The organism is Bradyrhizobium sp. SZCCHNRI20481 (assembly GCF_032485055.1).
Classification (GTDB): domain Bacteria; phylum Pseudomonadota; class Alphaproteobacteria; order Rhizobiales; family Xanthobacteraceae; genus Bradyrhizobium.
This window is the reverse complement of the sequence record NZ_JAUEUE010000005.1, coordinates 1-433,040: the sequence shown is the minus strand read 5'-3', so window position 1 is coordinate 433,040 and position 433,040 is coordinate 1. Positions and strand designations below refer to the sequence as shown.

Here is a 433,040-nt window from a genome sequence, read left to right as displayed (position 1 = left end):
ATCCGAGTTCGCCGCCACCTGCAATCCGCGTCGGGATCTGGCGCTGCGCTATGCCGAGAGCTCCGCGCCAGCTCCCGCCGCTACCACCGCCCAGATGGGCACATCCAACCGCCCGAACGAACTCAGATCTGGATAAAACTTGGGGGCAAGGTCAGCTCACGAGGAGGTGGGATGAAACCAAGCTGGTTCGTATCCTAATTTATGCCTTTCCCACGCCCAAGGGCCGCACCTTCGGATATCCGATCAAGTGGCTCGAGGACCTGGAAGACATCCGATTTGAAAATCATATGGTTCCGGCATCAAGGACCATGATGGCCTTTTGCAATTCAATTACGGGGACTACATGCGTTTGCCGCCGCCGGAAAAACGCACGTGTTGTCATCCCGCGGCAAAATTTCGATTGCCGCCGGATGCCAGCCGTCGATGACAAGAGCTCACGATAAAACGAGCCGAATTCGAGGCGACGACAGCACGACGCCGCGATCATCCGGCTGATCGTGAGCCGAAGTTCCGGTCGGGTCACCGCTGCTTCTTCAGGATGCAGAAGGTCGCTGAATGCAGCACCTCAAACGATTCCGGCTGTTCATTCAGAAAACGCCGATGCTCCCGCTCAAACGATTCGAGTTTTTCCGGCGTTAGCGATGATGCGGCGAGCCCGCGCGTCGCCCTCATCCGCCCGTGCCACGTCTCGCGCGTAAACGGGAGGAATACGTCGAATGCAAATGACGTATCCACCTCAAATCCCAGCGACATGTCCACGCCATAGGTCGTCGGAACTCCGTCACTGTCGAACTTGGCGCGAGTGTAGCCCACGCCGTTCCATGCAGGATTATATTTCAGGACGAGCTCCTCGCTTCTCTTGGCGATGGCGCTTTCTTCCGGCAGCCATACGAGCGACATGATCGCAAAGCGCCCATCGTCCTTGAGCATTCGAAAGAGACGAGAGAGCAGCGCGGACTTGTCAAAATAGGTGAAGCACATGCAGGCCATGACGGTGTCAAAGGTCTTGTCGGGGAAGTCGACCTTTTCGGCCGGCGAGACGATGTATTCGATATTCATTCCCGCAGACAGTCTCCGTGCCTGCGCGATTTGATTTTCTGAAATATCGACGCCGATCAGTTTGGCGCCATATCTGGCGAGGTGGCGTGGCAGGACGCCGGTGCCCGTTCCCAAATCCAGCACGGTCTGCTCCTTTTTGCATAGGCCGAGGTCATGGATCTTCTGGAAAAAGACCTCCGGATACACGTCGCGGAACTTTGCATAATCCTCGGAAATGTTTCCGAAGTCGAACGCGTTTCCGCTATCTATGTGACCCAGATTGATCATCGCTCTTCCCTCGTTTTTCGACGACCGAGATGTGTCTCGGCAGTCACGGACGTTGCTGCGCTTGCAAATTCGTAGACAATGCTTCTCGGGCCTAAGCCACGCGCTGCCCCCCTCGCCAGGTCTCGACCACCCTTGCCGTACCGCCCCTTTGCTGCACACGAATGAAATCGGCCGGCTGCCCTGCCTGCAGCCCGTCATCGATGGGCAAGCCGAGGAAGCGACCGGCTTCCCCGCTCAGGAAACGGCCGATGGATTGAGCGTCTCCCAAATCAAACAGCTTGGCGGCCGCCTCGATCAGTGAAAACGGCGCGTAGTCGTAGGAGAGTATCGACAGCGCGCTCGCGGCATGAAGATCGCGAACCGAGACGTTTCCGACATAAGACTCGCCCCGCACGAAATTCGGCGCGCCGGCGAGGACCGGCAGGCCGAGCCCGGCGGCTGCGCTGGCCGCCTCCAATGTGGTCGGAAACTCGCAAAGCTGGCTGCCCAGCGCATGCGATCGTTTGACATCCTGCGCGGTCGCATCGTCATGAGTCATGAAGCGCACACCGTAATAGCGGGCGCTCGCCGCCAGCTCCGCGGCCCGCTGCCAATACAGCGTCACAGCCGCTTCCGCCCGCATGGTGAAAGCCGCCGCAATTCGCCCCTGGTCGTGGCGCAGGCGGGCGGCAACCGCCTCTCGCCACTTCTCGCGGGATCGGAATTGGCGACGGCCGCAGCTGTGATCCATTGCGGATACGACCGCGATCTGGTCTCTATACGTCTCGATGATCGGAAGGGCCGCTTCCAGCACGCCGTCATCCGTCAATTCGCATCGAAGATGTATCATGTGACGGCTGCGCAGCCCTTCGGACGAGATCGCTTCCTTCAGCAGGTCGATCGCTTCGATAGCCCGCTCGATTGCAGTGCCGTCGTTTTCGAGATTGTCGAGGGCGACCGTCGTCAGTCCGGTGGTGATGCCGGCGGCCGCCATCAGCGCGTCATGATGAAGCAGATTGCGATGCAGGGACCGGTCGACGCCTGCCCGCTCACCCTGAATGACGTCGAACCCTCCAGCGTGAAGATCAACGAAGCCCGGCAGAAACATGTCATCCCTGGCATCCGGCGTTCGCGGCTCCGCAGTCATGGAGATAAAAGTTCCACCCTGGTGGCACAGCTCGCCGAAACGAACTCCCTTGGATGTGAGAAAGAAGCCACTGATTCGGTGTACGGGACGGGTCATCGGGGACATCACACTGTAGATGAGGCATCAAGGGCGTCACCTCGGCGAACCGGCGGCTCACGGGTCAAGGCCGCAGCTGCCGTCAATGAGCGAGACAAGGCGTGGCGCACGACCTCGGTAAAGGCCGCCGTCCCCAGCGTACCGCCGAGATCCCGCGTCACGTTGCGCCCCTCCGCCTCCAGGCACGCAAAGACCGCGTTTCGCAACAGCACGCCAGATAAGGCCAGGTCCGGAGCGCGCTTCGTACTGCCGAGATGTTCGAGCAGCATCGCGGCGGACAAGAACATCGACGTCGGATTTGCGCGATCCTGATCGGCGATGTCCGGCGCCGAGCCATGCGCAGCCTGCGCCATCACGCGCGTGGCGCCAAAATTCAACGATCCGGCGATGCCAAGCCCGCCGCCCATGGCCGCCAGCAGGTTTGACAGGATATCGCCGAACATGTTGGTGGTGACCACCACATCGAAATCCTGCGGACGCGAGACCAGGGCCGCCGCGGCGGCATCGACGATGAGCTCGCCGTAGACTGTAGAGCCAGACGCCGCGGCTCGCGCCCGGCACTCTCGCAGAAACAGACCGTCGGTGATTTTCAGCACATTGGCCTTGTGAACCGCCGTCACGCGCCGCCCCCGTCCGGCCGCGATGCCAATCGCAATATCGGCGATTCTGGCGGAGTTCGCCGCGGTGATCTTCCGCAAGGCAAATGCCGTATCGGCATCCGGTGCGAATTCCCCCGACCCCGCATGCATGGTCCTGACGGCGTAAAAGCCTTCGGTATTCTCCCGCACCAGAACGACGTCGAAATCCTCGATGCTGCGACGCTGGCTTCTGATCGAGCGTACCGGTCGCACGTTGGCAAACAGATCGAGATTCTGGCGAAGCCATGCCGATGCATTGATGCCGCCGGACTCGGGACTTGGGTATTCCGAAGTCGAAAGAGGACCAAGGACAATGCCGTCCGCTTGACTTGCCACCTCACGAGCGGCGGGAGGAAACGTTGTCTTCATGGAGGACAGCGTGCTCAAACCGATGTCGTGACGCTCGATTTGCAGGCCGAGATCGAAATGAGCGTCGAGATCGCCGATCAAGACGAGCGTCGCCGAAACAATCTCAGGGCCGACCCCGTCACCCGGATAAACGACGATCTTCATGTCTCGACCTCGACCTGCTCCGCCAGATATTCAGTGATGATCGAGACCACCCTTTCCGCGATCGCCCGGAGGGTCTCCGTGGTTTGCGCGCCGACATGAGGCAGCGATACGACATTCTCCAGCGAGATCAGGTCGATGTCGCCGCTGCCGCCCTCGTCATATTGAACATCCAGCCCCGCGCCGGCGATCCGTCCGGCCCGCAAGGCAGCAAACAGCGCCGCGCGGTCGACATGCGCGGCTCGGGACGTGTTGATCAGGACCCCATGCGCGGGCATCGCTTCCAGGACCTCCTTGCTGACGATCGGCGGCGCCCCTGGAACCAGCGGAAGATGGAGGCTGACGATATCGCAATGGGTTGTCATCAGCGCCAGGTCGGACCAGAGCATCGCTCCGAGCTGTTCGGCTGCTTGCTGCTTTTCCGGCCGATCGGGCGACCGATCGAACGCCATGACGGTCATGCCCAGCCGATGCGCCAAAGCGGCGGTCTCTCGCCCGATCCGCCCGAAGCCGATGATACCGAGACGCTGCCCCTGCAGAAGCCTGCCGACGAAGGCGGATTTCGAGCCCCACGAGCCTGCCCGCAACGCCCTGTCATGGAGTGGAATGTGTCTGAGACATGCAAGACACAATCCGATCGCCAACTCGGCAACCGATCGCTCCGAACCGCCGGTGGCAATCACTCGCACATTACGGGCGGCAAGACGATCGACGTCGATATTGTCGGTACCCGAGCCGGCCTTCACCACCAGCCGGAGCGCGGGCAGCCTGTCGATCAAATCGGCGTTCAGCGTCAGATTGCTTCGCGTGACCAGAATTTCGATCTGCGCAAGCCGTCGCTCCGACTTGACCTCCGCGAATGTCCCGATCTCGAGGCCGCGCGGATGCTGTGAAAGCCGTTCCCGCAGCAGCGGATCGTAGATGCCCTGCATTGCGATCAACATGGTTGGCCTCTCTCTTCGTCATCGTGCGATGTCGCACGGCCTCTTGGAACGGCAAGCGTCCGATCCGTGATCGCCATCGAGTCCGGCGCGGCGATGCCGGGATTCAGAAGCACGCGGCAGGCATCGATCGTGTCCGGTATGACGATGGATTCCATGTGGATTCCAAGGGTCATCGCCACATCATGCCCAGAGACGACCAATCCAGCTTCCCAGACTACGACGCTCGGGCAATCGCACCGGCCAAGACCGGCCGAATATTCGCGAAGACGACGGGTCGAGATCGCGCCATCCGCGACCAGAATACGCGGTGTCGCCGCGAGCGCGGCGAGCAGAGCGCCGCGATCCGGCGGCGTTTGGAAGCGTAGGAACGCGCTGATGAGGTGCCCGCGATTAGTCGGCGCCTTGATCGCCAGACTCGTGATCGGCAGCGTCGGCCAGAATGCGCGCAGATCCTCGGCATGATGCGAGAGCCCGTGCTCGGCGCTGAGTCCCACCGCATCGCCCTTGTGTGCCTTGTCGCCATCCGTTGCTGATCGTACCAGGACCAGTCTTGCTTCGAACGCTCCGGCGATGCCGAGCAGGACCGCAAACACCCGCGCGACACCCGTGGTGTTGCAGCTTACGACCCGGACGCTGCGCAGTCCGCGCGCCTGGGCGAAATTGACGCTCGCACAAAAGCTGATGTCGGCGAGCTCTTGCCCTTCGCCGCCTTGGAACACCGCCGGAATGCCGGCTTTTACATAATGATCCTTGCGCGCCTCGGCCGAGCCGCGAGGCGCACAATCCACGACGAGATCGACGCCGTCGAGAAATGCCTCGAGGCCGCCATCCGCGGCGCCTTCGAATGGAGCGCCGACGGAGTAGGTGGGCACGTGCGCGAACGCCCTCAAATAGGGCGACATCCGCGGCGCAGCAAACCCGGACACCGTCATGTCCGGCTGCCACATCGCCGCCGTTGCGACCCGACGCCCGATCGTGCCCAGACCGACAATCCCGATCCGCTTTTTTCCAATGTGCCGATCCGTCTGCCCGGTCATCGATGGGCGCTCCGGACCCGCTCAAGGGCCTGGTGGAGCGCTCGCGCCACCTCTGTCTTTTGCTGGCCGGGATGAGCCAGGGCACCAATGGCATCGCACAGGTAAAGCGCAATGCAGGCCGGCGTAGCGGCGGCCCAGACCACGGCATTGCTGCTGCGGCCGGTGCCGCAGATGTGCGCGGAAAACACCACAACCTGCGGAAACCAGAGGTCCGGCCAGCCGACATCGGCCATGAATTCGCAAAGCAGCGCCGTGTCCGCGATATCCTGGTCTGCGACATGCAGGTAACGATGCTGGCGAAGGCGAGATGCGATGTCGTCAAGCGAGATCTCCGTGAGCGGACAGACAATTCGCAGTACCCAGCAACGGCTCTGGGCCACGTGCACGCATTGCGTCGTCCACGATCGTCCGGACGATCGATAGAATCGCGGCGGAGAGGTCAAGGCGATCGCATCGATCGGTCCATCATGCCGCGCCGGCACGAAGACCATCACGTCGGCCTCCGAACCACAAAGGGCTTCCAGGACGGCCTGCGATCCGACCTCGGCGGGTGACGGGACCTCAAAGCAGGCGGCATCGGTGCCGACGTCGCGAGCCCAGACGTAGGACGGGGATGACGCAACATCCAGGGATCGCGGTGCGAGCTCGATCGCGTGGCCGGCGTTGGTCGACAGCCTCAGCGAGCCGTCCTGGCCTAACAGGATTTGCCCCTGCCAATCCGTCGACGCGACCAGCCTCTCGGCGCAGCCGACAATGTCCTGAAGGCCTCGATATGTCGCGGCCTCGCGCCGACTATTCTCCCGTCGTGGCGGTAGTGCAGCGACATATGGTTCATCACGCATTTCAAGCTCTCTGCTATTTCAGGAATTCAGACTCGGCGCCAACCCGTCGGCGCCTCGTGCGAGCTTTTCCACGCGCGATATCTCCAGCGTGTACCCGACCAGATCGAAGATCTGCTTGGTCGGCATGATCGTGTTCTCGAGCTCGAATACGCCGTCGTTCTCGAGAATTGCCCCACACGTTTCAGTCATGGCCGCTGCAGCGGCCCGGAGCTGCTGATTGGCGTAGATCACGCCGGAAAGGCCGCCTTCGAACAGCTGCGACGCGGTCGTCGCGTAGAACGTCGTTGGCACGCAAATAATCGGCACCTTATATCCGAGCGCCCGAAAGGTCCTCGCGAAATCGAGAACCTGGTCGCTTTGCTTGCTCTTGGAATGGATGAAGATTCCGGACGCGCCGGCCTCGACATACAGAGCGGCGCGCTCGACGATTTCCCTGGTTGCCAGACTGGCGTTGTAGCCTTCCAGCCGGGCGAAGACCATCAGCTCATCGGCGCTGACCATGTCCACCGCCGCCCGGATTCGCGCGGCGAACTCCTCCGGCGGTGCGAGCTTCTGATCGGGCGCATCAAGACTGTTGCGCTTCTCACCCGTCTTTTCCTCGAAGACGACGCCGCCGACCCCGGCGCGCCGCAATGTCGTGCAAAGATAGCGCAAGCTGGACAGCGAGCCGCCCGTGTCGCCATCCACGAGGATCGGCAGATCCGCCATTGCCGCGATCTGCTGAATCGTATCAAGTCGCCTGTCGATTCCGATCATCTCGAGATCCGGAACCCCGACAGACGCCGAGCAGGTCAGGCTGGAGACCCACAAACCGTCAAATCCGCGGCCGGTCCGCAACGAGCGAGCCCGACACGCAATCAAGGTCGACAATCCGCTGTGAACCTCGATGAATCGCATGCCGCGGGAGCGGAGAAGGTCAACCAGCTTCTGCCCAGGCTTCATATGCTCGGTTGTCATGCCTTTTCCTTTCAACGAACGGCGTTGGCGTAATTCGCTTTCAAATGGGCTATCAGGCCTCCCGCTCTCGTGATCGCCACCAAATGCGGCGACGGCGGAAAAAATCGCCCCGTCCTTGCAGCAGTCATGAAGCTTCCACGCTCCCAATCGATGTCGATGTACGAGCCCTCCTCGGTCTCGTCGTGCGGAACAAACGCCTCGATGAGCGGGAGGCCGACGTTCCAGGCGTTTCGATAGAATATCCTGCCGAAGCGCGGAGCAATCACCACCGCCACCCCGGCGGCCAGCAGACTGGCCGGCGCCTGTTCGCGCGAGCTGCCGATGCCGAAAATCGAGTCGCCAATGAGGACGTCGTCATTGCTCAGACGGGCGCCGAGATCCGGACAGTTGTTTTCGAACACGTGCTTTGCAAGTTCGCCCGGATCGACAAACATATGCTTGTACTTTCCGGGTATGATGTCGTCCGTCGATATCACGCCGCGAATCAACCGGATGCGCCCACGGGATGGAAGGCTCACAGTCATCTCCTTGAGATCGAGATCTGAGAAGCAGTTATGCGCCGAGGTCCGACGGACGCGGAAGGCATCCGAGGATCGCCGTATATGCCGCGACCAATGGTGAGGTCAGAAAGATATCCGCTTCCCGATTTCCCATGCGCCCGATGAAATTGCGATTCATGGTCGAGACCACTCGGTCGCCCGCTGCGGGGATGCTGCCCTGTGTTCCCAGGCAGGCGCCGCATCCTGGAGGCGTGACGATGCCGCCGGCGGTCATGATATCATCGACGTAGCCCGCCTTCGCCGCATCGAGGTAGATCTGCCGGGATCCCGGCGTCACCAGACAGTGGACTCGACTGTGAATGGTACGTCCGCGAACGACTGACGCGAACTCCGCGATATCTTCAAGCCGGCCATTGGTGCACGATCCCAGGAAGACGTAATTTACGTCGAGGCCTTCACAACTCGGCAAGGGAATCGCGTTCGACGGCGAATGGGGTCTGGCGACAAAGGGAGGCAGATCGTGGAGTTCGAGCTCAATCTCCTCCGCGGGAGCAATGCCTGTCTCCATCAGATCAGATAGCAGCTTTCGTGGTTGGCTACCATCGAGAAATACGCATTTGGCTCCCATCTCAACGGCCATGCTGGCAATCGTCGCGCGCGCGTCGGATGACAGCGTCTCGACCCACGGGCCACACCACTCGATCGAGCGATACAGGAAGCGATCCTGACCGAGCTTCGCCAGCGCATAAAGAGCGACATCCTTCGCGCGGGCATGAGACGACGGATATCCCGATGTCACCAACCGCACGGTTTCCGGAACCTTCAGCCATGTTGTGCCCGTGACCATGGCGGCGGCGACGTCCGAAGCACCCATGCCGAGAGCCAGGCAATCATTGGCACCGCCCGTGCAGGTATGGGAGTCGGTCCCTAGCACGATGGAACCAGGTGCAAACCACCCGGCCTCCATTGCCACCACATGACTGATGCCCTCGCCACCGCGAAACACCTTCAGCTCATAACGCCTTGAGAATTCCATGGCCTCCCTGATCCGATCCGCAATGCTTGCGTTCGGCCAGATCACCGAATGGTCGAAAAACACGCCGATCCGGGCCGGATCGAACACCCGGTTCAGGCCGTTGTCTGCGAACAACTTCGCGATCGTTGGGGAGTTGCCATCCTGGAGATAGACGCGGTCGACCGGGACGGTCATAATCTCTCCTGGCGCGATCGATCGACACGAAACGCGACTGGCAATAATGCGATCCACCATCATTAGATGTTCGCCTCGTGGTTCGAGTCGGGACGACCGGACGCCGTCTCCAACAGCTCCTGATAGATTGCGACGACTTCCGTCGCGTCGAGCGCGCTCTGCTTTCGAATGGCCTCCGCGCGAACGGCCTCCAGGCATCTGAAAAGCACGTCGTCATTCAGCACCAGATCGGCATCGATCACGCATGATCGGACGGCAGCGCGCCCGGAATGCTTCCCGATGACGATGCGTTGCGTTCCCCCGACCTCGTCGGCCGAGAACGGCTCGAACGTATTGCTGTCGTTGAGCACGCCCTTGGCGTGAATTCCCGACTCGTGGGCGCAGACATTGTCACCAACCACCGGCGCCCACGGGGGCAATTTGACCCTCGTCTCCTGCGAAACGACCTCGGAGAGATTGCGCAGACCGCGCGTATCGATCTTCAAATCGACATCGTAGAGCTTCTTGAGCGCCATCACCATCTGGGCAAGATCCGGCATGCCGGCTCGCTCACCGAGCCCGTTGACGCAGACGTGAAAATATTTCGCTCCAGCCTTCAGCCCGGCGAGGGTGTTGGCGACCGCGAGCCCGAAATCGTTGTGGCAATGACATTGCACGTCGACCTCAGCGGAGCTCTTCACCAGCTCGATTTTCCTTGCGTATTTTTCTGGGGTCATGATCCCTATGGTATCGGACAGTCGCATGCGGTCCGCGCCCAATTCGCTCAGGCGCCCGGCATAGTCGACGAGGAAGGCTTCGTCCGTGCGTCCGACATCTTCGGCGCTGATCGAAACGAACGCACCCCGATCTTTCGCGTAGTTGACCAAATCGCTGGCAGTCTCGAGCACCCATGCCCGATTCTTGCCGACGCTCTGCTTGAGATGAACGTCGGATGTCGGCAGTCCGATATGGACGGCTTCAAATCCCAGATCGAGAGATTGCTTGACGTCATCCCGCACGCCTCGATTCCACGCGACCAGCATCAGTTCGGATTTATATTCGACGACTTCGCTGAGAAAGCGGAGCTCATCTCCGCCCATTTTCGGAATCCCGACTTCGATCCACTTCACGCCGACACGGACCAATGCTTCAAATATTTCCCGTTTTTGCTCTTTGGACCAGGCGACGCCAGGCGCCTGCTCGCCGTCGCGAAGGGTGGTGTCCTCGAGCACGATATCCTGGTTTATCAGCACGTCTCCGCTCCATGCATTTTGTCGTGATGTTTTGAGTGGCTTCAGATTTTTCGAGAGAGCCGTCATGCGACGATTTCAATTTAACACCCTCATGCTGGCGGCCAGCCTACGTCGACGACGTCATCGTGACACCTATAAAGATTGATAGGGCACGATCGACGTTCCGGTGATGAGACGTCACGCATGGACGAATCGGGCATGAACGACCGTGCGCATTCTGACCTGAAAGGATTGCCGGCCTGAGATTGATGTCTCTGAACCACACCGCCGTCTCGATCTCAACGCATGAGAATTTGAAGGTGCGCGAGAGCTGGCGATTCCGTTCGATGTAGTCCCAGAGGCGCACCGCTGGTGCCCGAGCGCTGGCCGCGCCTGAAAGCGTCTCGGATCCGTTGGGCTGAAATTGCAGCGGCATGCCGGATCACCGGCGGATGGAACTCACCCTGTCCGCCCTGATGACGGCGATCGCTCGATCTGCCGTTGGGAGGAACTGCTCAGGAGCATCAACCCGGTTGGTGATGGTCCGTCATCTTACGCGACCTCGGCCGGCCCTGCTTGGCTGCATGAACTCCCATTTGATGCTCGGCATTCGGACAAGACCGAACTGGATGGCCTTGACGACGGCTGTGGTCCTGTTGACCGCTCCGAGCTTCTGCATCGCGTTCTTGAGATGGAAGTTGACCGTGCTTTCACTGATCGCCATGATCACGCTCATATCCCAGGACGACTTGCCCTCAGCCGTCCAGAGCAGGCAGTCTTTTTCACGTTCGGACAAGCTGATCGGCTCACCGCATACATCATGATCCCCTTTGATGAACGACGCATGGAATTGCGTCGCGAGGACCGCCAGATAGCCAAGACGGCCCTGGGGATCCGCGTCCGCGAACGACGAAGCAAAGGAGACCACCGCGACCTTTCCCCAGGGTCCATGAAGTGGGACGCATACTCCGTTCTTCAATCCGGCAGCCTCCGCTTCGTCCATCGTTCGCTGCTGCAGCTCATCCAGAGAGAACCACTTTGACAAATATCGCCATAGATACGGCCGGCCAATATAAGGAGAGTGAATGACAATCGGGTCAGTCTCCGAATATTTCTGCTCTTCGTAGCGCTGCTGCCAGCCGATCGGATAGTTGAGTGCGATGAAGGGCGGCAGCGGCTTCATGAACTGTTTTGGCTCCCGGTAGGTCAGCACACCATATGCGACGAAACCAAACCCTTCCATTTCCGCCGCACCAACCAGAAGGGAAAACAGCTCCGCTGGAGATCTTGCGCTCTCCGATCTTTCAATGAACTCACCGACGGACATCACGATAACCCAGCGAGCCGTTTGTTACTAAGCGTCAAACAAACGCGCCGAACTCTGTCCGACAGCCGATGATGTGCGTGAAACCAGCACTCAGACCGTCAATCTGGTTCGGCGCCGTCTTCATCTTCTGGACGATAGATTGTCGCAGCAGATGGCAGACCGCCTTATGATGTCGTTAACCGTTCAGGTGCATCGCTCGCGCTTCCCGACACTGCGTGCCGCCTTTATTGTGGATGATCCCTTTACCGACGAGGATTCTCGCCTTCTCGAGGGGGGCAACGCCGATAACGGCCGCACTAGTCGGGATAGTCCAAGTAGTAGCCGCGCGTCTGGACCGTCCACATGTAGCCAGGAAATCCTGCCGCATTGCGCGCTTTGCGCAGACGTGCGACATGGACGTCGTGCGGGTCACGATGTGGAGATTTCGCCCCCATACCGATTTGAGCAGCTCTTTTCTTGAAAACACGCATCGGGCATGACGGAGAAAATGTTCAAGAGGGTGAAACTCCAGAGGACCGAGCTTGATCCGCCGAGCGTTCCGATAAACGAGCTGAGCCCGCAAATCCATGAGCAGATCTAAGCAAGTGAGGAATCGCCGGGCTTCAGTAGTCGATTGTTCCGGAGCCGACGACATCGCGCCACGGGCCAGATCGCCGGACGGTTCCGCCATGTCGTCCGCGCTTCCCCCACCCTCGATAGGACCACCCCCTATTCGGTCTAACGATGGTTCGGGCGGTACGAGGGGCACACAATAGACGAGCTGGGCATTCAACATTCGCAAACATTCAGCCAATACTGAAGACCCGTCAAACAGCGCGATCTGGCGTATCTTATTGGCGTCGAGACCTGCCACGAACGGCCCATTGGACGATGGTTCGTTCAGCCCGCCCTTCTCAGCGTGGCTCATTTCTAGCGACGATTTTGTGTCTTCGCCAGGGACAGGAGCCGAAGACCTTAGCGACGACATCTGACGCTCCCGTTTCCCAAAGCCACGGCATCTCGCCTCACCGCCGAAATAGTACGAGCCAGGCCAGCAAGCCGATACTACCAACCCTGGTAGCATCAATGATATTCAACGCAGCTTGTTCAGGCGAGCGGTCCAGCAATCAGCTCTTGCGATCCGAATCGACTATTGCTGATCACGAAATTGACGTCGTGGATCTGATACGGTCCCTCAGCTATTTGAGCGATCCGATTCGCATTGAGTTATCAGCAAATGTCGTCATGGACGGGCATCACCGGCGTGCGGCGACCGCAATGCTTTCATTCATTTGCGTTCCATGCGCCGAATACAGCTACAGCGAAGTCGTCGTCGTAAACCGGCGCGCGGACTATGTCGTGGCCCCCTCCTCCATCCGGAGGCGGGCCTTCACTCAAAATCCCTGTCCTTGCAAAACGACCAAGCACCTATTTCCGGATAATCCTCTGACAAGGGTTTCTGTCGAATTCCTTGAGACGGCATCTCGATCAAATCGAGCGATCGTCCATCCGACTTCGTAAGCTCTTCCACGATGGCAGTTGGCTCGACTGCTGGAATACCGCGCGGAGAGATAACTAGGGCGTGGACTCATACACTCTTTTCCAGAGGCGCGCTGAGGCGAGAGCGACCGCGGCGAGGAAGTTGCGCGCGAGCTTATCGAAGCGGGTAGCGATGCGCCTGAAATGCTTAAGATGAAAGCGCGCTTGACGCGGAAGCTGTTGTCCAGATTCGATCTACGAATCTGGCGTTTTAGAATTGAATATTTCATCCAGCTTTTGCTCTGGGGATAGACGAGACGGAGGTGCGACTGCCAACTGTTCAAGCAAATATGACATAAGGAGACAGAACGAATGGCCATCGCCGACCGCGGACGACATGCTCAATCCAATCACAGCTCCGCCGTTCACGGGGGTCCGAGTAGCGGTGAAAACCGGATCTCCTGGCGCCAGATCTAAGCCAGTCACGAGAAGTAGAATGTGGTTCGCAGTATCTGATTTGGTTTCCAGATCACCGGCGATCGTATTATCAGACGTTGCGGACTCTGTAGCGGTAGCAGCTCGGACGATCCACGCTGCGATCGAGCGAGTGCGGTCGCAAGAGCATACGAATGGCCGACAGCGCCAGGCCAAACGACTGGTCATAAGCAGATCGCGGGATCGGAACCGATTTTCTGATCATCACTGCTTTCCTCAATATGCAGTCGCTTCGATTGCGCGGCGACATCGTGCCGAGTGAGTAGCCGATTGCCCGCGGGAAGCAGTCTCCCGATTTGACGACAAGCAGCCCTGCTCCATGAATTCATTTCGATCACAGGATGATTTGCGCATGCAACTATCAACCTAGGTAGGTGCAGCGAAGATCATCCGAATTGACCTGCTCCTCACGAGATTGGTAGATTAGCTGCTGAGCAGTTGCTCAAATTGTTCCTCATGCTCCGCCAAGGGTCATCGGCGAAGCATGTGAAACCTCACAGCGCTTGAGGCTGTAGTCGATTGCCTTGGCGGTCTCGCTCTTGCCGAACGTCTTGGCGCGGCGTTCGCGGAGGAAAGCTTTAAGCTTCTCGATTAGCGAGCAGCTGCGCTTGTTGCGCAAGGCCCTGCGCTGGTGGGCCGATAGGGTGTTGATCTCGCGCTCGACCGCGAACAGCGCATCGAACTTCGCGATCACTTCGGGCTGCGATCGGCGCGTGCTTTCAGCCGCACGATCTCGAATAACTTGCCCTTGCATGCACCCGGCAGCCGACCTCGATGATCGAACCGGCTTGCGCGAGGCCTTGGATAGGCGGTTCAAGCCGGCATAGGCATCCGCCTTCATTAGTCTAGCATAGCCGGCAAGATGCCGTCGGTCCATACCCGGCCGCTGCACGTCTTGCTCGTGGCTGGAACCGGCACCGTGTCGTCGGCATGGATGCGCACGTTCGTAAGCACCTGGATCGCCTCCACCAGCGGCATCAATGAAGCAGCCGCCGCTCCGATCCAGTCGGCGAGCGTGGACACGTCCAGCGCCACGCCCGCCGTTTCATCTCGCGTGGGCGCGCGGGACCGCGCCTGCTGGCGCTCGAGGTCATCGACACGGAATTGATGGGAGCCAGATCGACTATATCGGCGAGGGCATGGGGCACAATGGCGACGGGCGTGACTAGCGCCTTCTCCGTAGCAAGAGGATGCCAGACGGCATTCTGGATATACTGTTTCATATCAAGAAGAGGCGGAGTAGACTTTGGCGAGTTGAGCTTCGCAGGTCCGCTAGCCCCCGCCAGCGTCGCAGCGCCAACCTGGCCAGCGTCTTCCTTCAGTGTTTCAGCCTGGCGAACCCACCTGACATGGCTGCAAGGATGGATATCGGCATCGTGCGCCTGATCGGCCATCCGACACAGATGAACCCGGATTGGATGGAAACATGCCTAGCCCCTTCGGGCATCCGGGCTGCCGATGGCGGATACACTATCGGTAACAATTATCCCTGGCAGCTGACCGACGCCATAGCGCCTTTGGAGCAGGAATTTGGCCGGCTCGTTCAAAGTAGCGATATTCGAAACCTGCCGTCACACACGGAAACATTGTGTTGCAGAGGCGCGCTGTTTTTGCGAAGTCTCCGTCCATGAGCCCGAATTACGAGTTTGTGTTTCGACGAGCACTTTCGCTATCAGGCGTTGAACGTCCCCGCGTCTTGGACTACGGCTGCGGGCGCGGCGAGGTGGTGGTCTGTGGACGAAAGGCGGGCTACGAGTTCTTCGGAGCGGACCTCGATGCGGCGGCTTGGGAACGTCCTGAGCACTTCCGTGCGCTCCGCAATGGACGCCTCGACTTCGATGATGGGTTCTTCGACGTTGTCATATCCAACCAGGTCTTCGAGCATGTGCGAGACCCGGAGCTTGCGGTCTCCGAGATCGCGCGCGTACTTAAGCCCGGAGGGGCTTTCCTGGCTTTGTTTCCTGACCGCACGTCGTGGTTCGAGGGACACGTGGGACTATACTTCGTGCATCACATGCCTGAGCGATTGGCACATCTCTACATGCGAGTAGCGCATCAGCTCGGCTTCGGCTACTATCGGGAAGGCAAGAGCAGCAAAGAGTGGGCTGACTTTATGCTGCGGCAGCTCAAAACTGACGTTTTCTACTACTCGCCGCGTGAGTTGCGAAGATGGTGGCGATCGGCCTTTGGGGCTGCTCCAGCCTCCGCTGAGGCGGACTTTATGGGATTCCGGATTCAGTCCGCAGGATGGACCGGGCTGTCGTTGCTCGCGCACCTGCCAGCGGCCGCGGAGGTCCTCTCGTTCGTCTGCCGTAAGCGCGCCGGTATTGTCTGGGTGACCCGCAAGACGGACGTCCCAGCCTGATGTCGACTACCGCCTGAACTCGGCCAGCTCGCGACTTCCGATCGAATGGCCTGATGAAGTCGGGACTGTGATCATTTTGTTGAGCTGACCGCTCTCGTCTCATCGCCGTTGGCCGGCGAAGCGCGCCGGACAGCAACGGCGTGGCAGCTTCCGTACCGGTGCGGCTAGCCGGCGGCGGCGCTCTCGGCCGAATCCCCCGAGGCCGGATTGCGAAGCTGGAGACCGATCGTAAGATCCGTCAGGCTCCGAGCAATGCGAAGCTGCCGGCGCTCGCAGGAGCGACCCGCCAGTCTCCTCTAAAGCAGGCGAAGCTCGCCGCACCAGAGAAGCCGAACGACTTGGATCCTCGGCGAAAGGTCGAGACCACTCTCTCCACAGCAGCGATCGTCGCGATCTTCATCAAGTCGGCCAGCTGGCCTCGGAACTGTCGGCAAGACGGCCAAACTTTTGCGCATGGTCCTGCATTGCGGGACAAAGCTCCTTAAATCTCCCGGCGGAGAGATCAATAAACGGCAATTTCGACCGCAGGAAGGCTTCCAGGCTCCCCTCCTTTTGCGGCCCGCGGACTTGACTGGTGATCACGATCTTGCAGTTCAATCGAGGGCTAACCGGGCGATTTTGAGCACGTGGAATAGTTCGGTCTCATTGCACAGCCGGCTGTGCCTGCCACGATCGACGTCCATCAACTACTTCGACAAGTTTTGGTGGCAGTTTTTGATGACTATCGCGCCGCGCGCATCCGACTTGCGCAACCTCGGCGAGCTTTTGCCTTGCTCGTGCGGATGATCGCTCGTATGATTCGAATGTGATCGGATCGTGAGAAAAAGTTCACTACCGGCACGCATCCCTTCCCAACGCTCGCGAGACCCGACCAGTGTTACAGCGACGTAGTTTTCTCGGGCTTCCGCTATTGGCGTTGTGTGGCTCGGCGAATTCGGCCTGGGCGGGCAACTCTGTCGAGACGTCCAGAGTCAGAGTGACGATCGGCGGGAAGGCGTTCCTACAATACGCACCGGTCACACTTGCCGAGCGCCTTGGGTTTTTCAGGGACGCGGGCCTCGACCCGGAGCTTCTTGACGTGAGCGGCGGATCCAAGGCGCTCCAGGCTCTGGTGGCAGGAAGTGCTGAGCTCACCGCTGGCGCTTTCGACCACACGATTCAGATGCATGCCAAGGGACAAAAGATCGTCGGGGTTGTGCTGTTTGGCAGACATCCGACATTCGCATTGGCTCTGCGAAAGGAGAAGGCTGCGGAATATCGCGACCCAGGCAGCCTGAGAGGCATGAAGATCGGGGTCACGGCATTGGGGTCCCAAACGCAGTTCATGGTGGAGTACATGGCTTTGCGAGCTGGTGTCTCCCCAGCCGATATTTCCTTCGTCAGTGTCGGAGGTGGCACAGGTGCCGTCGCAGCGATCCGCAACGGCGCTGTTGATGCGGTCGTCACGGGAGAGCCGGCGCTTACGACGCTGACAGCCGCAGGTGACGTCAAACTAGTCGCGGACGCTCGCACCAACGAGGGCACAATCGGCATTTATGGCGGCCTTTATCCGTCAGGGACGATCTACGCGCGGTCGGACTTCATCGAACGCAATCCCGATACACTCCAGGCCTTTGTTCTCGCGATGGTGCGCGCCCTGCAGTGGATCGATCGCGCATCCGTCGATGAGATCGCCGATGCGCTTCCGGAGGAGTGGACCAAACCCGATCGAAACATCTTTCTCGCCTCCATCCGGGGCACACGAGACATGTTTTCCCCCGATGGACGGTTCAGCACCGAGGGCGCGGGCATCGCATTTCAGGTGTTGTCGACCGTCGACCCACAATTGCGTGGCGTGAAGGTCGATCTCGCCGAGACATTTACCAACAGATTCGTCGAAAAGGCTCTCCAGACGCTAGCATCGAAATAGCATCGCGGAGAGCTCGGGCCGATGAACACGCCTGCGGCACTGTGGGATCGAGGCTAAGTTGTGGCGCCCCGAGTTCCGCGGCATTTGGACGCCTCTGCTTCGGTCGTCAAGAAAACGGCGCGAAAGACGCCTTCGGCGGATGAGGCCCAGCCCCCAAAAGGACGGCCCGCGATCCTCGCAAGACGCCGGCGCGATATACCGCTTCATCATCAGGTGTTCCTGGTTCTGCAGGATGAAATCGCAGAGCGCCGCTATGCACCTGGAGAAGTGTTGCCGGCGGAAGCGGATCTGGCTGTGCTCTTCGGCGTCTCGCGCGTGACGATTCGGGCAGCTTTGGACACCCTCGATGAGCTCGGACTGATTGAACGCCGCCAGGGTATCGGCACATTCGTGCGGGAGCTCTCGAAGCCAGAGCCTCTCACCCTGCCGATGATGGACCTCGCTGCTCGAAACAGGGAGATTGTGCGCACAACGCGAGCTCACGTGGTCGAATTCGAATTCAAGGTGGCTCCTCGTCACGTTCGCGAGCACTTCCAAGCCCAGTCAGGCGACCTTTTCCAACGAACAGTTCGCATCCGTTACATGAATGACTGGCCAATCATGCAGGTTACGACCTACATTCCGGAATCGATCGGACGGCAATTTGCTCCTGAAGACATGGAAGGGGGATCGCTCTATGCGATTCTGCAGCGCTTCGGCATCACATTCGCATCCGGCGAGCAGATTGTGACGGCAGCTGCAGCCGATCCCATCGTCGCAGCACGCCTCAATGTCGCGATAGGCGCACCGCTCTTGAAGGTGGTGCGCATTCATTTCGACAGCGCCGGACGTCCGATTCAGCACTTCGAGCTGCTAGCACCACCTGCAACCTACGAGCTTCGTATGCCATTGAAAGACTTCTAGCCTGTCTGCAGGCGCCCCAAGTCCCAAGCACGGCCCGTCCAAACTGGCAGTTCGGTGGGCGTGCAAAGGAGAAGCGCTCTCGATCTCATGGGGCCCCGCCGTGAGCGGACCGGCCCACACCGGAAGGCGTCACAAGACATGCGCCTCTGCACGGCGGCCGAACGACACAGATGACGTCCGAACCAGTTTCTCCTTCATTCCCTCGCTTTCAATCGACGGTCCCTCACTACGTGGCCGGGCGACCGAATTACGCACCCGCGCTCATCCAAGTCGTGGCGGATCACCTTCGTCTGACCAAGGACCACCGATTGATGGATCTCGGCTGTGGACCAGGGTGGCTCGGCATCGCATTTGCGCCTCTGGTCGGCGAGGTCATTGGAGTAGATCCGGAGCCTGCCATGCTTGAGGCTGCTCGGGCGATCGCCACCGCGGCGGCCGTCGAGATCGAGCTGATCGAAGGCAGCTCGTTCGACCTCAGCCCGCAACTCGGCCGCTTTCGCGCCGTGGCGATTGGGCGCGCCTTTCATTGGATGGATCGCGCCGATACGCTGCGAAAGCTCGACCCATTGATCGAGGAGGGCGGCGCAGTCATGCTGTTCAATGACGTACGTCCCGATGTCCCGCAGAACGCCTGGTACAAGCGCTACTCGGACGTCGTCGATCGCTTCACCAACAGGAGTGTCGGCTTCGCACCCGAGCGCTTGCATCACGAGACGATCCTTCTGGAATCGCGCTTCAGTCAACTCACCAGAATCGGCGTCGTTGAGCAGCGTCTCGTGCCGGTCGCTCGCCTGATCGATCGCGCACTATCGATGTCGACGTCTTCGCCCGAACAGCTGGGCGCTCTCTCAGGTCAGCTCGCGCAGGAATTGACGATGGAGATGTCGCCATTCGCAACGGCTGGCGGCGTCGTGGAAGTCATTGAATCGCAAGTCCTCATCGCGCAACGCCGCTGAGTCCGACGAGCTTCCCTGCCGAATCGACCTACTTGGCCGCCCCGACAGAGGCGAGAGCGCCGGCACACGCCAGCCGCTAAGGGGTCATCGCACCGCTCCATAACGGAGACGGCCCGTAGAAAAGACCTTAGCTTAGCTTAGCTTAGCTCAGCTCTACACCGGCGACTGAACAAGCGGATTCGATGAGATGCCGCACTGTCCGGGCATCCCAGTCGAGCCTCTCGGGGACGTCCGTCCAGTAGTTCGAGAGCACATGTGCAGCATGTCGTGCCTTTACCCCCAGACCGACGACCGTTCTGGCTGGAATCGCCATGATGGCGCGCTCAATCGGGTCAAGCGAGCTCAAGATCGCTTCGATGCGCTCTACGCAGGGCGCGACCACGGCCGTCACCTGCGATTTGGCATCGCAGGTGACGGCAGCTGATTGCGCATCTTGCTGCTGGAGAGTTGCGAGTTCCGCGGTGAGCGCTTCAAAGCTGCGGCCGAGGGCAACCAGCACGGCGTCGGGATTGCTTTCGATGGCTTGCTCATCGAGCGTCAGACCAGCTGGCTCGACAGTTGCCAAAATCCGCAGTGTTTCATCAAGAGACATCACCGAACTCCGGGCCGAAAACAGTCGGTGGAAGGTCGCCGACAGCCGGCCGGTGGCAAGGGATCGACGTGCACCCAGCGGATCCGTCGCCTCTCCTTCTCGACGTGGGACGATATCGCCCAGTCGTATTAACATCAATACAATATCTGTTGCAGGACGAAATCAATAGGTCCCATACTGAGAGATGTCGTCACGACTCAACGCGGAGAGCTCGCATGACGGCGCGGGAAACGACGTCGTCCTTGACGCCGACTCATTTCACGCGATGTGCCGAGATGAAAGACGTTGCGCTCGGCCAGCTTGACCATGCCACGCAAGCTTGTGCTTGGCGAGCTACCGAAATTGGTGGTTCTTCACCGGCGGCGGAGTCACTGGCTAGAAAGCTCGTCCGGCGTCGCTGTGCGGTCTATTCCTGCGTGGCATTATCATCACTACGCGTCTTACGCGAGTAGCAGTGCCTGTTCACCTCGCTCGGCACAGCGTTGGACGCATCCGTCTTGGCCGGAACGCACACTTGGAGGCCGACACAGGGATTCAATCGGTCCGCCGTCCAGAGTGAGCCTCGATCCGACCAATCTCCCAGATCATGGGTCGAGATGTCTCGCGAGCCGCCTCACGGTCAGTCTCAACGCCCGCGCGTCAGAATGCACGCTGCGGCGCGAACGGGCCAATCTCCCATTCGTGCCGGTGCCAGGTTGGTCATTCGCGGCCGCTGTGCGCCGTCCGTCCCATCTCATCAGCGTCATATCAAGGCACGGCGCAATCAAAGGCTCCCGGTTGAGCCGGCGGCTGCAACATGTCGCGCCTGAATTGCGCAATGGCAGTAGCAAGGATGCCGTGCCGCGTTGCCGCGGACCAAGGCACGAATTGCCAGTTACGAGGCAATTGACGCATTGCAAGCCGGCTTACCCCCCGCTCGCGCGACGACGAGTGATGCGCTCAAGGACATCAGCCAGGCCGAATGACTGAGTTTTGGCATCCGGCATGCGCAACCGGTCCCTGCACCGATGGTCCACTTCCGCGGCGGCCGCGAGACGGATCGGAGCGCAGATCATGCTGATCGGCGCTGGCTACGCATCAGATTTCGATAACCGCCTCGGATCAGCGTCTGACCTGTTTGAACCAGCCGGATGGTCCGGCTGCGCAGGTCGTGCGTTTTCCATCCCCGGCCTTCAACTTGCTCGGACCCGAATAGAACCGCGGCGATCGCCCGATAATTCTGGCCCTCGACACGGCCATCCAAGGCACGCAGCGCAAGAACGAGGCGCCGCCGCTGCTGAATGGGCCCGGTGTGAGCCGGCAGCCGGATCGGACCTCGTCTCAGCGCCGTCCAAAGCCGATAGGCCGCGCGCGTCTGCAAATCGAAATCACGGTCGAGCGGCAGTTCGACAGCCACGGCCGTCCCCTTCGCCGGAAGCCGGGAGAGCATCAGCCGGTGCGTGGCGCCGCCCAACTGCAGCACCGCGTACCAGCCATCGGACGCCCGTCTCAGCTCGGCGCCGGGCGATCCGCGAAGGTCGAGATGAGAGAATGGCGCGAGCGAACCTTGCGAGGTCGGAGCAACCCGAAGCACAGTCGGCAGCACTTCCGGCGCCCAGAATATGGCCTGAGCATCAAACCGGCGCATTGGGTCAGCCGCGAAAAGAAAGCCCCCATCGCCGCCTAAATTCAGGATCGGTCGGGCCGTCTTTGTCTTGTGCAAGCAGATCGCTGTAATCTCGCCGATAGTCTGGATTACGACGTAGACATTCCCAGGCAAAGTCGGCCGCATCGGCTGTTTCGAGCTTCTTGTAAGACTCGAACGACCTCCAGTTGAACTCACTCATTACACACTTGTCCCTGCCATTGCCGCTCTCTCATCAACGTTTGCAGAGGCTAGCAACGGGGGATCCGCACGGGGCTATCAATCTGCGGAGTTGGCACCGATCGAGCGCAACACAGTGGATTATGAGTATTCCATGGACGTTCGGTTTCACTCAAATCGCGCGATTCCGGGCAGCGATGATGAGGCCCCGCTGCTGTCTGCGGCATACCAGCCTCGCCTCAGGTCCACTTTGCTAAGGATTTCAGCAGATCGACGGCGGTCGCGCGACCCTATCAAGTTTGCTTACGCTCGAAGCTCACGCGCGCTCTCAAATGGCGCTCACACCCGTTTGAGAAACGCTTCGTCCGCCCTTGACAATTTCGGTCAAGCGATCTGGCCCACAGCTCAATCTGCGGGGGCGAGCTGATGTTCCAGCCATCGTGCCGCACGATCGGAGATCAGCTCCGGACGAAGTCCGGCTACGCCGGTGCTCTTGTGAGGCGCCCCTATCGTAAGCCATTCCCCGAGCGCGCGCGCCCACCCTGCGGCAGGATCAATGGCCAAAAGAGGTGCAGCCAAGCTGCCCTGGCACAATGGGAGACGCCATACCGTTCCCTCAAGCACACATATGTCGTCGCGAACGATGACAGTCCAGTGCTCAACAAATCCGGACCATTCGAGCGCAGATGGTGGCGGCGACGTTCCTGTACGCAAGCAGCCGAGCAGCTTTGCTGCAAACACAAGGTTCGCCTTTGATCCCCGCCAGTTCGTCCCGCAATCTGCCCGATGGGGACAGAGCAAACGGGCAGTATCCGCTCGTGCAAGGGAGGGAGCATCCGTTGCGACGCTAGGTCCGATGAAAACTGGTGTCTTGACCATGCCGGCCTTCTCGCTGCTCAAAACAGGATTTCAAACAGAGACTAAAGGTCGATCCGATTGACGTATGGCGCTTTCACGTCGACGGCGACCGTAGCGTCGTCTTCACCGCACTGAAGGATTTCCCGATATGCAGAAACTGAGTGGCCGGGCCCTCCTCGCCGGCTTCGCGCGCACGCTCCTATCCAGGGGATGGGACAAATCGATCTGATAGACCTGTTGCCAGGATGCCTCTTTGCCGCCGTCTCATCGCTCGCTGGGCCTACTGGGCGACCTCAAGCCGCTCGACGGGCGACGCGTCATTCGAGCTGGCGAACAGCCTTGCTTCCAGCATCGATTGCAACGGCGCAACATCTCCCCTTCGCAACGCGCCAATCGCATTTGGAATCCCAGCCGCGACACGAGCATCGGCGCGACCAGCTGCAATGGCCTGGAACTTGAACCCGATGTCGTCCCAGCTCATGGGGTTCGTAGGTTCTCCCTTCGGCGCCAACACGGTCCGCTCAAAGGTGCCCGAAGCCGTGGTGATGCGAACCCGCCCGGGAACCGCAGCCGGGAACATCAGCTCAAATTCGGGATTGACGGTCATGTGGACGCGTCCGGCGATCTCGATGGCTCTTTGGTCTGTCAGCGACTCGTTGCTCAAGGGGAGCAACGCCGGTGCGCCGCTGGTCGCGGCGACACCGAGGCAGAACGGAAGGCTGTATTGCGCTCCTTCCAGCGTACGCGGCTCCACCTCGTTGCTCAGGGTCAACGACCTCCCAAAGGTCTCCACATCGATGCTGATGATGGCTTCCGGATGAATGTCATGATCGCTCAGCAATGTGATCAGCGCGTCAATCGGCGCGTGAATCCAACGGCAGCAACTATAGGGCTTGAAATAGGTGCTGTTGATGAGCCAACTCGTTCCGAGCCCGTCGAGAAGCCGCGCGCGATCGTAACGTTCTGAACTGTCCAGAATGTCGATCGGTCCGGTGAAGCCCTGCTTGGCCAGATCGGCCGCCAGGATGCCATTGGCAGCTCCCCATGGGATGCCCTCTTTGACACTGTTGCCTCTGAACCGGGTGTATGGAGTAGCCGACTGGCTCGGTGCCGTTGTCCCAGCGATTGAGATCGCGTGTGCGATCTGGCTCTGCGACAGCCCTCTCAGCCAACCCACCGCTGCCGCAACCGCTTGACCGCTCCAGAGGCCGCTGTTCACCGTCGGCACGCTTCGCAGATCCCGGGCAGCAGAAATACGAACGCCTATCTCATATCCGATGGCAATGGCGGCAAGCGCCCGTTGCCCATCCAAGGACGGACTGCCGAGCAGTGACAATACCCCCGGAATGATCGCTGCGCCGGGGTGCCCCGAAGCGGCGCGGTGGCCATCATCCAGGTCGAGCGAGCACGCGCAGGCCGCATTGACGAAGGTTGCCCCCGCGGCGGTCGACCGCTCTCCTGAAAACCACATCGCCGCCGGTCCATGGCCCCAGGTCGCGCTCGCTATTCGGCGCACGGCCACCGCATTTGGCGTCTCATGGCCGGCTATCGCGGCGGTCATCAAATCGAGCACGCATTTCGCCGCGCTGATCCGGGCTTCTTCTGGAACTTTGCTCGCGCTGACCCATTCGGCCAACAGCTCGGCAGCGGTGTATGTCATGCGGGCCTCCAGGGATCTTCAGCATGTGTGCTGATCGGACGAGGTGAGGTAGCGCAGCCGTCCGACTCATGATTGGCAAACCGAACTCTATCGAAGTGGCACGAAGCTGCCTTTGAGCATCTTCCGCGCGAATGGCAGCAGGAAGTCAAAGTCGAATTTTGCGAGCACCTATTCGTCGGAGTTATGGGGTTGAGCCGGATCCGCGCCGATCATTTCAGTCGGTTTTGGCGCGGACCGTCGCGGTGTGGTGCCACTTGCCGGGCAGGCGAAGCTTTGGCGACATTCCGGCCAGCTGCTCGTACATCGCAATGAAGAGATTTGAGGCGATCACGACGGCAATCCCGGCCAGCTCGATCGGGACCGGCATCTCACGCCAGACGAGGAGACCGAGCAGAAAGGCAAAGACGAAGGTGGCGTATTCGAAGGGTGCAACGACGCTCGCCGGCGCCATCTGGTAGGCCTTGGTGAGCAGAATCTGGGCAGCGCCGCCCAGAACACCAATTGCGACGAGGATCGGCAGGTCAGTCACGCTCGGCCAGACTGCAGAGAACGGCAGTGTCGCTGCACTCACCAATGTGCCCGACAGCGAAAAGTAGAAAACAATGGCCATGCTCGTCTCGGTGTCCCGCATCTTGCGGATGGAGATCAATGCAAGGGCCGTAGCCACCGCACCGGCCAGCGCGAACAGGACTCCCGAGGAGAGCCCCCCGGCCATCGGGATGGGCCATCAGCAGCACGCCGCCAAATCCGAAAACGACGGCAACAAGACGATGGAGGCGAATGCTCTCCCCGAGCAAGGGAATGGCAAACAGCGTGATGAACAACGGTGCTGCGTAGCCCAGCGCCGTCGCGGTCGCGAGCGGCAGCATCCCGACCGCCGTGAAGCTGAGGAAGAGGGAGCAAAGACCGGCAACGGAGCGGCGCAGATGAGCGCCCGGCCGTTCGGTGCGAAGCAGGCGATAACCTCCGAGACGCCGGACAAGCCAGAGAATCGGCAGCAGAGCGAAGAAACTCCGAACGAAGACGATCTGTCCCACGGGGTACTCGCCGCCCAACTTCTTGATCAAGGCGAACATGACGGCGAGCACCGCTGCCGAGAGCACCTTATAGCCGATTGCCGGCAGGTGAGATGACACCGAGCTGTTCGGCACGTCCTGCCGGCTGCTGATGATCGTCATACAAGCCTCATGGTCGAGAAACGGCCAAGATCTACGCGATACGGCGAAGCTCATCGTCCCAGGGCGCAAGCGGTGCGCTGAATGTCTCGATCACCTGGCCCTTGGAAGCCGCATCCAGTCCAAGCCTGCGCAGATTTCGGCCGGTCTCCAGATAGTCCGTCTCGTTGACGATGGAGGCCAGATCGATGATCGATTTGATCGCGGTGGAATGGAGGCCGACCTTGACGCCGAGCTCGAACCAGGGAACCAGAACGTATGGAACGTCCTGCACAATAAATCTGTCGCGCATGTGCGTCGGCGCCATCTTGGTCGTGTTGTGTTCGACCGTCTCTCTGGCGAACTCGCCGAAACTGGCGAAGGCCCTGTCGTAGTAGCTGTTCATGATCGCCACGACAGACTGCGGCTTGAAGCCAAATTCCCTGGCGATCGCCATTCTCTCCTTGTCGACTTCGTCGATGACGCGGGCGACCGAAGTCGACATGCCTTCACGATAGAAATAGAAGTCGCCCCTTCGCGTCTCGATCCATCCGGCGTTCATCAGCGCCGGCGTCGGATGAATCACTCCGGTAATGCAGGACATGCCGATCTCGAGAACATTGCTGCGCCACTCCAGCGGCATCGGGAAGATCGCGCCAATCTCATCGCGCAACGCTTCACTGACATCGACCGGCATCGCTGCGATCGGCATGATGCTCTTGATGCCCATCACCGTCACCTTGCCATCCTGCATTCTCGAGGCGTAGGGCGCCGTGGCGGTTTCGAGGATGTAACGCGCATTGATTTGTCTGCGCGCCATGAGAGCGAAGAAGTTGCCCGTGATCGAAATGACGACATGCTTGCTGAGGTCGAACTTTGCGAGTTCGCTCAGGACGGCCTCATGGCCATATGACGGGACCGTGATGATGATGAACTTGGAGAACCGGACGACGTCGGCCATGTCCGAGCTGACATCAGGATGGAAGCGGCCTTCGATCTTGAGGCCTGCTTCCAGATAGCCGTTGCGGTCGATTGTCTCCGCGTGCCGGCGATGCTCGGGATGCGCGTACAACAGTACGTTCGCTCCTCGACTGGCAAGATCGGCCGCGAACGCACATCCGCAATTCCCGGCACCAATGATCGAAACCGACGTCTGCATGTCGCTGCTCCATGACGCAACCTAACGTAGATTCAAGTATTCTTGGAGCAGCACGATCCGGTCAACATAATAATCCTGTAAACATACGGAAGCATCTCGCTAACGTACGCGCCTCGGACACTAATAGTGGGCTGGCGATGAAACGCATAAATGCGCGCATTGACTTGCCTTTGCAGTCAATAGATCGCCTTTATCTTTGCACGACTTGTTCACGCGCGCGGAGGCGTCATCCTCGCTCGGTCAAAGGCAACCGCCAGGATCATGCTTCGTCCAAAGCGAGCTCTGGGACGCACCAATTCATGCAGAGAGGTGCGAAGTCACAGCCTGCAGGGAATTCGTCTCGGCGTGGCGTCGAGCTCCAAGCTCACCGCGTATGCGACAGCTGTTGCAGGTTCTCGTTCGCCTCGACCATCCCTGGAGCAAGACTGAGATGATCTGGCCCACCGAAGCTCCACCAGGTCGCAGCCATGGCACCGTACTGGGCGAGCAATGCTGCTCGACAGTTACCAGGGGTCGATTGAAGAATAAGATCGCCCCGATAACCTGCGAGTCTCAGCTGATTGAGCGCGCCGGCGAGGTTGGTTCGCTGACGAGACGGCGAAGCGCGGTTGACGTGCAAATTCCAGTCCTTCAGGTGGACGTTCACGATCCGGTTGCCGCAGGCGGCAAGGGCCCCATGCGCATCAGCGCTCGTCGAAGCTCGACATCCAACCGTGTATGTGATGCCGAACCGGTCTGCCGGGTATGGTTCGATCAGCGATGCCAAGAGCGGCGGATCGAGATCAGACTCAAGGGAGAGGACGACGCCGCAAGCCTCGAGGAGCGGCGCAAGCCGATCCAGTCCGGATCGAAGTGCCGCCGCCTCGCGGGGGGAAAGCTGTTGCCCGCCGTTCGCGAGTGGCACCACGAGGAGCTTGATGCCGATCTCAGCACACGCCTCGATCACGGCACCGAGCAGATCGAGCCTCGCCCAATGCTCACGGCCGGTGACCTTGTAGAAGGGGGATTGCATCATGAAGTCGGCGGACAGCGATGGAATGCAGATGTCGCACTCGCGACTAAGCCGCCGCATCTGATCTCGTCCGGTGGTCGACATCACAGGATTCATCAGGATCGGCTCGTCACCGATTCTCCACTCGATCAGTTCGAAGCCGACTTTTTGGGCAACCGAGAATTCCTCGCGCCAGCAATCCGTGAGAAAGCCTCGTCCTCTCTTGTCAGCCGGCTCCATCAGATCACCCTGCATGAATCCGATGCGGCTGACCATCTGCGCCTCTCCGAAAATCATATCATGGATCCTTCGACTGGACGCGCCAAAGCTTGATGACTTGCGACCGGCTGCGGCACGGAGAGCCTGCACCGCAAAGATAGGGCGGCCGACCACACACTGCCACTACCAACCCTGGTAGAGGTCCGCGGTCCGGAGCGCAGTCTTCTTGTTCCGCAGCGACGACCGCCATATGCGGAATTGCATCACCATTCACGGATCCGTACCCGTCCCAAGGTTGCCGACGGCAGCCGTACACGTCCGGCCCCCTATCCGGCTTGGTAGCTTCCGCGCGCGCCGGAAGCTGCTCTACTGCATCTGATGATGCAGACACATGATGGAGATGGGAATGGTGCACAAGGCAGTCCTAGCTGGCAGTGACGAGCCTGCCGAGGAGTTCTGCAGTGTCGCAAACTCAGCTAAAAATCAGGACAAGGGCCTTGCATTCGCGACCGGCTGGAGACCGGATTCGGGGGTCGACCAATCCGCGGCGGGATGCGACCAGATGTCTGCTCCTGCTTCTACAGCCCGCGACGAAGGCCGCTCCATCTCCGTGCCTTCGAGACCACGCGTCCTGCTGGTCGGCGACAAGGGATTCACGAGCCTGCTCAAATACATTCTCGAGAGCAACGGCTTCGACTGCATGCTGACTGACACCCTGACAGATGCGATCGCCTCCGCCACCGCCGCGCGCCCCGGCTTGATCGCCCTGGACGATGTATCGTGCGGGGATCGCGTAGCCTTCGCGCTCGAACAGTTGCACCGGGACCCTGCAACGCAGAATGTCCCGACGCTGATCATGGCAAGCGTATCGCCTCACCTCGAGGAGGCGTGCGTCCATGCGGATCGGACAAGCTATATATTGAAGCCGTTTCTTCCGGACATCTTCATCGACCGGCTGCGTGGTCTTCTGCGCGAATCGACTTGTTCCAGTCCCAAAGTGCTTCGATTTGCCGACATTGTCATGGAGTCCGACGCGCATCGCGTCTCCCGAGGAGCGCGCTGCATTCGCCTCTGCCCCGTCGAATATCGGATCTTGCAACAGCTCCTCGAATGCCCCCGAAAGGTCTTTTCTCGGGAGCAGATCCTATCCAGCATTCGAGCACATACTCAGGAGAACGCCGTTCGCTCAATCGATGTTCATATCAGCCGGATTCGCAAGGCTCTTTGTGAACGTGGCGAGCCGAACTATATCCGTACGGTGCGAGGATTGGGCTATTCGCTCGACTTCGCCCCGGACGGACCTGCCACCTACCTTCCCCGACCTGAGCCGGTCAGCAACGCGCGAATGCTGCACCGATCGGATCGGATAAGCCCCGCTCGCCGCTGATCAGGGAGCGGCTCTCGCGCTAGCCTCCAGCGAAGCTTCCGCTCGGTCGACTTCAATCCAGGGAATTGGGCGACTGGACTACGATCACGGCACACTCGCCAATGAACTCCTTTGGCGGGGCTTTAATTCATCGCGCTCCGATGCGCAGGCTCCCCCACGCGATCTCGCTTGTTTCCGGGAAGTAGCATGCCCGGAATCGGCCGTCCCCCGACGTCTCCAACTGCGGCCTTTCGACGGAACATAGACCTTCCGCTCGCGCGCAACGCGGATGAAAGCCACAGCCCGGAGGCGGATTGGCTGCAGAAGGAACCTCTCCCACGATCTGGATCAGAGGCCGGCGGGCCCTCGGATCCGGCACTGGATAACTGTCGCGCAGAAGCCTGGTGTAAGGATGCAACGGACGGTCAAGAACATCTGCCGTCGGCCCTTCTTCGATGATGCGCCCAAGATACATGACGGAGACCCGGTCGCAGAAATGGCGGACCACCCCGAGATCATGCGAAACGAACAAGAACGACAGGCCGCGGCGTTCGCGCAGCCCCTCCAGCAGTCGAAGAATTTGCGCCTGGACCGACACATCGAGAGCAGAAACGGCCTCGTCTGCGACGACCAGTTCGGGATCCAAGACCAGCGCCCGTGCAATGCCAATCCGTTGCCGTTGCCCGCCGGAGAACTCGTGCGGGTAGCGTTCCAGTGCTTCTCGCGGCAACCCGACCTCGAGCATGGCGGCTTCCGCCTTCTCGCGGATGTCCTTGGACGAGAGTCGCAGATGAACACGAAGGGGTTCTTCCAGAGTCTGCCGGATTGTTCGGCGCGGGTTGAGCGAAGAATACGGATCCTGAAACACGATCTGCATCCGGCGCCGCAACGCGCGCAAGGTGGCCCCCTTGGCGGCGCGGACATCGATGCCGTCGAATAAGATTGATCCGCTATCGGGCTCAATGAGCCGAAGGATGGTACGCGCGACCGTTGACTTGCCACAACCGGACTCGCCCACGAGGCCAAGGGAAGCCCCCTTTGGAATGCGGAAAGACACATCATCGATCGCCCGGACGCATCTGGCGCCTGAACCTCCGTGTCTCACGAAGGTCTTCGAAAGATGACGTACAACAAAGTCGCCGCTTCCCACGGATGTCGTCATCAATGCACTCCTCCGACCGGTCTGACGGGACAGCGCACCAAATGTCCGGGATCACCTGATGATACGAGTTCTGGGTGCAGTTCGGTACAGCTGCGGTCCTTGAACGGGCAGCGGGGCGCATAGGCGCAGCCTGCTGGAACAGCAGACAGGGCGGGAACGCTGCCGGGGATCGGCTCCAGACTCTCGCTGGCCCGGTCAGCTCGCGGCATGGCGCGCAGCAACGCCGCCGTATAAGGGTGCATGGGCTTTGCGAACAGTGCGTCGACAGTCGCAAGCTCGACAATCTCGCCCGCATACATCACGGCAACGCGGTCGGCGATCTGCGCAACCACGCCAAGATTATGCGTGATGAACAGCATCGACATTCCGTAGGCCTGTTTGAGCTCTTCGAGTTGAGTCAGCACCTGCGCCTGGATCGTCACATCGAGTGCCGTCGTCGGCTCGTCGGCCAGAAGAACCCTCGGATGGCAGGCTAGTGCCATGGCAATCATGACGCGTTGGCGCATCCCTCCCGAAAATTGATGCGGATACTCATCTAGTCGGCTCTTCGGCGATGGAATCTTGACCTCCGCCAAGAGCCGAAGCGCCTCAGCCTTGGCCTCCATGCGCGACCCTCCGCGATGAATGAGGATCGCCTCCGCGATCTGGTCTCCCACGGTCATGGTCGGATTGAGACTGGTCATCGGCTCCTGGAAGATCATCGCAATCGAATTGCCCCGGATCGTGCTCATGTCCCGCTCGGACAAGGTCACCAGATCTTGGCCCTCGAACAACACCTCTCCGCCTTGGATGCGAGCACCGGCATGCGGAAGCAGCCGTAGGATGGACAGGGCCGTGACGCTCTTGCCACTGCCCGACTCGCCCACGACCGCGAGCGTCTCGTTTGGCATCAGTGATACCGAGACGTTTCGTACTGCCGGGTACCAATGGCCGCCGATTCGGAATTCGGTCCGCAGATTGCGCAGGTCGAGAGCTGGCCTAGGAAACGATGTCATGCCTGCTATTCCCCCCGCAGCTTTGGATCGATGGCGTCTCGCAGAGCGTCTCCCAGGAGATTGAGGGCGAGCACGGTCAACAAGATCGCAAGGCTCGGGAAGACCGCGAGCCACCAGGCGTCGAGGATGTTGTCGAACCCTTCGCGGATCATGCTGCCCCAGGTCGGTGTCGGTGGCGGAACGCCCAGCCCGATGAAGCTCAGCGATGCTTCCGTGCGAATCGCGGAAGCCATCCATAGTGAACTCATCACCACGACATCCGAGATGAGATTGGGGAGAATATGAACCCCCATGATCCGGACGGGTCCGAACCCAAGCGCTCGGCCCGCGATCACGAAGTCCTGCTGTTTCAAGGCAATCGTTGGCGCCCGGGCAACTCGCGCAAACGGCGCGATCTCCGTGATTGCGATTGCAATGATCAGGTTCTGAAGGCTGGCGCCGAGCATCGCCGCAATCATGAGGCCGAGCAGAAGAGCTGGAAACGAGAGCATCACATCGAGCACCCCCATCACGAGCTGATCCAGCGCTCCTCCGACATAGCCCGCAACGATTCCTATCGTGCAGCCGATCGTCATCGCAATCAGGATAGCGACGAAACCGACCATCAGGGAGATGCGGGCTCCATAGATCAGACGGGACAGGACATCTCGGCCGTAATTGTCCGTTCCGAACAGAAACTCCGCTGACGGCGGCTCGAGCCTGGCCACGATATTCTGCTCCAGCGGGTCATGAGGCGCGATCACCGGCGCGAGCACCGCCACGACGATGATGAGCGCGAGGAGCAGCGCACCCAGCCAGAAGAGAGGATTTCTGGAGAAGGCCAACCACAATCGACTAGGCTGCGACACTGCAACCGATGCAACCCCGACCGTCATTTGTATTTCACCCGCGGATCGATAAGCCCATAGGTAATGTCCGTCAGCGTATTCACGACGATGACGCAGATGGCAAAGATGATCATCAGCCCCTCGAGCAGCGTATAGTCGCGAGCGTTGAGTGCCCCGAAGATGAGCTTGCCGAGGCCGGGCCGGTTGAAGATGATCTCCGTGAGCACCGAATTTCCGATCAACGTACCGAAGTAGAGGCCAACAACGGTAACCACCGGAATGAGGCCATTGCGCAGAGCGTGTCGCATGACGAGGCGCGTGGGAGTCACTCCCTTCGCGCGCGCTGTGCGGATGTAATCCTCGCCAAGGACTCCCAGCATGGATGACCGCGTGACACGCACCACATAGGCCATCAGGATCAAGCCGAGATTCAGCGCAGGCAAGGCAAGGCTTCGTAACCGTTCGATCGGATCCGTGCTATCGGACGCGAGAACGGGGAACCATCCCAGCTGGATCGCGAATACGATGAGCAACAGAATGCCTGACACAAACGCTGGGAACGATAGCCCGACCAACGAGACCAGCCGCGAGACGTAGTCGATCCAGCTGTTGCGGCCGAGCGCGGCGAGGATTCCGAGCGGCAGACCCAGGACGATTCCGATCACGATGGCCGCCAAGGTGAGTTGGATCGTCGAGGGCAACACCAGCAGGACCTCCTGCACGACAGTCCGGCCGCTGCTCAGCGATTGCCCGAGATTTCCGGTGAGCACCTCACCGAGAAAGTGAAGATATTGGACCTGGATCGGCTGATCGAGCCCGAGCCGGGCTCGCATCGCGCGAAGCGAGGCTTCGGTTGCCTGGTCGCCGAGGATGACGGATGCCGCATCACCCGGAACGAGACGCACCAGCACGAAGATTGCTGTCAACATCACCAGCAAGGTGGGGATGGCCAGCAGCAGCCGCTTGAAGGCAAAGCTGATCATTGGATCACCCAGCACATTCGCGAATAGAAACCAGAATGTTCGGACTGAACTCTTCTCTCCAGACAAGGAAAGTGCCTCACAACACCTCCTCCTTTTGATCGAGTGTGGCCAGCTCTCCAAGAGTCACGGGCTTGAGCGGGGGCCTGACTCGATAGAAGCCGATCTCCCCTGCAGGACAATCCTGGATTTCCGCGAGGATGCGGGTGACGGTATAACCGCATTGCCGCCCCTGGCAGGGGCCCATCCCTGCACGCGTGAAGGCCTTGATCTGGTTCGGGCCGGAGCCGCCGATCTGCGCCATCGCCCGGATCTCTCCTGCCGTGACCTCCTCGCAGCGGCATATGACAGTCTCATCGGACGGACTAAAAATCCTGCCGTGGGGTCTGAACATGGTGTCAAGAAAGGGCCGCAAGGCAAGTTCGCGAGCCAAACTCTTTTGAACGCGCAACGCTTCCTTGAGCACGATCTGCTCGCCCGCATAGCCGAGCTTGACTGCCAGCCTGTGTGCTGCGAGCGCCCCACGAAATTGCGCGGCCTTCGCACCAGCAATGCCCGCGCCGTCCCCGGCAATGAAGATACCGGCTTTGGTCGTTTCACCCCATTGATCGAGAACCGGAACGTAGCAATCCTGCTCGTCACGCCATTCAACCGCGCAGCCCAGCCCCAGCGGTGCATGGACGTTCGGCACGACACCTTCATGCACAAACAGATTATCCGCGGAAACGGTCTTCTCTTGTGCATCGGCCGTTCGATAGCTGATGGATTCGATCCGGTCCGATCCGTGCGCCACGAGGTCGATGACATGACGGACGACGGGCACACGCCGGTGTCGAAGGACGGCCGTCCACGCGAGCCCTTTGAGGAGCGCCCCACTGGCACGCAGGGCCTTCGGCAGATGTTGGAGCGCCGCCCAATGACTCCCGGCCGGTGTCGTGTCCAGATAACCGGCGATCTGACCTCCGGCGTTGAGCAACTGAACGAGGTAGAGAAGCGGCAACGGGCCACAACCAGCGACCCAGACCGGCTTGGAGGGGATCTGCCCGGCGGTCTTCAACAGGACCTGAGCGGCACCCACCGTGAGGACTCCCGGCAGTGTCCAGCCTGGGAAGGGAGCAGGCCGCTCCTGGGCGCCGGTTGCGAGGATGATGGCGCGCGCCTCGATCGTCCGGGCCTTGCCATCATGGGTCACGAAGGCACGAAAACCAGGTTCGACCTGCCAAAGCTGTGTACGAGGCTCGTACCGCGCGCCGCTGGCGCGGAATGCATCGGTCGCAGCCTTTCCGTCCTGATAAGTCCTTCCAAGGATGGCTCCCCTCGGGGTCGCCGCTTGGGTTTCGACCGAGCGCCAGATCTGCCCGCCAGGCGAACTTTGATCGTCCACAACCAGGACGTCAATTCCATAGCGGCGGGCTGTGATGGCCGCTGTCATGCCAGCAGGGCCAGCCCCTACGATGAGAAGATCGGTGGTGCTCATGACGGCAAGCACCGCTTACGCTGCTGGCGCTCAACCTTCATGCCCTCCTGAACCGGGGTCATGCAGGTCTGAACCGAGGCGATTCCATCCACCTGAGCGAGACAGTCGAAGCAGACGCCGATCATACAATAGGGAGCTCGCCCGCTCCCTTTAACCGGCGTGGGGCGTGACCAGACGGCAGCCTGCCGGAGCAGCACAGCTGCCAGGCTTTCGCCCGGCTCCGCCGTGACAGGTTTGCCTTCGACATAGACAGTCACGGTCTCAACGGGCTCATGCAGCTTTCGAAACATCAAAGCGACTCTGATGAAAGATATCGAGCGAATCCGGCAACTGGCCGGCCGAGATGGCATCGGCCAAGACGGTGGAATGCAGAGCTGCAAGCGTGACGCCTGAATGGCACAACGCCACGAAGGCTCCCCGGTGCTTCTGGGACTGGGCGTAGACGGGACACCCATCAGGCGTCATGATGCGCAACCCAGCCCACTGCCGAACCAATTTTGCCTCAGCAAGCCCCGGCACGATGCGAAGCGTCCGCCGACTGAGATCTGCTGCCGCGATCGCGGTCGCGGAGCTATCGAAACCGGTCTCCTCATGGGTAGCACCGATCATCACGGTGCCTTCCCGGGTTTGACGCAAGCCACTCGTCGGCAGAGGCAGAAATGGTTCAAGGCGCTCGGTCACCAGGATCTGCCCGCGTTGAGGCCGCAGCGGGATTTCAAGACCCACTTGCCGCGCCAGCGCCTGAGACCCGAGACCCGCAGCGATCAGCACGCGCGGCGCACTGACGGTCTCGTTTCCGAACGTCACCGTAAAGCCCGCCTCGCTGGGCACGATCTGCCGCACCGCAGCGTTTCGGCGCAGATCTCCACCCAGACGCAGGATTCCGGCATGAAGAGCCGCAAGGAGCTGAAGCGGATTGGCATGCCCGTCCCGCTGGCCGAAGCTGGCGCCGGCCACATCAGGCCCCAATCGAACCTTCGGAAGCAGTTTGGCCAGTTCAGCGCGATCGAGCATCCGCCAATCCGCCTCCGCTCCGCCGAGCTGGTTCTGCAGCCGCTGAAGGTCCAAGCGGCGCTTCTCGAACGCGTCATCTCCGAGGCAGAACGCCAAACCGCCATTCTGCTCATAGTGAAGATCCAACGCGGCCAGATCAGTGAGTTCCGACGCAAAGTCGGACCACATGTCGACGCTACGGCGTGACAGCTGCTGATAGGCGGGCATGTTCTGGCCTTTGCCCTGTAGCCAAACAAGGCCGAAATTGGCCCGCGCCGCACGATGGTCGCGATCGTCACCGTCGAGCACGAGCACTCGGCGTTGTCTTCGCGCAAGCCCATAAGCGATCGCAGCACCAACCGTGCCCGCACCGATAACTATTATCTCAGGATGCATCAGATTTCCTCTTGCCCAATATGACGACAAAAAGAGATATTTGGTCAAAGTCGAAAATCTCTGGCTGTATTCTTCAGGGTTATGGGATGGCTCGTCAGATCAATCTCAGACAGGTCGAGGCGTTCAAAGCGGTGATCGAGAGCGGCTCGATCAGCCGAGCCGCTTTGATCCTCAACATCTCCCAGCCCGCGATGAGCAAACTGATCGCTCATCTCGAAGAGGATACCGGGCTCAGCCTGTTCGATCGCGTCAAGGGCCGCCTTGCTCCGACAGAGCGCGGCATGCGGCTTTACAAGGAGATTGATCGTATTTTTTCAGGTGTCCGCCAGGTGGAGAATGCCGTCGAGGCCATCCGCCGCGAGGAGCAGGGGCAGCTTCTTGTCGGAGTCATGCCGGCTTTGTCGCGTTCGTTCATCCAGCAGGCGACGATGGGCTTCCTGCAGCAGCATCCCAACGTGTTCTGCTCGGTCAAGTCACGCAGCTCGGAATGGATCGTGGACTGGCTGGTCACACGCAAGCTCGATGTCGGCCTTGTCAGCTCGCGGATCGACAATCCCTATGTGATCGCCGAACCGCTGACCCAGCACCCGCTCGTCTGCATCATGCCGACCGATCATCCTCTCGCCATGAAGAACGTTGTGGAGCCGGATGATCTCGACAACATTCCCTTCGTGTCTTTCGATCCGGAGAGCCAGGCCGGTCAGTGCATTGCGACGATGTTCGACGCCTACAACGTCAGACCCAACACCGTGCTCGTTGCCAATGTCTCGCCGACCCTGTGCGAATTCGTGGCAGCCGGCCTCGGCGTCGCGCTGGTGCACCCTTTGATGTTCAGCGGGCTTCAGGACCGTCTGGCCATCAGACGCTTCGAGCCTGCTTTGTCTTACGACTTCCAGCTCTGTCGAATACGCGACAGTCGCAATGCAAGTCTGGTCGACGCCTTCCTCCAGCAGGCGCGCACGACGGCCGCACGGCTCTCCCAGGAGTCGCTCAGCGCGGCATAAGCGTCGTCGCCTCGGTGATCGGCGGAGCGAGGTTCATGGCTCCTTTGAGCTCATAGCCGTAGTTGACACGCTTGCTGTGCCCCCAGACCTGCTGAAGCTCGAACAGCGGAACAGAACAGACGGCGTCGTGGATCTTGCGCTGAGCCTCCTTCCACAGCTCCTGCTGCCGCTCCACACTGCCTTCCACCCGCGCCGCCTGTATGTCGGCGTCCGCAACGTCGCAATGGGAGAAATTGGCAACCGCCGTCGGCTTTCCAATGCTCGAGCTCGAGTGATAGAACTCGGTCAGGTACGTGTCGGCGACCGGAAATCTGGCGGCGCCATAAAACACCAGAGCGCTGGCATTGCCGCGAATTTGGCTCTGATACGTGGCGTGATCGACAACGCTCATATCCAGCTTGATACCGGCCTTTGCGAGCTGGCGCTGAATGATTTCCATTGTCGGCAGGATAGCCGAGATATTGGACACCACGACCTTGAGCGTCAGGCCATTTGGGTAGCCCGCTTCGGCCAGAAGCGCCTTGGCCTTCACCGGATCGTAAGCATAAGCCCCTGATGAACAGTCCTCTCCGATATAGCCCGGGGGCACGACCGAGCAGCCTTTCAGACTGACGGTCTTACCGACAAACTGCACGAGATCGTCGAGATTGACCGCAGCGGCGATTGCCTGTCGGACCTTCAGGTCATCGAGCGGCGGAATACTGCTGTTGATGTGAAGCGTTCGAAACTCTCCTGGACGGAAGACATCAACGACCATGTTGCCGCGCTGGCGGGTCATATCGACCCAGCGTTGCTCGCGCCGGCCTTGGATGACGTCGAGCTCTCCGGACGCAAAGGCGAGCTCGCGGGCGCTGTCGGAGGGGATCGTACGGTACATGATATTGCTGATCTGCGGCCGGCCGCGGAAATAACCCTCGTTTGCGACCAGCTTCACATGCCGCTGCGTTTCATGCTCTGAAAACGCAAACGGACCCGTACCGACGGGGTTGGAGGCAAACTTGTCTCCGAGCTCCTCCACTGCTCTTTTGCAGACAATGTTTCCGCCGTGATAGTTGGACAAGCGGCCGATGAAATTCGGATCTGGATACTTCAGGGTCATGCGAACGGTGGACCCGTCTACCTTGGCGATGCTCTCCACCGCGGAGAAGTCTGCAGCGAAGCTCGATCGGCTGGGGTCTGCGGCACGTGTCAGCGAGTAGACGACATCATCTGCGGTGAGGCTGCCCCAGTCGCCGTGAAACTTGACGCCCTTTCGGAGGAAGAAGGTCCAGATTCGTCCGTCTGGGGACGTTTCCCAGCGCTCGGCGAGATCGGGCTCGAGATCCTTAGGGTCCGCGCTCCCTGGCTTGAATCGAACCAGGCCGTTGAACATCAGGCCGATCAGCGGCTTGTCGGTGCTGGTTGTCGCACGATGGGGGTCAAGCGTGGTAATGTCTGATCCACCGGCACCGATCTGCAGGGTGGTCCCCGGCACGGCTTCCGCCGCAGACACATCACCGGTCGCATTCACCGTGACGGCGATGCAGAATGCCAACATATAGATGTACTTCATAGAGACGCACTTCATCCGGAGCCTCGCCCGTTGCCCACGCATCAGGCTGGAAGAGTCCTGCATCTCTGTCAAAGTCCGAAATCAAGGAGACCTATTCTTGGGCGTTATGGTCCTTGATGGTTCTTGATGGTTATGGGCTAACTGCGGAGCTCGACCGGGGCGATCGCGAGCTGCTCGGTAATGCGGCGCACCAAGGCAGTCGCATCGGACGGCGATGCGCCCGAAACAGTTCCCGCAATGCGACGGCTCAACCAGCAGAGCGGAATCCCAGGCCTGGACATCGGGCGACCGGTGGATGACTCGCTGTAATTGGGCTTAAGGAGGCGGTTTATCTCAGGCGCTTGCGATTGCATGCGACCATCGCCGCCTTGCCCGAGCCGCGTAGAATAGCGGAGCCTGCTCGCAAATATCAGAACGGCGACGGTTGATCGGGGTCGGCTTCAGTCGGTGCTGTATCCATCCAGGCCGGCGGAGATGAGCCGGATAGTCCGGAGACCTCGATCAGACCAAGCCGTATCGCCCTGACGACGGCGACCGTCCGGCTGTTCGTGCCAAGCTTTCTCGCCGCCTTCTTGATGTGAAAGTTGATCGTGTTTTCGCTGATCTTGAGTATGATTCCGATGTCCCAGGAGGACTTGCCCTCCGCCGTCCACGTCAGGCATTCACGTTCGCGTGGCGAAAGCTTGATCGCCTTCTTGCCTATCGCTGGCGGGGCAAGCTCGCCAAAGGCGACATGGAACTGACACGCCAAGGCGTGAAGATGCTTCATATGCCGGATCGGGTCGGCATCGTCGAAGCTGGATGCAAAGGATAGAACGGAGATGCGCCCCGACGGCCCAAACAGCGGTACGCTCATCCCATGCTTGAGACCGGCTTCGCGGCTCTCACGGAGGACCAACCGCTCGCCGTCCTGCAACTGCTTCTGCTCGAGCAGGTGATCCCACAGGAATGGCCTGCTGTGAATTGCCGTTCGCCTGACGACCGGATCAATCTCGTGATACTTTCGCTCGAAATAGTGCTTCCGCCAATCGAGCGGAAAGTTGAGAGCGACGGCCGGCATAGGATGCTCTGGCAGCCGTACCGACTCTTCGTAGTTCAGGGCGCCATAAGCCACTTGGCCGAAACCCTCATCGGCTGCAGAACCGACGAGAAGATCGAAGAGGTCGGACAGCGACTGCGTGCGGTTTGCACAATCGATGAAGCTGAAGAGGTCCATTGCTACCTCACGGCAGACAAAGCTGCGCAAACTTCCGCCCAGCAAACTTCCGCCCAGATGTGATCGTGAAAACGAATCCGTCTGAATGTCCCGATCGTCGACGGTCCGTCCTTGTCCCCTCGTCTGCCTCTATCAAGGCGAGAAGCAGGCGCTTGCTTGTTCAAACTACCAACCCAACCTGAGGTAGACCGTACCATGATACGCTTCGTCGTGCAATTGACGATCATATTCGATTGATCTTTTCAGAAGTCGCGATGTCATCAACATTGCCCTTCTCCGTAAGCGGCGGCCCTGACGATCTTGCCGACTCAGGCGACCAGATCGCGCAGCAAAGTGCCTGTTTGATGAGCGCTCTTCGGCACTTGTGCCAGCAAGCATGAGATTGCTGGCTTAAGTTTCGATCGGATCGGGCGCACTAGGGACATTCTTCCCGGCACGCAGCGCGTGCAAGTCAGGCCTCGCGGCCATCCCACACTGACCCGTTCAAACGGGCCTGGACGAGCCTTGCAAAAGCCAAGAACTCCACCACAACACAACTCAGAATTGCGTCATATTGTAGGTGATATTGGGGCGATGTCTGACAGTTGTCTTCCTCTGAGCAGCCGGTAGGACAGCAGCCGCTCCACAGACGCGCGAGCTACTCGACTGGGTAGCTGCCTCGCTGCCGCTGTGCCGATTAGTCTGCACCTTCCTGTCACGTGGCACATTGGAAGATGCTCATGCGTACCCTTTTAATCAGGTGGGAAACCATCCATCGATATGGTGAAGCCTGGATTTCGCATCATCGGCTGCGGTACCGGATGTTCGTCGAGCGCCAGGGGTGGTCCGTGCCTCATTATCAGGGCATGGAATATGATGAGTTCGACACACCGGCAGCCACCTACATCCTGGTGGTGGACGAGCAAGATCAGGCGCTTGGAACTGCACGGCTGATTCCGACCACACGCCCCTACATGGTCAAGTCCTTGTGGCCGAACCTGGTCGAAGGCTCGCTGCCGCATTCGGACGCTGTCTGGGAAGCATCGCGCTTCGGCTGCGATCGCGCGCTCAGCGCCGGCGGACGGCGCCGAGTGATCGGGCAGCTCATACAGGCCTGTCAGGAATTCGGCCTCGCCAACGGCATCTCGTCTTATCTTGGGGTCATGCCCAGCTGGATCTTCAAGAATGTCATCGCTGCCCATGGCTGCCCGGTGAGGCCACTGGGAGCGAAGCTGCCGTTGCAAGGGCATGACATTGGGGCAGCCTATATCGGGGTATCATCAGCCATCCTGGAATTGGTTCGCCAGCATACGGGCATCCCAAAGGTCCTGCATGAGAGCCCCTCCCCTGTTGAGCCGATCCCATCCGCACTGTCCCCGCGCTTGGCAGAGGATGCTCCATCGAAGCCTGCCGATGGACTGCCCCGCAGCCCGGAGCCGGAAGGGCTCGTCGAGGCTGAATGAGCGCGATCCGCAGGCTTCGGCCGTCCTGCTGCCACAGGATCCGCAAGCGAGCCGAGCGCTCGCATCAGGCTTCAGGCCTGAGCGCGATTGAGCGTCTCTGCAGAAGATGCAGCATCACCGTGGGCGGTGACCATCACCGTTGCAGGCGCGATAGTTGTGACCCGTATCAAAAACGGTTGCTTCAGAGATCGGAGGCTTCATGCACGACTTTGATCGCATCATGCTCATCGAACCGCCTGTTTCCCCGAACCCAGAGCAGCTCAACCCGATCTCGGAAACCGCTACGCCTCGAATTTCCCAATATTTCACAACACGGCAACAGCAATCTATGGAAGCATTTCAACCCAAACAACCATGCCAGGGTCACGTGCACGAGCTTCAGCCGTCATCAGGCCCTTTTCTTGGAACCCTCACCGCTGCTCGATGCCGCTCGGGATTGAACTTCTCTGCTCCTCGACGACGGACGCCAACTGCGAGCCCGAGCGCCGGGGCGGTCCCGGCTTGTACGCTTTGCGGAGCAGGCCAATGCGATCCGCGGCTCTGCTTCTACTTGGCCTTGAAGGCCGATGTCCGCTTGGACTTGGAAAACGCCCGATCAGTCGCCATGAAGCGTGCCACCATGGCCGAGGCCAGGCGACCAAGATCATTGGCCGGCTGGTCCGAATGGCGGCCAAGAGCTTCGGCATAGGCCTGCAGATCGCGAAACACGCTCGCTGACAGTTCGACCGTGATTTTGACCGGCTTCTCATCGGGAAGTTCCGAGATCTTCAGCTTCGCCATGACTGCTACCCCTGATACGGCTCGAGCACGAGGTCACGATTGACGATCACGCGGACCGGAAAGCCCGGCCTCACTGTCAGAGTCGGCTGGACGTTCATCTGTTGACCAACCAGCTGCTGACCTGTGCGGCTCATGGAGTTGCCGAAGCCCTGGCGGAGCGCCTGGATGATCGCGGCATTGTTCGTATTTTGATTGGTGCCCGCGTTGACCTCGCTGCCCATCGAGAGCAGCGTCGAGAGCAGCGCTGCGCCAACCAGCTGCCTGAAGTGGTTATCGACCTCGTCCGAGAGACCCGAATAACCGGCAGCGTCGGCGCCCTGCTGCCGTTCCAGAACGATCGACCGGCCATTGGGCATGATCAGCCTGGTCCAGACCAGGAGCACGCGCGATTGCCCGGCCGTCACCTGGCTATCGTATATCCCGATCAGCCGCGCGCCCTGCGGGACAAGCAGGAAGCGGCCTGACGGCGAATCGAACACGTTCTCGGTGACCTGAGCGGTGATCTGCCCCGGCAAGTCGGAGCGAATGCCCGTGATCAGGGCGCCCGCAATCACGGTCCCGGCCTGAACCACATAGGGGGAGGCCGGCCGGCTGACACGGTCGGCACTCGTGGTCCGGCGATCGACCGCGGCATTGACGAAGGCGAGCTTGCGGTCCTGGCCATTCTGGGCGAATGCGTCGTCGGGACTGGACATCGCGCCCGCGCGTTCGCTGGTCTGAGGCCCGCTCGCCGCGGCCTCGGTGCCACGAACATTGACCGTCGCAAACAGGCGGCTCAAGCGAGCGGCATCCCGCTCCTGCTCATGGCGGAGCTGCTCCTGATCGGGGGTGACCGCAAGTGCCTGGCCCTGCGCAGCGACAATCGCCTTGCCGAGATCCCCGGGCAGCGGCGGTCCGATCACTGGGACGTTTGTCGGGAGATTCTTGGGAAGACCGGCGTAGTCACGCGGCAGGGCCGAAACCCCGTCCGCGATGTCGTGATGATCAGTGCTGTAGAGCTCGGATGGACCCGATTTGCTCGGCCTGTTGGTCTGCAATGTCCAGACGACGGCGCCTCCCATCAACAGGAGCGCAACTGCACTGCCGCCGGCCAGGACATTGCGCGACAGCCGCGTAACCGGCGGAAGATCTCCGTTCAGGCGCATTCTTTTCGTGCGCCGCTCAGCCTTCTCGGCTGCAGACGGAGCCTGAGACGCAGAAGCCTCATCCTCCTCGTTTTTCACCCTGAGGCTCCGTCGGTTCTGACGATCCTGACCTTGCGCTGCTCCTCGCCGCCGAGGCGCAACTCGGCCGCGGCAAACAGCCGATCGACGATCATGATGTTGCGGAAGGCACGGTAGTTGACGATCTCGGGCGCACCATCGCTCCCGATGACGAACAAGGGCGGCAATTCACCCTGCACAATGCCAGGGGCAAACTCGATATAGACCTTGCGACCGTCGTCATAGGCGTTGACCGGCCTCCATGGCGGATCATCCCCCTCGATGCGATAGCGGAAGCGTCGCAGCGCCGGATTGGGCAGCTCCGGCCTCAAGACGAGCTGGCGCGCTCTCGTCTCGGCATTCTGGGGATAGTACCAGGCCACAGCGGGCATATACGGCTTGTCACGAGCGCGCAGCTCGAGCAGATAGGTCCGCCGGTCGGTGTTGACGATGAGATTGGTTTCGATCGCGGCACGCGTCGGCTTGACCAGGATGTGGACGCGGCGGCGTTCGCCCGCACCGCTCTCGGTATCGCCGACGACCCAGCGCACGGTGTCGCCGGCGGACACGGGCCCCGACCCTGTGAGCTGTTCACCTTCCTCGAGCATGATGTCGGTGATCTGCCCGGGCGCCGCATAGACCTGATAGAGCGCGCCGGGACTGTAGGCATAGATCTGCGTCGCGTTGAAGTAGCCCTTCTTGCGCGGTTCGACCCGCGCCGCGCTATTGGCCATCTCGACGCGGTCGAGCGGCTCCGCTTCTTCCTGAGCTCCTGCCTTGCCACCAAGGGACACTTTCCAGGGCGGCGGAAGATGAAGCGGCTGAACCTTTGCATCCAGCGCAGCTGGCGGCGCCGGCAATGGTGGTGCTTCGCTGTCATAGCTGATCTTGGGCAGATTGGTCGTTGTGCAGCTGCAGAGCAGAACCAGAACGGCGGCCCCTGCCATCATTGGCCCTCCAGCCCTCCGGACCATTGGCTTGCTCATTGCGACAGCTCCTTCGACCAGTTGATGGCTTGGACGTAGACGCCGAGCGGGTTCTTGCGCAGGCGGTCAGCATCGTCCGGCATGGCGAACACGAGGGTGAGGATCGCGCTCCAGCGTTCGGTCGCAACCGAGGCGCCGTTCTCGTAGCGACGCTCGACCCAGGCGATCCGGAAGCTGTCCGGCGAGGCGCGGATCACACTGGAGACCTCGACCGAGACCTGGATCTTCCCGAGCTTGCTAAAAGGATCATTGGAGCGGGCATAGTCATTCAGGGCAGCCGCGCCGCGATCGGTCGTGAAGTCGTAGGCGCGCAGCCAATTCTGGCGCAGCACGATGCCATCGGCCGGCAGACCTCTCACGTCCTCAATGAACCGGGCAAGATGGAAGGCGACCTGCGGATCGGTCGGCACGTAGTCAGCCACCGCAGGCGCTACCCGCTGGACCTCGCCGAGATGGCCAACCTCGACCACCCAGGGCGTCACCGTACCGCGGGCCGACTGCCAGATCAGGGCGGACGCGAAGCCTGCGGCGAGGGTGAGGCAGCCGAATGCCATCAGCCGCCAGTTCTTGGCCTGCACGCGCGCAGAGCCGATGCGCTCATCCCAGACCTGTGCTGCCTTCTGATAGGGCGTCACCGGCTCGGGCGTACGGCCGTAATGAACAGATGACCGCTTGAACATGTCAGGATTTCCCCTCGGAGAGATCGACCGCGCTTCCCTGCCCGCCGCGCTCGGCATGGCGAACGGCTTGTGCCGTTGTAGATGCGCCCTGATGGACGGCGCGCGCTGCCTTCATGCGCCGCGCCCACATCGGAGAGCCCGAGCCATCGGCCTGACCCGGCTGATCCGAGCCGCCAGCCTGGACATTCGCCCTTTGGCGAAGGGGACTCGCGTTCGCTCCTGCTGCCTCGGCGGCAGCGCCGCTGACGCGCCCGCCGCCGGACGCCGCCGCGCCAAGCGGCGCGACGGCACGGCTTGCACCAGAGATCGCGCCGCCTGCGAGCCCCGCTGCGCCAGCGGCCATGCCGGCGCCGGCCACGACGAGACCACCCGCTGCAAGCGACGTCCCGACCGCGCTCCCTGCTCCAAGCTGCGGTCCACCACTGACAAGACCATTGGCGATCCCGGGCCCGAACAATCCAAGGCCGAGCAGCGCCAGGGACGCCAGGACCAGGGCCATGGCACTCTCGACGGTCGGAGGATCGCCGCCCGTCACCTGGGTCAACTGACCGAACAGGGTCGAGCCGGTTCCTGAGATCACGGCGAGCAGCAGAACCTTCACACCGGAGGAGATGACATTGCCGAGCACACGTTCGGCTGCGAAGGCGGTCTTGCCGAACAGACCAAACGGGATGAGCACGAATCCAGCAAGCGTCGTGAGCTTGAACTCGATCAGGGTGACGAAGAGCTGGATGGCCAGAATGAAGAAGGCGAGCAGCACGACCACCCACGCAAACAACAGGACCGCAATCTGCAGGAAGTTCTCGAAGAAGCTCACATATCCAAGGAGGCCCGAGATCGCCTGGAGGAGCGGCCGCCCGGTATCGAGACCCACTTGCGCGATTCTGCCCGGGCGCAGGAAGTCCGCCGCCGACAGCGCCGAGCCCGAGGCCTTCAGGCCGAGTGCTGCGAAGCTCTCGAAGACGACCCGGGCGAGGCTGTTCCAATTGCCGATCAGGTAGGCGAACACGCCGACAAACAAGGTCTTCTTCAGCAGCCGGGCGACGACATCGTCCTCGCCGCCAAACGCCCAGAAGAGCGCAGCAAGCGTCACATCAATGGTGACGAGCGTGGTTGCGAGATATCCGACCTCACCGCCCACCAGACCAAAGCCGCTGTCGATTGTCCGGGTAAAGGTCTCCAGGAATTGATCGATGATTCCCGTTCCTGTCATCGGGCAATCTCAATCATGAGCTGCCGGTGAGCCGCAGCGGGGGATCCGCCAATTTGGTCCGGAACGCTCGTCATCATCAGTGAAACATTCGTACGTTGGAGGGCTGGTCGCCCTGACCCTGCGTCAGGAAGCGGCGGAGCTGTTCGCGTGCCTGATCCTGGGCCGCCGCGCGCTCCGCCATGGTGAGGCTCTGCGCCCGTCCCTGGGCGGCCACAACCGCCGTCAGATCCGCGAGCTGTTGCGCCTGCATCGCCAGGATCTGGTTGCCGGCTTGCCTGACAGCCAAGGCGCCGGCGGCTCCTTGGCTCGCGGCAACCAGCACGGCGGACTGGCTCTTGATGGTGTCGAGATTGCCGACCACGCCTGCCTGAAGCTTGAGCGCATCCTGCAGCGCGGCCACGGACGTCTGCCAGCGTGAGCGCGCATTGTCTGCGAGGTCAGCGGCGCTGGCGCCGGCGGCTGCCGGCGCATAGATCGTCCTGAACGCCCGCTCGATCTGCTGCACGTCGTAGGCCAGGCGCTGAGCCTGCTTCAGCAGATCCTGGGTCCGCTCGATTGATTGTTGCAGCTGCGTCAATGACGAATACGGCAGGTTGACGAGGTTGCGCGACTGATTGATCAACATCTCGGCCTGGTTCTGCAGGGCCAGAATCTGATTGTTGATCTGCTGCAGCTCACGTGCGGCGGTCAGCACGTTCTGAGCATAATTGTTGGGGTCGAAGACGACGAGCTGGGCCCGCACCGGCCCCGCCGAGGTCAGAACCAGCAGCGCCAACGACGTGGCCCATCGCTTGCCAGAGATCATTGCCGCGTCTCCAGATTGTCGAGGCGCGGGATGAGGTCTGCTGCCCAGCCAAGCTTGAGGTGCCGCAACCACGCTGCCGCAAAGCCGTCCCTGCCGGCGGACTTCAGAACGTCCGAGATCGCGGCCTGATCGGCTTTGGACGACGCCGCGGCAAAGGCGAGCGCGACCTCGCCGAGGCCAAGCTCGAACATGCGGTTGCCCCGGCGCGACTGGCAGTAATAGTCGCGCTTGGGGGCCGCACGGCTGACGAGCTCGATCTGACGATCATTGAGACCGAAGCGACGATAGATGCCCATGATCTGTGGCTCGAGCGCCCGCTCGTTCGGCAGCAGGATGCGGCTCGGGCAACTCTCAATGATGGCGGGTGCGATCGGCGAGCCGTCGATGTCGGATAGCGACTGGGTCGCGAAAACGACGGAGGCGTTCTTCTTGCGCAGGGTCTTCAGCCACTCCCTGAGCTGGCCCGCGAAGTCGGCGTCGTCCAGCGCCAGCCACCCTTCATCGATGATCAGGAGTGTCGGGCGACCGTCGAGCTGCCGGGCGATCTTATGGAACAGATAAGCGAGGACAGCAGGAGCTGCAGCGGTCCCGATCAGCCCCTCGGTCTCGAACACCTGGACCGACCGATCGCCCACGAGCTCATGATCGGCATCCAGCAGTCGTCCGTGAGCGCCATCGAGGCAATAGGGCTTGAGGGCCCGTTTCAAGATGTTCGACTGCAGCAACACCGACAGGCCGGTCAGGGTCCGCTCAGAAGCTGGCGCGGAAGCCAGCGAGGTCAGCGCCGACCAGAGATGCTCCTTGGCGTCCGGGGTCACCACGATCTTCTCGCGGACCAGCAGGCCAGCGATCCAATCCGCCGCCCAGGCGCGCTCCATCACATCACCGATGCCTGCCAGCGGCTGCAGCGCGATCGAGGTCTCGCTATCGGCCGACAGCGCTCCACCGAGATCATGCCAGTCACCTTCCATGGCAAGCGCGGCGGCCCGCAGGGAGCCGCCGAAATCAAACGCAAGGATCTGCGCATTCGGATAGCGGCGGAACTGCAGCGCCATCAGCGCCAGCAGCACCGATTTGCCGGCTCCGGTGGGCCCGATCACTAGCGTGTGGCCGACATCGCCGACATGGAGCGAGAACCGGAATGGCGTCGCGCCCTCGGTGCGGCCGAACAGCAACGCAGGCGCCCTCAGATGATGGTCACGCACCTCACCTGCCCAGACGGCCGAGAGCGGGACGAGATGGGCAAGGTTCAGCGTCGACAGCGGCGGCTGGCGCACATTGGCATAGACGTGCCCCGGAAGGCTGCCGAGCCAGGCCTCAACCGCATTCACAGTCTCCGTCATGCAGGTGAAATCGCGCCCCTGGATCACCTTCTCCACCAGGCGCAGCTTCTCGTCAGCCCTCGCCGGATCAGGATCCCACACCGTCACGGTCGCGGTGACATAGGCCTGGCTGATCTCATCGGAGCCGAGATCCTGCAGCGCCGCATCGGCGTCAGCGGTCTTGTTGTGGGCGTCGCTGTCAACGAGGCTTGCCGCCTCGTTGGTCACGACCTCCTTGAGGATCGCCGCCAGAGATTTGCGCTTGGCAAACCACTGCCGGCGGATCCGTGTCACGAGCTTCACGGCATCCTGCTTGTCGAGCATGATGGCGCGGGTCGACCAGCGGTAGGCGAATGCAAGCCCGTTCAATTCGTCCAGTAGTCCTGGCGTCGTTGCCGAGGGAAAGCCGATGATGGTGAGCACGCGGAGACTGACCGCCCCCAGCATCGGCGCGAGGCCGCAGGTCAGCGGCTGGTCGGCGAGCAGCCCATCCAGATGCATGGGGATTTCAGGGACGCGGACCCGCTGGCGCTTGGTCGAGACGGTCGAGTGCAGATAGCTCAGCACGGCGTCGTCGCCGAGCCAGCCGCATTCCGGCATGAAGCCGCCCACGAGCTGCAGGATGCGGTCGGTGCGATCGACAAAGCTTCGCAGGATGTCGCGGCCGCGCGAGCCCTCCGGCTGCGGCGCGCCTTCATAGAGCACGCGTTCGGAACGGGCTACGTCTTCTCGCGGCGGCAGGTACAGAAACGTCAAATAATAGCTCGACTCGTAGTGCGCCGCCTGCTCCTCGAACTGTGCCTTTCTCTCGGCATCGACCAGGGCGGACGCGGCATCCGGAAACACGCAAATTGGGTAGGCTCCGGCCGAATGCCGCTGCGCCTCGACGAAGATCGCCCAGCCCGACCCCAGGCGCCGCAGAGCGTTGTTGAGACGGAAGGCGACTGCTGTGAGCTCGGATGCGACCGAGCTCTCCAGGTCAGGCCCGCGAAAACGCGCCGTCCGCTGCAGCGAGCCGTCCTTGTTGAGGACGACGCCCTCGTCCACCAGCGCCGCCCAGGGCAGGAAGTCCGCAAGCCGGATATTGGTGCGGCGGTATTCGGCCAAATTGAACATGCGAGCCTCACTGGCTGAGATGATTGGGAATCCGCAGGTGGCGGCGCACGACCTCGACAAAGGATGGATCGCGCCGTGTCGCCCAGACCGCGACCATGTGGCAGACGAACCAGAGCAGCAGGCCGAAGAACCAGAGCCGCAAACCGAGGCCGAGCGCCGCCGACACGGTGCCGTTGACAATCGCGACCGATCGCGGCGCGCCCCCGAGCAGAATGGGCTCGGTCAGCGAGCGATGCACAGGCGCGCTGAAGCCCTTGATCTCACTATCCATCAGAACACCACGCCGCCGCCGAAGGAGAAGAACGACAGGAAGAAGCTCGAGGCGGCAAAGGCGATGGAGAGACCGAAGACGATCTGGATGAGCCGCCGAAAGCCACCGGAGGTTTCGCCAAAACCCAGTGACAGACCCGTCGTGATGATGATGATCACGGCGATGATCTTGGCGACCGGTCCCTCGACCGAAAGCAGGATCTTGTTGAGCGGCTGCTCCCAAGGCATGTTCGAGCCCGCCGCATGCGCCGGCGCCACCGCCACAAGCACTGCGGCTGCAGCAATCGCCATCGTGGCGATGGACCAGCAAGACAGTCGCGCCTTCATCGCTGATCTCCCAAAGGAGCGAGGATGTAGTCTCCGCAAGGTGAGAGCCCCTCGACACGCACGAGCTCGCCGAGCCGCCGCTGCGAGCCGCGCCCGGCGAGAACGGCGATCACGTTGATCGTCTCGGCAATCAGAGCGCGTGGGACGCTCACGACGGCCTCCTGAATCAGCTGCTCCAGCCGCCGGAGGGTGCCGAGTGCGGACCCGGCATGAATGGTGCCGATGCCGCCGGGATGGCCGGTGCCCCAAGCCTTGACGAGATCGAGCGCCTCCGGCCCGCGGACCTCGCCGATCGGAATGCGATCCGGGCGCAACCGCAGCGCGGCGCGCACCAGATCCGAAAGCGACGCCACACCATGCTTGGTTCGAAGCGTCACGAGGTTGGGCGCCGAGCATTGCAGCTCGAGCGTATCCTCGATCAGCACGATGCGATCGCCGGTCATCGCCACTTCAGCCAGCAAGGCATTGACCAGCGTGGTCTTGCCGGTCGAGGTGCCGCCGGCCACCAGAATGTTGCAGCGGTTGGCAACAGCCCGCCGCAACGCGCCGGCCTGATCTGCGGTCGCAATCCCGCAAGCCACGTAGTCGTCGAGCGTGAAGACGGCGATCGCGGGCTTGCGGATGGCGAATGTCGGGGCCGCAACGAGCGGCGGCAGCAGGCCTTCGAAACGTTCGCCCGTCGTCGGCAGCTCCGCCGACACGCGCGGAGAGCCCGCATGGACCTCGAGCCCGACGTGGTGCGCGACCAGCCGGACGACGCGCTCGCCATCACCGGCAGCGAGGCTCTCACCGGTATCGGCCAAGCCAGACGCGAGCCGATCGACCCAGAGCCGGCCATCCGGATTGAGCATGATCTCCACGACGGATTGATCGTCGAGATGACGCGCGATGGCAGGCCCCAATGCCGTCCGCAGCATGCGGGTGCCACGCGTGATGCGCTGTGTCTGGACGAAGCCGGTCACTCTCATCTCCGATCATTGAAGCGCGGTCAGCATCGCTTGTGATGATCAAAGATGCAGACCTCCTGCAGCAGCAAGACCAACAGCGCTTCGGGTGTAGCCTGGCGCAGGAAAGCGTAGAGACAGGAGGGCTCTTTCGGGCGGGACAAGCAGATCACCAAGGCGGGGCAGCAGCTTTCAGAGCGCGGGTCATGGGCCCGCAGCACCGCCCCCTCGCGGCCGAGAGCGACGGCGAACACTGCTATAGCGAAGGCGAAGGTCGCCACCGGCGCCGCGGCGTCGACTCACCATCTGGCATGGCTTGGCGGCTCGCGGGCGGGAGCCGGGCGATCGCTTGAGGTCGCGGCGATGTCGGCCATGACAAATTCGGTCCCGCTGCTCGCCTCCGATGATCGCGGCCTCTGCTCTCGTGGAGCGGCAAACCAAATCAGTGCTGCTGCCTGCAGCGCGAGGTTCACTCCGAAGGCAACCTGATAGGCGATGACAGGATAGTGCCCATTGGATTGCGGCCATTGGGCCAGCAAAACACCGATCCCGTACTGGGCCAGAAACCCCCACCCGAAATGCACCACGTTCAAGGCCCCGTTGGCGCGGCCAGCCAATTCCTTCGGGTAATAGTCCGAGATGATCGCAAAGCTGAGCACGGTAGCGGCTCCGACGATCGCGATGATCAGCCATGGCGCGATTGCCGGCAATGGCAGCCGCCACACCAGCGCCAGCTGCGCCGCCATGAAGAGCACGGCGATCAAAGCCAGCAAATGCTCTGGACCTAATCCCCTGCGTCGCGTCCAGTTGGCCAACGCACCGAGCATCCACGCACCGAGGCTGAGCATCAGGGCGGTCAGACACAGCGCTGTCACGACCTGGGCGCGGGTCATGCCCTCCACGTCGGCCAGCCACGCGGATGCCCACAAGCCCTGGAGCGACCACGCCGATCCGATGCAGGCTCCGGATAGCGGCGCGACCCTCCAGAACCGGACGTCGCGAAGAATGCTCCGCAAGCCACCTGCTTCCGACGCGGACGACGCCTGCGTTTCGCGCTCCGGCACCAGGCAATAGATCAGGATCGCCGCTGCAGCGGTCGCGATGGCCAGGATGTCAAACAGGCGGCGCCATCCGGTCTTCACCAGGATCGCCTCGGCGGGCAGCGTCGCGCTGACGGCGCCAAGCGCCCCGAGCATGACCATGTACCCATTGACCAACGCCACCCGCTCGCGCGGAAACCACAGAACAATGGCCTTCAGGCCCGCGGTCAGAGCCGCAGCGACCCCGAGCCCGATCAGGGCGCGTGAGAGGAGCAGCGAGAGCGGCCCCGACGACCTTGCGAAGGCCTCCGCGCCAAAGGCCGCGACGACAAGAAGCGCGCTCTGAACCCGGCGCGGGCCATAGCGGTCGAGCATCATGCCGACCGGGATCTGGGCAGCCGCAAGGACCAGGAAGTAAGCCGCCGTGATCAGACCAAGGTCGGCCGCGTTCAACCCGAGCTCTGAGGCAAGACTGGCAGAGACGAGTCCATTGATGGTGCGAAACAGATAGGACAGGAAATAGCCCATTGCGAAGGGCAGAAACACCAGGGCGGCGAGCCGCCAGCCTGTGATCTCGCGGTGGCCTTGCTCTCCGGCTTCGGTGCCCTTGCGGCCGAAGGTGTAGGCCGACAACGAGCTGCCGTGATCCGCGTGCTCGCGGGCGCGCTCAACGGCTCGATTGAGGCGGGAGGCGAAAGGGATCCTCGCCGCCCTCCCCGGCGGCAGGCACGCCCCAGGACACCTCGGCGATTGGAGGCTCGGCACGGCGAAGTTGAGCCGGAAATGGCTGGCTCACTTGACCGGCTCGCGCAGCGCCATCGGGTCGCGTCTCTCGCTGCCTTTCCGACAAGTCACGCTGCAGCTTTTGGATCGCGCCAATCCGCATCGCCTGGTCGAAATCACGATCACCGCCCCTTGCTGCGCTCGTGCTCTCCTGATCCGCCAGTGACGTCACCGCCAGATGGTAGCGTGCATGAAGGGCGACCGTCTCATTGAGGGCCGCGATGTCGCGCTGAATCGTTTGCAGCTGCTGTTCCAGGCCCTGCAGGCGATCTTGCGCCGGCATCGGTCCGTCCAGCGGCTGGGCTAGAAACCGTTCGAGCGCCTTTTCCACGACGATCGTGCGGTTCACACATCTTTCCTCGGCTGCGCCGGCAAGGCGGGCGAGAATCTCGCTGGATAGCTGCAAAGTGAGTTTTTTCTTCATCGTTCGGACCTCATCTGGTCCGTCGATTAGGTCAGCTTGCCTGGCCTGGCACGCGCAAGATTCGAACGTTCGAAGCCTGGCGGGTGGAAAGAAACTCTGGCGTAGATGCCAAGCTCAACCCGCGCGCTGGAACGGTCCCGATCGACGCTTCCTCCGCCTCAGGAGCCGGGCTCGCTCGACGGCGGTCTGACGAAATCCTCGGGGATTTCGCGCAGGAAGCTCTGCCCCTTCTGCAGCCGGCGGCCGAGCGCCTCCACAAAGCCTTCGAACCGCTCGCGTCCCTTGACCTGCGCTGTGGCCTGCGCTTCGGACGGCAGCGGGGGCGTCACGGTGAGCCAGAAGCGAACGAACAATGCGTGCGTCTCGGCAAGGATGCCGACATCACGCTCGAGCCGCTGCATCTGCCGCGACAGCCTGTCGAGCCGGCGTGTGAGCGCCGCCTCGCGCCGATCAGCCGCATCCGGCGACAGGAACGACTGAACCGCCGCCTCGACGATGGCCGAGCGCGAAAGCTTCCTGCGATCGGCGAGCTCTACGATCTGCCGCAGCAGCTCCGGCGGGAAGTAGACATTCATTCGATCCCGCATTGGTTTGTCCTCACAAGCCCATGTCATCGCGCGGGTCGAGCGCAGCCTGACGCGCAATCCCCGTCGCGCTCGCATCGCGTGAGCCGACCAGCTGCGGCATCCCATCATCGTCATCGAACACGACCGAAAACTCGTCCGCCGGATCTACGCTCGTCGTTTCGCTCGCAATCGCTTCGTGCTGCGGCAGCTCCGGCTCGCGTCGCAAGCCGCCATTGGCCTGCTCGTCCCTTGTCTCGGTGGGCACCGTCAGCCGGGATCCGGCGAGCACGGGCGTGAGGGGCGCAAGCGATGACCAGTCATCCGCACCCACAGACGCTCTGGTCCTGGCGATGTCCGGCGGCGGCAGGATGCGCGAGACCAGTCTCTCATCCTCGAAATATCGCACCTTCCTGGCGCGGATCGGTGGTGCGCCGGCGACCATCACGATCTCATCAGCCGCCGGCAATTGCATCACCTCGCCCGGCGTCAGGAGCGGACGCGGCGTCTCCTGGCGCGACACCATGAGGTGACCCAACCATGGCGCCAGGCGATGCCCGGCATAATTCTTCACGGCCCGCATTTCGGTTGCGGTGCCGAGCGCGTCCGAGACACGCTTGGCGGTTCGCTCGTCGTTGGTCGCGAAGCTGACGCGGACATGGCAGTTGTCCAGAATGGCGTTGTTCTGCCCATAGGCCTTCTCGATCTGATTGAGCGATTGCGCAATCAGGAAGCTCTTGATGCCGTACCCAGCCATGAAGGCGAGAGCGGATTCGAAGAAGTCGAGCCGGCCTAACGCCGGAAACTCGTCCAGCATCATCAGGACGCGATGGCGGCTCTGCTTTGCCTTGAGATCCTCGGTCAGACGCCGGCCGATCTGGTTCAGAACCAGACGAATGAGCGGCTTCGTACGTGAGATGTCGGATGGCGGCACGACGAGATACAGCGTCGCAGGCTCCTCCCCTGCAACCAGATCAGCAATGTGCCAATCACATCTCCCCGTGACAGCAGCCACCACCGGATCCCGGTAAAGACCGAGGAATGACATCGCCGTTGAAAGGACGCCCGAGCGCTCATTCTCCGATTTGTTCAGAAGCTCGCGCGCTGTCGATGCCACCACCGGGTGCGGCCCGACCGCGCCCAGATGATGCGTCGCCATCATCGCCATCAACGTCGCCTCGATTGAACGCCGGGGATCCGAGAGGAACGCGGCAACGCCAGCCAAGGTCTTGTCGGGCTCGGCATAGAGAACGTGCAGGATGGCACCGACCAGAAGCGAATGGCTGGTCTTTTCCCAATGATTGCGCTTGTCGAGGGATCCCTCGGGATCCACCAGCACGTCGGCGACATTCTGGACGTCACGCACCTCGCAGGCCCCTCGCCTGACTTCGAGCAGCGGATTGTAGGCTGAGGCCTTCGGGTTGGTCGGGTCGAACAGAAATATGCGGCCGTGCCGCGCGCGGAATCCTGCCGTGAGCTGCCAGTTCTCGCCCTTGATGTCGTGAACGATCGCCGATCCCGGCCACGTCAGAAGAGACGGCACCACGAGACCGACGCCCTTGCCAGACCGCGTCGGTGCAAAACAGAGCACATGCTCCGGTCCGTCATGGCGCAGGTAGCGCGCTCCCAACCGTCCCAGGACCACGCCATCCTCGCCGAGCAGTCCCGCCTTGCGCACCTCGCCCAGCTCGGCCCAGCGCGCCGACCCATAAGTTGCTGTGGCTTTCGCCTCGCGCGACCGCCACAGCGACATGCCGACCGCAACCGCAATAGACGCGAGACTGCCACTGACCGCGATAGCCCCACCTTCGGCAAAGACGGAGGGGGCATAGGCATCGTAGATGAACCACCACCAGAAGAAGGTCGGTGGGAAGTAGACTGGCCAGCCGGCCAGCATGAACCATGGCGTCCCCAATCGCGACTGGAAGGCGAGCCGCCAGGCCGTCCATTCGGTCGCGGCCCATATCGCGAGCAGGTTGATCAGCACGACGGCGAGTAATTGTGCCCATTGGATTCTCGTCGCAGGCATGTGGTGTCTCCCGAGTTCTAAAGACCGAGGTCGCGCTTGCGACCAAGCTGCCAGTCGATGCCAGTGGCCTTCGCAAGGCCCGTGACCTTCTGACCGAGCCGGTGATCGATGTCGCGCGACCACGGGACGAGGTAGAAACCGAGACCATTGTCGATCATGGCGAAGCGGCCGGAGGCCAGGACAAGCCGCTGGCGGTAGGTGCCCGCAATCTGTTGGCCGGGGTCGACCTTCAGCTGCGGCGCGCCGTTGGTCGCCGACAGCCGCGCGCCCACGGATTCAAGCTCCTGCCTGCGCAGCGTCTTCAGAAGATCCCGTTGCGGGACGATCTGCTGGCCATGTCTCTGCGCCAGTCCCCGGTCCGCGAGATACTCTGCCCGGCTGCGCAGCGCGCTCCTCACCTCCGCGCCAAATCCGCCGAGGGCCAGGGAGACAGGTTCACGCTCGACCAGCCGATGATCGAGCCAGGTCGCTCCCTCGGCCTTGATCTGATCGGCCAGGGCTAGGTCCGAGCGCGTCGCCAGGACCTGGGTCGGCCGCGCCTCTTCCGCAGCACCAAAGCGCCTGATCTCGACAATGCCGCCAAGCTGAGGCGCCTGCGCAAAAGCCTCGATCCCGCGGAAGCGAACGTGGTGGGCGCGGCCGTCGATGCCATCGATCACGGCATAGGCTTCGCCGGTCAGCTCGTCGTGGAGTCCACGGTCGACCAACCGCCCCATGATCGATGATGAACTGTTGATCCCGTCGATGACGTAGTCCGCAGCGCTCCGCTCCTCACCACGGCGAGCGAACGCCTGATGCATGGTCCTGATGATATCACCACGCGTGCCGAGCTCGCGGAGCTGTCGCTCTGCGCCAAGCTCGACCATCCACTCGTTGGGTCCGGCCGCCGCTGCCAGTCCCAGGCGCTCGAGATATTGCAGGCGCCCTCGCATCAGGCGGTGGACCTCGGGATCAGGACCCGCTGCCGCCCGCTGACGGAGATCGATGGCCCCCACCTCATCGCAGGCCATGCGGATCTCGCGATCGAGCCGTGTCCAGCGATCCGCGGTGATCTCTCTTTCCAGTGCGTTGCGGATGTCGTGCTCAGGCTTCGGACCGAGCTCGAGCGCCACCAGCTCCTCGGCCCGGGAGCGCAGGCCCCGGCCGATATAGTCGCGGGCCATTACGAGATCTGCGCCCGTCTGATCGACACCGCGTACGAGCACATGAACGTGCGGATGGTCCGTATTCCAATGATCAACCGCGATCCACTCGAGACGCGTCGACAGATCAGCTTCCATCTGCCGCATCAGATCGCGCGTGAACGCTCTGAGGTCCACCATGTCGGCTGCGTCCTCTGGCGAGACGATGAAGCGGAAATGATGCCGGTCGTCGCTGCTCCGCGCCTCGAAGGCGGCCTCGTCGGCGTGATCAGCTCGCGCATCGAACATCCTTGCCGGCTCGCCGTCGCGGGTGACCCCCTCCCGCTTGAGATAGGTCAGATGCATCGCCAGCGGCGCTGACCGAAACGCGTGGCCCTTGTGCCTTGCGATGCGGGCCTTCACCGTGACGCGGCGGCCCGAGGCAAAGAGGCGCTCGCGACTGAAGCCGAGACGGCCGCGGCCGAAGGTCGAATGGGTGCGAGCCGGCCGGCGTCCGTCGATCACCGAGGGCAGCGTGACGTGCCCCGCGGCGTTCGCCGCGCGCAGGACGCGATTGATGAAGCTCCTGGCCTTCCTCTCACGCGCCTGGCGTATGCGCCCCGGACGGATGCGGAATTCGCGCTCCCCGGTGCTCATGCGCGGCATCCCGCGGCAAGGATTGAGGCTATAGTGCCGAAAGCAGCATTGATGTTGTTGAGAAAGAGCATCAGCGCGACACGCGCTCCGACCGGACGGCACGGTTGAACGCGAGCCATGTCAATGGCTTGCCGATCAACAGGCGAGCCGCTTTTATCTTGCGATCGACCGTCGGCAGCTTGCGGCTGGCTTTGGACCCTCGCCTCGGCTCTCGGTCTGACGCTCCGCGTCGGCCTGCCGGAAACAGTGGCGAAGCATCGGCGGCCGTGACGACTGCGACGGACAATCATCATCGAGGCCGACGCATCGCACCGCATGACAACGTCACGAGGAATTCCGCTGCGGTCGGCTTTGTCATTCAAAGCCTCTCGTGCCGACCTCAATGACGACCGTTTCCGATCGCAGCGGCTGCTCATCAAAGTCGACACGACGTTCGCAGGTCGTGCGCAGAACGCGTGCATCATCACGGCTGCCTCGTCCACACGGGAATGGCACGCCCGATGACGTCCGATGTCGCCGTCGGACCGAAATAGCGTCCATCCAGCGAACTATCCGATTGCCTGTTCATCAGAAAGAGCTCGTCACCGCCGATGATGCGGCAGCCACGCCAATCCGGTAGCGGCCGGCCCTGTCTGTCGCTCTCTTGCGCGATGCCGACTTCGACGTCATCAATCAGGATGACATGCTCGTGACGACAAACGGCTTGGCCTGGAAGAGCGAGAATGCGCTTCAGCATCGGTACGCCCCTGGGCAGGTAGCCTTCGTCCGCAAGCCATCCGGCCAACACGCCGTGGGGCAGGACAACGACGATCTCGTTGGTGACCCATTGCCGGACCGGCCGAACCAGATAGAGGCCGATCGGAACGCTGCCGGAGACATTCCAGATGAGCAGCGGACGCAACCTTGGTCGCCCGACCTCCGTCACGAGCCACACCCCGGCGAGTATCGCGACGCCAATGGCAAGCCCTTTCGTCATGGCATGATCGTCCTTCGGTGCAGCCAGGCCCGATGGCGCAGATCCGTGTAGGGACGCGGCGGTTGTCCGACGGCCATGCGGTTCTGAACGTGCCACCAATGATCCGGTGCGACATCCGCCGGATCGATGCCGAGCGCCTCGATCGCGTCGATCTGCTGCAGCACCCGCTCGACCTTCGGCCAGCCAAACACCTGCAACAGGATCGCTGCTCCCGGAGCGACGAAGGGCACGGTCACACAGGCTTCTCCGGGGCCAACGGCCTGCAGAACGTTGATCCGCGACAGCACCGTGCCGTAATCGTTCGACGACCAGCGCACGAACGCAAAGACGCTTCCCGGCGCGAACGCGACCTCCCGGCGATAATGGTCGAGGCGGAGCTCCCGCACGGTTCGACCGAAGCGTATGCGGTTTTCGATCTTTCCCTGCAGCCATAGCAATTGGACACGCGTCAGCTCGCTCATTGGCAAACTCTGAGGTTGACGAAATCTGGATGGCGCTGCGGGCCGGGAATGAGGAAACCGGGGGCGTCTCGCGCGGTCTCCGCTGTCGACAGCAGGAGAAGCCAGCGTGCACCCGCCCCCAAAGCGCGGGCCCGTTAGACAAAATCCGAAGGATTTTGCGGTTAGGTATGTTAGAAGGCGGAAAGGACACGCCAAACCAAAGGCTTAGGGTCGACTTCGGTCCTCGATGGCACGACGATCCGGTCCTCGATGGCACGCGTCCTCCGGTCCCCGATAGCACGAGACAATTCACAGCTTGTCCCCTGCGGAGCTCGAGGGGTGATGCTTGGCGAAACGCCTTGCGACCGGGTCAGTAACGGCGGCTGCGAAGTTCAGCCGTTCGGTGCCGTTTGGATCGCGGGTGAGGACCAGCTCGTAGCCCGGCAGGCGCTGACGGCGGACGATTTCGCGAAGATCGTAGGCGAAATGCTTCAGCGGCGAGAGGCTGCCGGACTTGGCATGCAGATAGCGGAGATCGAAGCTCCAGCCGCCATCCTGATGGCCGCCATGCTTGCGCACGAGGCGGTACAGCCAGCGCTCCAGCCCGCCCGTCAGCGCGAAATAGGCCCGATCAATCGTCAGCACGAGCGCGTCATCGATGACGCCCGAATAGAACCAGTCCGGCAGGATCAGCTGCAATCCGGACGGCCTGCCATGGGCATCCGCCGTCTCCTTCCACTCGTTGATCCAGGAGAAGCGGTGCCGCCGCCGCTCGGCCGGCTGACGAATCGAGGTGAGCACGGTCGTCGACTGCAGCCGATCAAGTCCTGCCTTCAGACGGTCGTAGTCACGCACGCCGGTGCCGCGACCGACAAACGTCAGGATCTCATACGGCGTGGCGGCCATCAGGCGCGACGTCTTCAGTCCGGCGTCGCGAGCCTCGACGATCTGTGACGCCGCCCAGATCAGAACATCCGCATCCCAGATCGTCGCCATGCCATGTTCGGGGACGGCCTCGACCCGAATGGCGACAGGCCCCGCGCGGAAGTCGATCGGCACGACGCGCTTGCTCTTGGCCAGCGAGAAGAACGGATAGGCCATCAGATCCTGCGCATCGCGCGGCGCCAGATCGCCAGGCAGCGCGCGAAACAGATCGAGCTGATCGCGCTCGGATTTGCGCAAACCTCGCACGTTCAAGCCCGCCCAGCCCGCGACGCGCGACGCTCCTGCCCTGCATAGGGAATGAGACCTGGATGTCGCTTCGCCGGCAGAACGGTGCCCTGGCCGGGATCAGCCGTCGACGTCTTGGTGCCGCGATCGGCCCAGGCTTTCAGATCGTCGAGCGCATACACGACGCGGCCGCCGATCTTGCGATATAAGGGGCCGGTGCCGTAGGTGCGGTGCTTTTCCAGGGTGCGGCCGGACAGACCAAGATAACGCGCAGCTTCGGGTGTACGAAGAAAGCGCGGCGGGGGACCGGCTATCTGATCGGGCATCGAGCATCCTCCGGGACAGGTTCGCGCCCTCGCGGGTCGTTCGGCGCGTCGACGGACATGATCGACGCGCAGGGCAGCGAAGGGGGATGCCGGAGATCGAGGGGCGCGGTTTCGGCACCCCCTCGCCTCAAGGAAGCGACTCGTCTTTGCCGCGGCGGGCGCAGCCTTAGTGACAGCCCCTATCGGCCACGAGCCGTCTTTTCACCAGTGACCGGTGCGGCTGAGCATAGGAGGCCGATCAGTGGCATGCTGTCCTGGGATAGCGATCGCCCGCCCGCTGCCATTGGGCGAGCTCGCAGACCCACCTGCAGGATCAAGCGCGAGCGGCAGCCAGATGATGCCTCAGGCGCGACCCAGGGACGCTCCGCGTGCGGCTTCCGCGCTGATCTCTTGTCCACACCCTCAGTCGCCTGGAGAAGGATCTGAGTGACGGCCAAGACCGTGGATCGCGGCGCATGCCGCAAGGCGGCTTCGAAGCTGGCTGAAGCTGCGCCGCATGCGTTCGATCGCTTCTACCGCAACTTGAGTTCGGTTGCCTGCGTATGATCTCGCAAGCCCGTTCAGTCCATGCTCGCGACGGACCGCGGCTTGTTTCCAATCAAAGCGGGCCTGCCGCAGCCTCAGGAGCTCAGAGCTACGTCTGATCCGATCCGCGTAGCAACTGATGATAACCCTTCTCAGACATCCACCTCGCCCGCGCCAGATGGCTATCGAAGGCGCGGCGGGCACGCTGGGGTTCGTTGACCGGATCGATGTGCAAGACGAGCCGGGCAACCTCCTCCCAGTCCGCGCCCTCGGATGCTGCATCCAGAAGGCGGAGATAGGTCACAGCATGTTCTTCATCATAGGCTGTCAGAACGGAATCAGTCGGCGCGAGGTCGGCGACAGCGGGATCGAGCGGCGGAATGGGCATTGGTCAGAACCTGTTCGGAGCGAACACAACCTGTCGACCTGAAAAAGCAGCACGGACCCCGTCGAGATCCAGGCACGAGACCGCTTTCCAAACGTCTTCAGCTGTCGCTCCCGCGTGAGAGAAAGATGTCCGTGTTGAAATGCCGGCAAAGCCGGAGCTGTTTGAGAAGACAATTCGACGCGTCTTTGCCGCCACCATGAAGCGCTTGCGTCTAATCCAAGGCGTTTTGCTGCAAGCGCTCGCTCACGCTTGGCTCTTAGCCTGCGTTCGTGTAGCCGACGCACGTCCACATTTCATCTTGAGAATAATACTCACGGCCGATGTTGCCAAAGCGCGGGCGACGCTCGCGAATTCCCGCGCGGGAGGGAGGGCTGACGATCGGTATCTGAGAACCGTCTTTCCAAATGGAGTTTCGTGAGCGGCAGAGTGGCCACGACCTCTCGCCACCAAACAGGAGCGCACAGCGCTGTGCAATCCAGCTCTCGATCGAGCTCAAGATCAAGCGCTCCCGTTCAGGTTCCCGAACCGCCCGGCCCAGAGATTGAGGACGGCGATGTAGTTGCACCCAAGGCGTAGCGGCTTCACTTTCAGCCGCCGGACTGGAATCAATGCGGCATGCCTACACTCACCCGTCGCCGCGATCCGCACTCGCCAAACGAGACCTGGCGCATTTACTTCGGAGACGTCGAGGCAGGAACGATTGCAGAGCGCCCCGAAGGCCCCTCCGGTTCGCCCGTCTGGCAGTGGTTCTGCGGCTTCTATCCAGGCAGTCATCCAGGCGAGCAACAGCTCGGCCGCGCCAGCACCTATGAGCAGGCGCGCGACGCGTTCCAGGCAGCATGGAACGTCTTCCTATCGAATCGGTCACAGCAAGATTTCGACGAATGGCGCCAGCACCAGGCCTTCGTCGCCTGGAAGGATCAGATGCGGGAGGCCGGATGTCCTCAGCCGACCCAAACCAAGTCAGGTCGCTCGCGCTGCTTCTGCGGCGCGGTGATCGACCTGAAGACAAGTACCGAGCACATCTACTCTCACCACATGCCGACCGCGAGACGCTTGGTTCCGGGATCATCTTGACGATGTGCAACCTCTACTCGATCACCACCAACCAGGCCGCGATCGCCGCGCTTTTTCGGATCGCTCGCCAGTTCGCGGGCAATCTCCCCTCGATTCCGGGCGTCTTCCCCGACTATCCGGCTCCGATCATTCGCGGCACCGGAGACGACCGCGAGATGATGATGATGCGGTGGGGAATGCCGCCACCTCCGCGGACTGGCGGGCCACCCGTGACCAACATCCGCAACACGTCGTCTCCGCATTGGCGCGGCTGGCTCAAGCCCGAGAACCGGTGCCTCGTGCCTTTCAACAGCTTCGCCGAATATGCGCCCGAGCCGAACCCGGAGACGAAGAAGAAGGACGTGGTCTGGTTTGCCTTGTCTGATGATCGCCCCTTGACCAGCTTCGCGGGCATCTGGACCGAGTTCAAAGGCGAGCGCGGCACGAAATCCAAGCCGCTGCCAGGCCCTCATTTGGTCTACGGCTTCCTGACCACGGAGCCCAACGCCGTGGTCGCACCTGTCCACCCCAAGGCGATGCCGGTCATCCTGACGACCGAAGAAGAGAGGGAGGTCTGGCTGCGTGCGCCATGGAACGAGGCCAAGGAGCTGCAACGTCCATTGCCCGATGGCGCGCTCGAGATCGTCGCACGCGGGCCGGCCAAGGAAGATATACCTGCGGCCTGAACGAGCCGGCGGATTGCACAAAGACGGGCTCGCCTTGCGCCCCAACCCTACAGCTCCCGGCGACAACCTTTTCCGCGTCCGAGACTCGAAGCGCTCGCTCGTGTGGAGTCATCGGGTGGCGTTGTGGCGTCGCTGCCGCGAAGCTGATGGAACCAAAGGAAAACGATTCTAGACCACGCGGCACGGCTTCGGACAGCCGGACTGCAAGACGATCGGTCGCGCACAAAGTGGTCGGGCCCGGCCAAGCATCGCGGAGGTGAGCCTGCCAGATTTCGGCATCCACACGACGAGCTCACGATCCGCAACCTCGTGCGTCCGGCCGGAGGTGGGAATGAATGATCGCCGCGGGGCGAACGCCTACCACGATAGAGATCAAGGGAATCGAAGCCGCCTTACGCGAGGCGCCGCTTCCTCCTGGGAACCTCTTTGCCCTGGGCTCTTCTTTGAAGAGAAGGCGCGGCGATCAGCCGCCGGGGCGCGAAGCGCGAAAGAGCAGCCGCAGGAGCGCCGCTTTGCGGCGCGGGACCGACTGCGATCGCGAGACCGGTCAAGAGGGCAGTCGCAGGAGCGTCAGCATGCGACGGCGAAGCCGGGACGCGGGACCGACTGCCCCCGGCGAGCGATCCATCATGATGCGCCAGGGATGAAAGCCGAATGGCGGAGACGCGTCCATACTTGCTAGCGACTCCGTTCACGACAGCCCGGCCGGCGCGACCCTTTTACCATCTGCACCCTCGATCTGCCCTTTAGAACACGCGCGATTATGTCCCGCTGCCGAACCCGCTCTCAGGGATCTGGCAGAACAGCAAGCCATAGACTTCGGCAGACATACCCATCCTGCCCTCGAAGGGCAAAGCTATGAGTCGATCAGGGCGCCGGGATGTGTGGAATGCGAACCCGGTTCGCCTTGCCAGACGTGCTTCGGTCCTCCATCCACAGTACGCTAGCATGGCCGAGCAATCGACGGAGCCAATCCATTTCTGGTTTAATGGCCACTATTCGGTGCCCTCGTAGCCGAGACGAGGCAATGTCGCTCCTGAGAAGGACGGTGGCCCCACAATGATGAGTGACGGCCGCCTATCGATTGGGAGGACGGTACTGAAGCGACTCCCTTAGCATCGTTGCGCTTGGGTCGACGACGAATAGACGCCTCGGCACCTTTCTGAGTCGAGTGCGTGCGCGTCAACGGCACGCCGCGCGACTATTTCAGGAGCGCTGAGATGGCACGGCCGAGAGCCTGATTCGAGACGTCGCCTCGCGGACCTTCTCGGTTGGCGCTCGCGACGTCCGCTCCCGGAGCCGACTGGAAGCAGGCCGTCAAAGGACCATAGGAACGCTTTTGACCCGAAGCTGACCGCAAGCAGGCTATATTTCGTCGACGATCGCTTTCTTCAAAATTGCGATCCGACTTTCATCGCGCTTGTAAAAGGTCCACTGTTTCACACGTTTGGCGCGGAGAAAGCCGGCCTGAGACAGAACCTTCAGATGCTCGCTGACGGTTGGCTGACTGACGCCAAGTTTCTCTGCGATCAGAACACCGCAAACGCCGTCCTCAACGAGATCGCCATCCTGTTGGGCCCTGAAATGACGTTTCGGAGACTTCAACCACGCCAAAATTAGGCGACGCCGATCGTTGGATAGTGCTCGCAAGGCCGCATCCAAATCATCCAATAACTTAGGCATATTGCTAATTAACGAAATATCTGGATAGATGTCAACCGATGCTTCTTTCAACGGTGAAGGCATTTGGAGGCGCGATGACTGTTCAGTTCGACGGGCTCAGCAGGGAAAACATCTCCTATTGTGAGCAGCTCATCCGTCCTTACATACGGCGCACGCCGATCTTCGAAATCGACCCGTCCGATGTCGGCGTCTCGGCTGGCAAGCTCTTGCTCAAGCTTGAGCTCATGCAGCGTTCGGGCTCTTTCAAAGCCCGCGGTGCATTCGCAAACCTGCTGACTCGCGATATCCCTAAAGCCGGCGTAGCTGCAGCATCGGGAGGGAACCATGGTGCGGCCGTCGCTTATGCAGCCATGCAGCTTAAGATCCCAGCAAAAATCTTTGTCCCTACTGTTTCGTCGCCGTCCAAAATCGAACGCATCCGCTCGTACGGTGCCGACCTTGTGGTCGAAGGTGATCGGTATGCCGACGCGCTCGTTGCAAGTGAGAATTGGGTACGAAAATCCGACGCGCTGCCAGTGCATGCGTTCGATCAGGACCAGACGATTCTCGGTCAGGGTTCCATTGGAGTTGAGCTTCAAGAGCAGGCTGCCGATATAGAAACGTTGCTCGTTTCTGTTGGTGGAGGGGGCCTGATCGCTGGAGTCGCAGCTTGGTACGCTGGACGTATCAAAGTTATCGGGGTTGAACCCGCCGCTTCGCCTACGCTGACTAAGGCCTTGGAAGCTGGACGTCCTACAGATGCAGAGGCGGGGGGTATCGCAGCCGATTCGCTTGCGCCGCGTCGAGTAGGTGATCGCCTTTATCCAATTGTTCAGAAATATGTCGACGGTGTCGTGCTCGTGACGGATGATGCAATCGTTGCATCACAAAAGGCACTTTGGGAAAGATTGCGGATCGTGGCAGAACCAGGTGGGGCTGCCGCCTTCGCGGCACTGCTGTCCGGCACCTATAAGCCATCGAAAGGAGAAAGGGTCGGCGTCATTATAAGTGGCGGCAATACAACGGCCGTGAACTTCACCTGAGTTTCAGGCGATCTCCGCTTTTGGCCCGAAGCGCAAGTGCCCGAACGCACGGGAATTTCCGGAGCTGAGAGCTGACCGGCTGTGCCCTCGGCCTGCGGCCACGCCCGTGATTGACCCAGAGCCGACCTCGCGAATTTATGTTAGTTCTTTATAGCCGGCGGGAGTTTTTATGAGTGCCCGATAGCGCAACCTCGAGCCGTTTGCGACCTGAGGTGCGCGATCAACGTTAAGCTCCTGATACAGCGCCCGTATGGTTACCGGGTCCGGATGTTCGAGCGTAAAAGACTCCAATCGCGCGTCCAGATCAGCTATTGCGGCCATCGCCCTAGGTTTGCCGCGCCTATTAATAATTGAGGGAACCGCACCATCCAGTGGAAGCGAGCCGTCATTTGGGACTACGAAATCAAAGGAAGGATTGACTGGCGGCAGAGGCACCTTCTCTCCGACCTCGTTGCCGTAAGCTGCCGTGAGCAGATTAATGTCGTCGGTTCGCGCGACCCAGCCGCGCAAGCGCCTGCCATCCTCCCAATCGGATCTGACCTTGTGATGATCGTCGAGACCGAACAACCGCGCGCGGCTCGGTGGATCGGCGTTAGCTTGGCCGCCGTGCGCTCCCGTCCAGCGCGCCGCCGGGTCGGAGGGCGACACGAACTTGGGCGTGACCTCCGTCGCGGCACCGAACGCGGCATCATCAAGAACGGCAAGATACTCGTCGATCGCTCGACCCGCGGCCTCCGGCGGAAGCCCCTTATCGCCTTCGATTCCCTTCTGTCGGTTGGCATCCGCCTTGATCAGGCTCGCGTCGACTGCGAACCCTTCGCCGCCGACCAGCCGCTCCCGGATGCAGCGGCGCAAGACGGTCTCGAACACGCGACGGAAGAGATCGCTCTCACGAAAGCGGCCGTGCCTGTTCTTCGAGAACGTCGAGTGATCGGGGACAGCTCCATCCAGACCCAGCCGGCAAAACCAGCGGTATGCCAGATTGAGATGGACTTCATCGCAGAGGCGCCGTTCCGATCGGATGCCGAAGCAATAGCCGATCAAGAGCATCCTGATCATCAGCTCCGGATCGATCGAGGGCCGCCCGATGTTGCTGTAGAACGGCGCCAGCTCCCGCCGTAAGTCCTCAAGGTCGACGAACCTATCGATCGACCGCACGAGGTGGTCGGCTGGGATGTGCCTTTCCAGCGAGAACTCATAGAACAACGCAGCCTGTTCGACTTGCCGATGCCCCATCATGACCTTCAGTCCTGCCCACTAGACAGACTGAATCACCGATATCTCTGCGTCGCAACTGCTGACTTTTTCAACGAAATCGGTCAAAAGCGGCCCTCGGCAGCCAGCATGCCCTTGGTCGAGTCATCTCTCGGAAGCGGACATCGCCGCGCTCTGGGCCGAGGTCGGCCACGGGCCAACAGCAGACCTTCCGGCGTGCCATGTAACTGGGTCGCGCCCTGCTTCCACTGGATGGTCAGTTGGTCAACCCTGCTTCACCACTTCCAGCATTTCGCTGAAACCGGGCGCCGCTAACCCCGTGATGAAGGCCGTGAGCGACATCTTCGCAAATGCGTAAGCCACATCAGGTGAGCCAGACGCCAAACGTCCCTCCGCTACGGCGGCGCGAAATTCTATGGGTGTCATTCCTGCAAGATCTTCGTTGGATGCCGACCGGTGCAGTGTCCCCAAAAGGCTATCGAGAACGATGCAACCGTAGAAGAGTCGCGTAAGCAGTCGAATAACGCTCAGTCGAGCGCGCAAGCGGCGATCGGGGGCTGCACCAAACGCCGTCTCCAGTAAAATTGCCTCAAGCTCCGCCGATTCCGCCACTTCGATGGTCAGAATCGCCAGGTCAACCAGCGGATCATTTCGCCAAGCGAGTTCCCAATCGACAAGCCAAACGTGCTTGCCGTCGAAGAGGATATTTCGCACGTTTGGGTCATTGTGGCTTGAAACCAATGAGGACGAGTCCCACGGAAGCGCTGCGCGAATCAGAGCAAGCCCCTCAGCGTGACGGTCCAACTGACCGGACGCGAAGCGTCCTGACTTTACGAGTTTAATCATGATGTTCTGAATCAGCTCTGGATAATCGAGCATGATCGGAAACGGTGGACTCGACTGTAGCTGCGCCGTGAGCTTGCCGAGAGCGCGTACCGCTCCTGCGAGTCCGTCAGGATGCTGCGCGAGTGGTCTGTTTGGTACAAAATCCATAACCGACAGGCCGGTCGCCGCATCTGAGTAGTGTACGGCAGGCGCAGCGCCGACCGCGGCGGCTGTGGTCATGCATGAAAGGCCTCTCTGGCGATCTTGGAGTGCGACGCGTTCAGGTTCGATCCGCAGCACATAATCTCGCTCTCTTACTTCAAAGCGAAGGATCAGCGCTCCCGAAACTCCGCCCTTCAGGGGCTGAAGAGCAGCTACATTCCAAGTACCGAACACGGTCTTAAGAGCAGCGCGCACGTCATCGAGGCGAGCTTCGGGTACGATTTTCGAGACGTGCATGTTCGTCCAGACGCTTGAACGGCGGCCGACACTATCGCGCGGGCTACCCAGGGCGGGCCTTCAGGCGAAAGCCCAAAGTCTCTGTTTAGGACGAAGTATCCACTGGCCCGCGGCCTCCATGCGTATCCTGAGGCTATCAAATTCAAACTCTAGCGGTCAAGCTACTATGCACTTTACCGACCAGCTTGTGTCTCAGAGACGTCTCAGTTGGGTCAAAACCGGCCTTATCGACCTGGGATGTGGCTTCTGCTCTGGCCCGGCGAGCCGATGTCCTTGACGCCGACCAGAGGTCTCAAACGGGCCAGTAGGCGACGTGAGTGCTCTCGTCTACAATGACGCAGACGCCAGATCTGCGTGGACCTTGGAGCTGGGCAATGAAGTCGTTGAGATGCCGATCACTACTGATTGCTGTCACCACGTTTGTGTTGATTTCGGGATGCGTGGCGGATGAACTCGTGGTTGTGCTCAGCAGTGCAAAAGCAGGTCACGATGAGCGAACAGGACGGCCCATCCTGAACTTGATCTTCGCGGAGACGTCCGAGGAAACGCTGCGTATTCTTGGCAACAGCAATCTTGGTCAGCCGCTTGAGCTTCGTCTTGCGGGACGGACGCTTCTGACCCCGGTCATTCGAGAGCCCATGGAAGGCGGGACCTGGCAGATCAGTGATCGCGATTGGACGGATCAAGAAGTGATCGATCTGGCTAAACAACTCAACAATGCCCCGAAAGGGGAACTTGAAGTCCGGACGATGCAGCCACGGAAGTAGTCCGCTTCGGGTCCCAAGCCGCCTCTCGGTCCCGCCGTGGGTTACTTCCGGTTGTGCCCCGGGAGCTGACATCGCCCGCGTCGACTGGAAGTCCGGGATGGGCCGATTCCGTTGAAAAAGTCGGCAGTAGTTTCGTCGTGAACGCCATCTGTTTCGAGGACGAATTGGCGCGTTGTGGTTCACGCGGGCGTCAGCGCGGGCATCGGGATCAGCTTGGCCATCTTATGAAGGTTCTGAGCGGCTGCAGCGAGGGTGAACTCGTCACGTGCGCCGTTCGGCCCTCTTAGTCGCAGCCGATCTAGCTTGAGGATGCGCTTGAGATGCGCGAACAGCATCTCAATCTTCTTGCGGAGCCGGCGTGAAGTGCGGCCTTCCCATGAGCTTGCGATCTCGCGTGCCATGTCGCGAGCGCCCTCGTAGATCGAGCGCGGCACTTTTCGGGCCGGGGTGTTGGGGCAACACCTGCTTCTTAGAGAGCATGCTTGACAATCGCGCTTGCTCGCACGGTAGAGGACCGTCGTGTCGTTGTTCACCAGCGTCCCTGTAGTGGTGAGGGGTTTGCCAGCGGGGCAGCGATAGACGTCCCTGGTATGGTCGTAGGTGAAGGCCTCACGCGAGAAGGTCCCGTCGGTGCGGGCCGACTTGTCGAAGACGGTCACGTGCGGCTCGATCCCGTGCTCGTAGACCAGCCACCCGAGCATCTCAGCGGAGCCATAGGCGCTGTCGCCGAGAAGCCGGCTTGGATAAAGATCGAACCTTTCGATTGAACGCTCAATCATGCGCTTGGCGGCCAATACTTCTGCCTGGCGGATCGCCGTGGTCGCCTCGACATCGACGATGATCGCATTCTCGACGTCGACCAGATAATTCGTCGAGTAAGCGAAGAAGGCCTGGCCGCCGTGCGCTCCCGTCCAGCGCGCCGCCGGGTCGGAGGGCGACACGAACTTGGGCGTGACCTCCGTCGCGGCACCGAACGCGGCATCATCAAGAACGGCAAGATACTCGTCGATCGCTCGACCCGCGGCCTCCGGCGGAAGCCCCTTATCGCCTTCGATTCCCTTCTGTCGGTTGGCATCCGCCTTGATCAGGCTCGCGTCGACTGCGAACCCTTCGCCGCCGACCAGCCGCTCCCGGATGCAGCGGCGCAAGACGGTCTCGAACACGCGACGGAAGAGATCGCTCTCACGAAAGCGGCCGTGCCTGTTCTTCGAGAACGTCGAGTGATCGGGGACAGCTCCATCCAGACCCAGCCGGCAGAACCAGCGGTAGGCCAGATTGAGGTGGACTTCATCACAGAGGCGCCGTTCCGAACGTATGCCGAAGCAATAGCCGATCAGGAGCATCCTGATCATCAGCTCCGGATCGATCGAGGGCCGGCCGATGTTGCTGTAGAACGGTGCCAACTCCCGTCGCAGGTCCTCGAAGTCGACGAACCTATCGATCGACCGCAACAGGTGGTCGGCTGGGATGTGCCTTTCCAGCGAGAACTCTTAGAACAACGCAGCCTGTTCGACTTGCCGATGCCCCATCATGACCTTCAGTCCCGCCAATTAGACAGACTGAATCACCGATATCTCTGCGCCGCAACTGGCGACTTTTTCAACGAAATCGACCCTGAACGGATATTGGAGGAAAAGCGGTCATCCGCCGCTTTTGACCAACGGAACGGGATCGCGGTTCCAGCGGAACGGCCGGCCGACTGCGATGCGCCCCGCCCGGCAATTCCGGACGGAGCGCGATCGGCTCACTCGGCGGTCTTGCGCGGCCGCGACCACAGGAGCGTGTAGCCCTCGCCGCCCTCGTCCTCGAACAGGTTGGCGTAGATCGGGGCGTTGAAGGAAGGGTCGTCGAGCTTGAGCGAGAGATAGTCGCGTCCCTCCTCGGAGCGACGTGCCCAGGCGGCGCCGATCTCGACCCGCCCGGCATAGACGCGGTGGCTGGGCGCGTTCTCGCTGGAGCGGTTGGCTTCGGGGACGATGCGTACACCCTTGGCCTTGAGGCTCAGGGTGATGATCTCGCCCTGGAAATCGTCGCCGACCTTCTTGAAGGAACCGATGGAAGCCATGTTGTCTCTCCTTGGCTGGTTCGGGCCGCGACCACCGCGGCCTCGATGGCGCATATCGGACGAACGGCGAGCGACGGCGCACCCGAAGGGCTGAAGCGGCAGCGGAGGACGGCGTCGGCCAACTTTCTTGTCCCGCGAGGAATGGACGTTCCGTCCAGGGGAAGAAAGTTGGCCGGCGGCGTTGCGCTCAGGCGATCGAGGCCCAGCCGGCCTTCGGCCAGATCAAGCCATCACGAGGCAAGGTGCGTCACTGCCTGATCAGTTCACGGGAGAGACATGGTGCACTGAGGCTGCACAAGAGATCGGGATGATCAGGCGAAAGATCAGAAGCCACCGAGAAGAAAAGCGTGTGCCGATGTGTGCCCTGGCTGCCAAACGTCCGTCACGCCCGGCGAAAGGCCTGGGACAGTCGAGATCCGAAAGGGGGTCCAGCCGGTTCGAGCAGGGACGCGACTATCTCTCCGATAGAGCTCGACGATCCTTCCTTCAACGCTCCGATCTACGCCAGCCTGTTCGAAGACGAGGGCAGCGAGAGCTCTACGCTCCTGTGATCCCGACCACGCTGAACGCGGGGGCCGATCGTGGTCACGTCTTGCAGCGAGACTGGCGGGGACAGTTCGTAGACGAAAAGCCGGTGCAAGGCGGCAGCACGAACCAGGGATGTTCCGACCGCGCCGCGCTCGCACCCACGCCGTAAATGCCGACAGGCAAGACCAGCCCAAGAGGCCGTGACGAGAAGCAATTGCTGCCGATTGCAGGTATCGTCGCACGGTCAGCGCGTCAGACGACCACGACCGCTCCCGCGCCGCCACGTGCACCGCGATTCAAGCAGACATGCATCTCGATGACGAGTGCAGAGAGTCGCTTGGGATAGCGGCGCGGGCCGCTTTAGCAAGGCAAAGGACCTGCAGGATTGACGGCGCTCACGCGCCGCTTTGGCCAGGAGTCCACACCGGAATGCCAAGCCCGAGCGCCTTGTCGGCGAGGTTGCCCTGGATCCCCGAGCCGGGAGAGAACCGTGACACCGATCGGGAGTGTCTCCGGTATGGCGTCGGTGCGCTTGAAGGGATCTGATCGATTGGAGGCCGCGCGCAGTTCAGTGGATGGCGGCATACATGATCTTCTCTTCGGTCGCTTCGATCGCCGAGAATTCTTCGACGACCTTGCCTTGCCTTGATACCAGGATCCGATCCGATAGCGCTATAATTTCTGGCAGATAGGAGGATATCACGACCACAGCTCTGCCTTCATCGGCGAGCCTGTTGATCAACTCGTGAATTTCGACGATGGCCCCGACATCGACCCCGCGCGTCGGCTCATCGAAGATGATCAGCTCCGGATCCTGAATCAACGATTTGGCGATGACAACCTTCTGCTGATTGCCGCCGGAAAGCTCGACAACCTTGACCTCGTCGCCGATGGCGCGAACCTTGAGACGTTCGATCCAGGTCTTGCCGACCTCATTTCTTTCACGACGCGACAACCAGGCTCGCCCTTCCGGAAACTTGGCAAGCAGACCCAAATAGATGTTGCGCGCGATCGAGGCCGTCTCGAAAAAGCCCTCCACCTTGCGGTCTTCGGTGACGTAGGCGATTCCGGCTTTCACGGCCGGCGCGGGCACGCGATATCGCACAGACTTGTCGTTGAGCAGAATTTCTCCACCGTGAAAGAAATCACGCTTCAGAATACCCGAGACGATCTTGAACGTCTCGGTTCGGCCCGAGCCGACCAGTCCGAACACGCCCGTGATCTGGCCCGCGAACACCGACAATGAGTTGTTCCTGACCATCGGCGCCATTTTGAGATTCTGTATTGTCAACACGCGCCTGCCGGCCGGGCGCACTTTGTCCTTCCGCACACCGTAGAGCGTATTTGAGAGGTTTCGTCCGACCATGGCCTGAACGATGCGCGCTCGATCGAATCCCGAGGCGTCGTCGGTGACGACGTGCTTGCCGTCCCGCAGGACAGTAATGCGATCGGCCAACAGCAACGCTTCTTCGAGCGCGTGCGAGATGAAGACGATAGAAACACCGCGCCTCTTCAAATCCCGCACCAAATCGAAGAAATACTTCTTCTCCTCTGGCGTAAGCGTCGCCGTGGGTTCGTCAAAGATGATGACTTTCGCCTTGTGCAGCACGGCGCGAGCGATTTCGACCATCTGCTTCTTGGCCGCGCCCAAGCCGCCGACGGTCGCCGTCGGCGCGACGTCGAAATTGAGAGATTGGAGGAACTGCTGAGCCGCGATGTAGATGCCGCGCAGCCGATTGTAGAATCGCTCCTGACCGAGAAACAGGTTTTGCGCCACGGTCATCGTCGGCACCAGGCTGTTTTCCTGAAACACCATTGCGATGCCAAGATGCCGCGCCTCCAGCGGCGTTCTGGGAGACACCGCGACGCCATCGACCGTCATTGCACCTGACGTCAAGGCCACGACACCGGCCATGACCTTGGTCAAGGTCGACTTGCCTGCGCCGTTTTCGCCGACCAACGCGTGGATCTCGCCCCGCCGCAGCTCGAAATCGACGCCCTCTATCGCTGGCACGCCGGCATACAGCTTGGTTGCCTTCGACAGGGACAGGATGACCTCGCTCATGGAAGGACCTCCCGGCCAAGGGTTGCAAGGGGCAGCCTGAGCACCCTGCCCGGCCCCTTTGCGATCATGACGAGGTCGCCGCCGAATTCGACGGCAGCGACGATGCCGTGATTGACGCCATCAGCGCGGCTATGAAGCGAATAAACCGGCAGTCCGTCGGCACCGAGCCGGATGACGAGTCCGTAAGACCGTGGGGGAGCCCACGGCTTCATGACACCCATGGTCTTGATGTGCGCTCCCTGCAGCGGCTCCTTGAAGGACTGGCCGGACCTGATCCGTGGTGCCACCCAATAGTCAGGCTCGATCTCAGCAATCATGCGACGCCGGTAGGCCGGTTCGCGCAGCACGAACTCGACCAATTGCGTGCGGGCGATAAAGGCCGTCAGCCAGAACCCGCCGCCATGCGCCGGTGCAAGCCGGGAGGGATAGACCGGCAGGTGACCGAGCACGACCGTGCGCGTGCCGCCGGGTGCGATCGAGACCAGACGGTGCCGCCAGCTTTCACTGACCAGCACGTCGTTGCCGTTTGCGACGGCACCGAAGGCGTAGCGAAGCCCGCCCGCAAGCTGCTGCATCGTCTGCGTCCGCGGATCGAGCCTGAAGACACGGCCGGTATCACCGAGCTCCATCAGGTCGCGCGCCCAATCGCCGACCTCATACGATGACGAACCATCGGTTGCGATCAGGGTGCCGTCGCCTGCAGGCGCAAGCGCGTTGACGGCGCGCAACTCACCGGTAAATGTCGAGACCGGGGTCTTGGCGGTGATGTCGTCATAGAAATGAACCTCAGTACCGCCAATCGCAACGGCCAGACCGCCGGACGGAAGCATCGCCAACGCGGAGATCGGCCGCGCGAATCTGCGGATCTCCGTAGGCGACGATCCGGCCCAACGCAGGAGTCGCGCGCCGTCGGCGATGAGAAGGGAGCGGCCGTCGGACGCAATATCCTCCGGTGCTTCACATTCGAGGAGCGTTTCGGCTGCCTCCAGCACTTGATTGGCCTTCAGCGCCCCGTCGAACGACGGAACGGTGATGGTCGCATCGCCGCGGCCGAGCAAGCGGTTTGCGAATTCACGGATGGCGGCGATCACGAATGCCTCCTCCAGCGTGTATCGTAGTGTACGAAGTCGGGATCGGCGTTCTCCAGCTTGAAGCGCCCGATCCTGTTGTTGGCGATGCCGCCGAGATAGAGATAACCGCGGTGTTCCCGCATCGAGGTAATCATCGGGTGATTGACGCCCTTGAGGTCCCAGAGGGATTCCAGGATCTGGCCCTGCTCGTTGAACTTGACGACGCACCCGGTGTTGATGTTCGGAAATAGCCATTCGTCGATCGGCACCCGCTTGGCCATGCGCCGCCGGAAGCCCGGCATCTGCCACGCCAAGTCGAGCGAAGGGCTGCGCATGCCGACCAGCGCCAGCCAATAGTTGCCATCCGACGCCAGATTGATGTTGTCGGGATAGCCCGGCAGGTTGTCCATGACGGTCTCGACCGCGCCTTTCTTCGGACCTGCGAACCAGTATCGCTTGATCGAGCAGCCGAAGGTCTCCGCGAACAAGATCGACTGACCGTCGCTGGCAACAGCGACGCCGTTCGGAAACTTAAGTCCGCGCAGCACGGTGTGGGTCGTTCCACTCTTCGTGTCGTAGCAGATGATGCGACCGTTGCCGCGCGCCTCCAGCCCGTCGACCGGCCACTCGTCCATCTCGTAGCGAACGGTCGCCTCGGAGAAGAAGATCAGTCCGTCATCGGTGATGTCGAGGTCGTCGGCGAGCCGTAGACGGCTGTCGTCATTCACCGAATACAGGCTTCGGTTGGTCTCGTCGGTGGCCTTCTCCACGGTTCCGTCGGGCGTGATGCGGTAGAGACCCATACCGCCGATGCAGACATACAGATTGTCCTGGCGGTCGAACGCCATTCCGAGCGGCTGGCCGCCGATATGGGCGAACACCTCCATCCGCTCGTAGTCCGGCGGAAAGAACCGGATGATGTCACCGTGACGGGAGCCGGCATAGAGCACGTCGTTGCGGTCGAGAATGACATCCTCCGGCGCCTCGATCCGTCCGAGCCCGATGAGAGACACATCGCGAAGCTTGTCGTTCTGCTCGAACGGTCCGCCCTTGCCGATCTCGGTCGGGGGGGGCGGCGGCAGCGCATGATAGGTCGGGGCAACGTAGACCTTGCTGATGATCCGGTTACGGTTCTTCTGCCAGCGTATATCGACCATTGCGGCCGCCAGGAGGATTGTCGCGAGCGCCATGCGGTTGACGCCGCCGCGCGCGTTCATCGCGGTCAAGCCGTTGGTCATCAGGAGGACGATGAGCACACCGACCAGCGACTTGACGACCGAACCCTTGCCACCGCCGAGCGTGATGCCGCCGAGGACGGTTGCAGTCAGGACGATCACCTCGAGGCCGACGCCGATGTCGCCGCCCACGGTTCCGAGGCGGGCGGCAAAGAACAACGCACCGATGCTGGTCAGAACGCCGCTCGCGACGTAGCAGAGCGCGATGGTCCGCCGCACCGGAATGCCGGAATTGTAGGCCGAGCGGCGCGATCCGCCGATCGCCGTGATGTGCCAGCCGGGCCGCAGCCGCGTCAGAAAGACATGGCCGACGATGGCGACGATGACATAGAGCAGCGCGACGCTCGGGATTCCCAGAACATCCCCGCCGCCAATGAAATCCCACGAGGGGATATCTGGAAGCGATGACGCGATGGCATTCGAATAGCGTTGAATCAGCAGATCGAACGCCGAGCGATAGATGATCAGCGTGATCAGCGTGGCGATGAAGGCGCGAAGTCTCAGATATCCGATCAAGACCCCGTTCACGGCGCCAAGCAGCCCGCCGACGACCATGGTCGCGACGACCACTGCCGGAACGGGCCAATTGAGAACGTCCAGGAGATAGAGCGCGCAGAAATCCGTCAGGGCAAACATCGACCCGACCGACAGGTCGATGCCGCCGACGATGACCACAAGCCCCATTCCGAGACCGATGAAACCGATCTCTCCGGCCTGGCGCGCGGTGTCGGCGAGACTCGCGGGGGACAGAAAGTGCTCCAGGACCCGGCTCAATGCGAAGCCGACGATCAGGAGCAGAAGCACAGGAACGGCGGTTTCGGTCCACCTCTTGGACAAGATCTCGCCGAGGAGATGGTCGGGCCAGTAGCGATATCGCAGCCGAGTCAATGTCTCGCGCATCTGCCTTCCATGGGTACTGCCTATGCAATCGTCTTGATGCGCGTCCCGGCCGAGCCGGAACGCGCGCCGCGGAGCGTCGTCACTTCTTGAGATCGGAGAGGTTCCAGCACGACGTCTGGGAGTCAGCGTTCTCCTTGGTGATCGGAATGAGCGTGCTGTATTCGAAGCCCTTGACCGAGCCCGCCTTCACCCCCGAGGACAGCAGCCACTTGATCGTTCCGGCCATCTGCGCCGCCTGCGTCGGCACGTCGTAGCTCATGTTCAGATCGAACGAGCCGTTCTTCACGAGCTCGCAGGCGCCCTTGCGCTCTCCACCGCCCGATGTTGCCAGGAAGACCTTGCCGGTGAGCCCGGCCTCCTTGATCGCAGCGGCAGTGCCGATATCCATGCCATCCCAGAAGCCCACGATGCCGCACAGGTCGGGATTCTGCTTCAGGACGGTCTGCGTGATGGCCTTGGCTTTCGCCGCATCCCAATCGGCCGCCTGGCTCGACACCACCTTGATTTCAGGATGCTTGGCGAGAACGTTCTCGACGCCCTTGAGTGTGTAGGCACTGGCGGCCGCGGACAGCGCCCCCTGAATGATCGCGATCTTGTTCGACTTGCCCTGGCAGGCCTTGACCACCCCTTCGGTCTGTCGTTCGCCGATCTCGATCCAGTTCGCGCCGACGAACGCGGAGCTGCGATAGGCTGATCCCATGTTGATCTGGATGACGTAGATCCCTTCGTTTTCGGCGCGCTGCAACAGCTTGGCATAGGTCTGGACGTCGGGATTGTGGATCACCATGACCGCCGGCTTCTCAGAGATCAGCGAGGTGACGGCCTGCGCCCCCGCGTTGGTGTTCCAGTTGGGATCGCGAATCTCGAACTTGACGCCGTAGGGTTCGAGCTCCTTCTTCAGGCCCGCGTACCAGCCCTCCGTCAGATCGAAATTCATGGCGACCGGCACGTAGGCGACCGTCTTGCCGGCAAGCGCCTCGCGAAAGGTCTTCTGGAAGGGCTCGTCAAGCCCCTGCTGCGCGAGCGCCGGCGCCGCAGCCGCCGCGAGCGTCACCGCCACCAGACTTCCAAGTGCTAAGCTATGCGTGCGCATCGTCGTTTTCTCCCGTTTGATGTTTTCATTTTTCGGACTGAGCTAGATGTCGCCTTGCTGGGCCGTTTCTTCATTTCGCGGATTCAAGATCGTATCCGTGATCACCGCGATCAGCAGGACGACACCCTTGATCAGGTTCTGTCCGGCATAGGGAATATCCAGAATCGTCATGCCGTTCAGCATGGTCCCGATCAGCAGGGTGCCGATGATGACGTTCACGACGCCGCCGCGGCCACCGGACAATCCGATGCCCCCGAGCACGACGACGAGGATCACGTCATAGATCATGGTCGAGTTGAAGATCCGGGTGGGCATCGAGTTGACGGATGCCGCCATCACGAGACCGGCAAAGCAGCCGATCACCGCCGCAAGCACATATTGCAGCACGACAATCGGGCGCGAGGGAATGCCGGTCACCCGTGCGGCGAACGGATTGTCACCAACCGCATAGATAAAGGCCCCCCAACGGGTCTGACGCAGCAGAACGAACACCGCGATTGCGGCGATCGCAAACATCACGATCGACGTCGGGATGCCAAGGATGCTGCCCTGCCCGAGCCGCTCGAATCCCGCCATGCCGTCGCTCCATTGGACGACGTCGAGCTGGAACAACGCCGCTTGCCCAAGCCCTGCCACAAACAGCCCGGTCGCGAGCGTTGCAAACAGCGGCGGCACCTCCGCATAGGCGATCAGCCAGCCATTGACGAGACCGATGGCGACGGCCAGGAGGCCGGCGGCGAGCAAGGAGGCCGGCAACGAGTGACCGTTCTGCACCATCTGCAGGACGAGCCCGCCGGGGACCGCGAGGGCAGCGATCAGCGAAAGATCGATGCCGCGCCCGATGACGACAACGGCCATCGCCAGGCCGAGAATGCCGAGAACGGCGACGTTCTGCAGCAGGGTCAGCATGTTGTCGGCGGTCAGGAAGCCTTTGAGGAAGATCGAGAAGGCCAGGAACAGCGTCGCGAAGACGGCGAACACGATCTCCTGTTGACCAAGCCGAAGGTGCTTCATCGTTGCTCTCACCAATTCCCAACTACGCCCGCCCGCGTGGCGGTGTCGCTTCAATGCGATAGGTCTGCGGCAACGCCGACAGGCTCTCTGCAAGCCGGCCCAGCGCGACCTCGTCGATCGTTTCGACCGCAATGCAGACGACCGTGTTGAGCTTGTCGTCCTTGTTGACCTGGATGTCTGCCGCGGTTTCAGGACCGAATATCCGATCGACTTCCGTCCTGACCTTCTCCCGCACGGCGAGATCGCGAAGCGTCGGCTTGAAGATCTTGCCCACGGCGGTGACTGGAAGCGCGTCAAGCACCACCACGCGCTTCGGGCGCGCGGGGGGCTCGTGGACATTCTGCTCGAGGTAGTCGCAGAGCCGCGCGAGCTCGATCGTCTGCTGAGGCGACGGCACAACGAAGAGAATCGGCACCTCGCCAGCGTAGGCGTCGGGCATGCCAACGGCAGAGCTCATTTGCACGCCAGGATATGCATTGGCGACATCTTCGATGGCGGCGGGATCGATGTTGTGGCCGCTCCGAACAATAAGGTCCTTCTCCCGACCTGTGAGAACCAGCCGCTCGTCTGCGGTGAGGTAGCCGATATCGCCGGTCACGATCCAATCATCGTCGGTCAGGACGCCGACATTGTGCGTGGGATCGACGTATCCGGGGAATACCTGCGGGCCCTTGGCCAGCACCAGCCCGCTCGTGAGCGGAGGACACTCCTTCCTCAGCTCCGGGTCGCCCAGTGCCACGATCTTCGTTCGCGAGAACGGCGCCCTGAATCCGACGCTGCCCTGAAGCGGCTCGCCGCGACCCGGGTTGAACGCGATCGCCGCCGCGGTCTCCGTCATCCCGTAAGTCTCGAACAACCTCACTCCCGTCCTGGCCTTGAAACGGTCACCAACCGCCTTCGGGAGCACCGCACCTCCAGTCAGCGCCATCCGGACCGAGCTGATATCGCAGGACCCAATCGGCACCTCCGCCAAAGCCGCAATGGAGGTCGGCACGCCGCTCACGATCGTCACGCGATGTCGTGCGACGGTGTACCAATAGTCGCGGATGACCTCCGGGACTCGCAGACCGTAGGGTGACGGAATGATCACGTGGCCGCCAGCGGCGAGAATCGACAGACCTGCAGTCATGGTGCCGCCGACATGAAACAGCGGAAACCCGTTCAGCGCGATGTCCAACTCGTCGAGCCCGTGAACCTGGGCGAAGCCCCATGCGGCGTGGATCTGGTTGCCATGTGTCAGGCGGACGAGCTTTGGACGTCCGGTCGTCCCTCCCGTGTGGAAGAGCGCGCACACCGACCGCCGATCAGTTGACGGTTCGAAATCGAGCGCATCTCGGTGCTTCGAAGCGGCTTCGTCAAAGACGGCCATTCGGCCGTTCGCATCGCGACTCTCGCCTAGAACGAGAATCTTCTGCAAAGATCCGACCCGTGCGGCGACCTTGTTCGCCCTGTGCCAGAGCGCCGGATCGTCGGCTTCCGAAGGGATCACAAGCAACGCTGCATTCTGCGCTTCGAGGAGATCGACGATCGCGTCCTCGTTCAGCAGATAGTTGATCGAGCTCGCGATGCCGGCGACCTGGGCGCCGAGCAAGGCCGGAAAGACCTGCGGCAGGCTCGGGCAGAGGAATGCAACGGTCGGTCCATCCGGTCTGATGCCGGACGCCCGGAACAAGTTCGCCGCGCGGGATATGTCGGCAAGCAATTGACGGTGAGTGAGGCTGATTTCGCGGGATTCACGAGGTGTCAGAACGGTCAGTGCCTGCCGATCCGGATGCAATCGGGCGGTCGCCTCGAACAGGTGATACAGATTTCGCGCAGGTACGAGGGCGTCATATGGCAGCCGCTCCAGCGCCACGATATCAGCGATGGAGCCGACAGGGCGCGTGAACCTCGTCGTCATCGGTGAAGGCAGGCCTCCCCCCATTGCTGCAGTCCCTGGCACGGCAAATCACGCACGCCCGCATCGGCATCCGCGACTGCTTCCTCCCGTTTTTGTTCTCTTAGCTTGCCGCCCCGAGTGACGCTTGCCTCGGAGCGCAAAGCTTTTGCATGGCCGCGCAAAGTTGGCTTGCGTAGAGCCGCTGGGCAACTAGAATTGCGGAACGGTCCTTGTGCGATGCAAAATGCAGCTTGGGCTGCTCGCGATGGATGACCGATGGAGCTCGTGTTCACAACGGAAAGCCTTGAGCCTTCCAAGCGCTACGCTGCCTGGCAAGGCGCCATTTGCGACGTCTATGTCCATGTCGACGTCGAGGCCGAGCAACGGTCCGACTATCAGGGCTTCATCCGAGAAGCACGATTTGGCGTGCTGACGATGACCGACGTATTGCTGTCGGAGCAGCGGATATCACGACGGGAGCGGCATATCGCCAGGCTCGACAAGGATTGCTACTACGTCGAATTCGTTCAACAGGGCAAGATCAACGTCCTGCAGGCAGGCCATACGCTGCATTCGAATCCGCACGTCGGCGCAATTTTCTCCGCGGCCGAAGCCTACGATCTGGAGTGCGTCGGGAAGGTTAGATCCCTCTACCTCGAGATTCCGCGCAAGGAATTCTCGTCGCGGTTCAGCGAGAACCGGATCCCGGTTGCGATGACTATTGCGACCGGACGCGGTCTTGGCCGGATCGCCGCCGAATTCTGTTCGACGTTGGCATCGGAAGCATCGTCGGTCGATGAAGCGGCGAGGTCGCGGCTGGGCGACGAGTTGATGGATGTTCTGGCTCTCGCCCTGGACATGGGCGACAAGGACCAATTTTCCGAGGACGCCACGGCTCAGAAAGCCCGCCTGCGCTCTGTCAAAGCTTGGATCGAGGAGCATCTCACCGACCACGACCTTTCGCTCGAAAAGATCGCACGGAACAACGGGGTCTCGCTCAGACACCTGCACTATCTTTTTCGACTCACGGACATGTCGGTGTCGGAGTGGATTCTCGACCGGCGCCTGCAACGGTCCTACGATATGCTGACACGACTTGAGCAGCGCGCGTTGTCGGTGACTGAGGTCGCCTACCAGCTGGGATTCAGCAGCTCGTCACACTTCAGCACCGTGTTCCGGCGGAAGTTCGGGCATAGCCCGTCCGAGCTACGCCGACGATAGGCCGATGCTCAGTGGCCGAGCGGCTCATGAGGCACTGCGCCGAGCTCCAGCACGTCCGCGCCGCCCACGCGACCATCAAACCTCGATTCACTCGACAGCTCGACCTTCGAGCAATTGTGCCGCCAATCGCAAGGCACATCAAGGCCGGCACAGCGTCGCGGCGGTCAGCGACCACCATGCACTCTGCGCCACCAGGTCCGACGCATTCAAGCAGACATACATGTCGATGCCGAGCGCAGGAGTCGCTTGGGATGTCGCCGCAGCCGCTTGGACGAACGCAAAGGACCTGCACAGTTGACGGCGCTCACGCGCCGCCTTGCCCGAAGGTCCAGACGGGAATGCCGAGGCGGCGAGCCTTGTCAGCGAGATTGCCTTGGATCCCGGAGCCCGGGAAGACCATGGCGCCGATCGGCAGCGTCGCCAGCATGGCGTCATTGCGCTTGAAGGGGGCGGCCTTATTGTGTCTTGTCCAATCGGGCTTGAACGCGATCTGCGGCACCTTGCGGTTCGATGCCCATTTGCTGGCGATCAGCTCGGCCCCCTTCGGCGAGCCGCCATGCAGGAGGACCATGTCGGGATGCTTGGCGTGGACCTTGTCGAGACGATCCCAGATGAGTGCGACGTCATTGAAGTCCGGTCCGCCGGTCAGCGCGATCTTGGGGCCTGGCGGCAGCATGACCTCCGTCTCAGCCCGATGCTTGGCAGCGAGGAAATCGCGGGAGTCGATCATGGCCGCCGTCAGCGTGCGATGGCTGACCTGCGATCCCGAGCGCGGCCGCCACGGCGATCGCGTATGGAGCTCGAAGGCCTCGGCGGCCAGATCGCGGAACAGCTCCATGGCGTTGCGACGCTCGACCAGTGACAGTCCTTCCGACGTCAGGCGCTCGAGCTCGACCGAGCGCACCTCCGAGCCGTTCTGCTCGCGCTGACTCGAGCGCTGCGCCTGCTCGTTGTCGTCGAGCTCGCGCTCGATGCGCATCGTGGCACGGTGGAACAGGTTGACCGTTGACCACAAGAGCTCCTTCAGCTCAGGCTCGAGGCGCGTCTCCGAGAGCGTCGCGACCAGGGCGTCGAAGATATCGGCGACCGCGCCGGCGATGACCCTGCCTTCAGGGAGCGGCCGAGGATCAGGCTCATCGTCGAAGGGGCGGTAGCCGTACAGCTGGAGTTCGGTCAGGGCGTTGTCGGTGCTCGACTGCGTATCGTGCGGCTCACGCATCTCGTCTTGCTGGTCGGACATGGGGACCTCGTCGATGTTCGGTGACCGCGTCGATCGCGGCCTTCCATGGCGATCTCCAAGACGGCGGGAGGACCGGACCAGAACCCGCTGATCCCTTCGAGCAGCGGGCCGGAGCGACAGCGGAGGATGGCGGTGTGCGCGGCTATTTTGCCTCGCGATGCAAAGGCCCGCCTGCGGGCCGGCGGAAAATAGCCACGCACCGCCATTGCCGGACCGGACCGCCTGCCGTCCGATCGCCTCTCAGAAGGCCCCGGCGCGGCTCTCTGACGCCCTGACGAGATCCTCTTGTCCCGACAATGTGCGGCGAGCGCCGAACGACTCTCCAGCGTCGAGCCGACGTTTAGGTCGCAGCCGCGCTCACGAAGCGCTCGGCATCTTCGGGCAGCAGCTGATGACGCAAGACGTCCAGGAGCTTGGCTGTCCCTAAAACGCGTAGGTCTTCGTTGAAGTCGTCCAGGTGAGGGCATAATGCGATCGCCTCGATACCGGCGTCCAGCGCGCGTGTCGTCAACGTCTCTGCCGCGGCGATACCAGCAGCATCAGCATCGACAGCGACGTAGATCCGGCGCAGCGTGGCCGGCCACAGCAGATTCGCCAGATGGTTGGCCGAGAGCGCAGCAGCAACCGGCAAGGTCGGCAGCACCGTCCGCAACGACAGCATGGTCTCGATGCCCTCGCCGGCCGCAAGCACGTCCTTGGCGGTCCCGAAGCGCACGGCATGCCCAAGCAGATCGCCCATCGCCCGCCGCGGCGTGTCGATTGGCGCCTTGCCAAGCCTGCGATCGTCGAAGCCATCGGGATCCAGCCAGGTGCGATGAACCCCGGTGATGCGCCCCTCGAGGTCCGTCACAGCGGCAATCAGCGCGGGCCATGTCTCGACATCGGAGGCATCGTCCGGCCGATAGTAGCAACGTGGATGAAAACGTAGACCATCAGTGCCTGCACGCGGGTCGATACCGCGATGAGCAAGATAGGCCTCGCCGCGCGTTCCAGACAGCGGCTGCCCCATCGCAAACAGCCGGCGAGCCGCTCTGGCGGAGTCGCGGGGGCGCACGGCATTCACAGCACCGACTGGAGGCTTGCGTTCCCAGTCCGGCAGCTTCAGAAAACGGCGCGCCTCCCCGGCAACCTCGTGAAAGCTGCTCAGGCCACAAACCGAGCCGATGACGTCGAGCAGATCGCCATGCTCCCCGGTCGCAGCATCCGTCCATTTGCCGGCCGGCCCCTTCGATGAGGCGTGCAATCGCACGAACAATGATCGGCCCGGCGTGTTGTTGACGTCACCGACCAACCAGTAACGTCCCTGACGTCTGCCGTTGGACAGATAGTGACGGCACACCGCCTCGGCCTCACGCGCAAGGCGGCGCGCCAGTTCAGACGCGTCGTCTGACATCACGACAGCTCCCGCCCGCGGACCTCAGCAATTGGAAACCGCTCCAGAACGCTGGCTAGGATCGCCGGGCCGCCTGCATCGGTCGGCACGAACATCCGCAGCCTCCACGAGATGATCTCGCTGAACAGCCCGTAGGCCCTGAGACAATCCCGTAAGCCCGCAGGGAAGCCCAAGAGCTCGATCCGGTTGGCGCCCATGACGCGCACCCTCCGCAGCTGCAAGCCCTCATGAAGATCGAGTACGTAGCCGTCACGCAGCACGGATGTGAACACGTCATCGGGAGCGAGCGAAGGTCGCTCGGTCGACGCTGCGGTGACCCAACTGAGTGGCACCTTGCGGCCGATGATACGCTCGCCCGCGTCGGTCTGGAGCCGGTAGACCCGCGCGGACTCCTGGGGGAGGCGCTTCCAGATCGGCAGTAGCAGCCCTGTGACGAGGTAGATCGTGGTGGTCGTGAACTCCGGAATGGATGCGAGCTCCGCACTCCAGCCGGCCTTGAACTGCTCGCGGTCTGCCTCGGCCCAATCATGCTCGGCCAGCCTGGCGAGCGGCAGAGTCTGGCGTCGCATCGGTCCGATCAGATGGACGCGCTGCTCGATCTCGCCATCGTCGAGCAACCAGCTCGGCGCCGGCACCTGGATCGCCGCTCGGCCCGAGCGGACATGGGTCACGGGAACAGCGCGGCGTTGTAGCAGCCGCTCCAAGGCCTCGTTCAGCGGCATCGGCCGGTTGCGGTCACGCTGGGCGATGGTGACGAGATGCGTCTCGGCACCTGTTGCCAGATGGGTGTTGATGGTGTGCCGCTCCATGACGACGAAGCTTTCTGCACGCAGCGTCTCCAGACCGGCATCGAAAGTCCCGGATGCGATCGCGCTCTCGATCCGCGCCGCGAGCAACTGCTCGAACACCGTGAACAGGATGTTCTGCAGCTCGATAGTCAGCGCCAGCAGCCGGTTCAGGAATGTCGTGATCGGCGGCAGCTGGTCGCGAAGGCCGTTCTCGTCCGTGAGCTTCAATCCCGTGGCCTGCTCGAACCGCTGCAGCGAGCAGCTCCCCAATTGCCCACGGGCGAGCAGCCCATAGAACTGACGCAGGGCATCGAGGGCGTGCGGGCCTTCGAGATTGTCCTCCGGCCGGAACAGTCCCTGTCCGCCGGTCTGGCGCTGGCCACGGGTGATCGCGCCCAACGTGTCGAGCCGGCGCGCGATCGTCGACAGGAAGCGCTTCTCGGCTTTCACGTCGGTGGCGATAGGGCGAAAGAGCGGTGGCTGCGCCTGGTTGGTGCGATTGGTCCGGCCAAGCCCCTGGATCGCGGCATCCGCCTTCCAGCCTGGCTCCAGTAGATAATGCACCCGCAGCCGCTTGTTCGTCGCCGAGAGCTCGGCGTGGTAGCTGCGGCCTGTGCCGCCGGCATCCGAGAACACCAGGATGCGCTTCCTATCATCCATGAACGCTGCGGCCTCAGCGAGGTTGGCAGAGGTCGCCCTCGTCTCGACCACCATCCGATCGCGGACGCGGACGATCCGTCTCGACCTGCCCGTGACCTCAGCGACCATGTCCGTGCTGAAGCGCTGAACGATCTGGTCGAGCGCACCCGGCACCGGGGCGAGCGAAGCGAGATGTTCGATCATCTGATCGCGGCGAGCGACCGCTTCGCGGCTCTCGACCGGCCGGCCATCGCGAGTGACCGGACGCGACAACAGATTGCCTTCGCCATCGGTGAACGGCTCGTAGAGCTGGACCGGGAAGGAATGGGCGAGATAATCGAGGACATATTCGCGCGGCGTGATGTCGACCTGGACGTCGCCCCACTCCTCGGTCGGGATATCGGCCAGCCGGCGCTCCATCAGGGCTTCACCTGTGGAGACGATCTGGACGACCGCGGCGTGGCCAGCATCGAGATCGCGCTTGATCGCCTGAATCAGCGTCGGCGTCTTCATCGAAGTCAGGAGGTGCCCGAAGAAGCGCTGCTTGGCCGACTCAAAGGCCGAGCGCGCGGCCGATTTGGCCTGGGCGTTCAGCGTGCCGGTTGCGCCGGTGATGTTGGCCGCCTGCATCGCGGCCTCGAGGTTGTTGTGAATGACCGCGAACGCCTCGGCATAGGCGTCATAGATCCTGACCTGCTCGTCCGTGAGCCGGTGCTCGAGCGGCTCGTATTCGACGCCCTCGAAGGACAGCGAGCGCGCCGCATAAAGCCCGAGGGCCTTGAGATCGCGCGCCATCACCTCCATGGCCGCGACGCCGCCCTGCTCGATCGCCGCCACGAAGTCCGCCCGCGTCGCAAACGGGAAATCCGCGCCGCCCCACAGTCCCAGCCTCTGGGCATAGGCCAGATTGTGAACGGTGGTCGCGCCTGTCGCCGAGACGTAGACGATGCGGGCATTGGGCAGCGCATGCTGCAACCGCAATCCGGCGCGGCCCTGCTGTGAAGCCGCCTGATCGCCCCGATCGCCCTTGTGGCCTGCAGCGTTCTGCATCGCATGGCTCTCGTCGAAGATGATCACGCCATCGAAATTCCGTCCCACCCAGTCGACGATCTGGCGCACGCGGGAAAGCTTCTCGGCCTTCTCGTCGGTCCGCAGCGTGGCGTAGGTCGTGAAAAGGATGGCCTCATCGAGCCGGATCGGCGCCCCCTGGCGGAAGCGCGACAGCGGCGTGACCTGAAGCCGCTCCATACCGAGCGCTGCCCAGTCGCGCTGCGCGTCCTCGATCAGCTTGTCGGACCTGCTGATCCAGACCGCCCGGCGCCGGCCCTTCAGCCAATTGTCGAGCAGGATGCCGGCGACCTGGCGACCTTTTCCGGCGCCCGTGCCATCACCGAGGAACCAGCCGCGCCGGAAGCGGACCGCCGTCTCCGTGTCCTCGCCGACCGCACGGACCTGGTCGAAGGTCTCGTCGACCGTCCAAAAGCCGGCGAGGAATCCACCATGCGCTTCGCCAGCAAAGATGAGACTCTCGAGCTGCGCGCCGGACAGCACGCCTTCGGTGACGATCCTGGCCGGAAGATGCGGCCGATAGGACGGCTTTGGCGGTGCGACGGAGGCCATCGCCGCCGACTGCACGAGCTTCGTAGGATGAGGCTGCACGCCCGGAATCCGGATCGACTGCAACTGATACGTCTCATAGAGCGCGTCAGTCAGACGAGTTCCTTCGTCGGAGACCTCATCCACGATGTCGTAGGCAAGCTCGCAGCCCTCAGGCTCACTGGAAGTCGGCAATGGAGAGGAGCATGCGGGATCCAGATCCCGTCTCGAACGAATTTTTGCACGCTGACCCACCTGAGCGACAAACCGGCTGGCCATCGGCGGCCGCGGTGGCACGAGCGCCGTGATCCAGCCGAGCAAGGTCCTGACATCAGGTGCCACCCCGGCAGATTGCGGAAACACACGAGCGTCCGGCGCTGGGCGCTTGTCGATCACGAGCATCCGTGTGGCGGTCGTCGTGCCCTGCCGCGCATAGACAGTGCCATCGATCGCCGCGGAGAACACCAGACGACCGCGCTCCTGCAGATGCACGAAGGCATCCGTCCAGGTCGGATTGTCGGGCGCAAGGCCGGCGGCCGTGATTGCGACCAGTCGCCCACCGTCTCCAAGACGTGCGAGGGCCGAAGACACATGGCGCAACGCCGTATCGGCCAGCGGACGGTCCACACTCGCGGTCGCCGAGAACGGGGGATTCATCAGAACCACGCTTGGAACGAAGGCCGCATCGAGATGATCATCAATCTGCGCGGCGTCGAAGCGGGTCACGGTCAGACCCGCGAACACCAGATCGAGCAAGGCTGCGCGACTTGCAGCGAGCTCATTGAGCAGAAGCGAGCCGCCAGCAAGCTCCGCAAAGACGGCCAGGATTCCTGTCCCCGCCGATGGCTCGAGCACCCGATCGGCCGAGGTCACTTGCGCCGCCGCGGCCGCAGCGAACGCCAATGGCAGCGGGGTCGAGAACTGCTGAAGACTCTGGCTCTCGAGTGAGCGCCTGGTGTGGCTCGGAAGTAGGGCCGCGACCTTTGCGACCATCGGCAGCATGGCCGGGGGAGTGCCTTTGCTGGCCTTGATCATCGCTGGACCGTGCTTGACGAGGAATAGGACAGAGGCGATCTCACAGGCGTCGTAGGCCGTCTTCCAATCCCAGCTTCCATCGGCGTCACTGGCGCCAAATGCGGTCTGCATGGCCAGGCGCAGGCACCTGGCATCGATCCGCTCGCCACGGGTAAGGCTTGGCAGCAGCAGCTCGGCTGCACGAAGGACGGCCTTGGCGCGCGCAAGCAGCGCGAAGGGCGCAGCCGGACAGTTCGTCTCGGTGATCATGTCGAGGAACCTTCAAGGAGAGCGGAACACGGAAGAGCTCCGCCGAACGCTCTCTCCGGTCCGGCGGACTCAATCGCGCTGCTCCGCCTCTCTCACTCTCGAGCTGCTCGACGAGACAGTGACCTCCATGAAAAAAGCCCGGCCGATCTGACCGGGCTTGCACTTCGGTTTCTTCAGGTTGGGATCGGCCGCGAAGGCAAGCTGATCATTCCGCGGCAACTATCTCCTCCACGTCGTCAGCGCCTTCCGTCGCCTCCTCATCCTCACTGAGGAACGCCGGCAGGCTAGCGGAATCGACGCCATCGGCCGCCTGCGTTACCTCGGCATCCGCGCCACGCAGCGGCTCGGGCAACCAGCGACTGCCTTCAAGCAACCGCTCGGCTTCACGCGCCATGTCCGGCTTCCTCAGATGCTCGATGAGCTGCGCCGACGCTTCGCCCTTCGCTTCTCGCACGGCCTGCAGGATGCGGTGCTTGGTGACGCGACCGAGATAGTTGGCGGCAGTTGGCTTCCAGCCGGCGCTGATCATGTCGAGCCCGACGGCGCGCGACAGATGGTCGGCCTGTTCGAGGCGCCCGCGGACGCCGTGGGCGGACAGGCGGCCTTGATGCACGCGGTTGGCCGGCTCAAAGATCGCGTTCACCGCTTGCGCGGCGCAATGGGCGAACAGCTCTGCCTGGGCCGCTCCGTCCATCGTCGTCAACGCTGCCCAGAGGTCCTTGTCGTTGGCCGGCAGCTTCGCCTTCCAGGCCGCATGACGCGCGGCGATCGCCTTTGCCGGAGCGCTGTCCTGCAGGCCCGGCGGCTGCGCCGGGAAGCTCGGGGTGCGCAGCGAGATCTCCAGGCAGTAGAAGACTGACCCGTAGGGATAGAAGGCCGCGAGCACGAAGGTGTGCAGCACCGCCTTGAAGGCGATGGATGGCTCTCGGCCGAGTGCCTCACGAAGGGCGAGCGTGCGATACGCCGAGAGCTCGCTGATCAACCGGTCGGGGAGCGGCCGCTCGACATCCTCCGCGTCGGCGGGCGCTTCCTGCTCGCCGTGACCGATGACGATTGTCGCCGCCGGCACCCCGCCCTCCATATCCGGAATGGCGGTCGCAGTGCCCCTGTCGTGACCAGCTTCGGTCTCCGGCTCATCTTCCGACACCACGGCCTCATCCTCGGGTCGGACGAAACCGCGGGCGACGCGCAGTCGGCCTTCCGAGTCGATGCTGACGAACGCGCCAGCGCGCGCCATCTCGGCTGCATCGAAGATCATCGGCCGCTCGTCAAACGACTGCAGCGCCGCCTCGATCTCACCGAGACGCTGATCGATATCCTCAGGCAGTTCATCGGCCTGACCGTGTTCGGCCTCGAGCCTGGCCTGCTCGGTCCGCAGCGATTCCATGGTCGCCCGCTCGTCGGCGGTGAGCTCTGCCGGCTGCCCGTGAAGCTCGCGCAAGCCATGAGTATGCCCGAAAGGGAAGTCGACGGCGGCCGCGATCCACTTCCAGCCCTCAAGGCCAATCCGCTCCGCTTCCGCCTTCAGCTTCTCCGCCACGAGCCGGTCCAACAGCGCGACATCGTGGAGCCAGCCGCCATCGTCGGCCTCGAACAGATCCCGCAGCACAGCGCCACCGGCCATCTCGTAGGCAGCCAGCCCTATGAACTGGACCCTGCGGTCGAACGCCCGAACCGTCTGCTCGGTGAGCTGCCGCCGGATCTGGTAGGGCGTATCGCCGCCGGAACGGCTGACCTTGTCCCAGACCTCCTGTTGGCGTGCATGATCCGACGTCACCGAAAACGCCATCAGCTGCTCCAGGGTCATGCCGTCGGCCGCGTAGACGTCCAGAAGCGCCGGCGAGACCGCGGCCAGCCGCAGCCGCTGCTTGACGACCGCAACGGTCACGAAGTGCCGCGCCGCGATCTCCTCCTCTCCCATGCCGCCGTCACGCAGGGCCTGGAACGCCTGAAATTGATCCAGGGGATGCAGGCCGACACGCTGGTCATTCTCGGCGAGCGAGTCGTCCAGGGCCGAACCGGAATCGCGCACCACGCAAGGCACAGCCTGCGTTTTCGCCATTCGCTTCTGCTTCACCAGGAGCTCCAGCGCCCGGTAGCGCCTGCCGCCCGCGGGCACTTCGAACATCCCGGTCTCCCTGCCCTCGGCATCGAGGACAGCCCGAACGTTCAGGCTTTGCAGCAGCGTCCGCTCGGCGATGCTCTCGGCCAGTTGCTCGATCGAAACGCCGCCCTTGATCCGGCGCACGTTGGACTGGCTGAGCACGAGCTTGTTGAAAGGAATGTCGCGCGATGGCGACAGCGTGATCTTGTGAGCGGCCTTGGTCATGTCTTCGTTCTCCACGACGGGCGGCCCGGAGCCTCTCTCTCAGGCCTTCAACCCGTCGCAGAGCACCTCTCGCCCTCTCCCTCTCCTCTGTTCGCCCAAGCGTGCAGGCTTCACGCGGGTACGCGATCCGGAGCGCTTGGCTGGGCGAGGCCAGCAGCACTCGGTGCAAAGCCGAGGAGATAGTCAGCCACGCGGCTCGCCTGGCTTGCCGCCCGGACAATGGCGCGACTATCCTCGCGCAGGACGTCGAGCCAGAAGCCGAGATAGTCGGCATGGCGCACGGTCGGCACGATGCCGAGCGCGGCGCAGCTGAAGGCGGCTGCGATCTCGGCGATCAGCTCCTCGAAGGCGTATTTGCGGCTGCCGAACCGACCCGAGAGATCCCGATTCAGCCGCGAGGCATGACCGCTCGCATGGGCGAGCTCATGCAAAGCGGTGCGGTACCAGTTGATCGGCTCGAAGAACGCCGCTGGCAGTGGCACCTGCACGAAATCTTCGACTGGCGCATAGAACGCACGATCACCCCCGATCCGGAAGTCGACGCCGCTGTTGACAATCAGGGTCTCGACCACAGGCTCCATGACACCCGGCGGCGGAAGCGGTGCCACGGTTGCGATATCATCTGGCAGACCATCGCATTGGTCGGTGTTGAATACAGTAAACCGCTTCAGGAACGGAATGGCTTGCGCCTCCTCGCCGACCTCGCGGGCACGTTGCCGTTCATCCGATGGCACAAAGCGGTCGGCGTAGACGACAGAGACGCCGCGCTCGCCCTTGCGGACATGACCGCCGAGCGAGAGAGCTTGCCGGAAGGTCAACCAGCTCTGGCCCGTCAACCCGCGCTCGATGACTGCCCCCCAGAGGATGAGAACGTTGATCCCCGAGTACGGCCGACCCGTAGCCCCATTCCGTGGCAAGGCCAGCTGAGCCTTCGCCGCTTGCGTCCCCCATGGCCGAACCCAGGGCACCCGGCCAGCCTCCAGCTCACCGATGATCTTGCTCGTGATCTCCTCATAGAGGCTCGCCCGGCTCTCGCCGGCGCGCGCACCAAGTCTCCGTCCCTGCATCGCGGATCTCCGCGACGGGCGCGGCGGAACCCTCTCGCCACTTCCAACCCGTCACGGCCAACCCGGCCTGCACTCTTGCTCTCAACGAGCTTCACGCCCATCCAGGGCGGACGGCCCATGAATTCCCTCCGGAGCTTCCGGGAGGACATCGCCGTTTGACGTCCACCGGGATGGTGAGCTGTACACGCGTATTGCCTCCCTGGGGACAGCATCGCATCCTTAAGCGGCCTGTTCCTCCGCCAGCGGGCCCTCACTTTCGCGCTTCCTGTTGATCAGATTGAGCAGCTGGCCGGCAGCCTTCGCATCGCAGAGTGCGCGATGATGGCTCTCGAGTTCGATGTCATAGATCTGGCACAGATTTCCGAGCCCGTAGGACTTATGGCCGGGATATCGCCGTCGCATTCCGGCGCAGGTGCAAAGCTTTGGAAAGCGGAACTTTCGATCGAGACGGCTGAACTCGTAAGCGATAAAGCCATAGTCGAAATTGACGTTGTGCGCGACGAAGACGCCGTCACCCATGAATTCGAGAAAGCTGTCCGCAACAGATGCGAAAACCGGAGCATCGCGAACCATCTCGTTTGTGATGCCCGTGAGCCGGGTGATATTTGCCGGAATGGGACGCTGAGGATTGAGCAGGGAGTGCCACTCATCGACAACCTGATGATTGCGGATCTTGACCGCGCCAATCTCGGTTATGCGGTCGCCAGAGGCCCAGCTCCCGGTCGTCTCGATATCGACAACAATGTAATCCTGCCCGGGGTCGAAGCAAAACTCGACCCTGCAGATCTCTGCCTGGAGCCCGGCTGATTGCAGTTGCCGCAGGCGTGTGAGCTGGTTGCGGCGGATGACGTCACCCTCTGCCTTGATCTCCACGAATGAGACCGCGCCATCGCGAAGCAGCATCAGATCAGGGAATCCGTCGCGCATCGCACGAAAATCCTCGCACATCGCGTGCAAGATCGCGGCAACGCCGTGAGGGCTGGCGTGATCGAGAAGCGTACGGACGGCCTCGATCTGAAAGCGATCCCAATTGAAGATGCCGTTGGGCCGCCCCCAGTGCGCAGCGAGCGCACGCAGGATCAGCGGAAGGGCATCACCCGATCGGACGGCGGCAAGCTTCACGTCCACCTGGGCCTTGAACAATCGGATGAACATGCGGTCTTTGAGACATTGCGGGACCCAGTCGAAGCCGCTGTGCAATTGACCGGATTCGAACAGCTCATCCCAGAACAGAAGGCCGAACAGGGTGTGCCACAATGCGTTCTCGGCAAAGTACACCTGACTGCCCTGACGGCGCATGACCCCAGCGACACCGGCCTCCGGGTTGCCCCGATGTGTGTCGTCGACCGCGACGACGCGCCCCGAGCGCAGGAGCTGCGTGCAAAGCCCCGTTCGCTGACCGCCAAACTTGCGCGCATAGAAGTCAACCGCAAAAACGTGCTCTTCGTCGCTCGCCGGATCATCAATGATCTGGCGCAGAAGCGTTTCAGATTCGCCTTTCGCGCCCAGACTGTAGTGAAGGCGCACGAGGCGCTCGCGGCATTCGGGGGACGAACCGGCACGATAAAGTTGAAGCGCGAGCGCAGTATCGGCGCCCTTCTCGAAGAACTGGCCAAGCTTGAAGGCCGCGCGGCTTCTCAGATCCTGAGCGTAATCTGTCGGACCTGGCGGTCCGCCGAGCAGGTCGACCACTCCCTGGCGATAGATCGCCTCGGCTTCGGTCTCGAGTTGGTCGAGCAGGCTACTATAGTGAAAGCAGGCGTGGGCTTCATCGCCATCCGCAAAGCGTGCACTGAACGAGGTCGCACTGTTGGTGCGCATGATGCCGAGATCGCGTAGCGCGAAGGTCTTGAGATCCCGCTCCGTCTTGCCAAAATAGAGATAGAGCAGAAATTCGATCGGCCTCGTGTTGTGAAGCGCGATGAAGTTTTTCCCGCCACAATGCTGAGCAGCGACCTCAAAAGGAACATTGGCGAGAAAGTATTCGATGAGCTTGGACTTCGACCAGGATTTACGAATATCGGATCTTCCGGATGCATGCGCCGCCGTCACAAGGGTGTCTTTGGGCAAGCATGTTACGAAAGCGGCGTAATCGTCGACCTGCAGAACACGAGCATGGGCGCTGGCAAGCAGATGCCGAGCCGCGGCTTCAACATCTGCAATCTCTGGATATTTGAAGAGCGTGCGATTGAACATCGCTCCCCGCCGATTGACCATGCGGACAAGAAGGCATTGTGCATCCCTGGGAAGACCGTCAAATTGCTCGATGAAGACATGGTGCTCCGGGGTCAGGACAGCACCGTAAGTCTTCTTCACGAAGCCGAGCATCTCCGTGAAATGATCGAGATAGTAATAGACAGGAAGAACTTGCGGCTTCATCCGGGGCGCTCTTTTCATGCCTTCTGTTGCGCAGCGTAGCGCGGTTCAGCCCTTCAGGCCTTCTGAGGTGAGGGTGGGCATTGGGCTCTCTTGACGGTGCGGCCACCCCGTTCTATTTTTGTTCTTTCCTGCCCCGATTTGTCAAGTGAGTGCCGCTTGAGCCCTCGCCATCATCAGGCGAATGCGCGCCCCTCCTGATCGACGGACTCATCGAGGAATCTGCATTGGAATGACTAAAAGGCGCGCTCGATTTTCATCTCGAGGCGAGCCAAGCACGACCCCTATTCGAAGGATCGTGAGCTTCCGCAGAGATATGACTCTTTCCCACTCGTTCCCGATGATCCCGCCGCTCGTGATGATTCTCATCGATTCTTGCGAAATCGCGATCACCAGACATAGCGCATGGAGGCTCTACCGGAATAGGAACGTGTGGTGCTCGAGAACTCTCCATCGAGGGTGGCAGCCGCGGACCAGCCATTGCTCCAATGTCGTTCGAGACCCAGAGTGGTCAACGCAGCGTCCGGCGCCGGCTGCGCGCCGCTGACGGTAAAGCTTGCCCCCGGCAGCGATTGGAAAGTTGCAGCGACGCTGCGATCCGAATTGAAGTCATGAGCCCACGCGATACGGCCTCGCCAGTTGAGCACGCCATCCTTGTCCCCCAAGGACAAGCCGGTCCGAAGTCCTATTTCGGTCCGATAATCTGTCACCCGCTTGGCGGAATAGCTCAGGGCGAATACCGGGGCGCCGGCGACGGACTGCTCGGCGTATTGGGGCAGATCAAGCTGGGCGGCCTGCCCTGCCGCATAGGGCGTCAGACCGAAATTGCGGATCAAGGGCACCGACAGGCGATAGCCGGCTTCAACGCGTCCGGAATAGGCGTTCGCTTTGAACGACGCCTTCAACCGATCGACACCGGCTATGGTGCGATCTGTCGTTACATCCTGCCAACCGTAAGCCAAGGCTGCGCTCAGATAGGCCGGCCCTTGGACGTGTCGAACATAGGCGCCAGCCTGAAACAGATCAGATCTCCCTGTTCCGAGGGCGTTGACACTAAAACCTGTGCCGCCACCCGCGAGAGCAAATCCCGCGACCGTGGCCGGCGTCAACAAATAGTCTGCCCCGACCGCAGTGCCGTAGATGCGGCTGGTGGAGCGAGCTGATCCGGCTCCGGCGCTTCCATCCGTCGACTGCGACCCGCCAAATCCGTCAACCCAAACACTCCAGCGCGGCTCGAGCGATTCTGGCTGCCTGCTCATCGACGCAAACGCGTTCCCCGCCGGCCGGCTCGGTGTCCTGTCAGCCTCGGCATAGGCCAGCGGGGCAACTTCGCCAACGCCGTCGCGCCCGGCCTGACCGTGATCCCCGAGCAGGCTGACAAACTGCCCCATCGCATTGAACGTGGCCTGCTGCGGAGCTGACGCGAGCTCTCCCGATACTTGGGTCAGTCCCGAGGGCGAAAGTGTGCCAAACACGAGCGGAATACTGCCCGTCGTATCGAAGAACCGCGTCAGTGCGTTGGCAACATTCCGCTGGTTCGCGGACAGGCCGCCACCGTAGTTCGGCGCGCTTGCCGGAACGAAATCAAGCGATAGGTCGAGATAAGCAGCATTTGCGTCATAGCTGAGGGCGGATTTGAAACCAGCCGGGAGATTGGTATTCGCCAAGGAGGCAAACGTCCCGCTGACGCCGCCACCGGCGGTCAAGATCGTATAGCGCTTGGCGACGTAGCTGCCCGCAGCAAAGATTGCCTCGACCGTTGCCCCGCCCGCCGTCATCGTGCCGCTGATACTGGCGAAACTCGAGGCTGTCGGATTGAGCTGAATGAGATAGATCGCGCCAGATTGAAATGCGAGATTCCCCACGATCGCCATCGAACTCCCGGCTGTACCATTTCCGGGCGCGAGGACGGTGCCACTATTGATGCTGACCGTCAGGGGATCAATTGTCCCGGTGCCGGTTATCATCCCGGAATTCAGGTTGACTGCCGACGTCCCGGTGAGCGCGCCGTCCACCTGGAAAACGCCGCCGTTGATATTCGTTGCTCCGGTGTAGCTGGCCGTCCCCGCGAGGACGAACGTACCCGAGCCCGTTTTCGTGAGACCGCCGGCACCGCTGAGATCGAGGTTTGCAGTGCCGGATTGAACGACAAAGTCTGTATTGGATGCGATCACACCATTTCTGACCAACCCACCCGTCAGAAAGACACCTCCATTTTGCGTCTGAGTGGTCCCGCCAAGGTCGAGGATTCCGCCTGCGACCGTCGTTGATCCGCTAGCCGCACCGAGCGTACCGCTGCCCGAAAGCCGCAAGGTCCCCGCGTTGACAACCGTTCCCCCGGTGTAGGCGTTGGCAGCAGCCAGCACCATCGTTCCGACGCCGTCGAACACCACCGTTCCAGCAGAACCTCCATCCGAGATCGTCCCCTGGATGGTCTGCGTCGTGCCTGCCGGCGCCGCAAAATGTCCACTCCCCGTGAGCTGAATCGCATTGCCGATTGCAAAGTCGGCCGTGTTCGCGAAAGAGAGGCTCGTTCCGTTCGCCATATTGAGCGTGCCGCTGCCCAAGGCGTTGTTGTTGGCAATGACCAAGGAGCCGGCGTTCAGCTGGGTTCCTCCTGAATAGGTGTTGTTGCCGGACAAGATCAGCGCGCCACCTCCAACCTTCGTCAGACTGCCACCGGCCCCCGATATGACACCCGAAACCTCGGTGTCCGTATTCGACAGTCCGGTCGCCAAGGTTTTCGAGCCGAGAATAAAGTTGCCGGCGCCAGCAATTGATCCAACGCTTATCCCGCTGGATGTCAGCCCAGAAATGTCGACAGAGCCGCCGAGATTGGTCACGAGCTGAGCGGTGCCGCCGCTACTGGTGTCGGTAAAGCGCGTGACTCCGAAGGCGCCCGTGGTGATGACCGCGTCACCCGCCGTCGCCGAATTGGCAAACTGGAGCGTACCTAGATTGCCAGAGATTCCTGACACCATGAAGCTCGGGCGATTGCCGGACTGATCGTCAATCCCTGCCCCGCTGATCACCAGCGACGCGGCGCCGCCGGAATTGCCCGTCACGTTGAATGTATAGGCCGGTGCGCCGCTCAGAAAGCTCAAACCAGCCACCTGCGTTGCCTGCCTGACGTCGATTGCGGTGACAGTCGAGGCGCCGAACCGGGCGGTGTCTGTCGCAAGGGGGACCGATCCGACAGTCCAATTCGCTGCCGTGTTCCAATCGGAATTGATGGGTGTGGCAAGCCATCCGGGCGCGACGGAAACCACCGTCCGCGTCGCCGTAGCCACATCGTTCCAGTTGAACGTTGCCGTGGGATTGGTGCTCAGCCACATCTGAATCTGTTGCTGACTGGGCGTAGACCAATTCACCCAGATCCGCTCGAAATTCAGCTGCAGCAAGACATCGTAGGTGCCAAACCCGGGAACAACGTCCGGGACGGAGAAAATCACGCGACACTCCGCCGGCGTACAGTTCGTCCCAGACAAGCTCCCCAACGTGTAGTGAGCGGTCCCCAGCACGCCTCCTGCATCGATCGTGATATTCGCCCCGACCACATTGAACGTGGACGGCGAGCCAGCTGATACCGGAATGACGAAATTGGCCGGGTTGATCAGAAACTGCCCGCCGCCGCGCGAGGACGTAAAATCGAACTGCCAAAGATCGGTCGCCAAAGCTGGAAACGCTGGACAACAACCCAACGCGACCGCGATCGTTACGCGAGACAACACCTGACGCATGAACCACCCCCAGATACCAAATTATCTGAGGTTACAATTCGTGTCATCATGTTACCGGAGGTTTCCAACAATCCACCTGCTCTGCCGACCCGGCCAGCCGACGAGCCGTAACCGGCATGAGTCCCCCACCTGGGCATCGCGCGACTGAGCTGCGATAGATCCTGGCATGAACTGCTTTTTGGAGGTGGACTATGTCAGAAGCCATGCATGAAGCCATGCTTGATGCCAGGCAGGAAGGCGGCTGCTATCGTCGCATCGAGGTGATCACGGGGCATCGTCGGCGACGGCAGTGGACGGCTGAGGAGAAGGCTCGGATCGTGGCGGAGAGCTTCGAGGAAGGGGCCAATATCTCCGAGGTCGCTCGGCGCCATGGCGTTGTCCGTGGGCTGCTCACGGTTTGGCGGCACAAGTTTGCGACGGCAGCGGTCCCTCAGGCACCAGGCTTCGTGCCGGTCCGGATCACTTCCGAGAGCGGTCAGGCGACGGCAGACGAGCCGGACCGGCTGGCTTCTACGCATAAGGAGGTGCCGCTGCAGATGGCACTGCCCCCAGGCAAGCCTGGCGGGGTGATCGAGATCGAGGTGAGAGGGGCACGCATCCGGGTTGAGCCGGGAGTGGAGCTGGCGACGCTTTCCACGGTGCTATTGGCGCTTCGGGGCATCCGTTGATTGCCTTACGGCCCGACCTCAAGGTGGTGCTGGCGGCACAGCCAGTCGACTTTCGTAAGTCGGTGCACACGCTGTCGGCGTTGGTGAGCGAAGCACTGCGCGCGAACCCATATTGCGGCGACGTCTTCGTGTTCCGCAGCAAGCGCGCGGACAGAGTGAAGCTTCTGGCATGGGATGGCAGCGGTATGGTTCTGGTGACGAAGTGGTTGCACCAGGGACACTTCACTTGGCCGCCAATCCGCGACGGAGTGGTGCATCTGAGCGCCACACAACTCGCGATGCTACTCGACGGGCTCGAGTGGACGCGTGTTTCACCCAAGCCTGTGAAGCAGCCGGCCGTTGTCGGCTGAGAGGCAACGATTTTGCTGTAGCCTGTGATGCGTGGATATATCGTTCGATCATGGCGATTCGCCCCGAAGCTCTCCCGACCGACGCAGCGGCTCTGACCGAGATGGCGCTCGCGCTCGACGCCCAGAACGAGAAGCTGCGTGTGGCGATGCAGACGCTCAAGGAGATGATCTTCGGCAAGCGCTCGGAGCGGCTGGCGGCGATCGTGGCCGAGCAGCTCGCGCTCGAACTGGACGATCTCGCGACCGGCGTCACACCACCTGCGCCAGCCAACGACGATGTGCCTGCGACGAAGCCGGCTGGGAAGCCGTGCAAGAAGGCAAGGCGCAACATCGGCGCGCTGCCCAAGCATCTGCCGCGCTGCGAGCAGGTGCTCGAGCCGGACACGACAGCGTGTCCGTGCTGCCAGGACGTTCTGCACCGGATCGGCGAGGACGTGAGCGAGGTGCTGGACGTAATTCCGGCGATCCTGCGCGTGCTACGCACGATCCGTCCCAAATATGGCTGCCGCGGCTGCACTGACTGAGTGGTCCAGGCGAAGGTGCTGCCGCGTCTGATCGAGGGCGGCATGGCCTCGACGGCGCTGGTGACCCACGTGGTGGTGTCGAAGTTTGCCTGGTATCTGCCGCTGTACCGGCAGGTGCAGATCCTGGCCGGTCAGGGCATTCATCTCGACCGCGCAACGCTTGCCGGCTGGGTGAAGCGTGCGGCATGGTGGCTCAAGAGCCTTTACGAGCTTCAGCTGCGGACGATCCAGGCTTCGCCGCGGCTGTTCTGCGACGAGACGCCGATGCCGGTGCTCGATCCCGGACGACATCGCACCCGTATCTACCAGTTCTGGGCGCATGCGATGGATGATCGCCCATGGGGCGGCCCATCGCCGCCGGCGGTCGCCTATGTGTTTGCCGATGGCCGCGGCACCAAGGAGATCGCCGGGCAGCTGACCAGCTTCTCGGGCATTCTGCAGGTGGATGGCTATGCCGCCTACAAAGCGCTCGCCCGCGGTCATGGCGGTGCGATCCAACTGGCTTTTTGTCTCGCCCATGCCCGACGCAAATTCGTCGAGGTGTACAAGACGATGCAGTCGCCGTTCGCTCGCGAAGTGATCGAGCGCCTGCAGGCAGTCTACGCCATCGAGGCCGAGATCCGCGGCAGCGGCGCCGAACAGCGGCTTGCGGCCCGCCGCACCAGGACCGCACCATTGATGGAGGCGCTCAGGACACGGCTGACGGCAATGGTCGGCCAGCAGTTCTCCCAGTCGAAGCTGGTGGAGGCCATCAACTATGCGCTCAATCACTGGGACGGGCTGACGCTGTTTCTCCGCGACGGCCGCGTCGAGGTCGATACCAATACGGTCGAGCGTTCCATGCGCCCGATTGCAATGGGCCGCCGCAACTCATTGTTCAGCGGCAGCGAAGGCGGCGCCGAGAGCTGGGCGATCCTGGCCTCGCTCGTCAACACGGCAAAGCTCCACGAACTCGATCCGCAGGCCTATCTGGCCGACGTGCTGGAGCGCATCGTTTCCGGGCGGACTAAAAGCCACCAGTTGCACGAACTGCTGGCCTGGAACTGGAAGGCTGCCCACGCACGCACCGCGCAGGTGGCCGCATGAGCCGGCGTCGCCATTCGGCTTCGTCCTCGACCACGGCCGCCACCATGTCGCTCGCGGAACTCGATCGATGGCTGCAGGACCGCGCCGAGCGGCGTCCTGTCGTCATCAGCCTGCCGATGCTGGACGGCTACGTTGCCGCGATCGTGGCCGGGCCGGTGTCGATCAGTCCGCTCGATTGGATCTGTCCACTACTTGCCATCGACGCCGACGCCTTCAACCACGGCGGCACGGCGGAGTTCGCGGCGATCTCCGCCGTCGTGCAGCGCCACAACGCCATCAGCAATACCCTCTCGACCAACCCGAAGCAGTTCGAGCCGATCCATCCGCGCAAGCCGAACGGCGACGTCGATGCGCGTCCCTGGTGCCGGGGATTCCACGCCGTCATGCAGCCGCGACTACCGGCTTGGGCACCACTGCTCGACGCCCGCAACATTAACCACGGCCTGCTGCTACCCATCCTGCTGCACTGTGTTGACGATCAGGGCCGTCCGCTGCTCGGACCGGCAAGGAAAGGCCGGGAGACCAAGGAATTTCTGCGCAACGCCCATACCGATATCCCGGCGGTTGTCGAAGCCATGCGCCAGTACTGGATGCCGACCCGCTACGCCCGTACTGGCTGATTGCTGCCTACGTGGACGCTCATGCCGGTTACTTACATTCCGCATGTCTCGAGGTGAATATCCGGGCAATTTCCGGGCCGCGGGACGGTCAGGATTCGCGGGCAGACCCGGCGTCGATCAATCGCTCAGTTTCATCCTCCCATGACTGCGATGGGATGGATCAAGGCCGCTGTGTTGCGCTCCCTGGCAAGTACCTCGAGCCGCAGTATGAGGGAGACCAATGCACTGGTCGACGGGCCATTGAACATGGCATGTGCGGATTTGCGATACGTTCCGCCTTACTTATTCTGTCGAACGGCCAGCAACTTGGTGTGCATTGGCGCGCCAGTCGCTTCCGGGGTGGGCAGAGGCGCGCCTTGGAGGGGCGCAGAGGCCTTGCAACTTGTGATGGCTTCAGGCAAATTATTCTACCTGGGGCGACACCGCCGCCAGCGCCACAACGAGGGACTATAGCCATGAATACGAGGATGATGGTATTGGCCGTAGGGGTGCTTGCCACTCTCGCGACCGGCGGAAAAGCGTTGGCAGTAAATTGCAAGCTTAATGCACCGGAGAAGGAGTGTTGCGCTGATATTTTTTGCGACGGCCAACGCTTGCGTGTAAATATATCAGAACGGGATTGTAAACGTAAGGAAAAGGATGCCAAAAGCTGGCATGATAAACATAGTGGGGTATGTGTAAAGTTTTAGCCGGGTCAAAGCGGCTTGAACGGATTTTTGATCGCTGGGAGAAAAAAACGCGGTCTGTCCCCTATTCTGCTCGATCCACCTGACTGGATCTGCCCGTTGCTCGCCATCGGCGCCGACGCGTTCAATCACGGCGGCACGCCGGAGTTCGCAGCCATCTCCGCCGGCGCCATGCGGCACAACCACATAAGCGACACGCTCTCGGCCGCGCCCGACAAGTTCAGGCCCGTGCATCGGCGCAAGGCCAACGGCGACGTCGACGCGCGCCCCTGGTGCCGAGGATTCTACGCGGCGATGCAGCTCAGGATGCCCGCCTGGGCGCGGCTCCTCAATCTCGCCGACATCAACCACGGCCTGCTGCTACCGATCCTCCTGCACTCAGTCGATGACCACGGCCGACCGCTCTTTGGACCGACCAAGAAAGGCCGCGAAGGCAAGGATTCCTGCGTAATGCCCACGCGGATATTCCGGCCGCCGTCGAGGCCATGCGCCAATACTGGACGCGAGCAGGTATTGCCGCAGATCCCGCCGCCGTGGTCTGCTCGCCCCGCTTACGACGAACCTCCATACCAAATCCGGCCCTCCTGCCTGAAACGGTGACCCCGGCCCTCGTGCGCACGCCGGATCAAATTCGAAAAAACAGAATTTCTGTCTTGCGCCGACGGGCAAATCAGTGGTTCATAGGGTGCTGACTCAACTAAGGGAGACAGCAATGGCTGACCACTCAGGTCCGAAGTCTGACCTCGTTCATATTTCGAAACTGAACGGCGACTTCCGACGAAACTACGGGCCGCTGCTCGGAGCGTATCTTTATCTTCGTTCTATCGACGCCGCCGGCCGGCGCCCTGTTCGTTGGTTGGGGTTTCTTTCAGTGCTTGGATCAGCGCTTGCGGCCGTGTTCGCCCGGTATGGTTCCGTGTGGTGACGAGACGAGCAACTGCACGAGCCAGGGCGCCCTCTGTCTTGAAGTACAAGACGCCATGATCCACGCGTCCCTGCTCCTGAAATCTGATCGTCAGACTGGCATTGGCGACGGTCGGGAGAACAACATAGTCCAGAACCGATCCGTTGCGCTCTCCAAGCCGGATAGCAATGATCAGTCCCTCCGGCAGGTGCCGGCAAGACACTGTCCAAAATGGAGAAACACTTCGCCGACATGCTGCGGTCCAATAGGCTATTCGGAAAAAGAGATGGCACTTGGAACCGACGACCAGATGGTGTTCCGGAGCAGAATAGACGTATCCTTTGACATTGCCGAAGCGGACACTGATCGTCGACTGCCTTTTTATCTCCTCGCGGATGCGCGACGATAGCTTCAAGAGGTCACTTGACCAGGCGCGTCGTACGTCGAAATAGTCGCAGCGCCGGCTTGGCGTATATCCGACCAGTTCATATGCCCTTCTAAGGGTCCCGAAGTGATCCATGTACGTTTTGCAACACGGCAGACCAATCGTCGAATTGATGATCGACGGACTGAGACACCCCTTCTTCTTCATTGTCTGCCGCAGCCGCAGTAGCATTTCCTCCTCGGAAAGGTCGACCCGACGTTCCGCTATGATCCTTTGCACCTGCCGGAAGAGATCTCGATCGACTGTTGGTTCGAGGGCGGCTTCGCCGCGAACCCAATCCTCTGGCGGGTTGTAGACCGAGACACCGCCGAGCTTGCGGGAGCGACGGTTGTAGACGATGTTTCCCAGATAGTTCTCGTTGCGCAGAATTCTGCCCACCATCGCTCGATTCCAGACTCGACCGTTGGCTGTCGGCACTGCCCGATCGTTGAGTTCGCGGGCAATCGCTGTTTCGGATCGCAACTCGATAAAGCGTCTGAAGATCCACGCGATCGCAGCACGATCATTCATTTCGCCCGGCCGCAGCCTGACGTGATCGGTCATCAGGTACTTTCGGTCTCCCCTGACCAACACCTTTTTCTGCTGCAGCTTCTCGTCGACGAGTACGCGCTGAAGGCCGAACATCGTTTGACCACCCAGCTTGAATCCCATCCGCGCAAACCGGCATGAACCAGCGTGAACTTTCTGCGAGAGCTCGCGACTATATTCCGCAGCCATAACCCTCTTCAGGTTCTTCACGATGTTGGACAGCATGCTGCCGTCATTGTCGAACTGCTCAGCGCAATAGCTGACCCTGATCCCCACCTGCTTGCAGATGAACTCGTAGTGTGCGGCTTCGTCGATGTCCTGAAAGCGGCCCCACCGGCTGATGTCATAGACCAGGATATGGTCAAAGTCGGCCCGCCTGTTGCTGACGTCTTCAATCAGCTTGGCAAGCCCCGGCCTGTTCTTGATCTTGAGACCGCTCTCGCCATGATCCGCATAGGTCTTGACGATCGAAAGCCCGTGGGCGTGAGCATAGGCCGCAATCACCGCAGCTTGATTCTGGATCGAGTAGCGCTGATAGTCCGTCGACATGCGAACGTATTGCGCTGCACGTCCGTTTGGTGATTGCGGAAGGTGGGTCTCGCGAACGATGAGCGCATTGACCATCATCATGCCCCCAGCAGCTGCGTCGGCAGGATCAAACGCCTCCTTTGGTGAGCTGACAAGAACAATTGCGTCATGATAGGGAGCTCTGCTGGAAGGCCCATCATCGCTATTCCGCTGTGAGCTCGGGCAATTGCTGGGAGTTGGCCGGAGGCCTAGATCTCCTCCCCATCTATTTCAATTTGGCCATCTAGCCGATTTGCCCGCCGGTACCGGGGAGATCGTCCTTCAAAGAGACGGATCGATACCTTGCAAAGGAAGATTTCCATCCAGCTTCGTTACGGGCGCGTCGAGCGCGGTTTGTCTCAATACCGAGCATCAGAGATGCCGTAGTGGCAACCGCTATTCATCCAGCAGATCCAAAAACTGTTCGATTCTTTTGCAAGACAGGCGCGCTGCTCCGCCCGGCATGATGACCCAAATGCCATCGCGCTGCAGCAACCGTGAGCACGACCTCCGGATCCGTCCCCGGCAGCAGCATTGCCGCAATCGCTTCCGGCCTCACGTCAAGAGACGCATGATCCCGCACTCTCTGCAACTCATCCTGAGCTTGGCAATTGCGAAAAAGTTGCTTGCCGCCGGCGGCAGCGGTCCGAAGCGGCGCTGCGTTTCGTCCTGCAGCTCCTCCAGCTCATCATCGGTCTGGCATCGAGCGGCTCGCGCGTAGATATCGAGCCTGACTGCTTGAGACTGCACATAATCTGAGGGAAGAAGCTCCGCGATCGGCAGGTTCAGCTCCGGAATCCAGAGAGCGGACATTCCGTCTCGATCGCCCTTGAGAGCGGATGACGAGCCCCAGATCGGCACAATTGATCTCCTTCGATGCGAGCGAAAGCGTCCCAACCACGACCTTGAGCTCACCGCTTCTCTGTCCCTCTCGCACCTTGCGCTCCTCGGCCGTCGAGGCGACCCGCGGCAGATTTCCGACCTCAATGCCGAGCGTCGCAAAGCGCTTGCGGAACGTCTCCACATGCTGCCGAGCCAACACCGTCGTCGGGACCACGATAGCGACCTGCTTTCCCGCCAGGACGGTAGCTGCGGCACGCTCTAAGTATCAGCCGGGGCGGAGCGAAGGCAGAGAAGGCACCCGTAGGAGGGTCAGCATGGCGGTCACTGCGCCAGCGGTGGGACCCGGGGCCGAGTGCAGTCGCGAGACCGGTTAACAAGGCACCCGCGTTCGGGGCAGTGACAGCGATGCCGCGAAGCGGGAGCCCCTAACGCGAGAGCCTCCGGCGAGCGACACCATATGTAGTCGGCCGTGTCCGGACGAATTCTGCGGGGTCAACTCGCCGGCCCCGCTTGTGTTCGAGGTCGTTGCAAAGTGCCAAAATGACTTAATTCTACGCCACCGTATCCGAAGCACACATCGAAGCATTGTCGCTCTTCCAAATTCGTACGGAGGCAAATTGACTGCATTCCGCAAGGCAGAAGGCGCTGCGAACTTCAAGCAGTCACGAGCGTCCCTGCCTGCGACGCGCGTGCACGATTACTCACATCGATATCGCGCAAAGCCCTCCAGGAGTGGAGCATCTGCAACGTGGTCAGAATCAATTTTCCTGTTCAAGCGTCGAATCCACTCGATCAAGGCACCTCAATTGGCAAAACCGATAACGACAACATCAAGCAGCGCCGTCTCGTCGAGTTCAAGGAAGGCTGCCGTTATGGCAAATTCGGCAAAACAAAGGCCTATGAACTGATCGCGCAGGGGCGGATCAGGGCGTACAAAATGGGAGGCAAGACACTCATCGACCTCGACAGCATTGATGAATATCACGCCGTGCTGCCGCGCGTTGAATCGCGGGCAGTGGTCGTGTCCGCGGAGGTGGTGTAGCTCGGTATAGCAAACCCGTCCGCACGCTCGCCCTCAAATAGCGCCGTAGCGGGCGGACGGGTTTGCAGTGGTCACCGGCGATTGCCCGGTAGGGTCGGAGTGCTGACCCCAACTTTTTTCGGGGGACCACCGATGATCGAAAAGATGATGCACCGTCGTGCGCTCGTGGAGAAGGCCCCGATGCCGATGTCCTGCGCGAGATGATCGGATTTGTCGCCCAGCGGCTGATGGAGATGGAGGTCGGCGATCTGACGGGCGCGGCCTATGGCAAGAAGAGCGCCGAGTGGCTGGCGCAGCGCAACAGCTACGCGAGCGGAGCTCGGAAACCCGGGTCGGCAAGGTCGAGCTGCGCATCCCCAAGCTGTGCAAGGGAAGCTAGTTCCCGAGCCTCCCGGAGCCGTCCATCCCACAAATAGGGTCAATCGCCGTCGACCGGACGGCTGAGAAAGGCTTTCACCCCCGCCTTCGCGGGGGCAGGCTCTTGTCGTAGATCTCCCCGCCGACGAGGGCGCGACGTGCTCGGCATAGACATCGGCCCGTCCGAGACCGAGACGTTCTGGACTGCGTTCCTGCGCAAGCTCGCCCGCCGGGGGCTTCGCGGCGTCAAGTTGGTGATCTCGGACGCTCACGAGGTCATCAAGGCCGCAGTCAGCAGGGTGCTCAATGTCACTTGGCAGCGCTGCCGTGTGCACTCATGGGCAACGTGCTGGCGCATGCCTGCAAGAGCGGGCGCCGCGTCGTCTCCGCCTTCATCACCACCGCCTTTGCCCATACCCGGGCCGCCAGGGCGCAGCGGCGCAGGGTCGCTGACCAACTCCGTCCCAAACTCCCTAAGCCCGCCGCTGGCGCGCGAGTGCGCGTCGGGGCCCGCAGTTTTTCATGCCCGCTATACCGGGTGTCATCTTGTTGGTATTTCTGTTGGTATCGAGAATAATTGGCACCGGAAAATACTTTATATTCAAATGCTTGCTTGTCTAGTGGACTATCGGCCAGGGGCACCATTTGGGCGTTCGCCCGCATCCGCCGACGTTCGTTTCCCCCTCAAAATCTAAAGATAAGCCGCCGTTTGCCCTTCGCCGGCGTCCGCCCCGTTTTGTTGGTATCCGCCCCCTCTGCTGGTATCCTTGATGGGAGTGCGCGGGGGTCATGGTATCGCGAGCTTTGGGTGGAATCGAACCTATGCCGGCCAAATCCGCCCCCTATTTCCGGCACCTGAAGCCAGCAGCGAAAGACGACAAACGCTCAAATGAAGGCGGGCTCTTCATGCTCGTCACCGCGACCGGATTGAGACTTTGGCGCTTCGCCTATCGCTACGACGGCAAGCAGAAACTGCTCGCTACCTGACCTCCATAGGCTTCCTTCGCTGACAAGCGTAGGTCAGTCGAACGCCGGTGGAAGCCCCAACTCGGGGATCCTGTCGCGCTGCGGATCCTGGAAGTCGAACAGCATGCGCCCGGGAATCTTGCCAATCTCAAGATTTTCGATCAGGAACGCGCGAACACCGAAGTGGCCCTTGAAGTCCTGCCGCACCTTGTCCCAGTCCGAGAAGGCGCAGAACTTCTCCTTGGGAATCGTGCAGGGTTGGGTCGGTGGATTCTTCTGCGAGAAGCCGAGCGGATGCCAATCGCGGTAGAGGCCGCCGACGAGCTCCTTGGCGGCGTAGTGCCCGCAGAAGAAGGTCTGCGCCAGCTCGCAATAATGCGGGTAGAACGGCTTGAAGTTGTCGATACGGTAGGTCTGAATGCCGGTGTCGCCGAACTCCTTGAGCTCCGCGTCGTGAAGCTTGCCCGGCTTGAGAAAGCGATCCTCCGGCGCAACCCCGGCCTCGACATTGCTGACGACCTGCAACAGACCCCGCGCATTGGCCGGATAGAGATCGATCTGCAGGGGAAAGATCACGACTGATACACGGTATCCGGCGACATAGCCGATGCCGAACAGGTCGAGCGCTTCCTTGACCGTATGACCCTTCAACTCCTCGTAGTCGGCGACGAAGGAATATCTCTGCCGGGGCGGACCGAGCTGGGTCAGCGCGTCGATGCCGAGGGCGGCATCGGAGGGGCTGCGCGAGATCATGCGGATGACATAGCGCACACGTCTGTTGCTGGCGAGATCGTCGATCGCTTCATTGACCGACTTCCTGCGAATCGGATCCTGCGACACGTAGAACAGCGCCAGCGACGGACCGGCCGCGGAGAACAGGATGCCACCAACCAGGCAAAGGAAGAACGCCGCCTTGAAGAACGAGGTGACCTCTTCCGGTTTTGACCTGAGCGCGATGCAGGCGAACACCGTGGTGATGAGCAGCAGGATCAGTCCGACCGCCAGCAGCGCTGCGGTCGAGGATGAGGCGAGCACGAAGCTCGGCACCTGAACGAAACCATCGATGGCCTTGTCCATATCATCTCCCTCCGTCGTGAAGCCGTAGAGCTTCCAGAACCCGGTCATGACTACCAGCTCAGTCCTTGTCGGCGGTGCAGCGTCCGCCCGAGAAGCCAGCGAAGGCGGCACAGGTCTTGAAATTGAGCGAGAGCTTGTACAGGTCCGTTCGCTTGGCCGTCTCCTCGTTGCGCCCCTTCTGGTAGGAGAAGGCGAGCGCGACGTTCGGGTTGATGTCATACTTGATCGTGCTGTCGAGCCAGCTGCCGCTCTGCCCGGAATAGACCTCGCGCCACCAGTGATAGGTGACGGCGCCGCTCAGACCGGCGAGCGGCTCGGCCCAGGCCGGCAGCGTTGTGCCGAAATCCGCAACGCGGAACAGAAACGTCGCTTCGGGGCCGATGCGCAGCGAGCGGCCGAAACCGGAGAAGCCGATCGGTACGACACCGCCCTGGCGCTCGTCATATTGCACCTTGAGGTCGGGACGGAAATTGGTGGTCACGAAGGTGCCCGGAATCTGCCGGTTCACGCGCAGATACATCGGCATCCATTCGAGCTTGGCCTGCCCAGTGGTCCGGTTCAGGATACCGTCGCGGGTTTCGAGCCAGCTGCCGCGGACATAGTCGGCGCCACCGATCGGGTTGATGAATCCGACCTCGGCGCTGCCGCCGACGGTGATCGCATCCCGGCTGTCGTCGCTTGCCGCGGCGGAATGCGCTTCCTTATCGACCTTCACATAGGACGCCAGGCTGGCACCGATGAAGCGCGAGTAGTCTTCGTTGAGATAGCTGTAGGCGAGACCGACCAGTCCATTGACCTGCCAGATCGTGTCGGCGGCCGTGTTGTTGCGCGCCCAGGACAATTCCGCACCCGTCGCCTTCTCATTGGACTGCGGCTTGCCGAACATGTCGACATCGGCGAAGTCCTTGCGCACGAACCAGATGAAGTCGCTGACCGGCGCGGGCCTGGGCGTCGTCTTCACCGCCAGCGCTGCGGCTGCGGCCGACGCCCGCTGCGGGTGCGGCGTGGCGGCGACGGGCCACTGCTGCCCGCAGCCTTGTTTCAGGCGTTTGTGCCCATAGTCGCGCGCGATCGCCGTCCAGTCCGGCTCGGCCGCGGGGGCGGTCTTGTAGCACGCGAAGATGTCGTCAGCAGCGGCCGTCTCGGCTGCGGCCTGCGCCGCAAGAATGCCGCCGGCGACGGCGAGACTGGCGAGGCTCATGCGCTTCATCGGTACCTCTCTTCATGTGGTGGACTGGATCCCGCCGGTGCCCGCCTCAGTTTCCGGCGGCGCGGACCTTCTGGTAGATCAGCGTCACGATGTCCTTCACCAGTTCGCAGCCGGCGAACTCACTCGGCGTGTAGCTGGCGCGGCGCCACCCCCGCAGATGCCGGCCGATGTCGTAGATGTCATAGGCATCCAGGCCGAGATCGCCGGCGAGCGAGGTGGCCTCGGTCGCCGAGGGCCACTGGCGATGGAAATAGTCGAGAACGTATTGCTCCACTCTGTCGCGCGTCGTCGTCATGGCTTGCTCCGGGATTGAGGAATTGAGGCCGCGCGCAGGCCGACGAAACCTGCAGGACGCGGCCTGCAGGTTTCATCCGCCGCTCGCCGCATCACTTGCCAAACAGAGGACCGACGGACGGAAGAATGACCGCCGTGACCGTGCCCTTTGCGCCGTCCGCAGACGGATTGCCGAAGCCGAGGTTTGCAGGCGACGGGAAATTGCCTGGCGATCCTCCGCCCGTGCCCTTGCACCAGCCATTGGCCGGCGCGCCCTGGCCGCCGGGGCCCGGATTGCCCGGGCTGCCGCCCCGACCGGGGAGCCCGGCCCGCCCGCCGACATTGTTGATCCGCGAATAGCTCAGGACTTCGTAGGCAGGTCTGGTCGTGACGAAGACGAGATCGGCGCCTTGTCCCCCAGCGCCGGCGTCACCGCCGCGTCCTCCGGGACCGGCAGCGCCTCCCGTCCCGCCGGGGCCGCCACCCTCCTTGCAGTCGAACAGACTCGTGGCCCCTTCCTTGCCGTTTCCGGCCCGACCGCCGTTGCCACCTTTTCCCCCGGTCCCACCATCGCCGCCTTCAATGCCGCGGAAGAGAAGGACGAGGTTGAGAAGACCAGCCGGGATCGGCCCTTTCGGATCGGAGAGCTCTCCGGCGACCAGATAGACGTCGGGCAGTTGCCGGGTCTGTCCGGCCACGGCAGGCCCGCCAGGGCCGCCGGGATAGCCTGGATTGCCGGTCCGGTTGGTCTCGCCGGGATTGTCGGCGCCATTGGGACCTGCAGGGCCGTCACTGCCGACGGCGGCCACGGCCTGCGGATCGCGCTGGATGATGCTGTAGCTGTCGGGGTTGGCGAACTTGATGCGTTGCGCGGCCACCACGATGTAGGGATAGTTCAATCCGGTCAGCGTCAGCTTTGCCCCCGCCGCGAAGGAAATCTCGTCTGCCTTGATGATCTGCTGCGCGAATTTCTCCTCACCGCTGATCGGAATCAGCGTCTGCGTCAGCGGAGCCGCCTTGATCGCGGCCGCGATGTCGGGCGGCAGTGAGCCTGTCGGAATCTGCTGTTGCGCCAGAGCGACGCTGGGCAACAGCATGGCGGAGCAGGCCATCAGTCGAAGACTCTTCATCTGCAATCTCCTCAGGTCATCATGATTGTTTGAATCAGCGGCCCGCTTTCGAGACGCCGCGCCTGGACGGCGAGCTGCCATCCAGGTCGCCGAACAGCGCCTAGCGAGATCCCGGAATCGGGAAGCGGACGTTTCCCTCGGCGCTGTTGCGGGTCACGTTGCCGCCGAGCGAGACATCGCGGTTGACGTTGAGCCGCGGCTCGTTGGTGGAAGGATCACGGCTGATGTTCGGATAGTTGGTCGGAGGCGGGGCTGGAGCGTGGAAGTTCTGCAACCGCTCGCTGTCGGTTTGTTGATGCGGCTGATAGGTCGGCGCCAGGTCCTTGAGGTTCTGACCGGAGGCCTGGGACATCAGCAAGGGCGAGATGATCAAGCCCATCACGATACGGATATTGGATCTGCGCATTGAATCCTCCTGTTGTCTCGTTTGCACGGGAGGAACTATGCCGAGGTGGTGTGAGACGATCGTCAGGACATCGCAAGAGCATCGTCAAAAATGCATTGGAACGACGTCATCTGCACTCACGCACTTGCGCTATCGCGCGCGTCGGCAAGGGCGCAGCACAAGAGGCATCGGATGCAGGCTGGGAGTCGAGGCGCGCGCCTGTGCTGGCTCACTGTCTGCCAGCATGCTGCAACTGCGCGGCGGCGAACCGGGGAGTCGGGCTCAGCGCAAGTTTGGGCTGCGCGGATAGGTCCGCGGCGGCACGCCGGGGTGGCCGCTCGCACACAGGATGAAACTGCCGACACGGGCATGGTCACACGGCGAAGCAGCGACCGCGTCCTGCTTGATCGGCTCGAGCACGGCGGCGCCCGGCGGCGGGACGTCGGGGCTGGCCACGGGACCGTCGGTCACCGCAAGCGACGCAAGCACCGGGCCTGGTTGTAGCGATGCGAGATAATCTGCGAGCCTACGTACGAGTTGCGGCGCCGCCACGCTGGTGCCGCGCATCGCCACCACCGAACCGCTCCGCGTACCGGCCGCGAGCACGCCCCAATGCGCGGGCCCCTGGTCGGCGATGGCAGCACAATCGGGCTCGGCGCGCCCCGGCGTCGGACCGCTCGCCGTATAATCCGTCGGCTGGCCCGCGGCATCGACGGCGCCGACCACGAGCGCGCCCGCGCCGGTCGCGAGCGCCGACAGTGTGTCCTCGCGAGTCATGGGGCAGCCGCTGCTGTCCGGATCGCTGTAGCTGCCATCCAACGCCGCACGCTGATAGCCCCCTGCATGATCGAAATAGGACTGACGTCCATGCTGCACGTTGCCCAGCGGGGTATCGTCGCGCTGGATGTAGAGAAGTGCGGTCAGCGGCGCCTCCGATCCGTTGGTGACGGAAAGCCGCCAGCGCCCGGCCGGCGCTGGATGCCTCACGCTCCAGCGCGCGGTGGTCGGATTGACCGACAGATGAAAGCGAACGCGATCGGGCTGGCCGGCCACCTTGGCCAGGTGGCCATTGATGGCGGCGATCGGCTTGCCGTCATCCTCCAGCACCTGCACATCGCCATCACCGAATCCGTCGATCATGCGCGGCACATCGCCGGGCGGCGTCAGGCTGACGCCGACGCGCGGCCATTGCTGCGCGATCGCTTCGCCGTCGAGCCAGATCTCGAGATGATTGGACGTACCGTCATCCGGCAGCATGATCCAATCGATCTGATCGGAGGCGCCGGGCTGCACAGCCATCCGGCCCGTAGTCCGCTCGCGATAGCTGTTGCCGGCCGGCAGCACCAGATAGGTCGGGCCGCCGCGTTGGTTGCGGCGCTCGATCATCCGCGACAGAGCCTGCTCGATCTCGTGGCTGCCGTTCTTGGGGCCGGCCGCGATGCCATAGCTGAAATTGATGACGAGCGGCAGCTTCGGGCTGATCCGGTCGGCCCACAGCATGATCTGACGCGCTCCCTGCAGCACGTAGCTCGCCATGGTGACGCCGGTCGTATCGCCGGACACCGGCGACGGCAGTTGCACCGCCAACAGAGGCCGCTTGCTGGCGATATCTTCCGCGGCCGGATCGTAGCCGCCGGAGAGATCGAGGATGTGTGTGCCGTGCGAGACGCGTTGCGCCAGCGGCTTGTGCTGATCATTGCCGAAATCGGTCATGCCGAACGCGCGATAGATGTCGGCCTCGCTCGCATTCGCCGCAAACAGCACGTCGAGCTCATCGCCGGTGAGCCGCTGCCCGGCGGCGACGCCGAAATCCTTGGTCCGGCGCTCGACATCCTGCAGCCAGATCGCTCGGATGCGCGATCTGCCGCTCCTGCTGCGAAAACGGCGGTTGGCAAAAGCGATGCCGTCATCGATGACGCCGATAGCGACCTGCCGCGTCAAATCCGTCAACGGCTTGCCGAGATCGGTCGGCGCGGCGATGACAGAGTCGAAGCGGAGCCCTGGAATCGGTGGGCCGACATGGATCGTCGTGAAGAGACCGTTGGCGGCAGTGCGATTGGCGATGTCTTCGGGTCGGTAGATAAAGAACTGAACATCGCGCGGATCGTCCGGCGGCGGGACGCGACCGATGCGGATGTCGTCGATCAGCTTCGTCAGCAGATCGAATTCGTCGGCCGACATGCGGATGGTCAGCGCGCCTACAGGCTCATCCGGCTCGTGGCCGGCGGCCACGATGGCGGCCAACTGTCCGAGATGGGCCACATAGCTGCCGTTGGCCTCCGGCAGCAGTTGGATCTGCGCGCTACACCAGTCCAGCCTCTTGCCAAGTGGCCTGTTGCGCAACTCCCAGTCCTGATAGGGATTGGCTCGTTCGGCCCGATCTCCTCGCCAGTCTCTCATGCGCCTGTCCTTTCGTGTCAGCCGACGATCAGGCGGCACTCGGCGAGCGCCTGCGTCCAGAGATGCTGCAAGATCGGCGAGGCTGGAACGGTCGATGGCGTGCCGGCCTCGATGATCGCGCCGCCGCCACCCTGCTCGCTGGCGACGTTCGCAGCGGCCGATCGCCTGTAGGACATCGCCAGCACATCATCGTAGCGGAAATCGTCGTTGAACCCCCGCCCGTCGAACTTGCGCATCGTGACCTGGCCGCAGCCGGAGCAGCGCGCAATGAACAGCTCCGCCAAGGTCCAGCCCAGCACCATACCGGCCACGCTGTCGACCGGAAAATGCACGCCGGCGACCGTCCGGTTGATGGCAATGCGCTCGGCGTGGCGCATCAGCTGCACGAACACTGGATCGGTCGCATCGACATCATCCCGCCCGGTCCTCGCCTTGCGCATGAGGGCATTGATCACGAAGGCCGCGGCAAAGGATTCCGTGGCATGGCCGCTCGGCAGCGAGCCATGCCCCGGCGTCTGGATCATCGGCTGTATCTGGGGTGAATATTCGATTGGGCGCCGGCAGGTGAGCGCATGCTTGACCCGCATTTCGATCGTGGTCGTCACCTGCAGGATCAGCGCCAGCAGCTCGGCGGTGTGCGGGCTGCGGCTCGGATTCCAGTATCCGACCAGACCCAAGAAGCTGGTGAAATCGTGCAGCTCGGCCAGGATCTCGCTGCTGCGTTCCATCCGCAGCGCGGCATAGTTGAACACCCAAGCCGCTTGTCTGGCGAAGTCCGCGGCATTGGGACGGATCATGTGCACGATCGGCGTGAACGTCTCATCGCTGCGGCCACGGTACTGAAGCGAGATCGAGGTCTCGCCTTCGTCATAGACAAGGCCCGACAACAGCTCGCCCGCGAAGATGCGCAGTCGCACGTCGCGCGACCAGCGATCGAGCGCCTCTGGCCCGGCAGTATAGTGATCAGGCGTGTGTGACGGCTGGTTCCAGTAGCCGACGACGCCCTCCCGGCTGGTAATCAGCGCGCGTGCGCGCGACGAGGCGCGGGCACGGCGGCCCTCGCCGCTCTCACCGCTTTCGCCGCTCTCACCACTTTCGCCGCTTTCTCCGCTCTCCCCGCTTAGCCATGCCATCTGCCGCCTCCCTGCCTGGCTCGGCGGACTTGCTCCGCCCGTTACCACTGAATGGTCGTTTTGACGGCACGCGCGGTCAAGCCGCCCGCCTTCGAAATGACGGCGTTTCACGGATTTTTCACGTTGACAGCAAGGGTGTTGGAGACTTCACTACTCAATCATTGGTTTCCGTATTTTCACGACTGATTACATCATGGTTGTGGGCGACGAATGTGAGCTCCGATCCAAAATTGCTGATCAAGCTTCTTGGTCCGTTTCGCGTGGTCAAGGCTTCTGGCGAGGATTGCACGCCCAGAGGACGCAAGGCTTGCGCTCTCATTGCGATGTTGGCGCTGGCGCGTGAGCACAAGCGATCGCGGGTCTGGATCCAGGACAGGCTCTGGGGTAGCCGCGGCAAGGAGCAAGGCGCGGCCAGCCTTCGCCAAAGCCTGACCGAAATCCGCAAGGCGCTGGGCGACTACCGCTCTCTGCTTTGCGCTGACAGCTTCGTCATTTCGCTCGATCCAAAGCTATTTGAGACCGACATCGCCCGTTACGCTACCGCGTCACCGCAGCAGACGATGGCGCCTCCCCAAGGTGAGTTTCTTGAAGGCTTTGACATTGCAGAGGAGGAGTTCGAGGATTGGCTGCGCGAGGAGCGTGCGCGATTCCAGACGCACGTCGCGCCGGCGCCTGAACTCCACCACGCCGCCAATCTCGCGACCGACCTTGCAGAGCACCTGCAGCCCCCCAAGGAGCGGCCCTCACGAAACCGGATCGTCCTGATCCCCGGCTGCCGGACAGGCCCGTCGGATGCCGCGGTCGTGACGGATAGCCTCGTCGATTCCATCGCCAAGACGATCAAGGAACTGGGCGTAGCCACGATCCAAGATCGTCGCGACATGAGCGCGTCGGCCGCCTGGCCGGCGGACACTTTGCCCGGAGATGGCTTGACTGGTGACGATGGCGCCTCGGTCAGCACGCTGTCCCTGCGCTCTGATGTGTTCGGATCTGACACGAGCAAGATCGTTCGGCTCGCGCTGCTGCAGCGCCCTGCGAACACGCTGGCATGGTCGTCGACATTGCAGATCAACGGCGACGGTACGCTCGACCTGAACGACACCAATGTGATGAGAACCATCAACCTGGTGGTCAACTTCGCCGTCGATCAGCTCGCTCATATCGATGATGGCGCTCCGAGGTCTGCCTCCCATCTATGCTATGCTGGTATCCTGCGCCTGTTTCGACTTGGCAGAGCCAACTTCGAGTCCGCCGACAAGCTGTTCGCGGCTGCTTTCGCGGCCGAGCCACGCGGCATCTACCTCGCGTGGCGCGCCTATTTGCGCACCTTCATGCTCGCCGAGCGCCAATTCAACTGCCGCCAGACGATCGAGGCGGAGGCTTTCGATCTGATGTACCGGGCGCTGGAGCTCGAACCTTACAACTCCTATGTTGCTGGCCTGAGCGCGCATGTCCATTCCATGATGCGACGCTCGTACGTTGCCGCCTATGAGCTGGCCGAGCGAGCCATTCAACTGAACCACGCCAACCCGATCGCCTGGGCCTGCCTGGGAATCGCAAAGAGCTATCTCGGCAAACCAGAGGACGGCTTCCAGCACACATTGCTTGCCCGTACGATCGCTGGTGCGGCACCATTCCGTTTTCAGCTCGATGCCCTGAGCTGCATTGCAGGGACGATGGCGGGAGAACTAGACAAGGCCGTCCATCTTGCAGAAGCCAGCCATGCTCTTGCTCCGACCTTTGCGCCCCCCTTGCGATATTTGTCGGCTCTCTATGCGCATAATGGGCACCGTGAGCTTTCTTTCGAGATGGTTCGCAAGCTGCAGACAACGGAACCAGACTTCTCATATGACAAGCTGAGGGATAAAGCCTATCCCGCGGCTGGCCTCCATCGGACATCAATCATCAACTCGCTGCCAGCCCGACAGTTCTAGCGGCGTCACACTTCATCCGAGAGGTTGTGGAGCGGCAGACGCGATCGCTTACGGTCGCAACGCAGTCCACGCGCATCGATTGACGCGAGCGAAGGCCACGAAAGAAAAACCCAAGGACGCCTCATCCGACGAGCCGCTTCAGAACAGCTCGAACGATCGTCTCTGCGTCAGCGCAACAAGGGTTCTCTCAATCGTCCTTGCCAAGGGTCAAGCTCCATCGCTTTCATTTCGGGGCCCGACGAGAGCACACAGGACCGCTTCAAGCCGGGTGACGCGTCACTCTTCATTCGTCCAATAGATCCAAGAACTGTTCGACCCTTCGTAGGGCAGGCTCATCGCTGCGCCCGGGATAGACGACGCGATCGCCCTCGCGCTGCAGTGAGCGCGAGCGTAATTTGCCGATCCTCCCTGCGAGCATCGTTGCAGCAATCGCATCCGGGCCGACATCGAGACGCATGATCCCTCGTTGCCGGCAATCTACCCTGAGCTTGGCGACAGCAAAGAAATTGCTGGCCTCAGATGGCAGCTTGCCGAATCGGCGGTGCGTTTCATCCTCGAGCTCCTCCAGCTCGTCATCACTCCGGCACCGAGCGGCTCGAGCATAGATCTCGAGCCGGACCGCCTCCGATTGCACATAGCTCGCGGGAAGCAGCTCAGGGATGGGAAGATTCAGCTCAGGGATCCAGAGCGCGGACATTCCATCGCGGTCTCCCTCCAGGGCAAGCGTAAGAAGGTGGCCGTAAAGCGTCGGTCCGAACACCTGCGTGTGGCCGGATTGTCGATCGGAGCGCAGGTCGCCGCCGCCGCGGAGGTCGAGGTCGCGAGCGCTGATCGCGAAGCCGGCGCCCGGACGGCTCAATTCCTCGAGAACGGAAAGCCGTTTTTCCGAGCGTTCGGAGCCGCCTTCCGTTAGGAAATGTGCAAACGCCCGGATGCCGCCGCGTCCTACGCGTCCCCTGAGCTGATGCAATTGTGCCAGGCCAAATTTTTCCGGCCAGCACACAACGATAGTGTTCGCACGTGGAATGTCGAGGCCGCTTTCCACGATGTTGGTTGCAAGTAGTACATCGGCACGACCTTCGACGAACCCCATCAATCGCTCGTCAATCTCGTCCGTTGGCAACTTGCCGTGAATGGTAATGATACGTAGTTCCGGCGCCAGCGCGTGGATCCTGGCCAGCAGGGGATCGAGATCCTGGATCCGCGGACAAATGACAAAACTCTGACCGTTACGTCTGTGCTCACGAACCAGGGCAGCGGCGATAGCTATGTCCGAGAGCGGTGCCACCTTGGTGGCAACCGGAACACGATGGACCGGCGGGGTCGCGATCACGCTGAGATCCCTCAAGCCCGTCAAGCCGGCCGCAAGTGTGCGGGGGATCGGAGTCGCACTCATCCAGAGCCTGTGGCCGTTCTTATTGAGGCCCGACAGCATGGCCTTCTCAGCAGCGCCGAAATGCTGCTCCTCGTCAATGATGATCAGGCCAAGCTCGGCAAATCTCACCTCCTTGGATGCGAGCGAGAGGGTCCCGACGACGACCCTGAGTTCTCCGCTCTTGAGGCGCTCCCTTACCTTTCGCGCTTCGGCGGTCGAGGCAACCCGCGACAGGTTTCCAACATCGATGCCAAGAGGCGCGAAGCGCTTGCGGAACGTTTCGACATGCTGTCGTGCCAGCACTGTCGTCGGCACGACGATAGCGACCTGCTTTCCGGCCAGCACGGCGGCTGCCGCTGCTCGCAGCGCCACCTCGGTTTTGCCAAAGCCGACGTCCCCACAGACGATCCGGTCCATCGGGTGCCCCGATGCAAGATCATCCAGAACGTCGCGGATGGCCTTCGCCTGATCGGGGGTAGTGAAATAGGGAAAACGCGCGACGAACTTCTCATAGACAGCAGGGCGCGGCACGAGCTTCGGAGCCGGGCGCCGACGGCGCTGACTCATCTGCTTGGCCAGCTCCTTTGCGACCACATGAATCTCCGTCTCGGCAGCAGCTCGCCGCGGCCGCCATGAGCTGCCGTCGGCCTTGTCCAGCGAGGTGTCTCCGAGCTCAGCGGCGTAGGGCCAGATCAGGGCCAATTCTGCGAGAGGGACGAGAACGGCATCGTTTCCGGCGAATACCAACCTGACCATCTCGCGCGCCGAAAGATCTCCCGTGCCCATGGATCTCAAGCCGCCAAGGCGTGCCAGTCCACGTTGCAGATGAACGACCACGGATCCGAGTTCAGGGAGGTCTCCCGAATCGAAGCCGGGCGTCCATGCCCAGTTCATCGGTTGCGGTTGGTGTGCCCTGCTGCCGAGCACGTCGGCAGCAGTGATGACCACGAGCGGCTTCTTTCCAGGAACGACAAAGCCCGCATCGAAGCCTGCCAGCAATGCGGCCTGCTGCCTGCCCGTTGCGGTCGCGTGCGTCCAATCCGGCACGCATTCAGCCTTGATAGCGCTCATCCGGGCCATCACACGCAAATCCGCTTCGACCGCAGCGACGAAAAGCACACGTGCCCTACCGCGCTGGGCTTCCTCGATAAATGCACGGAGGGCCTTCCGCGGAGAGGCCGCCTTGTAGAACTCTGGCGTCGCACGATACGGAGTGGTTGGCGGCAACACAGTGATCTTCTTCGCCGCCAGCTCCCATTCGCGTCGGCTGAGATAGGCACGGTCGCGCTCACTGCGGGCGGCCGCATCCTCGATCGTGCTCAACCAGGTGTCGGCGTGCCTGGGCACGGTGCTGTCGGCGATCCATTTGGCGCGCGCACAATAGTCCAATAGGCTGGACCTTCTTCGAGCCCGGCCCGTGAACGCCAGCCGCTCGGACATCGGATCAATCAGGAGCTCCTTCGTTTCGGAAATCACCTCCTGGTCTATCGGATTGATCGCTGCAATGCGCCGGATTCTCCCTCCGGAATGCTCTATCCTAAAAGGTCCGAACGCGCCGGCTGGGAATATCTCGAAGGTGTTGCCGTGAAACAAAACTCCACCGGGATAATCCGGACTATCGTCCAGGTCGTACCCGAGAGCTTGCAGACGGGCCTCAAGGTCTTCCTCGGAATAGACGGTCCCGGTCCGAAGTGGAAATCCGATACGAGACCAGTTCGCAGGCAACGGCAGGAGCTCCATTATGGCCTCCGCCGTCGTGATCAGCAGGATCGGCTTCTTTGCCCTGGCAAGGCGTCTCAAGACGGAGCTCCGCCGGCCCGCGATATCACGTGAAGGCTCAAGCTGATCGAACGGAAGCGTGTTCAAACGGGGATAGACGAGCACATCACAGCCCGGCTCGATAACTGGGATGATCGAACCCAACAGCTCGGCTCGGCTCTCATTTTCGGCGAGGAACACAAGTCCGCCTCGACCCGAAGCACGCCATCGCGCCGTAAGATACAGCGCCAACATGCCCAGTGGAGACGAGGAGGAAATGCCAGTCCGAATCGGAGCCTTCGTTGTTGTCGCAACCGATGTCTTCTTCCGCGGGGCGGCCTTTGGTGACGCGGAGCGCTTTGCTGATGTGTTCTTGCGCGGCGTTGAGCCACGGAGCGTACGAAGAGCAGTGGTCACTGAATTCTCGTGCTGAATTGACGAATGCTAGGCAAGCCTGCGAATCTTTGTCGAGCTTTAGCGGATTCGACGGCTTCAAGGGATCCAAACTTCGGAGTGTCGATCACCGTTCTCCCCTTAAGTGCGACGGTGTCACCAACCAGCACCATCGTCGCGCTCCACGTGGCAGACTGGGGTGCCATGACAACTATGACTTAGAGATTCGTTCTTGAATGACCATGGTACGAACGCGTTGATAAGCGTGATTGCGGCCTTGGTGACTGAGCTGCACAGAATTCACGAGCCCGGCTGAGACGGCCTGCGGTGGGACGACCCGTCACCAGGTTTGAGCAGAACCGGCGGTTGCCCATGCTGGAAGCGATGCCGCGTGATCTCTGCCCTTATGGCTATGGGCCTCTGCCGGAGAGGCTCAGGCCGCAACGTACAATAACGCAGTGACTCTCGATTCGGCACAATCAAGGCGAACTTCTCCGCGCTCAACCTTGAGCGGTGTTCCTCGTGCTGGCTCTCCGTTGCTTCTCCTATGTCATGAAGGAAGCGCTGAGGTCGGGAATGGGTCTTCGGATATTCACACTTGCCGGCCGCTGCGTAATCTTGGGGCGCCGAGCGTCTGCCGCCGCGCGAGAAATTGCCGACTTGGGAATGGCGCGCGCCCGTTCAACCCTCCATCTCCGGCGGCCGCGCCACCGCTATATTTCGACGGTGACGTTTCATGCGTTCATGCCTTCCGCTTCGGAAGGATCGCGTCGAAAGCGAGCCTGCTCGACCGCTCGCCGCGATCGGTCTCCTTGCGGATGCCGAGCCAGACAAAAGTGCGGCCGTTGTACCAGCGCGTGCGCTGGAAGCTCTGGGTGACACGAATGCCCGCGCGCGGCACCTCCTCCTCATGGAGATTGTAGCCCTGCTGCTGCGGGAGGTCGAGACCGTGGCGCAGCAGATCGGTGCGAGGTTCGACGCGCACCGGCGGATCCGGGTCGCGGTCGATGACCCGCAGCATTGCTGCGCGACGCAGCTGGATCTCGCGGCTGTCGTTGTCGATGTGCACCGGGATGAATGGAATCCAGTTCTCCGGCATCTCGCTCATCAGCCGATAGCGGATCGCGGCGTCGTTCTCAATCGGCGGCGCAGGTGGTGGGCCCGGCGGCAGGCTCTCCTCCACCAGGCGACGGAAATAGCGGCGGGTGTCGAGCGCGGCGCTGCGCCCGCTCTTGCGGTCGCCCGAAGCCAACATCACCCGCGACTCGACGCCCCACACCATGTTGGCCATCTCGTCGCGGAACAGTTCCACCGACTCCAGCGGCTCGCTCTCCTGGATCTTCGGCACGCTGGGCACGATGAACAGGCTGAGATCGGCGGGAATGTCGTCGCTCCCCTTCGTCGCCAGCGTAAACATCGACCAGCGTTGCCAATCCGCGTCCCCGCCCTTGCCCGCGGCTTCGACCCAGATCCGCTCTCCGAAGACGTTGGTCACGCTCATGCCGGCGACCCGGGTGATCGTCCCGGCCGGCACCGTGAACGGCATCAGGAACCAATCGTTGGCGTAGACGAGGCCGAATTCGATCAGCAGCAGCTTGTTGACGTCCGTCGTCTCCGGATCAATGTCGCCGAAATTCGTTCGTCCCTCCTCAAAGGTCCACCAGCGCGTGTTCGGCATGCCGTCGAACTGGATCGGCGCCGGGATGAACGACGCCGTAAAGGTCGTCTCGACGGCGGCCGGCGGCGGCGCGTCCGCCAGGTCACCGAGTCCTGCGCCGGAGGCGTCGACGTCGAAATTGTACCAGTCGAGATGCCCCTGGAAGTATTCGTCGGCGACCACGAGCTTCTCGCCGCCCGCCTTGGGCGCCGACGCTGCGAAGGCGTATTCGAGGCGATCGGGCAGCCAGGCATCGGCGGCCCCCGCGGCGGGCTGGTAGAACGCCTCCCGGTACCAGCCAAGGAATTCCGCCTCGGCCGTCTCGATCGCAGCGGCGCTGGCCGGATTGCCGAGCACGACGAGGTCGTGCGCGTGATTGCCGGGCGCGGCCGTCAGATGCTCGACGAGGTCGTAGCCGTCCATCGACCGGCCGGCCAGCGCCGCCATCGTCTGCCAGGCTTCGCGATGGGCGGCGACCGGCGCATCGGCCTTGAGCGCGGGATCTGGCATGGCGACCGGCAGCGCCGCGATGAATTGCTGGGCAAGCCCCGGCTCGATGCCGGCGACGAGCTTCAGCCAGCGCCGGCCCAGGGCGATGCGGAGATCGAACGCGATCTTCTGGCCGGCGAGACGGAACGGGATCGGCCGCCGCTCGACCTTGGCTTCGAGCGGCACGTCGTCGGCGAACGCTTCCGGCGGATTGCCGGCCGTGCGGTATTTCGTCAGTTCGGTGGTCTCGATGTGCACCTTGGCGACGACGGGCGAGCCGGCGTCGTCGCCCTGAAACTCGCCCATCTGCCACTGCTTCGTCAGCAGCCACAGCGGATCACGGACCTCGGCCTTGAGCGCGCGGTCGAAATCGTGCGTGCGTGGGCGGCCCTCGAGCCTGTTCCACAACGTGATGGTGGGCAGCTTCACCTTGCCGGAGAACACGGCGGAGAGGTTCTGAACCGCGACATAGTCAGCCATTGCCGGTCTCCGTCTCGGCCAGCACCGCGGCGAGGTTGTTGTTATAGGCGAAGTTGAGCGAGGCCGTGATCGGATGGAAGGCCACGGCGGACACCAGCGCCGGCAGGAAGCGGGCATAGGCGGTCGTGTCGACGTGGTCGGGCTCGATCGCGCGCTTCTTGGCGAGGTCCATCGTCTCGCGCACCGTGTCGACGAGATCCTGCCACTGCCACGAGCCGACAAATTTCGGCGGCAGCGCCAGCAGCAGAGTCTGCGGCGGCTCGGCGTTTGGCCGGTCGAAGTGGAACGCCAGACCGGTATCCTCGGTCGGGCGCGGGATCACTTCGGTCCACTCGTCGAGCAACAGCCCGAGTTGCCGCCGCGCCGGATCGAAGCTTTCGGCGAAATGCGCGGTATAGAGCAGCTTGTCCTCGTCGATCACGAACGGCTTTCCGTCGGAATCGGTCTCCGGGAATTCGAGTCCGAGCCACGGCAACTCGGGGCGATGCGGAAATTGCAGCGCCTGCAGCGCGACGCCCGCCCCCGTGAACGCGTCGGCAAGATGCTGCGAGGCTTCCAGATCGTGCAGCTTCGACCGCACCCGCGCGACACCCGTGAACCAGTCGTCGAGCGGAAAGCGGCGTCCGATCGTCGTCTTGACGAACCCGAGAATGGTCTCGTCCGCCTGCGCGCCCGCGCCCCAGGCGTTGCTCCATTCACCGGCCTGCGCCGCTGGCAGGCCGAAATCCGGAACGATCTTGAAATCTTCGCCGAACAACAGCTTCGCCGCCGCGGTCAACGCCTCGATCTTGTTCTTCGCCTCCGCCGCGGCATCGTATTGATCGAGCCGGGCCTGGATCGCCGGCAGCCGCGTCGTCAGCTCGAGCGCGAGCGCGGCGGTGCGCTTCGCCATGTCCTCTGCGAGCGCGACGATCGCCGTGCGCTGTGCCGCGATGTCGATCGCCGCCGCGTCGAACGCGGCGTTCGCAGCCTTCGACGCCTCGATGCCGTCATGCAGGGCGGCGAGATCGGTCGCATTGTCGTAGAGCATGATCAGAACGGCGCGCTGTCCAACAAAGGCGGCGCGCTTGCCGCTCATGAGATCGTCGCGGAAATCGTCCGGCTGCGCCGGTAGAGGGTCGGTCGCCGTGGTCGCGATCAGCTTTTCGGCCACCCGCAGCGCCAGGAACTTCGCCGCGTCCGGCGTGCCGGAATCAGCGTCGTAGGCGACTATGCGTGCGTCGAACTCGGCGAGCTGCCTGGTCCATCGAGCGATGTAGCCGGCGAGTGCGGCGCGCAACTGGGCGAAGATCCGCCGCCGGTCGGCGTAGACGGCACCGGTACCGGTCTGCAGCGCCGCGAACGGACCGAGACCCTGCATCACCGACACGAAGCCGGTGATCGTCTGCTCGATCTCGGTGGCGATCTGGGCCTCCTGCTTGGCGTCGAGGCGGGCCTGCAGCGCCGTACGGAAGGCGTCGAGATCCGCAAGCCGCGCGGCGAGCAGATCGCGCGGCAGCGTCGCCCGCTCGCGCGCGAGCGCCGCGTCAAGATCGGCGGCCTCGTTCGCCTCGCCGGCCATCGCCATGTCGCTCGCCTTGAGCGGACGCGAGCGCAGCAGCAGGCTTCTGAGATGCCGCACCAACGCCGACAGCTCGAACAGCGGCACATGCCCGGCGATCGCCGCAATCCTCTCGCGGTAGGCGATCGTCAGCATTGCGTCCGGGCGCGGTGCATGGACGGCGATCACATGCGCTTCGATCAGATCGTCGAGCGCCTTGGCGGCTGGATCGTTGTCCGGATCGAGCAGATACAGCAGGTCGATCGGCAGCAGGCCGAGATCGGCCTGCGTCACGTTGTAGGCGACGGAGGAGAGATCGAGCGGGTCGGTGACCGTCACCGAGCAGGCGACCGCTGCCGGCGGCGGCAGAATGCCCGCGAGCCAGGCGTTGAGCGCAGGCTCCGCCTTCGCCCGCGGCGATGTCAGCGCGCCGTCGTTCGGGTCGAGCCCGGCCTTGAGATGCAGCGCCACCCGATGGGTCAGCGTCACCCCCGACCGCGGCGTACGCACCACGTCGGGGGTCGCCGGGAATTTTCCCTTGGAGTAGGTGTCGAGCACGGCGCCGGCGCGGTCGTAATTGCCCTGCACCACCTGATGCACGCTCTCTGCCATCGCGAGGTCGGCGACCGCGTCGGCGATGTCGGCAATCCGCGCGGCCTCGACGGTGATCGCCGCGGCCTGCTGCGGGCTCGCCGTCGGCAGGTCGGCATCGTGGCCGAACGGGTAGCTGCTCACGCCGCTGGTCTTGATGTGCTCGACCAAAGCAAGGCCGTCGATGACGTTGCGCGCCTCCACCCGGTTGATCCGCAGTCGCCGACCGAACGCGTCGAGCCGACCGGTACGCGTCGGAGCCAGCCGGTCGCCGACCAGCGGGAACACCTTGCGGAGGTCGTAGATGAACCCGTCCACTTCGACGTCGTGACGGTCGTGCAGGCCGCGCTCGAACTGATAGCCGAGCAGCGCGCCGAGGCTCTGCTCGCCCTTCATTCCCTCGATGATCGACAGCGCGATGCGGACTCGTTCCGAGCTGAGATTGACAGCGAGGCTGCTGGGATTGTCGGGCGTGGCGTTGGACAGATAGCCGTTGCGCAGCACCGCGGCGGTCACCGCTTGGTTCAGCGACGGCGCGTGGATGTAGCCCTGGTTGCTGCGGTCGCGCATCAGCGGCGGCGCATCCGGATCGGCGAAGATCGCCGCGAGGTTTGCCGGCAGCTCGACCGCCGTCAGCTTCTTGAACTCCGGCTTGACGTTCTCGAGCCAGCCATAGGCGCCGAGATAGATTCCGGTCTTCGCCTCGCCGGTCGGTGCGCCCGGCTGGGCGGTCCCCTGGCCGGCACCGTTCGGATAGCGCATCCGCTCCAGTTGGCGGCTCATGATGCCGCCGTACCAGGCGTCGAACCGGTAGGTGCAGAGGTCGAGATGCTCGGCGAACACCCGTTCCAGAACCGCCGTCGGGGACCTCTTCAGCCGTTCGAGCGCATCGAGCTGGCGCTTGAGATACGCGGTGGCGACCATCGAGGTCAGCACCGTCGGGATGAACTCGCCGACCGTCCTCAGTCCCGTTCCGGTGACCGCGGCGTCGCTGCGGTGGAGGTAGCGCCAGCGGCTGCCGCCGGCCGCAGCCGGCACGGCGAGGCTCGCCTCCTCGACCTGGAAGAACTTCGGCTCGCGCCGCGCCGCCTTCAGCTCGGTCTCGCCGATCAGCCCGGCATTGAAGAACAGGCGGATGCTGGTCTCGACGAAGCTCAGGTCGAGCGCGTGATGCAGCATGAGATACAGCAGCGCGTTCGGGCGCTGGGTGAAGCCCTGCTGCAGCCGCAGCGCGTCGTGGGAGGTCGCCGCAGCCTTGATCAGCCAGCCGATGTAGTTGTCGCCGCCGGCGGTGTAGGCGCGGATCTGCTCGGTCTCCGACAACGGACGGTCGTCGATCAGCGGGCCCTTGAGCTGGTTGGGCGCCTTGAGAAAGAGTTTCTCAAGGATGTCCGGCACCTCGATCCCCTCGGGCGGCGTGTAGCCGAGCTGCTTCAGCAGATCGAGCCCGCTTCCGACATAGCCCGCGGCGAGCAGGAGCGCGACCAAGGCGCCGCCCGCCCCCTGCATCGCGAGGCGGTTGTACAGTTCCTTGAAGCTTTCGGCGAAGCGCTGCTGGAATTCCACCGATCCGGCGTGCAGGCCGAGGACATCGAGCAGTATCTGATGACGGTCGCCGTCCGGCTTGCCGATGTAGGACACCCGCGACATCAGCGGCTCGAGATCGGCCTCGACCTTGCGCAGCAACTGATACAACCGCGTCAGGAACCGAAGTTCCGGATCGTCCGGCGCGTGCGCGGCCCCGACTACGACGTTCGACCCCGCGAAGATCCACTGGATGCGCGAGCGCGGCGTCGCCGGCAGGATGCCGTAGGGCTGACGACCGACGCGGATCGTGGGCATCGGCCCGCGTGCCGACACGTGCCGGACGAAGAAGTCGCGGGTCCGCTCCACCGTCGAATCGTCGAAGACCGGATGAAGCATGCTCTCCATGAAGTAACCGAGCGTGGCCGGCCACAGCGCCGTGTTCATGGCGCGGGCGTCGTTGACGTCGTGGCGATGGTAGAACGGGATCGCTGCCAGCGCGGCCGGATCGAGACCGAGCGTGGCGGCGAGGCAGCGTCCGTCTGTCCGCTCGAACCATCCGTCGGGGTCCAGGGGCGGAGTGCCGAAGTAGTGATCGAAGCTGACGTCGGAATCCTCGCGCCAGCTATAGGCGGCGCCCTCGCCCTCGACGTTGTTGGTCGGCTGGCCCTGCGGCAGGATCGAGAACCCCGCCTTCGACTGATGATGATGGGTGAACAACTGCTCCAGCGCGACCCGGCCGGCGTCTGCATCGGCCCCGAGCCGCACACCGAGCACCATCAACTGATCGAAGCCACGACGGAAGGCGGGCGGCGTTAGCAGCACCCGGAATCCCATGCCGATCTCGACGGCGCGGTCGAAGTTGCGCACCCATTCGAGCTCCGGACCGAACTTGATGTCGTCGCCGTCGTGCGCGACCGATGCGTCGTCCGTTCCGGTCGGCGACGGCGTGACCGGCAGCGGCGATGGAATCGGCTTTCCGAGCTGCTCGAGTTCGAGCGTTCCGCCGTTGTAGCCGAGCAGGACGAGGCGATCAGGCAAGGTCCGGGCGGTCGCCGGCTGCGACCAGCCGGTCTCGCGCATCGGCGTGGCGTCCGCGGCGGGAAACTCCAGATACGCGGCGATGACCGTGGTGGTCGTGCGATCCGCGCCCTCGGGCGGCGCGTCGGCGAGATTCCGCGGCCGGTACGCCTCACGGACCGCCGCGGCGCGCTCGGCCCCGAGCGCGTTGTCGAGCGCGGCGATCGCGTCCGTCTGCGCGGCCACATCCGTGCCGGCGCGCCACAGCGCGGTCCAGAATGCGCTGACCGCGCCTCGCTCGGGATCGGCCAGCGGCGCGCTGGTCACCACGGTCAGGATCACGGTCGGCACGCCTTCCACCCTGGCCGGTCGCGCTGCCTCGTTGAGCGGACGATGAGTCTGGGTCACGTAGTAGGACCGGCCCGAGCCCTGTCCGCTCAGCAGCGTTCGCCAGGCGGCCCGCTCCCCGGCGGTGTCGTGGTTCGCCCGCCAGACGTCGGCCCAATAAGCCTGGGCGCGCTTCACCTCGTCTTCCGACAGCGCCTCCTCGAAGCTGTCGACGGCGATGTCGTCCGGATAAACCCGGACCCACAGCTCGTCGCGGTCGCCGCCGAATTCCGTCGCTTGCTTGAAGCGCGTTTCGATCCGCAGCGGCATCAGCAGGATCGGCGTCTGATCGGACAGCAGGCCGATGTTGCGGCGCGGGTCGGTGAAGTTCGCGAACAGCCCGATATTGCGGACCACTTCGTCCTTCGCCGCCTTCAGCGCACCGCCCAGCCGCTCGATCTCGGAGGCCGCCGCCTTGATCTCCTTGTCGATCGCCGCCAGCGCCGGATCGTCGGCGCCCTTGCTGACGCGCTCGGCCCGTGCGCGGTCGCGGATCAGCCGCGCGCGGGTGTGGCGAAGCCGACCGATCTCGCGCGACGTCGCATCGGCCGCGGCGCGCGACGCTTCTAGCTCCTTGCGGATATCATCGAACTCGGCCATTTCGCCTCCGCCGCCCCCTGTCGTGTCCGCTGCGCGATCAGTTCGGCAGCATCTCGCTGCCGTGCACCGCGACCAGCACGGGAACCTGGTAGAGGATGTAGGCGAGCTCCGCGGAGTTGCTGTCCGGATGCCAGCGTAGCGCCTTGTCCTCGTCGTACTGTTGTTTCTTCTCCTGCAGCTCCGGCGCCACCGGATCGTCCAGGGTGAGCGTCGGCCCGCCCGGCCTGATCTGCAGAAAGCCCTTGTCGGCGTCGGACAGCACGTCAGGCCAAGCGAGGTCGTTCCAGACGTTGAGCGGCCCGTCGCGAGAAATATCAAGGCCGAAGCGCGGCTCGCCGGGCCGCTCCTTGATGACGAAGAACCAGCCCGGCGCCGTCGAATTGCCGCGGCCGGTGCCTCCCTTTGCCTCCTTCGAGGTCAGGTCGAAGCCAATGAAGGTGATGTCGGGATCGACCTTGGCTTCGTAGAGCGGTGTACGCAGGCGGTCTTCCACCGGACCGTCGGTCTCCAGCACCCGCTCGACGCGGGGATTGATCGCGCCGCCGTCGTCGCGCTGCCAGCGCGCCTTCTGGGCGTAGATCACCGCGGTGGGATATTTCTTCAGCAGCTCGCCGCGGATGACGAGGACGACTTCCTCCTCGTTCTCGCCCGGCTTCTCGCGATGGTCGTGATCACCGAGCTTGGAGAACAGCGACCAGGTGTGGAGCGGCGGAATATCGCGGAGCTTTTCGCGCAGTTCGTCCTTCGACAGGCCCTCCCGGTCGATCACGCCGCTCGGGTCCCAGAACTGGCGGAAGCAGCTGCCGCGCTGGTCGGTGGGATATTCGCGCCACAACAGCTCGCGGGCGAATTCATGGTTGAGGCCAACCATGTAGGCCTCGATGAAACGCTGATTGGTCTCGAGCAGCGTGATCGTGTTCTGCGGAATCTTGTCGATGTTCGGCAGGAAGTGCTCGTCGGACAGTCCGAGAAGCGGCTTGTACATCGGCAGGTCGATTTCCGGATATGCCATCACAGGCTTGAACACTTCCGGCTGCAGCAGCGTCGCGATCCCGTTGATGGCCAGCACTCGCGGCGGAATGGCGATCGAGGAGAAGATGAAGGCGGGCACCGTCTTGTCGGGATCAATCGCAGCGAAGGTCGACGCTCCGAGCGCGGCGATGTCGATCGGCTTGCGCAACGGCGGCTTGCCGAGATCGGCGCTGACCGTGAGCAGCCGGTTGAGGTCCTTGAGGGCTAGTTTGAAGCGCGCCGCCTCCGGACTGTCGGCGGACGAAGCGCCGCCGACCGGCTCAGGCGCGGCGGGATCGGGATCGCGGATGGTGAAAGACGGAAAGCCAGGCAGCGCGTCGATGACGTCGGGCGAAGCCCCTTGCGGCAACACGCCGGTCGCGATGCCGGCCTGCTTCTCCAGCCGCACCAGCCATCGGAACAGCGCCAGCGCCGCTACCGCGACCATGATCGCGAGCGGAATGGCGACGGCCAGCAGCAGCACGGCGACCAGCAGCAGAACGACCAGTAATACCCACTTCGCCCAGCGGTGCTTGGCGAGCCAGTCGGTCAGCTCCGCGGGCAGCGACTTCGGCTGAAGCTGCGCGGCGACATCCTCCACCGCCGGCAAGGCTTCCGGGGTGACCCGCGGCGGCGCCGCGCTGACCTCGCCGCGATTGATCTTCTCCAGCAGCTCTTCGGCGCCTTTCGGCGAGTCGAAGCCGAGCGTCGCCGCGAGTTGGTCGCGCGGCCGGACCGCGCGCCGGAACGGCGCAGACAGCGCCGCGCGGGGCACCGTGCTTTCCTTGAGCCGATGGCGCAGCGTGAAGCCGTCGGCGATCACCCGGCGTTGCACCGGCGCCATCATCGTGAGCCCGCGTTCCGCGCTGAGATCCTTCAGCGGCCCGAGATGGCGCGCATGCCAGATCGCGGCCGCCGCCTTGGCGAATTGCGCCAGCCTGATCCGCCGGTTCGCCGCGAGGATGTCACCGACCTGGTCCCAGGCGGCGTCCATATAGGCCTCCTGGTTCTTCTGCACGACTGCGGTGCCGAACGCGGCGGGAACGCGAAACCGCGGGTCCAGATTGAGCTCGTGCACCCAGTTGCGCGGCTGCGGCGCGTCGCTGCCGTCTGCCTCCTCAAGCAGCCGTTCGGTGAGCGCGTGCCAGCGGCCGTACAGCGGCGGCGTGATCACCGGGTCGGGCGCGCCTTCGCGGGCATAGTCGTCGGTCAGGTTGACGAAGCCCGCCAGCGCCTTCTCGAATTCGTGCGCGTAGGGTTCGTCCCAGCCCTCGTAGGCCGCAGCTTCCGCCTCCTGCGCGCCGGTCAGCGCCTCGTCCGGCACCTTGAGCGCGCCGCCGAGCCGCAGCACCCCGTGGAGCCCGGCGACCGCGATGGGCGGCATCCCGGAGCCCGGCGTCTGCGTGTCCATGTCGCGGCGGCCGAGCCGCGAGTCCGGCGGACGCGGCTTCAGCAGACGGACGAGGTACTCGAAATCGCCCACCGTCCCAGTCTTGAAGTACCACCGCTTGTACACCGGATGCAGCGTCGGGGACGGCCGGTCGGTATAGTCCGCCCAGGCCGACAGGGTGGCGAAGAATGCGGGATTCGCCGCCGGCGCGATTCCGAGGCCGGCGAGACGGCCGCTCTCGAAGGTCGGCACCACGAATGCATGGTAGGACGTATTCGGCTCCAACTGACGCGGCGACAGGACGCGCGAATAGGCGTAGTCCGGATTGCTGGCCAGCAGGCTCTCCAGTCGTGCCCTCGCCTGGTCGGCATTGGTCGATTCCACCACGCCGTCCTGCTGGATCAGGTCGCGGTTGACGTGGACGTGCGCCCAGGCCCAAAGCTGGTCGGCGGGCGGAAATACCGAGGCCGGATCGCCCGTCACGTCGATCGCCGGCAGCGGCCGCGCCGACGACACCGCGACTTCCTTGAACTCCTCCACCTTGAGTACCAGCAGTGCGAGCCACGGGCGCAGCCGGTGGCGCGACTCGTCCGGCGCCGCTGGCGTGTAGCGCCACGGAAAATCCTCGTCGTAGAACTCAACGAAGGGCAGGTAGTTCGGCTCGAAATTGGTGATCCAGTCGCGCGGCTCCACCTTCACCACCGCCTTCGGATCGATGCCGACGATGTCGCCGGGACCATAGAGCGCGACGTCGCGCGAAATCGTCGCCGTCAGATCCGTGTCGCCCTGGACCGGCCGCCCGGCCAGCGACAAGTCGACCTTGATCGTCGCGCGCAGCGACACCGAGTTGTCGTTGTCGGCCGCCGTGATGTTGTTCGCCACGCCGAGCCGCAGCCAGGGCAGGAAGGAATAGGTGCCGATCGTATCACTCATCCCGTCCCTCCCCGCCGCCTCGCCGGACCGCCCGCCATCATCGTGCCTCGCTACGCCGCGCGCTTCATCTCGTGCGGGCGCACGATATGGGCCTCGCTGGCGAAGTTCGGATTGCTCCGCGTCTCCGCCGCCATGAATTCACCGGCGCTGGCGCGCGATTGGAACGACGCAGGCGCGCCGGCGATCGGCGAATTGTCGGCCAGGCTCACCACCACATAGGACGCCTGATCGACCGCGATCTTGTCGTCGAATGCGTGCTTCAGATCGCGCGACTTCGCCGAGATCTCGGACCGCGCCACGGCGTTGTTGGCCAGGAAGTGCGTGAACAGCCCGGAGATGAGCGTGACGAAGCGCCGGCGGGCCCGCTTGAAATTGTTGTCGACGATGATCTCTTCGTAGCGGGCGATGCGCTTGGTGACATAGCTGGTCTTTGCCTGGTTGCCAGTGACCGACAGCTCCAGCCCCGCCTCCTCGGCCTCGTAGTCGGACGCGCTGAGCTTCTCGCCGTCCTTGAGGTCCTTGAACTGGGCGATCGCGAACGACTCCCGGATGGTGGCGCGCTTCTCGATGCCCGACGTCGCGGTCGCGACCGAGAAGTAATTGGCGTCGTCCGGGCGCTGCGCGCCGATCTTGTCGAGGGTGATGCCGAGCGGGATCGCACGCTGGGTGATCTTGAGCGAACCGACCGGATGCAGGACAAGGTCGGAGCCCGCGTCCACGGACTTGAGCGTCACCAACAGCCTGCTGCTGTTCTGCAGCGCGGCAGTCCAATTCTCCGCCTTCGAGTATTCCGCCACCAGCAGGGGCAGCACGGAGACCGGCGGAAGGCTGGTGTCCTCCTTGTCGCCCCAGGTGTGGGAGAAGTCGACGTCGACGTCCCAGAACAGCAGCGAGATGCTCCCGGTGCCCTCGACGTGCCAGGGCGATGTGCCTTCGAGCGAGCCGCGGAAGCGGATACTGAACAGCCCCGCGCCGAACAGCTTCACCGACAGCGAGGCAGAGATCGTGATGATGAAATAGAACGGCGAGAACTGGAACAGCGCGTCGAAGGCGAGATGGCCCTCGATGTTGGCGATCGAGACGCCGAAATACAGCTCCGCATGTGCGCCGAACTGCACGGTGTTCGACGTCACCGCGAAATAGGCATCGACCCGGATGCGGGCCACCGGCGTGTTGAGGATGTTGATCGCGATCCGGGGGATCGGCGGGAACGGCAGCGCCGGTGGATTGTAGGCCGGGTGGAAGCCGCCGACGGAGACGATGAAAGTGGCGTCGCCGCCGAACGACGCGAGTACGCCCATGCCGCCGTCGAGCGGCATGAAGATTACGCGGGATTCGTACAGGATGGCGAAGAACCAGCCGCGCTTCTTGTCGAATTCGATCGCGCCCATGAAGGCGACCTGGATGATGATGAGCGGCAGCCGCTCGTCTGGGATCGCCACCGTCAGCTTGCCGATGATGGCGATGTTGCCGGGAATCTCGATGATGATCCCGAGCGACAGGCTGATCAGCGTCGGCGTGCCCCAGCCGAACTTCGCCATCGGGCCGATGAGGAAGGTCCCCTGCTCTGGCGGGAAGAAGGTGCGGAGGTCGGAGATGATCCGGTGCGCATTGGCGACGACGTCGTGCGGGAATAGCACAGAGTCCAGCGAGCCGGCGCGCACGCCGTTGACTAGCGCGTCGAGGTCCATCGAGCGGTTGAGCCCGACCAGTCCGCCGACTCCCAGCAGGGTGAAGCCGAAGCCGAGCTGCAGTCCGGGATTGAACTCGACCGTGATGATGGCGATGAAGGAAAAGCCCTTTGACCCGTCCGGCATCTTGGTGGTGATGACGCCGATTGCCGTCACCGAGAGGAAGTCGAGGATCTTCAGTTCCAGCGCGCCGGCATATTCGCCGCGGTCCGGATCGATGAAGAGATAGCCGCCGCCCTTCACCGCCCCGGCATCGATCGACAGCCCGACGCCGTTCGGTGGCTTGAATCCGAAGGATAGATCGATCGGGCCGAGATTGCCGCCGCTCCCCGGAAAAGCGAGATCGGTCCGCAGCCCGATGTTTTCCACCACCGCGACGAGCGGACCGAGCGCCGCCTTCAGCGTCGCGCCGACATCGATCGGGAGGCCGTCACCCGACGGTGTCACCGCGAGCGTCAGTCCCTGCACCTCGATCGGACCGAGGTCGATATGCGCTGGGATCTGGATCTCGAGATGCGAGGTGCCGCGGAAATACACGCCGCGCGGATAGGCGACACCGAGGCCGAGATCGAACTCGAACCGCGTCGAGATACCCGACAGGATGGTCGAGATGAAGCCGTCCGAGCCGGACGCGTCGAGGACGAAAGCGAGGCCCTTGAGGTCCGCCTCGGCGAACACCTCGACGTCCTTGCCCGCCACCAGCGTGAAACCACCGGCACCGCTCACCGATTGGTATTCGAGCCGCGTGCCCTCGCCGGTGCCGAGAACGATGGTCGGGCTGCCGGAGGCGGCGGAGTATTCCACTTCGACGCGCGCGGTGCCCTTGGCCGACGTCGGCGCGCCGCTGCCTGCGAAGCCGATCACCATGTCGATGCCGCTGCCCGGCCGCACCATCAGGCCGACACCGCCGGTGAGATCGAGGTCGCTCGAGATCGTCACCGCGATCGTCGGACCGAGCTGCATCCGCACCGACAGCAGCCCGCTGAACGACGGCAGCAGCGCGAAGCCCGGCTTCTTGCTCCCGGACTTCGGCAGCGGGAACAGTCCGAGCTCGGCCGATAGCCGTCCCGCGTCGCGCGCCCGCTCGAAGAACACCAAGCGCAGCCGTTTGCGCACGGCGGCGCGCCCGGTCGGGGGGCCGCCTTCGAGCGCGAGCGCGACCCGATCCGGCACCTCCACCATCCGGACATCGAGCCCGAGCCCGGCCGCGAGGCTGTCGATCTGCCGCGCGAAGCTGGAGAAGTCGAAGCTGTCGGTGCCCCAGCCGAAGGCGTTCTCGAACAGTGTCACCGGGTCGGAGACGATCTTCGGCAGGTCCGGGAAACTGAACTTGTAGTCGATGTAGTCCGGGCGGTTGCCGGCGGGCGCGGTATAGCGGGTGCGGATGACACCGAGCGCCTGCAGCGCGAAACCGATGCCCGGATGATGGTTGCGCAGATAGGTGATGAAGAGATAGCCGACGAGCTGTCCCGGAAACTCGCCCTTGAAATTATCGGCGTTCAGCGTCGCCGGAAATGCGCCGCCGGGCGCCGAGACGAGGTCGTCGATCGCCTGCACGACGCCGGCGATCGCCTCGATGGTCTTGAAGGCGTCTTCGAGCGATCCGGACACGACCGTCGTCTCGCCGTCGGACGCCACTTCGCCGTCGAGCGACAGCCCGCCGCCGACCAGCGCCTGGAGCCGATCGAACAGCAGCTGCAAGTCGACCGCGAGATCGGCGATCGGCTTCGGAATCACGTCGGAATCCCAGCCCAGCTTGAGCAGCAGGCCCTGGAACGCGGCCGGCGACTCCACCGCCGCCCGCAGCGGCAGCAGCAGCTTGCCGATCTCGGCGACGATCGTTTCGAGGGCGCCCGGTTCAGCCATTTTTCTTGGCCTCCGGATAGAATTCGCGGTCGACGACGTCGTGCAGCGCGGGATCGACGCGGTTGGTGATCAGCCATTTGCAGACATGGCAAAAAGTGCCGCTGTTGTTCCGCATCTTGCAGTCGCCGGCCGGACGATAGACCAACCCGGTGAAGTTGTATGCGCCTTCGTACAGGCCGACCAGCCGCTGCGCCTTGCATGGCGGCTTGAAGTTCGGGATGTCCTTCGGGTCGTCGCCCTCGTCGTTCACATGAGCGAAGTCGGGATCCTTGTTGAGCGGCAGATGGTTGCCTGCGATGAAGTCGCGCACCTTCTTTTCCACCACATAGACCAGCGCGTCCGCATCGTCGCGGCGCGGCACGAACAGCAGCGAGCCTTTCGGAAACACGGGAAACGGCGCCGGCGGCAATTCCAGCCCGCCGAGCCGGATCGAGCCGAGGTTCTGGTCGATGTCGCCGATGTCGAGTCTGACGAGGTAATCGGAATCGGTGAACGTGAGCGGCAGTTGCCGGCCGATCGCCGTGATCTGGATGCGGCGGAGAAACGCCTGGCGGCCGGCCGCCTTCGCCTGCACCCAGCGCGGGATCTGGCGCGGGTCGATCCTGACCTCGATCGAGCCACCCTGCTGGGTCGAAGCCTGGGTCAGCTTGGCCGAAAGCTGGACCCTGAGAAGTTCGAACCATTTCACCTTGGACGGATCGACCAGACGGGAGTGATTGGCGGCGTAGTTCGGATCCTGAAAGATGCCGGCGAGCGCGACGATGTTGTCGTGCTCGCTCGAAGCGGTCGCATTGTCTTCGGCGCTCGTTTCGTATTCGTCGCCGAGATTGAAGGAATGGCCGAATTCGTGCGCAACCGTGTCGATGATATCGGTGAGGTCGGCGTCGATGTCGCTGGCGGGCTTGCGCCGCATCACTTTCTTCGTCGCCGTGTTGGTCGCCGGATATTCGAAGTCGAGCGTCTTCAGGCTCTGCAGCGAATTGGCGGTCACGGTCGACTGGTTGAAATTGGTGCCGCCGATCATGTCCTCGTTGGTGATCATGGCGATCAGGCCGCGGCTGCGCTTGAAGGTGCCGTCCGGTATCCACTCGGCGCCCAGCGCGGTGTGCGGCGACGACCCGAGCCGCAGTCCGGACAGGTAGGCCATGATCGGCGCCGCAACGTTCGCGCGGCCGTTCCTAGCGAGTTCCGGCGGGTGCCGGCGCGGATCCGGGGCAAGGTGCCGGGTGGCGCTGGCCGGCTTGAAGAACTGATAGGCGCGGGCGATCAGGGGCGCGAGGTTGGCATCGCCCGCCGCATCCGCCGCCGGCATCGTCAAAGCGGCGCCGGACTTCGCCGATTGGTCGCCCCAGCGGGAGCCGAGCATCAGGCCGTAGAAGGTGTCACGTGCCTCCAGGATGCCGAGCGATTTCTGCTTCCTCCACGCTTCGATCAGGGTGTCGTTGACCTTCGCCGCGTCGTAGTTGGACAGCGACTGGCCCGCCCAACGCGCCTTCAATTGCGCCGGCGTCGCAGTCTCGTTGCGGAGCGGCAGGCCGACGCGGGCCACGAGCTCGTCGACCTCGTAGATGCTCTTGTCGTCCGAAACGCTGTAGTTCCACGGAATCGGTCCGCCCCTGCCGAGCTCCGAGGTCTCCTCGTCGTTGACGCGCCAGCCGCAGGTCACCGCCTGCTCTTCCGATGCCTGGAAGGCCTTGAATACGTTGAAGCTGCCCGCGAGCGTGCCGTAGGGCTCGTGGCGCTTCTGCGAGAACAGACCGTCCGCCGCTTCCTGCACGATCTTGTCGAACTTGTCCTTCTCGGACGCGCGAAAGCCTTCGGCGAGGAACAGGATGTTGTGCATCTCGGCGGCATTGGCGAGGTCACCGGCGCGCACCGTCGAGATGTTGTCGCGAGTCTTGGCGTAGTCGACCACTTTCACCGGCAGGCTCTGGTTGACGCCGAGGAAGCTGCCGTTGAGCTGGGCCGCCCCCTCGCTCACGCCCCTCAACCGTCCCTCATTGTTCGTATTTGCCACCACGAAGGTGCCGGGGCTGGCCGAGCTGAGCGTGACGAAGCCGTGTCCGGTGATGTCGCCGACGAGATCGGTCCCGGTCGGATCGTCGCTGAACAGCGCGCACAGCGTCGGCTGGCTGTGGGCGACCGTCGGATGCAGCGCCGTGGTGATCGAGGAGTTGCCGAACCACCAGCCGAGCACATCGTCGTGCACCTGGATACGCGCGACGACGTAACCGGGTCCATATTCGATCACCACGAGATTGATGCCGACGTCGTCGCCGGTGATGGTGCGCGCCGCAGGATCGATCGTCACGAAGCTGGTCAGCCGGGAGCCGACCGGGTTGTACGGCGCCAGGATCCGAAAATTGCAATCCGCGGTGACGTCGGTCAGCGTGTAGGTCGTCGACCCGTTCGGCAGATCCTGGTCGAACACGCGGAACGGCAGCGCTTTGGTCGCGGGCTTCTTCAGCGCGACGTGCATGTCGCAATGCGGGTAGACAATGAGAGGCATGCCGGCACAACCCTCTCTCAGCCAGTAGAACTATTGGGAAGCCCGTCGCTCCCATCGGAAATCTGGCATCGTAAAGATTTTACACCCAAGCCTTCTCAATACAACCTCAACGTGATACTGTTTCGACATCCTTCTTCAATTGTCGTTTGCCGAGTGGAGCTCTCTATCGCTGAGGCCAATCGTGATGCAAAAGCCGTGATGCAAAAGCCGGCGGCGTGGAGCATCTCGTTGTCCTCGTTCATCGGATAGACACGAACGCTCAGTGGTTTCCGATCGCCAAGAAGCCATTGGAGGGCGCTGGGCTTGTAGCTGTCCCCGCGAGGTACGGGATCTATGGCGTGATCCGTTTTCTTACCCCGTCAAGCGTCTTGAGTCGCACTGCGATTGACCGCGTCTCCCATCCGTGAACGCGAACAGCGCCGGGGCCTCATTCTCGCGCTAACTTTGGCGGAGATCCTGCTCCTGCTCACGCTTACATCCGAACTCAAGATTTGGCAGGACAGAGCTAATGCGGCTGAAGAGCAGCTGAAGCCGCTTCAGCAAGTACTGTATGTAGGTGGCGCGGTCGATATCACCGGCGTGCGGCAGCTCGTTGAGCGTTTCGAACGGCTCCCAGACTTGGAAGCGGAAAAGACAGCCCTCAAAGGGGGAGGCAGCCAAGCGGGCTGAGCAATCTGAGCTGTTTAAGTCACTCGGCCTCGACAGCGCGCAGACACTCCACTCGTTTTCCACCGCGCAGGCGTCGGAAATCGGTCCTAATGATCCGCCGGCCGTTCTGAAGCGTGCGGTCGATGTTCTCAGCCCTTAGGCAAAGATCCGCAGCGGAGCCAGATCAAGCCGCTATCTGAAGTTGCCCAAAAACTTGCAGCGGCGGAAGCTGAACGGGAGAGGTATCACCTCGACGTGCTCAATCTAATGCGCCGAAATGGAAACGGCCTCGCCTATCCATCATGCTGGAGGACGCCGACGGGACAAGCGGAATACATCTTCGATATCACGTTCGGCGATCGCGGGATACGGGTCAGCGATGCGCCCAAACCCGATCGAAAGATCCGGCTTGGAAAGATGATGGGATCATTTTATGCGTGGCATCGAGATCAATGAACGAGATTTCGCCGCGGCTACCCGGAACCTTGCCGACTGGGCGACATCCCAAAACTGCAAATTCTACTCACGCAACAGGGATGAAACCGGCCTTTCAAACAAGACGCGCTACAAGTACCTGCAGCGGACCATCGAGCAGAATTTCTATCCTTACTATTCGCCAGCTCCGAGCACGTCACCTAGAAGACCAGCATCCGCTGCCATGACCACGACTGCCGCGCCTAGCCCACCTGTAGGGTAGCTGAGCGAACCGCGGACGGAATAGTTAACACCGCCACCGCCTGACAGAGGATGATAGATGCAGAGCGAAGGCATCCAAGAATACTGTTCACTCTCGCTTCTTCGCGCTGCAGCGTTGCCAATCGGGCGAATTGAGCGCAGGCTCCTCCCCAAGCGCGCAAGTCGCATCATGGGGAGAGACGCATGAAGGAACCGGGACTCGACGGCCGTCATCGGGACAAGGATGGCGAGATCAGCAGGAAGCACGGCAATACGTTGGTCGCCACGTTGCGCAAGATCTATGGGAAGTCGTTTGCGGCCGGCTACCCGGATTCGACGAAGCTCAGTGACGTGCTGCTGCAGCTCAACGAGACGTCGCTGAGCCAGTTGCGCCGGGATCACGGCACCGGGCATTTGGATCACAAGATCAAGGAAGCCTCGAAGTGATCGGGTTTTGCTGATCGGGATCCCTCGCCCGATTGGCGAGGCCGATTGGTGGTCGCAACGTTTGTTCGCTCCCGTGGTTTCGTGCTGTCCCGCTGCGCGGAGCGCCATCGCGCGTCGGAAAGCCCGGGCACCGGGCACTCCGACGCTGAATCCGACGGACGAATCCGTCCTACTTCCCCATGCTTCCCGCCTGGTTCGTGCCCGGGCCGACATTGCCCTGGCTCGACGAGGTGGAATCGCGGCCGGACTTCATGTTGCTGCCGGTGGTCTGCGACGAGGTGGTCGACGTCGCGGCGTTGTGCTTCTTGTGGTGCTTCGCTTGCGCGGCGAGCGGGACGGCGGCGAGGGTAGCGGCGACGAGGGTGGCAATGGCGAGTTGGGTCTTCTTCATGGATCCGATCTCTATCCGGTTGAACTCCACGCTCGCCCAACCCGGCTGCGACATCACAGTTCCTGCCGGGGGATCAAGCGTTGTTGTTCGATTCCGACGGCGCGCGTGAAGGTGCGATGCAGCAGCGTCAGGCCGGCGCTTGCATGGGCACGGCGCCAGGCTGCGACGTCGGCTTGGGAAACGGCCGGAAGGTCATCATCATCATGACAGCGCCGAGGCCCATCACCCACGAGCCGACATAGAGCCAAGTGTAGCTCGCAAAGCTGTCGTAGATCAGGCCGCCGGCCAGCGGGCCGGTCGCCATGCCGAGGCTGCCGGCCATCGCCGTGCCGCCGATCACCGTGCCCATGATGCCTTGCGGAAAATTGTCACGCGCGATCGCGGCGTAGAGCGGCATGGTGCCGGCATAGAGGAAGCCGAAGGTCGCCGCGACCGCATAGAACGCGGCGAGGTCGCGCACGACCACGTAGGCGAGCGCGCCGAACGCCTGCGCGAGCAGGCCGAGAACGAGTACCCGCTTGGCGCCGAAGCGGTCGCCGAGCAGGCCGAAGGCGATGCGGCCGCCGAGCCCGGCGAGCCCCTCGATGCTGTAGATCGTCACCGCCGCCATCAGCGGGATGCCGCAGGTGACGGCGTAGCTCACGGTGTGGATGATGGGGCCGGAATGCGTGGCGCAGCAGAAGAAGTTGGTGGCGAGCAGGATCAGGAACTGCGGCGAGCGCAGCGCCGCCGATCGCGTCATCTCGGCCGGCCCGGCGGCGGGACCCGACGCGACGGCGTCGCCGGGCGCGGACGATGGCGGACGGCCCACGAGCAGCGACGTGGGAATCATGATGGCGGCCACGATCGCGGCGATGCACTGCATCGCGGTCCGCCAGTCGTAGCTGGAGACGAGCCAGGCCGCGAGCGGCGACATCGTCATCGGCGCCACGCCCATGCCGGCCGAGACCAGCGACACCGCGAGGCTGCGATGAGTGTCGAACCAGCCGGTGACGGTCGCCATGACCGGCGGAAAGATCGCCGCCGTCGCGATGCCTGCGATCAGGCCGAACAGCAGTTGGAACGCCAGCAGCGAGGATGTCAGGCTTGCCAGCAGCAGGCTGACGGCGAGCAGGATCGATCCGATCAGCAGCACGGGACGCGGGCCGATGCGGTCGGACAGCGTGCCCCAGCCCATGCTGGTGACGGCCATCGCCAGGAAGCCGATCGTCATCGCGGTGGAGATCCCCGCGACCGACCACCCGGTCTCGGCGGCCATCGGCTTGAGGAACACCGGCAGCGAGAACAGGCCGCCGACGGCGACGCAGCCGAGCACGCCCCCGGCCGCCACGATCACCCAGCGATAGTACGATGTGCTCATCCGCCGTCTCCTTCCCGATTGTTCGGTTGGAAGACGATCGGGACAGGGCCGAGACGACACGCGGCGATCGGATTTTTTCGCGGGCTGTGGAGCCGGCGCCTCACACCGGCGTCATGCCGTGCTGGCGCTTGGTCTCGGCGGTCTCCTCGGAGACCAGATATTCGATGAAGGCCCGCGCCGCGTCGGTGTGCGCGCCGGCCTTGCACAGCGCGGCGGCGAACACCGTGCCCGGCTGCAGCGCATCCGGCAGCAGGCCGACGATGTCGATGCCGGGGGCGCCGAGCATTTCGCTGAGCTGCTGGAAGCCGACATCGACCTCGCCATCGGCGAGCAGTTTTGCAACCGGAATGCCCGGCTTGGCCTGCACCAGGCGCGACGCGCCCTCGCCTTCCAGGCCCCAGTCGCGAGCGAGCTTCTGCACGTGCGTTCCGCTCGGGCCCGTGGAGATGCCGATCGCCCTGGCATTCTCCATCGCCTTGCGCACGGCGGCCTCGTCCAACGGATCAGGCTTCACGGCGCCCGCGCGCACCGCCATCGCCATCGGCGATTCCGCGATCTCGATGATGCTGCCGGGCACGAGATGGCCGTCGGCCTCGAGCTTCTGCAGCGCATCCGAGGCGAGCACCGCGAAATCGAACGCTTCGCCGGCGCGGATGCGCTTGGCGGCATCGACGCCGCCGACGGATTCGATCGTGATCACCTCGCCGGTCGCCTCCTCATAGGCGGCCGCGAGCTCGGCGAGGATCTGCCTCGTCGCCATCGAGGAAATGCCGGCGGCGGTCACGCTCATGATCTGCTCCGTTCAACGATGTCGATGACGACGCCGCAAAGGCGGACGCGCACGTCTCGGATATGGCAAGCGCGGCGGCCGAGCAAGATGGTCGTCACTTCGGCACGTTGCGCTCCAGATCCTCCAGCCACGCGGTGGCGTTGCCGTCCGACGGCGCGCGCCAGTCGCCGCGCGGCGACAGGGCGCCGCCGGCGACCACTTTCGGGCCGTTCGGCATTGCCGAGCGCTTGAACTGGCTGAAGGCGAAGAAGCGCTTGAGGAACACCTCCAGCCACTTCCTGATCTCGCCGAGCGTGTAGGCGTGGCGCTTGTCGGCAGGGAAATGCGGCGGCCAGGCGCCGTCGCCGACATTCTTCCAGGCGTGATGCGCCATGAAGGCGATCTTCGACGGGCGCATGCCGTAGCGCAGCGTGTAGAACAAATTGAAGTCCTGCAGCTCATAGGGGCCGATCGCGGCCTGCGTGCTCTGCGGCGTCTCGCCCTCCTTCACCGGCACCAGCTCCGGCGAGATCTCCGCTGAAAGCACCGCCTCGAGCGTGCGGTCCACTTCGGCGGAGAACTGATGCGAGGCGATCACCCAGCGGATGAGATGCTGGATCAAGGTCTTCGGCACGCCGGCATTGACATTGTAGTGCGCCATCTGATCGCCGACGCCATAGGTGCACCAGCCCAGCGCGAGCTCGGAGAGATCGCCGGTGCCGAGCACGAGGCCGCCCCGATCATTGGCGAGGCGGAACAGGTAGTCGGTGCGCAGGCCCGCCTGCACGTTCTCGAAGGTGACGTCGTAGACCTGTTCGCCGCGGCCGAAGGGATGGCCGATGTCCTTCAGCATCTGCGTCGCGGCGGGGCGGATGTCGAGTTCGGCGGCGCTGACTTGAAGCGACGACATCAGCGCATGCGCGTAGGACTTGCTCTGCGCGCCCGTGGCGAAGCCGGGCATCGTATAGGCCAGGATGTTGGTGCGGGGAAGGCCGAGCAGGTCGATCGCCTTCGCCGCGACGATCAGCGCATGCGTGGAATCGAGCCCGCCGGAGACGCCGATCACGATGCGCTTGGTGCCGGTGGCGCGCAGCCGCTGCGTCAGGCCGGCGACCTGGATGTTGTAGGCCTCGTAGCAGTCCTGATCGAGCCTCGCGGGATCACTCGGCACGAACGGAAAGCGCTCGATGCTGCGCATGAAGCCGATGTCATCGAGGGTCGGCTGCAGCTCGAAGCCGATACGGCGGTAGTGCACGCCGGCGCGTTGCGCGCGCGCATTGTCGTCGAACGTGCCCATCAGCGCCCGCTCCTGGCGCAGCAGATCGAGATCGACGTCGGCGAAGATGGTCTGGCCGATCTGGCGGAAGCGCTCGCTCTCGGCCAGCAGCATGCCGTTCTCGAAGATCGAGGTCTGGCCGTCCCAGGCGAGATCCGTGGTGGATTCGCCCACACCGGCCGCCGCGTAGATGTAGGCGGCGAGGCAGCGCGCCGACGTGGAACGACAGAGCAGCGAGCGCGACTCGGCGCGGCCGACCGTGATCGGGCTGCCCGAGAGATTGGCGAGCACGGTGGCGCCGGCGAGCGCCAACTCGGACGCCGGCGTCACCGGGATCCACATGTCCTCGCAGATCTCGACGCCGATGACGAGCCCGGCGACGTCAGCGGCGGCGAACAGCAGATCCGTGCCGAATGGCGCCATGGTCTCGGCGACCTCGATCATCTCGCCGCGGATGCCGGCGCCGGAGGCGAAGTGACGGCCCTCGTAGAACTCGCGATAGGTTGGCAGGTAGCTCTTCGGGATGACGCCGAGTACCTCGCCGCGATGGATCACGACGGCGCAATTGTAGACGCGATGCGCAAAGCGCAGCGGCGCGCCGACGATCATGACCGGCATCAGGTCGTGCGAGGCTTCGACCAAGGTGAGCAGGCCGCGCTGGACGGCGTCGAGCAGCGGATCCTGCTTGACCAGGTCCTCGATCGCGTAGCCGGACAGGCAGAGCTCCGGAAACACCGCGACCGCCGCCCCCTGGTCATGGCAGGCGCGCGCCGCCGCCAGGATCGCCGCCGCGTTGGCGGTGGGGTTGGCGACGCTGGAGGCGGTGACGCAGGCGGCGACGCGGGCAAAACCGTGCCGGTAGATCGAATGGAAATTCATCGTGGCAGTCCATCTCCTGTCACCTGATCATACGACATGGACCATGACGGGAGCCATAACAAGGGCGGCAGGCCAGCACCGCCAGGGGCGCAGGCTGTGACCTCCGCACGCGTCATTTGAATTGCGCGGGCCACCCGGTGCCGGGTAACTCGAGGCTCGCTTCTTCGCGCCATCCGGGTGAACGGCATCCATGAACCTCTTCGTCATCGGCTTCGGCTACACCGCGCAGCGCTTCGTCGAACTGCACCGCGGCGCGTTCGCGCGCGTCGGCGGCACGGTGCGCGGCGCCGACAAGCGCGCGCAGCTGGCGCCTGATGACATCGACCTGTTCGACGGCACGGCGCCGGCCGCGACGCTGGCGAAAGCCGCGGGCGCCGACGTCGTGCTGATCTCGGTGCCTCCGGGAGCCGGCGACGACCCGGTGCTGGCCACGTTCGGCGACGCTATCACGGCAGGGCGCGCGCGCCGCGTAGTCTATCTCTCGACTGTCGGCGTCTATGGCGACCATCAGGGCGGCTGGATCGACGAGGACACGCCGCTGGCGCCTGAGCACGACCGGGTGCAGGCCCGGGTCCGCGTCGAGGCGGACTGGCGCGCGCGGATCGGCGACCGGCTCGCGGTGCTCCGGCTCGGCGGCATCTACGGGCCGGGCCGCAATGCGCTGGTCGAGCTGCGGGCCGGGCGGGCGCGGCGCATCGTCAAGCCGGGACAGGTGTTCAACCGCATCCATGTCGATGATGCGGGCCGCGCGATCATGGGCGCGATCGAGCGCCGGCAAGGCGGCGCCTGGAACATTGTCGACGACGAGCCGGCGCCGCCGCAGGATGTCATCGCCTACGCCGCCGCGCTGATGGGCATCGCGCCGCCGCCCGAGCTGCCGTTCGACCGCGCCGAGCTGTCGCCGATGGCGCGGAGCTTCTATGCCAGCAACCGCCGCATCCGGAACGTCCGCGCCAAGCAGGAGCTCGGCGTCGTCTTTGCCTACCCGACATATCGTGCCGGGCTCGACGCGCTGTGGGCCGCGGGCGAAGGGCGCTGACGCGAGATTTTCTGGGACACCGGCGAAACCTTCCGCCGCGCTCGCGATTGCCACGAACAGAGATTGTCATGCGGGTTTGACGCGACTGCACGTCGTGTGCCCCTCACACGACGGATGTTCGACGTGCAAGGCGATCAACCCATCAGCTGGCTGATGTTCTTCACGCTCGCGGCCGCGATCATCATTGCCGCCGGCGCGTTCCTGGCCTTCCTGCGCTCGCGACACAACCGCGAGATCGCGGCGGTGGCGCTCGAGGGCGACGGCCGCGCCCGCGTCGTCGCTGACCGGAGCCGGTGCCGAGAGCGGCGGGCATCCGGAGGCAAATCCGCCGGCGAGGTAAAAAATACCGCCAGGAAGCAAGAAGGCCGCGCAATGGGCGGCCATCTTGATGTTCAACCCGGGTGGATCGCCCCGATCAGATCGCGGCTGCGACCTTGTCGAGGCCGATGGTGCGCGCAAGCCGCCGCACTTCGTCCTTCTGGTCCTCGCGCAGCTGCCACAGCAGCGGCATCGCGGCCGACTTCAGCTGTTGCACCTCATCCGAATCCGGATCGATCGCCACCGCGCCCGGCTTCGCCGCGCCCTGGCGGCCGGCGTGGATCTTGCGGGCGACGGCGCGCAGCGCCGTCTCGACCGCCGGCCAATAATATTCCTGGCTCGACGACAGCCGCAGCCGCTCCTTGATGCCCGCGATCTGGCCGTCCGACAGCAACGAATAGGCCTTCTGCACCTCCGGCTTCAGCGGCGCCGGGGCCGGCTCGCTCCTGGCGAGAATCTTGGACTTCGGCACCACCGGCTCGGCAGCGACGACGGCCGACGCTTTCGCCATTTCCGGCTCGGACGGCGCATAGGCAAAGGCCTGGCGCAGCGTCGCCTTCGACGGGGCACTCGGCTGCTGCACCTCGGGAGCCGCAAGTGTGACCATCGCCAGGCGGTCGCCCTTGGCTTCACGGTTGGAGATTGGGCTCTTCGCCACCACAGGCGGCATCATCGCACCGGCCGAAGGCACGCTGTCCCGCATCAGGACGCTTGTCACGGCCGCGCCTGCGATCAGCACGCCCAGCACAGCGACAAAAGCGATCGACTTCGTCACGCAATTCTCCGTATCCCGGCGGAAAGCCGCAGCTTGCCGAAAAGTGGGAGTTAATTAAGGCTTTACGATGCCACAGAAACACAGAGGCCACCATTCTGCCCTGTGAACATGACGGATATTTTTTTACGCCGCCGAAGACAGCTCGGCCGGCATCAGCAGGTCGTACGCGGCCTGGATGTCGGCGACGATGTCGGAGGCCTCCCAAAGCGCCGCCGGTTCCACCGAATGCAGGCTGATGGTCCAGTTCCCGCCGCGAGCGGTGCGGGGAACGCTCATGATGTCGAACTGGACGTTGCGGCACAGCGGATGCCGCTGCAAAGCATGCCCGACGCGGATCCGGATCTCCTCGAGAGTCGCCCGCTCCTTGTCCTGCCGTAGCCCGATGCCCATCGCACGATTCCGCCAAGTTCAAGCTCCGCCGATTGTGGGACCCGATGGTTAATGGTGCCTTAAGGACACACATCACGTTTTCTCTCATGATCGGAAGCCACCCGCGCCGCCGTACTCATCAGCCGTGCGCGCGACCAGCACGGCGACCGACGGAATGTCGGTGACCCCCGAGGTCGCGTGCCCCGCGCTCCAGATGTCGCGCCAGCGTTTCGGCCGCGCCTCGCGCGCGGCGATGTCGATGTCGCTGCCGATCTCGATCGCGCCGCGCGCCGGCAACGCTTCGGGATCGAGCCCGGCCGCGACGATCGACGGCCGCAGCATGCTGGTCGGCAGGCCCGTGAACGCCGAGGTGAGCAGCACGTCGTCGGCCGAGCTTGCCACCAGCATCGCCTTGTAGCGATCATCGGCCATGCTTTCGCGCGTGGCGATGAACTTCGTGCCCATATAAGCGAGATCGCAGCCGAGCACTTCGGCCGCCCGCAAGGCCACGCCGTCGCTGATGCCGCCCGCGAGCACGATCGGCCCGGCGAAGAACGCCCTGACCGCGCGCACGAAGGCGAACGGGTTGAGCCAGCCGGTCTGGCCACCCGCGCCGGCCGTGAGCAGCACCAGCCCATCGGCGCCGGCTTCCACCGCGCGCTCGGCATGACGGATCGAGGCGACGTCGGCCAACACCAGCGCGCCCGCATCATGCAAGGGCGCAACGACCTTCGCCGGCGAGCCGACCGATGTGATCACGATCTCCGGCCGGTGCCGCAATAGCACCGCGAGATCGTCCTTCAGCCGCGCGTTGGAGTGATGCACGATCAGATTCGGGCAGACCGGCGCAGTCGCCGCCCCGCTGGTATCGCTGCTGCGCGCAAGCCGATCCGCAATCCGGAACAGCCAGGCGTCGAGCTCGTCGGGGGTGCGACAATTGACCGTCGGGAACGCGCCGATCACGCCGTTGGCGCAGGCCGCGCTCACGAGCTCGATTCCCGACACCAGAAACATCGGCGCTGCGATCAGCGGCAGGCGCAGCCGCGTCCGCAGCCCGGCCCATCGAGTCTCCTGCACGGCGCGTCCTCCCTGATCTCTGTTCGGCTCAGGGATAACGACGCAGCCGCATGCGATCAATCGTTGCCGAAGAAGCTGAAGCGCGGCCCCTCCATGCCGACCGGCTGCGCCGCATAGGTGCGCGGCGTCGTATCCTCGCGCACCGCCTGCTCGACGGCGCGCAGATCCTGCTCGCGGCGCTGGCGCCGGCGCTCGACATATTGCCGGTGCCGGTCGGCGCGGCGCTGCTCGGCGACGCGCTTGCGCTCGGCCCCGCGCGCCTTCAGGTCCGCGTCCTGAACTTTTTCTGCGGCCTTCTCCTGGAGCTTGGCCTGGGCTTCGTCGGACGTGGTGGCCGGGGTGGTGGCCGCCACCGCAGAAGCCGCGGGCGCAGCGTTCGCGTCCGGCGCAGCCGCCTGCTGCGACGGCGCGGGACTGGCCGAGGCCGACATCGCAGGCGCCGTCTCGGCTGCTGCAGGCGACACCTTGATCGGCGTCGTCGCAGCCGCCTGCGTCGCCGCAAGATACGCGGTGGCGGTCGGACTTGGCGACGGCGCGTCCGGTCCGGAGCGCTCGAGCTTGGTCGATTCCATCACCGGCGATCTCGGATGCATGCCCTCGGCCAGAATGAGCCCACCGCCGAGACCGGCCGCGACGGCGATGGCGACCGTTCCGGCTCCTGCAAAAAAGGCTGTCGAGGTGCGCATGGCCTTGCTCCTTAATTCTTCGGCCGGGCAACGCGGGGCGCGCTGCGATGTTCCGGGAACGGCAAAGCGCGCCTTGAGCGCGAGGCACTTTCTGATAGCGTCGGCAACAAGCCATGCGACGCCACAACGATCGCGGCCTCCCGGGAGGACGTTCCATGAGCCATCAGCTTCACACGTTTCCAGTCGTCTGCGAGCAGACCCTGCTCACCCTGTCGCGTCACCCCTCGCGCACCGCTTTCAGCTGGCCCGGCGGATCGCTGTCGTATCAGGGCGCGATCGACCTGATCGGGCGCATGCAAGGCGTGTTCATGCGCCTCGGCCTTTCGCCGGGAACACGTGTCGCGTTGCTCACCGCGAACCGCGCCGATACCTGGTGCGCCGGCACGGCGGCACAGCTGTCGCGGCTCGCCATCACCTGGCTGCATCCGCTCGGATCGCTGGAGGACCAGCTGTTCCAACTGTCGGATTCGGAATCGCAGGTGCTGGTGATCGATGCGGCAGCGTTCCGCGACCGCGGCGGCGAGCTCGCCGCGCGCGCCGACGGCCTCCGTCACGTGTTCACGCTGGGGCAGGCCGGCTATGGCGTTGACCTGCTCGCCGCAATCGAGCAGGCCGGCCACGCCACCGCACGCAATTTTGCCACGCCCGACGACATCGCGACCCTGAACTACACCGGCGGCACCACCGGAAAGTCGAAGGGCGCGCTGCGCCATCACCGCGAGTATGGCGGCTTCGCCACCGCGATCCTCGCCGATTTCGAGATTCCGGAGCGTGCGCGCTACCTGACGGTGGCGCCGATCAGCCATGTCGCCGGCACCAAGGTGCTGCCGACCCTGATGCGCGGCGGCACCGTGCACATGCTGAAGGGATTCGATCCCGAGGCCGTACTGGCGACCATCGCCCGCGAGCGCATCGACTTCACGCTGTTCGTGCCGACGATGATCTACGTGCTGCTCGATCATCCCGCGTTGGCTAGGACCGATCTCTCCTCGCTCGAGCTCGTGCTGTACGGCGCCTCGGCGATGTCGCCGACGCGGCTCGTCGAGGGCATCGAGCGCATCGGCCCGGTGTTCTCGCAGCTCTACGGCCAGACCGAATGCTATCCCGTCTCGGTGCTGCGCAAGGCCGATCATGATCCGAAGCAGCCGGAGCTGTTCCTGTCCTGCGGCTTCCCGATCGCGGCCTGCGAGGTCAAAATCCTCGACGACGACGATCGGGAGGTCGCGCAGGGCGAAGCGGGCGAGATCTGCGTGCGCGCGCCGCATGTGATGGCGGAGTATTGGAAGCGGCCGGACACCACGGCGGAAACGTTGAAGAACGGCTGGCTGCACACCGGCGACATCGCTCGCCGCGACGAGCGCAGCTACATGTACATTCTCGACCGCAAGAAGGACATGATCGTCTCCGGCGGCTTCAACATCTTCCCGCGCGAGATCGAGGACGTGCTGACGCAGCACGCCGACGTCGCGATGTGCGCGGTGGTGGGCGTGCCCGACGACAAATGGGGCGAGGCTGTCACCGCGATCGTGGTGCCCCGCGCCGGCGCGCAGATCGACGCTGCCGAGCTGATCGAGCTCGTGAAGGCGCGCAAGGGCTCGGCCCATGCGCCCAAGAGCATCTCGTTCGTCAAGGAGCTGCCGATGACCGGCGTCGGCAAGGTCGACAAGAAGGTGCTGCGCGCACGGTTCTGGGAAGGACGCGGGCGGATGGTGGGGTAGCGGCATCATCAGCTCCCTCGATCGCCACCGTCATTGCGAGGCGCTCTTGCGCCGAAGCAATCCAGGGCCGCGGATGAGGCCCTGGATTGCTTCGCTCCGCTCGCAACGACGGCAATCCAGACTCGCGGCTTTGCAATGCCGATGGAAGCTTTCGCCCGTAGCCGCCGCGCTCCGCTGTCGTCCCGGGCAAGCGAAGCGCGACCCGGGATCCATAACCACAGGGCAGCGTCGTAAGCGCTGACGTCGCGACCCGCGTGCCTCGACCATCGTCCTGTGATTATGGGTCCCGGCGTTCGCCGGGACGACAGCCTCTGTGTGGCGCGATACTCGCCACGCGATCCGCTGTATCCAAACAACACTGAATGCGTTGCCCCCATTGCAGACATGACATTGCTGCCTCGCGGCGCACCTGCGTCCGAGTCTTGCTGGTGTCGTTCCCCTCCAACTCACGGAGGGTGCAGGGAAGGCCAGGCCTCGACCGAGGCCTGCGGTCCGCGTGCAGCAAAAAAGCACGCGGCAGAACCACAGGTTCGGCCGGATAGACCCGGCCTTCCCTGCGCGGTGGCTTTACGATTTATACGCAGTCTCCTCGGTGACCGGCTTGTTTGCCACCGTGGCGACAACGCGTTTCACGCGTTGCGCGGACCTCAGCGTCGGGAGGCCAGGACCCTGCGACTTCACCGTCCGCGACGTGGCGTACGTCGGCATGCCCAAAGCATGCTGCGCCCCATCGCGGCCACCGCATCCCACCCCAACGCATCGTGACGTTCGCGAAGCGCCCCTCGTCAGTGAAGCGGGATGGGGAGAAAAGACCATGGATTTCTGAAAATGCAAAGTCGAATATTTTTCGCTCCGCATCTGGACAGCCCGAATCAGCTTGATCGCGCGAGCGAATTTCGTCTTTGCGCGCGCCGCTGCGGACGCCCGACCTGCGCCGGAAGGTATCGATGGGGAAGCAAGCCTGCTCGTCGGCCAAATCAACCTCGCTGCGGCACAACGAATCCCACGCGACGCGCAACAGAAGGGCCCAACGTGAAGCCGGTCTGCGCTCCGACCCGCTGTCGTGCCGAAACAAGCGAAGCCGGACGATGTGCAGGCATCGGCGCGTTCGCGCGACCCAGGACCGATACCGCAGGACGTGGCGAGCCCAGATGCATCAACGCGCGTGCCTCGAATATGGCCCTGGGGTTATGGGTCCCGGCGTTCGCCGGGACGACACTGATTTTGTCGAACGAGCGTCCGGACACGACAACCATCTCACAACGCCGCGAACGCAGCGCGCGACGGTGCGAGCGGCAACCAGTCCGGGATGCGGCGCTTGGCAAGCCAATACGGTCGCCACAGCCTGCGCCAGGTGGCGAGATCGAGCGGGGCCTGGCGCCATTTGATCCTGCCCGTCTCGATCTGCGGCAGGTCGTGCAGGTGCAGCCACCGCCGTGCGATCCACCACAGCTCGCGCGGCGCGGCGGCATTCCCGGGGCCTTCGAGCTGGACGATGTTGAGCAACGGATCATGACAATGGAGCCCGGTCTCCAACGTCGCGACCCGCTCGCCATTGCGCCGTACGCTCCACAGCCGCGAGCGGTTATGGGCGATGTCGTCGTCATAGGTGCGGACGCAGTTGCGCATGGCGACCGCTTCCTCGACGATGGCCGGGATGTCATCGAGCGGCCTGAATTCATAATCACCCACGCGGCCCGGGTTGAGCCACATGTTGCGGATCGGCCGCTGACCGATGTTGAGGTGCAGCGTCGTGTTCGCTCGCCAGGCGAAGGCGGCTGTCCGTGCGGCGTCGAGCTTCATGGCCGGAGTCCACGGCCGTTCGATGAGCTCGCGGCCGAAGCAGCTGGGCTGTCCCGAGAACCAGATCCACAGACCGAGCAGATGCATGTGATCGCGCTTCGGCGCCCGCAGGTACTCGCGAGCGATCCAGACGGCTGCGGCCTCATGCGCCAGCGCCGCCATCTCCGCCACGAGCTGCAGCCAGGTCGGCATCAGCTTCGGCGAGCGCGGCAAATGGTTGCCGATCTGCCGCCGGAACAGCTCGCCGTTTGGCAAGGGCGGGATCGGACGGACGAACGCCTCCGGTGGCAGCTTGCGCAGCCAGAGCGGCAGACCGGCCACGGCCGCCGCCTCGGCCAGCGGACGCCCCGCGATCACGCACGCGATCGCCCGCTCCGGATCGACGTCCGGGCGCGGCACCGCCAGCGCGAACAGCAGCGCCGGAAAGCTGAGCGCGAGGTCGGCGAGATGAGGATGTCGCATCGCGCATGCGCGCACGCGGGATTGCAGACGAGACGAATAGCGCCGCAGCCGGCGTTCGCGCAGGTCGGAACGCTCCGGCTCCCGGCGGGGAGTCAGCAAGAGATTTGATGTCATGACACGACGGTTCAAGCGCAGGCCACGAGGGCCGCGGGCTTTCGATGAGATGCGAAAGGGTCAAATCATGGCCGGGACAATCATCCCGGTCGGCCGCGTCAATGATCGCGCAGCGAGCCCGGGAAGCGCGTGAGTCTGGACATCGTCGCCTCCTGCGTTGAAGTTGGGATGCGCTGAACTAGCGCGTTTCTCGGCAGAGCGCAACCATGGCTGCCGCCTCCTCCCAGCACGATGCACACCGGTCATCGTTGCGAAAGGTTGTCGGCGACCGGCACCGCCGTCGCGAGCCCTCCCGAAACGACGAAGCGATCCAGGCCTTCCAGACAGATGATTCGACTTGGCCCTGGATTGCTTCGCTGCGCTCGCGACGACGTGGTGAGTGAGCAGCGACCTGGATCGTTGATACTGACTGCGCGGAGCGATGCACCAGCCCTAGCGCTTCCCCTTCGTCATGTTCAGCGCCACCGCGGCGCGGATCAGCGCCATGAACGCAGTCTCATCGATCACGTCGCCTTCATGAAGGTCGATGGCGCGGCGGGTGTTGCCGTCGAGGCTCGCGTTGAAGAGGCCGGAAGGGTCCGGCAGCGATGCACCCTTGGCGAACGTCAGCTTCACCGCGGCCTTGTAGGTCTCGCCGGTGCAGACGATGCCGGCATGCGACCATACGGGAACGCCGCGCCACTTCCACTCCTCGACGATATCGGGATCGGCCTGTTTGATGAGATCGCGGACGTAGCTGAGCGTGACGCCGCGCCAATCCCCGAGCTCCTTGATCCGGGCGTCGATCAGCTCCGACGGAGACTGGTTCCCCTCGCCGACGCTCGTAGCCTTCGTTGGTTTCGCCATGACGCTTGTTCCCATCCACCTGCTTGTCGTTCCACCTGCGTGTAGTCCGCGTCGTAGTTATACGACCATCTTGGCCTGCTCAAGTTTAGAGCAATATTGATAACTCCACGGCCAAGCGGCACAGTGCACCAACGAGGTGTCGTCCAACATCACCGAGGTGCAGCACGACGCCAGCGAAACCGGCTCGGCCTCGTCCCAGGTGCTGTCGGCGGCGCAGTCGCTGTCACAGGACAGCAACCGGCTGAAGCTGGAGGTGGGACGATTCTTGAACACGGTGCGGGCGGCGCAAGAGCGAAATCATTCGTCGTTGAACTCGTTCACTCGCGACAACGGCAGTGTGTTCCCTCTCCCGCTTGCGGGGGAGGGCTAGGGAGGGGGCCGCTCCAGCGGCGGTGTGCGTGGCGCCCCCTCTCCAACTCTCCCCCGCAAGCGGGGGGAGAGGGCGCAGCGGAGCTTGGCGCGGGGTTGATCGGTTCATCGGAAACGAAGCAGGCAACTGCCGATCACCGGCCCAACTCAATAACACCTCGCCGCGGCGCGCCGTTGGAAACGAAGCAGCGCCGGTGCGGTGATCAGTTCGCCAACTCGCTGTGAACGCAATCCGGACGGCTGACCGCCCCCTCACCGCTTCTCGATCACGAGGCTCTGCACCACGCGGCCGAAATAGCCCCTGACATCACCCAGCCGCGCCATCGCCAGACCGGCACCGTCCGGGCCGATCCAGCTTTCGGCGTCGAGCAGGATCCAGTCGCCGACCGGCTCGCGGGCCATGTTCACGGTGAGGTCGGCGTTGAGGAAGGTGTAGCTGTGGAAGTCGAGAGCAGCGGAGGTGCCGTTGCAGAAGTCGCTCGCGACCACGGCGCGCATCGCCTGCGACACGGCGTGGCCTTCGACCAGCGGCCAGTCGACGCGGTACCAGATCGCGCCGGGTCCCTTGACACCGAACCGGCCGCGCGCGGCGCGCAGGGTCATGCCGCGCACGAACGGGCTGGTCGAGAAATCCGCAGGCTCCGGCAACGCATCGTCAGGACCGACCAGATCGACCGGCAGCTCGCGGACATCGTCCGGAAGCGGCACGGCATCCTGCCTGATCTTGAGCACCGTCGCCGTGACCACCACCGTATCGCCGGCGCGCAGCCGCACCGCGCAGAGCTGGATTTTGCGGCCCTCGCGCAGCACCTCGGTCTCGATGAGGAGCTCTGCGAGCGGCACCGGGCGCATCAGGTCGATGGTGACGCGGGCGATGCGCATCGGCGACGTCGTCGGAATGCGCTCGGCCGCCCACACGGCCAGCGCCGACGGCGCGGACCCGTGTTGCATGGTCGGATCCCACGGTCCTGCAGCATCGGAGCTGACGGCGACCCGATTGTCCGCGATGCGGAAGATCGGCCGCATCAGCGCGCGCCTCGCCACGTCTCAGCCGGCGCTGGCAAAGGCGCGGTCGGCGCCATTGGGCAGTTCGATGTCGACCTCGAGCGTCGAGACATGCTTTCCCCGATCCATGCGAACGATGACCTTGTCCGGATCGAGTACCACATGGCGCGAAACCACGGCGAGGATTTCCTCGCGCAGCTGCATCAGGAGATCGGGCTGTCCGCGCAGGCTGCGCTCATGCGCGAGCAGGATCTGCAGCCGCTCCCGCGCGACAGGCGCGGAGGCCGCACGCCCCGTAAAGAGCCGCAGCACGCTCATGCAGCCCTCCGTCCCAAGAGCAGGTTCATCAGGCCCTTGCGCTCGGTCGGGATCTGCATCTCGACTTCCTCGCCGAGGAGGCGGCGCATCGCATCGTGATAGGCGCGCGCGGGGGCGCTCGCGGGGCTGTTGAGCGTCACGGGACAGCCGACGTTGGAAGCGCGCAGCACGTCCTGGCTCTCCGGCACGATGCCGAGCAGCGGCGTCGCGAGAATCTCCAGCACATCCTCGATCGACAGCATCTCGCCGCGCGCGGCGCGGCCGGCATCATAGCGCGTGATGAGAATGTGCTTCTCGACGCGCTCGCCGTTCTCGGCCCGCACCGTCTTGGAATCGAGCATGCCGATGATGCGGTCGGAATCGCGCACCGACGACACCTCCGGATTGGTGACGATGACCGCCTCGTCGGCATAGCGCATCGCCAGCATGGCGCCGCGCTCGATGCCGGCCGGGCTGTCGCAGATCACCCAGTCGAACGTCTTGCGCAATTCGGCGATGACGCGGCCGACGCCGTCCTCGGTGAGCGCGTCCTTGTCCTTGGTCTGCGAGGCCGGCAGCAGCCACAGATTTTCCAGCCGCTTGTCGCGGATCAAGGCTTGCGGCAGCTTGGCGACGCCGTGCACGACGTTGATGAGATCGAACACGACGCGGCGCTCGGCGCCCATGACCAGATCGAGATTGCGCAGGCCGACGTCGAAATCGACGACGACGACCTTCTCGCCGGCCTGCGCCAGCGCCGCGCCCATCGCCGCCGTCGTGGTGGTCTTGCCGACGCCACCCTTGCCCGACGTCACTACGAGTACTTTCGACATGTCACGAATCCTCCTGCTACTCAGTTCAATGCAACGATCTTCATGGAATGACCTTCGAGCCGCGCCTGCGCGGCCCGGCCGCGCAACGCGGCGTCGATCTGCTCGGCCGTCTGGTAGTAGCCGTCGATCGCGACCAGCTCGGCCTCGATCTTCTGGCAGTAGATGCGCGCCGCCGCGTTGCCGTTGATGCCGGCCATCGCGCGGCCACGCAGCGCGCCATAGACATGGATCGAGCCGCCGGCGACGATCTCGGCGCCCGACGACACCGCGCCGAGCACGGTGACGTCGCCGTCGGGAAACACGATCGACTGGCCGGAGCGCACGGGCTGGTCGAGCAAGAGCGATGTCGGCTGCTGCAGCGACGGCTTCTCCGGCTCGATCTCCTGCACGGCGCAATGACGGCCGCCGGACAACAAGGGGGGCATGCCGAGCGACAGCCGGCCCTGCTCGACGCCTTCGAGCCCGAGCACGCGGATGTTGCGCGACTCGATGCTCTTGATGAGGTGCGTGATGGCGAGCGGGCTCAGATCCACCGCGGAGAGATCGAGCACGATCGGCTTGCCGACGAAGAAGCCGGGCGAGCCCGCGAGCGTTGCATCGAGCTCGCTGAGCCAGTCGGCAATCGGCACCACCGGCGAAAACACGAAGGCTACGTAGGAGCGCCCGCGCAGACGAATAACAGGACGCACCGTTTCAGCGCTGGCACTCATGACCATCCGACCCAACCTTCTTAGTGATTGGTTAACTGTCGGCGCCAGATGGTTAACGGATGGTTAAATCGACGCTAAGCCGCTCAAAAATCGACAGCGGCCCGCCCGACATAGTTCGATGATGATCGAATCAAGGCGCAATCTTGGCATCAATGAGACGCAATTCATGAGCATCTGCGTCAAGACCTATCATGCCTCATTTTAATCACATCATGATGATAACTTTAACGTACATATAATTCGGAACCGACGACTTTAGGAGGTTCCGATCGATTGACACTCGTCAGGGGGCGGGGCATGGGATCGATAGAGGCGCCCAAGGCACGGCAAACGTGCCACGGCGCCTTGCAGGAAGGGACCGCTGGCGTGCGATCGTTGATCGACGCGAAACGTCTGATTCTGCGAGTGATTCCGTGTGGACTGAAGTGGCAGACCAGCTCCCGTTCTTCGTTTGAAACTAGCTCTCATACGAACCGTGGCAGAAGCGTATCAGTTTCCGGAATCGAGCGTCAGAGGAGTAGCGTATGAGTTCGTTGAGTGAACAGAATCCGATGAACCCGCAGGACCCGCTGCACTACGCACCGCGGTGGCTGCGCGAACGTCCGGAAGCCGCGCGTCTATCTCTCGTCGGTGACAATGCCAAGGCAGCGGAGGCGGCCGAGCGTCCCGCTTCGGGACAGCAAGGACCGCTCGATGCTCGCCTGGAGACCGCCGTGTTCGAATCCCTTCGTCAGTCGCTGAATCCGCAGGTCATGCGCGAGCCGCCGGATCTGGAGCGCGAGCGCGACCGCCGCTCGGTCGTGTTCAAGGTGGCTGGCCGCTTCGCCGCTGCAACCGGCGTCGCCGCCGTCGTCGCGCTGTTCTTCGTCAACATCGTGCCGGTGTGGCGCCAGCCCGACGCGAGCTCGTCCTTCGTCGCCGCCGTGCAGTCGATGAAGACGCTGCCGCCGGTCGCCGCCGACGTGCAGGACGCCAAGGCGGACCAGACCAGTGCGCTGCCGGAGCGGGTCGAGCCGCAGGCTCCCGCGCTGTCGCAGTTCAAGTCGCTGCTCGCGGACGCTCCGGCGCCGACGGCAGAGGCCGACACTCCCGAAAAGCCCATGCTGCAGCAGTTCATGCAGTGGAACCAGAAGACGGGTCAGATGGAGCGGGTTCGCTAAACCCTCTACACGACTGATCCGACTTCCAACACATCACAGGCGACGATGATCGACGTCCTACCGCAGAAAGCGGCAGCACGCCGTCCGCTGGCTCATGCCCGTGTGGCAGCCATCCTGCTCGCGTCCCTCGTGGCCGGCGAGGCCGTTGCTGCGCCCGGCGAGAATGTGAGCGTGGCGCGCCAGCTCGGCGGCCGCGTCGGCCCGATCATTGGCGCCGCGCTCGCGTGCCGCGACATCGCCCGGCCGCGCATCCAGGCCATCATCGAGAAATTCCAGCTCGTCATCCGCGAGGCCGCCTCCAGCGAGGCCGACCGTGACGAGCTGACGCGCCTGCTCGACCGCTACGTGGCCGAAGGTCGCAGCCTCGTCACCTCAGGCCGGATGGATTGCGGCGGCGCCGATCGGCAGCTTGCCGATCTCGAACGGTCCATCGCCGCGCCGCCTCCGTCTCGCGCGAACCTGCCCGCCGTGAGCATCGGACCTGCGACCGCGCAGGCCGCGACCGTACCGGCGCAACTGCTGCCGCCGGCCGGCAACGTGCGCGGAGTGACGCAGAGCGAGATCAAGCTCGGCATGGTCATTCCCTACAGCGGACCGGTGAAGGAGAGCGGGCGGCTGCTCAAGATCGGCGTCGAGGCGGCGTTCAATCGCGCCAACGAGGCCGGCGGCGTCAACGGCCGCATGCTGAAGCTCGTCACCGCCGATGACGGTTACGATCCCGCGCGCACGCTGGATGCGATGAAGCTGCTCTACGAGAAGGAGCAGGTGTTCGGCTATATCAGCAATTTCGGCTCGGCCACCGCCGCGGTCGCCATCCCCTACGCGCTCGAGCGCCGCACGCTATTCTTCGCGCCCTATACCGGCGCCAACGTCGTGCGCCACGATCCGCCCGACCGCTACGTCTTCAACTACCGGCCGAGCTATGCCGAGGAGACCGACGCGCTGGTCCACTATCTCGTGAAGATGCGAAGGCTGCATCCGCGCCAGATCGTCGTGTTCGCGCAGAACGACGCGTTCGGCGACGCGGGCTTCGCCGGCGTGGCCAAGGCGTTCCGCACGCTCGGCGCCAGCGACAATTCGATCGTGCGGGTCAACTACCCGCGCAACACGGTCGAGGTCGACGACGCCATCAATCAGTTGAAGCTGCTGAAGACCCCGGTCAAGGCGGTGGTGATGCTGGCGACGACGCGCGCCGCGGCCAAATTCATTGAGAAGGCCCAGGGCGTATTTCCGGGCGTCATCTTCGCCAACATCTCCGCGGTCGCGGGCTCGGCGCTCGCCAGCGAGCTGATGCTGCTCGGACCGCGCTACGCCGAGGGCGTGATCGTCAGCCAGACCGTGCCCGGCGTCTCCGGCTATTCGAGCCTGGTCCTCGAATACAAGAACGCACTTGCGAAATACGCCCCGGGCGAGCCGGCCGACTACACCTCGCTCGAGGGCTACATCGCCGCGAGCATCCTGATCGAGGGACTGAAGCGCGCCGGTCCGAACTTCGATACCGAGCAACTGGTCGAAACGCTCGAGAACATGCGCAACATCGATCTCGGCCTCGGCACGCAGCTCGGCTTCGGCCGCGCCGAACACCAGGCTTCGCACAAGATCTGGGGCACGGCGCTGGACGACAGCGGCATCTATCAACCCGTCGAACTTGAATAGGATACCGCTAGAGGCAAGACAGCCTCAACTAACACGACAAAAGAGCGACAGTGAAACCCGACATTAATTCGAAATGCCACGAATAGTAGAACGAAGAGGGTTGGAAACAAGCTGAGCAGGTGGAAGGTTCGATGGCCGTGCGTTGGTCCGCGTTGATCATCGGGAGTGTTTTCGCAGCTCCCTTGAGCCCCGCTTTGGCGGCGGCTCCCGACGTCGTCCGGGAGCTTGGCGGCCGGGTTGGGCCGATCGTGGGACAGGCGTCCGCCTGCCCGGACATCGCGCAGGGCCGGGTCCAGAGCATCGTCGACAAATTCCGCGAAGCCATCCGCCAGGCGACGAGCAATGACGGCGAGCGCGATCAGCTGACCCGCAGCTTCAATGGCTATATCGCCGAGGGCCGTAGTCGTACGGGCGCCTCGCAGGCGACCTGCGCCGCCGCGGAGCGGCAACTGACAGAGCTCGAACGCTCGCTCGGCCAGCCGGCTGCGGCGACGGCCCCGATCACACCCGTCAAGGCCGAAGCGACGACTGGCGCCGTCACCACGGGCCCCGTGCGCGGCATCACCGACCGTGAGATCCGCTTCGGCATGGTCCTGCCGTTCTCCGGCATCCGCAAGGAGACCGGGCGTCAGATGCGCCAGGGCATCGAGGCCGCGTTCGCACGCACCAACGATGCCGGCGGCGTCAACGGGCGCATGCTCCGTCTCCTGGCGGCCGACGACGGCTACGATCCGAACCGCACGCTGGCGGCGATGACGCAACTCTACGACAAGGAGCAGGTGTTCGGCTTCATCGGCAACGTCGGCACCGCCAACTCGCAGGCGGCGATCCCCTATGCGCTGGAGCGCCGCACGCTGTTCTTTGCGCCGAACACCGGCGCAGCAGTGGTGCGACGCGATCCGCCGGATCGCTACGTCTTCAACTATCGGGCGAGCTACGCCGAGGAGACGGCCGCGCTGGTGCGCTACCTGATCAAGATGAAGCGCGTCTCGCCCAAGCAGATCGCCGTGTTCACCCAGCAGGACCCATTCGGCGACGACGGTTTCGCCGGTGTCGCGAAGGCCTACCGACAGTTGAACCTCGGCGAGGCCGTGACGCGCATCAACTATCCGCGCGCGACGATGGACGTGGAAGAGGCGGTCAATCAGGTCAAGGCGCACAAGCCGGGACTCAAGGCGGTCATCATGGTGGCGACCGATCGCGCCGCCGCGAAATTCATCGAGAAGACGCGCGACGCGGTGCCGGGCCTGATCTACGCCAACGTGTCCGCCGTCGGCTCGACCTCGCTCGCGACCGAGCTGAAGCTGCTCGGTCCGCGCTTCACCAACGGCGTCATCGTCACGCAGGGCGTGCCGGCGGTTTCGGGCTATTCGAGCCTCGTGCTCGACTACAAGAACGCCCTGGCCAAATACGCGCCCGGCGAGGCGCCGGACTACACGTCTCTCGAAGGCTATATCGCGGCGACGATTTTGATCCAGGCGCTGAAGCAGACCAGCCCGCTCGACACCGAGCGCCTGGTCGACACGCTCGAATCGATGCGCAGCCTCGATCTCGGCCTCGGCACGACGCTCGCATTTGGACGCGCAGAGCACCAAGCATCGCACAAGATCTGGGGCACTGCACTCGACGAAACCGGCACGTATCAGGCAATCGAACTTGAGTAGAATTAGCTTCGAAGGGGAAGAACTGGTGAAGACGTTTCGTTAGCAGGTCCTAAAGTATGATCGGAAAAAGGCGTGTCGGGTTACCGAAATGGTCATGCTCTTAGGAAAGGCTGGTCTGTGCATGGTGACGGTCTTATGTCTTCTCCGTCGCAGACACGGCGTCAATTCACCAGGCGGAAGACCTGGATGGGGTCCAAAGTGGGATAGTGGCAATGAACTTTCGTTGTAGCGTGTTCTTGGTTGCGGCATTGCTCGCAACGCCCGCCAGCGCGGCGGGCACCAATGCGGATGTGGTGCGTAATCTTGCGAGCCGGGTCGGGCCGATCGTGGGAGCAGCATCCGCCTGTCAGGCGATCGACCAGGGCCGCGTTCAGGCCATTGTCGACAAGTTTCGCGAGGTGATCCGGGAGGCCTCCACCGGCGGCTCGGATCGTGACGAGCTCACCCGCGTCTTCAACGGCTACGTCGCCGATGGACGCAACCGCGTGGGGGCGGCGCAGACCGACTGTAACGCCGCGGGCCGCCAGCTCGCCGAGCTCGAGCGCTCGCTCGGGCAGAGCGCGCCGAGCCAGACCGCCACCAGCCTCGCCGGGGTGATCGCCCCGTCCGCGGCCGTGGCTGCGACGGCACCGACCGCGACGCTGCCGCCAGCGTCCACCACCAACGTGCAGGGCGTCACCGCCAACGAGATCCGCTTTGGCATCGCCGCTCCGTTCTCGGGCGCTGCCAAGGAGCTCGGCCGGCAGATGAAGATGGGCATCGAGGCCGCCTTCAACCGCGCCAACGACACCGGCGGCATCGCCGGGCGCTCGCTGCGGCTCTATTCGGCCGACGACGGCTACGAGCCGTCGCGGACGCTGGACGCGATGAAGCAGCTCTACGAGAAGGACAAGGTGTTCGGCTTCGTCGGCAATGTCGGCACCCCGACCTCTGCCGTGGCGATGCCCTACGCCCTGCAGCGCCGCGTGCTGTTCTACGGCGCGTTCACCGGCGCCAACCTCCTGCGCAACGATCCGCCGGATCGCTACGTGTTCAACTATCGCGCCAGCTACGCCGAAGAGACCGACACCGTCGTTCGCTATCTGGTCAAGCTGCGCCGCCTGCCGGCCAAGGATATCGCCGTGTTCGCGCAGCAGGACGCCTATGGTGATGCCGGCTTCTCCGGTGTGGCCAAGGCCTTCCGCTCGCTCGGTCTTGCCGACACGGCCATCTTGCGCCTCAACTACAAGCGCAACACGGTCGACGTCGACGACGCGGTCAACCAGCTGCGGGCATTGAAGAACCCGCCCAAGGCGATCGTCATGGTCGCAACCTATCGCGCAGCCGCGAAGTTCATCGAGAAGACGCGCGATCTGTTCCCGCACATGATCTACACCAACGTCTCCTTCGTCGGCTCGACCGAACTCTCGGACGAGCTGATGCTGCTCGGTCCGCGCTATGCCAGCGGCGTCATCGTCACCCAGGTGGTGCCGGCCGTCGGCGGCTATTCGAGCGCCGTGCTCGAGTACAAGAGCGCGCTCGAGAAGTACTTCCCGGGCGAGGCACCGTCCTACGTGTCGTTCGAAGGCTACGTCTCGGCCAACGTGCTGGTCCAGGCGCTGCGCCGGGTCGGCCCGCAGCTCGACACCGAGGCGCTGATCGACACGCTGGAAAACATGCGTGACATCGATCTCGGTCTTGGCGCCAAGCTCGGCTTCGGCCGCGCCGAGCACCAGGCCTCGCACAAGATCTGGGGCACGGCGCTCGACGAGCGCGGCAAGTTCCAGGCGATCGAGCTGGAATAGCCCGTCCGCTTGTTGCGGCCGCAACAAAAAAGCGCGACAGCCCTGGCTGCCGCGCTTTTCTTTTGTCCGTCGCGGAGCCGCTTAGAGCGGCGGATCGATCGCCTCGTCATATTCCTTCTTGAAGCGCGCGATCAGCTCGGCGGCGGGCAGCACGTCCTTGATGGCGCCGATGCCCTGCCCTGATCCCCAGATCTCCTTCCACGCCTTCGGCTTGGCGCGCTCGCCCGAAGCATCGGTGCCGAAGCTCATCTTCGACGGATCAGAGGTCGGGAGATTGTCCGGATCGAGGCCGGCGGCGACGATCGACGGCTTCAGGTAGTTGCCGTGCACGCCGGTGAACAGGTTCGAATAGACGATGTCGTCGGCGCCCGAGCTGGTGATCATCTGCTTGTAGCCTTCGACCGCATTCGCCTCCTTGGTGGCGATGAAGGCCGAGCCGATATAGGCGAAGTCGGCGCCGAGCACGCGCGCGGCACGGATGGCGCGGCCGTTCCCGATCGCGCCCGACAGAGCGATCGGGCCATCGAACCAGCTCCGCGTCTCCGCCACGAAGGCAAACGGCGAGATCGTGCCGGCATGTCCACCGGCGCCCGCCGCGACCAGGATCAAGCCGTCGGCGCCCTTCTCGATCGCCTTGTGCGCGAAGGTCTGGTTGATGACGTCGTGGAAGACGATGCCGCCCCAGCCGTGCGCCGCCTGGTTCAGCTCCTCGCGCGCGCCGAGCGAGGTGATCATCATCGGCACCTTGTACTTCTCGCACAGCGCGAGATCCTGCTCGAGCCGGTTGTTGGAGCGATGCACGATCTGGTTGACGGCGAACGGCGCCGACGGGCGTTCCGGATGCGCGCGATCATAGGCGGCGAGCTCCTCGGTGATGCGCGCCAGCCATTCGTCGAGCAGCGCGGCCGGCCGCGCGTTGAGCGCCGGAAACGAACCGACCACGCCGGCCTTGCACTGCGCGATCACCAGGTCGGGCACGGAGATGATGAACAGCGGCGAGCCGATCACCGGGATCGACAGGCGGCCCTTGAACAAGGCGGGCATGGACATGGATGGGAATTCCTCTTGCGTTGAAATGCGGAAACGCTCGTGATCGCGAGCATGCCCGACATCATGCCGTGATGGCAATTCGCTCGCAGAGGGACCGGAAAAGCCCGATCAGGGTCTTGCGTTGAGGCGCTGGCGTGCCGGCGTCATTGGCAGAGCGCCGAGGTCACGTAGGTGTCGGTGCGGCAATCGCCCGGCTTGCGCTGGCGACCGGGGATCAGCACCCTCGCCGAGCAGGTCTCCGCGGAATCGGTGTTGAGGCTCTTGCCTTCCTTGTAACCCTTGCCCTGGCACAGCCGGTCGGCGCCGAGCTTGCAGTCCGGCGTGGCGTTGGCGGCGATCGGGCAGACCGAGCGGCCGGAGATCATGGTCGAGGGCTTGGTGAGCCGCGAGAGCGTGTCACTGGTCTCCTTCAGCACACTCGGTGCGGCGTCGCCGCCGTTCGGGGCAGCCGGCCGGTCGGCTTGCCGCGGCGGGCCTGCGGGAGCGCCTGCCGTCTCGCCTTCGTTCGCGGGCGGCTCCGGCGTGGCCTCCGGACGCTTCAGCGGAATGACCGCCATCTTCTCGAACAGCTTGCCGAGCTCCTCCACCAGACCCGGACTGGAGGACGGCGGCGCAGACTGGACGGCAGGCGCCTGCTGCGGCGGCTGTTGCGGCGCTTCTCGCAGCCCCAAGGAAGGCGTCGTTTGCGCCCATGCCGCGGCGGCGGAGAGAACCGAGACGACGACGAGCAGCGCCGCCCCTGCCCCCGGCCCCGGCCGCAGCGGCCGCATCAGATCAGCTTCACGGCGACGACGAAGCCGGCCACCAGCACGGCCGCGCCGATCGCCACCCACAGGCCGAGATGCTTCTCGATGCGCACCCTGATCCATTCGCCATAGCGGTTGAGCAATATCGCGGCGATGAAGAAGCGGCCGCCGCGCGCGATGATCGAGCAGACGATGAACAGAAACAGATTATAGCCGGCGAAGCCCGACGTGATCGTGACCAGCTTGTAGGGGATTGGCGTCAATCCCTTCACCAGGATGATGACGGCGCCCCACTCGGCATAGGAGGCACGGAACGCCTCGACCTTGCCGCCGAGGCCGTAGAGCTGGATCAGCCAATGGCCGAGCGAGTCGTAGAGCAGCGCGCCGATGGCGTAGCCGACCAAGCCGCCCGCCACCGACGCCGCGGTGCAGACGCCGGCGAACAGCCAGGCCCGCTGCGGCTTCGCCAGCGACATCGGGATCAGCATCACATCCGGCGGCACCGGAAAGAACGAGCTTTCAGCGAAGGCAACCGCGGCCATGATCCACATGGCATGCGGCTTGTGGGCGGCGTCGATACACCAGTCGTAGATCCGTCTGAGCATGGTGGCGATGAAGCAAACCGGGCAGGATTTGTCCATGGCCCATATGCCGGTCCGAATCGGAGCGCCACACTAGTGCCGCTTGCGGATGGTCCGGCTTTCGGCCGCGACGATCGGTCGCCCCGCCACCCGTCCGGGCGCGGCCTTGGCGACCTTCACCGGCGATTTCGGCAGCTTCTCGGCGATGCCGAGCATCAGCTCGCGCCGTTCCATCTCGCGCCAGACGTCCTCGGGCTGGACATCGAGCTCGGCCCATAGCACGGCCAGATTGTAGATCAGGTCGGCGCTTTCGCGCACCACGGCCTGGGCGTCGCCGCCGACGGCATCGATCGCAACCTCGATGGCCTCTTCGGCGAGCTTTTTGGCCATCTTGGCCGTGCCCTGCTGCATCAGCTTGGCCGTGCGCGATCGCGCGGGATCGAGATCCCTGGCCGCCAGGACAGCGCGATAGAGCCGCTCGATCGAATCAGTCATCCCGCCACAATAGTTAAATTCGATGGTCCGCATATTAACGTTCGCGGCGGGCAAGAAAAAATCCGCCGGCGCGGGGCCGGCGGATCGTCTATTCGATCTCACATCACCAATGCGGGTGATGATAATAGCCGCCACCGTAATAGGGGCCGCCGCCGTAATACTGATAGCGCGGTCCGTAGCCGTAATAGGCCGGCCGGCCATAGTAATAGTTGTCCTCGTAGTAGGAACGGCGGTTCTGTGTCGCCGCGATGGCAAGTCCGGTGCCGACGATGCCGGCGAACGCCGCCGCAGCCGCCGCGCCGCCGTTGCCGCGATAGTGGCGCCGGCGCGCGCTGACATCGGTCACGCCGCCATCATTGGCCGCCTTGGCGACGACGCCCTTCTCGGCCGGCGCGGAGCCGGCAAAGGCGAGTGTCGGCTGCACGGCCGTCAAAGTCACCGCGGCCACCGTCGCCAGGACGGTAGCACGGCCAAAGCGTGAAAAACTTCCGCACTGTGCGATCATGTGGATCCTCCGTACAATCTCATCTCGCGTACCAACTCGCGAACTGCGTCCACAGTTCCCCTCGCGAAACCCGAAGTCGAAGCCGCAAATCGCCGCAGGCCTTACTCATGGACCGTTCACATTCGATCCGACATGATCAGGCACCGCCGGCCCCGAGCGGCAGCGACACAGCGACATTGTCACGAAATTGACATATCGATCCCGCGACGGCCGGCGAACTGATTAGAATACCGGCGTGACAAGACCGGTACGGCCTGCGAATACCGGCGTGACATGATGTGCATGCGACGACCCGTCACCCTGCTTGCTTTGGCGCGCTTGGCGCTCCTGGCGGCCGTCGTGGTGCCCGCGTGGCTGTCAGATCACGAGGCCCTCGCAGAGGAGCCGAAACGTCCGGTCGCCGTCATGTTCGCGCTGGATCGGCCGCTCGATGGCAGCATGGCGCCACTGGTCCTCGCCGCCAGCCGCGGGCTGTTCGCCACCGAGGGCGTGACCGTCACCATCACCACGGCCAAGGGCTCTCCCGATGCGATCGCGCGGGTGGCCTCCGGCGAGACCGACATGGCGCTCGCCGACATCAACGAGCTGATCCGCTATCGCGACGCGTCCAACAGCCAGCCGGTCAAGGCCGTGTTCGTGCTGTTCAACAGGGCGCCTTATGCGATCATCGCGCGCAGGAGCCGCGGCATCAACGGGCTCGGCGACATCGAAGGCAAGACGCTCGGCGTCGCCGAGGGCGATCTCTCGATCCGGCTGTGGCCGGCGGTCGCGCGGCACAACCATCTCAGGCCCGAGACCATCAAGCTGTCGCGCGTCGGCGCGGCCGTGCGCGAGCCGATCCTGTCGGCCGGCCAGGTCGATGCCGTCAGCGGCTTCTCCTATTTGTCGGCCCTCAATCTGCGCGACCGCGGCGTGCCTGCCGCCGATCTCGCGGTGCTGCGCTTCGCCGATTACGGCTGCGAGGCCTATGGCCATGCGGTGATCGTCAATCCCGGCTTTGCGGCCAAGCAGCCGGCTGCGGTGAAGGGATTCCTGAGCGCGCTGACGTCTGGCCTGCAGCTTGCCATCAAGGACCCTGCCGGCGCGATCGCCGACGTGGTGAGCCGGATGGATGACGGCTCGCGCGAGCTCGAGCTGCAGCGGCTGCAGAGCGTGCTCGTCGACAACGTGCTGACGCCGGACGTCCGCCGCGACGGCATCGGCGGCATCGATCCCGCCCGGTTCGAGCGGGCCCTCGACCAGCTCGCCGAGGACGGCAAATTCCACCACAAGCGTCCGCAACCCGCCGACATCTTCGACGACAGCTTCCTGCCGCCCGCCGACAGCCGGCTCGTCAACTGAGCGCTCGCCGCGGCGGCCGTTCCCTTGCTAACATGGCGCCGCGCGCACCCAGCGCTGGTTCCAACTGTCGACACGAAGCGCCCCGCCCATGTCCCTGCTCCGTATCTATGCCCGCGTGCTCCATCTGCTCGGAAAGGAGGCGCGGCTGGGCTGGTTTCTGGCGATCGCCAACCTGGCCCTCGCGGTGGCACAGTTCGCCGAGCCGGTGCTGTTCGGACGCATTGTCGACTCGCTCTCCGGCAACGCCTCGACCAGCACCGCCTGGCCGCTGCTCGCGGCCTGGGCCGGATTCGGCCTGTTCACGATTTTGGCCAGCGCCTGGGTCGCGCTGCAGGCCGACCGGCTGGCGCACCGGCAGCGCCATGCGGTGCTGACGAGCTATTTCGAGCACATTTTGCAGCTGCCGCTGACGTTCCATTCCGGCACCCATTCCGGCCGACTGATGAAGGTGATGATCAACGGCACCGACGCGCTGTGGAAGCTGTGGCTGTCGTTCTTCCGCGAGCACTTCGCCGCCATCATGTCGGTGCTGGTGCTGCTGCCGCTGTCGCTCTATCTGAACTGGCGGCTCGCGATCCTCTTGTTCGTGCTGTGCGTGGTGTTCACGGTGCTGACGACGCTGGTGGTGCGCAAGACCTACGGCATGCAGAGCGAGGTCGAAGAGCACTACAGCGACCTGTCGGCGCGCGCCTCCGATGCGCTCGGCAACGTCGCGCTGGTGCAGAGCTTCGTGCGCATCGAAGCCGAGGTGCAGGGCCTGCGCAACGTCGCCGGCCAGTTGCTCTCGGTGCAGATGCCGGTGCTCGGCTGGTGGGCGCTGGTGACGGTGATCACGCGCGCCTCCACCACCATCACGGTGCTGGCGATCTTCACCCTCGGCATCGCGCTGCATCAGCAGGGACTGAGCTCGGTCGGCGAGATCGTGATGTTCGTGTCGTTCGCGACCATGCTGATCCAGAAGCTCGAGCAGGTCGTGTCCTTCATCAACAACGTGTTCATGGAAGCGCCGCGGCTGGCCGAGTTCTTCACCGTGCTCGACGCCGTGCCGGCGGTGCGCGACCGCCCCGATGCGATCGACGTCGGCCGGCTCTCGGGCCTGGTCGAATTCAACGATGTGTCGTTCTCCTATGACGGCAAGCGGCCGGCGGTGGAGGATCTCACCTTCACCGCGCTGCCCGGCCAGACCATCGCGCTGGTCGGGCCGACCGGCGCCGGAAAGTCGACCGCGATTGCGCTCCTGCATCGCGCCTTCGATCCGCAATCCGGCTTCATCAAGATCGACGGCATGGATGTCCGCGGATTGAAGCTTGCGGCCCTGCGCCGGAACATCGGCGTCGTGTTCCAGGAGGCGCTGCTGTTCAATCGCTCGATCCGCGAGAACCTCTTGGTCGGCAAGCCCGATGCGACCGAGGAGGAGATTCGCACCGCCGCCGCGCGCGCCCAGGCGCTCGACTTCATCGACCGCGCCGAGCAGGGCTTCGATACCAATGCCGGCGAGCGCGGCCGCATGCTGTCCGGCGGCGAGCGCCAGCGGCTCTCGATCGCGCGTGCGCTCTTGAAGGATCCGCCGATCCTGATTCTCGACGAGGCGACATCAGCGCTCGATGCCGTCACCGAGGCCAAGCTCAACGCGGCGCTCGACGAGGTGATGAAGGGACGCACGACCTTCGTGATCGCGCACCGGCTCTCGACCATCCGCAACGCGACGCGAATCCTCGTGTTCGAGAACGGACGCGTGATCGAAAGCGGAACGTTCGATGAACTCGTCGCCAAGGGCGGCCACTTCGCGGAACTGGCGAAGGCCCAGTTCATGGTGCAGGAGAGCGCGCGCGCGACTCTCGCAGCGTCCGAGCGCGAGGGTACCATCGTCAAGACCTGATCGCGGGACGCTTTCATCGTGGAATTGAATGGCTGGCCTCTGTTCGCCAGCGTCGAGCCGGTATAGGTTCGCGGCCTGCCGCAACCGAAGCGGCGCCGGACACGCTTGAAACCCGAAAGCCCGCTTGCCCACCTCGCCGCGCGAGGCGGGTCTCAAAGGACCGGACCAGACCAGTGCAGACGCTTCGCCTGTTGTTCCGCTACGCCCCGATCAAGATCATCGCTCTCGCTGCCGCTCTCGTGCTCACGCCCCGCTGGGCCAGCGCCGAGGCGCTGCTGCTCGTCGAAGCCGATACCGGCAAGGTGCTGGAAGCGCAGAACGCGACCTATCCATGGTATCCCGCGTCGGTCACCAAGCTGATGACGGCCTATGTCGCCTTGAAGGCGGTCAAGGACGGCAGGATCACGCTTGACACGCTGTTCACGGTCTCACCGGCCGCGGCATCACAGTCGCCGTCGAAGATGGGCTATCGGCCCGGCACGCAGGTCACCGTCGACAACGCGCTGAAGATGATGCTGGTGAAGTCCGCCAACGACATGGCGGTGGTGCTGGCCGAGGGCGTCGGCGGCTCCATCGACGGCTTCTCGGCGATGATGAACGACACCGCTCGCAAGCTCGGCATGACGCAGACCAGCTACGTCAATCCGAACGGACTGCCGGCCGACGGCCAGATCACCTCTGCGCGTGATCTCGCGATCCTGGCGCGCGCCATCATCCGCGATCTTCCCGAGTACGAATACTTCGTGCACATCCCGTCGATCCGCTACGGCCGCCGCGTCGTGCAGAACTTCAACAAGCTGATCGGGCGCTATCCCGGCGCCGACGGCTTCAAGACCGGCTTCATCTGCGCTTCGGGCTACAATCTGGTGGCGTCGGCGACCCGCAACGGCAAGCGCCTGATCGCGGTGGTGCTCGGCGCCTCCTCAGGACAGATGCGCGCCGTGCGCGCGATCCAGATGCTGGACCGCGGCTTCAATGGCAACCAGTTGAGCTGGCTGAAATCGCCGCTCGGCACAGTCGATCAGTTGGCCCCCGTCGACGCGACACCGCCCAACCTGCGCGACGACATGTGCAACGGCCGCCGCCGCCGACCAGCCAGCGACGACGACGAGGACACCGTTGCCGGCGCGGACGGCGAAGCGACCGGCGGCACCCTGCTCGCCGGCCTGCAGGCGCCGACCATGAAGCCGTCCGAGCTGCTGGCGGCGGCGCCCGTCCCGTCCGAGCCGGTGCTGGTCTACACCGGCCCGACGCGCACCGGCGCGGCGCTGATCGCCGCCGTCGCCGCCGATGCCGACGCTCAGACCCCGGCCAGACACCGCGGCAAGAAGGCGCATGCCGCCGCGCGGAAGGATGCCAAGCCGGCGACCCGGACCGCCGCCAAGACCGATGCGGATGCGAAGGCCGCGGCGAAGCCGGATGCCAAGCCGGCGGAGGCCAAGCCGGGCGCGGCACGCCACGTCGCCGCCAAGCACGATGCCGGCGCAAAACCGGCGGAAAAGACCGGCTCCGACGCGCCCAAGCCCGCCAAGCCCAAGGCCGCCGCGAAGCCGAAGACGGCCGGCAAGCCCGCGCCGAAGGACGGCTGATCCGGCGCGGCCCATAGGGCCGCAGCCGACTGGGCCCAGCCTCCGCCCGGCCTCCTTACCCTGCCGCTTTCGTCGACACGCCGGCCGCTTGCCTTGAAGGGCCGGAAATTCGATATTGGCCGCCGCCAGCTTCCCGAGCGAGGCTGGCGGACGCCAATACACGAACAAGAGACGATCAGAGAGGAAGGGTCATGGAGCGCATCTGGCTCAAGCACTATCCGGCCGGCGTTCCCGCCGATATCGATCCGGGCAAATACCCGTCGCTCGTCGACCTGCTGGAAGAGAGCTTCAGGAAATTCGCCGATCGCCGCGCCTTCATCTGCATGGACAAGGCGATCAGCTATCGCGAGCTCGACGACATGTCGGTCGCGCTGGGCGCCTATCTGCAGGGCCTTGGGCTGGCCAAGGGCGCGCGCGTCGCGCTGATGATGCCGAACGTGCTGCAATATCCGATCGCGATCTTCGCGGTGCTGCGCGCGGGCTACGCCGTCGTCAACGTCAACCCGCTCTACACGCCGCGCGAGCTCGAGCACCAGCTCAAGGATTCCGGCGCCGAAGCGATCATCGTGCTGGAGAACTTTGCTCACACGGTGCAGCAGGTGGTCGGCCACACCCAGGTCAAGCACATCGTCGTCGCCAGCATGGGCGACCTGCTCGGCTTCAAGGGCGTGATCGTCAACCTCGTCGTCCGCCGCCTGAAGAAGATGGTGCCGGCGTTCTCGCTGCCGGGTGCCGTGCCCTTCAACGATGCGCTCGCGGCCGGCCGCGGCAAGCGCTTCCAGAAGCCCACCATCGGTCCGGACGACGTCGCCTTCCTGCAATATACCGGCGGCACCACCGGCGTCTCCAAGGGCGCCACGCTGCTCCATCGCAACGTCGTCGCCAACGTGCTGCAGAACGACGCCTGGCTGCAGCCAGTGATGGACAAGCCGCCGCATGTCGATCAGCTGCTGATCGTCTGCGCGCTGCCGCTCTACCACATCTTCGCGCTGACCTGCTGCTTCCTGCTCGCGGTGCGCGCCGGCGGCGCCAATCTGCTGATCCCCAATCCGCGCGACATCCCCGGCTTCATCAAGGAGCTGATGAAGTACCAGGTCACCACCTTCCCGGCCGTCAACACGCTCTACAACGGCCTGCTGCATCATCCTGACTTCCGCAAGATCGACTTCTCCAAGCTGAAGGTCTCCAACGGCGGCGGCATGGCCGTGCAGCGCCCGGTGGCCGAGCAGTGGAAGCAGGTGACGGGCTGCAGCATCGCCGAAGGCTACGGCCTGTCGGAGACCGCGCCGGTCTTGACCTGCAACCTGCCGACCTCGACCGAGTTCACCGGCACGATCGGCCTGCCGCTGCCGTCGACCTGGCTGTCGATCCGCGACGACGACGGCAACGAGGTGCCGCTCGGCCAGCCCGGCGAGATCTGCGCCAAGGGCCCGCAGGTGATGGCGGGCTATTGGAACAGGCCCGACGAGACCGCCAAGGTGATGACCGCGGACGGCTTCTTCCGCACCGGCGACATCGGCGTCATGGCCGCGGACGGCGCGATCAAGATCGTGGACCGCAAGAAGGACATGATCCTGGTCTCCGGCTTCAACGTCTATCCGAACGAGGTCGAGGAAGTGATCGCGACCCATCCGGGCGTGCTGGAGACCGCCGTGATCGGGCTGCCGGACGAGAAGACCGGCGAGGTCGTCAAGGCCTTCGTGGTGAAGAAGGATCCCGACCTCACGTCCGAGGACATCATCAAGCACTGCCACGAGCAGCTCACGAACTACAAGGTGCCGAAGCAGATCGAGTTCAGGACCGAGCTGCCGAAGACCAATGTCGGCAAGATCCTGCGCCGGGAGCTGCGCGACGAGAAGAAGAAGCCGGCAGCCGCGGCCTGAGTCCATTGGCGCCGCAAGCGCCGGCATGCGATGAGGGACGTGCGATGACGGATACGTGATCACGGCGGGCCGTTGCCGTTTCCGGCGCGCCGAATAGTGTAGCGCGCACCGCGCAAGACACATCTAAAAGACACATCCAGGGGAAGGAGTAACTCGAATGACCATCCAGGTTGGCGATAAGCTGCCGCAGGCCCAATTCCGCGTCATGACCGGCGAAGGCCCGCAGGTCAAAACCACCGACGACATCTTCAAGGGCAAGAAGGTCGCGCTGTTCGCGGTGCCCGGCGCCTACACCGGCACCTGCCACAAGATGCATCTGCCGAGCATCTTCCTCAACGCCTATGCGCTGAAGGACAAGGGCGTCGACACCATCGCGATCGTCTCGGTCAACGACGCCTTCGTGATGAATGCCTGGAAGCGCGACACCGACCAGCGCGACGAGGCCGTGTTCCTGGCTGACGGCAATGCCGAGTTCACCAAGGCGATCGGCATGGAGCTCGACGCGTCCGGTGCCGGCCTCGGCATCCGCTCCAAGCGCTATTCGATGCTGGTCGAGGACGGCAAGGTCACCAAGCTGAACCTCGAAGCCGCTCCGGGCAAGGTCGAGGTCTCCGGCGGCGACACCCTGCTCGGGCAGCTTTAGGCCAGCATGGCTTGATCTGAATTGAAGGCCCGCGCTCACGTGCGGGCCTTTTGCTCATTTGGTCCTGCGTGTTTTACCGAACCGAGAAGAGTATCTGAAACGTTCTATCGCTAGGGAGAAATAGGAGCGGGCTCGGAGGTCGTATGACAGCAATCCTGATCACCTGCGCCTTGGCCGTATTTTGCCTATGGCGCATGCGCCGGGCACACGAGGATGCGGCAGAGCATTGGGCGAGCGGCTTGGCCCGCGACCCGCTCTACTGGATCGGCAGCGTCATGGCGCTGATCGTACTCGGATTGGCGATGTACATAGCCCGTGAGCATATGGGCTTCACGGGCGCAGGACGCTGGTTCTGGGGCGCAGAACTCATACTGATCGTTGCGACTCTCTTGGTCCGCCGGACGCTCAAATGGCGGTATGGCTAACTCCGCACGTTCTTCTGCATCCTGGCCATCGCCACGCCATCGCGCGCCAATTGATCGGCGCGCTCGTTCTCGGCGTGGCCGGCGTGGCCCTTGACCCAGTGCCAATTGACCTTGTGCGGCTTCAGCGCGGCATCGAGCCGCTGCCAGAGCTCGGCGTTCTTGACCGGCTTCTTGTCCGCGGTTTTCCAGCCGTTGCGCTTCCAGCCGTGGATCCATCCGGTGATGCCCTGCCGGACATATTGGCTGTCGGTGTAGAGCTCGACCTGGCACGACTTCTTCAGCGCTTCCAGCGCGGAGATCGCGGCCATCAGCTCCATGCGGTTGTTGGTGGTGTGCGGCTCGCCGCCCTTGAGCTCTTTTTCCTTGTCGCCGAAGCGCAGGATCGCGCCCCAGCCGCCCGGCCCCGGATTCCCCGAGCAGGCGCCATCGGTGTAGATGCTGACGACCGGATGCTCGCTCACGCCACGGCTCCACCGATGCCGTAGTCGCGCACGCTGGTCACCGCCTGGTGGAAGCGCAGCTTGCGGACATATTCGAGTGGGTCCTTGGGCTTCACCAGCGCGCCGGGAGGCACGTTGAGCCAGTCCACCAGCCGCGTCAGCAGGAAGCGGATCGCGGCGCCGCGCGCCAGCAGCGGCAGCGCCTCCTGCTCGGCCTCCGACAGCGGCCGGACGCGGCCATAGGCATTGAAGAAGGCGCGCGCCTTGGTGACGTTCAGCGAATGATCGGCCTCGAAGCACCAGGCGTTGAGGCAGATCGCGACGTCATACGCCAGAATGTCGTTGCAGGAGAACGGGAAGTCGATCAGCCCCGAGAGCTTGTCGCCGAGGAAGAACACGTTGTCCGGAAACAGATCGGCGTGGATGACGCCTTCCGGCAGATGCGTCGGCCAGGAGCGATCGAGATGATCGAGCTCGGCGGAGAGCAGCGCGGAGAGGCCGGCCTGCACCGTGTCGGCGCGGTCGGCGGCCTGCGCGAACAATGACCGCCAGCCGGCGACCGAGAGCGGATTCTTGCGCACCAGCGGGAAGTCGCGTCCGGCCAGATGCATCTGCGCCAGCGCCGCGCCGACGCCGGCGCAGTGGGTGACGTTCGGCTTGCGCGGCCACATGCCTTCCAGAAAGTTGATGATCGCCGCGGGCCGGCCGGACAGGCTCGAATACACCGCCCCGTCACGGTTACGGGCGGGCTGCGGACAGCTCACGCCGCGCTCGGCGAGGTGGGCCATCAGCCCCAGAAAATACGGCAGATCGTCCACCGCCACGCGCTTCTCGTACAGCGTGAGGATGAAGGAGCCCTTGGTGGTGTGCAGCAGGAAGTTGGAGTTCTCGACCCCTTCGGCGATGCCCTTGTAGGAGAGCAGCTCGCCGATGTCGTAGGTCTTGAGGAAGTCCGCAAGCTCGTCGGCGGCGACGTCGGTATAGACCGCCATACCCTGTCCTGGTTCTCGAAGTTCGCCGGCCCCGCCTCCCCCGACGCGAACTTCATCACCGGGGAGGCTCGTTTGCGCCCTTCATCGCGCATGCGGGCGCCGCGTTCAAGACGGATGCGCCGGCGGTGGACCAAAAAGAGCGGCCGCCAGGGCCGCCTTTACTCGGCCGCGGCTTCCGGCCGCAGCGAGCGCGGCAGCGGGAAGAACTCGTTCTCTTCCGCCGCCGAGACCGTCTCGACATGAAGCACGTAGCGCTCGGCGAAGGCGCCCATGATCTCCTCGACGATCACCTCCGGCGCCGAGGCGCCGGCGGTGATGCCGAGGCTCTTGATGCCCTCGAAGCGCGCCCAGTCGATGTCCGAGGCACGCTGCGCCAGCACGGCAATCGGGCAGCCCTCGCGCTCGGCGACCTCGCGCAGGCGCTGCGAGTTCGACGAGTTCGGTGCGCCGACCACGATCAGCGCGTCGACCACCGGCGCCACCTTCTTGACCGCCAGCTGGCGGTTGGTGGTGGCGTAGCAGATGTCTTCCTTGTGCGGGCCCGAGATGTTCGGGAAACGGCCCTTGAGGATCGCGACGATATCCTTGGTGTCGTCGATCGACAGCGTGGTCTGGGTGACGAAAGCGAGGTTGTTGGGATCCTTCGGGGTGAAGGTCGCCGCGTCCTCGGCGGTCTCGATCAGCGTCACGGCGCCCGCCGGAAGCTGGCCGACGGTGCCGACCACCTCCGGATGGTGCGAATGGCCGATCAGCAGGATCTCGCGGCCGCGCTTGAAGTGGATCGCCGCCTCGCGGTGGACCTTGGTGACCAGCGGGCAGGTCGCGTCCAGGGAGAAGAAATTGCGCGCCTGGGCCTCGGCCGGAACCGATTTCGGCACGCCATGGGCCGAAAAGACCACCGGTGCGTTGGTACTGTCGGGAATCTCCGCCAGTTCCTCGACGAAGATGGCGCCCTTGGTCTTCAGGCTGTCGACGACGTATTTGTTGTGCACGATCTCGTGGCGAACATAGACCGGGGCGCCATAGATGGCGAGCGCCCGCTCCACGGTGTCGATGGCGCGCACCACGCCGGCGCAGAAGCCGCGCGGCGAGCAAAGCACGATTTTGAGGTCTGGTTTGGCTGCCATGGGGCTGGTCTAAGCTGATCTTTGCGGGCTGGTTTCGGCGACCACGGACCCCCGGGCCGGCAAGCGGGGGCGGTCGATACGCGAGGAGCTTGGGTCTGACACTGGTTTGGGTAGGACTTGGGACTGCTTTCGAGCGCTGTCAAGGCCGTTTTCTCCAGGCCATTGCGCCATGCCCCCGGGACGGCTTATATAGGGCCAATTCCCGTCATCGCCGATGACCGCAGGTTTCGCCTCCAGGGCCGGGGCGGAGCACAAAGGAGATTTGCCATGAGCAACGCCCCGCTGATGCCGAAGGCAACTGCCGTGTGGCTGGTCGACAATACTGCCTTGACCTTCGACCAGGTCGCCGATTTTACCAAGATGCACCCGCTCGAGGTGCGCGCCATTGCCGACGGGGACGCCGCCCAGGGCATCAAGGGCATGGATCCGATCTCGACCGGGCAGCTCACCCGTGAGGAGATCGAGAAGGCCGAGCGCGACCCGAATTACCGCCTGCGGCTGCAGGAGAGCAAGGTCGTGCTGCCGCCGCAGCCCAAGCGCAAGGGCCCCCGCTACACCCCGGTGTCGCGCCGCCACGAGCGCCCGAGCGCCATCCTCTGGCTGGTGCGGAACCATCCCGAGCTCAAGGACGCCCAGATCATGCGCCTGGTCGGCACCACCAAGACCACCATCGCCAGCGTGCGCGACCGCACCCATTGGAATGCGCAGACGCTGACGCCGATGGACCCGGTGACGCTCGGCCTGTGCTCGCAGATCGAGCTCGACTTCGAGGTCCAGCGTGCCGCCAAGGAAAAGCCGCTCGACGCCAATTACAGCGGCGCCACCCTGCTCCCGGCCTCCGAGACCACGCGCAAGGACGAGTACGAGCCGGCGGGCCGCGACGAGGACGATCTCAACGTCGACGCCGTGTTCGCCAAGCTCAAGACCATCGGCGGCAAGAAGCAGGACGACGAGGAGTAGGACGCGAGCGCGTTCGTCTTCCTCGCTTCACTCGCGGGCGCCAGCCCCGCACTCAGTGTCGTCCCGGCGAACGCCGGGACCCATAACCGCCGGCTTGCGTAACCGCCCGAGATGGTTGTGACTCAGCGCCTCGTTTCTCACTCCCGCTGCGGCGTATGGGTCCCGGCTCAAGGCCGGGACGACAGCGGTGGGGAGGCGCGGGACTCGCGACAAACCAAGCTTCGCCAAAACAGACCTCCCAAAAAAATGGCGCCGGGGATGCCGGCGCCATGGAAGTCTGGGAGGAACTGAAAAAATCAGAACTTGTAGGTGACGCCGACGCCGACCAGCCACGGATCGATGTTGGCGCGGCCGGTGACCGGAATTGCGCCGTTGACGGTCGCCGAGTAGTTCGGCTGCAGCCACAGCTTCTTGACGTCGACGTTCAAGCCCCAGTGCCTGTCGAGCATGTAGTCGAAGCCGAACTGGACCGCGGCGCCCCACTGGTTGGAGATGTGCAGGTTGGTGACGGCAAGACCGTTCCACACCTGGTTCGCGGCGCTCTGGTTGAAGAAGACCGTGTAGTTCACGCCGGCACCGACATAGGGCTTGAAGGCGCCGAAATCGGTGAAGTGATACTGCAGGGTCAGCGTCGGCGGCAGCAGCCACGCCTTGCCGATGTTGAGACCGTCGAGCGAGCCGGTGCCGCCGATGGAATGCCGGGTGACGCCGAGGATCAACTCGGCCGCGATGTTCCTGGTGAAGAAGTAGCTGATGTCGAGCTCGGGCACGACCGAGTTTGAGATCGACAGGCCGGAGTTCGGCGACGACAGCGCCGGCACGCCGGTCACGTTCACGCTGGAGCCGCCGGCATCCGGCAGCACGCCCAGCGCGCGCACACGAAGCATCCACGGATTCCACGCCTCGACCACCGGCGCCTTGGTGTAGACCGGCGCCGCCTGCAGGTCGGCCGCTTGCGCCGAGCCCGTGGCTCCGCAGATCGCCGCCAGCACCAGCAGCGACGACGAGAGTTTCAAGATTCTGTTCATCGAGGTCCCCATAACCACCCTTGAGCAACATCTGCGCGGGCACAGCCGCGCCTTGCGGTCACAGATGTGGCAGGGACGCCATGGACTTGGATTTGATCTCAATCAATCGGCATTGTTGCAGTGCCGATGTCACGCAACTGTTGCATCGAAGTCACGCGCCATGAGAAGCGCTTGCACTGGCGCTCAGGGCCGGTCGGGATGGTTCATCATGTATTCGCCGAGATCGCGCTGCCGGCGGTCGGCACGTGCCTCGGCGCGCTGCCGCTGCACGTCGCGGTCCTTGCGGCAGGCGACATATTCGGCGGAGCCCGGCGCGACCTTGCCGCCGGCCTGACAGACCGCATCGTCATCGTCATTGCCGAGCGCCACTGCAGGACCCTGGTTGCGGGAGGCGCAGGCCGTGAGCGAAAATACGGCCATCAGCACCAAGGCCAGGCGGGCGGAGGTCTGTCGCATCGAACGTTCCATTCTCGTCAATCGGGCTGGTCTCGGCCGTTGCTTGACGACAATGGGCGCCCGGGTCAAGCCCGGGGCACGTTCAGCGGCGCCGCGTCAGACGCGGCTCTTCAGCGCCTCGCCGATTTCCTCGAGCACCTTGGGATCCTCGATCGTGGCCGGCATGCTCCATTGTTCGCCGTCGGCGATCTTCTTGATCGTGCCGCGCAGGATCTTGCCCGAACGCGTCTTCGGCAGCCGGCCGACGGTGATGGCGAGCTTGAACGCAGCGACGGGGCCGAGCTTGTCGCGCACCAGCGCCACGATTTCCTTCTCGATTACAGATGGGCTGCGCGAGACGCCGGCCTTGAGCACGAGGAAGCCGCAGGGCACCTCGCCCTTGATCGCATCCTTGATGCCGAGCACGGCGCATTCGGCGACGTCCGGATGCGAGGCCAGGATCTCCTCCATGCCGCCGGTCGAGAGCCGGTGGCCGGCGACATTGATGATGTCGTCGGTGCGGCCCATCACGAAGACGTAGCCGTCCTCGTCCTTGTAGCCGGCGTCCGAGGTCTTGTAGTAGCCGGGGAATTCGCTGAGATAGGACTCCTTGAAGCGATCCTCCTGCTGCCACAGGGTCGGCAGGCAGCCCGGCGGCATCGGCAGCTTGATCACGATCGAGCCCATCGTGTTGGCGGGCACTGGCCTCGCCGCCTCGTCGACGATGTCGACCTGGTAGCCCGGCATCGGCACCGTCGGCGAGCCGTGCTTGACCGGCAAAAGGCCGAGGCCGGCCGGATTTCCGGCGATGCACCAGCCGGTCTCGGTCTGCCACCAGTGGTCGATGACCGGCACCTTCAATTGCTGCTCGGCCCATTCCACGGTCGGCGGGTCGGCGCGCTCGCCGGCGAGGAACAGCGTGCGGAACTGTGACAAATCGTATTTGCGCAGCAGCGTGCCTTCGGGATCCTCCTTGCGGATGGCGCGGAACGCGGTCGGCGCCGTGAACAGCGCCACCGCCTTGTGGTCGCTGATGACGCGCCAGAACGCGCCGGCATCGGGCGTGCCGACCGGCTTGCCTTCATACATCACCGACGTCGCGCCATGGATCAGCGGGCCGTAGATGATGTAGCTGTGGCCGACCACCCAGCCGATGTCGGAGGCGCACCACCACACCTCGCCCGGCTTGATGCCATAGAGATTCTCCATTGACCATTTGAGCGCGACGAGGTGCCCGCCATTGTCGCGCACCACGCCCTTCGGCTTGCCGGTCGTGCCCGACGTGTAGAGGATGTAGAGCGGATCGGTCGCCAGCACGGGCACGCACGGCGCCGCCTTGCCATTGGCGAGCGCGGACTTGCGCAGCGCGGCCCAGTCGTAATCGCGGCCGGGCTTGAGCTCGCAGACATGCTCGGGACGCTGCAGGATGATGCAGGCCTTGGGCCTGTTGTCGGCGAGCTCAATCGCCTGGTCGAGCAGCGGCTTGTATTGCACGATGCGGCCGGGCTCGATGCCGCAGCTCGCCGATAGCACGAGCTTTGGCGTCGCATCGTCGATGCGGGTGGCGAGCTCCTTGGCCGCGAAGCCGCCGAACACGACCGAATGCACCGCGCCGATGCGCGCGCAGGCGAGCATCGCGACCATCGCTTCCGGCACCATCGGCATGTAGAGGATGACGCGGTCACCCTTGCCGACGCCGAAATCCTGCATGATCGCGGCGAGCGTCTGCACCTCCTTCAGCATCTCGGCATAGGTGAGCTTGGTGACCGAGCTGGTAAGCGGCGAATCGTGAATCAGCGCCAACTGCTCGCCACGGCCGGCGGCGACGTGGCGATCGAGCGCGTTGTAGCAGGTGTTGACGACGGCCCCAGTGAACCAGCGGCCATAGGCGCCCATCGACGGATCGAAGATCTTTTTGGCCGGCTCGATCCAATCGATCGCGCGGGCGGCCTCGGCCCAGAACCCTTCGGGGTCCTGCAGCGACCGTGCATGGACCTCGTGATAGCGGCTCGCAGCGCTCATGACGTTTCCCCAAGATCTGTGTTTATTCCCGACTATTGTCACGGGACAAGGCGACAGTTCAAGCCGTCATGAATTGATCCAGATCAGGCGGGCCGGACGTCCGGGCCATTTTCCGGGCCGGATCAATGCACTGCGTCGCGGAGGGTATCCAGGCGACGCTGCAGGGCTAGACGAAGGTCGTAGCCCGGCTTGCCGAAGCGGGCGTTGCGCTCGGCGATGAAGTCACGCTGCCTGCTGCGCAGCTCGGCAGCGGCGCGGCCGCGCGAGGACTTCAGCAGCCGGGCGTAGCTTTCGGAAATGCCGAGATCGAGCACCGAGAGCTGCGGGTCGGCACAGATGACCTTCTCGACCTCGCGTACGGCGGTGGCGCAGTCGAAGGACGGTCCGCTGCGCTCCGACGGCGCATTCAACGGACGCGGCGGCTCGGCGCCGAACTTCTTGATCTCGGCCAGCACGACGCGCCGGCCGGCAATGGCATTGTCGTTGCCGGGATCCAGCCGCAGCGCCGCCTCGTAGTCGGCCAGCGCCTTGGCGCGCTCACCCATCTTCTTGTACAACACCGCGCGGTTGTTGTAGGCGAGCGCGAAATTCGGATCGAGCCGCAGCGCCGCGTCGTAGTCGCTGAGCGCCGCACCGAGTTCGTTCTTGAACTGATGGGAATCGCCGCGATTGGTGAAGAAATTTGCCCGTTGCTCCATCCTGATCGCCTGGTCATAATCGGCGATCGCCTTGTCGTACTCCTTCATGGCGGCGTAGGTGAGGCCGCGATTGTCGTAATATTCCGACACCTTCGGATCGCGCCGGATCGCCTCGTCGTCATCGGCCAGCGCCTTGTCCATCTGGCCGAGCTTCTTGTAGGCCGCGGCACGGTTGGTGAATGTGCGCGGCCGTTCCGGGTCGAGCCGGATCGCCTCGTCATAGTCGCGCACGGCCTTCTCATTGTCGCCGCGCAGGTAGAAGGCGACGCCCCGGTCGGCATAGGCCTGCGCGTAGTCGGGCTTCAGCCGGATCGCCTGGTCGTAGTCGGCCAGAGCGCGATCAAGACGGCGCTGCTCGGTATGGACAACGCCACGCAGCTCATAGGCTTCGGCGTCATTCGGATCGAGCGAGATCGCCATGCTCAGATCGGCCGCCGCCTTGCCGGCATCGCCACCGGCTTCGCGCATCAGGTCGCCGCGCAGCCGATAGGCACGCGCATTCTTGCCGTCGAGCGCGATGGCACGGTCGAGGTCCTGCAGGGCTTGGGTCAGGCCGCTGGAGGTGCGGGCACGGGCGTCGGCACGGGCGACCAGGGCGATGGATTGATCCTTCGTCGAACCCGATGCCTGCTCGATTGCCGTCGAGCAGGCGGCGATGAGTTCGGACGGGGGCGCCTTGCTGCCCAAAGCGCATTCGGGGTCCGAGGCGAATGCTGGCAAGGCCCCGAGGCCAAGGACAAGCCCGGCTGCAAGACCCAGCGCGAGGTAGGACGAGCGGGATGAAATCGAACGAATGAAAGCGTGCATCGGCATGGACTCGGCTCGAATTCCGACTGTTGCGGGTTGAGATGCTGATCTCCCCCGTTGTCGTCTCCGGACGGAACCCGGTTCAAGCGGCCACGCCGATGGCTAATAGCCGTCGACGCCGTTCAGCCGCCGCAGGCGGTCCTGCATCGCCTTCTTGAGATCGTAGCCGGGCTTGCCAAAGCCGGCGTTGCGCCGCGCGATGAACGCGTCCTGCTCGCGCTGCAGGGCGCGTGCCGCGGCGGGGCCGGCCGCCTCGCGAACGACGCGGGCCTGCGCGCCGTCGATCTCGCGATCGAGATTGGCGAGCTCCGGATCGGCGCAGATCGCCTTCTCCACGGCGCGCCGCGCCATGGCGCAATTGAAGCTCGGCCTGCCCGCGACGGCCATCTGCGCGCCCAGGCGCTCGAGCTCCACTGCGAGCGCGTGGTAGTTGCTGCGGGCGCTGGCGTGATCCGGATTGAGCCGCAGCGCCGCGGCGAAATCGGCCAGCGCCTTCGGACGGTCGCCCTTCTTGCGATGCAGTTCGCCGCGCGCATTGAAGATGCTGGCGAGCGTCGGGTTGAGCTGCAAGGTCACGCCGTAATCGGCGATGGCGCGATCGATCTCACCCCTGGTGATGAAGATCGAGGCGCGCGCGATCAGCGCATTGATGCGATCGGCCCTCGCGGCCTTGGGATTGTCGATCACGGCGCCGCATTCGGTGAGCACCTTGTCGCCATCGCGCGCCTCCGAGGCCGCCATGCAGGCACCGGCATCCACCGCCGGCTCCTTGCCGGGCTCGGCCGCGCCGACCGCATGGGCCTGGGTCGAGACCAGCCATCCGAGCGTGACAAGCGCTGCGAGGCGCAGCATCCCATCCCGGCGATCGGCTGCAGCCCATGAGGAGATGGATGCGGTCAAGGCAGATGGCTCTCTCAGGTCGTGGGCGATCCGGCACGGCGCGGGCGGAGCCGCCGCCGCGGCGACTTCAACTATACAGCGGCAGCCGCGGTGCGACAGTCCTTTCCTGCAGAAGGCGCCCCTTGCGAACGGGCGCTCGCGAGCTGATTGCGGCCCGACAAAAATGCGTGTGGTCGTGCCGCGCATTCCCCTCGCGATGTTGTGGATGCGCACCGGCGAAGCCTTCGTCGCCATTTGAACCTGTTGCGATCCCCGCAGACACAACCGCATGACTATTCTGACCGACAATTCGCGCGCACGCGGCGTCGTTGCGTCCCCTGCGCGCTATTTCTATTTCAACATGGCTCTGGCCTGCATGGCCATTGCGATCATCGGCTTCGCACCGACCTACTGGCTGCCACTGGCCCGCGGCTCATTCTCCGGCGCGCCCGTGATTCATTTCCACGGCTTCCTGTTCTTCACCTGGACTCTGTATTTCGCGCTGCAGAGCTGGCTTGCCGCATCCGGACGCACGGCGCGGCACCGCTCGCTCGGCATCTTCGGCGTATCGCTCGCCACGGCGATGACGATCTTTGGCTTCCTCGTTGCCATCGAGGCGATGAAGCGCTCTGCGGCAATGGGGCAGGTCAATGAGGGCATCGCCTTTGCCATCGTGCCGCTCAGCGGCATCGCCTTCTTTGCCGTGGTCTTTACGCTCGCGGTTGTCCATCTGCGCCGGCCGGAAACGCACAAGCGGCTGATGCTGCTCGCCGGCATCTCGCTGCTCGACGCCGCCGTGGCGCGCTGGTTCCTGACATTCCTGGCGCCGCCCGGCCCGCTCGGCCCGCCGCCGGTGTTCGTAACGATCCCGCCGGCTTTCGTCGCCTACCTGCTGCTCGTCGTCGCCATCATCCACGACCGCCGCACGTTCGGACGTGTCCACCCGGTCTACGTCTATGGCGGGCTCGCGCTGATCGCCGTGAAGCTCCTGAACTGGCCGATCAGCGTGACCTCGGCATGGCATGCATTCGCGGGCGGCATGCTGGCGATGGCGCAATAGCCCTCAACAAGACAAAGCCGTTCCACACCACCGTCATTGCGAGGAGCCGAAGGCGACGAAGCAATCCAGAGCTCCCGAGAGACTCCGGACTGCTTCCGCCCTCGCTCTTCGAGCTACGGCGGACACGTCGCTTCGCTCGCAATGACGAGAGCGGCGAGACCTAACTCCGGCAGGTCAGCCCGCCATCCACCACCAGCATGGTGCCGGTGACATAGCGCGACTCGTCGGAGGCGAGGAACACCGCAGCATTGGCGACGTCGAAGGCATCGCCCATATGCCCCATCGGCACCTGCGCATCGCGCTTCTTCCACATCTCCTCGACATCGCCCTTGGCGTAGCTCGCAGCCAGCCCAGCGGAGTGCTCGACCATCGGCGTCTTCATCAGCCCGGGCAGGATCGCATTGACGCGGACGTGCTTCGGCGCGAACTCGACCGCGGTCGTGCGCGTCATCTGGTTCATCGCCGCCTTGCTGGCGCCGTAGCTGACATAGGAGATGCCGACCTGGCGGATGGAGGCCACCGAGGAGATGTTGATGATGGAGCCGCCGCCCTGCGCGATCATCACTGGAATGACGTGCTTCATGGCAAGATAGGCGCTCTTCAGGTTGACCGCGAACACGCGGTCCCATTCCGCTTCATCGACATCGACCACGCTGCCCATCTCCGCAATGCCGACATTGTTGTCGAGCACGTCGATACGGCCATAGGCGGCAACGCAAGCCTTCACCATCGCCTCGACCTCGACGGCCTTCGAGACGTCGGCGGTGAACGCCTCGGCCTGCCCGCCTTCGCCTGAAATGATCGAGGCCGTCTCCGCGGCGGCGTCCTTGTTGCGGTCGACGCAGAACACTTTGGCGCCGTGCCGGGCAAAGGTCACGGCCGTGGCCTTGCCATTGCCCCAGCCCGGTCCGATCGAGCCGGCGCCCACAACCAGCGCCACCTTGCCCTCGAGACGATCCATCGCGTTCTCCCGTCGTTCGTTCGTTATTCGTTACAGGCGCTCATCGTGATGGTCGCTGCGCCGATGTCATGGCCGAAGATGTCCGACAGCGTCCGGCATTGCCCCTCTGTACAGATGCGCCACTCGCCGGCCGCGCCGGAATTGGCGAGCACGATCCGCGACAGCGGCCCCCGCTGGGTCTGCCACTGGAACCAGCCGTCGACCAGCCGCGCTTCCGGCGGCGGCTCCATGCCCGCGCCAGAGCCCTTGACGCGCGCCTGCACCAGTTCGAGACCGTCAGACGTGACGCGCCAGTCCTCCTGCCAAGCGGTCTTCTCGACCGAGTGGGTCCAGGCCAAAGTGAAGCCGGCGAGGGTCAGCGCCTTCACCACACCTGATGAGGCGAGGCAGAGGCTCAAGCGGAGGCCGCCACGGCAGCCGGCGGCCGCTGCCGCCACTGCCACGCCACGATCACCACCGCCAGTGCAAATCCCAGCACGTCACTGTAGGGAAATTCGCCGAGCAGGCAGACCGACGCGACGAACGCCAGCAGACGCTCGATCACGGTCATCCGCGTGAACAGGAAGCCGATCGCCACCATGCCGAACAGGCCGATCGAGATCAGCGCCTTGACGCTCGCATAGACGACCGCGCCCAGGAAGCCGAGCTGCGCCTCCATCGGGTCGCCGGCCTGCAGCATCAATGCCGGCGAGTAGACGAAGATGAAGGGAATGACGTAGCCGGCGAGCGCGATCCGCATCGCCTCCCAACCGATCTTGTCCGGATTCTCCTTGGCGATCGGCGCCGCCGCCAGCGCGGCCAGCGCGACCGGTGGCGAGAGGTCCGCCATGATGCCGTAGTAGAACGCGAACATGTGGCTCGCGATCAACGGCACGCCGAGCTTGGCGAGCGCGGGGGCCGCCAGCGCCGCGGTGATGATGTAGGTCGGGATGGTCGGAATGCCGGTGCCGAGCAGGATCGACAGCAGCATGGTCATGATCAGCGCCGCGAACAGGCTGGTCTTGCCGAGGCCGATCACCCAGCTGCCGAAGATCGAGCCGACGCCGGTCTGCGTCATCATGCCGATGATGACGCCGACGATGGCGCAGGCCATGCCGACGGTCAGCGCCGACTTCGCGCTCTCGGCGAGCGAGTCGCGGCAGGCGTGCAAGGTGCCCATGCCGCCGCGCACGAAGCCGGTGATGACGATGAGCGCGACGACGACGGAAGCGACGGGCACGATCTGCAGGCCGTTGCGCGACAGCGCGCCGACGACGAGCGCCAGCCCGATCCAGAACACGTAACGCAGCACCTGGTTGGAGAAGCCCATGGTGATCGAGGTGCCGAGGATCAGCGCCACCGTCAGCGCGAGTCCCATCGAGCCCGCATACAGCGGCGTGAAGCCCTCGAACAGCATGTAGACCAGCGCGGCGAGCGGCAGCACGAGGTACCAGCGCGCCACCAGCGCCTTCCAGGCGCTCGGAATCTCCGACGGCTTCATCCCGGTCAGGCCGTGCTTGCCGGCCTCCAGATGCACCATCCAGAACGCCGAGGCGAAATAGAGGATGGCCGGGATCACGGCCGCCTTGACGATGACCGAGTAGTCGACTCCCAGCGTCTCGGCCATGATGAAGGCGACCGCGCCCATGACAGGCGGCATGATCTGGCCGCCCATCGACGCGGTGGCTTCGACGCCGGCGGCGAAGGCGCGGCGGTAGCCGAACCGGATCATCAGCGGAATCGTGAACTGGCCGACGGTCACCACATTGGCAACGCCCGAGCCCGAGATCGTACCCATCATGCCGGAGGCGAACACGGCGACCTTGGCCGGACCGCCGCGGGTGCGACCGAACAGGCCGAGCGAGACGTCGGTGAACAGCTGGATCATGCCGGCATGTTCGAGGAACGAGCCGAACAGGATGAACAGGAAGATGTAGGTCGCCGAGACGTAGATCGGCACGCCGTAGAAGCCCTCCGTGCCGAAGGAGAGGTGTGTAATCACCTGATCGAAATCATAGCCGCGATGATTGAGCGGCGCCGGCAGATACTGGCCGAAGAACCAGTACAACAGGCAGGCGCCGCACATCAGCGGCAGCGCGAGTCCCATCAGCCGGCGCGTGCCCTCGAAGATCAGTACCGCCAGCAGGGTTCCGACCACGAGATCGGTGCGCGTCGGATCGCCGTCGCGCGCGATCAGATCCGCATAGAAGATCCACTGATAGAGGCCGCAGAGGAAGCCGATGGCGCCGATGGTCCAGCCCGCGATGCGCCCCGCATCGGTCTTGGCGGTGAAGTTGCCGATCAGGCCGAAGGTCAGCAGCAGCAGGAAGCCGACATGGACGCCGCGGACGACCTGGCTCGGCAGATAGTTGAAGGCGGCGACATAGAGCTGGAATATCGCAAAGGCGAGCCCGATGCCGTAGGCGAGATAGCCCCAGCGGCCGGGGCCGAAGCCTTCCGGAAAGCCGTGCTCGAAATTGTCGAACTCGACCTTGACCGGCGTTTCCATGTTCACGGCTTCGATCGTCATGATCCCCCCAACGCGCCCATCAGGCGCTGCTGACCATGGCCGCAATCACCTGAACGACAAGACTGCGCGGAGGGCTTCCCGCGCAGCCGGTTGCGAATGATCCGGCCTGCAAGGAAGGCCGGGCGAGCAGCTCCTTATTTCAGGATGCCCTTCTCCTTGTAGTAGCGGATCGCGCCCGGATGCAGCGGCACCGGGCTGTCCTGCGCCGCTGTCTCCAGCTTGATCTCCTTGCCGGCGGCATGCGCATTGGCGAGCTCCGGCAGCGAATCAAAGATCAGCTTGGTCATCTGGTAGGCGAGATCGTCGGATACCGCCGAGCTGGTGACGAGATAATTGATCACAGCCGCGGTCGGCACGTCCTTGTCCTGGCCGGTATAGGTGTTGGCCGGGATGATCGCCGCCACGAACGGCGCACCGATCTTGTCGACGACCTCCTTCGGCACCGACACCACCGTGATCGGCGACGAGGTCGACAGATCCTTCAACGAAGCGACGCCGAGGCCAGCCGACTGCAAGGTGGCGCCGAGCTGCCGGTTCTTCATCAGGTCGACGGATTCGGCGAAGGGCAGATACTCCACCTTGCCGAGATCCTTGTAGCTCATGCCGGCGGCGGCGAGGATCGCGCGCGAGTTGAGCTCGGTGCCGGACTTCGGCGCGCCGACCGACAGGCTCTTGCCCTTGAGATCGGCCAGCGTCTTGATGCCGGACTCGGCCGTCGCGACGATCTGGATGTAGTTCGGATAGATCGCGCCGATCGTGCGCAGCTTGTCCAGCTTAGTCTTGAAGCCGGCCTCCTCCTCGCCGTTCCAGGCGGCCTTCAGGGAGTCGCCGAGCGCGAAGGCGAGCTCGCCGCGTCCTTGCTGCAGCAGGATCAGGTTCTCGACCGAGGCCTTGGTCGCCTGCACCTGGGTCTTCACATTGGGGATCTTGTCGCCGTAGATCTTCCCGATCGCGACACCGAGCGGATAGTAGACGCCCGACGTGCCGCCGGTGAGCACGTTGATGAAGCTCTGCGCCTGCGCCGCAGGCGCCGCGAGCAGGCAGGCGGCTGCCAGAATGAAACCGGTTGCAGCGCCAGAGAATGTCGAGAAACGCATGGATCCTCCCATTGATTTTGCCGCAAATTGGACGGCTGCGGGCGCTGGGTCAACCCATCCGAAAGACTGGCGCACCGGCCGCTCCCGCTCCCACGGCGCAAGGCCGGGACCGATGCGCCCCGCGTTCAATCTTACATTGACAGTATCACCAGCTTGAACCGCAGGTGCAGCCCAATGCGGCGGGCCGCCTCCCTCGCGGGGCCACCGATCATTGGAACGTCATGTCGAGGCATTTGGAGATGTCCGAGCCGAGCCCGGACGAGATCGTAATGCAGCCGCGCACCTTCTGCTGGGTCGCATCCGCCACCCAGATCGAGTAGCCGCCATTGCCGAAGAAGGAGTTGGTGTTCGCCGGCTCGGTCTCGGTGGCGTCGAACTCATATTTGGAATCAGTGTCGAACACGCGCGGCTTCCTGGTACAGCCGCCGTCGGTCTGGACGTTGATGACCTCCTTGTTGTCCCGGGTCAGCGACAGTGAGACCTGGCAGCGGAAATATTCCGAGGTCTTCACGTTGAAGAGGTAGGCGTAGGACTTGCAGACGGCCGTATTGAGCTTGCCGGCGGAGAGACCGCGGCTGCAGGCGATGCGTTGGTTGTTGGACAGCTTGAAGTCGTCGGCCCGGGCGGACGCCAACGTCACCAGCGACAACGCCGCAACCCAACCGATCTTCGTGACGAGGCTCATCCGAATCATCCCCAAAGTGTTTTCTTGGCCTATGTTTCTAAACCACGCTGCAGGATAATCGCGAGATCGGCGAATTTAAAAATCCGCCAACGATCACCGCGCTGCGACGGGGCGACGTTGACGCTGCCTCGGCGTTCGTGATTTGTTCGAGACGACATCGATTGGAGGAGGACATGAAGAGCCCGGTTCTGAAAGCCCTTATCGCCCTCGGTGCGCTGGGCGCACTGGCCAGCGCGGCGCCCGCGGCACCGCCGGAGCCGTGGGAGCTGAAGCCCGACATGGGCTACGCCTATGGCAAGGATGGCAAGACGCTCGCCTACAAGATGGGCACCAAGAACGCCGACATGCTGCTCAAGGGCGCCAAGAAGGTGCCGAAGGGCACGCTGTTCTTCGTCGGCCAGAACGGTCAGCTCTACATGCGGACGGCCCCCTATCTCGACGGCGACGGCAGCTTCTCGTTCGGCGCGGATGAGTGAAGGCGAGCGAGCGCAGCCTCAGAACGCCGCCGCCAGCTCCTTGGCGCCGGGCAGGCCGCTGAGCGAGTCCATCCTGGCATCCGTCACCGCAAGCAGCTTTGCCACGGTGTTGTGGCGAACGGCGACCGGATTGCGCTCGTAGCCGCCGCGCTGGAAGAAGTTGGCGGTCGGAACCTGATCGCGCATCTCGAGCGGCATCGTCACCATGTCGAAGCCGGTGCCGTCCCCGGTGAGATTCATCATCTCGAGCTCGGCGGCGGAAAGCGGCCGGGTGTAGCCCTTGGCGCGCGCGAACAGCACCGAGGTCAAGAGCTTGTGGGTCTGCAGCATCGGCCCGACGTCGATGTCGAGCACCATCGCATGCATGGCCCACCCCTGCGGCGTATTGCCGATCTTCTCATGCGCCGACCAGTCGTCCGGCACGGAGCGCGCAATCGCGACCATCTTCTTCAGGACCGCGAGCTTGTGCTCCATCGCGCCCCGCGCCGGGCCGGACGTCTGCGCCACGCGTTCGCCGAGCAGGCGGATGAACAGCGGGCCCTGCTCGGCCAGAAGCTCGACGCTGTTGGTGGTCAATAGCTGATTGTAGCCGATCGCCGTCGAGATCGCGCGGTTGCCCTTGAAGCCCGATTGCGAGTCATGCTTGCCGTTGCCGCCGGTCTCGAAGGCATAGACGCGCACCGCCTGCTCGCGCGTCAGTCCCGACGCCGCGGCGAAGCGCGCATAGGCGCGCTTGAAATCGATGTCGTTGGTGGGGCGCTGCGGCGACCATTGGAAATGCTCCTGTGCCGCCTTCACGAGGTCGGCGACCACAGGGATGTACTTGCGCTCGCGCGGCTCGCCCTCAGGTTCCGGCTCGGGGTTCACCGGCCGCTTCGGCCCGGTGTAGACCGGCGGCTGCTCCAGCACATAGTCGTCGAGCCCGATCGGCTGGCGGTCGCGGCGCTTGGCATTGCGCGCGCGGCGCTTGTCGGCGATCGCCTTCCAATAGGCGCCCGCCTCCTGGTCGAACTCCGCCCGCGCCTGCTGATATTCGGCGAGTTTGCGCCGATACTCCGCAATCGCAGCCGGCGATGCCATCTGCGCCAAAGCTTCGCGCGGCGCGACCGGTGAGCCGGGTTCCGCGGCCAGCAAAGGCAGCGCGCCGGAAACGGCGCAGGCGAGAATCAGGGCAAGGGTGCGAATCGGCTGATGCAGCATGCCGCCCTTGTAGCCGAAACGGCGGCTACTTCCAGGCGAACACCGGCTGCTCCAGCTCGTGCACCCGGGTGTCGCGGCCGGACAGGACCTCGCGGAACTGATAGATCAGCGCTGCGGTGGGCGCGTGAATGAGACCCTCGCGAGCGTGAAAACGGACGACGCGCCGCGTGCTCTCGGGGATCGCAGTGAAATCGAACGCGTCATCCGCCGTGATCGCGTCGAGGCCGATCCGGTGCACCGAGGAGACCTCGTCCGGATTCGGCCGCAGCGTGCGGCCATTGGCCGCCCATACGACGACGGGGGTAATCAGATAGCCCGACCGTGTCGGATAGTCGTCGAGTAGGCCCAGCACCGCATCCGGCGCCAGAATCAGCCCGAGCTCCTCTGCGAGCTCGCGCAGCGCGGCCGCGACCGTCGTTTCGCCGGCGTCGCAGCGTCCGCCCGGCAGCGCCCATTGCCCGCCATGGCTGCCCAGCCCGGCAGCGCGCAGAGTGAGCAGCAGCGCCGTGTCGCCGGTCTCGTGGTGCGGGGCCAGCGCGATCACCACCGCCGCGCGCTTCAGCGAGGCCGCCGCCGCAGCCGCCTCCAGCCGCACGAAGCCCGCGCAGCAGCTTGCGATTTTCCGCCTCGTGGCATCGTCGAACGGCATCGGCATGCAGCTTGACTACACCAGGCCGGCGACAGATGAAACGACCTCCAGGCCGGCTCGGGCCACAACGGGAAGGGTCTTCAGCGATGACGAAATCGGCCGCGGCCAGGATGACGTCTGACGGCTGGGAGATCGTCGACACCTCCGGTTTCCTGCATCTGATCGGCCCACTGTGGCAGCGGGTCGTCGGCGGTGTCCACGAGTACGCCATCGTCACCGAGGACAAGCACCACAACCGCCGCGGCCTGGTTCAGGGCGGCGTGATCATGACGCTCGCCGACCGCAGCTGCGGCATGACGGCCCGCTACGCCGCGGGCAAGGAGCACATGGCGACGATCCAGTTCGACACGCATTTCGTCGAGTCCGGCAAGATCGGCGAGACCCTGGTGTCGCGGCCGCATGTGGTGCGGATCACCCGCAGCCTGGTGTTCATCACCACGGAGGTCATGGCCGGTCATCGCGTGATCGCGATGGCCTCGGGCGTGTTCAAGATTCTGAAGAGCGAGTGAGCCGTGATCTCGCCTCTCGGTCATTGCGAGGAGCGTCGCGACGAAGCAATCCAGAGTCCCGACCCGGCCCTGGATTGCGTCGCTGCGCTCGCAATGACGCGCTGAGAGAGTTATCGTATCCCCTTCGCCCGCGGTGGTGACGGTTTGAAATGAGGCAAGAATGCAATATCGCCAGCTCGGCCGTTCCGGCCTGAAGGTGTCGCCGATCTGCCTGGGGACGATGATGTTCGGCGGTCCCACCGACGAGCCGACATCCGCCCGCATCATCGCCAAGGCGCGCGACGCCGGCATCAACTTCATCGACACCGCAGATGCCTACAACAAGGGCGCTTCCGAGGAGGTGGTCGGCCGCGCCATCGCGCGCGAGCGCGACCGCTGGATCGTCGCCACCAAGCTCGCCAACCCGATGGGCGACGATCCCAACCGCGCCGGCCTGTCGCGGCGCTGGGTGCTGCAGGCCGCGGACGAAAGCCTGCGGCGGCTCGGCACCGGGCACATCGACCTCTACTACCTGCACAAGGAAGATCACGCGACGCCGCTCGAGGAAACCGTGCGCGCGATCGGCGATCTCATGCGTGCCGGCAAGATCCGCTATTTCGGCGTCTCCAACTACCGCGCCTGGCGGCTCGCCGAGATCTGCAGTCTCTGCGACGCAGGCGGCATCGACCGCCCCGTCGTCAGCCAGCCCTACTACAATGCGATGAACCGGATGCCCGAGGTCGAGCACCTGCCGGCCTGCGGCTATTACGGCCTCGGCGTCGTGCCCTACAGCCCGCTGGCGCGCGGCGTGCTCACCGGAAAGTACAGCCCCGATGCGCCGCCGGACACGGACACCCGCGCCGGCCGCAACGATACGCGAATGATGCAGACTGAGTGGCGGCCCGAGTCATTGAAGCTGGCGCAGGAGATCAAGCGTCACGCCGAGACGAAGGGCTTCACGCCGGGACAGTTCGCCGTGTCCTGGGTGCTCAACTCCGCCTTCATCAGCTCCGTGATCGCGGGTCCGCGCACCGAGGCGCAATGGGACGACTACATCCGCGCGCTCGACTATCCCTTTGCCGCCGACGACGAGGCGCTGATCGACCGGCTGGTCGTGACCGGCCACGCCTCGACGCCCGGCTACAACGATCCGGCCTATCCGATCGAGGGCCGCAGGCCGCGGGTGGGCTGAGATGGAGGAGGATCGCTACGGCCTGCCACTGTCGACCGCCTCCACTGACGCGGCCGCAGCCTATCGCGAGGGCATGGATCTGCTGCTCGCATTCTGGCCCGGGGCCACTGACGCGTTCGAGCGGGCGATCATGCTCGATCCGGAGTTCGCGCTGGCGCACGCGGCGCGTGCTCGCATCCACGCGATCTACATGCAGCGCGAGGCGGCGCTGCAGACCATCGCACGGGCCCGCGACCTCGCTGCCAAGCGCGGCACCCCGCGCGAGCAGAGCCATGTCGCGACCCTGGTGCTCGCCATCGAGGGACGCGGCACTGACGCGCTGACATCGACCCTGGCGCATCTGGCGAACTGGCCGCGGGACGCCATGATCATGGCGCTCCCGCTCGGCGCTTTCGGCCTGCTCGCCTTCTCCGGCCGCGCCGATCACGATGCCGCCCGCCGCGACCTCTGCGACCGCTTCGCCGCTGATTATGGCGAGGACTGGTGGTTCATGTCCAACCATGGCTGGGCCCTGACCGAGGCCGGCGAGTTGGCGAAGGGCCGCGCCGTCACCGAGCGCAGCTTCGCGCTGCGCCGGCACAACGCCTATGCCGTGCATGCGCTGCTGCATGCGATGTTCGAGGACGGCGCGGTGGACGAGGCCGATGCGCTCGTCGCGGGGTGGATCGGCGACTATGACCGCACCGGGATGCTGCACGGTCATATCTGCTGGCACCAGGCGCTCGGCGCGCTGGACCGGGGCGATGCCGACAAGGCGCTGGCGGTCTATACCGACGTGCTGGTGCCGACGATGGACTCGGCGCCGCCGCTCAACACCCTGTCCGACTGCGCCTCGCTGCTGTGGCGGCTGATGGCTGACGAGCAACCGGTGCCGCCCAACGCATGGGCCGACACGGCGGCCTATGCGAGCACGCGCTTCACGGGTTCGACCCTCGCCTTCGCCGAGATGCATCTGGTGATGATCGCGGCAGCGACGCATGACAGCGCCGCGCTCAAGGGACGCCTTGCCGCGATCGAGCGGCGGCAGGCCGAGGGCAGGCTGCCGGCCGGGCGCATCGTGCCGCACATGTTGCGGGCGCTGCGTGCGTTCGCCGATGACAATTGGCGCGGATGCGCGCGCGAGCTTGCGCCCGTCATCGGCGATCTCCCCCGCATCGGCGGCAGCCACGCCCAGCGCGAGGTGATCGAGGACACCTACATCCTGGCACTGATCCGCAGCGGCGCGCTGGCTCAGGCGCGAGACCTGCTCGATGCCCGCCTGCACCGCCGCCCCTCCGCGCGCGACACGCGCTGGCGGGCGCTGACGGTTTGACGGACGTTATCCCTCCGTCTCCAATCCCGTCGGCATCGGCACGTTCTCGGGCTGCAGCTTGAGACCCGCCGCGAGCGCGACGGTCTCCAGCAGCGCCGCAAAGTCCTTCTCCAGATAGCCGGCGGGATCTGGTTGCAGCGAGGCGGCGCCGACATGGGCCTGCAATGCCTCGCGCGTCGCGGCTGTCACCGGCATCGCGACGTCGAGCTGGCGCGCCGCCGACAGGCCGAGATCGAGATCCTTGCGCAGCAGCGGCGGCGTGAAGGTCGTGGTCCAGTCGAGATTGACCAGCGCGTTGCTCTTGTACCTGGTGAAGGTCGACCCCATGACGCTGGCGTTCATGAAGTTCAGGAAGGCATGGCGCGGCACGCCGGCCTTCTGCGCCAGGATGGTGATCTCGGCCAGGTTCTGGATCACGACGCCGAGGAACACGTTGTGCGCGATCTTGCAGATGCGCGCGAGCTCGCCCTCGCCGACATAGGACACGCCGGAGACGGCGATCTTCGCCAGATACGGTTCGATGACCTCGAACGCGGCCCTGGGGCCCGAGACCACCGACGACAGCTTGCCGGCCTTGACGCATTTGCCGTTGCCGGACACCGGCGCCCGCACGAACTCACAGCCCAGTCGAACGAACTTGGCGGCAATCGCCTCCGACTGCTCGATGCCGATCGAGGAGCAGTCCACCAGGATCCGGGGACGCGATCCAGAACCGGCGGCCACCAGGCCGTTGTCGCCGAAATAGACCTGCTCGAGATCCTTGCCCGTCGACACCATCGTGAACACGATGTCGCACGCGGCGAGATCGCGGGGATGATCGACGATGACGCCCCCTTTCGCCGCCAGCGGCTCGGCCTTGGCGCGGGTGCGATTGAAGATCGACACCTTGTGGCCGGCCTTGAGCAGGCGCTCAGCCATCGGATAGCCCATGCGCCCCATGCCGATCCAGCCGAGCGAATGCGTCGCTGCCATTTGCGTCACTCCCTTTGACCTGCTTCGCTCAGTAGCGGTTGGCGATCGGCAATTCCTCGGCCGGGAACAGCGTGATCACCTGACAGCCCTTGTCGGTGACCACCACCTCCTCCTCGATACGCGCAGCCGAGAAGCCGTCGGTCGCCGGACAGTAGGTCTCAAGCGCGAACACCATGCCGGTCTTGATCTCCATCGGATTGTCCAGCGAGACCAGCCGCGAGATGATCGGGCGCTCATGCAGCGCGAGCCCGAGGCCGTGGCCGAACTGCAGGCCGAAGGCCGCCATCTCCGAGGGAAAGCCGAACTCCTCGGCCTTAGGCCAGACCTTGGCCACGGTGTCGGTCGAGACGCCCGGCTTGATCAGCGCGATCGCATTGTCGAGCCATTCGCGGCACTGCTTGTAGGCGTCGTGCTGCGCCGGCGTGGCGCGGCCAACGTTGAAAGTGCGGTAGTAGCAGGTCCGGTAGCCCTGATAGGACTGCAGGATGTCGAAGAACGCCTGGTCGCCCGGACGCAGGATGCGGTCGGTGAAATTGTGCGGATGCGGATTGCAGCGCTCACCGGAGATGGCGTTGATCGCCTCGACGTCGTCGGAGCCCATCTCGTAGAGCATCTTGTTGGCAAGCGCGACGATGTCGTTCTCACGCACGCCCGGCTTCAGGTGCTCGTAGATCGAATGATAGACGCCGTCGACCATGGCCGCGGCCTGGTTGAGCAGCATGATCTCGTCGATGTTCTTGATCTCGCGCGCGTCCAGCATGACCTGCTGGCCATCGACCACCTTCATGCCGGCCTTCTGCAGCTCGAAGAACATCGCCGTTTCCGCAAGGTCGACGCCGACAGGCATGTCGGCAACGCCTGCGGCGCGCAAAAGGCTCATGACCTCCTCGGCATGCGCCTTCATCAGCCCGACGGCCGGCGGCACGGTGCCGCGCATCCCGAGCATGCCGGCGCGGCAATTCTCCGGCGCCAGCCAGTCACAGAACAGACGATGGTGGACGGCCGCCGAGCCGAAATCCCACACGATCGGCTCGCCGTCGCCGGCCAGCAGCGCGAAACGGCACAGCTTGTCGCGCTCCCATTCGCCGATCTTGGTGCCAGACACGTAGCGAATGTTGTTGACGTCGAACAGCAGCAGCGCACCATAGCCCGACGCCTTCAGCGCCGCGCGCGCCCGCGCCAGCCGGTAGCGCCGCAACCTGTCGAAATCGACGCGGCGCTCGAAATCCACCGAGACATGGCCATGCGACGGAATCGCCCGCCCCCAGCGCCAATGCGGATCGAGATGCTCCGGGCTGACCAGATGCGGCTTCAGCGCGCTCGCTGTCATGTGGACGTTTCCCATTGTTCTATTGCAATCGATTGCAAAGCCGAATTTATTGCATACACGCAAAGCGTGTCAAGGTATAGCATGATCAAAACGTCGTTGCGCGGCGACATCAGAGGCTGGGAATGAAACGGACATTGCGACCGGCAGCAGGCCTGCATGCGTCGTCCTCGCGCCCGACGATCAAGGACGTCGCCGCCCGTTGCGGTGTGCATCCCTCGACGGTCTCGCGCGCGCTCAGCCCGGCGATGAAGCACCTCGTCGCTGCCGATGTCGCGGACAAGATCCAGGCCGCAGCCAACGCGCTCGGCTACCGGCTGAACATGGCCGCCAAGGGCCTGCGCACCGGACGCAGCGGCCTGATCGGCGTGCTCGCGCCGGATATCGCCGACCCCGGCTTTCCGCCGATGCTGTCCGGCATCGCCGATCATCTCCACGCGCAGGGTTATGCAACGATCGTGGCCGACGCCGGCACAGAGGGGTCGGAGCGGGATCTCGTCGACCGGCTGATCGCGCGCGGCGTCGACGGTCTGGTACTGGCGACGGTGAGCTTGCGTGACGACGTCGTGAAGCACTGCCTGGATGCAGCGCTGCCGGTGGTGCTTGTCAATCGCGTCGATGCCGCCGGACTCCTGCCCTCGGCAGCCAGCGACGATGCCGCCGGCATGCGTCTCGCCGTCCAGCATCTCGTCGCGCTCGGCCACCGGCGCATCGGTCACGTCGCGGGCCCGCAGCACATCTCGACCGGCGCACGCCGCCGCGCCGGCTTCGAGGCCAGCATCAGGGCTGCGGGACTGTCGGCCCGCCATACGCCGGTCGAAGCCGTCGAAACTTATACGCGTGCGGCGGGTCGCGAGGCTGCGCTGCGCCTGCTCGCGCGGCGGACGCGCCCAACCGCAATCGTCGCCGCCAATGATCTGCTGGCGCTCGGCGTCTATGACGCGCTCGCCGCGCGCGGCCTGACCTGCCCCGGTGATATCTCCGTGGTCGGCCACAACGACATGCCGTTCGTCGACATGGTCGCGCCGCCGCTGACCACGGTGCGGATCGCCCAGCGCGACATGGGGGAAGCCGCGGCGCGGCTGCTGCTCGACCGCCTTGCCGGGCGCGAGGCAGCGACCGACCACATCGTATTGGCGCCGGAGCTCATCATCCGCGGCTCGACGATCGCATACGAGCACTGACAGGTCCGCGGGGCATCGCTACACTGCGCGGAAGAAACAACGGGAGGATACGCCGATGACGGAGATGGTCGGCCTGGAGGCGCTCGTCGCATCCATCGCACCGGGGCAATCGATCGCGATCCCCGTCGACCGTGCCGGCGTCTCGATGGCGGCGACGGCGGCCATGATCGAGGCCGGCCTCACCGGGCTGCATCTCGTCTGCGTGCCGATATCAGGCCTCCAAGCCGATCTGCTGATCGGCGCCGGCGTGGCCGCGGTGGTGGAAACCAGCGCCGTCTCGCTCGGCGAGGCCGGCGGCGCACCGCGCTTCGTCGCGGCCGTGCGCGACGGCAGCATCAGCCTGCGCGATGCCACCTGCCCCGCGATCCATGCCGGCCTGCTGGCCGGGCAGAAGGGCGTGCCGTTCATGCCGATCGCCGGCATCATCGGCAGCGATCTGCTGCGGGTCCGCCCCGATTGGAAGGTGATCGACAGTCCCGTCGGCGAGCCCGGCAAGGTGGTCGTGGTGCCGGCGATCACGCCCGACGTGGCGCTGTTTCATGCCCCCGAGGCCGACCGCTTCGGCAATGTCCGCATCGGCCGCTACCGTGAGCTGGCGACGATGGCCTATGCGGCGAAGCGCACGCTGGTCACCGTCGAGCGTATCGTCGATCGCGATTTGATGGCGACCGAGGACTCCGCGGCCGGCGTGCTGCCGGCGCTCTATGTCGATGCCATCGCGGTGGCCGCGAACGGGGCCTGGCCGCTGCCGCTGTGGGACGAGTACGAGACCGATGGCGCCGAGCTGGCGCGCTACGCCGCGATGGCGCGCACCGACGAGGGCTTTCGCAGCTATCTTTCCGCCTTCCTGACCCGCAGCAAGGAGGTGGCATGACCATGCACGACGAGCGCGCACGCAAAGAACTGCTGATCACCGTCATCGCCGACCTGCTCGATGGCATCCGCCATGTCGCCGTCGGCGCCTCGTCGCCGATCCCGGCGGCCGGCGCGATGCTGCTGCGCGCACGCAACGCGCAACAGGGCAAGCCGCCTGTCCGCATCTCGATCCTCGGCTCGAGCCGGCACAATTTCTTCACCAATGGCGGCGTCGAGCTGTTCGACTGCGCCGCGCAGGGGCGCGTCGACGCGTTCTTTCTCGGCGGCGGCCAGATCGACGGCGCCGGGAACATCAACCTGGTCGGCACCGGCGACTATCCGCGGATGGACGTGCGCTGGCCGGGCTCGTTCGGCTCGGCCTATCTCTACCATCTCATTCCGCGGGTGATCCTGTTTCGCGAGGAGCATTCGCCGCGCGTGCTGGTGCCGAAGGTGGATTTCGTCAGCGCCGCTGCGACCACGCCGGAGGTGAGGCGGCGCGGCGGACCGCATGCGCTGCTGACCAATCTGGCGCTGTTCGATTTCGACCGCGAGCGCGGCGGCTTCCGGCTGCGCTCGGTGCATCCCGGCTACTCGGCAGAGGACGTGCGCGATCGTACCGGATTCGATTATGCGGTGCCGGAGATCGTGCCGCCGACGCCCGCGCCGGACCGGGCGACGGTCGAGCTGATCCGCGGCCGAATCCTCGACGAGCTCGCCGAATGCTATCCGGAATTCGCGCGCGCGATGGCTCCGGCCGCGTAGATCACTGCAATGATGCGCGCGTGATCACCTGCCCCGCATGCGCCTTCTGGTGCGCCCCCTGCCACCAGGTCAGCGCGCCGTTGACGATGACGGCCTCGATGCCGGCGGCCGGCACGCAGGGGTCATCATAGGTCGCGCTATCACGCACGCTGGCCGCATCGAAGATCGTGATGTCGGCGTGGTTGCCGATCGCGATCGTGCCGCGTCCCTTGATGCCGAAATTCTGCGCGGTCAGCCCGCTCATCTTCCAGACCGCGGTTTCCAGCGAGAACAGCTCGAGCTCGCGGCAGTAATAGCCGAGCACGCGCGGGAACGTGCCCCAGAGCCGCGGATGCGGACGCTCGCCGAACGGCAGGCCGTCGGAGCCGATCATGGTCGGCTCGAAGGCGAGGATGGTCTGCACGTCGGCCTCATCCATCGCGAAGTAGATCGCCGACGCCGGCTGCAGCCGCTTTGCCGCTTCGAGCCGGTCGACGCCCCAGCCGGCGGCGATGTCGGCGAGATCGTGACCCGCCACTTCGGGATGCGGCCCGGAGGCCGCGACGACGACCCTGACCTGCAGCTTGGCCGGATCGGTGTGCAGCATGGTCGACGAGGCGTTGTAGGGGTAGCAGTCGAGCGCGACGCATTGGCAGCTCATCGCCTTCATGATCAGCGGCAGCGTCTCCTTGGTGCGGCCGAAATTGGCCGGGCCCACCACCTTGTGATGCGAGATCACCACCTGGACGTCGAGCGCCTTGCCGATGGCAAAGCTCTCCTCCAGCGACTTGATCACGTCGTTCGCCTCGTTGCGCATGTGCGTCGCGTAGACGCCGCCGCTGCCGTTGAGCGGCCGGCAGACCTCGATGATCTCCTCGGTCGGCGCCGCCTCCGCCGGCGGATAGAACGTCCCGGTCGAGACGCCGATGGCGCCGGCGTCGAGCGCCTCCTGCACATGAGCCCGCATCTCGGCGATCTCCGCGTCGGTCGCGGCCCGGCCGAGGTCGCTCACGACCGAGGCGCGCAGCGCGGTGTGGCCGACCATCGGCGCAACGTTGACGGCGGCCGGTGCCGCGCGCAGTGCAGCCACGTAGTCCGCAAACGAGGCGTACTCTGCGACCCGGCCGTCGCCGGGCGACAGCAGGCCGAGCGGCATCGGCCGCGGCGAGCCCGGCTTCAGCGGCGCGATGCTGACGCCGCAATTGCCGGTCACGACGGAGGTCACGCCCTGCGAGACCTTGCAGATCATGTCGGGATCGACCAGCACGGCGCTGTCGTCATGGGTGTGGGAGTCGATGAAGCCCGGCGCAACGATGTGGCCGGTGGCGTCGATGACGCGTGCAGCCTTGCGGCCACCAAGCTCGCCGATGGCGACGATGCGACCGTCCTTGATGCCGACATCGGCCTCGAAACGTGGCGCGCGCGTGCCGTCGATGACGGTGCCGCCGCGGATGATCAGGTCGAAGGAGTCGGAGGAAGGCTGGGTATCGGTCATGAGGTCTCGCGCAGGGATATTGATCGGAGCCGGCGGGACTATCCGCTGCACGCCTCTGGGCGTCCAGCGGGATCGGCATGAGGTGCGCGCTGGGCTGGGCTGCAAGCCCCGCGACCGCTGGCACTGCGTCAACAAGGAGCGCGATGTCACCGTCATTCCGGGGCAATCGTCAATGCGCAGCCGCGAAGCGGCAACACGTTGACGATTGAAACCGGAATCCCGAGATTTCAGGAACGGACGCAAGACAACATCGAGATTCCGGGTCCAAGGCCTGCGGCCTTGCCCCGGAATGACGGTGGTCGTAACGTAGTCGGTCCTTCAACCCGCCGGCCGCCGCTGCGCGACGATCTGCCGGTAGAGTTCGGCATAGCGGCCGGCGCGGTGCCGCCACGACACGTCGGTCAGCATCGCATTGAGCTGCATGCGGGTCCAGTTCGCGGCGTTGCTGCGCGAGGCGTAGAAGGCCGCAGCGGCGCGGCGCAGGGTCTGATCGAGCGCCTCCGCCGTCACGGAGGCGCACTTGAACCCCGTTGCGGCGACGCCGGCCTCGGTCTCGTCGATGACGGTGTCGGCGAGGCCGCCCACGGCGGTGACGATCGGCAGCGCGCCATAGCGCAGGGCGCAGAGCTGCGTCAGGCCGCACGGCTCGAACCGCGACGGCACGACCAGCGCGTCGCAGCCGGCCTGAATGAGATGCGCCAGGCTCTCGTCATAGCCGATGACGACGCCGATCTGTCCTGGATGGTGCGCGGCGGCGGCGCGGAATGCGTCGCGCAGTTCGGCCTCGCCGTCGCCAAGCAGGGCCAGTTGAATCCCGCTACCGGTCAAGGTCGGCAGGCAGGATAGCAGCAGGTCCAATCCCTTCTGCGACGTCAGCCGGCTGACGACACCGAGCAGGAACGTCTCCGGCGCGACCTGCAGGCCCATGCGCGTCTGCAGCGCCGCCTTGTTCGGTGCCCGCGCCTCGATCCGCTCGATGCCGAAATGCGATGGGATGGCCGAATCGCTGCCGGGATCCCACACCGCCGTATCGATGCCGTTGAGGATGCCGACGAGGTCGGACGCGCGCTGGCGCAGCAGGCCGCCGAGGCCCATGCCCTGCTCGTCACTCTGGATCTCCCGGGCGTAGGTCGGCGACACCGTCGTGATCTTGTCGGCAAATTGCAGTCCCGCCTTGAGGAAGCTGATGTCGCCGTAATATTCGAGGCCGTAGATCGAGAAGGATTCCGGCGGCAGGCCGAGCGGCGGCAGGAAATGGCGCGGAAAGCGGCCCTGGAAGGCGAGATTATGCACGGTCATGACCGTGCCCGGATGCGGCCGGTGGCTGTAGAGCAGATAGGCCGGCACGAGCCCGGCCTGCCAGTCGTGGCCGTGGACGATGTCGGGCACGAAGGCCGGCACCGCGCCGAGGCCGATATAGGACGCCGCTCGCGCCAGCGCCGCGAAGCGGAACGCATTGTCCGGCCAGTCCTTGCCGTCGGGCCCCAGATACGGGTTGCCCTCGCGGTCATAGAGATGCGGCGCATCGAGCACGAACAGATCGAGCGCGCCATGACTGCCGCCGAGCAGGCGGGCATTGCCGCCGAAGAAGTTCGGCAGCGAGCTGATCTCGCTGGCCTGCTCCAGCGCGGTCATGACTGCGGGGTAACCCGGGATCAGCGTGCGGACCTCGACGTCCTCCGCCATCAGCGCCCACGGCAAGGCGCCGACGACATCGGCGAGCCCGCCCGTCTTGACGATGGGATAGACCTCGGAGGCAACCGACAGAACGCGCAGTGGCGTCATGAATTGAGCCCATCGATCATCGGCTGGGTAATCAAGGTCACGCCGTTCTCCGTTGTCCTGAACCGCTTGGCGTCGAACTCCGGATCCTCGCCGACCACGAGCCCCTCCGGAATCTGCACGCCGCGATCGACCACCACGTTGGTGAGGCGCGCATGGCGCGCGACGTTGACGTAGGGTAGCAGCACCGCGTTCTGCAGCTTGGCATAGGAATGCAGATGAGCGCCGGTGAACAGCAGCGAGCGCTGCACCTGGGCACCGGAGACGATGCAGCCCCCGGACACCAACGAGCACGTCGCCTCGCCGCGACGGCCATCCGTGTCATGGACGAACTTGGCCGGCGGCGTGATCTCCGAATAGGTCCAGAGCGGCCAGGAGCGATCGTAGAGATCGAGCTCGGGCACGACGTCCGTCAGATCCAGATTGGCCGCCCAATAGGCGTCCACCGTTCCAACGTCGCGCCAGTAGCTGCCCTGATCGTGGGCGGCGCGGACACAGGAGCGCGAGAACTGGTGCGCCACGGCGCGGCCGTTCCTGACGATGTAGGGAATGATGTCGCGGCCGAAATCATGGTTGGAATTCGGGTCCGCGGCGTCGCGCTTCAGCTCCTCGAACAGGAATTTGGCGTCGAACACGTAGATGCCCATGCTCGCGAGCGACCTGTCGGGCTTGCCCGGCATCGGCGGCGGATCGGCCGGCTTCTCGATGAAGTCGCGGATCGTGTCGTCCTCATTGATGTGCATGACGCCGAAGCCTGAGGATTCCTCGCGCGGCATCTCCAGGCAGCCGACGGTGACGTCGGCGCGCTGGTCGACATGCTGCTGCAGCATCAGCTCGTAGTCCATCTTGTAGATGTGATCGCCGGCTAGCACGACGATGTATTTCGTGTTGTAGGTCTCGAGGATGTCGATGTTCTGGTACACGGCGTCGGCCGTTCCGACGTACCACATCGTCTCCGAAACGCGCTGGCTGGCGGGCAGGATGTCGAAGCTCTCGTTGCGCTCGGGACGGAAGAAGTTCCAGCCCATCTGCAGATGCCGGATCAGGCTGTGCGCCTTGTACTGCGTCGCCACCGCGATGCGACGGATGCCGGAGTTCACGGCGTTCGACAGCGCGAAATCGATGATGCGCGACTTGCCGCCGAAATAGACGGCGGGCTTGGCGCGCCGGTCGGTCAGCTCAAGCAGCCGGCTGCCGCGTCCGCCGGCCAACACGAAGGCCAGCGCGTGACGAGACAGCGGCTCGGTCCGTGCGGCGGGTGCCATGGTTCTCCTCCCTGCAACTCGTTGTCGCGTCAAGATTTCCGCGGCCCGGACAGGGGCGTCTCGCGATCGCGCTCCGTCTCCCGGTACTCACATATGACGAGGGAACAGCCAACCAGTTCCCAATGACGAGTGCAATGGGGTGCTTCAGCTCAGGCGATCCCAGGTTGCAGCCATGTCGTCCCAGCGCGGCGGGTCGGCGCCCTCGCGGGTGCAGGTGACGGCCGCACACGCCCCGGCAAAGGCGAGCACCTTGCGCAATTCGGTCTGGCTCAATCCCCTCAGGGCCTCCCGGCCGATGCGGCCGAGCTTGCGCAGCGCGAACAAGAGCCCCGCCTGGAATGTGTCGCCGGCCCCGATCGTATCGACCACCTCGACCTGGGGGACCGCGACTTCGACCGCGCCGGCTTGCGCATGCCAGCCGAGCGCCCCCTTGGGACCCCGCGTGACGACGACCAGGCCGGTGCCGCGCGCCAGCAGCGCATCGGCCCGCGCAGCGTAATCGTCGTGGCCATGCAGATAGTCGAAATCGACATCCGACATCTTGATCAGGTCGGCGCTTGCGGCAAACCCATCCATGTCAGCGCGATAGCCGGCCTTATCAGTCACCAGATTCGGACGGCAGTTCGGGTCGAAGGAGATCGTCACCGCGCCCTGCGTGGCGGCGATCAGCGCACGGGTCTGCGCGGCGCCGAGATCGTGGATCAGCGTGGTCGACCCGACATGGATGGCATCAATGTCGGCAAAGGGGATGCTGCCCGGCCGGAACGTCCATTTCCGCGCGGCGGTCTCGGCGTCGTAGAAGGCGTACTGCGCCTCGCTGCCGACATGGCGCACGAAAGCGAGCGTGGTCTGGTCCGGGCTGCGCGTGGCGTAGCCGAGATCGACGTTCGAGCCTTGGGCATGCGCCGCGATCATGGTGCCGAACAGGTCGGTCGAGATGCCACCGACGAAGCCGGTCGGCGCGCCCAGCCGGGCCAGCCCGACGGCGACGTTCAGGCAGGAGCCGCCGACCACCGGCCGCAAGGCATCACGGCCGTCGGCCGATCTGGCCGGGACGAAATCGATCAGCGCATCGCCGCAGCTCAGGATCATGGTCATGCCTCCCCATGGACGCCATGCATCACGGAACGGCTCTCGCGATCAAGCGTCCGCAGCAGGCCGTGGATGCGGCGCTTGCGGCGATGGAAGGCCGCGATGTCCGGATCGGTCGGATCGCTGAGGCGGCCGAGCGAGGACATCGACGCCATCGTTTCGCCGATTGAGCGAAAGCCGCCGCTCGCCACCGCGCCGAGCATGGCCGCGCCGAGCAGCACGGGCTCCTGGGTGCCGGGCAAGGCCACCGTCAACCCCGTCGTGTCCGCCATGATCTGGCGCACCAGCGGACTGCGCGAGGCGCCGCCGGCCATGACCAGCGTCCGGCTGCTGACGCCGTTGGCGGCGAAGGCGTCGATCACGTCGGCCAAGCCATAGGCGAGCCCGCACAACCCGGCCACGAACAGCCGCTCCATCGCTGAGATATCGGTATCGAGATCGAGGCCGGCGATGACGGCGCGCGAGTCGGGATCGGCATAGGGCGAACGGTTGCCGAGAAACTCAGGGAGGATGTGGAGATCCCGCGCCAGCAGCGCAGCGGCGCCGGCATTCGGCACTCGCGCCATGATCCGCTTCTCCAGGAAGCTGATGACGTCGAGCCCTTCGGCACGCGCGGCGGCCGTCGCCTCGGCAGACGCTGGGTGCGAGCGCAGCAGGTGATCGATCGCAGCCCCCGCAGCGGACTGGCCACCCTCGTTGAGCCAGAACTCCGGCACCATGCCCTGATAGTACGGTCCCCATACGCCAGGCACGAAGGACGGAGCGCGCGTCGTCGCCATGATGCAGGCCGAAGTCCCCATGATGTAGGCGAGGCGATCGCAGACATCGACCTCGCCGCGCTCAGCCGCGCGGCCGCCGATCGCGCCGATGCCGCCGGCATGGGCATCGATCAGCGCCGCACCGACCGGTGTGCCTGCAACCAGTCCGAGTTCTTCGGCCGCGTCCTGCGACAGCCCAAGGCCGAGCGGCGTGCCAGGCGCAACGATCTCGGTGCCGATCCGCGCGAAATCTTCTGCGACGAAATCCTCCAGCCCGATGCGGCGAAAGTAGGCCGCGCTCCAGCGCGTCTCATGCGCGAGATAATTCCATTTGCAGGTGACGGTGCACATCGAGCGCGCCAAAGAGCCTGACGCACGCCAGGTCAGGAAGTCGGCGAGATCGAAGAAATGGCCTGCCGCATCGAAACTCTTGCGCAGATGCCGCTTCAGCCACAGCAGCTTCGGCATCTCCATCTCCGGGGAGATCGAGCCGCCGACATAGCGCAGCACCTCGTCTCTGGTCGCATTGATGTCGCGCGCCTCCATCAGCGCGCGATGATCCATCCAGACGATGACGTTGCGGGCGGACTCGCCGGAGCTGCTGACAGTGACGGGAGCACCCGATGGGTCCAGCGCCACCAGCGAGCAGGTCGCGTCGAAGCCGATGCCCTTGATCAGCTCCGGCGCGATCGCAGCTCCCGCCAGCGCGGCTTTGACCGAGGCGCAGCAGGCACGCCAGATGTCGTCGGACGACTGCTCGACGACGTCGCCGGCCTCGTGCCAAGTCTGGATCGGATGCCGCGCCGCGGCAAGCAGGCGGCCGTTACAGTCGAAAATCCCGGCGCGCGTGCTGGTTGTGCCGACATCGACACCGACAAAGGCCTGCCGCATGTTTCGCTCCCGTCAATCTTGACGCGAGCTTACCAGCAAGTGTAGCCGCCATCGACAACGACGACGCTGCCGGTCATCAAACTTGCCGCTTCCGAGGCCAGGAACAGGACGACCGACGCGATCTCCTCGACCTGCCCCATGCGGCCCATCGGGGTTCCGCCGATCCAGGCGTCGTACATGCGCGGATTGCTCTTCACGAAGGCGTTCAGCGGCGTCTCGATATAGGTCGGCGCGACCGCGTTGACCCGGATGCCGCGCGCGCCCCATTCGGCCGCCAGCGACTTGGTCAGATGGTGCACCGCAGCCTTGGACGCGTTGTAGAAGCACTGCTCCTGCGGCTTGTTGACAATGAAGCCGGACATCGAGCCGATATTGACGATGGTGCCGCTCTTCGCCGCCAGCATGTGCTTGCCGAAGGCGCGGCAGCACCAGAAGGTGCCGTTGAGATTGACGTCGAGCACGTTGAGCCAGTGCTCGTCGGTGACGGTCTCGGCCGGCGTCTCGCTGCGCGCGATGCCGGCGTTGTTGACGAGGATGTCGAGGCCGCCGTAGCGCGCGACCAGATCGTCGGCCACCTCGTTGACTTGAGCCGAGTCGGTGACGTCCATCAGCGCGGTCTCGGTGTCATAGCCCTTGGCCTTCATCGCCGCCTGCCCGTCCGCCGCCGCCTTGGCGTCGCGATCGGCGATCACGACATGCGCGCCCGCCTCCGCCAGCGCCTCGACGCAGGCGAGCCCGATGCCCTGCCCGCCGCCGGTGATCAGCGCGGTCTTGCCGTTCAGCTTGAATTTCTCCAGATACATCGTCGTGGTCCGTTGTTGTCATTGACGCCCGGAGGGGACGTCGCCTCTCATGCGAAGATCGAATTGCCGTTGGCATCGAAGCGATAGATGCGGTTCGGCTCCGGCCGCAGCGTCACGGCGTCGCCGGCACTGAGGCGCTTTTCGCCGACGACGCGCACCGTGAGCGTGCCGAGCGCGCCCGCATCGACATAGAGAAAGGTGTCGCTGCCGAGATGCTCGGCGATGACGACCTTGCCGGGCCAGCCCTGTCCGTCATCGACAACCGCGACATGCTCGGGCCGCACGCCGATCGTGGTCGCATGGTGTTTGTCCGCTTCCGCGCCGGTGATCAGGTTCATCTTCGGCGAGCCGATGAAGCCGGCGACGAACAGATTGGCCGGGCGCTGATAGAGCTCGATCGGCGAGCCGTACTGCTCGATGCGGCCGGCATTGAGCACCACGATCTTGTCGGCCATCGTCATGGCCTCGACCTGGTCATGCGTGACGTAGATCGCCGTGGTGCCGAGCTGCTTCTGCAGCCGCGTCACCTCGAGCCGCATCTGCACCCGCAGCGCGGCATCGAGATTGGACAGCGGCTCGTCGAACAGGAACGCCTTGGGCTCGCGCACGATGGCGCGGCCGATCGCGACGCGCTGGCGCTGGCCGCCGGAGAGCTCGCGCGGCTTGCGGTCGAGATAGGGCGTGAGGTTCAAGGTCGCGGCGGCCGCCTCGACCTTCTGGTTGATCTCGGCCTTGGGCAGCCCGGCCATCTTCAAGCCGAAAGCGATGTTGCCGCGCACGCTCATATGCGGATAGAGCGCGTAGGATTGGAACACCATCGACAGCCCGCGCTTGGCCGGCGGCACGTCGACGACATTGTTGCCGTCGATCAGGATGCGGCCGCCGGAGACGTCCTCCAGTCCTGCGATCAGCCGCAGCAGCGTGGTCTTGCCGCAGCCGGAGGGACCGACGAACACCACGAACGCGCCGTCGGGAATGTCGAGATCGGCGCCCTTGATGATGTGGACCGGCCCGAACGATTTCTGCACACCTTCCAGCGTGATCCGTCCCATGATCCCAGCCTTTCGTTACTTCACTGCGCCGAAGGTCAGCCCGCGCACGAGCTGCTTCTGGCTGAACCAGCCGATGATCAGGATCGGCGCGATCGCGAGCGTGGAGGCCGCCGACAACCGCGCCCAGAACAGGCCTTCCGGGCTCGAATAGGAGGCGATGAAGGTCGTCAGCGGCGCCGCATTCAGGGTCGACAGGTTCAAGGTCCAGAACGCCTCGTTCCAGGCGAGGATGAGATTGAGCAGCAGCGTCGAGGCGAGGCCTGGAATCGCCATCGGCGTCAGCACGTAGATCAGCTCGCGCCCGATCGTGGCGCCGTCCATCCGCGCCGCTTCCAGGATGTCCTTCGGGATCTCCTTGAAGTAGGTGAACAGCATCCAGATCACGATCGGCAGGTTGCCGAGGCAGAGGATGAAGACCAGCCCGGTGCGGGTGTCGAGCAGACCGAAGTTCTTGTAGATCAGGTAGATCGGCACGAGCACGCCGACCGGCGGCATCATCTTGGTCGAGAGCATCCAGAGCAGGATGTCCTTGGTGCGCTTGGTCGGCGCAAACGCCATCGACCACGCCGCGGGAATGGCGATCAGCATCGCGATCAAGGTCGAGCCGCCGGCGATGATCAGCGAGTTCAGCGCGTGGTGCAGATAGTCGCTGCGCTCCTGCACGGTGGCGTAATTTTCGGTTGTCCAGTGGAAGAACAGGAACGACGGCGGCGTCGCGAACGCCTCCAGCTCGGTCTTGAAGCTCGCCAGCACCATCCACAGGATCGGGAAGAAGATCACGAAACCGGCGAGCCAAGCGGCTGCCGTCGAGATCACGACATGACGTCCGGTGACCTTGCGCGCCATGGTGTCACGCCTCCAGATTGCGGCCGACGATGCGGACCAGGAAGAAGGCGACGATGTTGGCGATGACCACGGCGACCAGGCCGCCGGCCGAGGCGGTGCCGACATCGAACTGGATCAGCGCCTGCGAATAGACCAGGAAGGCGATGTTGGTGGTCTGCAGGCCCGGTCCGCCGCCGGTGGTGACGAAGATCTCGGCGAACACCGTGAGCAGGAAGATGGTCTCGATCAGGATCACCACCGTGATCGGGCGCGCCAGATGCGGCACGGTCAGATAGATGAAGCGCGACAGCGCGCTCGCGCCGTCCATCTCGGCCGCCTCCTTCTGCTCCTCGTCGAGCGACTGCAGCGCGGTCAGCAGGATCAGGGTGGCGAACGGCAGCCATTGCCAGGCGACGATGAAGATGACCGCGAGCAGCGGCGCATCGGTGAACCAGTCGATCGGCGTCATTCCGAGCGAGGTCGCGATCCACGCGAACAGGCCGGACACCGGGTGCATCAAGAGGTTCTTCCACACCAGCGCGCTGACGGTCGGCATCACGAAGAACGGCGCGATCACCATCAGGCGGATGATGTTGCGGCCAATCACCGGCTGGTCGAGCAGCAGCGCCAGGGGAATGCCGAGACCGATCGTCAGCAGCAGCACCGAGCCGACCAGGACGAGCGTATTCTGCAGCGAGGCGAGGAAGGCGGGATCGGTGAGGAAGTACTCGAAATTCTCCAGGCCGACGAAGCGCTCGGAGCCGGGATCGAGCAGGCTGTAATGCAGCGTGGAGAAATAGACTGTCAGCGCCAGCGGCACGATCATCCAGATGAACAGCAGGATGACCGCGGGCGACAGCAGCGCGCGGGCCAGGATTTGCGTCTGTCTGGTGGCCATGACCGCCGTTCCTTGTTCGCTCGACAGATATTGCCGTCATTGCGAGCGAAGCGAAGCAATCCAGAACACGGGCGGGACTCTGGATTGCTTCGTCGCCTTCGGCTCCTCGCAATGACGAGCTGATGGCTAGCCGTAGGGTGGGCAAAGGCGCGGAGCGCCGTGCCCACCGTCTTCACGGTTCGCGGCCGGACGGTGGGCACGCTTCGCTTTGCCCACCCTACGGGTCTCGCGCGTCGCGTTCGACCGGAGAAAAAATGCGGCCATCCCTGTGGGGAGGGATGGCCGCCAGTGATCAGCTCGGGAGGAGTTTTGGCTTCGAGCTGATGGACGTGGCGCGCCTATTTGATGTAGCCGGCGCGCTTCATCTCGCGTTCGGTGGACGATTGCGCCGCCGCCAGCGCCGCATCGACGGTCATCGAGCCGGCGAGTGCCGCCGAGAACTGCTGTCCCACCGCGGTGCCGATGCCCTGGAATTCCGGAATGGCGGCGTATTGCACGCCGACATACGGCACCGGCTTCACGGTCGGCTTGTTCGGATCGGCGGCATCGATCGAGGCCAGGGTCAGCTTGGCGAACGGCGCGACCTTCAGATACTCCTCGTTCTTGTAGAGCGAGGTGCGCGTGCCCGGCGGCACGTTGGCCCAGCCGTCCTTGGAGGCGACGAGCTTGAGATAGTCCTTGCTGGTCGCCCAGGCGATGAACTTCTCGGCCGCCTCGACCTTCTGCGAGCCGGCGGGCACCGCGAGGCTCCACGCCCACAGCCAGTTGGCGTTCTTGCCGAGACCGGTGTTCGGCGCCAGCGCGAAGCCGACCTTGTCGGCGACCTTCGATTCCTTCGGGTTGGTCACGAACGAGGCCGCCACGGTGGCATCGATCCACATCGCGCATTTGCCGGAGTTGAACAGCGCCAGGTTCTCGTTGAAGCCGTTCGAGCTGGCGCCGGGAGGGCCGGCCTCCTTCATCAGCTCGACATAGGTCGACAGCGTCTTCTTCCATTCCGGCGTGTTGAACTGCGGCTGCCATTTCTCGTCGAACCAGCGCGCGCCGAACGAGTTCGACATCGCGGTCAGGAACGCCATGTTCTCGCCCCAGCCGGCCTTGCCGCGCAGGCAGATGCCGAACACGCCGCCCTGCTTGTCGGTGAGCTTCTTGGCGGCATCGATGACGAAGTCCCAGGTCGGGCTCTCCGGCATCTTCAGCCCGGCCTTGTCGAACAGGTCGGTGCGGTACATCACCATCGAGCTCTCGCCGTAGAACGGCGCGGCGTAGAGCTTGCCGTCGACGGAGACCGCATCCTTGATCTTGGGCAGGATGTCGTTCGCGTCGTAGTCGGCGCCGAGCTTGTCGAGCGGCACCAGCCAGTTCTTCTTGGCCCAGATCGGCACCTCGTAGGTGCCGATGGTGAGGATGTCGAACTGGCCGCCCTTGGTAGCGATGTCGGTGGTGACGCGCTGGCGCAGCACGTTCTCCTCCAGCGTCACCCATTTCACGGAGATGTCGGGATTGGCCTTGGTGAATTCGCTGGTGAGGCCCTGCATCCGGATCATGTCACCGTTGTTGACGGTGGCGATGGTCAGGCTGGTCTCGGCCATGACGGGCGCGGTCAGGAGCGCAGCGCCTGCCAGCGCGCAAAGCATGCTCGTCCGAGTGAAGATGGTCTTCACGGTGTCCTCCCTTAATCCCGCGATGCGTGAACATATGCTCACGGGCTGAGCTGATGTTCACAACACCGGTCAGACTTTGTCAAGCATGCGTCGGCGCCCACAGGTTGTGCGGCGCGGCAAGAAAATGACCTTGGATTGAAAGAGCCGCGCCGTTGCCGCAGAGGTCAGCGGCGCAGGCCTAAGGCTGTCACGCCAGGACGGCGCGCGCCGTGGCCTCGTCGGTGATCAGGCCGTTGATCAGCCGCCCCTTGAGCGCAGCGCGGATCGCCGGGACCTTCGCCGGACCGAGCGCCGCCGCGATGGTCATGGCGCGCGCCGGCACCTCGGGTGGAATGCTGGTGAGCCTGCGGTTGGTGCCGCCGGCGATCACCTTGCCCTTGGCGTCATAGGCCCAGCCGGTGATCTCGCCGATGGCCCCGAGCCGCATCATCTCGGTGAGCTCGTCGCGGGTGACGAAGCCGTCGACATGCATCTGCGCCTTCTGGTCCATCTGGCCGATGCCGACCAGCTTGAGGTCGGCCTTGTCGGCGACCGCCTTGACCTTGGCGATGGCATCGAGCCGGACCATGCGGTCGCGCTCGTCCTCGGTGCCCATCAGGAACGGCAGCGGCATCGGGTAGTGCCGGGCGCCGGTGCGATCGGCGAGCCGGCCGACGGTGTCGAAGAAGCTCGCAGAGCCGTCGGCCAGGATGTTGCCGACCAGCGAGACGATCTGGTGCTCGGGGCGGTCGATCGGCGTGACGCGCTCGACCGCGGCCCGCACCGCCCGCCCCGTTCCGAGCGCGATGATGACCGGCGTCTCGGCCCGCAACGTCGTCTCCAGCAGGTTGGCGCAGCGTTCGGCGATTCCTGCAGACCCGGTGGGCGCAGCCGGGTCGGTCGGCACCACCTCGCAATGCACCAGCGCAAACCGCTCCTTGAGCTGGGCGGCGAGCGCCATGCAGGACGCGATGGGGTGCTCGAGCCGGAAGGTGATCAGCCGCTCGGCAAGGCACAGCGACACCAGCCGCTGCGCGGAGGCGCGCGACACCTGCAGCATCCGCGCGATCTCGTCCTGGGTATGGCCGGCGATGAAATACAGCCAGCCGGCGCGGGCGGCGTCGTCCAGCCGTGATTTGTCGCTGTCGCTGCCCGCCATGACGCCGCGCGGTCTCCTTCCAGTCGCTGCTACCCCGGCCAAGCAGAGGCTCGACGCGGATCGGCCAGCACTATGGCATGGCGGCCGCGGCGCCGGGAACCGAAGCCCGCCGCCATCCCCAGGCGGGCGCAGCAGCCTCGCCCAGACCAGATCATATGCTCGGACCATGGGCAATAGCCCAACCTCGGCAGGTTGCGGCGCAACGACCGGCGCGCTGGCCCCGGAACCTCGCCGGCCGCACAACGGCTCCCCATCCATGAGGGATGCGGCGTCTCGGGAGGCCGCTTAGCTGGGAGGCATGGCTGTCCCTCCCCTCGTCCGCCCCAACCGCGCCGCGCCGGTGCTCGTCTGCCGCAAATGCCTGAAGCGCAGCGATGACCCCAAGGCCACCAAGAAGGCCAGCAAGAAGGCGATCAAGCATGCGCTGACATCAGAGCGTGAGCGCGGCAGTGGCCCCCGCGAGAAGCCCGCGCGCGTCGTCATGACGAGCTGCTTCGGCCTGTGCCCGAAGCGGGCGGTCGTCGTCACCGGCGGCGTCCGCACGGCGCGCGGCGAATATGTGCTCGTCTCCGCCGCGGAGGACGCGGCGGGCGCCCTGGCGCTGCTGCGTGACGATCAGAACAGCGCGTCCTGAGCGCCGTCGGCCGCCGCTGGCGACCGGCCGATGGTCAACGAAACCTTGCCGCGAACGATCGAATGTCGCGGCCGATGTTGACGCTTGCTTGGCACGCGCAGGGCTTAGCTGCGGGGATCATCGTCGTCGGCAAGCGTCCCATGAGCCCCACCGCAACCATCGCAGTTTCCGGCATGAACGCGGCTTCGCGCCGCCTCGAGGTGTCCGCCTCGAACGTCGCCAATGCACGGAGCACCGGCGCGCTGCCCAATGCCGACGGCACGCTGCCGGCGGGCGCCCCGAAAGCCTATGTGCCGCTCGATCTGGTGCAGAGCGACGTCGCCGGCGGCGGCACGCAGACGACCATCACCCGTGCAGGCTCCGGGACCACAGCGAGCTACGATCCCTCGGCGCCGTTCGCCAACAAGGACGGCCTGGTCGCGGCGCCCAATGTCGATCTCGCGCAGGAGATGATCAGCCAGCTCGTCGCCAAATACAGCTTTGCCGCGAATGCAAAAGTGCTGAAGGCGAGCGACGAGATGAGCCGGACCGTGATCGACATGAAGGTGTAGGCCGGCCTCGACAGCTCGGCGGCTCGCGCCGCGTCAGCGCGAGAGTGCGGCGACCAGCCAGTGGATCAGCGTGGCACCGCCGATAGGTGCGACCATAAGCAGCATCATGTTGAAGCCGATCAGCACGAGCAGCAGCCTTTCACGCCGCGGCGACAGCCGCCGCTTCGGCGGCTCCGGTTTCGGATCATGCGGCCAGCCACCGGGCAAGTCGACGAACATTGCGGCCTCACCTGTCGCAGCAGAACGCCGGAGCAGGCGCATCGGATGCCCCGCTCCGGACGAGCATCGTAGCACGGCGGGATCATGGAGACGATCGGCGGCGCGTCCTGCGCCGTGCTCACGCGGTGTCCTTGCCCAGCTCGGCCAGCACCTGCGGCTCGACCAGCAGCCCCTGCCGCTCGTATCGCCCACGCGTCCGGCTGAAGCGCACCACGACCGCATGGCGCTTGCTCTTCGCCTTGGCCCGCCGCGACAGCAGCGCGTTGCCCGCGGGCAGAAAGACGAGATCGCCGAGACCAACGCATGAGAGGCATGCCGGACCACCGTCCTCCATCATCAGGAAATCGCCGGTCCCGCCGCAGCGATGACAGCTCCAACCGTCCCGCGTCGGCAGGATCGCCACCAGCTCCGGCACCCGGCTCGCCTTCGCTGCCACACGCTCGCGCTTCTTCTCGGAGAGCGCCGGCGAGACCCAGTGCGTCCGGAACAGCTCTTCAAGTTGCGGATCATTGCTGCGGCTGAACCGCAGCGGCTGCCGGCTTGGCGTCTGTGCGACATAGGCGGTCTCGCTCGGGCTCAGCCCCTTGGCGAGCGCCCAGGCACGAACATGCGTCATCGCCTCCTTGATGCGCGGGAGACCGGAGCGCGTGACCTCCTCCAGCGAGCCGACCTGCCCGCGCCGCCACTGCTCCAGCAAGCTCGCATCGAGCCAGCCGAGGCCACAGAACAGGTCGGCGATGCTGACGTAGTGCTGCTCGGCCAGCAGCGCCTCGGCCGCCCTAGCGACGCGATCGGACACCGGCTCCTTGTTCCCCCGGCTCATCACCGCACCTGCAAGATCGTGAACGCTGACAAGGCGCGCATTATCCAACAGAGCCGGCGGCGATCAAGAGCGGCGCGACCGCAGCATCGGCCGTGACGCGGCCCGATCCAACCGCGTGAGGAGATCTTCCTAGGCGCTTTTCGCGACCGCGCCCTGCCCCGTCCGCTCGCCGGTCACCTCGCCGGCCGGCTCCGGGCTCAGCCAGCGATAGATGAAGCCGCCGGCCGCGCCGCCGAGCAGCGGCGCCACCCAGAACAGCCAGAGCTGCGCCAGCGCCCAGCCGCCGACGAACAGCGCCGGCCCGGTGCTGCGCGCCGGGTTCACCGAGGTGTTGGTGACGTGGATGCTGATCAGGTGAATGAGCGTCAGCGCAAGCCCGATCGCCAGCGGCGCAAATCCCACCGGCGCCTTGCCATGGGTCGCGCCCATGATCACGAACAGGAACATCATCGTCAGCACGAACTCGCTGAGCAGGCAGGCCCCTAACCCATATTTGCCAGGCGAATGCTCCGCATAGCCATTGGCGGCAAAGCCGCTCGCCGTGCTGAAGTCCGGCGCCCCGCTGGCGATCGCATACAGCACGGCCGCGCCAACGATCGCGCCAACCACCTGCGCGATGATGTAGGGCACGATCAGCCCGGTCGGGAACCGCCCGCCGCAGGCCAGCCCCACGGTGACAGCCGGATTGAGATGACAGCCCGAGATGTGCCCGATCGCATAGGCCATGGTCACCACGGTGAGCCCAAACGCGAGCGACACGCCGAGCATGCCGATCCCGACATCCGGCACGCCGGCCGCGATCACCGCACTGCCGCAACCGCCGAACGTGAGCCAGAACGTCCCGATCCCCTCCGCCACGAGCTTGTTGTTGTTGCCGTTCATCATCGCCTCCCTGGGTGCGTGTGATTGGCTGGAGCCCGCCTCTCCCGTCAATGGAGAAGATGATCACTTTGGCAACCTGGAGTCAAAGGCGATTCGTGGCTGTCGTGGGATGCCTGTGACTTTGAGTCAGAAAGAGTCCGACCGTTCGTAGTTCGTAGGGCGGATGAGCGAAGCGTAATCCGCCAGCTTACGCTGCTTGCCAACAGCCGTCGGCGCTCATTCCTGGAGGAAGCTCGTTCCTGCCGTGGACCAGCTTGATCGGCGAGGGGTTGCTCATCGAGCTTGCGGCCGACGGTCCAAAGCCGACATCGATGATCCCGCATGGCGGATTACGCTCCGCTCATCCGCCCGACGTGCTATCGATTTTGCCGACACGCCGGCGAGAGCATCGGCACATTCGCCCATGGCCAATTGTGCCAGCGCCCGTCTTCGCCGACGCAAGCGGAGGCTGTCGGGGCCGGGCTCGTTGTCGCATCCGAGGATGCATCAAGCGCGGCAAATCGGTGGTCGACATAGGTCGTGGACAGATATCCGGCGACAGTCACCACCACGACCACCGCAAATCCCTTGGCTGAGTCACTCCAGCGCATGTCATCACATCCCTTGTTCGGCGTGCCAGGACCACATGGGACTACATTGACGCGCAATCGCGCGGCTGACCGTGAGAGAGGTCACATCGACATCTAGCCGCTATTTCGGCTCCTGATCGGCCGGCTTGTTCGCGGGGGTGGGCCTCGGCGTGCCGGATGCCTCGGCGTTAGTGGAGCGTCACCGTAATCCCTGGCAAGAAAGGCATCCGGCGTCAGGGCTTTCGACTGCGCTTCTTGGTATCTTGCGACAATTCATAGGCTCTCAAAGCTCGCTGCATCAAAAGCAACAACTCTGTTGCAAATGAAACATCGATCGGCGGCCTTTCGCCATGCCGCAGGCGATCAAGTCCTTGCTCGATTAGACTGGCGTTGGTCTGCGTTACGGGATGACCGGCAAGCGCCCTTGTGACGAGGGAATGATTTAAGCCAAGGCGCCTAGCCAACTCACGCTTGCTCCAAGAGCGCTCGTCCGCAAGCTCTCGCAACCGCGCGACCGCGGGGTGACCGATCGTTCCTCGGGGCATGACAGCGTTCTGAGAAGAGGATAATAGCGAATATCTGCTTCATTTTTGTTTTACTTGCAACAAAAACCGTGCAAGATCCGACCAATGGCGCCATCTCGCGCGCTGACTTATATTGGTGAGATCGATGTCTTGGAAGAACAGCGCGATGGTCGCAGTCAAGGTCGAAGTGGGACCGTCGATTAGGCTCCATAGTGGCGCATGGTTCGACTTTGCATCTCCGCACACCAGCGACTTCACGGTCGAAGACATCGCCCATGGGCTCGCACACATCTGCCGGTACTCGGGTCAATGCAGCCGATTTTACTCGGTCGCCGAGCACAGCCTCCTGGTGAGCGACGTCGCCGAAGGTTTCGAATTCGAAGCGCTTCTCCACGATGCCGCCGAGGCTTTTATCGGCGACATAACGCGGCCGCTGAAGCAGATGCTTCCTGACTTCAAGCGGATCGAAGCCGCCGTCCAGAATGCAATCCTGAAGCGGTTCGGCGTAACCTCCCCTCTTCCGCCGCAGATCAAGGAGGCCGATCTGAGGGTGCTGGCTGCCGAACAACGGCAGATCATGCCGTCCGGGACCGACGGCTGGCTAAGCGGAATGTCGATCACTCCGGCTCCGATCGTGGTCCGACATCTGCCGCCGGAGATCGCCAAGAGTATGTGGCTCGAGCGTTTCGAGGCGCTCCGGCAGTAAAGGATTGTCAAGGGGTAATCCCAGGCCCGGTGAGTTCGGTGAAAGGTGGTGATATTTCCCGAGGTCAGCTGGAGGATCTCGCTGTTTGCGTCTTTATGCCGGAACGGGACGCGTAACAGGGGCGGGATTGATGTCGTTGCGTAAGGACATATCGTTGGACGAGCTCGCGCGCGTCGGAAATGTCGCGCAGTTCGTGAGCTTTTCCCCTGACCCGAAGCGGCCGCGGCAGGAATTCTGCCGAGTCACCGGGTTCGACGCTAACCATAGGTTCCCGTCGCTGTCGGACGCAATTCGCGGCCTGATTGAGCACAGTCCCGAAGGGACGATAAATCTTCGAAGCTTCACACCCGACAGTCCGAGAAGCCGCGACTTTCACTACGGCCTCTCCGATCTCGCACAGATCGAGGCACTGGTCCGAAGCATGTCAGCTGAGGGCCTCTTCGTCATCGCTAATGAGACGGTTGACGTCTCCGACGGCGGCGTATCCGGCGTCATCCAGGGCGGAGTGGCCGAGTTTGCGCCCGACGACACGCCGCGCTGCGTGGAGAAGGGCGGCACCGCGTCTCTTCCACTAGACTGGGCTCTCGCGCTCATCGAGCGTGTGTACGGAATTCCCGTCGAAACGGTCGACGCCGGTCGTGGACGGCTCGAATTCAGCGTCCACCCCAAGCCGCGCGGCTGGCGGCGAACCCACACCTTAATGTGGGAATATGAAGGCTCGGACAGCGCCCCGGCCAGGGCGGCTGTTAAGTGGCCGAACCGCTTCAGCCGGTTGATCGGCGACAAGTCTTTCGGTCTGTTGATCGCTCACGTCATCGGTCTGCCCGTTCCCCGCACAACCTGCATCTCACGGCGGATCGCTCCTTTCACATTCGGTGAGACGACGTCGTCAAAGGAAGTGTGGACGCGCACGTGCCCTCGGGAGCAGGAGCCCGGCAGGTTCACCACGAGCAAAGGGTGGCTGGATCCGTTCCGTCTGCTGAACGCCGAAGATCCGACCGGCGAAGCCATCTCGGGGATCCTCTCTCAAGCCGCAGTACCTGCCTCGTTTGCGGGTGCGGCCATCACGGACGCACGCGGCAAAGTCGTCATAGAGGGCGCCGCTGGCGAGGGCGATCGTTTCATGCTCGGCCAGAAGGTGCCGGAACGCCTGCCGAGGAATGTCGTGGAAGATGTCGAGGCGATCTATCACCGAACGAAGGAACGGCTCGGGCCGGTGCGGTTCGAATGGGTCCACGACGGCAAGCGCGTCTGGATTGTGCAACTCCACAAGGGCGCCACCGACAGCGCCGCGTCGACGCTCGTACCGGGCGAAGCCGAACGTTGGGAGACGTTCGACGTTTCGAGCGGCCTGGAAGAGTTGCGCAGCCTGCTGCACCGATTGCCTGCAGGTGTCGGCGTCCGCATCCGAGGCGAGGTCGGATTGACGAGCCACGTTGCCGACCTGCTCCGCAAGCACCAGCGCCCTGCGCGTCTGAGCGAAAGTTGGGCGGTCTAGGCCGCCGCCTAGGGTCCCTCGGAAGGATCGCTACCCTCGCGGCGCCAAAGCACGGCTTTGATGCCTTTGAACACCCGATGAGCCGCGAGTGCGTGCTTCTCGATGTCGGGCACGCCGCCCATAACCGTTAACTCTACCACGGCATCCTTGAGCGCTTTTTTCTTTAGCTTCCGGCGATCGTCGAAAGGAAAGTCTGCAATGGACATGAAGGTGCTGCGCCCCCTCGGCACCGGCCTGTAGATCGTGGCGCCGCTGTTAATCGGGCTCAGCGTGATGGTGTCCCGATGGTCGCCGACTAAGCTCGCCGTATCCAAGGTGATGACGGTCTGCGGCTTGTTGCGATAGGCCCGTGCCCCGAGAAGTCCCCGAAGCCTATCCTTGGACAGCCAGAAAAACACCCGCTCATTCAAAGTCTCGAACCACTCTTCTGGCGTCGTGCCGTCCGTCAGGCACTTCTCCAGTGCCGCACGCGTCATCGGCTTTTGGTCGCGCACAACGGCCACCGGCAAGCCGTCCCGCAATATCTTGACCGATTCCGGCCGGCGTTCCGATTCCAGCTTCCGCCGTTCCTCCCCCTCGAATTTGTACAGGTTGAGCAACGCGGTCGTCGACAGAAGGCCGTGCTCGACCACCGACTCCCAACTCGCGTCCTCAGCCATGTGGTAGAGACGCGGATAGTTCTTCAGCAGATCTTCTTCGTTCACCGCCAATTCCTTCGATCGATGACGCCGAAGCGGTCGAACTTGGTGGATATCAACGTGACCGGCGCGTTGGCCACCCTCTCGACCTCAGCGATGAAAGAATGCGTCTCGACCGACAACTGGTCGTAGCGCGTCGCGTTCTGGTTTTCGGCGGTTATGTAGTCCGAGAAGCTCAGCGCGATGTCGGTCGCGCCGTTCAGTGAGGCCGAGCGCCTCAACTGCTCCCAATCGAATTCGGCCATTCTCCGCTTCTTGCCGGACACGGTTCCGACCTCGGTCCTTTCAATCTGCGACAGCGGCAGCCCCGCTCGATCCGCAATGGTCTGGGCATTGATCTCTTTGCCCATCGGTCCGGAGGTGCCGCCGACGCGGATCGGATAGGTCCGGGTCAGCATGATGATCTTGCGGACCCGCCTCGGCGAGATGCCTGCATCCGCCAGACAGCCGGCCGCGGTCGTCTCGCGCGAGGTGACGTGTGGATAGCTGCCATGATGGATGCTCAGCGCCGTTCCCTGCGTGCCTTCCAGCATGATCTTTCGACCCGCCGAGTAAGCGTCTTCGAGATGGCGCGCCGTGGACCCGACATAGGGCTTCAGATCGGGGTGATGCCGCGCGAGCCGCACCTTGGCTCCGAAGATTGGCTGGTCGCCCCGGTTAAGGATCTTGCGCGCGGTCGCCACGCCAACGCCCTGCTTGGTCGATCCGATCGACTCCAGCGGACCGGCCTCGATCTCGGCGTCGGCGTCCTCGATGATCATCGCCTGCTCGTCGATGACGAGTCGGTCTCCGCCTTCAAGGGCGCATTCTCGGATTTCCTTCATGATCTGCGACGGCCTGATGGTAGCGCCGGGTCCGATGAGGATCTTGGCGTTCACGTTCGACTGCGTGCCCGACGGAAGCTGGATGTAGTCATAGGGCGGATAGGCCACGCGGTGTCCAGCGTTCGGTCCGCCGACCCGTACTAGGACGTCGTAACCCGGCGCGAGATGCGCGCAGATATGACCTTTGCCTTCACTACCGTATTGACCGCCAACGATCACGTCCACGCTCGGCGTCGGTTCCAGCGGGAAAAGACCTAACCCCGCCACGGCCAGCGCCAACAACGAGGCAGGTTCCTTATTGTGGTTCACGATCACCCGATCGGCCTTGCTGCCTAGCAGCCAGACGTTCGCCTCGGTGGGATCGGCCCTGACCTGATCGTAAGTCAATCCGCTATCGGCGATCGACCCGCGGTCCTCGTAACGGTTCTTGATCACATCAAGCGGCGCCGTGACGTAGACGTGGACGAGCCGCTCGCCATAGGTTTCGCGAAGAAACGCGATCTGCGGCGCAGTCCTCACTGCATCGACGAGGATCACGTCTTTGCCTGCGTGCTCGGTGACGTAGCGCGCGATGCCGTCCCGGACCCATCTGCCACCGGTCTGGATATCCAGGCGCTTGCCGGCTTCGATCAGAGCGTCCCGCTCGTTTGGACAACCGGTGTCGATCAACAACTGTCGAGTCGAAATCCGATGGGAACTAAACCTTTTAAGTAGCTCGTCGGCTAAGGCCGACTTTCCGACCGCAACCGGTCCCGAAATGGCAATAATGTAACGCACGAGTAAACCTCTGATTGCGCTGGCGTCCCTCAGAAGTTATGTACCGTGCGCTGATGTGTCCACACCGAATTGGCTTCCCCACAACTTCCGCGAGATCCTCGCACTAATGGTCAGCCTTTTTGGGATGCACTGCAGCAGTGCGACCAGACAATCGATCTTGTTGCGGCGCATTGAGTCTCAGGTACTCATCGTAGGGTAGATGATTACCCGATCCTGGCAATTGCGGTGACGGCAATTGCGGTCAATTGCGCACTTACGAATTACGGTGACGTTGCATTTTTCTTGCCACGTGTTTCTGATGAGCGGCAAACGGCGATCATTTCGTCGTGCTCGGGAAGCAGGTCGGCATCGTCCGTGAGTTCGGATGCTAGCTAACACGGCCAATCGACATGCGGCGGCTAGGCAAGGACGCAATCCATAAATTCCGAATACCAGAAACTCTGTTGACACCACCCCCAAATCAGTGATTTTATTCCCGCCATCCTGCTTCGCCGAGAGGGGCGTATCGCGATCGTCACGGCACGTGAGGCGGGGATGCGGTGGCCGCGGCTTCGTCAGGCGCTTTTTGCGCGACGACTGATGAGCTGCGGACGGCGAAGTCGCGTGGTCCTGGCGCCCCGATGCTGGCGCCAAGGTCGCGGCGCTCATGACGAGCGCAGCGGGCGACGGGGGCAACACAGCCGGTCCCCGGGGAGATCGCGTATAAGCCGTAAAGCCATCGCGCGGGGAAGGCCGGATGTTCGGCCGTACCTGTGGTTCTGCCGCGTGCTTTCTTGCTGCACGCGGACCGCGGGTGCGACCAGCACCCGGCCTTCCCCGCGCCCTCTCAACCTTAGAGGACGCCAACTGCAGCAGAGCTCGGGCCAACACGGCCGCGGGATCGCGGCGGCATGGCCGTGAGCAAGGCTGAGACGAGCAGCAGGCTGTTTGACAGAGTTGATTGGGATTAGAGAGCGCGGCTCAGTCGAGACGCGCGACGCTCGCGGATACGAAGATGCCGAGATGCCCGACATGCGGGTTGATGAGATAGACGATGCGCTAGCCCGCCCGCTTCAGGTCGTCCGTGTCGGAGTAAACACTCGGAATCCAGCCGAGCGCCTGATGGGGCGGCGTGATGTTGTCGCCAGGCCACACGCCGATGGCGGCCGTCGGAGCGGCACCGGCGGCCGGTTCGGCAGAATCCGCCAATGGCCTGACCACTGGACCAGCCTGCGATCTGCGTTCGCGGAGGGTCTCAGGGAGGGAAGCGTGGGCCATGGCAGCCCTCCAATGGGCGAGTCGGAGCCTTACCGTCCCTGACCCTGCGTCATCATTCCCGGTTGCATCTGGCCGGACGGCATCATGCGCGCCATCGCGTTCATGCCCATATGTGGCGCCAGGAGTTCGTCGGCGGTTTTCTTCTGTTCGTCGGAAAGGGTGCCGACGAGGTTTGTCAGCGCCGACTTCATCGCGCGGGTGCCTTCCAGGCGCGCAGCCAGCCACTTCTCCTGCAGCGCAAGACGATCGACCAAGCCTTGCTGCCCAGCCCCCGTCTGCGGCATCATCGAGGCGCGCACCTCGCCAAGGCTCTTTGCGTTGGTGCGGAGTGCGTCGGCGAAGGCATTCCAGGCGGCGTCCTGCGCATCGGTGATCTTGAGCTCGGTCTTCAGGAAAGCAATCCGTCCCTCGACCCGGTCGATGGTGGCCAACCCGCTCATGCCAGCGCAGCCCCCTTCAGCGCCCGATTGCCCCATCATCCCCATCATGTTCCCCATGGGCATGTTGCCGCCCATCATGCCCCTGCCACCCATCATGCCTTGTCCCATCATTCCGGGCTGGCCGGCAGGCGACTGAGGTTGTGCGGCGGCGGGCGCCCCCTTCTGGTCAGGATGGTGCGCTTCGTGATCGGCGGCCGATTGCGCCCAGGACGTTGTGCTCGCCGTTGCAAGCAGCAATGCGACAGGCAGTGCCAGACGTTTCATGGAACCCTCCCGCTGATCAGTTGATTGGTCGCAATGAGTGCCGATTTTTACCGGCTACCGATTGATGCAAGTCAATCTTAGAAGCGATCCCAGCTCTAAATTGCTTCCTGCGCGGTTTCTTATCGTCAGCGATCCGTTCGCTGATGTGGATTTTTTCACAGCGCAAACGAGCTTCGTCTGGGATCTTCACGCAAGACCGCGACCCGACATTTGTCGTCCAAGTTTCACAATGGAGAAGCCAATATGACCCTTCCCAAAATTCTTGCCGCTGCCGCGGCCCTGTCGCTCATTGCGTTGCCAGCGATGGCGCAGACCGGATCATCCGACACCGAAAAGAACGGCCATCACTATCAGGGAGGGCCGAAGACCGAAGTCCCCCACCATATGGGCAAGAAGGAGACGGTCGGCGTCTCCACCAAGACCCAGGGCACCGGCGGTCACCACTACCGCGGCGGACCCGCGACGTCGACGCCGCACCACATGGGCGACAAGGAGCGGTGAGCTTCGAGGTTGAGTAGGTGCGACGCCCCTGCGGGTCGCCGCACCCAATCAGCCGATATTGATTCCGACTGACACCAAGTCAGGCGCGAGCTATTTTTGAGCCTACGCCATCAGATGTCAGCAAATGTCGAAATCATCCAAAAGACGACCCGCACAACACGAAAGCGGAAAGATCTATCGCGCCGTGCTGCACGACCTACAGGTCGAGCTCATCAAGGTGCAGCGGCACGTCGCGCACCTCCCACTCGCCGCGCCTCACCTCCAGCAATGGATTATAGGCGGCTGACTTCGCGTTGGTCGGATCGAACAGCAAGACCCGGCCGTGTTGGGCTCGGAAGCCCGAGGTCAGGGTCCAGTTCTCGCCCTTGATGTCGTGAACGATGCAGCTGCCCGGCCAGGTCAGCAGCGTTGGCACCACCAGACCGACGCCTTTACCGGACCTGGTCGGCGCGAAGCACGGCACATGTTCCGGTCCATCATGACGCAGGTAATTTTGCTCGAAACGCCCGAGCACGACACCATCAGGGCCGGTAAGGCCGGCAGCCCGAATCTCCTGATGCGTCGCCCAGCGAGCTGAACCGTAGGTCGCGGCAGTCTTGGCTTCGCGCGCCCGCCATGCCGACATGCCAACGGCAACCGTGATCGAGATGAATCCGCCAGACGACGCGATGTAAGCCCCCTCTACGAAGACCTGCGGCGCATACGCGTCATAGGCGTACCACCACCAGAAGAATGCTGGCGGGAAGTAGATGGGTACTCCCGAGATCAGCTCGAACCATGGTTGTCCAAGCTGAGGTTGGTAACCGAGCCTCCAAGCCACCCACATCGTGGCCGCCCACTTCGATCTCGCCGCCGGTCGCGTAGGTCGGAAGGCGCCGTCATCACGACAGCGCCGCAAGCTCCCTCACGCCAACAGGAGACTTGATTCGCCAACCGACCATGAATGCCCGCTCTGCGAGGCCGTTCCGAACGCGAGCGATCTGAGTCCGCTCTCTGACGAGCCGCGATCGCAGCAGGGGATCGTGAGTTCCCGATGCAATCGGGCATTTGTTGATTACCCAGCCGAATGGCTCAATGCGGGCGCGCCGCAAGTCCTCCTGAAGAGCAGCGGCCTCTGAAACCGGAGTCGTCTCCGGCAGCGTCACCAGGATCACCCTTGTGTAGGTGGGGTCTTGCAGCCTCATTAGCGGGGTGACGATACGCCCGGCTCCGCTTGGCGCAAGTTGGCTTGTCATCTGGCGATGATAGGCCCCGGTCGCATCCAGCAGGAGTAGCGTGTGGCCTGTGGGCGCCGTATCGAGCACGACGAAGTCGCTACGCGCCTCCGCAACAATGTGCGAGAAGGCATGGAAGACGGCGACTTCCTCGGTACATGGCGAAGCGAGGTCTTCGAGCAGCAGAGCTTTGCCTTGCTCGTCCAGATCACGACCCCGACTTGCCAGGATTTTCGCGACATACCGCTCCGTCTCGACCCGAGGGTCGATCCGGTCAACGGTGAGGCCAGGCATGGCGCCATCGACCACGAAAGCGACATGAGCTGCGGGATCGGTGGTGCTGAGGTGGACGGCATGACCCCGCTTGGCCAATCCCACGGCAATGGCGGCAGCAATCGTCGTCTTTCCGACGCCGCCCTTGCCCATGACCATGATGAGGCCGTGCTTATCCCGCGCGATGTCATCGACCAACCGGTCCAGGCCCGGCAGGTCAACCGGTTCCAGGTTCGGCATGCTCGCAGCAACTGAAGGCTGGCTGGAGGGCGACAGAAGCGCCCTCAGAGCCGTCAGACCCACGATGTCGAAACCAAGCAACGGGATTTCGTCTCGCGGAAGTTTCGTGAGCGACGCAGGCATTGCCGCTAGTGCCTCGTCCTGATCCCGCTCAAGGGCAGTCGCGACGACGTCAGTTCGATCCGCCGCGTGGAAGCGCCCGTTCACCACGAGGAGCTGGTTCGAGAGATTGAGCGCATCGAGTTCGCCCGATGTTCTGGCCGCCTCACGGATGGCCCCCTTGTCGGCGCGGGTGACGAGAACGATAGTGGTTCGCTCGGAATCGCCTAATGCCGCGAGCGCCTTGCGAAAGCGGTCCTCCTGCATCTTCAAGCCTGAATGCGGCCCGAGGCAGGAGGCTCCTCGGTCATTGTCCTTGAGAAAGCCGGTCCATGCCTTTGGCAGGCTGAGCAGCCGTAGAGTGTGGCCAGTCGGGGCCGTATCGAATATGATGTGATCGAATCCTGCCATATCGCCGTCCAGCAGTCCCACGAACTCGTCGAAGGCGGCTATTTCGGTGGTGCAAGCTCCGGAGAGCTGCTCGCGCACAGTCGACCGCTCACCGGCGGTGACTTCCGGTCCGAGCTGTTCGAGGACCCGGGTGCGATAGCTCTCGGCAGCAGCTTCGGGATCGATATTCATCGCCGAAAGTCCGGCCACGTTTGCCACCGGCGCTGGGCGATCAGTCAAAGTGACTTCGAGCATCTCGTCCAGGTTCGACGCCGGGTCGGTACTGACGAGAAGAACGCGTAGTCCACGGTCGGCGAGGCCAACAGCGGTGGCACATGCAAGCGACGTCTTACCGACACCACCCTTCCCGGTGAAAAACAGATACGGCGTCGGGGCGTTCAGCGCGCGAAAGTGAGACATAATAAGCTGTCCTGCAGACGCAGCAGTCATGCAATTGCCGTCAGTCCGATGGGTGCGACGAGCGTTGCGTTCAAAATGACCGCATCGTTGCATCGCTTTGCGATGGGATACCTGCGGAGATTCAATAGCAACGCCGCGAGCTCCTCTGTTGCGATGGATCAACGGATGGGAGTGACCAACGGGCTACGAGGCAACAACAAAATAGGTATCGATGGTGCGTTCTGGGCACGCCTGAGGCCGGCCCTCTGGCGCTTGAGCCGTCGGACACTGCGCCCCGCATCGCCTTCGACCGAGCGATCTAATGCGGTCGTTGTACCGGCTCATCTGGGCTCGATGACCTCGCCATCCTCCTTGACGAACCGCCCGAACGGGCCGTTAAGGAGATCGATGACCGCTTCCGACGGTCTGCACAACCGGACGCCCTTCGGCGTGACGACGATCGGGCGATTGATCAGGATCGGGTGCGCGATCATGAAATCCAGCAGTTCGTCGTCGGTCCACTTCGGATCGTCGAGGCCGAGTTCTTTGTAGGGCGTTCCCTTCTCGCGCAACAGGTCGCGAACCGGAATTCCCATGGTGGTGATGAGCTCCTGGAGCTTATCGCGCGACGGCGGCGTCTTGAGGTACTCGATGATCTCAGGCTCGATGCCGCTCTGCCGGATCATCGCGAGCGTGTTGCGGGACGTACCGCAATCTGGATTGTGGTAGATCGTAATGGTCATCTGTGAGCCTCCATCGCGGGCTTGGCCGCATTCGCTCCGGATTCATACCAGCCGCGAGTCGCCTTCACGATGCGGACCACCGACAGCATCACGGGCACTTCGACCAGCACGCCCACCACGGTCGCAAGCGCAGCTCCGGAGTCGAGTCCGAACAGGCTGATGGCAGCAGCAACCGCGAGCTCGAAAAAGTTGCTGGCGCCGATCAGCGCCGCAGGTGCAGCGACACACCAGGCGACGCCGAAGCGCCGGCTCAGCCAGTAGGCGAGACCGGCGTTGAGATAGACCTGGATCAGAATCGGCACGGCGAGGATCGCAATCACGACCGGCTGCTTGACGATCTGCTCACCCTGGAAACCGAACAGCAGAACTAGCGTCGCCAGCAGAGCAACAAGCGACAATGGCTGCAGCCTCCGCATGGTCCGCTCGAAGGCACCACCGCCAGCGGCGAGAAGGGACGTCCTCCAGGCCTGCGCTACGACGACCGGCACAACGATGTACAGGACGACCGAGAGCAGAAGCGTCGCCCAGGGAACGCTGATGGAGGCTACACCGAGCAGAAGCCCCACCAGCGGCGCGAACAGGAAGACCATGATCACGTCATTCAATGCGACCTGGCTGAGCGTGTAGTGAGGCTCTCCTTCGCACAGGTTCGACCAGACGAACACCATCGCGGTGCAAGGAGCGGCTGCGAGCAGGATCAGACCCGCGATGTAGGATGGGATCTGCGCGGACGGCAGCATCGGCGCGAACACGTTGCCGATGAAGAAGGAGCCGAGAAGCGCCATCGAGAACGGTTTGACGGCCCAATTGATGAACAGGGTAACCCCCACGCCGCGCCAGTGCTCTCGGACCTGGCTCAAAGCACCGAAGTCGATCTTCAGCAGCATCGGCACGATCATCAGCCAGATCAGGACTGCCACCGGCAAATTGACCTTGGCCACTTCCGCGGCTGCAACCACTCCGAAGAAGCTAGGCATGAAGTGGCCGAGCACGACGCCGGCGACGATGCAGAGGGCAACCCAAAGTGTGAGGTAACGTTCGAAGATGCTCATGTGTCAGGCCACGTCGTTGCGGGATGAACTCGCGCCTTCCGACCGGCCGATCTCGCGCAACTTGGTGCCGAGCGACAGTTTGTCGATGCTGCGCAGAGGAAGATTGGTGAAGGTACCGATGCGATTCTTCAGGTACCGGAAGGCGGTCACGAATGCCGCCTCCTTCTGGAGATCAGTACCTTCAACTGCGGCGGGATCCTCGATGCCCCAGTGAGCGGTCATCGGCTGTCCAGGCCACACCGGACAGGTCTCACCGGCGGCGTTGTCGCAGACGGTGAAGACGAAATCCATGACGGGTGCATCGGGGGCGGCGAACTCGAGCCAGCTCTTCGAGCGCAAGCCGTCGGTCGGATAGTCCAGGCTTTGGAGAGTGCGTAGCGCCAGCGGGTTGACCGCGCCCTTCGGCGTGCTGCCTGCCGAGAACGCCCGGAAGCGGCCGCCGGCATCCTTTCGCAGGATCGATTCCGCCATGATTGAACGGGCGGAGTTGCCGGTGCAGAGGAAGAGAACGTTGTAGAGGTGATCAGACACGGCTTCGCTCCCTTTTCTTTTTCGGAGGACAGCAAGGCGCAAGGCTTTCAATCAATGGTGCGCAGACTTCCGGCCGGCCGCCGCAGCAGTCCTGCAGCAGAAACAGCGCCACCTTCTGGAATTCGGCAAGATTCGCGCGATAGATGATCGACCGGCTGTGTCGCTCCGAGGTGACGAGGTCCGCCCTTGAAAGGATCGAAAGGTGCGCCGAGAGCGTGTTCTGGGGGACTTCCAGGGCGCGAGCAAGCTCTCCGGCCGACAGACCCTCCGGCTCATGACTTGCCAGAATACGAAATGCGTTCAGCCGAGTGGGCTGAGCGAGCGCGGCGAGCGCCAAGACCGCTTCTTCATTATCCATATTTCTAGACTTATGGATATTACAGTACTCTGTCAACCACAGAGTGGCGCTGAGCTCCCGCAGGTCCTTGAGACGCGCGCCGGTGAGCTGTTGCTTGAGCTATCTCAATACCTCACCGTCACATGCCTGTCATATTCGTTGCCGCGCCAGACGCCATTCGATACTCTCTAAGAAAAAAGGGGCGACGATGCTCTAGGAGGGATCGCCATGGGTTTGCGTCAAAGGCAGGCCCCTGCATCACATGCGAATAGAACGCGAGTCACGAGGCGCGCAGTCCTATCCGGACTAGCGGCGAGTACGATTGCTCTTAAGGGCAGACGCGCCGTAGCGGCTGATCCGCGGCCGGTGCAGATTGGGCTCACGCCCGTGCTTCTGACTTCCGACCTGGAGCTATTGGCGACACTTCGCTCTTATCTTGAGCGCATTTGGAGCAGGGAAGTCCAGATCCTCACGCGCCGAACTTACCAGGAAATCACGCTTCTTCTGGTGAACGGACAAATCGATGCGGCCTGGATCTGCGGCTATCCCTACGTTCAGTTCCGCGAGCAGCTCGAACTTGTCGCGGTCCCGGTGTGGAATGGCCGGCCGCTGTACCAGTCCTACGTGATCGTCGATGCCCGCCGTAAGGCCGAGTCCTTTCCCGATCTGAAAGGCGACACGCACGCGTTCTCCGATCCCGACAGCAATTCCGGCTTCCTCGTCACTCGCGCCCTTCTGACCGATATGCACACCAAGCCGGAGGATTTCTTCAGGCATCACTTCTTCACCTATGGTCATCGCAACGTCGTCCGCGCAGTCGCCTCCGGGCTGGCGGATAGCGGATCCGTCGATGGCTACGTGTGGGAAGTCCTCAGCATCGTAGAGCCCGATTTGACGGCTCCAACTCGCGTGTTGCGACAATCGGAATGGCTAGGATTTCCGCCGGTGGCGTGCGGAAAGAACCGCCCGAGCGGGCTTTCGGTCGATGACCTGGCCGCCGCATTCGTCGGGATGTCCTCCGATCCAGAAGCCCGTCGGGTGCTGCAGATGCTGCATCTCGACGGTTTCACGAGAAGCGATCCATCCCTGTTCGACACAATTGCGGCGAAGATGAACTATGTTCGGAGCCTCGGATGAGCGCTCGCTTCGACCTGAGATCGAATCTGCCGGTCGTGATCAAGGTCCCTGCGCTTGTGGCGCTGCTCATGATCGCCATCGGGGTGGTGCTCACAGATCAGGTGCTCAAGAGGCTCGCCGAAACCCAGGATCGGCATTTCCGGGAATTGACCGCCGCCTACCTGGACGGGCTTTCGTCGTCGGTGATGCCTGGGGTGATCCGTGGGGACGCCTGGGAGACGTTCGACAATCTCGACCGCGCTCGTTCACTGTACCGCGGCTTGACAATTCTCGAGACGGTGGTGGCGGAACCCGACGGCATCGTCCTGGCTTCCTTCGATCCCCGTACCGTGCCGGCCTTTGCACCCGTGCCGAAGTCGATCGTCGATCGGTTTGCGGACGCAAACGATAGCTGGCTTGACGAGCAGGCCGAGCGTGCCGGCGTCCGCCGCGTGCTGCTCGATCAGGGGCGTCGCATCGGGGTGATCTACACGCAATTCGACGTCGGCGCTCGATTCAAGGAGCGGCGGGACGTGCTCTGGACGTTGGTCGCGACCAATATCGCCATCACTATGCTGGTCGCGGCGGTCGGCTTCATCGCAGTGCGCAGAATGCTGCGACCGGTGCAGCTCTTGACCACGCATTTCAGGCGGGGGCAGTCCGGCGAACTGCTGTGCATCGCAGATGAGGATGTCGGACCGCCCAGTTCGGAGTTCGGTCGCCTATTCAGACACTACAACATGATGGTGCGATCATGGAACGAGCGTGAGGCGCTGGCTGCTCGCGTCGCCGAAGAGCAACGCCTCACTAGCCTCGGCCGTCTTGCCTCCGGGATGGCCCACGAAATCAACAATCCCCTGGGAGGCATGTTCAACGCGATCGAGACGCTTCGGCGACATGGCCATCAGCTCGGGGTTCGGGAGCGTGCACTCTCTCTTCTCGAGCGGGGGCTCGCGGGCATCCGCGACGTCGTGAGGTCCGCATTGGTGACCCACCGTGTCGACACCGCGATGCGTCCGCTCAAGCCAAGCGACATCGAGGACCTGCGTCTTCTGATCGGTCCCGAGCTCGATCGCAGAAACCTTTCGCTGTCGTGGGCGAACGAGCTTCCCGGCGAGATTCCCGTCAGAGCGAATGCCGTCCGTCAGGCCGCGCTTAATCTGCTGCTCAACGCGTGCCAAGCAAGCGCGCCCGCCGGCCGTATCGCATTCGAAGCGGGGCTGGTGGACGGCAGCCTAGTCCTGACAGTGAGCGACGAAGGCGCCGGACTCGACCAGGATAGGGTCAGCTACCTCGAAAGCCGTGAAGCGGATGCCGCGCCACGGCCCGGAGAGCCCGGCCTTGGCCTTTGGATCATTCGGCGTCTCGTTCTGGAAGTCGGCGGCTCCATCCGAGTCGAGCATCCGGCCGGCGGCGGAACGGCGATCTCCATAGCGATACCCGATGGCTCGGGGAAGGAGCAGCGCAATGTTGCCTGAGGCAGTGTCCATCGCTGTGATCGAAGACGATCCGATCATGGGAGAATCCCTCAACCAGTACCTGGAGCTGGAAGGCTGCAAGGTCGAGTGGTGGCGCAGCGGCCAGGAAGCTCTCGCGGGCCTGAGGCGAGGTGCCCCCGATCTTGTCATCTGCGACATCCGTTTGCCGGACATGTCGGGTGAGGACATCTTCCGGAAAGTGAGCGGCGAAAGTGCCGCCCCGCCGTTTCTGTTCATGACCGCATACGGCCAGATTGACCATGCGGTGGCTCTCATCAGGGCCGGCGCGGGCGACTACGTGACCAAGCCATTCGAACTCGACGATCTGATATCGCGCGCCCGCGCTCTGATCGGCCGTAGGCCGGCGGTTCCGGACGGCGTATTGGGACTGTCGCAGCAGATGCGCCGCATCGAGGAACTGCTCGCCCGCATGGCCGGCCGTAATACGCCTGTGCTGTTCACCGGCGAGACCGGCTCTGGCAAGGAGGTCTGCGCACGCCACCTCCACAACATTTCGGATGCCGCTTCCCGGCCATTCGTGGCAGTCAACTGCGCCGCCATCCCGGACAATCTGCTCGAGAGCGAGGTCTTCGGACACGAGAAAGGCGCTTTCACGGGCGCCAACAGCAGGCACCTCGGGTATGCGGAGCGCGCTCAATCCGGGACCCTCTTTCTCGACGAGGTCGCGGAGCTACCACTGCAACTTCAGGCAAAGCTGCTTCGGCTGCTCGACGAACGCCGCTTCTACCGCCTGGGCGGCGAAGCCATCGTCCCGTTCCGGGCGCGCGTCGTTTGTGCCACCAACCGGGATCTCGCGGCGGAAGTCGCTGCGGGGCGATTTCGCGAAGACCTGTACTACCGCATCAACGTCGTCGCGGTCGCGATTCCGCCGCTTCGCGAGCGGCCCGAAGACATTCAGCTTCTCATGCATCGCTTCTTCACCGAACTTGCCAGCGCAAATCCGGACCTGCGCGGACTGAGTAGCGGCGCCGAAAGTGCCGCTCTGGCTCACCCCTGGCCCGGCAACGTGCGCGAGCTGCGGAATCGGCTCGACAGGGCGGTCGCGTTGGCGACGGGCCCATGGCTTATGCCGGTCGATCTGTTTCCCGAGACGATGCGCAGCGCGAGCCAGCCGTCCGGAAGATCGCTCGCCGAGGCGCGTGACGCCGCGGAACAACAGGAGATCGAGCGCGCGCTCAAGGATACGGGCGGGCAGATCGCCGAAGCGGCGAAGCTGCTCGGTGTCTCGCGAACCACGCTGTGGGATCGCATGCGCCGTTTCGGCATCAACGCGGTCTGACACGTTCAGTATTCTGAACATCTCGCTTTGTGAACGTTCGGATAATTGGACGGCTTGCTGCAGCGCGTCCTAGAGACTTCAAGAACTTAGACCGTTCGCGCTTCTGGCCCGGGAATTGAAGTCCAGAGATGAACGGATCAGCCCAATGATCCGCGCATCACCCGGGAGAAGCCCTCATGAAAAAGTGCGATCTGATGGTCGACGCCGGCAGGCGCCGATTTCTAAGCGGCGCAACGGTGGCCGCCGCCGGCGCCGTGGCCGCGAGCGCGATGTCGACGCCCGCTCAGGCTGCCCCGTCCCAAGCCCGCGTCGCATATCCATCGAGCCGCCTGGCCAACGTGTCTCAGCTCAAAACGAATGAGCCCATGGACGTGGCGTATCCGGATGCGGACGCGCCGGGCGTGCTGATCAAGCTCGGCACCCGCGTCGAGGGCGGAATTGGTCCCGACGGCGATATCGTTGGGTTCTCGACCGTGTGCCCGCACAAGGGCTTCCCTCTGAGCTACTCGAAGGAGGATAGGTCGCTGAGCTGCCCCGGTCACTATGGACGCTACGACGTCGAAAAGGGAGGACAGCAGATCTGGGGTCACGCCACCCAGAACCTCGCGCAATACCAGCTCCGGATCGACGGCAAGGGCGACATCTACGCCGACGGTGTGGACGAGCTCCTGTACGGCCGGCTTTCCAACGTTCTGTGAGGGAGGGACAACATGACCTATAAGCGCCAGACCGACCGCCTCCCGATCATCCCGGCGGATGCCAAGGAGCACAACGTCACCTGCCACTACTGTATCGTCGGATGCGGCTACAAAGCCTACACCTGGGCGATCAACAAGCAGGGTGGCTTCGATCCGAAGTCCAACAAATTCGGCGTCGACCTGTCCAAGCAGCAGGGCGCGGAGACCGCGGCCTGGTATTCGCCGTCCATGTACAACATCGTCAAGCAGGACGGTAAGGACGTTCACCTCGTCATCAAGCCGGACACGGACTGTGTCGTGAACTCCGGTCTCGGTTCGATCCGCGGCGCGCGGATGGCCGAGAACCACACCTCCCAGCAACGGAACACCCAGCTGCAGCGTCTGACGGATCCGATGGTCTGGCGCTATGGCTCGATGCAGCCGACGAGCTGGGATGACGCGCTCGATCTGGTGGCACGCGTCACGGCAGCGGTCATCAACGAGCAGGGCGAAGACGGCCTCTTCGTGTCGATGTTCGATCACGGCGGATCGGCCGGAGGATACGAGAACACCTGGGGTACCGGAAAGCTCTACTTCGGCGCCATGAAGATCAAGAACGTCCGCATTCACAATCGGCCCGCCTACAATTCCGAGGTGCATGCGACGCGCGACATGGGCGTCGGCGAGCTCAACAATTGCTACGAGGACGCCGAGCTTGCGGACACGATCGTGGCGATCGGCACCAATCCGCTCGAGACCCAGACCAACTACTTCCTCAACCATTGGATACCGAACCTGCGCGGCACCACGATGGACAAGAGGAAGAAGGAATTCCCCGGCGAACCCGTCGAGGCCAGCCGGATCATCATCATCGATCCACGCCGCACCGCGACTACGGCTGCCTGCGAAGCCGAGGGCGGGAAGGATCGTGTCCTCCACCTCGCGCTTGAGCCTGGCACGGACCTCGTGCTGTTCAACGCGCTTCTGACCTACGTGGCCGACAAGGGGTGGATCGACAAGGAGTTCATCGCGGCAAGCACGTTGCCCTCGGGTCAGGCCGCCGGTCTGATATCGCGGCCCGGCGGCACGCCGGCCGATCAACCGTTGACCGATTTCGCGTCGGCCTTGGCTGCGAGCCGCACGTCGATCGAGGACGCGGCGAAGATCACCGGGCTCCGCGGAGAGGACATCGTCAAGGCAGCCCAGTGGATCGCGGAGCCGAAGGCCGGCGGCAAGCGCCGGCGGACGATGTTCGGATACGAGAAGGGCATCATCTGGGGCAACGACAACTACCGCACCAACGGCGCCATCGTGAACCTCGCGCTCGCGACCGGCAACGTCGGCCGGCCGGGCGGCGGAGTCGTGCGCCTGGGCGGCCACCAGGAAGGCTACTCGCGTCCATCCGACGCCCATGTCGGGCGGCCGGCCGCCTACGTCGACAAGCTCCTCATCGAGGGGCGCGGCGGCATCCATCACATCTGGGCCTGCGACCACTACAAGACGACGCTCAACGCGTTCAAGTTCAAGCAGGTGTACAAGCGCCGGACGGACATGGTGAAGGACGCCATGAACACCGTGCCCTGGGGCGACCGCAAGGCCATGGTCGACGCCATCATGGTCGCGATCCGGCAGGGCGGCCTGTTCTCGGTCGACGTCGACATCGTGCCGACCCAGATCGGACAAGCCTCCCACGTCTGGTTGCCTGCAGCCATCTCCGGCGAGATGAACCTGACATCCATGAACGGCGAACGACGAATGCGGCTGACCGAGCGCTACATGGATCCGCCCGGCAACGCGATGCCGGACTGCCTCATCGCCGCCCGGTTTGCGAACACGATGGAGCGCGTGCTGCGCGAGCAGGGCAATGCCTCCTACGCCGATCAGTTCAAAGGGTTCGATTGGAAGACGGAGGAAGACGCCTTCAACGACGGCTACCGCAAGCACGAGAAAGGCGGCGAGAACGTCACGTATGCACGCCTCCGCGCGATGGGCACGAACGGCTTCCAGGAGCCATCTGTCGGCTTCGCCGACAACAAGATCCAGGGAACCAAGCGACTGTACACGGACGGAAAGTTCTCGACCAAGGACGGCAAGGCATTCTTCATGGCCGCGCCCTGGCGCGGGCTTCAGGCCGCGGGCAAGGCCGAGCAGAAGGCCAAGTACAAGTTCCTGGTCAACAACGGACGGACCAACCTCGTTTGGCAGAATGCGTTCATGGATGCCCAGAACGACTTCGTCATGGACCGGACGCCGTACCCCTTCATCGAGATGAACCCGAACGACATGAAGGAGCTCGGCCTGGGCGAAGGCGATCTGGTCGAGGTCTATAATGATGCCGGTTCGACCCAAGCGATGGTCCAGCCAACGCCGTCGGCGAAGCCAAAGCAAACGTTTATGCTCTTTGGGTTCCCGACCGGCGTGCAGGGCAACGTCGTCAACGCCGGAGTGAACGAGCTCATCATTCCCAACTACAAGCAGACGTGGGCGGACATCCGCAAGATCGCTTCGGCTCCCGAGACGACGAAACGGCTATCGTTCAAGTCGCCCCACTACAAGGCGTAGAGAACCGGGACCGGGCGGCGGGAGCCGCCCGGCCCCGATTCAAGTGTGTTGATCTCGGTCATGTCGCTGCCGGTCAGCCGAGGTCAACATGGTGCCGGGCTCGGCAAAATGCCGGATGCTCGACCTGTTGGACCTTCGCACCGGGGAGCGGGCGAGGATCACCCAGGATCGCGGAAGCGAGTCCCGCGGCTGCAAGCTGGACGAACAGGCCCTGCTCTCGATGGCGCATTGCATAGAATCCGCGATCAGGGATGCAGTGGATCTCGTCGTCATCAGTCGGTTTGGCAGAGCCGAGGCCGCAGGACATGGGCTGCTCGCTTCCTGCGCGGACGTCGTCTGCGCGGGAACCCCGCTCCTGACAGCGGTGCGGGAGCCCTACGTGGAACGCTGGCGCCAGTTTCACGGCGGCTTGGGAGCTGAGCTCCCCTGTTCGGCCGAGGCCGTTCTTGCCTGGTTCGACGCGATCCATCGCACTCCACAACACCGGGAGCAGAGCGTGCACGCTGAACCCGCCGGATAGAGGTGCAATCGATGCCGCCCCGCTAAACCTGCGCCGGCTCTAGGTCTTGAAAGGCGAGAGGGCTATAATCGGCGGCCCGGAACACCCGGCAGACCGCCATGTCGCGTACTCCATCGCTGTACGACCCGATTAACGAATACAAGCCCTTCGCGCCAGGAATCGGGGTCGTCGACGGGCCATTCGAGTACCTGACGATGGCTGGCGTGACGCTGCCACTGCCGTTTTCGACGCGCATGACCGTCGTGCAGCTTCAGAATGGTGAACTATTCCTCCATTCACCCATCGCGCTCGATCTCGAACTCGCGCGCCACCTACGATCGATCGGTTCGATCAGCCATCTCGTATCACCAAACCAATTTCACTATGCTCACATCGGGGAGTGGTCGCGAGCATTCCCCGATGCCACTACGTGGGGGTCTCCGGGCGCACGCCGACGCGCACGGGCGCGAGGAATTGACGTGCGGTTTGATGATGAGCTTACGTCGACGCCGCCGCTGGCGTGGGGAGGTGAAATCGACCAAACTGCCATCCCAGGAGGCATTTTCGGAGAAATCGTCTTCTTTCACAAGGCGTCCAGAACGCTCATTCTCACCGATACGATCATCAACCTTGAGCTGGACAAGATTAGCGAGCCCTGGCGCTCGGCTGCGCGCCTCACGGGAATGTACCATCCCAATGGCCAGATCTTTTTCGGAATGCGCTTGCCACTCTTGTTGCACCGAAGAAGAGCCCGAGCCGCAATTGACAGAGTCTTGTCTTGGGACCCCGAGCGCATAATCGTAAGTCACGGGCGGTGCTTCGAGGCGAATGGCCGTCAAGTTCTCGATCGCTTCTTCGCCTGGTATGCCTGAGAGAACCAGAGCACGCGTTATTTCGACATTTCTAGAAATACCGTTGACTCTTCCTGCGCGCCGGCGCATATTTGCCACATGAAGATCGAAGACGTCGCAGCGCGACTGGAAGCGCTTGGAAACCGGACCAGGCTCCAGATCTATCGGGCCCTCGTGAGAGCCGGCAGGGCCGGTCTGCCGGTTGGCCGGCTCCAGGAAAAGCTCAAGATTCCTGCGTCCACGCTGTCGCATCACATCAAGACGCTGGTCTCCGTCGGCCTGATCACGCAGGTCCGCGAATCCACCACGCTCGTTTGCCACGCCAACTACGAGATCATGCGCGGGTTGGTCGACTTCATGGCGGCCGAGTGCTGCGCCGACGAAGTGGAGTGCCGGAGCAAGAAGTCGGCGGCTTGATTTCTGGTCGATCAATATTCGATAATTCTAGAAGGATAGGAGACGATCATGACGGAGAAGAAGAAGGTGGCGATCGTGGGGGCAGGCCCCGTCGGTCTCGCCGCGGCTGCGCACGTTCTCGAGCGCGGAATGGAGCCGATCGTGCTCGAGGCCGGACCCGAAGCGGCACATGCCGTTCGCCAGTGGCAGCATGTCCAGCTCTTTTCGCCCTGGGAGTACAACGTGGACAAAGCCGCGCAGCGTCTGCTCGCGCCGACCGGATGGAACTCTCCGGACCCTCAATCCTACCCCACCGGCGGCGAGCTCATCGACCGCTACCTGGAGCCGTTGGCGACGAAAACCGCGCTCCGCGAGTCGATACGCACCTCGAGCCGCGTGACCGCGATCAGCCGGGTCGGATTCGACAAAGCCAAGACCAAGGGTCGCGAGGGCGCTCCTTTCGAGATCCGCTATCAGAACGGCAAGGGGACCGAGGTGCTGCGGGCTGATGCTGTCATCGACGTGTCTGGCACCTGGTTCTCTCCCAATCCCGCGGGCGCAAACGGTCTGCCCGCCCTCGGAGAACGGGAGTACGGGGGCAAGATCGCCTACGGCATGCCGGACGTCCGCGGCGCCGAGCGAGCCAGATACGCTGGGAAGGCGGTCGCCGTCCTCGGCGCCGGCCATTCGGCCGTCGGTACACTCATCGACCTCGCCCACCTCGCCGAAAAGGCACCTGGCACTGAGCCGGTCTGGCTCTTGCGCGGCGCCGACCCTGCGAAGGCGTTCGGCGGCGGCCGCAACGACAAGCTCGCGGCACGCGGCGAGCTAGGCGCCGCCTTCGCCGCGCTCGTCGCCTCCGGCAAGGTCCGGGTCGAAGCCGAATTCGGCGTCACGCATATCTCGGAGGTTGAAGGCCGGCTACGGATCGCGACCGGCGCGTGCTGCGGGGCGCGCAGCGTGGTCGCCGATGAACTGATCGTCTCGACGGGCTTCCGTCCCGACCTGTCGTTCCTGTCCGAACTGCGCCTAAAACTCGATCCGGCCATCGAGGCGCCCGTCGCTCTCGCTCCCCTCATCGATCCGAACGAGCATAGCTGCGGAACGGTACGCCCCCATGGTGCGCGCGAACTCGCACACGACGAGCCCGGTTTCTACGTGGCCGGCATGAAGTCCTACGGCCGCGCCCCTACCTTCCTCATGATGACCGGCTACGAGCAGGTCCGCTCGATCGCGGCCGACCTTGCGGGCGACAGGGCCGCCGCGGCGAGGGTCGAGCTCGTGCTGCCGGAGACCGGTGTCTGCACGCGTGGAAGCGTCGCGGCGGCCACGCTCGCGACGGCCTGCTGCGGCGGCCCTCCCAAGGAGGATGCATCGGCCTGTTGCGGCGCCGACGAGGCGGCCAAGAAGACGGGAGCTTCGGGCTGCGGGTGCTCATGAATCGAATTCCTGCGGGCCAGGCTGCAGGTCCGGTCGCGGTCGTCGTTGCACTCGGCACCACGCAAACCATTGCGTGGGCCTCGAGCTATTACCTTCCGGCCATCCTCGCTGCGCCAATCGCGCGGGATTTGGGTCTTGCACCCACCCATGTCTTCGCGGCGCTCTCGGGCGCCCTCGTGATCGCGGGACTTCTGGGGCCACGGGTGGGGCATGCCATCGACACGTTCGGAGGCCGAGGCCTGCTCGCGGCCTCGAACCTTGTTCTGTCGGGCGGCTTGTTCGTGCTCTCGATCGCAGAGGGGCCAGCACTCCTGGTCGTATCCTGGGTGCTGCTCGGGATCGGCATGGGAATGGGCCTCTACGAGGCGGCGTTCGCAACGCTCGCGCGCATCTACGGCAGCAAGGCGCGACGCTCCATCACCGGCATCACCCTGATCGCCGGGTTTGCCAGCTCCGTCGGCTGGCCCTTGTCGACGTGGCTGGATGCCCAATACGGCTGGCGAGTGGCGTGCCAGGCTTGGGTGCTGATCCATTTGGTCCTGGCGCTTCCTCTCAATCTCTACTTGCCGCGTGCCGCGCCCCTACGACAGGAAGCCGGGACGGTGGATCATCCTCAACTCCCCTCGCGTGAAAGCGAAACGTTCGCGATCGTGGTGCTGGCCTACATGTTCGCCGCCGTCGGGTTCGTCAGCTCGGGGTTTTCGGCCATCCTGCCGACGATGCTGGTGTCCCTGGGTGCCTCACCGGCTGCCGCGTTGTTCGCAGGAACGTTGGTGGGGCCCGCCCAAGTTGGTGCCCGGCTTCTCGAAGCGGGTTGGCTCGGTCGCTTCCACCCGCTGCTCTCGGCGAGACTTGCTACACTGATGAATCCAATCGGCGTCATCACGCTGATCCTGGGAGGTCCTCTGTTCGCGTCTGCCTATGCGGTCCTGTACGGCGCTGGCAACGGGATCATCACCATCGCGCACGGCACGCTGCCGCTGGCTCTGTTCGGACCCGCCGGCTTCGGGAGACGCGTCGGCATGATTTCGCTTCCGGCACGGGCAACGGGAGCCGTCGCACCGCTCGCGATGGGGCTCATGGTGGAACATGTCGGTAGCGTCGCGCTGTGGGTCAGCGCTCTCGCATCGCTGTCTGCCTTCGTCGCGCTGTTGCTCCTGCAGCCTGGGCGAACCGCATGAATGCCCACAGAATCGAGGGGAGGCGAGCATCCGCAACTTGACCGGCCGGCCGCTGATCGCGGTGATGTGTCTCGGACAGGTGGGCAACCTGCTGCCGCACGTGACCCTTTCGGCAAATCTGGCTCAACACCTGATGCCGGCATGGGGGCTCAGTGCCGCCGAAGGCGGCTTGATGGCAAGCGGCTACGCCTTCGGCTACATGCTCGCGGTGCCCCTACTGACGACGCTGACGGACCGTATCGACGCGCGCTTGGTGCTCCTCTGCGGATCGGTCGTGAGCGGACTTGCGACCATCGCCTTCAGTTTGTTTGCGCAAGGATTCTGGTCGGGCACAATCATCTGGTCGATCGCCGGACTCGGCTTTGCGGGGGCGTACATGCCGGGCCTGAAGGCGCTCACCGACCGGCTCCCGGCAGGAAACAGTTCGCGTGCGGTCACGCTGTACACATCGAGCTTCTCGTTCGGGGTGGGTATCTCTTTTCTGGTGGCGCAGGTGACGGCGGACAAATGGGGCTGGCCTGCTGCGTTCGTGGTCACCGGAATCGGACCCATTGCAATGGTGATGGCGTGCGCGCTGATGGAAGCTCGCCGACCGGAGCCCAAGACAGGGCGTCTTTTGAACTTCAAGCCGGTGTTCGCCAACCGAGAGGCCCTCGGCTACATTTTCGGCTACGGCGCCCACTGTTTCGAACTCTACGGCATCCGTACCTGGCTGGTAGGTTTCTGGACGTTCGTGGTTGCGCACCAGGACGCGCCGTCATGGCTGTCGCCAGTCGTAGTGAGCTTCTTGTTTGCAATCATCTCGATGCCCGCCAGCATTTTGGGCAACGAAGCCGCGCTGAAGTTCGGGCGGCACCGTGCGATTATCTCGGTGATGATCACGTCCGCCTGCGTGGCGACCATCATCGCCTTCAATGCAACCGCCCCGGCCTGGGCGCTGGTGCTGCTGCTGCTGATCTACGGCGTAACGGTCCCTGCCGACTCTGGAGCGTTGACCGCGGGAATGAGCGCAGCGGCCGACCCCAATTATCGGGGAGCCACGTTGGCGCTGCACTCCACTGTGGGCTTCGGGTTGTCGGCCCTCGGAGCCTGGGGCACGGGCGTGGCCCTCGACGCGGCGGGAGGACCCCAGAGCGCCGGCGGGTGGTGGCTTGCCTTTATGATGCTGGCCGTCGGGATTCTCATGGGTCCGCTTGCGCTGCTCCTGTCCCGGGCGGCTCGACCGAAGAGGGACGTCCCTGCGCAATAGGGCGAAGCACCTCGAGCGCTCTGTGCTTCTAACGATTTTGATCACCTCCACCAGTGTGATCAGGGAGAGTTCCTTGTGCTCCGGTCTCGTATCTACATCGTCGCGTATGGTTATCGGACTATCGCCTTCCGGGTCTCTAATTCGAGCACGGCGCTCGCGCGCCTTTGTCGCGAGTCGGCTTTGACGCGCGGAGACATGAACCAGATCCAAGCCACGACCTGGAGCGCGAGATTGAGAGCAAAGGCTGTCCGATAAGCGATTTCGGGATAGTGTCCCGCTTGAGGTGTCCAATACTGAAGTACAACGCCGGTCGCGTATTGCACAACGAAGGCCGCGGCAATGTGGAACAGATTCAGCGCGCCGTTGGCCCTTCCGGGGAGCTGTTTCGGGAAATACTTGGCCAGAGTCGCGAAGCTCAGCACCGTAGCCGCGCCGACGGCCGCTACAACGGCCCACTGCAAACATGACGGCAAGGGCAAGCGCAGATCAATGCGAACTGAGTTGCAATAAAGACAGCCGCAACAAGCCCCAGGAGCACCTCCGGTCCAACACCGCGCCTTCGCAGCCGATCGGCAGCGCCCCCAAGAAGAATGGCACCCAGGCTGAGCGCGACCGCCATCGCAAACAACTGAAATACCACGCCGGCGCGATCGAGGCCCTCAACGTCCTTGAACCACTGCGCCGCCCAGAGCCCTTAAGAGCCCAGGCCGTTCCAATGCAGGATGCCGAGAGCGGCGCAACGCGCCAGAATCGCGGATCGGCATAGACCTCTTTCAAACCGGCTGCGACCGCGCCGCCCGGAACTGCAGTCCTCTCGGGCACGATCAGATAAATCGTGATCGCACCGGCGACAGTCAGCCCAGCGAGCAGACCAAATAGTTCACGTCAACCAATCCACTCCAGCAACAGGTCGGCCGGCAATGTCGCCGTGACCGCACCCAGCGCGCCCAGCATCACCATCAAGCCGTTCGGGAGCGGGACGCGATCCCCGGGAAACCAGAGAACGAGTGGCACGGGGATTTTTGGCCGCTTCTGCCAACCGCGCAGCCATGCCCTCGGAGAGGTAAATGCCAATTCTGGGTTTCATGAGAGAGACTTGCTCTGAGAGCGACTAGAGAGTCGTTAGTCGTGCAAACAAATCACGCTGGCATCAGCGGTCTGGTGCCGCGGCCGACGAAGGTCAGGATTTCGTAGGGCGTTGCCGCCATCAGACGGGACGTCTTCAGTCCGCCATCGCGAGCTTCAACGATTTGCGAAGCAGCCCAGATCAGGACGTCGGCGTCCCAAATAGTCGCCATGCCGTGCTCCGGAACGGCTTCGACACGAATGCGGATCTCGCCGGCGCGAAGAGCACCAATCCATGGGATGAAGTTGCCGCGTGATTAAATGGACTCGCAATGACCACTCTGTGTATCAAGTACGTATACGAGGACATGGATCGACACGGTAATGTGCGCCGGTATTTCCAGCACAATCGAGGACCCAAGATCCGACTTCGTGCCGTGCCAGGTACCGACGAATTCGGGAGAGAGTACCAGGCCGCTCTGAATGGCAAGATCGAGCCCAGAGAGACCGAACAACCGCAGGGCTCGCGCGCGAAGAATGGGTCGCTGCGATGGCTGATTGAGCAATACTACGCCTCGGCGGAATTCACGAGACTCGACACCAGCATCAAGTCAGCCCGACGCGGCATTCTCGATAATTTGTGTAGCGAACCGGTCTCGGACGAGAATTCAAATTTGATCGGTTCCTTGTCCTACGCCTCGATGCCGAGCAGCAAGGTGCGCGCGCTGCGCGATCGCAAAGCGGAATTTCCCGAGGCTGCCAACGGTCACATCAAGGCGCTGCGCCAAGTCGTCAAGTATGCAATCGCGGCGGAGCATCCCGGCGCCGAGCGAAATCCGGCACGGGATGTGCCGTACACGAAGACCGGATCGCAGGGCTTCCACACTTGGACGATTGCTGAAGTGCTGCAATATGCCAAGAAGCATCCAATCGGCACCAAGGCGCATCTCGCACTCGCGCTATTGCTGTTCACCGGTCAGCGAAGATCGGACGTCGTTAAATTTGGCCGACAACACATCAAGAATGGCTGGCTTACGTTTACGCAGGTGAAAAACCGGAAGACCAAGCCCGTAACCCTGTCGATCCCGATTATGCCCTGGTTGCAATCTGCAATCGACGCGTCGCCATGTGGCGATCTGACGTTTCTGGGTACAGAGTTCGGCCGCCCTTTCACCGGCAATGGTTGCGGCAACAAGTTCCGCGATTGGTGCGACCGGGCCGGATCAAATCATTGTTCGGCACATGGCCTGAGAAAGGCTGGCGCATGCATTGCGGCCGAGAACGGCGCGACCGAGAAGCAGCTGATGGCGATCTTCGGATGGCAGGCGATGAAGGAGGCCGCGCACTATACCAAGAGGGCCAACCAACAATGTCTCGCCGCGAGTGCGATGCCACTCCTGTCCCTCGATCAAACCGCGGACAATAGTCTCCCACTTTTGGGCCCGGTTGAAGAAAGTGGGAGTAAAAGGGGAAAAAACCGAGGAAGATCAAAGCCTGATTTGAGACATGGTGCCCAGGGGCGGAATCGAACCACCGACACTGCGATTTTCAGTCGCATGCTCTACCAACTGAGCTACCTGGGCAGGTCTCTTGCGGGCAAAAAAGCCCGGCGAGCCGGCGGGTTATAGTGGGACCGGACCGCGCTGTCTACCGCCCTGACGGCAAGTTTTCACATTCCTTGTGCGGTTGCGCGGCGGCGCGGGACGCCCGCCCCGACCGGCCGGCCCCGCCGGGGCAAGATCATGAAAACACGGCGCTATTCGACGTCGTCCTCGTCGCCTTCGGCGGCCGGGATGACATAGGAGCCGCTGAGCCAGCGATGCAGGTCGACGTCGCGGCAGCGCGGCGAGCAGAACGGGCGGACGGCCTCGGCCGCGGGCCGGTTGCAGATCGGGCAGCGGCGGATGGGCTTGGCGGATTTCGAAGCGGGGGCGCTCCGGTGGGGCGATTCGTCTGACATCGCCGGCTATTTAATGGGCTGGACGCGCGGATGCACCCCCGCACGCGAATAGTCAGACGCCGACGGTGTTGAGCCAGCCGAAGCGGATCGGAAAACCCTCGCCGGCGAGCAGCGTCGTGGTCTCGTACAGCGGCAGACCGACGACGTTGGTGTAGGAGCCGACCATCTTCACCACGAACGAGCCGGCGATGCCCTGCACGGCGTAGCCGCCGGCCTTCCCCCGCCATTCGCCGGAACCGATATAGGCCTGGATGTCGTCCTCGCTGAGCCGCTTGAAGCGGACGCGGGTCTCGACCAGGCGCTGGCGGAACGCCTCCTTCGGCGTGACCAGGGTGATCGCGGTGTAGACGCGGTGGTTGCGGCCCGACAGCAGCCGCAGGCACTGCGAGGCCTCGTCGACCAGATTGGCCTTCGGCAGAATGCGGCGGCCGACCGCGACCACCGTGTCGGCGGAGATGATGAACGACCCGCGCAGCTCGTCGTCGAGCTGGACGGATTTGAGCGCGGCATCGGCCTTGGCGCGGGCGAGGCGATTGGCGCAGGCGCGCGGCAGCTCGCCGCGCCTCGGCGTCTCGTCGACATCGGCCGGGCGCAGCGCGTCGGGCTCGATGCCGGCCTGGTTGAGCAGCGCCAGACGCCTGGGCGAACCGGATGCAAGAACGATTTTGGGACGGCCGAGCATGCTGATTTCGCTAGGGGATTCGGAAGCTGTGGGGCGGGCGCGCGGAACCTATCGGAAGGGCTGCCATTCCACAACCCGCGAGGCGTGCGACAAGGCCGAGACGGGCCTGCTCTACGGCCTCAGTTTGAGCGGCGGACGACGTTGGTATTTCGGTTCGATGACACCTGTGCAGGAACCGGGACCCTACAAGCCCGCCGGCCCGGGCTTGCCGAAACGCTTGCGGATCCGCGTGAACAGGCCGTCGCAGACTTCGCGATAGGCGGCGAGCTTCTGCTCGCGGTTGCCGTCGGCGCCGGTCGGATCGGGCGTCGGCCAATATTCGACGTCGGCGGCGATGGTGCGGGTCAGCTCCAGCGCCTTGTGATGGGCCTCGGGAGACAGGGTGATGATGAGGTCGAAATTCAGCCCCTCCCAGTCCTCGAGCTCCTCGAAGGTCGTCGGCTTGTGCTGCGAGATGTCCTGGCCGAGCTCGGCCATGACAGACACTGCGAACGGGTCGAGCTCGCCCTTCTTGACGCCGGCGGAGCGGACATAGAGCGCCTGCGGATACATCTGGCGCAGCAGGCTCTCGGCCATCGGCGAGCGCACGCTGTTCTGGCCGCAGGCGAACAGCACCGCCTGCGGCTGGCGCGCGCGCGGCGGCACCTCGGCCATGCGCCTAGGCGCCCTCGGCCGCGAAGGTGGCCGGGCCCGGCAGCAGGCGACGATGCAGCGCGGACGGCATCACTGGCCCTCGCCCTTCCAGTGCAGCACGGTGATCAGGGTGAACAGCCGGCGCGAAGTCTCGAAATCGACCCGCACCTTGCCCTTCAGCCGCTCCTGAAGGGTGCGCGAGCCCTCGTCATGGATGCCGCGGCGGCCCATGTCGATGGCCTCGATCTTGTCGGGCGTCGCGGTGCGGATCGCCTGGTAGTAGCTGTCGCAGATCATGAAATAGTCCTTCACGATCCGCCGGAACGGCGACAGCGACAACAGATGCGTTACGACGGGCGTGCCGTCCTCGCGGCGGATGTCGAACATCAGCCGGTTGGCGGTGATGCCGAGATGCAGGGTGAACGGACCGGCGCCGTCGGCACCTTCGGGCGCGAACAGATTCTCCTCGACGAGGTCGTAGATCGCAATCGCCCGCTCATGCTCGATGTCCGGACCAGAGCGGCCGATCGACTCCTCGTCGAGCGTCACCGCCACGATGCGATTGGTCCGGTCGTCGCCTGGCGGGTGCTGGGTCATGGCAGATTGAGGCGTATTCCCACGGAGCGTGAATGGGCGTCGAGACCCTCGGCCTTGCCCAGAGTCATCGCCGCTGGCCCCAGCGCGCGCAACTGCTCGGGGCCGCATTTCAACAGCGACGTGCGCTTCATGAAGTCGAGCACGCCGAGGCCCGAGGAGAACCGCGCCGAGCGCGCGGTCGGCAGCACGTGATTGGAGCCGCCGACATAGTCGCCGATCGCCTCCGGCGTGTGCGCACCGAGGAAGATGGCGCCGGCATTGCGGACCTTGGCCGCGAACGCGTCGGGATCGGCCGTCATGATCTCCAGGTGCTCGGCGGCGATGGCGTCCGCCAGCGGCACCGCCTGGTCGAGATGCTCGACCTCGATGATGGCGCCGAAATCGGCCCAGGACGCGCCGGCGATCGACGCGCGCGGCAACGTCTTGAGCTGGCCTTCGACGGCGCGGGCGACGTCATCGGCGAGGCGGCGGCTGTCGGTGATCAGGATCGACTGCGCGCTGGCGTCGTGCTCGGCCTGCGCGAGCAGATCGGCCGCGATCCAGTCGGCATTGCCGCTGTCGTCGGCGATCACCAGCACCTCGGACGGGCCCGCGATCATGTCGATGCCGACCTTGCCGAACACCAGCCGCTTGGCGGCGGCGACATAGGCGTTGCCCGGGCCGACGATCTTGGCGACCGGGGCGATCGTCGCGGTGCCATGCGCCAGCGCCGCCACCGCCTGAGCGCCGCCGACGCGGTAGATCTCGGAGACGCCGCCGAGATGGGCGGCGGCCAAGACCAGCGGATTGAGCCTGCCGTCCGGCGCCGGCACCACCATCACGAGGCGCGCAACGCCTGCGACCTTGGCCGGAATGGCGTTCATCAGCACCGAGGACGGATAGGCCGCAGTGCCACCCGGCACATAGAGCCCTGCCGATTCGATCGCACTCCAACGCCAGCCGAGCTCGACGCCGGCTTCATCGGTGAAGCGCTGGTCCTGCGGCAGCTGCTTGAGATGAAAGGCTTCGATGCGGTCGCGGGCAAATTTCAGCGCGTCCAACGTGGCCGTATCGCAGGCCTTGAAGGCGGCCTCGATCTCGGCAGGCTTGACGCGCAGCGAGGAGGCGTCGAGCTCCAGCCGGTCGAACTTGCGCGTTGCCTCGAGCAGCGCCGCATCGCCGCGTTTGGCGACGTCGTCGACGATGGCGCGCGCGGCGGCTTCGACGTCGGCGGAGGTCTCGCGCTTGGCGGCGAGAAACTGCCGAAACTGAGTGTCGAAATCGGTGCTGGCGCGGGACAGGCGAATGGGCATCTCTGGCACTTTCCGAAGGGGTGGCTGCCCCCGACCCCCTGCTCAATGGCGCGGCAGCGCGGGGCCGTCAACCCTTTGAACAGGCGCCTACCGGGTCAGCGGCGGACCGCCATCGATATCGCTGGTGCCGAGATCGTCCTCGCCAAGATCGGTCAGCTCGCATTCCAGACATTCGACATCGAGCCGCAATGCGCCGCCATGGGAGAACAGCAGCAGCGCGCTGCCGGCGGGCGGCTCGGCGCCGGCATGGAATTCGATGCCGATCAGCTCCAGCACGGCCGCGGGCGCGGCGAGGTCGATCCGCCGCGACTTGCAGGCCAGCACCCGGTCGAACCGCAGCGCCGCCAGCAGACGGCGTGGCTCGCTCTCACCATGCAGCGCCTGGTCCCAGTCGAGCCGGTTCATGCCGATCACAAGCCGCTTCTCGGCCTGGCGCCAGATGATGTCGGCCGCCTGCACCCGCGCATCCTGCACATGGGCCGAGATCACGGCGAGATCGTCGGCATCGAGCGCGATCAGTTTGAGCCGGTCGGTCACGGTCTCATCCTCTTGGCAGCGCCCTCACTCGCGGATGCGCTCGATCGTGGCGCCGCAGGCCTTCAGCTTGTCCTCCAGCCGCTCGAAGCCGCGATCGAGATGATAGACGCGATTGATCATGGTTTCGCCTTCCGCGGCAAGCCCGGCAATCACCAGCGACACCGAGGCGCGCAGATCGGTCGCCATCACAGGCGCGCCACGCAAGCTCGAGGTGCCCTCGATCCGAGCGGTCTCGCCATCGAGACTGATCCGCGCGCCGAACCGCGCGAGTTCCTGCACATGCATGAAACGGTTCTCGAAGATGGTCTCGGTGATCGCCGAGGCGCCCTGCGCGCAGACCATCAGCGCCATCAGCTGGGCCTGCAGGTCGGTCGGAAAGCCGGGGAACGGCGCGGTCGTCACCTGCACCGGGCGGATGCCGTGGCCGTTTCTGACGACGCGGATGCCTTCGGCGTCGCTCGTGATCTCGGCGCCGGCCTCGATCAGCACGTCGAGCGCGGACTGCAACAGCTCCGGCCGCGCGCCGGCGAGCCGGACATCGCCGCCGGTCATCGCCGCGGCGATCGCATAGGTGCCGGCCTCGATGCGGTCGGGCAGCACGGTGTGACGCGCGCCGTGCAGAGACGCCACGCCCTCGATCTCGATGCGTGGCGTGCCGGCGCCGGTGATGTGCGCGTCCATCTTGTTGAGGCAGTCGGCGAGATCGGTGATCTCCGGCTCGCAGGCGGCGTTGGTGATGACGGTCGTGCCCTTGGCGAGGCTCGCGGCCATGACCGCGACATGGGTGCCGCCGACGGTGACCTTGGGGAAATCGATCGTGCCGCCGCGCAGGCCGCCCGGCGCTTTGGCGACGACATAGCCGGCATCGATCTCGATGCTGGCGCCGAGCTTTTCCAGCGCCATGATCAGGAGGTCGACCGGCCGCGTGCCGATGGCGCAGCCGCCCGGCAACGACACCCGCGCCTCGTGCATCCGCGCCAAGAGCGGCGCGATCACCCAGAAGCTGGCGCGCATCCGCGACACCAGCTCATAGGGGGCCGTGGTGTCGATGATGTTGGCCGCCGAGATCTGCAGCGTCTGGCCCTGGTACTGGCCATCGCCGGGACGCTTGCCGACCGACATGATGTCCACGCCGTGATTGCCGAGAATGCGCTGAAGCTGCGCGACGTCGGCAAGGCGCGGGACGTTGTCCAGGATCAGCGTCTCCGGCGTCAAAAGACCCGCGATCATCAGCGGCAGGGCGGCGTTCTTCGCGCCCGAAATCGGGATGGTGCCGCGAAGCGGGTTGCCGCCGACGATGCGAATGCGATCCATGCTGGTCCTGTGGGGCTGGCCGGGAAATTGGGCTAAGGTCGGCGCAACAGGACCGACATTACGGCGATTTGATGGGTTCGCAACGGCAGGTCGCATCGCCGGGGAATTCATCCCCTGACAGTGCGGCCCGCCGCGGCGGGAACGCGCGAATCAGACCGGCGGGACGAGCGCATCGGCCAGAAACCCGTGCAGCGCGGCGACGACCTGGGCGCCCTCGCCGATCGCGCCGCCGACGCGCTTGACCGAGCCGGAGCGGACGTCGCCGACCGCATAGACGCCGGGCACCGAGGTCTCGAGCGGCGACACCATCCGCCCGGCATTCTGCTCCGACTGCGCGCCGGTGACGACGAAGCCGGCGCGGTCGAGCGTGATGCCGCAGCCGTCGAGCCAGCCGGTGGCGGGATCGGCGCCGACGAACAGAAAGAGATTGCTGATGTCGGCGGGCGTCTCTTCGCCGGACAGCCGGCTCTTCAGGGTGATGCGTTCGAGCCCCGTGTCGGCCCCGCCATCGAGCGCGACGACCTCGGTGTTGAACAACAGCTCGATGTTCGGCGTCGCCTCGATGCGCTCGATGAGATAGCGCGACATCGACGCGGCAAGCCCGCCGCCGCGGATGATCATCCGCACCTTCTTGACGTGCCCCGCCAGAAACACCGCGGCCTGGCCGGCGGAGTTGCCGCCGCCGACCAGCCCAACCTCCTGTCCAGCGCACAGCCGCGCCTCGATCGGCGAGGCCCAGTACCACACGCCGCGGCCCTCGAACTCCTTGAGCCGGTCGAGATCAGGCCGGCGATAGCGCGCACCGCTGGCAACCACCACCGAGCGCGCCCGCACCTCGTCGCCACCCTCGAGCGCCAGCACGAAGGCGTCGGCCCTGCGCTCGCAATCGAGCGCATTGACCGACACCGGGATCATGATCTCGGCGCCGAACTTCTGCGCCTGGTTGAAGGCGCGCGCGGTCAGCGCGAGGCCGGTGATGCCGGTCGGGAAGCCAAAATAGTTCTCGATGCGGGCGCTGGCGCCAGCCTGGCCGCCGAACGCACGCGAGTCCAGCACCGCCACCGACAGACCTTCGGAGGCGCCATACACCGCGGTGGCCAGGCCCGCCGGCCCGCAGCCGACGACCGCGACATCGTAGATCTTCTCGCCGCGCGGGCCGCCGATCATCCCCACGGCACGCGCCAGCTCGCTCTCGCTGGGATTGCGCAGCACGCTGCCGTCGGACACCACCACCAGCGGCAGCTCGGCGGGCGTCGGCGAATAGCGCGCGATCAGATCGGCCGCGTCGTGATCATCAGCGGGATCGAGCAGATGGTGCGGAAAGCCGTTGCGGGTAAGAAAGCTCTGCAGCCGCGCGATCGCAGCCGATTGCGGCGGGCCGATCATGACCGGGCCGCCGGCGCCGCCCTGGATCAGGTTGACCCGGCGCAGGATCAGCGCCCGCATGATGCGCTCGCCGAGCTCGGCCTCGGCGATCAGCAGCGCGCGCAGCCGTTCGGGACGAATCAGGATGACCTCGACGTCGCCCTCGGCATGGCCGTCGACCAGCGCGACGCGGCCGGAGAGCTGGGCGATCTCGGCCAGAAACTGCCCTGGCCCCTGGTCGATCACCGGCGTGACGTGACCGAGGCCGTCACGCTGGGTGATCGCGACATGGCCTTTGAGAATCACGAACATGCCGGGGCCGGGCTTGCCGGTCTCGAACAGCAGCTCGCCGTCGCGATAGGTCTGGATCTCGCCGAAGCCGCGCAGACGCGCGATCTCCGGCGGCGTCAGCTCTGGAAAGGTCTGCTCAAAGCGGGGCAGCGTCTTCGCCAGCTCCGCCCGCTGTGCCCCTGCCTCCACCGTCATCCCTTCATCCGCTGCCATCACGCCCACCCCGCTTGCAATCTGCTCAACGCTTCGAATCGTCCGGACCGCCGGCAGCGGCCTCGTCCGAGCCGCCCTCCTCGGCCGTCACCGCCTGGCTGCGCTCGCGGCTCTGCGCCTTGCGCCGCTTCAGGTTCTCGCGCAGCGCCTGCTTCAGCCGCTCCTCGCGCGCGCCCTTCGGCGCCGCCTTCCCGGTCTTATCCGTCATCCCTCCCCCCGGTCACCCCATACCAGAGGCACAATTGGGGCCGCAGATGCGAAAGCCAAGAGGCGTTGGCGACGCAGACGCTAGGTTCCGCCCGACCGGCCGTCGCCTGCCCGGATGGGGAGTTGCCGGCGCGACCCGGGCATTGGGGACGCCAAGGGCGGCCAACCGCGAGAATCCGCCGCGAACGGGTGATTTCGGTCCGATTTCGGAGGTCTTTCGCTCCCTTTCGATGCATCACGCTGACGTCTTTCCCCGAAAACCGGACGAGCCACGCTTGCGCAGGCGGGGACCTTGTGGCAAGAACCGCCCGCGTTCGGTCGCGGCCTTCGGGCCTGTCCCCGCCAGTCCCTTTGCTGCCGTAGCTCAGTGGTAGAGCACTCCCTTGGTAAGGGAGAGGTCGACAGTTCAATCCTGTCCGGCAGCACCAGGGCATTCTTCCCCGACATGATCTTCGGCGACGCCTCGGGACCGCAGGCCACGCACAGATGCGCGTCATCGGCCTCGCGGCGCAATTTGCGTCCGAGCTCTGCTGCAGCACCGCCCTCTCCGGAAATCGAGGGCGCAGGGAAGGCCGGGCGCTGGCCGCGCCCGTGGCCCGCCTGCGAAAAAAAATGCAGGCGGCAGGTACCACAGGTCTGGCCGAACACACCCGGCCCTCCCTGCGCAATGGGCTTACGATTTATACGCGCTCTCCCTGGGGACCGGGCTTTGTTGCCCCCATCACCCGCGATGCACTGACGCACATCAGCGAGCTTGACCTCAGCATCGGGAGGCCAGGACCACGCGACTTCATCGTCCGTATCGAAGTTGTTCGTCCGCTCGCGAATGCGCGCTGCAACTCCGACCCGGCCACCGCATCCCACACCCAACGCTCGTGACGACTCGCGAACGCCCCTCTTCGATGGGCACGGGACGGCCAGAAATGTGCAGGTGATTTGCCCGACGACACAAGGGGAATGAGTGCGGCAGAGTGGCACGACGGGCAGTTTTAGCAGAGCTGGGATGCGAGCGGCGGAGGGGGCTTTGTTTGGTGCAGCGTCACCCTAATCCCGTAATCCGTCACCGTAATCCCTGGCGGCGGCGAAGAAGCGCGGCGTGCAGCTCGGCGGGGACCGCGGAGCGCGACTATCTCATGCTGCCCGCAAGGCCGATCGGGAGGCGCAGGCAGTTCGAGCCGCTGAGCGGACCAGGGATCTAGCTCCAATCGTTCAGGAGATACGGGCAGCCGGCGTCACCTCACTGAGCGGCATCGCGAGGGCTCTGAACGAACGGCGTATCGCCACTCCGCGCGGTTCAGATTTATGGGCGCCAGCACGGGTCGCCCGCATGTTATCAAGAATTACAGCCGATAGCGGCTAGGATGAACCTGCCGCGACTAGGGTCGTCAAGCTGAACGCGGGATCGACTCCTGCGCAATTTGGGGATGATCATTCCAGTTCCCTGCAATCAGTGCTTTTGTCCCCAAGGTGTATTCTGCGCCGTGTCGACGTGCCGATACATTCCGGGCAATAGTGATTTGAACAATTGGGGCGGACGAGTACCATGGGCGGCGAAGATAACGGCTCACAGAAAGAAGCCCGCAAACGTGCGTCAAAAGCAGATCAGGTCACGGATGCTATAGCTGAGCCTATCGCGCCGCAGAAGGTCAAGGCCCTGCAAAGCCATGGCAAGAACTCAAAGGTCTACGTTCCAGTAATTTTGAAGATTTTTAAGGCGAGATACCGACCGGGTGCATCGAGCGTGCTGTTTAGCCTCGACGATGTGCGAAACGCCGTGGAGGAGGTTCGAGCGGAATCGAAAGACCCTAACGCGATCTCCTCACGCAATCCGGCGGATGTGGTCTATCGTATGCGGTCACGTACGGTTTTGCCGGATGAAATTCTCAATCTCGGATTCCACATCCTTCGACCGATCGGCCGAGGTCAATACCAGTTCGAAAAGGCTACCGCAGGCATCATCGAGCCTCCGGCAACGGCGCCGACGTCCGCCATCGATACGACCCCTATGCCCGTTCGGCGATTGTTACCGGAAACGGTGGCCGAGATGGACGAACAAGCGCTATTGTCTGTCATCAGCTACTGCCGAATTCTTGACCACTTCACGGGCATGACGATCTACCGACTTCGCTCCCACGTTCGGAAATCGGTGCCGGGCGTCGGTCAAGCCGAACTGGACGCAATCGACGTCGGCATCGCGAAGTCCGACGACGATGTCCCCATCATTTTCCCGATTGAGGCAAAGGCCGTGGCAGACGCCCTCAACAGGGTCCAGATTCACAACATGGTTCAGTATGCACGCCGTTACTTTCCAGGGCTCACCGTGCGCCCCCTTGCGGTGAAAGTCGACTACCAGTCGGTCGTTCACATCATGGAGTTCAACTCTCCCAATAAGGCCGCGGACTTGAAGGTCGTACGGGCCAAAAGCTACACCATCGCCACCTCAGAGGCGCAGATCGCCGCGATTCGCGCCACCAACGCTCCGAAGCAGTAACCCAATGTCACATGGTCAAAAGATCGGTATTGAACTGTTTGCAGGTTGCGGGGGGCTGTCTACCGGATTCCTCGACGCTGGCCTGCATATTGCCGCAGGATTTGAGATCGACCGCCGCGCTGTCGACGCCTTCTGTTACAACCATGAGTACCGGGGAAGCAAAGGATTCGTCGCCGACCTAGCGACAGCGTCGGGAAGTGAGCTGCTTGAGCTTTCGGGGCTCAGCTCGATCGACTTCCTGATCGGTGGCCCGCCTTGCCAGCCCTTCTCTATTGTAGGCAAGAGGCGTGGGGCGGCCGACGAACGCGCAGACTTGATGGGGCACTACGTTCGGCTTGTTGGCGAACTGCGGCCCAAAGCAATCGTCTTAGAGAACGTACCCAATTTAGCGAAGTTGGGTGGGGGCGAAATCTTCGAGCAGACGATGCGGGGGCTTTCTAACCTCGGCTATGGGATTTGGCACGACGTGCTGTCTGCTGCGGATTTCGGCGTGCCGCAAGCGCGAAAGAGACTGATCGTAATCGGCATTCTAGGCCGTAAGAATGTCCGAGGTCCCACGGCAACACATGGGCCGAACTTGCAGCCGTACACCACCACGAAGCAAGCGATCGGCGATCTTCCGGATGCTGGCGAGTTCGGAAGTACCGGCATTCACAATCATGAGCCGACAATGCACAGCGCCGACATGGTGGAGCGATTCCGCTCACTTCAGCAGGGACGCCGTGAACGTGGCTCATTCCATGACCGACTCCACCCCGATCGCCTGTCGTATACCCTTCGTGCTGGCAGCGGAAATTTCTCCCCTCTGAGACCGATCCACTACAAGTACGACCGCGTCGTGACCGTTCGCGAGAGCGCAAGGCTTCAGGGCTTTTCCGACGACTTCATTTGGCCGGATCGCATCCCTCGCCTTCAGCAGTACCGACAGGTCGGCAATGCGGTTCCTCCTCCTCTTGCCGCGGCGATTGCCCAATGCGTTGCAGAGCAGATGCGATGGACGCTGTCACCGAGACGGTTCAAAGGCGACCCGACCAATCGGGCCGCCCCGATGACAATGTCAGACGAAGAACGCGTTGCTCAGAGAAAAGCACGGATGCGTGGCGCGTCCTTGGGCAAAGTCGCACTCGCATCGGCAGCGGAGTAGTCACGGGGCAGGCTGTGCAATGACTGTGACGCGTCGCACTGCAAGCCCCCACCCGCCTAGGCCGCTTAAAGACCGGGCGCAGGTTCGGTCGCACATAATGCGCCAAGTAAAGTCGCAGAACACCGGGCCCGAACTTCGGGTCCGGAAGATCGCACACGGGCTCGGCTACAGGTATCGCCTTTCGCGTCGAGATTTGCCGGGATCACCCGATCTTGTGTTCGTCAAACGTCGGGCCGCAATCTTCGTGCACGGTTGCTTCTGGCACGGGCATGAGAACTGCCGGTATGGTCGACCGCCGCGCTCCAACTCCTCGTACTGGGGCCCCAAGCTGGCGAAGAACAAGGAACGCGATGCACGCGTCCTGCAAGAGCTGAGTGATCTCGGTTGGCGAACCTTGGTGCTATGGCAATGCGAGCTTGAAGACGAGCGGCAAATCAAACGGACACTCCGCAAATTCCTTGGTCGTGTTGGCGGGCAATAGACCCGCCATGCCCGGCGTGTCGCAAGGCTCAGCAAACAATTGGTCGGGGCGATTTCCCGCGACAACTGCTCACGCGGCTGATACACAGCGAGCCTTCCCCGCACGCGGGGAAGGGAGTGGAGCGCTCGCGCGAGACAAGAGCTGGGCTCGAACTACGCGCCGGCGCACTCCCTCTTTCACTCGGCTGCTTCCGCTCACATCTCATCGCGGCAGCAGATTTTCCTTCGCCAGGTCGATCACCTCGTCCGAACTCGAGCAGGTCAAAGGTTTCAGCGTCTGGCTGATCCGCGCCTTGATGAGCGGCCGCGGCGAGCGGCGGAGCCCGAAGGCGAGCACACGCGCCTGATCACCGAGACGCGCGTGCATTGTCCCGACCGCACGTCGTATCTGATGTTCCTGCCACATTGGCTGTTGATACGGCCGACGAGCGGCCTCATTCGCCGGCGCATGCTCGGCGCGGTCAGGGAAATCGCGGAGCAGCGCAGGAGCCTGTCTATACACGGCCACTGAGAAGGCTCGGTCCGAGTCATTCTCTCTCACGTTCGACCGTGGACCGTGCAGAGGTCGCCAACCTGGGTTGTACGTTCGCGACACCTACGAAGGCCCCCCGCATGTCGCTGACGCTCATGCGGGCTATGCGCATCAGCGGACCGCCACGCCGCAGTCGGCGCTTCCTTACGCCGCCCGCACCGAGTCCAGAAAGCGGCTGACCTCGTCGCGGAGGCGGCTGCTCTGGCCGGACAGCGACTTCGCGGCGGACAACACCTGCGACGAGGCCGAGCCGGTGTCGTCGGCGCCCTGCCGGACGCTGGCGATGTTGGCCGACACCTGCTGGGTGCCGTGAGCGGCCTGCTGGACGTTGCGCGAGATTTCGCGCGTCGCCGAGCTCTGCTCCTCGACGGCGGAGGCGATGGCGGAGGCGATCTCCGACATCCGGGCGATGGTCTCGCCGATCTCCTTGATCGAGCCGACCGACTCCTGGGTCGCCGCCTGGATGCCACCGATCTGCTGGCCGATCTCGCCGGTCGCCTTGGCGGTCTGCTCGGCCAGCGCCTTCACCTCCGAGGCAACCACCGCGAAGCCGCGTCCGGCCTCGCCGGCGCGGGCGGCCTCGATGGTGGCGTTGAGCGCGAGCAGGTTGGTCTGTCCGGCGATCGCATTGATCAGCTCGACGACATCGCCGATCCGCGCCGCTGCCTTGGCGAGCTCCGCGACGTTGTCGTTGGTCTTGCGCGCCTGCGCCAGCGCCTCGTTGGCGATGCGCGCGGAGTCCTGCACCTGGCGACTGATCTCGGTGACCGACGAGCTCATCTCCTCGGCGGCCGCGGCGACCGAATGCACGTTGGTCGAGGCTTCCTCGGAGGCCGATGCGACCACGGTGGCGAGCTCCAGCGAGCGGCCCGCCGTCGTCGTCAGCGAGGAGGCAGAGCGTTCCAGATCGGCCGACGCCGACGACACGACGCCGACGACCTCGCCGATCGCCATCTCGAATTCGCGGGTGAAGCGCTCGACGCGCTGGCCGCGCTCGATCTTGGCCTGCGCGTCGGCTGCGGCCGCCTGCTCGGCGCGCTTCTTCTCCAGCAGCGCCTCCTTGAACGTCTGCAGCGAGCCGGCCATCGCGGCGATCTCGTCGTCGCGATTGATCGTCGGAATCGTCACGTCGTCATTGCCGGCCGCCATCTGGCCGATCAGGCCGGTCAGGTTCACGATCGGGTTGATCACGCGGCGGCGCAGCAGCATGGTGACGAACACGAGAATGCCGGCGAGGGCGACGACCACCGCCGTCGCCAGCGCGAGCATCAGATAGGCTGCATCGCGCGCCGCGACGGCGCGGTCGCGCGCCTCGGCGATCGCGGCGTCGCGCACGACGAAGAACTTCTGCACGGCCGGGACGACCGCATCGGCCAGGGTGTCGGCGGTGAGTGCGTAGTTGAGATCGCCGAGCCCGGCGGCGATGTCCTTGTCGACGATCGGAACGGCGCGTCCGAAATAGGCCTCCCGGGCGTCCTTGAAGGCCGTGAGCAGGCGCTCCGGATTGCCGAGCTGGTCGATGCCGGCCTCCAGGCGCTCGCGGTCGACCTCGGTGCGGCCCTGGGCGCGATCCATCGCCGCCTTCTCGGCCGCAGCCACGGCGCGGCGGGCGCTGAGCGCCGGCGACAGCGCGGCGGCACGACCGCCGGCGGTCACGCGCAGGTCTTGCGCCGTGCGGGCGACGTCGAGCAGCGTCGTCAGCGACGCGTCGGCATTGGCGATGCGGTTCTGCAGACGGTTCAGAATCGGCTCGATCGCAAGAGCCACCTGGGTGACCCCGGGGAGAAAGCTCTTGATCGCAGCCGGGTCGCGCGCGCTCAGCGGCGCGGTCAGCGTGGGGTCCACCTTGGCAAGGATCTCGGACAGCTTGGACGACGCCTGGTCCAGGCTGCGGGTGATCGCCTCGCTATCGGACACGCTCGTCAACTGTGCGCGCGCTTTCGCGAAGGACGCCTCGGACGACTGCCTGATCTTGCGCACGCCTTCGAGCTGCGCGGGGGTTGCGGGACCTTCCTGGAAGATCGGCGTGATGTAGGGCGCGCGGTGACCCACGACATCCTGGGCGAACAGCAGCACCGCGCCGAAGGCCTCGACGGTCTTGATCGCTTCGGCCTTGTCGCTGACCGCCTTCACCTGCTCGATCACGACTTGTGCAGCAGGGAGGACGGCCAAAGCCGTCACGGAAAGCATCGAAATTGCAAAAAGTCGGCCGATTTTCATCATTGCCCCCGGATTACGCGGGCCCACGCTAGGTTCCTTATGATTAAGGTTGTGCTTAAATCGAATCCCGTATTTCAACGGGGGCTGGCCCCAGCGCATGTGCACCAGGCCATCCGAGCGGGCTGCTGTTCGAGCCGCGAGCGGACCGAGCGCCCGGCCCGCCCCGCCTACAAATCAAAGTTCGTCGGCAGCATCACGACGTCGCGAATGGTCATATGGCGCGGGCGGGTCAGCATGAACAGCACGACGTCGGCGACCTCTGAGGGCTCCAGCAGGCTGCCGGACTCGCGCGCCTCCTTCAGCTTCTCGGCCGGCCAGTCCGCGATCAGCGCGGTCACCACCGGGCCCGGCGAGATCGCGCCGACGCGGATGCCGTGCTTGAACACCTGGCGGCGCACCGTCTGCACGAAGCAGTCGATCGCCCATTTCGACGACGCATAGACCGGCTCCCACGGCGTCGGGTAATGCGCCGCGAGCGAGCTGGTGACGATGATGTCGCCCGTCCCGCGCGCGATCATGTGCGGGAGAACGTCGCGCACATTCTTCATCACGACGTTGACGTTGAGGTTCAGCATGCGGTCGATCGCGTCGGTCCTGGCGTCGACGAGATCGCCGCCGAGATAGCTGCCGGCATTGGCGTGGAGGATGTCGAGCCGGCCGGCCGCATCGAGGACGCGCGGCAGCAGGGTGGCGCAATCCGTGGGATCGAGCAGGTCGATGACCACGGGGATCACGGCGTCGCCGTGCCGCGCGCGCAGGCTCGCCAGCGCCGCGGCGTCGCGATCGATCATGACGACGCGCGCGCCGGCCGCCAGCATCGCTGCGCTGCTGGCCAGCCCGATGCCCGACGCCGCGCCGGTGACCGCCGCCACCTTACCTTCGAGTTCCCTGCCCATCATCTCCTCCTTGTCCGGCCAGACTACAGCAAATCGCGCAGCGCTACCGTACCGCGTTTGGACCCATCGCGATCCCTGCGCGTTGCATCCCGGCCGCATCACCCGTGAAGAGCCCGATGGAGACGATCGAAGCCTATCTCGCCCGCAAGCATCAGGAGCTGCAGCTCCTGAACGGCTGCCTGCGGAGACCGCATGCGCTGCCGGCGCCGCGCGCCGTGATGGAGGTCATCCGGCGCAAGTTTCAGCTCACGGCCGCGCTGAAGGCAGAGCACGCGCTGGGCGACTGGACCGCGACGGAGACCGCCTGGGCGGATGCCGCCGATCATCGCGCCGGCCCGTTCGCCTTCAGCTACGACTATCAGCGCGCGGATCTCGACGTGCGCGGGCCGTCATTCTATGCGGTGGGCGAGAGCCGCCATGACACGATCTACACCATCTCCGGCATGGCCGCGATCGCGGCGCTGCTGCTGGCGACGCGGCCCGTTCTCGGCAGCACGGCGGACCTGCTGATGCTGCCGGGCTCCTATGGCGAGACGCAGGAGCTGGTCGCGGCGCATGCGCGGCATCTGCGCCCGGTGACGCTGACCCGCGGCCTTGCCGACGCGCTGGCGCAGCCCTCGCCGGCGCCGCGGCTGCTGCTGATCGATTCCAGCGCGACCGCGCCGCGCTTCGAAGCCGTGCTGAGTTGCGACCGCCCGGCGATCGATCTCCTGATCTTCGACACCACCTGCTTTGCCAATGGCTCCGGCCGCATTCGCCGCGTGCTGGCCTGGGCGCGGCGCTGGGACGTGCCGGTCGTGATGGTGCGCAGCCACACCAAGCTCGACTCGCTCGGCGCCGAGTACGGCCGGCTTGGCTCGGTCGCTTTCAGCGATTGGACCAATGCCGGCTCTGCAAGCCGCGTTGCGCTTCAGACGCTGCCGGACGAGACGCGCAACGCCGTCAGGCTGCTCGGCGGCGCCGCGCTGCCGGCGCATTTCCCGCCCTATGTCGGCCTGCCCGCCTATCGCGAGCTGACCGCGCGCCGCGTCGCCGCCATCCTGCGCAACAGCCGGCGCGCGCGGCGCCAATTCGCAACGACGCTTCCCGAACTGACCGCGGAGCTCGACTTCGCGCACGGCCTCTACGTCACGCTGGCAGGCCGCGCGCCTCTGGACGAGGCCACCGCGCGGCAAGCCGCGACCGCCATGAGTGATGATCTGCGGCGCGCCGGGCTGCCGATCCGCCACGCCGGGAGCTTCGGCTTCGATTTCGCTGCGACGGAATGGTTTCACGACGCCACCACGGATCGCTACAGCGTGCGCGTCGCCGTGCCCGACCTGCCGACCGCGATCTGGGACGAACTGACGGACGCCATCGCCGCGTGGTGGTTCGCGCATCAGGGGCGATCCGCGGCGGCGTGACCGCTGCACCATGGCACGCGCCTTGCCGCCTCAACGGCAAACCTATCATGCCGCAAGGGGGGTCCAATGAGCAGCTCGGATTTCGATGTCACACGCCGCCACGTCGTGCTCGGCGCCACCGCACTCAGTGCACTGGCACCGCGCATCGCTTTGGCGCAGGGATTCGGGGCAACGCCTCGCGCCGCTCGCAAGTGACCGGACCCGCTTCGGGAGGAGGGACCAACGGTCCGTCAACTCACAGCCACCCGCGCCGCCTGAACTGCCAATACAGCACGCTGCAGACAGTGGCGATGAAGCCGAGCACCGCGTAGTAGCCGTATTGCCATTTCAGCTCCGGCATGTGCTCGAAGTTCATGCCGTAGATGCCGGCGACCGCGGTCGGCACCGCAAGGATCGCGGCCCAGGCCGTGAGCCGACGGGCGATGTCGGTCTGCTGCGCCTGGCCGGCCATCATGCTGGCCTCGAACACGAAGGCGAGGATCTCGCGCAGGGAATCCGCATCCTCCTCGGCGCGCTTGGCGTGGTCGAGGACGTCGCGAAACAGCGGCGCCATCTCGGCATCGATCGCGACGTTGTCGACGTGCTCGAGCCGCTTGCAGACGTCGACCACCGGGCCGACGGCGCGGCGCAGCCGCAGCAGGTCGCGCCGCAGGCGATACAGAAGGTCGACCTCGTGGCGCGCGAGCGGCCGCTGCAGCACGACCTCCTCCAGCGTCTCGACCTCCGCCATGATGCTCTCGGTCACCGGGCGGTAGTTGTCGACGATGAAATCGAGGATCGCATAGAGGATGTAGTCCTCGCCCTTGGCGAGCGAGCCGGGACAGCTCTCGCAGCGCTCGCGCACCGCGCCATAGGAGGTCGAGGCGCCGTGGCGCACCGAGACGACGAAGCCGGGGCCGACGAAGACGTGGGTCTCGCCGAACACGATGTGCTCCTTGACGAGCTGCGCGGTGCGGGCGACCACAAACAGCGCATCGCCGTAGCGCTCGACCTTGGGCTGCTGATGCGCCTTCGACGCATCCTCGATCGCGAGCTCGTGCAGCCCGAACTGCTCGGCCACGCGCTGCAGCAGCGCAGCATCAGGCTCATGCAGCCCGATCCACACCACATGGCCCGGCCGCCTGCTCCAGGCGCCGGCCTCCTCGATGGCGATGTCGGCGACGCGGCGGCCATCGGCATAGACGCTGGCCGCGACCACGCCGGGCTCGCGCGACGCGCCGCGCGTGGGCACGGCCGGCGCATCGGCCGCTGTCTGCATCGTGACGGAACGCATGGCTGAATCTCCGCTTTCCGGGCTGACTTTCGACGCGAGGACTCGCCGGGTCAAGCGTCGCATCAGGTCACGCCGGTCGGGCCGTCGAGCAACTGCCTGACGCGGCGGACCAGATCGGTGCGGCGGTACGGCTTGTTGATGATCTCGAACTCGCCGATGTTGGCATCGGCGCGCTCGACCGCAGCATCGGAATAGCCGGTGGTGAGCAGCACCTTCAATTTCGGCTGGCGCCTGCGCGCCTCACGCGCCAGCACGGTGCCGTTCATGCCGCCGGGCATCACGAGATCGGTGAACAGGAGATCGAAGCGGGCCTCCGAATCCAGCAGCTCGAGCGCGGCATGCGCATTGGCGGCGACCTCGATGCGATAGCCGAAATCCTCCAGGATCGAGCGCGCGAGCTCGGCCACGTCCGGACGATCCTCGACGATCAGAATGCGCTCGCTGCCCGACCGCTCCATCGCCATCTGCGGCCGGATCGAGGGCGCGGCGATCGCCTGCTCGGTCGCCGGAAACAGCAGCTGCACGGTCGTGCCGAGCCCGACCTCGCTGTAGATATAGGTGCTGCCGCCGGACTGGCGGGTGAAGCCGTAGACCATGGCGAGGCCGAGCCCGGTGCCCTTGCCCTCCTCCTTGGTGGTGAAGAACGGCTCGGCGACCCGCGCGAGAATATGGTGCGGAATGCCGACGCCGTCGTCGGACACTTTCAGCGCGACATAGCGCCCGCCCTTGGGCACGCCGAACTGCACGATGTCCTCCTCCGCGATCTCCTTGTTCTCGGTGCGGATGGTCAACGTGCCGCCGTGCGGCATCGCATCGCGCGCGTTGACGAACAGATTGAGCAGCGCGACCTCCGCCTGAGTCTGGTCGACGCGGCTGTTCCACAGGCCCGGCTGCGCCTTGACGACGATGCGCACGCTGTCGCCGAGCGTGTGGCGCGCCATCTGCACCATGGTCTCGATCATGTTGTTGAGGTTGATCGGCCGGCTGTCGAGCCGCTGCTTGCGCGCGAATGACAATAGCTGCTGCGTCAAGGTCGCGGCCCGATTGGCGGCCGTGCGGATGTTCTCGACGGCGCGGCGGTGCCGCGGGGCCAGATCGGCGACGGCGCCCTGCAGGGTCTCGGTGTAGCCGATGATGACCTGCAGGATGTTGTTGAAGTCGTGCGCGATGCCGCCGGTGAGCTGGCCGATCGCCTCCATCTTCTGCGACTGCACCAGCGCGCTCTCGGCGTCGCGGCGGCGCGACACGTCGAGCTGCGAGCCGAAATAATAGACCAGCTCGCCGTCGCGGTTGTAGACCGGGCTGACGAACAGCGCATTCCAGAACGCAGCACCATTCTTGCGATAATTGAGGATCTCCACCGCGATGTCCTGGCGGTTGGCGATCGCCGTGCGGATCGCTGCAATGGTGTCGCGGTCGGTGTCCGGCCCCTGCAGGAAACGGCAATTGGTGCCGACGATCTCGGAGATCTCGTAGCCGGTCATTTCCAGGAACGCCCGGTTGGCGAACAGAATGGGATTGTCGTTCTGGCGCGGATCGGTGACGATCATCGGCATCCGTGTGGTCTCGACGGCCGCGAAGAAGATGTCGTGGCGCTCCGACGACAGATCGGATGCATCGCCGCTGTCGACGACCGCGCGATCGCGCTGCGGCTTGTGTTCCAACATGCTTCCTTGCTCCGCCTTCTCTCTCCATGACATGCAGGGTCGCGCCGGCACCGGCGTGAGTTGCGCAACGCGCCCCTTCGATATGCCGATGGATGGGATCGGGTTCCCGCAGGCATGCCTGCACGCGGGACGGCGCACACAGGGCTCACGAAAATGCGAGGAGGCGGCGGGGGAACAAATCCGGCGGATATGGAAATGCCCGCGCCGCATCATCGTCGGCGCATTGCGCGCGCGACGAGGATGTTGCGCGTCCGCCGACGGAGCGCGGCCTACATCACCGGGCAGAGCATCCGGGTCGACGGCGGGCTGACGCGCAGCGTGCGATGCGCTGCATCGTGGTCAGAACATCTCGAAATATTCGCGCTGCTCCCAGTCCGAGACCTCGGCCTGGAAGCGCTCGAGCTCGGCGGTCTTGAGGAAGGTGTAGTAGTCGATGAAGGTCGAACCGAAGGCTTCGCGGAAAAACGCGTCCTGCTTCAGCGCATCGACCGCTTCGCCCAAGGATTTCGGCAGGAGATCTGCCTTTGTCTCGTAGGGAACGTCAGCGGACGGGCCGGGATCGAGCTTGCGATCGATGCCGTCGAGGCCGGCTGCGATCTGCGAGGCCATGTAGAGGTAGGGATTGGCGGCGGGCTCGCCGATGCGGTTCTCCAGGCGGGTGGCGCGATCGCCGGGGCCGCCGAGCACGCGGATCATGACGCCGCGGTTGTCGCGGCCCCAGATGGCGCGGTCCGGTGCCAGCGAATAGGCGCGGTAGCGCCGGTAGCCGTTGATCGTCGGCGTCGAAAACAACGCGGAGGCGCGCGCATGCGCGAGCAGGCCCGCCATGTAGTGACGGCCGAGCGTGGACAGACCTTCGGCGTCCTCCGTCATGAACGCGTTGCTGCCGTCGCGCGCCACCAGCGACTGGTGCAGATGCCAGCCCGACGACATCACGTTGGGGATGCGCGGCCGGCACATGAAGGTGGCGTGATAGCCGTGGCGCTGCGCGATCTGCTTCACGGCGCTGCGGAACAGCACCATCGTATCTGCAGGCGCCAGCCCGATGCCCGGCTGCAGCACGAATTCGCACTGGCTCGGGCCATATTCGAGCTCGATCGAGCGCAACGGCAGGCCGAGCGCGACGAGGTTCGCCCTGATGATCTCGAGCGCCGGCTCCATCTGATCGAAGCGCTGCTCGGTGAGATATTGATAGCCCTGGGTCAGCAGGCTGACCGTCGGCGGCACGCCGGGCTGGCCGGGCGAGCCGGCGTCACCGGGCGCGAGCCTGGGATCCTCGACCTTGAAGATGTGGCACTCGACCTCGAGGCCGGCCTTGAACTGATAGCCACGCTGATCGAGCGTCGCCAATGTCGACCGATAGAGATTGCGCGTGGCGAACGGCACCGGCGCGCCATTCGCGAAGTACAGATCACACAGCACCCAGCCGGTGCCGGGCGCCCAGGGCAGCACGTGAAAGGTGGTGGGATCGGCGACCATCAGTGCATCGCTGCCGCCCTGCATCTCGGCCATGCCGAAGCCGCCGCCGGCGGTGAACACCGGAAACACGGTGCGATGCGAGGTATCCTTGGCAAGCAGGGTCGTCGTGATCGAGCAGCCGTCCTCGAGCGAGGACAGCGCCGCATCGACGGTGAGCGTCTTGCCGCGCAGGATGCCGTGCTGGTCCGGGAACGAGAAGCGGATGGTGGTGAGGCCGTGCTCCTCGGCGAGGCGGCGCATGCGCGCTGCGGCCTCGGCCTGCTCGACGGTCCACAACTGATGCTTGTCGACGAAACTCAACGATGGCTCCTCGAATCGTAGGACGGGCAAAGGCGCGTTCGCGGCGCGGCCTCCGCTGTTGCGCCAGTGGACGCTGCGAACACGACGCGCCCACCGCCGCGACGGTGCACGTGGATGGTGGGTACGCCGTCGGACGGCACGCTGCGCCATTCCGCCGGCCTTGGCCACCGTACGGCAACTCGGAGCAAAGTAGCTACTCCGCCGCGCTCAGATGCGGGGCCAGCCGAATGATATCCGCCGGCACCGGCGGGGCCCAGGGGGCGTTGCGGCGGCGGCGGACGTCGACTTCCATCCAGTAGGTCTCCCAGCCGCGCGTCGGGCCGATGCCGTCCATCGTCGCCGGGCCCTGCACGCTGCGGGCCTCAGCGGCATCGAGGAACAGCATCGGCGACTCGCCGCCCGCGACCTTCTCGATCTGCTCGCGCAGCAGACGGCGATATTGGATGATGGCCTTGTCGGATTGCCCGAGATGCTCGCGGGTGCGGTCTTGGATCCGGCCCATCGACTCCACCGCCCACTGGTCGTGCACGTTGATGTCGTTGCCCATCCCGGTGTAGGTCGCGGTCGCCTGCTCCCGGGGATCGAAGCCGTAGTCGTTGCTCTTGTTCTTGCGCGAGCGATAGTCCGGCAGCTCATAGAGCTCGAGCCGCTGTGCCCGCATCTTCGCCCGGTCGACCGGCGCGCCGTAGCTGGTGAAGATCGCGTACCAGTAGCAGGTCTCGTCATCGACCGGCACGTGCCACTGCGTGATCGTCATCTCCGTGCTCATCGGAATCACGAAGGCATGCGGGAACAGCTGATTGGTGACGCGGACGTGGGTGCGCTCGGCATCGATCTCGCGCAGCGCGATGATGCGCAGGCCGTATTCGGTGCGCTCGACATTGATGATCGGACGATCATATTCGCGCAGCACCTTGGTCATCGGCAGCTCGCTGTCGGCGGAGGCGCCGCGGAACTGCTTGCCATAGGCGGTCGACGTATCCTCGTCCTCGAAGAAGCGGTGCAGGAACGAGGCATGCGCCGGGTCGATGCCGACCTCCAGCGCCTGCAGCCAGTTGCATTCGATCAGGCCCTTGAAGGCGAAGGTGTAGGCGTCGGGCGCGGTGAAGCAGTCGAGGTCCGGGAACGCCGGGGCTGCGCCATCGCCGAGCCAGGCCCAGAGGATGCCGCCCTTCTCGACCACGGGATAAGCGCGCTGCTTGACGTTCTTGCACAGCGGCGAGCCGGCCGGTTCGGCCGGCGTCTCCAGACAATTGCCGTCGGCGTCGAACAGCCAGCCATGGAAGGCGCAACGCAACCCGCCGTTCTCCAGCCGTCCGAAGGCGAGATCGGCGCCGCGATGCGGGCAATCGCGATCAAGTAGTCCGTAGCGGCCCTGCGCATCCTTGAAGAGCACGAAGTCCTGACCGAGCAGCTTCACCGCGCGCACCGGCCGCTCGCCCGCGAGCTCATCGACCAGCGCGGCCGGCTGCCAGTACATCCTCATTAGTTTACCGGCGGGCGCGCCGGGTCCGACGCGCGTGATCAGGTCGTTCTGCTCCTGGCTCATCATGATGGCCGTCTCTCCTGTTCCGTCGCAAGTCGGGCGTTGAGCGTCACGCGATCATCTAATAATGTTCGCTAGACGAACACATGTTCGCCCAGATTAGATTCGCTTTAAGTGGGGAGAAGCGCAAGTGAAAAAGCTACAACCGAAGCCGAGGGGCCAACGGACTGCAGCTTCACTGCGGCCGAAAACAACAACAGCGGATCATGTCAGGCCGATGCCGAAACTGAAGCGCACTGATGAGGAGAAGAAGCAGGCTCGGGGCGACGGTCCCGAGTTCGTGGAAGCGCTCGATCGCGGCCTGCGGGTGATACAAGCCTTCAGCCGCGAGGGCCGCCCGATGACGCTGAGCAAGGCCGCGGAACTCACCGGCCTCGCCCGCGCCACGGTGCGACGGATTCTGCTGACCCTGAAGGCCTCCGGCTTCGTCCATGGCGACGACCGGCTGTTCTCGCTGACGCCGCGCGTGCTGCTGCTGGCCTCCAGCTATCTCGCCTCCAACCAGATCAACAGCGTAATGCAGCCGTTGATGGACAACACGGCCGGCGAGGCGCGCGAGGTCTGCTCGCTCGCCGTCCTCGACGGCGAGACGGTCGTCTTCATCGCGCGCGCGACGTCGGCGCGGATGTTCTCGACCGGGCTCGAAATCGGCTATCGGCTACCGGCGTTCTGCACGTCGGTCGGCCGCGTGTTGCTGAGCCGGATGCCGGACGATCAGTTGCGCCAGGCCGTCGAGCGCATGACGCTGACCGAGATGACGCCGCAGACGATCACCGACAAGGAAGCATTGCTCGCGTCGATCATCGCCGTCCGCGACGACGGTTACTCGCTCGTCGACGGTGAGGCGGAGGAGGGTTTCCGCTCGATTTCAGTGCCGATTCGCCGCTATGACGGCGGCATCATCGCCGCCGCCAACATCGGCGGCCACGTCGATCGCATCGGCGTCGACGAGATGAAGGAGCGCTTCCTGCCGCTGCTGAAGAAGCTCGCGGCGACGGCGCAGCCACTGCTCGTCTGATCGTCGGGGAGAGGCCTCGGCCGCTGGCGCGCTGGCTCTCGCTCGCGCATCAGGTCACGCCACCGCAACCTTCGCATCGAACTCGCGGCCACGAGCGCCGCTGCTCCATCCGGCAGCGACATCGCCGGGACGCATCGTCGCGCCGCTGATCGAGCACATCGTCCCGACCCTCGCTGCATCGCGGATCGGCGCACTCGCCGTTCTCGTGAGAGCCGGACTTCGCGCGACAATCGTTCCGATGTCATCACGGACAGCGCGGTGCTACCAACTCATCGCCGCAACAGGACGAGAGAGCCGGCCATCGCCGGCCACGTGAAGTTACCGGCTGCCCGAACTAATCGTTGTAGTCGCAAGCCTTCCGACGCCTGGCCCCACGCCCATTACGTGATATTATCGTGACGCCCGACCCTGTTTGCCACGATTGACGATCCATCCTGGTATCATCGCGCTGCATGCGATGGTGGCATGATCCGGAACGGAAGTAGTTCGACCTCCGCCTCGCGCGCGAATTGCGGACGACGCCACCAGATTGCCGCGAATGGCGCCGCAATCACGAAAGCCAGAGGCGCCGCGGCCCAAGCGGCATCGCGTGCGACCCGATCACTGCGGCCGTTCGCCGTCGCGAAGAGGCGCAGGATGAGCCAGGGCAAGGCTGAGGACGAGGTCGTCGCCCTGGGCGGCGGGCGCGAAGCGGAGCACATCGTTGGACATCGGCCGCCTCACGCGCGTAAATGGCATGCCGGGTGGAAAACACCCGGACCAGGTGAACGCCGTTTCCGGGGGAAGACCCATGACTGATGCGCTGCCGCTCGTGCTGGTGCCTGGACTGATCTCGTCGCCCCGCATCTATGCGCCTGTCATCCCCGCGCTGTGGCGGCTCGGGCCGGTGATGGTGGCCAACCACGTCCGCGATGACAGCATGGCCGCGATCGCGCGCCGCATCCTGGCCGAGGCGCCGCCGCGCTTCGCGCTCGCGGGACATTCGATGGGCGGCTACATCGCTTTCGAGATCATGCGCCAGGCGCCGGAGCGCGTGGGCCGGCTGGCGCTGATCAACACCCAGGCGAGGCCCGACACGCCGGAGGCGAGCGCGCGCCGCCGCACCATGATCACCCGCGCCAAGGAGGGCGACTATCACGGCGTGGTCGACGAGCTGTTCTCAGGCTTCGTGCATCCGTCGCGCCAGGACGATCCGCGGCTGCGCCAGCTGGTGCACGACATGGCCGAGGAGGTCGGCGTCATCGGCTTCGTCCGGCAGCTGACGGCCATCATGTCGCGTCCGGACTCGCGGCCGACATTGACCGCGATCCGCTGCCCGACCCTGGTGCTGACCGGCGACACCGACAACACCATTCCAAACAGCCTGTCGAAGGAGATGGCCGACGGCATCGACGGCAGCTGGCTGGTCGTGCTGGAGAATTGCGGTCACCTGCCGCAGCCCGAGCAGCCGGAGGAGACCGCGCAGGCGCTGATGGAGTGGTTGAGGGGATAACTGCAATCGTGAGGCGCGCGGCTAACGGGCGGTCATCTCGCCCTCGAAGGTTTCGAACAGAGCTCGAATTTTCGCCGCGCGCTCCTGATCGTCGTGGGCCCACAGGCCGAGGTCCAGCACCATGCGGCCATTCTGGCCAGCACTCCTCACGCCGTCGCCCTTGAGCCCCGCAAGCCGGACGGCCGCGGATCGGCTATCGGGGCAAACGATAACGATAAATGGGATCGGAAGCTCCGCAACCTTGAAGGCCGCCACCGCCTGCACCTCCGAATGTCGAAAGCCATGCCGTACGGCAAAGGGCGAGACCTTGATGCCATTCCTTTCAAAATGGTCCGCAAGCGCGGCGATCTCGGGAGGAAGCGGATCGATAGGCCGGATGAAGCTGCGATAGACCCACTCGCCTGAATAGAGCAGTGCGACAAGCAAGATAAGGGCGACGGCGACTCGCATCATTGGCTCCCGACGGGAGCCATCAGCGTTGCACCCGCAACCCGTCCACGAACACATCGAGCAGCCGCAGCACGCTCTGCTGCCAGCCGGTCTGATCGTGCATGTAGCACATGCCGATCAGCGCACGCAGGACGTCGTCGGCGCTGATGTCGCTGCGAATCTCGCCGGCCTGGACGGCCCGCGACAGCAGCGCGCCGATCGCGCGGGTGAGATGGCCGTGCGAATAGGCGGCGAGCTCGGAGTTCGCGTTCATGACGATCGCCAGTGCGGCCATCATGCCCTTCTTGGTGGCGACGAACTGCACCGTCGAGCGCAGCCAGCGCCGCAGCGCCTCGACCGGCGACGGCTCGCTCTTCAGCGCCTCGGCGAGCTCCGAGAGCTGCTCGACCTCGCGCCGGTACACCGCCTCGAACAGGTCCTCGCGGGTGGGGAAATGGCGATAGAGCGTGCCGATGCCGACGCCGGCCTGGCGCGCCACCGCTTCCAGGCTGGCTTCGGCGCCGCCGGCGCTGAACACCGCCTTGGCGGCCTCCAGCACGCGCTCGCGATTTCGCTGCGCATCGGCGCGCGGCTTGCGCGGCCGCTCTTGTGGTTTCGTCTCCATCTCACCAGCTCTTGATGACGGACCGTTCATGTCCCCTTGCTAAACGGAGGGTCCCTCCGTATAAATAGACCTGCCACCCGGGACAGCCAACTTTCCTGAGCTGTCGTCCCGCGGTCGCTGGATCTGGACGGACCATCGCCCGTAAGGCGGTGCCCGCTGCGATCCGATTAGGCCATCGCTTCGATCGGAACAACGCATGAATTGGACTGTCAGACTCACCGTCAACGGTGAGCCGCGAACGCTTGCGCTCGACGACCCCAGGGTCACCCTGCTCGACCTGCTGCGCGAGCGCCTCCACCTCACCGGCACCAAGAAGGGCTGCGACCGCGGCCAGTGCGGCGCCTGCACCGTCCTGGTCGACGGCCGCCGCATCAACTCCTGCCTGACGCTGGCCGTCAGCCTCGACGGCGCCGCGATCACCACCATCGAAGGACTTGCTCAAGGCGACCAGCTGCACCCGGTGCAGGCGGCGTTCATCGATCATGACGCCCTGCAATGCGGCTTCTGCACGCCGGGCCAGATCATGAGCGCGGTCGGGCTCATCAACGAAGGCCAGGCGGGCTCCGATCCCGAGCGCGTGCGCGAAGGCATGAGCGGCAATCTATGCCGCTGCAGCGCCTATGTCGGTATCGTCGAGGCGGTGCTCGACGCGCAGGCGACGCTCTCTGATACGAAGGAGCGCGCGGCATGAACCGGTTCGACTATGTGAAGCCGTCGAGCGTCGCCGAAGCGATTGCCGCCGCCGGCGCACCCGGCGCCGCCTATCTCGCTTCGGGCACCAACCTGCTCGATCTGATGAAGGGCAATGTCGTCCGGCCGGCGCGGCTGGTCGACATCTCGCATCTCGCCGAGCTCACGCGCATCGAGACGCTCGGCAATGGCGATGTCAGGATCGGCGCGCTGGTGCGCAATGCCGATCTCGCGCATGATTCAGGCTTCGCGCGCGACTTTCCGGCGGTGGCGGAAGCGCTGCTGTCCGGCGCGTCGGCGCAATTGCGCAATGCGGCCACCGTCGGCGGCAATCTGCTGCAGCGGACGCGGTGCGCCTATTTCTACGACCCGGCGTCGGCGTGCAACAAGCGCACGCCCGGCGCCGGCTGCGACGCCCGCGGCGGCGACAACCATCAGCACGCTGTGCTGGGCTGGAGCGAGGCCTGCATCGCCACCAATCCCTCGGACTTCTGCGTGCCGCTGGCGGCGTTCGATGCCGTGGTTGAGATCGAAGGCAAAGCGGGCCGGCGCGAGGTCGCGCTGGAGGCGCTGCATCTGTTGCCCGGCAGCACGCCGGAGAAGGAGACCGTGCTCGCGTCGGGCGACATGATCGTCGCGATCCGGCTGCCGGCGGCTGCACGCGCCTTCGCCAGGCATGCGCGTTATCTGAAGGTCCGCGAGCGCAATTCCTACGCGTTCGCGATCGTCTCGGCGGCAGCCGGTCTCGTGATCGAGAACGGCAGCATCAAGCAGGCGCGCCTGGCGCTCGGCGGCGTCGCTGCCAAGCCATGGCGTGCCCACCAGGCCGAAGCGCTGCTCGCAGGACAGCCCGCGGATGCGCGCCTGTTCGAACGCGCCGCCGAGGCGGCGCTGCACGACGCAAAGCCCTCCGGCGACAACGCCTACAAGATCCCGCTCGCGCGCAGCCTGATCGTGCGCGCGCTGCAAGCCGCGAGCCAAGGCACGCCGTCGCGCATGCCGGCGCTGCCGGCCTCTCCCTTCTCCTCCGTTCCAGGAGTGCTTCATGACGCCTGAGCTCAATCTCTCCCGCGATCCCGCCCATATCAGACACGGCTCCAACATCGGCCAGTCGCTGTCGCGCGTCGATGGCCGCGCCAAGGTCACCGGCACGGCACGCTACGCCGCCGACAACAATCCGCCCGGCCTGCTCTATGCCGTGCTCGCCGTCTCCAGCATCGCGCGCGGCCGCGTCGTCGCGCTCGACGTCGAAGCCGCCAAGGCGCATCCCGGCGTGGTCGAGGTGATGACCTCCGCCAACCGGCCGCCGCTGCACGCCGATCCCGACGGCAAGCCTAATCCGTTCGCATTCCGCTTCGAGGCGCTGCAGAACGATCGCGTGCGCTACGCCAACCAGCCGATCGCGCTCGTCGTCGCCGAGAGCCTGGAAGCAGCGACCGAAGGCGCCGCTCTGCTGTCCCCGCGCTACGAAGTCGAGCCGGCCCGCATCGGGCTCGACGCCAGCGACGCCTACGTGCCGCCTGTGGTCGGCATGGGATTTCCTGCCGAGAGCTACCATGGCGATGTCGAGGCCGCGCTGGCGGGCAGCGACAGGCAGATCACCGCGACCTATGAGACCCCGGCGCACTATCACAACGCGATGGAGCCGCATGCGATCGTCGCCGAATGGCAGGGCGATCGCCTCGTCATCGACACGCCGACCCAGGGCCTCGTGATGATGCGCGGGCGCCTCGCCGAGCTGTTCGGCATCGCGCCGGAGAGCATCCTGATCCGCAGCCCCTATCTCGGCGGCGGCTTCGGCGGCAAGGGCCTCATCGCGGGACCGCAGATCCTCGGCATCCTCGCCGCGAAGCTGACCGGACGTCCGGTGAAGCTCGTGGTGCGCCGCGAGCAGCTCTACGGTCCGTTCGGCCATCGCTCGCCGACCCGGCAGACGTTGCAGCTCGGCGCAAGCGGCGCGGGACAATTGTCGGCGATCCATCATCACGCGCGGATCGCGACCTCGAGCTTCGAGGATTTCTACGAGGCGGCGGCGCATGTCACGCACACGCTGTATACCGCGCCGGCGATCGCGACCACCTATGACGCGGTGCGCATGGACACCGGCACGCCGCTGTTCGTGCGCGCGCCCGGCATCGCGCCGGGCTCGATCGCGCTGGAAAGCGCCGTCGACGAGATGGCCGAGGCCTGCGGCCTCGATCCGCTCGCCTTCCGGGTCAAGAACTACGCCGAGGTCGAGCCGGCCACCGGCAAGCCGTTCTCGTCCAAGGCGCTGCGCGAGTGCTACACGCAAGGTGCGGAGCGTTTCGGCTGGTGGGAGCGGCCGCTGAAGCCGCGGATGATGCGCGACAAGGACGGCTTCCTGGTCGGCTGGGGCATGGGCACGGCGACGTTCCATGCGCTGATGTTCGCAGGCCAGGCGCGCGCGGTGATCCGGCGCGATGGCAGCGGCGTGGTGGAGAGCGGCGCGCACGACATGGGCCAGGGCGCGTGGACCGCGTTCGCACAGATCGCCGCGGATTCTCTCGCGCTCGATCTCGACCAGGTCACGTTCAAGGCCGGAACGTCGGATCTGCCGGATGCCGGCATCGCCGGCGGCTCGGCCCACACGGCGACCGTGGGCACCGCGATCCACAATGCGGGAGCCGCGGTCATCGCGAAGCTTGCCGGGCTTGCGACGGCGGATGAGCGCTCGCCACTGTTCGGCGCCGGCAATGCCGGCGTGATCGCTCGCAACGGGCGGCTGCTGCGGCGCGACGATGACAGCCGCGGCGAGAGCTATGCCGACATCCTGGCCCGCGCCGGTCTCGCCGAGATCGAGGGCTCCGGCTCAGGCGTGCCCGATCCCGCCGCCAACGAGCAGTACGCGATGAGCTCGCATGGCGCCGTCTTCGCCGAGGTCAAGGTCGATCCCGATCTCGGCCAGGTCAGGGTGACGCGGATGGTCGGCGCGTTTGCGGCCGGGAGGATCATCAATCCGAAGCTGGTGAACAGCCAGCTCATCGGCGGCATGATCTGGGGCATCTCGCTGGCGCTGCACGAGGAGGCCGTCACCGACCGGCGCAGCGGCCGCATCATGAACGCCAATCTCGGCGAGTATCATGTGCCGGTGAATGCCGACGTCCCCGCGATCGAGGCGTTCACGGTCGAGGAGCACGATCCGTTCGTCAACCCGCTCGGCATCAAGGGCGTCGGCGAGATCGGCATCACCGGCTCCGCCGGGGCGGTGGCCAACGCGGTGGCGCATGCGACCGGCATTCGGATCAGGCGCTTCCCAGTGCGGATCAGCGATCTGGTCTCGCGCCAATGACGATGGCGCGTTGAGGACCGGCACGAAGCCTCCGTTCTCTTGGCCGAGAGCGGAGGCAAGCGACGGCGCTCCGTCTACGCCGCCTGCCGTGCGAAGGTCCGCCTGAACCACGCCAGGAACGCCTCGCGATTCTGGCCGGGGTCGAACTCGACATGCAGCGCGTCCTTGTCACGGGCGCGGACCCGATATTGCACGCGGCCGTCGAAGCCACTGAACTCCATGACGCCGCGATCGCCGATGCCCGGCTCGGGATCGAACCTGATCCAGGCGCCGCCTTCGGAAATATCCACCAGATCGGCCTTCACCGCGCCCCTGCGATCGTCGACGACCTTGATCGACAGGCTCGACTTCAACCGCGGCGACTGACGGCGATCGGCTTCGGCGGTCGCCGTCCTGACGGCCTTCACCAGCGTGGCACGGAGCGAGGTCAGGCCCGTTGCCACGGAGCCGATGGCGTTGCGCACCTCGGCGGCCCGATCGTTGACCATGCCGGCATCCCTGCCGACATTGCCGATCTTGGACGACACATCGCGCGCCGCGCTCGCCGACGACCGGACCGAGCGGCTGATCTCCTGGGTCGCCGCGTGCTGCTCCTCCATCGCCGCGGCGATCGAGGCCGCGACCTCGTCGATCTCGGAAATCTGGCTGCCGATGCCTTCGACGACGTCGACGGTCGCCTGCGTGGTGGTCTGCACCTCGCCGATCAGGCGCGAGATCTCCTCGGTCGATTTGGCGGTCTGATCCGACAGCGATTTGACCTCGGCCGCAACCACGGCAAAGCCGCGGCCGGCATCGCCGGCGCGCGCGGCCTCGATGGTGGCATTGAGCGCCAAAAGGTTGGTCTGCTCGGCGATGCCGCCGATCAGGTTGGAGACCTCGGCGATCTTGTCCACGGCCGCGGACAAGGAGAGCATCGTGTTCTTCGCCTTCTCGCGCTCCGTCACCGCCGATTTGGTGATTGTGCTGGCGCGCGCCACCTGGCTCGAGATCTCGCGGATCGCCGAGCTCAGTTGCTCGGCTGCCGACGAGACCGTCTGGGCATTGGAGAGCGACTGCTCCGAGGCTGCGGCCACCGATTGCGCATCGGTCGACAGCTCCTCGGCCAGTTTCGAGAGGCCTGCGGCGACGGCCTCGACCTGGCGCGATGCGCCGGCCGCAGCTTCGACGGACGTCTCGGTCTCGCGCTCGATCACGTCGGCCATGTCGAGCATGGCGCGCTTCTTATGCTCCTCGGCGGCCAAACGGTCGCGCTCCTGCTTGTCGCGCAGGCTCGCATTCTCCAGCGCGTTGGTCTTGAAGATGCTCAGCGCGCCCGCCATCGCGCCGATCTCGTCGCCGCGTTCCGAATAGGAAATGTCGGCCGACAGATCGCCCTCGGCGATCCGCCGCATCAGGCCGGTCATGCGCGACAGCGGACGGACGACGCCGATCACCAGCCCGGACATGCCGGCGACGACCAGAGCCAGAACGATGCCGGACACGGTCCACACGACGATGGAGATGCTGCGATCCTGGGTCGCCGCCGTGGCCTCCATGTCCGCATTCAGCTTGTTTGCCTTGTCGACCAGCGTATCGATCACCGCGCGGTGGGCGGCGTAGGCTTCGGCCAGCCGGGCATAGGCGGCATCGGCCTTCGCCATGTCGCCGGAGCGCAGCGCCGGGATCAACTCGGCCTCCAGGGCCTGCCAGAATTTCTGGACCTCACCGTCCGATCGTTCGACCAGCAGCGATTTCAGATCAGGCTGCAGCGCCGAGCCGGTCCAGAACGTCTTGCGATCCTCATAGTCCTTCTTCAGTTGCGCCAGCTTCTTGACATGCGTGTCGAGATCCTTCGGCGTCCGGAGTGCGAGGGTCGCCTCGAGATAGGCCTCGAGCACATATTCAGGCGGCGGCAGGATGTCGGCCACCAGATCATTGCCGAGCTTGATCTTGTCGTAGAGGGGCCCGCCGACCTTGAGCTCGCGCAGCGCATAGGCGCTGGTCAGCACGACCGCACCGAAGCCGAGCGCGAGCACAAGGCCAAAAGCCGCAATGAACGTGGAAATGGAGAGACGCATCTTCATGTCGGCGGCACATTCGCTGGAGGGTGGACTGCACCCGCCGTCGCCCCGCCGGAGCCCTCTCCGCTCGCTTGCATGGAGCTGGTCCGTCCGGAACGACCGGCATCGAGTCGTCAATTTGATCAGCGTGCACAACCTTTTCTCAGGGTAAGGTAAATTTCCGCCCCCGTAGAAATGCGGTCCGGCCCGACTCGATCGGGGGACGCAGGCGCTCCGCCCACTATGACCTGGCGCAAGGCGGCGGGAGGCGGATCTGCGAACATCCGCGCATCGCCGCTCAGGAGCCACCATGTCGAAACCCATCCCGGACAAGGCCGAGATCGCGCTCGAATATCCCGACAAGTTCTATGCCGGCACGTTCGAGCATTCCTCGCGGTTCGAAGCCCATCTCGAATCATCTGGCCTGGCATTGACCCTGGAGCGCCCCGGCCCCGAGGACGTCCGCAAATCGATCCATATGCATCTGAACTTTGGACTGCTCGCCGCGATCCTTCACGAGCTCGCCGCCGGCATCGCTTCGATGCCCAAGGACGACATCATCCATCGCGAGCAGCTGCGCGACGCAGTCGCGGCCCTGCATCGAGCTCTTAACGCGCCTTAACCGGTTGTGCCGCGGCGGCACAAAGGGGCCCGGCGTTAACTCCCGGTTCAGCCTTCGTTAGTGCATTGCTAACTACGCCAGAACCTTTGCCCGCAGAAGGTCGGGTTGGAGGCCAGTGTGCTGCGCGAGTGACAGCATTTTATTCGAAAGCAATCTATCTCCGATCCATCGACGGCGCGCGCTGCGCGAGCCTTGTTAGTTGAGTATCGGAGACCCCGCCATGAAGAAGATCCTGTTCGCAACCGTTGCAGTCGCCGCGCTGGCCTCGGCCCAGTCCGCTGTCGCCGCCGATCTCGGCGCCCGGACCTATCCCTACGCCACCAAGGCGCCGCCGGCCTATGCCGCTCCGATCTACAACTGGACCGGCTTCTATCTCGGCGCCCATCTCGGCGGCGCGTTCTCCAGCGACAACAACTTCTCCGGCCTCGCCACCGGCAACAACTCCAACGGCCGCTTCCTGGGCGGCGTGCAGGTCGGCGCCGACTGGCAGTTCGCACCGACCTGGGTGATCGGCGCCGAGGGCCAGTACAGCTGGCTGAGCGGCAGCGTCGGCGCCGCCTTCCCCGGCGGCCTCGTCTACACCAACAGCCAGCGCGGCCTCGGCTCGATCACCGGCCGCTTCGGCTACACCTGGGGTCCGGGCCTGCTCTACGTGAAGGGCGGCTACGCCTATTCCGACAACAACGAGAAGGTGACGTTCGCCGGCACGCCAGTCGGCTTCGCAACCAACGGCGACCACCGCAACGGCTGGACCGTCGGCGCCGGCCTCGAATACATGTTCGCGCCCAACTGGTCGGCCAAGGCCGAGTATCAGTACTACAATTTCGGCAGCGCCACCTTCACGGCGCCCGCCGCGCTGGTCCCGACCGGCAGCTTCACCACCGACGACCACACCTTCAAGGCTGGCGTGAACTACCGCTTCAACTGGGGCGCTCCGCTCGCGGCCCGCTACTGATCCGCAGGCGTCAAATAACAACAAACGACGGGAAGGCCGGCAGCGATGCCGGCCTTTTCTGTCATAGGTTATCGAAAGCGCGGCCCAACAATCCTTTCCGTCCTGTTAAATGCCGCACGGTGAAATGCGAAAATGCGAGAAAACTCAGCACTGCCCGAGTAGTTTCCCGGATTTGTTAACCGCCCGCCGCGATACTGCCTGCAAGCAACAGCTCCAAGTAGTGCATATCGGGGGACACCAGAGATGGCGATTCGGTTCAGCTTCAGCAGGGTGCTCGGAGTCCTGCGACCTGGATGGGGCGTCCGCGGCAGCCTGTTCGCAGCCTTCGCAGTGATCGCCGGCATGGCGATCGCGATCAGCGTCGCTGCGGGACTGATGCTGCGACACGTCGGCGGCACCATGGTCGAGCTCTCGGACCGCGAGATTCCGCGCCTGACCTCGAGCCTGCAATTGCTGGCGCAGAGCTCCGGCCTGGCCAGCCTCGGCCCGGCGCTGCTGCAGTCCCAGAGCGAGGACGCGCTCAACGATCGCCTGAAGAAGATGCAGGAGATCCAGAAGACTACGCAGGAGCGCCTGAGCGAGATCAGCGCGCTCGGCGCCGCGAAAAGCGTGGTGGCGCCGCTCGCCGAGACCATCAAGAACATCAACGAGGCCAATCAGAGCCTGGTGTCGGCCGCACGCGAGCGTCTCGAAGTCGCGGCCCTGCACAACAAGCAGTATGACGCGTTGCGCAAGGCGCAGGCGGACTTCACTGCCGCCGCCAACGAGCCGATGCTGGATGCCCAGACGCAGCTCAACGCCGTGCTCGGCGCAGCCGAGGTGTCGGCAGACGACGCAACGGCGGCCGCACGGTTCGTCGAGCAGCTCGGCAATGTGATCGCGTCCGGCAACCTGCTGGTGGCGCAGATGGCTGCCGCGCTATCGGCCAACGACAGCGACACGCTGGAGACGATCGAGCGGCAGTTCAAGGAGGCGGTGGCGCAGCTCAAATCCAATCTCGAATTGCTGCCGACCGGCCGCAGCACCAAGGCAATCCACGATGCCGCGCTGAAGCTCGCCGCACTCGGCGAGGGCAAGGCCCGCGTGTTCAAGACGCGCGAGAAGGAGCTCGACGCCAACGATTACGGGCAGACCGTGCTGGAGGAGACGCGAAAGCTCAATGTCGGTCTCGACATCAGCGTGCAGCAGCTCGTCGAAGGCGTGCGCAAGTCGACCGAAAGCGCCACCAGCACGGCGGGCCGTGACATCGAGCTCGCGACGCTCGGCATGGTCGGTGCCGGCGCAGCCACGCTGCTCGGCTCGGTGCTGTTCGTCTGGCTCTATGTCGGCGGCAACATCCTGCGCCGGATCAGGCGGCTGCAGCAGGCGATGCAGACGCTGTCGAGCGGCGATCTCGACACCGAGATTGCGGCCTCGAAGCAGCGCGACGAGATCGGCGCGATGGTCGACACCCTGCAGGTGTTCCGCGACAACATGGTCCGTGCCCGTACCCTGGCCGCCGAGCAGGACCGCGAGAATGCCGCCAAGGCCGAGCGCGCCGCGCGCATGGAGGCGCAGATCGCCACGTTCGAGGCGACGGTGCGCAGCGCCCTCGGCACGCTGCAGAACTCCGCCACGGCCATGCAGGCGACCGCGCAGAGCATGTCGCAGACCGCCGACCAGTCCAACTCGCTGGTCAATGCGGTCGCGGCGGCTGCCGAGGAGACCTCGGTCAACGTCCAGACCGTGTCGGCCGGCACCGAGCAGTTGTCGTCGTCGATCGCGGAGATCAGCCGCCAGGTCGTGACCTCGGCCCAGATCGCCAAGAAGGCGGTCGAGGAAGCCGGCGCCACCGACTCGACGATGCAGGGACTCGCCGACAATGCGAGCCGCGTCAGCGTCGTCGTCGACCTGATCCAGGCGATCGCCTCGCAGACCAACCTGCTCGCGCTCAACGCCACCATCGAGGCGGCGCGCGCGGGCGAGGCCGGCCGCGGCTTCGCGGTGGTCGCGCAGGAGGTGAAGAGCCTGGCGAGCCAGACCGCCAAGGCCACCGACGAGATCCGCACCCAGATCGCAGGCATGCAGCAGGTCGCCTCGTCGGCCGTGTCGGCGATCCGCAACATCGGCGAGACCATCGCCGAGATCGACAACGTCACCACCGCGATCGCCGCCGCCGTCGAGCAGCAGGGCACCGCGACGCACGAGATCGCCCGCAACATCCAGCAGGCGGCCTCCGGCACCACCGAGGTCTCCAACAACATCACCGGCGTCTCCAGCGCCTCGGCCCAGGCCGGCACCTCCGCCAACGAGGTGCTCAGCGCCTCGGAGGCGCTACGCCGCGAGGCCGACACCTTGCGCGCCGAGGTCGATTCGTTCCTGACCAACATCCGGGCGGCGTAGTTGCTACTCGCCGGTCATTCCGGGTTCGAGGCCTGCGGCCTCGCCCCGGAATGACGGGGGCGTGGCGAAGCGGGAGGCGTCGAGGCAGGTCATGCTGCCGCGACCCGAAGCACCTTCCGTACCCCGGAATGCCGTCCAGCCATGTGTTTTTCGGCTGGCGCTCGCCCGCGGCGGCCGTTAATCGATGAGGCATGACGAAGACAGACACCGTTCACTCCTCCGCCGAAGCGCTGCGCTATCCCTGGGAGCAGCATCCCGGTGAGGACCAGGTCGTCGAGGTCGCGCCCGGCGTGCTGTGGCTGCGCCTGAAGCTGCCGTTCCGCCTCAACCATGTGAACATCTATCTGCTCGCCGATGGCGACGGCTGGGTCGCGGTGGACTCCGGCTTCGGCAATGAGGAGTCGATCGCCGCCTGGACGCGGCTGCTCGATGGCCCGCTCAAACACGTCAAGATCAGCCGGCTGATCGTGACGCATTCGCATCCCGACCATGTCGGGCTCGCCGGCTGGATCGTCGAGCGCTTCAACTGCCCGCTGGTGATGTCGCAGGTCGAGTATCTGCAGTCGGTCTATCACCAGAACCGCGGCACCGAGGAGCGTCGCGATGCCCAGCGGCTGTTCTTCCGCCGCCACGGCATGGACGAGACCCTGACCGACAAGCTGCTCGGCCGCGGCCAGGAATATCTGCAGCGCGTCTCGGTGCTGCCGGCCTCCTACCGCCGCATCTCCCATGGCGACGAGATCCAGATCGGCAGCCGGCGCTTCAAGGTCATCACCGGCGGCGGCCACGCGCTCGACCAGGTCATGCTGTATTGCGCCGCCGACAAGCTGTTTCTGTCCGCCGACCAGGTGCTGAGCAAGATCTCGCCCAATGTCAGCGTCTGGGCGGTCGAGCCGGACCAGAACTCGCTCGGCGAATATCTGGCCTCGCTGGCGAGCCTCACCACCACCCTGCCCTATGACGTACTGGTGCTGCCAGGCCATGGCGTGCCGTTCTACGGGCTGAAGACGCGCATCAAGCAGCTCGCCGACCACCACGAGGAGCGCTGCCGGATGATCGCGGACGCCTGCCGCGACGAGCCGAAGACCTCGGCGCAGCTCGTGCCGGTCGTGTTCCACAAGCACGTGCTCGACCCGCACCAGATGGGCTTTGCCGCCGGCGAGCTGATCGCCCACGTCAACTACATGCTGGTCGAGGGTCGGCTGACCGGCCAGGATGTCGACGGCGTGCTGCATTATCGCACCACCTGAGGCCGCGGAGCTGTGCCGCCGCCGCGTCGCCGCAATCCGGGCGCCGTTCGGCCGAGATCACTCCTTCCTTGGACAAATCGCCCAATTCCCGCCGTGGGATTCCGGCTCGACAGCGGCTCTGGAAACGCTCTAAGAAGACCTCACGCCACGCATGCCGCGAGGTTTTCACTTCAGGTGCTGCACTGCAGCGCGCCAGTTCGGGTTTCGTGATGGACTACAGCCAGTACTTCAGTGCCGCCCTCGGTCGCCTGCATGATGAGCGTCGCTACCGTGTCTTCGCCGATCTCGAACGCATCGCCGGCCGGTTCCCGCATGCGACCTGGCACTCGCCGAGCGGACCACGCAATGTCGTGATCTGGTGCTCCAACGACTATCTCGGCATGGGCCAGCACCCGAAGGTGGTCGGCGCGATGGTCGAGACCGCGACCCGCGTCGGCACCGGCGCCGGCGGCACCCGCAACATCGCCGGAACCCATCATCCCCTGGTGCAGCTCGAGGCCGAGCTCGCCGACCTCCACGGCAAGGAAGCGGCGCTGCTGTTCACCTCCGGTTATGTCTCCAACCAGACCGGCATCGCCACGCTCGCCAAGCTGATTCCCGACTGCCTGATCCTGTCGGACGCGCTGAACCACAATTCGATGATCGAGGGCGTGCGCCAGTCCGGCTGCGAGCGCCAGATCTGGCGCCACAACGACCTCGGCCATCTCGAAGAGCTCCTGATCGCGGCCGGCCCGAACCGGCCGAAGCTGATCGCCTGCGAGAGCCTGTATTCGATGGACGGCGACGTCGCGCCGCTGGCAGCGATCTGCGATCTCGCCGAGCGCTACAACGCGATGACCTATGTCGACGAGGTGCATGCGGTCGGCATGTACGGCCCGCGCGGCGGCGGCATCGCCGAGCGCGACGGCGTCATGCACCGCATCGACATCCTCGAAGGCACCCTCGCCAAGGCGTTCGGCTGCCTCGGCGGCTACATCGCCGCCAAGGGCGAGATCATCGACGCCGTGCGCTCCTATGCGCCGGGCTTCATCTTCACGACCGCGCTGCCGCCGCCGATCTGCTCGGCCGCCACGGCTGCGATCAAGCACCTGAAATCGTCGAGCTGGGAGCGCGAACGCCACCAGGACCGCGCCGCTCGGGTGAAGGCGATCCTCAACGCCGCCGGCCTGCCGGTGATGACCAACGACACCCACATCGTGCCGCTGTTCGTCGGCGATCCCGAGAAGTGCAAGCAGGCCTCCGACCTGCTGCTGGAAGAGCACGGCATCTACATCCAGCCGATCAACTACCCGACCGTCGCCAAGGGCGCCGAGCGCCTGCGCATCACGCCCTCGCCCTATCACGACGACGGCCTGATCGACCGCCTCGCCGAGGCCCTGCTGCAGGTCTGGGAACGGCTGGGCCTTTCGCTGCACAAGAAGGCGATGGCGGCGGAGTAGCCCTTCGTAGCCCGGGTGAGCGCAGCGACACCCGGGTTCGCCTCGGCAGCTCATAGGACCCCGGATATCGCTCCGCTCATCCGGGCTACGCGCGCCCGCGGCTGAGCTGGCTACGCGATCACCTCACGCGCCACTGCGCTCCCCTCCCCCTTGCGGGGAGGGGTCGGGGGTGGGGGTCCACGAGTCCCGCTCTCCATGAGACAGCCTGAGCTCTCTAAAGGAGCGAAGAGTCCAGCTGCTGACGATAAGGCCGAGGCGCGCGTCTAATTCAATTCAGTGCCCGGAGACCCCCACCCCCAACCCCTCCCCGCAAGGGCTACGGGATGCCCGAAAGCGATTCCAAGCGATTTCTGGATGTGATTCAAAGTTTTCGACCGGTTCGGTGGAGAGCTTTGAATGTCATTTGGCGATATTCGAGTTGCGGAGCGGGCTGACTGGCTGATCGAACGGGTGGCGACAGCAGGCACGCTGGTCTTGCGGAAGTTGGGGGAGACGCGAGCCGGCGAGAAGGCCATTCACCGATTTCTGTCCTCGCACCACGTCTCGGTCGATCGGATCGTCGAGACGCTGGCGGCTCGGACTGCGGCTCAATGCGTGGGACGGCGTATTCTGGCGATCCAGGACACGAGCGAGATCAATTTCTCCGGCCGTGACAAGAAGCGGCGCGGCTTCGGTCCTGGCGGGGACGGAAAAACACCCGGCTTCTTCATCCATCCCGTGATTGCCCTCGACGTCGAGAGCGAGGCGGTGTTGGGACTTGTCGACGCGGAAATCTGGACGCGCTCAGCCGGACGAGTTCCGGCTCGCCGCAAGCGAGCGATCGAGGATAAGGAGTCGATACGCTGGCTGTATGGCTGTCAGGCGGCTGCCGGCGTCTTATCGGAGGCGGCCAGCGTCACGATGGTCGCCGATCGCGAAAGCGACATCTACCCGTTGTTTACGCGTAAGCCGGAAGGGCTCGATCTGATCGTGCGTGCTGCGCAGGATCGCTGCCTGTCCGATGGCAAAATGCTGTTTGCAGCGCTTGCCGAGACGAAGGTGCTGAAAACAAGCCTCGTCAAGGTGGCGCCGCGCGGCCCCGGCGATAAAGGGCGCGGGGCGACCGTCGAGCTTCGCGCCGGAAGCGTGTCTCTTGCCCGGCCACAGAGCCTGAAACGATCAGAGGCCTGCGATGCCATCGAAATGACTTTGATACAGGCGCGTGAGATCGATGCGCCCGCCGGCAAAACACCGTTGTTGTGGCATCTGCTCACGACCCATTCCGTTGCCAGCGCGGCAGATGCCGAACAGATCGTGCAACTCTATCGATTGCGCTGGCGCATCGAACAGGTCTTCCGTGCTCTCAAGAGCGATGGCTTGGCTCTCGACGACAGTCAGGTCATCGATGCCGATCGCATGTTCAATCTCGCGGCGATCGGGCTTGCTGGCGCTATCCGGACCATCCAGCTTGTCGACGCCAGAGACGGCAGTCCCCGTCCCATGAGCGACGTGATCGACCCGGCCTTCAGACCAGCTCTGGGGCACCTATCAAAAACGCTCGAAGGCAAGACCGCGCGGCAGCAGAACCCACATCCTCCCGATTCCCTCGCGTTCGTCGCATGGATCGCGGCACGCCTCGGCGGCTGGAATTGCTACGGTAAACCACCAGGGCCAAAGACAATGCGAGACGGCTGGGATCGTCTCGCTGCAATGCTTGAAGGCTATCTACTTGCAACCCAAAGCATAAAACCGGGAATCCCGTAGCCCGCAAGGGGGAGGGGAGCTGACCGGCCACGCCGCGAGACACGGGCTCAGATCGTCACGACTCCACCGATCCGTCTGGATATGGAACGGACCGCCGCCGTCGAAGCGATACATCGCGCCGCCCTTAGCGACGCCTCCTCGTTCCCTGCGTCCCCCGCCACATCCCTATCGCCCCGCCTCTCGCAAAGCGCTAAGTTCGCAGCCAATCCACAGGGCGCAGCGATCGAGGAGTTCGCGAAGGCCATGCTGCATGACTGGGGCGTGATCCTCGCCGCGTTCGGCTATATCGGGTTCCTGTTCCTGGTCGCCAGCCGCGGCAACCGGGCCGGAGAGCGGAGGCCGGCGGAGAGCCGTGGCCGGCTGGCTGGGCTGATCTACCCGCTGTCGCTGGCGATCTACTGCACCTCCTGGACCTTCTTCGGCTCGGTCGGCTTCGCCTCGCGCACCAGCGTCGACTTCCTCGCGATCTATCTCGGGCCGATCCTGATGGTCGGCGCCTGCACGCCGCTGCTGCGCCGGGTGATCCAGCTCGCCAAGTCGCAAAACATCACGTCCGTGGCCGACCTGATCGGCGCCCGCTACGGCAAGAGCCAGGCGGTGGCGGCCACGGTGGCGCTGATCGCGATCATCGGCTCGGTGCCCTACATCGCGCTGCAGCTCAAGGCCGTCGCCTCGTCGCTGCAGACCATCCTGATCGACGACCGCGCCTTCGCCCACATCCCGATCGTCGGCGACATGGCGCTGATGGTCACGCTCGCGATGGCCGTCTTCGCGGTGCTGTTCGGCACGCGACAGACCGACGCCACCGAGCATCAGCATGGCCTGATGCTGGCGGTCGCGACCGAGTCGATCATCAAGCTCGTCGCCTTCATCGCCGCCGGCGCCTTCGTCACCTTCTGGATGTTCTCGCCGGTCGAGCTGATCGAGCGCGCGATGAAATCGCCGGAGGCCGAGCGCGCGCTGGAATATGTGCCGGGCATCGGCAATTTCCTCACCATGACCCTGCTGTCGTTCTGCGCCGCGATGCTGCTGCCGCGCCAGTTCCATGTCAGCGTGGTCGAGAACGCCGACGACGCCGAGGTGTCGCGCGCGCGCTGGCTGTTCCCGCTCTATCTGGTCGCGATCAATCTGTTCGTGATTCCGATCGCGCTCGCCGGCCTCGTCACCTTCCCGTTCGGCGCCGTCGACAGCGACATGTATGTGCTGGCGCTGCCGATCGAGGCCAATTCGCAATGGCTGTCGATCCTCGTCTTCGTCGGCGGATTGTCGGCGGCGACCGCGATGGTGATCGTCGAATGCGTGGCGCTGTCGATCATGGTGTGCAACGACATCGTCGTGCCGCTGGTGCTGCAGCGTCAGGAGCAGCGCGAGATCGGCCGCGACTTCGCGGGCTTCCTGCTCGGCACCCGCCGCATCGCGATCTTCGCCATCATGGTGATGGCCTATTTCTACTACCGCGCGCTCGGCAACACCCAGCTCGCCGCGATCGGTCTGCTGTCGTTCGCCGCCATCGCGCAGCTCGCGCCGAGCTTCTTCGGCGGTCTGTTCTGGCGGCGCGCAACCGCGCGCGGCGCCATGGGCGGCATGCTGGTCGGCTTCGCCGTCTGGCTCTACACGCTCTTCATCCCGAGCTTCCTGGACACCTCGACCGCGGGCATCCTGTTTCTCCAGCACGGCCCGTTCGGGCTGGAGGCACTCAGGCCGCAGGCGCTGCTCGGCACCGATCTGCCGCCGCTGCTGCATGGCGTGCTGTGGAGCCTGTCGCTCAATCTCTTGACCTACATCGTGCTGTCGCTGGCGCGGCAGCCGTCGTCGATCGAGCTCTTGCAGGCCGACATCTTCGTACCGGCCGAGCTGACGCCGAGTGCGCCGAGCTTCCGGCGCTGGCGCTCGACCGTGACGGTGCAGGACATCCAGAGCACGGTCGGCCAATATCTCGGTCCCGACCGCGCTCGCGCCTCGTTCGAGGCGTTCGCCGCCCAGCGCAACCTTCCGCTCGATCCGGCCGCGCCGGCCGATTTCGAGCTGCTGCGCCATGCCGAGCACCTGATCGCCTCCTCGATTGGCGCGGCGTCGTCGCGCCTCGTGATGTCGCTGCTGTTGCGCAAGCGCACGGTGTCGGCCAAGGCCGCCTTGAAGCTGCTCGACGATTCCCACGCCGCGCTGCATTTCAACCGCGAGATCCTGCAGACCGCGCTCAACCACGTGCGCCAGGGCATCGCGGTGTTCGACGCCGACCTGCAACTGATCTGCTCCAACGGCCAGTTCGTCGACCTGCTCGGGCTGCCGCCGGATCTGGTGCAGATCGGCAGCCCGTTGAAGGAAATCCTCGAATTCATGGGCACGATCGGCGCGCCGACCTATGAGGACAGCGAGGCGCTGCTGGCGCGCCGACTCGCCGCCTACACCACCGAGGGCGAGCCTTATCTGGAACGCCTCGCCGACCGCCACATGGTGATCGAGGTCCGCACCAACCGCATGCCGGATGGCGGCCTCGTCATCACCTTTACCGACGTGACGCCCTCGTTTGAGGCCGCCGAAGCGCTGGAGCGCGCCAATGCGACCTTGGAGAAGCGCGTGCGCGACCGCACCGAGGAGCTGACAAGGCTGAACTCGGAGTTGGCGCTGGCCAAGAGCGCCGCCGAGGACGCCAACATCTCCAAGACGCGCTTCCTCGCCGCCGCCAGCCACGACATTCTGCAGCCGCTGAACGCGGCGCGGCTCTACGTGACGAGCCTGGTCGAGCGGCAGACGGCGGGCGAGGATTCGCGCCTGGTCGAGAACATCGACGACTCGCTCGAGGCGATCGAGGAGATTCTCGGCGCGTTGCTGGACATCTCCCGGCTCGACGCCGGCGCGATGACGCCCTCGATCTCGAGCTTCAAGATGGCCGACCTGATGCGCTCGCTGGAGATCGAGTTCGCGCCGGCCGCGCGCGCCAAGGGTCTGGAGCTGGTGTTCGTGCCGTCGTCGCTGCCGGTCGAATCCGACCGCCTGCTGCTGCGCCGGCTGCTGCAGAACTTCATCTCCAACGCCATCAAGTACACGCCCAAGGGCCGCGTGCTGGTCGGCTGCCGCCGCCACGGGCAGTCGCTGCAGATCGGCGTCTACGACACCGGCGTCGGCATCCCCCCGGTCAAGCGTGGCGAGATCTTCAAGGAATTCCACCGCCTCGAGCAGGGCGCGCGGATCGCGCGCGGCCTCGGCTTGGGGCTGTCGATCGTCGAGCGCATCGCGCGTGTGCTCAATCACGGCATTGCGCTGGACTCGCGGCCCGGCCGCGGCTCGGTGTTCTCAGTGACGGTGCCGATCGCCAAGGCGATCAACCACACCGCTGCCGTCACCACCGCGACCCCGCTGGCAACGACGCCGATTGCGGGCGCCCTGATCGTCTGCATCGAGAACGATCCCGCGATCCTCGACGGCATGAAGACCCTGCTGACGGCGTGGGACGCCGAGGTGATCGCCGTCCCCGATCCGGAGTCCGCGGTGGAGGCGATCGCGGCACGCGACGGCGCCGTCACCGGCCTGCTCGTCGACTATCACCTCGACCGCGGCAACGGCATCGCCGCCATCCGCGACATCCGCCGCCGCTTCAATGAGGCGCTGCCCGCGATCCTGATCACCGCCGACCGCAGCCCCCACGTCCGCGCCGCCGCCCGCGACGACAACATCGCCGTGCTCAACAAGCCGCTCAAGCCAGCCTCGCTGCGCGCGCTGCTCGGCCAGTGGCGGATCCAGCAGATGGTGGCGGCGGAGTAGGTAAGGGCAACTCTCAAGTCAAGACTGTCGCCGCGATTGAACGACTTGAGCAGCGGGACCAATCGTCTCTCGGCGATCGCACCGCCGAGGTTGAAATCGCCGACGCGGGCAATGCCGACGCATCGAGCACCAATTGGCTGAGTGTGTCGCCGCTCTTGGCTTCGATGGCACCGCGTACCTTCAGGGCATAGTCGACGCCGTCGCGACGGAAGGGCCATACCGGCTCAGCGCTGCGGTCTTCCGGCGTTTCTGGCACGCCCCCAGCGCGACAGATAGTCGGGCGAGGCGACGTTGGTGCGGCCGTTCTCGCTGAGGCGGCGCGCGATGAGCGCCAGCGGACCGCAGCGAATTGCCACGCCCCCACCTCGACGATCCCGTCGCCCAGATTGATGTCGACCAGAATGTTCGGATAGCGTCGCATGAGCTCGCCGAGCACCGGGACGATGCAGATGCAGCCGTGCGAGATGGCGGAGCTGACTCGGATGCGTCCGCGCAGCGAGCCCTTAGTCTGCGATCGCCTGCCCGGCCTCGTTGAGGTCTGCCAGGATGCGGCGAGCTGCGCCGAGACAGGCATGGCCCCTAGGCGGTCAGCGTGTGTGCGCGCGTGGACCGGAACAGCAGGCGCGCGCCGAGCTGCGCCTCGATTGCGATCGAACGTCGAAGCCTTTTTGACGATCGAAGAGGCTTGCGGTAAAAGTTACAGAAGTTCATCGGCCTCCGCGTTCACTTCCCTGGATCTTCCGCTTCCAAAACAAGCTTACCTTTGAGGCGACACAGCTTGCCCGAACCGCATTTCTCTACATAGAAACTCGCATGCCCCACGCCATCAACAGTTGACTTTACGAAACTGCTCGACCCTGAAGCTGCAATCGGAGCTGGGCAAGCACCTGCATACGATAGCAGACCCGATATAGCTTCATTCGGCCCCTTCATCCTAATATCGAGCCAGCAATCACCTGCGGCCGCTAGAGAAATCTGCAAATTGGCTGTTTTGGCGCTTATTCGAACGCCTGCCGGCATTTTTTGACAGGTGTAGTCCTGTGAACTGGAACCTGTTGCCACCACATCATCTACATTGAATTCACATCGCAAGCACACGTCCGCCGAGCGCTGCAAAACACAATTGTCAATTGGCTTAGGCGCTGGCGGCGGAATAGCTACGATTTTGACAACCTCCGAAACAACTCCGTTATACGAAGCGGCCAAGATAACCCCTCCACTCTTAGGTCGAGCAACGGAGACATAGTTGTCGCCGGGGTCCATTTCGGCTTGCAGCTCGATTCCTTCAATTTTCGGCACCGTCCATTTGATTTTTATCGGGCCGCTATTCGTCCCCGGAAAATTCGTCCATCGAACTTTCAGGAGCACCGCATCGACGTTTCCTTCTACCACAGCAAGGTGCAGCCCAAATTGGTTGAAAATACTACTTTCAAGACATTTTTGATACGCATCAGCTGCGGATTTGTCTAACCCGGTCCAGAAGATTTGCTGGGCCTGGTCTTCGGTTAGAGATTGGCCAAATTGCTGCTCAATGGAATTGTAAGCCTTTCTATACTCGTTGTAGCTGCCACTTGTGGGTACACCATAGATCTTCCCACTAGCCGCCGCCCCCTTACTTAACTCGTTCCAATCTGCTTCTTTGACAAACTTCGCTAGTCGGTAGTCGGAGTGATAACTGCTTGTGCGCTCGTAGGTAGACATTACAACCTTTAGCTCGCAATTTTCTGCTCGAGCCGTTGTCGCGATAGGCGCGACGGCAAAGAATCCAATCAAGAAAATGAACCGAGACATTTGTCGTCCTCCACCATCTTATGGCAAGATATCGTTACTACAATGCCATCTGATTTTTTCGAAGATACAAGGATCTAGCATTCGACCTCGGCGAGGCACTCACAGAAAATCTGGCCACAATCCGAGGCAAGGTACTCCAAATCCCGTCAAACGGATCGAGATTTCCACCAGACCCCACAGAGATTTATATTTCTTCTTTCCAGAAATCGTGCTATGAGTCGCGCCATCCCGTGCCCGCCATGAGGGGCGCTTCGCGATCGTCACGAACGTGGGGTGCGGGATGCGGTGGGCGCGTCGGGTCGCAGCGTGCTTCGGCATGCCGACGAACGATCCGGCGCGCACGGTCAAGCCGTGTGGTCCTGGCATCCCGTTGCTGATGCCAAATCCGTGACGACGGTGTTGCGGATGACGGGGGCAAGAAAGCCGGTCCCCGAGGAGAGCGCGGAGCAGCCGTTAAAGCCATCGCGCAGGGAAGGCCGGGTGTTTCGGCCAGACCTGTGGTGACTGCCGCCTGCTTTTTTCTGCAGGCGGGCCACGGGCGCGGCCAGCGCCCGGCCTTCCCTGCGCCCTCTATCTTCAAGAGGGCCGATGATTGGCAAAGCTCGGACGCGCTGTGCGCCGCGAGGCCGTGAAGGTGTGTCGCGAGTGAAGCAGAAGGCGTGCGGAATGGACGCTGTCCACATACGCTGCAAGGCGGCATCAAGCGCCGGCCAATCGCGCCTCCGGCAGACAGCTGCGGGGTATCGTCATTCCGGGGCGGCTCGCAGAGCCGAGCCCGGAATCTCGAGATCCCGGGCCTGGTCCTTCGGACCATCCCGGAATGACGGCTCATCCAGATTTTTCCGTCGCCTACTTCCCCGTCGGCGTATCCTGCCGCCAGGCGCTGCCCGCGATCTTCGCGGCGGCGATCACGGCCTGGGTCCGGCTCTCGACACCGAGCTTCTGCAGAATGGCCGAGACATGCGCCTTGATGGTCGCCTCGGAGACGCCGAGCTCGTAGGCGATCTGCTTGTTGAGGAGGCCCTGCGACAGCATCATCAGCACACGCACCTGTTGCGGGGTCAAGGTGACCAGCCGGTCGCGCAGCTTCGTCATCTCCGGATCGGCCCCGGCGGCGAGGTCGGTGTCGGGCGGCACCCAGACGTCGCCGTCCATCACCTTCTTGATGGCATCACGCAGCGTATCGACGCCGAACCGTTTCGGGATGAAGCCGGACGCGCCGAAATCGAGCGAGCGGCGGATCGTCGCGCCGTCGTCGCTCGCCGACACGATGACCACCGGGATCGCCGGATATTGCGCGCGCAGATAGATCAGGCCCGAGAAGCCGGAGATGCCGGGCATGGTGAGGTCGAGAAGTACGAGATCGACCTCGGAATCCTTTTCCAGCAGTGCGGTGAGGTCCTCGAACGAACCGGCCTCGTCGACCACGGCCTCCGCGAGCACGCTCGCGACCGCCTGCCGCAAAGCGTTGCGGAACAGCGGGTGATCATCGGCAATGACGAGATGGGTGCTGGCAGCCGCCATGAATCCAGACTTGACCTTGCGAGACCGACGACATGCTGCAACTGCACGCGCCCGGTTTTCCGGAAATACTCGCCCGGCCACCGGTTGCATGCAAGCGTCCAATTCCACTTGCAGGGAAGGCGGTTAATCCGAACCTTGTGCAACGCAACATCGGTAACGCGACGGCCGCTCACCGAACTTGATCCGCCGCAATGTCCCCATCTTTCCCGCGCGCCGCAGAGGGCAGAGCCGAAAGTCGTATTGGGGCGGGTTTCACTGCAATGTTACTGAAGGCCAAGGTCTCCGCGACCTGCGCCGTCCAAGTCCGGCATGCGGAGGCGAAAGCCATCATCACAACAATCATGGGGAGCGAATGCCGATGTCGACAATGGTAGCCACACAAGCGAGATCGGGAGGCATGACGAAGGACGAACGCTTCGTCATTCTGGCTTCCTCTCTCGGCACCGTGTTCGAGTGGTACGACTTCTATCTCTACGGATCGCTGGCCTCGATCATCGGCGCGCAGTTCTTCAGCGCCTACCCGCCGGCCACCCGCGACATCTTCGCGCTGCTGGCCTTCGCCGCCGGCTTCCTGGTCCGCCCGTTCGGCGCCATCGTGTTCGGCCGCATCGGCGATATCGTCGGCCGCAAATACACCTTCCTGGTCACGATCCTGATCATGGGTCTGTCGACCTTCATCGTCGGCATCCTGCCGAACGCCGAGACCATCGGCTTCGCCGCACCGGTGATCCTGATCGGTCTGCGCCTGCTGCAGGGCCTCGCGCTCGGCGGTGAGTATGGCGGTGCGGCCACCTACGTCGCCGAGCATGCGCCGATGGGCAAGCGCGGCTACTACACCTCCTTCATCCAGACCACGGCGACGATGGGCCTGTTCCTGTCGCTGCTGGTGATCCTGTTCACCCGCACCATCATCGGCGAGGCCGACTTCGCCAAATGGGGCTGGCGCGTTCCGTTCCTGGTGTCCGTGCTGCTGCTCGGCGTCTCCGTCTGGATCCGTCTGCGCCTCAACGAGTCGCCCGTGTTCCAGAAGATGAAGGACGAGGGCAAGAGCTCGAAGGCGCCGCTGACGGAAGCGTTCGCGAACTGGGGCAACGCCAAGATCGTGCTGCTGGCCCTGATCGGCGCCACCATGGGCCAGGGCGTGGTCTGGTATACCGGCCAGTTCTACGCGCTGTTCTTCCTGCAATCGATCCTGAAGGTCGACGGCTACACCGCCAACCTGCTGATCGCCTGGTCGCTGCTGCTCGGCACCGGCTTCTTCGTCGTGTTCGGCATGCTGTCCGACAAGATCGGCCGCAAGCCGATCATCATGGGCGGCTGCCTCATCGCGGCGCTGACCTTCTTCCCGATCTTCAAGATGATCACCACCAACGCCAACCCGGCGCTGGAGAAGGCGATCGAGGCGACGAAGGTGGAAGTGGTGGCCGATCCCGCCGGCTGCGGCGATCTGTTCAACCCGGTCGGCACCCGCGTCTTCACCGCGCCTTGCGACACCGCCCGCGCCTTCCTGGCCCAGTCCTCGGTCAAGTACTCGACCGTGTACGGTCCGGCCGGCTCCGGCGTGAAGGTTACCTTCAACGGCAAGGAAGTGCCCTACACCGACGCCAAGACCAGCAACCCGGCGCTGACGGCGGCGATCGGCGAGGCCGGCTATCCGAAGGCCGGCAACCCGACGATCGTGAAGATGGCGCATCCGTTCGACATCTTCCGTCCGCAGGTCGCGGCGATCATCGGCCTGCTGCTGATTCTGGTGATCTTCGTCACCATGGTCTACGGCCCGATCGCGGCGATGCTGGTCGAGCTGTTCCCGACCAAGATCCGCTACACCTCGATGTCGCTGCCCTACCACATCGGCAACGGCTGGTTCGGCGGCCTGCTGCCCGCCACCGCCTTCGCAATCGTGGCCTCGACCGGCGATATCTATGCCGGCCTGTGGTACCCGATCACGTTCGCCGTGATCACCGCGGTCGTCGGCTTCATCTTCCTGCCGGAGACCAAGGACGTCGACATCCAGGCCGATTGATCACGAGGCGAGCGGCACCCCGCTCGCATCTGCTTCCAACGACGAGCGGCCGCGGATCACTCCGCGGCCGTTCCGCTTTTTGCGCCAGGGATTTTCTCTTTTATGGCCTCACGCCGCGCCGATGAACTGCAACACCACCTCGCGCCGATGCGGACGCGCGCGATGCTCGATCAGATAGAGCGCCTGCCATGTGCCGAGCATCATGCGGCCGTCCTGCACCGGCACCTGCTGCGAGACAGCGCTCAACATGGTCTTGACGTGCGCCGGCATGTCGTCGGGCCCCTCGGTGTCGTGCACCCAACCGGCATTCTCCGGCGCCAGCCGGGCCAGCGCCGTGGCGAGATCGTGCAGCACGGTGGGATCGGCATTCTCCTGGATCGTCAGCGACGCCGAGGTGTGGCGAATGAACAGGGTCACCGCGCCTTCCCTGGCGGATACTTCACGCAGGAACGCCTCGACCTCGCGCGTGAGATCGGTGAAGCCGCGGCCCGAAGTCTGTACGGTCAGAGTCGAGGTTACGATCGTATTGATGACGCTCGCCGAGGGCGCGCTGCGCGACATCGATCTGGCTGGCATGCGTTCAGCCTCCTCGAAGCGGTCTCAGATCCTGCCCGAGACGTCCTTCTGCACCCGCGTCGCCATGTCGAGCAGCCGGCGCCAAGCCTGTTCGAGGAACCCCATCATGCGATCCATGTCCTGGTCGCTGGGCAGCGGGATCTCGAGCTTGCGCGTTGCATCGGAGGATTTCGATTCACCCGGCTTGTCCCCCGTCTTGGGTTCGGCTTTCTTCAACTGATCGGATTTGGGCAGCGCCTGATCTTTCGGCAGCGGCTCATCGATCTTGCCGGAGATGCTCTGGTCGCGCGACGCGAGCTGGCCCTTGAGCTTTTCATTCTCCGCCTGCAGACGGCCGATCTCGGCATCCAGCGCGGCGCGCTCATCGGGCACCGTGTAACAGGCGAAGCCCGACCCACCGCTGTTGTTGCACATCGAGACCGCACCGGTCCTCGTATCGAGCCGGATCACGCCATCCGATGTCGTCGACATCGTGTAGCGTCCCTTGTCGCCGTCAGGCGCGGTGTCCTCGACCGCAAACGCCTCTCCGCCGAGGCAGCTCAACGCGAGCAGCGCGAGGAGGGGCGGCCGGTAGGGCTTCGTGAGACTCATGGCTGGCTCTCCCAGGCGCATTCGCAACCGCCGCCATGCACGCCGACATTGTGTCGCGGCCATGACGTTGCCCCAGGTGCGATCCCCTGCCACAGGCCGCACCTATGTTTCGGACGTATAGGCGGAGCGACCGGATTTCAACGCGTCCGCCAGCAGCTCGAGCCGGTCCTGCCCCCAGAAGATCTCGCCGTCCAGCACATAGGCCGGCGAGCCGAACACGTCGGCCGCGATCGCGTCCTGCCGGTTCTGCTCGTAGGCGGCCCCGACCATGTCCGTCGCCGCCTGCGTCACGAGATCGCGGCCTGGCAGTCCGGCTGCATCGGCCAAGCCGGCGATCACCTCGGCATCCGCAAGATTGAGCTGCTGCTCCCAGATCGCCGGGAAGGCGCGCTGCAGATAGGGCTCCGGATCGAGGCCGGCCTGCTGCGCCGCGACGACGACGCCGTCGGCGAGCCGGGCGTTGAAGGGCCAGTTGTTCGGCTGGATGTGGAAATCAAGACCGCGCTTGTCGCGCCACCGCTTCAGCTCGACGATGCGATAGCGCTGCCGCGCCGGATGGCGCTTGGCCAGTGGAAGCCCGCCGGTCTCGGCGAACAGATCCACCAGCATGACCGGCTTGAGGTTGACAGTCGCCCCGTGGCTCGCGGCGATGTCGCGGAACAGCCGGTGGCCGATATAGGCCCATGGCGACTGCAGCGAGAAATAGTAGTCGATCTGGCGCGCCATGCGGGTTCCCGTGTTGGTTGGAGCTCAGCGAGAGCTGATCAGAGGGTCCTGACGGGTGCAAGATCGCAGCCGCACACAACACTGTTGATGCGGCGCGGTGACACGCGCGACCGATCTGACGAAAAAGCCGAGAAAACGTGTAAATTCAGGCATCTAACAGTTCAACACGCAATCTTGACTTGGGGGGATGCGGTCAGTATGGTCCGCGCGGCTTTAAAGGGCGATGGGGCGCTAATTCCTGAAACTCGCGGCACCGGGTCGGGTCTCCACACGTGGCGGATGGCACATGGCGGATGACACGAACGAGAGCAGCGGACACAAGGATCGCGACAAGTCGCCCGATGAGGTTGCGCTTTCCGCAAGGCTCGGAAGTCTCGACCAACGGTTGTCCGAAATTCGCGACGGCCGAAAGATCGGGGCTGATCAACCTGGAAACGGCAGCGGTGACACTGCAGCCCGGGCTTCGGCCATGGCGCGTGGCCTGCGACTGTCGTCCGAGTTGATCGCCGGTGTCCTCGTCGGCGCGTTGCTTGGCTGGGGCTTCGACCGCTTGCTGTCGACATCGCCCTTCGGATTCATCGTGTTTTTCCTGCTCGGCTTTGCCGCCGGCGTGTTGAACGTGGTGAGATCCGCAGGCATAGCTCCCGACAGGCCCCGCCAGTGAGATCAGCGCGGAAGATCGTCGAGTGAATTGCAAAGCGCCGGCGTGGCCGGTGAACAACTGAGACGCCACGCGGATGATCGATCCGATCCACCAGTTCCATCTCAACAAGATCTTCACGATCGGCCACATCGGCAATCAGGAGATCACCTTCACCAACTCGTCCGCGTACATGCTGCTCGCGGTCGTGCTCATCGCCGTCATGATGATGGCGGCCGGGCGAGCGCTCGTGCCGGGCCGGTTCCAGTCGGTGGTCGAGCTGTCCTACGAATTCGTCGCCAACACCATCAGAACCAGCGCCGGCTCGCACGGCATGACGTTCTTCCCGCTGGTGTTCTCGCTGTTCATGTTCATCTTCGTCTCGAACATCGTCGGCATCATCCCCTACACCTTCACCGTCTCCAGCCACATCATCGTCACCTTCGCGCTGGCGCTCTTGGTGTTCCTGACGGTCATCATCTACGGCTTCTACAAGAACGGCCTGAAGTTCTTTAAGCTGTTCGTGCCGTCCGGCATCCCCGCGGTGATCCTGCCGCTGGTGGTCGTGATCGAAATCATCTCCTTCTTCTCCCGCCCGATCTCGCACAGCGTCCGTCTGTTCGCCAACATGCTGGCCGGCCACGTCACGCTGAAGGTGTTCGCGAGCTTCGTGACCATGCTCGGCGCGCTCGGCTTCGTCGGCAAGGTCGGCGCGCTGCTGCCGCTCGGCCTGACGGTCGCGCTGACCGGCCTCGAGCTGATGGTCGCGTTCCTCCAGGCCTACGTCTTCACGATCCTCACCTGCATCTATCTCAACGATGCTATCCATCCGGGCCACTGATCCGGCCCTCTCTACCAAACCCCTCAAAGGAGTTCGTTTCATGGATCCGGTTGCAGCGAAGTACATTGGCGCGGGCATTGCCTGCATCGGCATGGGTGGCGCGGGTGCCGGCATCGGCATCATCTTCGGCAACTATCTGTCGGCCGCTCTGCGCAATCCGTCGGCTGCCCAGGGCCAGTTCGGCAACCTGATTTTCGGCTTCGCGGTGACCGAAGCGCTCGGCATCTTCTCGCTGCTGATCGCGCTGCTCCTGCTGTACGCCGTCTAAGACGGCCTGAGCCGGACAGGAGAAGCCCGTGGCTGAAAGTCATGGCGAGGCCAAGGGCGGCGAGGCCAAGGGCACCGCAAGCGCCCATACTGAGGCCGATGGCGGGCATGGTTTCCCTCCCTTCCAGAAGGAAACCTTTCCCTCCCAGATCGTCTCCCTGGTGATCGCCTTCGTGGCGCTGTACGTGATCGTCTCGCGTGTGGCGCTGCCGAAGGTCGGGGCCGTCATCGACGCCCGCCAGAAGTCGATCGACGGCGATCTGGCTGAAGCGCAGCGGCTGAAGGATGAATCCGAAGCCGCGATGAAGGCGTATGAAAGTGAGCTGGCGACGGCTCGTGCCCGTGCCCAGGCGATCGGAGCCGAGACCCGCGAGAAGCTCGCGGCTTCTTCGGACGCCGAGCGCAAGGCGCTGGAAGACAGCCTCGCAGCCAAGCTCGCGGCGGCGGAGAAGTCCATCGCCACCACGCGCACGACCGCAATGAGCAATGTCCGCGGCATCGCCGCAGACGCAGCCAGCGCGATCGTGAAGCAGCTCACCGGCAAGGCCCCTGCGGCCAAGACGGTCGAGGCTGCGGTCGATGCATCGTTGAAGGGAACAGCCTGATGCATTTGCTTGCTGATCCGGAAACCTGGGTTGCGATTGCCTTCGTGATCCTGATGGGCCTGTTCGCCTATCTCGGTGTCCACCGCACGGTCCTGAAGGCGCTCGACAATCGCTCCGAGCGCATCAGGAACGAGCTGGCGGAGGCCAAGCGGCTCAAGGAAGAGGCGGCCAAAGTGCTCGCCGACTACAAGACCCGCCGCGCCAGTGCCGAACGCGAGGCCGAGGAGATCATCACCAGCGCCAAAGCGGAAGCCGAGCGCATCGCGGTGGAGGCCAAGGTCAAGATGGAAGACTTCGTCGCCCGTCGCACCAAGGCCGCCGAGAGCAAGATCGCCCTCGCCGAGGCCCAGGCTCTCGCCGACGTCAGGTCCGCTGCGGCGGATGCCGCCGTCCAGGCCGCCGCGACCGTGCTGTCGCAGTCGGTCAAGGGCGCTCTTGGCGAAGACCTCGTGGCCAAAGGCATCGCGGAAGTCGGCCGCAAGCTGAACTGAGCGGCAGTCCATCTAATCCAGAATCTTCAAAAGGCCGGGGCGATTTCATCGCGCCGGCCTTTTGCGTTGAAGGCCATCGGCCCCGGACATGCCGAGCGCGGCCTCGCCGTCGTTCACTCGCCTCACCTCCGCTTCTTGCCGTGCGGCCGCTCCGGGGTCAGGGCCTGCGGGTCGAAGCCGATGTAGAAGACGTAATTGTCGGCATTGGCGCCGGGCGGCGGGACCGGATAGACCATGTCCTCGGCGACGATCGTGAACGGCACGCTGCCGTCCTCGGTCATCTGCACCGTGGTGCGATACGACTTGGTCGCGATCACCTTCTCGCCGATGCCGCCCTGGACCACGGCGATGCGCATGGGAATGTCGACGCTCGCCGGCGCGCCCGCCGGTCCGGCAACGATGCGCCCCTGGATGCCGATCTTGGCGATGATTTCGGCCCCGTTGAGATTGCATTCGCGCGCGGTCTTCGTGATCGACGCCTGGAACCGGACGTCATTGCCGACCGCCTGCTTGCCGGGCGCGGCCACGGCGTAGGTCGAGGCGCCGGCGCGAATGCTGACCGGCGGACAGGTCAGGCCCTCGGTCGGATCGGCCGGCGGTCCGCCGCCGGCCGGCAAGTTCTCCTGTTCCTTGTTGTCGGAGCCGCCGCCGAACAGGCTCTTGAAGCGGTCGGTCAGCGATTGGGCGGCCGCCGGCGGCGCCGCGCCCGCGGCTCCCAAGGCCAGCAGCACGGCTGCCAACGTCCCAACCCTGATCACGCTCGTCTCTCGCATCGTCTGATATCCCCGGCAACTCGGTCGCCCAGCCCAGGCGTCTATACCCAATTCAGAGGCCGGAACCAGCCCCGATCGGCCTCTCCCGCGGCCATCCCGATCACGATTGCTACCCTCGGAAATCCTCGTGCAACAGGCCATAGAGGTAATGGTCCTGCCAGACCCCGTTGATGCACAGGTAGCGACGCGCCAGGCCCTCGCGGGTGAAGCCGCATTTCTCCAGCACGCGAATCGACGGCGTATTGGTCGGGATGCAGGCCGCCTCGACCCGGTGCAGATTGAGCTCGCCGAACAGGGTCGGCAGCAGCAGCCGCAGCGCCGCCGTCATGTAACCATGATGCGCGAAGGGCTGCCCCATCCAGTAGCCGATGGTGCCGGCCTGAACGATGCCGCGGCGGACATTGGCGAGCGTGATGCCGCCGAGCATGGCGCCATCCTGCTCGCGGAAGAGGATGAACGGATAGGAGCGGTCGGCCGAGATGTCCTCGGCATAGCGGCGCAGCCGGCGGCGGAAGCCGGAGCGCGTCAGATCGTCGGACGGCCAGATCGGCTCCCAGGGCGTGAGATAGTCGCGGCTGATCTCGCGCAGCCGCGCCCATTGCGCGTAATCGGCCATCTGCGGCGCGCGCAGCAGCAGGCCCTGGCCGCGCGGAGCCAGCGCAGCCGGTCCGTTGGATGGCAAGCGAAACAGGGCCATCTGTGATGCTCCCCCTGCTCTTTCCGGGTCGAAGCCTGCTCCGACCCACCCCAGATCTCCGGCGCCGAGTCCTGGCGGAATTCAATGCGAAGACCGCACCGAGCCGTACCACGTTCAGTGCAGTTGGGCCTTCGATCTCGAACCGGTCAGACCTTCGGCGAAAGTTACCGCTGTGTCCAGACCCCTGCCGGTGCCGAGCGCGACGACGGCCGGCTTGCTGCGTGCGAGCAGCGCCCGCGCCGCATCGCGCGTGCTCTCGACGCTGACCGCCTCGATCTTGGCGACCATCTCCTGCAAGGTCTGCGGCCGTCCATAGGCCAGGATATGCCGCGCCAATTGCTCGGCACGGGCACTGCAGCTCTCCAGCGCCATCAGCAGCCCGGCCTTCATCTGCGCCTTGGCGCGGGCGACCTCGGCCTCGCTCAAGGTCTCCACCGCATTGCCGATGATGTCGACCACGACCTCCATCATCTCGGGCGCGTCAGCCGGATCTGTCCCGGTGTAGAGGCCGAAGAAGCCGGTGTCGCTATAGGGCGCGTGGAACGTGTAGACGGAGTAGCAGAGCCCCCGGTTCTCGCGCACCTCCTGGAACAGCCGGGACGACATGCCGCCGCCCAGGATGTTGGTGAACACCTGCAGCGAGAACAGCGACGGATCGGCCTGCGGCACGCCCTCGAGCGCGAGCGTCAGATGCGCCTGCTCGAGATCGCGGTGCACGACGCGTGAGCCGCCCTTGCCGAATGTCGCCGGCAGCGGCTTCGGCGCCGGGCCGCCATTGAAGCTGGCAAATCGCTTCGTCACATCCTCGACCACCCGCTGATGATCGACGGCGCCGGCGGCCGCGACCACCATGTCGGGTCCGCGATAATGCGTCGACAGATAGCCGTGCAGCTTGTCGCGATCGAACGCCTCCAGCGTCTTGGCGGTGCCGAGCAGCGAGCGGCCCATCGGCTGGTCCGGAAAGCACAGCTCGTTGAGATGCTCGAACACGACGTCATCGGGCGTGTCCTGTGCCGCGCCGATTTCCTGTACGATCACGTTCTTCTCGCGCTCCAGCTCCTCCGGCACGAACGACGGATTGGCGAGAATGTCGGAGAGCACATCGAGCGCCATCGGCACGTCCGCCTTCAGCACGCGGGCGTAATAGGCCGTGGTCTCGGTCGAGGTGCCGGCATTGAGATCGCCGCCGACCGCCTCGACCGTCTCGACGATCTCGCGGGCGCTGCGCGTCGTCGTGCCCTTGAATGCCATATGCTCGAGCAGATGCGAGATGCCGTGCTCATCCGGCTTCTCGTCGCGGCCGCCGACGCCGGCCCAGACCCCGAGCGCCGCCGTCTCCAGATGCGGCATCGTGTCGGTGACGACCGTCAACCCCGTCGGCAGCTTGGTGACTTCCACACCCATCATGCAATTCCCTGCTTGGCGGCCCGGCTGACCGAGCGGATGAACTTCTCCACCTCGGCCTGGTCGTTCCGCATGATCCTGATGTCCTCGCGCTTGCTCATCAGCCCTTCGAGCCACACCGGCAGGTGCGGCCGCATCCCGCAGGCGGCCTCGACCGCATCGGGGAATTTGGCGGGATGGGCGGTCGACAGAACGATATTCGGCACCGACAGATCCGTGCCGTCGCGATCGGCTACGGCCAGCGCCACGGCGGTGTGCGGATCGACGAGATCGCCGGCCTCGCGGAAGGCGGCACGGATCGCCGCCGCGGTCTCGGTTTCGTCGGCGCGGCCGGCATCGAAATCGGCGCGGATCGCCGCCAGCATGGCATCGGGCAGCACGAAGCGGCCGGACTGCTTGAGGCTGTCCATCAGCCGCCGCACGGTACCGGCATCGCGGCCGCCGGCTTCGAACAGCAGCCGCTCGAAATTCGACGACACCTGGATGTCCATCGAGGGCGAAGCCGTCGCATGCACCTCGCGCACCTCGTAGATGCCGGTCGTCAGCGTCCGGGCGAGGATGTCGTTGACGTTGGTCGCGACGCGCAACGTGCGCACCGGCAGGCCCATGCGCTTGGCGACATAGCCGGCGAAGACGTCGCCGAAATTGCCGGTGGGCACGGTGAAGTCGACGGCGCGGTGGGGCGCGCCGATCGCGACCGCCGAGGTGAAGTAGTAGACCACCTGGGCGACGACGCGCGCCCAGTTGATCGAGTTGACGCCCGACAGCCTGACCGAATCGCGGAAGCCGTGATGGTTGAACAGGCCCTTCACGATCGCTTGGCAGTCGTCGAAATGACCTTCGATCGCCAGCGCATGCACGTTGGCTGCACCCGACGTCGTCATCATCCGCCGCTGCACCTCGGAGATGCGGCCATGCGGGAACAGCACGATCAGATCGGCATAGTCGCGGCCGGCGAAAGCCTCGACCGCCGCGCCACCGGTATCGCCGGATGTCGCCACGACAATGGTGGTGCGCTCGCCACGCTTGGCCAGCACGTCGTCCATCAGCCGCGAGATCAGCTGCATCGCCACGTCCTTGAACGCCAGCGTCGGGCCGTGGAACAGCTCCAGCACGAACTGATGCGGTGCGCTCTGGTCGAGCGGCACGACGGCGGGGTGGCGGAAGGTCGCATAGGCCTCGTTGGCCATGCGGCCGAGCTCGGCATCCGAGATCTCGCCGGCGACGAACGGCTTGATGACCTCGACCGCGACCTCCCAATAGGGCCGGCCGAAGAACGAGGCGATCGTCTCGGGCGTCAGCTGCGGCCAGGTCTCGGGCACGTACAGGCCGCCGTCGCGGGCGAGCCCGGTCAGCATCACATCGCAGAAGGTGAGCGCGGGGGCTTCCCCGCGGGTCGAAACATAGCGCGTCAAACCGCTCTCCTGACCTGCGTCACCAGGCCATAACCCGTTGATTGAATTCGAAATCGGAACCGCCTGGCGGCAACATGGTCCGGCACCATAATGGTTTTGGTCCGTGCGCGAAACCGGTTGTTGGCACAGCAATGGTCGCGGCTCCGGGTTACGGCGGCGTTACGGACGCCGGCGCGGGAGCGCAGCGCATGGTGGCGCTCTGAACCAGCCTCCCGCTCCGCCGTCATCGCGCGGTTCAATGCGTTCGGTAGAAATGTTGACGATCGTCGTCTGCCGGCTATCTGCGCGAGCTCGCCTGGGCGGCCGAGGAGCCGATCGTGATCCGCCAGGGCGAGGACATGGGCGTGCCCTGCTGCCTGGAGGTCGATCTCGACGGATCGGCCGGTGCGCCGGTGAAGGTCTCGGGGAGCGTGCGGTCGATCGGGACCAAGCCGTAGCCCGCAACCGTAGCCCGCATGAGCGACATCGACATGCGGGGTCGCACCGGTCCCGCATGTCGCGTTGCTCATTCCGGCTACGCGTTACAAGGAGACCGCTCAGACCCGTGCGGCCTCCGCGCCTTTCGCGTCCGCCTCGGCGAACACCGCCTTGGCCGCGAACAGGCCGTTGAGCGCGGCGGGAAAGCCGGCATAGACCGCCATCTGCATGATCACCTCGGTGATCTCGTCGCGGCTGAGGCCGACATTGAGGCCCGCATGGATATGAACTTTCAGCTGCGGGCTGGCATTGCCGAGCGCGGTCAGGGCCGCGATGGTGGCGATCTCGCGGCTGCGCAGATCGAGGCCGGGCCGCGAATAGATGTCGCCGAACGGAAACTCGATCACGTAGGTCGCGAAATCCGGCGCGATGTCGGCGAGCGCCGCGATCACATTGTGGCCGGCCTCGCCGTCAATGCTATCGAGCGCGCGCCGGCCGCGCGCCAGCCGATCCTGATCGTTGTTGGCGCCCGATTGCGTGCCGCCCGGCATCGGGCTCGTCGTCGTGGATTGGCTGGGCGTTGATTGCGTCATCATCGTTCGTCCTCTCGTTCGCGCCGGCATAGCCGGCGATCTTGGCGTCGAGAACGAGAAGACAATCCTGCAAGCTGGCGACGCGCGCCCGGACTGCGTCGCGATGGCGCTCCAGGAGCCGGCGTCGGCCCGGCTCCGTGGCAGCGCCGCCCGCGCGCAGCTCGGCATAGCGCAGCATGTCCCGGATCGGCATTCCCGTGGCCTTGAGACGGCCGAGGAATTCGATCCAGGTCAGGATCGATGCGTCGTAGTCCCGCTGGCGGGCATGATCGCGATCGGCCCTGGGCAGCAGCCCGATCCGCTCATAGTAGCGGATGGTATGGGGCGTGAGCCCCGACTGCCTCGCCAGCTCGCCGATCTTCATGCGCGCTCATCTCCATTCACGACGCCCGGCAGGCTACGGGTTCGAGCGCGCTCTAAGTCAAGCGCCGTTTCGCGGGCTACGGGCTCATCGGTTCGCTGCGCGCCGGCCGCGCGCCCACACCGCGAACGCGACGATCAACGCGGCGGCCAGAGAGAACCAGGTGATCGCGTATTGCATGTGCTCGTCGCGCAGATGCGGCGACAGCGGGCCGGGCTTGGGAATGCCATTGTCGGGCACTGGCGATTCCAGATCGATGTAGAACGGCGCGACCTCACCCCAGCCGAGGGCGTTGGCCATGGCCTGATGATCCCTGGTGAACCACAGGCGCTTGTCGTGATTTTCCGCCGCGGTGAGCAGGCCGGCGGCTTCCGGGAAACGCAGATAGCCGGTCAGGGTCACGGGGACGCCGGTGACGAGCTTGCCCACCTGGCGATCCTGGACGCTGCGCTCCTGCATCGTGTTGGCGACGAAGCCGGCGTCGATCACGACGGTCTCGCCAGACGGCAGGCGCGCGGGGAGGAACGCCCAGGTACCCGGCCCGGAGACGTCCTCGCGCACGGCCGAGCCGGCGCTGTAGACCATGGCATCCGGCAGTCTGGTGTAGGTGGCGGTGAAGCTGACGCGGCGAAATTCGTCGCGCTCGGGCGTCAGCGTGCGCCATTCCGTCTGTGGCGGCAGCGGCGCGGGCGCAGCGGCGACGCGATCGGTGAGCGCGGCGATCAGCGCATGCTTCGCTGCCCGGCGCTGCAACTGCCAGACGCCGAGGCCGATGAACAGTGCGACCATGACGAGGGTGAAGGCGGCAAAGGCGCGAGATGAGGTGTTGGGGCGGGTCGAGGTCATCGTTGCAGGGCCGCCAACGACAGGCTGCGCGCTCTGCCGACGCAGACGGTGCGCTCCCTTCCCCCTTGCGGGGAGGGGTTGGGGGTGGGGGTAGCCCCACAAAGACTGCCGCCGGAGCTACCCCCCTCCCCACCCCTCCCCCACACGGGGGGAGGGAGCGCACCGCGCCGGCGGCGATCAGTTAAGTCCCTCATCGCGGCGTTTTGTCCACCAAACGGCCGGGCGCGGCCTTGTGGTGGAATTGCAGGGCGATCAGCAGCGACTTCATCGCGCGCAGCGGCAGCAGCGTCGTCACCAGGATCAGCGGTCCCCATAGTGCGGCATGGACCCAGAACGGCGGCTGATACTTCACCTCGACGATCAGGGCGGCGCCGACCACGATGGCGCCGGCGAGCATCATGATGAAGATCGCCGGACCGTCGCCGGTGTCGATGAAGGCGTAGTCGAGATCGCAGGCTTCGCAACGCTTGCGCAGGTTGAGGAAGCCGTCGAACAGCTTGCCCCGGCCGCAGCGCGGGCAGCGGCAGGCGAGCCCGCGCAGGACGGTCTGGGCCAAAGTGACGGGCGGATGGGTGGTCATGGTGTCTTGCCCCCTGGGCGGCCGGGCGACGCCTCATGGTGATACAACCGGAGACGACGAGAGCGGATCACATTTCGATCAACCGCCGGGCGCCGCCGCAACGAGAAAGGGCGGCCCGACGGCCGCCCCTTCTTAGCACGTTCGGCGGAACCGGTACGCGCCAGCTTCAGTGCGCGCCGTGGGCCATCGCCTCGGCGCCGTGGCCCCAGACGTAGATGCAGATGAACAGGAACAGCCAGACCACGTCGACGAAGTGCCAGTACCAGGCGGCGAACTCGAAGCCGAGATGCTGCTTGGGCGTGAAGTGGCCGGCATAGGCGCGCGCCAGGCAGACGATCAGGAAGATCGTGCCGACCAGGACGTGGAAGCCGTGGAAGCCGGTCGCCATGAAGAAGGTCGAGCCGTAGATGTGGCCGGCGAACGAGAACGTCGCGTGGCTGTACTCATAGGCCTGCACGCAGGTGAAGGTGGCACCCAGGAGGATGGTGAGGATCAGGCCGTATTTCAGGCCCTTGCGGTCGCCCTCGAGCAGCGCGTGGTGTGCCCAGGTCACCGTGGTGCCCGAGGTCAGCAGGATCAGCGTATTGAGCAGCGGCAGATGCCAGGGATCGAAGGTCTCGATGCCCTTTGGCGGCCAGACGCCGCCGAACAGGGCGTCGCGGGTGGCCTGCACCTCGAAGTTCGGATACAGCGCGGCATTGAAATAGGCCCAGAACCAGGCGACGAAGAACATCACCTCGGAGGCGATGAACAGGATCATGCCGTAGCGGTGATGGAGCTGCACCACGCGGGTGTGATCGCCCTTGTACTGCGCTTCCTTGATGACGTCGCCCCACCAGCTCGCCATGGTGTAGAGCACGCCGATGGTGCCGATGCCGAACACGACCGGCGCGGCGCCGAACATCTTGTGCATCCAGCCGATCGCGCCGAACGCCATGATGAAGGCCGAGACCGAGCCGACGAACGGCCAGGGGCTCGGATCGACGAGATGGTAGTCGTGATGCTTGGCGTGCGCCTCAGCCATGTCAGGTCTCTCCCCAGATCGATGCCGGTCGCGCCGGCACGGTGTCGTTCAACAGCAATGGTCCCCGGATATCGGACGTCCGCGCGGTCACAGGTTGCCCCGCGGTTTGTCCGGCTCGCCCGCGGCGATCGGCTTGGGCTCGGCGTCGCGAACGGGATAGAAGGTGTAGGACAGCGTGATCGTCTTCAGCCCGTCATTCTCGTGATCGGCCGTGATCGCCGGATCGACGTAGAACACGACTGGCATCTCACGGGTCTCGCCCGGGGCCATGGTCTGTTCGGTGAAGCAGAAGCAGTTGATCTTCTGGAAATAGGCGCCCGACGTCAGCGGCGTCACGTTGTAGGCCGCCTGCGCCATGGTGGTGCGCGCCGCCTGGTTGGTGACCTTGTAGTAGACCGTGACCACCTCGCCGATCGCGACCTCGATCTCGGTCTTCTCCGGCTCGAACTTCCACGGCAGCCCGCCGGCGACATTGGCATCGAAACGGATGCCGATCCGGCGCGCCAGCGGCGCCGACGACGGCGCCGCGGTCGCGACCTGCGTGGTGCCGTTGAAGCCGGTGGCGCGGCAGAACCAGTTGTAGAACGGCACGGCGGCATAGGACGCGCCGACCATCAGCACCACGACGGCGCCGCAGATGCCGCCGACCAGCGCATCGCGGCCGAGGCCGCGGCGCGGCGCGGCCGGCGCTGTCGCCGGAACGATCTGGTCGGTTGTTTCCATTGCGGTCTGCTTCGCCCTGTCCTGCATCGCGTCTCTACATCGGCCGATTCAGCACCGCGGGACCCTTCACCATGGTCACCGCGAAGAACAGCACCACCAGCACGCCGAGCGCGAGCGCAATCGCGATCGAGCGGCGACGGCGGCTGCGCAGCTGCGCCTCGGTGAGGACGATGCCCTCCTGCTCGTTCGGATCTGCCATCGTGATCGCCATGTTTTCCAGTCTCGCGCCTCTTACCAGATCAGCGGCGCGATCATGCGCGCGACCGCTTCGAGCCCGAGCGTCGCGAACAGCGCGAACAGGTAAAGGATCGAGAAGGCGAACAGCCTGCGGTTGGCGCGCAACGAGGTGCTGCGCTCGCGCTTGCGGAACACCTCGATCGCGAGCCATAGCATGCCGGCGCCGAGCGCCAGCGAGACGACGCCGTAGACGGCATCGAAATAGCCGAGCGGCCAGGGCGCCAGCGCGACCGCCACCAGCACGATCGTGTAGAGCAGGATCTGCAGCCGGGTCGCATCGGGGCCGGCGACCACCGGCAGCATCGGCACGCCCGCGCGGGCGTAATCGTCGCTGCGGAACAGCGCCAGCGCCCAGAAATGCGGCGGGGTCCAGAAGAAGATGATCAGGAACAGCCAGAGCGGCTCCGGCGCGATCGATCCGGTGGCGGAAACCCAGGCGACCACCGGCGGCAGGGCGCCGGCGGCGCCGCCAATGACGATGTTCTGCGCGGTCCAGCGCTTCAGCCACAGCGTGTAGATCACGACGTAGAAGAAGATGGTGAAGGCGAGCAGCGCGCCGGCGAACCAGTTGACGAGGATGCCCAGCGTCAGCACCGAGAAGAACGACAGCGTGATGCCGAAGGCGAGGGCCTCCTGGCGGGTGACGCGGCCGCGCGGGATCGGGCGGTTGGCGGTGCGCGACATCAGCGAGTCGATGTCGCCTTCCAGCGCCATGTTCAGCGCCCCGGAGGCCCCGGCCCCGACCGCGATGCACAGCAGCGAGGTGATGGCGAGCACCGGGTGGAAATGGCCTGGGGCGATCAGCAGGCCGATCAACGCCGTGAAGATCACGAGCGACATCACCCGCGGCTTCAGGAGCGCGAGATAATCGCCGACATCGGCCTCGGAAATCCGCGGGCCGACGGCAATGGCGTTCTGATCGATGACCGACACGACGAATCCAGACTTCAATTCACAGGCTTCAATTCAAACGGCTCTGATGCAGGGCGCGCCAGAACCTCGATTCAAGTCTCCATCCGGCAAACCATCGGGCGCACCACCGGCGGATATCGACGCGGCGCCGGATGGGCGCCGCGTCGGAAAGATCGGGCTCACTGCACCTTCGGCAGCACCTCGAACTGGTGGAACGGCGGCGGCGAGGACAGGGTCCATTCCAAGGTCGTCGCGCCCGGTCCCCACGGATTGTTCGCCGCCTGCTGCTTGCGCATGAAGGCGTCGACGACCCCATAGATGAAGATCAGCACGCCGAAGGCCGAGATGTAGGAGCCGATCGACGACACCAGATTCCAGCCGGCATAGGCATCGGGATAGTCGATGTAGCGGCGCGGCATGCCCGACAGGCCGAGGAAGTGCTGCGGGAAGAACACCAGGTTGACGCCGACGAAGGTCACCCAGAAGTGCGCCTTCGCGATCGTCTCGTTGTACATGTAGCCGAACATCTTCGGGAACCAGTAGTACCAGCCCGCGAAGATGGCGAATACCGCGCCGAGCGACAGCACGTAGTGGAAGTGCGCGACGACGTAATAGGTGTCCTGCAGCACGCGGTCGACGCCGGCATTCGCCAGCACGACGCCGGTGACGCCGCCGACCGTGAACAGGAAGATGAAGCCCACCGCCCACAGCATCGGCGCGCGGAATTCGATCGAGCCGCCCCACATCGTGGCGATCCAGGAGAAGATCTTCACGCCGGTGGGCACCGCGATCACCATGGTGGCGGCGACGAAATAGGCCTGCGTCGCCGAGGACATGCCGACCGTGTACATGTGGTGCGCCCACACCACGAAGCCGATGCCGCCGATCGCGACCATGGCGTAGGCCATGCCGAGATAGCCGAACACGGGCTTGCGCGAGAAGGTCGACACGATCTGGCTGATCATGCCGAAGCCGGGCAGGATCAGGATGTACACTTCCGGATGGCCGAAGAACCAGAACAGATGCTGGAACAGCAGCGGGTCGCCGCCGCCGGCCGGATCGAAGAAGGTGGTGCCGAAATTGCGGTCGGTCAGCATCATGGTGATGGCGCCGGCGAGCACCGGCAGCGACAGCAGCAACAGGAACACCGTCACCAGGATCGACCACACGAACAGCGGCATCTTGTGCAGGGTCATGCCCGGCGCACGCATGTTGAAGATCGTGGTGATGAAGTTGATCGAGCCGAGGATCGACGACGCACCGGCGAGATGCAGCGACAGGATCGCGAAATCCACCGCCGGTCCCGGATGACCCGAGGTCGACAGCGGCACATACATCGTCCAGCCGGCGCCGACGCCGTTGGCGCCGGGCTCGCCCTCGACGAAGGTCGAGGTCAGCAGCAGCGCGAACGAGGCCGGCAGCAGCCAGAACGAGATGTTGTTCATGCGCGGGAACGCCATGTCCGGCGCACCGATCATCAGCGGCACCATCCAGTTGCCGAAGCCGCCGATCATCGCCGGCATGACCATGAAGAAGATCATGATCAGGCCGTGCGAGGTCACGAACACGTTGTAGGTGTGGTTCTCGTGAAAGAACTGCACGCCCGGATACATCAGCTCGATGCGGATCGCGACCGACATGACGAGGCCGATGATGCCGGCGCACACCGCGAAGATCAGATACATCGTGCCGATGTCTTTGTGGTTGGTCGAATAGATCCAGCGGCGCCATCCGGTCGGATGGTCGTGCGCGTGATCGTCATGGCCGGTCAGGGTCGTCGCGTTCGTCGCCATTGTCCAATCCTCAGTGTCCCCGTAGGCCGCGCGAGGCGGCCCTCAATCCTAAGCGCTCGTCCCCGCGCGCTACTGCGATATGCCCGCAGCCGACGCGTAGGTGCTCGCGGGCGCGCTGGCGTACTTCTTCTTGGCGTCCTCGACCCAGGCGGTGAATTCCTGGTCGCTCACGACGCGCACCGCGATCGGCATGTAGGCGTGGTCCTTGCCGCACAGCTCGGAGCACTGGCCGTAATACATGCCGACCTTGGTCGCCTTGAACCAGGTCTCGTTGAGGCGGCCGGGAATGGCGTCGATCTTGATGCCGAAGGACGGCACGGCGAAGGAGTGGATGACGTCGGCGCCGGTGGTCTGGACGCGAATCACCTTGTTGACCGGCACGACCATCTCATTGTCGACCGCCAGCAGGCGCGGCTTCTTGTCCTGCGCCATCAGCGAGTCGAACTCGAACTTGCCGTTGTCGGGATAGGCGTAGCTCCAGTACCACTGCTTGCCGGTCGCCTTGATCGTGAGGTCGGCCTTCGGCACGTCGAGCTCGAGGAACAAGAGGCGGAACGACGGCACCGCAATCGTGACGAGGATCAGCACCGGGATCAGCGTCCACGCCACTTCGAGCAGCGTGTTGTGCGTGGTCCGCGACGGCACCGGATTGGCGCGCGCGTTGAACTTGACCACCACGGCGATCAGCAGCGCCAGCACGAACAGCGTGATGATGGTGATGATCGTCAGCAGCAGGCCGTGGAACCAGGTGATGTTCTCCATCACCGGCGTCGCAGCCTCCTGCAGCTTGACTTCCCATGGCGCCGGCTGCCCCGTTTCAGCAAACGCCGCTCCACCCGACACGAGCGTCATGCCCGTTACAGCCAACCCCAGCAAGGCGCTCAATTGGCCTTTCGACATCTTCATGCCGTCGCGCTCCCTTCAGAACTTTCCCCCTCAGCGCACCGCCCGCTTCACGCGGCGGCGCGCCGTTCGATCCGCTCTCCTGACAAATGGCCTTCGGGCGGATGCATAGAAAAGCACCTGGGCCAGTTCACTGGAATGACGAAATCTTTCTTCTCAAACCATAATTCTTGATCTATCGCAATGCAGTCTTGCGCCGGATATCGCGCGCCGCGCCGTTCGTCGCGACAAGCGTATTTTCCGGGAGATTGCCGCACGCCGTGATTTCGCGGGCAACGGGCGCTTGACAGGCGTGCGGCGCGATGTAGGCAAACGGGACACGGCCGTTTGCGAGGCTGATTCGGCGAGGCGCAGCGGCAGCGCCCACCGGGGTGCGGCCATATTTGGTATCGTTTCGTGCCGTACGCCGGTGACGCTGTCCTCAAGACGCCATCATTGCCGTATCATGGCGTCGGACGCGCAGATCACCCACAGGAAATTGTCATGGCACCGACCCGGATCAGGGTTTCAACGGACAGGACAGCTGACATGCCGACCCCAGCTGCGAATGACTCGCGCCGTTTGTACCGATTCAGCGCGGTGCGTGCGCGACTCACGCATGTCGCCGCAATGACCTCCGCCGCAGCAACGGCGATCGCGCTGATGGCCGCGACGGTGGTCGGCGTGCCGCACGCGGCGTTGGCACAGGGCGCGGTGCGCTCGGTGCATGGCGACTGGCAGATCCGCTGCGACACGCCGCCGGGCGCGCAGAGCGAGCAGTGCGCGCTGATCCAGAGCGTCGTGGCCGAGGACCGCTCCAATGCCGGCCTCACCGTGATCATGCTGAAGACCGCCGACCAGAAGAGCCGGCTGATGCGCGTGGTGGCGCCGCTGGGCGTGCTGCTGCCCTCCGGCCTCGGCCTGAAGCTCGACAACCAGGACGTCGGCCGCGCCGGCTTCGTGCGCTGCCTGCCCAATGGCTGCGTCGCCGAGGTGGTGCTGGAGGACAAGCTGCTCGGCCAGCTCAAGACGGCGAAGACCGCGACCTTCATCATCTTCGAGACGCCGGAGGAAGGGATCGGCTTCCCGCTGAGCCTCAACGGACTGGCCGAAGGCTTCGACAAGCTGCCCTGACGTTGGCCACGATTGACAGGCCCCTCCCGCGCACGATGCCGTGATCGAGCCGTGAGTTCGCGCGTCTGAATGCGCGCGCCGCGGCCTCAGCGCGGGCCGTCGAGCGCCAGCGCCATCACCAGCAGGGTCTTGTCGAACCCGTCATCGCCAGGCTCCCGCGGCTGCACCGCCTTGAGCAGGAATCCGGCCTTCTGGTACAGCCGGATAGCGTTGGTGTTGCTGCGGTAGACCGTGAGCTCGACACGCGAGAAGCCGGCCGCCCGCGCGGCCTCGAGCGCCGCCGCCATCAGTCGCCTGCCGAGGCCCTGGTGCCGGAACTGCGGCATTAGGCCCATGCCGAGCACCCCGATCCGGGCATCGATTGGCCCCGATTTGGGCGTCACATCGCACCAGCCGACCACCTCCCCGGCCGAGAGAGCGACGAATTGCGGATATCCCTCGTGGATGTTGTTCAGAATGAAGGCGCGCGTGGACTCCAGCGGCGGCGCCTGCACGAACGACAAATAGCGCCGCTCGCGCGCGACATGATCGAGCGTGCGGTGGAAGCTCTCGATGTGAGCGGACGTGATGGGAACGATCTCAACCATGTCAGTTCGGTAATCATCCAGCCCCTCGCGCCCCGGCGTCAAAACAACTATCTTGGAATGAACGCTCCGACAACGGATTGAAACATGACTGCTCCCACCACTTCCCTGCTCGAGCGCGCCAATCTGGATCGCGATGCGGTCCGGAGCGAGGTCGCGCGCGGCCTGGCCGGCGCCGATGACGGCGAATTGTTCTTCGAATACAGCCAGACCGAGGCGCTGACCTTCGACAATGGCCGGCTGAAGCAGGCGACCTACGACACCAGCCAGGGTTTCGGCCTGCGCGCGGTGAAGGACGACGCGGTCGGCTATGCCCATTCCTCCGACGTGTCGCTGCCGGCCCTGATGCGCGCCGCCGATGCGGTGAGCGCGGTCAGGGGCGGCTATTCCGGCACGTTCGCGAGCGCACCGCCGCACACCAACGTCCGACTCTATGGCGACGACAATCCGCTGGACGCCCCGGGCTTCGAAACCAAGGTCAAGCTGCTCGGCGAGATCGACGCGTATCTGCGCGACAAGGATCCGCGCGTGCGCCAGGTGACGGTGAGCCTGGGCGCGACCTGGCAGGTCGTGGAGATCCTGCGGCCCGACGGCGAGAGCTATCGCGACATCCGCCCGCTGGTGCGCGTGAACATCTCCGTCGTCGCCGGCCAGGGTGATCGCCAGGAGAGCGGCGGCAAGGGCTATGGCGGCCGCGAGGCCTATGCGCGCTTCATCGAGACCAAGGCGTGGCGCGAGGCCGCCGACGGCGCGCTGCGCGAGGCGCTGGTCAACCTGGAGTCTGTCCCCGCCCCCGCCGGCGAGATGGACGTCGTGTTAGGGGCCGGCTGGCCCGGCGTGATGCTGCACGAGGCCGTCGGCCACGGCCTCGAGGGCGACTTCAACCGCAAGAAGACCTCGGCCTTTGCCGGACTGCTGGGCAAGCCGGTCGCCGCCAAGGGCGTCACCGTGGTCGATGACGGCACCATGGCCTCGCGCCGCGGCTCGCTGTCGATCGACGACGAGGGCACGCCGACCAGCCGTACCTTGCTGATCGAGGACGGCATCCTCGTCGGCTACATGCAGGACCGCCAGAACGCGCGGCTGATGAACATGGCGCCGACCGGCAACGGCCGCCGCCAGGGCTACGCACATGTGCCGATGCCGCGCATGACCAACACCTACATGCTGGCCGGCGAGCACGATCCGGCCGAGATCATCGCATCCGTCAAGAACGGCATCTATGCCGTCAATTTCGGCGGCGGCCAGGTCGACATCACCTCGGGCAAATACGTCTTCCAGTGCACCGAGGCCTACAGGATCGAGAACGGCAAGGTCGGTGCGCCGGTGAAGGGCGCGATGCTGATCGGCAATGGCCCGACGGATTTGAACCGCATCAGCATGATCGGCAACGATCTGTCGCTCGATACCGGCATCGGCACCTGCGGCAAGAACGGCCAGGGCGTGCCGGTCGGCGTCGGTCAGCCGACGCTTCGCATGGATCGCATCACCGTTGGAGGCACGGGCCGATGAGCCTCGACAAGATGTCCACGAGCAAGATCGGAACCAAGGCCGTGCGTAAGGAAACCACTTGGGGCGGTCAGCTTGCGCAACTCGCCGCCGTGGTGATGGTGGTGTTCGTCGCAAAGGGCGCGATCGCCGAGCCGTTCTACGTGCCGTCCGGCTCGATGGAGCCGACCCTGATGATCGGCGACGCCCTGCTGGCGTCGAAATTCCCCTATGGCTACGGCACCTCGTCGCTGCCGATGCAGATCACGCTGCCGGAGACGGGACGCCTGTTCGGCGAGACGCCGAAGCGCGGCGACGTCGTCGTGTTCCGCTGGCCGGGCGACAACTCGCAGGCCTGGGTCAAGCGCGTCGTCGGCCTGCCCGGCGACCGCATCCAGATGCGCCAGGGCCAGCTCTACATCAACGGCCAGGCAGCCGCGCTGAAGCCGGACGGCATCGGCGATGCCGAGGACGACACCGGCCGCAACGAGCCGGCCTATCGTTACGTCGAGACGCTGCCGAACGGCGTGTCGCATTTGATCTTCAAGATGCGCGACAACGGCCGGCTCGACAACACCCCGGAGGTGACCGTTCCGCCCGGCAAGCTGTTCGTGCTCGGCGATAACCGCGACAACTCCGCCGACAGCCGCGTTGCCTTGCGCGACGGCGGCGTTGGCCTGCTGCCGATCGACAACCTCGTGGGCCGCGCCGATGCCGTGGTCGGCTCCTGGGACCTCGGCTTCAAGAACCAGCCGGTCTGGGCCTGGCTGTCGGGCTTCCGGCTGGATCGCTTCTTCACCGCGGTGCGCTGAGCGGATCGCGGCCGTGACCTTCGACGATGTCAGGGCGCTTGCGCTGACATGGCCGGAGGTCGAGGACGGCACGTCCTACGGGACGCCCGCGCTGAAGGTGCGCAAGAAGATGCTGGCGCGGCTGAAGGAGGACGGGGACAGCCTCGTCCTTCCGGGCGTGCCGCCGGACGAACGCGCGATGCTGGTCGAGACGCGTCCAAAGCTGCTCTATTTCACCGATCACTACCGCGACTATCCGATCGTGTTGCTGCGCCTGTCGAAGGCGAAGCGCGCCGACGCAGAGCCGCTGTTGCGCCGGCAGTGGCGGACGCTGGCGTCAAGGAGAGCCGTAGCCGCCTTCGATCGTGGCTGAAACGGGCTGCACGCCGTTCTCCATCTCGTGTATTGAACGTGTCGACGGCACCCATGTTCTGATGCCTTCGACCATCATGACCAAAGACGATTTCATCGCAGCCGCGCTGCGCAACCCCGTCAACACCGCGATCATGCGCGTGCTGCGTGAAACGGCCGTGCCCGATGCCTGGGTCGTCGCCGGCTGCCTGACTCAGAGCGTCTGGAACGTGCGGACCGGCCGTCCGATCGATCACGGCATCAACGACTACGACATCTTCTATTTCGATCCGGATACGTCGTGGGATGCTGAGGACGCCGTCATCCGGCGCATCACATGCTGCCTCCATGACATCGAAGCCAAGGTGGAGGTGCGCAACCAGGCCCGCGTCCATCTCTGGTATCCCGCCAAGCACGGTCGTCCCTACTCCGCCGTGTCGCGATCAACCGATGGAATCGACCGGTTTCTCACCGTCAACACGCAGGTCGGGCTCCGCCCCGCCGCCGATGGATATGAGCTCTATGCGCCCAAGGGCCTCGGTGACATCGCGCAGATGATCGTGCGGCCGAACCACACGGCCAATTTCTCGGCGACGAACTACATCGCCAAGGCGGAACGTTGGAAGGCACTGTGGCCTGAGATCACCGTGATCGTCGCGGAAGACTAACATTGTTGGACCAACACGTGAAACGACAGGGACGCAGGCGTCTTCGTTTGCCGTCCTATAGCCGGCCCGCAAAATAGCGGCCCTCGTCGCCCCGCGCTATCGCACCACGCCTGACGTGAACCCCGCGCGGCGCCGCGGCGGCTTGATCTCCTTCTTCAGGAAGCAATGCGCCTCCTTGCCGGCATAGCCGGGCCGCGAGAAGGTCCAGGCCCGGCATTTGTTGTCGCCGGTGCAGGCGGCCTTGCAGATCTCCTCGGCGTCGGCGGCCTTCTCTTCCTTCTTGTCCGCCGCCTTGTCACCGCTGCTCTTGTCGCCCTTGTCGGCGGCCTTCTCGGCCTTGTCGCCGCCCTTCAGATCGGTGGTCTTGATGTCGAAGCTGCGGTAGTCGCCGCCGGGACGGTCGATCGACGTCTCGACCGCATCGTTGCGGATCTCGACGACGCCCGCGCCACGCACGCCGGAAACGCAGCAATTGTCCGGCACGCGCGCCGGCACGCTGTTCTTGAGCCAGCACACCGCACCCGCTTCCATCACGGTCGGATAGTTGAAGCTCCAGGCGCGGCACCGCCGGTCGTGCTCGCACAGCAGCGCGCAATCGGCCGGGTCGCCGGAGGTGATCGGCGCGCTCATATAGTCGCCGCCGGGGCGATCGGAATAGGTCTGGGCTGAAGCCGGCGTCAGGCACACAGCCGCGAACAGGCACGCCAGTGCCCTCAGCCATGCCCCGATGAAGCGCCCCACGCGCCGCCGCTGAACCATCCGACCCATTGTTAGTGTTCGAGTTTTCTTGCGAGTTTTTAGGCAGTCATTTGATCGCCACGAACCTGTATGGCGGATGAACGGCCCGGACCGGTGGGAACAGCGGAAGGCAACGCAGCGGCGCCCAGGCGCTGAATCGAACCTGGGACACAAAGTGCAACAAAAAACAGCGGACCCAAGCCGCCAACCGCCTCAACGTGGAGCAGGCGGCGCAGCGAACCTGCGGCGGTCGCAGGCTCAGCCGTTCCGATCAGAACGCATATTCGTCGTAGGCCGGCTCGACCGAGCCGCCCCACGGGCCGTCGAACTTCTCCAGCATCTCCTCGGCCGGCGAGCGGCCGGAATCGATGATCTGGTCGAGCGGCTCGAGATAGCGGCTCTCGTCGCGGCCGAGATGGTCGATGCGGCCGCGCCGGCGCAGGCCGAGATGCGCCAGGGTGAGGCATTCCTTGGCGATCTCGAACACGTAGCGATTGCGAATACGCGCCTTGAAGCCGAGGCGCGGCACGTCGTCGCGCAGGTTCTGGCGCTCGAACGCGGTCCAGGTCTTGACTAGGTCCCAGGCCGCGTCGAGGCTGACGTCGTCGTAGAGCAGGCCGACCCAGAACGCCGGCAGCGCCGGCAGCCGGCCCCACGGCACACCGTCGGCACCGCGCATTTCCAGATAGCGCTTCAGGCGCACCTCCGGGAAGATCGTCGAGAGGTGATTGGCCCAATCCGACAGCGTCGGACGCTCGCCTGGCATCGCCGGGTTCTTGCCTTCGAAGAAGTCGCGGAACGAGGTGCCGGAGACGTCGATATAGGTCTCCTCGCGTTTCACGAAATACATGGGAACATCGAGCGCGTAGTCGACCCAGCGCTCGAAGCCCATGCCGTCCTCGAACGCCCACGGGATCATGCCCGAGCGCTGATTGTCAGTGTCGCGCCAGATCTCGGAGCGGAACGACAGGAAGCCGTTCGGCTTGCCTTCGGTGAATGGCGAATTGGCGAACAGTGCGGTCGCGATCGGCTGCAGCGCCACCGAGACCCTGAGCTTCTTGACCATGTCGGCTTCGGAGGAGAAGTCGAGATTGGTCTGAACGGTGCAGGTCCGGTACATCATGTCGAGGCCGTAACGGCCGACCTTCGGCATGTAGCTGGTCATGATCTTGTAGCGGCCCTTGGGCATCACCGGAATTTCGGCGCGCGACCAGGACGGCGTCATGCCCAAGCCGAGAAAGCCGATGCCGAGCGGAGTTGCGATCTCGCGTACCTGCGCCAGATGCGCCATCAGTTCCGCATGCGTCTGGTGCACGGTCTCGACCGGCGCGCCCGACAGCTCGAACTGGCCGCCCGGCTCCAGCGAGATGGCGCCGCCACCGGTGACATCATAGAGCCCGATGATGTTGCCGCGCTCCATGATCGGCTCCCAGCCGAGCAGGAGCTTCATGCCTTCGAGCAGCGCGCCGATGCCGCGCGCACCCTCGTAAGGGACCGGGCGGTGACCGTCGAGCGTGAACGGCGTCTTCTCGTGCTCGGTCCCGATGCGGAAGGCGGACGGCGGCTTCACGCCGGCCGCGAGCCACGCCACCAGTTCGTCGCGCGACTGCAGCGGGGTCATATCGATCTGGTCACGCGCCATGGGAGTCTCGGTTCAGAAGCGCTTCGAGGGTCGCGCGTGGTGACAGGAAGGGCCGCGGACCCCAGGGGGCCGCGGATGTGGATGGGAACGGATGCTTCATCGGGTCGCCGCGCCCTCTCCAGCCGCCAACGGAGCGGCCTGACCACAGGAGCAGCCAAGCCGATCCAGCAGCATGCAAAGCTTGGCGGCGTCGGTATCCGACAGCTTGGAGCCGACATGCTTCTCGATCGCGGCGGAATAGGCCGACCACATCCGCTTCTGCAGTTCGCGTCCGGCCTCGGTGATCTCGACGAACTGGCCGCGCTTGTCCATCTTGCATTCGCGCCGGACGACCAGACCTTCTTCGACCAGCCGGTCGATCAGCCGGGAAGTGGAATATTGCGGGATCAGCATCTGCCGCTCGAGCTCGACCGGGCGCAACTCGCCCGCGGGCGCCCGGGACAGCTCCAGCAGCGCATCATACCAGGCGAGCGGCGGAAAACCGGCCTTCTTCAGCTCCTGCTCGACGCAGTCCAGCACCCGGCTCTGGACCCGCATCAGGCGGATCCAGGCGGCGGTCGCCTCGGTCGATGGTTTGCGTTTCATGGGCCGGCTCGTATCCTTCAGGTCCTCGTTCTAGCGCATTCGATGCACCTGCATCAATCTTGACTATTCCATGCAAGTGCATGTAAGGGCGGGTGTGACGCCGCGATCGGTTCCAACCACGACGATGGTCTCACGGAGGGAATACCCAATGAAGCTTTATTATTCACCCGGCGCCTGCTCGCTCTCGCCCCACATCGCCCTGCTCGAGGCCGGCCTGCCCTACGATCTCGTCAAGGTCGACCTGCGCGCCAAGACCCTGGAAAATGGCGACGATTACCTCAAGGTCAATCCGAAGGGCCAGGTGCCGGCGCTCGGGTTGCCGAGCGGCGAGATCGTGACCGAAGGCCCGGTCATCGTCCAGATGATCGCCGACCGGGCGGCGACCAAGAACCTCGCCCCGGCGCGCGACAGCGGCGAGCGCTACAAGCTCTTGGAGTGGCTGAACTTCATCACCTCGGAGCTGCACAAGAATTTCAGCCCGATGTTCTCGCCGGTGCTCGCCGACGACGCCAAGGCGTTCTTCAAGGACCGCGTGATGGGCAAGTTCAAATATATCGACGGCCAGCTTGCCGGCCACGACTATCTGATGGGCCAGCAGTTCACGGTCGCCGACGGCTATCTGTTCACCATCCTGACCTGGGCGGACCGGATGAAGTTCGACCTGTCGGCGATGCCGAACCTAGTGGCCTACAAGAACCGCGTCGCCGCGCGGCCGAAGGTGCAGGAGGCGCTGACCAAGGAAGGGCTGATGAAGGCGGGGTGAGCGATTGCTTCTTACCGAAGCGATTGCGACGCCACGAAGCCGGTGAGCTCCCCTCCCCCTTGCGGGGAGGGGTCGGGGGTGGGGGTCCACACGATGACTCTAGCCGAGTAAAGGGACCTTATTCCGCCACCGAATATGATGACGCCATGGCCCTTCCATTTGACATTTCCAGGCTGACGACAAAGGAACGGCTCTCGTGGGCCTGTTGCGGGACAGCCTTGCACCTGAAGACGCGCGATTGACGTCGGCTCAAGAAGTTTGGTTGGCTCGTCGCTTGGCTGGCTTCGATGCGGATGCGCGAGGCGCTGTGCCGTGGAGGATATCGACCGCGATCTTTTCACCCGAGCTCACGCTGAGACGCCGAGGTGAGGGGCATCTTCAAATCATCGAGACCTTTTGCTGAGACCCCCACCCCCGACCCCTCCCCGCAAGGGGGGAGGGGAGCGCACCGTCGATGCGGTGCTATCGAGACTCATCAGGCAGCCCGCAATCGTCAAGCCGCCGCCTTCTTCGGCGGGAAACGGCCGTAGAAGGTTTCGCCCTTGGCGGCCATCTCTTCCAGCAGCTTCGGCGGGGCGAAGCGCGAGCCGTACTTCTCTGTGAACTTGTGGCACAGCTCGACGAACTTCTTCGTCCCCATGAAGTCGATGTAGGACAGCGTGCCGCCGGTGAACGGCGCGAAGCCGAAACCGAGGATGGAGCCGACATCGGCCTCGCGCACGTCGGTGATGACGTGGTCTTCGACGGTGCGCGCGGCTTCCACCGCCTGCACCACCAGGAAGCGCTGCTTCAGTTCCTCGACGTCGAGCGTGTCGGGATCGAGATGCTTCGGCTGCAACGACGGCAGCTCCGGCCACAGGCTCTTCTGACCCTTGCCCTTCTCGGGATAGTCGTAAAAGCCTTTGGCGTTCTTGCGGCCGAAGCGGCCCTGCTTCTCGACCAGCTCGACCATCAGCTTCTTGTGGTCCTGGTTGATCGCGTTGGGTCCGAGATCGTGCTCGGTCGCCTTCATGATCTTGAGGCCGAGATCGAGCGCGACCTCGTCCGACAGCGACAGCGGGCCAACCGGCATGCCGGCCATCTTGGCCGCGTTCTCGATCATCGCCGGCGGCACGCCTTCGAGGAACATCTCGTTGCCCTCGGCGATGTAGCGCATCACGCAGCGGTTGGCGAAGAAGCCGCGGGAGTCGTTGACCACGATGGGCGTCTTGCCGATGGTGCGGACATAGTCGAGCGCGGTCGCCAGCGCGACGTCGCCGGTGGCCTTGCCCATGATGATCTCGACCAGCATCATCTTCTCGACCGGCGAGAAGAAGTGGATGCCGATGAAGCGGCCCTGGTCCTTGAACTCCTCGGCCAGCGAGGTGATCGGCAAGGTCGAGGTGTTGGAGGCGAAGATCGCGCCGTCCTTCAGATGCTGCTGCGCCTTGGCGTAGGTCTCGGCCTTGACCTTGCGGTCCTCGAACACGGCCTCGATGACCAGGTCGCAATCCTTCAGCGCGGCGTAGTCGGCGGTCGCGGTGATGCGGCCCATGATCGCCTCCGCCTCGCCCGGCTTGGCGCGGCCCTTCTTGACCAGACCATCGACCACGCTCTGGGCATGCGCCTTGCCCTTGTCGGCGCTCTCCTGGTCGCGATCGATCAGCACGACCTCGAGGCCGCCGCGGGCCGAGACGTAGCCAACGCTGGCGCCCATGAAGCCGGCGCCGATGACGGCGATCTTCTTCAGCTTGCTTGGCGGCACGTCGGCCGGACGACGCGCGCCCTTGTTCAATTCCTGCATCGACAGGAACAGGCTGCGGATCATCGCTGCGGCTTCCTTGGAGCGCAGGATGTGGGCGAAGTAGCGCGACTCGACGCGCAGCGCGGCGTCGATCGGCAACTGCAGGCCCTCATAGACGCAGCTCATGATGGCGCGCGCGGCCGGATAGTTGTCGTAGGTCTCGCGGCGGTAGATGGCGTTGCCGGCCGGGAACATCATCATGCCGTTCTTCGAGAACACCGGGCCTCCGGGCAGCTTGAAGCCCTTCTCGTCCCACGGCTGAACGGCCTTGCCGCCGGCCTTGATCCAGTCCTTGGCGGCCTTGATGAGGTCAGCCGCCGGAACGATGGCGTCGACCAGCTTCAAGGCCTTAGCCTTGTCGAGGGTGAGCGCCTCGCCCTTCAACAGCAGGTTCATCGCGTCCTGCGGCTGCACGATGCGCGGCACGCGCTGGGTGCCGCCGGCGCCGGGGAACAGGCCGACCTTGATCTCGGGCAGGCCGAGACGGGTCTTCGGGTTCTCGGCCGCGACGCGGTGATGGCAGGCCAAGGTCAGCTCGAAGCCGCCGCCGAGCGCGAGGCCGTTGATCGCGGCGACCCACGGCTTGCCGGAGGTCTCCATCGCCCGGTAGATCTGCGAGAAGCGCCGGCTGTTGTCGAACAGCATCTGGTTGGCGGCTTCCTCGCCCTTGCCCTTCAGCACCTCGGCATAGGAGCGGTTCATGCCCTCGAGCATGGACAGGTCGGCGCCGGCGCAGAACGCCTCCTTGGCCGAGGTGATGACGACGCCCTTGATGGCGGCGTCAGCAGTGGTCTCCTTGACGATGGTCTCGAGTTCGATCGCCGAGGTCTCGTCCAGCACGTTCATCGAACGTCCCGGGATGTCCCAGGTGATCAGCGCAATGCCGTCGGCATCGGTTTCGAGCTTGAAGTTCTTGAAGGCCATGTGGTGCTCCCTCGTGCCTGCAGCCGGTCGGCGCGGCAAAAAATCCTGCGATCGTAGGGTGGGCAAAGGCGCCCTTGCGCCGTGCCCACCGACGGTGTCGATGAAGACGATGGTGGGCACGCTTCGCTTTGCCCACCCTACGTTAGGGGTTCGTCACACCCGCTCGATGATGGTCGCGGTGCCCATGCCGCCGCCGATGCACAGCGTCACCAGCGCGGTGGCCTTGCCGGTACGCTCGAGCTCGTCGAGCACGGTGCCCAGGATCATCGCGCCAGTGGCGCCGAGCGGATGGCCGAGCGCGATGGCGCCGCCATTGACGTTGATCCTGTCCTTGTCGATCTCGAACGCCTGCATGTAGCGCAGCACGACCGAGGCGAACGCCTCGTTGAGCTCGAACAGGTCGATGTCCGAGGTCTTCATGCCGGAGCGCTCGAACAGCTTCTCAGTGACGTCGACCGGGCCGGTCAGCATCATCGCCGGCTCGGATCCAATATTGGCGAAGGCGCGGATTTTCGCGCGCGGCTTCATGCCATACTTCGCCCCGGCCTCCTTGCTGCCGAGCAGCACCGCACCGGCGCCGTCGACGATGCCCGAGGAGTTGCCGGCGTGATGCACGTAGTTGACGCGCTCGATCTCCGGATGCGACTGGATCGCCACCGCATCGAAGCCGCCCATCTGCGCCATCGCCGCGAATGACGGCTGCAACTGCGCCAGCGACTGCATCGTCGTCGACGGGCGCATGTGCTCGTCCTTGGCGAGGATGGTCAGGCCGTTGATGTCCTTGACCGGAACGACAGACTTGTCGAAGCGGCCTTCCTCCCAGGACTTCGCCGCGCGCTGCTGGCTCTGCACCGCGTAGGCGTCGACGTCGTCGCGCGAGAAGCCGTACTTCGTCGCGATCAGATCGGCGGAGACACCCTGCGGCATGAAGTAGGCCGGCACCGCCATCGACGGGTCCATCGGCCAGGCGCCGCCGGAGGCGCCGATGCCGACGCGGCTCATCGACTCCGCGCCGCCGCCGATGACCAGCTCATGCTGGCCGCTCATGATCTGCGCGGCGGCGAAATTCACGGCGTCGAGGCCGGAGGCGCAGAAGCGGCTGATCTGAATGCCCGGGACGGCGTCGCCGAGACCCGCATTCAGCGCGGCGAAACGCGCGATGTCCGAGCCGGCCTCGCCGACCGGATCGACCACGCCGAGCACGACGTCATCGACCGCGTCCTCGGGAATGTTGTTGCGGTCCTTGAGCGCCTTCAAAGGCACCGTGGCGAGCGCGAGCGCGGTCACCTCATGCAGGCTGCCATCGGATTTGCCGCGGCCGCGGGGGGTACGCACGTGGTCGTAGATAAAGGCCTCAGGCATCACGCCCTCCTCATCTGATCGGATTCGTTGTTGTTGGTGTTCGACGGTAGCCGGCGCGCGAGCGGCGCACCGGCTCCCGCCGCAGCATCAGAAGGCTTCCGCCGGCAGCTCCATCACGGTCGCACAGCCGGCCTGCAGGCGGGCGAGATGCGCGGCCGTCTCAGGGATCACGCGCTCCATGAAGAATCGGCCCGTGACCAGCTTCGTGGTCAGATAGGTCGAGCTGTCGCCGGCCGCAATCTTGTCCTGCGCGACCTTGGCCATCTTCGCCCACATGTAGCCGAAGGTGACCAGCGCAAAGAGATGCATGTAGTCGGTCGCGGCGGCGCCGGCATTGTCCGGCTTGGTCATCGCGTTCTGCATCAGCCACGTGGTGGCCTGCTGCAGATGGCCGAGCGCGGTCGACAACGGGGCGACGAACGGCTTCATCGCATCATTGCCGCCCTGCTCCTTGGCGAACGAGCCGACCTCGGCGAAGAACGCCATCACGGCGCGGCCGCCGTCGCGCGGCAGCTTGCGGCCGACGAGATCCAGCGCCTGGATGCCGTTGGCGCCCTCGTAGATCATCGCGATGCGGGCATCGCGCACGAACTGCTCCATGCCGTGCTCGGCGATGTAGCCGTGACCGCCATACATCTGCTGCGCCTGAACGGCGTTGGCGAAGCCCATGTCGGTCATGTAGCCCTTCATGACCGGGGTCATCAGGCCCATGTGGTCGTCGGCGGCCTGGCGGTCCTTCGGGTCCTGCGAGCGGTGCGCGACGTCGCTCTTCAGCGAGGTCCAGACGACCATGGCGCGGGCGGCCTCGTTGAAGGCGCGGATCGACAGCAAGGTGCGGCGCACGTCGGGATGCACGATGATCGGATCGGCGGCCTTGTCGGGCGCCTTGGGCCCAGTCAGCGAGCGGCCCTGGATGCGCTCGCGCGCATAGGCGACCGCGTTCTGATAGGCGACCTCGGACTGCGCGAGCCCCTGCACGGCGACGCCGAGCCGGGCCTCGTTCATCATCACGAACATGCCCTGCATGCCCTTGTTCTCTTCGCCGATCAGCCAGCCGGTGGCGTTGTCGTAGTTCATCACACAGGTCGAGTTGCCGTGGATGCCCATCTTGTGCTCGATCGATCCGCAGGTCACTCCGTTGCGCGCGCCGACGGTGCCGTCCGGATTGACCATGAATTTCGGCACCACGAACAGCGACACGCCCTTGATGCCGGCGGGCGCGCCCTCGATGCGGGCGAGCACGAGATGGATGATGTTGGAGGCCAAGTCGTGCTCGCCGGCCGAGATGAAGATCTTGGTGCCGGAGATCTTGAAGCTACCGTCGGGCTGGCGCACCGCCTTGGTGCGCAAGAGACCGAGATCGGTGCCGCAATGCGGCTCGGTGAGGTTCATGGTGCCGGTCCACTCGCCCGCCACCATCTTCGGCACGTAGGTCTTCTTCTGCTCCTCATTGCCATGCACGATCAGCGCGGCGGTGGCGCCCATGGTGAGGCCGCCATACATCGAGAACGCCATGTTGGCAGAGCACTGGAATTCGTTGACGGTCTGGCTCAATGTCACCGGCAGGCCCTGCCCGCCATATTCGGTCGGCGCCGACAGGCCAAGCCAGCCGCCCTCGACGATCTGCTTGTAGGCCTCCTTGAAGCCCTTCGGCGTGGTCACGCTGCCGTCGTCATGGCGCTTGCAGCCTTCGAGATCGCCCACGCGATTCAGGGGGTGCAGCACCTCTTCGGCGAGCTTGGCGGCCTCGCCGAGGATCGCCTCGCGGACATCGGCCGAGGCATCGGAGAAGCCCGGCAGATTGTCGTAGCGGTCGATCTGGAACACGTCGTTGAGCAGGAAGGTGACATCTTCCACGGGGGCTTTGTAGATCGGCATCGGCGTCTCCGGCAGGAAGGCTGAAGTTTCAGACTGAAATTGTGCGGACGCGGCAGGCAATGCTGGCCGCGGACTGTAGCGACTTCTAAGAGCTTGCGGCAGCCATTCGTTTGCGGCTGTCGGTCACATCACGACGGCTTGCTCATCGCGGCCAGCTGTTCGCCCATCAGGCGGTGCAGCAGGTTGATGGCCTTGAGCGGCCGCACCATGACCTTGAAATGGGTAATGCGGCCGGCGTCATCGAAGGTGATGATGTCGACGCCGTTGAGCTTGATGCCCTCGATCTCATTCTCGAATTCGAGCACGGCGCCCGTGGCGTTACGCCACTCCCCGACATACTTGAATCCGGGACCGCCTAAGACTTTCTCAGCACTCGCGAGATATTTGAAGGTGATGTCGCGGCCGCGCTGCGGCGTATGCACGACGGGACTCTCGAACACGGCGTCCGGGTGCAGCAGCTCCCGCAGCGCGCCGAGATCGTGAGACCTCATATAGCCGTACCATCCATCGAGGCCGGTCATTGTCATTGGGCGTCTCCTCAGGGCGGAACAGGCCAGCACCACAACCACCCCATATGCACATTGACGCATATGCGCCAATGTGCATAATGTCAAGCGTGGAGCGGGGCAGAACACGATCAGAAAAACGGGAGCAGTTTCCGGCCATGGCCCTCGGCGACGCCATCCTCGCCTGCCTCACCGAACATCCGATGACGGGCTACGAGCTCGCCAAGACGTTCGATTCCTCGATCGGCTTCTTCTGGAAGACGGACCACCAGCAGATCTACCGCGAGCTGTCGCGGCTGCGCGACCGCGGCTACATCCAGGGTCGCGAGGTGGTGCAGACCGGCAAGCCCAACAAGCTGGTCTACACATTGACCGCGGAGGGCCGCGCGGCGTTTCGCAGCTGGGCGGCGCGGCCGAGCACGCCGGCCTCGACGAAGGACGATCTTCTCGTCCGGCTCTATGCACTGGGCGCCGCCGACATCGGGCCGATCCGGGCCGACCTGATGGCGCGGCTCGAGCATCATCGCGACCGCGCCGAGCGCTACGATCGCATCCTCAAGAAGCATTATGCGGACGGCAACGTGGCCCCGGCCGATATGGGCAAGCTCCTCAACCTGCGTCTCGGCCTGCGCCACGAACGCATGGTGGCGGAATGGTGCGAGGAAGCGATCACCGCGCTCTCGACGATATCCGGCGCGAGCAGCGTGCGGCCGCTCGATCCATCATCGCGTGAAAATGCCGGCTGATACCCGCCGTTCGATAGGGCAAAACTTCTGACCGCGCCGGCGGTAAACTTAACGCGTTATTTACCGTAAAAGTCAAAAGTCGGGACCTGGAGCAGACGATCTGCGCGGACCCGTTCATGTTCATGTCCGGGACGCGTGGAGAGGCTGGAGGCGCTTGGTGGAGCGCTGGAAGCGGAACCGGACGAGACATGAATTCGCGCGTACCGTGGAGTAATGAAGGCATCGACCCGTCCGTCCGTGAAAGGGCCGAGGCCGCGGCGCAACGCGCCGGCATGACGCTGAACGACTGGATCAACTCCACGCTCGGCGCATCTACCCCGCCCGACTTCCGTGGCAGCCACGCGCCGCGCAGCACGCCGACCGTCAGCCGCGATGCCCGCGAGGTGACCGACATCCACCAGCGGCTCGACTCCATCGCACGGCAGATCGAGCAGATGTCGCGCCCCGTCTCGCGCAAGGATGCGCCACGCGACGAGCAGGGCGTCGCGCGTCAGCTGAATGATGCGATCTCGCGGCTCGACGCCCGCCTGTCACAGATCTCGACGCCGCTGCGCAAGCCGGACACCGAAGACCGCTATCGTGGTCCTGACGGCGTCGAGCGCGCCGCTGCGCAGCTCTACCGGCCCGCCCAGCCGCTCAGCGCGGGTTCGTTCGACGTGGCCGTCGCGGAAATCAGCGCCCGCCAGAGCGAGCTCGACAATGCGCGCCCGCTGCCGCCGCACCAGGCGCCGCCGACCGCGCCTGCCATGGCATCCGCAGCAGCGCCGTTGATGACCCCGATCAGCGCGCCGCTGACGCCGCCGCAACCGGCAGCCCCCACTCCCGATTTCTCGCTGCTCGAACGCCATCTGCTCAAGATCACGAGCCAGATCGAGGCGCTGCATCGCCCCGACGACGGCATCGAGCAGTCGATCGCCGGCTTCCGCAACGAGCTCTCCGAGATTCGTCACGCCATCACCGAGGCGATGCCGCGCCGGGCGATCGAGTCGATCGAGAACGAGATTCGCTCGCTGTCGCGCCGCATCGACGAGAACCGCAACACCGGCGTCGACGGCCAGGCACTGGCCGGGATCGAGCGCGCGCTGACCGACATCCGCGAGGTCGTCGGCTCGCTGAAGCCTGCCGAGCAGCTCGCCGTCTATGACGAGGCGATCCGCAATCTCGGCGCCAAGCTCGACCTGATCCTGCGCGCCAATGACGACCCCGGCACCGTGCAGCAGCTCGAAAGCGCCATCGCGGCGCTGCGTGCGATCGTCGCCAATGTCGCCTCCAACGACGCCCTGGAACGGCTGTCGGACGATCTTCGGCAGCTGTCGTCGAAGGTCGACCAAGTCACGCAGGCGCGCGACAATCACGAGTCGTTCCATGATTCCTTTGCGGCGCTCGAACAGCGCATCGCCGCGCTGACCTCGACGCTGGAGAGCCGCGAGCCGCCGCCGGCAGCGCGCGACAACACCGCCCAGATCGAGGACGCGCTGCGCGGCCTGTCCGACCGCATCGACCGCCTGCAGGTCGGCAACGACGGTTCATCGGCGATCACCCATCTCGAACAGCGGATCAGCTATCTGCTGGAGCGGCTCGAGGCCGCCAACGACCCGCGCGGCGGCAACATGACCCGCGTCGAGGACGGCCTGCAGGACATCCTGCGCTATCTCGAACGGCAGCAGGCGACATTCGCAGCGCTGGCGGAGAGCCGCTCGCAGCGCGAAACGTCGCAGGACGGCGGCCTGATCGACATGGTCAAGCGCGAGCTGTCCGACATCCGCTTCAGCCAGACCGAGACCGACCGCAACACCCAGGACTCGCTCGAGGCCGTCCACAACACGCTGGGGCACGTCGTCGACCGCCTCGCCATGATCGAAGGCGACCTGCGCAATGTGCGCGCCACCGCGGGCCCGCCGGCCGCGCTGCCGCCGCTGGCACCGCCAATCGAGTCGCCGATGCCGGCTGCACGCGCGCCGGCGCCCCAGGCCCATGCCGAGCCGGCCAGGCCAGAGCCTGCCTACCGGCCGGAGCTGCCCAATCCGGCGGCCGAGCAGCCAGCGGGACAGATTGTCGCTCCGGCCGCGGGTCAACAGGCGTTCGCGGCCGCCTCGCGCGACTTCCACGCCGCTCAGGCGCCGGCGGCTGCCATGCCGCCGCCGATTCCGCCGAAGGCAATCGCCGACATCCTGGAGCCGCACGCGGCACAGGCGCCCCGCGCGACCATCATCGTCCCCGAGCTGCCACCGGATCATCCGCTTGAACCGGGCACCCGTCCGCCTGGCCGGACCGCATCGCCCGCCGAGCGGATCGCCGCGTCCGAGGATGCGCTGAGCGAGCTTCCCGCCGGCAAGCGGGAGCCGGTGTCGACGTCGAGCTTCATCGCGGCTGCGCGCCGCGCGGCGCAGGCCGCGGCGGCTGCACAGCCCGTTGACGCCAAGAAGGCGAAGAAGGACAAGCCGAAGGAGAAGGCCAAGGAGCCGCCCAAGGACGTCGTCAAGGAAGTCGCCAGCGACGTCGCCAAGCCCAAGGCCAAACCCAAGGACAAGCCGACGTTCGCTCTCACCGCTGAGGGTGACGAGGAGGTCTCGACCATCGGGTCGAAGATCCGTTCGCTGCTGGTCGGTGCCAGCGTCGTGGTGATCGTGCTCGGCACCTTCAAATTTGCGATGTCGCTGCTCGACAGCGGCAGCACGCCGCCGCCGATCTCGCCGATGGAAACCCAGGGCGAGGCGCCCCGGGCGCAGATGCCGTCGGCCTCGCCGGGCCTGTCGCCGCGGCCGACGACGCCCGACCAGAGCGTGCCGTCGTTGACGTCGCCGACGCCGATCGACCGTCAGTCCTACAACCGGGCCATGCCGAGCGAAGCGGAGACGATCGCGATGCTCGCGATCCCGCAGGACGTCGAAAAGCCGGCCACGGTACCCGCTGCCGTCCCCACTGATGTCACCGGCACGATCCCAACCGCCGCCAACGGCCAGAAGCTCGGTCTGGTGCAGGTGCCCGCCTCCGAGAAGCTGCCCGATGCCATCGGCGGACTGGCGCTGCGCAACGCCGCTCTGAAGGGTGATCCGACCGCCGCCTACGAGGTCGGCGTGCGCTTTGCCGAGGGCAAGGGTGTCGCGGCGAACTATGAGGAAGCCGCGAAGTGGTATGACCGCGCGGCACAGGCGGGGCTGATCCCGGCGGTCTTCCGTCTCGGCACCTTCTACGAGAAGGGTCTCGGCGTGAAGAAGGACGCCGACATCGCCCGCCGCTACTACGTCGTCGCCGCCGAGCGCGGCAGCGCCAAGGCGATGCACAATCTCGCCGTGCTGGATGCCGACGGCGGCGGCAAGGGCGCGAACTACAAGAGCGCCTCGCAATGGTTCCGCAAGGCCGCCGAGCGCGGCGTCGCCGACAGCCAGTTCAACCTCGGCATTCTCTATGCCCGTGGCATCGGCGTCGAACAGAACCTCGCCGAGTCCTACAAATGGTTCACCCTGGCCGCAGCGCAGGGTGACGTCGATGCCGGGCGCAAGCGCGACGATGTCGCCAAGCGGCTCGATGTCCAGTCGCTCGCCGCGGCCAAGCTCGCGATCCAGACCTTCACGGTCGAACCGCAGCCCGACGACGCCGTGAATGTGCCGGCACCCGCCGGCGGCTGGGATGGCACGCAGGCGATCGCCAAGGCAGCCGCGGCCAAGGCGGCGCTGGCGAAGCGCGCGGCTGCGACGGCGCTGCGCTGACGAGGGCATTTCTCTGGGCAGGCTGACGAGCGCTCGCGCGCGGCCTGCAAAATCCTCCTGGCTTGCAATCGCGCCGCCATAGTGTCGCGCGGTCGATCGATATAGGTTGTCGCGGCGGATCATCACGAGCGCCGCGAGGGAGCATCGACGCGTGTCAGCGGGGAACGAACAACACGACGGCGCGCGCTTCCTGCAGTCGCCGACGGGCCCCCGCGTGCCGCCGCGGACCACGGCGAACGTCGCCCCCGCTCCGCCTCCTCGCCAACCAATCCAGCAAGTGACCGACGGATATCCTGCGGCGTTCCGATGGCGTCGGCTGGCTTCCGTCATTTTCTTCGTTGCAATCGTGCTCGGCGGGGGCATTCGCGCCTACCGCGACCTGTCGCGACCCGACGCCTGGTCGTTCTGGAAGGATCAGTACATCTCGCCGAGTCTGTCGGCGGCGCTGGTCGCCGCCCCCGTGCTTGCCGGGCTGGGCGACAGGCGCGCCGTGCTCGCCGTCAGCGGCCCCATCGGACCCGCGGCGGCCGGCTGGCTGCGCGAGCGGATCAGCGAGGCCCATCTCAAGCCGGGCGACGTGATCCTGCTGTCCTCGCCCGGCGGCAACCTCGACCAGGGAGTGCTGATGGGCGAGATCATCCGCGCTCACGGACTCGCCACCGCCATCGGCGTGGCCGACAATTCCGGCCGCATCCGTCCGGGCTTCTGCGCCAGCGCCTGCGTGTTCGCCTTTGCCGGCGGGCAGACCCGCTATGGCCTCGATGGCTCGGCGCTCGGCGTGCACCGCTTCACGTCGGAGGCCCGTGGCGCCGACGCGGTCGCCGACACCCAGCGCGTGACCGGCGCCATCCTCGGCTATATGACGCGCATGGGCGTATCGTCGCAGGTCATCGAGGCGATGTCGCAGACCCGCGAGATCCGCTGGCTCGATCCGAGCGATGCCGAGGCCATGAGGCTGGTGACCGCGCCGCTCAAGGCCCTTTGACGGAGCGCCCAGACCCCCACGCTCGGCGCCGGTGGATGTCACTTTGGGCGGGAATGACTGATCCCTTCGCTCCCATTTTCGGTTATGCAGGAGCCCGGCGTCCTGCTTCGCATGCGCGGGATGCTCGCTCGAAGGTTCGCAGAGGCCGCGCCGATGCAGATTTATCTTCCGATCGCCGACATCCCGGTCAACATCTTCCTGTTGCTGGCGATGGGCGCGGCCGTCGGCTTCGTCTCCGGCATGTTCGGCATCGGCGGCGGGTTCCTGATGACGCCGCTCCTGATCTTCGTCGGCATCACGCCCGCGGTCGCGGTCGCCTCGGTCTCCAGCCATATCGCCGCCTCCTCGTTCTCCGGCGCGCTGTCCTATTGGCGGCGGCGCGCGATCGATCCCTCGCTGGCCTCGGTGTTGATGATCGGCGGCGCGCTCGGCACCGGGCTCGGCGTCGCCACCTTCACCCTGTTGCGTTCGCTCGGCCAGCTCGATCTGATGATCGCGCTGTCCTATGTCGCCCTGCTGACGAGCGTCGGCGGCACCATGTTCTGGGAAGGCCTGCGCGCGATGATGCGCGCGCGCCAGGGCGCGGTCGCGACCGTGCGGCGTCCGGGCAGCCATGTCTGGATCCACGGCCTGCCGCTGAAGATGCGCTTCAAGCGCTCGAAGATCTACGTTTCGGTCATTCCGGTGGTCGCCATCGGCCTCATCATCGGCTTCCTCGGCGCCGTGATGGGCATCGGCGGCGGCTTCATTCTGGTGCCCCTGCTGATCTACCTGCTGCGCGTGCCGACCTCGACCGTCATCGGCACCTCGATGGTCCTGACGCTCGCGACCATGATGATCGCGACCATGCTGCACGCGATGAGCAATCATCTGGTCGACGCCGTGCTGGCGCTGATCCTGATGGTCGGCGGCGTCACCGGCGCGCAGTTCGGGGCCCGCGCCGGCCAGATGATCCGCGGCGAGCAGCTGCGGCTGCTGCTCGGCCTGCTGATCCTCGCCGTCGGCATCCGGTTCGCGATCGAGCTCGTGATCAAGCCCGACGACCTGTTCACGATCCGCGAGACCGAGATCAGCCGATGACGCCGCTCCGCCTCGCCAGCCTCACCTTCATGCTGCTGCTTGCCGGCGCCGCATCGGCGCGCGCCGAGCGGCTGATCGTCTCGGTCTCCAACCATCGCGTGACGGTGACGCCGAACTATTCCGGCGAGGAGCTGGTGCTGTTCGGCTCGGTCGAGAAGGACGTCCAGACCCCACCGGGCCGCACCGCCTATGACCTCGTCGTCACCGTCCGCGGGCCGCGCGCCGACATGGTGACGCGGCGCAAGGAGCGCAAGTTCGGCATCTGGATCAACACCGACTCGCGCCAGTTCCTCAAGGTGCCCGGCTATCTGGCGCTGTTCGCCAACCGCCCGTTCGACACGATGGCCGCGCCCGAGGTGCTGCGCCGGCAGCAGCTCGGACTCAACAACGTGCTGCTGACCCAGCGCGTCGGTCCCGACTATGCCGACGTGGTCCCGAACGACGCGTTCCGTAGCGCTTTCGTGCGACTGCAGTCGCAGCACGGCCTGTATCGCGAGGACACGTCCGCGGTGACCCTCCTGACGCCGACCCTGTTCCGTACTGGCATCCCTCTGCCCGCTGCGGTGCCGATCGGCACCTATGAGGTCGAGATCAAGCTGCTCGCCGACGGCGCGCTGGTCACCAAGACCGAGACCGCGTTCGAGATCGTCAAGGTCGGCTTCGAGCAGTTCGTCGCGAACTCAGCGCGGCAGAACGGCTTCGTCTATGGTCTCGTCACCGCCGCGATGGCACTGATGACGGGATGGATGGCCTCGATCGTGTTCCGTCGGGATTGATCTTTTCCGCCTCATTGCGAGGAGCTGGGCGACGAGGCGATCACCGTCCTCACACCGGGCTCCAGAAGCTTCAGCCGCGCACCGAACCCGAGCGCATCGAAGGTCTTGCGCAGATCCTGCGCGTCCTGGCGGAAATGGGCCCAGCCGTCCGTGTGAACCGGAACGATGGCGGCCTCGGCAAACACGCGCGCGGTCTCGACCGTGTCGTTGGTATCCATGGTGAGATGGAACGGCCCGCGTGTCTGCGCCGCTCCGGCAAAGGGCATCACGACGCCAGGCTTGAAACGCCGCGCCACCTCCGCCACGCCGTCATAGAACACCGTGTCGCCACTGACATAGACGGTCGCGCCCTGCTGCGGGATGAGGACGAAGCCGATCACATCGCCCGCGAGCGGCTCGATGCCGGCGGGACCATGGCGCGCCGGCGTCGCCGCGACCGTCAATGTCCTGCCGCCCTTGCCGAGCTGCGTCGTCTGCCACGGCGCCAATCCTTCCGCCGGCGCACCGAGCCTGCCTGCGCCGACTTCCGTCGTGAGCACGCGCGGTGCACGTGTCAGGAAGGCGCGGCCGCCGTGGTCGAGATTGTCGGAATGCTGGTCATGGCTCAGCAGCACGGCATCGACCTCGCCGATCGCCTCCGCGGTCATCGCCGGTCCAGTGAGCTTCTCCAGCACGACATGCGGCAATTCATAGCGGCCGGGAGCATCGAATGTGGGATCGGTCAGCAGGCGGAAGCCATCGATTTCGATCAGGGCGGTCGGGCCGCCGATCAGGGTGATCGCAACGCTCATGATGATGCTCCAACGGTTCGGGCCGGCGCCCGCGTGACCAGATAGATCCCGAGCGCGACGGGAACGACGCCGAGCAGGTCCTGCAGCGCCACGTGCTCGCCGAGCACCAGGAAGGCGAAGATCATCGCCAGCGGCGGCATCACGAAATGATAGGCGCTGGCGGCGGTCGCGCCGCATACTTTCAAGAGATGGAACCAGAGCACATAGGCCAGGATCGAGCCGCCGAGCACGAGGAAGGCGAACGCGCCGATCAGTTGCGCATTCGGCACGATCTCGCCCACGTGCGACACGCCGAGCGCGACCGGCCATAACACCAGCCCGGCTGAGAGGTTCTGGATGCCGTTGCCGACCCACAGGCTGCCCTTCGGGGCGAGCTGCTTGAACAGGATGGTGCCGGTCACGATCGAGGCCAGCGCCGCCAGCGTATAGAGAATACCTTCGAGCTGGTCGGTCCCGACGGACATGCGGTGCCAGACGATCATGGCGACGCCGATGGTGCCGAGCGCGAGGCCTGAGATTTTGCGCAGGGTCAGCGGCTCGCCCAGCAGCAGCGCCGCGAACACCGCGGTGAATACGGGATTGGCCGAGACGATCAGGCCGCCGAGCCCCGCCGACACCGTCTGCAGCCCGGTGTAGCCGAGACTGAGATACAGCGCGTTGTTGGCGATGCCGATGATCGCGAACACGGCCGCATCGCGCCAGCTCATGCGCAGCTCGCCCCGGACTGCCGACACCACGACAATGAGGACGCCGGCGAGCGAGAACCGCGCCGCGAGCAGCAAGAGCGGCGGGCAATAGGTCACGCCGACCTTGCCGGCGACGAAGGCGAAGCTCCACAGCAGGCAGAACAGGCCGATTTCGAGCGGCAGCAGGTTCGACTTCATCGGGGTCACGGCAACCGAGGAAACGGACGACATCGGAGCTCTCCTTCGTCGCCGGTGTAGGGCTGTTCTTTCCCATTTGGAAATTAAATGATAGACTGACACTCAGTGGTTTTCCGAATGGAGGTCCCGCGTGCTCGATCTGGACCTGTTGCGCAGCTTCGTCTCGGTGGTCGAGGCCGGCGGCTTCACCCGCGCCGGTGAGCGCGTCCACCGCACGCAATCAACGATCAGCCAGCAGATCCGGCGGCTCGAGGAGGATCTGGGCCAGACGCTGCTCAACCGTGACGGCCGCGAGGTCACGCCGACCGAGGCCGGCGAGCGGCTGCTGTCCTATGCCCGCCGCCTGCTGGCACTCGCCGAGGAGGCCCGCGATGTCGTGGCGCGGCCCGGACCCGACGGCGCGGTGAAGCTCGGCATCCCCGAGGATTTCGCGGCCTACCGGCTCGCCAAGCTGCTCGCCGCGTTCGCACGCGCCCATCCCGATCTCAGGCTCGACGTCCGCGCCGACCAGAGCCTCAACCTGAAGCGCGACATCGAGCGCGGCGATCTCGATCTGGCGCTGCTCAAGCGCGGCGTCGACGACACCAGGGCAGCGATCGCGGCGTGGCCGGAGCGGGTCTATTGGGTGACCAGCAAGGCCCATCCCGTCGACCTCGACGCCCGCTCGCTGCCGCTGATCGGCTTCCCGCTCGGCTGCCTCTATCGGACCCGGGCGATCCATGCGCTGGAGAGCGAGGGGCGCGCCTGGCACATGGCCTACACATCGTCGAGCCTCGCCGGCATCCAGGCCGCGGTCGCCGCCGGCATGGGGCTGAGCATCCTCTCCGAAATGTCGGTGCAGTCGGAGCACCGCGTGCTGACGGCCCGCGAGGGCTTTGCGCCGATCGAGCGCACGGAGGTTGCGCTGGTCGCCTCGCCCGACGCGAGCCCGGCGACGTTGCGCCTGGCCGACCGGCTGGCCGAGTTCTGCGAGAAGGTACAGGCGAAGGCGGCGTAGCAGCGAGACGTCCGCGACTCCTGCGACCATGGCGCCACGAGCAAAGTGCATTCCCTCCCCCGCTTGCGGGGGAGGGCTAGGGAGGGGGCCGCTCCGACGGCGGTGCGCTTGGCGCCCTCTCCCCCGCAAGCGGGGGAGAGGGCGCAGCGGTGCGCGCAGCGGGCATGATCAGTCCAGCGTCGAATGATCCGTTCGACCTCTGATCACTGATCCAACTAATGAATTTCCATCATCCGACTAATAGCACCGCGCCGCGGCGATGCTGTGCAGGCGCCTATCTCCCAGCACATGCGCGATGAAGGCGCGCTTCGGAAACAGCTTGGCGAAGGCCGCGTCGCGCACGCTCAGGCCGCCGGCATAGGCGCCGAACGCCGGCATCACGGCGCGCTCGCCGTCGGAGACGAAGCAGCGTCGCTCCAAAGTGCGCGCCCGCGTCGCCACCCGCGCTTTGGGGTGCAGATGGCCGGCGATCTCTCCACGCGCGCCGGTCGGCTCGTGACGGAAGCTGATCGCGCCGACCGTGATCTCGTCGACCACCTCGCCGCCGATGCCGCGCGGCGCCGGATCGTGATTGCCCGTGATCCAGACCCAGTCGCGGCCGACCTGGAGGTTGGCGATGCAGGCGCGATCGTCACCGGTCAGGCGCGTATGCGCGTCGCGATCGTGAAAGCTGTCACCGAGCGCGATCACGGCGCGCGGATTGTAGTTCGCGACCACGGCGGCCAGCCGGTGCAAGGTCGCGGCGGTGTCGAACGGCGGCAGCAGCGTGCCGCGTGACGCGTAGCTCGAGCCTTTTTCCAGATGCAGGTCAGAAACGATGAGCAGGCGCTGCTCGTCCCATACCAGCGCGCCGGAGAGATCGACGCGCAGCGCGGTGCCGGCGACGTCCATCATGCCCGATGCGCAGAAAGTCCCCCGCAAAGCCGCCTCGCTTCTCAATCTACCCCATCGCTTCCTTCACGAGTTCCTCGGCGGCTTCCGCCAGGAGCTCGTCAGCGGCCTCGCCATAGACGGATTCGCGGCCGATTTCCAGCATCACCGGCACCGCCAGCGGCGAGACGCGATCGAGTTCCCGATGGGTGATTCGTCCCTTGATGCGCTGGAGCATATCACCGAGCCGCTTCAGATCGAGCAGGCCGGTGGCGGCATCGGCGCGCGCGGCGCGCAACAGCATGTGATCGGGCTGATGCCGGCGCAGCACGTCGTAGACCAGATCGGTCGAGAACAGCACCTGGCGGCGGGTCTTCTCTTCGGTCGTCGAACGCCGCGCGATCAGGCCGGAGATGATCGCACAGGACCGGAACGTGCGTTTCATCAGCGCCGATTCGGCCAGCCACGCTTCGAGGTCGTCGCCCAGCATGTCCGGATCGAACAAGGCGGCGAGATCGAGCCGGCCTTGGCTGACCATCAACGACATGTCGCCCAACCCCCACACCGCGAGCGCATATTCATTGGCGACGAAGCCGAGCGGCCGGACGCGCGCCCGCTCCAGCCTTCGCGTCAACAGCATGCCCAGCGTCTGATGCGCGAGCCGGCCCTCGAACGGATAGCAGACGAGATAATGCTTGTCGGAGCGCGGGAAGGTCTCGACCAGCAGCTCGCGGCGCGCCGGCACGCGCGACACGTCCTTCTGCAGCAACAGCCAGTCGCGCACCTGCTCCGGCAAGGCCGACCATGCGCGGCGATCATCCAGCAAGCCGCGGACGCGATCGGCGAGATAGGTCGACAACGGAAACTTGCCGCCCATGTAGGACGGCACCTTGGGATCGGCATCGTTGGCGCGCGACACATACACCTGGTCCTCGGCCAGCGCCTCATAGCGCACGATCTCGCCACTGAACACGAACGTGTCGCCGAGCGTGAGCCCTTCGATGAACGCCTCCTCGATCTCACCCAGCAGCCGTCCGCCGCGCGCGATCGCGCCGGTCGAACCGGCGCCGCCGCCGCGCGAGCGCACCAGCCGCACCTTCAGCATCGCTTCTTCCACGATGGTGCCGACGTTCAGGCGATAGCTCTGCCGCACCTTGGGATTGGCGACGCGCCAGCGTCCTTTTGCATCCTGCTTGATGCGCGCGAAGCGCTCATAGGTCTTCAGCGCGTAGCCGCCAGTGGCGACGAAATCGACGACATCGTCGAAATCCGCGCGCGACAGCGATGCATAAGGGGACGCAGTGATGACCTCCACATAGAGCTCGTCGCTGAGAAACGGCTCGGCGCAGGCGCAGCCGAGCACGTGCTGCGCCAGCACGTCGAGCGCGCCGGTGCGCAAGGGCGGCGTGTCCTGCGCATTGTCGGCGATGGCGTCGATCGCGACCGAGCATTCCAGCACCTCGAAGCGGTTGGCCGGCACCAGCACCGCCCGCGAAGCCTCGTCGAGCCGGTGATTGGCACGGCCGATGCGCTGCATCAGCCGCGAACAGCCCTTGGGCGCGCCCACATTGATGACGAGATCGACGTCGCCCCAGTCGACGCCGAGATCGAGCGAGGAGGTGCAGACGACGCCGCGCAGCCTGCCTGCCGACATCGCATCCTCGACCTTGCGGCGCTGCGCGACGTCGAGCGAGCCGTGATGCAGGGCGATGGCGAGATTGTCGTCGTTGATGCGCCAGAACTCCTGGAACAGCATCTCGGCCTGGCTGCGGGTGTTGACGAACACGAGCGTGGTCTTGTTTCGCTTGATCAGCTCGTACATCTCGGCCAGCGCATGGCGCGCGCTGTGGCCGGCCCACGGCAGCCGCTCCTGCGTGTCGAGCATCTCGACCACCGGCGGCGCGGCGCCGCCGGCGACCACGACATCGGCCGCGGCTATGCCACCGCTCGGCTGCGGCACCAGGAAGCGCGCGAGCTGCTCGGGCTCGGCGACGGTCGCCGACAGGCCGATCATGCGCATGTCCGGCGCAAGCCGCCACAGCCGCGCCAGCGCGAGCGACAGCAGATCGCCGCGCTTGGAGGTCACCAGCGCATGCAGCTCGTCGAGCACCACGCGCTTCAGTGAGGAAAACAGAAACGGCGCATCGTCGGACGACAGCAGCAGCGCCATCTGTTCGGGCGTCGTCAGCAAAATGTCCGGCGGATAGCGGCGCTGGCGCTGCCGACGCGACACCGGCGTATCGCCGGTGCGGGTCTCGACCTTGATCGGCAGGCCCATCTCCGAGATCGGCGCCTCGAGGTTGCGGGCGATGTCGACCGCGAGCGCCTTCAGCGGGGAGATATAGAGCGTGTGCAGGCCGGCGGGTCGCGGGATGCGGTTCGCCGTCTGCTTGCTCTTTTCCGTGTTCGCGAGTTCGACCAGTGCATTCGGCTCGGTGCCGGGTGCCACCATCGACACCGCCGCCGGAGCCCCCCCTCCCCGCCCCTCCCCCACAAGGGGGGAGGGAGTGGAGAGAGCGGATGGCTTGGCCAGAACAGAACGATGCTTCGGCGCGACGGCGGAGCCGAGCTCCACCAGGGTCGGCAGGAACCCGGCGAGCGTCTTGCCGGCGCCGGTCGGGGCGATCAGCAGCGCCGAGCGTTGCGCGCGAGCCTTCTCCAGCAGCGCCAGCTGATGCGCGCGCGGCGCCCAGCCGCGCGCCGCGAACCATTCGGTGAAATGGTCGGGCAAGGCGGCGCTGTCGTCAGGCGGGACTGGTGAGACGCGGGGCGGCACCGGGGGAAGGTAGGCAGTCGCCCGCGGTTCGTCGAGGGGCGGATAGGCGCCTTAGCCTTCACGGCTGCCGTGCCAGCCTATCCTGAAGCGCCAGCGCCTCGCCACGCTCCGCCGTCGTCCCCGCGAACGCAGGGACCCATACCGCGGCATCGGTGAGACGCATACTGCCAGTCATCGTCCCAACAAAGCCGGTGGTTATGGATCCCTGCGCCGCGTGCGCAATTGCGCACTAGGCAGGGACGACAGCGGAGTTTGAGGCTGCATCCCTCGCCACATCGTCATTGCGAGGAGCGAAGCGACGAAGCGATCTAGACTGCGTCCGCGGAGGAACTCTGGATTGCGTCGCTTCGCTCGCAATGACGAATGAGACCGCTGCCCCCTACTCCGTCATCGGCTTCTCGGAGATGCTCCAGTCCTTGCCGTCGAAGATCGAGATGTAGAGCGTCTTCATCGGCGTGTAGTCGTCCGGCGTGTAGGCATAGTTGACGCCGTCGAGGAAGAACGGCGAGTGGAAGCCGGCGAGTGTCGTGGCGTGCTTCAGCACGTTCTCGCGCGTCAGCGTATCGCCGCAGCGGCGCAGGATCTCGCCCATCGACACCGCCTGGCCGTAGCCGGCATAGGCGATGGTGTTGTCGGGATCGATGCTGGGCAGGTACTTGGCGCGCAGCGCCTCGAAGCCCTTCACGTCCGGATCGTCCTTCCACTGCGGCACGCCGGCGTCCTTGGAATAGCGGATCGCGACGATGCCCTTGGCATTCTCGAGGCCGGCGGCGGACAGGATCGAACGGCCGGTCGAGCCCGCCGACAGCAGCTGCAGCGGCTTCCAGCCGAGCTCGGCCACCTTGCGGATCGACTGCGACGAGGCCTTTCCCGTGCTGATGTTGTAGAACACGTCGGCGCCGGACTTCGACAAATTGATCAGCTGCGAGTCCACCGTCGGCTCGGTGAGATCATAGGTCTGCTCCATGATCACCTGCGCCTTGCCGCCGGCGTCGGCCAGCACCTTCTTGAACGGTCCCAGGAAGTCGCGGCCGAAATCGTCGTTCTGATAGAGGATGCCGATCTTGGCTTCCGGCTTCACGCTCAGCACGTGCTTGGCGAGAATGCGCGCCTCGGTCGGATAGAGCGGCAGCCCCGCCATGGTCCATTTGTAGTTCTTCGGATCATTCCACTTCGAGGCGCCGGTGTTGAGCAGCAGCTGCGGCACGCCCTTGGAATTGAGGTATTTGTGCACGGCGGTCTGCGGCGCGGTGCCGAGCGAGCCGTACAGCGCCAGCACTTCGTCCTGCTCGACCAGCCGCCGCGTCGCCTCGACGCATTTCGGTGCGCTATAGGCATCGTCCATGGTCAAGAACTTGACCTTGCGCCCGTTGATGCCGCCCTGCTCGTTGAGCATCTGGAAATAGGCTTCACCCACCCGGCCGAGCACGCCGTACAGCGAACCGGGACCGGAATGCGGAATGGTCTGACCGATCTTGATCTCGGTGTCGCTGGCGCCGGCATCATATTTCTTCTCGGCAGCCCAGACGTAAGGCGAGGCGATGGTCGAAGCGCCGATGGTCGCAAGCGCGGTGGCGCAGAAATCGCGCCGCGTCAGATGTTTTTTCATTTTTTGTCTCTCCCTAGACTACCGACATTTTTTGGCATCGGGAGAGCTGCGGCAAGAGCGAAGTTGCCGCATTGGACGCTGCGTGCAGCGCATTCAATAGCGTGTAGACTCAAGTCCTGACGGCGACCACGGCCAGCCCGCGCACCGGCAGCTGCTCCTCGGTGCGTGGCGACGCCGGCTCGAGATGGGCCAGCTTCAATCCCGCGGCCGCGATCACGCCACGGACATATTCCGCTCCATGGGCATAACGCAGCCCCTTCCCCATGATCACACCGTCGCCGTCATGGGTCTCAACGGTAAAGGTCAGCAGCCCGTCCGGCGTCAGCACACGTTGCGCCTCGCGCAACACCGGGCCGAGGTCGCCGACATAGACCATCGCATCGGCTGCGAGAATGAGATCAGCAGACGCAACGTCCTGGCGCTGCAGCCCTGCGGTCATGTCGTCGACCTCGAGCCCGGCATAGAGCCCGGTGGCGCGCGCCTCCGCGATCATGCCGGCCGACAGGTCGATGCCGATGAAGCTATCGACGTTGCTGGCGAACGCCGCCGCACCCAGCCCGGTGCCGCAGCCGAGATCGATCGCGCGCTTGAAATAGGCCAGCTTGCGCTCGGCCGCGCGCACCGCGATCACCGCCTTGAACAGGATCGCGGGCGCACGGTAGTGCAGCCGCTCGATCAGCTCGGTCTCGAAACGCGGCGCGTACTGGTCGAACAGCGACTGCACATAGGCCTTCGGCATGTCCGAGAGCGGCGCGGCGCCGAGCTGCATCAGACGCACAGCGGCACCGTGGCGGTCATCCGGATCGGCGACGCAGGCGTTCCGGAAGGCAGAGATTGCCTTGTCGGTTTCACCGAGCGCGATCCTGATCTTGCCGAGTTCGAACCAGGCCGAGGCGAAGCTGGGGGCGACCTCGATGGCCTGCTCCATCACCTCGGCGGCCGCGACCAGGTCGCCCTTCAATTGCAGGTCGCGGGCGAACTCGTAGCGGCGGTCGGCGATCAGATCGCCGGAGGACAGGAACAGGCGGTGGGGCATGGGAACCATCGTCGTCAATGCGAACTTCTCATCGAGGAGATGGATGCGCGGGTCAAGCCCGCCCATGACGAGATGGAAACTGGCACGACCTGAAAACGCGTCTTGCGTGACCTATATGACCGGCATGCGCCCGCAAGACATCCTGCTGCCCGTTCCCTCCGGCCTGTGCTGCAAGGCCGGCGGCTTTCACATCGATCCCGTGCGCCCGGTCGAGCGGGCGCTGATCACCCACGGCCATTCCGATCATGCCCGTGCCGGCCACGGCGCCGTGCTGGCGACGCAGGAGACGCTCGACATCATGCGGCTGCGCTATGGCGAGAATTTTGCGGGCTCGATCCAGGCGATCGGCTATGGCGAGGAGATCAGGCTCGGCGACGTCACCGCGAGCTTTCATCCCGCCGGTCACGTGCTCGGCTCGGCGCAGATCAAGGTGTCCTGTGGCGGGACCTGCATCGTCGCATCCGGCGACTACAAGGATGCGCGCGATCCGACCTGCGCGCCGTTCGAGCTGGTACAATGCGACGTCTTCATCACCGAGGCGACGTTCGGCCTACCCGTGTTCCGTCACGGCGACGCAGCGCTGGAAGTGAACAAGCTGCTGGCCTCGGTGGCGCTGTTTCCCGACCGCGCGCATCTGGTCGGCGCGTATTCCCTCGGCAAGGCGCAGCGCGTGATCGCGCTGATCCGCGAGGCCGGCTATGAGCAGCCGATCTACCTGCATGGCGCAATGGAGAGGATCACGCGCTACTATCGGGACAAGGGAATCGCGCTGGGCGAGCTGAGGCCTGTGAAGGGCGTCAAGAAGGCCGAGCTCGCCGGCACGATCACGCTGGCGCCGCCGAGCGCGACCTCCGACCTGTGGACGCGGCGCTTTCCCGATCCCGTCACGGCCTTCGCCTCGGGCTGGATGCGGGTGCGCGCCCGCGCCCGGCAGCGCGGCGTCGAGCTGCCGCTGGTGATCTCGGACCATGCCGACTGGGACGGGCTGACCGCCACCATCGCGGCGACCGGCGCAAGCGAGGTGTGGGTCACCCACGGCCAGGAGGACGCGCTGGTGCATTGGTGCCGGAGCAAGGGCCTGGCGGCCCGGCCGCTCGACCTGGTCGGCTATGGCGACGAGGAGGAGAGCGAGGTGGTGGCGACGGGGGACGCGGAGGCATGAACCGCTTCGCCGAGCTGCTCGACCGCCTCGCCTATGAGCCGGGCCGCAACAACAAGCTGCGCCTGCTGACGTCGTACTTCCGCGAGGTCGAGGATCCCGATCGCGGCTACGCGCTGGGCGCGCTGACGGGCGCGCTGTCGTTCAAGCACGCCAAGCCGGCGCTGATCCGCGAAATAATCGCCGCGCGCACCGATCCGGTGCTGTTCGCGCTGTCGTATGATTATGTGGGGGATCTCTCGGAGACCGTTGCGCTGATGTGGCCGAAGGACAGGGCGCATCATCAGCAGCTCGTTCCTGGGTACCCCCCTCCCCACCCCTCCCCCACAAGGGGGGAGGGAGCCGAGTGGCACTCGGAGCTTGCATCTCGTTCGATAGCCAACAGGGGCTCAACAAGTGATCTTGCTCCTCCGAGCACTGCTCTCTCCGTTCCCTCCCCCCTTGTGGGGGAGGGTCAGGGAGGGGGGTGCCACACAGGTGGTCTTACGAGAGCATCCGGCCACAACAACCCGCCACCGCCGACGCTGACCGAGGTCGTTACCACCCTGCGCACCCTCGGCAAGACCGAGATGCCGCGGCAACTGGCGCGCTGGCTGGATGAGCTCGACGAGACCGGGCGCTGGGCACTGCTGAAACTGGTCACCGGGGGCTTGCGCATCGGCATCTCCGCGCGCCTCGCGAAGACCGCAGCGGCCGCGCTCGGCGACAAGGACCCGCACGAGGTCGAGCTGATCTGGCCGGGCCTCGCGCCGCCCTATCTCGACCTGTTCGCGTGGCTGGAGGGCCGCGGCGACAAGCCGGTCAACCGCGATCCCGCGCCTTTCCGCCCTGTGATGCTGGCGCATGCGGTCGAGGACGACGACTTCGCCAACATGCAGGCCGCCGACTACATCGCCGAGTGGAAATGGGACGGCATCCGCGTGCAGGCGGTGAGCGGCCGCGACGCCGATGGCCGCATCGTCACGCGGCTGTATTCGCGCAGCGGCGAGGACATCACCGGAAGCTTTCCGGACCTGCTGCCGTCGCTGCATCTGCCTGGCGCGCTCGATGGCGAGCTGCTGGTGGTGCGCGATCAGCGCGTGCAGAGCTTCAACGTGCTGCAGCAGCGGCTGAACCGCAAGACGGTGTCGCCGAAGCTGATGAAGGAGTACCCGATCCACCTGCGGGCCTACGACCTGCTCGGCGATGAGGACAATGACCTGCGCGAGCTGCCGTTCGCCGAGCGCCGCGCGAAGCTGGAGGCGTTCATCAAGCGCCTGGACGATCCGCGCGTCGACCTGTCACCGACCATTGCGTTCGCGACCTGGGATGCGTTGAAGGCCGCGCGCGCCAATCCCGCCTCGGCCGGGGCCGGCGACGATGCCGAAGCGGTGGAAGGCGTGATGCTGAAGCGGCGCGACGCGCTGTATCTGCCGGGGCGTCCCAAGGGGCAGTGGTGGAAGTGGAAGCACGATCCGCACATCATCGACGCCGTGCTGATGTATGCGCAGCGCGGCCACGGCAAGCGCTCGTCCTATTACTCCGACTACACGTTCGGCGTCTGGACGGCGGGAGACGGCGGCGATCAGCTGGTGCCTGTCGGCAAGGCCTATTTCGGCTTCACCGACGAGGAGCTGCTGCAGATCGACCGCTTCGTCCGCCGCAACACCACGGAGAAGTTCGGTCCCGTCCGCCACGTCGTGCACGAGCCCGGGCAGGGGCTGGTGCTCGAAGTGGCGTTCGAGGGCCTGCAGCGCTCGCCGCGGCACAAATCCGGCATCGCGATGCGCTTTCCGCGCATCAACCGGTTGCGCTGGGACAAGCCACCGCGCGACGCCGACCGGCTGGAGACGCTGGAGCGCATGCTGAGGAGCGAGACCCCGGCGTGACAGCGCGGGAACATTAAATACCAGTAACCAGCTTGCGGCGGCGAGCCGGGTTCCCCACCTGCCCTGCCGTGCTTTATAATCGGGCTCGCGAATCCGACGAACCCGCCTGGAGACGATGACATGTCGAACGACATCAGGGACTATCCGGCCCGCGCCCGCAGCTCGGATGGCCTGTATCGCTTTCTCGGCGGCTCGCCGCTGTCGGTGGCGTTCCGGCTGGTCCTGCTGTCGATCCTGGTCGGCGTGGTGCTGTCGGCGATCGGCTTCGATCCCTTGAACATCCTGCACAGCATCCGGCTGCTGTTCATCCGGCTGTACGAGCTCGGCTTCGACGCCTTCAACTGGCTGTGGCGCTACTTCCTGCTCGGCGCCGTGATCGTGATCCCGATCTGGTTCCTGTCGCGGCTGTTCGCCCCGCGCGGCCGGTAGAGAGACGCAGCCGATGCAGCTCCGCTTCGTCGGCTGCGGTGACGCGTTCGGCTCGGGCGGCAGGTCCAACACCTGCTTCCATCTGACCGGCTCGCGCACCAATCTCCTGATCGATTGCGGCGCCTCGTCGCTGCCGGCGCTGAAGCGGCTCGGCATCGCCTGCAACGATATCGAACTGATCCTGATCACGCATTTCCATGGCGATCATTTCGCCGGCCTGCCGTTCCTGCTGCTCGATGCGCAGTTTTCGCGCCGGACGCAGCCGCTGGTGATCGTCGGCCCGGCCGGCATCGACGCGAGGCTGACGCAGGTGATGGAAGCGCTGTTCGAGCATTCGTCGCGCACGCCGCGGAAATTCGAACTGTCGGTGATCGAGCTCGCGCCTGAGCAGCCAACGCGCTTCGGCGCGGTCTGCGTGACGCCGTTTCCAGTCGTCCACGGCAATTCGGGCGGACCGTTTCTCGGCTACCGGATCGAGGCCGAGGGAAAGATCGTCGCCTACACCGCCGATACCGAGTGGACCGACAGCCTGATCCCGCTCGGCCGCGACGCCGACCTGTTGATCGCCGAGGCCTACACCTACGACAAGGCGGTGAAGAACCATCTCAGCCTCGCGGCGCTGGAGGCGCATCTCGGCGAGATCGGGCCGAAGCGGCTGGTGCTCACCCATATGAGCGACGACATGCTGGGCCGGCTGGACCGCATCAGCCATGTGGCCGCGCATGACGGCATGAGCATCGACCTCTAGCTGAGAGACGCGAAAGGCCGCTAAGAACGGCAGAGACACGCGTGTCGCGCGCTTTGCCAATCAACGAGACGTTCTTGACTGCTTCAGCCAAAATCACGACAGCGCAGGTGTTCGACATCGCGGGTCCCGCGATGATCGCCAACCTGACCACGCCGCTGATCGGCATCGTCTCGACCACGGCGATCGGCCGGCTCGGCGAAGCGGCCATGCTCGGCGGCGTCGCCATGGCCTCGGTGATCTTCGATTGCCTGTTCTGGCTGTTCGCCTTCCTCCGCGCCAGCACACTCGCCTTCACCGCGCAATCGCTGGGCGCCGGCGAGAGCGACGAGATCCTGATGGTCCTGATCCGCGGCCTGGCGCTGGCCGCCCTGATCGGCGTCACCCTGATCGCGCTGCAACTGCCGCTGGGCGCGATCATCTTCGACATCATGGGCGGCAGCGACGCCGTGTTGAGCGCGGCCCGCAGCTATTTCATCGTCCGGATATGGTCGGCGCCCCTGGCGCTCGCCAACTACGTGCTGCTCGGCTGGCTCGTCGGACTGGCCCGCGCACGGCTGGCGCTGGCCGTTCAGGTCGCGATCAACCTGATCAACATGGCCGCGACCATCCTCTTCGTCCAGATGCTGCAGGCCGGTATCGCCGGCGCGGCGATTGCCGCCGTGATTGCTGAGACGGTCGGTGTCGCGATCGGCCTGGTGCTGGCGCGCCGCTTGGTCAAAGCCGACGCCCGGATATCGCGCGCTGCGCTGCTCGACCGCGCCAAGCTGATGCACATGATGGCGGTGAACCGCGACATCATGATCCGCACCGCGGCGATGATCGTCGCCTTCTTGTTCTTCACCTCACAAGGCGCGCGTGCCGGCGACACGACGCTGGCGGCCAACGCGGTGCTGAACAATTTCCTGCTGGTGGCCGCGTTCTTCCTCGACGGGCTCGCCAACGCCGCCGAGCAGCTGTGCGGCTATGCGTTCGGCGCGCGCAACCGCGACGCCTTTTCCGGCGCCACTAGGCTGGTGCTCGCCTGGGGCTTCGGCTTCGCGCTCGCCGTTGCCGTGATCTTCGCGCTGTTCGGGCCGGTGCTGATCGACGTGATGACGGCAAGCGATGCGGTGCGCCGCGCGGCGCGCGACTATCTGCCGTTCGTGGTGGCGTCGCCGCTGCTGTCGGTGTTCGCCTTCGCGTTCGATGGCGTCTATATCGGTGCCACCTGGGCGCGCGACATGCGCAATCTCATGGTGGCGGCGCTGATCGTCTTCCTCGGCATCTGGCTGGCGCTGCGCGGCTTCGGCAATACGGGCCTGTGGATCGCGATGCTCGGCTTCTACGCCGCCCGCGGCGGCTTCCAGGCCGCACGCTATCCGGCGCTGCTGCGGGCGTCGTTCGGCAACAAAGAGAGTTTGTAGAGGGCGCTGTATCGCGCAGCGCGCTTTGCGATCTCGCTCGCCCTGCACTCTTCGCCGAAGATAGAGCGCGTCTAAACCGGCCAGTCCTCGGCGGTGATCGTCGCGGCGTCGGCACCGACGATCTCCGACAGCGAATCGCGCCCCGTGCGCAGCAGCGTCGAGGTCAGGTCGGCTTTGATGCTCTCGACCAGGCCGAGGCCCTTGTAGACCAGCGAGGAATACAACTGGATCAGGCTGGCCCCGGCGCGGATCTTGGTGAGCGCTGCGCCGCCCGTGTCGATGCCGCCGACGCCGATCAACGGGAACGCGCCTTCGACGCGCACGAAGGTCTCGGCCACCATCCGGGTCGACAGCCGGAACAGCGGCCGCCCGGACAGGCCGCCCTGCTCCTTGGCGCGCAACTGCTCGCGCAGCGAGCTGGGCCGGGCGAGCGTCGTGTTCGACACGATCATGCCGTCGACGCCGCGCGAGCGCGCGACATGGACGACGTCATCGAGCTCGGCGAGGCTGAGATCCGGCGCGATCTTGAGCAGCACCGGGGTGTCGCCGGCCTTGCGGCGGATACGGTCGCGCGCCTCCAGCACCTTGGATAGCAGCTCGTCGAGCTGAGAAGCCTGCTGCAGGTTGCGCAGGCCCGGCGTGTTGGGCGAGGAGATGTTGACGGTGAAGTAGCTCGCCACCGGCGCGAAGGTCTCGATCAGCCGGACGTAGTCGGCGACACGGTCGGCCGAATCCTTGTTGGCCCCGACATTGACGCCGACGATGCCGCCCTGATGGGCGCGGCCGGCAAGCCGCCGCAACACGATCTCGGCGCCGTCATTGTTGAAGCCCATGCGGTTGATCACCGCCTCGTCGCGCTCCAGCCGAAACAGCCGCGGGCGCGGATTTCCGCTCTGCGGCCGCGGCGTGACCGAACCGACCTCGACGAAGCCGAAGCCGAGCCGCAGCAGCGCGTCCGGCACCTCGGCGTTCTTGTCGAAGCCGGCGGCCATGCCGACCGGATTCGGGAAGTTGAGCCCGAAGGCGCGCACCGCGAGCTTCGCATCGTCCGGTCGCGGCTTGATCGCCGGCAAGAGCTTCAGGCCCTGGACGGCGAGCCGGTGCGCATCCTCGGCGTCGAGCCAGCGGAGCAGCGGCAGCGAGAGCTGGTCGAAAGCGCGGATCACGGCTTCAGGTCCGGAATGTCGTGGCCGCCATCGGCACGGCTGTGCAACTGGTGAACGGCGGTCACGGCGCCGAGATCGAGCTCGCCATACAGATGCGGGAACAGCTCGTCGTTGCGCGAGCGCTCCCAGCGCAAGCCTGCACCCAGTGCATCCGCCTCGACCTCGACCAGGAACAGCGCGCTCTGCCCGAAAAAGTGCTTCCGGGCCGTCTCCGGCACCTGGGGGGCGGTCGAAAAATGGATGAACCCGTCGCGCAGATCGTCGGCGCTACCGCGGTACACGCCCAGCCGCTCCGCCTCGCGCCAGGCCGAAGCTGAGCAGATTTTGTAGATTTTGGGCACCTTCGCGCGGTCCTGGCTCGAGCTTGAGTTTGCTGATGTTTTCGGAGCGGCCGACCGTATCGGCAGGGGGCGGCGAACTCAAGTATCGTTTGCCCGGGACAGCCCGGCGGCCGCCCCGCTCAGGCTGCACCCGAGTGACTGCGAGTTCGCGAGGACGCAGCCGGTTCCTCAGCAAGGGTTAACCTGATTCGGTTTTCCTGTTGCGCGCGATTCGCAACCGATCATGCCCACGCTTGAACCTTTTGGAGATTGCCATGGACCGCCGCCACGTCTTGAAGGCTCTTGCGGGGCTCGCCCTCTGCCCCGCCTGCGCGACCCCGGGCTTCGCCGCCGAGGGCGCCCCGCATTGGAGCTATGAGGGCGCGACCGGACCGGCCAATTGGGGGGATCTCGATGCGGCCAACAAGGTCTGCGGCGTCGGCACCCAGCAATCGCCCATCGACATCGAGCACTCGACCCGGGCCCAACTGCCCAACTTCAAGCTGAGCTGGGCCAGGACCGCGGACACCATCGTCAACAACGGTCACACCATCCAGCTCAACTTTGCCGACGGCAGCAGCACCCTGAAGCTCGACGGCACCACCTACAAGCTGCTGCAGGTGCATTTCCATCGCCCGAGCGAGCATCAGATCGGTGGCAAGAACTATCCGATGGAGGCGCATTTCGTCCACCGCGCCGCGTCGGGCGGGCTCGCCGTGGTCGGCGTTCTCATGACCACCGGCCGGCCCAATCCCGCCTTCGCGCAGATCGTGGCGACGATGCCGGACAAGGAGGGTCCCGCGGTCAAGGCCGATCCGCGCATCAACCCCAACATGATGCTGCCGGCACGCCGCTCCTATTATCGCTATGCCGGCTCGCTGACGACGCCGCCCTGCTCAGAGGTGGTCGAATGGCTGCTGCTGAGCGAGCCGGTCTCGGTCGCGGAAGCGGACGTCGCGAAATTCGCCAAGCTGTATCCGATGAACGCGCGCCCGGTGCAGAAGCTCGACCGCCGCTTCGTGCTGCACGGGGTGTAGTTCGAATGGCCGCTTCGGACTGACGCGGCCGCCGAGTTCTCCGCTGTCGTCCCGGCGAACGCCGGGACCCAACCGCGGAATCTCAGTTGTCTTGCGAGGTGGCGGATATCCGTCACCTCACCTCGGCTCGTGGCTGACGGATCCCGGCTCAGGGCCGGGACGACACCTTTTTGTGTGACGACGAGCGAGCCCCTCACGCGCTCCGCGCCAGCGCGCCGTCGATCATCGCCACCGCATTGTTCACGCCGTAGACCGCGACGAAGGAGCCGAAACGAGGGCCCTTCTCCTGGCCGAGCAGCACCTGGTAGAGCATGTTGAACCAGTCCAGCGACACGCCGGGGCGGCCGTCCTTGCCTTTCTTGGCGTGGTCGAGGAACGGCTCGCGGCGGCCGATCTCGTAGACCACGTTCTGGATGTCCTCGGCCGTGGCCTCCGCCGGAAGATTGGACAGCGCATCGCGCAGATCCTGTAGCGCCACGCGCTCGCCCTCGGTCGGCTCGCGGAAGGTCTTGGTCGGCGCGACGAAGTCGCGATAGTAGTTGATGGCGTAGCCGACCATCGCGTCGAGCTTGGGATGGGTCTGCGGCGTCACGCCCGGCCGGTAGCGGCCGATGAAGCCCCACAGCGTCTCGGCATTCTCCGCGTTCGACGACGACACCAGGGTCAGCAGCAGCTGGAAGGTGACTGGCATGTCCGCCTTCGGCGGCTTTCCGGAATGGATGTGCCAGACCGGATTGCCGAGCTGTTGCTTGGCATCCTGCTTCCGAAAACCATCGAGGAACTGCTGATAGTCGTCGACGTTGCGCGGGATGACGTCGAAATACAGCCGCTTCGCCGCCTTCGGCTCGCGATACATGAATAGCGACAGCGATTCCGGCGAGGCGTAGCGCAGCCATTCGTCGATGGTCAGCCCGTTGCCCTTCGACTTCGAGATCTTCTGGCCCTTCTCGTCGAGGAACAGCTCGTAATTGAAGCCCTCAGGCGGGGTGCCGCCGAGCGCCGCGCAGATCTTGCCCGACAGCTTCACCGAATCGATCAGGTCCTTGCCGGCCATTTCATAGTCGACGCCCAGCGCATGCCAGCGCATCGCCCAGTCCGGCTTCCATTGCAGCTTGCAATGGCCGCCGGTCACCGGAACGGTCATGCGCTCCTTGGTCTCCGGATCGTCGTAGGAGATGGTGCCGGCCTTGGCGTCGTGCTCGACGATCGGCACATACAGCACGAGGCCGGTGCGCGGGCAGATCGGCAGGAACGGCGAGTAGCTCGCCGCGCGCTCCTCGCGCAAGCTCGGCAGCATGATCGCCATCACCTTCTCGAGCCGCTCCAGCATGCGCAGCAGAGCCGCGTCGAACTTGCCGGAGGTGTAGTAGTCGGTCGCGGAGGCGAACTCGTAGTCGAAGCCGAACCGGTCGAGGAAGGCGCGCAGCCGCGCATTGTTGTGAGCGGCGAACGACGGATATTCGTTGGAGAACGGGTCCGGGATGCGCGACAGCGGCTTGCCCAGATGCGTGGCCAGCATGTCCCTGTTCGGCACGTTGTCCGGCACCTTGCGCAGGCCGTCCATGTCGTCCGAGAACGCGATCAGGCGGGTCTTGATCTTGTCCTCGGTGAGCACGCGGAAGGCGTGGCGGACCATGGTGGTGCGCGCTACCTCGCCGAAGGTGCCGATATGCGGCAGGCCGGACGGGCCGTAGCCGGTCTCGAACAGCACCTCGTCCTTGGGGTTCTTCTTCAGCCGGTTGACGATCGCTTTCGCCTGCTCGAACGGCCAGGCGTTGGATTGTTCGGCGAGCGCGCGCAAGTCGCTCGGGCTGGTCTGGACGAGATCGATCGTGGACATCGTGAAAAAGACTTCTCCGAAGACGTCAGTGCAAAACAGCGGTCATGATACCCATCATTCCGGGGCGATGCGAAGCATCGAACCCGGAATCTCGAGGTTCCGGGGTTCGCGTCTTCGACGCGCCCCGGAACGACGGCAAGCGCTAGAAAGGGCTGATCGAGAAGTAGCGCAGCCACAGGTCGGTGTAGCGGCCTTTTTCCCAGACCCGGAACAGCGCCCAGTTCAGCGCCTGGCGCAAGAGGTCGTTGCCCTTGCGCACGGCGATGCCGACGCCCTCGCCGAAATAGCGGCTTTCGACGAAAGGTCCACCGGAAAAGGCGCAGCAATCGCCGGAATCGGTGCCATTGATCCAGAACGCCAGCGAGATGCCGTCGCCGAAGATCAGGTCGACCTCGGCCCGGCGCAGCGCCTGCCGCAGCGCCTCGTCGTTCGGATAGGTCTTGATCTCGGCGTCGGTGAACATCGCCTTGAGGTAGGCCTCGTGCGCGGTGCCGGCGACGGCGCCGATCTTCTTGCCCTCGAGAAATTCGGGGCGGATCTCGGTCATGACGGCATCGCGGCGGGACACGAAGCGGGCGGGCGCCCGGTAATACGGATCGGAGAAGTCGGCCCGCGCCCGCATCTGCGGCGTCACCGCGATCGAGGCGATGATCGCATCGCCCCGGTTCGAGGACAGCGCATCGAGCAGGGTTTCGAACCGGCGCATCTGGACGGTGCAGGTGACCTTGATCTCGTCGCAGATCGCCCGTGCCAGATCGACGTTGAAGCCGGCCGGATTGCCGTCCGGACCGGTGAAGTTGAACGGCGGATAGTCGGTCTCGGTCAGGAAACGAATCACGGTGAGGCGCGACAAATCGGGCCGGTCGGGCCGGCGTCGCGGGTCCCAGAAGCCGGGGACGGCCTGCGGCGCCGCCTCGACGGCGGGCCGCACGGGCGCCTGGGCGCGCACCTCCGAGCCGGCTGCGGCGAGACCGAAGCAGAGCAGCGCGCTGGCGATGGCGGCGCGGGCCGCAGGCGCGGATTTCACGGGCTTTGATAAGACGGTCTGCATCAGCGGTCCCGATGGTCAGCGCCTTATAGACCATCCCGGCGCAAATTCGAGGCTGGATTCGGCCCGGAGGCGGCCGCCCGGCTGGAGCGTCAACGCGCTCAGAGGTATTTCTTGAGATCCGCCGCCGCTTCCTCGGGCGTCCGCTTCAGGTTGAACGGCGCGACGAACCGGCCGTTGCGGTCCATCAGATACACCAAAGCGGTGTGGTCCATGGTGTAATCACCGTCCTTCAGCGGGACCTTCTTGGCATAGACCCGGTACTCGGTGAGAACCTTCGCCAGGACCTCGGGATCGCCGGTCAGACCCTTCAGATGCGGGTCGAAGCTGGAGAGGTAGTCCTTCATCGCGGCCGGATTGTCGCGCTCGGGGTCGACCGAGACGAAATAGGCGTTGACGCCGTCGGCGTCCTTGCCCATCGCGCGCAGCACCTCGGAGATCTCGAACAGCGAGGTCGGACAGACGTCCGGGCAATGGGTGAAGCCGAAGAAGATCAGGGTCGGACGGCCTTCAAGGCTCTTCTCGGTGACGACGGCCCCGCTCTGGTCGGTCAGCTGGAACGGTCCGCCGATCGCGGCCGGCGCCGCGATGTTTCGGCCGCCGCCCATGATGAGGAACATCAGCGACAGCCCGACCACGAGGCTGGCGGCAAAGGCTCCGACGATCACCAGGGGGCGGGTGGCATTGGATGGCATTGCGCGCTCCTTCACTGTCTCAGAAGCAGGCTTGCCAGCCGGCCGCGATCGTCTCGAAGAACACCGCGGTCCCGTACTGCACCCACATCGTCACGGCGCCGGCGACGAGCCCGATCGCCGCAACCCCGGCCACGATAGCCGAAGCGGAGGCCGAACGCCGGTCACCCGACGCGGACGGTATCTCTTGCGGCGCTGAAAGAGGCTGCATGATGACGTACTCATCGGGCGAGTGCTGGCCCGAGCGGCCCGCTCCTCGCGCTTCAGATAAGCCCCGCGGCCGGTCCAGGCAAGCGCCGCGGACGGGCAGCCGCTCACCCGAAACGGCCGGTGGCCGGCGTCATCAATGGGAGGCGGAGGCCTTGGCCGCGGCCGGCGAGATGGCCGGCGCATTGGGCGCGACATGCGAGGAGGCCGGAGAGGATGCCTGGGCATCCATATAGCAGGGCTTGTACATTGCCTGCAGCTCCTTGCCCTTCAGGAAGATCATCCGGGGCGTCAGGCCGCCGCGCTGGGTGATCCAGCGGCGGATCGGCGACGGGTACATCGAGTACAGCATCTGGGTCGCCTCTGGGTTGGTGACGGCGCGGCCGTTGGCGCCGAAATCCCAGGCGGCGTGGAATCCGAGATTGGCATGCGAGGTGACGCAGATCTTCTCGTGGGGGATCGCCCCGAGCACGATGGTGCAGGCCGAGGCGCAGAGCCCGTCGATGATCACATACTCGCCGGAAGATCGCAGGCCCTGGTACTTGTCGACATAGGTTCCGATCCGGCCGCCGCGGTCATCGGCGATCCGGACCACGGCCTGGCTGGCGCCGAGCCCCGACAGCAACAGAACGACCGCAAGCAACCCCGTCCAGAATTTCATGTCGAGCCCCAGTTCAACCCGGCGAAACCGATCTGACCGACTTTGGTACGCGTCTTGTGATGCGCTTCTTGAGATGCTTGGACTGCGGCGGGACCTTGCGACCACGAGCCCATCCGCAGAACCGGAACGCGAAAGCCAAATCCAAATCGCAAATGCAGCGTGTTTCGAGATCGTGTTTTTGTCCAGGACGGCGCGGTGACGAAAGCCAAATTCACCGCGAGTGTTGCAAGCCCGCTGCACCAATGAGTCGCTACCACCGAAAATGGCCGAACGCTGGTTCCGGACATGGCGATGGCGCCACGAGCAAGGCAGAGGCCCGGCATGATTCGCCCATCGGCGCGGCAGCGGCGTCACGGCGGCACAAACGACACTCCGGAAAAGCCCGGTGGCCGAGCTTCCGCGCGACACACGCCCCGCTGCCCAGTGGCGGCGGGACGCTCACCCCTCTCATCGCCGGCCCAGGGGCGCTCGTGCGATCACGATCGTGGGTGCGGGCTCCCGCCAGCCCTGGCTGGCATGGCCGAAGTCCGGAGATGCGACCAATGCAATCACGAGTTTGGACCGTACCGAGCTCCGCCCCGCAAGCGGGCGCGGCAGGATCACTCCCAGCAGCGCGCCGTCTGATCGCGAGATCGAGCGAGGTCCGGCCGATATCGCGCTGGCAGCGGGGAGGGCGATCTGCCTCCCGACGCCCTCGGTCCCCGTGAAGTTAACTAATTATCGGGCAGCCGAATCCGCGCTCCAAACGTGACGAGCGGCGCATCGGCGGCGCCGAGCTGGATCTGCCGCTCCGGCACCTCCTGATAGCTGCCGTCTTCAATCTTTCTTAATTCATATTGCCAGACCGTTAACGTCTCGCCGCGCGCGAGCGCGTCGCGGATGCGGCTGGCGCCGCGTCCCGGCAGCTTGACGAGGTCGTCGCGCATCATGCCGATCATCGTCGGGCGCTCGCCGCGATGCAGCTCGAAGAACACCATGCGATTGGGCTTGTCCTGCGGCTTGAGCACGGTATCCGCCGTGAACAGCACCAGACAGATTGCGACGGCAATCCACTTCCAAGTGTCGGACATCATGAGACGCATTCCCCGCACCGCCTCCGCGCGTGGAGTAGTCCTCGCGCAAACAGGCGGCAACTTACAGTTCTGTCATTCCGGATGAGATGACGTTCGACGTAATCGATTCGCTGCGCGCCGGGCGCGATGATGGGCTCCTCATCGTTCACAACATGGAGAGCACCGATGACCAACCCAACCGAGATCGCCGAGAGCTACATCGCGCTGTGGAACGAACGTGATGCCGCGCAGCGCGGCGCATTGCTCGCACGTCACTGGACCGCGGATGCGCTCTATGTCGACGCGCTGATGCGCGGCGAAGGACGCGATGCGGTGGATGGCCTGGTTGCGGGCGTGCAGCAGCGCTTTCCCGACTTCCGCTTTCGCCTGATCGGCTCCGCGGACGGCCACGGTCATCATCTCCGCTTTTCCTGGGAGCTTGGCCCCGAGGATGCGGAAGCCCCGATCCAGGGCACGGATTTCGTCGAGCTGGCCGACGGCCGCATCCAGCGCGTCACCGGGTTTCTCGACAAGGTCCCGCAGGGCGCCTGACGGACGTCCCGTTCCGCCCGGCTTCCGCAGTGCGGTCGGCCTGCCGCGATAGCCGGGCTCCCATGCGCAGACGCACGACCTGTCTCGTGGTGATTGCGCTACGTCAACGTCGGACCCGGTCCGCCGCTGCAGAGCTTCTGCTTCGCGACGAGTTCAGGATCGCCGGAGACGGGCGTGCAGCAGTCAAATCCCATCGATGATCACGCCATGGCGGCCGGCACGCTGGCCGCCATCACCACCTTGCCCGAACTCTGGCGCTGGCGCGTCGAACGGAGCCCGGACAAGCAGGCCTACCGACAGTTCGACGCAGGAAGCGGCCGATGGGCGAGCTTCTGCTGGCGCGAGATCGATCTCGTCGTCGACCGCTGGCGGCGGGCGCTTGCGGCCGACGGCTTCGCCCAGGGTGAGCGTGTCGCCATCCTGATGCCGAACGGGATCGCACATCTCGCCATCGACCAGGCCGCGCTCTCGCTCGGCCTGGTGCCGGTGCCGATGCATGCCGTCGATAATGCCGACAGCATCGCCTACATCCTCGCCGATTCCGGTGCCCGGCTGCTGCTGGTCGATTCGGACACACGCTGGGATGAGATCGCAGCGGTCGGCGAGGCCCTGCCCGACCTGCGGCGGATCGTCTGCGCCGACCGGCGAACGACCCAGCCGACCGGCGATCCGCGCCTCATCGATCTGGAGGCGTGGTTGAACGCAGCCGGCAACGCCACGCTTCCCGGCACCCGGATCGCCATCGCGCCGCACGACCTCGCCGCCATCGTCTACACCTCGGGCACGACGGGCCGGCCCAAGGGTGTGATGCTGTCGCACGACAACGTCGTCTCCAACCTCAAGGCCATTCATCAGCGGCTGGCGGCCGATACCGACGACGTATTCCTGTCGTTCCTGCCGCTGTCACACACGTTCGAGCGCACCGCGGGCTACTACTACCCGATCGCCATCGGCGCCTGCGTCGCCTATGCGCGCTCGGTGAAGCAGCTGTCCGAAGATCTGGTGGAGGTCCGTCCGACCATCCTGATCTCCGTGCCGCGCATCTATGAGCGCATCTACTCGGTCATCATGCATCACCGCGCGATCGCAAACCCGCTCGAACGGGCGCTGCTCGACCTGACCATCGCGATCGGCGGCCGGCGCTTCGATGCGCAGCATGGGCGCGGAACCAGACCTTCAGCGTTCGACCGAATCGCGTGGCCGCTGCTGCAACGCCTAGTCGCCGCCAAGATACTGGCTCGATTCGGCGGACGGCTGCACGTCGCCGTCAGCGGCGGCGCGCCGATCGCCGAGCCGGTGGTGCGGCTGTTCCTGGCGCTCGGGCTCGAGGTGCTGCAGGGCTACGGCATGACCGAGACATCGCCCGTCGTCAGCGTCAACACGCCTGACGACAACGACCCGCGCACCGTCGGCCGCGCCCTGCCGGGCATCGAGGTGCGCATCGGCGACAATGACGAGTTGATGGTGCGCGGCCCGAACGTGATGCTCGGCTATTGGCACCGGCCGGAGGAGACAGCCCGCACCAGGGAAGCCGACGGCTGGCTGCACACCGGCGACCAGGCCCGCATCGACGGCGGACGCATCACCATCACCGGTCGGATCAAGGACATCCTCGTCACCTCGACCGGCGAGAAGATCGCGCCCGCCGATCTGGAGACCGCGATCCTGACCGATCCGCTGTTCGAGCAGGCCATCGTGATCGGCGAGAACCGGCCGTTCCTGACCGCGATCGTCGTGCTCAACGCCAACGGCTGGGCTGAGCAGCAGGCGAGGCTCGCGGCGCACGGCCAGCGCGGCACCGAGGCCGAAGCGGCCTCTCTGCTGCGCCACATTGCGCGAGCCGCGAAGGCCTATCCGTCCTACGCGACGCCGAAGGCGGTGCATTGGACCTTGGAGCCGTGGACCGTGCAGGAAGGCCTGATCACGCCGACGTTGAAGAACAAGCGTCCGGCGATCGAGCGGAGCTTCGCGAAGGAGATCGAGGCGATCTATGCAAAACGCGCGGCAGCTTTGCGGCCATCGGCTACCGTACGAAGCTGATTTTGCAGAGCGTAGCAGCAGGACATTGCGGCATTGGAGCGGGCGAAGGGAATCGAACCCTCGTATGCAGCTTGGGAAGCTGCCGTTCTACCATTGAACTACGCCCGCGCTCGCCAATGCTTAGCCGAGACCATGCGTTTCGCCAAGCGGCTTGTTGCCGCGACACCGCCAGGCCCAAGGGTTGGGGGAGGCAACAGTTCTGCACCGGCCTGATCTCCGGATCGTGATCGGCCGCGACCGCCGGCTCCGGAACGGATCGGGCCGGTCGCGCTTTTGCCCGTTGGAGGCGGCGCCCCTCGCTGCTTCGCCGCGCCGTCAAGGTCCGCCGTCAATGTCCTGGGAGCTCACATCATGCAGAGCCACAGCCCCGCGTCTCAGACCGCAACCTCGAAAGCCCTCGCCATCATGGCGGGCCCGTCGGCGCTCGACCTTTACACCCTCGGCTGCGGTCTGTTCCTTGCCGTCGCGCCCTGGCTGTTCGGCTTTGTCGGCAGCGCCGGCCGGATCGATGCTGCGTTGGCGGGGGCTGCCGTCGTCGTGCTCTCGCTCGGCGGCCTCCTGGCGTTTGCCGATTGGGAGGAGTGGCTGAAGGTCGCGCTTGGATTGTGGCTGATTGCAGCTCCGTGGCTGCTCGGGTTCGTGCATACGTCGGCGATGCATGTCAGCATCACGATCGGGATCGCCGTGACCTTCCTGAGCCTGCTCGAACTGTGGCTTGCGCATGATCCTGATTTTGCTGGCGATAGACCTACATTGGTGAGCCAGCCGTAGCGCCTCTGGTCGATCGCACCTCGCCTGCGCGCTGCGCCGCATTTCGTGATCGCGATGCCGATGACAGAGATCGCAGGCAGCGATCGCAACGGGACGCTTGACAACCATCACCCAAATCAGGGCAAACCCGCCCCGGTCACGCCGCGCTGTTAACACTTTGTAAACAAAGTTGATGCGGGCGATCGTGACGATGATATGATGTGGCGTGGGGTTGGGGTGGCGTCATGGGGCGTGGGTATACGATCTTTGATACGGCCCTCGGCCGTTGCGGCATTGCGTGGAGCGATGCCGGAATCACCGGCGTACAACTGCCGGAAGCACGGGAAATCGAGACGCGGCGGCGCCTGTTTCGCCAATTTCCCGAAGCGCGGGAGCAACGCCCGTGTTCGAATATTGAACTCGCCATCGAAGGCATCACCGCCATGCTGCGCGGGCAGGAGGTCGACTTCTCCGATGTCGTGCTCGATCTCGGCGGCGTGACACCATTCAACCAGCGCGTCTATGATTGCATTCGTGCCATTCCGCGCGGCGAGACGCGCAGCGCCGACGCGATCGCAGACGAACTGCACGTTCCCAAGGCGCTGAATTCGATCGCGCAGGCGCTGAGCAAGAATGCGCTCGTGCTGATCGTTCCCTGTCACCGCGTGCGCGACATCGGCAACGGTCTCGACAAGCCGTCGCCCAACAGCGGCGTCATCTCCAAACGGCGGCTGCTGTCGCTCGAAGGCGCACGGCCTCATGCGGGCCTGACGTTGTTCGACGCGTTTCTCGCGGTCGACCGGCCGCGCGCGTCGTAAGCGGGCGCCTCGCTGCGCGCGATATTATCTCGGACGCAGCCCTCCTCTTTCATCCGCAATGCGCTAGATTTGCAGGATGAGCGCCACCATCCTGTTCGAAAGCCGTGACGTCACCGTCTCCGAGTTCCGCTGTGCGGCGGTTCCGGGCGAGCGTCCCTATGTCGAGCAGTATTCCGGCTACTCGCTGTCCTATGTGCGCAAGGGGAGCTTCGGCTGTCGGCACCGCGGCCGCTTCTTCGAGCTGGTCACCGGCTCGCTGCTGGTGGGCCATCCCGGCGATGAGTTCATGTGCACGCACGATCACGTCTGCGGCGACGAATGCCTGTCATTCTTCTTCGATCATGCGCTCATCGACGAGATCGGCGGCAACAGGCAGGCTTGGCGGGTTGGCGCGATGCCGCCGCTGCCGGAGCTCATGGTCCTCGGTGAGCTCGCGGAGGCCGTCGCCGCGCGCGAGCAGGACCTCGGTCTGGACGAGGTTGGCCAGATCATCGCCAGCCGCTTCGTCGCGACCGCCACGGGCCAGCAGGAACGGGCGGCGACGCCAAGCCTTCGCGATCGCCGGCGCGCGGTCGAGAGCGCATTGTGGATCGACGACAATGCAGCGCGCGACATCGATCTGGCGGCTGCGGCTGGTGAGGCCGGCGTCAGCCCGTTCCATTTCCTGCGGCTGTTCGCGGCCACGATCGGCGTGACGCCGCATCAATATCTGATCCGCTCCCGCTTGCGGCACGCCGCGCGGCGTCTCAGCGAGGAGGATACGCCGGTCACCACCATCGCCTACGATTCGGGTTTTGCCGATCTGTCGAATTTCACCCGCACCTTCGCGCGCGCTGCCGGCGTGTCGCCGGCGAAGTTTCGCAAGGCGTCGCGCGGCGAGCGCAAGATTCTCCAAGATCATCTGAGCCGCCATTGATTGGATGATCCCAGCGCGTGCGACAGCCGCACGCGAAGCATGGAGATCATCGATGTACGATCATATCGGCCTCAAGGTCGGCAATCTGGACGCGAGCGTACGCTTCTACACATCGGCGCTGGCGCCGCTCGGCCACATCCTCTGCTCCAAGGACGAGGCGTCGGCGGGCATCGGCCCGAAGGGGGAGCCGGCGCTGTGGCTGTATCTCGACAAGGGCGCCAGCAAAGGCGCCGCCCATATCGCGTTCCGCGCCCAGGACCACGCGGCGGTCGCCAGATTCCACAGCGAGGGTCTGACGGCCGGCGGCAGCGACAATGGCGGCGCCGGGCCGCGCGCGGACTACAGTCCGACCTACTACGCCGCCTTCCTGATCGATCCCGACGGCAACAACATCGAAGCCGTGTGTCCGTGAGGTCCCGGCCATGGCATCGATTCAGAAGGACACCCCGATCGCAGCCTCCGCAGCCGCCGTCTGGGACGCCGTGCGCGACTTCGGCGCCGTTCATACCCGGCTGGCGCCCGGCTTCGTCGTCGATTGCCAGCTCGACGGCGACGTCCGGATCGTGACCTTCGCCAACGGCAATGTGGCGCGCGAACGCCTCGTCAGTTGCGACGAGGCGCAGCAGCGTCTGGTCTACACGATCGAGAGCGAACGCGTGACGCATCACAACGCGTCCGTGCAGATCATCCCCGACGGCGCGCAGGGTTGCCGGATGCTCTGGATCACCGACGTGCTGCCGCACGCCATCGCGCCCTATATCGAGCAGCAGATGGCGCTCGGCACGCGCGCGATGCAGGACGCCCTAGGCGGGCTGCGCGCCTAGACGAGCCGAGCAGCCGTCAGCCGACATGCGGAGATGGCGGGATCTGCGCCCCCGAGCCGAGCTCGGCCGCCAGCACGGCCGGGCGCAGCTCCAGCGCTGCGGCCGGCTTCGGGCCCCAGCGGGTGAGCATGACGGTGGCGAGCGTCAGCACTCCGAGCAGGACCATCGAGGACGCCGCCAGCATGAAGAAGTCGCCCTCGGTCGCGGCATGGCTCAGCAGATAGCTGCCGCCTGCGGCGATGAAGACGAGCCGCACCGTCTGTGCCAGCACCGGACCGATCACCCTGGCTGCGCCCTGCGAGGAGAAGTACATCGAGATCGCCAGGCCGATGAAGGCATACATTGGCGCTGCGACCTGAAGATAGTGCCGGCCCGCGCTGCGCGCGCTCTCGTCCTGGGTGAAGATGTCGACCCACAATTGCGGAACGATCGCGATCAGCGTCGACAGCGCACCCACCGACGCGAAAGAGACCAGCCCCGCCGTCCAGGCGATCCGGCGGGCGCGCACGATTCTTTCCGCACCGATCGCCATGCCGACCATCGGCACCGAGGCCATGCCGACGGAGAACGCGACAGTGGTCACCATGAATTCGAGCCGTGCGCCGATGCCGTAGCCGGCCAGCACGGCGGTGCCGAACGATGCCAGCATGTGCGTGAAGATCGCGATCGACAGCACGGATTGCAGCGGCGAGAAGCAGGCGATGGCGCCGACCTTGAGGATGTCGGCGAACATCGCACGGCTGATCTTGAGGCCCCGCAGCTTCGGCCGGACGCGCGCGCGGCCGGAGAACAGATACCAGCCCATCACCGAGATGCTGACGCAGAACGCCAGCAGCGCGCCGGCGGCGACGCCGCGCATGCCGAGCCCGAGGCCCAGACTCAGCGTGCCGCCGAGCACGATCTGCAGCAGTGCCGAGCTAAGGATCATGAACGACGGCAGCTTCATGTTGCCGGTGCCGCGCAGGATGCCGGCCATCGAGTTCATCAGCCAGGGCAGTATCGCGCCGCCGAAGAAGATCTGCAGATAGGCTGTGGCATGGCTCAGCACCGCGCCGCGGCCGCCGAGCACTTCCAGGAGGGCAGGGCCAAACACCAGCATGCCGACCATGAAGGTCGCGCCGAACAGCAGCGCAATCAGCAGCGCGTGCGTGGCGAGGGTCGAGGCCCGTTCGGTGTCGCCGGCGCCGAGCGCCCGCGCGATCGCCGAGGCCACGCCGCCGCCCATGGCGCCGCCGGACATCGTCATGGTCAGGATCACCAGCGGGAACACCAGTGCCATCGCCGCCAACGCCTCGATACCGAGCCGGCCGATATAGGAGGTCTCGGCGATGACGACGCAGGTGCCTGCCGTGTTCGCGATGATGTTGGGCCAGGCCAGCGACAGCAGGGTGCGCAGAATGGGGCCGTCGACGAGCGCATTCCGAACCGGCTTCGCGATGGGCGGCAACGTACGCCCCTCGCCGACCGGACTGTCGGCCAAGCCGATCTCGGACATGCTCGCTCCCCGTTTTGGCCGCGCCATCTGGCGGGACCTTTGTCGTTCCTCCTAGCACACCGCCGGGCCGCGCCCCGTGCAGCGGGCGCATTGGGGGTGCGCGGTCAGCGCGCAGCCGGGCTAGAGGCGGAAGTGCTTGGAGAGCTTCAGGCCCTGGGCCTGGTAGTTGGAGCCGATGCGGCTGCCATACATCGCGTTCGGCCGGGCCAGCATCTTCTCATAGACGAGGCGGCCGACGATCTGACCGTGCTCGAGGATGAACGGCACCTCGCGCGAGCGCACCTCGAGCACCGCGCGCGAGCCCTGCCCGCCGGCGCCGGCACAGCCGAAGCCGGGATCGAAGAAGCCGGCATAGTGGACACGGAATTCGCCCACGAGCGGATCGAACGGCACCATCTCGGCGGCGTAGTCCGGCGGCACCTGCACGGCCTCCTTCGAAGCCAGGATGTAGAACTCGCCGGGATCGAGAATGAGGCTGCCGTCGGGGCGCGCCTTGATCGGCTCCCAGAACTCCTCCACAGCATAGCCGGCGCGGCGGTCGACGTCGACGACGCCGGTATGACGCTTGGCGCGATAGCCCACATAGCCGTTGGCATTGCTGCCGGACAGGTCGACGGAAAGAGCGACGCCGCCGACGAGATCCGCATCATCGCGATCCACCAGCCGCTCGGCCTGATGCAGCGCGATCAGTTCGTCCTCCGACAGAACCGCGTCGCGGTAGCGGAAGCGGACCTGGGACAGGCGCGAGCCTTCGCGCAGCAAAACGGGAAACGTCTTCGGGCTGATCTCGGCGTAGAGCGGACCGTGATAGCCGGCTCCGATCATGTCGAATCGTCGCGTGCCGTCGGCGATCACGCGGGTGAACACGTCGAGCCGCCCGGTCGAGCTCTTCGGATTGGCGGCCGCGACGATGTCCTTCGGCAGCGCGAGACTCTCCAAGAGCGGCACGATGTAGACGCAGTTGGTCTCCAGCACTGCGCCGTCGGCGAGCGCGAATTCGTGCAGCTTCAACTCGTCGATACGCTCGGCGACCGTCGCGCCCGGCCCGGGCAGAAAGCTTGCCCGCACGCGATAGGCGATGTCGCCGAGCCGCAGGTCCAGGCTCGCCGGCTGGATCTGGCTTTCGACAAAATCGTATGCGGGGATGATCAGGCCAGCCTCCGCCATCGCCACGATCATGCGATCGGGGAGGATGCCGTGGGCGTCGGGGCTGAGCGAAAACGGCAAGACCTGATCCTTTGCAGGCGCCGGAACGGCGGCTTATCGAGCCTATATAGGGTCTTTTTACCGGTTATCCGATGGCTGGCTTGACGGAAAGGCCGGTTGCGACTATGAGCACGACTTATCCCGTGGTGATTTGAGCCGGCCGGCTTGCAGCCACGTTAAATAAGTCGCTAAACAGGCCGGGGACGATTGTGATCCCGGCCGTGAGGAGTTTTCCCAGGCCGGTTTTTTTGTGCCCATCGCTGGAGGCGGTGGTCACGATGGAGGTCACATGTCGAAGTCCCCCGCGAAGGCCCCGGCGTCGTTCGCCCGCTATCGTCCTGAAACCCGTCTGGTGCATTCCGGCACCTTGCGTTCCGAATTCGGCGAGACCGCCGAGGCGCTCTATCTGACGCAAGGCTTCGTCTACGCCACCGCCGAGGAGTGCGAGGCGCGCTTCAAGGGCGAGGATCCCGGCTTCATCTATTCGCGCTTCTCCAACCCGACCACGGCAATGTTCGAGCGCCGCATGATCGAGCTCGAGGGCGCCGAGGCCTGCCGCTCGGCCGCAACCGGCATGGCCGCAGTCACCACGGCAATCCTCGCTCCCCTCCGTGCCGGCGATCACGTCGTCGCCGCCAAGGCGCTGTTCGGCTCGTGCCGCTACGTCGTCGAAGATCTCTTGCCGCGCTACGGCATCGAATCGACCCTGGTCGATGGGCTCGACCTCGACCAATGGCAGAAGGCGGTCAGGCCGAACACCAAGTCGTTCTTCCTGGAGAGCCCGACCAATCCGACGCTCGACGTGATGGACATTCCCGCGATCGCCGAGATCGCGCACGCCCGTGGCGCGCGGCTGATCGTCGACAACGTGTTCGCGACCCCGATCTGGCAGAGCCCGCTCGCGCTCGGCGCCGACGTCGTGGTGTATTCCGCGACCAAGCACATCGATGGCCAGGGCCGCTGCCTCGGCGGCGTGATCCTGTCGTCGGAGGCGTTCATCGCCGAGCACATCCACAATTTCATGCGCCAGACCGGTCCGTCGATCTCGCCGTTCAACGCCTGGGTCCTGCTCAAGGGCCTGGAGACCTTGGCGGTGCGCGTGCGCGCGCAGACCGAGACGGCGGCGAAGGTGGCCGACTTTCTCGCGGCGCATCCGAAGATCTCGCGGCTGATCTATCCCGGTCGCGAGGACCATCCGCAGGCGGCGACCGTGCGCAAGCAGATGCGCGCCGGCTCGACGCTGGTCGGCTTCGAGGTGAAGGGCGGCAAGGCCGGCGCCTTCCGCACGCTCAACGGCTTGAAGCTCGCGCGCATCTCCAACAATCTCGGCGACGCCAAGACGCTGGTCACGCATCCGGCGACGACGACGCACCAGCGGCTGACGCCGGAGGCGCGCGCCGAGCTCGGCATCAGCGAGGGCTTCATCCGCTTCTCCGCCGGGCTCGAGCATGCCGACGATCTGATCGAGGATCTGGATGCGGCCCTGAGGGCCGCGTAGCGAATGGCCGCATAGAGAATGGCGAATAGGGCGTACCGATTGCATCCTATTCGCTACTCGCTACTCGCTATTCCCTACTCGCCACTCTCACATCGGCCGATAGGTCAGCACGTTGGCCGGCGTGTTGATGCCGAGCTTGACCTGGCCGACCGAGCGGATGATGTCGTCGCCGAGCAGCTGGGCGAAGCAGGCGTAGCCCCAATCGCTCATGTGCAGACCGTCCGAGATCACGAACTCGTTGATCGGGATCGCCTGCCGCTCGTGCCAGTCGCGCATCACCTCGAAGCGGGGGAAGATGCCGGCGTGATGCAGCTCGGCGATACGCCCGAGCAGCTTGTTCATGCGGCTGGCGTTCTCCGAGCGCTCGTTGACGCGCGGCGAATATTGCAGGTCGACCAGCACGACATCGGAGGCCGCCGCCTGGATCTTGGCGACGCCGTCATCGACCAGCTTGGCGGTCTCGGCGGGATCGAGATCGCGCAGCACCGCATTGGTGCCGACCTGCCAGATCACGAGATCCGGATGCCGGTCGATCACCGACGTCTCCAGCCGCTTCATCATCTCCGGCGCATCCTCGCCGCCGACGCCGGCATTGATGACGCTGATGTCGACCATCGGATATTGCCGGCGCAGCTGCGCGGCGAGCCGATTCGGATAGGTGTAGTCCGGCGCGCTCGCGCCATAGCCCTGCGTCGACGACGAGCCGAAGGCGACGATGACGACCGGCAGGCCGGAGGCGAGCTTGTTGGCGACGTGCGGCAGCGAAATGAAATTCTTCTTGGCGACGCCCTTCGGCGTCAGGCACGGCACGCGGTTGAAGATGTCGGTGGCCGACTTCGCGACCTGCTTGACCTTGTCGATCGCCCGCTCGGTGATGCTGCGCGACGGCGGCGCCGCCACGACGGCCTGCCCGGCTGCAGCCGGCGGCTGTGCATCGGTCATGGCCGGCGCGGTCGTCGCCGCAGGCGGCGAGGTTGTGGTCGCCGGGCGCGCCACGGCGATCGGCCCGGGCACCTGATCGCTCGCCTGCGCCACCGTGACGTGACCGATGCTCGGTCGCCCGCTGATCAGCGGAGCCTTTGGATCGGAGCTCTCCACATCGGAAAGCGCGGCGGGCGCAGCCGGCGCTGCGCTCTGCGCCCGTAGCTTCTGCGGGCTCAGCGCGAGGGCGATGGCAATGACCGCAACGGCCGAAAGCTTCTCCCATGTCCCGGAGACGCGGTGACACTCATTCGACGTCATGAACGACATAACCCTAGTTCTGCTGCGCCGGCCCGATATGCGCCGCGTCGATGATGAACTTCGACAGCGCCCGGCCGAGGCAGTCATGAACCTGCTTGGCCAGCTCGACTCCGTGCGTCGGATTGAACAGGTCGAAATCGCCCTGCTCGTTCCATTGCCGCATGATGGCAAACCGATCGAACAGCGGAATGTCCCGGTGCTGCGCCACCACACGCATGTTGTCGACATAGGGCGGCACGGAGATCAATGTCTCCGTCCGCGGACTGTATTGCAGGTTCATCAAGACGACGTCAGCTCCCGCCTTCTGCAGCGTCGCCACACCGTCGTCGACCGCCTGCCGGAACTCATCAGGATCGATCGACCGCATGGCGTCGACCGTGCCGGTCTGCCAGATGACCAAATTAGGCCTTTTTCCTTCCACCAGTTTAACGAGATTGCCCGCGACCTCCTCGGCCGTCTTCTTGGGCTGCAGCTCGATGCTGAGATTGACGGCGACGGTTGGCAGCTTGTCCTTCAACGCAGCCTGCAGACGGGCGGGGTAGGCATTGGCGTCGGAGGTGCTGACAATGGAGGATGACCTGCTTCCGACGACGAGAATATCCAGCGTGCGGCCGTTCTTGACGGCGTCTGCAACCTTCGGAAGCGGGCTCTCGGTGGTCAGCAGGTAGGCCGGCACCTCGCAGTTCTGCGGCGCCTCTTCCGCGCGCGCAGAGGCCGCCAGCGAAACAGCCAGCACTGCGATACCAAACCTTAACCACGAGACGGACTTCATCAGCCCCCTCCCGCCAGATCGGCGTTGCTGCGCGCACCTTTTCGCGTCGCGCCCTTATCGGCCTCACGCTTGTACCACGAAATCAACGACGCCACCCCCCACATGATGAGGATGCCGCAAAGGCTGATCACCGCGTGCATCATGGCGCCGCCGGACACTTCGGCAAGGACGAAGTGGCCCGCAAACGCCAGAAACACGCCGAGACAGAAGATCTCGAGCGAGTGTTGCCCACAGACAATCAGCGGACGCAGCCACGGCGACTTCAAGAGCGGCCAATCCTTGCGCAAATAGTGCACGGTGAGTGCTGCGAGTGCGAGAAAATGCGCGAAACGCAACACGTCAAGGTCGGTCTTGTCGATCGGATACATCCACTGCTCGATTCGGCGCGGCATCAGATGGCCGAGCTGCGGAATGTACCAGGTCAGGGTCACACAGAAGGCCGCGACCAGATAGGCGACGCAGAGCCCGAGCGTGATCGGCGAGTTGATGATGCGCGACATGCGCCGCGCGCCGCCGAGCGCGCACCAGGCGCCGAACACGAACAGCAATTGCCAGGCGAACGGATTGAAAGCCCAGAAGCCGTTGGGATAGGCCGTCAGATAGAGATCGAGCTCCCAGGTCACGGCATAGAGAATGACGGATAGGCCGAGCGTCACGTCGGGCCGCCAACGCATCAGCCACAGGATCAACGGCAGGAACAACATCAGCACGATGTAGAGCGGCAGCACGTCCATATTGACGGGGCGGAAGCGCAGGATCAGCGCCTGCACGATGGTCACGTCCGGCTGCTTGAGAAAATCCATGATTCCCATCTCTTCGGTGTAGAGCGGGTTCTCGAAGCTGGTCGCGACGTAGGAGATCTCGGCGAGGAAGATCGTGAACAGGAAGACGTGGGCGACGTAGATCTGCCAGACGCGGCGCAGGATGCGCGCGGTTGCGACGATGAAACCGGCATCCTGCATCGCCCGGCCGTAGACGAACGCCGCCGTGTAGCCTGAGATGAAGATGAAGATCTCGGTGGCGTCGGAGAAGCCGTAGTTGCGGAGCGTGAACCAGGTCAGCAGGTTCGGCGGCAGATGGTCGATGAAGATCAGCCATAGCGCCAGCCCGCGAAACAGGTCGAGCCGCAGTTCGCGCTCGCCGACCGCCGGGAAGGTGATCGCAGGGACGGCGGTGGTGGCGGGTGCAGCGGTGACGGCCGGCGCAGCCGCGACGGCAGATGCAGATGCAACCGCAGGTGCAGCCGCGCTCGCCGCAGCGGCAGTCTCCGTAGCCGGCGCGGGTGCGGCGCTGGCTGCGGGGGCGGACGGTCCGGCAAGGCGATCGACAATCGACGTCATCAGGCACCGCGTCAAAGCTGCCAGCCCTCGAGGCCCGGCAGGGGAAATGTAGGGCTGCGCAGTTTTCGCGCAAGCGATGAAGGACTTATCAGCTGGGCCGTGCCCAGTTTTTCGACCTTGGCGGACGGCTGGTGGCGATCGCACGACGCAGGACAGGGCGATCACCGCCAGGGTGCTGCCGGCCGCGCCCGATCCGAGCCCAAGGAACGGATCGCGCATACGGGCGACAGAGTCCGCGATTCTGGTGCCATAATGCGGAACTGTGTTGAAAGCACGATGGCGTCCCGATTGGTTCCGGCGCTGGTTTCCGCTACAATGCCACCATGTATCGCGCCGTGACTCGCCACATCGAAGTGACCGTCGAACCGAACTTCCTGCCTGAGAAGTCGTCGGTGGCCGATGGCCGCTGGTTCTGGTCCTATACCGTCGTCATCACCAACAGCGGGGAGGAGACGGTGCGGCTGCGCAGCCGGCACTGGATCATCACCGATGGGATCGGCCGGCAGCAGGAGGTCCGCGGCGAGGGCGTGGTCGGCGAGCAGCCGGTGCTCGCGCCAGGCGAGCGCTTCGAATACACCTCCGGCGTCCCGCTCACCACCGCGTCCGGCTTCATGGCCGGCTCGTACCAGATGGAGAGCGAGAGCGGTGAGCACTTCGACATCGCCGTGCCGGCCTTCTCGCTCGACAGCCCCGACGGCAAGCGGGTGTTGAATTAGCTGAGAAGGCATGCAGTTCGACTGCCCCCCAGTCGTCCGCTCGCTGTCTCTTGTGCTGCTCTCGACGTTCAATACCTTGTCCTTGCGGCTCGCCTCGCCTGCCGATGTTTGGCCCGCTGTCGTCCCGGCAAGCTTCCGACAACGCGCCAGCGGACGACGTGCAATACGATGGATCCTGTACTCACGCCGCACGTCATCGTTCTCGCGACGCATCCCGCGTCCGAGCTTTGCCCATTCATCCGCCCGCCCTCCGCAAATAGAGGGCGCAGGGAAGGCCAGGCCTCGGCTGAGGCCTGCGGCCCGCCTGCAGAAAAAAATGCAGGCGGCAGGTACCACAGGTTCAGCCGGAACGACCCGGCCCTCCCTGCGCGACTGGTTTTAACGGCTGCTTCGCGTTCTCCCTGGCGCGCCGGGCTTTCTGGCCGCCATCCCCACGCGAAGCGAAGCCTCAACGTGAGTTGATATCAGCATCGGGATATCAGGACCGCGCGACTTGACCGTGCGTGCATCGCCGTTCGTCCGCGCAGACTGAACTACGCTGCGGCAACACACGCCCATCGCCTCCCACTGCCAACGGTCCGTGACGGTCGCGAAACGCCCCTCATGCGGCAACAGGATGCGCGGAAATGTGCCAGTGATTTGCCCGACGGCACAAGTTGTTTGTTGCTGCGACCAATCAACGCGACGGGCAAGGATGTGGCGTCGATCAGCGATAAAACCGATTTTCAACAACGAACTAATCGAAATCGCCGGCGCACACGAACTCCCGACATTCTCTCCGACGCCGCGCGACGCAGCCGCCGCCTATCGAGCGTCATCGCGAGGAGCGAAGCGACGACGCGCTCGCGATGACGTACGGAGGGCTGCCGCTCGACCACGATCGCTACGATGCGCGGAGCGAGCGCAACAGAGTCAATTCTCCGTCACGCCGGCTTCATGCGGAGTGAAATGATAGACCGAGGAGCAGAACTCGCAGGTGACGACGACCTTGTCGTCCTGCACCATGTCGGCGCGGTCCTGGGGCGAGAAGCTCTTCAGCATGTTGGCGACCGCATCGCGCGAGCAGGAGCAGCGCGCCTGCAGCGGCACGGTGTCGAACACGCGGACGCCGCGCTCGTGAAACAGACGATACAGCAGCCGCTCGCCGGACAGCGCCGGGTCGATCAGCTCGATATCCTCGACCGTCGCGACAAGCGATTGGCCCTCGATCCAGGCCTCGTCTTCCTCGACCGCATGCAGCTCGGTGCCCTCGGGCGCATCGCCGGGATGCAGATCGGCCTGGCGCAGGCGCTCGGGCGCCTGGGGCAGGAACTGCGTCAGCAGGCCGCCGGCGCGCCAGCGGTGCTTGCCGCCGCTCCACTCCTCGCCGACGGCGAGGCGCACACGGGTCGGGATCTGCTCGGAGCGCAGGAAGTATTCATGCGCGGCCTCCTCCAGACTGCCGCCGGTAAGCGCGACGAGGCCCTGGTAGCGGCTCATGTCGGCGCCCTGATCGATGGTCATCGCCAGATGGCCCTTGCCGAGCAGGCCGCCGGAGTCCTTGGCCGAATCCTTCAGCTCTTGCAGTCGCGCCTCGTCATAGCGTGCGTAAGCGCGCAGCCGGTCGGGCGCCTGGAAGTCGACCACCAGGAACGACACCGGCCCGTCGGTCTGGGTCTGCAGGATGAAGCGGCCGTCGAATTTCAGCGAGGAGCCGAGCAAGGTCGTCAGCACGATGGCCTCGCCGAGCAGCTTGCCCACGGGCGCGGGATAGGCGTGCTTGGTGAGGATATCGTCGAGCGCGGGACCCATGCGGGTGAGGCGACCGCGCAGATCGAGCGCCGCGACCTCGAACGGCAGCACGGCGTCGTCGACCGGCACCGCCGAGGGGGCGCGGCTGGTGTCGAGATGGATGTCGTTGTCGGGGGAATTGGTTGTCATGGGGCGTATTTGGGGATGATTGAAACGAATGGAAGGGCATCTCCCGGCTGTCGTCCCGGCCTTGGGCCGGGACCCATACCGCGGATGCTATCGAGGGACGTCGGTGGTAGTCGCCGACGCTAAGCCGCAACCGACGAACCACGATCGCTCCAACTACGCAGAGCAACGGCCACCGCTGCAAATCAGTTCGATCACGCGGTATGGGTCCCGGCTCAGGGCCGGGACGACACCAGGAAATTGCGCCGTCGAACCCTAAGCCCGCTCGCCGAAGCACCAGGCCAGGATGCCCTTCTGCGCGTGCAGGCGGTTCTCGGCTTCGTCGAACACCACCGACTGCGGGCCGTCGATCACCTCGTCGGTGACCTCCTCGCCGCGATGGGCCGGCAGGCAGTGCATGAACAGCGCCTCCGGCTTGGCGAGCGACATCAGCTTGGAATTGACCTGATAGGGCTTGAGCAAATTGTGGCGGTGCTCGCCATCCTTGTCCCCCATCGACACCCAGGTGTCGGTGACGACGCAGTCGGCACCGGCGACAGCGTCCTCCGGATCGTGGCCGAGATGGATGTCGGCCCGGGTGGCGCGGATGAAATCCTTCATCGGCTTGCCCGGCGACAACTGCGGCGGGGTGGCGACGTTGAGCCGGAACTTGAAGCGCTCGGCGGCATGCGCCCAGGAGGCCAGCACGTTGTTGTCGTCGCCGGTCCAGGCCACGGTGCGGCCCTCGATGGAGCCACGATGCTCCTCGAAGGTCATCACGTCGGCCATCACCTGGCAGGGATGCGAGCGCCGGGTCAGACCGTTGATCACGGGCACGGTGGCGTGCGCGGCGAGCTCGAGCAGCGCCTCATGGCTGAGGATGCGGATCATGATGGCGTCGACATAGCGCGACAGCACGCGCGCGGTGTCGGCGATGGTCTCGCCGCGGCCGAGCTGCATCTCGGTGCCGGTCAGCATGATCGCCTCGCCGCCGAGCTGGCGCATGCCGACGTCGAACGACACGCGGGTGCGCGTCGACGGCTTGTCGAAGATCATCGCCAGCACCTTGCCCTCGAGCGGCTTCTTCGCCGGCTCGCGCGCCTTCAAGGTCTTCTTCATCGCGCTGGACAGCGCCAGCACGTTGCGCAACTCCTCCACCGGCATCTCGGTGAGATCGAGGAAATGACGCGGCGTGTTGCCCATGGTCTTGCTCATGATGCGGCCGCCTGCTTGGCAGGCCCGCCCGACAGCGCCGCGCAGGCGCGATCGAGCATCTCGACCGATTGTTCGATTTCGGATTCGTTGACGATCAGCGGCGGCAGGAAGCGTACGACGTTGTCGCCGGCCCCCACCGTGAGCAGCTTCTGATCGCGCAGCGCCGCGACCAGATCGCCCGACGGCACCACCGCCTTGACGCCGATCAGCAGGCCCTCGCCTCGGATCTCGGAGATGACATCGGGATGACGATCGAGAACGGCACCGAGCTTCTGCTTCAACAGCAGCGACATCTTGCGGACGTGATCGAAGAAGCCGGGCGCCAGCATCACGTCGAGCACGGCGTTGGCCGCGGCGACCGCCAGCGGATTGCCGCCGAAGGTCGAGCCATGCGAGCCCGGCGTCATGCCCGACGCGGCCTCGGCCGTGGCGAGCACGGCGCCGATCGGAAAGCCGCCGCCGAGCGCCTTCGCCAACGACATCACGTCCGGCGTGACGCCGAGCCAGCGATGCGCGAACAGATCGCCGGTGCGGCCCATGCCGGTCTGGACCTCGTCGATGACCAGCAACAAACCGTTGTCGTCGCAGAGCTGGCGCAGCGCCTTGTAGAACGGCAGCGGCGCGGTGCGCACGCCGCCCTCGCCCTGCACCGGCTCGACCAGGATACCGGCGGTGTGCGGACCGATCGCCTTCTTCACTGCTTCGATGTCGCCGAACGGAACCTGATCGAAGCCGTCCATCGGCGGACCGAAGCCGTCGAGATATTTGGCCGAACCTGTCGCGGCGAGCGTGGCGAGCGTGCGGCCGTGGAACGCGCCTTCGAACGTAATGATACGATAGCGTTCGGGATGTCCCTTGGCGGCGTGATATTTGCGCGTGATCTTGATCGCGCCTTCCATCGCTTCCGCGCCCGAATTGGCGAAGAACACGTAGTCGGCAAAGCTCTGCTCGCACAGCCGCGCGGCAAGGCGCTCGCCATCCGGGCTCTTGAACAGGTTCGACATGTGCCAGAGCTTGGCCGCCTGCTCCTGCAGCGCCTTGACCAGATGCGGATGCGCATGGCCGAGCGAATTGACTGCGACGCCCGAGGTAAAATCGAGATAACGGTCGCCATTGGTCGCGATCAGCCACGCGCCTTCGCCGCGCTCGAACGAAAGATCGACCCGGGCGAATACGGGGAGGAGATGCGTAGCGGCAACACTGGTCATGGCGGATCACATGAGCTGACGGGCCGGCCGAGACACGCGCCACGCGGCGCCATCGCGCATCAGGGACCCCACCCTGGAAAACAAAATGTGCCGCCTTTTCAAGGCGGCACGTGCATCTATTGTATGCGGGCAGCGGTGGGAGTCAACTACGCGTCAGCTGATGCATGGGGGGCCGGCCCGTGAGATTCCGGACGCCTGACACAGCTCGAGACGTGCCACAGGGAACCACGGAATGTGTGGACTGCGGCCGCCGACTCTTGCGCGGGAGTCACGCCATATTGTAGCGTTTTCAACGTCGAGTACGACATCTCGTGCGGCAGTTCTGATCCCTCTCGAAGTTCTCTGAGTTTGCGTAACGTCCGGGTGCCTTGCGCGCGCCCGGCGAGGGACAAGGGATTCTGCCGTCAGGGATTTTCTTGAGACAGCATCGCAGCGCCGTCCCGGATTGGCCGGCGCAACGCGAAGGGAAAGGTTCGATGACCGTATTGACCTGGTCCGACGATCGCGTCGAGCAACTGAAAAAACTCTGGGAAGCCGGACTGTCGGCCAGCCAGATCGCCGCGGAACTCGGAAACGTGACGCGCAACGCCGTGATTGGCAAGGTGCACCGGCTGGGCCTGTCCGGCCGCGCCAAGAGCCCGGCCACCGCGGCACCGCGCCAGCGCAAGGCGGCCCGCCCGGCACAGCCGATGATGCGGGTGGCGCGCCCGGTGGCGCGCGGCAACACGGCGCTCGCACAGGTTTTCGAGGTTGAGGCGGAGCCCGATCCGGTTGCATTCGACAACGTCGTGCCGATGAACCAGCGGCTGTCGCTGCTGGAGCTCAACGAGGCGACCTGCCACTGGCCGGTCGGCGATCCCTCGAGCGCGGATTTCTTCTTCTGCGGCGGCAAGGCGCTGTCCGGCCTGCCCTATTGCGCGCAGCATTCGCGCGTCGCCTATCAGCCCGCAGCCGACCGCCGCCGCCAGCCGGCGAAGTCGACCACGCGCTGAGCGGCCGGCGACCACGGCGGGCGATGAGGTGCTCCGCATCGCCTCGCGATGTCCGGCCTCTGTTCACAACGATCGATGATATGCGCCCGGCCTGCGCCGGGCCGCAAGATGCGCCCGCCCGTCAGGCGCGTGCTGCGGGCCTGGACTGCGGAAAGCAGGCCGTGAAAGCGGCGCCGTTGCGCGGCACGCTCTCGATCAGAAGCCGGCCGCGATGGCGGTTGAGGATGTGCTTCACCAGGGAGAGGCCGAGCCCGGTGCCGCCCTGCGCGCGGCTGTCGCCGACATCGACGCGATAGAAGCGCTCGGTCAGCCGCGGCAGATGCTCGGGCGCGATGCCGGGGCCGAAATCGCGCACCTTGACCCGGATCTCCGGCGCGTTCTCGGCGGAGACGGCCTGCTCCAGCGAGACGATCACGCGGCCGCCCGAGGCGCCGTATTTCAGCGCGTTCTCGATCAGGTTCTCGAACACGCGCAGCAGCTCCTCGCGGTCGCCGGCGATCGTCACCGGCGCCTCCGGCAGGCTGGTCTCGATCACCACCTGGCGCTCGCGCGCCAGCGACTCCAGCCCGTCGGTGACCTGGCGGATGATGGGGACGACGTCGACCATGGCGTGGGGCTGGACATGCGCCGACAGCTCGACCCGCGACAGCGACAGGAGATCGTCGATCAGCCGCGCCATGCGCGTCGCCTGGATGTGCATGATGCCGAGGAAGCGCTCGCGCGCCTTCGGATCGTCCTTGGCCGGCCCCTGCAGCGTGTCGATGAAGCCCGAGAGCGCCGCCAGCGGTGTGCGCAGCTCGTGGCTGGCATTGGCGACGAAATCGGCGCGCATCTCCTCGACCCGGCGTAGCGGGGTCAGATCGTGGAACGTCATCAGCATGCATTTGTCGGTGCCGCCGAACGCCGTCGGCACCGGCACCGGCGTGATGATCAGCTCCATCCAGCGATCGACCGGAACGTGATCGTGATAGGTGGCGCGGCGGATCTCGGTGGTGGCGATCGCCTCGCGCAGCGCGGTGATGATCTCCGGCGTGCGCAGCGCGAATTGGGCGAGTTCGCCCTTGCGCAAGGCAGGCGCGAGCTGCGCGGCGGCGGCGTTGAGGTGGATGACGCGGCCGGCGCGGTCGAGCAGCACGGCGGGATCGGGGATGCCTTCGACCACCGCGCTCACGGCCGGCGCCTCGACCGGGTTGGCGTGGCGCTCCTCCTCCCGCTTGGCGACCGCGCCATGCAGCCGCCACGGCACCAGGGCGGCGGCGGCGATACACAGGAATACCGCCAGGGCCCGCAGCGGCAGCAGCTCGTCCAGCAGCACGAGCCCGGCAAGCGCGAGCGCCGCAGCCAGCAGAATGATCGCGGAATGGCGCAGCCGGTCCGGCCAGGGGGTGAAGATCGAGAGCGCCGTGTCGGAGGGAGCGTCGAGAGCCATCTCGTCCTACTGTTCCCTTGAGCTGGCGTCAGGCACCGGAATCGCTGCGCTTCCTCACAAAAGCGGCTTCGGGCGGGGGGCCCGGATCGAGGCTGAGCGCGGCCTGCCGCAGCCGCTTCGACCGCGTGCTGATGATAACCTCGCGAAACGTCAGCAAGATTACAGAAATGAGGAACGGCGCCAAATAATACAGCATCCGGAACAAGAGCATTCCGGCCAGCAGCTCCTCGCGGTCCATCTGCCACAGCCCGACCAGCATCGCGGCGTCGAACACGCCGAGCCCGCCGGGGGAATGGCTGGCGAAGCCGAGCAAGGTCGCCGAGACGAAGATCACGGCCACGACGACGAAGCCGAGATTGGGCTCGTCCGGCACCAGCACATACATCGCGAGCGCGCAGAAGCCGAGGTCGATGATGCCGATCGCGATCTGCAGCAGGGTCAGCGGGCCGCTCGGCAACACAACGGTCCACGGCCCGCGGCCGACCACGCGCGGCTTGGTCCATACCCAGGCGACATACCCCAACAGACCGACCAGGATCGCGATCGCCGCCATGCGGTTGGCCCAGGGCGGCAGCTGGTCGATCGAGGCCGCCGCCTCCGGATGATAGCTGATGCCGAGCCCGAGCACGGCGGCATTGCCGAGCCAGAACGTCAGGCCGGCGAGGAAGCAGATCTTGGCGACGTCGATGGCGTTCAGCCCATGGGCCGAATAGACGCGGTAGCGCACGGCACCGCCGGTGAAGACGCTGGCGCCAACATTGTGGCCGATCGAATAGCTGGTGAAGGCGGCCAGCGCATTGACGCGGTAGGGCACGTGGTCGTGGCCGATCGCGCGCACCGCGAACAGGTCGTAGAAGGTCAGCGTGAAATAGCCGGCGGCGACGAACAGCGCGGCGAGCGCGATCTGATGCGGCTCCGTGCTCTTGATCGCCTCGAGCACCTCGTAGGTGTCGATGCCGCGAAGCATGTGGTAGAGGACGTAGCAGGCGACCGCGATCACAGCGATGCTGATCAGCACGCCGAGCTTGTGCAGGACTTGCTTCTCGCGCAGGAACGTGGCCGCTCTGCGTATGGCTTCAAGCATCTACACCTCTCACCGTGATCCGATCACGACGGCCGGGGACGCCGCGCCCCGGAGGCCGCCGCGTCATGTGCGCATACAACGCCCTCGTAGCGCGTTTCGACGCATTGGGGAACACGGAGCGTGCGAACAAAAGCGTACACATGGATATACTTAGCAGGCTTTACGGAAATGCGATGCACCGTTTTGCCGCACATGAGGCAAGACATCAGGCAAAGACATCGGGCAAGGCATCATGCAGGACGGAGGGTCGGCGCACGCTCCCGGCCAGCCTGCAAAGCCCAGGTTAAACTTCGGTGAGGAACGCGCATCTCCGGGCTTTCCGGGGGGCCCCACGGCTGGGCGGGTCGTCATCGTTCAACGATAAGCGCCGGCTGCGCGTTTGACAGGGTCGCACCTCGTCAAACCTTCGTGTCTCGCAGTTGCGATGGCCCGGGCACACGGACGGCGGGGGGCGCCGCCGCAGTCTTGGCAGCAGTCTTGGCAGCAGTCTTGGCAGGTGGCGTCGGACGCAGACCGGCGGGCGGCCGCTTCAGGCCGCCGATTTCGTCCGCATGCTGCGGATCACCACCAGCGCCCGCAGCCACGTGCCGATGGCGCAGCCGACGAGGTAGGGCACGAACATGATCAGCAGCAGCTCGAGCCAGTAGCCGGCCCGGCCGGGGATCAGGCAGGCCACGGCCGCCGCGACCAGGCCGGCGGCCAGCACTGCCAGCAGCCAGGTCAGCCAGCCCGACACGCGCGGGGCGCGATGCACCACGGCGACCCAGCCCATCGCCAGCCCGATGGCGAAGGCGCCGGCCAGCCAGCCCCAGTGAAAGGCAACGAGATAGGCCATGACGTTACCTCACCACGAATTCGATGCGGCGGTTCTGTGCCCGGCCGTCGGCGGTGTCGTTGGAGACGACCGGCTGGGTGCTGCCATAGCCGATCGGGGTGAAGCGGTCGGCCGGCAGTCCGGCCTTGACCAGATATTCGACCACCGCCTGGGCGCGCTTCTGCGACAGCACCTGATTGGCCGCGGAGTCGCCATCGGCATCGGTGTGGCCGATGATCTCGACATTGGCGGAGGGGCAGCGGAACGCGATCTCGACGAGGCGGTCGAGCAGACCGGTGGAATCCCTGTCGAGGTCGCTGCGGCTGGTCTCGAATCGGATCTTCGCCTTGCCGAGCAGGTCCGAGAACAGCTGCTGGCACACCGTGGGATCGACCGGGGCGGCTGCCGGCTTCACCGTGATGTCGGCCTTCACCTGCCAGCCCTGTGGGACATCCTTGGCGAGCCCGGTCCGGATCTGGGCGGCGGCGGCGTCATAGAGCGCGTCGCCGGAGATCTTGATGTCGCGGTCGGACACCACCAGCGTGCCGGTCGACAGCCGCGACAAGGCGCCCAGCGCCGGCACCACCGCATTCACGAAGTTGGTGGGCGCACCGATGCTGTTCTTGAGATTGTCCACGACCTTCTCGCTGAAGAATTTTCGCGATGAAGAGCCGACGACGACGGCGTGGATGTTCTCGTCGGGAACGTTGCCGGCGAGCGTCACGGTGACCGCGACCGGGTCCTTGTAGGCCTGGAAGATGTAGGGTGGCGCCTTGACCTCGTTGCTGGCGACCTTGAAGCCGTCCGGCAGCTTGCCGAGCGCGGCCGCGATCGCCTCGCGGCCGCCGAGCTCGCGGGCCATGCCGGACAATGCGACCTCGCCATCGGAGATCGTGAACTTGCCGTCCTTCAGCCTGCCGATCTGGCCGATCAGCAGCAGCGCCGCATCCTCGAAGCGCGTTGGCGCGCCGCGCGCCAGGCCCATCTGGTCCGCGACCTCCACGCCTGGCAGCGCCGCCCGCGTCGCGTCCATCAGCCTGCCCTTCAAGGCGGGCAACGGCGCATTGCCGCCCAGCGTCACCCGGACGACGTCGCGTTCGGCCGACCAGACGAAGGGCTTGGCCTCGGGGACCAGCCGCGTCTCGTCGTTGACGAGCCGCACGCCGGCCACGCCGTCCACCGCAGCGACCGCATCGCGGCGTCCAGCCTCAGAAAATGCATTGGCGCGCAGCGAGACATCGCGGCCATCCACCGTGATGCTCGTCCGGTCGAGCACGGCCCCCTTCAGGACGGCCGAACTGCGGCCGGCGAGATCATTCTCCAGGGGAACGGTGCTGGTCCAGGCCGCGAGGCCCCAAAGCACGATCAGCGGGAGGACGCCAGGCCACCATTTCCCGCTCCACCTGAAAAGTCCACGCATTCGTCATCCGTCGCATCGAGGAAGCAGAGAGAAAACAAACCCTTGCATGCCTGTCAAACCGGAAATGAGGCGCGCCGCACGGTACGTTGCGACCGCAGGCTAAGGCTTTCTTCAATCATTCGTCGGTAACCTTGTCCCGACACTCACCGGGCCGCATATTTCAGATGAGGCGATTTCGCAAAACCTTTATCCGTGCCGGCCTGGAAGCGCTGTATCTGAGCGGCGCGCATGTCTGGCTGCGCCCGATCTTCTCGGGCGTGGGAGCGATCTATACGCTGCATCATGTGCGGCCGCACCACGACGCCGATTTCCAGCCCAATCGTCACCTCGAGGTCACGCCGGATTTCCTGCGCGAAATGTTGTCGCACCTGCGCGACCACGACATCGAGATCATCACCCTCGACGAGTTGCACAGCCGGCTGGTGGCGAAGGACTTCTCGCGCCGCTTCGCCTGCTTCACCTTCGACGACGGCTATCGCGACAACCGCGACTTCGCGCTGCCTGTCATGCGCGAGTTCGATGCGCCGTTCACCATCTATGTGACGAGCGATTTCGCATCGGGACTGGGCCGGCTCTGGTGGGTGACGCTGGAGCGGCTGGTCGCGAAGGCGCAAACGATCGACATCGAGATCGGCGGGCTGTCGCTGCAGCTCGATGCATCGACGCCGGCAGCCAAATGCGTGACGTTCCAGCGCCTGCACGATTGGCTGCGCGCACTGCCGGGCGAGCACGACGTCCGGCGTGAGATCAGCGCGCTGTGCGCGCGCTACGACGTCGACGAGGCCTCGATCTGCCGTGAGCTCTGCCTGTCCTGGGACGAGCTCCGGGCGCTTTCGACTGAGCCATTGATCTCGATCGGCGCACATTCGATCAGTCACTGCAATCTCGCCAAGCAGACCGAGGAGACGGCGCGCATCGAGATCGCCGACAGCCGTGCTCGGATCGAGAACGAGTTGCAGCGGCCGGTGCTACACATGGCCTATCCCTACGGCGACCGCGCCGCCGCCTCCCAGCGCGAGTTCGTGCTGGCGGCCGCGAGCGGCTACAAGACCGCCGTCACCACCCGCCCCGGCATGATCTTCGCCGGGAGCGCCGATCATCTCACGGCCCTGTCGCGTGTCTCGCTGAACGGCCACTACCAGGACGCCCGCGTGCTGCCGGTGCTGACCTCGGGCGCGGCCACCGCGATGTGGAACGGCTTCCGCCGCATCGACGCGGCATAGCCCCGCCATAACGTTCCCCCGATTGAATTGCGGCGAATTCGTGCGACTGCGTCTCACTTGACGTGCTGGCGCGTCCCGCTCACAAGCACGCATGACATAAGAAAAGGGAGGCTTCATGCTCAGGAACTTGTTCTCACTCGAAGGACGCATCGCGCTCGTCACCGGCGGCTCGCGCGGCATCGGCAAGATGATCGCATCCGGCCTGCTCGCGCATGGCGCGGCGAGGGTCTACATCACCGCGCGCAAGGCCGGGCCCTGCGAGGCGACCGCCAAGGCACTGACGACGGAATATGGCGGCGAATGCGTCGCGCTGCCGATCGACATTTCGACGATGGCCGGCATCGAGACGCTCGCGGGCGAGATCAAGAAGCGCGAGCCCAAGCTCGACATCCTCGTCAACAATGCCGGCGCGGCGTGGGGCGCCGACTTCGACGAATTCCCGGAGAGCGGCTGGGACAAGGTGATGAACCTCAACCTCAAGACGCCGTTCTTCCTGACCAAGGCGCTCGCAGCTCCCTTGCGTGCGGCGGCCAGCGCCGAACGGCCGGCAAAGGTCATCAACATCGCCTCGATCGACGGCATCTTCGTCAACCCGCTCGAGACCTATTCCTATGCGGCGAGCAAGTCCGGCCTGATCCATCTGACGCGGCGCATGGCGGCCAAGCTGATCAAGGACCACATCGTGGTGACCGCGATCGCGCCCGGACCGTTCAAGTCCGACATGAACAAGGCCGCGCGCGACAACGCCGACGAGGTCGCCTCGCGCGTGCCCGCCGGGCGCATCGGCACCGACGAGGACATGGCGGGCACAGCGATCTTCCTCGCCTCGCGCGCGGGCGACTACGTGGTGGGGAATACGATCGCGGTCGATGGCGGTATCGTCTACGCAAACCCGGGGATTCCGGGCGCGGGCTGGGATAGCTGAGAAGGGCGAATAGCGAATAGCGAATAGCGAATAGCGAATAGCGAATAGCGAATAGCGAATAGCGAATGGGCTACTTCCCCTATTCGCTACTCGCAACTCGCTATTCGCCTCTCATCAAGTCTCGATCTTCACGTACTCGAAGTCACCCGGCTTGTTGTCGATGCCGACCTTCGGGGGCGCGATCCACGACGCGTACTCGCCGATCTCGGTAACCGGCTTCATCAGTGAGGAGATGTAGGCGCCGTCATCGGTCGAGGGCAGCCAGTCGCTCTTGCGCTTGGCCCAGGTCCCCTCGTCGATCAGGATGCCGTCGGGCGTCGCATGGACGTCCTTGAACTCGCCGATGGCGCGGTGGAAGGCGGTATGCGGCAGCTTGAGCTGGAAGTCGTAGCCCGCCGTGCTGATGATCTTGTTCCAGCGCAAGAGGCCCTTGACGCAGTCCTGCGAGTAGTCGTCGCGCAGGCGCATGTTGAGCGCGGTCAGCGCCGGCTCGTCGACCCGCTTGATTTCGCCGTCGACCAGCTTGAGCACCGGATAGGTCGCGTTCTTGAGCTGGTGATCGTCCTGGATCTGGGTCTCGTGATAGCGGCCCTTGATGCCGGCATTGAAGGCGTTCGCAGCGTTGGTCGAGACCTCCGAGCCGAACAGGTCGAGCGACAGCGTGTAATGCAGGTTCAGCTTCTTCTGGATGGTCGGCAGGTCGATGACGCCGAGCGCGCGGACGCGTGCGATGTCCGTGGGATCATCGATCCCGGCGGCCCGCATCGCCTCGACGGTGCGCTGGATGACGCGGCCGACGCCGGTCTCGCCGACGAACATGTGGTGCGCCTCTTCGGTCAGCATGAAGCGGCAGGTGCGCGACAGCGGGTCGAAGCCGGACTGCGCGAGCGAGTGCAGCTGCATCTTGCCGTCGCGGTCGGTGAAGTAGGTGAACATGAAGAACGACAGCCAGTCCGGCGTCTTCTCGTTGAAGGCGCCGAGCATGCGTGGGGAATCCGCGTCGCCCGACCGGCGGCGCAGCAGCTCGTCGGCCTCCTCACGGCCGTCACGGCCGAAATATTTCTGCAGCAGATAGACCATCGCCCAGAGGTGGCGACCCTCCTCGACGTTGACCTGGAACAGGTTGCGCATGTCGTAGAGCGACGGCGCGGTCTTGCCGAGATGGCGCTGCTGCTCGACCGAGGCCGGCTCGGTGTCGCCCTGGATCACGATCAGGCGGCGCATCAGCGCGCGGTATTCGCCGGGGACCTCCTGCCAGGCCGGCTCGCCATAATGCTCGCCGAACGGAATCTTGCGATCTTCCTCCTGCGGAGCCAGCAGAATGCCCCAGCGGTAATCCGGCATCTTGACGTAGTCGAACTTGGCCCAGCCGCGCGGATCGACCGAATAGGCCGTGCGCAGGTAGACGAGCGACTGCTGGAAGCCGTCGGGACCCATGTCGTTCCACCAGTCGACATAGCCGGGATGCCAGCCTTCCAGCGCCTTGAGGACCTGGCGGTCCTCGGCGAGATTCACGTTGTTCGGAATCTTGGTCGAGTAATCGACGTTCATGATGTTCATGTTCATGGAGACCTCCCGGGGGCTTTGATCTGTTGGAGGCGAGTAGCGAATGGCGAGTAGCGAATAGGGGGTCCAGACATCCTTCCCTATTCGCTATTCGCCACTCCCTATTCGCTCCCCTTACACTCGCGTCATGTCGTATTGCGGCCGCTCGCCGGTGCCGTAGCGCCGGAGCGCGCCCTCCTCGCCGACCGCGTTGGGGCGCTGGAAGATCCAGTTCTGCCAGGCGGTGAGGCGGGCGAAGATCTTCGATTCCATCGTCTCGGGGCCGGCGAAGCGCAGATTGGCTTCGAGACCCGTGAGGCTGTCCGGCGAGAAGCTGGCGCGCTCCTCGAGGAAGACGCGGATCTCGTCCTCCCAGTCGATGTCGTCGAGCGCGAAGGTGACGAGGCCCAGCTCCTCGGCCTCATCGGCCTCGAGCGGCTTGCCAGTCTGCGCGCGGACACGCTCGAGATCGCTGGGATCCGCGAGGAAGCGCGACTCCAGTCGCGTCAGGCCGTGACTCATCGGATAGGGGCCGAAATTCATCGCCGACAATTCGATCGCCGGCGCCGGACGGTTGTCGCCCTGGATGGTGCCGATCAGCATGTAGGAGCGGTCGGAGGCGAACACGAGCTCGGCGAGTGTGCCGGCGAAGCAGGAGCCGGGCTCGACCAAGGTCACCAGCGTCCGCGACGTGACGTCGATGCGCTTCAGCACGCGCTTCCAATAGTGACGGATCTCGTTGACCAGCCAATGCGCCTTGTTGGCCTCCAGGAAGGCGTCATGGGCCAGCACCTGGGCGCGCTCGCCATGCGACTTGAACACCAGCATGGCGATGCCGAGCTCGTTGATGCGCAGATGCAGGATGGCATCATCCAGCTCGCGCGCAACCTGCAGCGGCCAGAACGATGCGCCCTGCGCGATCATGCCGTCGATGTCGGCGGGCGGCGCGGCTTCGGGGGCCGAGATCGTGATCGTGGCGATGCGGGCGGCGCGATCGATGTCGACGTTGACGAAGCCGTAGCGCACGCTCGACGCATCGATCACGCGCTTGAGCGGCGTGAGCGCAACGCCCTTGCCGCTGCCGTTGCGCTTGGAGGCGGCCGCGAACTCCTTGGCGCGCTCGGCCACCTTGGCATCGACCTTGGAGTTCGGCGCGATCTCATCGACCAGCCGCCACTGCACGGCGCGCTTGCCCTTGACCCCCTCTTCCGTCGTGCAGAACGCATCGGCGCGATCGCGGCGCACCTTGCGCTTGTCGACGACGCGCGTCAGGCCGCCGGTGCCCGGCAGCACGGCGAGCAGCGGAACCTCCGGCAGCGACACCGAGGACGATCCGTCATCGGCGAGGATGATGTGGTCGGTGGCGAGCGCGAGCTCATAGCCACCGCCGGCCGCTGTGCCGTTCACCACGGTAATGAAGCGCTGGCCGGAATTCTCGCTGGAATCCTCGAAGCCGTTGCGGGTCTCGTTGGTGAACTTGCAGAAGTTCACCTTGTGGGCATGGGTGGCGCCCGCGAGCATGCGGATGTTGGCGCCGGCGCAGAACACACGCGGCTTGGCCGAGCGCAGCACGACCACCTTCACTTGCGGGTGTTCGAAGCGCAGCCGCTGCACGGCGTCCGCCAGCTCGATGTCGACACCGAGATCATAGGAATTGAGCTTGAGCTGGTAGCCCTCGAACAGGCCACCATTCTCGTCGACGTCCATGGCGAGCGTCGCCACCTCGCCGTCGATCGAGAGCTTCCAATGTTTGTAGCGGGAGGGATCGGTCTGAAAATCGATGAACGTCTTGCCTCCCGCGAGCACGCGGTCTTCCCCGGCCATGAGTCACCCTTCGTTGGAGTGCTTATCGTTGAGATGCACAATAATTCATGTTTTGACTGACGTCTACGACAAAAAGCCGAAACATGCACTTTGTTTCATGTTCGTGATGCCGGGGCCGGCAAGGTCGCGGCCGCGAACTCGGCAATGACCCGCAAGGTGGCGTCAGGCGACTCGCGATGCGGGGAATGGCCGGTCTTGGGAAGCATCGTCACCTCGACCGGGCAATAGCACTCCTCCTGGATGATCTCGACCTGGCGGATGGTGCCGTACTGGTCGTCGATGCCCTGGATCACCGCGACGGGGACGCGGACGTAGGCGAGGTCGCCGGTGATGTCCCAGGCCCGAAATGCCGGATCGAGCCAGGCGCCGTTCCAGCCGTAAAACGCGTTGTCGACGTCCTTGTGCCAGCGGCCGAGCTTGGTGCGCAGCTCCGTGGTTTCGTAAGTGGTCTTGATAGCGGCGATCGACGCGACCGAGACGTCCTCGACGATCACGTGCGGGGCGATCAGCACGACGCCGTCGAGGCGATGATCGGCGCGGCCGCCGGCGTAGATCGCCGCGATCGAGGCGCCGTCGGAATGGCCGACGAGGAGACGACGCTGAAAGCCGATCGCATCAAGTAGCTTCGGCAGCACATCGCGGGCCTCGCGTTGCATGTAGTCGAGCGGCCGCGGCAGCGTCACCGGGCTTGAGGCGCCGTAGCCGGCGCGCGAATAGGCGAACACGGAGGCGCCGGTCGCGGCTTGGAGCTTGTCGGGAAAATCGCCCCACAGGCCGACCGAGCCGAGGCCCTCATGCAGCAGCACGATGCATGGCGCGTCGGATGGCTGCGGACCGATCAAGCGATATTCGAGTTGAGCGGTGTCGATGGTGAGGAAGCCTGATGCAGCTAGCGCCATCGCGACCGCTCCGTCTGCACGTGATGTAAAATGCTCCCGCAGCTCGCTCCCTCGTTCCCTCCCCCCTTGTGGGGGAGGGCTAGGGAGGGGGGTAAGCCACACGCACCGGCGCGCGTGGTACCCCCCTCTCCACCTCTCCCCCACAAGGGGGGAGAGAGCCGAGCGGAGTTCGCGGCGATGAGTTGCGTCACCATGCACATATCCCGGCCCCGTCATTCCGGACGGCGCAGCGAAGCTGGGCCGATCCGGAATCTTGAGATTGTCTGTCGCTTGATCTCACCCACGTCGAGCTTCCGGGTTCGCGACTGCGGCGCGCGCGGGAATGACAGCCAATGACAGCTAATGTGCCCCCTCGCGCAGCTTGAAGCGCTGGATCTTGCCGGTCGCGGTTTTCGGCAGGCTGTCCACCACCTCGATCCAGCGCGGATATTTCCACGGGCCGATCTTCTGCTTGACGTGTTCCTTCAGTGCCTCGTGCAGGGTCGAGCGATCGACGCTCGGGCGCAGCACGACATAGGCCTTGGGCTTCAACAGGCCTTCCGGATCGGCTTCCGGCACCACGGCCGCTTCGAGCACGGAGGGATGCGTGATCAGGGCGCTCTCGACCTCGAACGGCGACACCCAGATGCCGGAGACCTTGAACATGTCGTCGGAGCGGCCGCAGAAGGTGTAGCGCCCATCGGCGTCGCGGACATATTTGTCGCCGGTGCGCGTCCAATAGCCCTCGAAGGTCGAGCGGGTCTTGTGGCGCTGATTCCAGTAGCCCTCACCGGCGGACGGTGCATGCACCAGCATCTCGCCGACCTCGCCGTCCGGCACGTCCTGGCCGGCCTCATTGACAAGACGAACCTGATAGCCCGGCACAGGGCGCCCCGATGAGCCGTATTTGATGTCCCCGGGCGCGTTGGACAGGAAGATATGCAGCAGCTCGGTCGAGCCGACGCCATCGAGAATGTCGACGCCGAACCGCGCCTTCCAGGCATTGCCGACCGATTCCGGCAGCGCCTCCCCGGCCGAGGTGCAGATGCGCAGAGCGCTGCCGGCCTTCTCATGGCGCAGCGACTCATCGTGCAGCATCGCGGCGAACAAGGTCGGCACGCCGTAGAAGATGGTCGGATTGTAGCGGTTGAGGAGCTTGAACATCAGCGCCGGCGTCGGGCGCTCGGAGTTGAGGATCGTGGTTGCGCCGACCGACAGCGGGAAGGTCAGCGCATTGCCGAGGCCATAGGCGAAGAACAGCTTTGCGGCTGACAGACAGACATCGCTCTCGCGGATGCCGAGCACTTGGCTGGCATAGGTCTCTGCCGTCGCGGCGAGATTGCCGTGCAGATGGCGCACGCCCTTGGGCATGCCGGTCGAACCGGATGAATACAGCCAGAACGCAGGCTCATCCTCGTGGGTCGCCACCGTGTCGAACTGATCGCTCTCGCGCGCGAGCTCCTCGGTGAGCAGCTTGTGGCCGAAGGCATTGGCGCCGGACACGACGACGCAATCGAGATCCGGCATCCGGCCGACAATGTCCTTCACCACCGGATACAGCGCCTCGGACACGAACAGCACGCGGGCGCGGCAGTCGGCGAGCACATAGGCGTATTGTTCCGAGGTCAGCAGCGTGTTGAGCGGCACCGGGACGACGCCCGCGCGCATCGCGCCGAGAAACACCGCGGGGAAATCCACCGTGTCGAGCATGATCATCGCCACGCGCTCCTCGCGGCGGACGCCAAGGCGGCGCAGCATGTTGGCGACGCGGCAGGTCTGCTGTTGCAGACCGCGATAGGTCAGCTCCGAGACCGTGTCCGTGTAGGCGAGCTTGTCGCCGCGGCCCGCCTCGACATTGCGGTCAAGCAACCACGATACCGCATTGTACGACTTCACGGCATTCTCCCCGGATTTTTGAATTATAATTCATACAAGGCCATCAACGTCGCTTGCTGTCAATCCTCCTCGGCATTATGTTTCCTGGTCAAAAGAGTACCTCAGGGATATGACGCCACACAGCGATGCCCCGCGTGACGACGGCCAGTCCACGGCCGAGACCGATTTCCTCGACCAGCTGGGCCAGCGGGTGCGGCGGATGCGCGGCCTCGCCGGCATGTCGCGCAAGGTGCTGGCCGAGGTCTCCGGGATTTCCGAGCGCTACATCGCCCAGCTCGAGAGCGGCAAGGGCAATGTCTCGATCGTGCTGCTGCGCCGGATCGCGAATGCGATCAACGCGCCGCTCGACGACATCATCCCCGGCGGCGAGCCGTCGCCCGATTGGCCGGTCATTCGCGATCTCCTGAAGAAGGCGAGCCCGAGCCAGATCGCGGAGGTCAAGGAGCTGCTTGCCGGCGGCGCATCGGCGCCATTGCGGCGTTCGTTCTCAGGCATTGCGCTGATCGGCCTGCGCGGCGCCGGCAAGTCGACGCTCGGCAAGATGCTGGCGGAGCGGATCGGCTGGAGCTTCGTCGAGCTGAACAAGGAGATCGAGCGGCAGAACGGGCTTTCGGTTGCCGAGATCATCGCGCTCTACGGCCAGGAAGGCTTTCGCCGGATGGAGCAGGCCGCCCTGGTGCAACTGCTCGCGCGCAAGGAGCCGATGGTGCTGGCGACCGGCGGCGGCATCGTCTCCGAGCCGGTCACCTTCGACCTGATCCTGACCTCGTTCTACACCATCTGGCTCAAGGCCGAGCCGGAGGAGCACATGGGGCGTGTGCGCAAACAAGGTGACCTGCGCCCGATGGCCGACGACCGCTCGGCGATGGCCGAGCTGCGCAACATCCTGGCGAGCCGCGAGCCGCTGTACGCAAGGGCCAATGCGGTGGTCGATACGGCGGGGCTGTCGGTCGAGGCAGCGGCTGTGCGGCTGAGCGATGCCGTGCAGCCGGTGCTGACGGGCGACGCCCGGATGTTCGCGCGGGCGTGAGACGTCGTGCGACTTCGACCGCGCCGCAAGCGTCCGGTACGCATTAACCACCACCCACATTTCAATACCGGCGAGACTCGCCACACACCCTCCGATTGATTAATCAATCGTTAAGTCGTTGGAGGACGTGGGATGCAAAATCGTCGTCGTGAGGCTCGCCAGCGCGTCTACTATGGCGGCGTGCTGACCTTCAATTCAGGCTGCTCGACGCTGGCCTGTGTCGTGCGCAATTTCAACCACCGCGGCGTCAAGGTCGAGCTCGAGGGCAGCGTGCTGCTGCCGGACCGCGTCGAGATCAGCATCGAACGGCGCGGATGGACACGACCGGCGCAGATGGTGTGGCGCGACGGCGCGGGCGCCGGCCTCGCCTTCCATCACGACGATGGCGAAGTGATCGATCTCGAAACGGCGCGCGCCTTGCGCCTGCAGGAGCGCGCCAACAGGCAGCTCAAATCGCGCCTTGAGCAATTGCTCTCAGGGCACTGAGCAAATGTCCGAATCCTCGCAAGAGCACGACGACTGGCTGATCGCCTCCGATGCGCCGCCGCCGGTCGCGGCGCGCACCGCCGAGCGCCCGCGATCGCACTGGCTCCGGCACGTCACGCTGCTGCTCGCCGCTCAATATGTCATCGTGCTAGTGATCGGCGTCGCGGCGGCCTCGACCGTGCGCGCATTCGTGCTGCCGGAAGTCACTGGTCGCTTCGAGGCGCTTGCAGCGGCGCTCAAGCGAACGCCGCTGCCTTGAGTTTTGAGCTGGTCACTCGATCTCCCGCAGCTCCGCATAGGTCAGCGGCAACAGGCCGGTGCCGTCGAAATAGACAAAGCGCAGCCGGCGGCGGCGTGAGATGAAGTTCGACGGCAGCGGATCGTAGCGGAAGGTGCCGCCGCCGAGATGCGGCGTCAGGCTGCCGACATCGGTCAGCGCGTCGATCTCCACCCGCAGCAGCTTGAGGCTGGCGCCATCGCGCAGGATCTCGAACGGGATGCGCGCCAGCCGCAGGAAGCTGGTCGGATCGGGGGCGGCGATGAAGCCGTCGACGAAGGCGGCCTCGACCTTGTCGAGGTCGGGCTCGACGATGGCGGCCGGCTTGGCGCCCTCGGGCTGGTGCGGCGTCTGCCACTGCACCGGTGTGCGCCCGTGCGGATGGTTGTGCCCGGGGCCGTGCGGCGGATGGTCATGATGATGGTCGTGATCATGCGGATGGCCATGATCGTGGTGGTGATCGCCGTGGTGGTGGTGGTGATGTCGCATCGCAGGCCTCAATAGCTGACCGGCTTGTTGATGATGGACTTGTGGCTGCCGAGCTTGCCATGGGCGACCATCGAGCCCAGTGCCTCGACGACGACACGGACGCCGATCAGCGCGGTGATGTCCGAGGTGTCGTAGGGCGGCGAGACCTCGACCACTTCGAGGCCGCACAGGCCCTCGGCGGCGACGAGGCCGAGCAGCTTGAGCGCCTCGCGCGGCAGGAAGCCGCCGGGCTCGGGCCAACCGGTGCCGGGCACGAAGCCGCAATCGATGGAGTCGACGTCGAACGAGATGTAGACCGCGTCGGCATCCTTCCAGGCCAGCTCGAGCGCGATCTCCGCCGTCTTCTCCAGGCCGATCTTCTCGATGTCCGCGATGGTGAGGACGTTGGTGTTGCGCTTGCGCGCGACCTCGACACCCTCGCGCGGCACCTGCCAGCCGCCGATGCCGAGCTGCACCAGGTTGGTCGGCGACACGTTCGGCAAATTGGTCGCCCAGTACCAGGGCGTGGTGTGCATGCGCTCGTCGAGATCCTTCTCCTGGATGTCGATGTGGCGGTCGAAATGAATGATGCCGATGCGCTTGTCGGTACACTCAGCGATGCCGCGCACGCAGGGGAAGCCGATCGAATGGTCGCCGCCGAGCATGATCGGCAGCGCTCCGGACGAGAACACATGCGCGACGCCGCGGCTGATCTGGTCGAAGCTCTTTTCGAGGTTGGCGGGAATGGTGAAGACGTCGCCGGCATCGCACAGGGTCATCTGCTCGCGCAGGTCGACCCCGAGCTCGTAGTTGTAGGGCGTGTAGAGCGCGGAGATGCGGCGGATGCCCTGCGGCCCGAAGCGGGTGCCGGGGCGATAGGTGGTGCCGGAATCGAAGGGAATGCCGATCACGGCGGCGTCGTATTTGGCGACGTCACGGACGTTCTCGACATACGGCGCCTTCATGAAGGTGTTGATCCCGGCGAAATGCGGCAGCTCGCCGCGCGCAAAGGTCGGGATCTCGCGATCGGTCAGGCTGTCGGCGCCGGGCAGACCCATGTCGAGCGCCCATTGCCGCTCCTTGCGCCAGCCGTTGCTTGGCAATTTGCCCTCGGCCTCCAGCGCCTGCCAGCCTTGGGTGGCCATCTTGTCGAAGTCCGGATGGTGGCGGCGCATGCTCTGGCGCTGCGGCTGCAAGCCGGCACGGCGTGACCTGCGCATGGATGGGAATGACATGAAGACTCTCCTTCGTTTCTTTCGACGTTTCTTGAACTGACTATTGCGCCGCCTGCACGCTGGCGCGGATGAAGCCGAGCACGGGCACGGCGCTGTCGCGGGTGAGATCGAGGTCGTAGGTGATGCGCGCGCCGAACCGCTCCGGCGCCTGCGGATCCTTGCGCGGCCGGTCGAGTGCGATCAGCCGCGTGGCGAGGCCGAACGCCTCCTTGATGTCGTGGGTGACCATCACGATGGTCATGTTGTGCTCGCGCCACAGCGGCTTGATCAGCGCATGCATCTGGGCGCGGGTGCCGGGATCGAGCGCGCCGAAGGGCTCATCGAGCAGCAGCACGCGCGGCTGCTTCGCCAGTGCCTGCGCGATCGCCAGGCGCTGCTGCATGCCGCCGGACAACGCGCTTGGATATTTGTCGCGATGCTCGGCCAGGCCGACGGCCTCGATCAGCGCGAGGCTCTTCTCCATCGCCTCCTTGCGCGCCGACCCGAACAGCCGCGCCGTGAACGGGCTCGCCGCGAGCTCATAGCCGAGCAGCACGTTGCCGAGCACGGTCAGATGCGGAAACACCGAGTAGCGCTGGAACACGATGCCGCGGTCCGGCCCCGGCTCGGCCGGGAAAGGCTGGCCGTCGAGCAGCACGGCGCCTTGCGTCGGCTTCTCCTGGCCGAGGATCAGACGCAGAAAGGTGCTCTTGCCCGCGCCGGAAGGACCGACGATCGACAGGAAGGTGCCGGAGGCGATCTCGAGGTTGATGCGTTCGAGCACGACCTGGTTGCCGTACTCGACCCAGACGTTGCGGAACGACAGCGTGCTCATCAGCGCGCTCCGCCGTCATATGCCCAGGGGAACGCGCGGCGGCCGATCCACACCAAGGCCAGGTCGAACAGATAGGCGAGCAGCGTGATCCAGACGACATAGGGCAGGATCACGTCCATCGACAGATAGCGCCTGACCAGGAAGATGCGGTAGCCGAGCCCGACGTCGGAGGCGATGGCCTCCGCCGAGATCAGGAACAGGAACGCCGGGCCGATCATCAGCCGCAGGCACTTGATCAGGCGCGGCATGATCTGCGGCAACACGACACGGATCGCGACCTGCCAGGTCGAGCCGCCGAGCGTTTGCGCCTTGATCAACTGCTCGCGCGGCATGGCCTGCACCTCGAGTGAGAGATCGCGCACCAGTGTCGGCGTGACGCCGATGACGATCAGCACCACCTTGGACAATTCGCCGAGACCGAACACGATGAACAGAACCGGCAGCACCGCCATCGGCGGGATCATCGACAGCACCGCGACCAGCGTGCCGAAGCCGGCGCCGGCCACCGGCAGCAATCCGATGGCGAGTCCGAGCACGAGACCGATTGCGGCGGAAATGCCGAGCCCGAGCGCGAGGCGCTGCAGGCTCGCCGCCGTGTCGGACCACAGCACGTAGTCGCCGGAGCGGCGATCAGGCTCGGTCGCGAGCCGCTTGGAGGTCGCGACCATCTCGGAGACCGGCGGCAGCAGCTTGTCGTCGGGATTGTCCGCGCGCCGCTGCGCCGATCCGACCACGTAGATCAGCGCGATCAGCAGGAACGGCAACAGGGCCAGCAACAGCCGGCTGCCCCGGTTCGGAACGACGTTCATGGCACGCGGCATCAGGAGCCTCCGTCATTCCTCTCCATGAACACGCAGCTCATGGCTATCTGCAACGCCGGCTTCGGAGCTGAACCCTCATGGTGAGGAGGCGCGTAGCGCCGTCTCGAACCATGAGGCCCGGAAAGGGGCCTCATCCTTCGAGACGCTTGCTATGCAAGCTCCTCAGGATGAGGGGTGACACTCGTTGCTGCGGGAGACGCTCAGAGCTTCCCCTCGGCGGCCATCTTCATGAAGCTCGGATCGAAGCGCAGCTTCACATTGCTGGCCGAGCCGAGCGACTTCGACGGCGTGGAAATGCCCACGGCGTCCTTCGACTTCACCTTCTCGCCAAGCAGATTGTGATCGAAGCAGAAGGTGCGCACGAGATCCATGATCTTCGGCAGCTCCGGTCCGGTCATGAAGGCGAGCGCGTCCTTCGGCTCATAGTACATGAACGTGGTCTTGAGCTGGGCCTCGAAACCGGCGAGATCGGTGCCCGACAGCTTGGCCATTGCCTCGCGCGCGGCCTTGCCCTTCTCGCTCTGGTCCTTCATCAGCGCGATGGTCTCGTACCAGATGCCGGTCAGCGCCTTGCCAAGCTCGGGATTGTCCTTGAGCGTCGCGCTGTTGACGACCAGGAGATCCTCGATCTCGCCGGGGATCTTGCTGGAGTCGAACACCAGCGTCGCGCCCGGCTCGGCCTTCACCTCCAGGAGTTGCGGATTCCAGGTCACGACCGCGGTGGTGTCGGGCGACTTCGCAGCGGCGACGATGTCGGCGTCGGAGGTGTTGACGGTCTTGATGTTCTTCTCGGACAGCTTCACGGTCTCGAGGCCGCGCGCCAGCAGATAGTGCGACACCGAGAGCTCGACGAGGTTGACCTTCTGGCCCTTGATGTCGGCCAGCGTCTTGCCCTTCTTCAGCACCACGCCGTCATTGCCGTTGGAGTAGTCGCCCATGATGATGGCGGACGTGTCGACGCCGCCGGCGGCCGGAATCGTCAGCGCATCCATGTTGGTGACGGTCACGCCGTCGAACTTGCCGGCCGTGTACTGGTTGATCGATTCGACGTAGTCGTTGATCTGCGTGACCTTGATCGAGATGCCGTATTTGTCGGCCCATTTCTTGACGATCCCGGACTCGGCGGCATAGGGCCAAGGCATCCAGCCGACATAGATCGTCCAGGCGATGTTGAATTCCTTCTTCTTCTCAGCTGACGCGGGCGACAGCGATGCGGTCGCCAGCGTCGATGCAGCGAGCAGTGCAACAAACAGATTTCGCGCTTTTCCCATGTCCAGTCCCTCATCGGTTTTCTGACCGCGGACTGGCAAAGACAACCTCGAGCCTGCCAAGCGCGGCCACTGAGGTCTCCCGGGTTTTTATCCCGCCGTGCACCAGGGCTCTCCCCTGGCGGCTGCTCTCGGACCAGCATTCTCCATGGAGAACCGGAACCCTAGCTGCCAACTCTGAGCAACAAGGAGAGCAATCCGCATGCCAGGAAAAATGCTTGCGATTCAACGGAACCGGCGGCACGCTGTGCTCAAAAATTCGGCACTCGGAATTCTTCTTGGGCGATGTGGCGCATCAGCCGACGTCGGCCATGCAACGACCGCATGAACCGTCCGGTGCGCGGGGGCGACATCATCAGGCAGGCACGTCAATCGCAGTCGCTTGGAGTCTCGTTGATATGATCAGGTCTTCCGGGATCGCATTGGCAACCATTCTGGCTCTCAGCCTCGCCGCCGATACAGCCTTCGCGCAGAGCGCGCCCGCTCCCGATACGCCGGTGCAACCTGCTCCCGCCGCGAGCCCCACCCCGACAGCCACTCCCGCACCAGCCGCCTCGACCGAAAAGCCCGGCGACGCCAAGCCGGCCAGCGAGGCGACCGCGCCGAAGAAGAAGCGGACGAGGACCAGCACGCGCAAGGAAGTCGAGGACTCCCTGCGCAGCGGCACCGTGCCGTCGCGCTATCGCAGCCGGGTGCCGAAGGAGTACCAGAAGTACATCCCGTTCCATCGCTGAGGTCTAGAGTGGCGGCGTCATTTTCACGATGATTCCGACGATCAGCATGAAGGCGAGACACAGCCCCGTCTCAAGGTCGGAATGAACAGACCAGAAGCCGCGCAGGCTGGCCACGGCTTTCTGTGGTGATTCGATTCGGATACGAGGTGCACGCATTTGTTCAACCTCTGATAAAAGGAAAAACAAACTACTACCCTGGAAAAATAATCCCGTCCAAGCCGCGCCTCAATGCGAAAAATCAGCGCATGTCGGGGCAACTGTCAAAATCTACGCCCCAACGCCCGACGCGATCTTGATTTGAGTCAATCCGCTTCCACGTCGGAATAGCCGGCAGCGCGCCGCCCTCAAATCCCCAGATAGCGGTGCTGCAGCTCGGGCTCGGCCATCAGTTGCTCCGACGTGCCGTGCCACACGGTGCGGCCACGCTCGATGATGTAGTGGCGGTCGCAGATGCGGGTCAGATGTCCGACATTCTTGTCGATCACCAGGATCGACTGCCCGCGCGATTTCAGCAGCGACAGGCAGTTCCAGATCTCCTCTCGGATCAACGGCGCCAGACCTTCGGTCGCCTCGTCGAGAATGAGGAGTTTCGGGTTGGTCATCAGGGCGCGGCCGATCGCCAGCATCTGCTGCTCGCCGCCGGAGAGCTGATTGCCCATGTTGCTGCCGCGCTCGGCCAGCCGCGGAAACAGCGCGTGGATCTTCTCGAGCGTCCAAGAATCGGCCGCGCCGAGCCGGTTGGTCGAGGCCGCCACGAGGTTTTCAGTGACCGTGAGGTTCGGGAAGATCTGCCGTCCCTCCGGCACCAGGCCGATGCCGAGTTGCGCGATCCTGTAGGATGGCAGCCGCCGCGTCTCCTGGCCGCTGAAGCGGATGGTCCCCGCGCGGGCCTGGGTGAGACCCATGATCGAGCGGATGGTGGTGGTCTTGCCCATGCCGTTGCGGCCCATCAGCGAGACCATCTCGCCGGGACGGATCGCCAACGACAGGCCGAACAAGACCTGGCTCAGGCCGTAACAGGTCTCGATGCCGTCGACCTCGAGCAGCATGGCGCTTGTCCCCAGATCAACCATGGCCGACCACCACATGCTGATCGCCGAGATAGGCGCGCTTGACCTCCTCGTTTTGCCGGATCTCGTCCGGCTTGCCTGACGCAATGATGCGGCCGTAGACGAGGACGGAGATGCGGTCGGCGAGCGCGAACACCGCTTCCATGTCATGCTCGACCAGCACGATCGACACTTCCTTGCGCAGCTCGTTCAGCAGCTTCACCATGCGCTGCGACTCGGTCACCCCCAGGCCGGCCATCGGCTCGTCGAGCAGCAGGAGCTGCGGCTTGGTCGCGAGCGCGACCGCGAGCTCCAGCTCGCGCTGCTCGCCATGGCTGAGCTTCGACACCAGCACGTCGGCGCGATGGCCGAGACCGACGCGCTCCAGCGCGGCGTGCGCGGCGGCGCGCAGCGGCTTGTCCTTGCGCGCGGCGGCGAAGAAACGGAACGAGTGCTTGCCGTCATGGGCTTGCGCCGCAAGCGCGACATTGTCGGCCGCGGTGAAGTCGGTCAGCAGCGAGGTGATCTGGAACGAACGCGCCAGCCCCAGCGCGCTGCGCTTATAGGCGGGGAAATGCGAGATGTCGCGGCCCCCCAAGAAAATGCGACCCGCATGCGGCGCCAGGTGGCCGGTGAGCTGGCTGATCAGCGTGGTCTTGCCGGCGCCGTTCGGCCCGATGATGGCGTGGATCTCGCCCTTGGCAACGTCGAGACAGACGTGATCAGTCGCGACGATGCCGCCGAAGCGGCGCACGAGATTGTCGACGCGAAGCAGAGGTTCAGCCACGGTTCAACCTCCCGAGCATGCCCATGATGCCGCCGCGGCCGAACAGCACGATCAGGAGCAGCAGCGGCCCCATGATCAGCGCCCAATATTCGGTGATCTGCGACAGCACCTCTTCCAGCACCAGGAACACCACCGAGCCGACGACTGGCCCCATCAGGGTGCCCATGCCGCCGAGGATGACCATCACCATGAGGTCGCCGGAGCGGGTCCAGTACATCACGGCAGGGCTGACGAAATCGGTGTTGTTGGCGAGCAGCGCGCCGGACAGCCCGCACAGCATGCCGGCGATGACGAAGCAGGCCAGCTTGTAGCGCTTCGACGGGAAGCCGATCGCCTGCATGCGCTGCTCGTTGGAACGCAGGCCCTGCAGCACGAGACCAAAGCGCGAATTGACGATGCGCCAGACCAGCACGACGACGGCGAGCAGGCAGAACAGGCAGAGATAATAGAACTGCACGCGGTTGCCGAGATTGATGAGGCCACCGAAATCGCTACGCTTGTAGACGGTGAGCCCGTCATCCCCGCCGTAACGGGCGAGGCCGGACGCGACGTAGTAGGCCATCTGCGCAAAGGCCAGCGTGATCATGATGAAATAGACGCCGCGGGTACGCAAGGAGAGCGCGCCGATGACCAGCGCATAGAGAACCGAAACCGCGATGGCGACCGCGAACTGTGCATAGCCGGAGCCGATGCCCTCCTGCGCCAGGATGCCGACGGCGTAGCCGCCGATGCCGAGATAGGCGGCATGGCCGAAGCTCATCATGCCGCCATAGCCCATGATCAGGTTGAGGCTGACGGCCGCCAGCGCCAGGATCACGATGCGGGTGAACAGCGTGAGGATGAAGATGTTGCCGGAGAGGTTCGAATAGACCGGCAGCAGCACCAGGCCGGCCACGACGATGATGGCCACGATGGTCGAAACGTTGAACGAGGATTTCATCTGCGGTTGGCCGGAAACAGACCTTCAGGCCGCGCCACCAGCACGATCGCCATCAGGAGATAGATCAGCATCGACGACATCGCCGGCGCCGCAGTGGAGGCCGCGGCCGAGTTCAGGACCTGGCGCAGCAGATTGGGCAGGAAGGCGCGGCCCATGGTATCGATCAGGCCGATCATGATCGCCGCGATGAAGGCGCCGCGGATCGAGCCGATGCCGCCGATCACGATCACCACGAAGGCGAGAATCAGGATGTTCTCGCCCATGCCGATCTGCACCGTGAGGATCGGCGCCTGCATGAGCCCGGCGAGGCCGGCGAGCGCGGCGCCGAGGCCGAACACCAACGTGTAGAGCAGCTTGATGTTGATGCCGAGCGCGCCGATCATCTCGCGGTTGGAGGCGCCTGCGCGGATCAGCATGCCGATCCGCGTCCTCATCACGCCGAGATAGAGCAGAAGCGCCACCAGCAACGCCACGACGATGATCGCAAGCCGATAGGCCGGATATTGGATGCCGGGCAGGATCGTGACCGGGAAGGCGAGCCAGGACGGCAGCGGCAGCGCCAGTCCCGCCGGGCCCCAGATCAGCCGGACGGCCTCGTTGAAGAACAGGATCAGGCCGAACGTCGCGAGCACGTGGTCGAGATGGTCGCGCCCATAGAGATGGCGTAGTGCCGTGAATTCGAGCACGATGCCGAGCAGAAGCGTGGCACCGAGCGCCATGACCGCGCCGAGCACGAAGCTGCCGGTCCAGGCCACGAAGGTCGCCGCGAAATAGGCGCCCATCATGTAGAGCGAGCCGTGGGCGAGGTTGACGAGGTCCATGATGCCGAACACCAGCGTCAGGCCGGCGGCCAGCAGGAACAGCAGCAGTCCGAACTGCAGCCCGTTCAGGAATTGTTCGACGACGAGAAGCATGCCCCTCACTTCACGCTCAAAAAGACGGCGGCAGAACCCGTTCCAGGCGCTGCCGCCATGTCCATCCCGATCTTAGGCCGGAGATGTTTTAAGCTTCAAGCAAATTCCAGGCCTGTTTCGTCCCCTGGCTCGGAATTCTTTCCGCTCACTTCATCGGGCACTTGTCGTGGAAGCGGTCCTGGTCGTTCTCGACGATGGTGGCGACCATCTTCAGCGACAGCTGGCCGTCGGCGTCCTTGACCACGTCCTGCAGGTAGAAGTTCTGGATCGGGATGTGGTTGTTGCCGAACTTGAAGGAGCCGCGCAGCGACTTGAAGTTGGCCTTCTCCATCTCGGCCTTCATCGCGTCCTTCTTGGACGTGTCGCCCTTGACCGCAACCACGGCGCTGTTGATCAGCTGCGCCGCATCATAGGCCTGGGCGCCGTAGTAGGTCGGACGCAGGCCGGTGTATTTCTTGCGGTAGTCAGCGACGAACTTCTTGTTCTGCTCGTTCGGCAGGTCGTTGACCCATTCCTGGGCGCCGGGCACGCCGATCGCATTGTCCTTCTGCAGCGGCAGCGACAATTCGTCGACGGTGAAGGCGGTGTAGAGCGGCATCTTCTCCTTGAGGCCGGCCTGCGAATATTGATTGAGGAATTGCACGCCGGCAGCGCCGGGATAGAACACGAAGATGGATTCGGCGCCCGAGGCGCGCGCCTTGGAGAGCTCGGCGGAAAAGTCGAGCTGGCTCGGCCACACCGTGTATTCCTCACCGACGACCTGGCCCTTGAAGGTGCTCTTCACGCCCGCCAGCATGTCCTTGCCGGCCGCATAGTTCGGGCCGATCAGAAACACCGACTTGACGCCCTTCTGGTTCATGTAGAGGCCCATCGCGGCGGGCGTCTGGTCGTTCTGCCAGGAGGTCGAGAACACGTAAGGCGAGCACAATTCACCGGCGAGCTGCGACGGGCCGGCATTGGCCGAGATCAGAAAGGTCTGGGAATCCACCGCGGTCTTCAGCGACGCCAGCAGCACGTTCGACCAGATGTAGCCGACGATGAAATCGACCTTGTCGGACTGCACCAGCTTCTCGGTCTTCTGCTTGCCGACGTCAGGCTTCTGCTGGTCGTCCTCGTAGATCACCTCGACCGGTTTGCCGTCGATCTTGCGGCCGAGATGGTCGAGCGCGAGCTCGAACGAATTTCGCATGTCGTTGCCGATCACGGCGGTCGGACCGCTGAACGTCGAGACGAAGCCGATCTTGATGGTGTCGCCGGCAAAGGCCGTGCTCGAAAACAGCAGTGCCGCGGCACCCGCCAGCCAGAACCTCTTCATGGTCTTCCCTCCCCTCAAGCAAATCGTTCTTATCGTTGTTTCGTCGCCGGCACGCAGCAGCACGACCAGCGGCGGCGTTTCGCCGCAGCATCCGTCGCGCGGTGCTCATCCTGCGGGTCATCGATCCATGCACCATAATTCCCGGAAATGGACAAAGGCAAGAACTATAGTGCCTGTTAAGGATACTGCAGCACAGCAGAACCGGCCGCGTCAGCCTGACACGGCCGGCTGCGATACTCTCGGTATCACTCGCAACGAGCGTCACTTCACCAGCGCGCAACCACCGTCCGCAATCGGCCGGAACGCCTGCTCGGCCGGAATCGTCGAGACCAGACGATAGTAGTCGTAAGGATATTTCGACTCCTCCGGCTTCTTGACCTCGAACAGATACATCGGGTGGATCACGCGGCCGTCGGCCCGGATCGTCACATCGCCGAACAGCTTGTCCTTGCCCTTCACCGTCTTCATCTGCGGCACGACGTCCTTGGCATCGTCACTGCCGGTGGCCGCAACCGCATTGAGATAGGCAAGCGTCGAGGCGTAGACGCCGGCCTGGTTGCCGCTCGGCATCTTGCCGTTCATGCCGGGGCGCGCCGCGAAGCGCCTGGCGAAGGCGCGGGTATCGTCGTCCATGTCCCAGTAGAAGGCTTCGAGCAGTTGCAGGCCCTGCGCCGCCTTCAAGCCCATGCCATGGATGTCATTGATGAACAGCAGGAACGCGACCAGCGACTGGCCGCCCTGCTGGATGCCGAACTCGGACGCCTGCTTGACCGCATTGATGGTGTCGCCGCCCGCATTCGCCAGCCCGATCACCTTGGCCTTCGAGCCCTGCGCCTGCAGCAGGAACGAGGCGAAGTCCGTCGTGCCGAGCGGATGCTTGGCCGAGCCGAGCACCTTGCCGCCGTGCTTCTCGATGTAGTTGGTGGCCTCCGCCTCGATGCCCTGGCCGAGCGCGTAGTTGACCGTGATGAAGTACCAGTCCTTGCCGCCGCGGCCCATCATCGCGGCTGCCGTGGTGTTGCCGGTCGCCCAGGCGTCGTTGACCCACTGAATGGTGTTGGGCGAGCACGCCTTGCCGGTAAGATCGGAGCTCGCGGTGGACGAGGCCAGGAACGTCATGCGGCTGTTGCGCAGCAGCTCGTTGACGGTGAGGCCGACCGCGGAGTTGGGCACGTCGACGACGGCGTCGACCTTGTCGACATCGAGCCATTTGCGCGTGATCGCCGAGCCGACATCGGCCTTGTTCTGGTGATCGGCATAGACGATCTCGACCTTGATGCCTTTACCGCCACCGTTGAAATCCTCCGCCGCCATGCGCGCGGCCTCGACCGAGCCCATGCCGTTGGTGTCCTGGAAGATGCCGGAAATATCGTTGAGCACGCCGACGCGTACGACATTGTCCGAGATCTCGCCGGCCCGCGCCGCGCCTGCAAGGCAGAATATTGCGACCAGCGCCAGCGCGCACGAATTCAGCTGCTTCATGATGTCCTTCCCCGTGTGTTGCTTGTTTGATTGTTGTCGTTGCGACTGGAGATCGTCTCCAGTTGCGAAATCAGCTCTGCCGATCCGGAATGCGCACCACCAGTCCGGCCAGCGCCGGCTGCACCTTGATCTGGCAGGACAGCCGGCTGTTCGGCCTTCGCTCGGCGGCGGTGCCGTCCAGCAGCGCATCCTCATCGTCGGACACGGGATCGAGCTTGCCGGTCCAGGCGTCGTCGACATAGACGTGGCAAGTGGCGCAGACAGCGTTGCCGGCGCATTCGGCGACGATGCCGTCGATGCCGTGGGTCAGCGCCGCCAGCATGACGCTGGCGCCGTCCTCGACCTCCACGCTTTCGCTGCGGTTGTCGGGATGAATGAAAGTGATCGTGGTCATGGGACAGCTCAGGCTGGAGTAAAGGTGACCGGCAGGCTCTCCAGCCCGCGCAGCGTGTTGTTGTAGCGGCGCTTCGGCTCGCCGCTCATCGTGATGCTCCCGACCTTGCGTGCGAGCGCCGTCAGCACCGCCTCGCCTTCGAGTCGCGCGACGAGCTGGCCGACGCACATGTGGATGCCCGAGCCGAAGCCGACATGGCCTGAGACTTTTCGGGTGACGTCGTAGGCGTCGGGCTGCTCCCAGCGGCGCGGGTCGCGATTGGCGCTACCTAAGAACATCAGCACCTTCTCGCCTTCGGGAATCGTGACGCCGCCGAGTTCGACGTCACGCGTGGTGGTGCGGAAGAAGGTCTGCACCGGGCTCTCGAAGCGGACGGCCTCCTCAAAGGCGTTGCGGGCGCGCGAGGGATCGGCGCGCAGTCGCGCCCATTGGTCGGGGAAGCGCGCGAGGCAATAGACGGCAGCACCGATGCCGTAGACGGTGGTGTCGAGCCCGGCCGACAGCAGCGAGCGCACCAGCAATGGCGCTTCGGCCGGCGTGATGTCGCCGCTATCGGTGAAGGCATGGATGCAGGAGCCGAAGCCGCCGGACGTGAGATTGTCGCGCTGGCACTGCTCCGTGACATAGGCCTGGTGCGGCGCCGAGCGCTCGATCGCCTGCTGGCGCAGCTCATTCGGCGGACCGAATGCGTTGAACACCAGGCTCGCATAGGGAATGAGATGCTCGCGCCCCTCCGGCTTCAGCCCGAGCGCATCGGGAAACACCGACAGCGGATAGGCCTCGGCGAGATCGGGGATCGCGTCGAACGAGCCCCGGCCTACGAGCTCGTCGACCTTGGCCTCGGCCGCGGCCATGAAGCCGTCGCGCAGCCGCTTCATGACAGCCGGCGACAGCACCTTGCTCAGCACGGCGCGGGTGCGCGTATGCGCCGGCGGATCCGCCTCGAGGATTAGGCTCGGCGGCCGCCACGGCTTCTCCTTGGCGAAGTCGCTCAAGCCCACGCCGCGGCTGGAGCAGAACGTCTGGGGATCGTTGAGAACGGCATAGACCTCGGCGTAGCGGGCGACGCCGTAGACGTTCCACGCGTCCAGATGGACGACGGGGCCGGCCTCGCGCATCTCCTGATGCGCGGGATAGGGATCGTCGAAGAATTCATACGAGAACGGGTCGATGGCGAGGTGCGGGATGGCCGGCGCCACACCGGCAGCAGGGGAAAGACCTGTTGGGTTCATGCGGAGCTCCCGAAGTTTGGCCTTGTCATGCGGCTTTTCGTATCCGTATGAGTGGCGATGCATGGACGTTGGGGATCATGAGCGAGAAATCCGGGACGCCGCGCAAGGCGCAGCCGCGCGAAGCTGAGGGGCAAGGCCTCACGCTCGATCTCGACCGCTATGTGCCGGCCTTCATCACCTTCATCGCCAACAAGCTGTCGAACAGCGCCACCGCGTTCTATCAGCGCAATTTCGGCGTCAACGTCACCGAATGGCGTATCATGTCGCTGCTGGCGATCGAGCCGGGCATCCCGGCCTCGCGCATCTGCAGCGTGATCGGCTTCGACAAGGGGCCGGTCAGCCGTACGCTGGCGCTGATGAAGGGCCGCGGCCTGATCGCGATCCGCAACGATCCGGAGGACGGCCGCAGCCATTCGATCTCGCTGACGGCCAAGGGCCGCGCGACGCACGACAAGGTCATCATCGCCGCGCTGGAACGCGAGCGGCGTCTGCTTGCCTGTCTCGACAAGGATGAGCGGGAAGTCCTGATCACGCTGCTGCGCCGAATCCACGACAATCTCGACGCCGTCACGGGCGCGAGCTGAGCCACTCAGGCAGGAGCCGCCGAACGGCTGACCCGTTCGCTGCGGCAATCTGTTGGCGCGCGCGCAAGCGGCCGCGCCTGCGGCGAGCAGGCTGCGCATGACGTTCCCGTCCCTTCTTCGAGACGCGGATCATCCCGCGCCTCCATTGCTGATCGGGTCGATCGTTCCACATATTAGTTGCTTTAGCAACGATATATTTTCGGCCGCATGAGATCCCGCAGCGGCGAAAGCGCCGTTGCACTCGGTCCTTCAAATTCTAGCTATCGGCGAAGGCGCGCGGCAATTTCGCCCTGATATGCCGTGTCGGCTGCGCTCCCGATTGCGGCGCGGCCTGCGGGGAGAGGCGGATGTTGGGGTTCATTTTCGGTTTCAATGCGCGTCTCGGCCGTCTGCAATATTTTCTCGCCTCGCTCGGTCTTGCGCTGGTTTCGGTGGTCCTGATCGTGGTTGTGGCCGTCGGTCTTGCCGCCCTCGCTCCGCAGACGTCGGAGCTGACGGTGAGCCTGCCGATCGTGGTGCTGATCGGCCTATGCCTGGTGGCGAACCTGATGCTGCAGGCGATGCGCTTTCGCGACATCGGCTGGGACCCGGTCTGTGTGATCCCGGCCTGGATCGCCGTCATGGTGCTGGACTACGTGATCGCCGGCCGGTTTCCCGAATACGCGGCGACATCATCGCACCACGGCACGTGGGTTGGCGCCCTGGTCAATCTCGGCCTGAGCGTTGCGCTGCTGTTCTTCCCCAGCGGGGCTGACGACGCGCCATCGTCGGGAGCTACCATGAGTCGCCCGCCGTCTGCATCGTTCCGAACAGCCCGTGGCGCCGGCTCGGCCACCGAGGCACGGCTCGCGCGCATCACGGGCGGGGAGGCCGAGCGGCGCGGGTACTAGGCGGCGGCGGCGCCCAGCCTGCTCACCAAATAGGCAAATCGCCTTCGGCAACCCCGTCCGAACGCCCGACGGCCTGCCGGACGGCGCACCAACCCACTGACTTTCAAGATTTTTCCGTATCAGGCCCGCATCCCCGCCATGTACACAATGGCACATGGCTTGCTACGTTCGCAGCCGGATTGGCGAAGCGGAGCGCAAGGGAATGGCAGGCCAGAGTTTGGGCTCGGACGAGACGCGGAGCGCCGCGTGACCGAGACCATTGCCGAGATCGTCGCCGCCCATCGCGCCGGCCTGACAACGCCAAGCGACACGATCGCGCGCTGCTACGCCCGGATTCGCGCGCACAACGACCCCGCCATCTTCATCAGCCTGCGCGGCGAGAAGGACGCGCTCGCGGAGGCCGAAACCCTCGCCGACAGGGACAGATCGTTGCCGCTCTACGGCGTGCCCGTTGCGGTGAAGGACAACATCGACGTGGCGGGCCTGCCGACCACCGCCGGCTGCCCGGCCTTCGCGTACACGCCATCTCGTGATTCCACCGCGGTGGCGCGGCTGCGCGCCGCCGGCGCGATCATCATCGGCAAGACCAATCTCGACCAGTTCGCCACCGGCCTCGTCGGCGTGCGCTCGCCCTATGGCATTCCGAAAAATCCGGTGCGCGCCGATCTCGTTCCGGGCGGATCGAGCTCGGGCTCGGCGGTCGCCGTCTCCGCGGGTCTCGTGCCGCTCGCGCTCGGGACGGATACTGCCGGCTCCGGCCGTGTGCCGGCGATGCTCAACAACATCGTCGGCCTGAAGCCGAGCCTCGGCATGATCTCGACCTCCGGCCTGGTGCCGGCCTGCCGCACGCTCGACTGCATTTCGGTGTTCTCGCTGACGGTCGACGACGCCGTCGCGGCGCTCTCGGTGCTGGCAGCGCCGGATCCGCTCGATCCATTCTCGCGCGACCGGCCGCTTGCGGCCGTGACGGCATTTCCCGAGGGCGTGAAGCTCGGCATTCCCCGCCCCGGGCAATTGATCTTCTTCGGCGACAAGGCAGCGGACGCCGCCTATGGCGCTGCGGCCGCGCGCTTCGTCAAGCTCGGCGCAGAGCTGGTCGAGTTCGACCTCGAGCCGTTTTACGAGACCGCGCGGCTGCTCTATGAAGGCCCCTGGGTCGCCGAGCGCTATCTCGTGATCCGCGATCTCCTCGCCTCCGATCCCGATGCCATCCATCCGGTCACGCGCGAGATCACCATCGGCGGCGCGCGCGGCAGCGCCGCTGATACCTTTGCTGCGCTGTACCGCCTGCAGGCGCTGCGCAAGGTGGCCGAGCACACCTTCGCCGATGTCGACGCGCTGGTGCTGCCGACGGCGCCGACCGCCTACACCACCGCGGACGTGCTCGCCAACCCGATCGAGCTCAACAGCCGGCTCGGCACCTACACCAACTTCGTCAACCTGCTCGATCTCTGCGGGCTTGCCGTGCCGGCTGCGATGCGCAGCGACGGCGTCCCGTTCGGCATCACCCTGCTTGCGCCAGCCGGCCGCGATGCGGCGCTCGCCAGTCTCGGGCGCGCCTTCCATGCCGACACGGCGCTGCCGGTCGGCGCCAAGCCGGTCCCGCTTCCGCCGCTCGCGCCCGTGTCTCCGGCACTGCATGGCGACGAGATCGCCGTCGTCGTCGTCGGCGCGCATCTCTCTGGCATGGCGCTCAATCACGAGCTGACCGCTCTCGGCGGCCGCCTGCTGGAAGCAACGACCACCGCGCCTGACTACAAGCTCTACGCGCTGTCGACCACGCCGCCCAAGCCCGGCATGCTGCGGATCGACGACGGCCAGGGTACTTCGATGGCGGTCGAGCTCTGGGCGCTGTCGGCGGCGAGCTTCGGCAAATTCGTCAACCTGATTCCGCCGCCGCTGTCGGTCGGCACCATCCGCTTGGCGGACGGCCGCACCGCCAAGGGCTTCCTCGTCGAGCCGGCCGCGCTCGATGGCGCCCGCGACATCTCGGAGTTCGGCGGCTGGCGAGCGTATATGGCGCAGAAGGGCTGATCTATTTCGCGCGTCATGATTGCGTGCGCTGCCGTAGGGTAGGCAAAGGCGCGCCCGTACTGTCCCAACGAGCGAGATCGCGGTTGCGCCGTGCCCACCGTTTCGCCGCGGAGTCCGTGGCCCGATGGTGGGCACGCTACCGCCTAACGGCGGCTGCTTTGCCCACCCTACCGCTCGAACGAAGAGCTACACCGACACCGCGTAGATCTCGTATTCGCCGCGCACCAGCTCGATGTGGGCTTTCATGGCACTCGCCGCGCCGGCCTTGTCGCCGCGCAGGATGGCGACGACGACGCGGTCGTGCTCGGCATGCGACTTGGCGAGGCGGCCGAGATTGCGGAACTGTGCGCGGCGGAACGGCTGCACACGCACCCGCGTCGCCAAGGTGATCTCGGCGATGTAGGCATTGTGCGCGCCGGCATAGATCGCGTTGTGGAAGCGCTCGTTGACCTCGTGGAAGCGCTCGGGATTGCCGGCGTGGCTGAGATTGCGCAGCTCCTCGTGGATGGCTTCCAGTCGCTGCCGCTCGACCGGCGTCATGCGCTGCGCCGCGAGACCGGCGCACAGGCCCTCGAGCTCGGCCATCGCCTCGAACATGCCGGTGAGGCGGTCGGCCGACGGCCGCGCCACCACCGCGCCGCGATGTGCACGCGCCTCGATCAGGCCGGACGTCGCCAATTGACGCAGCGCTTCGCGCACCGGCGTGCGCGAGACATTGAAGCGCTTGGCGATCTCGGTCTCGTCCAGCGGCGCCCCCGGCGCCAGCGCGCCGCGCACGATCTCATCGGCGAGTTGCAGGCGCAACTCCTCGGCGCGGGTGATCTTCGCAACCGCAGGCGGCGCGCGGTCGATGCGCTTGATCTCGGAGTCGCGGGCGGGCCGCTGCCGCGTTCGCGGCGGAAGATCGTCCAGGCTCATCCTCAGCCGCCTTTTGCTTCATCGATGATGCTGACATGGGCAGCGACGATTCTCCAGCCTTCCGGAAACCGGATCCAGGTCTGCATCTGGCGTCCGACCTTGCCGGGCGCGGTGTCGCGATAGAACAGCGTCGAGGCGACCGCCGCGTCACGGCCGTAAGCGGTGATCACGGTGCGCGCGGTCCGCCGCATCAGCCCGGCCGGCGAGCGCGCGGCGCGAAATGCCGCGATCTCGCCGTAGCCGTAGAGGTTCTCGCCGATGCCGTAGCGCAGCGTGCGGGAGTCCTGCTTGAAAAGCTCGTCGAGCACGGCGACGTCGTTGCTGATCAGCGCCTGTTCATAACGCTGGAACTGCGCGGTGACTTCCGCGACGACGTCAGGCAGATCGACTTCCATTCTCCAGAACTCCTCGCGGGGCCGGCGCAGCGGCGACGCCAAGCTGTTGCAAGGCGTGGGCCACACGCAATGCGACATGTTCGCACCACGGCGCCGCGATGATCTGCACGCCGATGGGCATCGGCTCGAGCGGAATCGGAACGGCGACGACGGGAAGCCCTATGAACGAGATCGGCTGGGTATGAATGCCGATATTGGCGCGCACCGGCAGCTCGACGCCGTCGAGCACGAAGGTCGCCTGCCCGAGCTTGGGTGCGACGCAGGGCGTTGCAGGCGCGATCAGCACGTCGACGGACTTGAACAGCTCCAGCACCCGGGCGTGGTACCAGCGGCGAAACTTCTGCGCGCGGTCGACCATCGGCGCCGGAATCATCGCACCCGCAATCAGGCGGTCGCGCACCGCCGGATCGAAATCACCCGGGCGCGTGCGCAGCCGGTCGAGATGCAGCGAGGCGCCCTCGGTGGTGCTGATGACGTAAGCCGCGGCGCGGGCGCGCGCCGCTTCGGGCACCTCGATCACCTCGGTGACCTTCAGCGCGGCCGCGACACGAGCGACCGCTTCGGCGGCTTCGGGAAACAGATTCTTCTGGAAGTGCCCTCCGGCAAGGGCGATGCGCAGATCGCCGATGCCTTGCGAGAACCGACCGGAGACCGGCTCCGGTGCCCGCGTGGTGCACGCGGCGTCGTCCGGATCGGGCCCCTGCATGGCGTCATAGGCGAGCGCGAGATCCTCGACTGAGCGCGCGAACGGACCGAGATGATCCAGACTCATGACGAACGGAAACGAGCGCGCGCGCGACAGCCGGCCATAGGTCGGCTTGAGACCGAAGATGCCGCAGAACGAGGACGGCACGCGGATCGAGCCGTTGGTGTCGGAGCCCAGCGCGATCGGCACCAGGCCGCCGCCGACGGCGCTGCCCGAGCCGCCCGACGAGCCGCCGCTCATCCGCGTCGGATCATGCGGATTGCGCGACGGACCATCGTGCACGTTCTCGCCGGTGAAGTCGTAGGCGTATTCGCCCATGTTGAGCGCACCGATCAACACCGCGCCGGCGGCTTCCATCCGCGCGATCAGCGTCGAGTCCCGCGTCGCCGCCGGGCGATCGCGGTTGATCCTGGAGCCGGCCCGGGTCGGCAGCCCCGTGACGTCGAACAGGTTCTTCACCGCAAACGGCACGCCGGCGAGCGGGCCGACGGGCTTGCCCGCAGCGATGGCCGCATCCACGGCGCGCGCCCTCGCTCGCGCACGCTCGGCGGTGATGTCCGTAAACGAATTCAGCACACCATCGCGCGCCGCAATCCGCGCCAGCGCAGCGTCGGTGGCCTCGACGGCGGAGAGCTTGCGGGTGGCGACTGCGGCCGCAATCGCGCGCGCGGTCATCTCGGCAGGATCAAGCGGTGAAGACACTGGCAGGCTCGGCTTCGTCAGGCAGGGAGAATTCGTCGACCAGCTTCGCCATCCTCAGCGAGACCTCGAGATTGGCGCGGATGGCCGGGCGCCACGCGTCCTCGATCGGCAGAGCCAATGCACGCCCGACCGCGTCGATGTAATCGTCCAATGGCTCCGCCATCAGCTCTTCCCTTCAAGCTTTCGCGCTCAATGCGCCGGCAATGGCGGGTGCGGAATCGCCGTCAGCAACTCGCGCGTATAGGCATCCTGCGGATGACCTAGCACACGTTCGGAGGTGCCCTCCTCGACGATTCGGCCCGACCGCATCACGATCACACGATCGCACAACAGCCGCACCACATTCAAATCATGGGAGACGAACAGATAGCTCATACCTAACTTCTGCTTGAGATCCTGCAGCAGATTGAGCACGACCGCCTGCACGGAGACGTCGAGCGCCGCCGTGGGCTCGTCGAGGATGACGAGCTTCGGGTGCAGCGCAATCGCGCGGGCGATGCCAACGCGCGCCTTCTGGCCGCCCGACAATTGGTGCGGAAAGCGGTCGAGCAGATCGAGCGGCAGGCCGACCATGGTGGCCAACTCTTCGCAGCGCGTGCGGACCGCATTGCGTCCCTTGATGTCACCCAATTGCAGGATCGGATCAGCGATGGCGCGCGCCGCGGTGAAGCGCGGATTGAGGCTGTCGGTCGGATCCTGGAACACCATCTGGATGCGGCTGCGCAGCGGCAGCCGGGCAAAGGCCTGCGGCAGGATGTTGCCGATCTCCTCGCCATCGAAGCTGATGCGGCCCGAACTCTGGTCGAGCAGCCGCATCACCATCATCGACGTCGTCGACTTGCCACAGCCGGATTCGCCGACCAGGCCGACGCTCTCGCCATGACCGACCGTGAAGCTGATGCCGTCGACGGCGCGGAACATCTCCGGCTCGACCGCCGGCTTGCGGCCGAACAGCTTCGACAACGTCGCCGAGGCGCCCTGGCGGGGATATTCCTTGACCAGCTTGTCGACGAGAAGGAGCGGCTTGGTGCTCCTCGCACTCCGGTCGTCCTCCCCACTCCGCTCGTCACCCCCGGGCTTGACCCGGGGGTCCATCACCTTCGACGAGTCTCGCGCAACGGGATGGATGGCCGGGTCAAGCCCGGCCATGACGGAGTGAGGTTGCTGCGACGCCTCCTCCTCCGGCAGCAATTCGCGCAGGGACACGCCGAGGCGCGGCGTCGCGCGCATCAGCTTGCGCGTGTAGGGATGCTGCGGGTTGGCGAAGATGTCGGCGGCCCTGGCTGTCTCGACCACCCGGCCCTTCTCCATCACCACGACGCGATCGCAATAGGCAGCGGCGAGACCCAGATCGTGCGTGATCAGGATCGTCGACATGCCGCGGCTCCTGGTCAGCTCGACCACGAGATCCATCACCGCCTTCTGCGTCGTGACGTCGAGGCCGGTGGTCGGCTCGTCGGCGATCAGGAGCTGCGGGTTGCAGGCCAGCGCCAGCGCGATGACGACGCGCTGGCACATGCCGCCGGACAATTCGAACGGATAGGCGTGGTAGCGCTCGCGCGGGCGGGCGATCTTGACCTGCTCGAGCGCTGCGATCGCCTTTTCGGCGCGATCAGTCGCGGCCGCCTGGGCGTGCTGCCTCAGCACGTCCTCGATCTGCTGGCCCACTTTCCGGATCGGATTGAGGGCCGCGCGGGGGTTCTGGAAGATCATCGAGATCTCGCGGCCGCGCAGATCGCGCATCGCGCTTTCCTCGGCCGCCTTGACGTCGATCCCCGAGAACATCACCGAGCCCTCGGCGATCCGTCCGGCACGGTCGAGGATGCGCATCACCGCGTAGGACGTCACGGACTTGCCCGAGCCGGACTCGCCGACGATCGCGAGCGTCTCGCCCTTGGCGACGGAGATATCGACATGCTGCACGGCCTTGACGATGCCGCGCCGGGTGGAGAATTCGACCGTGAGATCGCGAACGTCGAGCAGCGGCTGGGCGGTCATCCATGGCTCCGCTTGTTACGACCGTCATGCGCGGGCTTGACCCGCGCGTCCATCAAGCCAGGGAAGGCCTGTTCCAAGGGATGGATTGCCGGGTCAAGCCCGGCAACGACGGAGTGTTGCTGTGGCGCACCCATCAACTACGTCCTGCGCTGCGGGTCGACGATGTCGCGCAGGCCATCGCCGAGCAGGTTGAAGCAGAATACCGCGATCATCAGCGCAAGGCCCGGAAACAGCGCGATCCACCATTCGCCCGACACCATGAAGGAGGCCCCCTCGGCGACCATGATGCCCCATTCCGCCGTCGGCGGCCGCACGCCGAGGCCGATGAACGACAGGCCTGCGGCATTGAGGATCGCGTAGCCCATCGTCAGCGACATCTGCACGATCATGATCGGCATGATGTTGGGCAGGATGTGGCCGAGCAGAATGCGCAGCTCGCTGTTGCCCGACAGCCGCGCCGCCTGAACGAAGCCGGCGTTGCGGCGGACATTGGCCTCGGCGCGCGCGACCCGCGCGTAAAGCGGGAAGTTCACGATGGCCGTGGCGATGATGATGTTCTGCACGGTGTTGCCGAGCGCGGCGACGATGCCCATCGCCAGCACGAACAGCGGGAACGCCATGATGGTGTCGGCGATGCGGCCGACGATGCGGTCGGTCCAGCCGCCGAAGAAACCGGCGGCGACGCCGGCAAGTCCGCCCATGAAGAACACCAGCGCCACCGAGGCGACCGCGATGAATGTGTCGAGCCGGGTCGCGACGACGACGCGGCTGAAGATGTCGCGGCCGAGCTGATCGGTGCCGAACCAGTGCGCCGCCGACGGCGGCTTCAGCGCCGACGCCGTGTCGCTGGCGAGCGGATCATACGGCACGATCCACGGACCGAAGACCGCGGCGAACAGGATCACGACCAGGAGGCCGAAGGCGAAGCCCGTGACCTTGTTCTCGGCCAGCACATAGCGCGTGTGCCCGATCAGGGCTGACAGTCCCGACATTCGCGAGGGAACGGTGGCAGGCTCAATGGTCGGCGCGACAGAGCTCATCCTTCCAGCCTCACACGGGGATCGATGACGCCATAGAGAATGTCGATGACGAGGTTCAGGACGACGTACATCACGGCCATCGTCAGCACGAAGCCCTGCACCGGCGCGAAGTCGGAGGCGATCAGCGCCTCGACCGCGTAGGAGCCGATGCCGGGCCAGGCGAACACCTTCTCCACCAGCACGTTGGCGCCGAGCAGGAAGGAGAACACCATCGACAGCGTCGTGATGACCGGAAGCATGGCGTTGCGGAACGCATAGGTCACGGTGACTGTCGCGGGCGACAGGCCCGAGGCGCGCGCCGTGCGGACGAATTCCGACGACAGCACCGACAGCATCGAGGCCCGTGTCATGCGCGCGATCGGCGCCAGCGAGAAGATCGCGAGCGTGGCGGCAGGCAGGATCAGCTGGCTCAGCGCCGAGCGGAACGCCTCGCCGTCACGCGCGATCAGCGTATCGATGAGGTAGAAACCGGTCACGGGGTCCGGCGCGCTATAAAACACGTCGAGCCGGCCGAGCGGCGCCGGTGACCAGCCGAGCCGGAAATAGAACACGTAGACCAGCACCAGCCCGGTGAAGAACACCGGCAGCGAAACGCCCGCTGTCGTGACGACGCGGCAGGTATGGTCGATCCACGACCCCGGCCGGGTCGCCGCGAGCACGCCGAGCGGCAGCGCGATCGCGACCGAAACCAACAGGCCGAGCAAGGTCAGCTCGGCCGAGGCCGGCAGGCGGTTGCGGATCTCGCTGGCGACCGGCTGCCCTGTGGTTAGCGAACTACCGAGATCGCCATGGGCGAGATCGACGGTGTAGCGGAAGAACTGCTCGACCAGCGGCTTGTCGAAGCCGAGCTTCTTACGGATCTGCTCGACGGCCTCTTTGGTCGCCGCAGGGCCGGCGAAATACGCCGCGGGATCGCCGGGCAGCGCACGCGTGAGCAGGAAGGTGACGATCACGACGCCGATCAGGGAGGGAATCGCGAAGGCGAGGCGCTTGGCGATAAGGCTCAGCATGGGCAGCCCCCCGCCCGAATTGGCCCAGATCCTACAGCACGGCGCAGTCTGCTCCCTCCCCCCTTGTGGGGGAGGGCTAGGGTGGGGGGCGAGCCGAGACGGCAGTGGGTGCGGCTACCCCCCTCCCTGCCCCTCCCCCACAAGGGGGGAGGGAATGAGAGAGCTGGGCTCACACCACCAAGGTCACCCACGTCCTCACCCCTTCACCAGAGCCCGATAGTCGAGCCGGCGGTGGAACCAGTACTGATAGCCGGAGATGTTCTTCTGCATCGCGACGTTGACGAACGGCTGATACAGCGGAATGCGCGGCACCTCGGCGAAGGCGAGATCGACGAAGCCTTTCACGTCGGCGTCGTACGTGGCCTTGTCCCCGGTCGCGGCGGCGTCGCGCGCGCCGTTGATGAGCTTGTCCATCTCGGGCGACTTGTAGCTCATCGTGTTGAACACGGAATTGTTGCCGTGATAGCACCAGTAGAAAAAGTACTCGGGGTAATCGAGCCAACCGGAGAAGATGTTGGTGAAGAGCGGCATCTCCTTCTTGTTCAGCTCGGTGCGCCAGTTGGCGCCGGGTACCTTGTTGATGGTGGTCTTGATGCCGAGCTGGGCGAGGCTCTCCTGCACGAGCACGCACAGCGGCTCGTTGACCTGCGCGAAATTGAGGTCGAACGAGATCGTGGTCTCGAAGCCGTTGGGGTAGCCTGCTTCTGCCAGCAGCGCCTTGGCCTTCTCCATGTCGGTGACATACTTCGTCGGCTGCGGCCACGCCACCTCGGTCGCCTTGTCGGACGGCGCACCGAACATCGGATTGGCAAGGCCGAACATCACGGCGTCGATGATCTTCTGATAGGGCATCGCATAGGCGAGCGCCTGCCGAACCTTGGGATTGTCGAACGGCGGCTTGGTCACGCTCATGCCGACATACTGGATGCCGTTGGAGATCGGCAGCGAGATCACGGTGTGCTTGCCGTTCGACTTCATCTCCTGGAAGTCCTTGTTCGGCAGCTCATAGGAGATGTCGGCGTCGCCACGCTCAAGCAGCGCGCGGCGGTTGCCGGCCTGCGGCACCATGCGCCAGATCACGCGCTTGATCTTCGGCAGCGGACCGCACACCCAGTCATCGTTGCGCTCCATGATCACTTCGGTACCGGCGGTCCACTTCGTCACCTTGTAGGCGCCGGAGCCCGCGGTCTGCTGCTTGGTATATTCGAGCCCCCATGGGTCTTTGTCGGTCGCGTTCTTCTTCACGAGCTCCGAGTTGACCACGCAGGGTACGATGACGGCGAGATCGGGGATCGTCAGCCGGTCCTTCTTCAGGAAGTCGACGCGCACGGTGTGGTCATCGACGATGACGAACTGCTCCGGCTTGGTCAGCGAGCCCGCGCTCATCTGGAAGGTCGGGAAGCCACCGACGCTGACGGCGCGATCGAGCGACCACTTCACGTCCTTGGCCGTGACCGGCGTGCCGTCGTGGAATTTGGCGTTCTTGCGCAGCTTGAAGGTCGCCGACATGTCGCCGATGGTCATGTCCTCGGCGAGCTCGGGCTTGAACTTGTCGCGGTCATAGTACGGCACCCCGCCGGGGCCGCTCTTCATCTCGTGGCTGATCAGGCGATCATAGCAGTTCCAGGACACCTCGTAGCCCGGTACGTTGGTGCCGACGCCGTGGATGTCGAGGTTGTTGGGACCGCCTTCGGACACGATCAGCAGCGTCTCGGACCGCGCATCGGCCTTGGCGGAAGACATGATGGCCGGCGCCATTGGCAGCGCGGCCCCCGCGGCCAGACCGGACACGGATTTCAGAAAATCGCGACGCTTCATCAAATGCTCCCGAGAATAACGACTGTCGGGAACAGTGATCGCAAGCTTCGTGCCAAGCCCGGCCAAAAGCTAAGCTATTGAAATATCGACGCGCCTTCACCGAGTGGCACAGCTCGATGCCCCGTATTGCATACAAAGCTGCATATTTGCTGCATTTATAATCACCTTAAGTAGCCTGCGACAGATTTACGCAACGCCTGTTGGACCGCCGCCCCGGTTGGGGATCACTCCGGCCAGATCAGCGCCTGCAGCTCGTCGAAGTCGCGGACCTTGGCCGGCCAATCAGGAATGCAGATGTGGCGAACGGGATCGCTCGCCTGGTGCAGTAGCATCAAGGCGAGCAGCCGTCGCTTCAGCTGCCAGTTGATGTCCTCCAGGGCAAATCCGTAACCATCGAACAAGGCACGCACGCGCCCGGGCTGCCCCGCTGCCATGAAGGCGCTCGGCCCGAGCAGATCATATTCGCCAAGACCAGTCATGACGTCGCCGAAGTCGAACAGCCCGCTCAGCTGCCAGCCATCACCGCTGCGCGTGACGAGGAAATTCTCCGGAATGTATTCACCGGTCAGGATGACCGGCGGCGGATCCTTCGGCAGCAGTGCTGCGGCCTCGCGCAGGAGATCGTCCAGCCCGGCGAGCAGCATCGGCGGCAAGCCGAGCCTCTGATGGCGTGCATGACATCCGGCCATCTGCATCCTCAAAAAATCCGACCAGCGCGGACCGAGCGCGAGCAGCTCGCCAGGCGGGACCCGCTGCACGGCGGCGATCAGACGACCGACCTGCCTGAGCAAGAGCTGCTTGTCCTGCTCCTGTAGTTGCCGCCAGACATCCGAAGCAGGCATGCCGCCGAGCCTGGTCATGATCAGATAGCACCAGCCGTCGCGCTCCCCCTCATGGCGCAGGTCGGGGGTACGGACGTCGCCGACGCCACCGGCGAGCACGCGCAAGGCCGCCCGCTCGGACTGAAACTTGCCGCGATGAAACGGCGGGAAGATTTTCAGGATCAGTCCGTCGTTCAGCGCGAGAACCAGATTGGTGCCTGCCGCGAACGGCACCAGCCGCGCGTCGTCGTAGCCATGGCCGCGCGCAATATCGCGTGCAGCCGGCAGCCAGCGCGTCGCGTCGGCACGGAGGCGCCGGAGCTGCGCGCCATCGGCGACCGGTGGCAAAGCCATTTTCAGCGATCCGGGCTCGCGCGCTCGAACTGGCGCAGCAGACGGTTGCCGCGGTCGACGGCCGCATCGATCGCCGCCTGCGCCGGCTTGCGGCCGCTGAAGGCCTGCTCCATCTCGTCCTCGATGGCATCACGGATCAGCACGAACGAGCCCAGCCGCAGGCCGCGCGAATTCTCCGTGGGAGGATTGAGCGTCACCTGCTCGATCGAGATAGCAGCTCCCGGATTACGGTCGTAGAAGCCCTGCGCGCGCGTCAGATCGAATGCCGCCTGCGTAATCGGCAGATAGCCCGTATTCTGGTGCCAGGCGGCCTGAACGTCGGGCCGCGACAGATAGGCGAAGAACCTGGCGACGCCCTTGTACTCGGCCGCGGGACGGTCACGCAGCACCCACAGCGTCGCGCCGCCGATAATCGAATTCTGTGGCGCGCCCGCAACGTCAGGCCAGTACGGCATTATGCCGTAGCCGACCTCGAACTTCGAATTCGCCTTGATGTCGGCGCGCGTCGCCGAGGAGCCGATGAAGATGCCGCACTCGCCCTTCTGGAAACGCGGCTCGGCTGCCTGGCCGCGGCCGCCATAGTCGAAGACCTTGCTCTTCTGCCATTCCGCAAGCTGGGCGATGTGCCGCGTGACCTGCGGATTGTTGAACGTCAGCACGGCGTCCAGTCCGGCAAAGCCGTTGGCGCGGGTGGCGATCGGCAGATTGTGGAAGGCCGAGAAATTCTCCACGTTGATCCAGGCCGGCCATGACGTCGTGAAGCCGCAGGCGACGCCGTTGTCGCGCAGCCGCCGGGCAGCCTTGCCGAGCTCGGGCCAGGTCTTCGGCGCCGCGCCCGGATCCAGCCCGGCCGCGCGAAACTGATCCTTGTTGTAGTAGAGGATCGGCGTGGAGGCGTTGAACGGAAACGACAGCATGTTGCCGTCGGCGTCGGCATAGGTGCCGGCGATCGCGGGCAGATAGGCCGACGGCGAAAAGCTCTCCTGCTCGTCGCGCATCAACTCGTAGACGGGGTAGATCGCGCCCTTCGCCGCCGTCATCGTCGCTGTCGCGATCTCGTTGACCTGCACGATGGCCGGCTGGCTGCGCGAGCGGAACGCGAAGATGGCCGCCGTCACGGTCTCGGTATAGCTGCCCTTGTAGCTCGGCACGATGCGATAGTCGGACTGCGACGCATTGAAGTCGGCGGCCAGTCTGTCGACCTGCCTGCCGAGCTCACCCGACATCGCATGCCACCACATGATCTCGGTCGCGGCCTGGGCCGTGCTTGCGCAAACAACCGTCCAGAGCAGGATTGCAAACGAAACAGAACGCAAGAGGACCGTCAACGGGAGCCAACTCCAATTCGATGAATGAATCTGCCCGGGCTGAGATCGCAATCGGACCGAAAATGGGGCCTAACAACCCAAGGCTGCAACAGACTATCAACAAACCATTGACGCGTATCGCTTTGACGTCAGAATGACGTTATAGCACCTGTTCGGGAGTGCATTGAACCTTTTCATGTCCGGGCCGACCTCATCATCAGGGGGAAGAGTGTTGCCTGTGTACCGCGCCCATCTTTCGTCGATCTCGAGAGTGGACGTCACGCCGGTGCTGATGCGCGCTGAGGCGGGCGCGCGGTACCGCTCGTCCCATTCTCGCCCGTCATGCTCGGCGGCGCGACTGGCTGCGCCGCAGCATACAAGCCCGGCTGCGGGCGGCAGAGCGGACGCAGGCAGGTTCCGCACGACCGGCCCGAGGTAGCGATCGTGGCGCGATCCGAGCAGCGGAAATCCGTCGCGCGGCCGCTCAGTCTGGCGGTCCTGGGGCGGGCACGGATCGTTCGCGCGCTGCGGGCGGTTCCGATCCGCTGGCGGATCCTCTCGATCGCCGCGCTCAACTCGGCTGTCGTGATCGTGCTGGCGGCGCTGATCTGGAACGGCGCGACGGTGCTGGGCACAGCCTGGGACGACGTTCGCCAGGTCCGGGAATCCGACAAGGTGCTGGCCCTGCTCGAAAGCGAGACGAGCCGGCTGCAGAACCTCATTCATCGCTACATCAATCAGCCGAGCCCGGAGCTGTTCGCCGAGATCCTGCTGCTGCGCGAGGCCGTGCTCGGGACGCTCACGACGCGCGCCTCGACCGACCCGATGCTGTCGGGGTCGGTCGAGGAGCTGGAGCGCGTCACCGTGCGTTTCCTGGACGGCTTCGGCGAGCTGCGCAGTCTGCAGGCGACGATCTCCAAGACCTATGAGGAAGAGGTTCTCGGCCCCGCCCGCGACATCGCCGGGCTCTATTCGGTGATCGAAGGCGCGACCGGCCATCGCGACGCGCAGATCTGGCCTTCGCTCGGCAAGTCGCGCGAGGCCTTCACCGCGATGCTGGTCGCGGCCAATTCCTATTATCTGTCGCTCGCGCCCGCCTCCGCCGACGACGCGCGCCGCAACACGGAGACGATCGAGAAGACCATTCCGGTGATGTCGAGTCTTGCGGACAATGATCTGCAGCGGCTGGCGCTGCAGCGACTGTCGGCCCGGACCGCGGCGCTGCGTGCAGGATTTTCCAAGCTCACCGATCAGCTCACCAACCGCACCGAACTGCTGCGCAACACCATCGATGCGAGCCAGGCCGAAACCATCGGCGCCATCGACGGCCTGTCGGTCAAGATGCGCCAGCACGAGCAGAAGGCGCAGGCGACCTTCGACCGGACGTTGAAGGACATCTCCCGTCGCGTCCTCTCGATCGCCGTGATCTTCCTGGGAGTCATCCTGTCCGCCGGGGTGCTGATCGCCTTGTCGATCCGGCTGCCGTTGCAGCAGATCATGGCCTCGATGCGCGCGATCATGCTGGGCGACTACGACCGCGAGGTCCAGGGCACCGAGGCGCGTGACGAGGTCGGCGCGATGGCCCGCGCCGTCGAGACCTTCCGCGAGAACGCAATCGCCAAGCGCAAGACCGAGGACGAGCTCCGCGCCGCGAAGGAAAAGGCCGAGAGCGCGCTGCTCGAACTCAACGCCGCGCAGCGCAACCTGATCGATGCCGAGCGGCTGGCGGCGCTGGGCGGGCTCGTCGCCGGCGTCGCACATGAGGTGAATAATCCGATCGGCATCAGCCTGACGGTGGCCTCCAGCTTCGCGCGCCGGGTCGAGATGTTCGAGGCCGCACTGCGGTCGCCCGAAGGCGGCCTGCGCCGGTCGCAGCTGGAGGAGTTCGTGCGCTCCTCGCGCGATGCATCCGAGCAGCTGGTCGCCAATCTGCAGCGCGCCGGCGAGCTGATCCAATCGTTCAAGCAGGTCGCGGTCGACCGCTCCCACGCGGAGCGACGGACCTTCGTCCTGAGCGAGGCGACCGATCAGATCATCACCAGCCTCAAGCCGGTGCTCAAGCGCGCGCCGATCACGCTTGCGGTCGACGTCCCCGAGGGACTTTTCATCGATGGCTATCCCGGGTTCTACGGTCAGATCCTCACCAACCTGTTCCTCAACGCCGTCAATCATGCCTTTGTCGACGGACGCGCGGGCACCATCTCGATTACGGCGCGGCCGCGCGGCGCGGATGACATCGAGATCATTTTCGCCGATAACGGGGCCGGCATGACCCCCGACGTCCAGCGTCAGGCCTTCGATCCGTTCTTCACGACACGCCGCAACGAAGGGGGAACGGGGCTCGGGCTGCATATCGTCTACAATCTGGTGACGCAGCAGCTCGGCGGCCGCATGATGCTGGAATCCCGCGAGGGACAAGGCACCACCTTTCGGATTATCATGCCGCGGGTCGCCAAGGGCGGCGCCGAGACAGCAATGGGCGACGGAACGACGCAATGGCCGAACAGGACGATGTCCTCCAACTGATCGAGGATGCCGGTTTCGACGAGGATGACGGTTCGGCTCGGAAATGGAAGATCGCCGTCATCGACGACGACCATGCCGTGCACGAGGGCACCCGCTTTGCGCTGTCGGATTACAGCCTGAACGGCCAGGGGCTCGAAATCCTGTCCGCCTATTCGGCGGCCGAAGGCCGCGCGCTGATGCGGGAGCACACCGACATCGCGGCCGTGCTGCTCGACGTCATCATGGAGACCGACGTCGCCGGGCTCGAGCTCGTCGAATACATCCGCAACGAGATCAAGAACGAGACCGTCCGCATCATCCTCCGCACCGGACAGCCGGGTCAGGCGCCGGAGCGGCGCGTCATCGTCCAGTACGACATCAACGACTACAAGGCCAAGACCGAGCTCACCGCCGACAAGCTGTTCACCTCGCTGACGGCGGCGCTGCGCAGCTACCAGCAGCTCGAGCGCATGGTACAGACCCGCCGCGGCCTCGAGATCATCATCGACGCCGCCTCGACGCTGTACGACTTCAAGTCGATGCAGCGGCTGGCCGAGGGCGTGCTGACCCAGATCGCTTCGCTGCTGAACGTGGATTGCGCAGGCATCCTGGTGCTGCGCGACGACGGCAGCCAGACCGACGATTTTTCGGTGCTGGCCGGCTCCGGCTGCTACAGCCGCTTCTCCGGCGCCGTCACCTCGCGCTCGCTCGATCCGGATCTGCGCGACATGGTGGAGGCCGCCTTCAGGCAGCGCAGCAACGAATTTGCCGACCATCGCACCGTGCTCTATGTCCGCACTGGCTCGGGGCGCGAGGTCGTGGTGCTGCTGCAGGCGGAGCGGCCGCTGTCCGAGACCGATCGCTCGCTGGTCGAGATCTTCTCCAGCCGGCTGTCGATCGCCTTCGACAACGTGATCCTGTATCAGCAGCTGCATGAGGCCAACACCCAGCTCGAGGACCGCGTCGCCCAGCGCACCCGCGCGCTGATGCAGGCCAACCGGCGGCTGTCGGCGCAATGGCTGCGGCTGCAGCGCGCCAACGGCTTCAAGAACGAGATTTTGGGCACCGTCGCCCACGACCTGAAAAATCCGCTGGGCGTGATCCTCGGCCGCACGGAGATGCTGACCGAGCTGATCGCGACCGGCGCCTCCGCCGACGGCATCACCAGCCAGGTCGGACATATCCGAGATGCCGCCAGGCGGCTGACGTCGATGGTCGACCACCTGATCTCGGATGCGATGGCCGACGCCTTCGACATCACCATCCGTCGTGAGCCGGTCGACATCGCAGCCCTGGTCCACGAGGTGGTCGAAGCCAACCAGCCGCTCGCGCTCAACAAGCAGCAGGTCATTGCCGTGTCGGCGCCGCCGCATCTGTCGACCATGTGCGACATCGACCGGATCCGCGAGGCGATCGACAACCTCCTGAGCAACGCGATCAAGTACAGCCCGATCGGCGGCAGGATCACCGTGAATGCCGCCGATGACGGCGACAACACCATCATCGGCGTCACCGACCAGGGCGCCGGGCTGTCGCCGGAGGATCTCGGCCGCCTGTTCGGCCGGTTCCAGCGGCTGTCGGCCAAGCCGACCGCCGGCGAGAGCTCGACCGGGCTCGGCCTGTCGATTGTCAAACGCATCGTCGACATGCATGGTGGCGAGGTGACGGCCAGGAGCGATGGGCCGGGATCCGGATCGACCTTCACGATCACACTGCCGGCGGCCGAATTGTCATGAGTCAGAGCCAGCACATCATCATCGTCGACGACGAGGCCCCTGCCCGCGAAATGGTGGGTGATTACCTCAAGATGCACGGCTTCGCGGTGACGCTGTGCGACGGCGGCAAGAGCCTGCGCAGCGCCATCGAGACCGGCCCGGCAGATCTCGTCGTGCTCGATCTCAACATGCCCGAAGAGGACGGCCTGTCGATCATCCGCGATCTCAAGGGCCGCACCAATATCCCGGTGATCATGCTGACCGCCACCGCCAGCCCGATCGACCGGGTGGTAGGGCTCGAGCTCGGGGCCGACGATTACGTCGCGAAACCGTGCGAATTGCGCGAATTGATGGCCCGGATCCGCTCCGTGCTGCGCCGCAGTGGGCCGGCCAAGACTGCGGCGGCCACTACGGACTCCGCTCCCGCCCAGGCGAAGGACCCGCAATTGGTGCGGTTCGGCACCAAATGGCTCGATCTCGATGCCCAGGCGCTGCGGGATGACGAGGGCAACGAGCACCCGCTGACGGCGTCCGAATTCGGCCTGCTCAAAGTGTTCGCTGCCAACCCGAAGCGGGTGCTGTCGCGCGAACGGCTGCTCGAGCTGGCGAATGCCCGCGATGCCGAGGCATTCGACCGCGCCGTGGACCTGAGAATCATGCGAATCCGCCGCAAGATCGAGCCGGATCCGACCAAGCCGGCGGTGATCCGTACCATCCGCGGCGGCGGCTACCTGTTCTCGCCGGCGGGCGAGAAGGCCTGAGGACGGCCGGTCGGCGGCGGTGGAAGCGGCCTCTGCTTCCACATCCAGTTCCGTATCTTGGAATAGGGCACAATTCCGCCACGAGTGTTTCGCGATGTGCGCCGCGACGAAACATTTCCGCAGGCGCACGAAACCATTTTCCTGTTTTCGTGCAGACGTCCCGAAACGGGCGCTCCTTAACAATCCCTCCCGTCGAAACGCCGCAAGGGGGCGGCGGAACGGGAGAGTGCCATGCAGAACGTCGTTGCCATCAATTCCGCAGCCAGCCAGGGCATCATCGCAGCCCAGGCGACCACGGACGGCATGCTCCTGGAGAGCATTGCCGATGGCGATCGCACCGCGATGCACACGCTTTATGCGCGCCACAATGTGCGGGTCTATCGCTTCATCCTGCGCATCGTCCGCGACACCACGATCGCCGAGGACCTCGTCAGCCAGGTGTTCCTGGACGTCTGGCGCACCGCCAGGCAGTTCGAGGGCCGCTCGCAGGTCTCGACCTGGCTGCTGTCGATCGCCCGCTTCAAGGCGTTGACCGCGCTGCGCCAGCGCCGCTTCGAGGACATCGACCAGGACGAGGTGCGCGAGATCGCCGACGACTCCGACACGCCGGAGACCTCGCTCGAGCGCTCCACCACCAGTGCCATCCTGCGCGCCTGCGTCGCCAAGCTGTCGCCGGCTCATCGCGAGATCATCACCCTGATCTACTACCACGAGAAGTCGGTGGAGGAGGTCGGGCAGATCATCGGCATTCCGCAGAGCACGGTGAAGACGCGCATGTTCTATGCCCGCAAGCACCTCGCCGAGCTCCTGCGCTGTGCCGGCGTCCACAGCCTCGCCGCCTGACCAAGGTTCATTCTCGTCGGGGCTGATGTCCCGACGGGTTCCAAAGACGACGCACGAAAATCGCCGAACGAAACAATTGAAACAATCGGCGAAATCACCTGGAAAATTTCGGCCGCTAGAACGTTACCCATGAACTGAGCCTCAGTCCCCCAGCTGATCTCGGTTTGGAGCGAGCAAATTCAAGGATAACCTCCACCTCCCAAGGTTGCTCCGAAGACCCGGCGGATGCCCCCGCCGGGTCTTCGTCGTTTATGGTCCTGCAGCGCCGCCTTGGGCGATTTGACCATTTGATATCGCGCGGCGCCGGTGCAATCTTCCGTCATGGGGCGATGCTACAAACCCCGTGGCAATGACGGACGGTGCTGATGTTCGGTTTGGATGCGGTTGAGCTGGCGCGCGCGCAGTTCGCCTTCACGGTCACCTTCCACATCATCTTCCCCGCCTTCTCGATCGGGCTCGCGTCCTACCTCGCCGTGCTCGAGGCGCTGTGGCTGTGGACCGGACGCGACGTCTATCTCAACGTCTTCAATTACTGGCTCAAGATCTTCGCCATTACCTTCGCCATGGGCGTCGTCTCCGGCATCGTGATGTCCTACCAGTTCGGCACCAACTGGTCGGTGTATTCCGACAAGGTCGGACCGGTGATCGGCCCGCTGATGGCCTATGAGGTGCTGACCGCGTTCTTTCTCGAGGCCGGCTTTCTCGGCGTCATGCTGTTCGGCCTCAGGCGGGTCGGCCCGAAGCTGCATTTCCTGGCCACTCTGATGGTCGCCGTCGGCACCCTTATTTCGGCGTTCTGGATTCTCTCCGCCAATTCCTGGATGCAGACGCCCGCCGGCTACGCCGTCAACGCCGACGGCCAGTTCGTCTCGGTCGACTGGCTCAAGGTGATCTTCAATCCGTCCTTCCCCTATCGCCTCGTGCACATGGTGCTGGCGGCCTATCTGACGACCTCGCTCGTGGTCGGCGCCGTCGGCGCCTGGCATCTGCTGCGCAATCCGCACCTGCCGGGCCCGCGCGTGATGTTCTCGATGGCGATGTGGATGGCGGCGCTAGTGGCGCCGCTGCAGATCCTGGTCGGTGACCAGCACGGCCTCAACACGCTCGAGCACCAGCCGGTGAAGATCATGGCCATGGAAGGCCATTTCGAGAGCCACAAGGACGGCGCGCCGCTGTATCTGTTCGGCTGGCCGGACCAGGCCAAGGGCGAGCTGACATGGGCGCTCGGGATCCCTAAGTTCGGCTCGCTGATCCTCAAGCACCAGATCGACGCGCCGATGGCCGGCCTCGACACCGTGCCGCGGCAGGACTGGCCGCCGGTGGCGATCACCTTCTGGTCGTTCCGCATCATGGTCGGCCTGGGGCTGTTGATGCTGGCGCTCGGCCTGTTCAGCCTGTGGGAGCGCTGGCGCGACCGGCTGTACATCAATCGCGGCCTGCACCGCTTCGCGATTGCGATGGGACCAGCGGGATTCATTGCCGTCATGGCCGGCTGGATCACCACCGAGACCGGCCGGCAGCCGTTCACCGTGTACGGGCTGCTGCGCACCACCGATTCCGTTTCCCCGCTCGCGGCCCCGGCCGTGGGTGCCTCGCTGCTCGCCTTCATCATCGTGTATTTCATCATCTTCGCCGCCGGCGTGCTGTACATCCTGCGCCTGATGGCCGAGCCGCCGCATCCCGGTGAGCCGGGCCCGAGCAGCGAGCAGCCGGTCCGCACGGCCGGCATCACGCCGGCCGCGGGCGTCGTGCAGGGAGCCGTCGGATCATGAGCGTTGCCGTCGATCTCGCGACCCTCTGGGCCTTCATCATCGCGCTCGCCGTCTTCATCTACGTCGTGATGGACGGCTTCGATCTCGGGCTCGGCATCCTGTTTCCGCTGTTCCCGGGCAAGCAGGACCGCGACGTCATCACCAACACGGTGGCGCCGGTGTGGGACGGCAACGAGACCTGGCTGGTGCTCGGCGGCGGCGGCCTGATGGCCGCCTTCCCGCTCGCTTATGCGATCCTGATGCCCGCGCTGTATGCGCCGCTGATCGCGATGCTGGTTGGGCTGATCTTCCGCGGCGTCGCCTTCGAATTCCGCTGGCGCACCCGCGCGCAGCGCAATCTGTGGGACCTCGCCTTCGCCGGCGGCTCCTGGGTCGCGGCGCTGGCGCAGGGCATCGCGCTCGGCGCCATTCTGCAGGGCGTGCATGTCGAGGGCCGGCACTATGCCGGCGGCTGGTGGGACTGGCTGACGCCGTTCAGCATCCTCACCGGCGTCTCGCTCGTGGTCGGCTACGCGCTGCTCGGCGCGACCTGGCTGATCCTGAAGACGGAGGGCGACCTGCGCGACAAGGCGTATCGCATCAGCTGGTATCTCCTGTTCGCCATGCTGCTCGCGATTGCCACGGTCAGCCTGGCGACGCCGCTGCTCACCATTCAATATGCGCAGCGCTGGTTCACCTGGCCGGCCGTGGTCCTGACCGCGCCGGTGCCGCTCGCCGTCATCGGCGTCACCGTGCTGTTGATGAAGCACCTCGCCCAGAAGACCGACGGCTGGCCGTTCTTTCTCGCGCTGGCGCTGTTCCTGCTGTCCTATGCCGGCCTCGGCATCAGCATGTACCCCTACATCGTGCCGCAGAGCATCACGATCTGGCAGGCGGCGGCGCCGGAGCGCAGCCAACTGATCATGCTGCCGGGCGTGCTCGTGCTGGTGCCGCTGATTCTCGGCTACACCGGCTGGGCCTATTGGGTGTTTCGCGGCAAGGTCGGGCACGACAGCGGCTATCATTGATGCCGTCCGAGCAGCCTGCCCCGCTCGCGAAGCGCCTCGCCTGGTTCGTCGTGCTGTGGCTCGCCGGCGTGGCGGCCGTCGGCACCGTCGCCTTCCTGCTGCGGCTCTGGATGAAGCTCGGATGACGGCGGGCGCCCCGCGCTCACCTTGACTTTGCTGCGAATATGCCCCTGAAATTTGGCGGGTGATTTTAATCGGGCGAGCTTCGCAGGGGTCCGTTGAGGAGAGCTTTGAATGCCGAGTTTCCGTCGCCTGCTGTGTACCACCAGCGCCATCATCGCGCTGGCGCTGTCTACGTCGCACAGTTTCGCCCAATCCGAGGATCCCGGTGATCAGCCCGGCCTCGTCGCCGATGACGGCTACGAGCTCGATCCCGAATGGCGCAAGCAGGTGGTTTATTTCCGCACCACCGAGCCGCCGGGCACCATCATCGTGTCCACCGCCGAACGCCACCTCTATCTGGTGCAGCCGGGCGGCCGCGCCATCCGCTACGGCATCGGCGTCGGCCGTGACGGCTTCCAGTGGCAGGGGCTGCTGTCGATCACCAAGAAGGCCGAGTGGCCGGATTGGACGCCGCCGCCGGAGATGATCCAGCGCCAGCCCTATCTGCCGCGCTTCATGGCCGGCGGCCCCGGCAATCCCTTGGGCGCGCGTGCGATGTATCTGGGCACCACCGTGTACCGCATCCACGGCACCAATCAGCCCTGGACCATCGGCAGCAAGATTTCCTCCGGCTGCTTCCGGCTGGTGAATGCCGATGTCGCCGATCTCTATGACCGCGTGCCGGTCGGCACCAAGATCGTGGTGCGGCAGAAGCCGGAACTGTGACGGCGGCGCCCGCCGCCGGACATTCAGCCATCGCTTCATCCTGACATTTTTTCGAAAGAGATTGACCATGCGCACTTTCCGAGGCGGCCTGCTGATCGGGCTCGCCGTCGCCGTCCTCGTCGCGGCGCTCGCCGTCACCTATGAGATGTACGACACCCGCACCTTGAAGCGGACCATCCGCCGCGGCGAGGTGCTGTGCGGCGTCAACGCCGGGCTGCCCGGCTTCTCGATTCCCGACGACAAGGGCAATTGGAGCGGCTTCGATGTCGACTTCTGCCGCGCCGTGGCGGCTGCGATCTTCGACGATCCGAAGAAGGCGAAGTTCGTGCCGCTCGACGCCAGTGAGCGCTTCAAGGAGCTGCAGAGCCGCAAGGTCGACATCCTCTCGCGCAACACCACCTGGTCGATGGCACGCGAGCAGAATTACGATCTGTATTTCCCGGCGGTCGCCTATTACGACGGCCAGGGCTTCATGGTGCCGCGCGCGCGCAAGCTGGAGACCGCGCTGGACCTCAACGGCAGCAAGGTCTGCGTGCAGGATTCCACCACCAACGCGCTCAACGTCGGGGACTATTTCCGCACCAACAACATGAAGTACGAGGAGGTGAAGTTTCCCAAGCTCGACGACGTCATCAAGGCGTATGACGGCGGCAAGTGCGATACCTTCACCGCCGACGTCTCGCAGCTCTACGCGCTGCGCCTGACGCTGTCGAAGCCCGGCGATCACGACATCCTGCCCGACCTGATCTCCAAGGAGCCGCTCGCGCCCGTGGTGCGCCAGCGCGACGACGACTGGATGATGATCGTGAAGTGGACGCTGTACGCGATGATCAATGCCGAGGAGCTCGGCATCACCTCCAAGAACATCGACGAGGCGCTGAGGTCGAAGAAGCCGGACGTGATGCGCCTGGTCGGCAACGAGGGCAGCTATGGCCAGGACCTCGGCCTGACCAAGGACTGGGCCGCGCGCGTGATCCGTCACGTCGGCAATTACGGCGAGGTCTATGAGCGCAACGTCGGCAGCGAGTCGAAGCTGAAGATTCCGCGCGGCATGAACCAGCTCTGGAACGCCGGCGGCGTCCAGTATGCACCGCCGATCAGGTAAGGATCTCTGCACACTTCCACCGTCATCGCGAGGAGCAACGCGACGAAGCGATCCAGGGCTGTTGTAAAGACTCTGGATTGCTTCGCTTCGCTCGCAATGACGGAGCATGGCCTGACCTTCTCGCGACGCCTCACGCGTCCGAGCTCTGCAAATTCGTCCGCCCTCTGGAAATCGAGGGCGCAGGGAAGGCCGGGCCTCGGCTGAGGCCCGTGGCCCGCCTGCGAAAAAAATGCAGGCGGCAGGAACCACAGGTACAGCCGGAACGACCCGGCCCTCCCTGCGCGATGGCTTTAACGGTTATGGCGCGCTCTCCCCGGTGTCCGGCTTGTTAGTTGTGGAGCCTCAGGAGGTTGTCCTCGGTTAAACCGAGTCTGCTGATAGGCGGCTGGGAGTTTATGCCGCCGTGAGGCCGGTGCCAATTATACTGGTGCAGCCAGATGGGCAGTTGCGCGGCGCG

At 64.7% G+C, this 433,040-nt stretch carries 367 protein-coding genes, 3 tRNA genes, 15 pseudogenes and 2 riboswitches; of the genes and pseudogenes, 135 read left to right on the top strand and 250 right to left on the bottom strand.

Going from position 1 to position 433,040, the window contains the following annotated elements; translation table 11 throughout:
- Positions 1 to 136 (top strand): annotated as a pseudogene (locus QX132_RS10830) (IS3 family transposase); the annotation flags it as partial.
- Between the two features lie 383 nt (positions 137 to 519).
- Here the strand turns inward: QX132_RS10830 and QX132_RS10825 are convergent.
- From QX132_RS10825 to QX132_RS10765, 14 genes and pseudogenes are all read right to left on the bottom strand, one after another.
- Positions 520 to 1,326: a class I SAM-dependent methyltransferase gene (locus QX132_RS10825; RefSeq protein ID WP_316161086.1), complete on the bottom strand. Its 807-nt coding sequence runs from the start codon at positions 1,324 to 1,326 to the stop codon at positions 520 to 522.
- Between the two features lie 91 nt (positions 1,327 to 1,417).
- Positions 1,418 to 2,548, bottom strand: a complete 1,131-nt coding sequence (locus tag QX132_RS10820) for a hypothetical protein (RefSeq protein WP_316161085.1) — start codon at positions 2,546 to 2,548, stop codon at positions 1,418 to 1,420.
- A gap of 8 nt (positions 2,549 to 2,556) precedes the next feature.
- Positions 2,557 to 3,699 carry an isocitrate/isopropylmalate dehydrogenase family protein gene (locus QX132_RS10815; RefSeq protein ID WP_316161084.1) on the bottom strand — a complete coding sequence of 381 codons (1,143 nt, stop codon included), beginning with the start codon at positions 3,697 to 3,699 and terminating at the stop codon, positions 2,557 to 2,559.
- On the bottom strand, positions 3,696 to 4,640 hold the full coding sequence (locus tag QX132_RS10810) for a D-isomer specific 2-hydroxyacid dehydrogenase family protein (protein WP_316161083.1): 945 nt from the start codon (positions 4,638 to 4,640) through the stop codon (positions 3,696 to 3,698). The genes QX132_RS10815 and QX132_RS10810 overlap by 4 nt, the downstream gene beginning before the upstream one ends.
- A complete protein-coding gene (locus tag QX132_RS10805; protein ID WP_316161081.1) occupies positions 4,634 to 5,677 on the bottom strand; it encodes a type II glyceraldehyde-3-phosphate dehydrogenase in 1,044 nt (347 codons plus the stop codon). The genes QX132_RS10810 and QX132_RS10805 overlap by 7 nt, the downstream gene beginning before the upstream one ends.
- Positions 5,674 to 6,519 (bottom strand): hypothetical protein, encoded by an 846-nt coding sequence (locus QX132_RS10800; protein ID WP_316161079.1) that lies wholly within the window; start codon positions 6,517 to 6,519, stop codon positions 5,674 to 5,676. Before QX132_RS10800 ends, QX132_RS10805 begins: the two co-directional genes overlap by 4 nt.
- 18 nt (positions 6,520 to 6,537) lie before the next feature.
- On the bottom strand, positions 6,538 to 7,476 hold the full coding sequence (locus QX132_RS10795) for an isocitrate lyase/phosphoenolpyruvate mutase family protein (RefSeq protein ID WP_316161078.1): 939 nt from the start codon (positions 7,474 to 7,476) through the stop codon (positions 6,538 to 6,540).
- Positions 7,477 to 7,487: 11 nt separating this feature from the next.
- Positions 7,488 to 7,994: a hypothetical protein gene (locus QX132_RS10790; protein ID WP_316161077.1), complete on the bottom strand. Its 507-nt coding sequence runs from the start codon at positions 7,992 to 7,994 to the stop codon at positions 7,488 to 7,490.
- 34 nt (positions 7,995 to 8,028) lie between these two features.
- Positions 8,029 to 9,246 (bottom strand): aconitase/3-isopropylmalate dehydratase large subunit family protein, encoded by a 1,218-nt coding sequence (locus QX132_RS10785; protein WP_316161113.1) that lies wholly within the window; start codon positions 9,244 to 9,246, stop codon positions 8,029 to 8,031.
- 2 nt (positions 9,247 to 9,248) lie between these two features.
- The gene (locus QX132_RS10780; protein WP_316161076.1) at positions 9,249 to 10,484 is read right to left on the bottom strand and encodes a hypothetical protein; all 1,236 of its coding nucleotides are present in this window, start codon (positions 10,482 to 10,484) and stop codon (positions 9,249 to 9,251) included.
- 460 nt (positions 10,485 to 10,944) lie between these two features.
- Positions 10,945 to 11,724 carry a LuxR family transcriptional regulator gene (locus QX132_RS10775; RefSeq protein ID WP_316161075.1) on the bottom strand — a complete coding sequence of 260 codons (780 nt, stop codon included), beginning with the start codon at positions 11,722 to 11,724 and terminating at the stop codon, positions 10,945 to 10,947.
- Positions 11,725 to 11,899: 175 nt separating this feature from the next.
- Positions 11,900 to 12,292 (bottom strand): winged helix-turn-helix domain-containing protein, encoded by a 393-nt coding sequence (locus QX132_RS33050; protein ID WP_410052858.1) that lies wholly within the window; start codon positions 12,290 to 12,292, stop codon positions 11,900 to 11,902.
- A gap of 986 nt (positions 12,293 to 13,278) precedes the next feature.
- Positions 13,279 to 13,395, bottom strand: a pseudogene (locus QX132_RS10770) (IS5/IS1182 family transposase); the annotation flags it as partial.
- 736 nt (positions 13,396 to 14,131) lie between these two features.
- Positions 14,132 to 14,700, bottom strand: a pseudogene (locus QX132_RS10765) (transposase).
- Positions 14,701 to 15,038: 338 nt separating this feature from the next.
- Here QX132_RS10765 and QX132_RS10760 point away from each other — a divergent pair.
- The 5 genes from QX132_RS10760 (at position 15,039) to QX132_RS10740 (ending at position 19,810) form a co-directional block, all read left to right on the top strand.
- Positions 15,039 to 15,308 (top strand): hypothetical protein, encoded by a 270-nt coding sequence (locus tag QX132_RS10760; RefSeq protein ID WP_316161074.1) that lies wholly within the window; start codon positions 15,039 to 15,041, stop codon positions 15,306 to 15,308.
- Positions 15,305 to 16,042 carry a class I SAM-dependent methyltransferase gene (locus QX132_RS10755; protein ID WP_316161073.1) on the top strand — a complete coding sequence of 246 codons (738 nt, stop codon included), beginning with the start codon at positions 15,305 to 15,307 and terminating at the stop codon, positions 16,040 to 16,042. The genes QX132_RS10760 and QX132_RS10755 overlap by 4 nt, the downstream gene beginning before the upstream one ends.
- A gap of 976 nt (positions 16,043 to 17,018) precedes the next feature.
- Positions 17,019 to 17,951 (top strand): ABC transporter substrate-binding protein, encoded by a 933-nt coding sequence (locus QX132_RS10750; protein WP_316161071.1) that lies wholly within the window; start codon positions 17,019 to 17,021, stop codon positions 17,949 to 17,951.
- An 84-nt stretch (positions 17,952 to 18,035) separates the two neighbouring features.
- Positions 18,036 to 18,854 (top strand): GntR family transcriptional regulator, encoded by an 819-nt coding sequence (locus tag QX132_RS10745; RefSeq protein WP_316161069.1) that lies wholly within the window; start codon positions 18,036 to 18,038, stop codon positions 18,852 to 18,854.
- A gap of 170 nt (positions 18,855 to 19,024) precedes the next feature.
- Entirely contained in the window at positions 19,025 to 19,810 is a 786-nt protein-coding gene (locus QX132_RS10740) for a class I SAM-dependent methyltransferase (RefSeq protein WP_316161068.1), read from the top strand.
- 142 nt (positions 19,811 to 19,952) lie between these two features.
- Here QX132_RS10740 and QX132_RS10735 read toward each other — a convergent pair whose 3' ends face one another.
- From QX132_RS10735 to QX132_RS10700, 8 genes are all read right to left on the bottom strand, one after another.
- Positions 19,953 to 20,402 carry a hypothetical protein gene (locus QX132_RS10735; protein WP_316161067.1) on the bottom strand — a complete coding sequence of 150 codons (450 nt, stop codon included), beginning with the start codon at positions 20,400 to 20,402 and terminating at the stop codon, positions 19,953 to 19,955.
- A gap of 1,051 nt (positions 20,403 to 21,453) precedes the next feature.
- Positions 21,454 to 22,029, bottom strand: coding sequence for a DUF2285 domain-containing protein (locus QX132_RS10730; RefSeq protein ID WP_316161066.1), 576 nt, complete (start codon positions 22,027 to 22,029; stop codon positions 21,454 to 21,456).
- Between the two features lie 4 nt (positions 22,030 to 22,033).
- Entirely contained in the window at positions 22,034 to 22,228 is a 195-nt protein-coding gene (locus QX132_RS10725; RefSeq protein ID WP_316161065.1) for a transcriptional regulator domain-containing protein, read from the bottom strand.
- A 1,116-nt stretch (positions 22,229 to 23,344) separates the two neighbouring features.
- Positions 23,345 to 24,724 carry an MmgE/PrpD family protein gene (locus QX132_RS10720; RefSeq protein WP_316161063.1) on the bottom strand — a complete coding sequence of 460 codons (1,380 nt, stop codon included), beginning with the start codon at positions 24,722 to 24,724 and terminating at the stop codon, positions 23,345 to 23,347.
- 214 nt (positions 24,725 to 24,938) lie between these two features.
- Positions 24,939 to 25,364: a DMT family transporter gene (locus QX132_RS10715; RefSeq protein ID WP_316161112.1), complete on the bottom strand. Its 426-nt coding sequence runs from the start codon at positions 25,362 to 25,364 to the stop codon at positions 24,939 to 24,941.
- Positions 25,246 to 25,902, bottom strand: coding sequence for a DMT family transporter (locus tag QX132_RS10710; protein WP_316161062.1), 657 nt, complete (start codon positions 25,900 to 25,902; stop codon positions 25,246 to 25,248). The genes QX132_RS10715 and QX132_RS10710 overlap by 119 nt, the downstream gene beginning before the upstream one ends.
- Positions 25,903 to 25,933: 31 nt before the next feature.
- Positions 25,934 to 27,037: an NAD/NADP-dependent octopine/nopaline dehydrogenase family protein gene (locus QX132_RS10705; RefSeq protein ID WP_316161060.1), complete on the bottom strand. Its 1,104-nt coding sequence runs from the start codon at positions 27,035 to 27,037 to the stop codon at positions 25,934 to 25,936.
- A gap of 364 nt (positions 27,038 to 27,401) precedes the next feature.
- Entirely contained in the window at positions 27,402 to 28,325 is a 924-nt protein-coding gene (locus QX132_RS10700; RefSeq protein ID WP_316161057.1) for a sugar phosphate isomerase/epimerase, read from the bottom strand.
- A 328-nt stretch (positions 28,326 to 28,653) separates the two neighbouring features.
- Here QX132_RS10700 and QX132_RS10695 point away from each other — a divergent pair, with 328 nt between their 5' ends.
- On the top strand, positions 28,654 to 29,634 hold the full coding sequence (locus QX132_RS10695; RefSeq protein WP_316161055.1) for a response regulator transcription factor: 981 nt from the start codon (positions 28,654 to 28,656) through the stop codon (positions 29,632 to 29,634).
- Positions 29,635 to 29,761: 127 nt separating this feature from the next.
- On the opposite strand, the gene QX132_RS10690 is transcribed toward QX132_RS10695, so the two are convergent.
- From QX132_RS10690 to QX132_RS10660, 7 genes are all read right to left on the bottom strand, one after another.
- Positions 29,762 to 30,775, bottom strand: a complete 1,014-nt coding sequence (locus QX132_RS10690) for an oligopeptide/dipeptide ABC transporter ATP-binding protein (RefSeq protein WP_316161054.1) — start codon at positions 30,773 to 30,775, stop codon at positions 29,762 to 29,764.
- Positions 30,775 to 31,770, bottom strand: coding sequence for an ABC transporter ATP-binding protein (locus QX132_RS10685; protein ID WP_315716419.1), 996 nt, complete (start codon positions 31,768 to 31,770; stop codon positions 30,775 to 30,777). The genes QX132_RS10690 and QX132_RS10685 overlap by 1 nt, the downstream gene beginning before the upstream one ends.
- A 5-nt stretch (positions 31,771 to 31,775) precedes the next feature.
- On the bottom strand, positions 31,776 to 32,645 hold the full coding sequence (locus QX132_RS10680) for an ABC transporter permease (protein WP_315773510.1): 870 nt from the start codon (positions 32,643 to 32,645) through the stop codon (positions 31,776 to 31,778).
- Positions 32,642 to 33,580, bottom strand: coding sequence for an ABC transporter permease (locus QX132_RS10675; protein WP_315754288.1), 939 nt, complete (start codon positions 33,578 to 33,580; stop codon positions 32,642 to 32,644). The genes QX132_RS10680 and QX132_RS10675 overlap by 4 nt, the downstream gene beginning before the upstream one ends.
- 76 nt (positions 33,581 to 33,656) lie before the next feature.
- Positions 33,657 to 35,054 carry an FAD-dependent oxidoreductase gene (locus QX132_RS10670; protein WP_316161052.1) on the bottom strand — a complete coding sequence of 466 codons (1,398 nt, stop codon included), beginning with the start codon at positions 35,052 to 35,054 and terminating at the stop codon, positions 33,657 to 33,659.
- Positions 35,051 to 35,344 carry a (2Fe-2S)-binding protein gene (locus QX132_RS10665; protein WP_315773505.1) on the bottom strand — a complete coding sequence of 98 codons (294 nt, stop codon included), beginning with the start codon at positions 35,342 to 35,344 and terminating at the stop codon, positions 35,051 to 35,053. The genes QX132_RS10670 and QX132_RS10665 overlap by 4 nt, the downstream gene beginning before the upstream one ends.
- On the bottom strand, positions 35,325 to 36,443 hold the full coding sequence (locus QX132_RS10660) for an FAD-dependent oxidoreductase (RefSeq protein WP_316161050.1): 1,119 nt from the start codon (positions 36,441 to 36,443) through the stop codon (positions 35,325 to 35,327). The genes QX132_RS10665 and QX132_RS10660 overlap by 20 nt, the downstream gene beginning before the upstream one ends.
- A 20-nt stretch (positions 36,444 to 36,463) precedes the next feature.
- On the opposite strand from QX132_RS10660, the gene QX132_RS10655 reads away from it, so the two are divergent.
- Positions 36,464 to 37,447 carry a LysR substrate-binding domain-containing protein gene (locus QX132_RS10655; protein WP_316161110.1) on the top strand — a complete coding sequence of 328 codons (984 nt, stop codon included), beginning with the start codon at positions 36,464 to 36,466 and terminating at the stop codon, positions 37,445 to 37,447.
- On the opposite strand, the gene QX132_RS10650 is transcribed toward QX132_RS10655, so the two are convergent.
- A complete protein-coding gene (locus QX132_RS10650; RefSeq protein WP_316161049.1) occupies positions 37,434 to 38,999 on the bottom strand; it encodes an ABC transporter substrate-binding protein in 1,566 nt (521 codons plus the stop codon). The genes QX132_RS10655 and QX132_RS10650 overlap by 14 nt on opposite strands.
- A gap of 409 nt (positions 39,000 to 39,408) precedes the next feature.
- Positions 39,409 to 40,215: a LuxR family transcriptional regulator gene (locus tag QX132_RS10645; protein ID WP_316161047.1), complete on the bottom strand. Its 807-nt coding sequence runs from the start codon at positions 40,213 to 40,215 to the stop codon at positions 39,409 to 39,411.
- 719 nt (positions 40,216 to 40,934) lie between these two features.
- Here QX132_RS10645 and QX132_RS10640 point away from each other — a divergent pair.
- Entirely contained in the window at positions 40,935 to 41,657 is a 723-nt protein-coding gene (locus QX132_RS10640) for an acyl-homoserine-lactone synthase (RefSeq protein WP_316161045.1), read from the top strand.
- Positions 41,658 to 42,203: 546 nt separating this feature from the next.
- Here QX132_RS10640 and QX132_RS10635 read toward each other — a convergent pair.
- The 20 genes from QX132_RS10635 to QX132_RS10540 form a co-directional block, all read right to left on the bottom strand.
- Positions 42,204 to 42,437, bottom strand: a complete 234-nt coding sequence (locus QX132_RS10635) for a DUF2274 domain-containing protein (RefSeq protein ID WP_316161044.1) — start codon at positions 42,435 to 42,437, stop codon at positions 42,204 to 42,206.
- 5 nt (positions 42,438 to 42,442) lie between these two features.
- Positions 42,443 to 43,660 (bottom strand): TrbI/VirB10 family protein, encoded by a 1,218-nt coding sequence (locus QX132_RS10630; RefSeq protein WP_316161042.1) that lies wholly within the window; start codon positions 43,658 to 43,660, stop codon positions 42,443 to 42,445.
- Positions 43,657 to 44,589: a P-type conjugative transfer protein TrbG gene (trbG, locus tag QX132_RS10625; RefSeq protein WP_316161041.1), complete on the bottom strand. Its 933-nt coding sequence runs from the start codon at positions 44,587 to 44,589 to the stop codon at positions 43,657 to 43,659. The genes QX132_RS10630 and trbG overlap by 4 nt, the downstream gene beginning before the upstream one ends.
- A gap of 32 nt (positions 44,590 to 44,621) precedes the next feature.
- Positions 44,622 to 45,305, bottom strand: coding sequence for a conjugal transfer protein TrbF (gene trbF, locus QX132_RS10620; RefSeq protein WP_315716441.1), 684 nt, complete (start codon positions 45,303 to 45,305; stop codon positions 44,622 to 44,624).
- A 1-nt stretch (position 45,306) separates the two neighbouring features.
- Complete coding sequence (gene trbL, locus QX132_RS10615) at positions 45,307 to 46,518, bottom strand: P-type conjugative transfer protein TrbL (RefSeq protein WP_316161039.1); 1,212 nt, start codon at positions 46,516 to 46,518, stop codon at positions 45,307 to 45,309.
- A gap of 76 nt (positions 46,519 to 46,594) precedes the next feature.
- Positions 46,595 to 47,323: a P-type conjugative transfer protein TrbJ gene (gene trbJ, locus QX132_RS10610; RefSeq protein WP_316161037.1), complete on the bottom strand. Its 729-nt coding sequence runs from the start codon at positions 47,321 to 47,323 to the stop codon at positions 46,595 to 46,597.
- The gene (gene trbE / locus QX132_RS10605; protein WP_316161036.1) at positions 47,320 to 49,761 is read right to left on the bottom strand and encodes a conjugal transfer protein TrbE; all 2,442 of its coding nucleotides are present in this window, start codon (positions 49,759 to 49,761) and stop codon (positions 47,320 to 47,322) included. The genes trbJ and trbE overlap by 4 nt, the downstream gene beginning before the upstream one ends.
- A gap of 7 nt (positions 49,762 to 49,768) precedes the next feature.
- The gene (locus tag QX132_RS10600; protein WP_315773483.1) at positions 49,769 to 50,032 is read right to left on the bottom strand and encodes a VirB3 family type IV secretion system protein; all 264 of its coding nucleotides are present in this window, start codon (positions 50,030 to 50,032) and stop codon (positions 49,769 to 49,771) included.
- The gene (locus QX132_RS10595; protein ID WP_316161109.1) at positions 50,032 to 50,322 is read right to left on the bottom strand and encodes a TrbC/VirB2 family protein; all 291 of its coding nucleotides are present in this window, start codon (positions 50,320 to 50,322) and stop codon (positions 50,032 to 50,034) included. The genes QX132_RS10600 and QX132_RS10595 overlap by 1 nt, the downstream gene beginning before the upstream one ends.
- Positions 50,323 to 50,354: 32 nt before the next feature.
- Positions 50,355 to 51,326 carry a P-type conjugative transfer ATPase TrbB gene (trbB, locus tag QX132_RS10590; protein WP_316161034.1) on the bottom strand — a complete coding sequence of 324 codons (972 nt, stop codon included), beginning with the start codon at positions 51,324 to 51,326 and terminating at the stop codon, positions 50,355 to 50,357.
- A 275-nt stretch (positions 51,327 to 51,601) separates the two neighbouring features.
- Positions 51,602 to 52,975 carry an MFS transporter gene (locus QX132_RS10585; protein WP_316161033.1) on the bottom strand — a complete coding sequence of 458 codons (1,374 nt, stop codon included), beginning with the start codon at positions 52,973 to 52,975 and terminating at the stop codon, positions 51,602 to 51,604.
- Between the two features lie 34 nt (positions 52,976 to 53,009).
- Complete coding sequence (locus QX132_RS10580) at positions 53,010 to 53,549, bottom strand: hypothetical protein (RefSeq protein WP_315716449.1); 540 nt, start codon at positions 53,547 to 53,549, stop codon at positions 53,010 to 53,012.
- A gap of 158 nt (positions 53,550 to 53,707) precedes the next feature.
- Positions 53,708 to 54,136: a CopG family transcriptional regulator gene (locus QX132_RS10575; protein ID WP_315716450.1), complete on the bottom strand. Its 429-nt coding sequence runs from the start codon at positions 54,134 to 54,136 to the stop codon at positions 53,708 to 53,710.
- Between the two features lie 10 nt (positions 54,137 to 54,146).
- The gene (locus QX132_RS10570) at positions 54,147 to 56,141 is read right to left on the bottom strand and encodes a conjugal transfer protein TraG (protein WP_316161032.1); all 1,995 of its coding nucleotides are present in this window, start codon (positions 56,139 to 56,141) and stop codon (positions 54,147 to 54,149) included.
- Positions 56,142 to 56,158: 17 nt separating this feature from the next.
- Positions 56,159 to 57,919, bottom strand: coding sequence for a relaxase/mobilization nuclease domain-containing protein (locus QX132_RS10565; RefSeq protein ID WP_316161031.1), 1,761 nt, complete (start codon positions 57,917 to 57,919; stop codon positions 56,159 to 56,161).
- Between the two features lie 463 nt (positions 57,920 to 58,382).
- Positions 58,383 to 58,895 carry a S26 family signal peptidase gene (locus QX132_RS10560; protein WP_315773471.1) on the bottom strand — a complete coding sequence of 171 codons (513 nt, stop codon included), beginning with the start codon at positions 58,893 to 58,895 and terminating at the stop codon, positions 58,383 to 58,385.
- A complete protein-coding gene (locus QX132_RS10555; protein WP_316161030.1) occupies positions 58,892 to 59,356 on the bottom strand; it encodes a DUF2840 domain-containing protein in 465 nt (154 codons plus the stop codon). The genes QX132_RS10560 and QX132_RS10555 overlap by 4 nt, the downstream gene beginning before the upstream one ends.
- Before the next feature lie 288 nt (positions 59,357 to 59,644).
- Positions 59,645 to 60,526: a replication initiator protein A gene (locus QX132_RS10550; RefSeq protein ID WP_316161028.1), complete on the bottom strand. Its 882-nt coding sequence runs from the start codon at positions 60,524 to 60,526 to the stop codon at positions 59,645 to 59,647.
- A gap of 2 nt (positions 60,527 to 60,528) precedes the next feature.
- Positions 60,529 to 60,831 carry a helix-turn-helix transcriptional regulator gene (locus tag QX132_RS10545; RefSeq protein ID WP_015664043.1) on the bottom strand — a complete coding sequence of 101 codons (303 nt, stop codon included), beginning with the start codon at positions 60,829 to 60,831 and terminating at the stop codon, positions 60,529 to 60,531.
- Positions 60,832 to 61,465: 634 nt separating this feature from the next.
- Positions 61,466 to 61,744 (bottom strand): DNA -binding domain-containing protein, encoded by a 279-nt coding sequence (locus QX132_RS10540; RefSeq protein ID WP_315718652.1) that lies wholly within the window; start codon positions 61,742 to 61,744, stop codon positions 61,466 to 61,468.
- A gap of 1,079 nt (positions 61,745 to 62,823) precedes the next feature.
- On the opposite strand from QX132_RS10540, the gene QX132_RS10535 reads away from it, so the two are divergent.
- Positions 62,824 to 63,486: an SOS response-associated peptidase gene (locus tag QX132_RS10535; RefSeq protein ID WP_316161107.1), complete on the top strand. Its 663-nt coding sequence runs from the start codon at positions 62,824 to 62,826 to the stop codon at positions 63,484 to 63,486.
- 1,365 nt (positions 63,487 to 64,851) lie between these two features.
- Here the strand turns inward: QX132_RS10535 and QX132_RS10530 are convergent.
- Positions 64,852 to 65,232, bottom strand: coding sequence for an ArsR/SmtB family transcription factor (locus tag QX132_RS10530; protein ID WP_410052855.1), 381 nt, complete (start codon positions 65,230 to 65,232; stop codon positions 64,852 to 64,854).
- 11 nt (positions 65,233 to 65,243) lie between these two features.
- On the opposite strand from QX132_RS10530, the gene QX132_RS10525 reads away from it, so the two are divergent.
- On the top strand, positions 65,244 to 66,191 hold the full coding sequence (locus QX132_RS10525) for a threonine/serine dehydratase (protein WP_316161026.1): 948 nt from the start codon (positions 65,244 to 65,246) through the stop codon (positions 66,189 to 66,191).
- A gap of 135 nt (positions 66,192 to 66,326) precedes the next feature.
- On the opposite strand, the pseudogene QX132_RS10520 reads toward QX132_RS10525, so the two are convergent.
- From QX132_RS10520 to QX132_RS10510, 3 genes and pseudogenes are all read right to left on the bottom strand, one after another.
- Positions 66,327 to 66,773: pseudogene (locus QX132_RS10520) on the bottom strand (VOC family protein); the annotation flags it as partial.
- A gap of 12 nt (positions 66,774 to 66,785) precedes the next feature.
- A pseudogene (locus QX132_RS10515) lies at positions 66,786 to 67,430 on the bottom strand (transposase); the annotation flags it as partial.
- Positions 67,431 to 67,670: 240 nt separating this feature from the next.
- A complete protein-coding gene (locus QX132_RS10510) occupies positions 67,671 to 68,690 on the bottom strand; it encodes a phosphotransferase (protein WP_316161025.1) in 1,020 nt (339 codons plus the stop codon).
- A gap of 374 nt (positions 68,691 to 69,064) precedes the next feature.
- Between QX132_RS10510 and QX132_RS10505 the strand changes: the two genes are divergently transcribed.
- On the top strand, positions 69,065 to 69,457 hold the full coding sequence (locus QX132_RS10505; RefSeq protein ID WP_316161024.1) for a SecDF P1 head subdomain-containing protein: 393 nt from the start codon (positions 69,065 to 69,067) through the stop codon (positions 69,455 to 69,457).
- A 179-nt stretch (positions 69,458 to 69,636) separates the two neighbouring features.
- Here the strand turns inward: QX132_RS10505 and QX132_RS10500 are convergent, their stop codons facing one another.
- Both QX132_RS10500 and QX132_RS10495 read right to left on the bottom strand, forming a co-directional pair.
- Positions 69,637 to 70,938, bottom strand: coding sequence for an IS1182 family transposase (locus tag QX132_RS10500; RefSeq protein ID WP_316161104.1), 1,302 nt, complete (start codon positions 70,936 to 70,938; stop codon positions 69,637 to 69,639).
- A gap of 263 nt (positions 70,939 to 71,201) precedes the next feature.
- Positions 71,202 to 71,522, bottom strand: coding sequence for a DUF736 domain-containing protein (locus QX132_RS10495; protein ID WP_316161022.1), 321 nt, complete (start codon positions 71,520 to 71,522; stop codon positions 71,202 to 71,204).
- A gap of 427 nt (positions 71,523 to 71,949) precedes the next feature.
- Between QX132_RS10495 and QX132_RS10490 the strand changes: the two are divergent.
- A pseudogene (locus QX132_RS10490) lies at positions 71,950 to 72,073 on the top strand (DUF736 family protein); the annotation flags it as partial.
- A 545-nt stretch (positions 72,074 to 72,618) separates the two neighbouring features.
- Here QX132_RS10490 and QX132_RS10485 read toward each other — a convergent pair.
- The 6 genes from QX132_RS10485 to QX132_RS10460 all read right to left on the bottom strand — a co-directional run bounded on the left by QX132_RS10485 (position 72,619) and on the right by QX132_RS10460 (position 81,327).
- Positions 72,619 to 74,115 carry a sugar ABC transporter ATP-binding protein gene (locus QX132_RS10485; RefSeq protein ID WP_316161020.1) on the bottom strand — a complete coding sequence of 499 codons (1,497 nt, stop codon included), beginning with the start codon at positions 74,113 to 74,115 and terminating at the stop codon, positions 72,619 to 72,621.
- Positions 74,112 to 75,206: a hypothetical protein gene (locus QX132_RS10480; protein WP_316161018.1), complete on the bottom strand. Its 1,095-nt coding sequence runs from the start codon at positions 75,204 to 75,206 to the stop codon at positions 74,112 to 74,114. The genes QX132_RS10485 and QX132_RS10480 overlap by 4 nt, the downstream gene beginning before the upstream one ends.
- Positions 75,203 to 77,320: an ABC transporter permease gene (locus QX132_RS10475; protein ID WP_015663991.1), complete on the bottom strand. Its 2,118-nt coding sequence runs from the start codon at positions 77,318 to 77,320 to the stop codon at positions 75,203 to 75,205. Before QX132_RS10475 ends, QX132_RS10480 begins: the two co-directional genes overlap by 4 nt.
- 79 nt (positions 77,321 to 77,399) lie before the next feature.
- Complete coding sequence (locus QX132_RS10470; protein WP_015663990.1) at positions 77,400 to 78,413, bottom strand: sugar ABC transporter substrate-binding protein; 1,014 nt, start codon at positions 78,411 to 78,413, stop codon at positions 77,400 to 77,402.
- Positions 78,414 to 78,455: 42 nt separating this feature from the next.
- Positions 78,456 to 79,427, bottom strand: coding sequence for an ABC transporter permease (locus tag QX132_RS10465; protein WP_316161017.1), 972 nt, complete (start codon positions 79,425 to 79,427; stop codon positions 78,456 to 78,458).
- Between the two features lie 22 nt (positions 79,428 to 79,449).
- The gene (locus QX132_RS10460; RefSeq protein WP_316161015.1) at positions 79,450 to 81,327 is read right to left on the bottom strand and encodes an AMP-binding protein; all 1,878 of its coding nucleotides are present in this window, start codon (positions 81,325 to 81,327) and stop codon (positions 79,450 to 79,452) included.
- 255 nt (positions 81,328 to 81,582) lie between these two features.
- On the opposite strand from QX132_RS10460, the gene QX132_RS10455 reads away from it, so the two are divergent.
- The gene (locus QX132_RS10455) at positions 81,583 to 82,527 is read left to right on the top strand and encodes an AraC family transcriptional regulator (protein ID WP_316161013.1); all 945 of its coding nucleotides are present in this window, start codon (positions 81,583 to 81,585) and stop codon (positions 82,525 to 82,527) included.
- Positions 82,528 to 82,831: 304 nt separating this feature from the next.
- Here the strand turns inward: QX132_RS10455 and QX132_RS10450 are convergent, their stop codons facing one another.
- The 7 genes from QX132_RS10450 to QX132_RS10420 form a co-directional block, all read right to left on the bottom strand.
- Entirely contained in the window at positions 82,832 to 83,767 is a 936-nt protein-coding gene (locus QX132_RS10450) for a DUF2493 domain-containing protein (protein WP_316161011.1), read from the bottom strand.
- A 340-nt stretch (positions 83,768 to 84,107) separates the two neighbouring features.
- Positions 84,108 to 85,160, bottom strand: a complete 1,053-nt coding sequence (locus tag QX132_RS10445; protein ID WP_316161009.1) for a toprim domain-containing protein — start codon at positions 85,158 to 85,160, stop codon at positions 84,108 to 84,110.
- Positions 85,160 to 89,467 (bottom strand): strawberry notch-like NTP hydrolase domain-containing protein, encoded by a 4,308-nt coding sequence (locus QX132_RS10440; protein WP_316161007.1) that lies wholly within the window; start codon positions 89,465 to 89,467, stop codon positions 85,160 to 85,162. The genes QX132_RS10445 and QX132_RS10440 overlap by 1 nt, the downstream gene beginning before the upstream one ends.
- A 205-nt stretch (positions 89,468 to 89,672) precedes the next feature.
- Positions 89,673 to 91,796 carry a ParB/RepB/Spo0J family partition protein gene (locus QX132_RS10435; RefSeq protein ID WP_316161006.1) on the bottom strand — a complete coding sequence of 708 codons (2,124 nt, stop codon included), beginning with the start codon at positions 91,794 to 91,796 and terminating at the stop codon, positions 89,673 to 89,675.
- Between the two features lie 110 nt (positions 91,797 to 91,906).
- A complete protein-coding gene (locus tag QX132_RS10430; RefSeq protein ID WP_315773815.1) occupies positions 91,907 to 92,863 on the bottom strand; it encodes an ArdC family protein in 957 nt (318 codons plus the stop codon).
- A gap of 219 nt (positions 92,864 to 93,082) precedes the next feature.
- Positions 93,083 to 95,242: an exonuclease domain-containing protein gene (locus QX132_RS10425; RefSeq protein WP_316161005.1), complete on the bottom strand. Its 2,160-nt coding sequence runs from the start codon at positions 95,240 to 95,242 to the stop codon at positions 93,083 to 93,085.
- A gap of 386 nt (positions 95,243 to 95,628) precedes the next feature.
- Complete coding sequence (locus QX132_RS10420) at positions 95,629 to 98,979, bottom strand: autotransporter domain-containing protein (RefSeq protein ID WP_316161004.1); 3,351 nt, start codon at positions 98,977 to 98,979, stop codon at positions 95,629 to 95,631.
- Between the two features lie 191 nt (positions 98,980 to 99,170).
- On the opposite strand from QX132_RS10420, the gene tnpA reads away from it, so the two are divergent.
- The 5 genes and pseudogenes from tnpA to QX132_RS10395 all read left to right on the top strand — a co-directional run bounded on the left by tnpA (position 99,171) and on the right by QX132_RS10395 (position 103,513).
- On the top strand, positions 99,171 to 99,647 hold the full coding sequence (tnpA, locus tag QX132_RS10415) for an IS66-like element accessory protein TnpA (RefSeq protein WP_410052854.1): 477 nt from the start codon (positions 99,171 to 99,173) through the stop codon (positions 99,645 to 99,647).
- On the top strand, positions 99,644 to 99,997 hold the full coding sequence (gene tnpB, locus QX132_RS10410) for an IS66 family insertion sequence element accessory protein TnpB (RefSeq protein WP_315773810.1): 354 nt from the start codon (positions 99,644 to 99,646) through the stop codon (positions 99,995 to 99,997). The genes tnpA and tnpB overlap by 4 nt, the downstream gene beginning before the upstream one ends.
- Before the next feature lie 50 nt (positions 99,998 to 100,047).
- Positions 100,048 to 101,607, top strand: a pseudogene (gene tnpC, locus QX132_RS10405) (IS66 family transposase).
- The gene (locus QX132_RS10400) at positions 101,604 to 102,227 is read left to right on the top strand and encodes a UPF0149 family protein (RefSeq protein WP_316161003.1); all 624 of its coding nucleotides are present in this window, start codon (positions 101,604 to 101,606) and stop codon (positions 102,225 to 102,227) included. The pseudogene tnpC and the gene QX132_RS10400 overlap by 4 nt, the downstream one beginning before the upstream one ends.
- Before the next feature lie 704 nt (positions 102,228 to 102,931).
- Entirely contained in the window at positions 102,932 to 103,513 is a 582-nt protein-coding gene (locus QX132_RS10395) for a UPF0149 family protein (RefSeq protein ID WP_316161002.1), read from the top strand.
- 221 nt (positions 103,514 to 103,734) lie between these two features.
- Here the strand turns inward: QX132_RS10395 and QX132_RS10390 are convergent, their stop codons facing one another.
- Positions 103,735 to 105,420: a recombinase family protein gene (locus QX132_RS10390; RefSeq protein ID WP_316161001.1), complete on the bottom strand. Its 1,686-nt coding sequence runs from the start codon at positions 105,418 to 105,420 to the stop codon at positions 103,735 to 103,737.
- Positions 105,421 to 105,753: 333 nt separating this feature from the next.
- Positions 105,754 to 106,462 (bottom strand): annotated as a pseudogene (locus QX132_RS33045) (TRCF domain-containing protein); the annotation flags it as partial.
- 486 nt (positions 106,463 to 106,948) lie between these two features.
- Here QX132_RS33045 and QX132_RS10380 point away from each other — a divergent pair.
- The 3 genes and pseudogenes from QX132_RS10380 (at position 106,949) to QX132_RS10365 (ending at position 108,586) form a co-directional block, all read left to right on the top strand.
- A complete protein-coding gene (locus tag QX132_RS10380; protein WP_316160999.1) occupies positions 106,949 to 107,242 on the top strand; it encodes an excisionase family DNA-binding protein in 294 nt (97 codons plus the stop codon).
- Positions 107,243 to 107,374: 132 nt separating this feature from the next.
- A pseudogene (locus QX132_RS33040) lies at positions 107,375 to 108,086 on the top strand (transposase); the annotation flags it as partial.
- A 335-nt stretch (positions 108,087 to 108,421) separates the two neighbouring features.
- Positions 108,422 to 108,586: an Arm DNA-binding domain-containing protein gene (locus QX132_RS10365; RefSeq protein ID WP_316160998.1), complete on the top strand. Its 165-nt coding sequence runs from the start codon at positions 108,422 to 108,424 to the stop codon at positions 108,584 to 108,586.
- 33 nt (positions 108,587 to 108,619) lie between these two features.
- On the opposite strand, the gene QX132_RS10360 is transcribed toward QX132_RS10365, so the two are convergent.
- From QX132_RS10360 to QX132_RS10330, 7 genes are all read right to left on the bottom strand, one after another.
- The gene (locus QX132_RS10360) at positions 108,620 to 109,690 is read right to left on the bottom strand and encodes a hypothetical protein (RefSeq protein WP_316160996.1); all 1,071 of its coding nucleotides are present in this window, start codon (positions 109,688 to 109,690) and stop codon (positions 108,620 to 108,622) included.
- Between the two features lie 10 nt (positions 109,691 to 109,700).
- Positions 109,701 to 110,852 (bottom strand): hypothetical protein, encoded by a 1,152-nt coding sequence (locus tag QX132_RS10355; protein ID WP_316160995.1) that lies wholly within the window; start codon positions 110,850 to 110,852, stop codon positions 109,701 to 109,703.
- 46 nt (positions 110,853 to 110,898) lie between these two features.
- Positions 110,899 to 111,147 (bottom strand): hypothetical protein, encoded by a 249-nt coding sequence (locus tag QX132_RS10350; RefSeq protein WP_315716235.1) that lies wholly within the window; start codon positions 111,145 to 111,147, stop codon positions 110,899 to 110,901.
- 91 nt (positions 111,148 to 111,238) lie between these two features.
- Entirely contained in the window at positions 111,239 to 112,255 is a 1,017-nt protein-coding gene (locus QX132_RS10345) for a hypothetical protein (protein ID WP_316160993.1), read from the bottom strand.
- 100 nt (positions 112,256 to 112,355) lie between these two features.
- Complete coding sequence (locus QX132_RS10340) at positions 112,356 to 112,661, bottom strand: hypothetical protein (protein WP_316160992.1); 306 nt, start codon at positions 112,659 to 112,661, stop codon at positions 112,356 to 112,358.
- A 261-nt stretch (positions 112,662 to 112,922) separates the two neighbouring features.
- On the bottom strand, positions 112,923 to 115,040 hold the full coding sequence (locus tag QX132_RS10335; RefSeq protein ID WP_316160990.1) for a S8 family serine peptidase: 2,118 nt from the start codon (positions 115,038 to 115,040) through the stop codon (positions 112,923 to 112,925).
- Between the two features lie 17 nt (positions 115,041 to 115,057).
- The gene (locus tag QX132_RS10330) at positions 115,058 to 116,173 is read right to left on the bottom strand and encodes a phosphatase PAP2 family protein (protein ID WP_316160989.1); all 1,116 of its coding nucleotides are present in this window, start codon (positions 116,171 to 116,173) and stop codon (positions 115,058 to 115,060) included.
- Positions 116,174 to 116,403: 230 nt separating this feature from the next.
- Here QX132_RS10330 and QX132_RS10325 point away from each other — a divergent pair, with 230 nt between their 5' ends.
- Complete coding sequence (locus QX132_RS10325) at positions 116,404 to 118,107, top strand: hypothetical protein (protein WP_316160987.1); 1,704 nt, start codon at positions 116,404 to 116,406, stop codon at positions 118,105 to 118,107.
- A gap of 283 nt (positions 118,108 to 118,390) precedes the next feature.
- Here QX132_RS10325 and QX132_RS10320 read toward each other — a convergent pair whose 3' ends face one another.
- The 6 genes from QX132_RS10320 to QX132_RS10295 form a co-directional block, all read right to left on the bottom strand.
- Complete coding sequence (locus QX132_RS10320; protein WP_316160986.1) at positions 118,391 to 121,495, bottom strand: DEAD/DEAH box helicase; 3,105 nt, start codon at positions 121,493 to 121,495, stop codon at positions 118,391 to 118,393.
- 880 nt (positions 121,496 to 122,375) lie between these two features.
- Positions 122,376 to 124,259 (bottom strand): hypothetical protein, encoded by a 1,884-nt coding sequence (locus QX132_RS10315; RefSeq protein WP_315812395.1) that lies wholly within the window; start codon positions 124,257 to 124,259, stop codon positions 122,376 to 122,378.
- Positions 124,252 to 129,921, bottom strand: coding sequence for a hypothetical protein (locus tag QX132_RS10310; protein WP_316160984.1), 5,670 nt, complete (start codon positions 129,919 to 129,921; stop codon positions 124,252 to 124,254). The genes QX132_RS10315 and QX132_RS10310 overlap by 8 nt, the downstream gene beginning before the upstream one ends.
- 37 nt (positions 129,922 to 129,958) lie before the next feature.
- Positions 129,959 to 133,255: a hypothetical protein gene (locus tag QX132_RS10305; protein ID WP_316160982.1), complete on the bottom strand. Its 3,297-nt coding sequence runs from the start codon at positions 133,253 to 133,255 to the stop codon at positions 129,959 to 129,961.
- A 50-nt stretch (positions 133,256 to 133,305) separates the two neighbouring features.
- Positions 133,306 to 136,812, bottom strand: coding sequence for a DUF6603 domain-containing protein (locus QX132_RS10300; protein ID WP_316160980.1), 3,507 nt, complete (start codon positions 136,810 to 136,812; stop codon positions 133,306 to 133,308).
- On the bottom strand, positions 136,805 to 139,321 hold the full coding sequence (locus QX132_RS10295) for a M64 family metallopeptidase (protein WP_315736154.1): 2,517 nt from the start codon (positions 139,319 to 139,321) through the stop codon (positions 136,805 to 136,807). The genes QX132_RS10300 and QX132_RS10295 overlap by 8 nt, the downstream gene beginning before the upstream one ends.
- Positions 139,322 to 139,705: 384 nt before the next feature.
- On the opposite strand from QX132_RS10295, the gene QX132_RS10290 reads away from it, so the two are divergent.
- Together QX132_RS10290 and QX132_RS10285 are read left to right on the top strand one after the other, a co-directional pair.
- Positions 139,706 to 139,990 (top strand): hypothetical protein, encoded by a 285-nt coding sequence (locus tag QX132_RS10290; protein WP_315736153.1) that lies wholly within the window; start codon positions 139,706 to 139,708, stop codon positions 139,988 to 139,990.
- An 858-nt stretch (positions 139,991 to 140,848) separates the two neighbouring features.
- Positions 140,849 to 141,091 (top strand): hypothetical protein, encoded by a 243-nt coding sequence (locus QX132_RS10285; protein WP_315736152.1) that lies wholly within the window; start codon positions 140,849 to 140,851, stop codon positions 141,089 to 141,091.
- Between the two features lie 169 nt (positions 141,092 to 141,260).
- Here QX132_RS10285 and QX132_RS10280 read toward each other — a convergent pair whose 3' ends face one another.
- The 4 genes from QX132_RS10280 to QX132_RS10265 all read right to left on the bottom strand — a co-directional run bounded on the left by QX132_RS10280 (position 141,261) and on the right by QX132_RS10265 (position 145,766).
- Positions 141,261 to 141,482, bottom strand: coding sequence for a hypothetical protein (locus QX132_RS10280; protein ID WP_315716269.1), 222 nt, complete (start codon positions 141,480 to 141,482; stop codon positions 141,261 to 141,263).
- A 127-nt stretch (positions 141,483 to 141,609) separates the two neighbouring features.
- Positions 141,610 to 142,842 (bottom strand): MFS transporter, encoded by a 1,233-nt coding sequence (locus tag QX132_RS10275; RefSeq protein WP_315782971.1) that lies wholly within the window; start codon positions 142,840 to 142,842, stop codon positions 141,610 to 141,612.
- Between the two features lie 100 nt (positions 142,843 to 142,942).
- Entirely contained in the window at positions 142,943 to 143,632 is a 690-nt protein-coding gene (locus QX132_RS10270) for a substrate-binding domain-containing protein (protein WP_315798971.1), read from the bottom strand.
- 94 nt (positions 143,633 to 143,726) lie between these two features.
- Positions 143,727 to 145,766 (bottom strand): NAD(+) synthase, encoded by a 2,040-nt coding sequence (locus QX132_RS10265; RefSeq protein ID WP_315798970.1) that lies wholly within the window; start codon positions 145,764 to 145,766, stop codon positions 143,727 to 143,729.
- 190 nt (positions 145,767 to 145,956) lie between these two features.
- Between QX132_RS10265 and QX132_RS10260 the strand changes: the two genes are divergently transcribed.
- The gene (locus QX132_RS10260) at positions 145,957 to 146,805 is read left to right on the top strand and encodes an SDR family oxidoreductase (RefSeq protein WP_315798969.1); all 849 of its coding nucleotides are present in this window, start codon (positions 145,957 to 145,959) and stop codon (positions 146,803 to 146,805) included.
- 66 nt (positions 146,806 to 146,871) lie between these two features.
- Here the strand turns inward: QX132_RS10260 and QX132_RS10255 are convergent, their stop codons facing one another.
- The 5 genes from QX132_RS10255 to QX132_RS10235 form a co-directional block, all read right to left on the bottom strand.
- A complete protein-coding gene (locus tag QX132_RS10255; protein ID WP_315798968.1) occupies positions 146,872 to 147,201 on the bottom strand; it encodes a hypothetical protein in 330 nt (109 codons plus the stop codon).
- A gap of 19 nt (positions 147,202 to 147,220) precedes the next feature.
- Positions 147,221 to 147,841, bottom strand: coding sequence for a hypothetical protein (locus QX132_RS10250; RefSeq protein WP_315737021.1), 621 nt, complete (start codon positions 147,839 to 147,841; stop codon positions 147,221 to 147,223).
- Between the two features lie 180 nt (positions 147,842 to 148,021).
- Positions 148,022 to 148,288, bottom strand: a complete 267-nt coding sequence (locus QX132_RS10245; RefSeq protein ID WP_315736147.1) for a hypothetical protein — start codon at positions 148,286 to 148,288, stop codon at positions 148,022 to 148,024.
- A gap of 84 nt (positions 148,289 to 148,372) precedes the next feature.
- Positions 148,373 to 149,344 (bottom strand): nitronate monooxygenase, encoded by a 972-nt coding sequence (locus QX132_RS10240; protein ID WP_316160977.1) that lies wholly within the window; start codon positions 149,342 to 149,344, stop codon positions 148,373 to 148,375.
- Between the two features lie 56 nt (positions 149,345 to 149,400).
- Entirely contained in the window at positions 149,401 to 150,030 is a 630-nt protein-coding gene (locus QX132_RS10235) for a hypothetical protein (RefSeq protein WP_315782961.1), read from the bottom strand.
- Between the two features lie 155 nt (positions 150,031 to 150,185).
- Between QX132_RS10235 and QX132_RS10230 the strand changes: the two genes are divergently transcribed.
- Complete coding sequence (locus tag QX132_RS10230) at positions 150,186 to 151,748, top strand: AMP-binding protein (RefSeq protein WP_316160976.1); 1,563 nt, start codon at positions 150,186 to 150,188, stop codon at positions 151,746 to 151,748.
- Positions 151,749 to 153,005: 1,257 nt separating this feature from the next.
- Here QX132_RS10230 and QX132_RS10225 read toward each other — a convergent pair.
- Both QX132_RS10225 and QX132_RS10220 read right to left on the bottom strand, forming a co-directional pair.
- Positions 153,006 to 154,013, bottom strand: coding sequence for a hypothetical protein (locus QX132_RS10225; RefSeq protein ID WP_316160975.1), 1,008 nt, complete (start codon positions 154,011 to 154,013; stop codon positions 153,006 to 153,008).
- Positions 154,014 to 154,559: 546 nt separating this feature from the next.
- Complete coding sequence (locus QX132_RS10220; RefSeq protein WP_315782958.1) at positions 154,560 to 154,973, bottom strand: DUF1801 domain-containing protein; 414 nt, start codon at positions 154,971 to 154,973, stop codon at positions 154,560 to 154,562.
- A gap of 112 nt (positions 154,974 to 155,085) precedes the next feature.
- On the opposite strand from QX132_RS10220, the pseudogene QX132_RS10215 reads away from it, so the two are divergent.
- A pseudogene (locus QX132_RS10215) lies at positions 155,086 to 155,259 on the top strand (methyl-accepting chemotaxis protein); the annotation flags it as partial.
- Between the two features lie 335 nt (positions 155,260 to 155,594).
- On the opposite strand, the gene QX132_RS10210 reads toward QX132_RS10215, so the two are convergent.
- Genes QX132_RS10210 through minC form a run of 4 tightly spaced genes read right to left on the bottom strand, consistent with a single transcriptional unit; the run spans position 155,595 to position 158,187 of the window.
- Complete coding sequence (locus tag QX132_RS10210) at positions 155,595 to 156,368, bottom strand: thioesterase family protein (protein ID WP_315736141.1); 774 nt, start codon at positions 156,366 to 156,368, stop codon at positions 155,595 to 155,597.
- 21 nt (positions 156,369 to 156,389) lie between these two features.
- Positions 156,390 to 156,665 carry a cell division topological specificity factor MinE gene (minE, locus tag QX132_RS10205; protein ID WP_315716282.1) on the bottom strand — a complete coding sequence of 92 codons (276 nt, stop codon included), beginning with the start codon at positions 156,663 to 156,665 and terminating at the stop codon, positions 156,390 to 156,392.
- A complete protein-coding gene (minD, locus tag QX132_RS10200; RefSeq protein ID WP_315736140.1) occupies positions 156,662 to 157,477 on the bottom strand; it encodes a septum site-determining protein MinD in 816 nt (271 codons plus the stop codon). Before minD ends, minE begins: the two co-directional genes overlap by 4 nt.
- A gap of 20 nt (positions 157,478 to 157,497) precedes the next feature.
- Entirely contained in the window at positions 157,498 to 158,187 is a 690-nt protein-coding gene (gene minC / locus QX132_RS10195; protein WP_409998135.1) for a septum site-determining protein MinC, read from the bottom strand.
- A gap of 524 nt (positions 158,188 to 158,711) precedes the next feature.
- Here minC and QX132_RS10190 point away from each other — a divergent pair.
- From QX132_RS10190 to QX132_RS10175, 4 genes are all read left to right on the top strand, one after another.
- Positions 158,712 to 159,347 carry a hypothetical protein gene (locus QX132_RS10190; RefSeq protein WP_315736138.1) on the top strand — a complete coding sequence of 212 codons (636 nt, stop codon included), beginning with the start codon at positions 158,712 to 158,714 and terminating at the stop codon, positions 159,345 to 159,347.
- A 45-nt stretch (positions 159,348 to 159,392) separates the two neighbouring features.
- The gene (locus QX132_RS10185) at positions 159,393 to 161,003 is read left to right on the top strand and encodes an ABC transporter substrate-binding protein (protein ID WP_316160972.1); all 1,611 of its coding nucleotides are present in this window, start codon (positions 159,393 to 159,395) and stop codon (positions 161,001 to 161,003) included.
- 131 nt (positions 161,004 to 161,134) lie between these two features.
- Positions 161,135 to 162,667, top strand: coding sequence for an ABC transporter substrate-binding protein (locus tag QX132_RS10180; protein WP_316160971.1), 1,533 nt, complete (start codon positions 161,135 to 161,137; stop codon positions 162,665 to 162,667).
- 212 nt (positions 162,668 to 162,879) lie between these two features.
- The gene (locus QX132_RS10175) at positions 162,880 to 164,451 is read left to right on the top strand and encodes an ABC transporter substrate-binding protein (RefSeq protein WP_315772712.1); all 1,572 of its coding nucleotides are present in this window, start codon (positions 162,880 to 162,882) and stop codon (positions 164,449 to 164,451) included.
- An 81-nt stretch (positions 164,452 to 164,532) separates the two neighbouring features.
- On the opposite strand, the gene QX132_RS10170 is transcribed toward QX132_RS10175, so the two are convergent.
- From QX132_RS10170 to QX132_RS10150, 5 genes are all read right to left on the bottom strand, one after another.
- Positions 164,533 to 165,501: a nitronate monooxygenase family protein gene (locus tag QX132_RS10170; RefSeq protein ID WP_315772710.1), complete on the bottom strand. Its 969-nt coding sequence runs from the start codon at positions 165,499 to 165,501 to the stop codon at positions 164,533 to 164,535.
- A gap of 143 nt (positions 165,502 to 165,644) precedes the next feature.
- Positions 165,645 to 166,271 (bottom strand): hypothetical protein, encoded by a 627-nt coding sequence (locus QX132_RS10165; protein WP_316160970.1) that lies wholly within the window; start codon positions 166,269 to 166,271, stop codon positions 165,645 to 165,647.
- Entirely contained in the window at positions 166,271 to 166,852 is a 582-nt protein-coding gene (locus QX132_RS10160) for a YqaA family protein (RefSeq protein WP_316161100.1), read from the bottom strand. Before QX132_RS10160 ends, QX132_RS10165 begins: the two co-directional genes overlap by 1 nt.
- Before the next feature lie 69 nt (positions 166,853 to 166,921).
- Positions 166,922 to 167,323, bottom strand: a complete 402-nt coding sequence (hisE, locus tag QX132_RS10155) for a phosphoribosyl-ATP diphosphatase (protein ID WP_315736132.1) — start codon at positions 167,321 to 167,323, stop codon at positions 166,922 to 166,924.
- A 103-nt stretch (positions 167,324 to 167,426) separates the two neighbouring features.
- Positions 167,427 to 167,828 carry a hypothetical protein gene (locus QX132_RS10150; RefSeq protein ID WP_315736131.1) on the bottom strand — a complete coding sequence of 134 codons (402 nt, stop codon included), beginning with the start codon at positions 167,826 to 167,828 and terminating at the stop codon, positions 167,427 to 167,429.
- Positions 167,829 to 168,104: 276 nt separating this feature from the next.
- On the opposite strand from QX132_RS10150, the gene QX132_RS10145 reads away from it, so the two are divergent.
- The 6 genes from QX132_RS10145 (at position 168,105) to QX132_RS10120 (ending at position 175,588) form a co-directional block, all read left to right on the top strand.
- Positions 168,105 to 169,169 (top strand): ABC transporter substrate-binding protein, encoded by a 1,065-nt coding sequence (locus QX132_RS10145; RefSeq protein WP_316160968.1) that lies wholly within the window; start codon positions 168,105 to 168,107, stop codon positions 169,167 to 169,169.
- 88 nt (positions 169,170 to 169,257) lie between these two features.
- The gene (locus QX132_RS10140) at positions 169,258 to 171,048 is read left to right on the top strand and encodes a glucan ABC transporter ATP-binding protein/ permease (RefSeq protein ID WP_315797709.1); all 1,791 of its coding nucleotides are present in this window, start codon (positions 169,258 to 169,260) and stop codon (positions 171,046 to 171,048) included.
- Positions 171,049 to 171,221: 173 nt separating this feature from the next.
- On the top strand, positions 171,222 to 172,637 hold the full coding sequence (locus tag QX132_RS10135; RefSeq protein ID WP_316160967.1) for a D-alanyl-D-alanine carboxypeptidase family protein: 1,416 nt from the start codon (positions 171,222 to 171,224) through the stop codon (positions 172,635 to 172,637).
- Positions 172,638 to 172,828: 191 nt separating this feature from the next.
- The gene (locus QX132_RS10130) at positions 172,829 to 174,520 is read left to right on the top strand and encodes a long-chain fatty acid--CoA ligase (protein ID WP_316160965.1); all 1,692 of its coding nucleotides are present in this window, start codon (positions 172,829 to 172,831) and stop codon (positions 174,518 to 174,520) included.
- Positions 174,521 to 174,677: 157 nt separating this feature from the next.
- On the top strand, positions 174,678 to 175,163 hold the full coding sequence (locus QX132_RS10125; protein WP_315758853.1) for a peroxiredoxin: 486 nt from the start codon (positions 174,678 to 174,680) through the stop codon (positions 175,161 to 175,163).
- A gap of 143 nt (positions 175,164 to 175,306) precedes the next feature.
- The gene (locus tag QX132_RS10120; protein WP_315797712.1) at positions 175,307 to 175,588 is read left to right on the top strand and encodes a hypothetical protein; all 282 of its coding nucleotides are present in this window, start codon (positions 175,307 to 175,309) and stop codon (positions 175,586 to 175,588) included.
- Here QX132_RS10120 and rnhA read toward each other — a convergent pair.
- The 3 genes from rnhA to ispH all read right to left on the bottom strand — a co-directional run bounded on the left by rnhA (position 175,585) and on the right by ispH (position 178,147).
- Complete coding sequence (gene rnhA, locus QX132_RS10115; RefSeq protein WP_315716299.1) at positions 175,585 to 176,049, bottom strand: ribonuclease HI; 465 nt, start codon at positions 176,047 to 176,049, stop codon at positions 175,585 to 175,587. The genes QX132_RS10120 and rnhA overlap by 4 nt on opposite strands.
- Positions 176,046 to 177,020: a homoserine kinase gene (locus QX132_RS10110; RefSeq protein ID WP_316160963.1), complete on the bottom strand. Its 975-nt coding sequence runs from the start codon at positions 177,018 to 177,020 to the stop codon at positions 176,046 to 176,048. The genes rnhA and QX132_RS10110 overlap by 4 nt, the downstream gene beginning before the upstream one ends.
- A 158-nt stretch (positions 177,021 to 177,178) precedes the next feature.
- Entirely contained in the window at positions 177,179 to 178,147 is a 969-nt protein-coding gene (ispH, locus tag QX132_RS10105; RefSeq protein ID WP_315716301.1) for a 4-hydroxy-3-methylbut-2-enyl diphosphate reductase, read from the bottom strand.
- Between the two features lie 267 nt (positions 178,148 to 178,414).
- Here ispH and QX132_RS10100 point away from each other — a divergent pair, with 267 nt between their 5' ends.
- Positions 178,415 to 179,107: a DUF1013 domain-containing protein gene (locus tag QX132_RS10100; RefSeq protein WP_315736123.1), complete on the top strand. Its 693-nt coding sequence runs from the start codon at positions 178,415 to 178,417 to the stop codon at positions 179,105 to 179,107.
- Positions 179,108 to 179,403: 296 nt separating this feature from the next.
- Here QX132_RS10100 and QX132_RS10095 read toward each other — a convergent pair whose 3' ends face one another.
- The 5 genes from QX132_RS10095 to QX132_RS10075 all read right to left on the bottom strand — a co-directional run bounded on the left by QX132_RS10095 (position 179,404) and on the right by QX132_RS10075 (position 184,949).
- Positions 179,404 to 180,135: an OmpW family protein gene (locus QX132_RS10095; protein ID WP_316160962.1), complete on the bottom strand. Its 732-nt coding sequence runs from the start codon at positions 180,133 to 180,135 to the stop codon at positions 179,404 to 179,406.
- Positions 180,136 to 180,318: 183 nt separating this feature from the next.
- Positions 180,319 to 180,591, bottom strand: a complete 273-nt coding sequence (locus QX132_RS10090; RefSeq protein ID WP_315736121.1) for a hypothetical protein — start codon at positions 180,589 to 180,591, stop codon at positions 180,319 to 180,321.
- A 96-nt stretch (positions 180,592 to 180,687) separates the two neighbouring features.
- Positions 180,688 to 182,592 (bottom strand): propionyl-CoA synthetase, encoded by a 1,905-nt coding sequence (locus tag QX132_RS10085; RefSeq protein ID WP_315797714.1) that lies wholly within the window; start codon positions 182,590 to 182,592, stop codon positions 180,688 to 180,690.
- A 122-nt stretch (positions 182,593 to 182,714) separates the two neighbouring features.
- Positions 182,715 to 184,097 carry a tetratricopeptide repeat protein gene (locus QX132_RS10080; RefSeq protein ID WP_410052857.1) on the bottom strand — a complete coding sequence of 461 codons (1,383 nt, stop codon included), beginning with the start codon at positions 184,095 to 184,097 and terminating at the stop codon, positions 182,715 to 182,717.
- Positions 184,098 to 184,199: 102 nt separating this feature from the next.
- The gene (locus QX132_RS10075; protein WP_315737017.1) at positions 184,200 to 184,949 is read right to left on the bottom strand and encodes a tetratricopeptide repeat protein; all 750 of its coding nucleotides are present in this window, start codon (positions 184,947 to 184,949) and stop codon (positions 184,200 to 184,202) included.
- Between the two features lie 316 nt (positions 184,950 to 185,265).
- On the opposite strand from QX132_RS10075, the gene QX132_RS10070 reads away from it, so the two are divergent.
- Positions 185,266 to 186,036 (top strand): hypothetical protein, encoded by a 771-nt coding sequence (locus tag QX132_RS10070; RefSeq protein ID WP_316159174.1) that lies wholly within the window; start codon positions 185,266 to 185,268, stop codon positions 186,034 to 186,036.
- Between the two features lie 160 nt (positions 186,037 to 186,196).
- On the opposite strand, the gene QX132_RS10065 is transcribed toward QX132_RS10070, so the two are convergent.
- From QX132_RS10065 to QX132_RS10045, 5 genes are all read right to left on the bottom strand, one after another.
- On the bottom strand, positions 186,197 to 186,997 hold the full coding sequence (locus tag QX132_RS10065) for an SDR family oxidoreductase (protein ID WP_315736117.1): 801 nt from the start codon (positions 186,995 to 186,997) through the stop codon (positions 186,197 to 186,199).
- 23 nt (positions 186,998 to 187,020) lie between these two features.
- Entirely contained in the window at positions 187,021 to 187,395 is a 375-nt protein-coding gene (locus QX132_RS10060) for a DUF1850 domain-containing protein (protein WP_315772690.1), read from the bottom strand.
- On the bottom strand, positions 187,392 to 189,485 hold the full coding sequence (locus QX132_RS10055) for a TRAP transporter permease (protein WP_316161099.1): 2,094 nt from the start codon (positions 189,483 to 189,485) through the stop codon (positions 187,392 to 187,394). The genes QX132_RS10060 and QX132_RS10055 overlap by 4 nt, the downstream gene beginning before the upstream one ends.
- A 155-nt stretch (positions 189,486 to 189,640) precedes the next feature.
- Positions 189,641 to 190,603 carry a TAXI family TRAP transporter solute-binding subunit gene (locus tag QX132_RS10050; protein ID WP_315797716.1) on the bottom strand — a complete coding sequence of 321 codons (963 nt, stop codon included), beginning with the start codon at positions 190,601 to 190,603 and terminating at the stop codon, positions 189,641 to 189,643.
- A gap of 208 nt (positions 190,604 to 190,811) precedes the next feature.
- Positions 190,812 to 191,288: a hypothetical protein gene (locus QX132_RS10045; protein ID WP_315736112.1), complete on the bottom strand. Its 477-nt coding sequence runs from the start codon at positions 191,286 to 191,288 to the stop codon at positions 190,812 to 190,814.
- 173 nt (positions 191,289 to 191,461) lie between these two features.
- Here QX132_RS10045 and QX132_RS10040 point away from each other — a divergent pair, with 173 nt between their 5' ends.
- Positions 191,462 to 191,764 (top strand): hypothetical protein, encoded by a 303-nt coding sequence (locus QX132_RS10040; RefSeq protein ID WP_316160959.1) that lies wholly within the window; start codon positions 191,462 to 191,464, stop codon positions 191,762 to 191,764.
- Between the two features lie 18 nt (positions 191,765 to 191,782).
- Here QX132_RS10040 and QX132_RS10035 read toward each other — a convergent pair whose 3' ends face one another.
- On the bottom strand, positions 191,783 to 192,964 hold the full coding sequence (locus QX132_RS10035) for a hypothetical protein (RefSeq protein WP_316160958.1): 1,182 nt from the start codon (positions 192,962 to 192,964) through the stop codon (positions 191,783 to 191,785).
- A gap of 25 nt (positions 192,965 to 192,989) precedes the next feature.
- Positions 192,990 to 193,619, bottom strand: a complete 630-nt coding sequence (locus QX132_RS10030; RefSeq protein ID WP_316160956.1) for a CoA pyrophosphatase — start codon at positions 193,617 to 193,619, stop codon at positions 192,990 to 192,992.
- Positions 193,620 to 193,699: 80 nt separating this feature from the next.
- On the opposite strand from QX132_RS10030, the gene QX132_RS10025 reads away from it, so the two are divergent.
- The 3 genes from QX132_RS10025 to QX132_RS10015 all read left to right on the top strand — a co-directional run bounded on the left by QX132_RS10025 (position 193,700) and on the right by QX132_RS10015 (position 196,605).
- Positions 193,700 to 194,122, top strand: a complete 423-nt coding sequence (locus QX132_RS10025) for a PaaI family thioesterase (protein ID WP_315736104.1) — start codon at positions 193,700 to 193,702, stop codon at positions 194,120 to 194,122.
- 160 nt (positions 194,123 to 194,282) lie between these two features.
- Positions 194,283 to 195,293 carry an aldo/keto reductase gene (locus tag QX132_RS10020; protein WP_315782937.1) on the top strand — a complete coding sequence of 337 codons (1,011 nt, stop codon included), beginning with the start codon at positions 194,283 to 194,285 and terminating at the stop codon, positions 195,291 to 195,293.
- A 1-nt stretch (position 195,294) separates the two neighbouring features.
- A complete protein-coding gene (locus QX132_RS10015; protein ID WP_315782935.1) occupies positions 195,295 to 196,605 on the top strand; it encodes a tetratricopeptide repeat protein in 1,311 nt (436 codons plus the stop codon).
- 6 nt (positions 196,606 to 196,611) lie between these two features.
- On the opposite strand, the gene QX132_RS10010 is transcribed toward QX132_RS10015, so the two are convergent.
- Together QX132_RS10010 and QX132_RS10005 are read right to left on the bottom strand one after the other, a co-directional pair.
- Positions 196,612 to 197,577, bottom strand: a complete 966-nt coding sequence (locus QX132_RS10010) for an NAD(P)-dependent oxidoreductase (RefSeq protein ID WP_316160954.1) — start codon at positions 197,575 to 197,577, stop codon at positions 196,612 to 196,614.
- Between the two features lie 28 nt (positions 197,578 to 197,605).
- Positions 197,606 to 198,907 (bottom strand): Xaa-Pro peptidase family protein, encoded by a 1,302-nt coding sequence (locus QX132_RS10005; RefSeq protein WP_315758877.1) that lies wholly within the window; start codon positions 198,905 to 198,907, stop codon positions 197,606 to 197,608.
- 122 nt (positions 198,908 to 199,029) lie between these two features.
- Between QX132_RS10005 and QX132_RS10000 the strand changes: the two genes are divergently transcribed.
- The 3 genes from QX132_RS10000 to QX132_RS09990 are packed head-to-tail and all read left to right on the top strand — an operon-like array spanning position 199,030 to position 201,708.
- Entirely contained in the window at positions 199,030 to 200,088 is a 1,059-nt protein-coding gene (locus tag QX132_RS10000; RefSeq protein WP_315782931.1) for a LacI family DNA-binding transcriptional regulator, read from the top strand.
- A gap of 55 nt (positions 200,089 to 200,143) precedes the next feature.
- Complete coding sequence (locus tag QX132_RS09995) at positions 200,144 to 200,962, top strand: CoA transferase subunit A (protein WP_316160953.1); 819 nt, start codon at positions 200,144 to 200,146, stop codon at positions 200,960 to 200,962.
- Positions 200,959 to 201,708: a CoA-transferase gene (locus tag QX132_RS09990; RefSeq protein WP_316160952.1), complete on the top strand. Its 750-nt coding sequence runs from the start codon at positions 200,959 to 200,961 to the stop codon at positions 201,706 to 201,708. The genes QX132_RS09995 and QX132_RS09990 overlap by 4 nt, the downstream gene beginning before the upstream one ends.
- 1 nt (position 201,709) lies before the next feature.
- Here QX132_RS09990 and QX132_RS09985 read toward each other — a convergent pair whose 3' ends face one another.
- The 11 genes from QX132_RS09985 to QX132_RS09935 form a co-directional block, all read right to left on the bottom strand.
- Positions 201,710 to 203,182 carry a D-aminoacylase gene (locus tag QX132_RS09985; protein ID WP_316160950.1) on the bottom strand — a complete coding sequence of 491 codons (1,473 nt, stop codon included), beginning with the start codon at positions 203,180 to 203,182 and terminating at the stop codon, positions 201,710 to 201,712.
- Between the two features lie 318 nt (positions 203,183 to 203,500).
- A complete protein-coding gene (glgA, locus tag QX132_RS09980; protein ID WP_316160949.1) occupies positions 203,501 to 204,967 on the bottom strand; it encodes a glycogen synthase GlgA in 1,467 nt (488 codons plus the stop codon).
- The gene (glgC, locus tag QX132_RS09975; RefSeq protein ID WP_315736073.1) at positions 204,964 to 206,229 is read right to left on the bottom strand and encodes a glucose-1-phosphate adenylyltransferase; all 1,266 of its coding nucleotides are present in this window, start codon (positions 206,227 to 206,229) and stop codon (positions 204,964 to 204,966) included. Before glgC ends, glgA begins: the two co-directional genes overlap by 4 nt.
- Before the next feature lie 144 nt (positions 206,230 to 206,373).
- Positions 206,374 to 207,321 carry a carbohydrate kinase gene (locus QX132_RS09970; protein ID WP_316160947.1) on the bottom strand — a complete coding sequence of 316 codons (948 nt, stop codon included), beginning with the start codon at positions 207,319 to 207,321 and terminating at the stop codon, positions 206,374 to 206,376.
- Positions 207,322 to 207,323: 2 nt separating this feature from the next.
- A complete protein-coding gene (locus tag QX132_RS09965; protein WP_316160945.1) occupies positions 207,324 to 208,970 on the bottom strand; it encodes an FGGY-family carbohydrate kinase in 1,647 nt (548 codons plus the stop codon).
- A gap of 29 nt (positions 208,971 to 208,999) precedes the next feature.
- Positions 209,000 to 209,773 (bottom strand): SDR family NAD(P)-dependent oxidoreductase, encoded by a 774-nt coding sequence (locus tag QX132_RS09960; protein ID WP_315797725.1) that lies wholly within the window; start codon positions 209,771 to 209,773, stop codon positions 209,000 to 209,002.
- A gap of 47 nt (positions 209,774 to 209,820) precedes the next feature.
- Positions 209,821 to 210,825 carry an ABC transporter ATP-binding protein gene (locus QX132_RS09955; RefSeq protein WP_316160944.1) on the bottom strand — a complete coding sequence of 335 codons (1,005 nt, stop codon included), beginning with the start codon at positions 210,823 to 210,825 and terminating at the stop codon, positions 209,821 to 209,823.
- Positions 210,826 to 210,840: 15 nt separating this feature from the next.
- Positions 210,841 to 211,671, bottom strand: a complete 831-nt coding sequence (locus QX132_RS09950; RefSeq protein WP_316160942.1) for a carbohydrate ABC transporter permease — start codon at positions 211,669 to 211,671, stop codon at positions 210,841 to 210,843.
- Positions 211,672 to 211,675: 4 nt separating this feature from the next.
- Positions 211,676 to 212,548 (bottom strand): sugar ABC transporter permease, encoded by an 873-nt coding sequence (locus QX132_RS09945; protein ID WP_316160941.1) that lies wholly within the window; start codon positions 212,546 to 212,548, stop codon positions 211,676 to 211,678.
- Positions 212,549 to 212,886: 338 nt separating this feature from the next.
- Positions 212,887 to 214,185 (bottom strand): sugar ABC transporter substrate-binding protein, encoded by a 1,299-nt coding sequence (locus QX132_RS09940; RefSeq protein ID WP_316161098.1) that lies wholly within the window; start codon positions 214,183 to 214,185, stop codon positions 212,887 to 212,889.
- A 214-nt stretch (positions 214,186 to 214,399) separates the two neighbouring features.
- Positions 214,400 to 215,350, bottom strand: coding sequence for a sugar-binding transcriptional regulator (locus QX132_RS09935; RefSeq protein WP_315773572.1), 951 nt, complete (start codon positions 215,348 to 215,350; stop codon positions 214,400 to 214,402).
- Positions 215,351 to 215,648: 298 nt separating this feature from the next.
- Between QX132_RS09935 and QX132_RS09930 the strand changes: the two genes are divergently transcribed.
- A complete protein-coding gene (locus QX132_RS09930) occupies positions 215,649 to 215,984 on the top strand; it encodes a hypothetical protein (protein WP_316160940.1) in 336 nt (111 codons plus the stop codon).
- A 140-nt stretch (positions 215,985 to 216,124) separates the two neighbouring features.
- Positions 216,125 to 216,535 (top strand): flagellar basal body rod protein FlgC, encoded by a 411-nt coding sequence (locus QX132_RS09925; protein WP_315736057.1) that lies wholly within the window; start codon positions 216,125 to 216,127, stop codon positions 216,533 to 216,535.
- A 33-nt stretch (positions 216,536 to 216,568) separates the two neighbouring features.
- Here the strand turns inward: QX132_RS09925 and QX132_RS09920 are convergent, their stop codons facing one another.
- The 3 genes from QX132_RS09920 to aqpZ form a co-directional block, all read right to left on the bottom strand.
- Positions 216,569 to 216,754 carry a hypothetical protein gene (locus tag QX132_RS09920; RefSeq protein ID WP_315736055.1) on the bottom strand — a complete coding sequence of 62 codons (186 nt, stop codon included), beginning with the start codon at positions 216,752 to 216,754 and terminating at the stop codon, positions 216,569 to 216,571.
- A 118-nt stretch (positions 216,755 to 216,872) separates the two neighbouring features.
- Positions 216,873 to 217,577, bottom strand: coding sequence for a hypothetical protein (locus QX132_RS09915; protein ID WP_316160939.1), 705 nt, complete (start codon positions 217,575 to 217,577; stop codon positions 216,873 to 216,875).
- Positions 217,578 to 217,706: 129 nt separating this feature from the next.
- Positions 217,707 to 218,459 (bottom strand): aquaporin Z, encoded by a 753-nt coding sequence (aqpZ, locus tag QX132_RS09910; protein ID WP_316160938.1) that lies wholly within the window; start codon positions 218,457 to 218,459, stop codon positions 217,707 to 217,709.
- A gap of 1,238 nt (positions 218,460 to 219,697) precedes the next feature.
- Here aqpZ and QX132_RS09905 point away from each other — a divergent pair.
- Together QX132_RS09905 and QX132_RS09900 are read left to right on the top strand one after the other, a co-directional pair.
- Positions 219,698 to 220,258 (top strand): hypothetical protein, encoded by a 561-nt coding sequence (locus tag QX132_RS09905; RefSeq protein ID WP_316160937.1) that lies wholly within the window; start codon positions 219,698 to 219,700, stop codon positions 220,256 to 220,258.
- Between the two features lie 154 nt (positions 220,259 to 220,412).
- Positions 220,413 to 221,756 carry a hypothetical protein gene (locus tag QX132_RS09900; protein ID WP_316160936.1) on the top strand — a complete coding sequence of 448 codons (1,344 nt, stop codon included), beginning with the start codon at positions 220,413 to 220,415 and terminating at the stop codon, positions 221,754 to 221,756.
- A gap of 8 nt (positions 221,757 to 221,764) precedes the next feature.
- Here QX132_RS09900 and QX132_RS09895 read toward each other — a convergent pair whose 3' ends face one another.
- From QX132_RS09895 to QX132_RS09880, 4 genes and pseudogenes are all read right to left on the bottom strand, one after another.
- Positions 221,765 to 222,460 (bottom strand): DUF7002 family protein, encoded by a 696-nt coding sequence (locus QX132_RS09895; RefSeq protein WP_316160934.1) that lies wholly within the window; start codon positions 222,458 to 222,460, stop codon positions 221,765 to 221,767.
- Positions 222,457 to 224,055 (bottom strand): adenylosuccinate synthetase, encoded by a 1,599-nt coding sequence (locus QX132_RS09890; protein WP_316160932.1) that lies wholly within the window; start codon positions 224,053 to 224,055, stop codon positions 222,457 to 222,459. The genes QX132_RS09895 and QX132_RS09890 overlap by 4 nt, the downstream gene beginning before the upstream one ends.
- Before the next feature lie 963 nt (positions 224,056 to 225,018).
- Positions 225,019 to 225,180: pseudogene (locus QX132_RS09885) on the bottom strand (DUF3141 domain-containing protein); the annotation flags it as partial.
- A gap of 161 nt (positions 225,181 to 225,341) precedes the next feature.
- Positions 225,342 to 226,016: a Spy/CpxP family protein refolding chaperone gene (locus tag QX132_RS09880; protein ID WP_316160931.1), complete on the bottom strand. Its 675-nt coding sequence runs from the start codon at positions 226,014 to 226,016 to the stop codon at positions 225,342 to 225,344.
- 243 nt (positions 226,017 to 226,259) lie between these two features.
- On the opposite strand from QX132_RS09880, the gene QX132_RS09875 reads away from it, so the two are divergent.
- The gene (locus QX132_RS09875) at positions 226,260 to 226,517 is read left to right on the top strand and encodes a hypothetical protein (RefSeq protein ID WP_315736036.1); all 258 of its coding nucleotides are present in this window, start codon (positions 226,260 to 226,262) and stop codon (positions 226,515 to 226,517) included.
- Positions 226,518 to 226,743: 226 nt separating this feature from the next.
- Here QX132_RS09875 and QX132_RS09870 read toward each other — a convergent pair.
- The 6 genes and pseudogenes from QX132_RS09870 to QX132_RS09845 form a co-directional block, all read right to left on the bottom strand.
- Positions 226,744 to 227,355, bottom strand: a pseudogene (locus QX132_RS09870) (type IV secretory system conjugative DNA transfer family protein); the annotation flags it as partial.
- 43 nt (positions 227,356 to 227,398) lie between these two features.
- Complete coding sequence (gene arsA, locus QX132_RS09865; RefSeq protein ID WP_316160928.1) at positions 227,399 to 229,153, bottom strand: arsenical pump-driving ATPase; 1,755 nt, start codon at positions 229,151 to 229,153, stop codon at positions 227,399 to 227,401.
- 320 nt (positions 229,154 to 229,473) lie between these two features.
- Positions 229,474 to 229,875, bottom strand: a complete 402-nt coding sequence (gene arsC / locus QX132_RS09860) for an arsenate reductase (glutaredoxin) (protein WP_315773560.1) — start codon at positions 229,873 to 229,875, stop codon at positions 229,474 to 229,476.
- Positions 229,872 to 230,927 (bottom strand): ACR3 family arsenite efflux transporter, encoded by a 1,056-nt coding sequence (gene arsB, locus QX132_RS09855; RefSeq protein WP_315736029.1) that lies wholly within the window; start codon positions 230,925 to 230,927, stop codon positions 229,872 to 229,874. The genes arsC and arsB overlap by 4 nt, the downstream gene beginning before the upstream one ends.
- A gap of 3 nt (positions 230,928 to 230,930) precedes the next feature.
- Positions 230,931 to 231,458 carry an arsenate reductase ArsC gene (locus tag QX132_RS09850; protein WP_315786165.1) on the bottom strand — a complete coding sequence of 176 codons (528 nt, stop codon included), beginning with the start codon at positions 231,456 to 231,458 and terminating at the stop codon, positions 230,931 to 230,933.
- On the bottom strand, positions 231,451 to 231,816 hold the full coding sequence (locus tag QX132_RS09845; protein WP_315736027.1) for a metalloregulator ArsR/SmtB family transcription factor: 366 nt from the start codon (positions 231,814 to 231,816) through the stop codon (positions 231,451 to 231,453). Before QX132_RS09845 ends, QX132_RS09850 begins: the two co-directional genes overlap by 8 nt.
- 366 nt (positions 231,817 to 232,182) lie before the next feature.
- Between QX132_RS09845 and QX132_RS09840 the strand changes: the two genes are divergently transcribed.
- The 11 genes from QX132_RS09840 to QX132_RS09790 all read left to right on the top strand — a co-directional run bounded on the left by QX132_RS09840 (position 232,183) and on the right by QX132_RS09790 (position 244,544).
- Positions 232,183 to 232,932 carry a PhnD/SsuA/transferrin family substrate-binding protein gene (locus QX132_RS09840; RefSeq protein WP_315797728.1) on the top strand — a complete coding sequence of 250 codons (750 nt, stop codon included), beginning with the start codon at positions 232,183 to 232,185 and terminating at the stop codon, positions 232,930 to 232,932.
- Positions 232,929 to 234,389 (top strand): HAMP domain-containing sensor histidine kinase, encoded by a 1,461-nt coding sequence (locus QX132_RS09835; protein ID WP_316160925.1) that lies wholly within the window; start codon positions 232,929 to 232,931, stop codon positions 234,387 to 234,389. The genes QX132_RS09840 and QX132_RS09835 overlap by 4 nt, the downstream gene beginning before the upstream one ends.
- Positions 234,379 to 235,689 carry a sigma-54 dependent transcriptional regulator gene (locus QX132_RS09830; RefSeq protein WP_316160923.1) on the top strand — a complete coding sequence of 437 codons (1,311 nt, stop codon included), beginning with the start codon at positions 234,379 to 234,381 and terminating at the stop codon, positions 235,687 to 235,689. The genes QX132_RS09835 and QX132_RS09830 overlap by 11 nt, the downstream gene beginning before the upstream one ends.
- Positions 235,690 to 235,865: 176 nt before the next feature.
- Positions 235,866 to 236,387, top strand: coding sequence for an arsenate reductase (azurin) small subunit (locus QX132_RS09825; RefSeq protein ID WP_315736019.1), 522 nt, complete (start codon positions 235,866 to 235,868; stop codon positions 236,385 to 236,387).
- Between the two features lie 12 nt (positions 236,388 to 236,399).
- Positions 236,400 to 238,928, top strand: coding sequence for an arsenate reductase (azurin) large subunit (locus QX132_RS09820; RefSeq protein WP_316160922.1), 2,529 nt, complete (start codon positions 236,400 to 236,402; stop codon positions 238,926 to 238,928).
- Between the two features lie 88 nt (positions 238,929 to 239,016).
- Positions 239,017 to 239,448: a DUF2478 domain-containing protein gene (locus QX132_RS09815; RefSeq protein ID WP_316160921.1), complete on the top strand. Its 432-nt coding sequence runs from the start codon at positions 239,017 to 239,019 to the stop codon at positions 239,446 to 239,448.
- A gap of 98 nt (positions 239,449 to 239,546) precedes the next feature.
- Positions 239,547 to 240,299 (top strand): DUF4336 domain-containing protein, encoded by a 753-nt coding sequence (locus tag QX132_RS09810; RefSeq protein ID WP_316160920.1) that lies wholly within the window; start codon positions 239,547 to 239,549, stop codon positions 240,297 to 240,299.
- 78 nt (positions 240,300 to 240,377) lie between these two features.
- Complete coding sequence (locus tag QX132_RS09805) at positions 240,378 to 240,695, top strand: metalloregulator ArsR/SmtB family transcription factor (protein WP_315797732.1); 318 nt, start codon at positions 240,378 to 240,380, stop codon at positions 240,693 to 240,695.
- Between the two features lie 48 nt (positions 240,696 to 240,743).
- The gene (locus QX132_RS09800) at positions 240,744 to 242,114 is read left to right on the top strand and encodes an NAD(P)-binding domain-containing protein (protein ID WP_316160918.1); all 1,371 of its coding nucleotides are present in this window, start codon (positions 240,744 to 240,746) and stop codon (positions 242,112 to 242,114) included.
- Positions 242,111 to 243,295, top strand: a complete 1,185-nt coding sequence (locus QX132_RS09795; RefSeq protein WP_316160916.1) for an MFS transporter — start codon at positions 242,111 to 242,113, stop codon at positions 243,293 to 243,295. The genes QX132_RS09800 and QX132_RS09795 overlap by 4 nt, the downstream gene beginning before the upstream one ends.
- 64 nt (positions 243,296 to 243,359) lie before the next feature.
- Complete coding sequence (locus QX132_RS09790) at positions 243,360 to 244,544, top strand: MFS transporter (protein WP_316161096.1); 1,185 nt, start codon at positions 243,360 to 243,362, stop codon at positions 244,542 to 244,544.
- Positions 244,545 to 245,704: 1,160 nt separating this feature from the next.
- Here the strand turns inward: QX132_RS09790 and QX132_RS09785 are convergent.
- A pseudogene (locus QX132_RS09785) lies at positions 245,705 to 245,890 on the bottom strand (replication initiator protein A); the annotation flags it as partial.
- Positions 245,891 to 245,941: 51 nt separating this feature from the next.
- On the opposite strand from QX132_RS09785, the pseudogene QX132_RS33035 reads away from it, so the two are divergent.
- Positions 245,942 to 246,961, top strand: a pseudogene (locus QX132_RS33035) (tyrosine-type recombinase/integrase); the annotation flags it as partial.
- Positions 246,962 to 247,116: 155 nt separating this feature from the next.
- Here QX132_RS33035 and QX132_RS09780 read toward each other — a convergent pair.
- The 10 genes from QX132_RS09780 to QX132_RS09735 form a co-directional block, all read right to left on the bottom strand.
- A tRNA-Phe gene (locus QX132_RS09780) sits at positions 247,117 to 247,192 on the bottom strand.
- Between the two features lie 173 nt (positions 247,193 to 247,365).
- A complete protein-coding gene (gene yacG / locus QX132_RS09775) occupies positions 247,366 to 247,569 on the bottom strand; it encodes a DNA gyrase inhibitor YacG (protein ID WP_315773789.1) in 204 nt (67 codons plus the stop codon).
- 52 nt (positions 247,570 to 247,621) lie between these two features.
- Positions 247,622 to 248,251 (bottom strand): Maf-like protein, encoded by a 630-nt coding sequence (locus QX132_RS09770; protein WP_315735997.1) that lies wholly within the window; start codon positions 248,249 to 248,251, stop codon positions 247,622 to 247,624.
- 183 nt (positions 248,252 to 248,434) lie between these two features.
- Positions 248,435 to 248,905, bottom strand: a complete 471-nt coding sequence (locus QX132_RS09765) for an arsenate reductase ArsC (protein ID WP_315735995.1) — start codon at positions 248,903 to 248,905, stop codon at positions 248,435 to 248,437.
- A 69-nt stretch (positions 248,906 to 248,974) separates the two neighbouring features.
- Positions 248,975 to 249,481, bottom strand: coding sequence for a UPF0262 family protein (locus tag QX132_RS09760; RefSeq protein WP_015663966.1), 507 nt, complete (start codon positions 249,479 to 249,481; stop codon positions 248,975 to 248,977).
- The gene (gene hisD, locus QX132_RS09755) at positions 249,478 to 250,773 is read right to left on the bottom strand and encodes a histidinol dehydrogenase (protein WP_316160915.1); all 1,296 of its coding nucleotides are present in this window, start codon (positions 250,771 to 250,773) and stop codon (positions 249,478 to 249,480) included. Before hisD ends, QX132_RS09760 begins: the two co-directional genes overlap by 4 nt.
- Positions 250,774 to 250,860: 87 nt before the next feature.
- Positions 250,861 to 251,310 (bottom strand): DUF2948 family protein, encoded by a 450-nt coding sequence (locus QX132_RS09750; protein WP_316160913.1) that lies wholly within the window; start codon positions 251,308 to 251,310, stop codon positions 250,861 to 250,863.
- Between the two features lie 24 nt (positions 251,311 to 251,334).
- Positions 251,335 to 252,624 (bottom strand): UDP-N-acetylglucosamine 1-carboxyvinyltransferase, encoded by a 1,290-nt coding sequence (murA, locus tag QX132_RS09745; RefSeq protein ID WP_316160912.1) that lies wholly within the window; start codon positions 252,622 to 252,624, stop codon positions 251,335 to 251,337.
- Between the two features lie 150 nt (positions 252,625 to 252,774).
- A complete protein-coding gene (locus tag QX132_RS09740) occupies positions 252,775 to 254,475 on the bottom strand; it encodes an FAD-dependent oxidoreductase (protein WP_316160910.1) in 1,701 nt (566 codons plus the stop codon).
- A 43-nt stretch (positions 254,476 to 254,518) separates the two neighbouring features.
- Positions 254,519 to 254,701 carry a hypothetical protein gene (locus QX132_RS09735; protein ID WP_315773782.1) on the bottom strand — a complete coding sequence of 61 codons (183 nt, stop codon included), beginning with the start codon at positions 254,699 to 254,701 and terminating at the stop codon, positions 254,519 to 254,521.
- Between the two features lie 352 nt (positions 254,702 to 255,053).
- Between QX132_RS09735 and QX132_RS09730 the strand changes: the two genes are divergently transcribed.
- The 6 genes from QX132_RS09730 to QX132_RS09710 all read left to right on the top strand — a co-directional run bounded on the left by QX132_RS09730 (position 255,054) and on the right by QX132_RS09710 (position 258,816).
- Positions 255,054 to 255,128: transfer RNA gene (locus tag QX132_RS09730), tRNA-Thr, on the top strand.
- Between the two features lie 58 nt (positions 255,129 to 255,186).
- Positions 255,187 to 255,579: a hypothetical protein gene (locus QX132_RS09725; RefSeq protein ID WP_316160909.1), complete on the top strand. Its 393-nt coding sequence runs from the start codon at positions 255,187 to 255,189 to the stop codon at positions 255,577 to 255,579.
- Between the two features lie 217 nt (positions 255,580 to 255,796).
- The gene (locus QX132_RS33030; protein ID WP_409999127.1) at positions 255,797 to 256,060 is read left to right on the top strand and encodes a recombinase family protein; all 264 of its coding nucleotides are present in this window, start codon (positions 255,797 to 255,799) and stop codon (positions 256,058 to 256,060) included.
- Between the two features lie 183 nt (positions 256,061 to 256,243).
- Positions 256,244 to 257,191: a hypothetical protein gene (locus QX132_RS09720; protein WP_315784688.1), complete on the top strand. Its 948-nt coding sequence runs from the start codon at positions 256,244 to 256,246 to the stop codon at positions 257,189 to 257,191.
- Between the two features lie 4 nt (positions 257,192 to 257,195).
- A complete protein-coding gene (locus tag QX132_RS09715; protein WP_315784691.1) occupies positions 257,196 to 258,335 on the top strand; it encodes a DNA cytosine methyltransferase in 1,140 nt (379 codons plus the stop codon).
- A 19-nt stretch (positions 258,336 to 258,354) separates the two neighbouring features.
- Positions 258,355 to 258,816, top strand: a complete 462-nt coding sequence (locus QX132_RS09710; RefSeq protein ID WP_315784694.1) for a very short patch repair endonuclease — start codon at positions 258,355 to 258,357, stop codon at positions 258,814 to 258,816.
- A gap of 201 nt (positions 258,817 to 259,017) precedes the next feature.
- On the opposite strand, the gene QX132_RS09705 is transcribed toward QX132_RS09710, so the two are convergent.
- The 3 genes from QX132_RS09705 to QX132_RS09695 all read right to left on the bottom strand — a co-directional run bounded on the left by QX132_RS09705 (position 259,018) and on the right by QX132_RS09695 (position 262,463).
- Positions 259,018 to 259,323 (bottom strand): hypothetical protein, encoded by a 306-nt coding sequence (locus QX132_RS09705; RefSeq protein ID WP_316160906.1) that lies wholly within the window; start codon positions 259,321 to 259,323, stop codon positions 259,018 to 259,020.
- Between the two features lie 168 nt (positions 259,324 to 259,491).
- A complete protein-coding gene (locus QX132_RS09700) occupies positions 259,492 to 261,567 on the bottom strand; it encodes a HAMP domain-containing methyl-accepting chemotaxis protein (RefSeq protein ID WP_316160905.1) in 2,076 nt (691 codons plus the stop codon).
- Between the two features lie 167 nt (positions 261,568 to 261,734).
- Complete coding sequence (locus QX132_RS09695; protein WP_316160903.1) at positions 261,735 to 262,463, bottom strand: SDR family oxidoreductase; 729 nt, start codon at positions 262,461 to 262,463, stop codon at positions 261,735 to 261,737.
- Between the two features lie 116 nt (positions 262,464 to 262,579).
- Between QX132_RS09695 and QX132_RS09690 the strand changes: the two genes are divergently transcribed.
- Entirely contained in the window at positions 262,580 to 263,866 is a 1,287-nt protein-coding gene (locus QX132_RS09690) for a hypothetical protein (protein ID WP_315797741.1), read from the top strand.
- 235 nt (positions 263,867 to 264,101) lie between these two features.
- On the opposite strand, the gene QX132_RS09685 is transcribed toward QX132_RS09690, so the two are convergent.
- The 4 genes from QX132_RS09685 to QX132_RS09670 form a co-directional block, all read right to left on the bottom strand.
- On the bottom strand, positions 264,102 to 265,139 hold the full coding sequence (locus QX132_RS09685) for a magnesium and cobalt transport protein CorA (RefSeq protein ID WP_316160901.1): 1,038 nt from the start codon (positions 265,137 to 265,139) through the stop codon (positions 264,102 to 264,104).
- Positions 265,140 to 265,201: 62 nt separating this feature from the next.
- The gene (locus tag QX132_RS09680) at positions 265,202 to 266,806 is read right to left on the bottom strand and encodes a hybrid sensor histidine kinase/response regulator (RefSeq protein WP_316160899.1); all 1,605 of its coding nucleotides are present in this window, start codon (positions 266,804 to 266,806) and stop codon (positions 265,202 to 265,204) included.
- A gap of 339 nt (positions 266,807 to 267,145) precedes the next feature.
- Complete coding sequence (locus QX132_RS09675; protein WP_316160897.1) at positions 267,146 to 268,585, bottom strand: glutamine synthetase family protein; 1,440 nt, start codon at positions 268,583 to 268,585, stop codon at positions 267,146 to 267,148.
- A 193-nt stretch (positions 268,586 to 268,778) separates the two neighbouring features.
- The gene (locus QX132_RS09670; RefSeq protein ID WP_316160896.1) at positions 268,779 to 270,137 is read right to left on the bottom strand and encodes an aromatic ring-hydroxylating dioxygenase subunit alpha; all 1,359 of its coding nucleotides are present in this window, start codon (positions 270,135 to 270,137) and stop codon (positions 268,779 to 268,781) included.
- 211 nt (positions 270,138 to 270,348) lie between these two features.
- Here QX132_RS09670 and QX132_RS09665 point away from each other — a divergent pair, with 211 nt between their 5' ends.
- Complete coding sequence (locus QX132_RS09665) at positions 270,349 to 271,149, top strand: IclR family transcriptional regulator C-terminal domain-containing protein (protein ID WP_316160895.1); 801 nt, start codon at positions 270,349 to 270,351, stop codon at positions 271,147 to 271,149.
- Positions 271,150 to 271,939: 790 nt separating this feature from the next.
- A complete protein-coding gene (locus QX132_RS09660; RefSeq protein WP_315735960.1) occupies positions 271,940 to 272,641 on the top strand; it encodes an alpha/beta fold hydrolase in 702 nt (233 codons plus the stop codon).
- Positions 272,642 to 272,662: 21 nt separating this feature from the next.
- Here the strand turns inward: QX132_RS09660 and QX132_RS09655 are convergent, their stop codons facing one another.
- Both QX132_RS09655 and QX132_RS09650 read right to left on the bottom strand, forming a co-directional pair.
- Complete coding sequence (locus QX132_RS09655) at positions 272,663 to 273,091, bottom strand: hypothetical protein (RefSeq protein WP_316160894.1); 429 nt, start codon at positions 273,089 to 273,091, stop codon at positions 272,663 to 272,665.
- Positions 273,092 to 273,113: 22 nt separating this feature from the next.
- A complete protein-coding gene (locus tag QX132_RS09650) occupies positions 273,114 to 273,695 on the bottom strand; it encodes a TetR/AcrR family transcriptional regulator (RefSeq protein WP_316160892.1) in 582 nt (193 codons plus the stop codon).
- Between the two features lie 196 nt (positions 273,696 to 273,891).
- On the opposite strand from QX132_RS09650, the gene QX132_RS09645 reads away from it, so the two are divergent.
- The 3 genes from QX132_RS09645 to QX132_RS09635 are packed head-to-tail and all read left to right on the top strand — an operon-like array spanning position 273,892 to position 277,695.
- Positions 273,892 to 274,386 carry a (2Fe-2S)-binding protein gene (locus QX132_RS09645; RefSeq protein WP_316160891.1) on the top strand — a complete coding sequence of 165 codons (495 nt, stop codon included), beginning with the start codon at positions 273,892 to 273,894 and terminating at the stop codon, positions 274,384 to 274,386.
- The gene (locus QX132_RS09640) at positions 274,383 to 275,441 is read left to right on the top strand and encodes a xanthine dehydrogenase family protein subunit M (protein ID WP_316160889.1); all 1,059 of its coding nucleotides are present in this window, start codon (positions 274,383 to 274,385) and stop codon (positions 275,439 to 275,441) included. Before QX132_RS09645 ends, QX132_RS09640 begins: the two co-directional genes overlap by 4 nt.
- Positions 275,431 to 277,695, top strand: a complete 2,265-nt coding sequence (locus QX132_RS09635) for a xanthine dehydrogenase family protein molybdopterin-binding subunit (RefSeq protein WP_316160888.1) — start codon at positions 275,431 to 275,433, stop codon at positions 277,693 to 277,695. Before QX132_RS09640 ends, QX132_RS09635 begins: the two co-directional genes overlap by 11 nt.
- Positions 277,696 to 277,769: 74 nt before the next feature.
- Here QX132_RS09635 and QX132_RS09630 read toward each other — a convergent pair whose 3' ends face one another.
- Positions 277,770 to 279,758 (bottom strand): methyl-accepting chemotaxis protein, encoded by a 1,989-nt coding sequence (locus QX132_RS09630; protein ID WP_316160886.1) that lies wholly within the window; start codon positions 279,756 to 279,758, stop codon positions 277,770 to 277,772.
- A gap of 286 nt (positions 279,759 to 280,044) precedes the next feature.
- Here QX132_RS09630 and QX132_RS09625 point away from each other — a divergent pair, with 286 nt between their 5' ends.
- The 7 genes from QX132_RS09625 to QX132_RS09595 all read left to right on the top strand — a co-directional run bounded on the left by QX132_RS09625 (position 280,045) and on the right by QX132_RS09595 (position 291,887).
- Positions 280,045 to 280,356 carry a hypothetical protein gene (locus tag QX132_RS09625; RefSeq protein ID WP_315735943.1) on the top strand — a complete coding sequence of 104 codons (312 nt, stop codon included), beginning with the start codon at positions 280,045 to 280,047 and terminating at the stop codon, positions 280,354 to 280,356.
- 220 nt (positions 280,357 to 280,576) lie between these two features.
- Complete coding sequence (locus QX132_RS09620) at positions 280,577 to 281,311, top strand: porin family protein (protein ID WP_315784731.1); 735 nt, start codon at positions 280,577 to 280,579, stop codon at positions 281,309 to 281,311.
- Between the two features lie 243 nt (positions 281,312 to 281,554).
- Complete coding sequence (locus QX132_RS09615) at positions 281,555 to 283,693, top strand: HAMP domain-containing methyl-accepting chemotaxis protein (protein WP_316160885.1); 2,139 nt, start codon at positions 281,555 to 281,557, stop codon at positions 283,691 to 283,693.
- Between the two features lie 191 nt (positions 283,694 to 283,884).
- Positions 283,885 to 284,943, top strand: coding sequence for an MBL fold metallo-hydrolase (locus tag QX132_RS09610; RefSeq protein WP_315735936.1), 1,059 nt, complete (start codon positions 283,885 to 283,887; stop codon positions 284,941 to 284,943).
- Positions 284,944 to 285,152: 209 nt separating this feature from the next.
- A complete protein-coding gene (gene hemA / locus QX132_RS09605) occupies positions 285,153 to 286,382 on the top strand; it encodes a 5-aminolevulinate synthase (RefSeq protein WP_315778420.1) in 1,230 nt (409 codons plus the stop codon).
- Between the two features lie 396 nt (positions 286,383 to 286,778).
- Positions 286,779 to 288,125: an IS4 family transposase gene (locus tag QX132_RS09600; RefSeq protein ID WP_315781472.1), complete on the top strand. Its 1,347-nt coding sequence runs from the start codon at positions 286,779 to 286,781 to the stop codon at positions 288,123 to 288,125.
- A gap of 243 nt (positions 288,126 to 288,368) precedes the next feature.
- On the top strand, positions 288,369 to 291,887 hold the full coding sequence (locus tag QX132_RS09595; RefSeq protein ID WP_316160884.1) for a PAS domain-containing hybrid sensor histidine kinase/response regulator: 3,519 nt from the start codon (positions 288,369 to 288,371) through the stop codon (positions 291,885 to 291,887).
- Between the two features lie 13 nt (positions 291,888 to 291,900).
- Here the strand turns inward: QX132_RS09595 and QX132_RS09590 are convergent, their stop codons facing one another.
- From QX132_RS09590 to QX132_RS09580, 3 genes are all read right to left on the bottom strand, one after another.
- Positions 291,901 to 292,461, bottom strand: coding sequence for a hypothetical protein (locus QX132_RS09590; RefSeq protein ID WP_316160883.1), 561 nt, complete (start codon positions 292,459 to 292,461; stop codon positions 291,901 to 291,903).
- Positions 292,462 to 292,610: 149 nt separating this feature from the next.
- On the bottom strand, positions 292,611 to 293,678 hold the full coding sequence (locus QX132_RS09585; protein WP_315813314.1) for a hypothetical protein: 1,068 nt from the start codon (positions 293,676 to 293,678) through the stop codon (positions 292,611 to 292,613).
- Positions 293,679 to 294,527: 849 nt separating this feature from the next.
- Entirely contained in the window at positions 294,528 to 295,202 is a 675-nt protein-coding gene (locus tag QX132_RS09580) for a response regulator (protein ID WP_008961908.1), read from the bottom strand.
- Between the two features lie 352 nt (positions 295,203 to 295,554).
- On the opposite strand from QX132_RS09580, the gene QX132_RS09575 reads away from it, so the two are divergent.
- Positions 295,555 to 297,225, top strand: coding sequence for an MFS transporter (locus QX132_RS09575; protein ID WP_315735921.1), 1,671 nt, complete (start codon positions 295,555 to 295,557; stop codon positions 297,223 to 297,225).
- Positions 297,226 to 297,333: 108 nt separating this feature from the next.
- Here the strand turns inward: QX132_RS09575 and QX132_RS09570 are convergent, their stop codons facing one another.
- The 3 genes from QX132_RS09570 to QX132_RS09560 form a co-directional block, all read right to left on the bottom strand.
- Positions 297,334 to 297,801: a secondary thiamine-phosphate synthase enzyme YjbQ gene (locus tag QX132_RS09570; protein ID WP_315797755.1), complete on the bottom strand. Its 468-nt coding sequence runs from the start codon at positions 297,799 to 297,801 to the stop codon at positions 297,334 to 297,336.
- Between the two features lie 24 nt (positions 297,802 to 297,825).
- Complete coding sequence (locus QX132_RS09565; RefSeq protein ID WP_316160881.1) at positions 297,826 to 298,392, bottom strand: hypothetical protein; 567 nt, start codon at positions 298,390 to 298,392, stop codon at positions 297,826 to 297,828.
- Positions 298,393 to 298,494: 102 nt separating this feature from the next.
- Complete coding sequence (locus tag QX132_RS09560; RefSeq protein WP_316160880.1) at positions 298,495 to 299,118, bottom strand: 2-hydroxychromene-2-carboxylate isomerase; 624 nt, start codon at positions 299,116 to 299,118, stop codon at positions 298,495 to 298,497.
- Between the two features lie 286 nt (positions 299,119 to 299,404).
- On the opposite strand from QX132_RS09560, the gene QX132_RS09555 reads away from it, so the two are divergent.
- The 5 genes from QX132_RS09555 (at position 299,405) to QX132_RS09535 (ending at position 301,962) form a co-directional block, all read left to right on the top strand.
- Positions 299,405 to 299,782 (top strand): AtpZ/AtpI family protein, encoded by a 378-nt coding sequence (locus QX132_RS09555; RefSeq protein WP_315735912.1) that lies wholly within the window; start codon positions 299,405 to 299,407, stop codon positions 299,780 to 299,782.
- Positions 299,783 to 299,855: 73 nt separating this feature from the next.
- Positions 299,856 to 300,599: a F0F1 ATP synthase subunit A gene (locus QX132_RS09550; protein ID WP_316160878.1), complete on the top strand. Its 744-nt coding sequence runs from the start codon at positions 299,856 to 299,858 to the stop codon at positions 300,597 to 300,599.
- Between the two features lie 40 nt (positions 300,600 to 300,639).
- Positions 300,640 to 300,867 (top strand): F0F1 ATP synthase subunit C, encoded by a 228-nt coding sequence (locus tag QX132_RS09545; protein WP_006615622.1) that lies wholly within the window; start codon positions 300,640 to 300,642, stop codon positions 300,865 to 300,867.
- A gap of 28 nt (positions 300,868 to 300,895) precedes the next feature.
- Positions 300,896 to 301,471 carry a F0F1 ATP synthase subunit B' gene (locus QX132_RS09540; RefSeq protein ID WP_315717910.1) on the top strand — a complete coding sequence of 192 codons (576 nt, stop codon included), beginning with the start codon at positions 300,896 to 300,898 and terminating at the stop codon, positions 301,469 to 301,471.
- Entirely contained in the window at positions 301,471 to 301,962 is a 492-nt protein-coding gene (locus QX132_RS09535; RefSeq protein WP_316160877.1) for an ATP F0F1 synthase subunit B, read from the top strand. Before QX132_RS09540 ends, QX132_RS09535 begins: the two co-directional genes overlap by 1 nt.
- 122 nt (positions 301,963 to 302,084) lie before the next feature.
- Here QX132_RS09535 and QX132_RS09530 read toward each other — a convergent pair whose 3' ends face one another.
- From QX132_RS09530 to coxB, 14 genes are all read right to left on the bottom strand, one after another.
- Positions 302,085 to 302,702 carry a hypothetical protein gene (locus QX132_RS09530; RefSeq protein WP_316161094.1) on the bottom strand — a complete coding sequence of 206 codons (618 nt, stop codon included), beginning with the start codon at positions 302,700 to 302,702 and terminating at the stop codon, positions 302,085 to 302,087.
- A gap of 142 nt (positions 302,703 to 302,844) precedes the next feature.
- Positions 302,845 to 303,432, bottom strand: coding sequence for a GNAT family protein (locus QX132_RS09525; RefSeq protein WP_315735904.1), 588 nt, complete (start codon positions 303,430 to 303,432; stop codon positions 302,845 to 302,847).
- A gap of 114 nt (positions 303,433 to 303,546) precedes the next feature.
- The gene (locus QX132_RS09520; RefSeq protein ID WP_315735902.1) at positions 303,547 to 304,836 is read right to left on the bottom strand and encodes a pitrilysin family protein; all 1,290 of its coding nucleotides are present in this window, start codon (positions 304,834 to 304,836) and stop codon (positions 303,547 to 303,549) included.
- On the bottom strand, positions 304,836 to 306,251 hold the full coding sequence (gene thrC, locus QX132_RS09515) for a threonine synthase (RefSeq protein WP_316160875.1): 1,416 nt from the start codon (positions 306,249 to 306,251) through the stop codon (positions 304,836 to 304,838). The genes QX132_RS09520 and thrC overlap by 1 nt, the downstream gene beginning before the upstream one ends.
- A 536-nt stretch (positions 306,252 to 306,787) precedes the next feature.
- Positions 306,788 to 307,219 (bottom strand): carboxymuconolactone decarboxylase family protein, encoded by a 432-nt coding sequence (locus tag QX132_RS09510; protein ID WP_316160873.1) that lies wholly within the window; start codon positions 307,217 to 307,219, stop codon positions 306,788 to 306,790.
- Entirely contained in the window at positions 307,146 to 307,625 is a 480-nt protein-coding gene (locus QX132_RS09505) for a MerR family transcriptional regulator (protein WP_315797760.1), read from the bottom strand. Before QX132_RS09505 ends, QX132_RS09510 begins: the two co-directional genes overlap by 74 nt.
- Before the next feature lie 84 nt (positions 307,626 to 307,709).
- On the bottom strand, positions 307,710 to 308,468 hold the full coding sequence (locus QX132_RS09500) for an SURF1 family protein (RefSeq protein WP_316160872.1): 759 nt from the start codon (positions 308,466 to 308,468) through the stop codon (positions 307,710 to 307,712).
- Positions 308,469 to 308,658: 190 nt separating this feature from the next.
- Entirely contained in the window at positions 308,659 to 309,048 is a 390-nt protein-coding gene (locus QX132_RS09495) for a DUF983 domain-containing protein (protein ID WP_315735883.1), read from the bottom strand.
- 166 nt (positions 309,049 to 309,214) lie between these two features.
- Complete coding sequence (locus QX132_RS09490) at positions 309,215 to 310,072, bottom strand: cytochrome c oxidase subunit 3 (protein WP_315757594.1); 858 nt, start codon at positions 310,070 to 310,072, stop codon at positions 309,215 to 309,217.
- An 87-nt stretch (positions 310,073 to 310,159) separates the two neighbouring features.
- On the bottom strand, positions 310,160 to 310,795 hold the full coding sequence (locus QX132_RS09485) for a cytochrome c oxidase assembly protein (protein ID WP_315735879.1): 636 nt from the start codon (positions 310,793 to 310,795) through the stop codon (positions 310,160 to 310,162).
- Positions 310,796 to 310,829: 34 nt separating this feature from the next.
- Entirely contained in the window at positions 310,830 to 311,006 is a 177-nt protein-coding gene (locus tag QX132_RS09480) for a CoxF protein (RefSeq protein WP_315735877.1), read from the bottom strand.
- Between the two features lie 20 nt (positions 311,007 to 311,026).
- Positions 311,027 to 311,965, bottom strand: a complete 939-nt coding sequence (locus QX132_RS09475) for a heme o synthase (protein ID WP_315778353.1) — start codon at positions 311,963 to 311,965, stop codon at positions 311,027 to 311,029.
- Between the two features lie 158 nt (positions 311,966 to 312,123).
- Positions 312,124 to 313,737: a cytochrome c oxidase subunit I gene (gene ctaD, locus QX132_RS09470; protein ID WP_315735873.1), complete on the bottom strand. Its 1,614-nt coding sequence runs from the start codon at positions 313,735 to 313,737 to the stop codon at positions 312,124 to 312,126.
- 69 nt (positions 313,738 to 313,806) lie between these two features.
- Entirely contained in the window at positions 313,807 to 314,643 is an 837-nt protein-coding gene (gene coxB / locus QX132_RS09465) for a cytochrome c oxidase subunit II (RefSeq protein ID WP_315784764.1), read from the bottom strand.
- Between the two features lie 480 nt (positions 314,644 to 315,123).
- On the opposite strand from coxB, the gene QX132_RS09460 reads away from it, so the two are divergent.
- Entirely contained in the window at positions 315,124 to 315,753 is a 630-nt protein-coding gene (locus QX132_RS09460; protein WP_315735869.1) for an invasion associated locus B family protein, read from the top strand.
- A gap of 86 nt (positions 315,754 to 315,839) precedes the next feature.
- Here the strand turns inward: QX132_RS09460 and QX132_RS09455 are convergent, their stop codons facing one another.
- Positions 315,840 to 316,340 carry a GNAT family N-acetyltransferase gene (locus tag QX132_RS09455; RefSeq protein WP_315735867.1) on the bottom strand — a complete coding sequence of 167 codons (501 nt, stop codon included), beginning with the start codon at positions 316,338 to 316,340 and terminating at the stop codon, positions 315,840 to 315,842.
- Positions 316,341 to 316,424: 84 nt separating this feature from the next.
- On the opposite strand from QX132_RS09455, the gene tldD reads away from it, so the two are divergent.
- The 4 genes from tldD (at position 316,425) to QX132_RS09435 (ending at position 319,635) form a co-directional block, all read left to right on the top strand.
- Complete coding sequence (gene tldD / locus QX132_RS09450) at positions 316,425 to 317,849, top strand: metalloprotease TldD (RefSeq protein WP_315735865.1); 1,425 nt, start codon at positions 316,425 to 316,427, stop codon at positions 317,847 to 317,849.
- Entirely contained in the window at positions 317,846 to 318,637 is a 792-nt protein-coding gene (gene lepB, locus QX132_RS09445; RefSeq protein WP_315735863.1) for a signal peptidase I, read from the top strand. Before tldD ends, lepB begins: the two co-directional genes overlap by 4 nt.
- A 13-nt stretch (positions 318,638 to 318,650) precedes the next feature.
- Positions 318,651 to 318,989, top strand: coding sequence for an MmcQ/YjbR family DNA-binding protein (locus tag QX132_RS09440; RefSeq protein WP_316160868.1), 339 nt, complete (start codon positions 318,651 to 318,653; stop codon positions 318,987 to 318,989).
- A gap of 76 nt (positions 318,990 to 319,065) precedes the next feature.
- Positions 319,066 to 319,635: a nucleotidyltransferase family protein gene (locus QX132_RS09435; protein ID WP_316160865.1), complete on the top strand. Its 570-nt coding sequence runs from the start codon at positions 319,066 to 319,068 to the stop codon at positions 319,633 to 319,635.
- Between the two features lie 96 nt (positions 319,636 to 319,731).
- Here the strand turns inward: QX132_RS09435 and QX132_RS09430 are convergent, their stop codons facing one another.
- From QX132_RS09430 to QX132_RS09420, 3 genes are all read right to left on the bottom strand, one after another.
- A complete protein-coding gene (locus tag QX132_RS09430; protein WP_315784842.1) occupies positions 319,732 to 320,394 on the bottom strand; it encodes a PAN domain-containing protein in 663 nt (220 codons plus the stop codon).
- Positions 320,395 to 320,644: 250 nt separating this feature from the next.
- Positions 320,645 to 322,015 (bottom strand): glutamate--cysteine ligase, encoded by a 1,371-nt coding sequence (locus QX132_RS09425; RefSeq protein WP_315778358.1) that lies wholly within the window; start codon positions 322,013 to 322,015, stop codon positions 320,645 to 320,647.
- 96 nt (positions 322,016 to 322,111) lie between these two features.
- Positions 322,112 to 322,600 carry a helix-turn-helix domain-containing protein gene (locus QX132_RS09420; RefSeq protein WP_315735855.1) on the bottom strand — a complete coding sequence of 163 codons (489 nt, stop codon included), beginning with the start codon at positions 322,598 to 322,600 and terminating at the stop codon, positions 322,112 to 322,114.
- Between the two features lie 148 nt (positions 322,601 to 322,748).
- On the opposite strand from QX132_RS09420, the gene gstA reads away from it, so the two are divergent.
- Positions 322,749 to 323,363, top strand: coding sequence for a glutathione transferase GstA (gstA, locus tag QX132_RS09415; RefSeq protein WP_315735852.1), 615 nt, complete (start codon positions 322,749 to 322,751; stop codon positions 323,361 to 323,363).
- A 493-nt stretch (positions 323,364 to 323,856) separates the two neighbouring features.
- Here the strand turns inward: gstA and QX132_RS09410 are convergent, their stop codons facing one another.
- The 4 genes from QX132_RS09410 to QX132_RS09395 form a co-directional block, all read right to left on the bottom strand.
- On the bottom strand, positions 323,857 to 326,070 hold the full coding sequence (locus QX132_RS09410; protein ID WP_316160863.1) for a 3-hydroxyacyl-CoA dehydrogenase NAD-binding domain-containing protein: 2,214 nt from the start codon (positions 326,068 to 326,070) through the stop codon (positions 323,857 to 323,859).
- 153 nt (positions 326,071 to 326,223) lie between these two features.
- Positions 326,224 to 327,432: an acetyl-CoA C-acetyltransferase gene (locus QX132_RS09405; RefSeq protein ID WP_315757606.1), complete on the bottom strand. Its 1,209-nt coding sequence runs from the start codon at positions 327,430 to 327,432 to the stop codon at positions 326,224 to 326,226.
- 87 nt (positions 327,433 to 327,519) lie between these two features.
- Positions 327,520 to 329,310 carry an acyl-CoA dehydrogenase C-terminal domain-containing protein gene (locus QX132_RS09400; RefSeq protein ID WP_316160861.1) on the bottom strand — a complete coding sequence of 597 codons (1,791 nt, stop codon included), beginning with the start codon at positions 329,308 to 329,310 and terminating at the stop codon, positions 327,520 to 327,522.
- Positions 329,311 to 329,438: 128 nt separating this feature from the next.
- Entirely contained in the window at positions 329,439 to 329,837 is a 399-nt protein-coding gene (locus QX132_RS09395) for a nuclear transport factor 2 family protein (protein WP_315735843.1), read from the bottom strand.
- 137 nt (positions 329,838 to 329,974) lie between these two features.
- Between QX132_RS09395 and QX132_RS09390 the strand changes: the two genes are divergently transcribed.
- From QX132_RS09390 to QX132_RS09370, 5 genes are all read left to right on the top strand, one after another.
- On the top strand, positions 329,975 to 330,562 hold the full coding sequence (locus QX132_RS09390) for a PadR family transcriptional regulator (RefSeq protein WP_315717938.1): 588 nt from the start codon (positions 329,975 to 329,977) through the stop codon (positions 330,560 to 330,562).
- A gap of 188 nt (positions 330,563 to 330,750) precedes the next feature.
- Positions 330,751 to 334,272 (top strand): hypothetical protein, encoded by a 3,522-nt coding sequence (locus QX132_RS09385; protein WP_316160859.1) that lies wholly within the window; start codon positions 330,751 to 330,753, stop codon positions 334,270 to 334,272.
- 151 nt (positions 334,273 to 334,423) lie between these two features.
- On the top strand, positions 334,424 to 335,257 hold the full coding sequence (locus QX132_RS09380; RefSeq protein ID WP_316160857.1) for a hypothetical protein: 834 nt from the start codon (positions 334,424 to 334,426) through the stop codon (positions 335,255 to 335,257).
- A 153-nt stretch (positions 335,258 to 335,410) separates the two neighbouring features.
- Positions 335,411 to 336,337, top strand: a complete 927-nt coding sequence (locus QX132_RS09375; RefSeq protein ID WP_315773984.1) for a sulfite exporter TauE/SafE family protein — start codon at positions 335,411 to 335,413, stop codon at positions 336,335 to 336,337.
- A complete protein-coding gene (locus tag QX132_RS09370) occupies positions 336,334 to 337,113 on the top strand; it encodes a TIGR02186 family protein (protein WP_315735834.1) in 780 nt (259 codons plus the stop codon). The genes QX132_RS09375 and QX132_RS09370 overlap by 4 nt, the downstream gene beginning before the upstream one ends.
- A gap of 11 nt (positions 337,114 to 337,124) precedes the next feature.
- Here the strand turns inward: QX132_RS09370 and QX132_RS09365 are convergent, their stop codons facing one another.
- Positions 337,125 to 337,904 carry an MBL fold metallo-hydrolase gene (locus QX132_RS09365; RefSeq protein ID WP_316160855.1) on the bottom strand — a complete coding sequence of 260 codons (780 nt, stop codon included), beginning with the start codon at positions 337,902 to 337,904 and terminating at the stop codon, positions 337,125 to 337,127.
- Positions 337,901 to 338,821 (bottom strand): DMT family transporter, encoded by a 921-nt coding sequence (locus QX132_RS09360; RefSeq protein WP_316160853.1) that lies wholly within the window; start codon positions 338,819 to 338,821, stop codon positions 337,901 to 337,903. The genes QX132_RS09365 and QX132_RS09360 overlap by 4 nt, the downstream gene beginning before the upstream one ends.
- A 97-nt stretch (positions 338,822 to 338,918) precedes the next feature.
- Here QX132_RS09360 and QX132_RS09355 point away from each other — a divergent pair, with 97 nt between their 5' ends.
- Positions 338,919 to 339,785 carry a LysR family transcriptional regulator gene (locus tag QX132_RS09355; RefSeq protein WP_316160851.1) on the top strand — a complete coding sequence of 289 codons (867 nt, stop codon included), beginning with the start codon at positions 338,919 to 338,921 and terminating at the stop codon, positions 339,783 to 339,785.
- 237 nt (positions 339,786 to 340,022) lie between these two features.
- Here QX132_RS09355 and pdeM read toward each other — a convergent pair whose 3' ends face one another.
- From pdeM to QX132_RS09335, 4 genes are all read right to left on the bottom strand, one after another.
- The gene (pdeM, locus tag QX132_RS09350; protein WP_315778390.1) at positions 340,023 to 340,676 is read right to left on the bottom strand and encodes a ligase-associated DNA damage response endonuclease PdeM; all 654 of its coding nucleotides are present in this window, start codon (positions 340,674 to 340,676) and stop codon (positions 340,023 to 340,025) included.
- A 49-nt stretch (positions 340,677 to 340,725) separates the two neighbouring features.
- Positions 340,726 to 343,431 carry a ligase-associated DNA damage response DEXH box helicase gene (locus QX132_RS09345; protein WP_316160849.1) on the bottom strand — a complete coding sequence of 902 codons (2,706 nt, stop codon included), beginning with the start codon at positions 343,429 to 343,431 and terminating at the stop codon, positions 340,726 to 340,728.
- 379 nt (positions 343,432 to 343,810) lie between these two features.
- Positions 343,811 to 345,040 (bottom strand): ABC transporter substrate-binding protein, encoded by a 1,230-nt coding sequence (locus QX132_RS09340; RefSeq protein ID WP_315813334.1) that lies wholly within the window; start codon positions 345,038 to 345,040, stop codon positions 343,811 to 343,813.
- Between the two features lie 109 nt (positions 345,041 to 345,149).
- A complete protein-coding gene (locus QX132_RS09335) occupies positions 345,150 to 346,076 on the bottom strand; it encodes a methyltransferase domain-containing protein (RefSeq protein WP_315735823.1) in 927 nt (308 codons plus the stop codon).
- A gap of 115 nt (positions 346,077 to 346,191) precedes the next feature.
- Between QX132_RS09335 and QX132_RS09330 the strand changes: the two genes are divergently transcribed.
- From QX132_RS09330 to QX132_RS09310, 5 genes are all read left to right on the top strand, one after another.
- On the top strand, positions 346,192 to 347,238 hold the full coding sequence (locus QX132_RS09330) for a ligase-associated DNA damage response exonuclease (protein WP_316161093.1): 1,047 nt from the start codon (positions 346,192 to 346,194) through the stop codon (positions 347,236 to 347,238).
- Positions 347,235 to 349,103, top strand: a complete 1,869-nt coding sequence (locus QX132_RS09325; RefSeq protein WP_316160848.1) for an ATP-dependent DNA ligase — start codon at positions 347,235 to 347,237, stop codon at positions 349,101 to 349,103. The genes QX132_RS09330 and QX132_RS09325 overlap by 4 nt, the downstream gene beginning before the upstream one ends.
- A gap of 120 nt (positions 349,104 to 349,223) precedes the next feature.
- Entirely contained in the window at positions 349,224 to 349,532 is a 309-nt protein-coding gene (locus QX132_RS09320) for a DUF6460 domain-containing protein (RefSeq protein ID WP_315735819.1), read from the top strand.
- Positions 349,533 to 349,545: 13 nt separating this feature from the next.
- Positions 349,546 to 350,280: an MBL fold metallo-hydrolase gene (locus tag QX132_RS09315; protein WP_316160846.1), complete on the top strand. Its 735-nt coding sequence runs from the start codon at positions 349,546 to 349,548 to the stop codon at positions 350,278 to 350,280.
- A gap of 107 nt (positions 350,281 to 350,387) precedes the next feature.
- A complete protein-coding gene (locus QX132_RS09310) occupies positions 350,388 to 351,683 on the top strand; it encodes an MATE family efflux transporter (RefSeq protein WP_316161092.1) in 1,296 nt (431 codons plus the stop codon).
- Between the two features lie 71 nt (positions 351,684 to 351,754).
- Here QX132_RS09310 and QX132_RS09305 read toward each other — a convergent pair whose 3' ends face one another.
- Entirely contained in the window at positions 351,755 to 352,849 is a 1,095-nt protein-coding gene (locus tag QX132_RS09305; RefSeq protein ID WP_316160844.1) for a quinone-dependent dihydroorotate dehydrogenase, read from the bottom strand.
- On the bottom strand, positions 352,846 to 353,190 hold the full coding sequence (locus QX132_RS09300; RefSeq protein WP_315735813.1) for a DUF952 domain-containing protein: 345 nt from the start codon (positions 353,188 to 353,190) through the stop codon (positions 352,846 to 352,848). Before QX132_RS09300 ends, QX132_RS09305 begins: the two co-directional genes overlap by 4 nt.
- A gap of 254 nt (positions 353,191 to 353,444) precedes the next feature.
- On the opposite strand from QX132_RS09300, the gene QX132_RS09295 reads away from it, so the two are divergent.
- Positions 353,445 to 354,206 carry a carbonic anhydrase family protein gene (locus QX132_RS09295; RefSeq protein WP_315784809.1) on the top strand — a complete coding sequence of 254 codons (762 nt, stop codon included), beginning with the start codon at positions 353,445 to 353,447 and terminating at the stop codon, positions 354,204 to 354,206.
- Between the two features lie 193 nt (positions 354,207 to 354,399).
- Here QX132_RS09295 and QX132_RS09290 read toward each other — a convergent pair whose 3' ends face one another.
- The 6 genes from QX132_RS09290 to QX132_RS09265 form a co-directional block, all read right to left on the bottom strand.
- Positions 354,400 to 356,046: a lysine--tRNA ligase gene (locus tag QX132_RS09290; protein WP_316160842.1), complete on the bottom strand. Its 1,647-nt coding sequence runs from the start codon at positions 356,044 to 356,046 to the stop codon at positions 354,400 to 354,402.
- A gap of 142 nt (positions 356,047 to 356,188) precedes the next feature.
- Positions 356,189 to 357,097 carry a transporter substrate-binding domain-containing protein gene (locus tag QX132_RS09285; RefSeq protein WP_316160840.1) on the bottom strand — a complete coding sequence of 303 codons (909 nt, stop codon included), beginning with the start codon at positions 357,095 to 357,097 and terminating at the stop codon, positions 356,189 to 356,191.
- A 98-nt stretch (positions 357,098 to 357,195) separates the two neighbouring features.
- Entirely contained in the window at positions 357,196 to 357,789 is a 594-nt protein-coding gene (locus tag QX132_RS09280) for an SCO family protein (RefSeq protein WP_315735806.1), read from the bottom strand.
- Between the two features lie 19 nt (positions 357,790 to 357,808).
- A complete protein-coding gene (locus QX132_RS09275; RefSeq protein ID WP_315735804.1) occupies positions 357,809 to 357,997 on the bottom strand; it encodes a hypothetical protein in 189 nt (62 codons plus the stop codon).
- 132 nt (positions 357,998 to 358,129) lie between these two features.
- Positions 358,130 to 358,654 carry a hypothetical protein gene (locus tag QX132_RS09270; protein ID WP_315778377.1) on the bottom strand — a complete coding sequence of 175 codons (525 nt, stop codon included), beginning with the start codon at positions 358,652 to 358,654 and terminating at the stop codon, positions 358,130 to 358,132.
- 713 nt (positions 358,655 to 359,367) lie between these two features.
- On the bottom strand, positions 359,368 to 359,727 hold the full coding sequence (locus QX132_RS09265) for a hypothetical protein (RefSeq protein ID WP_315784814.1): 360 nt from the start codon (positions 359,725 to 359,727) through the stop codon (positions 359,368 to 359,370).
- Positions 359,728 to 359,892: 165 nt separating this feature from the next.
- Between QX132_RS09265 and QX132_RS09260 the strand changes: the two genes are divergently transcribed.
- Both QX132_RS09260 and QX132_RS09255 read left to right on the top strand, forming a co-directional pair.
- On the top strand, positions 359,893 to 360,258 hold the full coding sequence (locus QX132_RS09260) for a nuclear transport factor 2 family protein (RefSeq protein ID WP_316160837.1): 366 nt from the start codon (positions 359,893 to 359,895) through the stop codon (positions 360,256 to 360,258).
- 174 nt (positions 360,259 to 360,432) lie between these two features.
- Entirely contained in the window at positions 360,433 to 362,298 is a 1,866-nt protein-coding gene (locus QX132_RS09255; protein WP_316160835.1) for an AMP-dependent synthetase/ligase, read from the top strand.
- Positions 362,299 to 362,332: 34 nt separating this feature from the next.
- Here the strand turns inward: QX132_RS09255 and QX132_RS09250 are convergent.
- Positions 362,333 to 362,406 (bottom strand) — tRNA-Gly (locus QX132_RS09250).
- 243 nt (positions 362,407 to 362,649) lie between these two features.
- Here QX132_RS09250 and QX132_RS09245 point away from each other — a divergent pair.
- From QX132_RS09245 to QX132_RS09225, 5 genes are all read left to right on the top strand, one after another.
- Positions 362,650 to 363,069 carry an SPW repeat protein gene (locus QX132_RS09245; protein ID WP_316160833.1) on the top strand — a complete coding sequence of 140 codons (420 nt, stop codon included), beginning with the start codon at positions 362,650 to 362,652 and terminating at the stop codon, positions 363,067 to 363,069.
- Positions 363,070 to 363,293: 224 nt separating this feature from the next.
- Complete coding sequence (locus tag QX132_RS09240) at positions 363,294 to 363,866, top strand: methylated-DNA--[protein]-cysteine S-methyltransferase (RefSeq protein ID WP_315757628.1); 573 nt, start codon at positions 363,294 to 363,296, stop codon at positions 363,864 to 363,866.
- A gap of 76 nt (positions 363,867 to 363,942) precedes the next feature.
- The gene (locus tag QX132_RS09235; protein WP_315778382.1) at positions 363,943 to 364,782 is read left to right on the top strand and encodes an AraC family transcriptional regulator; all 840 of its coding nucleotides are present in this window, start codon (positions 363,943 to 363,945) and stop codon (positions 364,780 to 364,782) included.
- Positions 364,783 to 364,834: 52 nt separating this feature from the next.
- On the top strand, positions 364,835 to 365,194 hold the full coding sequence (locus QX132_RS09230) for a VOC family protein (RefSeq protein ID WP_315735785.1): 360 nt from the start codon (positions 364,835 to 364,837) through the stop codon (positions 365,192 to 365,194).
- Between the two features lie 10 nt (positions 365,195 to 365,204).
- Positions 365,205 to 365,606 (top strand): SRPBCC family protein, encoded by a 402-nt coding sequence (locus QX132_RS09225; protein WP_316160831.1) that lies wholly within the window; start codon positions 365,205 to 365,207, stop codon positions 365,604 to 365,606.
- Between the two features lie 16 nt (positions 365,607 to 365,622).
- Here QX132_RS09225 and QX132_RS09220 read toward each other — a convergent pair whose 3' ends face one another.
- Both QX132_RS09220 and QX132_RS09215 read right to left on the bottom strand, forming a co-directional pair.
- Positions 365,623 to 367,101 (bottom strand): MATE family efflux transporter, encoded by a 1,479-nt coding sequence (locus tag QX132_RS09220; RefSeq protein ID WP_316160829.1) that lies wholly within the window; start codon positions 367,099 to 367,101, stop codon positions 365,623 to 365,625.
- A 120-nt stretch (positions 367,102 to 367,221) separates the two neighbouring features.
- Positions 367,222 to 368,328 (bottom strand): 2'-deoxycytidine 5'-triphosphate deaminase, encoded by a 1,107-nt coding sequence (locus QX132_RS09215; RefSeq protein ID WP_316160827.1) that lies wholly within the window; start codon positions 368,326 to 368,328, stop codon positions 367,222 to 367,224.
- 112 nt (positions 368,329 to 368,440) lie between these two features.
- Positions 368,441 to 368,520, top strand: a riboswitch (SAM riboswitch).
- Between the two features lie 76 nt (positions 368,521 to 368,596).
- Between QX132_RS09215 and QX132_RS09210 the strand changes: the two genes are divergently transcribed.
- Positions 368,597 to 369,805 (top strand): O-succinylhomoserine sulfhydrylase, encoded by a 1,209-nt coding sequence (locus tag QX132_RS09210; RefSeq protein ID WP_315773990.1) that lies wholly within the window; start codon positions 368,597 to 368,599, stop codon positions 369,803 to 369,805.
- 87 nt (positions 369,806 to 369,892) lie between these two features.
- Here the strand turns inward: QX132_RS09210 and QX132_RS09205 are convergent, their stop codons facing one another.
- Genes QX132_RS09205 through QX132_RS09195 form a run of 3 tightly spaced genes read right to left on the bottom strand, consistent with a single transcriptional unit; the run spans position 369,893 to position 373,159 of the window.
- Positions 369,893 to 371,047, bottom strand: coding sequence for an SGNH/GDSL hydrolase family protein (locus tag QX132_RS09205; protein ID WP_315778387.1), 1,155 nt, complete (start codon positions 371,045 to 371,047; stop codon positions 369,893 to 369,895).
- 13 nt (positions 371,048 to 371,060) lie between these two features.
- Positions 371,061 to 371,819, bottom strand: a complete 759-nt coding sequence (locus QX132_RS09200) for an SGNH/GDSL hydrolase family protein (RefSeq protein ID WP_315735774.1) — start codon at positions 371,817 to 371,819, stop codon at positions 371,061 to 371,063.
- Entirely contained in the window at positions 371,819 to 373,159 is a 1,341-nt protein-coding gene (locus QX132_RS09195) for an OpgC domain-containing protein (RefSeq protein WP_315757638.1), read from the bottom strand. Before QX132_RS09195 ends, QX132_RS09200 begins: the two co-directional genes overlap by 1 nt.
- A 323-nt stretch (positions 373,160 to 373,482) precedes the next feature.
- Here QX132_RS09195 and apaG point away from each other — a divergent pair, with 323 nt between their 5' ends.
- Complete coding sequence (apaG, locus tag QX132_RS09190) at positions 373,483 to 373,875, top strand: Co2+/Mg2+ efflux protein ApaG (RefSeq protein ID WP_315735770.1); 393 nt, start codon at positions 373,483 to 373,485, stop codon at positions 373,873 to 373,875.
- A gap of 912 nt (positions 373,876 to 374,787) precedes the next feature.
- Here apaG and QX132_RS09185 read toward each other — a convergent pair.
- The 3 genes from QX132_RS09185 to QX132_RS09175 all read right to left on the bottom strand — a co-directional run bounded on the left by QX132_RS09185 (position 374,788) and on the right by QX132_RS09175 (position 378,194).
- Entirely contained in the window at positions 374,788 to 375,795 is a 1,008-nt protein-coding gene (locus QX132_RS09185; RefSeq protein WP_315740511.1) for an Hsp33 family molecular chaperone, read from the bottom strand.
- A gap of 252 nt (positions 375,796 to 376,047) precedes the next feature.
- Positions 376,048 to 376,974, bottom strand: coding sequence for an ornithine carbamoyltransferase (gene argF / locus QX132_RS09180; RefSeq protein WP_316161091.1), 927 nt, complete (start codon positions 376,972 to 376,974; stop codon positions 376,048 to 376,050).
- A gap of 8 nt (positions 376,975 to 376,982) precedes the next feature.
- Positions 376,983 to 378,194 carry an aspartate aminotransferase family protein gene (locus QX132_RS09175; protein WP_315740512.1) on the bottom strand — a complete coding sequence of 404 codons (1,212 nt, stop codon included), beginning with the start codon at positions 378,192 to 378,194 and terminating at the stop codon, positions 376,983 to 376,985.
- A gap of 476 nt (positions 378,195 to 378,670) precedes the next feature.
- Here QX132_RS09175 and QX132_RS09170 point away from each other — a divergent pair, with 476 nt between their 5' ends.
- Positions 378,671 to 379,186 carry a GcrA family cell cycle regulator gene (locus QX132_RS09170; RefSeq protein ID WP_315717142.1) on the top strand — a complete coding sequence of 172 codons (516 nt, stop codon included), beginning with the start codon at positions 378,671 to 378,673 and terminating at the stop codon, positions 379,184 to 379,186.
- A 121-nt stretch (positions 379,187 to 379,307) separates the two neighbouring features.
- Here QX132_RS09170 and QX132_RS09165 read toward each other — a convergent pair whose 3' ends face one another.
- The 4 genes from QX132_RS09165 to QX132_RS09150 all read right to left on the bottom strand — a co-directional run bounded on the left by QX132_RS09165 (position 379,308) and on the right by QX132_RS09150 (position 383,933).
- Entirely contained in the window at positions 379,308 to 380,615 is a 1,308-nt protein-coding gene (locus QX132_RS09165; RefSeq protein ID WP_315740514.1) for an ATP-binding protein, read from the bottom strand.
- 28 nt (positions 380,616 to 380,643) lie between these two features.
- A complete protein-coding gene (locus tag QX132_RS09160; RefSeq protein WP_315740515.1) occupies positions 380,644 to 381,699 on the bottom strand; it encodes a lysylphosphatidylglycerol synthase domain-containing protein in 1,056 nt (351 codons plus the stop codon).
- Positions 381,700 to 382,228: 529 nt separating this feature from the next.
- Positions 382,229 to 382,534 carry a hypothetical protein gene (locus tag QX132_RS09155; protein ID WP_315740516.1) on the bottom strand — a complete coding sequence of 102 codons (306 nt, stop codon included), beginning with the start codon at positions 382,532 to 382,534 and terminating at the stop codon, positions 382,229 to 382,231.
- 4 nt (positions 382,535 to 382,538) lie between these two features.
- On the bottom strand, positions 382,539 to 383,933 hold the full coding sequence (locus QX132_RS09150; protein WP_316160823.1) for an OmpA family protein: 1,395 nt from the start codon (positions 383,931 to 383,933) through the stop codon (positions 382,539 to 382,541).
- Positions 383,934 to 384,097: 164 nt separating this feature from the next.
- Between QX132_RS09150 and QX132_RS09145 the strand changes: the two genes are divergently transcribed.
- Both QX132_RS09145 and QX132_RS09140 read left to right on the top strand, forming a co-directional pair.
- Positions 384,098 to 385,156 carry a polysaccharide deacetylase family protein gene (locus QX132_RS09145; RefSeq protein ID WP_316160822.1) on the top strand — a complete coding sequence of 353 codons (1,059 nt, stop codon included), beginning with the start codon at positions 384,098 to 384,100 and terminating at the stop codon, positions 385,154 to 385,156.
- A gap of 115 nt (positions 385,157 to 385,271) precedes the next feature.
- Complete coding sequence (locus tag QX132_RS09140) at positions 385,272 to 386,081, top strand: SDR family oxidoreductase (RefSeq protein WP_315717136.1); 810 nt, start codon at positions 385,272 to 385,274, stop codon at positions 386,079 to 386,081.
- Between the two features lie 114 nt (positions 386,082 to 386,195).
- Here QX132_RS09140 and boxB read toward each other — a convergent pair whose 3' ends face one another.
- From boxB to QX132_RS09120, 4 genes are all read right to left on the bottom strand, one after another.
- On the bottom strand, positions 386,196 to 387,647 hold the full coding sequence (gene boxB, locus QX132_RS09135; RefSeq protein ID WP_316160820.1) for a benzoyl-CoA 2,3-epoxidase subunit BoxB: 1,452 nt from the start codon (positions 387,645 to 387,647) through the stop codon (positions 386,196 to 386,198).
- 114 nt (positions 387,648 to 387,761) lie between these two features.
- Positions 387,762 to 389,450, bottom strand: coding sequence for a 2,3-epoxybenzoyl-CoA dihydrolase (gene boxC / locus QX132_RS09130; RefSeq protein WP_316160818.1), 1,689 nt, complete (start codon positions 389,448 to 389,450; stop codon positions 387,762 to 387,764).
- 95 nt (positions 389,451 to 389,545) lie between these two features.
- A complete protein-coding gene (locus tag QX132_RS09125) occupies positions 389,546 to 390,349 on the bottom strand; it encodes an alpha/beta hydrolase (protein ID WP_316160816.1) in 804 nt (267 codons plus the stop codon).
- Positions 390,350 to 390,688: 339 nt separating this feature from the next.
- On the bottom strand, positions 390,689 to 392,224 hold the full coding sequence (locus QX132_RS09120; RefSeq protein ID WP_315773696.1) for a benzoate-CoA ligase family protein: 1,536 nt from the start codon (positions 392,222 to 392,224) through the stop codon (positions 390,689 to 390,691).
- 109 nt (positions 392,225 to 392,333) lie between these two features.
- Between QX132_RS09120 and QX132_RS09115 the strand changes: the two genes are divergently transcribed.
- The 3 genes from QX132_RS09115 to QX132_RS09105 all read left to right on the top strand — a co-directional run bounded on the left by QX132_RS09115 (position 392,334) and on the right by QX132_RS09105 (position 393,999).
- On the top strand, positions 392,334 to 393,254 hold the full coding sequence (locus QX132_RS09115; RefSeq protein ID WP_316160814.1) for a helix-turn-helix transcriptional regulator: 921 nt from the start codon (positions 392,334 to 392,336) through the stop codon (positions 393,252 to 393,254).
- 132 nt (positions 393,255 to 393,386) lie between these two features.
- Positions 393,387 to 393,740, top strand: a complete 354-nt coding sequence (locus tag QX132_RS09110) for a PilZ domain-containing protein (protein ID WP_316160812.1) — start codon at positions 393,387 to 393,389, stop codon at positions 393,738 to 393,740.
- 4 nt (positions 393,741 to 393,744) lie between these two features.
- Complete coding sequence (locus QX132_RS09105; protein WP_316160810.1) at positions 393,745 to 393,999, top strand: hypothetical protein; 255 nt, start codon at positions 393,745 to 393,747, stop codon at positions 393,997 to 393,999.
- Positions 394,000 to 394,011: 12 nt separating this feature from the next.
- Here QX132_RS09105 and QX132_RS09100 read toward each other — a convergent pair whose 3' ends face one another.
- From QX132_RS09100 to QX132_RS09080, 5 genes are all read right to left on the bottom strand, one after another.
- A complete protein-coding gene (locus tag QX132_RS09100) occupies positions 394,012 to 394,380 on the bottom strand; it encodes a hypothetical protein (RefSeq protein WP_315797833.1) in 369 nt (122 codons plus the stop codon).
- Between the two features lie 134 nt (positions 394,381 to 394,514).
- The gene (locus QX132_RS09095) at positions 394,515 to 395,720 is read right to left on the bottom strand and encodes an agmatinase family protein (RefSeq protein ID WP_315786357.1); all 1,206 of its coding nucleotides are present in this window, start codon (positions 395,718 to 395,720) and stop codon (positions 394,515 to 394,517) included.
- A 40-nt stretch (positions 395,721 to 395,760) separates the two neighbouring features.
- On the bottom strand, positions 395,761 to 396,534 hold the full coding sequence (locus QX132_RS09090; RefSeq protein ID WP_315813561.1) for an ABC transporter ATP-binding protein: 774 nt from the start codon (positions 396,532 to 396,534) through the stop codon (positions 395,761 to 395,763).
- A complete protein-coding gene (locus QX132_RS09085) occupies positions 396,534 to 397,355 on the bottom strand; it encodes an ABC transporter permease (protein ID WP_315773704.1) in 822 nt (273 codons plus the stop codon). Before QX132_RS09085 ends, QX132_RS09090 begins: the two co-directional genes overlap by 1 nt.
- 200 nt (positions 397,356 to 397,555) lie before the next feature.
- Entirely contained in the window at positions 397,556 to 398,626 is a 1,071-nt protein-coding gene (locus QX132_RS09080; RefSeq protein WP_316160808.1) for a putative urea ABC transporter substrate-binding protein, read from the bottom strand.
- A gap of 74 nt (positions 398,627 to 398,700) precedes the next feature.
- Positions 398,701 to 398,802: riboswitch (guanidine-I (ykkC/yxkD leader) on the bottom strand.
- A 219-nt stretch (positions 398,803 to 399,021) separates the two neighbouring features.
- On the opposite strand from QX132_RS09080, the gene QX132_RS09075 reads away from it, so the two are divergent.
- Entirely contained in the window at positions 399,022 to 399,357 is a 336-nt protein-coding gene (locus QX132_RS09075; RefSeq protein WP_316160806.1) for a hypothetical protein, read from the top strand.
- Between the two features lie 344 nt (positions 399,358 to 399,701).
- Here QX132_RS09075 and QX132_RS09070 read toward each other — a convergent pair whose 3' ends face one another.
- The 8 genes from QX132_RS09070 to QX132_RS09035 form a co-directional block, all read right to left on the bottom strand.
- Complete coding sequence (locus QX132_RS09070; RefSeq protein WP_316161090.1) at positions 399,702 to 400,406, bottom strand: ABC transporter ATP-binding protein; 705 nt, start codon at positions 400,404 to 400,406, stop codon at positions 399,702 to 399,704.
- Positions 400,407 to 400,422: 16 nt separating this feature from the next.
- Positions 400,423 to 401,193: an ABC transporter ATP-binding protein gene (locus QX132_RS09065; RefSeq protein ID WP_315740532.1), complete on the bottom strand. Its 771-nt coding sequence runs from the start codon at positions 401,191 to 401,193 to the stop codon at positions 400,423 to 400,425.
- Positions 401,186 to 402,133, bottom strand: coding sequence for a branched-chain amino acid ABC transporter permease (locus QX132_RS09060; RefSeq protein WP_316160804.1), 948 nt, complete (start codon positions 402,131 to 402,133; stop codon positions 401,186 to 401,188). The genes QX132_RS09065 and QX132_RS09060 overlap by 8 nt, the downstream gene beginning before the upstream one ends.
- On the bottom strand, positions 402,130 to 403,047 hold the full coding sequence (locus tag QX132_RS09055) for a branched-chain amino acid ABC transporter permease (protein WP_315740534.1): 918 nt from the start codon (positions 403,045 to 403,047) through the stop codon (positions 402,130 to 402,132). The genes QX132_RS09060 and QX132_RS09055 overlap by 4 nt, the downstream gene beginning before the upstream one ends.
- Positions 403,048 to 403,192: 145 nt before the next feature.
- On the bottom strand, positions 403,193 to 404,362 hold the full coding sequence (locus QX132_RS09050) for an ABC transporter substrate-binding protein (RefSeq protein ID WP_315740535.1): 1,170 nt from the start codon (positions 404,360 to 404,362) through the stop codon (positions 403,193 to 403,195).
- A 261-nt stretch (positions 404,363 to 404,623) separates the two neighbouring features.
- A complete protein-coding gene (locus QX132_RS09045) occupies positions 404,624 to 405,844 on the bottom strand; it encodes an ABC transporter substrate-binding protein (protein ID WP_315813564.1) in 1,221 nt (406 codons plus the stop codon).
- 70 nt (positions 405,845 to 405,914) lie between these two features.
- Positions 405,915 to 406,238 carry a 2Fe-2S iron-sulfur cluster-binding protein gene (locus QX132_RS09040; RefSeq protein ID WP_316160802.1) on the bottom strand — a complete coding sequence of 108 codons (324 nt, stop codon included), beginning with the start codon at positions 406,236 to 406,238 and terminating at the stop codon, positions 405,915 to 405,917.
- 8 nt (positions 406,239 to 406,246) lie between these two features.
- Entirely contained in the window at positions 406,247 to 407,470 is a 1,224-nt protein-coding gene (locus tag QX132_RS09035) for a cytochrome P450 (protein ID WP_316160801.1), read from the bottom strand.
- 77 nt (positions 407,471 to 407,547) lie between these two features.
- Between QX132_RS09035 and QX132_RS09030 the strand changes: the two genes are divergently transcribed.
- The 3 genes from QX132_RS09030 to atzF all read left to right on the top strand — a co-directional run bounded on the left by QX132_RS09030 (position 407,548) and on the right by atzF (position 410,978).
- Positions 407,548 to 408,054, top strand: a complete 507-nt coding sequence (locus QX132_RS09030; RefSeq protein ID WP_315740539.1) for a MarR family winged helix-turn-helix transcriptional regulator — start codon at positions 407,548 to 407,550, stop codon at positions 408,052 to 408,054.
- A 350-nt stretch (positions 408,055 to 408,404) separates the two neighbouring features.
- The gene (locus QX132_RS09025; protein WP_410051316.1) at positions 408,405 to 408,944 is read left to right on the top strand and encodes a DUF805 domain-containing protein; all 540 of its coding nucleotides are present in this window, start codon (positions 408,405 to 408,407) and stop codon (positions 408,942 to 408,944) included.
- A gap of 246 nt (positions 408,945 to 409,190) precedes the next feature.
- A complete protein-coding gene (atzF, locus tag QX132_RS09020) occupies positions 409,191 to 410,978 on the top strand; it encodes an allophanate hydrolase (protein WP_315740541.1) in 1,788 nt (595 codons plus the stop codon).
- 186 nt (positions 410,979 to 411,164) lie between these two features.
- Here atzF and QX132_RS09015 read toward each other — a convergent pair whose 3' ends face one another.
- The 10 genes from QX132_RS09015 to ugpB all read right to left on the bottom strand — a co-directional run bounded on the left by QX132_RS09015 (position 411,165) and on the right by ugpB (position 422,068).
- The gene (locus QX132_RS09015; RefSeq protein WP_315740542.1) at positions 411,165 to 411,896 is read right to left on the bottom strand and encodes a GntR family transcriptional regulator; all 732 of its coding nucleotides are present in this window, start codon (positions 411,894 to 411,896) and stop codon (positions 411,165 to 411,167) included.
- A 2-nt stretch (positions 411,897 to 411,898) separates the two neighbouring features.
- Entirely contained in the window at positions 411,899 to 412,291 is a 393-nt protein-coding gene (hpxZ, locus tag QX132_RS09010; protein ID WP_315740543.1) for an oxalurate catabolism protein HpxZ, read from the bottom strand.
- Positions 412,272 to 413,672: an AtzE family amidohydrolase gene (locus QX132_RS09005; RefSeq protein ID WP_316161088.1), complete on the bottom strand. Its 1,401-nt coding sequence runs from the start codon at positions 413,670 to 413,672 to the stop codon at positions 412,272 to 412,274. The genes hpxZ and QX132_RS09005 overlap by 20 nt, the downstream gene beginning before the upstream one ends.
- Positions 413,673 to 413,682: 10 nt before the next feature.
- Positions 413,683 to 413,862 carry a DUF4089 domain-containing protein gene (locus QX132_RS09000; RefSeq protein ID WP_315801629.1) on the bottom strand — a complete coding sequence of 60 codons (180 nt, stop codon included), beginning with the start codon at positions 413,860 to 413,862 and terminating at the stop codon, positions 413,683 to 413,685.
- 26 nt (positions 413,863 to 413,888) lie between these two features.
- Entirely contained in the window at positions 413,889 to 415,697 is a 1,809-nt protein-coding gene (locus QX132_RS08995; protein ID WP_315786378.1) for an ABC transporter ATP-binding protein, read from the bottom strand.
- Between the two features lie 137 nt (positions 415,698 to 415,834).
- Positions 415,835 to 416,737, bottom strand: a complete 903-nt coding sequence (locus QX132_RS08990) for an ABC transporter permease (protein WP_315773714.1) — start codon at positions 416,735 to 416,737, stop codon at positions 415,835 to 415,837.
- Positions 416,734 to 417,747 (bottom strand): ABC transporter permease, encoded by a 1,014-nt coding sequence (locus QX132_RS08985; protein ID WP_315740547.1) that lies wholly within the window; start codon positions 417,745 to 417,747, stop codon positions 416,734 to 416,736. Before QX132_RS08985 ends, QX132_RS08990 begins: the two co-directional genes overlap by 4 nt.
- 195 nt (positions 417,748 to 417,942) lie before the next feature.
- Complete coding sequence (locus tag QX132_RS08980; RefSeq protein ID WP_316160797.1) at positions 417,943 to 419,565, bottom strand: ABC transporter substrate-binding protein; 1,623 nt, start codon at positions 419,563 to 419,565, stop codon at positions 417,943 to 417,945.
- A gap of 224 nt (positions 419,566 to 419,789) precedes the next feature.
- A complete protein-coding gene (locus QX132_RS08975) occupies positions 419,790 to 420,740 on the bottom strand; it encodes an aminoglycoside 3'-phosphotransferase/choline kinase family protein (protein ID WP_316160796.1) in 951 nt (316 codons plus the stop codon).
- 2 nt (positions 420,741 to 420,742) lie between these two features.
- Positions 420,743 to 422,068: a sn-glycerol-3-phosphate ABC transporter substrate-binding protein UgpB gene (ugpB, locus tag QX132_RS08970; RefSeq protein ID WP_410052853.1), complete on the bottom strand. Its 1,326-nt coding sequence runs from the start codon at positions 422,066 to 422,068 to the stop codon at positions 420,743 to 420,745.
- Positions 422,069 to 422,638: 570 nt separating this feature from the next.
- Here ugpB and QX132_RS08965 point away from each other — a divergent pair.
- From QX132_RS08965 to QX132_RS08925, 9 genes are all read left to right on the top strand, one after another.
- A complete protein-coding gene (locus tag QX132_RS08965; RefSeq protein ID WP_410052856.1) occupies positions 422,639 to 424,573 on the top strand; it encodes an ATP-binding protein in 1,935 nt (644 codons plus the stop codon).
- Positions 424,543 to 426,288 carry a DUF3369 domain-containing protein gene (locus tag QX132_RS08960; protein ID WP_315757672.1) on the top strand — a complete coding sequence of 582 codons (1,746 nt, stop codon included), beginning with the start codon at positions 424,543 to 424,545 and terminating at the stop codon, positions 426,286 to 426,288. The genes QX132_RS08965 and QX132_RS08960 overlap by 31 nt, the downstream gene beginning before the upstream one ends.
- Positions 426,285 to 427,028 (top strand): response regulator, encoded by a 744-nt coding sequence (locus tag QX132_RS08955; RefSeq protein ID WP_315797813.1) that lies wholly within the window; start codon positions 426,285 to 426,287, stop codon positions 427,026 to 427,028. The genes QX132_RS08960 and QX132_RS08955 overlap by 4 nt, the downstream gene beginning before the upstream one ends.
- A 231-nt stretch (positions 427,029 to 427,259) precedes the next feature.
- A complete protein-coding gene (locus QX132_RS08950) occupies positions 427,260 to 427,871 on the top strand; it encodes a sigma-70 family RNA polymerase sigma factor (RefSeq protein ID WP_315740553.1) in 612 nt (203 codons plus the stop codon).
- A 365-nt stretch (positions 427,872 to 428,236) separates the two neighbouring features.
- Complete coding sequence (locus QX132_RS08945) at positions 428,237 to 429,643, top strand: cytochrome ubiquinol oxidase subunit I (RefSeq protein WP_315778247.1); 1,407 nt, start codon at positions 428,237 to 428,239, stop codon at positions 429,641 to 429,643.
- Positions 429,640 to 430,650, top strand: coding sequence for a cytochrome d ubiquinol oxidase subunit II (gene cydB, locus QX132_RS08940; protein WP_315778246.1), 1,011 nt, complete (start codon positions 429,640 to 429,642; stop codon positions 430,648 to 430,650). The genes QX132_RS08945 and cydB overlap by 4 nt, the downstream gene beginning before the upstream one ends.
- A complete protein-coding gene (locus QX132_RS08935; protein WP_315757675.1) occupies positions 430,650 to 430,775 on the top strand; it encodes a DUF2474 family protein in 126 nt (41 codons plus the stop codon). Before cydB ends, QX132_RS08935 begins: the two co-directional genes overlap by 1 nt.
- Positions 430,776 to 430,884: 109 nt before the next feature.
- Complete coding sequence (locus QX132_RS08930; RefSeq protein ID WP_315740557.1) at positions 430,885 to 431,478, top strand: L,D-transpeptidase; 594 nt, start codon at positions 430,885 to 430,887, stop codon at positions 431,476 to 431,478.
- 67 nt (positions 431,479 to 431,545) lie between these two features.
- Positions 431,546 to 432,583 (top strand): amino acid ABC transporter substrate-binding protein, encoded by a 1,038-nt coding sequence (locus QX132_RS08925; protein ID WP_316160791.1) that lies wholly within the window; start codon positions 431,546 to 431,548, stop codon positions 432,581 to 432,583.
- 328 nt (positions 432,584 to 432,911) lie between these two features.
- Here QX132_RS08925 and QX132_RS08920 read toward each other — a convergent pair.
- Positions 432,912 to 433,040: pseudogene (locus QX132_RS08920) on the bottom strand (IS481 family transposase); the annotation flags it as partial.

Bases quoted from the DNA above. Each gene is read 5' to 3' on its own strand.
- QX132_RS09830 (WP_316160923.1), top strand. From the start codon at position 234,379: ATGTTGCCTGAGGCAGTGTCCATCGCTGTGATCGAAGACGATCCGATC.
- QX132_RS09050 (WP_315740535.1), bottom strand. From the start codon at position 404,362: ATGAAGAGGTTCTGGCTGGCGGGTGCCGCGGCACTGCTGTTTTCGAGC.
- QX132_RS10805 (WP_316161081.1), bottom strand. From the start codon at position 5,677: ATGACCGGGCAGACGGATCGGCACATTGGAAAAAAGCGGATCGGGATT.
- QX132_RS09280 (WP_315735806.1), bottom strand. From the start codon at position 357,789: ATGCCATCCAATGCCACCCGCCCCCTGGTGATCGTCGGAGCCTTTGCC.
- QX132_RS09720 (WP_315784688.1), top strand. From the start codon at position 256,244: ATGGGCGGCGAAGATAACGGCTCACAGAAAGAAGCCCGCAAACGTGCG.
- QX132_RS10350 (WP_315716235.1), bottom strand. From the start codon at position 111,147: ATGACGACGACGCGCGACAGAGTGGAGCAATACGTTCTCGACTATTTC.
- trbL (WP_316161039.1), bottom strand. From the start codon at position 46,518: ATGACAGGAACGGGAATCATCGATCAATTCCTGGAGACCTTTACCCGG.
- QX132_RS09420 (WP_315735855.1), bottom strand. From the start codon at position 322,600: ATGAAACGCAAACCATCGACCGAGGCGACCGCCGCCTGGATCCGCCTG.
- yacG (WP_315773789.1), bottom strand. From the start codon at position 247,569: ATGTCAGACGAATCGCCCCACCGGAGCGCCCCCGCTTCGAAATCCGCC.
- QX132_RS09110 (WP_316160812.1), top strand. From the start codon at position 393,387: ATGCAAAATCGTCGTCGTGAGGCTCGCCAGCGCGTCTACTATGGCGGC.
- QX132_RS09820 (WP_316160922.1), top strand. From the start codon at position 236,400: ATGACCTATAAGCGCCAGACCGACCGCCTCCCGATCATCCCGGCGGAT.
- QX132_RS09560 (WP_316160880.1), bottom strand. From the start codon at position 299,118: ATGGCGCGCCAGATCGACTACTATTTCTCGCTGCAGTCGCCATGGGCC.
- glgA (WP_316160949.1), bottom strand. From the start codon at position 204,967: ATGACGCCACTGCGCGTTCTGTCGGTTGCCTCCGAGGTCTATCCCATC.
- QX132_RS10580 (WP_315716449.1), bottom strand. From the start codon at position 53,549: ATGAAGAAAAAACTCACTTTGCAGCTATCCAGCGAGATTCTCGCCCGC.
- QX132_RS09165 (WP_315740514.1), bottom strand. From the start codon at position 380,615: ATGGCTCTCGACGCTCCCTCCGACACGGCGCTCTCGATCTTCACCCCC.
- QX132_RS10320 (WP_316160986.1), bottom strand. From the start codon at position 121,495: ATGTTGGCGCTGTATCTTACGGCGCGATGGCGTGCTTCGGGTCGAGGC.
- QX132_RS10430 (WP_315773815.1), bottom strand. From the start codon at position 92,863: ATGCAGGGACGGAGACTTGGTGCGCGCGCCGGCGAGAGCCGGGCGAGC.
- QX132_RS09825 (WP_315736019.1), top strand. From the start codon at position 235,866: ATGAAAAAGTGCGATCTGATGGTCGACGCCGGCAGGCGCCGATTTCTA.
- QX132_RS10640 (WP_316161045.1), top strand. From the start codon at position 40,935: ATGCGTACCCTTTTAATCAGGTGGGAAACCATCCATCGATATGGTGAA.
- QX132_RS10245 (WP_315736147.1), bottom strand. From the start codon at position 148,288: ATGGGCATCGGGCTACGGCAGGACAAGGAGCGGGCGACTCTCGAGGAG.
- QX132_RS10230 (WP_316160976.1), top strand. From the start codon at position 150,186: ATGAGCCATCAGCTTCACACGTTTCCAGTCGTCTGCGAGCAGACCCTG.
- QX132_RS08995 (WP_315786378.1), bottom strand. From the start codon at position 415,697: ATGACCGCCCAGCCGCTGCTCGACGTTCGCGATCTCACGGTCGAATTC.
- QX132_RS09265 (WP_315784814.1), bottom strand. From the start codon at position 359,727: ATGATGTCCGACACTTGGAAGTGGATTGCCGTCGCAATCTGTCTGGTG.
- QX132_RS10390 (WP_316161001.1), bottom strand. From the start codon at position 105,420: ATGATGATGGTCAATGCGCTCATCGTTCGCGAGACCCACCTTCCGCAA.
- QX132_RS09660 (WP_315735960.1), top strand. From the start codon at position 271,940: ATGACTGATGCGCTGCCGCTCGTGCTGGTGCCTGGACTGATCTCGTCG.
- QX132_RS08945 (WP_315778247.1), top strand. From the start codon at position 428,237: ATGTTCGGTTTGGATGCGGTTGAGCTGGCGCGCGCGCAGTTCGCCTTC.
- QX132_RS10680 (WP_315773510.1), bottom strand. From the start codon at position 32,645: ATGACGGTCGGGGTTGCATCGGTTGCAGTGTCGCAGCCTAGTCGATTG.
- minD (WP_315736140.1), bottom strand. From the start codon at position 157,477: ATGTCGAAAGTACTCGTAGTGACGTCGGGCAAGGGTGGCGTCGGCAAG.
- QX132_RS10140 (WP_315797709.1), top strand. From the start codon at position 169,258: ATGTCCCTGCTCCGTATCTATGCCCGCGTGCTCCATCTGCTCGGAAAG.
- QX132_RS09725 (WP_316160909.1), top strand. From the start codon at position 255,187: ATGCGCGTCATCGGCCTCGCGGCGCAATTTGCGTCCGAGCTCTGCTGC.
- QX132_RS10150 (WP_315736131.1), bottom strand. From the start codon at position 167,828: ATGATCGCACAGTGCGGAAGTTTTTCACGCTTTGGCCGTGCTACCGTC.
- tldD (WP_315735865.1), top strand. From the start codon at position 316,425: ATGACTGCTCCCACCACTTCCCTGCTCGAGCGCGCCAATCTGGATCGC.
- QX132_RS09075 (WP_316160806.1), top strand. From the start codon at position 399,022: ATGATCAGGTCTTCCGGGATCGCATTGGCAACCATTCTGGCTCTCAGC.
- QX132_RS10010 (WP_316160954.1), bottom strand. From the start codon at position 197,577: ATGGCAGCGACGCATTCGCTCGGCTGGATCGGCATGGGGCGCATGGGC.
- QX132_RS09395 (WP_315735843.1), bottom strand. From the start codon at position 329,837: ATGACAATGACCGGCCTCGATGGATGGTACGGCTATATGAGGTCTCAC.
- aqpZ (WP_316160938.1), bottom strand. From the start codon at position 218,459: ATGAACGGCAACAACAACAAGCTCGTGGCGGAGGGGATCGGGACGTTC.
- QX132_RS10065 (WP_315736117.1), bottom strand. From the start codon at position 186,997: ATGGATCGTCTCGAGGGCAAGGTGGCGCTGGTTGTGGGCGCCGGCTCG.
- QX132_RS09715 (WP_315784691.1), top strand. From the start codon at position 257,196: ATGTCACATGGTCAAAAGATCGGTATTGAACTGTTTGCAGGTTGCGGG.
- QX132_RS10710 (WP_316161062.1), bottom strand. From the start codon at position 25,902: ATGACGATCATCAGCAGCCGGCAGGACGTGCCGAACAGCTCGGTGTCA.
- QX132_RS09845 (WP_315736027.1), bottom strand. From the start codon at position 231,816: ATGGATAATGAAGAAGCGGTCTTGGCGCTCGCCGCGCTCGCTCAGCCC.
- arsC (WP_315773560.1), bottom strand. From the start codon at position 229,875: ATGACCATTACGATCTACCACAATCCAGATTGCGGTACGTCCCGCAAC.
- QX132_RS09565 (WP_316160881.1), bottom strand. From the start codon at position 298,392: ATGAGTCTCACGAAGCCCTACCGGCCGCCCCTCCTCGCGCTGCTCGCG.
- QX132_RS10535 (WP_316161107.1), top strand. From the start codon at position 62,824: ATGTGCAACCTCTACTCGATCACCACCAACCAGGCCGCGATCGCCGCG.
- QX132_RS09245 (WP_316160833.1), top strand. From the start codon at position 362,650: ATGCAGAGCCACAGCCCCGCGTCTCAGACCGCAACCTCGAAAGCCCTC.
- QX132_RS09765 (WP_315735995.1), bottom strand. From the start codon at position 248,905: ATGGCCGAGGTGCCGCCGCGCGCGCGCCAGCCGCAGGCGGTGCTGTTC.
- QX132_RS10315 (WP_315812395.1), bottom strand. From the start codon at position 124,259: ATGGCTGACTATGTCGCGGTTCAGAACCTCTCCGCCGTGTTCTCCGGC.
- QX132_RS09410 (WP_316160863.1), bottom strand. From the start codon at position 326,070: ATGGCCTTCAAGAACTTCAAGCTCGAAACCGATGCCGACGGCATTGCG.
- trbB (WP_316161034.1), bottom strand. From the start codon at position 51,326: ATGAGAGTGACCGGCTTCGTCCAGACACAGCGCATCACGCGTGGCACC.
- QX132_RS10260 (WP_315798969.1), top strand. From the start codon at position 145,957: ATGAACCTCTTCGTCATCGGCTTCGGCTACACCGCGCAGCGCTTCGTC.
- QX132_RS10125 (WP_315758853.1), top strand. From the start codon at position 174,678: ATGACCATCCAGGTTGGCGATAAGCTGCCGCAGGCCCAATTCCGCGTC.
- tnpA (WP_410052854.1), top strand. From the start codon at position 99,171: ATGTCAGAAGCCATGCATGAAGCCATGCTTGATGCCAGGCAGGAAGGC.
- QX132_RS10650 (WP_316161049.1), bottom strand. From the start codon at position 38,999: ATGAAGTACATCTATATGTTGGCATTCTGCATCGCCGTCACGGTGAAT.
- QX132_RS09360 (WP_316160853.1), bottom strand. From the start codon at position 338,821: ATGTCGTCCGTTTCCTCGGTTGCCGTGACCCCGATGAAGTCGAACCTG.
- QX132_RS09735 (WP_315773782.1), bottom strand. From the start codon at position 254,701: ATGACGGATAAGACCGGGAAGGCGGCGCCGAAGGGCGCGCGCGAGGAG.
- hisE (WP_315736132.1), bottom strand. From the start codon at position 167,323: ATGACTGATTCGATCGAGCGGCTCTATCGCGCTGTCCTGGCGGCCAGG.
- QX132_RS10030 (WP_316160956.1), bottom strand. From the start codon at position 193,619: ATGCCGATGCCGTTCGACGATGCCACGAGGCGGAAAATCGCAAGCTGC.
- trbE (WP_316161036.1), bottom strand. From the start codon at position 49,761: ATGTTCAATTTGGCCGAATACCGCCGCACCAATATCCGGCTTGCGGAC.
- QX132_RS09805 (WP_315797732.1), top strand. From the start codon at position 240,378: ATGAAGATCGAAGACGTCGCAGCGCGACTGGAAGCGCTTGGAAACCGG.
- QX132_RS10735 (WP_316161067.1), bottom strand. From the start codon at position 20,402: ATGTCTCTTGATGAAACACTGCGGATTTTGGCAACTGTCGAGCCAGCT.
- QX132_RS09955 (WP_316160944.1), bottom strand. From the start codon at position 210,825: ATGGGACGGATCACGCTGGAAGGTGTGCAGAAATCGTTCGGGCCGGTC.
- QX132_RS09325 (WP_316160848.1), top strand. From the start codon at position 347,235: ATGAACCGCTTCGCCGAGCTGCTCGACCGCCTCGCCTATGAGCCGGGC.
- QX132_RS10780 (WP_316161076.1), bottom strand. From the start codon at position 10,484: ATGACGGCTCTCTCGAAAAATCTGAAGCCACTCAAAACATCACGACAA.
- QX132_RS10180 (WP_316160971.1), top strand. From the start codon at position 161,135: ATGGCCGTGCGTTGGTCCGCGTTGATCATCGGGAGTGTTTTCGCAGCT.
- QX132_RS10540 (WP_315718652.1), bottom strand. From the start codon at position 61,744: ATGCCCATTCCGCCGCTCGATCCCGCTGTCGCCGACCTCGCGCCGACT.
- QX132_RS08955 (WP_315797813.1), top strand. From the start codon at position 426,285: ATGAGTCAGAGCCAGCACATCATCATCGTCGACGACGAGGCCCCTGCC.
- QX132_RS09385 (WP_316160859.1), top strand. From the start codon at position 330,751: ATGAATTCGCGCGTACCGTGGAGTAATGAAGGCATCGACCCGTCCGTC.
- QX132_RS09925 (WP_315736057.1), top strand. From the start codon at position 216,125: ATGAGCCCCACCGCAACCATCGCAGTTTCCGGCATGAACGCGGCTTCG.
- QX132_RS09740 (WP_316160910.1), bottom strand. From the start codon at position 254,475: ATGACGGTGGAGGCAGGGGCACAGCGGGCGGAGCTGGCGAAGACGCTG.
- QX132_RS09945 (WP_316160941.1), bottom strand. From the start codon at position 212,548: ATGGCCACCAGACAGACGCAAATCCTGGCCCGCGCGCTGCTGTCGCCC.
- QX132_RS09905 (WP_316160937.1), top strand. From the start codon at position 219,698: ATGTCTTGGAAGAACAGCGCGATGGTCGCAGTCAAGGTCGAAGTGGGA.
- QX132_RS10285 (WP_315736152.1), top strand. From the start codon at position 140,849: ATGAAGGAACCGGGACTCGACGGCCGTCATCGGGACAAGGATGGCGAG.
- QX132_RS09295 (WP_315784809.1), top strand. From the start codon at position 353,445: ATGGACCGCCGCCACGTCTTGAAGGCTCTTGCGGGGCTCGCCCTCTGC.
- QX132_RS10055 (WP_316161099.1), bottom strand. From the start codon at position 189,485: ATGGAAACGCCGGTCAAGGTCGAGTTCGACAATTTCGAGCACGGCTTT.
- arsB (WP_315736029.1), bottom strand. From the start codon at position 230,927: ATGAGCATCTTCGAACGTTACCTCACACTTTGGGTTGCCCTCTGCATC.
- QX132_RS09965 (WP_316160945.1), bottom strand. From the start codon at position 208,970: ATGCGGCAGGCCTTTGTCGGTGTCGATGTCGGCACAACCAGCACGCGC.
- QX132_RS10795 (WP_316161078.1), bottom strand. From the start codon at position 7,476: ATGACAACCGAGCATATGAAGCCTGGGCAGAAGCTGGTTGACCTTCTC.
- QX132_RS09125 (WP_316160816.1), bottom strand. From the start codon at position 390,349: ATGGCGCTAGCTGCATCAGGCTTCCTCACCATCGACACCGCTCAACTC.
- QX132_RS08980 (WP_316160797.1), bottom strand. From the start codon at position 419,565: ATGAAGCGTCGCGATTTTCTGAAATCCGTGTCCGGTCTGGCCGCGGGG.
- QX132_RS10655 (WP_316161110.1), top strand. From the start codon at position 36,464: ATGACGACAAAAAGAGATATTTGGTCAAAGTCGAAAATCTCTGGCTGT.
- QX132_RS09115 (WP_316160814.1), top strand. From the start codon at position 392,334: ATGACGCCACACAGCGATGCCCCGCGTGACGACGGCCAGTCCACGGCC.
- QX132_RS10335 (WP_316160990.1), bottom strand. From the start codon at position 115,040: ATGAGAGACTGGCGAGGAGATCGGGCCGAACGAGCCAATCCCTATCAG.
- QX132_RS09580 (WP_008961908.1), bottom strand. From the start codon at position 295,202: ATGGCGGCTGCCAGCACCCATCTCGTCATTGCCGATGATCACCCGCTG.
- QX132_RS10565 (WP_316161031.1), bottom strand. From the start codon at position 57,919: ATGAGCACCGGGGAGCGCGAATTCCGCATCCGTCCGGGGCGCATACGC.
- QX132_RS08990 (WP_315773714.1), bottom strand. From the start codon at position 416,737: ATGAGCTCTGTCGCGCCGACCATTGAGCCTGCCACCGTTCCCTCGCGA.
- QX132_RS09600 (WP_315781472.1), top strand. From the start codon at position 286,779: ATGTCATTTGGCGATATTCGAGTTGCGGAGCGGGCTGACTGGCTGATC.
- QX132_RS09950 (WP_316160942.1), bottom strand. From the start codon at position 211,671: ATGGCGCGCAAGGTCACCGGACGTCATGTCGTGATCTCGACGGCAGCC.
- QX132_RS09990 (WP_316160952.1), top strand. From the start codon at position 200,959: ATGACCATGCACGACGAGCGCGCACGCAAAGAACTGCTGATCACCGTC.
- QX132_RS10785 (WP_316161113.1), bottom strand. From the start codon at position 9,246: ATGGTGGATCGCATTATTGCCAGTCGCGTTTCGTGTCGATCGATCGCG.
- QX132_RS09315 (WP_316160846.1), top strand. From the start codon at position 349,546: ATGCAGCTCCGCTTCGTCGGCTGCGGTGACGCGTTCGGCTCGGGCGGC.
- QX132_RS33050 (WP_410052858.1), bottom strand. From the start codon at position 12,292: ATGGATTTGCGGGCTCAGCTCGTTTATCGGAACGCTCGGCGGATCAAG.
- QX132_RS09150 (WP_316160823.1), bottom strand. From the start codon at position 383,933: ATGCGTGGACTTTTCAGGTGGAGCGGGAAATGGTGGCCTGGCGTCCTC.
- QX132_RS10095 (WP_316160962.1), bottom strand. From the start codon at position 180,135: ATGAACAGAATCTTGAAACTCTCGTCGTCGCTGCTGGTGCTGGCGGCG.
- QX132_RS09330 (WP_316161093.1), top strand. From the start codon at position 346,192: ATGACCGGCATGCGCCCGCAAGACATCCTGCTGCCCGTTCCCTCCGGC.
- QX132_RS09920 (WP_315736055.1), bottom strand. From the start codon at position 216,754: ATGTTCGTCGACTTGCCCGGTGGCTGGCCGCATGATCCGAAACCGGAG.
- QX132_RS10075 (WP_315737017.1), bottom strand. From the start codon at position 184,949: ATGCTGCGCCTCGCAGCGCTTGTCACGCTCGGATGGCTGGTCTCGACC.
- QX132_RS09200 (WP_315735774.1), bottom strand. From the start codon at position 371,819: ATGAAGTCCGTCTCGTGGTTAAGGTTTGGTATCGCAGTGCTGGCTGTT.
- QX132_RS10165 (WP_316160970.1), bottom strand. From the start codon at position 166,271: ATGCGGCCGCTGCGGCCGGGGCCGGGGGCAGGGGCGGCGCTGCTCGTC.
- QX132_RS09370 (WP_315735834.1), top strand. From the start codon at position 336,334: ATGACGCCGCTCCGCCTCGCCAGCCTCACCTTCATGCTGCTGCTTGCC.
- QX132_RS09795 (WP_316160916.1), top strand. From the start codon at position 242,111: ATGAATCGAATTCCTGCGGGCCAGGCTGCAGGTCCGGTCGCGGTCGTC.
- QX132_RS10190 (WP_315736138.1), top strand. From the start codon at position 158,712: ATGAGTTCGTTGAGTGAACAGAATCCGATGAACCCGCAGGACCCGCTG.
- QX132_RS10815 (WP_316161084.1), bottom strand. From the start codon at position 3,699: ATGAAGATCGTCGTTTATCCGGGTGACGGGGTCGGCCCTGAGATTGTT.
- QX132_RS10090 (WP_315736121.1), bottom strand. From the start codon at position 180,591: ATGCGACAGACCTCCGCCCGCCTGGCCTTGGTGCTGATGGCCGTATTT.
- hpxZ (WP_315740543.1), bottom strand. From the start codon at position 412,291: ATGGAAGTCGATCTGCCTGACGTCGTCGCGGAAGTCACCGCGCAGTTC.
- QX132_RS09650 (WP_316160892.1), bottom strand. From the start codon at position 273,695: ATGGAGACGAAACCACAAGAGCGGCCGCGCAAGCCGCGCGCCGATGCG.
- QX132_RS10235 (WP_315782961.1), bottom strand. From the start codon at position 150,030: ATGCGCACCTCGACAGCCTTTTTTGCAGGAGCCGGAACGGTCGCCATC.
- QX132_RS10100 (WP_315736123.1), top strand. From the start codon at position 178,415: ATGAGCAACGCCCCGCTGATGCCGAAGGCAACTGCCGTGTGGCTGGTC.
- QX132_RS09080 (WP_316160808.1), bottom strand. From the start codon at position 398,626: ATGGGAAAAGCGCGAAATCTGTTTGTTGCACTGCTCGCTGCATCGACG.
- QX132_RS10810 (WP_316161083.1), bottom strand. From the start codon at position 4,640: ATGTTGATCGCAATGCAGGGCATCTACGATCCGCTGCTGCGGGAACGG.
- QX132_RS09435 (WP_316160865.1), top strand. From the start codon at position 319,066: ATGACCAAAGACGATTTCATCGCAGCCGCGCTGCGCAACCCCGTCAAC.
- QX132_RS09510 (WP_316160873.1), bottom strand. From the start codon at position 307,219: ATGCCGGGCGGCACGCAATCGGGCGCCAACAACGATCAGGATCGGCTG.
- QX132_RS09610 (WP_315735936.1), top strand. From the start codon at position 283,885: ATGACGAAGACAGACACCGTTCACTCCTCCGCCGAAGCGCTGCGCTAT.
- QX132_RS10645 (WP_316161047.1), bottom strand. From the start codon at position 40,215: ATGGACCTCTTCAGCTTCATCGATTGTGCAAACCGCACGCAGTCGCTG.
- QX132_RS10545 (WP_015664043.1), bottom strand. From the start codon at position 60,831: ATGCCCGATCAGATAGCCGGTCCCCCGCCGCGCTTTCTTCGTACACCC.
- QX132_RS09880 (WP_316160931.1), bottom strand. From the start codon at position 226,016: ATGAAACGTCTGGCACTGCCTGTCGCATTGCTGCTTGCAACGGCGAGC.
- QX132_RS09365 (WP_316160855.1), bottom strand. From the start codon at position 337,904: ATGAGCGTTGCGATCACCCTGATCGGCGGCCCGACCGCCCTGATCGAA.
- QX132_RS10670 (WP_316161052.1), bottom strand. From the start codon at position 35,054: ATGAGCACCACCGATCTTCTCATCGTAGGGGCTGGCCCTGCTGGCATG.
- QX132_RS10740 (WP_316161068.1), top strand. From the start codon at position 19,025: ATGACGTCCGAACCAGTTTCTCCTTCATTCCCTCGCTTTCAATCGACG.
- QX132_RS09090 (WP_315813561.1), bottom strand. From the start codon at position 396,534: ATGAGCACGCTGTCGTTCCGCAACGTCTGGGTCGAGTACGGCAACCAG.
- QX132_RS10595 (WP_316161109.1), bottom strand. From the start codon at position 50,322: ATGGCGATTGCTGCAGCCGCAGTGCTTGTGGCGGTGGCGCCGGCGCAT.
- QX132_RS10665 (WP_315773505.1), bottom strand. From the start codon at position 35,344: ATGTTTCGAAAGCTGCATGAGCCCGTTGAGACCGTGACTGTCTATGTC.
- QX132_RS09290 (WP_316160842.1), bottom strand. From the start codon at position 356,046: ATGTCCACGATCGATCTCGTCCAGACCAGCCCGAGCGACTTGCGCGCG.
- argF (WP_316161091.1), bottom strand. From the start codon at position 376,974: ATGGGCAACACGCCGCGTCATTTCCTCGATCTCACCGAGATGCCGGTG.
- QX132_RS10555 (WP_316161030.1), bottom strand. From the start codon at position 59,356: ATGAGCGAGCTGACGCGTGTCCAATTGCTATGGCTGCAGGGAAAGATC.
- QX132_RS10635 (WP_316161044.1), bottom strand. From the start codon at position 42,437: ATGGCGAAGCTGAAGATCTCGGAACTTCCCGATGAGAAGCCGGTCAAA.
- QX132_RS09095 (WP_315786357.1), bottom strand. From the start codon at position 395,720: ATGTCATTCCCATCCATGCGCAGGTCACGCCGTGCCGGCTTGCAGCCG.
- QX132_RS10530 (WP_410052855.1), bottom strand. From the start codon at position 65,232: ATGCCTTCACCGTTGAAAGAAGCATCGGTTGACATCTATCCAGATATT.
- QX132_RS09520 (WP_315735902.1), bottom strand. From the start codon at position 304,836: ATGGGTGTGGAAGTCACCAAGCTGCCGACGGGGTTGACGGTCGTCACC.
- QX132_RS09340 (WP_315813334.1), bottom strand. From the start codon at position 345,040: ATGAAAAAACATCTGACGCGGCGCGATTTCTGCGCCACCGCGCTTGCG.
- QX132_RS10470 (WP_015663990.1), bottom strand. From the start codon at position 78,413: ATGCGCACGCATAGCTTAGCACTTGGAAGTCTGGTGGCGGTGACGCTC.
- QX132_RS10510 (WP_316161025.1), bottom strand. From the start codon at position 68,690: ATGCACGTCTCGAAAATCGTACCCGAAGCTCGCCTCGATGACGTGCGC.
- QX132_RS10080 (WP_410052857.1), bottom strand. From the start codon at position 184,097: ATGCACGCTTTCATTCGTTCGATTTCATCCCGCTCGTCCTACCTCGCG.
- QX132_RS08950 (WP_315740553.1), top strand. From the start codon at position 427,260: ATGCAGAACGTCGTTGCCATCAATTCCGCAGCCAGCCAGGGCATCATC.
- QX132_RS08960 (WP_315757672.1), top strand. From the start codon at position 424,543: ATGGCCGAACAGGACGATGTCCTCCAACTGATCGAGGATGCCGGTTTC.
- QX132_RS10705 (WP_316161060.1), bottom strand. From the start codon at position 27,037: ATGCAGACGTCGGTTTCGATCATTGGTGCCGGGAATTGCGGATGTGCG.
- QX132_RS09175 (WP_315740512.1), bottom strand. From the start codon at position 378,194: ATGACCAGTGTTGCCGCTACGCATCTCCTCCCCGTATTCGCCCGGGTC.
- boxB (WP_316160820.1), bottom strand. From the start codon at position 387,647: ATGAACATGAACATCATGAACGTCGATTACTCGACCAAGATTCCGAAC.
- QX132_RS09335 (WP_315735823.1), bottom strand. From the start codon at position 346,076: ATGCCCCACCGCCTGTTCCTGTCCTCCGGCGATCTGATCGCCGACCGC.
- QX132_RS10660 (WP_316161050.1), bottom strand. From the start codon at position 36,443: ATGCATCCTGAGATAATAGTTATCGGTGCGGGCACGGTTGGTGCTGCG.
- pdeM (WP_315778390.1), bottom strand. From the start codon at position 340,676: ATGGACGTCGCCGGCACCGCGCTGCGCGTCGATCTCTCCGGCGCGCTG.
- QX132_RS10275 (WP_315782971.1), bottom strand. From the start codon at position 142,842: ATGAGCACATCGTACTATCGCTGGGTGATCGTGGCGGCCGGGGGCGTG.
- QX132_RS10330 (WP_316160989.1), bottom strand. From the start codon at position 116,173: ATGGCATGGCTAAGCGGGGAGAGCGGAGAAAGCGGCGAAAGTGGTGAG.
- murA (WP_316160912.1), bottom strand. From the start codon at position 252,624: ATGGATCGCATTCGCATCGTCGGCGGCAACCCGCTTCGCGGCACCATC.
- QX132_RS09495 (WP_315735883.1), bottom strand. From the start codon at position 309,048: ATGACCACCCATCCGCCCGTCACTTTGGCCCAGACCGTCCTGCGCGGG.
- QX132_RS09170 (WP_315717142.1), top strand. From the start codon at position 378,671: ATGACCGTATTGACCTGGTCCGACGATCGCGTCGAGCAACTGAAAAAA.
- QX132_RS09645 (WP_316160891.1), top strand. From the start codon at position 273,892: ATGAATTGGACTGTCAGACTCACCGTCAACGGTGAGCCGCGAACGCTT.
- QX132_RS09400 (WP_316160861.1), bottom strand. From the start codon at position 329,310: ATGCCGATCTACAAAGCCCCCGTGGAAGATGTCACCTTCCTGCTCAAC.
- QX132_RS09460 (WP_315735869.1), top strand. From the start codon at position 315,124: ATGGCACCGACCCGGATCAGGGTTTCAACGGACAGGACAGCTGACATG.
- QX132_RS09710 (WP_315784694.1), top strand. From the start codon at position 258,355: ATGACTGTGACGCGTCGCACTGCAAGCCCCCACCCGCCTAGGCCGCTT.
- QX132_RS09985 (WP_316160950.1), bottom strand. From the start codon at position 203,182: ATGACCGATACCCAGCCTTCCTCCGACTCCTTCGACCTGATCATCCGC.
- QX132_RS09700 (WP_316160905.1), bottom strand. From the start codon at position 261,567: ATGAAAATCGGCCGACTTTTTGCAATTTCGATGCTTTCCGTGACGGCT.
- QX132_RS09390 (WP_315717938.1), top strand. From the start codon at position 329,975: ATGGCCCTCGGCGACGCCATCCTCGCCTGCCTCACCGAACATCCGATG.
- QX132_RS09930 (WP_316160940.1), top strand. From the start codon at position 215,649: ATGGCTGTCCCTCCCCTCGTCCGCCCCAACCGCGCCGCGCCGGTGCTC.
- QX132_RS10825 (WP_316161086.1), bottom strand. From the start codon at position 1,326: ATGATCAATCTGGGTCACATAGATAGCGGAAACGCGTTCGACTTCGGA.
- ispH (WP_315716301.1), bottom strand. From the start codon at position 178,147: ATGGCAGCCAAACCAGACCTCAAAATCGTGCTTTGCTCGCCGCGCGGC.
- trbF (WP_315716441.1), bottom strand. From the start codon at position 45,305: ATGTTCAAGCGGTCATCTGTTCATTACGGCCGTACGCCCGAGCCGGTG.
- QX132_RS09685 (WP_316160901.1), bottom strand. From the start codon at position 265,139: ATGCGTTCCGTCACGATGCAGACAGCGGCCGATGCGCCGGCCGTGCCC.
- QX132_RS08935 (WP_315757675.1), top strand. From the start codon at position 430,650: ATGCCGTCCGAGCAGCCTGCCCCGCTCGCGAAGCGCCTCGCCTGGTTC.
- QX132_RS09655 (WP_316160894.1), bottom strand. From the start codon at position 273,091: ATGCGAGTCGCCGTCGCCCTTATCTTGCTTGTCGCACTGCTCTATTCA.
- QX132_RS09575 (WP_315735921.1), top strand. From the start codon at position 295,555: ATGCCGATGTCGACAATGGTAGCCACACAAGCGAGATCGGGAGGCATG.
- boxC (WP_316160818.1), bottom strand. From the start codon at position 389,450: ATGGCCGGGGAAGACCGCGTGCTCGCGGGAGGCAAGACGTTCATCGAT.
- QX132_RS09490 (WP_315757594.1), bottom strand. From the start codon at position 310,072: ATGGCTGAGGCGCACGCCAAGCATCACGACTACCATCTCGTCGATCCG.
- QX132_RS09055 (WP_315740534.1), bottom strand. From the start codon at position 403,047: ATGCTTCTCGTCGTCGAACAATTCCTGAACGGGCTGCAGTTCGGACTG.
- gstA (WP_315735852.1), top strand. From the start codon at position 322,749: ATGAAGCTTTATTATTCACCCGGCGCCTGCTCGCTCTCGCCCCACATC.
- QX132_RS09680 (WP_316160899.1), bottom strand. From the start codon at position 266,806: ATGTTGGAACACAAGCCGCAGCGCGATCGCGCGGTCGTCGACAGCGGC.
- QX132_RS09030 (WP_315740539.1), top strand. From the start codon at position 407,548: ATGAGCGAGAAATCCGGGACGCCGCGCAAGGCGCAGCCGCGCGAAGCT.
- QX132_RS09570 (WP_315797755.1), bottom strand. From the start codon at position 297,801: ATGCCAGCCAGATCGATGTCGCGCAGCGCGCCCTCGGCGAGCGTCATC.
- QX132_RS10695 (WP_316161055.1), top strand. From the start codon at position 28,654: ATGGTGCACAAGGCAGTCCTAGCTGGCAGTGACGAGCCTGCCGAGGAG.
- QX132_RS09695 (WP_316160903.1), bottom strand. From the start codon at position 262,463: ATGGGCAGGGAACTCGAAGGTAAGGTGGCGGCGGTCACCGGCGCGGCG.
- QX132_RS09225 (WP_316160831.1), top strand. From the start codon at position 365,205: ATGGCATCGATTCAGAAGGACACCCCGATCGCAGCCTCCGCAGCCGCC.
- QX132_RS09815 (WP_316160921.1), top strand. From the start codon at position 239,017: ATGGTGCCGGGCTCGGCAAAATGCCGGATGCTCGACCTGTTGGACCTT.
- QX132_RS09270 (WP_315778377.1), bottom strand. From the start codon at position 358,654: ATGAAATTCTGGACGGGGTTGCTTGCGGTCGTTCTGTTGCTGTCGGGG.
- QX132_RS09500 (WP_316160872.1), bottom strand. From the start codon at position 308,468: ATGACCTCGACCCGCCCCAACACCTCATCTCGCGCCTTTGCCGCCTTC.
- QX132_RS10170 (WP_315772710.1), bottom strand. From the start codon at position 165,501: ATGTCCATGCCCGCCTTGTTCAAGGGCCGCCTGTCGATCCCGGTGATC.
- QX132_RS10270 (WP_315798971.1), bottom strand. From the start codon at position 143,632: ATGAGCGTGACCGCCGCCGGCATTTCCTCGATGGCGACGAGGCAGATC.
- QX132_RS10730 (WP_316161066.1), bottom strand. From the start codon at position 22,029: ATGCGCCGGTTTGATGCTCAGGCCATATTCTGGGCGCCGGAAGTGCTG.
- QX132_RS09485 (WP_315735879.1), bottom strand. From the start codon at position 310,795: ATGGAAACAACCGACCAGATCGTTCCGGCGACAGCGCCGGCCGCGCCG.
- QX132_RS10130 (WP_316160965.1), top strand. From the start codon at position 172,829: ATGGAGCGCATCTGGCTCAAGCACTATCCGGCCGGCGTTCCCGCCGAT.
- QX132_RS09085 (WP_315773704.1), bottom strand. From the start codon at position 397,355: ATGCCGCGTGCCATGAACGTCGTTCCGAACCGGGGCAGCCGGCTGTTG.
- minE (WP_315716282.1), bottom strand. From the start codon at position 156,665: ATGAGCGTGCTGCGGCTCTTTACGGGGCGTGCGGCCTCCGCGCCTGTC.
- QX132_RS09000 (WP_315801629.1), bottom strand. From the start codon at position 413,862: ATGGCGGAGCCATTGGACGATTACATCGACGCGGTCGGGCGTGCATTG.
- QX132_RS08930 (WP_315740557.1), top strand. From the start codon at position 430,885: ATGCCGAGTTTCCGTCGCCTGCTGTGTACCACCAGCGCCATCATCGCG.
- QX132_RS10440 (WP_316161007.1), bottom strand. From the start codon at position 89,467: ATGATCACCGAGACGAACTGTCCGGCTGCGCCCTTCGCGCTGCTTGCG.
- QX132_RS09505 (WP_315797760.1), bottom strand. From the start codon at position 307,625: ATGAAGATCGGCGAGCTGGCGAGGCAGTCGGGGCTCACGCCCCATACC.
- QX132_RS10365 (WP_316160998.1), top strand. From the start codon at position 108,422: ATGCCGGCCAAATCCGCCCCCTATTTCCGGCACCTGAAGCCAGCAGCG.
- QX132_RS10185 (WP_316160972.1), top strand. From the start codon at position 159,393: ATGATCGACGTCCTACCGCAGAAAGCGGCAGCACGCCGTCCGCTGGCT.
- QX132_RS09835 (WP_316160925.1), top strand. From the start codon at position 232,929: ATGAGCGCTCGCTTCGACCTGAGATCGAATCTGCCGGTCGTGATCAAG.
- QX132_RS09140 (WP_315717136.1), top strand. From the start codon at position 385,272: ATGCTCAGGAACTTGTTCTCACTCGAAGGACGCATCGCGCTCGTCACC.
- lepB (WP_315735863.1), top strand. From the start codon at position 317,846: ATGAGCCTCGACAAGATGTCCACGAGCAAGATCGGAACCAAGGCCGTG.
- QX132_RS10575 (WP_315716450.1), bottom strand. From the start codon at position 54,136: ATGCGGGATCGAATGAATGTCTACTTCCCGCCGGAGCTGCTGCGGCAG.
- QX132_RS09480 (WP_315735877.1), bottom strand. From the start codon at position 311,006: ATGGCGATCACGATGGCAGATCCGAACGAGCAGGAGGGCATCGTCCTC.
- QX132_RS10310 (WP_316160984.1), bottom strand. From the start codon at position 129,921: ATGGCCGAGTTCGATGATATCCGCAAGGAGCTAGAAGCGTCGCGCGCC.
- QX132_RS10300 (WP_316160980.1), bottom strand. From the start codon at position 136,812: ATGGCTGAACCGGGCGCCCTCGAAACGATCGTCGCCGAGATCGGCAAG.
- QX132_RS09960 (WP_315797725.1), bottom strand. From the start codon at position 209,773: ATGTATCTGGAGAAATTCAAGCTGAACGGCAAGACCGCGCTGATCACC.
- QX132_RS10445 (WP_316161009.1), bottom strand. From the start codon at position 85,160: ATGTCAGACGACGCGTCTGAACTGGCGCGCCGCCTTGCGCGTGAGGCC.
- QX132_RS09425 (WP_315778358.1), bottom strand. From the start codon at position 322,015: ATGGCGCGTGACCAGATCGATATGACCCCGCTGCAGTCGCGCGACGAA.
- arsA (WP_316160928.1), bottom strand. From the start codon at position 229,153: ATGTCTCACTTTCGCGCGCTGAACGCCCCGACGCCGTATCTGTTTTTC.
- QX132_RS10690 (WP_316161054.1), bottom strand. From the start codon at position 30,775: ATGACGACATCCGTGGGAAGCGGCGACTTTGTTGTACGTCATCTTTCG.
- QX132_RS09760 (WP_015663966.1), bottom strand. From the start codon at position 249,481: ATGACCCAGCACCCGCCAGGCGACGACCGGACCAATCGCATCGTGGCG.
- QX132_RS09790 (WP_316161096.1), top strand. From the start codon at position 243,360: ATGTGTCTCGGACAGGTGGGCAACCTGCTGCCGCACGTGACCCTTTCG.
- QX132_RS10110 (WP_316160963.1), bottom strand. From the start codon at position 177,020: ATGGCGGTCTATACCGACGTCGCCGCCGACGAGCTTGCGGACTTCCTC.
- apaG (WP_315735770.1), top strand. From the start codon at position 373,483: ATGTATCGCGCCGTGACTCGCCACATCGAAGTGACCGTCGAACCGAAC.
- QX132_RS09005 (WP_316161088.1), bottom strand. From the start codon at position 413,672: ATGACCGCGCGCGCGATTGCGGCCGCAGTCGCCACCCGCAAGCTCTCC.
- QX132_RS10775 (WP_316161075.1), bottom strand. From the start codon at position 11,724: ATGTCCGTCGGTGAGTTCATTGAAAGATCGGAGAGCGCAAGATCTCCA.
- QX132_RS09620 (WP_315784731.1), top strand. From the start codon at position 280,577: ATGAAGAAGATCCTGTTCGCAACCGTTGCAGTCGCCGCGCTGGCCTCG.
- QX132_RS10050 (WP_315797716.1), bottom strand. From the start codon at position 190,603: ATGCGTTTCTCGACATTCTCTGGCGCTGCAACCGGTTTCATTCTGGCA.
- QX132_RS10495 (WP_316161022.1), bottom strand. From the start codon at position 71,522: ATGGCTTCCATCGGTTCCTTCAAGAAGGTCGGCGACGATTTCCAGGGC.
- QX132_RS09590 (WP_316160883.1), bottom strand. From the start codon at position 292,461: ATGCCTGTCTCGGCGCAGCTCGCCGCATCCTGGCAGACCTCAACGAGG.
- QX132_RS10070 (WP_316159174.1), top strand. From the start codon at position 185,266: ATGACTATTCTGACCGACAATTCGCGCGCACGCGGCGTCGTTGCGTCC.
- QX132_RS10525 (WP_316161026.1), top strand. From the start codon at position 65,244: ATGACTGTTCAGTTCGACGGGCTCAGCAGGGAAAACATCTCCTATTGT.
- QX132_RS10340 (WP_316160992.1), bottom strand. From the start codon at position 112,661: ATGCGCAGATCCAATATCCGTATCGTGATGGGCTTGATCATCTCGCCC.
- QX132_RS09545 (WP_006615622.1), top strand. From the start codon at position 300,640: ATGGATCCGGTTGCAGCGAAGTACATTGGCGCGGGCATTGCCTGCATC.
- QX132_RS10305 (WP_316160982.1), bottom strand. From the start codon at position 133,255: ATGAGTGATACGATCGGCACCTATTCCTTCCTGCCCTGGCTGCGGCTC.
- QX132_RS10280 (WP_315716269.1), bottom strand. From the start codon at position 141,482: ATGAAGAAGACCCAACTCGCCATTGCCACCCTCGTCGCCGCTACCCTC.
- QX132_RS10005 (WP_315758877.1), bottom strand. From the start codon at position 198,907: ATGACAGCGAGCGCGCTGAAGCCGCATCTGGTCAGCCCGGAGCATCTC.
- QX132_RS10755 (WP_316161073.1), top strand. From the start codon at position 15,305: ATGAGCCCGAATTACGAGTTTGTGTTTCGACGAGCACTTTCGCTATCA.
- QX132_RS10820 (WP_316161085.1), bottom strand. From the start codon at position 2,548: ATGACCCGTCCCGTACACCGAATCAGTGGCTTCTTTCTCACATCCAAG.
- QX132_RS09040 (WP_316160802.1), bottom strand. From the start codon at position 406,238: ATGACCACGATCACTTTCATTCATCCCGACAACCGCAGCGAAAGCGTG.
- QX132_RS09550 (WP_316160878.1), top strand. From the start codon at position 299,856: ATGATCGATCCGATCCACCAGTTCCATCTCAACAAGATCTTCACGATC.
- QX132_RS09970 (WP_316160947.1), bottom strand. From the start codon at position 207,321: ATGATCCTGAGCTGCGGCGATGCGCTGATCGATTTCGTCCCGGCCAGA.
- QX132_RS10345 (WP_316160993.1), bottom strand. From the start codon at position 112,255: ATGAAGAGTCTTCGACTGATGGCCTGCTCCGCCATGCTGTTGCCCAGC.
- QX132_RS10460 (WP_316161015.1), bottom strand. From the start codon at position 81,327: ATGACGACGAGGTTCACGCGCCCTGTCGGCTCCATCGCTGATATCGTG.
- QX132_RS10450 (WP_316161011.1), bottom strand. From the start codon at position 83,767: ATGTCCGACCAGCAAGACGAGATGCGTGAGCCGCACGATACGCAGTCG.
- QX132_RS09995 (WP_316160953.1), top strand. From the start codon at position 200,144: ATGACGGAGATGGTCGGCCTGGAGGCGCTCGTCGCATCCATCGCACCG.
- QX132_RS09875 (WP_315736036.1), top strand. From the start codon at position 226,260: ATGACCCTTCCCAAAATTCTTGCCGCTGCCGCGGCCCTGTCGCTCATT.
- QX132_RS10425 (WP_316161005.1), bottom strand. From the start codon at position 95,242: ATGAAGCCGCAAGTTCTTCCTGTCTATTACTATCTCGATCATTTCACG.
- QX132_RS09240 (WP_315757628.1), top strand. From the start codon at position 363,294: ATGGGGCGTGGGTATACGATCTTTGATACGGCCCTCGGCCGTTGCGGC.
- QX132_RS09915 (WP_316160939.1), bottom strand. From the start codon at position 217,577: ATGAGCCGGGGGAACAAGGAGCCGGTGTCCGATCGCGTCGCTAGGGCG.
- QX132_RS09535 (WP_316160877.1), top strand. From the start codon at position 301,471: ATGCATTTGCTTGCTGATCCGGAAACCTGGGTTGCGATTGCCTTCGTG.
- QX132_RS08925 (WP_316160791.1), top strand. From the start codon at position 431,546: ATGCGCACTTTCCGAGGCGGCCTGCTGATCGGGCTCGCCGTCGCCGTC.
- QX132_RS09555 (WP_315735912.1), top strand. From the start codon at position 299,405: ATGGCGGATGACACGAACGAGAGCAGCGGACACAAGGATCGCGACAAG.
- QX132_RS09625 (WP_315735943.1), top strand. From the start codon at position 280,045: ATGTCGAAACCCATCCCGGACAAGGCCGAGATCGCGCTCGAATATCCC.
- glgC (WP_315736073.1), bottom strand. From the start codon at position 206,229: ATGGCACCCGCCGCACGGACCGAGCCGCTGTCTCGTCACGCGCTGGCC.
- QX132_RS10225 (WP_316160975.1), bottom strand. From the start codon at position 154,013: ATGCGACATCCTCATCTCGCCGACCTCGCGCTCAGCTTTCCGGCGCTG.
- QX132_RS09275 (WP_315735804.1), bottom strand. From the start codon at position 357,997: ATGCAGCCTCTTTCAGCGCCGCAAGAGATACCGTCCGCGTCGGGTGAC.
- QX132_RS10400 (WP_316161003.1), top strand. From the start codon at position 101,604: ATGAGCCGGCGTCGCCATTCGGCTTCGTCCTCGACCACGGCCGCCACC.
- QX132_RS09145 (WP_316160822.1), top strand. From the start codon at position 384,098: ATGAGGCGATTTCGCAAAACCTTTATCCGTGCCGGCCTGGAAGCGCTG.
- QX132_RS10015 (WP_315782935.1), top strand. From the start codon at position 195,295: ATGGAGGAGGATCGCTACGGCCTGCCACTGTCGACCGCCTCCACTGAC.
- QX132_RS09770 (WP_315735997.1), bottom strand. From the start codon at position 248,251: ATGCTCGGCCGTCCCAAAATCGTTCTTGCATCCGGTTCGCCCAGGCGT.
- QX132_RS09210 (WP_315773990.1), top strand. From the start codon at position 368,597: ATGTCGAAGTCCCCCGCGAAGGCCCCGGCGTCGTTCGCCCGCTATCGT.
- QX132_RS10085 (WP_315797714.1), bottom strand. From the start codon at position 182,592: ATGAGCGCTGCGAGCCGCTATCACGAGGTCCATGCACGGTCGCTGCAG.
- QX132_RS09640 (WP_316160889.1), top strand. From the start codon at position 274,383: ATGAACCGGTTCGACTATGTGAAGCCGTCGAGCGTCGCCGAAGCGATT.
- QX132_RS10485 (WP_316161020.1), bottom strand. From the start codon at position 74,115: ATGAGCGAGGTCATCCTGTCCCTGTCGAAGGCAACCAAGCTGTATGCC.
- trbJ (WP_316161037.1), bottom strand. From the start codon at position 47,323: ATGATCTCTGGCAAGCGATGGGCCACGTCGTTGGCGCTGCTGGTTCTG.
- QX132_RS10020 (WP_315782937.1), top strand. From the start codon at position 194,283: ATGCAATATCGCCAGCTCGGCCGTTCCGGCCTGAAGGTGTCGCCGATC.
- QX132_RS09035 (WP_316160801.1), bottom strand. From the start codon at position 407,470: ATGAACCCAACAGGTCTTTCCCCTGCTGCCGGTGTGGCGCCGGCCATC.
- QX132_RS09260 (WP_316160837.1), top strand. From the start codon at position 359,893: ATGACCAACCCAACCGAGATCGCCGAGAGCTACATCGCGCTGTGGAAC.
- QX132_RS10175 (WP_315772712.1), top strand. From the start codon at position 162,880: ATGAACTTTCGTTGTAGCGTGTTCTTGGTTGCGGCATTGCTCGCAACG.
- QX132_RS10600 (WP_315773483.1), bottom strand. From the start codon at position 50,032: ATGGATAGTGAGATCAAGGGCTTCAGCGCGCCTGTGCATCGCTCGCTG.
- QX132_RS10355 (WP_316160995.1), bottom strand. From the start codon at position 110,852: ATGAAGCGCATGAGCCTCGCCAGTCTCGCCGTCGCCGGCGGCATTCTT.
- coxB (WP_315784764.1), bottom strand. From the start codon at position 314,643: ATGAAGATGTCGAAAGGCCAATTGAGCGCCTTGCTGGGGTTGGCTGTA.
- QX132_RS09665 (WP_316160895.1), top strand. From the start codon at position 270,349: ATGCCGAAACTGAAGCGCACTGATGAGGAGAAGAAGCAGGCTCGGGGC.
- QX132_RS09185 (WP_315740511.1), bottom strand. From the start codon at position 375,795: ATGACAACCAATTCCCCCGACAACGACATCCATCTCGACACCAGCCGC.
- QX132_RS10035 (WP_316160958.1), bottom strand. From the start codon at position 192,964: ATGCTGCATCAGCCGATTCGCACCCTTGCCCTGATTCTCGCCTGCGCC.
- QX132_RS09630 (WP_316160886.1), bottom strand. From the start codon at position 279,758: ATGAAGATGCGTCTCTCCATTTCCACGTTCATTGCGGCTTTTGGCCTT.
- QX132_RS10465 (WP_316161017.1), bottom strand. From the start codon at position 79,427: ATGAAGCACCTTCGGCTTGGTCAACAGGAGATCGTGTTCGCCGTCTTC.
- QX132_RS10435 (WP_316161006.1), bottom strand. From the start codon at position 91,796: ATGACCAAGGCCGCTCACAAGATCACGCTGTCGCCATCGCGCGACATT.
- QX132_RS09155 (WP_315740516.1), bottom strand. From the start codon at position 382,534: ATGGCCTATCTCGTTGCCTTTCACTGGGGCTGGCTGGCCGGCGCCTTC.
- QX132_RS09690 (WP_315797741.1), top strand. From the start codon at position 262,580: ATGGAGACGATCGAAGCCTATCTCGCCCGCAAGCATCAGGAGCTGCAG.
- QX132_RS10220 (WP_315782958.1), bottom strand. From the start codon at position 154,973: ATGGCGAAACCAACGAAGGCTACGAGCGTCGGCGAGGGGAACCAGTCT.
- QX132_RS09230 (WP_315735785.1), top strand. From the start codon at position 364,835: ATGTACGATCATATCGGCCTCAAGGTCGGCAATCTGGACGCGAGCGTA.
- QX132_RS10685 (WP_315716419.1), bottom strand. From the start codon at position 31,770: ATGACATCGTTTCCTAGGCCAGCTCTCGACCTGCGCAATCTGCGGACC.
- QX132_RS09105 (WP_316160810.1), top strand. From the start codon at position 393,745: ATGTCCGAATCCTCGCAAGAGCACGACGACTGGCTGATCGCCTCCGAT.
- trbG (WP_316161041.1), bottom strand. From the start codon at position 44,589: ATGATGGCAGGGGCCGCCGTTCTGGTTCTGCTCTGCAGCTGCACAACG.
- QX132_RS10360 (WP_316160996.1), bottom strand. From the start codon at position 109,690: ATGACCGGGTTCTGGAAGCTCTACGGCTTCACGACGGAGGGAGATGAT.
- QX132_RS10675 (WP_315754288.1), bottom strand. From the start codon at position 33,580: ATGATCAGCTTTGCCTTCAAGCGGCTGCTGCTGGCCATCCCCACCTTG.
- QX132_RS09595 (WP_316160884.1), top strand. From the start codon at position 288,369: ATGCTGCATGACTGGGGCGTGATCCTCGCCGCGTTCGGCTATATCGGG.
- QX132_RS10045 (WP_315736112.1), bottom strand. From the start codon at position 191,288: ATGAGCCTCGTCACGAAGATCGGTTGGGTTGCGGCGTTGTCGCTGGTG.
- QX132_RS10040 (WP_316160959.1), top strand. From the start codon at position 191,462: ATGAAGAGCCCGGTTCTGAAAGCCCTTATCGCCCTCGGTGCGCTGGGC.
- QX132_RS09220 (WP_316160829.1), bottom strand. From the start codon at position 367,101: ATGTCCGAGATCGGCTTGGCCGACAGTCCGGTCGGCGAGGGGCGTACG.
- QX132_RS09405 (WP_315757606.1), bottom strand. From the start codon at position 327,432: ATGCCTGAGGCCTTTATCTACGACCACGTGCGTACCCCCCGCGGCCGC.
- QX132_RS09060 (WP_316160804.1), bottom strand. From the start codon at position 402,133: ATGAAATCCTCGTTCAACGTTTCGACCATCGTGGCCATCATCGTCGTG.
- QX132_RS10760 (WP_316161074.1), top strand. From the start codon at position 15,039: ATGGATATCGGCATCGTGCGCCTGATCGGCCATCCGACACAGATGAAC.
- QX132_RS10800 (WP_316161079.1), bottom strand. From the start codon at position 6,519: ATGCGTGATGAACCATATGTCGCTGCACTACCGCCACGACGGGAGAAT.
- QX132_RS10570 (WP_316161032.1), bottom strand. From the start codon at position 56,141: ATGCCTGCGACGAGAATCCAATGGGCACAATTACTCGCCGTCGTGCTG.
- QX132_RS09935 (WP_315773572.1), bottom strand. From the start codon at position 215,350: ATGGCGGGCAGCGACAGCGACAAATCACGGCTGGACGACGCCGCCCGC.
- QX132_RS10700 (WP_316161057.1), bottom strand. From the start codon at position 28,325: ATGATTTTCGGAGAGGCGCAGATGGTCAGCCGCATCGGATTCATGCAG.
- QX132_RS09635 (WP_316160888.1), top strand. From the start codon at position 275,431: ATGACGCCTGAGCTCAATCTCTCCCGCGATCCCGCCCATATCAGACAC.
- QX132_RS10000 (WP_315782931.1), top strand. From the start codon at position 199,030: ATGAAACGGACATTGCGACCGGCAGCAGGCCTGCATGCGTCGTCCTCG.
- QX132_RS09800 (WP_316160918.1), top strand. From the start codon at position 240,744: ATGACGGAGAAGAAGAAGGTGGCGATCGTGGGGGCAGGCCCCGTCGGT.
- QX132_RS10720 (WP_316161063.1), bottom strand. From the start codon at position 24,724: ATGACATACACCGCTGCCGAGCTGTTGGCCGAATGGGTCAGCGCGAGC.
- QX132_RS09585 (WP_315813314.1), bottom strand. From the start codon at position 293,678: ATGTCTCGGTTCATTTTCTTGATTGGATTCTTTGCCGTCGCGCCTATC.
- QX132_RS09430 (WP_315784842.1), bottom strand. From the start codon at position 320,394: ATGGTTCAGCGGCGGCGCGTGGGGCGCTTCATCGGGGCATGGCTGAGG.
- QX132_RS10160 (WP_316161100.1), bottom strand. From the start codon at position 166,852: ATGCTCAGACGGATCTACGACTGGTGTATCGACGCCGCCCACAAGCCG.
- QX132_RS10505 (WP_316161024.1), top strand. From the start codon at position 69,065: ATGAAGTCGTTGAGATGCCGATCACTACTGATTGCTGTCACCACGTTT.
- QX132_RS08985 (WP_315740547.1), bottom strand. From the start codon at position 417,747: ATGCTGAGCCTTATCGCCAAGCGCCTCGCCTTCGCGATTCCCTCCCTG.
- QX132_RS09940 (WP_316161098.1), bottom strand. From the start codon at position 214,185: ATGCTTTGCGCGCTGGCAGGCGCTGCGCTCCTGACCGCGCCCGTCATG.
- QX132_RS08975 (WP_316160796.1), bottom strand. From the start codon at position 420,740: ATGGCTTTGCCACCGGTCGCCGATGGCGCGCAGCTCCGGCGCCTCCGT.
- QX132_RS10025 (WP_315736104.1), top strand. From the start codon at position 193,700: ATGACGAAATCGGCCGCGGCCAGGATGACGTCTGACGGCTGGGAGATC.
- minC (WP_409998135.1), bottom strand. From the start codon at position 158,187: ATGAGTGCCAGCGCTGAAACGGTGCGTCCTGTTATTCGTCTGCGCGGG.
- QX132_RS10210 (WP_315736141.1), bottom strand. From the start codon at position 156,368: ATGCGGCCGATCTTCCGCATCGCGGACAATCGGGTCGCCGTCAGCTCC.
- QX132_RS09810 (WP_316160920.1), top strand. From the start codon at position 239,547: ATGTCGCGTACTCCATCGCTGTACGACCCGATTAACGAATACAAGCCC.
- QX132_RS09285 (WP_316160840.1), bottom strand. From the start codon at position 357,097: ATGCAGACCGTCTTATCAAAGCCCGTGAAATCCGCGCCTGCGGCCCGC.
- QX132_RS10725 (WP_316161065.1), bottom strand. From the start codon at position 22,228: ATGAGTGAGTTCAACTGGAGGTCGTTCGAGTCTTACAAGAAGCTCGAA.
- QX132_RS10560 (WP_315773471.1), bottom strand. From the start codon at position 58,895: ATGACGAAAGGGCTTGCCATTGGCGTCGCGATACTCGCCGGGGTGTGG.
- ctaD (WP_315735873.1), bottom strand. From the start codon at position 313,737: ATGGCGACGAACGCGACGACCCTGACCGGCCATGACGATCACGCGCAC.
- QX132_RS09015 (WP_315740542.1), bottom strand. From the start codon at position 411,896: ATGAGCCTGGACGATCTTCCGCCGCGAACGCGGCAGCGGCCCGCCCGC.
- QX132_RS10120 (WP_315797712.1), top strand. From the start codon at position 175,307: ATGACAGCAATCCTGATCACCTGCGCCTTGGCCGTATTTTGCCTATGG.
- QX132_RS09045 (WP_315813564.1), bottom strand. From the start codon at position 405,844: ATGAAGCAGCTGAATTCGTGCGCGCTGGCGCTGGTCGCAATATTCTGC.
- QX132_RS09320 (WP_315735819.1), top strand. From the start codon at position 349,224: ATGTCGAACGACATCAGGGACTATCCGGCCCGCGCCCGCAGCTCGGAT.
- hemA (WP_315778420.1), top strand. From the start codon at position 285,153: ATGGACTACAGCCAGTACTTCAGTGCCGCCCTCGGTCGCCTGCATGAT.
- QX132_RS09070 (WP_316161090.1), bottom strand. From the start codon at position 400,406: ATGCTGCTCGAGGTCGACGGCATCGAGACCTGTTACGGCCTGAGCCAG.
- QX132_RS09235 (WP_315778382.1), top strand. From the start codon at position 363,943: ATGAGCGCCACCATCCTGTTCGAAAGCCGTGACGTCACCGTCTCCGAG.
- QX132_RS10295 (WP_315736154.1), bottom strand. From the start codon at position 139,321: ATGCCTCTCATTGTCTACCCGCATTGCGACATGCACGTCGCGCTGAAG.
- QX132_RS09375 (WP_315773984.1), top strand. From the start codon at position 335,411: ATGCAGATTTATCTTCCGATCGCCGACATCCCGGTCAACATCTTCCTG.
- QX132_RS10475 (WP_015663991.1), bottom strand. From the start codon at position 77,320: ATGCGCGAGACATTGACTCGGCTGCGATATCGCTACTGGCCCGACCAT.
- QX132_RS09205 (WP_315778387.1), bottom strand. From the start codon at position 371,047: ATGACGTCGAATGAGTGTCACCGCGTCTCCGGGACATGGGAGAAGCTT.
- cydB (WP_315778246.1), top strand. From the start codon at position 429,640: ATGAGCGTTGCCGTCGATCTCGCGACCCTCTGGGCCTTCATCATCGCG.
- QX132_RS10265 (WP_315798970.1), bottom strand. From the start codon at position 145,766: ATGAATTTCCATTCGATCTACCGGCACGGTTTTGCCCGCGTCGCCGCC.
- QX132_RS09670 (WP_316160896.1), bottom strand. From the start codon at position 270,137: ATGATGAGCCAGGAGCAGAACGACCTGATCACGCGCGTCGGACCCGGC.
- QX132_RS10455 (WP_316161013.1), top strand. From the start codon at position 81,583: ATGGAGCTCGTGTTCACAACGGAAAGCCTTGAGCCTTCCAAGCGCTAC.
- QX132_RS09615 (WP_316160885.1), top strand. From the start codon at position 281,555: ATGGCGATTCGGTTCAGCTTCAGCAGGGTGCTCGGAGTCCTGCGACCT.
- QX132_RS09455 (WP_315735867.1), bottom strand. From the start codon at position 316,340: ATGGTTGAGATCGTTCCCATCACGTCCGCTCACATCGAGAGCTTCCAC.
- QX132_RS10420 (WP_316161004.1), bottom strand. From the start codon at position 98,979: ATGCGTCAGGTGTTGTCTCGCGTAACGATCGCGGTCGCGTTGGGTTGT.
- QX132_RS09525 (WP_315735904.1), bottom strand. From the start codon at position 303,432: ATGGCCCTGTTTCGCTTGCCATCCAACGGACCGGCTGCGCTGGCTCCG.
- QX132_RS09160 (WP_315740515.1), bottom strand. From the start codon at position 381,699: ATGCTTGAAGCCATACGCAGAGCGGCCACGTTCCTGCGCGAGAAGCAA.
- QX132_RS10145 (WP_316160968.1), top strand. From the start codon at position 168,105: ATGTGCATGCGACGACCCGTCACCCTGCTTGCTTTGGCGCGCTTGGCG.
- QX132_RS09195 (WP_315757638.1), bottom strand. From the start codon at position 373,159: ATGACGTCGATTGTCGATCGCCTTGCCGGACCGTCCGCCCCCGCAGCC.
- hisD (WP_316160915.1), bottom strand. From the start codon at position 250,773: ATGCCCATTCGCCTGTCCCGCGCCAGCACCGATTTCGACACTCAGTTT.